Below are 461,373 nucleotides of genomic sequence, written 5' to 3'. Positions count from 1 at the left end.
CTCGATAATGAAACTTTATAACGGAATCCAATCTTTGTAAAAAATGTGTGTAGTGTGGAACTGAAAAAGCAACTATACTAGGGGAATAGACAAGACACGGTAGAAAGGGGAGCTCCTATGTACCGAATGGTCATCGTAGACGACAATCCAAGGGATCGGGCTGGCCTCCAGCGAATGCTCGACTGGGAGAGTATGGGGATTACTATTGTGGCGACCTATGAGGATGGAGCGGAGGCGCTTGAGCATATCCTCCGTGTGCAGCCGGACATTCTCGTCACCGATGTGGACATTCCGAACATCAATGGGATCGAGATGACGAAGCAGTTGAAGAAACTGCTGCCGGAGCTGAAGATTGTATTTATGAGCTGTCACAGTGAGTTTACCTTCGTGAAATCAGCTATGGATTTGAACAGCTTTGGCTATATTCTAAAGCCTATTGCCCTGCCAGAGCTCAAGGGGGTCATCTCCAAGGTGCTCCAAGAGTACGAGTCCGAGCATCATGAAGAACAAGAGAAGCAACAACTGCAGAAGGAGAAGGAAGAGGCGCTTGCCGGACTTCACCGCTCTCTTCCCTATCTGCAGGAGCAATTCCTGCGTGAACTTATGTTCGGTGCAGGCTATACCACAGAGGAGGTTGCTCAGCAGCTCTCCTTTCTCCAGCTTCATATACCTCAAACCAGCCTTCTTCAAGTGATTATCTTCGAAATCATGCCTAGCGAAAGTAGTGCGGAACTCACGCCGGCGAAAGCGGACGACCGGTATTTCACCGTATTTAAGCTGAAGAAGCTGATCCATAGTTTCGGCACGATGAAGCTGCGATTTTTTCATCAACAGGTTACTGACAGCTCACTTGTCACAATCGTTCTACATGACGAATACGCCGAAGAGAAGCATCACACCGAAATTCTCGATATGATTGTATCAGTGAAGGAGGCGATCCATGAGCTGCTGAACAAGGAAGTACGAGTGGGACTGAGTACCATGACGAAGGAACTGTTGGAGCTGGCACAGCTGTATAAACAGGCCAATTTTGCGGTAAAGGCGAAGTACTATTCCGAAGATCAATCTATTGTATACTACAGTGATATTGCCGATACGAAGGAGTCGGCGCCAGGCACGCTCGTTGATCTGCAGGAGCTCCATCGTTTGACAGCTGAGCTGCTGAACGATCCCGACGAGCCGGACATCCGAAGCATTCTCGAGCGTGCTCTCGGCGGGAGCCCTCCTCTCACGCTAGAGCAATTGCAGCTAGTCGCATTCACTATGCTGCAATTCCTTCGCGCTGCCTTCCTAGAGCAGGACCATTCGGCCGCAGCAATCCTCGAGCTCGATCATCTGCTGAAGCAGAATATGCTTACTTTCCGTGATCCCTCCGACGGGATCGCTTGGCTGGAGAAATCCGTTCAAGCCGTGCTCCATCAATCGCATAACAGCCGCTCCTCCGTACAGCAGTTTATCGTGGATACAGTGAAGCGGATGGTCCGAGAGCAATATGCCGAGCAGCTGACGCTCAACGTCATTGCCAAGCAGGTCAATTATAGTACGATTTATGCCAACAAGCTGTTTAAAAAGGAAACCGGACAAACCATCTTCGATTACCTGACGGCTTATCGTATGGAGAAGGCGAAGGAGCTTCTCAAGCAGCCTCACAGCCGAATTTATCTGGTCGCTGAAGAGGTGGGATATACGAATAAATCTCACTTCTGCCTCTCCTTCAAGAAGCATACCGGGCTGAGTCCGACGGAGTACAAAAACAGGTACTCGTCGAATGAAATGGAGCTGCGGGGATGAAACACGCCGTATTTCGACGGAGGCTGACGCTTCTTCTCATCCTCTGCACGCTCGTTCCGTTGTTTACTGTAGGTTATTTCTACCTGAGGCAGGTATGGACCCATCAAACGGATGAGGTCATTAGCGAGACCCGTTCCCAATTGAATACGAGCACGGAGCAGGTCACAAAACAGATCGATGCGATCTATACTCATTTACAGCTCATGCGGCAAAATTCATATTTATACGACCTTCTGAATATGAACCTGGAGACGAATACATCGGATTTCTTCTCCACCTCACATCATGTAGTCGATGTAATTAAGGCGATGGAAGCGTCCGAAAATCGCACGATTCACATCTACTCCTACAATAATCTGTCCTATGAGGGCATGTTTTTGCGGGATATCAGTGAGCTTCCTTCCTCGCTTATCACTGCGGTGCTCGCAGGAAAAACACCTCTAAGAGAAGCTCACCTTCCCACAGCGAGCTCCGGCCAGGAGACCGGCGAATTCATTATATATGATACGATTTGGGGCGTATCGGCCCCGCTTGCCATCATCGAGTATCGGCTTCCCTTCGAGTCGATAGCACAAGCCTTCCGCTTCTCGATTCCGAAGAACAGCGTCATCCTCTACGAGACGGAACAAGGGCACAGCGTGATGATCCACCATTCCTTCGATAAGAAGGAGGAAGCCTTGAATTGGGTCCAACACCGAGATCCCAATGCATCTGGCAAGTATTATGTCATCGAGAAACCGCTGAATTGGGGTACAGATCGTATTATTGCGCTAGTTCCCTCCTCCTACGTTTACGGCAAACTACAGAACTTTATCTTAGCATTGATCGCAATTACCCTTGTCATACTGCTCCTAATTCTTAGCTTAACCATTTATATTTCTAGGCAAATGACGCGGAGACTCTACCACCTCGTGTTAAGCATGAATACCGATGTCGATCAATGGCTGAAGCAGGAGCCAACTCAGGTGCAGGGCAACGATGAGTTCAGCCGGATTGCTTCTAAATTCTACGATATGGCGGCCCGGATCAAGGAGTACTACCACCGGGACGCCGAATCGGAGAAGGAGAACAAGTCCTTGCAGCTACAGCTGCTTCAAGAGCGAATCAATCCACATTTTCTTTATAATACGCTGTCTTCCCTGCGGTGGGCGTTTCCGAATGAGCGACTGGAAAGCATCATCCTGTCCATGGCCAAGTACTACAGAATTGCACTCAACGAGGGTCACTTCCGGATTCGCATCGAGCAGGAACTGGAGATGATCCGTGAATACTTGAACCTGCAGCGGTTTGCTTACGTGATGGAATTCACCTATGACCTGCAGATTGAACCCGAGCTGAACGACTGCTACATCCTGAAGCACCTGCTGCAGCCTGTCGTAGAGAATGCCTTTCTTCATGGCATCAAAGGTCTGAAGGACCAGGGCTATATCCTGGTGCGTGTAGTGAAGAGAGGCGGACAAATTCTGATCCAGGTACGCGATAACGGAAAGGGAATGACACCGGAGAAGCTTGAGCGCATATTGAATTCGGAGCCGAATGAGCAATCTGAAGCTGCAGGCGGGTATGGTATTCAGAACGTGCGCCGCCGACTGGAGCTGCACTATGGCATTCAGCACGGGATTCACATCCAGAGCCAGCCGGGAGCCGGCACCACGCTTACCATGCTGATCCCAGCCGAGAGCAGTCATGCGCCGCTTTAACATATAGTGAAAAACCCGCCTTGAACCGGAGAGACCTCCGTGGACAAGGCGGGTTCTTGCACTCATCGTTCCCAGTCTGCCTCCCTGTCGTGCTTAAATCGTTCTGCTTCAGCTGACGAAATAGCACCAATTTTCGACACATCCATTTAGTAATGTATAAGAATTTTCTAACAACGAGACATTCAATTATGTCTGGGAATTTATTATACATCCTCACACATTCTCCCGATCTAACACATACACCTTCACGTTCTTCTTAACACCAATCTCCTGGGCTTGGCCCAAATCATTCATGAAAACATCAATTCTAGAACCGCGAATCGCTGATCCTAATGGAATGACGGCTGGATCCACAGCAATCGTACGTCCCTCTTTAGCTTTAATGCCGCTGTAGGTAATGCCGTAGAACCACTCAAGGTGTTAAAGTATTAACCGACAAAGACACACTTACTAATCCTTCTCTAAATTCGCTTGCAGAAGCCAATTCAACTGGGATAGCAATTTGGCCCTTATTATCTATAAATCCATATTCCTCGCCTATAGTAACTACGGCTAACCCTTCATTTGAGGTGCCGATAAAATTATAAGCAGGCCCTTGAATTACCCTCCCGTATTTGTCCAGGAGTCACCACTTGTTCCCCTCCTTAACTGCTCTCAATTCATCACTCAATTTAGTAAAATCAACATACTTAAAAACTATTCCCTGTTCCGACTCTTGTGCATAACCAATTGGCGAGAGCCGTAAGCGGGTTTGAAGTGCAAGAAGCCAGCAAACATAAGGGTTGCTGGCTTTTCTATAAAATCGATTTAAAAATTAAGTTTTGAAGTGGTGTTTTTGAGTGAAAAACCTGAATTACAAATAAGCTTTGAAGTACCTTTTACAAACATTAGTAAGGGTCCCATTCATATATCGATTCCCGTCTATCCTGAAACCTCAGCTCTCCGCAAATTTGATCACGAATCGAAAGCAAGCATCCTCTTCGTACCACATAGGAAAGTTGGTCCCCCATACATTGTTATAAAGTTGAAAATGCATACCTTCAGACTGTAATCCGAACGAATTATCAAACTGCAACAATCTTGGCTCACCTGGGGCCACTAATGCTGCATCTAATGTTTCAATACATAGTTTGCCATCCGCACCATTATAAAAAATGCCTGCATTAACAGCGTGCAGATTACGACTCCCATCCTTCACGACATCCAGAGGAGATATCCTTTCTCCCAGCTTATCCAACCGCCATCTGTTTGGATTATCAACTTTTGGGATAAAGGAGAACCACAGCGCTTCAGGCAATCGAGATGCGGGTTTATCGAACCACGTGAGTTGTATTTCTAAAGCCTGTTCATCTTTGTCAAACCTGTACACGAGTTGTATACGGGCAGGCGCCCCGCCTTGCTGATTAGCTACCTCAGGCAGCCTCAATTGCAAGCACATTTCATCAACTGCCTCATCGCTTACAAGCCATGCTTCCTCAACATAAGGCGCGTAGACAGCATGCTTATGTTCAGCTGCAAACAGTGCCATCCCTGGCTTGCCAAAATCCGAAACTGCCCAAGCATGGAGGGATTTAATCATTTCCCGAATCCCAGGATATTCTTTAATCAGATGATTATATTTTTTATAATAGACTAATGTTTCTTCAATAATTTTTTCTTTTTCGGAAGATGATAAAAATGGGAATACGATATCTAAAGCCTTAAATGGTATCCCGAGTAAGAATAGTTTTTCATTTTCGTTCATTTCTCGATTTAAGACTTTTTGAATCCCATAATTATACGCTTCTGTGCCCAGTCCTTCACTATTAATTAAAGTACCGTCCAAATCAAAAAAAATACCTCTAAACCTGCTCATCTCAACTCAGCCCCCTCTCTCAACTCTACTTAACTTTTCTCAAACCTATTCCTGATCATGATCTCCTTTATAAAAAGCTGCCAGACTGCTGAGAAGGCCGCCTGGCCATACTTATCGGCGGCCTTCTCATAATGTTATCAAATGGCTATTTATATCGTCCTATCTTAGTTTTTACATTCTCAAGCAAAGGTGCAGCTAAAGCTTTTGCTTTCTTTGCTCCTTCGGACAAGATACTGTCTATTGTTTCTGGTGATGCCATTAACTCATAGTATTTTTTTCGCGGTTCTTCTAAAAAATTATTCATGACCTGGAAGAGTTCTTGCTTCGCTTCTCCCCAACTAATACCTTCTTGATATCTATCCCTTAATACTTGAACTTGGCTGGGAGTAGCAAATTCTTTGTACAGTAAAAACACATTAGATGTATCTGGATCTTTGGGCTGGTTTGGAGGTATAGAATCTGTTTTAATTTTGTTTATTAGCTTTTTTAAGTCATCAGCTGACTCAAAAAGAGGTATCGTATTACTGTAGCTCTTACTCATTTTTCTTCCATTAAGTCCAGGAATTACATACGTGTTTTCATCCACAATATAATTAGGCAATTTAAATGTGTCCCCATAGTTCCAATTGAAGGCATCAACGATATCTCTTGCTATCTCAACATGCTGAATTTGATCCTTACCAACCGGAACTTTGTCAGATTGAAATAACAATATATCCGCTGTCATTAAAATCGGATATGTGAACAAGCCCATATTAACTCCCATGTCCGTGTCCATTCCCAGGAGCTGATTATTATCAATAATTGCTTTATACGCATGAGCACGATTCATTAATCCCTTGGATGTCAGACAAGAAAGGATCCAATTAAGTTCAAATATCTCTGGAACATCAGATTGTCTATAAAAAATCACTCTATCTAGATCTAGCCCTAATGCCAACCAGGTTGCTGCAATACCATATGACAGATCATTGATCTCGTCTCTGTTCTGAATAAATGTTAATGCATGATAGTCAGCAATAAAGTAAAGTGCGGTGCAATCACTATTATTTGCGATTTGAAGTGCAGGTTTTATTGCAGCGATGTAGTTACCTAAATGGACTTTACCAGTGGGCTTAATACCTGTTAGAACAATGTCAGTTGTCATGTTATCCCTCCTCAAAATATAACAAAAAGGGATATTCTTTTCCTTGAAAGGACGAGAATACCCCGTGATACCACCTTAATTAGCCCAAATATTAATTCGGACTCACTCTAACGCATCGAAACATGTAGTATGTTTGAATACGCGTCTCTTGTAACGACGAGGCTTTCGCCAAAGCCTACTCAACGAATTTTCGGTTTGGATGCTCAGAAAAAAAATGTTGTAAAACCTGCGTCATGTCTAAGCCCGGCTTCACCGATTGTTACAACGCAGTAACAACTCCAGTGTGGCTCCCTGCAGGTTCGCCACCTGGGCGGAAATGATGATCGATGGCTCCAACTGCTCTACGGTAACCTTCTCCGGTAAGGTCTCAACGGATGCAGCAGAACGGTACAGCTCCAGCCTGATAACTTCATTTTCCTGAGTCGGGTCGGAGAGGGCGATTCGAATTTCCTCAGCCGTCTCCTCTACCACCACAGAAGCCTGATTGAAGCAAGCCAGCAGCGGCTGGCCTTTCTCATACAGAATAACAGGCTCGTCCATCCAGAAATTGGCTGAAACTATATTCAGCGTTTCGTGCTTAACCGCCTGAACCTCCCTGCGATTTTCTAGAATCTGCACGGAGGGCCTCCTTGCGTAATTCACCACCTCATGAGGAGTGGTCTGGGGCAGCAGGATGTAGGCGTAGTCGCGAGAATCCGGGTACATGCCATGATCCATCCAGATCGTCATATACCGGTTTCGAATGGCAGCCATGGACTTGCCAGAGCGGTTGATGTTGAACCAACGGTCAATGCGCTCCTCCTGCATGAATTTCACCTTGCCGCCCTGCGGGAAAACATAACCGATATTTTGGCCGCCGCCCAGATGCAGCCATTTGGTACTGGTGCTGGCAGTAACATGCCCGGCGTCTGGTACCTGCTCCCTGCCGTCCACATGTATGGTGAATGTCCGATCCGACATTCTCCGGTTTTCCACGATCGTCTCCACGCCATGGGGATCATCGCATGTAATATCAGCACCGAGCGCAACAATCTCATGGTCGAACAAAAACCAGGACTTCTTGGCCTGCAGCGTACCTGCATAGCCCTTGAGCTGCATACCTACAGCTCCATATTTGTTGCCGAGGGAGGCCCCTCCTACCCAATTGCTAGGAGGTAGGTGCCACGACCCGTCTGTATAGTCTCTCCGATATCTCGTGGTTACGGTAGTGCCAGCCAGACGGTACGGATCTACGGTCGGCCAGAATGCCCCACTGTATTGCATCCGATCCTGAGGCGTGTACAGGTAGGTCATACCGTCCCCGGTATACCAGGCCCTCAGATTCTCATCGTTAAAGTGGTGATCTTCATAGTTGCCAACCCGCTTGGAGGACATGCTGATGCCAAAGGCATAGCTGCCACGCCGATGGACGACCCGATCCATGCTTGCGAAGATTTTCAGATGATCGGCTTCTCCTGGAACTGTAATGGTTGCGTCCTGTAGAATCTCCTTCGTGGACGCGAGGAACGAAAGGGTCATGCCCTGGAATGGAGCCGGATGAGGCGTTTCCTGCAGCCAGCCTTTGATCCTTCCCTTAATCCTAGACTTGTAATCGATGGGCTCTGTTGGTGCGAACTCTGCAACCCGGGTCAAGGCCAAAATCATCGAAATCCCAGTTTGATAATCCGGCATTTGCTCCCGGGATATCTCTCTGCCCCGAACCATATCCATCATCAATCCGCCTACCATTAGAGGCGCATAGCCCTCCTCCACCCACTGGTAGATATGGGCGCTCTCCGGGTCCTGCACGCTCCAAGGGGAATTCTCCAGAATGTACATGGCGTCGGCCAAATTCCGGATAAGCCCAATGCCGTACCCGCCCGTATAGGCATAATTGCCATGCTGGATGAAGGAGCCATCCTGGTAAAAGCCGTCCTCATGGTTCACATATTTGAATAAGCTGCGTTCTCCGCCAAACTCGGCATCGCTGACTCCATCCCGTGCGATTATCATCTTGTCAGGGTTTTGTCCCAAGATGCCTCTAACTGCGATGATACAAACCCTCCATGCCCGGTTGGCTCCCCAATATTCGTAGCCCCGACCCTTGAGGTCCGGACAGAAGCGGTCAATAGCGCTCAAGCCTGTTTCCAGGACAGGTGCAGACAGGTCCTCGTACATAAGAGTCAAGATATCGACTAGAACCAGCGGGATGCCGATTTCCCAATCCCACCAATTGTCATAGGGCTCGATATTGGCATTGAACTTCCAAGCAAGGAGCCACTCCAGCCCTGCCACAATCGATTGTTTGAGCTTCTCATCGCCAGCATATTGGGAGCTTGCAACGCGATAGGCCATAGCCATATCCTTGACCCTGCGGAAGGACTGGGTCACCTGCGGGGACAAATCCCATGCGCTAAAGCCCTGACGCTCAAAGGGAAGGTCCTTCCACAATCCGCCGATGCCGGTATCCTTGTGCTCCATCGTACCCCAGGCTTTCCATCCGGCCTGCTCCACCGCCTCCACCGCATGGGCAATATCCGGATCTGTCTTGTCGAGGGATGTGCCCCCAATCAGGGCACGCTCCCATTTGTTACGAAGGGAATCAAATATCGTCTTCATGTATGTCACCTGTCCTTTGCCAATTCTTTAGGATACTTTGCTTTCAAATGAAGAATGAACCAGATCCCGGTACAAGTGTCCGTATGCCAACAGTGTCTCGTGGTTCCCAGATTCGGCAAGCCGACCGTCCTGCATGACGAAGATCATGTCCGCATTCTGAATCGTAGACAGCCTGTGGGCGATAATGATCGTCGTTCTGCCCACCCTGAGCTCATCTAGGTTCATCTGGACCAGCCGTTCCGTTTCCAGATCCAGAGCGGAGGTCGCCTCGTCGAGGATCAGAATCTCCGGGTCTCCAAGTACGGCACGAGCCAGTGCCAGCCGCTGCCGCTCCCCGCCAGATATGGTAACCCCACGCTCCCCAAGCACCGTGTCATAGCCATTCGGCAGACCCGCTATCATCTCGTGGATCTGCATCCTCCTGCATACCCCTATCATTTGTTCCTCACTTATTCCCTGCCTGCCGAAGATCAAGTTGTTCCGGATCGTATCCGGGAACATGTAGGGTTCTTGGAAGGTGATGGCGATCCTGCCGGACCACATCCTCCTGCTCAGTTCGCGAAGATCCATGCCATTGACAGCTATACGCCCGGAATCAGGCTCATAGAGACGCATGAGCAGCTTGGATACCGTGGATTTGCCGCCGCCGCTCAGCCCAACGAACGCCACCTTGCAGCCTATCGGTATGCAGATGTCGAACTGCTGCAATACAGGAGAAGTTTGCTTCGGATACGTAAAATTCACATTCTCGAAAACCAGGCTGGAGATGGCTCCCGTTATTTTCATCGTTCCATCCTGCTCCACCTCTTCGTCGGTAATGGTTCTCAGTCTGTCTACCCCTGCCTTGGAGCGAGCAAACATCATATAGCTGGAAAAAACCTGCTGGAAGCCGTCAACCAGACGGGAGTTGAATTGGTACAATACAACAAACTCCCCTGCGCTGAGCCCGCCTTGAATGACAAGATAGCCTCCGTAAAATAGCAGCAGCAGGTTGCCGCACCATTTGAGGGGATCGCTCAGGAAGATTTGGCGGTTTGCCAGCTTGCCCTCTCTCAATACCGCATCAAAATATCGACCAAACAGCTGCGTGTACCTCCTGTGCTCCCAATCCATCCTATGAAAAGCTACCACCTCCCGAGTGGCGGATACCCCTTCCTCCAGGTGAATTAGTAACTCCGTGTTCCGCTCCCTCACCTCTCGCCCAGCTCCTTGAACCCTGAGGGAGAAATACCGGCCCAGACCCACATAGAAGAGACCGAACACCACAGAAAAGAGCAGCAATATGGGATTGATCCATCCGATCAGCGCCATGAGACAGATGACTCCAAAGAGCTGCTGCAGACCCCGGGGAATCAGATAGGATACACTCTCGCAGACGTCATAAATATCCTTCTCCAAATAATCCACAAACCGACTCATTCGTTCCTTGAGGAAAACATGGGCAGGCAACCGGTAGTAATGGGCCATGATTTTGCCGGCCAGTATGACCCGAAGCTGGTATCCCGCACTATGGCAGATCATTGCAATAAGGGTGAATAACCCTGGAGTCGACAACAAGAAAACACCCATAAGGAGCAAATAAAATGGCAATTTGCTGTAAAATCCCCTAATCAGAACATCATCAATGAGTCTTTGCTGGATGCTGATCCCCGCGTATGCAGCCAGTGTTTCCACTGCCATTAAGGCTAAACCGAGCAGAAGCCACCATTTTTTGATTCGAATCAAGGGCCATAACCACTTGATATATCTCATGTCCTCACCCTCCCATCGCCAGTTCATAGAAATGTCCTCGGCGGTTTAGGAGCTCCTCATAGGAGCCTTGCTCTGCGATCCGGCCATCCCGGATGAAGACGAGCTTGTCGTAATCCTGGACCGTGCTTAAGCGGTGGGCCACCGTTATCGTGGTCCGGCCTTGCATGAGCGCCTCAAGAGCCTCTTGGACGGTCCGTTCGTTAAGATTGTCAAGGGCGGAAGTGGCTTCATCCAGTATGATAATCTTGGGGTTTTTGATGAACATCCTGGCGATGGCGATCCGCTGCTTTTGCCCACCGGACAACCGCATCCCTCTCTCTCCCAGCAGAGTATCATAGCCCTCTGGCAGCTGCAGGATAAATTCGTGTGCGCAGGCGGATCGTGCCGCCTCCTCTACCTCCTCATCATTCGCCTCCGGTCGTCCGAACCGGATATTCTCTCTAACGCTGGCACCGAAGACATAATTGTCTTGGAAGACAAAGCCCATGCTCTCCCTCAATACGGCGAGTGGCAAACGATTGAGGGGAATGCCATCCAGCGTAATGCTTCCTGCAGCGGGATCGTAGAATCGCCCCAACAGCTTGATAACGGTTGACTTGCCTCCTCCGCTTGTGCCAACCAAGGCGACCCTCTCACCGGGGCAGATACTGAGATCCAACCCCTGAAGCACCGGCTCCCGATCCGGGTAGGCGAACTGTACCCCAGAGAACCGGATTGCACCCTGTATCTCTGCCGGATAGACCGCATGCTCAACGGACGGATCCTGAACAACAGGCCGAATAGCCATGAAGGTATAGATTCGCTTGGCCTGGTGGACGATGTAGGACTGCTCCATCAGAGAGATGGTAAATCTGCCGATCATGTTCAAAACCAATACGGCATAGATCGCAAAAGCACTAAATTGCCCGATGGTAAAGGAGTGATCCCGGATCATTCTTGCGGCAACTATGTAGAAAACTATCATACCTACGGCACCGGAAAACGCCCGAAACATGAACCTAAGGTGCCTGTACAATAGTGATGTTACCCTGGTTCGGCTGTAGGTGGAGTATTTCTCCTCCAGCCGCCCAAGCTCCCAATCTTCAGCACCTGCTGCTCGCACCTCCGTGATGGAGGCTACGTTGTCGTAGATCTTTTTGTTCAGCACCTGCCTATCCAAGGTTTGCCGTTTCAAATACTCTGTCGATTTCTTGTCAATGAAAGGACCTACCGTGTAATAGAGCAGGTAACAGGGCAGCACCAACAGCGTCAGCTTGACGCTTATGTTCAGGAGTAGCGTCAGAGGGATGACCAGCAGCAGGAATTGGTTCAGCATTAGGGACAGAAATTCCGAATACACCCGCTTAACCGAATTGACATCTGTGTGAACCAGCGACAGTGTCTCCCCAACCGGATGCTGCTCGTAATAAGCAAAACCCAGTGATCGGAGCTGACGGAACACGGAGAGCTGCATATCCCGGGATGCTTTTTCCTTGACATGGCGCTGGAGCAGATTTTGAATCGCCGATGCCCCTATCATCGCTAACAACAGAGCAACCATGCCGACGATAGATGTCTGGAATTTCTCCAAATCCTTATCCGGCAGTACTTGGTCGATAAAGTACTGGATAAACTGCGGGATAGCCGCCTCAAAGGCGGTCACGATGAAACCGCAGATGACCATGCCAGCGAACAGCTTCTTATAAGGCCGGATATACGATAAAATCCAAAAATATTCGCGCAACCCTTTCCCTCCAATTTAACAGTTGTTTATATGGATACTGGGAGTACGCTACCACATGGCAGGTCCACTGGCAATATGCTTTTTTTACGTTTATTGTCTTTTCTTGAGATTTCATGCAATAGGTTGATGCCATAATCACAGACGCCAATAAGAGTTGGTAGCTCTGCGTGATATTTTGATATTTTGATATTTTTATCATAAACTCCCATTCATCCCAATACGAGGTGTATTATTAAGAATATTGTGTTCAATATTGTTTTCAACGAGCAATGGGGCGACGGTAATAGACTAAGATTACGACTATGAACAAATATTTATCTAAGGAACTACTTCTAACTTCATTGCTGTAAGCGCCTCCATAAATTCTGCAAATTTAATAATGAAATTGACTCTTTATGATAATTTTCTGAATAACCATTTCCAGAATCAAAATAACGATTATATATGCCATTTGGTGTTGAGAGACAAATAAGTTTTGAAGATCAAGTAGCCAGCAAACGCAAGGTTTTGCTGGCTATTCATATATAATCGATTTACAAATTAAGTTTTAAGTGTTGTTTTCGAGTGTTCATTTTGAATTACAAATATGTTTTTAAAACCTCTTACAAATTAATAGAGGGTCCCCTATCGTTTCAGGATTCTAAACCTAGCTCTCCTCAAATTTGATCACGAATCGAAAGCAAGCATCCTCTTCGTACCACATTGGAAAGTTCGTCCCCCATACATTGTTATACAGTTGAAAATGCATACCATCCGATTGTAATCCGATCGAATTATCAAACTGCAACAATCTTGGCGCACCAGGAGCCACTAAGGCTGCATCTAAGGATTCGATACTTAGTTTGCCATCCGCACCATGATAAAAGATGCCTTCATTGACAGCGTGCAGATTGCGATTTCCATCCTTCACGACATCCAGAGGAGAGATACGTTCTCCAAGCTTATCCAACCGCCATCTGGTCGGATTATCAACTTGTGGGATAAAGGAAAACCACAGTGCTTCTGGCAACCGAGTCGCAGGTTTATCAAACCATGCGAGTTCCATTTCCAACACCTGCTCAGCTTTGGAAAACCTATACACAAGCTGTAGACGGGCAGGAGCCCCGCCTTGTTGGCTAACTACCGCAGGCAGCCTCAATTGCAGACATATTTCATCTACTGCTTCATCGTCTATCAGCCATACTTCTTCAACATATGGCGCGTAGACAGCATGCTTATGTTCAGGTGCAAACAACCCCATCCCTGGCTTGCCAAAATCCGAATCTGCCCAGGCGTGTGTCATCTTGCGGTTCTGTACGTACTGTTCGAACCAGCGGTCATACTCTGCTTGACCGAGTGATTCATACCGAAAGGCACCAAAACCAGTCAAATTTCTGCCTGTGCCAGCCCACTCTTTACCGGACGGAGCTGTAATCTTGCTTAAAGAACCGTCCACCCCCACTTGAACACGAAACATACTCGCATTCAGGGACTCACCTGGTACGATCCGCAACGCATGTGCCGGCCGCTGACGCCAAACAGGTTTCAACGCAGCTAAAGCATGTTGCGCTTCCTCCCGCAAATCAGGAGGAAGCACGGCAACAGCCTTGCTGATATAATTACGCTGCTCTTGCCAGGAGGACTCTACAAATTGATAGCTCCGCCTGCCAGATAAGACAGCAAACCCTTCAGCTGACTTCGTATCGTGTTCGTTGAGTGCGAAAGCCCCTATGTAGCGGAACATTTCCGGGATGGCGTCATCGGTTATGACATCTGCCCTTCGTGCATTTTCGAAATCCGCCCTATTATAATGCCTGTTGTCAGCAAGGAATTTTTTAATGTCTACCCCCCATGTATGCTCCGGAATCATGAGAAGCGACTCGCTTAATTGATTATAGTCTTCGCTGTCTTGCGTTAATCTCCCCTGCGCAATCCAGCTAGTTCTCAACCTTAGCAATGCTCGGTAGGAGGCCACTTTGTAGGGATCGGTGCCCACGCCGTGAATCCAGGAGTCGCCAATTTCCTCCTCAACCACAGGCAATCTATGCATCATAGGCATGATTTTGGCCGCGAATGCGTCCAAGGTTGAGGCTTTTACTTGCGCTCCTGGAAATCGGCGTGTTAGGTCTGCGAACTGCTGACGAATTTCGTCAGCGCTCGGTGGACCACAGTTGTCTCCAGTGTGAGCGAAGACAAGGACATCACGAAGTCCGTCCAATTGAAACACATTGCCATAGTCATTCGCATAATGAACAATGATTTCCGATCCGTCTGATCCGCGCCAGATGAACAAATCCGGTACCGCGGGCCGCTTAGAAGCAGGGTTTACACCCAGATGAAGATAGCGTATACCCCGCTTCGCCATAAGTGGCACAATAGCCCTGGTATGTCCAGGGACATCCGTCATTTTGGCACTGATCGTCTGTTTTCCGAACTGTTGATCGAGCCGCTTCGCAATGGACAAGCCATAATTGAACAACTCGGCATCCATCAGTTCCGTATGCGTCGTGAACGGAAGCCCATGCCAGACAATGTGCCCAGCTAAGATAGCTGCTTCCATTCGCTTTCGCTCCACATGGCCCGCATACTTCAAATAATCGGCAATCAGCCAGGAACCGGTCGTCCAAACGAATCGCTCTTCACCGCCAGCGGCAGCGAGCTCTTCGGCCAAATCCAGTGCCTTAGGGATGAATTGTTCACGATATTGCACAATCACCCGCTCCGCCAAATCAGTAAATCCAATGTCCAAATGCGTTTTGAAAATAACATGCACGGTTTCAATTGTATCCATACTCTCGTCTCCTCTTGCTCACAACCAATCACAACTTAGCGAACAATGAGTTCATCTACCGCATCGTGCAACCATTGATTGTTCCAAGCATTAATTTTAACTCTTACCCCTTTTTTGTTCGTTACAGCGGCAAAACTCACCGTTCGCAGCTCACGAGTCGAAGTGTTATACTGCCAAGTGACTGTCCCAGATGAAGCAACACTGGTCCAATTGGTACTGCCATCATCGGACACTTCAATGTTCCAATTCGTCGGTCCCTGCCCTAACGCATTATGCGTCATAAGCCCGAGACTGCTAAATGATTTGCCCGATGGCCATGTCAATGTAATGTAATGTGGCGTAGGAGCGTTATTCACACTAACCCAAGCGGTTGAATTGTCGCCATCGATGACATTGCTGGCCGGGAAGCCGCTTGCCGCATTCGATGCAGAGGCCGATGCAGACTTAGCCAAGTTATGGTAAAGCTCAAAGTCGTGTAGCGACCACCAACCGCTATAACCTGTTGTTAAGACCACTTTTACATAGCGCGCATTCTGCAAAGGAAGGGTTAGATCATGATTGGCTTGGTTCCCATTCACGATCACATTGCTTGACCCTCCCGTTGCTATAGCGCTGCCCCAGTTGCTGCCGTCGTTCGACACGTACACGGAAAAGCCGTGCGCGTACCCGGTTCCATAGGATTTCATAACCAGTCGGTCAAACGTGGTAACTGCCCCAAGATCAATCTGATAAAAATTGCCTGCGCTTTGGGCAACCCCCGGTGTCCAACGGGTATCCAAATACTTGTCAATTGCATTCTTGGCTGTACTGTTCACAGTTGCGGTCCCCGTTCCTCCACTTGCCATCCAAGTGCTGCGATCAAGCAGGCCTGCATTAGGAAGCGGAGAGACATAGGCAGGAGGCTGTGCCGGTGCAGTTCCCGTTTTAATCTTAAAAGCCACCACTGCATTATCTGGAACATTTACAGTCGTTGAAATGGTTCCGCCGCTTACATTCACGGTCTGGTATTGTTTGACACTAGCACCCGTATACGAATCGGAAGCTTCATAAATCTCCAAGTAGGCGCTCGTGCCAGAGATTCCCGTATTTTGAATCGTAACTGCGACATCCCTCGAAAACGATTCTGGATTGGAGAAGGCCACAACTTTCTCGCCGGCCGCATTCGTCACTGCCATGCCTGAACGAATGCCAACTTGCGAAACCGTCTGTTTAACACTGCCTTGACCGGTCCCAAGACCAATTCGGTTGGCCAGGACATCCCATGTTCTCGTTTTGGAAGCAAGCTGCCCATCAAACGTCGTGTACCAGAAGCCAAAGTTCAACCCCTCTCCGAGTGAATATAAGCTGGTGCTGAATATGCCATTTTTATAATTATCAATTAACCTCTTTCCTGTGAAAGAGATCGCCGAGTCATCCATGTTGTCCATCGGGGTGATTAAACTGATTTTCCCCTGTACGTTCCACTCGTCCATAAATAGCGGGATGCTGCTTTTACCTTTATTTGCGAGATATGTTTTCCAATTCAATACAGGTTCCGTCTCATTTAATGCATAGTTATGGAAACTGATAAAATTAACATCATTCGCAATTCGGCTGTCGTTAAACATGCTGTCTACCCAACCGGTCCAGTAGGAACTAGCCAGTGCAGGTCCGCCAATTGGAGCTGTTGCACTCACTGACCGAATACCAGATGCAGCTGCATAATACATATCCCTGTAAGCAAGGATACGATCGGTATATGGCGACCCGCTTAAAGAGAATACGCTGTCATTATCGGGCTCGTTCCATACTTCCCAATAATCCACTTTGGAGGCGAAGTGCTGATAGATTTTAGTAATGATATCCTGATACACGTCCAAGTCCATAGGTACACCGGTCTTCGCTCCGCTGTAAGAAAGCCAAGGGGAGGTGTAGGCGAAAACCAGCATTATTTTATAACCAGCGCTATCGTAGGCATTTAATTTGCTTTCGAGCCCGGAGTCTTCCCAGTTCCAAGTACTTGGATCCGCTACATCACCTGTTGCACTATCTGCCATTGCAGCCTTGTAATTTGCTACTGTTGTAGCCGTTGTCGTACCCGGTAGTTTGCTAGGCACGATGCCAATCATCTGAGCATCGAGACGCGTAAGGTTAAAGCCTTTCCCCTTCAGTGCAGCTATGACGCCTGCATCCGTCTGATCGTTGCCTGTTCCTCCAAATACATAAGGCGAGCCTTGATTTACCTCGGTTGCGAAATTGTAAGTAACTTCCGCTTCAGTCGATCCTGTATAGGCATTCAACTCTGCGATTTTCCACGGATTGGAGGTTGCACCATTGCCTTCCGTTGATTGAATTTTCACAAATTGCTTTGTCTGAGACGGAAAGCGAATATCAATCATTTGTCCGTTGCCCACGCCACTTACAACAGGGTTCCCCCAATTCGTTCCGTCAGAGGATACATATAGGCTATAGCCGCGAATGTAGTTGGAGGACGTACCAGAATCCAGGACGATTCGGTCAAACGTTTTGGCCGCACCCATATCTACGGTAAACCACTGACTACTCGTTAAAGCGGTTCCTGTCGACCATATCGTCGTTGTATTACCGTCCAAAACAACGCTGGCTGCAGAACCGTTGCTTTGCGTCACGGAAGCGCTTGCAGTCCATCCCGTTCGAGATAAAGCTGTACCTCCAGCAGCATGTGCTGGATTTGTCGTCAGAATCCCCCCCCCTAATAAAATAGATGCTGTAACGAAGGATATGACTTTGGTACGTGTAAAAACTTGCTTCCATTTGGCAAATTTCAATGTAATCTCTCCTCGTTTTATTATTTTTGATCCCTGCTTTCTCGCGAAATTCTAGATACCACCCCCTTTCTTGCACACCTTGCAAATTAAGCGCTTATGTACTGGCCTAATAACAGCAATACCAATCCTTGGCCGTATAAGGTTGGAAAACAAGCGAAGCCATTATATTCTTCCTCAGTAGCCAGTACAGGTGTCCCGCCAGATACACCATGAACCATGCCCTCTTGATCAATCTCGTTGAGTACCGCTTGCAACGTACGATCAGCAGCTGCTGCAAAGGAAGCATCCACCCACCCCCGCTTCACCGCTTTGCTGAAACCAGCAGCAATACCTGCGCTGCCAGACACTTCTGTACGATACTCCGGTTTATCCAGTACAACAGACCAAAGACCATTCGAGTGTTGCACATTTTTCAGACCATGCAGAAGGGTGATATATTGGTCCCTTAACGCATGTGGAATGTCCAATTGCCCTTCCAGCTCATCAAATATCATTAGCGCACCTACAGCTACCCATGCGTTGGCTCTGCCCCAGCGGGCAGCGGACATATGATTCGCCGCGCCGCAGTCCCAGCCATGGAAAAGCAGCCCAGTCTTCTCATCCTGTAAGAGCTGGATATGCAGCGTAAGCTGCTTTAATGCTTCCTCGCTGAATCGAAGGTCACTGGAAACACGGCCAAGTCTGGCTAGGAACAGAACTGCCATAAAAACAGTATCCGCCCATACTTGTTCGGGAAATTTAGCAGCTTCGGTTACAGTGTGCTCGAATGCATCTTCCCGTGTGCGGGGAGCCTCATAGAGCATCCATTCGCCGATACGAATGCTGAAGTTCAGGTAAACTTGTTCGCCTGTCAATTCGTATAACCGCGGAAATATCGTAAATGGTGCCATCGAATTAATGACTTTTGCATGTTCGGCTTGGTGCAGATTCCGCTTTGTCCATGCGATTAAATCATCCAACAGCTCCTGCTGCTTAGTCTGCTCATAATAGTCCAGCAGCGCGATAACTCCAACACCCGGTGTCCAGTCCCAAACTTCGAGATCCATGCCCCAATCGCCTGGTGCGCCTTTCTTCATATAAGTGGAGATACGTTTAGCCGCTTCTTCCACACGATCCTTTGTCGAAATTGTCATGATTGCTTGCTCTCCTTTTTTATCACTGATGCCGAGGAAATGTTCGTCTTGAATAACTTCTCTGTTAAATCCGGTTTCAGCTTCAGCGATATGCTAAATTCATTGCCATTTACTGCTGTCATTGCAGCCACCAGAAAATCGCCCGAAATGTGCGCTCTAGGTTGCAAGTATTCCGGCTGCTTCGACAAGGTACATAGATATGACCAAGCTGCTTGTTCCAAGTCATGAAAATTAAAGCAGCGCTTTTCGCCGTTGTAGAAGACATAATCTACACAGACGAGACCATCTTCTTTAGAGATTTGCAATTGGGGTTCATCCCACTCACTAACTGCAGCGAGTTGCTTCAAACGGAGTATTTGATTACCGATGCTAACGCTAACATCGTACTTATCCTGCTCCATCGACCATGAAACACCCTCGATGTACCCGCCAATTTCCAGACGCAGACGTAAGTCTCCTGTGGTAAACTTACCGTCAATTTTATCTAAATTCGGATGCCATGCTCCATTATCGGTTGCCAAATTCAAACCGAACAGCACATCCGCATGATCCTGAACCCCAGCGAAAACAGCAGAACAGAAATCTTTACCCTCGTTCAAAAAGCGAAGCTGCACATAGGCGGCTCTTCCGTTATTATCTACATAGGCAATCAGGTTTCGACGTTGATTCCACATGAAATCGTTGCTGAAGGAGCCGAGGGCAAATTCCTCCGTCACGTACGTTGTCGCGATGTTTTGATAGCCACTATATGCTTCATCCAAAGATTCGCTTTTAAAATATCGCTGCTCTTCCGTTACAAATAATGAAAGCAAATCCTCGGGACAACGAGTAAAGCCAGCATCTTTATAAGCTTCTTTCGTCCCGCGCTCGATAAAATGATATTCTTGGCAATCCGGGTGTAATAATGTGACATAACTGCGACTGTGTGGACCAGACCATTGTCCCGTCCTAGCATGGTAATGCTTACCGATGGAATTCCACGTAAAATGGTACAGCGCATCGGCTATTCGCAAAGCATCGGCATTATCTACGATGGTTCGGATCGTATCCAGTTCATCAGCGGTAATCATGGCATAGTGCGAACTGTTGTACTCTACATATGCATTCATCCGTGTCGTCAACTCCAGCAAGGCTTCTAGACGCTTCACACCATATTCAACAAAGGTACGGTTGTCGAGAAGTTCTCCTCCTGCTAAGGTAATGAGAGCTCCCATGACACAAATATTTGTATACCCTGGACCGACATTCCGCTTAATTATAGCTTCGCAGGCACAGTGAATAGCATGCTTAATACGATCCACCGTCTGATGAGGTAGACGCTTCATATGCTTTTTCAGCGTTAATACAAGCTGCTTGCCGTTGAAATCAGCCATATTCCAATCTGGCATAGCCATTTCCTCGATTGATTCCTCATAAAAGTAAGCCCAAATGCCATAGGTCGCATGGCTTGGATCCTGATCTTGTAAATCGACGATAGTCTCCAGAATGGGAATAGCACGGTTTACATCGTCCTCGTTTCCGTACTCCAACAGTTCAAATGCATATCGATTACCAGCCAGGATCGGATGAACGTGACTGCGGACATCCTTCGTTAATCTTGTATGATAGGTCGCCTAATTCGGGGTGAGCAGCATTTTATTTTCAGGATTGTACTGATGGGATTTTCCCTCCAAGCCTTGCTTCATCAATTCACGTTTGGTTACCATATATCGAAATCTCCTGACTTCTTTTTAAAATAATCCCCGTCCCATTCGCAAGAACGGAACGAGGAATTGCGTTAATAAGTCGTGTTATTTCCCTTTAATATTTTTCTCATACCATTCTTGGCTCAATTGGTCGACCTTGTCGCCGCCCAGACGCTTCCATTCTTTGCGTATCGTCTCAACTGCCCATTTTCCATTAAACTGCGGTCCACCAGTAACAACTTTAGCCTCGACATCATCCCAAACAGGCTTAGCAATTGCAGCTGTAATATCCGTTAATTCCTGGAAGCTTGGTGCATAAGGGACGTCACGACGGAATTTATTTTTCAACGCAATTTGTAAGGATTGCCCCTTCTTTTTCGCATATTCTTGCGAAATTGGGTCCTGCGCCATCATCACTGGATAATTCTCAGGCTTTTCTGTCCATTGCTGCAAGAACGGATATTCAGCTGCGTAAGACAATTCTTTTTTGTTTTTATCCGCATCAATCACTTGTGGAATGCCGTTAACCAATTTGTAATGTGTGCCTTCCAAACCAAACTTGAGTGTAAACCAGCCTTTATCTACTAACCAGTCGATAAATTTAATAGCTGCTTCCGGATCCTTGGCATTTTTATTTAGGACAGAATAGAAGTTAGGCGCCGTTTCCTGATAAAGGCCGAATTTACCATATTTCGTTGAAACCGGCTCCATGGGGACAGGATTAGCATTGGGGTCATTCGCCTTTAACTCGCGGAATTCATTCGCAATATCATATCCGGCCAAGTAAATACCGGACTTGCCTGTAACAAAGAATTGTCTTTCCCGCGTGAAGTTTTTGTCTGTCAAATACTCTTTATCAACTAAGCCTTCTTCCCATAGCTTCTTCTGCAAATCAAGCTCGTCACCAAACCGGTCCGTATTTTGCCCAATGGTCATCTTGCCATCTTCCAAATACCACTGCCCTACAGCTGAAAACATACTGCGCAGGATGGATTGATAGTTGCCGTTAAACGTAATAGGTACCGTATCTGCTTTACCGTTGCCGTCCGGATCTTTATCTTTGAAAGCTCTCGCCACTTCAAGGAGTTCGTCCATAGTCGTCGGTGTTTTCAAATTAAGCTTATCGAGCCAATCTTGTCGAATCCACATGGCTTGATTGGCCACGGTGGGACGAACAGTGCTGAAAGCGTACATTTTCCCGTTAAAGGTTAGGTAGGGTTTTAGCTCTGGGTGCTCATTTAAATACTTCTTATAGGACGTACTGTATTTCTCAATATACGAATCAATCGGTTGAATCGTGCCCTGATCCACAAGTTTTCCAATGTAGCCTCGATCGTATTCATTAACTAGATCAGGAGCATCACCCGATGCGAACAGTACATTCAGCTTATCTGTTGCGCTCGCGCGAGGAACCGGCACCCATTTAACGGTAACACCAGAATTTGCATTGATAAACTTGGTCCACCGGTTTTCCTCATAGTTTCCTTCTTCACTCGCTACGGTACCACGATCATAGATGGATGCGCTTACCTTCATTTCGCGTTTAACGGCTGTACTTGCTGCTGGTGTGCTGCTTGCCGTGGTTTTACTGGAATCCTTCTCCCCACAACCCGCCACCACCGCCACCAATGCCACGGTTGAAAGCAATGCGACTACACTCTTCTTTTTCTTCATAGCCATAAACCTCCTCTTATTATGTTTGATTATATATCATCGTCCTTGTAAATGGACGGCAGATATCAGCCTTTGACTGAACCAATCAGAACGCCTTTGACAAAATATTTTTGCAGGAATGGATACACGCACAATATGGGAGCAATGGAAATGATAATGGCAGAAGCCCGTATGCCTTCCGGAGTAACCACTTCCATATCTGAATTGGATGAACCGTCGAGCAAATTTGTGCTTGTTGTCTGAATCATTTGCAACAGTTTAACCGAAAGAGAAAGCTTGTCACTTTGCGTGATATAGATTAGAACATTGAAATACGAATTCCACCAACTTACCGCATAAAATAAAGCGAGCGAAGCGATGATTGGCATGGAGACTCGCAGGATAATCTGCCATAAGATAACGAGGTCGTTCGCGCCGTCGATGGCTGCGGATTCCTCCATTTCTACCGGAAGCCCTTCAAAAAACGTTTTCATCACGAACATGTTATAGGTGCTGATCAGCCCTGGTATCCACAACGCCCAATAGGAATTCATAAGACCAAGTGATTTGATCAGAATAAAATTGGGGATGATTCCCCCGCTAAACAACATCGTAAACGTAACCATCATAAGGAGCGGCGTTCTTGCCGTTAGTCGTTTACGTGACAGCGGATAGGCAGCTGCGATCGTCGCCATCATATTAAGCATTGTCCCCATCAGCAGGATGATGACACTATTTTTCATGGCAACAAATAATTGACCATCATTGATTAATGTCTTGTAGGCGGCTAGTGTGAATTCAACGGGCCATAAGAATACCTCGCCGGAAGAAATAGCCCTTGAGCTGCTTAGTGAAGCAGCGAGTACATTTAGTAGTGGAAATACAGTTGTAAAAGCAAGCAGTGCCAACATCAACCCGTTGCCTGTTTGAAACCATCGTGAAGTAACGCTAGTTCTCATTGAAGTCACCTCCTACCATAAGCCATCTTCTCCCATGCGTTTTACAAGTTTATTGACACTTACTACCAAGATGAGCCCAATTACGCCTTGGAACAATCCTAGCGCGGTTGTATAGCTGTACTGCATCGTTTTGACCCCGTAATTGTAGACATACGTACTGATGACATTTGAAACTGAAAGAACGGAATCGTTCTGCAGCGCATAGATATGCTCGAATCCAACGTCCATGACGTGTCCCATGCGCAGTACCAATAGAATCGCAATGGTACTACGTATACCCGGCAGGGTTACGTTCCAGACTTGGCGTAATCGACTTGCTCCATCCATTTTTGCTGCTTCATAAAGTTGTGGATCAATGCCAGCCATCGCCGCCAAGTAAAGAATCGTCCCCCATCCGGCGCTCTGCCAAATGCCCGATAAAATGAAGGCCACTGGCCACCACAGCTTGTTAATCATGAAATAGACAGGCTCTATGCCTAAGATGTGTACAAGCCCATAGTTGATAATACCAGTGCTCGGTGAGAGCAGGGCTATGACTATACCGCCAAGCACGACCCACGATATAAAATGCGGGATGTAGAGCAGGTTCTGGATGAGCTTTTTGTACCATTCTTTCCGTACTTCATTCAGCATTAAGGCTAGGATGATCGGTACTGGAAAAGCGAAAACAATGCTGTACAGATTGAGTAGCAGCGTATTTCTTAGTACTTGAAAGAAATCGTTGCTGCTAAACAATCTGCGAAATTGGTCAAGTCCGACCCATTGGCTCCCCCATATGCCGTCACTAATCCGGTAGTTTTTGAAGGCGATAACTTCGCCAAGCATCGGGCCATATTTAAAAATGACATAATAGGCAATGACCGGCAGCAACAGCATGAACAAATATTTATCGCGGTAGATACTTCTGATGACTTGGGTACGCTTCTTCGTTCTTCCCAAGCTCATGACCTTCACTTCGTTTACTCTTGCCATGGGCTTTTCCCCTTTCTTTCTGTGTGGTTTCTGGCTTTATCATAGGGGAACCGATGCCTGGAAAGAAAGGTGCATTTCTTGATATAACCGCCGTAGCTTGCGATTTCGAGGCACAGATTTTGTCAGCGTTATGTGACTTTTCTTGCTTTGGCACAAAAAAGCGATGGAGCGCTCATTAAGAGCACTCCATCGCCTTTTTAAGTACAGCTGCTTCGCGGTATTCGCCAGGTGTTTGACCTGTATATTTCTTAAATATTCGAGTAAAGCTGTGGGTATTTGTATAACCGACTTCCTCAGCGATCTCATTAATTTTCTTACTCGTAAACTCCAAAAGCTCCCTCGATCGGTCCATTCGTTTTCGAATGAGAATATCCATGAAATTGGATTCCGTATAACTTTTAAATAATCGGCTCATATAGGGAACGCTTAGATTAAATACATCGGCTAGCATATTTAAGGAGAGTTCGCTATTCATATAGTTCTGTTCAATGTAGGCCATGGCCATATCCATCGTTTCATTCTTAACACGGCCTACTCGCTGCTCATTTATTTTATTAATTAATTGAGAAAGTAACCCTTCTAGGTAAGCTTGAATTTGTTCGATACTTTCGCATAGATGCATATCTTCATATATATAATTAGGGCGCTCAAGAAATTGAAGAATATCATAGCCTTTTGAGGTAATCGTATTCAATGATCCCATAACCAGGTGAATGGTTAACTGTTTAATCATATCGGGCTTCACATTCTTCTGTGTCAGTTGCTCAAATAGATGAGAAATGGTTTGTTTCAGTTTCGCCTGATCGGCTTGCTCAAGTGCTGCAACGACATGATTAGTTAGTCCATAAAAACGATGTAGCTCCATTTCATTCGGCTTTTCTATGTCATCGTTGGATATCACCACATTATTTCCCATAATTAGCTTGTAGGCCAAAGCTTCCTGTGCTTCTTTGTAGGAATGATGAATATCTCCCATTTTATTGTAATGGCGGCCTACGCCAATGGTTACAGTTACTTTCAATGCTTCTTCGACTGAGTTACGAATAAGATCGGCGACTTGCAGCGTTGTAATCTGATTGGCAACCTCATCCTGAACCTCGTAACTCATAATCCCAGCAACGCGTCCGTTCGCAAGTTCAGCACATACACCCTTATGCTCAGCATTCATATACTCTTCGGCTATATTTTCAATTGCGTACGTATATAAAGAAAGGTCTCGTGGATTCTGGAGAACGTGTCGCTGATCGAGCTCAATCACCATAACTGTGTAATTCGCTGCATGCAGCTTAATGCCAAGGGACTGAAGTTGCGGTTGTAGCTTATGATAATGAATGCGATTAGCCATTAAGATGTCTTGAATTAATTTCCATTTCATTCCTGGCAGGCTTTCCCGTACCTGTCGTTCCATTTGATCATGGCTTACAACGAAATTGTTAAACATTCCCTCGAGCCGCGATAACTCTCCAAAAGGCGGACGAAGCTTGTTTTTATCCTCACTTGTACCGTTACCTGTTCTGCTCGACATTGCTTTCAAAAGTCGGTCTAAAGGGCCGAATGTGTAGCGATTAACAGTTAGCACAATCAACGTGGCAAAAATGAACATAACGACGGCTACGCCAATCAACACATTCCGCATCAGTAATATTGAAGGGGATTGTAAGTTTGGCACTACACTTAAATAACGCCAACCGTTATAGGGAGATTTCACATAAAATATGCTGCGTCTTTCTTTATGATCCCGATATACACTGGCATCGTCGTTCATTTGACCAGAAGCAATATTCTCGATGCCATCAATTCCAACTGTAACAAGCGCTTTATTTTGATTGGAAATGATACTACCTTGCTCATTAATCGTATAGGTTTTCCCAAGTCGATGTATATCGGCTTCCTTAATCAAATCATAGAGTGTTTTCTCATCCATGTTTAACACAATCGCCCCTTTGCGGGTTCCAGAAAGTAATGGATAAGCTCGTACCAGACTTATAACATTACGCTGAATTCCAGCTCCTTGATCCACTTCTGTAATCGTTCGGGGACCTAGCCATTGGTGATAGCTTTGCATGGCATCGTAATCGTGTAACCACTGATGATCTGGGAACAGCATGACATTCGCATTTGTTTTATCAGTCAGAATACGTCCCGTTTTTGCAGAATAAATGTAAATCGAAGAAATATTGGGATTAGCCCTTATAAGCGCTTGCATTTTATTGGAAATTATCAGACTATTGAGAATTCTTTCCCCTTCACTTGTAAATTGGTCTTCCATGTTGGCAGTTAATTCCGGCCATTGGGAGATATCAATTGACTCTTTATCAATTTCCTGTAGAACCATTTCCGTCTTCTGACGAATTTGGTTAAGTAAAGCAATCGTAGTATTTGAAAATTCATCCTCCAATCTGCTCTTACTGCTAACGTAGGAAAGAATAACCGTAAGTGATATGATGAGAAAGAAAATTGCAGCAAACACAAAACTTATTTTCATTGAAATACTTCTTTTGGATTGAGTCGACATGAATAAGACTCCTTTATTATGTAGGTACCTTCACTATACACAAGTTAAGAAGTCTTTTCATAGATGGTAGTTAAAAAAGGGATAAAAAAGCAAAAAGAGTGTCAGTAAACTCGAAAAATTCAATTAAATAGATAGATTCAATTACCGCGGATACTCTCTTTTCTGCAAAGGCAGAGATGACTTAGCCGACCAACAGTATATACCATCTAATAGGAATGATCCCATTATTTTTAATCGTTGTATTAACTCTTACTGTCCCTCCTGCACTCACTGAGGATTTTGTTGGTGTAGTAGTTACTTCCAACGTCCCAATTGCATTCTCAATGGTTGTAGGAATAACCTTAAACAAAGCGGCGCCATGTGGTGGAATACTAACGGTATAGTTCCCAGAAAAAGTACCTACATCAGACTTGGTCCAAAAATTTCTGACAGTATTGACCGTTGACAAACCAATCATGTGCATGTGGTATATGTAACTGTTTCAAATCCAATTTGTCATCCAACATGTGTGTTGTTGGGAGACTCCTAAATAAAGCCCTTAATCACTCCTACAGAGTGAACAAGGGCCGTTAAGTCTGGCAGCTCGATTTTTGGGAATTCGGTATCTTTTAGGAATCACAGTATGCGGACCTGACTGTACGGAGGTGTGTGAGTAAGGGGCTAGTGGCCCCTATCTACTCCATTTATTTACGCGGTAAGTACACACCTTCTTTTTTGTTATAACGGTCCGTCGCCTCTTTTATAACGAGATCGCCACCCTTTTTCTTGTACTCCTCGATTACTTTCGGCCAATCTGAAATTGGTTCTTGACTGTAAATCATTTTGACCATATGCCCTACGAGAAGCGGAGGGAATGCGCCATTTAGATCTGGATTTTTCACTAAGGAATCTAATTGCGGATCAAAGATGATTGAGTCCCGACCTTCTTTGGTCAACGTATTTTTCATAAAATCAATGACAGGTGCACCCAACGGATTCAATATAAGTGACTTCGTAAATGTGTTGTCTTTGACAAACCATAGATCTTTCTGACGGAATTCCTCCACATTGATCTCGTCTGGTGTCTCAGCAATCTTATAGTTCACTTTGCCGTTTTCAGTCTTGTAAGTGTCACCTTCGATACCGTAAGTGAAGAACTTATCCGCATCATCTGTCAGCATCCAGTCGAAGAACTTAATAATGCCAATTGCTTTATCTTTGGACACTTTCTTATTAATCAGATATGTCCGATTGATCGATTGACCTAAAGCTGAACCACCTTTGCCATCTGGTCCAGTCGGAGCTAGTGTTTGAATGATACTGCCATCTGGAATAGCGGCTTTCAGTTTTTTCTCGATGTTTAGCTTATCTTTTGCACCAAGCATATACATACCTGTCTTTGCACTGTATACATTTTGCGCTAAGTTATTGCCGTTATTGGTTGGAAACTCTTTGCTCATCAAACCTTCGTCTAGCAATGTTTTGTAGGTTTGAAGAGCTTTCATCATCGCATCAACCTTGAAGAACTTCGGTACAACCTGATCGCCTTGCAACTCAAATTGGTTAGGAAGTACATCGTAAGCGCCAAAGAATTGGTCGGACAAATTAAATTTATCCAAAGCGAGGAATGGCTGCTCCACACCATTTTTCTTGAAAGCTCTAAACATAGTTAGATATTCATCCACCGTTTTTGGCGGCTGTAATCCCGCTTTGTCCAAATAATCTTTCCGGATGTAGGTGGAGAGTGTATTCGGGATCGAAACGAATTCAGGAATCGCGACGATTTGACCCTTATACTTCACACGATCCCAAGCTGCAGCTGGAATCTTCTTTAGGAGATTTTGCCCATATTCCTTGAGCAGATCATCAAGCGGCATGAACACATTCGATTGAACAGCCCCTGCGAGTTCTTTCCCGTAAATGGAAGACCCTCCACCGCTGCTCATGACCACATCTGGAATGTCGCCAGAACTGAATTTGAGAATCAATTTTTGTTCATAATCTTTTTGCAGAATGAGCTCAATCTTAGGTGCTGTGTTGGTCAACTCTGCCAATTTTTTAACGAATTTGTCGTTGTTGACATCTGTTATCGTTTCCAGATATTTACCGCGCCCTTCCATCACCATGGAGAAGGCCGTAGGTCCTTTTGCTTCAGCAGATTTCGTCTCCTTTGCTTTCTTTTCACCTTCTGGTTGTGTCGTGCTTGATGAGCATGCGGCTAGTAATGAACCAAATGCCATTGTTGCAGCTATAGCGAGAATACTTGCCTTCCGTTTAGCCATACCCATTATCCCCCTCATCACTTGTTTACTAATAAATGCTCTGAACCTTTTGAAGCGCTTGCATCCAAACTATATTCGGATTTTTCAACTCCGTACATTGTTTTTCTTTGACATAGTTGTCAAATTTTTAGGTACCTAAGATTTGATCGAACCAATCATAAGACCTTTAACAAAATATTTCTGCAGAAACGGATACATGATAATGATCGGCAAAGATGACACAACGACGACGGCCATCTTGATCCCATCTGGCGTAATATTGTTCATATCAATCAGCAGACTGGCATCTGTCATGATATTTGCATTTGAAATAATTTCCTGCACCTTGACCTGCAGGGGGTACAAGGCTCGGTTGTTAATATAGAAAATAGCTGCCATATAAGAATTCCAATGTCCTACGGCATAGAATAAGCCCATAGTAGCCAGTACAGGTTTAGATAAAGGCAGTACGATATTCCAAAGTATTCGCTGTTCTCCACAACCGTCTATTCGCGCACTATCAATTAATTCTGGTGGAATTTGTTGAAAAAATGATCTTGTGACAAAAAAGTTAAACGCCGAAATCGCGCCCGGTAGCACCAAGACCCAGAGAGTATTTAACAATCCTAATTGCTTCAGCCACAAGTAGTTAGGAATGAGCGGAGCTTGGAAAATCATCGTGAGCAGAACGAGTAATAGGATGAATGTAGCCCCTTTATACTCTTTCCTAGACAAAGGATAAGCTAAAGATGACGTCGCAAGCAAGTTAAAGGCCGTTCCAAAAACAGCCAAAAAGATCGTAATCGCGAAGGCACGCCAAATGGTGTGGTTATGGATTACATAGTCATAACTGATCATGGTAAACTGCACGGGCCAAAAGAAAACATGGCCGCCTTCAATCGCCTTGGCGCTGCTCAATGACTGCGCGAACACATTCAGCAGAGGCATAAAAGCAATCAGAGCAATCGCACCCATTAAGAGTCCATTGCAGACCAGAAAAATTTTACGAGACATACTTGTAGTTCTCATGCTACGTCCTCCTGAACGAACTAGAATAACCCTTCACCTGTCGCTTTTTTACTCAGTGTATTTCCAAGCAACAGCAAAATAAGACCTACGAGGGACTTGAACAAGCCAATTGCTGTCGTATAGCTATATTGCTGCTGCAGCAAGCCTACCCGATAAATATACGTATCCAGCGTGTCCCCGCTCGCTTGGTTTAAGGAATTAAGGAAGACAAAGACTCGCTCGAAGCCGAAATCCAAAAAATGACCAATTTGCATCAAAAAAAGGATTGTGATGGTAGGCAGAAGTGCAGGGAGTGTAATCGCCGTCGTTTGCCGCCAACGATTCGCCCCATCCATTTCAGCAGCCTCGTATAAATCAGGATTAATCCCTGTAATCGCCGCCAGATAAATAATCGTTCCCCATCCCGTATCACGCCATAAACCCGCGCCCACGATGACACCTTTCACATACTGCTCTTCCCCAAGGAAAAATAGGCGATCAAGTCCTAAAGCGGCCAGCCCATGATTAATAAGTCCATGTTCTTGACTGAGCAGCGCAAGTGCAATACCGCTGATGATAACCCAAGATAAGAAATGTGGCATGTAAACGACCGTTTGGAGAACTCGCTTATACATCATGCTGCGAACCTCATTGAGCAGCAACGCGATGATAATCGGAGCCGGAAAGGCAAAGAGCAGATCAAACCCGGCGATCATCAAGGTATTCTTGAGAATTGGGAGAAACTCATCGTACTGAACCATTTTTACATAATTATCTAATCCGACCCATTCACTGCCCCAGAAGCCTTTGAAAATGTTGTAATCCTGGAAGGCTATAACGGACCCTCCTAAGGGAATATACTTGAAAACTAAGAAATACAAGATGCCTGGCACCGACATCCAATATAAGGTTCTCATTTTCCAGATGTAGCGCAAGATGGATACTTCCTTCGTATTCGCTTTCGTCATCGTTTGGGACTGTGTTCCTGTGAGAGCCATGATCCCCCTCCTTCTTCTAGTTGATCTACTCTCATACTACCTTGGCGTACACAAAGAAACCATGAAGTCTTTTTGGACTTCATGGTTTTTTTTTAGGTCGTTTAACTAGTTCCTATATGAAGTATTTATCCCGATTCTCTTTCGGCAGCTTCATCGTAATCGTCGTACCTTCACCTTCTGTACTTGTAATCACAAGACCGTAAGATTTCCCGAAAACCATTTGAATACGGCGATGTACATTCAGTATTCCTGTACCGCCTTCGCCAAAAGATTCAGGTCCTTGATCAAAGGCTAACTTATTCGCACGCAATCGTACTCTCAGTTCTTCCAGGTTCTCCATTGACATTCCTAATCCATTGTCCTCAACTGTTACGATAAAATCATCCTCATCGAGCATCGCATTGATGCGAATGAAGTGATGCTTGGCAATTTTCTTACGAAATCCATGCTCAAATACATTTTCGATCAATGGTTGTAGTGTAAAGCATACCATTTTCTCCAGTAATAAGCTCGGTGGAATAGCAACATCAATCTCAAATTCACGATCCAATCGGTGCTTTAAAATGATCATATAATTTCGAATATGGTTCAGTTCATTCACTACGGTAATTTCTTTGAGATTTGTCTGAGAGGCATAGCGCAGCATGTACGCCATGCTACCCACAATTTCACGGATTTCATCAGAGTCCTGAATGATTGCGTAACAATTGATCGTTTCTAATGTGTTATAAAGAAAATGCGGATTGATCTGCAGCTGAAGCGCTTGGAATTCGGCCCGCTGCCGTTCAAGCTGCTGCGTACGGAAAGCCAATTCAGCTTTCTGCTGTTCGAGCTCCGCATGATATACCTTTTCAATCATCTCGGATAAACGAGTGACCATTAAGTTATAGCTCTTTGTCAACAGTCCTAATTCATCCAATCGATCCCCTACTGGAATGTGCTTCCAGACTCCTCGTTCGGTCTGCCTCATGCCTTGCTTTAGAATTTGCACTGGACGATGAATCGATTGGGAGAATTGATAGGCCATCCATAACCCAACAATTAGAGTAAGCGCACCGACAGGGATGATAACGGAACGAATTGCCATTATCGGTTTACGCAGTTCATTTACGGGCAGCGATACAACCAATTTCCAACCCGAATAGGCAGAGCTTCGCCACACATATAGGCGTTCATCCTTAGAATCACCTAACCGAATTGAGCCCTCATCCGCTGCTATAATATCTTCAGCAACAGGTTGTGCCAGCGGTTTGCCCATCAAACTCTTATCAGGATGATAAATGAGGTTACCATCTCCATCGACAATAAAGAAGTAGCCCTCATCCCCAATATCCACTTTTTCCCAAAGTGTAGAGAGTTCATTGACATTGACTTCCATTGCAATCAAACCGTTGAAATCGTACGTTGAATACCCCCTAAAAGGTCGAACTAACGTGACGACTAAGCCTGTCTTATCTGGCTTAATAGACGTATGCAGTATCGTTAACCTCGTGGGATCTTGGATGCTGGACATGAGTTTCTCATACAATTTACCTGGCTCCGCAATCTCGAATTCGCCAGTTACATAGTTGTTATCCAATACATACCGTCCATTGGCCCCGATGATGTAGATCGAATTCATATGTGGATAGTGTAAAAAGGTTGTCCGTATCGCATTCGTTTTCACTAAATCCGCATAAAGCACGTACTCATAGCTATTCGTCGGTTGAATATCAACAAAGCGTTTGACTTCATCCTGTGAAATTAGTACATTACTTGCCCGCTCATAGGATTGCATATACAACTCTGTCTGATGTGCCGTGCTCGTAATAATTTGACTCAGCTGCTTCTCCTGCTGCGCATCAAGTATACGAGACGCTGTTGAATAAGAGAAGAAGCCGATGACCGAGAGAGATACGACAATCACAATGACAAAATAAAGCAGGAGTCGAAAGGAAAGTGACAATCGCCGCATCGTATACATTACTCAATCCCCAGCTTGGCACGATATTCGGATGGTGATAGTTGATACAGCTTCTTAAATGATTTGGCAAAATGAGAGTAATCGATATATCCCACCTCTTCAGCAATGTCGCTCATGCGGTAATGTGGGATTTCTAATAAGCTTTTCGCCTTCTCCATTCGCTTCTTCATGCGATAGTGGACAAAAGTTTCTTGCGTACTTTGCTTGAACAATTGGCTAAAATACGATGGATTAAGACCCAAATGCTGCGCCACTTCTTCCAGAGAAACCTCATTTGTTAAATGGGTATCAATATACAATTTGGCCGCTGTGATTGGATCGATTAATTTGCCTTTACGTTTGTATTGCAAATCAGTATACATCTTACGAATCTTGACTTCGAATAACTGAAAGGAATTCTCGGGATCTCCGCCTTTATTCTCTGTGAAGGTTAGCGGAACTTGTGCCGAAAAAACGTATACATCCTTGGCGGCAAGAAATTTATGAATCATTTGAAGACTATCCTGCAGCAATTGCTGATTTTGATCAGTACTTAATTGAAGACTTTCGAGGTATTGGCGCCATTCATCAAGCGCTTGATCCAAGCTAGCTTCATCCAGGAACCATATGCCTTCCGATATTTGCTCCGTTAACGACTCACAAGTTCGAATTGAAAATACAGGCTTGGCAATTTCCTCACTTTTGCTCTCAATGAGCTTATCTAATACTTTTTCGAGTTCCGTCTGATTGATTGGCTTGAGCAAATATTCTTTTACTCCATATGATACACATTTCTGCGCATAGTGAAACTCGCCAAAACCCGAAATAACGACGACTTGTATGGGATATCCGCGTTCTTGAATCGTCCTGCTTAGTTCAAGTCCATTCATATCTGCCATACGAATATCAGTTAGAAGAAAATCAGGCATGTGTTCCCCTATCATACGCAACGCTTCCTGCCCACTATCCGCTAGTCGTATGCAGCTTATAGCACGACCACTTGCTTCTAAGAGCTTCAGCAGTCCTTTACGAATGATAGGTTCATCATCAACGACCATGACATCATATAGAGGCTTCATCTTCAAATCTCCCTCCTTACAAAATGAGGCCCAATGGTAGATCCTTCTGAGAAGGTAACAGGTATCGTAATTTGTACTGGCTCTTGGGGCTTATGTCGCTGAGCGATCATTTGATCCAAGATCTGGACAGCAGCAGCTCCCATCGCAAGCTTCGGAATCTTCAACATCACTAGTTCGTGCAAAATAGCAGGAGGTAAGTAAGCCAAATCGTTATCACTCAACGCGACTATACTGAAATCTGCTGGGCTGGTTCTTCCGATTAGACGCGCTGCCTCAATAAAAGCATGAGCCATTACTGGCTCCTCAACAAGGATTGCGGTCACTCCTGCATCCAGCACCTCGCGGCAATATGCTGGCGTGATCTCTTTATCCGTCAACTGTCTCTTCACGTGCAAAAGTCCTGGATCCGTGCGATTCGCCAGAGCTGCCAGATAGCCTCGTTCACGATCCTTAGTTGCATCATTATACAAGCGATAGAAGAACGCTGTTTGACGATGCCCCATTCCTAACATCTTCATAAGCACAGCCTTCGTACCCGTATAATAATCCGCTGCCACATACGAAATGGCTCCCTCTGGCACCTCCCTTTTCCCAATAAATACAAAAGGATACTCTTCCTTCATAAGTCGTGCTAACTCTTCCTTATTCTCAAGCCCTAGTAAGATTGAGCCATCCGCGATGCGTAGATGATTCAAGCCATTGCGATAAATGCTCCTGGCACCTTCCCCTCCATCTGAGCGTGTAAATAGGAGCATATCGTAATCGTGTCCAATGCAGGCTTCTTCGATACCAACCAGATAAGGATGGTAGAATCCATGCTGATCAAGTGGAAATGCCGAGCCGTTAATACATACACCTATCAACCGATTCTGCCCACCAGCAAGCGTTCGAGCAGCAGGGTTAATCACGTAGCTGAGCTCCTGAATAGCCGCTTGAACTCGTTCACGCGTTTCATCACTGATGAGGAGATGGTCTTTCCCTTGCGGATTTAAAATGATGGATACCGTGCTCTGCGAGACGCCAGCTAACTTCGCCACATCCGCTTGGGTTGGCTGTTTTTTTCTCATATAACTTCCCCTTTCTGGATTCTAAAAAAAATGCCACAGCCCTAAAATTTTGACATGTTCTTTATTTTCGGAAGGCGATATAGTTAAATCGTAAGCTATTAATGCGCATTAGTAAAGTGGAATTTTACACAAACCTACCACAAGGGAGCGGTGTACAAATGAACGTAACGATGAAGAATTACATGCCTGCTGTGAATGAACATCTAGAGAAAGATATTGAACTTAGGGAGCTATATGCATTTGATTTGAATGGCTATTTGGTGGTTGAGGATGCGATCGATCCTGACGTACTAGAAGCTTTGACCCGGAAGGTTGATGAAATCGAAGCGGAAATTGGGATGACGGTGAGTGGCATTCCTTCTGGAGATGAGAAACCAAATGCTAAGAATTATCGCCGAAACAATATCATCTTTGAAGATCCTGCCTTCCTAGCAGCGGCAATGAGTCCGAAGGTGCTTGCCAAAGTTGCCAACTTTATTAAATATCCTAAAATAAAATCCACTTGGTTGGACTTCAAAGCACAAGGCGGCGGCATTGGCTTCCATTCCAATCACACTCCCTACACGCCAGTTGATGCTTATTTATGTAACAACTATCAAATTCACTGTAATCTCGTTACTGTGTGCTATGCGCTTTGCGATATCCCACTGGACGGTGCTGCGCTAACGGTAATCCCAGGCAGTCACAAATCCAACTTCCCGCTTCCGAGTGATGAAGAGCAGAAAGCATTTCAAATTCAAGTTCCGATGAAGAAAGGTTCTGCTCTTATTTTTACACATGATATGAACCATGGCTCTTTTAATGAACTTCCCTATACGCGCAGAACGTTGTTCACCTCCTTCTCCACAGGCTTTTCTGCGAATACACTTGGCGACGATACGCTCTACGACCCGCTGTTCGAGCAAGCTGCTGATAACACGTGGGAGAAATATTTCCTGCGTCGACCTAAAGGCGACCGTGACACATATCCGCAACCACAGCATCGCATTACCGAAGAACCAGGCTTAGGTCAGCTTCGTAAATAAAGCTAGGAGGACTTCACCATGCAGCTTCACATTGTAGATGTACGGGCGATACCGCTTGCGGCAAAATGGGAGCACTTATTTGGCGGTCTTGAGAACGTCCCCGCCTCACTGCTTCGACCTGCCGCTCATTTTCAAACTGTTCCACGCCTTGGGCAATTTTCTACAATTGTCTATATTACCGCCAGTGATAGTACGGTTGGCATTGGCGAGTGCTGGGGGCTTCCGCTATCTGATGTAACGGCTACCATCGTGAATCATATATTTCGTCCTTTACTGATCGGACGTGATCCGCGAGAGATTGGTCAGATCTGGGAAATGCTGATTACATCCGCAGAATCCCTTGGCCATACGAGAGGCTTCATGATGGATGCGATTAGCGGCATTGATATTGCCCTTTGGGATCTGCAAGGCAAGCGTCTGGATCAACCTTTGCATCACATGGCAGGTGGCAAGCTCCGTGATGAGATTGAATGTTATGCGAGTCCAATTCGTTTCAGTGACAATACGCAGGACACTATCGATAACGCCCGTGAGTTTACAGATCTAGGTTTTAAAGCTGTGAAGGTGAAGGCTGGTCGAACCATTGAGAAAGATGCGGCCTATATCGGGGCGATTCGCGAAGCTTTAGGCAAAGATATTCGAATTCTGATCGATTTCAACTGTGCTTACACCGTACAGCAGACGATTGAATTTGCGCGGGAAGTCGAGCAATATAACATTTTCTGGTTCGAAGAACCCCTGCCTCCTGATCATGTAGATGAGCTTGCTCAAATTCGAAAGGCCATTCATATCCCCGTGAGCACAGGTGAGAATGATTTCTCGGTCCAAAGCTTCCGCTTGGTGGCTGAGAAAGGGGCCGTAGACATTATTAATCCGAATATTACTCGCTGTGGAGGTATAACAGGCTTACAGCGGATTCAATCCGCTATTGAACCGCATGGCGTACAAACCGCGCTTCATGGAGTAGGAGCTGGCATTATGATGTCCGCTTCCTTGCATATGATGAGTACACTTCGTAGCGGACTGATCATGGAATACAACCGATTTCTCAATCCACTTCGTGAAACCTTAGTAGAGCCGGCGATTGCGTTTAATGAGGGTTTCCTGCAGGTGCCAGACGGGCCTGGACTTGGCTGCAGCCTTGTTGAAGAAACGCTTCATAAGTTTGCTGTTACTTAGATAGGAGCTGACTGCATGTGTAAAATGATAAAACTGGAGCCTAACGTGTGGTCATCCACTTCACAACGTGAGCGTAGATTACAATATCTTGTCTTCCAGCCAACCTGTGCAACTAACTCTGGAGCCAGGTTGCCGTTGCTTCTATATCTGCACGGCGCTGGTTCCAAGGGTGAGGATTTGCAGCAGGTTGAGCAATCCGTTTTGCCCCAAACACTTGTGGAAACAGGTCTGCCTTTTCCATTTGTCTTAGTCTGCCCTCAATGTCCGGGTTCGCGAAGTGGCTGGCAGTCAGATATCCTTGCCGAGCTTCTCGACGAGCTCATTCCAGCACTAAACATCGATCCCTCTCGCATTTATGCGACAGGGATCAGTATGGGCGGCCGTGGCGTCTATGAGCTTGCTTATGATTACGGGGACAGACTGGCAGCCATTGTCCCCCTCTGCGCTTTCGGCATTCCGAATCTGGCGCCAAGGCTGCAGGAATTGCCCATCTGGGCTTTTCACGGTGATCAGGATGAGGTCTTGCCTCTCGCTCGTGGACAAGAGATGGCAGATGCTTTGCAAGGCGTTGGTTCTCCTTCTCTTTTTACTCGTTTGGAAGGGCTAGGCCATGATATCGGTGAAACCGTTTATCGATCTAATGAGTTGTGGGAATGGTTACTAGAGCAACGGCGTCAATTATAAATTTATTAAAGCAATGACATATTTTCCATGCTTTAATCCCTGATACACATTGAAACTCAAAGGAATTGAAGGGAACCCCACAACAGATCTGGGCACATCCGCACCAAAAGAGCTAAGTAGCAAAAGCGAGGCCACTGAAAAGGAAAAGCTAGCAGTTTTTCCAATAGTACAGAAGTAATTAAAGAAAGAGGACTTTGATTCCCAGTTATTTGGAATTAAAGTCCTCTTTATTACTATTTATATGATATTTGTTACTTTAGAACTTTATTTGTCAACCGATATACATACTGTTGGGTGACAAATACGTTTTGAAGTGCAAGTAGCCAGCAAACATAAGGGTCTGCTGGCTGTTCTTATAAAATCGATTTACAAATTAAGTTTTGAAGTGGTGTTTTAGCTTGAAAACCTCAATTACAAATAAGTTTTGAAGTACTTCTGACAAACTGTTTTGAACTTCAAAGATACAAATGCTAATCTAACAATGTTCACTTCCGCTTGAATAAAGATGTACAGTTTCGACACCATCCTACATACTTGTCCCGGAGGGATTTGTATGTACATGCAGATGAATATTCAGACTAACGTAGAGATTCGAAGCTTAGTGGATTTACCGAAGTTAAAATCACTAATGGAGAATCTAAATATGAAAATTAATATGAGCAAATTAGCTAGAGAAATGGGAGTAGATCGTAGAACAATTCGTAAGTACATCGAGGGCTTTACACGTAAGACTGCAAGAGAGAAGGGTTCAAAGATCGATGAATACTACTCGGTTATCGCGGCACTTTTGTCTGTCGAATCCAAGCAGGTATTTTACTACAAGCGAGTGCTGTGGCAATACTTAACTGACAATCATGGGTTAGACTGCTCACAATCCGCCTTTCGGGCTTACATCACACGAAAACCTGAATTTGAAGCTTACTTCGGTAGTGGTCAGCGTCTTCCATCTCCGCAATCAGCGGTAAGATTTGAGACAGCTCCTGGTAAGCAAGCGCAGCTCGACTGGAAGGAAAGTATTTCGTACGAAACGAAGGAAGGTGAAAAAGTAGAAGTAAATGTAGCCGTGTTACTGTTATCCCATTCACGGTTTCGGGCCTTCCACCTCAGTGTATCGAAGTCGCAGAGCATCTTACTCTCATTTCTAACCGAGGCCTTTGAAGCTTTCGGTGGTGTGCCTAAAGAGATCCTCACCGACAATATGAAGACCGTGATGGATGAAGCGAGAACAGAGTATGGCGCAGGCAAGGTCAACGCAAAATTCGCTCAATTTGCTGGTGACTTCGGATTTACTGTACGCCCCTGCATCGCAGGCAGACCACGAACGAAAGGAAAGGTAGAAGCCCAGATGAAACTGCTTGACGAAATTCATGCCTACCAAGGACAACTCAGTCTGGAAGAGTTGCATCAGTACGTACAAAAGCTCTGCAATCGAATCAATCAGTCCTTCCACCAGGGCACAGGGAAAGTACCTATTCTGGCTCTAGAAAAGGAAAAGAACCTCTTACGTCCACTTCCGGCGGAGAGCATAAGAGATTCCTATCGCATTCGTTATACACATGTAAAAGTCAATTCATCAAACATGATCTCCTACAAATCCAATCAATACTCAGTTCCAGCTGGGTATCAAGGAATGAAAGTAGGGTTACATGTCTATGACAATCACTTGTACGTCTATTGTAACACAAAACTCCTTACACACCATCCTATTAGTCAAGCGAAGCTGAATTACACAGAAGAACACTACAGAGACAACCTGAAGCGGTCAGTGCCTAGCTATCCAAACATCGATGACTTAGCAAAGAAGAACCTACAAGCGATCGGCGGTGCTTATAAATAATGCTCCAGACTACCGCATACCAGCAGCTTGTTCGCAATTTGGAGTATCTCAAGTTGAAACAAATGGTCACACACTTAAATGAAGTGATTGACTTCAGCATTCATAACCAACTGTCATTTTTAGATACGCTGGTCAAACTCAGTAATTATGAGATTGATGTACGTGAACAAAACATGATTCATGCGATGGTCAAGGTAGGTGCCTTCCCTCACCGTAAGGAACTAGATGATTTCGACTTCGCATTTCAGCCATCCGTGAACAAACAACAGATACTGGATTTTGCAACACTTCGATTCATTGAGGGCAACGAGAACATTGTGTTCTTGGGCCCAAGTGGGGTCGGTAAAACACACCTAGCGACCTCGATTGGCATCACAGCTGCCAAGAAGCGTACGAGTACGTATTTCATCAAGTGTCACGATTTAATCCAGAACTTGAAACGTGCCAAGTTAGAGAATCGCTTAGAGGCCAGATTAAAGCATTACACGAGTTACAAGCTATTGCTCATTGATGAAATTGGCTATTTACCAATTGAGCCAGAGGATGCAAAACTATTCTTTCAATTGATTGATATGCGATATGAAAAGCGGAGCACGATTTTTACGACTAACGTGAACTTCAGAGCATGGGATGAAGTGTTCCGTGAACCAAAACTCGCTAATGCTATTCTTGATCGAATTTTGCATCACGCTACTGTCGTCACTATTGTAGGCGAATCCTACCGGTTGAAGAACCATCTCGCTCAAAACGAAGAGTAATTCTGTACATGCTTAAACAAGCGAAAGTGTACATTCTAGTGTTGACATTTACACTTCAAAGACAAGGTATTGCTGCTTTGCTTTAGGTCGGCCACTTTGTTTTAAAGAAAGATGTCCTCATGAAGAACATTACAATCCAGGATTAATCCTCCTAAAAGCCTCATACATTGTTCCCCGTGAACAAGGATTCAAAAAAGAGAAGGTCTTATTCTTCGACTATTACCTGTCTAATCGCCTTTTACTGGACATTGCTCGATACACATACAATCGCGACAGTCATATTTGTTTGATACATTATTTGTAACATGCATATAAGTCATTTTATAACATTAGTCTATAGTTTCACTAAGGGAACAAGGGCATTCCAGTAAACAAAGACAGCACCCTCTGCTCCTCTTCCTCTCCCAATCCTATTCCATCGCAATAAAAAGCATTGCGTTTTAAAGTACGAATGGAGGTAGTCCCTGTTAACGTTATATGGATGTCGGGGTTCACTAAGCTAAATCGCATAGCTGGTTCCGCCAATCCTTTCGGTTCTTTATTACGAAGAAAAGAGATCTCCTTCATACGTCTTTCCGCCTCGTCGAGCAGCGAACCTGAATTGTGCAGGAAAGGGGCAGGGGCATCTGCCAAAATCCCCATTAATAATCCCCACATTCCGCTTATTGGCAAGAGGCAGCAGCTCATCTTTTGCTGTATAGTCGATCAGCATGTATCAAGCAAAAAACTGAATGGTATCAAAAAGATCTGTTTACGCCTGCCTTTGAGTGCAAGACCAACTCTTCTTTCACTCTCCCCTCTCCCGTATAAAGGGGCCGTATCAATGAAGTTGATGCCCAGGCCAAGCGCTCTATGTACCACAGATATTGCTTACGAATAGCTAATTCCTCCCATATCGCCACCCAGCGGAGCTCCACCAAACCCAAGCTTCGAAACCTGAAACCCGGTTTTCCCTAACTTCGTATATTCCAATTCCGTTGCCTCCTATTTACCCACTTCCAAGTTCCATTGAGAATTACCTGGTACGCAGCTGTAGCTTATCCATGCATTCTGCCAAAAAAGACGGAGTGTGAAGCCTTTGTCTGTCCTTACCCTAAGTTGAGTAGCACTCTCGGATATGTGAAGCATCAAATCGATGGTAGCTGCTCCTAAAGGGTAACGTTGTATGCCTATAGTTTCCCCAGCGGGCGGTTGCCAGTTAAGAATTCTATGATGAGCCTCAGGCTTTAAGCCTAGAACCACTTCAGTTAATAGAGAAATCGGACCCAGTGCGGTCCAACTATACGCTTGCTGAGCTACATTGCCTGGACAAGATGCTTCACTACCGTAATTCTCCCAAAGCTTACCCGTATGATCGAAAACTTCTGTCATAACTTCCAAGTGTCTGACAGCAGTCTCCAAAGCCAAAGCATGCTGACCTGAGCGATCGAAGCCTTGAATGACGGCATAATTAGTCGGTGCCCAAACCGATCCACGCCAGTAGTTTCCTCCTGATTCGAACTGAGGGGAATCTGCGGCCAAGCTTGGAATAGGATGATGACGCCAAAAGCTGTCTGGATTTTTCAGATGCTTAGCAAGCAATTCAACTCTATTTTCAGGAACAATCCCCGCCCAAAGCGGCCAAAATCCGGTAACTACCTTATTCGCATTATGGCCGCCCTGCTCCAATGAGGTTGAGTAGAATTGGTTACTTTCATCCCATAAGCATCGGTTGCATGCAGCGGCTGTTTCTTCAACCTCTATTTCCCACCTGCGTACTTCCTCCTCATAACCTAAAACACGCGCAATTTCGCCCAATGTCTCTGCATCGTGTGCCATCTGTGCCGTTAAATCCGGATATCCGTAACCCAAGGATGGTGAATTATCCAAACCATTAGCAAGCCCCGTTGTCCAATAGGTTCCATCCGGCAGCCTTCTGTTATTGTAAATCCACTCGTGGTACCCCTTGAGTACAGGATACACATCCTGAAGTCTCAGGATATTTCCATTCATTCGAAAAATGGTCCACTCCGCAATAGAGAACAGCGGTGGATTCGGACCAAAATCCGGTTCGAAAAGAACCGGAAGTCCCGTACGAACATCGTGCTCTCGATGTATATACCCTCCGTCAAACTGCCGGGAATAGAGCATATTGAGCGTATCATAAATAGGCAGCTTGCGATGCCCCAACGCCGTACACATGGCTGTGAAAGAGCTGTCCCAAACAAACACTTCATGCCAGAAAGAATCTAAGGCCGTCGCAATGTAAGGATTAGGCAAGCCGCTTTCTGCTGGCGGTGTCCGCACCAGGGACAGCAGCATTTGCCAAGCGGCATCATAGAGACGAGCAAATCCGGACCACTTTAAGGGTAAGATCGGCTTCGGCAAATCATCTTTGATAGTGTCATATTCAGGCCATACTGTTGGAGTAAAGTCTCGCTTAGGAGCCAATCTCCCCAAGCTTTCATAGGCAGGCATGTTCACATTCACTTTACCCTTCTTACCTTCAATGGTAAGAGTCAATGTCTGTGATATTTCCAATTTAGGCTCCGGCCTCTTCTCTAAACCAGAAGATCGAAGGGGAGGCACATGATGCAAAGGTGACGAAACCGGTACATAATAATGACGATAGCCTATCGCTTCCTTATGGTCTGCTTCCCTTGCATCATAAGGAGGTATAGTCGAACGCAATGCAAGCGGCATAGAAGATTTGGGGCTTAGCTCGTGTAGCTTTGTGGTCGGTGCATGATCAAACAATCCATATATGGGTCGTAAAGCTACATGCTGCCATAAGCATCCGTTTTGAACATATTGAGTTGGAAAATACCTCAGTGAAACGGCCGGGGGCGCGCTTTCCGTTGAAAGGTGACACGTCAGCTGTAACATATCCGGGTTCATCCTCTTTATCTCATCCAGTACTCTTTCTCGATTGCGAGAAGGACAATGCTTCATAACATGGTCAGGAATTTGCGGTAAATCTCCTGTTTCTACAAGAAACGAAAGCTCACCGGGAGCTTGGCATGGGTAAATAATCGCCGCTCTAACCTCTCGTTGAAAGGAGCGCCAAAACAAGTCCTCATCCAGAATAAGTGTACCAGCGATCCATATACGCAGTGGTCGTGGGCTGACTATTTCCAAGACCAGTGCACCTGATTGCGGAACACTCATTCTTCCCGCATAATAACGTCCTTCTTTCTCATAAGGATAGAATGCTTCATCCAACGACTTCTGAGACACCTTTAATTGTTGATCTTCAGGAGTAAGACCTCCGCGGCTCCAAAAAGTGATCTCAACGGGGATAGGCTTCAATCTGGTGACCTCCTTAACTGATTTAATCCTTTGTTACGGCTTCTAGCTGCAAAGAAAGCTCCATACAGCTAACGTCACGGCTTATAAACTATTCGCCGAAGGAGGTGTCCCTTCTTGAAATCGAACAAGAAATGACTTGATCTCATAAGGCTTGATTTGGAACTGAATACGACTACTCATTGATTTCCCTTCCGCCATGGCTATCGGCCTTTCCAGCAGGTCACATTCCTGCCAGCTTTGGAGGTCCCAGTCACTTGTGATCTCCAGAGTGCCTCTTGCCCCTGCATACTCATGCAGTCTAAGAATGACTGAATCGTTGTCCTCCGCTTTTTTTACTGCAGCGATGCTGACATAAGGGTGCCCTGATATTTGAAACAATGAAAGTGACTTATTCAACGCCTCACCTTGCTCATAAGTGAAAGGATTATTCAGCGCCCATGCTTCATCAACCGTACCAGCTTCGAGCCAACTGCCGCCATGCGGCAATATTGCATAGGTAAAGCGGTGCTCACATTTGTCGGCTTGATTATCAGGCCATGTGGCTGATTTAATGAGTGTCAATCGCATAATGTTATCCTTGATGTCATAGCCATATTTACAATCGTTTAACAGACTGACTCCATACCCATGCTCGGAAAGGTCGGCCCACTGATGGCCTACCGTCTCGAACTTGGCATAGTCCCAACTGGTGTTCCAATGTGTCGGACGCTTCACATTCCCAAACTGAATATCGTAAGTCGCTTCTGTCGCCCGGATATCAACCGGGAAGGCGACCTTCATCAGCTGCTTCCGTTCCTTCCAGTCAACATATGTATCAAAGTCGATGCGCGGCTTGTTTGCATATACAATCAGCCTTTGTTGGATGGAGGAATCCATATATACCCAGTCAAATTCGATTATGGCTCTAAGTGGCCCACATTCGACTAATTGAATAGAACGAAGTTCGGTAACCTCTCGCATTTTCTCCTGGTAATACAAGTCAATATCCCAGGCATCGAACATCATCGGCCGATCCTCAAAGATCTGAAAGACGTTTCCTCTCGCTTGATTAGCAAGAACGTCTCTTTGCAATCTTTTATCGTAGATTCGCGTCAGTTGTCCACAATCATTCCATTCCAATATATACAAGGGTGACTCTAAGCCGTTCTCATTCCACTGAAAAGGAGAATCATCTCTCGCTTCCTGCACTGCATCGAGTCGTGGATATAACCCGTGAATGGTCTCATAGCCCATAGAGAGGACAGACTGCACTTCAACGAGCCACCCACCGTTACTTCTTTGGGCTGGCAGCAACATCCCCTTTGAATCCCGCCACACTTTGGGATCAGAGTCTTCAGGAAGAAACACGAAATCCGTACGAGGTTTCGAATAGCAATTAAATACGGTATAGGCATGAGCATCCTGCTTGCTTAAGATGGCCTCGGAAGCGGCTTTCCTGACCTTTAATCCTATCGATTCGGCCAATGCATATTCCTTCCAAGAATCCTCATATACTTCGCGAATGGATGAGCCTGGAATAATATCATGAAATTGATTGCGCAATACGATCTTCCAGCCTTCATTCAGACTCTTCTGATCATATTCGTCCCAGGATGAACGCTGTAAGCTGCTCAAGACACTCAACATTTCACTTTCGCGGTAAAGAAGCTCCATCTTACGATTCATTTTTTTATTATAAGCATGGCTTGTATAAGTTCCACGGTGGTATTCGAGATATAATTCGCCATCCCATGTGTGTACGTATTGATCAGTATTGGCTACCCGCTTCTGTAAGCTAGCGAAGTACTCGTCTGCACGTCCGGTTGTCATTTGTGGAAGTCCCGGGAGTTTCTCCAACCTCCTTCGCATTTCCAGCATTTCACGGTTCACACCGCCTCCGCCATCTCCATAACCGTAACAGAGCAACAGCTCGTTTGTAAGATCCTTATCCCGATACGCCTCCCAAATCCCAAGTGCCATGGATGGTTTTGGCTCGCCACTATAAGTATACCAGCGGTTTTCCTTCCCGCTCTCTGATGTTGTGATGAAATGCGCCAGTATTTCTGTACCGTCAATTCCTCGCCATTTGAACGTATCATGCGGCATCCGATTATATTGGTTCCAACTGATTTTGGTCGTCATGAAGGTTTCAATTCCACATTGCTTCAGGATTTGCGGCATCGCCCAGCTGTAGCCAAACACATCTGGCAACCATAAATAGTTGCAAGAGACACCAAACTCCTCTTCAAAAAAACGGATTCCAAACAGGAGCTGACGCACTAGCGATTCACCAGAGATGAGATTGCAGTCCGCTTCCACCCACATGGCGCCTCCCGCTTCCCATCGCCCTTCCCGAATCCTTTCTCGGATCTGCTCATATAGCTTGGGATAATCCCTCTTCAAATCTTCATAAAGCTGCGGCTGTGTCTGTAAGAATATATATTCCGGATACATCTCCATGAGTCGAAGAACGGTCGAGAAGGAACGAGCTGCCTTCTCACGTGTATGCTTCAGCTGCCACAACCAGGCTAGGTCAATATGTGTATGCCCGATACAACGAATGTGAACATGATGATGCTTGTCAAACTTAGATAGTTCTTTATGCAGGGAAGCAGAGGCTTCCTTAATAGAATTGTAGAATAGCTCCGTATTTGGTTTGGACCAATCGATATAGCGATAAGCACGGTCGAGTGCTTGTAAGAGCATCTGTCTCTCTGGGTTTACTTCAGGTAAAAGCTTTATCGTTTCCAACATCGCTTTTGAAGTAAAATAAAGATCATCTGTCGCTTCGTCCAACCACGCCAGCTCTGCTTGCACAAGTTGGTGCTCCGATTCCTTCGGTCGACCGCCTCCGCCCATGCCGGACCAGATTCGAAACTCGAGCAATACTCGCTGCCCAACCACATGGTCAGGTAGAAACACTTCCCGATGGTTCGTGTCTATCCCTTGATACGGTTCACCATTGATATAAAGCAGCGCCTCATAGCCCGACGTATTCCCTTCACTCGTTTCGCCGAATTGGAATAAGCCGACAATTTTCTTACCTGACCAGTCCGCGGGAATCTGTATTTCCGCTTTCAGCCATATATATATATCCCGGCCTTTCCATCTATCGCCAAGTTTCATTTCGCGCCATTCCCCATCTTTAGGCGGACGCTGTCCATTAGCCCCAGCGGGATCAAGTTGACTTAGAAATGAGGGGATGGCGATTTTATAACGATAAGGAAAATAGAGCAATTCCTTCATTCGGGAGGATAATTTATCAAATGTCCAAAACATATAGCTTCCTCCTAGTGTCATCATTATGATTCATACTTATCTAGCCATCAGGATAATAGAATTCTATAAATGTTATACAGACTTTGTGGAGGAAGGTTAACGACTATATCTTCACCTTCTGCCTTGATCTCCAAAGCAGACACCTCCGGATAAAGCTGATCAGCAGATGTGATATTTGAAAAAAGAGAACAATTGATACGCAATTTCGTACCATAAACCAGAGGAGAGTCTCCATCGTTTAGAATATGAACACAAAGTTGGCCGTCCTGCAACATATAAGTAACGTAGGATTGCTCTGGTAGTCCATCGACTGTAATTTGTGGCCTTGAAAGCGCATTTACCACACGCGCAAGCATTTGTTTAGGCCAAAACCAGCGCTGCGCAGATTGGATGGCGAGCCCCGTTTCCATGGGGACGTTCGCTCCAGACATAGAAAGTGCATCAAAGGTAAACAGCACCGTTCTTCCTTTCCCTAGTTGATTATGCAAAATAGCTGGTCCGATCTCAACATCCGAAGGAGCCGGGGGACGCCATGCCATCCATTTCTCTGCCTGAATATCCTCTTCAAAAATTGGTTCCACTAAATCCGCCCAAATCTCGGCTTTAGTTGCTTGGACAATTAAGCGGGAGCCCACAACTCCAAGAGGGTGCTTAGCAAAATCCGCTAGCAAACTAGAGTTGACGCTGACTTGCAAATAGCTACTCACATGATTCCGACTAAATCTCGAATCCTCCTCAAGAAATACAGCCCCGAAAAGCTCCTCCCACAGGTGGTTATCCGCCAATCGATTTCCATCCCTATCAACCGGGGGAGCACTTAGACAAGCAAGCAGAGTCCCGCCATTGTTAACATAAACCTTGAGCTTGTTCCATAACTCTAAAGAAAGAACTTGAGAATTCGGCACAATAATGATGTGTTTTGGATCAAAGCTCTCTTCATCTCCGTTAATAATTTGGTAACTACGATGCATAGAAGCGGCAAGCGTCATGCCCGCTTGTAATGCTGTCAAGTGCTTGGATCCACGTTCCCACCAGTTCTGATTGAAAGTATTGCGTTCGGGCGCGAACTGATGAGATGAATCGCTATATAACAAGTTAATATCAACAAGAGGCCTAGCTTCGTTCCAGAATGGTTCTACTTGGCTCACTTGACGATACGCAACACCCATTCGCTCCCAATCATGAATTTCCAAGCTGCCATCCGGTCGCATTGATTCACTGTAGAGGAATGGTCTTGCCCCCTGCATACCTATGCTCAGCAACTCCCTAAGTAAATAGGAAGTCGGTGTTCGATCGTAAACCATCCCTACATCACCGGGGCCGATCTGAGCTGAAGTCATAACATCGCGTACGAAGCCCGCTGACAAATAGTTCCCTGCCCACGGCTCTGCGAAGTGAAAATCCAACAGCTCACGTACCGATCTTGGCATGTTCGCGTTGCAACCATTGGTTGTCAGCATAGTGCCCGGGCTAATCGTATCGAACAAATGTCTTAGCTTTTGCGCAAAAGGCAGCCAGTAATGTTCCTCCTCATAAAGCTGAAGCTTTCTCCACTGTTGGTGGACCTGTTCACCTAGAGGCATCTTGTCACCCGTTAGCTTCTCATAGCGTTGTTGGCAATCCAAACAAAAGCACAGCACCGAAGGAAAACAATCAAAGAACAATCCTTTCGGCTTGTACCTCTTCAGCAACTCACTAACTTGCCCTAGACAGTAATCCCCGAATTCATGGGCTATAGAACAACGCATCCATTTAGAACCGGCTCGAACTGGATTCCCATATGGATCCAATGCCCTCCATTCCGGGTGATAGGTAGCTGCCCAATGATCCGTATCGATGCTGTAATACAGGCACACATCAACACCGATTGATTCAGCCACATCCTTCACTTCAGCAATAAAATCAAAATCGCTCTCCTCCAGCTTCGGGTGTATCGCCCCCACTTGGGTCGGGTAGTAGGACCAACCCCAATGGTCCTTCGCATATACCATGACATTATCGATCTGAGCCTTCTTCATTAATTCCCGATATTGCTCACGGTCAAATCCCCGAAAATGAACCTCAGGGAAATCCCCTCGGTGAAAATCAATTAAGTACCCCCGTTTTCCACGGAATACAGCGTTGTTGGAATGTTTGTTCATTAGATTCACCCGTTATCTATCCATATTTATAAGATGCCAAACGTATGTTTACTTGGGGGAAACGTATCCCAGTACGAATTAAGGGCTCCCCATCTTCTGTTCTTTACTTATTCAGGGCCCACCACGCAAGGCTCCAAAGATGTACCGTCCGCAAGAAATGAACAGACCCACGCTTCAAAATCCGTCACAGCAAGGAGTAAAAATGCAGTTTCACAAGGCACATATACACTCCATGGCTTCCCTGCAAATGGTAGCCGATTGCCTACGCCAGGGAAGGACGAAGCTCCTACTCGAAAATCCGCGATGCCTCCTAGTACAACAAAGACCATTTCTCTGTTCCCGGAAAAACCTTGATAAGTTTCGCCTTCCTTTAGCTTGTGTACTTGGGTGTCTTTTGCTACATAGGTATCTAATAAATTACAGGGGTTCGCTGGAAAATCGTTGAGTCCTTGATCTGTACTCACGTTTGAAAAAAATTTCACCTGGTTTCCTCATTCTTTGGCAAGATTGTTAGCATGTGAAAATAAATTCGCTTATGATATCCTTATCACAACATCTGCATGACAGCATCACAAGCCAGATGTCCTTATATACGTGTGTCTGTGCTAGTATTTTTTCACGTTGATGATCAAGGAATAGTTCCCAATCTGACGCATGATACTGAAGCTGAACAGAACCGATCTGGATAACTCCGTCTGCAACGAGAACAGGTTCTTTTTGTGAAACAAATACCTCAACAAGGGATTTCGGGGGAAGTTGAAACTTAAATTGATCTATGAGTCGGAGCTGGAAGTTATTCTCCGATAAGCTACTCCATATAAACTGACGCTCATAACGAAGCAAGTTTGCATATGGATAAGCCTTGGTAAGATTAAGATGCAAATATGTTTGTCCCTCACTAGGTTCATAACGAATCAGCTCCGCAGCCCGATCCTTACCCTCTCCTTGGTAACAGCCATCGATGATTGGTACCGAATGTCCTTGAGAGCCTGTATGATAATGCAGATACCGCTCATCTGGAGCAAAATATTGACGCGTATAATATCCAGGACCTAAATCCGTCAGATCGTTCTCCCCATTGACATGCAAAATGAAGTGACCAAGATCGTTGTGATTATGAGGCTCTCCATTATGGCCCCCCTTGGCGGCAAATGCTGTCAGCCCCTTCATGGTACTATGCTTAGAAATTAACCATTGCACATCGTGAAAATAGTATCGGCCCGTTGGAATTACATTATAATCGCCTTTATCTATGGCTGGAGGAACAGACCAAAGTAAATCCCTGCTAATCGTTACCCAACAGCGTGGCATGGTTACTTTCGATTCAACAGCATACAATTCTTGTTCAAGCTGCAATCCCAAGCGTGCGAATAGACCCGGTGAAAAGTCTTGGCTCTCCATCGTATCGGAGAAATTAACAACTTTCCCCTTCGATAACATGCAAGCATATGGAAACTGTGTGATCGCCTTAACATGGTTATCTTGAAGCAGTTGCAGCTGTCCTCCTGTTCGTTCACGCAGTAATTCAGCAAAATAAACAAAAAATCCAAAGCCAAATTGCCAATATCCAATCCCTTCTGGCGTCGCCCCGTCACGGTCAAATCCGCTTAAATACTGTTTGAAGACTTGAATTAAACGCCACAACATACCAGCTAAACGTGCTGGATCTTGAACCAAATAAAGGGCAGCGGCACCAATAGAGGAGGAACAGACAGAAGGCCAATTGTTTGTCTTCATCTCCCAATTCTGCGGAGCCTGTTCGTTGAAATATACTTGAAATATGCGTTGATCGATTTCCTTCTTGGCCCGCTTTACCACCCAAGGGCTCAGCTCATGCTCGAGCAACCTGATAATTTCTGCCAGTGCAAAGGCAGTTTCCCCTGCATATAAATCAACATTGTCACGGGGCGGCTCCGGCTGATCCCAAATACCTTTGGGATATTCATTTACATATAAACCCACATGGGCTGGTATGCACCAAGTAAATTCATCACAAATCGCCCAAATTATATCTTCTAAAGACCTTAACCATTTATTCTCTTTATCAGCCATATACATAAGAGCTAATAAAGCCATACGCGTTCTCCGTTCAAAATATTTTTTCTCGAATGGCTGCTTTTCTCCGGTTGCTCCAAACGATATGAACTCGGAGTAAAGCAGCGGTTCGATCGGTGTTCTCAAATAGATTTCACCTTGGTTGCGAATCATCTCCCAACGCGCTGCATGATTTGGATTCAACATACTTTTAGCCCAGGATTGTGTGTTCCTTGCTTCATAGAATAGTGAAAAATTTAGATCCGTATTTGTTTCCTCCAGCATTCGTTTGAGTTCTCTAAGCGTAATCGTTTGTATATTATCGACCATGAGAATCCCCCTATTGATTAACTACCGACATCCTCATTTTCTGAGTACATTCATTTTCACAGAATACATGATCTTTTTGCACTGTATTTTTTAATTTTGACCAAGCCATTGACTGTATTATTTAAACATCAAGAATGAATACTTAATGTCATAAGAAAAACCGCTAGTGCCTATGCACTAACGGTTTATTTCTCTTGCATTTTCAACTTGTATTTTTAACTTGTACTCCTTTGGCGTCATGCCAAATCTTTTTTTGAACAATCGGAAGAATTGGCTTTCGTTCCCATAACCGACTAATTTCATAATTTCCCCGATATTAAGTTCACGATCTGTCAATAATTGCAGCGCATGTCTAAGCCTTGTTTCATTAATGAATTCAGCAACCGAGCTCGATTGACTGTCACGGAAAATTTTGCCCACATAAACTGACGACATTCTCAACATGTCGGAGATACTTTTTAGACTTAAATTCAGATCATTATAATCCGATTCAATAATATCTTTAATGGTTTGAATAAGAAGAGAGTATCGATCGGTCCCCTCTGAGTTTTTCTTCCATACTTTCCCAAAGAAGATCATCCATGATTTCTTTATATGATCCAGTGTTTCCGTTTCGAGAATAGATTGGCTTAGAATGCTCAGCTCTTGTTCAATCTCATCACTCGTAAATCCTGCTTCTTTGAGGTTGTATTTGAACAACATGTTCATATAGAAGAGGGAATGGATGATTTGGTCATAACTATACTTAGACAGCACTCCAATAACGGTTAGTAAATGCTCCTCTACCTTAGCTAAATCACAAGAATGAATAGCTTCGACCAAATTGCGCTCCAGCTCGGGTGGCAACAGATTATCGGAATTTGAAAAGTTAACCTTAACCATTTCGGGCAAGATAATAGAAAGGTGACCGAATATCAGGCGATAAAGGAGATATTGCTGTGAGCGGGCGAACGCTCCGCTAATTTCTGAATAATTGGAAACTATTTCGCTTACAGCAGCTGTGACCGAGATTCTATAATACTTCAAGACAGTGGTTTGAATTTCCTTAAGCAGACCTATAAGCTGTTGCTCCATGAGTAGTCCGTCAATATCGCTGGCAAGCAGCACTACCATATCATTTTTTATATCCATAGTTTGACATCTATAAGTTGTAGCAATAAATTCTTCTGCGATATTCGATATAGCAAAAAGAATTAGCTGTTTCTCCGTTTCACTATTTGTAACATTGTTGGGGTGGTAGTTGTCGATTTTGAAAGCAATTACACAGTAATTCCCACTGACAGCAATACGGAAGCCTGACTGTGAAACAACATCATGGAACTCTTCTTTTGAAATGTATGGGCTTTCATTTAATAAACGTCTTAATTGATAGGATTTCACGATGTCCAATTTACCCAATTGTTCTTTACGTGCCGTTTGGAGCTCATCTACTAATCGTTTATATACATTAGACATATAATTTATTTCGTCTGAACCCTTGCCCTTATCCTCCGATTCTCCGCTGAATTGTGAAAACAACCGCTCAATAGGTCTATATAGCCGATGAGAAATAAGTAAAGTGGCAATACCAGACACAAGTAAGAATAATAACGTAACAACTGCAGTAGTATATCTCATCGCCCTTAGCTTGCTAAGGAGCACCTCATAAGGAATAACATTAACGATCGTCCAGTCATTCGCTTCGTTTCTAATATAAGTAATAACTTGTTTACCTAGATCGGTATCCGCTACCCAGTAATCAAAAGAATTTCCTGTTGTTCTATAGTGATCCATAACCGATTGACTAAGCTTATTGGGCGGTTCCAACTTTTTACTTTTAGCATTCATCGTAATATTGTTGCCAATCATTACAAATAAATCGCTTTGTTGTCGGTCAGCAAGATTGTTTAAAATTTCAATATTTTCAAACAGCCAGTTCGGATTAATAATTAGAATAAGCGCTTGATCAGGAGAAAGGCTACTATCAGATACATACATGTAAGAAGCGAAAAAATCGATAGGTTTATCCGCGACCGCAAGTGAGTTATTGAGACTCATCGGTATAAATTGAAACTTGGGAATGGTTTTCTTTTGCTCCATATAGGACCGTAATTGGTTAATTATCATTTCCTCGTTAGGGACAAGTCCATGATTTCCTGGGATATATTGTCCTGTTCGTTTGTTATATACCACTGCTGTTTTCAAAAATGCGGATGCAGCTTCTGTTAGCTTATCCAGCTGCGAAATAGAACGTATTGTTGTAAAGACATCATCTTCCGGCGAATTCAAAAGCCACTGAATACTATTATCATGAAAAGCACTTATTGCAAAATTTTTGACAATCTGATTCATGTTAGAGATATTGTAATTGATTTGTGTCAGTACTTTACGATTTGCATCGTGCTCTATATTAAGCAGTGTTCTCTCCGAATACACATAAACCGTAAAAGATGTAATGACTAATAATAAAGAGAGAATCGATATAGAAAGTAATAATCTTTGCAAGTATTTCCTTGACTTATAGAATTTAATTAGACTCATAAGTACCGCCTCTGCAGGAGCTTGACTATGTCCTTATTAATTGCTTCCTTATAACTCTAACATAGAGCAATTTCTATCTCAATTACTAATCAATGAGATATACGAATAGATAAAGTGTAAAACTGCGAATCCACATGCAGATTCGCAGTTTTACACTAATTATTATTTTTTCGTTTTCAACCATTCACCCAGTTGTTTTTGTTGATCACCAAGTTTTCTGTCCTCACCTGCTTTAATGCGCTTATCGAGGAATTCTTGGTATTTGACAGCAGGATCAATAGCGCCAGTAGACAATGCTGCACTGTACTCTTCATTAATGGAATTTAATGAGGCTTCTTCTGTCTTGAATCCTGCGCCATCCCAATTAAACCCATTATTAGCAGTAACCTTCGAAGTAGTGTTCAGTTTTATTGTCCTCTCCCAAGTGTCAGCTGGTTGATCATCAAGAAGATAACCGTTCGTAACGTTACCGAATACCCATGCTGCATTAGCGGAATACCCACTAGCCGAATCAATTTTAATTGCATTGTTGCCTGTTTTCTTGTAATGCTTATTCTCAATACCAAATCCTAATAAATTAAAGATATCTTTATTTGAATTCACTAGCTCCAAGAACATCATCGCACGTTCAGGATTTTTAGAAGACTTCGCAATAGCATTCATTGTTGTGTTAGCACCTGTATACATCGGTTCACCTAATGTTACATAAACGACATCAAAGCCGCCGCCCTTAAGCTTATCATCTGCTTCGCCACCTGGTTTGCTTGTTGCGTTGAAATATACAGCAGCTGCACCTTTGGCACGAATAGGGTCAAATGATTTCAGTGTAGGGGCATCCTGGTTAATATAGCCAGCTGCAAACCACTTATGCACGGTCTCCAGATATTGCTTGTACTCAGGGGAAGCTACGTAATCAATAGCTTTAGTTGGATCCTTTTTGTAGTAAGCAATTCCTCCGTCTTCACCAATACCGTTTATGGCTGTACTGAAGAATCCACGATTATCTGATGCAAAAGGGACTATCCCAGGCTCATTCTTTTTGATTTGTTCAAGTAAAGGCTCCAAATCCTCCAGCTTTTTTACTTTGGTAATATCGAAATTATACTTATCAACAAAGCGTTTTTGAATGGTAAATCCCGGCACCCTGGTCATCGTTTGATAACTAGGAATCGTGTAGATTTCACCTTTCTTCTTAACGCTGTCCCACATAGTATCAGTAAACGTTTTCTTCACCGTAGGTGCATATTTATTGATTAAGTCATCTAACTTCAAGAAAGCACCTTTATCGAAATTCGGATCAAACTTGAAGTTCCAGCTTGATGTCCATACAATGTCAACATCTTCATTAGCTGCGATGACTGTATTCATTTTTTGATCATAATTTCCAAACAACACAGGTTTAAGCTTAATTGTCGCATTAATTTTTGCCTTCGTAATTTTGTTCAATTCGTCCTCGACAAGCTGAACATCCGGTACGTCTTTCGGAGTTGGATAATACCAAACCAAATCAACTGGCTTTAGCTCAGACGCGGCAGAAGCAGTTGGACTAGGAGCAGTTGACCCCGTAGTCGTGGTGCTCTTTGAACATGCACTTAAAACAAGTACGGAAGATAATGAGACAAGCATAAGTTTAGCTACTAAGGACGTTTTAGTTTTCTTCATTTGATGAGTGATCCCCCTCTGTGAAAATAAGTAGAATGGACAAGCAAATGTGTTCAATACTTGTATCATAACACGGAATAGAAACCGCCCGACTTCCTCTTCCATCACCTCCTTCATGGGTTTCTATTCCAAACGTTCTAATAAGCCTATCATTAGCCCTTTAGTGAACCAACCGTCAAACCCTTGACAAAATAACGCTGAAAGAAGGGGAATATACAAAGCATTGGGCCCGCAACTAATACAGCCATTCCCATTCTGGCTGAAAGATTCGGTAAATCAGCTACACTTATGTGCAAAGCTTGCATCATCTCTGGTTGGGATAGTAAAAATTCAATTTGGCTTAAAACATTGACCAGCAATAGTTGGAGCGTGTATAAGTTGTGATTATCGATAAACAACAGCGCATTGAACCATTCATTCCAATAACTGAATGAGATAAATAAACCCAGTGTAGCTAAAGCCGGTTTGGCTAGTGGAAGGATCATTGTGAAAAAAATACGGAATTCCTTGGCTCCATCTATCTTGGCAGATTCAATAATTTCCGTCGGTATTTTGGATAAAAAGCCTCGCATGACAATGATATTGAAAGGATTTAACAAGCCGGGAATAATAAGCGCCCATATGGAGTCCTTAAGGTGCAAATACTGTGTGATTAATATATAGAAAGGAACTAAGCCACCACTAAACAACATCGTAAAAAATATGTAAAAAGTGGCTATACGGTTATAGCGGTAATCGCTTCGAGATATGACATAGCCAGTCATCGCAGTTAGCAATAAACTCAATGTCGTCCCGACAACTGTAATTAGAGTAGTCACACCGTACGCTCTTAACAAAACGATCGGAGCTTCAAAGATGACTTGATAACCTGCTAAACTGAACACTTCTGGAATAAACTGATATCCATGATTTAAAATACTCTTCTCATCTGTGAATGAAACAGAGACAACTAACAGAAAAGGGAGCACAATTCCTAATGAAGTTATGATAAAAACGAGGTTAATTAGAAAAGTAGGCCACTGAATGGGTCTCACCGTTGTTCGCATTGTAATTCCCCTTAGAATAAAGAATTTTCATCATTCATTTTCTTTACGACATAATTAGCCCCAACAACAAGAATTAATCCAACCACCGATTGATAGAATCCAACTGCCGCTGACATAGAAATGTCACCAAGAGCTCGCAAGGCACGATAGACATAGGTGTCAATAATGTCAGTAGTCGGGAATGTAGGCCCTGAGTTATTTGGTATGAAATAGTGCAATCCGAAATCTCCTCTGAACATACCACCAATAGCTAGTATCAATAAGATAACAATTAAAGGAGTTAACATTGGCAACGTGATTTTAAAAATCATTTGCATCCTTGAAGCGCCATCTATTCTAGCAGCCTCATAGTAGTCGGTATCTATACCAATGATGCCTGCATAATACACAAGCGTGGAAAAACCTATTGCCTTCCACAAGTGAGCTGCATTAAGAATGTAAGGCCATGGACGATAGTCCAAATACCACTGTTTAGGAGCAAGTCCAATAGATTGCAGAAAATGATTGATGTAACCGCTGTTATAATCAAGAAATGCATACGTGATATAACTGACTATGACCCATGATAGAAAATAAGGTAAGAACATAATAGTTTGGTATACTTTAACAGATCGTTGAGATATTTCATTAAGCATGACCGCAAAAGCTAATGCAGCTATGGTCGTAATGGTCATATACCCTAAATTATAAAAAATAGTATTGCGTGTTACTCTAAAGGCATCCTGGGAAGCGAAAAAGAATTCGAAATTTTTGAACCCGATCCACTTGCTTCCTATAATACCTAGGTCATACCGATAATTTTTGAAAGCAATAATGATTCCTATCATTGGTAAATAGGCAAGCACAAGTTTATATATAAAACCTGGCAGGAACAAAAGTGAAAGCTCACGATTTTTCCAAAACAGCTTCCATTCCTTATTCTTCATGTTCTTTCGTGCCTTCCCTGGGACTTCCGTCGCGATGTTACTTTTTCCTAGAGTTGGCAATTCTGGATTTAGGGGACTTTGGTCCATTGCGCTCACCTCTTGCTGTTTTTTATTTTCTATTTCTTAATCTTATTTTTGCAAAAAGATAATGTGAAATATACTGTATTTTTAGAAGAAACTACGCTTGAATACTATACAATTTAAATGATGACATCCCTGAGCCATTAACAACAAGAACTAAAGAAGACCCAGAAGCATGGCTTCCAGGTCTTTTTTATGGATTAGTTGATTACTACATTAGAAATTGTACTTGTGTTCAAGGTAAAGCTATTTTTGGCTGATACATACAAGCCAATATCGAACGGATCCGTTAATGAGACTGTCTTCGTTGTCATGGTTGTCCAGGCTACACCGTCTGTAGACTTGTAGAAGGTGAATGTTGACCCTGACTTGGTTACCTTCAAGTAATGATAGGCTGAGTTGCTTGCGTATGCAGTATTCGACTCATTACCACCAACTGTTGCTCTCGATCCAACCTGAATTGATCCATTGTACTGATAACCAATATAAGCTTCCTGAACATTATCAGAAGTCGACTGGCGAATCATAATCCCGGCAGCGGCAGCAGCATTCGTATTTTGTACAGTTTCTACCTTGACCGACATTGAGAAGTCGCCGCTTACCTGCTGGTACACGTAATAGAATTGATCCTTGGTAGCCAGTGCTTCGTTGCCCGCTCCAGTTACGGTATAAACACCGCTGCTTTGGCTCCAAGACCCTCCAGTCGTGCCGATATCCAACCCAGTCCAAGTGGCCGCTGAAGGGGTAGCGCTTTTCTCCGTGGAGTTTCCGCTTTCCCCTGCGCTATTCGTCGCGGTCACAACGAAGTAGTAAGTAGTGCCGTTTGTCAAACTGCTTATCGTAGTACTTGTCACATTGCCGAGCGTTACCGTGGTCGAATAGCTGCCGCTAGTTGTTCCATACTTGACCTTGTAACCCGTAGCTCCTATCGATGCACTCCAGTTTACCGTAACTTGGGCATCCCCGGCAGAAGGGGCATTCTGAACGGGTGCCGTTGGAATGCTGACGTTCGGTGTTGCACTCTTTTCCGTGGAATTGCCGCTTTCTCCAGCTGTATTCGTCGCGGTGACGACAAAGTAATACGTCGTACCGTTGGTCAATCCCGTTATGGTCGTATTGGTGACATTACCTGCGTTCACCGTTGTACTGTAGGTTCCCGAGGTCGTGCCATACTTGACATTATATCCGGTTGCCCCAGTCGATGCGCTCCAGTTCACTGTCACCTGTGAATCACCAGCTGTCGGTGCATTTTGCACTGGCGAAGCAGGAGGAGCTATAGGAGCTGCGCTTTTCTCGTTCGAGCTCGCGCTTTCTCCTGCACTGTTCGTAGCGGTCACAACAAAGTAGTAAGTAGTGCCGTTTGTTAAGCCGGTTACCGAGTAGCTGGTGACATTACCCGCAGTTATTGTCGTCGAATAACTTCCCGACGTAGTACCGTATTTGATCTTGTACCCCGTTGCACCAGTGACAGCTCCCCAGCTCAAATCTACCTTGGTATTTCCAGGTACAGCCGAATTCTGAACGGGAGCAGCAGGCAGGCCAACATTAGGGACTGCGTTCTTTTCATTGGAATAAGCGCTCTCCACCGTGCTGTTAGTAGCAGTAACCACAAAGTAGTAGGTGGTGCCATTGGTTAAGCTTGAAACCGTGTAGCTTGTAACATTGCCCACACTTACGGTTGTGCTATAGCTTCCCGAAGCCGTCCCATATTTCACCTTATAGCCAGTCGCGCCACTAACAGCACTCCAGCTCAGACCGACCTGAGCATCACTGGTCGTTGGATTATTTAATGATGGAGCCGCTAAACTGCTAGCCGAGAAAGGCTTCGTATTCATCTCGTTAGATACAATGCTCTCGCCTGTCGCGTTATAAGCGGTAACGATCATATAGTAGGTCGTATTGTTCGTTAACCCCGTTAACGTCTTACTTGTGACGTTGCCGACATCGGTCGTGCTCGTGTAGCTGCCTGATGTAGTGCCATACTTCACCTTATAGCCCGTGGCTCCGTCGACATTGCCCCAGCTCACTTTAATCTGAGTATCGCCTGACACTGGTTGCGCTTGAATCGGCGCCATCGGTTTGCAGGCAATTGTCGTCAAGCACATGTAAGAGGAGTCAATCAGGCTGTAATCATGAGGATCATGGGAGATCGTCCCCAAGCCTGCGTTCACCGCCGTATTCATCGTGATCGTAGCTCGTGCTTGCTCTTTCCAATTGCCATTCTCCCAATAGGAAGCTATGAACGTATCACCGCTGCGCTCTAGTTTTACATCAGCAGGGAAACTTACATTCGACGAGAAATAAATCTGCGAAGTAGAACCGCCGGCTGCCGTTCTATAAAGCAAGCGACCGCCTCCATCTGCTGTAATCCGGATGAATGCCGATTTCGAGCCCGCTGTCGCGTCTTCACGGATATCCGGTCCCGCTGCGGCATTTGGATGGGAATAGGACACATTATCGATACGAGTTACTACCGAGAAATTCGTGCTCGACACGTTCTGATACATAATCGTCCCGTCATCTGCCGTACCGTTAATATCGTTGCCGTTCGTCGCAATGTGGAACCGATTGTTCGAGTACGATGCGGCGCCAACGGCCGAGCCCACGTTTAAAATACTCCAACCTGTGGGAAGCGCCTCTGTCCCATAGACGACCACACTATCTGCTGCCGTACGTGTGACTCCGTTCAACGTGACTTTGACCGTAATACGTCCGGATCCTGGCGCATTGCCCGCCGTGATCGCGCCCGTCGTAGCGTTCACTGTCGCCGCTGTACTGTCGATGGAGAATTGCTTTGTCGCATTGGTCAGGTCTGCCGTGGAATTGTCAGACAGCGTCCCCGTTACCGTAATCTGATCCGTCCCTCCGTACTGCAGCATCTGATTAACAAAGTTGATGCTGATGGATTTCAGAGTCGCGCTGTACACGCCTACGTTGATCGTCGCGTTCTTCGTCACACCGCCTACCGTCGCAGACGCCGTAATCGTCGCTGTACCTGCCGCTACCCCTGTGACCACGCCTTGTGAGCTCACTGTCGCCACGCTGGTATTGCTGCTGCTATAGCTTACCGAGCTGAGCGACAGCTTTTGGCCTTGCGTCGTCACGCCCGTCGTCTGCAGCTTCACCGTACCGCCCACAGTCATGCCTGTCTCCGAAGCGGCAATGCTTAAGCTGCTCAAAGCATCCGCTACGATGACATACATGTCCGCCGTCTTCGTTACTCCGCCTTTGGTCACCGTCGTCGTTATCTTCGCTACACCCGCTGCTTTCGCTGTAATCAGTCCGCTGGAGCTGACCGTCGCGACTGTCGTGTTGTTGCTCGCATAACTAACCGTCGCATTCGATAGATTAGCGATATAGCCGCTTGTCGTCCGTCCCTTTAAGCTAAGCTGTGCCGTTGCATTCACATTGAGCGACAAATTCGCATCGTTCACCGAATCCGAAGAGTTGCGTACAAAGAGTCGATCCAACGTTTCTTCTGCGTTCCCTAACGTATAGCTGGAAGTCAGACCGATATCCTCCATGTTGAAGTCCACGAAGCCCAATCCGTATGAAGGGGAGTCATAGCGCAGACGGTAATCCGAGCTGCCCGCGTTCACAAACAAGGGGTCGGTCGTCAGACTGAACTGATCATACTTGTCGTTTAACGTATGACGCCAGTCTTCTATTGTTTTTCCACCGTCCACGTAATACATGCCTCGAGTCCCGTATATGCCGTTCGCATTGTACCACGTGTTGTTCTCGGCCTTCGCATAACGATCGTCCTGCCAGTTGACGAAGGTGTAGATTTGATTGGTCGAGTTGTACACGATATTGGACGTCACTTCAATGTCCTTGTTCGTGTGGTTGCCCAGCTTGTTCGTGTCGAATGCGCCGGGACCATAATCTACATAATTATCATTATCCGCGATAATATTGTTGTAGAATTTATTGGCGGTTCCTTTGGCGATCACATCGGTAAATGGACCCTTACCTTGTTTGTTATTGTTGTACAGAATGTTGTTATACACATTCGTGTTATACACATCGTCGTCCAAATAAATACCGGATGCAAATGAAAATGCTACCTGGTTGTCGTGGATGATATTATTGCGGATGATGTTGTTAGGTCCCATCCCAAACGCGTAGATCGCGCCTGTATCCTGCGAATCGTTATTCACGTTTGAAATGTCGTTGTATTCAATGATGTTCGACTGGGAATCTGTAGTAGCAACAGCCGGAGTAGCCGATGATACCGGCGAATAAATGCTTATTCCCCAACGGGATGCATTAAAAATTCGATTGTTCTTGATGCTGTTATTCGAAGACTTATCCAGATAAATTCCTGAGCCCTCTCCATTCAATTGACCGACATCGTGGATGTAGTTGTTGGATATTTCGTTATTTCCAACTTGCACAGAAGTTGAACTATTGGCCCAAGATTTAACGCCGCTGTATCCAAGATTAAACATATGGTTGCCAGTAATCACATTGTTCTGAGCCCACGTGTCAAACTCGACAGCGCTTAGACCTGAATTGGAAACTTCACTATTTTTTACGGTAATATTTTGAGCATACTTCATATAGATCGTATCTTTGTCACGATCTGTGTTCTTTATCGTGAGTCCTTCTAGCCGAATATTATGAACGGTCGCAGTGGAGCTCGTACCTACGAAATTCAGAAGATGGTTCGTCTTAGGAGCCTCAATGACAAGATTCTCGATACTACCGCTGCCCCGTGGCCAATAGTATAACGTGTCGTTAGCATCATCTAGGTAAAATTCACCTGGTGCGTCCAGAAATTCTTTCTTTCCTTGAACCAGATAACGCGAACCTGCACCTATCGTGTACTGAGCATTGGAGCTTAGTGTAACTTGTCGTGTTGTTGTATCTAGCGCCGAAACACTGATCGTATTCGTCTTCCAGTTCACTTCACCACTATCGCTGCCTGGCCAAATAAATACTTCCAACCCGGTCAAGCTAGTTACGGAAGGAATGTCACCGGATGCATATATGAACTGCGATTTAGAAGCGGAAGTGGTTCCTACTTTATCTGCAACCCTACTGTAAGCGTTTGCACCTGAACTCAACTGATTAGGATACCTCGCTTTAACCGAACGCACACCATCCTCATAAAGCGTATGGAAAGTCCAGTTCACTCCCGTTTTCTTATAGACATTCCCACTGTCCAAGGTCCAGCCTGTCAATCGGCTCGATCCTGTGATCGTCGCATTTTCACCAGGATAGTTGGTATAGACCACATTATACCCCGACACCCCGGAGTCACTTGGGCCAAAGGTTAGGCCATTTAGAGCCTCATGTATTCCTTTCACATAAACCGTAATATCTGCATTCATACCACTAGCGGCAATCTGTGCATTTACTACTGACTTTGCTTTACTGATCGTTTTGAACGGTCCGTCTGTTAATCCTGAATTCGGCGCTGACAATGTTCCTGTCCAGCTATCGTTGCCATCGTCTGCTGAAACGTAAAAAGCATTTGAAGCCGCAAATGCTTGATTAAGTCCTAACCCTGTAATATTAAGTAATTGTAGCAACACGGCTACCACAACTATCACGGAAAGATAGTGCTTAAATCCCCTCATCTTTTGTCCTCCTTGTAATCGGTTCTTTGTACTCAAAGCATTCCTCACTGGGGCTTGTCTCCTCCATAATTATCAGCATAGAACTAGGCCTATTAGGTACTAACTCTATCAACGCATCACCTCCTTCCAAGATAGTTTTATTTTAATAGCTTTGTCTAAAAAAAAAACTGTACATTTTAAAGAAATACCTCTCATTTATGTATCATATTGATACTCGCAATCCATAAATCTGATAGACATGGCACGTAAGCACTAAAGTTGAAATAACATTATGCAATAGAAAAGCAGAGGCTTCACCTCTGACTTTTCTTCAAGTTACTTATTTATACAATGGACCTAGCAGATGACATGCCCGATAATCCGCTCCTTCAAGCCCCGCAGTTCCGAAAGCTTTCCATGCGCTTGGTCGGAATATGCGTTCCTCTGCAACATTGTGCATATTAACAGGAATACGCAACATAGAAGCAAGCGTGATTAGATCATCTCCAATGTGTCCATAACTTAACGCGCAATGGTTCGAGCCCCAAGCATTCATGACCGAATACACATCCTTAAAGACTCCTTCGCCCGTTAAGCTCGGAACGAACCAGGTCGTTGGCCAAGTCGGGTTCGTTCTTTGATCCAATACATGATGAATATCCTCTGGAATATCCACTGTATAGCCTTCAGCTATTTGAAGCACAGGACCCAAGCCTTGAATCAGATTAATGCGAGCCATTGTGACGGGCATCCCCCCCAATGTTTGAAAATCTGTTGAGAACCCGCCTCCACGAAAGAAATCGACCGCAGGACACCAAGTTGTGGCATCCAGACATGCTTGCACTTCATCTGCTGTAATCTCCCAAAATGGTTTCATTGCAGGCTGACCGCCCTTGCTTTGGCGACCTGTTCCATCTAATGTTGCTGGACCAGAATTAATTAGATGAATAATCCCATTATGTGCCATACCAGTTAGCTCTTTGCCCGTCACTCGCTTTACGGCATCCGAACTCCAAAAGGTACGAACATCAGCAAAAATCTGTGCTGACCCTGTTAACAAATGACCGAAGAGCATCGTTACCGCATTCAAGGTGTCATTCTCTGTTGACATAATATATACCTCGCGGATACCGTTCCAATCGAAGGAGGAAGTTAGAATTGCTTCCATGAAATCCCCATTCGGATAGTGATCCGTCCACTGGCGCTGTCCCTGAAATCCTGCAGCGATTGCATTATGCCCAAGTGCTTCCTCCCCATAACCCATCCTATCCAATATCGGATTGCCAATCATGAGGTCACGCGCAATCAATGTCATCTTGACCACGGTTTCCCAATCATTCTTCTTCTCCTCTGAGGTTCGCCTCAGGTGCTCAGGATTCACATCCGCACCTTCCTTACAGTTTTCCTTCGTCCATTGAAGCGCCCTCTCGAATTCATGCCGGTCATAAATCCCCAGATCCATCCTTCTTACGAATTCCGTCATATCAACGTACTCATTTCTCATCCCAAGATATGAATGGAAGAAACTCTCATCCGCGATACAACCAGCAATACCCATGGACACTGAGCCCAGGGATAAATAAGATTTCCCTCTCATAGTAGCTACCGCTAGCCCAGCTTTAGCGAAGCGAAGCAACTTCTCCTCTACATCAGCGGGAATGCTGCTATCCTCTATGTCCTGAACATCGCTTCCATAAATACTGAATACGGGAAGCCCCTTCTGATTATGGGCAGAATTCGCAGCAGCCAAGTAAACTGCCCCGGGACGTTCCGTACCATTGAACCCCCAAATAGCTTTAGGTATCGATGGGTTCGTGTCTATCGTTTCCATAGGATAACACCAGGATGGAGTTACAGTAATAGTAAGTCCTACTCCTGCACGTTCGAACTTAGCCGCCGTCTGAGCAGCCTCAGCTACGCCACCAATACATGTATCTGCCAAAACACATTGCACGGGCAACCCATTCGAATGAGTTAACTTCTCACTTAATAATTGAGCAACTTGGTTGGCCAAGTTCATTGTAATAGCTTCCAGAGACTCACGAATACCTCCTCTTCTGCCATCAATGGTCGGCCTAATGCCGATTTTTGGCATATCTCCTATTAATCGATTCGACGCTGCTGTTGCACTCATTCTGATGCCCTCCCTATTGATTTATGTTAACTAAGAATGACCAATGCTACGCCTTCCCATTGCTTCGGAAGCTGCGCATGATGTTGGCTGCATCCTCCCGGAAGTAAGCGATGGATGACATCATGAGATCATGATAGAATACCTTCTCCTCCGCCCTTGCCATATGTTCCTTCAATCGCTCCGCAACGTTCAATGCCATGCCTGTATAGTAATTGATCTTGGCAATCCCTCTATCGATTGACTGTGCAAAATCCTCTTGTGACAGCCCCGAGCCCCCATGCATAACGAGAGGCACACCGGCCGATTGTCGAATGCGCTCAAGCCTATCAAGATCAAGCTGAGGCTCTTTCAGATAGATACCGTGTACCGTGCCGAAAGCGACAGCTAGAGCATCTACGCCCGTTCTCTCCACAAAGTTGCGAGCTTGTGCCGGATCGGTATAGAGGGACGTATCATCGATGATCGTATCGTCGTCCTCCCCCTCGGCGCCACCGCTCTTCGGGCGTGTCACATAGCCAAGTTCTCCTTCAACAGTGACGCCAAGCTGGCTCGCGATCCGCACGACTTCCGAAGTCCTGCGCACGTTCTCCTCATACTCATATTCCGAACCATCGAACATGATAGCGTTAAAACCAAGATGCATGGCCTTAATAACCGCATTAAAACTCTTACCATGGTCTAGCAAAATACTAACAGGTACTCTCGCTCTCTTGGCTTCTTCTAGGAGAATCGGGGCTAAATGCTCCAAAGTGGAATATTTCAGATGAATTTCAGCATGGCACAAAATGACAGGCGACTGCTCTTCCTCAGCCGCCTGAACAATACCACGGATCATGTCTGAATTAATCGCGTTAAAGCAAGGTACTGCATAGCCCTTGGTCGTTGCATCCTGCAACAATTCTTTCATAGATGTAATCGTCACAATACCATCACCCTCTCTATCCCTTATTTAGTCTATGATCGTCGTAAACCGAGCAATGTCCGGGTCCGTAAATATATCGAATTGATCCAGGCTTGTCGTCGAAAACTCCGTCACAACCGCTCCCTCAGGTCCAGCTTGAAACCAGTGTAAGGTATTCGGCATGATGGTATATTGATCTCCTGGATTGAGTTCGATTTGGTGCCAAACGGAATAGTATTGCTTGCGATCTTCAGGAGGAAGCGCACACGGAAAATTCGTCCGTTTACCAGGTACATACAAATACACCTTGCCCGAACGACATCGAAACGTTTCCTCTTTGCCGGGGTTAAACTCGTCGATCTTAGGATGGCGGTGCTCAGGACACGTTTGATTAGGCAGCATAACGAGCTCTTTCGCACAAACACGCGGGGTGTTCACATAGACAAACAAACCTAACCCTGTTGTCTCGAACTGATTCAATCCGAAATCTGCCACTTCAATCTTGTCTTTCTCATCTGAAGTCAGAACAATTCCGACTTCCTTTAACTGGTTAAAGCAGAATTCCTGAAACTGTTGAACTTGCAGCCTAGTCATCATAAATGACACATCCGTCCCTTCATATTTTTAAACCGCTTTAAATAAGACGATTTTAACTTATATCCTATAAAATTTCAATTAATTATTGAAAAATTGTTTACAAAAACCGTATAATAATTTATATACATTTAAAGCGCTTTAGATTATGGAGGAGGAACTATTTATGTCATTAATGGGTCTCGATATCGGCACGACCGGCTGTAAATGTTCCTTGTTCACTGAAGATGGCGTGCTGATCGCTGCTTCTTATCGAGAATACAGTTTAGTTCTACCCAAACCTGGTTATTTCGAGTTCGATCCACATTTACTTTGGAAATCCGTTCAAGAAGTCATTGAAGAAACTGCCTCTCAAAGCGGTGGAGACTTAATTAAAGCGATTAGTGTTTCCTCTTTCGGGGAAACCGCTATTCCAATTGCTCAGGACGGCTCTGTCCTGGGGAACGGATTGCTATATACCGATATCCGGGGCTTCGATGAAGCGTTGCTGTTGGAGCAATCACTTGGCAAAACAAAGGTAATGGCTCTTGCAGGTGTTCCCCTCCATCCGATGTTTACCGTCGCCAAAATGATGTGGATGAAGCGCCATGAACCACAATGGTTTCGACGCGTATGGAAGTTTTTACTCATCGGCGATTATATCGTATTTCGACTTACAGGTATGACTGCGATTGACTATACGCTCGCCTCGAGAACAATGGCATTCAACATCACCACGAAGAAGTGGGAAACAGAGATCCTCCGTGCAGCAGAGCTTGACCAATCTCTCTTGTCAGAACCCGTTGCATCGGGAGAAGCGATAGGTAGAGTAACCCCTCAATGCTGTGAACGACTAGGACTTAAAGGGAGACCTATGGTAGTGGCCGGCGGTCACGATCAGGCGTGTGCTGCGTTAGGCGCAGGAATTCTTCGTGAGGGCCAGGCAATAGACGGAATCGGTACCGTCGAATGTATCGCCCCCACCTATAGCCGTCCTGTCGTCAACGAAACCATGCTGCGCCTCCAATACAACTGTGCCCCCCACGTCTTGGATGGACACTATTTGACGTATGCTTTTAATTTCACTGGCGGGTCCTTGTTGAAATGGTTTCGTAACGAATTCGGCTACAAGGCGGAATCCGAGGCACATTTACGCGGGATGGACGTATACAATTATCTGAACCTAACGGCCCCTATTGAACCGACAGATCTTGTGATTATCCCTCATTTTGCTGGATCAGGAACCCCGCATATGAAGCCCGAGGCGAAGGGTCTTATCTATGGCCTCACCTTCCAGACGACTGCTGCAGATGTATACAGGGCTTGTATGGAGGGAGTTACTTATGAAATGAGGTACAATCTAGAGTGCTTAAAAGAGGCAGGCATTGCGGTTGATTCACTGCGTGCGGTAGGAGGGGGGGCCAAATCCGATTTATGGCTGCAATTGAAGGCCGATATTATGAACCGTACTATTGAACGTCTCAATATAAGCGAGGCTGGAACAATCGGAACCGTTATTCTGGCAGGAAGGGCAGTAGGCGCCTTCGCCACATTCGAGGAAGCAGCACAAATACTCGTTAAGCCACTAAAGTCATTTTATCCCCATGTCGAAAGAAGAGATCAATACGAAGAACGCTACGAGAAATTTAAAAGGCTGTCCAACCTGCTGTCAGATTGGTAATGTAGATTGTCGTAAAACCAATTGCGGCGATATTTTTAACTGAATCGGAGACCGCGCTTCGTCTTCGGAGATCAATTGAAGCAAGCTGTCCACAGATAGCTGGGCCATCTCTTGAACAGGCTGACGAACCGTTGTAAGGGGAACTTCTGCAATAGAGGAGAAGATGACATCATCGTATCCGGCTACAGCAACGTCCTTCGGAAGCTGAAGACCCGACTCCCTGACCGCCCTCATGGCGCCAAGAGCCATAATATCGTTCACTGTTATGATCGCGTCGGGCTTTGTTTCCTCAAGCAACAGCTTCTTCGTAACCTCAAAGGCTTCTTCAAATCGCAACTTGTCACAGCGAATAATCCGGGCTGTTTCTAATGACAGCCCTCTTTGTGCGTAGGCACTCCGAAACCCTATCTCCCTTTCCTTGGAAATAACGACTCCTTCTTGACCACATAAGAAAACGATATTTCTGTAGCCGTTAGAGAGCAGATGCTCCGTTAACGAGAATGAGCCATCCATCAAATTCGTCATAACGAAGCTGCTTGGAAAGTCATAGTAATACGCACCAACATAAATGATGGGAACTTTACTCGTCCTGACCGCGTCCCTGTAAGCAGATGTTGTATCACGTATGTATACAGGCGAAACCATAATTCCGTCCACGTTCATGTTTGCAAACCGCTCCATCACCTCTTGCTCGGTTTCCAAGGAGAAATCAGAAAAACCGAGAATGAGATGTCGACCGCTTGCCCTTACCAACTCTTCAATACTCTGTGTCAATTTAGAATAGAACGGATTCTCCACCTCTGGAACGATAAGTCCGATCGTACTACTCTTTTGGGTGGCGAGACCTCGGGCAAAGAAGTTAGGGGTGTACCCCAAGCTCTTGGCTGCATCCTGTACCTTCTTCTTCGTCCTTGGACTCACCCCAGCCTTATCATTCAAAGCGAGTGAAACGGTAGCCTCGGATATGCCAAGATGCTTAGCTAAATCTGCCATAGTAGTTTTCATACATACCCCCACAAACTCGTTAAATTTAAAGCGCTTAAAGAGCATTCTATGGGAATGCCAAATCGTTGTCAATCCGAAGAAAACCGTCCCCCGCGGATAACCTTAGGGGACGGCTAAGCATTACTTACTAATAGAGCTCTAACTCAAAAATACGTGCTGCGCTATCCGATCCTGAATTCGTGATATATAACCGAATGTAGCGTGTCGCGAACAACGTTACGGTTCGATCGGTCACGTTCGCAGTGTTGCCTACTACACTGTCCACATCCGTCCATGTTGTACCATCCTCACTCTTCTGCAGCTTAAAGTCCTTCGTATTCCAGCTCGTGCTTTCGCCACCTGCACCGGCATGTTTAACGACCCAACGGCTAATATCGTAGTACTGACCGAGGTCAAGCTGCAGCCATTTGGCTCCGCTCGTGTTATGGCACCACTTGGTCGTCGTGCTGCCGTCCACGCCTTGAGCCGCCGTTTGGGAGGCTGCGCAGGAACCACTTGCAGTAGCAGTCTTGCTAAGCGCCAAATTCGTTGTATTCACAGAAGATGCATTCGTCGTCACATTTAACGCACTGCTGCTAGTTGAAGCATTCCCGGCCGCATCATTGGCCTTAACCGTCAAACTATAAGACGTGCTTGCCGTCAACCCGGTTACAGTATAGCTGGCACTTGAAATATTGGCGCTATTTACCTTCGTGGAACCGTTGTACACATCATAGCCAGAAACCCCAACATTGTCGGTTGATGCTGTCCAAGACATCGTCACGGAAGTCGCTGTCTTAGACGTCGTTGTCAAGCCTGTTGGCACAGAAGGGGCCTGTGTATCGGGTGGGCTAGTGACACCATACAGCTCAAATTCATAGATACGCGCAGCGTTGTCCGATCCGGAATTTGTAATGTATAGCCGTGCGTAACGGAATGTAGAGGAGGTCACCGTCCGATCCGTCACATTGGCTGTATTGCCTACAACGCTATCAACATCCGTCCATGTTGTGCCGTCCTGGCTCCTTTGGAGCTTGAAGTCCTTCGTATTCCAGCTCGTACTCTCGCCGCCTGCTCCCGCATGTTTGACCACCCAACGGGTGATGTCATAGTTCTGACCTAAATCTACCATCAACCATTTGTCACCGGCAACGTTATGACACCACTTGGTCGTCGTGCTGCCGTCTACGCCTTGAGCCGCCGTTTGCGTGCCTGAGCAGGAACCGCTTGCGGTAGCCGTCTTGTTCAGCGTCACGCTTGACAGCGTTGGAATGGCCTGCTTCTCATTGGAATTGGTACTCTCTTGTGTTGCATTATAAGCCGTCACGACCATAAAGTACGTTGTTCCGTTGGTTAAGCTGTTAATCGTATAGCTCGTTACGTTGCCTGCATCCACCGTCGTGGCATAGCTGCCGCTGGTCGTTCCATATTTCACATGATAACCTGTCGCACCTCCTACGGCGCTCCAATTCACCGTTATTTGCCCGTTCCCAGGCGTAGGATTATTCTGCACAGGAGCCGCGATCTGCGGTACTGCCGACACCTGGTTGGAATCGGTGCTTTCACCGGAGCCGTTCTGAGCGGTAACAACGAAATAATACGTTGTTCCGTTCGTAAGGCCGCTCACAGTATAACTGGTGACATTGCCAGCGTTAACTGTAGTTGCATAAGTTCCTGAGCTGGTTCCGTATTTGACATTATACGAAGTAGCACCGCTGACGCTATTCCAATTCACAGTAATTTGACCTGACCCCACAATAGGCGTTGTTTGAATCGGGGCTGCTGGAGGTGCCGATGGAGTCGCGCTTTTCTCATTGGAAATGGCACTCTCCGCTGTTGCGTTGTAGGCCGTCACTACCAAATAATACGTTGTACCGTTCGTGAGACCTGTAATCGTTTTGCTCGTTACATTGCCTGCATCAACTGTCGTCGAATACGTGCCGCTTGATGTCCCATATTTGACCTTATACCCAGTGGCACCCGTCACACTTCCCCAATTCACAGTGATCTGGGCGTTGCCAGCTGTCGGATTCGCTTGCACAGGAGCAGAAATCGATGGAATTGCCGTTTTCTCGTTCGATTTCGAACTTTCTCCTCCGCTGCTGTAAGCTGTAACGACGAAATAATAGGTCGTACCGTTCGTCAAGCCCGTTACTGTGTAGCTGGTCACACTACCGACATCTATTGTGGTGGTATGGCTGCCGCTGGCAATGCCGTATTTCACTTTATAGCCAGTAGCTCCGCTAACCGCGCTCCAGTTCAGACTCACTTGCCCCGAGCCTACGGATGGAGCGTTCAGAACGGGTGCCGATGGCGCCGGACTCGCCACGGGCTTCAAGCTTTCCTCATTTGAGACGATGCTCTCACCTGTAGCATTATAAGCGGTCACGATGATGTAGTAGGTCGTGTTGTTCGTTAACCCCGTTAACGTCTTACTTGTGACGTTGCCGACATCGGTCGTGCTCGTGTAGCTGCCTGATGTAGTGCCATACTTCACCTTATAGCCCGTAGCTCCGTCGACATTGCCCCAGCTCACTTTAATCTGAGTATCCCCTGCCACTGGATCCGCTTGAATCGGCGCCATCGGTTTGCAGGCAGCTGTCGTCAAGCACAGGTACGATGAGTCGATTAAGCTGTAATCATGTGGATCATGTGAAATCGTCCCTAAACCTGCCTTGACCGCCGTGTTCATCGTAATCGTAGCTCGCGCTTGCTCCTTCCAATTGCCATTCTCCCAATAGGAGGCAATGAACGTATCCCCATTACGCTCCAGCTTCACGTCCGCCGGGAAGCTTACATTGGTAGTAAAATAAAATTGCGATGTAGAGCCTCCAGCCGAAGTTCTATACAGCAAGCGTCCGCCGCCGTCTGCCGTCAGCCTGATGAAAGCCGACTTCGAGCCAGCGGTCGTGTCTTCACGAATAACCGGTCCCGCCGCTGCATTCGGATGGGCATAGGAAACATTATCGATACGGGTCACCACTGAGAAATTCATGCTAGACACGTTCTGATACATAATCGTTCCGTCATCCGCACTGCCGTTAATATCGTTGCCGTTCGTCGCAATGTGGAAGCGATTGTTCGAGTACGATGCGGCGCCAATGGCCGAGCCCACGTTCAAGATGTTCCAACCTGTCGGAAGCGCCTCCGTCCCATAGACGACCACACTATCTGCTGCCGTACGTGTGACTCCGTTCAACGTGACCTTGACCGTAATACGTCCGGATCCTGGCGCATTGCCCGCCGTGATCGCGCCCGTCGTAGCGTTCACTGTCGCCGCTGTGCTGTCGATGGAAAACTGCTTCGTCGCGTTGGTCAGGTCTGCCGTCGAGTTATCGGACAGCGTCCCCGTTACCGTAATCTGATCCGTCCCTCCGTACTGCAGCATCTGATTAACAAAGTTGATGCTGATGGATTTCAGAGTCGCACTGTACACGCCTACGTTGATCGTTGCATTCTTCGTCACACCGCCGACCGCAGCCGACGCTGTAATGGTCGCCGTGCCAGTCGCCACGCCCGTTACCACGCCTTGTGAGCTCACCGTCGCCACGCTGGTATTGCTGCTGCTATAGCTTACTGAGCTCAGCGACAGCTTTTGGCCTTGCGTCGTCACGCCCGTCGTCTGCAGCTTCACCGTACCGCCCACAGTCATGCCTGTCTCCGAAGCAGCAATGCTTAAGCTGCTCAAAGCATCCGCTACGATGACATACATGTCCGCCGTCTTCGTTACTCCACCTTTGGTCACCGTCGTGGTAATCTTTGCTACACCGGCTGCTTTCGCTGTAATCAGTCCGCTGGAGCTGACCGTCGCGACTGTCGTGTTGTTACTCGCATAACTAACCGTCGCATTTGATAGATTGGCGATATAGCCGCTTGTCGTCCGACCCTTCAAGCTAAGCTGCGCCGTTGCATTCACATTGAGCGACAAATTCGCATCGTTCACCGAATCAGAAGAGTTGCGCACAAAGAGTCGATCCAACGTTTCTTCCGCATTCCCTAACGGATAGCTGGAAGTCAGACCGATATCCTCCATGTTGAAGTCCACGAAGCCCAGTCCGTAAGAAGGGGAGTCGTAGCGCAGACGGTAATCCGAGCTGCCCGCGTTCACAAACAAGGGGTCGGTCGTCAGACTGAACTGATCATACTTGTCGTTTAACGTATGCCGCCAGTCTTCAATTGTTTTTCCACCGTCCACGTAATACATGCCTCGAGTCCCGTATATGCCGTTTGCATTGTACCACGTGTTGTTCTCCGCCTTCGCATAACGATCGTCCTGCCAGTTGATGAAGGTGTAGATTTGATTGGTCGAGTTGTACACGATATTGGACGTCACTTCAATGTCCTTGTTCGTGTGGTTGCCCAGCTTATTCGTGTCGAACGCACCGGGACCGTAATCTACATAATTATCATTATCTGCGATAATGTTGTTGTAGAATTTATTGGCGGTTCCTTTGGCGATCACATCGGTAAATGGACCGTTGCCTTGTTTGTTATTGTTGTACAGAATGTTGTTGTACACGCTTGTGTTATATACGTCATCGTCCAAATAAATACCGGATGCAAATGAAAATGCCACTTGGTTGTCGTGAATGATATTATTCCGGATGATATTGTTGGGTCCCATCCCAAAAGCATAGATCGCGCCTGTATCCTGCGAGTCGTTATTTACGTTTGAGATATCGTTGTATTCAATAATATTCGACTGGGCATCTGTAGTAGCAACAGCCGGAGTAGCCGTTGATACAGGTGAATAGATGCTTATTCCCCAACGCGAGGCATTAAAGATTCGGTTATTTTTGATCGTATAGAAAGCGCCTTTATCCAGGAATATGCCTGAGCCTTCACCATTCAACTGCCCAACGTCGTGGATGTAGTTGTTGGATATCTCATTGTAGCCTACCTGTACGCTTGTAGAGCTGTTGGCATAGGATTTTATGCCGCTATATCCCAAATTGTACATGTGATTTCCGGTGATTACGTTGTTTTGCGCCCATAGGGTTAGTTCTATGGCACTCAATCCGGAATTGTAAATTTCATTATTCTTGATTGTTATGTTCTTTGCGTACTTGATATATACCGTATCTTGGTCACGGTCCGTGTTCTTGATCGTAATCCCTTCAAAGCGAATATTATGGACGGGATTCGTATCGCTAGAGCCGTAGAAGCCTAGCAAATGACCAGATTTAGGCGCTTCAATGACTAGGCTTTCGATATCCGTGTTGCTCCGAGGCCAATAATACAGAGTATCGTTCGCATCGTCGAGATAAAATTCTCCAGGCGCATCCAATAATTCTTTCTTTCCCTGAACGAAATAACGCGATCCAGCGCCAATTGTATACTGCGCATTGGAGCTAAGTGTCACTTGGCGAGTAGACGTGTCAAGCGCTGAAACACTGATCGTATTGGTCTTCCAGTTGACTTCTCCGCTATCGCTGCCTGGCCAAATAAATACTTCCAACCCGTTTAAGCTTGAAACGGATGGAATATCTCCCGATGCATAGATGAATTGTGATTTGGAGGCACTAGTTGTACCTACTTTGTCAGCAACTCTGCTATAAGCATTTGCTCCTGATGGCAATTGGTTCGGATAACGCGCCTTAACTGCTCTGACTCCATTCTCATAAAGTGTATGGAAAGTCCAATTAACTCCTGTCTTCTTATACACATTCCCGCTGTCCAGCGTCCATCCGGTCAAACGCGTTGAGCCCGTTACTGCCGCCTGCTCTCCTGGATAATTGGTGTAAACGACATCAAACCCGGAAACACCAGAATCTGTAGGTCCAAACGAGATGTTATTAACATTCTCTAGAACACCCTTGATATAAACGTAGATATCGCCATTCATTCCGCTTGCCGCAATTTGTGAATTTACCTTGGATTTCGCTTTACCCAGTGTTTTGAGAGGACCATCTGTTCCTGCTGCATTCGGTGCCGCCAAAGTTCCGCTCCAGCTGTCGTTCCCATCTGTTGAGGACACATAGAATGCATTCGATGCCGCATAGGCAATATTCCATTCAAATAAAGAAATTCCTGTTAATTGTACAAACAGCGCAATCGTTAAACAAATGCTCACATAAAGCCGTGTATTCCTCATTTCATCAATAACCTCCTTATTAATTAGCGTGGGTTTCACCTACTTGGGTAATGATTTTATTAAAAAGTCACCACGAGTCATAGGACAGATATATGAAATTAAGTCGAGCTGCCATCCTTTCTCACCTCCCCACGCTGGCTACTGTAATTGGAGATAGTTACTTAACCTGTTTGTAAACGATTACATAAAAAGAGGAAATTATCTTATTCACTAACATAGTTCACTTGTTGTATATGTAAATCTTCACTTTTGTATAAAAGTATTTTATTCTCATGTATCTTTCCAAAATATTCCTGCATTTTCACATTATCGTTATATACCCACAAATTGAACTGTATGATTTAAAGAATAACCCTCAATTTCTATAATTTTTAAACAAAACGGTCGCCATCCTAAAGTTAATTTCATAAATTTTAGAAAAATCTCATCCTGATCTCATTTTTAACTTTTTAACATTCCCTCATAAATAAAAAATGCGTTCACCTAATTGAGTGAACGCAGTGAATATTTCGATGTAATAGAGCCATCATTCCGGTGATAAGTGAGCCAGTCCTCTGGGGAAAATGAGCCACCGTTCCGGAAGAAGGAGCCACCAGTTTGCGGCAGCCCCCTTGAAATATGAATTGTTAGTTTATAAGTCCTTTGCGCTTTCGCATGGAGTCCATGCCTTCAATCGTGATCGTGTAGGATGAATGCACGATTCGATCAAGGATAGCATCTGCTAATGTATTCTCACCGATTTTTCCGTGCCAGCCGGCAGGAGTGAACTGCGAGCAGAATATGGTAGAACCTTTTTCATGGCGAGCCTCCACGATCTCGAGCAGATCCCGTGCTTCGCTTTCTTTCAACGAGACAAGCAGCCACTCGTCCAAGATCAATAAAGGAATCTTCTTGTAGGTTTTCATCACTCTTTGATAGATCCCTTCGCCGCGCGCCACTGCCAACTCATTCAGTAGTTCAGGCAAACGTATATATTTGACCGGGTAGAAGTTCCTGCAGGCTGCAATTCCGAAGGCGCAAGCCAGATAAGTCTTCCCTGCACCGGATGCTCCCATGATGATGATAATGAGCTTGTCCTGAATGTACGCGCCGGTTGCTAATCGAAGGATTTGCGTCCGGTCAAGTTTTCGATCAGCGTGATATTCAACGTCCTCAATGCAGGCGTTGTTTTGCTGAAAATCTGCTTTTCGGATCAACGAGGAAAGCCGGTTATTCTTACGCCTGGACCACTCTAGATCCACAAGTAGCCCAAAGCGTTCTTCAAACGACAGGGCTTGGAAATTTGAATCTAACAACTGATTCTGGTAAGAATCCGCCATTGTAGCGAGGCGCATTTCATGTAGTTTGCGTAAGGTAGGTTCGTGCGCCATAGTTAGCCCCTCCCGTAATAATCTGCACCACGAGTGAACCCGTGGTTTTCAGAAGAAGGTGATGGCACTTTTGTTTCCGGTGCTGTTTCAAGCCGATCCTGACCGGTAGTCAAGATCGTTTTGATACTTTGGAAGTTTGGTCTTGGTGTGTAGGATAGCGCTTTGGCACAAGCTGCTTCGAGACGAACAACACCGTACTTGTCGGCAAGCTTCAGGAGTGCCATGCAGCTTCTGTAGCCCTGTTGCTCTACTTTGTGGGAAGCGAGGATCGCCTGGGTTGCAATTGCGGTATGTGCACCAACACTTTGTGCCCAAGAGATAAAGCGATTGGCGTTCCATTGAATGAACTTCTTATGGTTTTCAGGCATGTGATCTTCTATGGTGCTATATTGCCCTGGTTTACCATGGAGCCTCGGGTGGGAGCATACTCGGTTATTGTTGTAGAAGACCTCAATAACATTGCGAGTCATGCGGACATCGACCTGATGCTTGATATATTCATAGGGGATGGAGTAGTGCATTTTCTCTACGCTTATATGATAATTGAATTGGACAGTGGCGGTCTTCCAGGTCGCCAACTCATATGGGGTAGCAGGCAAGGGGAGTAGAAACGGTTTTTCTTCCGTCATAAACACACTGCGCCTGCTCCCTTCTTTTTTCTGAAAAGGCTTTGCATTTAAGACATCAAGCTTCTCCCGAATAGCCTGATTTAATTCGGCAGCACTAAAACACTGTTGTTTACGTAGTGCGGCTAGAATCCATGTGGAGACCACGCCAACGGCTCCCTCTACACTAGGCTTGTCCTTGGGTTTACGGACACGCGCAGGAATGACGGCGGTGTTGTAATGTTCGGCCATTTCGTGATAGATCCTATTGATCACAGGAGAGTGCCCTGATGCCTTTTCCACGCCGGTCTTTAGGTTGTCCGGTATGAGTACACGGGTGGACCCGCCAAAGAATTGATACATATGGATATGGGCGGTGATCCAGCTCTCCTGATCTTGAGAAGAGAATGCTTCCACATAAGCGTACTGACTGTAGGCCAGCACTCCTACAAAAACATACATCGTAACAATCTCGCCAGTCTCGCGGTCAATGATGGACGCGGTTTGCCCGGCCCAGTCCACCTCAAGTTGTTCGCCTGGCTTGCGCTGAATTCGCATAGTTGCGTTCGATTTCAAAGTGTACTGCTGATAGTGATGGCAGAACTGAGAATACATAAGGGGGATCTCTTGGCTCGACCGGCAGTTCTCGCAGTATTCATTCCAAAGTAAGCTGAGTGTTACGCCGCTCTTGGCCATCTCCCTGTGAATGTATTCGTAGTCCGGGTGCTTACGAGTGGGTTGCTTTTCGACTTCGGCAAACAGGCGCTGACGAAGCTCGCCATCCGACAGATTTTTCTGTAACGGCCACGATATTCGAAGTTCTTCTGCTCGTTGAATGATTTTGGAAACGGTGTTGCGAGAGCAGGCGCAACTGACAGCGATGTTACGCTGACTGATCCCTTGACTATGAAGCCGCAGGATTTCACGATATTGGGTCATTGTATGACCTCCTCACGAATGATTTGCGTTAGTCTTTCGACAACGCATAGAGTCATTCTAGCAGGAGGATATTGTGGTGGCTCTCACCAGCCGGAAGGGTGGCTCAAAAATGACGGAGGGATGGCTCTCACTCACCGGAACGATGGCTCAATTTGCTCCGGAGTATTCACGCAGCAAGGAGGACACGAAAGATCGACAAATGGGTTAGTTAGTTTCAATACTTCAGAACTTTATTTGTCACTTCAAAACTTTATTTGTCACTTCAAAACTTATTTGTCACCCAATAACAACTACGATACGTGAAATGTTGGGTGACAAATAAGTTTTGAAGTGCAAGAAGCCAGCAAACTCAAATGGTTTGCTGGCTTTTATTAAAATGTATTTACAAAATATTGTTTTTAGATCCCACGTCATTTGAATGATGAAGGAATCTAAAAATCACTTTAATTCTTTCAGAAGTTTGTGCTCGTCATTTAACAACAATATAACATTTTCGCCATTGTAGAGGTCTATATCTGAAATACTTCCAGTGAGGATTACTTGACCTACTTCACTTCTTTCAATCAGCTCCAGAAACCTCTCATACTTATCCAAATCGAGATCCTTATCTTTTGGAGAATCTAATAAAATAAATCCTAGGTGATTAATATTCTGCACGTTTTGGCAATGGAACAATGATGTGATATATGATAATCGTGCTGCTACTTTTAAGCTCGCAGAAGAAATATTTCTAATGTTAACTTGATCAATAACTGGAGTAAATTCATTATCAAAGCTCACGTTCATTTTGCTATCAAAGATGTAATTTAATTCATCAGAGTAAATACTTTTCCATTTATCCTGTTTAAATCCATCTGTTTGAATAACATGTTTCTCAAGTGCTCCAAGTTCTTCTTTCAAAGCATCAATATCAAATTCAAGTTGTTTTTTTTGTAATTTAAGTTCTTCTTTTGTTATCAGAAAACTCAATTGTGTTTCTAAAAGGTATTCGTCTTTCGTTAAGGATTCAACCCTGTTTTTTATGGAGTTAACTATACTCTCCATTGGTGTGTTCAGAGCTTTTTGGTCTTTAACGAATTTTCCCATGAGATTATCTATTCTTTTTTCAATAATTTTCTTCTTACCTTCTGATTCTTTGATTTGTTGCACTAGCTCTTCCTTTACCCTATTAGCTTCATATAAAGATTCCTCAAGCATTCTTTTATACTGTGAGATCCTTTCAAAGTCCGTTGTATCAATTTCATTATTACAGTATGAGCAATTATCAGATGATGCACTGTCTATATAAATTTTACCTAAGCAAATGGGACACCTTTCCACTGGTATGAGCGTTATTATTTGTCTAGCTACTATCATTTGTTTAAGCTTATTGATCTCATTTTCTATTGTCATACTTATATTGGAAATGTCATCCCTTTGAAGGATAAGTTCACGAATATCTTCTCTTATAACTGAAAGTTGTTCTTGATTATCGAGTAAGTTTTTATCAATCTTCTTGGAGTTTATTGACTCCAATTTTGTAATAGATTTAACATTTTCAATCTTAAGGTTATCTTTCTCGAATCTAATATCATTAAGCTTATCAATGATCCTTTGTTTGTTTTTTTTAATTTAATAAGCTCATTGTACTCTTCTTTTTTTTCTAAATTAGTATCATTTACTTCATCAACGACTTGGATTTTTGAAATGACAATACTTCGTTCCTTTAGTAATGCCTGTAATTTTAATCTTGCTTTCTGTACCTCAGAGTTCTCTTTACCTAAGAGTGCTTCAATAATTGCCTTTTTGATCAAATTTTGATTATTAATATAACTTTTATTATTACCACCCAAATCTGCTAATAATTTATATGCAGGAGTATCTTGATCGGCTGTCACAGCTCTTAACATAAAGTAGTATCGCATATTTGCTTTGTGATTATTTCCGTATGCAATTTCCTGCCTACCATATCCTTCATTTGTTAGTAAAAAATCTGAAAACTCCTCAAGGTTTTTTATTTCAACATTTTCCTCAACTAGTTGACCATTGATATCCATTGGGATAATTAATATAGACTCAGAGTGAGGCAATTTTCTAATAAATTTGTAACTATAACCGTTTTTTAATTCAACATCAAGTTCAACTTGATTAGAGAGATTATTTTTTGCTATTTCATCAATAAATGAATCAATATAAGTTCCAAGGGAGTAAAGAATAAGTTTTATTAATGTAGTTTTCCCATTACCGTTTTCGCCGAGTACATAATTTATTCTCCCAAATTGAAGACTAAAGCCCAACTTCCCTTGTACGACAAGCTTTTTCAAAATCATTTTTTATATTCCTCCAAAAACGATTGCAAAGCTGCTAGTCCTTTTTCAGTAATAGTTATGACTGAACTAAGATTTTCTTTTGCAATTATGTCAACTAAGTTTCTGCTTGAAAGTATAACAAGTGCTGCATCTAGTGAGTCTAGGGCTTCTTGAGAGCCTCTATTTAACAAAGAACGAACCATCTGAACCCTATTATATTTTATCCCCTGAACTTGGCGTGTAGATAAGGATTTAAGTATTTGAATAGAACAAAGATATGGATCCAGTTCAACATCTTCGTCATAGAACCAATCGGAAGTCCGGTCGACTAACATATAAGTACTCAAGATTCATCAACCTTCCATCTTAATGCACAGTTTGAAGTAGCTATGTAGAGTAATCCTTCTAAAAATGCTTCATCAATTTCCATTATGTCTTTATATCTTGAAATAATTGCAGGAAACTGCGCAAAAATATCCTCACTTTTATGCTTTAGTAGTTCCCCATCGTCCATTGGCATAACAATCTTAGAAACTGATGTTAATAAATTTTCGTAAATATCAGAAAGAATACGTTTCCCATTTTCTGACTTATTGAGTTCGAAAATTATTTTTATTGCACCTAATTTAGAAGAAACTGCTCTTATCTTTGTAAAGCTGTTAACTTTCCCGTCTTTTAACTTTTTAAATAGTGTACTATTATCTTCGTCTATTTTGAGATCAAAAGAACTATCTGTTCTTATTGGCTTACTTGCTTTTAATACCTCTTGGGTTTTAATAACATATTGATCCCTTCCAATGAGGTCTCCTAATACTATATTCTCTGTTTGCCTAATACTATTTCCCAGCACCTTTATCACGTCCTGTTAAATCGCCAAGTACAATATTGTTATTTTGCTTTACTTTATAATTTGATTTATTAGATGATCTATTTTTATAAACAAATACACTGATTGAAGCGCCTGCTAAAAATGCTGCTAGATGTGTAAGTATTTCTTGAAGCCATGAACTCATAGGAATCCCCCTAAATGATAATTACTAATTATTTTACCATTTTCTAACTACTTGGTATACTAAATTTTCCATATCTATAGGTCTTGAGTCTTATTTTACTATTTTGTTCAAGTAGCGTCGTCATAAACGTGGGTAACTTCTAAGTTGCTGTAGCTTTTCATTCGCGCAGTTTATAGTCTTTAATTTGAAGTAGTCGTAAATAATTAGTAAAATGAGTGTTTTACAGCCTGTCCGCCACAAATATTGCGAATTGATAACGCAACTCGATGAAATCCCTGCTAACAAAGTGATAAACTCAACTATACAAAACCGGTCCAGTTGTATTACCGAAAGAATCAGAGCGAGGACGCTATCGAGATTAAATTAGATGTCAAGCCCCGCGATGACTGTCATAATATAGATTGCTACCCCTTAAAAATGCATCATTCAATTACTGCTGAGAACACATCATCATCAGGTCTATCAATGGAACAATTCAACTTCTTGAATTTTGGAAAATAAAAAGCGCGGCTTATATTGCATTTATATTCTATCCTCTTACAGGACTCTGTGTCGATTTGCAATTGCAATCTCATCCAGATTTGCAGTAATCGTGAATCTCCAATAGAAACCCACGTCCGTATCACTTTTCGCAGAGGGAAACAGAATAAAAGTAGCTGTTATCGGTTGTGAGAGCAGCATAGGGCATGTACATGCCCTATGCTACTTTAAAATGTCAGATGTTGAGATTGTTGGCGTATGCGATGTCAATTGCACGATAGCCCAGGAGTTGGCCGCGAAGTCAGGTGCGCGTTTCTTACATCCTTCGAGGCGCTTACTTCGGTAATGTTCGCGGCAACCGGCTAGTCTTTCAACTCATCGAGTAGTAGCACGAACCGTGATAACGGATTTATTAATCGTTTCCTGAACAGGTAAATACCAAACCTTACTTGAAAACTCCATTTTAAAATCAAATCATTTGTTAATTTCTAAAGCTTCATTATACTCTTTCATTATTCTATCAATTATGTCAATAATTTTATTTTTTAAGTCAATATCAATATTTTGATAATATTTATTGATTGTTTGCTTATTACATAAACTTTCAAAAGTTACATTTCTATATCCATTCCTTAATAAACTGAGTACTAATTTAGGTGTTCTCATCCTAATTAAGTACTCTTCTTCTGTTTCTTTCAACTCATTTAACAATTCCAAGCACATAGGAAGTTTCCCTTTATTTAAATATGGTACTATTCTGTTTTTATCTGATTTGTCTAAGGCGTTAATAATTGTATACTTGGTAATAATTTTTTTTTGTGCTTTAGATGAATATAATACTCTTGATACTTTTTCTAACTTCTCACATAATTCATGATCTAATAAAGCGAAATCCAACTTTCTAGTATATATCTTATTTTTTGGTAATGGTAAATTATTCTCAATCCAAGCACGGTCATTATTGAAAAGCCATGTGTACTCACTTTTTGCCATATTCTCAATATGACTTCTTGGAACATCACCTAAGGCTAGGATAATCTTTTGCAACTTAGAACGATATGCTAGCTTTTTATCTTCGTTAATAATAATATTTGTTTGTTTAAACGCAGGTAAATTTAACACCTTCGCATATTGTGAAGAATATTCCCCTTTTGCAAGGTATTTTTTAATATTCTTCACAAATTCTCTAAGAACATCTATTTTATTTAAAATTACCTCTGGTTCAACGTGTAAATAATTGTATTCTCCAAAAAGCACTTTCAAATATTTGTTAATTGACTTTGAATATGAAATTATCTCTTTTAGCTGGTTAATACTCTTTTTTTGCAGACAATACTCCAATAACTTAATTATAGTTAAAGGTCCTACTGTAACAATTGCTACTTTACCTTTATTAGTATTAGTACTACTACTCCATAATCGCGCATATATATACCCACATTCAGGGCAGGTAAATTCAGCAGATATTCTTCCATTGTTACTATATTTACAACTATAATTTTTAATAATTCTCTTATTATAATAATTGCAAAATCGATTAAGACAGTCCCAAGGACTGTTGCCAAAGGGTAACTTTACGCTCCAACTATCCTTGCAATAAAAAAAACTATCTATGTCCGATGCTAAGAAATCAATCAGTAACCCATAAAAAATATATTGATGTCTAAATTTTTTAATCAAATCGTTTCCCAATCTAGCGTGCATCATGGAAACACTAATTCCAACAAGCCTTAAATTCCCTTCACCATATTTATAAAAAAAGTCATTTATCAATTTTTCTCTCAATAGAAAACCACTTTGGCCATGAATATATCCTTTAGCACCAAGTTGCGAAATTAATTGAAACCTTGTGTAGTTGTCATCTCTTTGTTTTCCAAAATCATTTAATTTCAATGTATTTATTAATACGTATTTCCTAAAATCATAGCTTTTTATTTGAATAACATCCTGTTTTTTAATCTCATGACCGTGTCTACAATAGGGCAATAGAGTCATATAAACTGGAGTCGCGAGCGGCTCCCAGCAAGTGGGACATCTACTAATTAATTCACAATTGTGTATCGTACATACATCTAAAAATTTGAGTTGATGCCCGCGATGAACGAAACATTCTCCAAAACTTTGGACATCTTCATGCATACATAAAGGGCAGTACATTATTTGTTCTGAGATGAATTCACTTAATGTACGAGCAAGAACTTGAATACTAACCCCACTAACCCAGTTATCATTATTAGTTTTATCATTCCCGTTAAAAATGCACTCTAGGAATTCTGAATCATGAAAAGAACTGAGAATTCCAAACCATGTATGATTGTATAAGAATTCAATTTTAGCCTCATGCGTATCATTTGGTAGGTATTTAGAAAAGTAATTTATTGCCCGTGGTGTAACAGTATTGCTAGTTTTTAGATTGAATAAATCTACCATGGTCTGAACGATGTTGCTGTTTAGTGATCTTACATGATATCTATATACAATACTTCTTATATCCTCATCTAGCCTAAAATCCGGAAATTGGATAATTTTATTCATCTCTTTACCCCTTGTATAAAAAAAATCACTCCTAATCTAGTATTAGGAGTGAAACTAGTAAGTATACAATATGTCGATTATTAATACTTAAATACATTCTAAAAATGATACCTTAATACCTATTACTGCATCTCTATCCCTTATCTAAACTTTTTAATAGAGGTGAGGATAAGATGAGGTCAACTTTACTATTTAGTTTAGGCGAGAGGATTCGTGATTTAAGAAAGTTAAAGGGACTTTCCCAAGAAGAGTTAGGTGAAAGATCTGGTTTTCATTTCACTTATATTGGCGGCTTAGAAAGAGGAGAGCGTAATATATCACTGGTTAATCTTGAAAAGGTAGCCAGCAGCCTCTCAGTAAATTTGTATGAATTATTGCAAGCAGCTGAATCTTCTGAACTCAAGTCATTCTCATCTATCCACGAAGCTGCAACAAAAGAAATTACTGTAGCATTAAAACAATTTGATGATAAAGAGGTTGTCATGCTTCAGAACATAATTCGCGAAATAAAGAAGGCTTATAAATAATGCGCTTACTGATTATTCAACTGCAGCTATTATCTTCACTGATAATGATGCGTTGAATTTTTCTTTTTCTTAGTTGTTTATAATTACTTTTCAATACTTGAATTTTTGCATGATATTCCTCAACATCACTTTCACTCATCTTCATATCAGTCGATATTAAATAAGCATAGCATAGCCTCCATTCTTCTAATTTTATTAAAATCGTTTCCTTCATTAACGGTTCATACAACACATCGACACGCTTATCTTCCATGCAATGATCGGGATGAAATAGTTGATTCTTTACAGCAATGGGACATGAATAGAAACGATCTCTGAACAAAATGCCCTTACTTGTAATAACTCCTTCATCCAAGAGTAAATAATCCACCTGTTCCATTTTTGCGTTTCCTCCTTCTAGTCTAGTAACTCTACTAATATAATTATGACCAATTAATAGAATTGTAATACTTTTAAACTTTAATTTTTAGATACTTTTTTATTAGAGAATGCACAAAAAAACATCAGGAAGTTTCTGACGTTTTCATGCAGCAATTATACTTTTGCTTATAGGTTCATTTATCTCTAGCTGTGCTACCAATTCCCCCATAGAACCAAACAGGAACCGAATTAATAACAGATGTTGAATGGGATGAAATATAACCTGTTTTTTGAGGTATATGTACTTAAGCCAATCCCCGTTGTTCTTTAATTGACAGTCAAATCGAGCAAGAAAGGACTCTGGGAAAGCTTTTTTCATGTCGTTCCTTAATCTCGTTAAATTAATTCTTCTATACTTTCCACAATAACCTAGCGCTCTCAAGCCTAAGACATAAATTTCACTCCAGTCAAAGGAATGCTCATTATGATGAAAGACAAAACTGACATCTTGTGCTAACCCATTCATAAGTTCAAAATGCTCGTCACGAATATTATTGAGAGAAATAACCTTTGTCATATCATGTCCATTTTCGCAATATCGATTTAGCCGAGTTAATTTACCCTTTTTGGGTTTAAACTCTACCGAACACACAGGACATTTTGACTCTAATGGTACGTGATGAGCTGAACACATATGCACCCCTGGCAAATGATGTGTCCTGTGCCAATAGGGCACGCCAAACATCTCATCGTCATTTATTAAACACGTCCTGCAATACTTAAGTGAGTTTATTCTTAAATCATTCTTTATTCCTATAATATGATTCGCATAGTTTTTACCCTCTCCACGAAACATCTTATATAAATCATCAATCCTTCTATTCTCGAGAAAAGGTACAAAGAGAGGAAATATCGTATGCTCGTAGATTATTTGGTTCACGTCGATGTTATTCAATTGGGCCACAAAGAAATCTAAACACTTCGGGTATGTCGGATCGAGTACCATATGAGGCTTTCCAAACAAATCATTTAACGTCTGCATTACCTCCGTATTACCGCATTCATTGTGATACCTTGCACAGCAGCTATAGAAGAGTTCATCGGGTAAAAACTTAGGAAATGAAACAATCACTTTGTCTCCTCCTTAGTAGCCAATAAATTCTGTTGGCAGCTTTATTACACCAGTTTTAAATAATGATTCCTCTACTGAAAGACTTTGGACAGCTCCTTTATTTACGATGAACCTAAGATCTTTTTCACTCAATAAAGGGTTTTCTTTTTTAGTTTTCGCTAGTTTAGGCAGCGGGCTCACACTTGCCTTTTTCTTATCTGATTTGTTATGCTCTTGTTTCAATATTAGCTCTGTTAACTGTTTATACATCGAACTAGCTTCCCCCATACCATTACTTGCGCCATACACTGTTCTAGAAAATAATTCAGCCTTTTCAATATCTACCAACTTACTTGCAAATTGAATGAGATTTGCTAAGATTTCTTCCCTTTCTTTCAATTGAATTACTCGTTCATGCTCTTCAGCTAATTCACCATGGACATAAACCCTATGTTTGACATCTTTTAAATACTCATTAAATTCCGTCCAATCTGGCTTTACATCCTCATACTCAACTAACGCAGCTGTATCGCCTCTTCTTATTCTATCGAACAAGGGTTGCAATAGCCTCAGACTCCGATTTGCAACAGCATGAATTAATCTAGGGGTAATGACTTCTGATCCCCCTTCAAGAATGGCTTGGCATTGAACGTGCATAAATAGTTTTACAGTTATATCAGCAATCCCCATGCTATGATGATACATAACTTTCTTTAATTCTTCAGTAAGTCCAGTCTTCGTTAATGTATATTGCAAATCCCATAATGCCTCGATGAGTTGTTCCCAATCATTACTATCCTCTAGCATTCGATCTGTAATATTTTCAGTAAATGAATCTGGAATACCACGTCTAGAATTAGCCAGTGATTTGTTAAATAAGTAGAGCGACTTAAACGTTCCCATAATAATAATTGGTATTCCGATTGTATTTGTAAGCTCAGTAATGAATTCTATCATTCTGTCGTCGCCACCTGAATGTGCCTTATGAACTCTATTGATTTCATCAATAACGAGAACCCCTAGGTTAATCAGATTTGCAACTTTGACCATTCTACTAGCTAACTTCTCGATCGTCCCCGCCTTCTCACCAAACCTCTCGTAATAATCTGTACCTAAAATTTTGTCTACTTCCCTATAAAAATTACGACAAAGAGCCCCAAGGGATTTATTGCTTGGACATTCAACATGTAACCATACCACCTGAGTTCGCTTAAGTGGCTTCCCATTATAAGAAGTATGGTGAATCACTTGTGGAAATAGCCCAAGTAGTTTTTTTTGAGCAATCGTTTTACCAATACCGCTTAGACCAATTTCGGCATACATCTCGGCGGTGTGGCAGACCCCTGCGAGGTTTTTTCCATCTTCATCTGTGCCTTGTTCAAATATCTCTTCTATTCCAACCGCAAACTGCCTATTATACTCCGGAGACAAGGGGTTCCTTGACTGATAACCAATCTTCAACATGTTATAAAGCTGCCGATATTTAGAAAATTGAGATTCTAAAGGCAACCAGAAGCTTTTACCGATTTGTTGCACTAACGCTAACCGATCCTCAATGTCAACTTTTTTAATGTCTCCCCTAAATGCAGGAACACTGAATAACTTATCAAATAAGTCATTCTGATTTAGTCTATTAGGTAATGCCTCAATGTGAGGATTCCCTTGATTTTCAGGAATAACTTGCTCATTGTATGTTGCTTTGGTATGACGACCACTAATTACTCTTAAATTAGGATTTATACTCATAAGCCCATCTCCTTTTTCATTTTATATTTGTTTTTCAGAAAATCGTTCATGGTAGTACTCAACTCATTTTTTTTTACTTCAACCGGTTCTGGAGCTTGAGATTCATATTGTTCGTTAAATTTAGAAACCGCGGTCAACGCTGATTGAGAGCTTCTATTCATTGCTTCGCTGATTCGTTTCGCTCTCTTATTCTCTTTTTTCTCAAACTTGCTCATACCTACATTTTCAGCCTTGGTCAATTTGACATCCTCTTTTATGACATTAGAAGAAATAGCATTAAACTCTGCCTTTGTTTGTTTGTTCGGATTGGATTTATTTTTATATTGTTCGTTTCTAAAATCAAAGATCGCTTTAACATCTTCAAAGCATAGATTTTCATACTCTTGATATTTCGGGGTTAATCTACAGTATATAAGGGATGCATCTTGTAACTGAAAGATGATTTGACTACAGTTTCTTGTATCAAACGCAATTGTAATACTGGATTTCCCTTCAATATTCTCACTATCGAACCAACCCTGTTTCTCGCCGATTTCACAGCTATAGCATAGTTTTTTAAATTCAATCCCATGTCTTGTGACTTTTGCTGTCTCTTTAGGTAATAATGCATAATGAATGGTTGAAGTTGGTCTTTCATGCAGAAGCATTCGTTTTTTCCCCCATTCCCACAATCCATTAGGCGTTAGCTCTACATTTTCTTTAAACATCTCGGGAGTAACGAGAAAATCCCTAGGTAAGGACATTTTATTAAAGGCAAGAATATGTTCAATCATGATTCGATTAAATGTGTCAAAGGTTATTGCCGCTGTGTCAGATGGATCAGGATCACCTGGATCTCTTTTTTCCTTAGTAATTGCACCAGCCTTGGCCAGAATTCGTTTGATCATATCATTTTTGATTCGAAAGTGCTGTTCAACTACTGCCTTCAATTCAGGCCGATATGACGGTGTATTAGCTACTCTTATTCCTAAAGTAACAATCCCATTTGGATACTTACTTTTCATTTCCCCTCTGTCTGCAACAATCTCCCGTGGTAAGTTGGCCGCGGGCCAATCTTCTTCATTTATATCAATATTAAATTTTTTACAATATTCTGCTTTGTTAGCTGATGCGTTTTCTAATGCCATCATAGCCCCTTCTATCCATGATGCATGTTTGAGACCAGAAGAGTAGCCAACTACTTTACGGGCAAACACATCTTTAACGATAAAGGTTGTCGGTCTTCCAATAGTAGTCCTTCCATCAATAGCCACAACATCAACATCCGACGGTGTAGAATCTATTTGATACAATGCACCTGGCCCTTCCACAAAAACCGAATTACTACTTAAAAGTGCTCTAAAGTCTTTTTCTGCATTTCTACGACCAACTTTGTGTGCCTTTCTCGTTTTAAACGGATACTCTTTGTTATACCAATATCTAAACTGCCGCTCTGATGGCGCCTCAATCTCAACAATTATCGGCACTATGACTCCTCTTAACCGATATCCGGGCTTCTTATAGTAGTTCTCAAGTAACTGTTGATGAGCATCACGAAATTTCAATCTACCTTCAATGATATATTTAGTTACAGCCTCCTGGAAATTTAATATATCAGTCTCCGTGAGTAGATATATATTAGGCCCCTTTCTTCCAGGTCTTTTGTTATATTCTCTTTTATGACCCTTTGAACCACACACATGATAATTATTTAATAGACCATTCATATTTTTTCCATAAAACCAATACCTTTTTAAAGCATCGTAAATGACATTTTCTTTCACTTTAAATTTTTCCATTACACCTATAATTAATTGCCATCTTGCTTTTGGATCATAAATTTCCGGCTCCATTTGCACGATTTCTTTAATTAATTCCCATTTTGAATCCCTGCTCTTAACAAATTTATTTAAATACTCATCTGTGGGATACATGATTTGTTGATCAGGCTCATGGTCTAGTTTTAAAGCTTTTTTTTGTTGTAGGTCGCTAATTAACTGCTCTGTATTCATAATAAATGGGAACTCCATTTCATCTGAGTCCGTCGTGTTCATCACAACAATTTTAGATTCATCTTCTGAACGCCAAAGAACTCTTATAATAAGATCATTAGTGCCATTCAAACTAGAAAGATGATAGATAGAACCCTCTAATATCATTTGTCTCCCCCTGTGATGATTAATGGTTTCGACATTCTAATTTGTTGATTCATCATGTCGGTATGCCAACGTTTGTTAGCTAATTGGTGCTTTAGAATAAACATGCACGATCCTTCCTCTAGCCCAAATTGTTTATCAGCTTGCTGACATAGTTTTTGAATAGTGCTTTGACCGTTATTTTTTATTAGCAAATGAAGGAATGCCTCCGAAATATTCTCAACTACTTCAGTGTCTAATCCACTTCTACTATCCAAAAACTTACCATCATACATCCATTCCACATTATTCACTAGATTCATAGGCAAATGTGTAGAAAGAATTATACCCCAGTTGATGCCTTGCTCCTCAAAAAAGGTTTTCTCTATTTGAAAAAGTTCTATGGTCCTCGGGGTTAAATCACTAGGTGGCTTAAGGGTTCTAACAACATCTTCTAATCCTTTCTCCGTCTCAATCGTGATATTAAAATCAGTCGTTGCAATAACAGGAACATTATTTTGATGTGCTTAATATTCAATTGCTCTGCAATTTCAATAGTTCGTTCAATCGGGATAAGAGGGTATTGTTCCCTTATATCAACAACAGCATCCGACCAGCTTAAAACCATAAGATAGCGGCATTCTCCTTTAGAAAGAGTGTGGTGTATTCTATCAGTTTTCCATCCCAACTCCCTAATAAGATATCCTTCAGAAGGTGCTTTATTGTCACTTGCTTGTATGAAAGGCTTATAATCCTTTCCATAACCTTGACCTCTACCGTCCTTAAGTCTATTCATCTGCGTTTTGAGTATAGCACTACCTCTATTCATGATTCTTTCCCCCTAAAATGAAATAAGCGTTCACCCAATGGAGTGAAACGCAGCTGCTAACTAAGGACAAGTGTCCTAAACATCTTGGTACTATACAATCTCGCCAAATGGGCTACTTTCTATACTTCAAAACTATGTTTGTTACTTCAAAACTTTATTTGTTACTTCAGAACTTTATTTGACACTTCAAAACTTTATTGTCTACTTCAAAACTTATTTGTCACCCGACACATACACAATTTAACCGCCCATTGACTTTCGCTCCTCAACGTAATAAAATATTTTTACGTAACATATACTTTGTACACGGAGGCCATCCTCTCCATGCCACAAGACAAAGAAATACAAGAAAGCTACTACATCGAGTCCCCCGAGCAGGCGACGGTTCTACTGAATCCGCTTCGCGGCGAAATTATCGCCCAGCTTCTTGAGCCTGGATCGGCCGCAGAAGTGGCGCGAACGTTAGGCGAGACCGCCCAACGCATCAACTATCATCTCAAAGCACTGGAGAAAGCGGGCTTAGTTCAGCGCGTGGGCACACGGCAAGTTCGAAATCTGGTCGAGGTGCTCTACCGATCGATCGCCAAAACTTTTGTGCTTGCAGAGTCACTCAGCATGAACCCCGAAACCTTGCAAAAGCTGAAGGATCAAAGCTCACTCGCTCACCTCGTGAACACCTCTGAGCGTATACGCCGAGATGCCTTGCTGTTGATGGAACAGTCGGATACGGGTGAAGAAATTCCGAGTGCAACGATGCAGCTTCAAGTCCAGTTAGGCTCTGAGCAGCAACGGCAATCCTTTATTGAAGAATACGCCGCCATGGTGCATCAATTAGTGCAGCGTTATTCTGGGGTTCATCAATATAATCGGAACCAGGAACAGGTTGACTACCATGTTTTACTTGCCATTTATCCCAAACCGAAGGATTAAGGAGGCATTTACCGTGATTCATGAACATGAGGAGAAACAAGTAGTTCAATCGGAAAAAGATATCACCCCTGCCCCATCACCTGTTATCGCTTGGGAGCAGTCCGTTGCACATACCACAGAATCCACAAAATCCAACGTGATCTCGATCGATTCCTATCGTCGGCAAGATCCCGCTCCGCTGAATACGGAAGCAACAGTCACAATACGCGATATTATTGCTTCACCAAATGAAAACCCTGTCCGGTTGATTATCGTATCCTCTGGTTTTGGTCAAAAGCTAACCGTGCCTGCCACTACGATTCAGTGCAAAGCAGCCTAATAGCCTAACAATGATGAAAGGGTGATTATCATGAGCTTTATACCTATGGTTGTTGAACAAACCGCACGCGGAGAGCGTTCGTACGATATTTATTCCCGTTTGCTTAAGGATCGCATCGTATTCCTCGGCACAGAAGTGAACGATCAAGTCGCCAATGCGATTATTGCCCAGCTGCTATTCCTTTCCGCAGAAGATCCGGAGAAAGATATTTCCCTCTACATCAACTCGCCAGGCGGCTCCACATCTGCGGGACTTGCGATTTATGACACGATGAACTTCATTAAACCAGATGTCTCCACCATCTGTGTGGGGATGGCGGCTTCCATGGGAGCTGTTCTGCTCACCGCGGGGGCGCCAGGCAAACGCTTCGCGCTACCAAATGCAGAGGTGATGATCCACCAACCTTGGGGAGGCACGCAGGGGCAAGCGAGTGATATTCAAATTCGCACCCAGCACATCCTCAAAACGCGCAGTATCCTCAATCGCATCCTCTCCGAGACGACCAAACAACCGCTCGATAAAATCGAGCGGGATACTGATCGCGATTATTTCCTAGAAGCGGAAGATGCGCGGGTGTATGGGTTAATTGATAAGGTGATTGAGCGGATTTAGGGCCAGGCCGAAATGACGAAATTCTTCACTTCAATCATCATTTCACCAGAGTGCAGAGCAATATACAAAGAGACCTGCGGCAACTAACGTGCCGCAGGTCTCTTTGACTTATATCCGACGTAGGCCCTCACGGGATACCGTCAATTTCTCGAATCCACCTTCGGTGATGAGATACGTGTCTTCCACACCGACAACACCGCGCCCAGGGAAGGTGAACTTGGGCTCAATCGCGATGACCATGCCTGGGGCCAGCGGGGTTTTGAAACCCTTGGCGAGAACGGGCAGCTCATCGATTTCGAGCCCGATGCCGTGACCAAGGAATTTCACTTGGTCCGCGCCGTACCCCATGAAGTGGGCGCTTAGTCCCGCTTCTTGCACTTGATCCAGCGCGAGCAGGTACAGATGCTCGGCGATCACGCCAGGCTGCAGCCTGGCTTCTGTGGCACGGAGGACTTCCTCCGCCACGTCGTAGGCTCGCTGCAGCTCAGGGTCTAGAGCGCCGATCACGAACGTGCGCGTCTGATCGATGAGATAGCCGTCGATGGTGCAGCCTATATCGACGAGGATCGGGTCGCCGTGCCGAAGCAGCGTGCGGCCTGAGCTTTGCGGGCTGGACGGGTGGAGCCCTGTGCCCCCGGCCGGCCCGTCAAAATAGGTGGGCACCGCTGCCGATGCGCCTGACGCGACCATTCCGGTGATCAACTCGGAATTGTACGCGCGCATGCGCATCAGCCCTTGGTGCCCCCGCAGCCGGAGCTGATGCTCGATGAGCGCCATCAGCTCGAACTCCGCCATCCCCTCACGAATGTGGGGGATGACCGCCTCCAGCGCGCCGTCTGCGACGCGCGCGGCAGCCCGAATCGCCGCGACTTCGTCCGGCGATTTGATCATACGCTGCTCTCGCACGAGCAGCGAGCCGTCCTCCCAGACCGCGCCGGGCAGCGCGGTCTGCAAGCGCACGTACAGCTGGACGGGCAACACGTCCAGCTCCGTGCCGATGCGCAGCGGTGTTTCACCCGCTGCCGCATCCACACCCGCGCCCGCGCAGCGCGCGCGAAGCCGCTCGCCGAGCGTCTTCAGCGAGCCTAGCGCCTCAACCGCCACTGCGGCCTCCGCCTCCGCGCGCACCAAACTCCGACGCACGAGATAGACAGCTTCGCCCTCCGTCGGAATAAACAAATACCCCGTCTGCATCGAGCCGCAGTAATAATATATATCGACATTGTGCGTGACCAGGAAGCCTGACCATCCGCGTTTGCGCATTTCATTTTGCAGCCATTGCTGCCTCTCCAGATAAATCGTCATGAACATCGACTCCTACACCGCTAAAATTCATTCATCCCTCCTATTATACACCATACACCATTTCCGCCGAAGCCTTAATCGTCCACGTTACTTGCTGCAAAACTGCATACGTCCGCGGAAACACCAACCGAATAAACATAATAACGCCAGGCCGCTCGAGGGTTACCGTGTAATCCAGACTATCATCCCTGTACGTAAACGGGAAGGTCTCCCCCTCGTTAACGACCTTAAATAACACGACCTCAACCGTATCTCGCAAAAAAGTGTTCGAAAGCGGCTCATTATTCCCATTCAGCCTCAGATTCGCCTGCAAATACTGCATGGCAGCCTCTCTCGCCTTCGGCTCATCAATCGCATGTATGCCTCGTGCTAGCTTCGCCGCATCAATTTGCTGAGCTGCCGCATGAACGGCGTTATTCAATCCGTGTTTCCCCTGAAACACAGTATGCATCGCTACTTCCTCATCCGTTTGCAGCGCGTATAACGACATAAACAACACACTCATTAACACCATTAACAGCAGTTTATACAGGCCAATCCCTCAACTCTCAAGGTACATATTCACTCATTTTCATGCCTGTCGCTCCCATGCGGTCTGAAGCAAGCGGAATCGTAATGCCAACCAGCTGATCAATCACAAAAAGTCGGTGATACGGATACGTCATCGTTAACCGCAGCCCTGTTCCACGCCACACTGGCGCGCTTGCATCCGTCCCGCTGACTCCCGTATTAGTACCAACCGTATAGCCCAAATCCCCAGCTACAAAACCTCTCTCCGCCATACGTTGCCTGGATTCCTGCATCATCGCGTCGCTGATATACCCATGGCTGCCATTCGCGCCAACCTCAAGCAAATAATCGACTTCCTTTTGCAGCACCGCCTGCCTCACAATTATGACGTGCTTATACATCGGAGCAAACATGAACCAACAGAGCATTGCCGCAAACAGAATAAACACCAATATTTGCTTCATGGATTAATCCGCTCGATCGACCCGTTAATTCTAGCCCCGCTATCGCGAACTTGACTGCGAGTGCCCGTATTCCCACCTACAACATCGAAATAAATACCAATGACGACGATCACCAGCAGCACCGTTACAAGAATAGACCTCATCGAATGCCTGCCGTTTCTATGGTGTAAGTGCCGTAATATTCGTATTCGCCGTCGTGCCATGCGTATTAATATTGCGGCGCATGCCCGTCGATCCATCATTAATAATCGTTGTAAACAACAGCGCAACTACAATCAGCATCATGACCGTTACCAAAATATTTCTCATTGCACACTCTCCTCGCCCTTCAAAGGCTCATTAATTTATCGTATTAAATAATCGTTGCCCTTCCGCAATCCATGGGTACATAAACACCCGAAACGTGTTCAGAATAGGCAGTCCTGCCAACACAAAAAGCACATACGATACCGTTTCTTTTTTACTATCTCGGATTAATTCCAGCTTCTCTTTATAGTCTTGAATGCGCTGCCGCAGCAGCTCGTAATAGCCCCCATGCTCATTCAATCGCAGCGCATTCAAGGTTTCCCCAAAGCTGTGTGCCTCTTCTGTCCCCAATCTCCTTTTAAAATGGGAAATCGCCTCTTCCGCCCCTTGATACCATTCATTGAGCAGCAGTTGAACATGTGAGCGAATCGACGTGGTTTGCCCGACACAGAGGGCCAATTTCTCATGCAAATTCAATTTGGAGTCGTTGTAATACAACAACTGCCTGCTAATCCCATAAATATCCTTCACAATGCGCTGACCTCGCTTTTCTTTTAACTGTGCCAGCACTTTCCCATCCCAGATTAGAAATATCCCCACGATCACGGCGCCAAGCAGCAAATAAACAGCCTGGATATGCAAAGCTGCCCATGGATATTCGAAAGCTAAATAGCCTAATCCGCCTACGACAAAAGCCAACCCCAGCAGCAGTCTCCTGGCACCCTCATACAGGTTCGGATTCAACCCGATCCCGCATCCTTCCAGCAATTGACGCTTCGCTTCAACCGCTTTCCCGCTCATCCCCAACGCCTTAAATAGCCACGAGGGAATTTGCAGCTCTTTCAGCGCTCTTTTGACATGAAAAGATCGCCATCTTCGCCTAGGTCTCGGCCATAACTGAAGTCCGTGGTACATCATGATTATAAAAAATATAAATAAGAGCACACGCGACCCATACTGCAGCATCAGCAACTGGGTATTGATCATAACCACGTTGTTTACCTCCTACATTCTTCGCATCGACAAGTAAATGCCCATCAGAAACGATACGAAAATCAACAGCAGCGCATCCAAAATCATATTTCGCCCCGCTGGATCTAGCACATAATACAAATAAGCGTTATCCCCGTTCACTTTAAAATTAATCCACATGAACATAATTAGGAACCCAATCGGTGTAAAATTGGCAATGCGAATTTCCAGCAGACGATTTCTTTCCATTTGATCAAAACGCTGCGCTTTCCGCATATCCGTAATCAGCTCCTTCAGACTATCCCCGACATAACTCCCCTCTGTGAGGGCAACTCGCATAATCCCTGCGAAATAATCTGCCCAGTTATGACCGAGCGTCAGTGAGAACAACCGTAGGCTCTCCTCCGTGTCCCGCTGTGTCATGAAATGGCGATAAAGCTGCTCAAATACAGGTTTAATAGGATACATAATCCGATTTTCTTCCAAGCAATACTTCAGCGCGATTTTCATATTCTGATGTGGATCGATCATATAGGCCTGATAGAACACTTCGACAGCGGGTAGAAACTCTAGCCGTGTTTGCAAACGAACGCTAACCAGCTTCACACGAAGGAGCACATACGGCAGAGAAGCACCTATTGTGGTGATAATCACGGCCCCTTTAAACGATCGAAAAAACAAAGCACCTGCCAACAATCCAGCTAACAGCCCAATAACCGAGATCGTCACCAGCGCTTGCATGCTAAGTTTCGATTCGACGGATTCTAGCAGATCTTTGATATGTTTATAAATGGTGCTATGCTTCTCCAAATAGGTGCTTAATCTCGCACTGAAAGTGGCGTTTTTGACATAGTGCAATCTGAATCTAGCTTTGCGTTGTCGGATCAGCAACTCGAACAGTGCCCGAAATCCTACATAGACAAGGATGAACAGCAACAAGAGAAATACATATTTGGCGAAAATCACTTCTGTAAATCGCCTTCTTTCTCTTCTTTTTCGATAAAACCGTGCTCTATCAACAGCGAATAGCTGTCCCAATCGGCTTTACCTATTTTTCGCGAAGCATGATGCGACAATTTCCCGGGAAATGTCCATTCCTCAGCCAAGTTGTCATATAGTGCCAAATCACCAGTGAAAACGCATTCATTTATATACCGGTATTCGACGATTCGCACAATCTTGCGCTTCCCGCGCACCACACGCATCTCGATGCCGATCTGTGTCACGAATTCCGTAATACGCTTCGTCAATCGCTGCGAGTTCATTCCCCTGCCATCCAGCATGCACATGTCCGTGATCGCATCAGGCACATCCTCTAGCTCACTCACGTGAACGGTGGTCAGACTGCCCTCATGGCCGCGCGTACAAGCGCGTACATATAAATTCGCATCGTCGTCGCGTATTTCCGCATGGCAAATGCGTTTAGGCGACTGTCTGAGCGCCAGTTTAAAAGCCTGCAAACCGGAATGCCTCGGATCCCCCTCGTCAATTTCGTATTCGACGATATTTTTGTGCGGGAAATCTCGCTTTAACTGCAATTCAAACCGAGACTCAATCGTAATAATCCGCTCATTATCGTCCATCTCGGAAATCAACGCTTTGAGGAGATTGGTTTTGCCTGAATTTGTCGGTCCAATGACGACCAAATTGAAATACGTGCGGATTAAACAGCGAAGCAGCAGCGCCATGCGCTCATTCATCGTGGCAAGCTCGGGGGAAGTTAAAGAGGTTAATTCAAATCTTTTGACCGTATAAAAACGGATCGTCAAGGTCGGCTCTGCTGTGAAGCCAAAACCTGTCAACGTCACACGCGACCCATCCTGCAGAACAACCTCTGCCCAGCGCTTCCTGGGAGTGAGTGTATCGTGGTTGAACAGCACCAGATTTTGTTGAATTCGCTCTAATTCACGGATCGATGGAAGCTCGTAGAGGGAAGGTCTAGCCATACCGCCTCGCACCTCAAAAATGTGTCGCCCCACGACTTGGATTTCTTCCAAGCCATCCTTCTGTTTCAGAACCAGTTCCAGGACATTTAAGCCTATGATTTCGGCAAATATCGCTTCAGGCAGCGTCGTATATCCACTCGCGCGGGGCGGGATATCGGTTAACCTTCTTTTCGACACGAGGTCATGAATGATCGCCAATAATTTCCCACGATCCTCTTCATAGCCCAAAATCGCCCGATTCAGCGTCTCGTTGTACAACTGCTTTTCACTCTCTGACCTACCTTTAAGGGACACAAGCTCGCTGCGGATTTCTTGCACCCATTGTTGGAAAAGCGTCTCTTCCCCCGCATGGGCATGCCCGATACTGTTTACTGCTCTAAGCTTTGTTGAATCTGTTTGACTCTCTTGTGATCCAACCTCGCTGCGAAACGTCTCCACGACGGAGCCATCACTAGCTGCGCGTTTCCCAGAAACAATGCACTCCTCAGTCCTACGTTCATGCATGTAAGTAATCATCGAAAATCTCTTACCGCTCATCTTGTTCACCTCCGCTTATTTCATGGAAGAGATCGCACGCTTGCCTGTAAGCCACCTCTGGAACCACGAAACCTGCCGCACACTCGTCCTGCGAGGCAAGAGATAAAAGTCAGCAAATTTGCGGGCTACCGCCTTCACTTCCTGGTGCATCGGGTGACTTGGGCTAAGCAGCTCCATTAACTTCCCTTGGTTACAACGAGCTAACGCATCTGCGTGCCTCCGAATATGTCCGATTAAATGCAGCTGTGTTTCTTTGCGAATATCTTTGATCGTGAATTCACTCTGCTTTGCATGCCGATCCGTTTGCACCGCCATCAGCTCGAACGCATCGGGCTGCAGACCAAAAACAGTCCCGACTTGCCTGATCCACCGCGAGAAATCCTCCTGAAAGTGTGCGATGTCTCCTGTCGTTACGACAATTTTGCTGTCAGCCTCCAACAGTCCGCTAACCGTCGCCGCATTATCCCAGTACGCACTAACTTCGATGATGCAAATGTCAAAAGCCCCCCGAGCCACCCGCAATAAATGAATGATTTCCGATGGTGTAAAGAACTCCGCCTGCTCCCGCAGCATATTGCCGTACAGGATATGAAGACCATGCGCCTCTTTAGGTTTATCGCAAACGTGGCGTAAACGTTCTGGCGTCAAGCTCTGCGCTTTCAACTCTGCGCGCAACCCATCCAGCGTGAATAGATGCTCCTCCCGGCCAAGGTAGCGATGCAGCTTGGAGCTTTTGAGATTCAGACAGAGGTAGCCGACATTCATCGAAGTCTCCAACGCCAGCATACACGCAACACCGTAAGAGGCTAGTGTTGTGCCAATATTCGGCGTTGAGCCGACAAATGCAATCAGCTTGCCAGGCGGTGCCTGCGTAGCATAACTGCCATTCGTCCCATCCACCCAGGAGCGGATTTCATCCGCAATCACAGCTGTGCTGCGCCCTGGAAGGATGTAATCGAGCTTCATCAGCTTGCACATTTTCACATACTTCTCATTGATAGCAGCCTCATGATAATTTGAAAGCAACACAATGATCTTCGACTGTGGCTCATGCTTTTGCAGGCTTTCAAGAAACTCCTCCAACTCGCCATAGCTCAGTTCTCGATCCGAAAGAATGATATGCGAATACGTCTGATCCGCCGTTCCTTTAGGGACTAAATCTTTGACATCAGTAAATATTCGCCACCCAAAAGGCTTCGCATATACCACATTCGTCAGCTCATCAATTAATCGCTGATCCGTCGCCAACAGGCCAATTTGCACAGGGATTCACCTCTCTTTTCGTTACTTATTTATCCGTCAGGATTGACGAGGAACTAAAAGCGATAACCAACCGTGCCTTCTTTCCCGAGCATTGTTGATCGATTTGCAGCCACTCATTCTCGGTTAAATTCAAATTGATTTGATCGATTGCCCCGTTGGCTTCCAAGCGTGAGGTGTACATCTTCCCTTCATCGCCTTCAACTTTGGACAACAGATTCGAGTTCTTCGGATTGTCTACCTCCACATTCGCAGAGGATTTGACGGAAGCAACTGTAATTTCCCTATTATCGAAAAGCCGGCGTGAGCTTCCATCCGCTCCCGACACATACAGTCGCACATGATCCCCTGCTCGAATACCATTGGAAATCGTCAGCACATACTCCTTCGGAATTTGAAACGTTGCCTGCCCCTCATTCGGAAGCAAATGATATCGATTCACCTTCCAGCGCAAAATCGGCTCGTTCGTCCCAAGCGGAATCATCGATTCCTGGTCGACCACATCCCCTAACCGCGTGACCATGTCATCGGTGTAACTTCCGATCTGGATTGGTATAAGCTCAACCATATCGTCTCGAATAAACTGTCCCGCACGAATGAAATCCCTCGGAACTACCACCTGAACCGTCTGCTGCAGCTCAACTTGGTTCACTTGCAGCACATACACCCCGTACACCAGCAACGCAGCCATCACGGCTGCTGCCACACTAATCAGCAGGCTTCTCCTGCGATTCAATTGACCACCTCCTTCAAGTCTCGGAGTAACGCGAATGACAAAAAAGAACGCAAACCCCGGAGAAAAACTCTCCGACATTTGCGTTCTTCGCAAATACAACGATATTCAGTTCGTAACAATATAGTAAAAATATCATAGATTATTCCAAATTTCAACATAAATTTACAACGTTCTTTACAGCTTAGGACCGACTTCCTGCTATTATCCCTACCTTTTCAAGCGAAGCCGCACCCCTGGGACCCCCGTCCCATTCGACGAACGCGCTCTATCATCACTATCCCTTTGACTCAGGGAAACGAGAAGATCCAAAAATACATAGGTAAGAGCAATCTTGTAGATATCTCAGAATTTCAATTTTCGGGTAATCAAGTTCGTCCTGCTTACCGCGAGGAAACAGCTTCCACTTCCGCCAAGGTAGGCAGCGCAGGGATCGCTCCCCTGCGCGTCGTGGTAATCGCGCCTACGCGGTTCGCGAAGGCGAAAACCCACTCCGATGCGCCAGGCTCCGCTAGCGCATCAACGATGGTGGCTGGCGTCACGCCCAGCGACGCCAACTGAAAGAGCATGCCGCCGACGAAGCTGTCGCCGGCGCCGGTCGTATCCACGGCGGCCACAGGCACGCCGGGGATGACGACATCCTGCCGCGCGCTTACGACGCGGCAGCCTTGCGCCCCCAAGGTGATGACAATCACCTTGGGACCGCTTTGCAGCAGGAGCTCCGCACCTGTGGTCGCGTCAACCCCGAGGAGGAATTCGATTTCCTCCTCGCTGACCTTGACCACATCCGCAAGCCCTAGCTGCGCCAGAATCTCAGCCCGAGCGGCGTCCGCGCTCGGCCACAGAGCTAGCCGCACATTGGGGTCGTACGACACCAATGCGCCGAACTCCCGCGCACGACGCGCAGCGTCGAGCGTCGCGGTGCGGCAAGGCTCGGCAATCAGGGATACCGAGCCGAAATGATAAACCGCGGCGTCTTCCAGCCACTGCGGCTCGACTTCGTCTTCGCGCAGCAGCATGTCCGCCGCCGGGTCGCGGAAAAACAAGAAGTCGCGCTCCCCATCCGCGCGCAGCGAAACAAAAGCCAGACCCGTCTTGGCCTCGTCGGTCTGGAGCACAGCCGTTTGAACGCCAACGTCCTGCAGCGTGCGCACCAAGTAATCGCCGAAGGGATCTCGGCCGATTTTGCCGATAAACCTCGCGTCGCCGCCTAACTTGGCGACTGCCGCAGCCACATTCGCGGGCGCTCCGCCCGCCGCCCGTCCGAACCGGCCTACGTCGGCTAGCGCCTGACCGTTCTCCTCCGGCACGAAATCAATTAACAATTCGCCTAGACAGACGATCGTTGATTTGGTTGCTTTTTTCCCTGAAATACCTGCCATCCCATCATTCATTCCCTTCATCTCCTCATCCCCTGCTTCTCGATTCTCTAAACACAGATGGGGCAGTCCCCGTTAACGACTTAAACATTTTGCTAAAATGAAATTCATCCCCATAGCCGCAAGCCTGAGCAATATCGCGCATCGACATGTCAGTAAAAACGAGCAGTTGCTTGGCGTGTCCGACCCGGATGGATTGCAAATATTGCTTCGGGGTTTGCTGAAGCTGTTTGAGAAACATTTTACGCGAATACGACTCTGAAATCCCATAACGAGCAGCAAGCTCACTAAGCTTGATGTTGGCGGCATGATGCGTCTCCAGATAGTTTTTCATCTGTACATACGCTTCCTGCGCGGGTCGATCTTTCAGCTCTTCCTCAGGATTCGCATGAAGAAATTGAATGAGCTCCAGCAGCTTTAACTGATCCCGCACTGTGCCTCCCTGTTCGCCAGGGATCCAGCCATCGATTAGGCTCTGAAAAATCTTATCCACAACCTTCGCCTGCTCGCTCGCGAACGCTCTTAAGATCAGAAAAGGCAACGCTGCAAGTGGCTCCACGCTCCCCCACACTCGTTGCTCATATGGCAGGTAACCAATTTCCGTCAGCACCATAATGATCCTAAGCGGATTGTCCGCATCCGTTGACATGTGCAAGTGAAAGCCGGGTTTCAAGTAGACGAGATGTCCTTTGCGAACCCGATAGTTCGTCCCCTTTTCATCTACAAAAGTGCCCTCTCCGCCTGCAATCCAGTAAAAGGTGTGCACATCTGTCGTTTGTCGGATATCTGTCCAACCAGACGTTGTACGCTTATCGAACACCCACAATACGCGAAGAGCCAGGTTATTAACGGCTATTCCTTTCATTCGCACCCTCCTCGCGCCACCGATTCGCTTCATTCCATTGTAGCATAGGTTGGAGCGTTTTTTACAAATGAAAATAGCCGTTTTCGCTATTCCATTAGATTTATCAAAGTTGTTATATTAAGAAAGGAACATCCCTAGGAGGTCAAGAATGGATCACATACTAGCAATTTCCGAGCATTGGAACGATGAAGAACTCGATTATATGCCGTGGCTATCGCCGACGGAAGAGCAACGCGAGAAGCAGCTGGAATGGCAGCGATTTTTGATACACCGATATAAAGCGGAGTTTGGCACGAACAGCTATGTATCTCGAAAAGCGCATTTCTTTCCGGAACGTTTTGCTATGGGAGAGAAAAGCTATATTGCGGCTGGCGCAACGGTTCGAGGCGAACATATTCAAATCGGCGCTAACAGCACGGTCAATTCATATGCAACGATTGCCGGTCGTGTTCAGATCGGAGATGGCGTTCGCATCGCGACTCATGTCTCGATCTTCGGCTTCAATCATGGCTATGAGGATACCATGCTGCCCATCTATCAGCAGCCTCTAACTACGAAAGGCATCATCATCGAGGATGATGTCTGGATCGGTGCCAATGCCGTTGTGCTGGATGGTGTTACCATCGGCGCACACAGTATTATTGCGGCTGGAGCTATCGTCACCAAGGATGTTCCAGCCTACAGCATCGCAGGCGGCAATCCTGCAAAGGTGCTCCGCAACCGATTAGAAGGAGCTAGTTCTTCCGCTTCCGCTGCAGCTGTTTCCGATCTGGAGAGCGCTTTGGCCGCTTTCGGCGCAAAGGTAAAGGCGCAGCATCAAGAATTGCTTGCCTCTTATTATGTACAAACCGAAGATGGACCCATTTATGTAGATAAAACGGTGCTGGGCACCAAAAAAACCGTCCGCGCCTGGTGCGACGCGATCGAAATTGCCGCTCTATTCGGCACGCTGCCGCCCGGCCTGAACAAGGAAGAATTGGTCGCCAAACTGCGCGGCTTTCAGGATCCTGTCAGCGGTCTGCTGCCTGACCCTTGGAACCCGCCTGCGGCTGACGATGACCCTGCGCGGTTAACGGACCATTTGTCCCGTTATCATTTGCTAGCTGTCGGCTATGCTTTGGAACTGCTTGATGCTACATTACCCTACCCGGTTCGTGCTGTCTCGGAGCTGAAGGGGGCATCCCTTTATGAGAAGCTAGCATCTCTGCCTTGGCAAACAAATGCCTGGTCGGCCGGTGATTGGATTGACTGCTTCGGGACCGGCCTTTACTTAAACCAGAAACATTTCGGCGGTGAGCGGCCACATGATGTATTCGGTTGGCTCTATGCACAAGCCGATCCCTATAGCGGCATGTGGGGGCTGCCGACACCTGGCGAGCAATGGCTCCAGCCCGTGAACGGCTTCTATCGGCTAACCCGTGGAACATTTGCACAATTCGGGCTGCCGCTTCCCTACCCGGAGGCCGCCATTGACACGATTTTAGCGCATAGCCGTAACCGCAACTACTTCCGCCATGATGCGGGCAACGCCTGCAATGTCCTCGACGTCATTCATCCGCTATGGCTTTGCTACAAGCAAACGGATTACCGCCGAGGCGAAGCCGTGCAATGGGCAAAAAACCAACTTGGTCGCACGCTAGGCCAATGGGTCGACGGCAAAGGCTTCAGCTTCGAGTTGGAGCGCTCCTTCCCGCCAGGCCTGCAAGGCACGGAAATGTGGCTGAGCATTATTTGGCTGCTGGCCGACCTGTGCGGCTGCAGCTCGCTGCTCGGTTACAAGCCGCAAGGCGTGCACCGTCCCGATCCTGCGATCCAGCTTCAACCGTCGTGGAAATAGGCGGGTTAGCATTTTCAAAAAAGAAGGAGAAAGAGACGGATGAACGCTCATCCGTCTCTTTCTTATCACAATCTCATCAAAGCCCTTCGCTCCGCCTGCGGTCGACAGACAGAACAAACACCAACGACTCTACCCTGTTCGTCCGAGTAGAACGCCAGTTTCTTATCCCTTTTACGACAGAACGAGCACTGTTGCTTGTTGAGCTTTGCCGTTTTTTTGCCATGTAAAGACATCTTAATTACCTTCGCCGTTCTTACCTTATCTCCGACTCTCAACGTAATGCGGTACACCATAATAAGACTAAGAAGCAGGATTAGGACTAAAATAATCCACCACATGACACTTTCCTCCCTCATCTAAGGCAGCACATTCCCCGCAGCACAATAAATCTTATACCACTCTTGGCGTGTCAGATACACATCCGCTGCATTGCAGCATTCGATCAACCTTTGCAAATTCATCGTGCCCGTGACTGGCTGCATCTTAGCCGGGTGACGCAAAATCCAAGCTATCGCGATGGTCGTGTTGCTCACTTCATACTTAGCTGCGATTTCATCAATTTTTTGATTAAGTTCTGAGAATTTCTTGTTATCTAGGAACACACCTTCGAAGAACCCGTACTGGAACGGCGACCACGGTTGGATCGTGATATCGTGCAGTCTGCAAAAATCTAGTACATTACTGTCCCGATTGACAGCGGAATCATTAAGCATGTTAACGTTCATCCCATTGGAGATCATCGTCGAATTCGTGATGCTGAGCTGCAGCTGGTTGGCGACGAGTGGCTGTTTGACTTACTTTTTCAGCAACTGCATTTGCAGCGGCGTTTGATTGGAAACACCGAAATGTCTCACTTTCCCCGTACGCTCCAGAAGATCGAAAGCCTCAGCAACCTCATCTGGCTCTACCAAAGCATCTGGGCGATGCAGGAGCAGAATATCCAGGTATTCGGTTTTTAGACGTTTTAGAATATGATCGACGGAGTCCAAAATATGCTCTTTCGAAAAGTCAAACATGCCCTTGCGAATGCCGCACTTGGATTGCAGAATGATTTTCTCCCGCACGGTTGCGTTCATTTGGATCGCATCAGCAAAAATCTCTTCGCACATCCCGCCTCCATAAATATCGGCATGGTCAAAGAAATTAGCTCCAACCTCCATCGCCCCTTGCACAAAGCGTTCCGCCTCATTTTTGTCTAGCGAATTTATTCGCATGCAGCCTACCGCAACAACTGGCACATCTAATTGGCTCGTACCCAGCTTTATCGTTTTCATCGTTTACAATCCTCCCTGAAAGGTCTCATTCTGTACACCCATAATCATGCCAACCTTTATTGTCACACAGTTGCATAGCCTTTTTCAAGAAATTCCGAACGACGCGATCTCGTCGCTAAAAGTGCCCGCGGGTCGCACAGTTACTGCCTATGCAGACGACAATTTTGCTGGTACTGCATGGACTTTCACGTCGGATAATAGCAATTTGACCACAACGGGCAATGATAATGTCATTTCATCTTTTAAAATTCAGTCATATTTACTTATCCAATCTTAATTGTATTCGACAAAAAGCAACATTTAATGCTATATACAGGTAATTTTACCCTGCTCTATAATAGGGAAATAGCATCACATCGTATGGATTATTTGGTAACCCATACCGCGAAAAATCGAAAAGGGCAAATCACTGGAAACAGTGAGACGCAAAGCCATGGCCTAACTCTTCCCATACAGGGGCGATACGGTTGACAGGTTGCCGAGTAACGAGGGATCATCCTTTATTCGGGATGGTCCCCTTTTTACATATGTAAGCATGACTTTTTTGCCAATTGAGGGGGCCGCTTTTATGCATCATTTACTAACAGAACATTCACTTGTCTTTCTCGTCGCGCTTCTGTTATGTTTTGCGCTGCTGGCCTCCTACACGGCCTTTCGACTAGCTCGCAACATTTCTTCATCTGAAAATAAGAGCATCTTTCGCTCGTTAACCGTCGATCGGCGACTCGCTGAGCAAATCGCCCTCAAGGCCTCCATTCTCGAATCAGCGATCGATGGGATCTTTATGTTTAAATCGCAGGGCTGGATCATTGAATTCAATCCCGCTGCTCAAGCTTTATTCGGTTACACACGCATAGAAGCGCTCCATCTTACGATCTTCGATCTCCTTTTTCCCGATCATCTGAATGGACAAGAAGCCTCGTTGTTATATGAACAACTAGCCAACAAATCATCCTCGCTCATCGGCAAACGTTTAGAAGTCACTGCATATCGCGCCGATCGAACGTCATTTCCAGCGGAAATGATCATTACGCACTTTGTTTTTCGAAATAAAACGATCTATACCGCCTATATCCGCGATTTAACCGAGATCCGACAATCAGAGGAACGCATTCATCAGCTTGCTTATTTCGATCATTTGACAGGCTTGCCGAATCGGAATCAATTTCATCAGCAATTTCAAGCTGCTTTAGATTGTGCAAGGGAGCGTGAGGAATCGGTCGGTGTCATTTTCTTAGATATTTATCGCTTCAAATGGATTAATGACTCCTTCGGACATCATGCGGGTGACCACATTTTACAAAAATTCGCCGCTCTGATTGCGACTGCCCTGCCTGCACATGGCTTCGTTTCTAGGCTAAGCGGAGATGAATTTGTCATCTTGCTTCCACGCGGAAATACGGAAAGCATTCAGGAGCTCGCTAATCGTATTATTGCGTTGTTAGAGATTCCGTTCCACATGGAGGATGGCGATATTTATGTCTCTACGAATATGGGAATTGCCAGCTATCCGCATGACGGCGAATCACCTGAACTTCTCCTAAGGAACGCCGACCTTGCCATGTATGCAGCCAAAGCACAAGGGCGGAACACGTATCAGTTTTTCCAACCAGAATTACAACCCTCTTACACCCACAGATCTCATCTTGATACCTATCTACGAGATGCGATTCGTTAATCATCTATTATATGCATCGTATGTTTCTCCCCCATTTAGGGCACGCTAACCCGCATGGTCACCACAATGGGAAATGGAGGAAATGGGATGATAACACAGATCCTTGCAGAAATGAACAGCCCAGCCGATCTCTTTCATGACACCTTAGACAATGGCTATATGCAAATGGAATTGTGTTACTTCCCATCCCTCTGTGATCTTAATTTGATCAAAAACGGGTTAACCGTTCCCTTCTCCTATTGCTTCAATCCCGAAGAATTCGATCGCATGATTACCGCCAGTCCTGCTTTCAGTGTCGCTGATCAGCCCGAGCTATGGACCCGATTGCTGCTCAAAGGAGCAGCCCTCCTCCAAATCGAAGATCAGGTGTTCCGGTACGATGTACAGCGGAAATTTCAGGACAAGCCCGATACCGTTCAAGTAGAGATTGCCCTGCAAGGACCGCAGTCAGCACTAACGGAAGATTTGGATATGAACCTCAGTCTTGTTCGTGTCCGTTATAACGCGCCATCTCTATGTGTGGAACAATATACGCTCGGCGATATTTCAAGAACCCGCGTCAGTGTGCTGTACGACAAGAATTTGGTTAACAGTGAAGTGCTCAGACTGCTGAACACACGCTTGGACAAGCTGCATACCCAGATACTCCAAGCTTCTGGGCAGCTCGTGCAGCTGCTTTCGGGGCGAAGGCACCGCTTCTTCCCTATAATTCTTCAAACCGAGAGGCCTGATCGCATTGCATCCATGCTGGAGAAAGGAAAAGTTGCGCTTCTACAAGACGGCAGCCGATTTGGGCTTATTTTGCCCGTGCGGTTATTCGATTTCCTGCATGCGATGGATGATGACTATGAATCATATTGGATGAGCAAGTTCCTGCTCATACTTAGATATTTTGCCATGTTTCTGACGATCACGCTTCCCGCCCTTTATATCGCCATCGTCTCGTATAATCCCGAGGTTCTGCGTGTCCAATTGACATTATCGATCGCGGGAAGCCGTGTTGTTGTCCCATATCCTTCCTTCGTTGAAGTGTTCATCATGTTATTCATGATTGAAGCCTTGAACGAAGCTAGTCTTCGATTGCCGCGCTATATCGGCTCTACCGCAACTACGGTCGGCGGACTCATTCTAGGTCAAGCGATTCAGCAAGCTGGTTTGGTCAGCTCCATTATGATTATCGTCACCTCAGTCGTTGCCATCTCTAACTTCGTCATTCCGAATAACGGCTTCGGCTATTCCATTCGCTTCGTGAAGTATATATTCGTCATCGCGTCCATTTTCTATGGGTTGCTCGGCGTCGTTGTGCTGTTCTTCGTCCTCATCGCGTATTGGTGCAACATCCGAAGCTTTGGTCAGCCTTACTTAGCCTTTTACAAACCGAAACAGGAAGCGAAGTTGCATCATCTCGGGAAAGGGGCAGATAAGACATGAGTCGCTATCTGTATTACCATGTGCTCTATGTCGGCATGATTAATATCATGTTGTTTGTGCCCTCACTGCTCATCCGAGAACGGTTTCACGGTGCTATTTCGGGCATGCTGATCGCTATGGTCATCGGCAGCTTTTTATCACTGTGCACGATGGCTTGCTTCGAGAAAATGCCTGGCCTTGGCTTTCCAGAATTATGTGATCGCCATTTGCCGAAATGGCTCGCTCAATCGCTCATTTTATTCGATGGCATCGTGCTCTGGCTCCCTGCAGGCGTCATCGTCATCTATTCGTATTCCGAAACCGTTCGCATGTTCTTCTACCCTGACATGAACCGGTATTTAAATCTGCTTCTCATGACGGGTGCTGCGATTTGGGCTTGCAGTCGTTCGACACGTTCGGTTCAATTCATCCACGAAGTGATGATGCTGCTCAGCGCCCCCTTACTAATATTGTTTATCCTTAAAGCGGTTTTTAACGAGCACCTTAACTGGGATGCGATCCGCTATGTCATTGGGTATGTCAATCAGCCGCCTTCGTTTACGACGATCGCAGCTGCAACCTTTGTTTTCTCTGGCTATCTCAGCCTTACGATCACGAATCGCTTGCATCCAGAGGGGTTTCGATTCCGCTATCGCTGGGTTGTCCCTTTGTTTGGCGTCTTCTTTTTGGCCATTACCTTCTGTGTACCGATTGGTTTTCATGGCACGGTTGGTGTCCAGGATTATGTGTTTCTTTGGAGCATGACGGCTGATTCGATCATTACGGATTATGGGTTCATCAATCGCGTGTTGTTCGTCTTCCTGCTGCTATTCACGGGCTTGTCTCTCTTATTCATCATGAACACCTGGCACACAACGATTATGTTGATCCGATATTCGCTTCATCGCGCAACCGCGGTTGAGGAAGATCCTGTCCCCGCGATTAATGTGTGGCTGGCTGTGGCCATTGGCGGGATTTCCTTTGCATTCATGCGCTTCACTTCACTGGAGCAGAGTCAGATTATTTCAAAAATGTGGCTCATCCTGCGCTTCGGCGTTGAGTTCATTTTCCTGGGCTTGTTGATGTATTTCGTTCACAAACAGAAAAAGCCAGAAACGGCTTCCACGATGCTTCATAACTCGGACAACTAAAGGGAGGGACTACCATCCCTATGATGAGATTCATAATCCTCTTGCTCGCGCTCATCCTCACAAGCACGCTCCTCGGCGGATGCGGGTTTAAAGATATTGATAAACGGTTCTTCGTCGTTGCCATGGGCATCGATTGGACGGGGAAGAAGGACAAACCGTACCTCGTGACCCTCCGGCTAGCGATCCCGGCTTCTAAAGTCGGCGAGGGCTTAGCCGAAAGCCAAATCGAGCGCCAAGAAGCAGAGAACATTGCGGAAGCGGTTCGAAATCTCAAAGCGCACGTGGACAAAGAGATTGATTTCGGCCATTGCCGCGTCTTTCTTTTCGGGGACAGTCTCGTGAAGGAAACGATGAATGAGCCTATGAATTGGCTAAGCAGAAGGCGGGATATTCAGCTAATTTCCTATACGGCAGTTGCCGAGCCCAGCGCAAGCAAGCTGCTTGCCTCGAATCCAACGACCGAGCGCTTGGCGGGTAATTCCTTCTTTCTCACCTTCGGCAAAGAGGGGACCGTCTCTCCTTACACGGTAACCGAACCGTTATTCGATAGCTTCCGCCGATTCAAAGAGAAGGGGATGGACCCTTACCTGCCTGTTGTTAGCTTTGACGGCGATTCTTATGTGGTAGAGCACTTAGCGCTATTGGATAAAATGAAACAACGACTCGTCCTCACGCCAGCTGAAACACAGCTGTATAACATGAGTGCGAATGAGTTCAGTAGAGCGGGGATCCCGATTACGTACGAGGATGAGCCTCTTTCCTTTTACGTCTCAGGTGTACATCGGAACATCTCAATTTCGCATGACGAGATTCCTGTCGTAAAGATGACGCTCAACCTCAAAGGCATCATCGAGCAAGCTAGATTGAATGTGAATACCAAGGAGGTTCAGCGTCTGCTGGAGAAACACGTCAACGAGCGCGTGGAAGCCCTCCTCTATAAGATCAGAAATGCTGGGGTTGACCCTTACGGCTTCGGCCTCCATTATTTGGGTCAATACTTCGGCAAAGAAGCGGATTATGCCCATTGGCAATCGGTGTATCCCGAGGTGACTTTCAAAGTAGAAACGCATGTGAAAATTGAAAGCACGGGGCTTGTACATTAACAACATGTGTTTACGCATAAAAGCTTAACTCCACTCATTTGCCAGCTGGCATTTGACAGGAATTAAGCTTTCTTGGGGTCTGAATGAAACTTAGATATATTTGATCAAAATACTTTCCACATGCTCCAAATGCTCGCGCATCGCTTGGGTAGCTCGAACAGGATCGCCATTGACGATGGCTTCATAAATCACTTTATGTTCCTTCAAAAGCTGGACAGCCACTTCCTGATTCGCATACAGCTCCGCACGACGGATATCGCGAATCATCATTTCCATGGCGTTGCGGATCGAGTCGCAAGTCTGCACCATGATTGCATTATGTGTGGCTTGCACGAGCTGTTCATGGAAGGCCAGGTCCGTTCTTTCGCCCTCTGCATCGTCCAGGATCGCGTTCTCCATATCCTGCATAATGAGCTGCAATTGGGCCAAATCCTGCTGAGTCCGCTTCTTCGCGGCCAGCGCCGCGATCGAAATCTCCAGCGATTGCCTTACTTCCATAAGCTCGAGCAGTGTCGTTCGATTCATCTTCAGTGATGTCCATTCGGGTAAGGAAACCTCCGCGGGCGACTGACGAATGACGCGGCAAGCGCCACCTTGGCGAATCTCGATAAGGCCCATCGCCTTCAACGCGCTGAGGGCCTCCCTCATCGTCGAGCGTCCAACGCCAAAACGCTCGGACAGTTCTTTGGTAGAGGGGAGCTTATCGCCCATCTTCAATTGCCCTTGCACGATCATGGCCTTGATTTGCTGGGCGATTTCATCATAGTGATTCTGCTTCTGAAGCTTATTAACTTCCATCAGATTACCTCTTCTATCCGATAAGTAACACGTGAACAATCCCTGGACCATGCACACCGATCGTCAAATCGTTCTCAATGTCCGCCGAACGGCTCGGACCCGAGATGAAGTGAATACCTGCGGGCAGGTCCTTTCTCGCGATGAGATCGATCGGGGCGAGAATTTCGCCGAGTCTCGTTTTCAATCTCTCGATCGGCAGCAAGACGATCAAGGCTCCTGGGAGTAAGCTCACGGATCTACCTTTTTCTTTCGATGATAGCACAGTTAGGGACCCTGTGTAAGCCGCCGCGTAGTCAGCGAGCACGATGCCGAGATCCGCATTCGCTGCGCTGGCCTTCCAGTTCGTGTCCTCATCGGTGTTCCAAACCGCCAGATCCACCTCGGGCAGCGCTTCGGCCAGTTCCAAACTGTGAAGCTCCGCCTGATCCTGGTGGATAATTCGCTTCACACTCAACGTTTCCACGAGCTCTGTAATGGTCGTTTTCGCCTCTTCCATGGAAGCAACTTTCACAACGTGTCCGCCTGCGGCCTGGAAATTAGCCGTAAAATTCGCGACGCGTTCCTCTGGTGTCCACTCGAAAGCTTTCCAGCTGTCGGAGGCGCCTTGGAACGGATGAGCCGGCTTGTCGATGACACGTGGGCGTCCCAGCTTCTGGGCGATGCTTTGCATGAAGCTTTCTTGGTCCGCCAAGGATTGCTGATCAAGCTTCATTAACTTCTCTTGCCAGTCAGGCGTAATCTCTCGTTTAGCCATGATGATGCCCTCCTTTTTTCCCCCGTGCTGCCAACGCTTCTGCCATTCTTGCTTGGATAGCAGGATCGGCCTCCGTAAGTCCATGGCGAATTTCTTGCTCTAACGTTTTCCAGCCTTCACGGAAGGATGCCTTCGGCAGGCTCGGTGTCACACGGTACGAATTCCACCCCTTGAGCGGTCCGATCTTGATGCGGATACCGCCATCACGAACAACAAGCTTCTGGCCGATTTGGCCCAGTTTGAGCACAGCATTATAACGCTTCGCTTTGCCCATCACAGCGGCAAAACCTTTCATACCCGCGGCCTCGATCTTATCGCCGTAGCCTGCTTCGACCTTCCGTCTACGCAGGGATACGAGCATGTCGTGCAGCGGGATCTTGACAGGGCACGCCTCATAGCAGGCGCCGCATAGACTTGACGCGTTGGCGATATCGTCCCATTCGCCCACGTTCTTCTTGAGCGCCGGCGTGAGCACCGCGCCGATCGGTCCGCTATATGTGCCGCCGTAAGCATGACCGCCGATATGGCGGTACACCGGGCAGGCGTTCAAGCAGGCGCCGCAGCGGATACAGTTCAGCAGCTCCTGAAACTCGGGATCGCCGAGCTGCTGGGAACGGCCGTTGTCCACGATAATGATGTGCATCTCATCGGGTCCGTCGCCGTCAACGTCCCTGCGGGGACCTGTGATGCCGGACATGTACACGGTCAGCTTCTGGCCTGTTGCCGAGCGCGGCAGCAAGGTTGCCATGACCTCTAGATCGGCCCACGTCGGGATAATCCGCTCCATCCCCATGAGCGTGATTTGCGTTTTGGGCACCGTCGTGACCATGCGGGCGTTGCCTTCATTTTCGAACAAGACCATCGATCCGCTCTCCGCAATGGCAAAATTACAGCCCGTCATGCCGATATCCGCTTCCAGGAATTTCTCTCTTAATTTTTTACGAACAAAACCAGCCAAAATCGTCGTATCCGGCGCCAACGTTTCCCCAGCATCCTTCGAAAGCAGTTCAGCAATTTGGTAACGGTTCTTATGAATCGCTGGAATAATAATATGGGACGGTGTTTCATCGGCCAGCTGAATGATGTACTCGCCCAAATCCGTCTCAATTGCTTCCACGCCAATCGTTGCCAGCGCTTTGTTCAGATGAAGCTCCTCCGTCACCATCGACTTGGATTTAACGACCGATTTCGCCTGCTTCGCCGCGGCAATCTCAAGCGAGATTTTCACAGCTTCCACATCTGTCTCTGCAAAATGTACATGAACCCCGTTCGCTCTCGCATTGTTCGCAAACGTCGTTAAATAATAGTCCAGATGCGCGATCGTATGCAGCCGAATCTGTCTGCCCCGCTCGCGCCAATCGTCCCAGTTCCCATGGTCTGCCGCTGCCTTCTGCTTGCCGCCGCGCAGACGCTCAGTCGTGAACTTCACCGCTTTGCGCAGGAACTCATCATTAAGGGCCAGATCGGCCCGTTCCTTCACTGTTGACTTCATTGTCCCGTGACTCATGCGCGCTTCACCCCTTCATAGAGCAGCTCAGCCAAATGCATGACGCGCACTGGCTCATTCCGATAACGCAGGTTGCCCGCAATATTCATCAGGCAGGCCATATCCAGACCGACAAGCACCTCGGCTTCGGTTTCCTTCACATGGTCAACCTTCTCCTGTACCATGGCCCCGGAAATATCCGCCATTTTCACTGAAAAGGTACCGCCAAAGCCACAGCAATCCTCGGCAAATGGGAGCGGAACCAGTTCCAAATCCTTCACATCCCCCAGCAAAGCAAGCGGCTCATCCTTGACGCCGAGCAGCCTGCTGCCGTGGCAGGAGGGGTGATACGTGACTTTATGAGGGAAAACAGCCCCTAAATCCGTTATATGTAAGACATTCACTAGGAACTGCGTGAACTCGTACGTTTTGCTTTGCAGCTGTTTCGCCTTCTCCAGCCACTCTGGCTCATCCTTAAATAGGTTGTCGTAGTGATGAATCATATACGTGCAAGAGCCCGAAGGCGAAATCACAAAATCACTATCTTCAAAAGCGGTAAGAATCGTCTTTGCTGTCGCTCTCGCCTCGTCCCAGTAGCCGCTGTTATAAGCAGGCTGACCGCAGCACGTTTGCACCTTCGGCAACTCCAGCATAATGCCGTATTGACCTAACAGGCGCGCAATCGCTTCGCCGACCTTCGGATAAATCGCATCGCTTAGGCATGTTATAAATAAGGAAACTTTCATGAGAAGCCCCACTTTCTTTCGTTAACTTATCAGGTTGTCAGACAAGTTGAGTGTAACATAACCCCCCTTGTCTTGAGAAGGGGGGTTATGCGGAATCGCGGATATAATTTCCTAAAACTAATATACTTTTTTGGAGAAATACGCTATTTTAGTAAGGTGTGTATTACAAAAGGTTAGACTGCTCGCGTAGTACCGAGTTAATTGTACTAAATTAAGAAAGGATGTGCAGATTCTTGCCTTATGTGACACCAGCGCAAGATGTATACTATAGCGATTTAAATATTTTCACTGCATATAAAATCTATGAGATTGTGAAAGAAAACCAAGATACTATTTTATTATTGAATGATAAAGGACAAATAGATGAACTACATAAATCATTAATATATGCAAGGTACCCTACTTATAAAATGGCTGTCCTACATAACAATCTTTTTCTTTGGATATGTTTTAAATTTATTGAAACAATCCGCCCAACAATTGTGCAAAGAAAGCGAATAACTAAACTTAAAACAAATAAGTAAACAACCCAATTATAAATGATGCTCTGGGGACACGCATATAGTTAACATTACGGGCTAGCTACCTATTTCTTGCCCATGCCCGCTTCCTCCCTGTATACTTTGGCTGTACAAGAGAGGAAGTGACGACATGACCTATGTTCAGAACGTAGGCTTGAACGAAAGCCCGCTCTATTTTACCTATAAACGTACAAGCGTTGGAAATGATCAGTTTCAGGGAACGTTCCACGCCCATCAGGGGCTTGAAATCCTCGTTGTCCATCAGGGAAAAGGGACGCTCATCATTGATCAGAAAAGTTATGAAGTCACCTCCGGCATGCTATGCGTGTTTCAGCCGTATCAACTGCACCACATTCAGATGGACGTGAGTCCGGACACGCCGTTCGTGAGGTCCATTGTCCATTTTGAACCGTCCCTCTACGAGCTATACTTCGAGCATTGGCCGCGATTGCTGGCCTTTTTCAAACATATCCAAACCAGCACGTTGCACGCCCCTTGCCTTTATGGGCTGGGTGAGGAGGATCAGTTTCACTCCCTCTTCGAGAGCTTAGAAACCAAGCTGATTTCCTTAAATAAAAAAGACGAGCTTGAGGAATTCTCCCTCTTTCTCGTCGCTTTCTTCCGTAGCTTCATGCCGCTGTGGGAGCAGCAGGAAGGGCAGATTCGTTCAGGCCCGACTCGGAAAACTCACCAAGCCGAGCGCATATTAAGCTGGTTGGAGGCCCATTACACCGAGCCCTTGCGGTTAGAGCTTATGTCAGCGGACCTGCACCTGTCACCCTACCACTTGTCCCATCTATTTACGGAGTGTACAGGCACTAGTATTTCTGACTATGTAACTGCCCTTCGGCTTCAGCAAGCGATCAAGCTGCTCACATCAACCGATCAACCCGTGGCTCATATTGGTGAGGCTATTGGGGTAACGAACTGCTCCTATTTTTGTAAAATGTTCAAAAGCCACGTCGGCGTCACGCCACATCAATACCGCAAACAATGGCAGAAGCAGCAGCTGGACGCCGGCCTTATTCGGTCGCGGTAATTCTCATCGCATCCCGCTGCGCAATCAGGCACAGCTCCGCTGCTTTGAACGCATGCTCTTGCGTCATCGCAATCTCCGTGCGATTCAAGCAATCCAAGCCAGATACACGTGGTCACTCGTTTGCTCCAGGCGATGTCGACGTATTTGCGCAGCTCCATATAGCCGTCGCTGCCGAGAATCGTCATGCGGCCATCACCCCATGTGCTGAGCCCATCTGGCGTCATCCAATCGACGCGGAAATAACCCGTTGCCCCGTTGTCACCGAAATCCTCGAACGTCGCATACTTGGCGCGAGCTGCTTCGAGCTGCTCCAGCGTTGTGAAAGGGGCCTTGTCCGTGAAATAATCCTTGCCGCTATCCATCACGCGCAGCCCCAGTGGACCGCGATCGCAAAGAATTTCACCTCAGCATCCTACAGAATCTCCTCCAGCGAACTTGCTGCCCGCACGCCTGGGTACGTGCTGAGGAATTTATCGACGTTGGCTGGGTCTGGATCATACACCCATTTCAACTCCCCGCCCGCTTCCCGCAGCCCATTGCACATCCCATAAATATGACCGTGATCCACCGCAGACGCTGCGATCACGAACTCTCCTGGCTGACAAACTGTTTTAAAGCTTCCTTGTGGAGCGTAATTCATGCCATCGTTTTTTTGCATTATGGTCAGTCTTCCTATCGTTATTTATATGAGTTGCCCGTTGTTATATTCTGTGGGGCAAAATTTTCAATCGATGCACTTTTCTCATAAAAATGCGTCGCATTCGCCATCACACCGTCTCTCGTATAGAACGAATCCGCTGCGGTTAGCGGGAGTTTCACCAGCTCTCCTGTGCTCGCTGATTTGTAGATCCCCGTGATGAGCTCCAACGTTTGACGACCGCTGATCCCATCGATCAGCAATGCCTCTCCCGTTTCGATCGCACTCAGCACATTGTCGATTTGGCCTGCATGGCCTTCGTAGGTGACATCTGGCAAGTTGCTGTACAAAGCTTGCAGCTCCTCTTCCAGCTCCGTGTTTGGTTCTGGAAAACCATTTGACGTCGAGTTCGACGCCTTCACCTTCCACGGTGCCGAGACTCGCGCTTTCGCACCTTGAAAAATCAACTGTTGCTCCTCGCCATGATGAACAACCGAGCTCGTGATTTGACCTAATGCGCCATTCGCATAGCGCAGCATGCCAATCGAAAGGTCTTCGACCTCGGCGTTGTCGTGCGACACGTTGCTCATGAACGCTTGCACCTCTGTCGGGCTGCCCATCATCCACAGCAGCGCGTCGATATGATGCACCGCATGGTTCAGCGTTGGGCCGCCGCCTTCCTTCTCCCATGTGCCCCGCCACCAGAGGTCATAGTAACAGTGGCCGCGCCACCAGAAGGAGTCCACCTGCACATGGACGATGTTGCCCATGAGGCCGCTCTCCAGCACCGATTTCATTTTCATCATCGGCGTCTTGAATCGGTTCTGGGCCACAACCGAGAGCAGCTTGCCTGTCCGCTGTGCGGCCGCATTCATCAAGTCGCATTCTTCGAGAGAGGAAGCCATCGGCTTCTCAACCATCACATGCGCGCCAGCCTCCATGAATTCCACCGCCAACGAAGCATGCGTATAGGGCGGCGTACAGATCGATACGAGGTCAATCTCCTCCTGGAGTAATTCCTTGTAATCCTTGATCGAACGCGCATTTAGCTGGAATTGATCAATCCGCTCCTGCGCCTTATCCTCGTAAATATCACTTATTGCAACAATCGTGCACCGCTCTGGAAATTGTAAATACGCTTCAATGTGCGCCCTCGAAATCGCGCCAGCTCCGATAATCGCTACTTTCAACAATCGCTTCATCTCCCTGCTTGTTATTGCTCTCAGCATACCAAGAGTGCGCTTTCAAAAGTGATGCTATCTTGTGCAAAAATACCGCTACTTTGCGGTTTTCATGCCACAAACTAAAAAGAAGCACTCCCGCCAAGACCGAAGTCTTGTGGGATCGCCTCTTTTTGGAACCGTCCGCTGGCTTGTCGAATTAATACTTGCAAATGCCTCTCGTAATAATAACGAGTAGAATGAAGAGGACCAGAATGCTTGCTGCTGACATATTTGGCGTATGAGCAACAACTGCTGCTGTGTGAACGGGTTTCGGGTAGATGAATTGTGTTTGTTGGTACGATGCATGCAAGTGAATGTCATGTGCAGGTTGTTGCATAATTGGCGCTGGTGCAGGAAGCGGAGTTGGCATTGGGGCAGGCATTGGGGTTGGCATTGGCATCGGCATTACAGGGTAATTCGGAACTTTTACATATTCCATAAGTGGGCACCTCCATTTTTATTGTCCTACTGAGATGGCTACAAGCTGACTACATCGCTCTACAACTGGCAGGGTGAAGTAGCTGATAGGTGAATTGCTTACAACATCAGTCTATGGGGAAGCACCTACCTTGCACACGGTAAACACCCAGTTCATCAATAAAATGGTTAAATATCTTGGGCGAACAAGCCACTCGCGCAATTCTCCAGGAGATAGTCGATTGTTTCGACTATCTCCCGCCAATCCGCCCATTTCCTCTCGCGTTAGTCGATTATTTCGACTATCTCCCGCTCCTCTGCCACGCAAAAAAGAACCGCTCTCTCATCAGAGGGAGCGGTTCTACCTTACACGTATGGGTTGTTCTCACGCTCGAAGCCGATCGTTGTCTTAGCGCCGTGTCCAGGGTACACGATGACCTCGTCATCCAGCAGGAACAACTTGTCCTGAATGGAGTCGAGCAGTGTGTTGTGGTCGCCGCCGAGCAAGTCGGTCCGACCGACTGATAGCTTGAACAACACATCACCGCCGAACAGGTGATTATCATACAAGAAGCTCACACTGCCAGGAGAATGGCCCGGCGTGTGAAACACCTTGAGCTGGATGCCCAGAAACTCCAGTGTTTGTCCCTCATCCAGCGCGAATTCCGCTGGATCTGTCACAATTGGTGCGCCGAGATCGGGCCAGCGCGCAGAACCGTTCTTCTTCGGATTCGTCAGCCAATCGGCTTCCAAATCATGAATATACACGGGACAGCCTTTAAGCTTACGAATCTCGTCAACGCCGCCGATATGATCAAAGTGCGCATGCGTGAGCAGAATCGCCACGATATCCATGTCGGCAATCTTCTTGATCAACGATTTCGGATTCATCCCCGGATCGATAATGATACCTTGATTCGTCTCTGGATTCGATAGCAGGTAAGCATTGGTCTGCACGGGTCCCAAGACGAAAGATTGAATGTTAATCATCGTGATGCCTCTCTTTTAGAACGATTCGATCAGTGAACGAAGTTCCTTCACAATAACAGCATGGTAACCGTTACCTTCGCCATACTGACGCGCCATTTCGGCTCTGGCTACTTGAATTTTCTCATTATAATCAGCCGCTTCGCGATCTGGATTGTCTTTCTTGAACTGTGTCATAACCGCTTGCACGTTCTTCGGACGTGGTCCCCAATGTCCAAGCACGAAACCGCCTGTATCTGTGAACACAACGATCGGAATCGCGCGTCCGCCGCCTGTCAGGAACTGATCGATCACGTCATAGTTTTGCTCAATAATCAATACTTCGGTCGGTACGCCGCTGTTTTCCAAAGCTTTGAAAACGACAGGCACATTGCGAACAACGTCTCCGCACCAGTCAGCTGCAATAATGACACAACGAAGGTCATCACGATTATTGAGAGAATCGAAATATTCCTTATCCTCTTCATTATCCCAAGCGAAACCATCGTAATACGCTAGGAATTGCTCTTTATTTTTCTCCATACCATCGATAAACTGTTGCGGCTTAAGGCCCGTGCGCAGCTTACTAGCTAGATTTGTACTCATCGTTTTCATCCTCCCAAGATCATCCAACTTCTTCTTCATTGTAACAAAAGCAAACGAAACCGCCAAATCATCAGCAACTACATTTTCGTTTTTCTTTTCAAATAAACTTGATACCCGACATACAGAATCGTCAGCCCAATCGCAGCTAGAATCAGAGGCTTAATATACGGCCCCGCATACTCGCCGATCGTCTCCCAGTTGTCCTTGAGCTTCATGCCCAAATAAATATACAAGAAAGAGTATGGGACGAGTGCTAGTGCGGTGTACAAGGAAAATTTGCCTAAAGGCATCTTCGCCATTCCAGCTGGCAGTGAGATTGCGTGCCGTACAACTGGAATGAATCTTGCGGTGAAAATCATGCCCATCCCGTACCGGTTGAACCAGCTCTCCGACACATCGATATGATGCTTAGAAATGAGCAAGTATTTCCCGTATTTTTCCAGAAAAGGCCTGCCGCCGTAGCGGCCAATCCAGTACAGCACGATTTGGGCCAATGTGCCGCCAAGAACCGCACAGACCATAGCGCCAACAAAGTTAATTTGGCCATTGGAAACCAAATACCCAGCGTACGCGAGCAGCAATTCGTTCGGAATAATTTCCATCATTAAGCCGAGAAAAATCCCCCAATAGCCCAGGCCTTCCAAAAAGACCAAAACATTGTGAATCAAATCACTCAACATTCGTTACCCTCTTTTCATATGAAAAACTCATTGTCTTTCATTTTATCATAGACAGGCTCTTATCCTCTACTTCTATGCAGCTCCTTGCCAAAATACGCCTGGATATGCGCCTTGCATGCTTCCACAGGTGCACTTAAATCTTTGCCAACGCGGTGAATAAGCCCATGCTCCAAGGGCATGGGTGGTTCCGACTCAACACGGCGCAGCGTACCCGCAGGAAGTTCCTTTTGTACCGAGGTGACGGGCAATAACGAGATCCCCATCCCGCACATCATCGTTTGTTTGAGCATTTCCGTGCTATCGAACCCCATCTTTGTAAATGCCCCTATCCCTTTATCCGCCAGCGCCCGAGAGGCGAACGTCTGGTAAATGCAGCGGCTGCCGAAGCTGATGACCTGCGTTTGCGAGACAGCCTCCCAGCCTTCACTTTCCACTAGCCCCACTAGCGCAGGAGCCCCAACCCATACCAATTCATCTTGGAGCAAAGGGGTAAAAGCAAGATGCCGCACCTTGGGGTCCCGCGGCACAATCCCCAAATCCAAGCGATAGGCCGATACGGCGGCTTCATCGCCATCCTCGCCTGCAGCTTGCTCGGCGATGCCGCCCGCATCTCGCTGCTGATGGCCCCCTTCGGCGCCTCCTACGTCATCGCCTTCGCTCTCCCACAGAGCCCGCTCGCTCAGCCTCGCAGCCTCATCGGCGGCCACGTGCTCAGCACGCTCGTCGGGCTCTGCGCCCTCTCCGCCTTCGGCGTGCACACGTGGAGCCTCGCCCTGGCGGTCGGCGCCGCCATCACGCTCATGCAGCTGACGCGCACGCTGCATCCGCCTGCAGGCGCCGACCCGCTGCTCGTGATGCTCACCGGCGCAGGCTGGAGCTTCCTGCTCACGCCGGTGCTGCTCGGCGCAGCGCTGATCGTGCTTGTTGCCCTCGGCTACCACCGGGCAACCCGCTCCGCCTACCCAACCACATGGTGGTAGGCTGTTAAAGCCATTCATGCGCTGACAAGCCTCCGCATAAGATGTACAAGACCCTTGTACAGGAGGCGGACCCTATGTCCCGAATATGGATTATTAAGCGCAAGCATGTGTTTCAGCTAGCTGCTGCATTATTACTCATTATGATCGGATGGCTCTATCTGCATCGTGACAGCATCCTCCCCACGCTAGCGGAGCCTGTCGCTGAACGCACCATTCACTTGGTCGCCGGAGAATTCAAGTCCACCACAGCCGATGGAAAAACGATTGAAGCTTACCGCTGGGATCCTGGCACCATCGTTGTGCGCAAGGGTGAGCGCATTAAGCTCAGCATCTTAGGCATTAATGGCGACAGCCACCCTTTTCTCATTGAAGGACTGAATGTTTCCGGCGAAGTGAAGAAAGGCAAAGAAACGATCGTTCATTTCACTGCGAATCAAGAAGGCACCTACCGCCTCATCTGCATGACGCATACGGACATGGCCCACAATGGTCCAATGATCGGCTACATTCAAGTCTATTGATTTGTTCGTAACTTGGGCGCTATAGGTACCTGTCTCTAGTCGCTCCCCGCCCTCTCTGTGCATACACATAACAGAGAGAGGAGCGTCGATCCCAGCATGGTGTACCAAAAACAAAATGAACGACACAAACAGCTTTATCCCAACGCTCGTGCCATCCGCAGGGCTTGCAGCAAAGAATTGTATCGCACGATTAAGCGCCTGAAAGTGTGGCTCTCCGCCGAGCAAATCGATGCCGCCGAGGCCATTTATGTGAAAAAAGTTATGCTCAATCTCCCCTTCATCGTCGAAAATGGCAGCAACCGTCGGGTATTGGCCGACTGGTTTGACGAGCATGTTGGCCCCGAGATCGCCCCCATATGGAACGTCGAATTGGAGACCTTGAATAACGCGTTTCGCGACGCGTTCGGCGGGTAAGTACCCTACCCGAGCATACAAAAAGCCGTGGGCACCATCTCCCCACGGCTTTCCTCTTACTTATACGCTGGCAGCCAATCGCCATGCGCTTCAATTAACTCATCGCACATCGCGACGATATCGTCCATCGATAACTCTGCGGATGTATGCGGATCCAGCATCGCCGCGTGATAAATATGCTCGCGCTTCCGCGTGATCGCCGCTTCAATGGTCAGCAGCTGCGTGTTAATATTCGTACGGTTGAGCGCCGCCAATTGCGGAGGCAAATCACCAACGAACGTTGGTGTCACCCCGTTGCGGTCAACCAGACAAGGCACTTCCACACAAGCTTCGCGCGGTAAGTTCGTGATTAAGCCTGTATTCATGACATTGCCGCCAATTTTGAACGGCACATTCGTCTCAATCGCTTCGAAAATATACGACGCATATTCATGCGAGCGCACATGCGTCAGATTCACATCATTGACAAGTTCCTCGCGCATCTTTTTCCAACGGCTAATTTGCTCAACGCAGCGGCGTGGATATTCATCCAGCGGGATATTGAACCGATCAACAAGCTCTGGATAATTGCGTTTAATGAAATACGGATGGTACTCCGCATTGTGCTCTGAAGATTCCGTAATATAGAAGCCGAATTTCAGCATCATTTCATAGCGGACCATATCGCCATGCTTCTCTTTTTGCTTCTCGGCCGCACGTTTCTTAATTTCTGGGTACAGATCCACCCCATCTTTGGATACCTCAAGCAGCCAGGCCATATGGTTAATCCCTGCGATTTTCGCCTTCACACCCGACTGATCAATCCCCAGATGTTCAAATAGATGCGGCACACACACCTGAACACTATGACACAAGCCCACCGTACGCACACCGCCATACGTGTTCATCACATTCGTTAAGACCGCCATTGGATTCGTATAGTTCAGGAACAGTGCGTCTGGACACACCTCGCGAATATCGGCAGCAAAATCCAACATCACCGGAATCGTCCGCAAGTTTCGGAAAATCCCGCCAATCCCCACCGTATCCGCAATCGTTTGGCGCAAGCCATACTTCTTCGGAATTTCAAAATCCGTAATCGTACATGGATCATAGCCACCTACTTGGATCGCATTCACCACATATTTCGCGCCGCGAAGTGCTTCTTTACGATCCGTATACGCCGTAATCGTACAAGTGCTTCCACTCGTTTGCTTCAGGTTATTCAGCATATTGGCTGAATCCTGCAACCGTTCATGATCGATGTCGAAGAGAGCGATTTCAAAGCCTTGCAGCGCGGGGGTAAGCATACAATCACCGAGTACATTTTTGGCAAAAACGGTGCTTCCAGCACCTAAAAAAGTAATCCTGGACATGTGGTAATCTCCTCCAAATGGCAATCTGCTTTCATAGCTTTACTATATCGCAGGCACGATTGGAAGCATATGGATTGAAGCAACGTCAATATGGACATTTGTAGTTTTATAGGGTACGCTTTAAATAAAGTCATACTCCTTACGAGGCTGTCAATGAATCCAGAACATTCCTATTTCGAAGTCAGCATTAACCCGCTTCACAGCAATCTTGACTTAACCATCCTATTCAGTGGGGCTGGCAACCCAATTCCTTTACATAAAATGGGCCCCGCCGTTCATGACTACTTCTTAATTCACACGGTCTTTGCAGGTACAGGCACATTCGAAATGAGAGGGCGCAGCTACAGCTGCAAGGCGGGAGATACGTTCGTCATTTTTCCAGGCGAATTATTCTCGTACATCGCTGATCTCCATACACCCTGGCAGTATGCTTGGGTCGCCTGCACGGGCAAAACCGTGAACTCACTGTTGGCGCAAATCGGTGTTACGCCAGAGCAAGCCGTCGTGTCCGGGAATAATCCCCGCCATATTCGGCATTACTACCGACACATTCGTGCCTGCTTCCGTCAAAATGATCTGCCCCAATTAGAAGAATTGGAGGCCGAAGGCTGGCTGCGTCTGCTGCTTCGCGAGCTCGCTCGTGCCAACACCACGAAAATTTCGGCGAAGCCCATCGCAGAAACCGATATCCAGCGCCAGGTTGGACAAGCCATCCGTTACCTGGAGCTTCAATACACCCAGTCGGTGTCCATCGAGCATCTGGCTAACAGCCTGGGCTACCATCGTACCTATCTGTGCAAAATGTTCAAACAAGCCACTGGCTTATCGCCGATGCAATATTTATTCAACATCCGCATGGAACGGGCCAAGCAGCTGCTGCAAACCGCCATGACGATCGATCAGGTCGCCTCCTCCGTCGGATTCAATGATGCACTCTACTTCTCGAAGCAGTTTCACAAATGGAGCGGAGCGGCGCCTTCGGTGTATCGGAAGCGCATGTGGGAGGCTTAACCAATTTGGGAGCCTCGGAGGCCCCGACGGCCAATAAGACTCTGAGCCTCCCATTGGGGGAGGCTCAGATGGCGTTTGGTCACTTTATAGGGAACTTGCTCCCTAAATCTCAATATCCACAATCAAACTATCTTCGCGGCCAACTTCGCGAATATAAGCAGCCACCGCTTGGTGCTCTGGGTTAGGACCATAAGCTTCCAAGGCCGCTCTATCCTCAAAACGCACAGACAAAACAACCTGATACCCTTTATTTTTCTCTGAAAAGTTGATGCCAGCTTGAATGTCTACGATCCCTGTCAGATGCGCGCGAAGCGCTTTGAAACGGTCAACAACCTCTTGAAGCTGCTCCTGTGTTGTCGTTTCACCAAATTTTACTAGTACAATATGATCGATCATGTGTATACCTACTTTCTATGAATGAATCACCTTAATCATTAACGACCTTAACATTTTAAGAAAAAATAACTAGAGACGCAACTCTTTCTGCGATCAGCTCGCATCCAAGCCGCATCCTACTTGCCAGCCAAGGCTGTAATTTGCCCAGACGTCAACACCTGAACCCCTGCTTTACCAGACTTCACAGCTCGAATTAACCCTGTCGCAATCGTGCTCGCATGAATAGGCCGATAGGTCCTCAATTTCCCTACCATCAAGGGCGCAATCGCTTGCGCTAGCACGCTTCCCCATCGCTCCGCCAACCGAAACTCCCCGCGATCCCCTAGGATCAGAGAGGGTCTGAGTATGTGCAAAGACCGCAATTGAAGCGCACGCAATCCGTCCTCTACTTCCCCTTTGACCTTGTTATAAAAGAACGAAGAATCACGGTTCGCTCCCATTGCCGTCACAATGGCGAACGCATCGGCATCACCAAGGCTTGCTAGTTTCCCTAGCTGCAGCGGATATTCGAGATCCACCTTCCGGAACTGTCGCTGGGAGCCTGCTTTTTTAATCGTCGTGCCCAACGTACAGAACACATGTGCCTGGGCCACTTCGGCGAGATCAACCGCATCTGACAGATTCGCGAAGTCGATGACACGCTGTTCTATTTTATTCGCACCAGGTAGACGATCCATGTTCATCTTCGTCCGAACCAGTGCGATTACTCGCACATAACTTTCATCCGCCAAAAGCTGCTTCAACAACTCCCGCCCGACCAGCCCCGTGCCGCCAGCCACAATCGCGACTTTTGCTTTCATTTTACACCTCCACAAATCTGCTATTCCTCAAACCGCTTCTCCTGATTCCCCTTCGTATCTACTTCCACTCGGTTCCGTCCGCCAGACTTCGCACGATACAAGGAATGATCCGCTCGAGAAACCATATCTTCCATAATCATTGTTCCATATTCTAAGGTTGGTGAATACTCAGCAACACCGATGCTCGCTGTAATTCTGACCGTCACCTTTTCGTTGATGTAAGGCTCTTGCATGAATAGCTCTCTTAGTTCCTCAGCCACCTGAGCACTTTCAGCCGCATTTTTATGCAGGAGCAGCACGATAAACTCTTCGCCCCCGTAGCGAGCCACAATCGTTTCCGTATTCACGTATCGCTTTAAAAGACTCGCTACATGATGAAGAACCGCATCGCCTACTAAGTGACCATAGGTATCGTTTATCTTCTTAAAATGATCAATATCCATCATGAGAATGGAACAGGTCTGACCGTAGGCGATGCACATTTGCAGCTGCCTGTTGCCCTCCGTCATCATGAATCGGCGATTATGAATTTCCGTCAGTTGATCCATCCAAGCGGAATGCTCAAGAAGTGAAATATTAGATTTCAAGCGGCCTGACATTAAATTGAAGGTATTGACTAATTGCCGCAGTTCCATCGGCGCTTTTCTGATTTTATCCGCGTTGATCTGATAATCGTAGTTGCCGTTCTGAATGATCTTTGTCGCACGAAGCAGATAACGGATCGGCCTCTCCATCTTCGAAGCAATCATCACAGCAGCACCAATACTAAATAGAAGCGCTATCAATGAAATTATGATGATCGTCACACTCAGTTCATTGAGCTTGTAGAACACTTCCTTCTGTGTGATTTCACCAACGACGACCCAATTCCTCTCTGGCGACCAGCGATATTGGCCATATACCTTTTCTCCCCTGAATCCTGTATAAGCACTATGGTCTTTACTATTTGACCTCGCACGCGTGAAAATCTCAGACGATGCTCGCTGGGTAATCATGCTGTCCGCTGCATGGTTGGAAGCCGTGACGATATTACCTTGAGAGTCAAGAACGTACACTTCACCGGTTTCCCCGAAGCTCAGCTGAGACATCAATTTATTCAACATCTCCAGGGTAACAATCCCTAGCACAATGCCTCTGAACTCATTATGATCATCGAGCACAGGGACCGAAAACGTAATAACGGGCTTGCCATCATCTTTGGAAATGACAACACCAGATACATAACTTTTTTTCTCTTTGCCACGGAGGTAGTAGGTTCGGTCCCCAACATAGATTGGACTCCGCCCACTCCCTTCTGGAAAAATGTAGCCATTCGGCTCCACATAAGTAATCGATTGAAATTCCGATTCCACTTTTGCGTAATCTTGAAATTCTCGTTTTAAATCACCAATACGATGAAACTTGGCATTATCCGAAAGTGAGAAACGTTTGATCGCATCCAGCTTTTCTTGATTCCAACGTTCGATATATAAGCTCTGCAGGGTAATAACCTGCTTCAATTGCACATCCGCTTCTTCCAGGCGATCTTTCTTCTCTATAAAATAAAAAGGAACAATAATTGAAAAGGCCAGTAAAACAATGATGGTGCTAATCCACAGCTGCAGCCTCATTTTAATGGTGTGGTTGGTAAAAAGAGTAAGCATGCGACCCATTCAGGATTGACCTCTTTTCATTCTAATTACAACCATTATACCTCATATTCGGACGAAAAAAGACAATATTCCCTTTTTTTCGCCAATTGATCCATGTTTTTTTTCGAAAAAGCTGAATTGAAATGTATTCCTTGTTCGCTTATGCTAATGGGTATGTAGAAAAGAGGTCGATCTCCTATGAAAATTCTTGTTCTCACTGAAAAACCAAGTGTCGCCAAAGAGATTGCGCGAGTGCTTGGCTGTAACCAAAAGCAAAAACACCACTTCGAGGGTGCCAAATATGTCGTCACCTGGGCGCTTGGTCATCTCGTGACACTCGCTGAACCCGATGATTATGACGCAAAGTACAAAACTTGGAACCTAGAAGACCTTCCGATCATCCCTGAGAAAATGAAACTCAAAGTGATGAAAGAAACGTCACATCAGTTCCGCGGGATTGAGCAGCTAAGCCGGCGGGGCGACCTTGCAGAGCTGGTTATCGCAACCGATGCGGGGCGCGAGGGTGAGCTCGTGGCTCGCTGGATTATGGAACTGATCCGCTGGAAGAAGCCGTTCAAACGGCTTTGGATCTCGTCTCAGACGGATCAAGCAATCCGCGAAGGCTTCGCGCAGCTGAAGCCTGGCACCGACTACAATCGGCTGTATCAAGCAGCCGTCTGTCGTTCCGAGGCCGATTGGCTGATCGGCCTGAATGTGACGCGCGCGCTGACCAGCAAGTTCGGCGCCTCTCTATCAGCGGGGCGTGTGCAGACGCCCACACTCGCGATGATGACGGACCGCGAAGCGGAAATCCGGGATTTCCGCTCCGAGCCCTACTGGCTCATCGAAGCCGACCTCGGATCGTTCCGCGCCCAGTGGCGGGATCCGAAGACAGGCGACCCGCGTCTGTTCGACCGTGAGCGGACCGATGCCTTAAAGGCAAAGCTGCACGGCCAGAACGGCCGCATCGTGCAGGTGAAGAACACCGAGAAGCAGATTCCACATCCGCTAGCATATGATCTAACCGAGCTTCAGCGCGATGCGAACCGCAAGTTCGGCTTCTCTGCCAAACAAACATCCAACGTTTTGCAGCGATTGTACGAGCAGTACAAGATCGTCACGTATCCGCGAACGGATTCGCGCTACTTAAGCTCAGACATGGTGCCGACCTTGCTCGGCCGTCTGAAAGGCGCAGCGATTGGTCCTTATGCAGCACTTGCTGCACCGTTTATTCGTAAACCGCTGACCATTACGAAACGAATCGTCGACGATGCAAAAGTTACCGATCATCATGCCATCATCCCAACGGGCGAGGCGATTTCATTAGCAACGTTAAGCGCCGATGAACGCAGACTCTACGACCTGATCGTTCGGCGATTTCTTGCCCTTTTCTGCGGGCCTTGCCGCTACGATGAGACCAAACTGACGATCGAGATCGCTGGCGAGAAGCTCTACGCTTCTGGTAAAGTCGTGAAGCAGGCTGGCTGGAAAGACGTGTATGGCGCCTCCGATTTCACAGACCCTGATCGCGAAGATAACGACTCAGAGGAAGAATCTTCTCAGCTTCTCCCGCAAGCGTCGGAGCAGGATAAGGTCGCTGCGCGCAACGTCCGTCAGGTGAGCCTGCAGACGAAGCCGCCTGCTCGCTACAATGAGGCTTCCTTGCTCTCGCAGATGGAGAAATGGGGCCTCGGCACCCCAGCCACACGAGCTGATATTATCGAGAAGCTCATCTCCTCGGACACGATTGAGCGCCAAGGTAACTCGCTCATGCCGACTGGCAAGGGCAAGCAGTTGATCGAGCTTGCTTCCGAGGAACTTCGCTCGCCAGAGCTTACCGCACGCTGGGAGCAAGAGCTCGAGAGGATTTCCAAAGGCAAAGGAAGCATGGATACGTTCCTGAACGGTATCCGCAAGAAAACAGTCGAGCTTGTCGCGGAAGTCAAACGCAGTTCAGCAGCCTACAAGCCGCACAATTTAACAGGGAGCAAATGCCCGGATTGCGGCGAATTCCTGCAAGAAGTCAAAGGCAAACGCGGCCGTTTCCTCGTCTGCTCAAGCCGCGAGTGTTCCTATAAACGCGAGGCCGACGGCCAGCTTACGAACCATCGATGCCCGCAATGCCATAAGAAAATGGAAATCCATACGGGCAAAGCAGGCAAATATTTTCAATGCCGTCCTTGCAATGTCGTCGAGAAGATCGACGGCAATTCAACAGGCGGCGGACGCAAAGCCACAGCCAAGGCGAACCGACAGCTCATTGAGCAGTTCTCCGATCAGGCCCAGCTCGGGAACTCGCTGGCTGACAAGCTGCTTGCTGCCATGGGGCAAAAGAAGGATTAGTTCCGTACGCCATATATTTCCCACTCCAAGCGGAACGTCGTTCCGTCTACGCACCTATGCAATAAAAAAGCCCAAGCGCCTCTATCTGCGCTTGGGCTTACTTCATTCGGGTGCCAGCGATATGGCTATCCAGCACTGGCACTTTTCGTCATAATCTTGCCCTTAACAGCTAGTTCAAGCTCTTCCAAGCTTGTGATGCCTAGGCTGATGAGTGCTTCTCCCGCTTCCATATGTACATTGGCTAAAATATGCATACTTGTATTGGGAACAAGCGATTTACGAAATTCATGGAACAGCACGGCATTATATGTTTTGAGCACAGTCATAAATTCGACGGTCGGCGGGACAAAGCCACGGCTCTCAGAGGATCTCCAGAAAAATTCTCTTACATTGATAATATCAGAACCCGTACGGTTCAACCTGCGAATCATCGCAAAAAATTCATCAACAAGTGTTTGGCGATCTTCTTTCATATGACCATCCCTTCCCATAGGTATTCCTACTAAAAGGATATCATAAATAGTTCTTTAGTTCTACACTCTAAGATTAGAAACGTAGGCTATTATGCCTAAAAAAATAAAGAAGCCGCCTCAGTCACTCCACTGCGACGGACCCGTCGTCCCTTTTCAACTCACTTATTAATTCCATTCGCTACACCAAATTCATCAGCGTCCGATACAAATCACCTGGCGTGTTCACGAGATAATCCGGCTTCCCGCTCATCAACAGCTGGGCTGAGTCGTACCCCCACGTGACGGCTACGATGGGCACACCTAATTTCTTGCACGATTCGATATCACGCAATTCATCCCCCACATAAATCATCCGCGCTGGCGTGGTCCCCCATTGCTTCATGACTTTACGGATCGAATTATGCTTACCAAAAATATGCTTCGCCGAAATAATCTCTTTAAACGCGCTCTCCATCTTGTTCTTGCGTAAACAAAGACGAATGTTGGCTTCCGAATTAGAGGACAGAATCGAACTCTTGATGTTCTGGGTGGCTAGCTTGGCAATGATCTCTTTCATCCCAGGTACGATATGCAGCGATCGGATGTTATCATGATACAATTGCCGGCCCGTGACCATCAGCTTCGGAATCTGAAGCACTGGAACGCCTAACTGGTCTACCCTTTCCGAAATCGACATCGAGCGCAGCGTAGCCAGGTCCTGATCGCGTATGGGGCGAAACCGATATTGAGCCGCCATTTCATTGTAGAGCCTCACTAGCAGTGCTCTGGAGTCGACAAGTGTCCCGTCAAAATCAAAGAGAATATGTTTTACCATTCTGGTGTATATACGAATAATGCCGGACCCTCGGGCGGCACTTGGCGAATTTGATTATGAGCGAATTCCTCAATCGGATTGAGCACCACATGTGGATTACTAATAAGACGCAGATCTTCCCACACACAAGAGACACCATGAGCATAGCCTGGGGCAGCACCTGCGAACATTTTACACCCCTGACAAAATTGCTCCTTCTGATTCGCATCGAGCTTTACGATTTTATTGCGAAGACAACAGTAAATTTCATTGACTTCGTTACAAACATTCACATGAGTAATTAGAGCCATTTACCGTCAACTCCTTGCGGCACATAGAGTGTGTAATAGTAATTTTATCGCACTACTATTAAGTGTATGACAGGTTTTTGTAAACGGACTAACATTTTATCCCAATGGAACGTCCAATTTTGCTACAATAAGATCAACTTTCCCAAACAGATTGGAGGTGCTCCCGTATGGGGAATTGGTTGCATTACCTCATTCCCGTTCTTATTATCGGCTTGATCGTGTATCGAAGAGCGAAACGTACCATCGGATTTCAAAAGCTTGCCACGCGCCGGCTTACGATCCGCCTTTCGCTTTTTAGCCTCCTAGGCGGAATTATCTTCCTTCTAGGTTTCGTTCACCCAATTCATTTCATCGGCTATGGAATCGGCCTTGCGGGCGGCACATATCTCGGAATGACAGCCATTCGCCATACACGCTTCGAGCATCGGAGCGATGGCTGGTATTACCGCACACACCTCTGGGTTGAGATTACGGTTCTCGTGCTCTTTCTTGGCCGTCTTGCGTATCGGTATGCCGTCATTGCTGTAACGACAACATCAGCACAAATCAATCCTGCCGACCTTGCGCAATTTACTAGAGACCCCGTCACCGCAGCCGTATTCTTCATCATTGTGTCGTATTACGTGCTATACTTCGGCTACTTACTGCGCGAGAGTTCGAAGCTCACGCCGACTGCCCCAGCGGCCGATGAAGCTGCTGCTCTAGGGCACGTCGGGGATTCAACCTATTCCCACTATCCACCACATCACTCGAGTTAGTCGATTGTTTCGATTAACTCCTCGTCTCCAGCCCTTCAGAAAGTGAACACACGGGAAAAAAGCCAAATCCCCCACCTCATCGTGGAAAATTGGCTCTTTCCTGCTCCACCTCGGCGGCCTTCGCGAACTGCGTGCTGTACAGCCGTGCGTACAGCCCCTCCAGCGCGAGCAGCTCGCTGTGCGTACCCCGCTCCACGACGCTGCCCGCTTCGATCACCAGAATGTGATCGGCAGCCAGCACCGTAGAGAGCCGGTGCGCGATCACGAGCGTCGTGCGCCCTTGCATCAACTCCTCCAGCGCCGCCTGCACATAGGACTCGGACTCCGAGTCCAAGTGCGACGTCGCCTCGTCGAGGATGAGGATGCGCGGGCGCTTCAGGATCGCGCGGGCAATCGCGATCCGCTGGCGCTCGCCGCCGGAGAGCCGGTGGCCGCGCTCGCCGACCATCGTGTCGTACCCTTCAGGAAGCGACACGATAAAATCATGAATGTAGGCCTGCCGACAAGCGGCCTCCATCTCCTCACGCGTCGCGTCCTCCCGCGCAAAGCGCAGGTTGTCGCCAATCGTCGCGTGGAACAGAAATGACTCCTGCGTCACGTAAGCGATCTGCGCGCGCAGTGACGCCATTGCCACGTCGCGGACGTCCACGCCGTCGACTTCCACCACGCCGGCTGTCGGGTCGTACAGCCGCGCGATCATGCCGATGAGCGTCGACTTCCCTGCGCCGCTCGGTCCGACGAGCGCGACCATTTCACCAGGCTGCGCCTCGAAGGTGACGTCGCGCAGCGCATACTGCACGGGCTTCGCCTTCTGCCCTGCTCCGCTTTGATCACTGGGCTTCGCCTTCTGCCCTGCTCCGCCTTGATCACCGGGCTTCCCGCTCTGCCCTGCTCCGCCTTGATCACCGGGCTTCCCACTCTGCCCTGCCCAGCCTTGATCACCGGGCTTCCCGCCCTGCTTTGCCCCACCTTGTTCGCCCGGCCTATAAGCAAACGACACCTGCTTATACGCCACACGCCCCGCTACCGTCCCGATCGGGCGAGCTCCTGGAACATCCATGACATCCGGCACCATGTCCTGGTACTCAAAAATGCGCTGAAACACCCCTAGCGCCGTCGCAACCTCAACATGCAGGTTGAGCAGCGTCCCTACCGGCATGTACAACCGCCCCAAATACGCAGTGAATGCGACAATCGACCCTAGCGTCATATGCCCCATAATCACGGAGTAACCCCCGTAGATATAAATAATCGCGGTACCTAACGGACCAAGCGTGCTTGTCGCCATCCCGAACCAGCGGCCGACCAGGTTCAGCCGCAGCTCCAGATCCATCACCTTTTGATTCATCGCCGTAAATTCAAGCTCTTGCTGTTTCTCTCTGCCAAAAATCCGCGTCAGCAACGCACCCGAGATCCCGAAGTTCTCATTCAACTGAGACGTGATATCGGAACGTACTTTCTGCGTCTCGATGCGAAGCGCTTTGCGCAGCTTGGACACCTTTTTGACAGGAAGCACGAAAAGAGGAAGAATCAACACAGAAATAATCGCTAACTTCCAATCCAGCGTAAATAGAATGCCAATGGTCGTGACGACGATAACGATCTGCGTAATCGACGAGACCACCAGCGAGGTCACAACACTTTGGACCGCTTGCACATCTCCCGTGATACGCTGCACAATTTCGCCCGAACGCGCGTCGGTGAAAAAAGCCATTGATTGCCGCTGCAAATTATGAAACAACGACTGCCCCAAATCTCGGATAACCCCTTGCGTTACTTTGGTATTGAGGTGATTCTGCCAGACACCCAGCACGCCGCTTAGCACAGGCAAAAGTATCAACAGAAAGGCCATAACCGCCAACAGCTTCACATGCCCTTCTGGAATCGCTGTATCGATGATTTCTTTCATCACAAGAGGCGGAATTAACCCGATAACTGCCGCAAGCAGCGCTAAGCCGATGATCACCATCAGCTGCCCCCAGTAACTTTTGAACAATTGTAAAATACGACGAATCGATACATCCTTCAGCTTCGCTTTCGGGCGATTGCCGTCAGACAGCCGTCCCATTCCGCCAGGACCTCCTAGTCCACCTGCTCCTATCACGTGCAACTCACTCTCCTCTTTCTGTTCCTTGCTTGTTTCAATTATATGGGGAAGGCATGCACGATCGCCTTCGTCACTTCCTCTGCCATTCGCATTACTTGATATAACGATGTCGTTTGTAAAACTTGATATTGCCTCGGGCCATCCATATTCACGATCGCCGCGATCGTGTAATCCCCGATCGGCGGCAGCACTTTCCCAACCGATTTCCCAGGCGCCAGCGGCTGGTTGGACAGTTGATACTTGCCTACGCTTAATTTCTGCCCCAAGCAGGCATCAATGGCAATCACCACGGCATTGGGTGGAATCTCCGCCAACCGTTCAGCCAAATTACTCGCGTCACACGGTGCCGCTAACGTACCAATCACATGGGCATAGCCGAGCTCTGCCAGCTTACTTCCCACAAGCGGACCCAGGGCATCGCCTGACGAGCGGTCCGTCCCAATGCATACGAATGCAAGTGTCCTCGCGTGCAGCGATCGACTCTCCGCTATCCCTTTCAGAAGATCGCTTAACTCTTCTCCATTTACTTTTTTCCAAAACTGTTCCTGTAGCTCGATCTGATCTTCCCCCATGCTGGCCTCCTTCTAAGGCACTTCAGTCCTTTAACTTCCTTAATCTGTTACGTTCTATTCTTTCATATGGAGGCAGGCAATGTCCACTTTCCTTGCCCATACTGTGCGCACACCAAATAAGCGTTACTCAATCGAGCAAAGCCTATTCATGTTCCTTTTTAATGCCCACTATCCGCCTGGTCAATGCACGCGATTCATCCGAACAACCCGATAGTACAGCTGTGCGCTGATCTCTTGCTCGACTTCCAGATAGCCTTCCATATGTACGAAATCACCGATCATATAGGTGCTGGCATCCGTCGAATCTGCATGGGTTAAGAAAAGAAGTGCTGCCCCCTCATCGCCAACCACAAACCCCACTTGTTCCTTCACGTGGAACTTCTCAATAATTTTGCCGTGGTGTGATCGGACGATATGGTGGAACCGCCAAGCCCCTTCCTCATTCACGATAAAATAGAGTACACGATTACGATGTCCATTACTGAACTCCCTCGTTACACCAATCATGCAAACCTTCTCACCGATGCGCAAATACTCATCAATCACATGCGATTTCAGCCGCAAACGATGCACATTCTTACTTTGAATATAAGATTCCATTTCTCCGATCGAGCGCTGATCTTTGGGATCTTGCCTCGTTGCATAGAACACTTCGCGAATAAACGTGTCGGTCTGAATGTCCCTAGCACCTTTGAAATGATTATACGTTTTGAAAAATTGCTCAATGACCTTCCGAATCTCATCCGGAATGACAGGTCCCGATTCAACGCTTATCCCATGGTCTGTTCGACCCGACAATTTAATTTTATGAAACCAGCTTTTCCAGACACTGACTTGCACGGTGTACCCATCACCTACTTTCTTCCAACCATTCCTCCATTATAGGCGATAATTCTCAAAAATTCGACTAAAATCGCATGACGTTAAAAGAGCACCTGCTCGCCATGCTTCACCTTCGTGAAAGTCGTGACGAACAGATGCCCTTATTCGTTGGCAGGCTGGCGAGTCAGCCTCGGCCTTAAAGCACGCGCTTTGCACCTACATATCTGGATCCCCAGTAGGAGCTGGCGAGACTGTCTACGGTTACCCCGCTTGAGGTTGTCGCAGAAATGAATTGATTATTGCCCAGATAAATGCCGACATGATTGACGATATTGGATGCGAAAAATACGAGATCTCCCGCCTTCAAGTCCGTCACCCTTGTCCCTGCTTGATCATACATTTGCACCGAGGTGCGAGGCAAATCGATCCCCTTCGCTTCGTATAAATAACGGACGAAGCCAGAGCAATCGAAGCCCTTGGGCGTTGTGCCTCCCCATTGGTACGGAGTCCCTTGGAACGCCGTTGCCGCTTGGATAATCTGGGATGACAACGTTGGCTGCACAACCTTCGGCACAGCAGGTGCTAGCGGCGGCGCGATGTAGGCAGGCTTATGGCTGTTGCCATCTGCCTCAACGATCGCGATTTTGTTCGGATCGTTCCACACAATCGGAGATCCAAACGTTTCTGTAATGAAACGAAGCGGAACCACCGTGCTTCCTTCTTTCAACGTCGGGCTGCTTTCTAGTGTAACTGGCTTGCTGTTCACAAGCGCCTGGTCATTGTTCGTCGTCAATTGGATCTGTTGATCCTTGTTGACCAGCGTGACAACGATGTCGTCACCTTGCTTAGACCAGCCGACTTGGTAGCCAAGCTTTTCAGATAACACACGAAGTGGTACCTGAAGTGTGCCTTCCGCATCAATAAACGGCTGAACTTCAGGAAATTGAAGCAGCTGATCATTGAGCTGAACCTTCACCGAGTCGGCATCTGGTGCAGCAGCTTGTACGGATGGAGAAGTGAACACGGGTAGAGCTGCGCCAACTAGCACGCATGAACAAATAAGACTTTTTGCAAAAAGTTTCAAAAGATTGTGCCTCCTTGAAGCCTCCGAGGTTAGTTGACGGGTTCGGGAAGAGGTTTTCCCTAGTGCAGTCCCTTCGTCAAGATGCTGACGAGCTTTCTGTTCATTCACCCCAAGTAAAGAAGTCCCCCGTACGCGAGCTTTTGCTGCTCGGCGATTCGGCATTTTTTGTCTATGTTAGACTAGCACAATTCGTTTTGGGCTGGCAATATTTTCACCGTGGTAAGTGTTTCCAACCCGTTGTCTATATATCTGTTTCTATACTAAAAACGACCCATGCATTCAAATTTCGGAGATCTCTTTCTTTCTTATCAACCACTTTGAACTCATCCGTTTCAGGATCACGGATCACAAAGTAAGACTGATCGTTTTCCCGGTATAGCTTCTTCGCGACATCGATGGCAAATTGCTTCGTCATATTGGTTTCCCTCCATTGATCAAAACTATCTTTATTATAGTTGGGGATCCCCTTTAAGAAAACCGTCCTAGCGGGCGGTCGAACCCTTGGGGTTCAATTCCCTTGCATGAAAAAAGACCACCCGAAGGTGGTCTTTTCAGTAAGCGGGCGGCGGGAATCGAACCCGCGCGATCAGCTTGGAAGGCTGAAGTTCTACCATTAAACTACGCCCGCATATCAAAATGTAAGAAATGGTCGGGACGACACGATTTGAACATGCGACCCCCTGCTCCCAAAGCAGGTGCTCTACCAAGCTGAGCTACGTCCCGTAGTGTATAGAAAGTGTAAATGGCGCGCCCTGAGAGATTCGAACTCCCGACCTTTTGATTCGTAGTCAAATACTCTATCCAGCTGAGCTAAGGGCGCTTATGGAGCGGAAGACGGGGATCGAACCCGCGACCCTCGCCTTGGCAAGGCGATGCTCTACCGCTGAGCCACTTCCGCACGGTATGTTTTGTCGCTTGAGGCGACAAGGAATAATATATCAGGAATCTATCCCATTTGCAACTGTTTTTTCAATTCACCCATTATTTGATAAAAACCCCGCCAAACGGCAGCACTTCGCGCGCAATGCGGCGCAACAGACTATCCGATTTCATATGTTCATCTAATTTAGGGTCAGGCTTGCACGGCTGCATAAGCACATGCCCATGCCCCGTCATCTCCCAATGATAGTTCATATGTTGGCTGGCCAGCGTATTCCCATACACACTGAGGCGAAGCTTGGCCTGCCGCGGATACGCAACGAGACATTGCACATCAACATACAGGGGCTGCTCGGGATCCAAAGCCATCTTGAAAAGAGGCCCCGTGGTTAACAAACCCAAGGTGCCAGGCCCTTGAAACTGCATTTTCACCAGATCCTGCGTGATGAGCGTGTTCTTCATATTTTGCAAATGAGTCGTAAACGTTACTCCCTCTGTATAGAACAGCACATGACGAAACTCAAATAGGAGGTCATCCTCTGCCTCTAACGGCAAAACGGCCATGTTATAGCCCTCTGGAAGGCCTAACATCATCTGCGCTGGACCGCTCACCCGTGACTGGATGAATCGTTTTTTTCTCAGCATGCTGGGCAGCTTCATCAACGCGTCTTCGCGCTGCTCAGGCTTCCCTTGGAACGCAACGATTTGGTTGGGATGCAGAACATGCACAGCTTCGCCCTTCTGGAGCCGCATGGTGGCCATTCTGGCTAGCGCGCCTTCATTTACATAGATAACCTCCATCCCCAAACCCCCCGTTCACCTTCTACCGCAGTCCGCGCTTCTGTCTTCGCCATACGATCAATCGGAACACACGTCCTAGCAGGAAATAACCTACAACCAGGGCTGCAGCGGTAATCACCATGTAGAGGATTTTACGATTGCGCTGATCTTTATCGCGGGCAATTTGCTCCATCGCCTTCAAACGCTCTTGAAGTTGAGCATTATCCTTTTTCAGATCCTCATTCTGACGCAGCAGACGATCTTCGATCTCTTGCGATTGTTTAACCGCCTCGGCCAGCTTATCCTTCTGATCAGCAAGCTCTTGCTTGGTCGCTTCATAATCCTTCTGAATTTGCTCGACATGACCTGGCAGTTGATAAATATCTTTCACACGATCTAACAAAGAAGCGTGAGCAACAGGAGCCGCGTACAATAATCCTATCAAGCTGATCAGGACCATACCTGCTTGTCCCTTCCTCGCCATGTTCCGAATACACATACGACAGGCCTCCCCCACAGCTACTCGACATTATCTTCTATTTTAACGTAAAAATCACCCCCATACCACTTCTACTCGATGGGCCTAACTGGATAGCGTAAAATCGTTTTCAGCTTCGCTGGCTCAACCCGTCTAGGGTCCGATACATAAATCTCGTGATGCAGACCATGGATACTTTGTTGATTGTTTTCCATGTACGTCTCCATTTGCGACAGCGTCTCTGGCTCCGTGGAATAAGGTCCTACGTGGAGCATTTGTACACAGGTTCCCTCATGCAGGGTAGCATGATTAACATGCGAGATCAGAGTGAGCTCTTTCTTCTTGGCGGCAGCCGCCTCACGTGCCCTTGTTATTTGATCAACCGTCACGTAATCCGGCATACGTATGAGCAGCTTCCAATGCCATAGTTCTTTGGGGACCTGCAAGGCCGTTCTTGGATCTCCGTCCACCCACCACTGCCCCTCTAGCTTCGCAACGGTGAAATCTTGATTAAGCTTCTTATGATGCGCCTTCACGCTATAGGCAACGGTATACAACGCTTCTGTCGCGGCCGCAAAGCCGCTCTCATTGGGGTCCCCTTGTCCAACAATCGATACATAGGAAATTGGCCCGAATTGAACAAGCTGCGGCTTTACTGGGGCTGAGTAGTACGACTTGTAGGCTTTAGCTAAATCTAATTTTTCCATTAGACACTCCCCTTCCTTCCTTACTATACAACCTAAACCCTGACAACCAAATAGAAAAAACTTACCCACCGCAACAAAATGCGACAAGTAAGTTTTTCACCTATAAAATCGAATGTAATTATTCCGCAGCTGGTGGCGTGAATGAGCGTTGTGCAAACTCCGCATCTAGCATGTAGAAAGCATTGCTGTCTTTATCAATGCGTTTCAGCTTGTTAATGATGCTGTCGAACATCGCTTCTTCCTCTACCTGCTCATCAACGAACCATTTCAAGAACTGCATGGTAGCATGCTCTCGATCGTTTAATGCCAAGTCGGATAAGTGGTAAATCCGTTTCGTTACTTCTTGTTCATGCAAATAAGCATGTTCAAACGCATCTAGAATCGACTCATATTGATTCACTGGCGTATCCATGCCCGCGAACTTTACTTTTTTCCCGCGATCATTAATAAATTTGAAAATCTTCATTGCATGGAACTTCTCTTCTTCTGCTTGAACAATGAAAAAGTTAGAAAAGCCATCCAAACTTTCCGCAGCGCAATAACCAGCAATCGCCAAGTAGACGTGCGCGGAGTAAAATTCATAGTTCATCTGCTCATTGAGCGCTTCGGTTAGTGTATCGTTTAGCATCTGTGCACACACCTTTCTGGAACTGAGAAACTTTTGACTTCGTCAAAAGATCCCTATATATGGTTATCTCTTGCGTATTCCCCATACATACAAGATTACCAGAATCGCGTATACAAATACAAATGGAAGTAACAACTTCATCAAATCTATATTCAAACCATCACGCTTTCAGCCTTAGATGCCGCGATAATTTGCTTAATTTGTGCGTAAAGTAAGTCCGGAGATTCGGCACATAGCAGCTTCTTTTTGCCAATCATCGCAATACATTCCCTCTTGCAATATCTGCAATTGCCCAGGCAATCTTTCTTCTTCTGTTTCAATTCTGGGAATTCATGCTTAATGGTTTTATAAATTTGCTTCGATCCGAATTTCTCATTCCGGCAGCAGTATTTTATCGTTTTCAAATGGGATCTCCCCCCGCTAGTCGCGTGTGTTTCACTATTCTTGATATTAGTGATAATAATTATCAATGTCAACTGAAAAATAACTGACCTTGTTCAAAAACGTCAGAACGGAGAGCGTAACGTTTTTAACGCAAAAAAACTCCTCGATTTCTCGAAGAGTTTAGCTCTATGTATTGAAACAATTCGTACGGTTTGAAAAGTGAGTCATGTAGGATTCGAACCTACGACACCCTGATTAAAAGTCAGGTGCTCTACCAACTGAGCTAATGACTCATGTCCATAATAAAAAAAATGGCGGAGCTGACGGGATTCGAACCCGCGGTCTCCTGCGTGACAGGCAGGCATGTTGGGCCACTACACCACAGCTCCACACTAAGTAAACCCTCTACGTAAGAGGTTGGTTGCGGGGGCAGGATTTGAACCTGCGGCCTTCGGGTTATGAGCCCGACGAGCTACCGAGCTGCTCCACCCCGCGTCATTACTAGCATGATATGTAATTAAATGGTGGAGGCTGACGGGATCGAACCGCCGACCCTCTGCTTGTAAGGCAGATGCTCTCCCAGCTGAGCTAAGCCTCCATGGGAATTAGAAAGTGACCCGTAGGGGACTCGAACCCCTGTTACCTCCGTGAAAGGGAGGTGTCTTAACCACTTGACCAACGGGCCTTGCATGAAAAATTATGGCGGAGAGAGAGGGATTCGAACCCTCGAGACGCTTGTGACGCCTACACGATTTCCAATCGTGCTCCTTCGGCCAGCTCGGACACCTCTCCATATAAAGGCCTATTATCTTAATAAAAGTGGCTCCCCGAACAGGACTCGAACCTGTGACAACTCGATTAACAGTCGAGTGCTCTACCAACTGAGCTATCAGGGAATGTAGAGAGACTTTTGACTTCGTCAAAAGATCCCTATACTAGTTTGGCAACGTTCTACTCTCCCAGAACCCTGCGGTTCAAGTACCATCGACGCTGGAAGGCTTAACGGTCGTGTTCGAGATGGGAACGCGTGGATCCCTTCCGCCATCATCACCAAACAGTCAAAGCGTGGTTTGCGCCTTGAAAACTAGATACGAAACTGAAGTAAAGTATGCTACTTAGGAAAGCTGAGAGACTTTTAGCTCCGCTAAAAGATCCCTATATTAGGTTAAGCCCTCGACCGATTAGTATTCGTCAGCTGCATACGTTACCGCACTTCCACCTCGAACCTATCAACCTCGTCGTCTACAAGGGGTCTTACATACTGGGAAATCTCATCTTGAGGGGGGCTTCGCGCTTAGATGCTTTCAGCGCTTATCCCCTCCGTACATAGCTACCCAGCGATGCCTCTGGCGAGACAACTGGTACACCAGCGGTACGTCCATCCCGGTCCTCTCGTACTAAGGACAGCTCCTCTCAAATTTCCTACGCCCGCGACAGATAGGGACCGAACTGTCTCACGACGTTCTGAACCCAGCTCGCGTACCGCTTTAATGGGCGAACAGCCCAACCCTTGGGACCTACTTCAGCCCCAGGATGCGATGAGCCGACATCGAGGTGCCAAACCTCCCCGTCGATGTGGACTCTTGGGGGAGATAAGCCTGTTATCCCCAGGGTAGCTTTTATCCGTTGAGCGATGGCCCTTCCATTCGGTACCACCGGATCACTAAGTCCGACTTTCGTCCCTGCTCGACTTGTAGGTCTCGCAGTCAAGCTCCCTTATGCCTTTGCACTCTGCGAATGATTTCCAACCATTCTGAGGGAACCTTTAAACGCCTCCGTTACATTTTAGGAGGCGACCGCCCCAGTCAAACTGCCCACCTGACACTGTCCCCATACCGGATTACGGTACCAGGTTAGAACTCCGATACGATCAGGGTGGTATCCCAACGGCGCCTCCACCCAAGCTGGCGCTCAGGCTTCAAAGGCTCCCACCTATCCTGTACAGATCGTACCAAAGTCCAATATCAAGCTGCAGTAAAGCTCCATGGGGTCTTTCCGTCTTGTCGCGGGTAACCTGCATCTTCACAGGTATTAAAATTTCACCGGATCTCTCGTTGAGACAGCGCCCAAGTCGTTACGCCATTCGTGCGGGTCAGAATTTACCTGACAAGGAATTTCGCTACCTTAGGACCGTTATAGTTACGGCCGCCGTTTACTGGGGCTTCAATTCATAGCTTCGGGATTGCTCCCTAACCACTCCTCTTAACCTTCCAGCACCGGGCAGGCGTCAGCCCGTATACTTCGCCTTGCGGCTTCGCACAGACCTGTGTTTTTGCTAAACAGTCGCTTGGGCCTTTTCACTGCGGCCCCCTCGGGCTATTCACCCTACCGAGGCACCCCTTCTCCCGAAGTTACGGGGTCATTTTGCCGAGTTCCTTAACGAGAGTTCTTCCGCGCGCCTTAGAATTCTCTTCTCACCCACCTGTGTCGGTTTGCGGTACGGGCACCTTCGCCTGGCTAGAAGCTTTTCTTGGCAGTGTGAAATCATGACCTTCGGTACTTAAGTTTCCCTCCCCATCACAGCCCAGCCTTACGATGTGCGGATTTGCCTACACATCAGCCTCACTGCTTGGACGAGCATCCATCAGCTCGCGTCACTATCCTTCTGCGTCACTCCATTGCTCATAACGGCTACGGTGGTACAGGAATTTCCACCTGTTGTCCATCGACTACGCCTTTCGGCCTCGCCTTAGGTCCCGACTTACCCTGAGCGGACGAGCCTTCCTCAGGAACCCTTAGGTTTTCGGCGGATCAGATTCTCACTGATCTTTTCGTTACTTATACCGGCATTCTCACTTGTGTACGCTCCACCTGTCCTTACGGTCAGAATTCAATGTATACACAACGCTCCCCTACCCATGCACTAAAGTGCAAGCCATAGCTTCGGTGGCGTGTTTAGCCCCGTTACATTTTCGGCGCAGAGTCACTCGACCAGTGAGCTATTACGCACTCTTTCAATGGTGGCTGCTTCTAAGCCAACATCCTGGTTGTCTGTGCAACTCCACATCCTTTCCCACTTAACACACACTTGGGGACCTTAGCTGATGGTCTGGGCTGTTTCCCTTTTGACAATGGATCTTAGCACTCACTGTCTGACTCCCGGACTTAAGTTTGTGGCATTCAGAGTTTGACTGGACTTGGTAACCCTTGGCGGGCCCCGCACCCAATCAGTGCTTTACCTCCACAACTCCACATCCGAGGCTAGCCCTAAAGCTATTTCGGGGAGAACCAGCTATCTCCGAGTTCGATTGGAATTTCTCCGCTACCCCCACCTCATCCCCGAATTTTTCAACATTCGTGGGTTCGGGCCTCCAGTGAGTGTTACCTCACCTTCACCCTGGACAGGGGTAGATCACACGGTTTCGGGTCTACGTCCACGTACTCAAGCGCCCTATTCAGACTCGCTTTCGCTGCGGCTCCGTCTTTTCAACTTAACCTCGCACGGGAACGTAACTCGCCGGTTCATTCTACAAAAGGCACGCCATCACCCATATAGAGGGCTCTGACTTCTTGTAAGCACACGGTTTCAGGTTCTTTTTCACTCCGCTTCCGCGGTGCTTTTCACCTTTCCCTCACGGTACTGCTTCACTATCGGTCACTAGGGAGTATTTAGCCTTGGCAGATGGTCCTGCCGGATTCCGACGGGGTTTCACGTGACCCGCCGTACTCAGGATACCTCTAGGCATACGTTCGATTTTGGCTACAGGGCTTTTACCTTCTATGCCGGACCTTTCCAGATCACTTCGCCTACCGAACTTTTGCCACGTCGAGGTCCTACAACCCCAAGGAGCAAGCTCCTTGGTTTGGGCTATTCCGCTTTCGCTCGCCGCTACTGACGGAATCACTTTTGTTTTCTTTTCCTCCAGGTACTTAGATGTTTCAGTTCCCTGGGTCTGCCTCTACAGTAGCTATGTATTCACTACTGAGTAACTGCGCATTACCACAGCTGGGTTCCCCCATTCGGACATCCCCGGATCAAAGCCTGCTTACGGCTCCCCGAGGCATTTCGTCGTTCGCCACGTCCTTCTTCGGCTCCTAGTGCCTAGGCATCCTCCGTGTGCTCTTTCTAGCTTAACCTAGAAATTACATTTAAAGATTGAGCACAATCCGAAGATCATGCTACCTAAGTTCTTACTTTACATTTCGTTTCGTTATCTAGTTTTCAAGGAACAAGTTGCGAATCGTAGATTCGTCAACAATGTTGTAACCGTTACATGCGCGAAGCGATGTCGGTTATCAACGGGTTTGAAGGGTTAATTCATCCTTCAAAACTGAACACGAGTGAGTAAAGCTTGACTGGATCTATCAGACCCGAGTCTCCATAGAAAGGAGGTGATCCAGCCGCACCTTCCGATACGGCTACCTTGTTACGACTTCACCCCAATCATCTACCCCACCTTCGGCGGCTGGCTCCCTTGCGGGTTACCCCACCGACTTCGGGTGTTGTAAACTCTCGTGGTGTGACGGGCGGTGTGTACAAGACCCGGGAACGTATTCACCGCGGCATGCTGATCCGCGATTACTAGCAATTCCGACTTCATGCAGGCGAGTTGCAGCCTGCAATCCGAACTGAGATCGGCTTATAAGGATTGGCTCCGCCTCGCGGCTTCGCTTCCCGTTGTACCGACCATTGTAGTACGTGTGTAGCCCAGGTCATAAGGGGCATGATGATTTGACGTCATCCCCACCTTCCTCCGGTTTGTCACCGGCAGTCATCCTAGAGTGCCCACCCAAAGTGCTGGCAACTAAGATCAAGGGTTGCGCTCGTTGCGGGACTTAACCCAACATCTCACGACACGAGCTGACGACAACCATGCACCACCTGTCTCCAATGCTCCGAAGAGGGCACCTATCTCTAGGTGTTACATCGGGATGTCAAGACCTGGTAAGGTTCTTCGCGTTGCTTCGAATTAAACCACATACTCCACTGCTTGTGCGGGTCCCCGTCAATTCCTTTGAGTTTCACTCTTGCGAGCGTACTCCCCAGGCGGCATACTTACTGTGTTAACTTCGGCACCGAGGAATCGAATCCCCGACACCTAGTATGCATCGTTTACGGCGTGGACTACCAGGGTATCTAATCCTGTTTGCTCCCCACGCTTTCGCGCCTCAGCGTCAGTTATAGGCCAGAAAGTCGCCTTCGCCACTGGTGTTCCTCCACATCTCTACGCATTTCACCGCTACACGTGGAATTCCACTTTCCTCTCCTACACTCAAGTCATCCAGTTTCCAATGCGAACCGGGGTTGAGCCCCGGGATTAAACACCAGACTTAAATGACCGCCTGCGCGCGCTTTACGCCCAATAATTCCGGACAACGCTTGCCCCCTACGTATTACCGCGGCTGCTGGCACGTAGTTAGCCGGGGCTTTCTTCTCCTATACCGTCACACAGAGAGCAGTTACTCTCCCTGCTGTTCGTCTAGGGCAACAGAGCTTTACGATCCGAAAACCTTCATCACTCACGCGGCGTTGCTCCGTCAGACTTGCGTCCATTGCGGAAGATTCCCTACTGCTGCCTCCCGTAGGAGTCTGGGCCGTGTCTCAGTCCCAGTGTGGCCGTTCACCCTCTCAGGTCGGCTACGCATCGTCGCCTTGGTGAGCCGTTACCTCACCAACTAGCTAATGCGCCGCAGGCCCATCTTCAAGCCACAGATTGCTCCGTGTTTCATGATCCTCTCATGCGAGAAAACCAGCTATCCGGTCTTAGCTATCGTTTCCGATAGTTATCCCGATCTTGAAGGCAGGTTGCCTACGTGTTACTCACCCGTCCGCCGCTAACCACACCCGAAGGTGTGATCCGCTCGACTTGCATGTATTAGGCACGCCGCCAGCGTTCGTCCTGAGCCAGGATCAAACTCTCCATAAAGTTACCCAAAAAAGTGACGTTAACCTCCGAAGAGAATTCCGATTACTTTTCCGGGGCCCATATTTTAAGCTGACTTGCTCATTTTGATGCTAGCGAGATTAATAATCTCATTTATAGTCGATTACTCGACTTGCATTACTCACTCGTTGTTCAGTTTTCAAAGATCAATTTCTTTCGTTCGCTGCCGTGTTACCGAAGCAGCGAAAAGTAATATACCATGTTTACTTTTAATGTGCAACTACTTTTTTAAAAGTTACTTTTTCGTTGCTCACACCAGCTTGTCTTGCGGCTGGATTGATAATATAGCATGGATGTCATCGGTAATGCAATGGTTAATTTTGTAAAAGGGCAAAAACTCTATTTCTTCGGGAACGCGCCCTTGGAGTAGGAGCTATTCGTAGGAAGCGATTAACTTCGCTCTGTTAACGATTGATTCAATTTGATTTTCATATCTTCATAACGATCTAGTAGAGGCAACAGTTGACTGCGCGTTAACGTTAGCAATGCGCAATCTGTCAATGCGGTAATGTCCGCGTTACGAGGAGCATCCTTCAATAAGGCGATTTCACCAAAATGATCACCGTCTTGAAGTACGGCAACTCGTGTGCTGTGCCCCTTGTCATTTTGCTTGGATACGGCCACTTTCCCACGCGCAATGATATACAGCTTATTACCTGCATCCCCCTGCTTAAACACGTGATGTCCGCTTGCAACTTTCTCGGTTCTGAGCAAATCCTTGATTTCATGTAGGAGAGTTTCGTTCATATAAGCAAAGAACGGCAGCTGTCTCAATCGTTCTGCATCAACAAGAACTTCGCCGTCACGGGACATATGGAACCCTTCTTGCTTCTTCCAAAGGCTGTAGTAAGCACCTTGCCGCGCCATCAATTCTTGATGCGTGCCTTGTTCTATTACACGGCCATGATCGATCATATATACCAGATCGGCATGGGCCACCGTTTTAAGTCGATGTGAAGCAGCGATGACGGTGCGGCCTTTGTGAGCACTTGAAATCGTTTCGTTCAAGGCAATCTCAGATTCAGGGTCCAGCGATGCTGCGACCTCATCAAGAAACGTGAGCTCCTGCGAACGGAGCAGTGCTCTCGCGATCGAAATGCGATGTCGCTGGCTAACCGACAGATTGGCCCCATCATTTTCAATCCAGGTATCGTATCCACTGGACATTTGTATGATGGCATCATGAACGCCAACGGCGCGCGTTGCCTGGAACAACGCCTCATCTGATGCGTCAGGATGGCCGATCAACAGATTGTCACGAATCGTCGCGTGGAATAAATACGGCTCTTGAAAGATAACCCCCGCGTGCTGAAGAAAAGAGGAAAGTTGAATGCTGCGCAAATCCGTATCATCGATTCGGATGGCGCCTTTTTGCGGATCATAGAAGCGCATGAGCAGTTGGAGCAGTGTACTTTTGCCTGAACCGCTAGCCCCTACGATCGCCACATAGCTGCCCACGGGAATGGACAAAGATAGGTCATGAATGACAGGTTGCGCCTCCGTGTAGCCGAAGGTTACCCCATCGAACTTGATGTCTTTGCTCAGCGATGCCCTTGTTAAAGCATGGTCCCCCTCTTCCAAATCAGGCGCGATTTCGAGTACTTCATTAATACGTCGGATGCCCACTTCCCCTTCAATAAGATCAGGTACAACTTCCATGAACTGAATGACAGATAGTCCAACCGTATCAAAAACGGAGTAAAACGCGATTAAATCCCCGATCGACATCGTCCCCTGGAATGTAAAATAGCCCCCCAATCCAAGAATAATGACATTAATCACGGAAAGCACCATGATCGGAAGACGCTCGAGATTCGAATTGATGAAACTTCTTTTAACTCCGATACGAAACCATACTTGCAGCTGCTTCATGAATCTTTTCTTCATTGATGCTTGCAATTGAAAGCCGCGAATGAGTTTAAAAGCTTTCATTTCTTCATCCATATTATTAGAAAAGGATTCAACCACACCAACGTATTCTTCGTTGTAATGCTGCGCTCGTTTATTCAGCAGCTTCTGAGGAATAAACATAAAGACGATGCCTACAAAGGCAACAAGCGCCAACTTCCACTCGAGTGTAAATAATAAGGCGGTGCCCACAACGATACTCAAACTAGCTAGAATCAGTGTGGAGAAGGTCATCATCATCGCATGCTCAACAGCTGGAATGTCCATAGTAAAACGCGCGACAATATCGCCAATTCGGTAGCGCGAGAAAAAGTGAGCGGAAAGCTTCTGCGTCTGCTCATACAGATTTTGGCGTAAGCCCAGCAGGATCGTTTCATTGAGCTTGGACATCGCATAGTCGCCGCCGACCCCAATGACCAAGTTCAACACCCCGCCAATGAGGAGCGCTAAGAGCAAGGCAAAAAAAATCGTCATGTTGCGCGGCGTGATCGCATCGTCTATTAAATATTTAATACTTAGGGATGTGAAATATTCGAAAGAAAGCTCAAACAGCAGCGCTAGTAAAAATAGCGTGAATATCCGCTTACTGTTGGTCAAATATCGCAGAATAGAACGGTACAAATACAACATGGCACACACTCGACTCCTTTATAGAGCGTCTGTCTCGCAGGGAGATGAAAGATTGCATCATTTTACCAATAGTTTATCATAAATTGTCGAAATGAGGGTGTGGAAAAAGAAAAAGGCCGCTCCTTCAATATGAAGGATGGCCAGGTTACTTCCTTTTAAAAATCAACAAAATCCAAATAGCGTTCCTGCTGTAATTTCAGTTTTTCTTCCGCTTTCAGTACGGATATGAAAATCTCTTGATCGACCTGCACCGCAACGAATTGGTATCCTGTCCCTTTGATCATCTCATTGATCTCTTTCAAAATATTAACATCTAGATAATCACCGTAGTATTGGGGGTGGATGACTTTCTTTTGCCCATTGAGGTTAAACGTAATCGTGACAGGTCCTTTATCAGATTCCCAAGTCTCCGTAATGGCCGTCGGACGGAAGGCTCCGCGCGATATCCAACTCCACGCTTGTAAGGTGTCAACATAAACGTTTTTCCCTCTGGCCACAACTAATTCAAGATCCTCAAACCACACGTGATCCAGATCCTGCTCCAGCAAGTAAAGCTCCGCGTATGGATCATAATATTTGCTGGAATCGAATGGATTCCACGTGGTCAATTTGTTGTATTGTGCAAGGAATTTATTATCAAAATCTTGACTGGACAACGCCCGGTCCTTCTCGAAAAAGCCAAAATTACGGTAATACCGCGCAGCTTCCAGCATACGATCTACGGGTTTGAGCGCTCCGAACTTAGCCTGACTTTGCTCAGCGAGCGTTGTGACTTCTTTGAAGGTTCGCAGGCTTTTCTCGTAATCTTTGGCGGCTTCTGAGTTGGTAAGGTCCACACCTGTTAAGATGACCCGAAAGAAATCATGCTTTCCTTCAATAAAGGTTTGGATAACTGCATAGTTGATGCCATTCGTTCCTTTGATCGAATACGACATTCGACGTGCTTCCATGCCGTTGATGGGCGGAATTTTCGTTTCGGAAAGCCCTGAAGCTTTCTGGTCATCTATCATTTTATAAATAGCCGTCGTATAATCCTGCAGTGTCTTGATGTCTTTCTTGACTAGATAATCTTTGGGCTCAGCCGTCGTAAAGATCGCGTTATTGCCATTCTCTGTGTAAATCTGATAGTCGGTAGATGCTTGGGCAATTTTACGGAGCCATTTCCCATTAAGCGTTAACTTGATTTTGTGATCTGGACTCTCGATTGCGCGCTCTGGTACGAGATTGATCGTCTTATTTTTGCTTTCCCAAGTCACAACATAGTTTGATGCTTCGCCAACGAATCGGATCGGGACAAAAACGCTGCCCTCGATAATTTTAGGTGCAACTGTGAGCTCATACGGCTGGCCGTTCAAGCTGCCATTCGGACTATCTACCTGCAACGTAATACGCGTTCCCTGCTTCTCTGCTTGAATCGTTCGCGTCGCATCATCCCACTGAATGGTGAATCCCAGCTTCTCAAACAGCGGTCGAAATTGGACCAAGGTAGTGCCAGCCTCGAGGGAAGCTGCGTGATCGAACCATACTCGCTCTGTATCAATCAGAACGGCTATGCCAGAATTCGTGCTCGAAGCGGCAGAGGCGCGATTCACGCCGACCCCGGATCGATCCAATTGTTGGAGCAGCGCAACTGAGTTTTCATTAAGTGCAGTCTGGTCTACGAATAAATGAGATAAGTAGTTCATTGATTTCGTTGAAGATAGATCCGTGATAGGGTTATTCGAGATATCCAGCCAACCTATATTCAGCTTAGCCAGAGGCGCAATCGATTGGATTTTATTTTTGCTTATGAGTAAATCTGTAAGGGTAGTTAACCGAGAGAAGCAGCCAATATCCTCGATCTGGTTGTTACTGATAAGTAGTTGTCTTAAGTAAGGCAAATTAGCAATTGGACATGCATTACGGATCTGATTCCCGTCTAACGCCAGAAAGTCCAGCTGGTAGAGGTTACTAAGCGGGCTAATATCCGTAATTTCCTGATTAGGCAAATATAAATGGGTGAGGTTGTAGGCGTAATTCAAGCCTTTTACACTCTTAATCTTCTCTTTCCCCTTCGGGTACAGGCTCTTGAGCTTAGCTAAAGTAGTTTCGTCGATCGGCGTGGTCGCATCTAACTTCAACTCATCCCGTATTGCTTTCTCGAGTACTGTGTCTTCAAACTGAACGACCTTCGCGGTCTCGGCTTGCGCGGTAATAGGTCCTACGCATCCTACACTAAGGAATAAAAATAACGCTATTAAGGTGATTCTGTATACGCTTTTCAGGTTCTGTCTCCTCCTTGAGTTGCCATTATTTTACTTTGTTGGCCTTTTCTATTATAGAGGAATACCCTTAAATCGTATACTAAATCTTACATTTTCGAAACATAGATTAGCAGTGTTACAGTGTCATCGCTTGTCCATACCGCGCCAGATAGGCTTCCTTCTCTTTATAATCCGGCATGATGCTGCCTAGTAGCCTCCAAAACGAACGATCATGATTCATATGTGACAGATGGCACAGCTCGTGGATGACCACATAATCAATTACTTCCATAGGGGCCATGGCAAGCCGATAGTTAAAAGAGAGCTTTTTATCCGAGGTGCAGCACCCCCACTTGGTTCTGGATTCGTCGACCTCAATGGTTTTCGGTTTGACTTTGAGTTGAGCCTGATAAATCTTGATGCGTTCGGAAAGGATTTTCTTGAGGCTGGAAAAGTAGAATTTCTTCAAGTTGATTTTCAATTCCTCTTCGGTCAGACCCTCCGTTTCGATGAGCTCATGAAGTGGATAATATTTGCCAAGATAGAGAAACTTCCCTTCTTCCTGGTAGTCTCTAGTTTGGGGGATGGCTTGGGCTTGTTCGATGGCTTTTAATTTGTCTAAAATGACTTTGCCGTGCTTCTTCACTGCACTCTGAATGACTTGCTCACTGGTCTGATTCGGTGCTTTCACGGTGATGAAGCCTGTCGCACCCATATGGATGGAGAGCTTCTGTCCTTTGCCGTATTGCACATGGACGGTGATGGTATGGTTATCTAGCTCGATTTGCATGGTGTTGGTTGACTCCTTGGTTAGTGGGCTTATGTTGTTATTGTATCATTGTGCATAGAAAAAGCAGCCCTCCAATGATGATTGGAGGGCTGCTAATGCTGCTATCTAAGCATAGGTGGTATCTGTCGAAGCAGCGCTTCGACGTCTTCTTTGGTTAATGTGACTGGACTTGTGTAGATGGTCATGATGACATCCAGGATATCGAGCTGATGATCTTGGTTGAGATCGATGAGTTCAGGCATATTCACCGACTCACGGATTACGTTGATTTGATACGTATTGGTCGATGAACCATCTTGCGCGGTAACCGTAATCCGAATCGGATTCACGCCTACTTGTAGGTCAGATACCAAATAGCTGTACACATTGTTCGTAACTGAGCTGTAAACCGCGCCAGTCACGGAAATCGTTTGTGTTGGATCTGCTTGGGTAAAGAGAAGTTGCAGATTGGAAACACTGTTGGACACATTGACGGTATGCGTTAGAACCATCGTGGAAAGCTGCTCCGATTCTACCGTTAAGCCAGACAGCAACGCATTGCTGTTCGGCGGCTCATTTACGCTGACGATGTAACTTGCGTTAGTGACGCCATCCTCCGCGGTTATACGGATGATACAGCCCGATGTCAACGTGGTGGCTTCCGTGATGCCATCAGCTTCGTAGATGGTATACGTGGCTTGCGATGATACCATGATCGCTGACTTCAGCTCTTCCAATGTTGTTCCGTAGGTAATGTTGGTTACTGTTCCATTCGTGTTCACATAGCCAATGGAGGAAGTTAGTGTTGCTGATGTGCTTAACCATTTGGCGTAGAGCGTTGTGTTTGCGAGTACGGTGTCAGTGTCAAAGTGCCATAGTTTAGACAGTGCATCTTGCTTGTACCAGCCTGCGAAGGTGTAGTTTGGCTTTGTTGGATCAGGCGGTGCTGTGATGGTTTTGCCAAAGGCTGCTGGGACGTTTGATACTGCGCTGCCTCCGTTGGATTCGAAGGATACCGCGTAGCTGTTGGATGTCCATTTGGCGTAGAGTGTTGTGTTTGCGAGCACGGTGTCGGTTGTAAAGTCCCATAGTGTTGTTCGATTGCTATCCTTGTACCAACCAGCGAAAGTGTGGTTTGCTTTCGTTGGGTCAGGATCTGGAGCTGTGATCGTGGCACCGTAAACAGCGTTCAATACTGTTATAGCGCTGCCTCCATCGGTTTCGAAGGTCACCGCGTAGTTGTTCTGCGTCCATTTCGCGTAGAGTGTTATGTCTTCAAGTACTGTGTCAGAGACAAAGGTCCACGGCAGGGTTCGATCACTATCCTTGTACCAGCCAGCGAAGGTGTAGTTCGCCTTTGTTGGTGCTGGATCTGGTACTGCGATTGTGGAACCGTAGCTGGTGGTCACTTTCGGTACATTGCTTCCTTCGCTTGTTTCGAAATAAACATTGTAGTTTACTGGCGTCCAATTGGCGTAGAGCGTTGTAGTTCCAAGCACTGTGTCAGAGCCTGTGTCGGTTCCAAATGTCCACGGTATGGTTCTATTGCTATCCTTGTACCAACTATCGAAAATGTAATGCTCTTTCGTCGGAGCAGTTGGTGCAGTGGTGATCGTTGAACCGTAGTTCACGCTCAATTGTGCTACATCAGTGCCTCCATTAGTGTCAAATGTCACAACGTATGGCGCTGGCGTCCAATTGGCGTAGAGCGTTGTTGTTCCAAGCACTGTGTCAGAGCCTGTGTCGGTTCCAAATGTCCACGGTATGGTTCTATTGCTATCCTTGTACCAACTATCGAAAATGTAGTGCTCTTTCATTGGTGCAGTTGGTGCTGTTGTGATTGTTGAACCATAGTTCACGCTCACTTGCTCTACGTCAGTGCCTCCATTAGTGTCAAATGTCACAACGTATGGCGCTGGCGTCCAATTAGCGTAGAGCGTTGTAGTGCCAAGCACTGTGTCAGAGCCTGTGTCGGTTCCAAATGTCCACGGTATGGTTCTATTGCTATCCTTGTACCAACTATCGAAAATGTAGTGCTCTTTCATTGGTGCAGTTGGTGCTGTTGTGATTGTTGAACCATAGTTCACGCTCACTTGCTCTACGTCAGTGCCTCCATTAGTGTCAAATGTCACAACGTATGGCGCTGGCGACCAATTAGCGTAGAGCGTTGTAGTGCCAAGCACTGTGTCAGAGCCTGTGTCGGTTCCAAATGTCCACGGTATGGTTCTATTGCTATCCTTGTACCAACTATCGAAAATGTAGTGCTCTTTCATTGGTGCATTTGGTGCAGTAGTGATCGTTGAACCGTAGTTCACGCTTAATTGCGCTACGTCAGTGCCTCCATTAGTGTCAAATGTCACAACGTATACTGGCGTCCAATTGGCATATAGCGTTGTATCTCCGAGTACAGCGTCTGTGGCAAAGTTCCATAGCATGGTTCGATCACTATCTTTGTACCAAGCATCGAAGATAAAATTCTCTTTCTTCGGGGCAGTTGGCACTGGAGTAATTTTCAAACCGTAATCTATGTTTAGTTTGGATACCAATTCCCCTCCGTTTGAATCAAACGTTACAATGTATTTGATCTGCGTCCATTTCGCATAAAGCGTAGTATCAGCAGTAATTTGAACAGTGTCTCCGACTGCATAACTCGTGCCACTGCCGTCAGAGGATGTGTTCCATCCTGCGAAAGTGAAACCAGTTCGGACTAGATTAAGTCCATTGTTGGCCACACTAACACTTTCACCATCTAAATAAAAATGGCTAGCAGGTACATTACCTTCCGTATTCCCATTGCCGTCATAGGTTAACTTAACATAAAACGAGCGTAAAATCGGATATCCATTATTCTGCGATGAATCGAAATCCCATATATTTTCAAAATCCCAGCTTGAATCATAAGTGCTCAGTAACTTCAGATGGGCTGATAATTTACCAGCGCCACTACCATAATCTGGCTCAGGAAATTCACTAATATAATAGCTACTTGTGGTGGAACTAAAGTTCAATCCCACTAAACCACCATGAGAGCCTTCATACTCATTCGTATCTACACTTCCCAAAGCGTAACTTGTCGTAATGGTTGCGTATTCCTCATTCTGTCCAACCAAACCACCTACTACCGTACGACCACGTACACTTGCCGTAGAGTAGCTGTTGGTTATACTTGCACTGTGGTTAAGGCCTGCTAAGCCTCCTACATTTGTGCCATAGCCTTCTACTTGCCCAGCAGTGTAGCTCCCACTGATGTTTCCACCCACATTTGCCCCAACCAAACCACCAACGTTTTCATGATAACCGCCTACTATTCCTGTGGCGTAGCTGTTGCTGATAGCCCCTTCATTCTGTCCAGCTAAGCCTCCTACATTAGAAAAACCACTAACATCAACTGATGCCAATTGCATGTTCGTAACGACACCATGTCTACCTATGTAAGCAAACAATCCTAAATAATCGCCTTCCTCGTTAACCCTTAAGTTCGAAATTCGATATCCATTGCCATCTATATGGCCTTGAAATTTTCCTTCTTCTTTACCGATCGGCTTCCAGTAGTAATAACTTGATAAATCAATATGAGCAATCAACTTGTAATGAGCGTTCAAATGATACCTGACTTCATTAAGCTGATCCGCGGTTGCGATCTGATATGGGTTCTGTTCCGTACCGTCTCCACCAGCGAAAGCTACTGACCTGATATCAGTATGAGAAACCGACAGGTACGTTGAACTTGTGTCATTCCCTGTTACATAGCGCACGATGATCCTATCTTCTTCTTTTGCCAATATGTTATCGACAGTAGACCCATGAATTGGTATAAATGTCTCATAATCTGTCGAATATTCCATGCCTTCTGCCACGTTATTTAATTTCGTAGTTCCTGGGGTTGTGCCCTGTGACAAAGACGTCGACGCCCACAATTGCGGATATTGGTTCGGAAGCATGTACCACACAGAGCTGTAGTACCATTCGGAGCCGAAGTCCCACTCTGAATATGTATATCGCAATTTCATATCTACTGTAGAACGGCCTAAGCCTTTACCCTCGTCTGATTGCCCAGTTTCTTGGATATCGTAGTAGCTGAAACTAACTGATTGCAAATTAGAATTAGCACCCACTAAACCGCCTGTCGTTTCATTTCCGCTTACATGTCCTGTAGCATAGCTGTTACTGATAGTTCCATTCGAGTTTACGCCTACCAAGCCACCAATTTCATAATTACCGCTAACTGCCGTAGTGGCATACGCATTGCTTATAGACCCATCATTATAACCAACAAGTCCGCCTATCTCATTCGATATTCCGTGTACAACCCCAGTAACGTAACTATTGCTAATTGAACCATAGCTGTTAAGTCCAACAAGTCCACCTACATTCGATGATCCTGTCACGTTTACATCTTCCAGCCTTAAATTAGTAACTTGGCCACCTTCTCCTAATAGACCAAATAACCCCACAAAACTCTCTTCTGGCCTATTGATTTTCAAACCAGTAATGGAGTGTCCATTACCATCTAATTTTCCATAAAAATGATCTTCGCCCCATCCGATAGGCACCCAGCCTTCTCCATCGCTATAAGGAGTTATACCCAAATCAATATCTGCAATGAGTTTAAAATGAAAGCTCCATTTCATATAATCTCTTACAGCATCGAGCTGTTCCGCGTTAGCAATTAATAATGGATTCTCCTCACTACCAGTCCCTCCAGCGAAATTCAAATTACGAGTGTAACACTGCTTTTGAGTTAAGGGAGCAGGGTCCCCCATTAAATCATTTGTACAGGAAACACCATCCGTATAAATTCCATAAACATAGCTTCCTTCAGCTCCAAAACGCAATTCCTTCGTCCCCATAAAATCACAAAATCCTAATTCCCCCGCACATTCCACCCATTCGTTCTCGCCCGCGGCCAACACCTTGCTCGTGCTCCCAGGGATCAAAAGGCCCAGTATCCCCCCGAATACCAACAGCGTTAAAAGGATAAGGGGTAATCCTCTTCTCCATGACTTCCTCACACTTACTTCCTCCTCACATTCCACGACCTTGGTGGAATTTGAATCAACATTTATTTGACGGTTCAGAACTTTCGCACCTGTTTATCTCTCGTAGTTTCTTAGTCCCATAGTCCTATACCTTTTATTCCACAATTCTACTTGAAATCCTTTTTTTCGACATAATGTTCGGGTTAAGAAAACTTTCTTTTCAAAGAAAAAATCCCCCATTCGGGGGATTTGAGGTGTATGAACCTGCAGTTCATGATCTAAGACAGCTCAATTTGCCTATTCTTTGAAAACTCCGAGAGCTCCAGTTCCTTCTTCTTGTTAATAGGGAAAAACAATAGCGGGATGATGCCCAGAAGCACGAAAGCGGACGGCAGTATGCCTGCACCGATTTTGATGCCAAGCAAAGCATTGGCGCTCTGCACATCGGAGCCTGCCTGAAAACCAAAATAGCTGATGATGCCCATAAAGAGCGAAGCCTGAATGCCCGACATAGGGATCGTCAAAAGCGCGTTCAACCCCGTATACATGCCCGCTTTTCGCAGACCAGTACGCTGCTCGTCCTAGTCAATAATAGCACCGAGCATAGGACTATTCGCAATGCTAACGGTTTGAGCAAACACGTACATGATGATATAGGCCGCAATGGCCTGATAGTAATTATGGACAAAAGCCAAAAGCAAGAAACCGCACGCGCTTGGAACCAATGCCAAGAGCATGGCATTTTTCATACCTCGCTTTTTAATAAACTTGCCCAAAAATGGTGCCGCTGCAAATAAGGAAAGTCCCATAAGCACATCCATAAGGATTGCCTGAATGCCCTGCAGCTTTAACACGTAATCCGACATATACAGAAAGGGAGTAAAATAGAAAGCACTTGGACCGCAGACTAAGATCTGTACGATAACGAAGGACACGAATGCTCTTGATTTTGCAGCATCTCTTACATTGTCAAAAACGTCTCCGAATATGCCTTTTCGTTCTGCTATCTGGACGCCACGATTTTCAGACCGATATCGACTTGATGAGCAGCATGAAGATGGATGCGTATAGGTTTTCCGTCAGCTGGTCGCGGGTCCTACCAGATGGAAAAGGCGCGGTCAATCAAAAAGGATTGGATTATTACGATCGCTTAGTGGACGCCCTGCTTGAAAAGGGCATTCGACCCTTCATCACCCTCTTCCATTGGGACACGCCCTATGCGCTATTTCAACAATATAAAGGGTTCGCCGGCAGGGAGACCGCAGAGTATTTCGCGGAATATGCGAGGCTTATCGTCAAAAATCTCGGAGATCGCGTCAAAGACTGGATCACACTGAACGAGCCCTGGGAGCACGCGATGTTCGGGCACTTCCTCGGCGAGCACGCACCTGGCATCAAAAATCCGTGGACTTACTTCAAGGTGGCGCATTACCAACTTCTGGGTCACGGCCTAGCGGTGCAGGCGATGCGGAGCGAACGAAGCGATTTGAATATCGGCATTACGCTAAGCAAATTTCCCATCTACCCAGCGAGTTTTCATCCGAATGAAAAGGATATGGATTCGGTCGAAATGGCGGACATGTTCGTGAACCGGTTCTATTTGGACGGCGTGTACAAAGGAAACTACCCCGAGAAACTTTTTTCGCGACTGTGGCCAATCGTGCCGAAGATTGCACAGGGAGATATGCAAACCATTCGTCAGCCCATTGATTTTCTCGGCGTCAATTACTATAGTCGATTGTTTGCAACAAGAAAGTGGTATATCCCCTTCTTAAAAACCTGGGTCGACCGGAATCCATCCGACGAGCGGCATGCTCATCCCGTACTCGGTGCGCAGGGTTATCCTGACGGCTTTAAAGAGCTGGCAAGGCGATACCGCGAGGAATACGGAAACCCTGTGGTCTACATCACCGAGAACGGCACGACCGAACCAGGCAATAGCTTGGAGGAAACGAGTCGAACCGACGACGCATACCGCATCAAGTATATGTCCTATTATGTAAAAGCTCTGAAAGAAGCGATTGACGAGGGTTCCGATATTCGTGGCTATTTCCATTGGGCGACGATCGACAACTTTGAGTGGAGTTCTGGCTTAACCTGCCCTATGGGATTATTAAGGTCGACCACAGAACACAGCAGCGGACGGTCCGTGATAGCGGTTATTGGTATCGGGATTTGATCGCGAATCAGGAGAGCAGGAGTTAAGCGTATAGAAAAAAGCGCCAAGCAAATACGCTGGCGCTAACATTGTATTAAAAATTAAGGAACTGTCCGCGACTACTCTCATTAATTAAATATTTAATAATGCGTTTCACTACATCATTGGCAGCTTCTTCAAGGGAAGATTTGCTTAAATCGATGACGATTTCCGACTTCCCAGGTGTAGTATTGGTGTTCGCGCTGCCTACATAAACTTCAACAAATTCTTGACCGATGATGTCGCGCGCGACTTCATTGCCAATCTCGAGCAAAGCATCCTGCGTTACCAATGCAATAAGTCCCGCATCGTTCATCAATTTGGCAACTTCCGGCTGGCCATTCTTGAGTAACATCGTATGGTGGCCTGTCGATACCAAACGTTTCTCGACTTCCTTCGCAAGGGCCAGTTGATCTGTAACCGAACCTGTGAACCAAAGGGTCAAAGGATTTTGACCTTTTTGCTGAGCCCGAACTTCTCTCGTGATTTCTGTGTCTAGCCCTACAACCGTGTCGGAGCTTTGAAGGGTTTGCTCGATCACTCCGCATGCGGATGTCATATTGGTGACACGATCGATCAGAATGAAGCCGCCGATGCTTTTATTTTGTTCAAAAGAATCAATAACGATTTTATCCGATAATGAAAACTCACATGTCGCCAATTCATTTTTGACAATATGATCGGTTGGAACCGTTTTACCCGTATTAATTTCGATTTTATGTTTAATAGACGTTACAGTACCTGGCAGTACTTTCGTACCTACTTTGACCAGATAGTTTTTACCAGGCGTCAGCACGGAATCGTCCATCCAAAGGATTGTTGCGCTAAAGCTGTCCGCTTCTTGAATCTCACTATCCTTCGTGAATACACAGCCCCGCGAAACGTCGACTTCCCGATCCAATTGAATCGTTACAGGCTGCCCCGCATAGGCGTAATCCCGATCTTGGTCACCCACGAGAATCCGTTTCACTTTCGCCTTCTCATGACTAGGCAGCGTTGTCAGCTCATCGCCAACCGCGATACGCCCTCCCTCGATCTGCCCTTGGAAGCCGCGGAACGTATGGTCCGGACGGCATACACGCTGAATTGGCATCATAAATGGCTTCGCATTGTCGTTCTGATGAACGTCGACATTCTCCAAATACGGCAGCAAAGCTAGGCCTTCGTACCAAGGAGTGTTTGGCGATTTTTTCGTGATGTTATCCCCTTCTGTGGCAGAGACAGGGATTACCTGAATGCTTTCAAAGTGGAACTCAGCCGTCAATTGCAAAAATTCTTGTTTGATTGCATTAAATACCTTAGGATCAAAACCGACTAAATCCATTTTATTCACGGCTAAAACAAGATGTTTAATGCCCATCAGTGCACAAATCCGAGTGTGACGCTTGGTTTGGGTAATAACCCCTTTTTTCGCGTCCGTAAGAATGATAGCTAGATCCGCAAAAGATGCACCAACGGCCATGTTGCGGGTATATTCTTCGTGTCCAGGCGTATCCGCAACGATGAAAGAACGGTGGTCTGTCGTAAAATATCGATAAGCCACATCTATCGTAATCCCTTGCTCACGCTCGGCCAGCAGCCCGTCAAGCAATAAGGAGTAGTCAATTTTGCCGCCGCGGCTGCCAAGTCTGCTGTCCAGTTCTAACGCTCTTTCTTGGTCGGCGAACAAAAGCTTTGCCTCATAAAGCATATGTCCAATCAGGGTGGATTTTCCGTCGTCCACACTTCCGCAAGTGATAAATTTAAGCAGACTTTTCATTTTAGAAATAACCCTCCCGTTTACGTCTTTCCATGCTTCCCGCCGCTTCTTGGTCAATGACGCGAGTTGTACGCTCGGATGACACCGCACCTAAAGTTTCTTCAATAATGGTATCAAGTGTATCGGCCTCTGACTCAGCACCACCAGTAAGCGGATAGCAGCCTAATGTGCGGAAGCGCATCTTCTTCATTTCAAGTTTCTCATGCGGCTCAAGCTTCATACGATTATCATCCACCAAGATGAGATGTCCGTCACGTTCGATGACAGGTCTCTCTTTGGCAAAATAGAGCGGCACAATATCAATATTTTCTCGGCGAATGTATTGCCAGATATCTTTTTCCGTCCAGTTGGATATCGGGAACACGCGGATGCTTTCACCTTTATTAATTCTTGTGTTAAAAAGTTTCCACATTTCTGGCCGTTGATTCTTCGGGTCCCAGGCATGATTCTTATTCCGGAACGAGAAAATCCGCTCCTTCGCACGCGACTTCTCCTCATCACGTCTTCCGCCGCCGAACGCAGCTGTAAATCCGTATTTATCCAATCCTTGTTTCAAGGCTTGCGTCTTCATAATATCCGTATAGGCGGAGCCATGATCGAACGGGTTAATCCCTTGATCAATACCTTCCTGATTGGAATGCACAATCATCTTGATCCCAAACTCTTTCGCCTTGCGGTCGCGGAATTCAATCATTTCTTTAAACTTCCACGTGGTATCAATATGCATGAAAGGAAATGGCGGCTTCTCCGGATAGAAAGCTTTCAGCGCCAAATGCAGCATCACGGAACTATCCTTACCGATCGAATACAGCATCACGGGATTTTCACATTCCGCCGCTACTTCTCGAATAATATAAATCGCTTCAGCCTCGAGTTGATCCAGATGCGTCATTTCATCTATGGAATCAAGCAATTGTTTTTCCATGAAAAAGGTGCCTCCTTTTAATTCTTACTAAATCCATCGTATTTCTTTATATATTAACAGATTGTGGCTTTCGTGCAAAGTGGAAGAAAGTAATTTTCTTTATCATTTTATCATTTTCGTCGATTGATGTCGTGGTTTTTTGGTGAGGGGCAACTTCCTCATTGGGGGCTAAAAAACAACCCTGTCCGAAGACAGGGCCTAGTCATATTTCTGTATTCATTTTCTGCACCGTCCACGGAAACATATCCACCGGCGTCACCTCCGCGACGCCGTACCCCATCGACCAGCACGCGCAGGTCGCGCGCGAGTGTCGATGCGGGGCACGACACGTACACCACGCGCCGATGCCGCAATAGGCATCGACAACTACTTCATCGCCGGTCAGCGCGGCGTACTCCAAAGCCTTCCCGTACAAGACTTCCGTCTGGACGGGATAGACTTGAAAGAACGATCGCGCGGAAATTGCAAATTTCACTTCGCCGATATAGTCATAGATGACCTCGCTACCCCACAGGACGCGCGTCTCATCCCCAAAAATAACATTGGTCTGTCTCACATTAATGTTATGGCAAATGCTCTTTACCGCAGGCAGAGCCTCGCGAATGCCGTCTACCCACTCCGCAACGCGTGGAATTTCAGCTCCATTGGTCACCAACACGACCATGATTTCGCCCGTGCGGAAGCCAACTTTGACTACATGGCGCAGCAGCCCAGTCCCTGTCTCTTCCCAATAAGCCCGACTGAGATGTCTCAATAATGAAGAATGTCTCATTCTTAAAATCTATGCCCGTGTTCGCCTGAGCCGCGACGGCACTTCTAAAGTACTTTGTCATATTTTGCGATTGTCTGCTCATGTCCGACTCCTAAAAATGTATTTCCTCTTACCAAAATGGGATAAAGATAACTTTACGGCTGTTCTTATTATGGTTGCAGCTTTTGTACAATACATTCAATCCAAGGAGGAAAGGAGTCTAAACGAAAGGTTATTGATCCCTCGTCTTACGTCAAGAATTATTCTTCCCTCCGAGAGACTATTGTCAATCACAATTAAATGATCAATTAAATCAAGATGAGAGAGTAGATTATGAATCGATGTTTGATGTCGCTTTATGATATCTTCAGTGGGGATATGATGTCCGCCATTTTTAACCCGTACTGCCACTCTCTCGAAATTCAAATGATAATCCACCTAGATCGACATAAAACATTGTAACTTCAAACCCATTGACCATGCATCTCGCATTAGCCGAATGGTATTACCTCCAGCCAATGTAGTTTCTACTGAAAAATCGCGCCTGTTTCGAATACAGTCCTTGGCCAACTTAATGGCTTCTTTTCCTGCTGAAATTTTACGGCTTTCAGGATGTTAAAATCAATTGCTTTGCTAAAGCATCAGGATTCAATATTAACACTGATCCCGAGCCTATCAATAATGAGGTTCCGAATCGTACTTTCCCGCTCCCATTATTCCCAGCAAAAATATACATGATCGGTTACAATTCATGAATGTGGGGCATCCTGCTCGGTAACTGGAATAACATGACCGACGATCACCAGTAAGTTTAATAAGCTTTTGGAGATCTTTAAATTGATTCATGTTTTCACCTTCTTATAACTCAGAATCAGGAATCATTTTATTCATTATTCCGTAAATGTACATACCGCTTCTCACACGTCAACTAATTATTAAGAGCTTATAACAACAAGGTAATATAACAAGCTGACTCCAGATTAGTACCGGAATCAGCTTGTTGACTAGTTCTTTAGAATATCCACTGGACAAAACAAGCGGCTTCATTTTCATCTTTAAGCCCTTCCTCATTGGCCAAAAAGAACTGGATGTATACAAATACGCCCTCGGAGCCAAGGCAGGTGCTGTCATCTACTGATGAAGATTGAGAATAACCTTCAAGAGTCGATGTCTTAACGATGTAGTTCTTTGACGGATTTAGCGCCCCGGTTGTGCAACCATTGAACCAAATCGCCGGTAGCGCTTCGTTTTGCTGCATCCAAAGGGGTCAATCCGTCCCACACGGAAATCCAATTCAGTTCGGCCCCTCGTTCGAGCAAATACTCGGCAGAGTGCCGCTGTCCGCCGTGGCAAGCGCACCAGAAGGCGACGGTAACTTCATCTGGTGGTGGATAGTGCCCGGCTCCCCACGGATATCGCTGTGTAAGTGTGGTCCCGGTAAAGTGGGCTTCCATGTCATCCAACAGTCCGAGCGCGGCCGCATGCCAGAGAGCGAAGCTTGCGCCGCGCTCAACCAGACGATGTGCAGCCCTCCACTGCCCAAACGCCACTGCGTCGTCCAGCGGCGTTCCCCCTGCGATGACCGCACCCGACGCCTCCATATCAGCGCCGGCATCGAGAAGCGCATCAAGCACCTCGATATCATCGCTGCTCGCGGCCCAATGAAGAGGTGTCTCGACATGAGGGCCGACGATTCGAGCGTTCACCTCAGCGCCAGCTTTGACCAATGTGGCTATCGTCAACGCACCGTTTGGCAAATGGCCGGGCCAATCGGTAGCCACATGTAATAGCGTACGCGATACGTTACCGTTGCGCATATCGCTTCCGATAATTCTCGCCGTAGCTAGTCCTGAATTCTCGGTGAGCAGCTTCTGCAATCCCGGGATATCGCCGGTGCAGATTACCTCAAGCAAGGTGACCGCGAGAGGGTCGTTTTCTGAAATGATCACAATGTAAACCATCCCTTCAAAAACATCTACCTAGTGCATTCAACTATTAAACAAATTCATCATCGTTAATGTTTTAGGAGCAAATGCTGCTTGCATATTTGCTACTACTACCACCATCATTAACAAAGTAAGAACAACCGTGGCATTTCCAAAGACAAAGTAGGCTTTATCTTTAAATCTCCATATAAAATTGTTTGATTTAACTCTTTTTAATAATTCATTCCACATATATACACTTAAACTCACAAATAGTATCAAAAGTGTTCCACAAACAATAGCTTTTGTAGTATGAAACTCAATGCGTTTATTAAACTTTTCCTGAATAATAGATGGAATATTTTCATTACCTGATTGTATCCATTCTTTAAACGCATTTCGTAATTCGTCCTTATATGTCGGTCCATTGGATATATTAAGATCAACATTAAGCAATGAAAACCCATGCAACGGATTCAAAGTATTTGTCAGATTTGCTGCAACAATTAAAATCATCAATAAAGTGACGCAACTGTTCATTAACAAGAAGGAAAAATAAACCTTTCGTTCAAACCCCCACTTCATCCCGCTTATGTTGGGCGATTTTGTCAATTTTCGCCAAAAAATGATACTAAGCATTGCGAATATGAATACCAAGCATCCACCAACAATAACGAGTACAGCATGATACATAGCGTAATCGCTAATGAGTGCATTCACAGCAGGGTTAGATTGTGAACCTGATTTAATTATCTCACTTAGCGTACGTGGTAACTCCTCATTCATTATAATTATCTCCTCTGCCACAACCCCAAAACTTGAATGTGAAACTATTCGAGCCGAAATTGCGATTTAGCCTGCAATTTGTTGCCCACGAATACGAAGGTGGCACTAGCCCCAACCTCGCCCTTGCCTCTATACATCACACCGATGCTATGCAAGTCGCTGCCTTCCTCGCCCGTTTCCGTTATTGTTTCTCCTTTGCCACCGACAATCTTGATGACTTCTTTGTAGGTCATTCCATTTTTAATTTTATCGTATTTTTCCTTCGTGATTTGGACTTTCTCAGCGGATCCTGTATTGCCGCTTGGCGACTCTACTGGGGAAACCGTGGAGCTTCCCGTCGGCCCTTTCTGAACATTATCGCTCGCATGGCTGCATGCCGCCGCAGTGAGTACAAGACATACTAGGAATGCTAATCGAATGATTTTCATAACGAAGATGGCCATTTCCATGCATACCTGATAATTAGACAAAGAAGAGCAACTTCTACAACAGCACCAAACACCATGTGCGCCCAAGCCTCTCCTGCTAAATTAAACAACATATATGGAATATACACCGAGGCAATAATGATATTTGCACGGCGATTTACCTTAGCCGGCAGGACAACAGAAAGAAAAATCATAAGAACTGGAATTGTTACTAAAACAAGCGCTATCAATAAAAAGACAAAAGTAATATCAAATGTAAATACTTTTCCTGCCAGTATATCTTCTATCTTGCCAGGCATATACAAGTGAAAATAATCAACATAAACATAGAGAAACATAAAACTCGCCCACAGCGTAGCAATCTTCAGTTTCACATTGACTTTGATGTCTTCGAGTGCACTTTGCGCTTTATTTTGCGTATTCATAATAATGTCCATTTTCCTTTCTCCATCGGATGAATTTAGAAACAATATAGCATGAGGGAGAATGGATACCTAGACACTAAAGTGTTGTTTTTTCAAATTCACAAGAACAGTACCTTATAGCAAACGCAGCTCATGTGTGCGTAAGATTGCTTCGGCGCGGCTTTTAACTTGCAGCTTAGAAAAAATACGTTGATTATGCCCCTTAATGGTATTGAGAGTGACGAAAAGCATCTTGCTGATCTCATGATTGGAAAGCCCCTGAGCAATAAGGCGTAAAACCTCCAGTTCCCTTTGAGTTAAGGGAGCCATAGATGGATGTTTCGTTGAAAAATGTAAAAGTAACGTTTTTATATGATCTGTCATAATTTCAAATCGCAGAGAAGCTTTTAAAAGTGCTTCCATTGGAGCTCCTTCATCTAAAAAAACACGCAGGTGACCTTCTGTTTTAGCGATCTCAATGGCCTCCATTAAAGGCACAACAGCTTTTTGTATTTCCTTTGCCTGAAAATAGGTTAATGCATGCAGAATCAGCATTTCCATTGGAGCTTGAGACATCGATTGTATTTTTAATAGGGCTTGTTCTGTTTCACCTGCAGCCAAGTGCACACGAATTTGCTCATTGGGGAGATTGTATTTCTGAACAAGATATCGTGCTGATGGGATTTCATTGAGGTGAAGTCGGGTAAGCACTTCAACTTGTGCAACCTTGTACATGTTCTTAGAGAAGTTATTTTTTTGAAGAGACTGGCTTGCTTGTTTGAGTAATTTCAAAGTCTCTCCTACTTTTCCTTGAGCAAGGTTTATCTTAGCACAGAATAGCTCGCAAACTGCAAGGGTGTCCATATTGTTCAAGTGCCGCGCCAATTGTATGGCTTCTTGAATGAGATCTAACGCTTCCTTCATGTGATCTTGTTCGTAAGCGATACGTGATAAACCGAGATACGCGACAGCGGAAGCCGGAAAAGCTAAGTGTCCATCTAAATTCAGAACTTTCATGTAGCTATTTTTAGCTAAGTGGAGTTGATTTTCCATTTCATAAATATTGCCTAGTCCAATTGAAGCCAAGATTGTGATAATAAAATGTCCAATAGTTTCACTACTCCTCAGCGCTTCTTCATAAACTTCCCGTGCCAATTTATGATTGCCTTGCATCTGGTGAGCGAAGCCCAATGTCCACTTCGTAGCAGCAAGTACCGGCAGGTTTAGAGGACTAAGGTTTTCGATAGCATGTTGAGAGCATTCCATAATGCGAGATACATTGTTTTGTGAAACAGCCACCGCTGCTCTGGTCGCGAAAATATGTCCCATTAGATTATTATTTGTTTCGTTTTGAGGGAGTGAGCGTAGAGTATTTTCCACTGTGACTAATATTTTTTCTACTTCTCCAACTCTACCCAGAAACAATAGCGTTGTGGCATATAGCACTCTTAATGAGGGTTTGGCATCTAAAACGGATAAAGGCAGCGATTCAAACCAATGAAGAACCGGTGTTGCTGCGCCACGATAAAGTAAAGGAACGCCGCCTCCTTCTACCAGTCTGGAAGCACCTTCAATATCCTTTGCTTCCACCGCATGATAAAAAGCCTCAAGTGTGAAATGATTGTTCTCATACCAAAGGCTTGCCCGCTTATGTAGTTTGGAAATCATATCTGGATCGCCGGCAATTTGTTCTCTATTTTTTTCAAGTCTCGCTTTTAGTAGCTCAGCGAAAAGATGATGGTAGCGATACCACCGTCGTTCCTGATCTAAGGGAATGAGAAACAAATTATTTCTTTCCAAATATTCAATCGTTTTTTGGCTATTCCAACCAGAAGGGATCCATTCATTAGATAATACAGCATCGCAAAGAGGTGCAGAAAACCGTTCCAGCACGGAAGTCGCCATTAAAAAATGAAGTATGTTTTCGGGTAGTTGGACAAGAACTTCATCGAGTAGATAATCCATAACGAAATGATGGCTACCCGGAAAGGAGTCATTTTCCAATATATAGGTGACATCGTTATTCCCTTGAATGGAAAGTGCTGCGAGTTGAAGACCTGTAACCCATCCTTCCGTTCTTTTTTCAAGTTCAATCATATTTTTTTTAGTTAAGCTAAGCCCCATGACTTGATTTAGAAAACATGCCGTTTCGATGTCTGTAAACCGCAATTCCTTAACGCCTATCTCCATCAGCTGATTTTTAGCACGCAGCTTGGATAACGGTAGATCGGGAATGTCACGCGATACGATCGTTAAATTCATATGAAAAGGCATTTGTGCGACTAGGAAGCTTAGACCTTGCTGAATAGAAGGGTTATGGATTACATGATAATCATCAATGACCATCGAAAAAGCCTTTTGCAATGTGTTTAGTTCATTGATTAATTGGCTTAGGACAGCATTAATTTGTGGCAGTTGAGGGGATCTTAGCGCAATGAGAATTCCATTTCCTAAGTTTGGAAAAACGCTTCGAATCGCCTCTATTACATATGTGAGAAAACGTATAACATCATTATCTCTTTCATCGAGCGAAAGCCATGCAACAGGCCTGTCACACATGGATGCCCATTGACTCACTACTGTTGTTTTTCCAAAGCCCGCAGGCGCTGAAACGAGACTTAGCTTTTTATCCTGACCTCTATGAAGTAAGTCAATCAAATGGTTTCGAGTAACAATCAAATGCCGTAAGGGCGGTTTCTCTAGTTTCGTAGTTAGAACTTCGTTGGTTACATGAGGTTTTGTTTCTTGCTTCATAACGAGACCTCCTTGACCTTGCAAGTAATAATATTATTGCATATCGAGCTATAAGAATCATGCATCTGCGCAAAATGCTTCAAGCCAAAAACACAAGTCTGTTTTGATGAACATTATACCAAAAATGTGCTAGAGATTACTGTACGATAAGGGAAGCGGCCAATCTCGTTGATCATCCGCTCCAATTTGGCAGCCTGTTCAAACCTTAGTGTCACTCTAAGTCCCTATAAAATACAGCTCCTACAAATGATCTGCGTCCAAAACGACCGAAACATCGATAGTGTTGAAAACAAAGGATTTCTACGTATCAATGCGTTGTAGTCCTACTACGCACTCCACATGCACCGTATGCGGGAAGTTTAGGGCTTTGGTCGCTATTTAATATATTAAGAAAAAGCCTTAATCCATGGGCCTTCTTTTCCTACACCTCTTGTTCGGTTGGGTATTGATTATCCCTTGTTGACGATGTTCGTCAACAACTCGTCAACAACAAGAATAGACCCGATGACTACAATTTCCCCTGTAACTAGTCGTTCAGTTTTTACCCTCTAGGATTCGTAATCCACCAAAGTTGGATATCCTTAAAGGATTTATTATTTGCGATTACTTTAAGTTCAGATCTCCAACTGTCCTCTAAGATCAGAATGAAAGTAAGATATAATTGCATTGGCTTAATATTCAAGCTCAAGTTATATGAAAATTTCATTCCCCATATTTTTCATTGCCATGTTTGCTAACACCTGATAAGTAATTAGTAATTTTTCTAAAGGGGCATCTAATTCCAAAAATTCATTAACTTCCCAATCCATTTCCTCTAAGTGAGAGGAGAACAATCTTTTGAATTCTTCCTCATCCTCTGTCATGATATCAATATTCTTTATAACCCCCGCCATAAAGTTTGCTGCCGAAGACTCACTCCATGTTTCTATATCAGAACCTTGCGAATGATGTATTATTTCATATACATAAGTCGAACGTGCAACAACTACTGGCGGATAAAAATAATCTGCAAAAGTTAATTCTTCTGGAAATGATTTAGGAAGAAAATATTCATTAAATCCATAAAAATTTACGTACTCTTGAATTTGCTTTATGATGTAGATTTCGGGGAGCACATCCTCCTTTAGTTCAAATTCATACCATTTTATGTATTCATCATCTTCTTCATCTTCATCATCTTCATCATCTTCATCTTCTTTATCTTCTTTATCTTCTTTATCTTCTTTATCTTCTTTATCTTCTTCAAATTTTAACTCTTCTTTTTCTGCCAAAGTATATAAACGAGTATATAATTCGCCCTCGACTGCATAAAACACATCAATGTGAGCTGGAAAGTACTCTTCTTCATCATGTTCAAAATAAACATCGGTTTTTAACCACATTGAACGTAATTCCATTTTGCTCAGATTCAGTAAAACATCCCTAATCATAGCTTTTATCTTTTCAACATTAGATCCAAACAAAAAGCTTTCTTCAAATTGCACTTGGAAGACAAATTCATCCCAAAAATTATGTAATTTGTAGATATAATTATGTAAATACGATAAAGATATGTCGAGTGATTCAAAATTTGTTTTGAGAGTCGCTAACAACTCGTCATATTTATCACTTATTATGCGATTTACAATTTTCGTTTCATCATCTTTATCTTCATCTTCATCTTTATCTTTATCTTCATCTTCATCATCATCATCATCATCATCATCATCATCATCATCATCATCATCTTCTTCTTCTTCTTCTTCTTCTTCTTCTTCTTCTTCGAAATGAAAATCCTCTAGTTCTGCCAAAGTATGTAAACGAGAAAATAATTCGTCCTCAACTGCATTTAACAAATCATAATAATCGGGAAAATCCTCCTTATCATCCGATTCAAGATATGCATCGGTTTTTAACCACAATAACCGCAATTCCATCGTACTTTGTTTTTTTAAAATCCCCCTTGCCATAGCTTTAAAAGTTTCAACATAAAATTCGAGCAAACAACTCTCTTCAACCTGGACTTGAAAAACAAATTCATCCCATACATCATGCAATCGGCTGTCATAACTTTGCATGTGCGATTCATCCAGTGATTCGATATCAGTTTTGAGGGAAGTTAACATCTCGTCATATTTATCTCTTATAATACGATCTATAATTTTTGCTTTCACGCGAACCCTCCTCAGATAGTTCGTAAAATAAAATAATAGAAATATATCCTACAGTTCGTCACCAGGAAGATAATTCCTCTAACACTTTTAAAACCTCATTAAAAAAGACACCCAGTTATGGTGTCCATGAACTGTGACCCAGAGGGTGGACACTTTGAAAAAAGTGCCCACCCTCTGGGTCATTTTCGTTTATAATAGTTGTTACTTAATAGGAGCGAGGTCTTACAATGACAGATAGCATAAAGACAACAGTGAACAGACATCGTTTTACGGTGCACGAAATAAGGCAGTTGGAAGCAAACCCAAATGTAAGGCATGTTTCAGATAAATCAATTACGTTCTCTCCTGAATTTAAACTAACTGCTGTAGAAGCAAACCGAAATGGGAAAACACCACAGCAAATATTTATTGAAGCAGGATTCCAATTATCAATCATTGGAAATCGAAAGCCAAATGAGTGCTTGAAACGTTGGAGAGCAGCTTATTCAGAGCACAAAGAGAGTGGGCTTTTAGAGGAGCGCCGAGGAAAAGGAGCGACAGGTCGGAAACCCGCTGAAGATATGTCGGCAGAAGAGCAATTAAAGCGTGCTGAGGCGCGGATTAAATTGCTTGAAGCAGAGAATGACTTCTTAAAAAAGCTCGAAGCACTAGAAAGGCGGGTGAAGCCAAGACTTCTCTGAGCGCCTCAGAATACTTCGAACTCATTAACCAAACCGTTCGAATGTACTCACTCGAAGGGAAGATAAGCTACTTTTGTGAGCTTGTAAGCGTAAGTAGAAGTGGATATTATCGTTGGCTGAAAGCCGAAGAGAACCGTCAGGATAAGGAACTTTTAGACGAGATGGACTTAGAGATCATCAAACGCCATTTCAATAGATTAAAAGGTAAAGCAGGAGCTCTAACGATTAAAATGAATGTAGAGCAACATGACCATGTAAGAATGAATCATTAGAAGATCCGAAGGCTTATGCGAAAGTATGGGCTTGTGGCGAAGATTCGCAGACCAAACCCCTATCGGAAAATGGCTAAAGCCACTCAAGAACATAAAACTTGTCCAAACTTACTTAATCGTCAGTTTGACCAAGGAGAGCCCGAGAAGGTGCTTCTGACCGACATCACCTACATCCCTTACGCCAATGGAAACACTGCTTATTTATCTTGTGTCAAAGATGGAGCGACCAAACAAATCTTAGCGCACTATCTCTCCAATTCTTTAGAGATGCCCATCGTGGAAATAACTCTAGACAAGCTGTTTGATCGTTTAGAAGGTACAATCCACCCAGAAGCCCTGCTACATTCGGACCAAGGCATGCATTACACACACCCTAGCTTTCAAAAACGGGTCAAAAGAGCAGGCATTATGCAATCTATGTCTCGCAAAGGAAACTGCTGGGACAACGCTCCAATGGAATCATTCTTCGGACATATGAAAGATGAAATAGATGAAACCTCAACTTTAACATATGAGGAGTTACAAGTTGTGATAGAGGAATACATCCATTTTTATAACTCAGAACGTTTCCAATGGGAATTAAAGAAAATGACCCCTGATGAATACAGGAGCCATCTCGTAGCAGCATAGAGCAACTAGGTGTTTTTTTCAATGTCTACAAACCAGGTCACAGTTCACCATTGAAGAGAGTTATTCTTTTTCATTATATTCCTGGAACTTGTTATAAATCCTTGTTGATTCAAATGGACGCATGGAATACACCTATGTTAGTCGTTCGAGTGTCTCAACGAAATTCACCTTCGGCTAAGTTATAACGTATTATTTATATCGCTAAAATGGAAAGACTTTATCACAATAGAATTGTTTATTTAGTCTTCATCTACATCATCGTCGTTTTTCTGTTCCAAAACTACCTGGTAGGGATGATCCAAATATAAGAAACTCACTACTCGAAATATAACATTTGTTTCTCATCCATCTCAACCGTAAAACGCACAACAACTTCGGTTCCCGCAGAAACGTAGATATTATAAATTACTGTATTCGATCCATTCTTGTCGTACGGATGTGACGTGTCCGAAATTCGCCAGAACCGCTGGTATACATGGTGAGACAGCTTCACTTGAGCCGATTCATTTTTGGTATTACGGATAATAATTTCGTGGGATTCAGCAGTATGTCCGCGGCCTACACGTTGTATTTCCTTACGTTGGTGCTCGAGTACAAGATCGAAAGCTTCTCCAATATTTAATGATATGATTTCATTTTTGGGAGTATGGTCGATTGCATCTTCCCCAATAAACTCGTTTTGGCTGTCATGATCCTCCTGATACACCTTAATGGTTCCCATCGGTAAAGGGAAGCCTAGGTTGCTACTTTCTATATTCTGAAATGTAACAATTATATTGGCACGTTTCCAACCAGTTCTGCATTCATAATATACCTGACATGGTACATTATCTACTTGAAACAACCGAATTTGCTTGGACTGCTCGTTTTTAAGTGTCGTACATTCTTGCAGCACATATAGGTGGTAGTCAGCGAATTCTCGTTCCTCGAAGGGTATTCTTGATTCCATTATACGAGTTGCATCCGAATGATACGTTACGGGCATGAGGTCGACTTCATTAAACACTCGCTTCACTTCCCCTGCAATTAGCTTGATCTTAGCATTAGAAAATGTCGCACCGCTCTCATTCTTTATATTCACCCAGCCTGCCAAACTTAGCTGGTCCCCTTTCAAGTTCATAACATAATTAACATTCCATGAGAATCCCTTGGTAAGATATGATACCTCAATCTGCTCTGATTCAGAAGGCCTGATCTTCCATTTAATGGCTGGTCGTATGATTAATCCATGAGGTAGCTTTGGAAGGATAAGCTCATCTTTGGGATCCAGTAATATTTCACCGGAGTCCACATGCTCTAAAACTACACCGTGAGAGATACTGAGCAGACGATATTCTTCTCTCCGAGAGTTTCTTTGCAAGAAGACTGTATGGCCCAAATATTTCTCGAGGAGCTTCGATTTGTTAACTAGGTCATACTCATAGTTCATCTCAAGTATTTCTATACCTTTGACCAAAATCGATTCTGTCTCGATCGTCGCAGCTACATCTAAATAATTAATCTGCTGTTGTCTGATTAGAGACGAAGCACGTCGTTTTTCCTTAACAGCCCCAAAGTTGTTGTTATATATCGTTAAAGCAACCTCAACGTTATCATTGCTAGTTAATGTAAAGATTTCCACGTGTTCGTTAGATTTCATAAATGAAAACCTCCTATATTGGATGAAAACATAAAAAAATCGATCAAAATAACTCTGTAAATCTCCTCCCTCAACGCACAGGAAAAATATTACATAAAAGAATGCTAGTGCATCATCTTAGTTATTAAAATAAGAGACAAATACAATTGAATTTGGTTTCAAAAATCTAGACCTGTGTATCTCCTCATCGTAAGGGGCAATACTATCTTTCTCCTTCAAAATATTGAATCAAAAATTCACCCCCATCCAAATGCGAATATTCGGATCATTCATTTCCCCTTACTCATCACTTGTTCATCCCAGTTAGATGTTTTATGATTTAAGTATAACCAATACCAGTGGGAATTTTATTGCATGTCACGCAACTTGGAGGAAAGCAAATGAACCCCAGTAATTTTAAACAGATTAAGAAAACTTTTATCGAAGACGTGTTTGGATATATGATTGTGTCCGAACGGTGTGAGGTATTTGTAGAAAATAGTTTTACTGATGCATCAATGGCCCCCATTCCTTTATCAGATACTTCGTTAGAAGAACTCCTCGACACTGCAAAGAGATCTGAATCCTTGGGTACGTATCTAAGACAAAAAGCCCACCAACGCGACATGATCACTTATCGGCCGGCATTATTTGAACAAGGGCAGATCAGTAGGGATTACTGGAGTAGGGTATTGAACGACGAAATGAGGGCTTCGAAAGAGAAGTTGCTGCGAATAGCGATTCTCTTAAAACTAAGTGAAGAAGAAGCGGAAGAAATGCTCGATAAGGCGGGATATTCCATAAGTTTAACAATTCCGCGCGATGTGGTAGTTCAGTTCTGTCTTAGGAAGGAATTTTATGACTTTTTGTTGATCGAACAGCTTCTAGCGGATCATGAAATCCAATCGCTTTTTAATGACCGACGAGGCGCTTAGAGGGATCTGTTATCAATTTGCATTCCCATCGTATTTTAATACAAAAACTAGGGAATTCATTATATAAATAAAAAGACACAGTTCCATATGGCACTGTGTCCATTTTTTTCTTTTAGTAGGTTTGAGTTCGTGGTTATTCTCTTCCCAACGAACCCGTACAAGGCTTTGGAACATCATTCAGTTTTTAGCAAGATTACTCTTACTCTACAATGCAATCTCGCAGAATTCTTTACCATATCCAGCGAATTCCTTCCTAAACCTGTCAGCTACATCAGTATTAGAAGTTGTAAAGAAGATCTGCTCGCCACCTCGTGCAAACTCTTCTAATAAGCCCAAAAGGCGTAGGTGAGCAGCAGCCCTCAAACATCAAAAACCTAAGTGCATTTGGTGCAGCAAAATGTAAATTTACTTGTTAAGCATCCTGTTAATCTAATTTTATCGAGTTCCAATGTCCAATCTACCAATGGGCTGAGTTTCATTTTTAAACCTCCAGATTGTTAGTCATGTTGAAGTTCTTTTGTAAAAATGCATCTTGATCCCTTCGCTGATCCTGATGTGAACCTCATGTAACAAATTAAGAATACACCGCTCTCCATCGAGCCTTATATTTTATAACCATATGTTGTTTGTGCGCAAAAAAAATACGTCTGTTTTATTCGACAAAAATATGGGTATTCCTCTCTATTTAATTTCATGCTGCATGTTACCAAGTATTAAAGTAATTAACCATTTTTTAAAGTTGAATCGTTTTCTCTCTTCCCTGCTTATAAAAAGGCTTCAGTATTCTTTGTTAATAATAAACAACGACAAAACTTTACCTACCTCATCATCTCTCAATAAAGTAGCCTGTTGAATCGTATGTACTACTTCTTCTGGCTGAATCCATCCAATCACATCTCTTACTCGAATCTTTAATGGTAGACGCTTGTTTGCTAGCGGTAAGCCAAGTTGACGCTCAATTTTTTTAATCTGCGAATCAACTCCAGCTCTGATTGCATGCACAGTACATGCTGAAAGCCAATAAGGAATAACCTCTTCTCTTAATGCAATATAATACGGTGTAATTTCGAATGGACGTTGATTAACCGGTAAGTAACCCGATAATAAGCTCATGCACGAGCTAAGTCTAATTCCCCCTAAATGAAACGCGTAAAATCGATATCCGTCGGTAATTACAGGCCATTCTTCAGCTGCAAGTTTCAGCCAGTGACGTAATAGCATAGGGTGCTCCGTCCTCGCGTTAAATGGACCTGACACATACGCCCATTGATTAATACCTTCGGGCAATCGTGAACTTAACTTTAAGTTCAACCGATAAGAATTTTGGCTGACAATTTGATAATGTCGCCCTCCCACGCTTAATCCTTTACCACTTAAGTACCTTACCTGGTTTGCCAACTTCACTCCTGTTATTGAATCATACGCCGTTTGTCCTGAAAATGATTCGATGACTGAGTGGATCTCACCACGTGCTGCACGATCATGCCATTCATCCGATAGTCGTAGTCCCACCGGCGTTTCTATTAAATCTTCATTAGAAATTGATTGATCAAGAATATCTGAAATTTCTTGGGTGGTATAGTTATTCTCAAAAAGCTTTTGAACTAATGATCTGCTTCGTTGACCCTTACCTTGAAAAACATAGGATAAGGTTTGCTGAAGGATAACTGATGACAGCGATCCAACCGGCTCGTCTGGAAACCAACCAACACACGCAGCATCCATCATTGCGTTCTGAAGATTTGCTTCTTTTACAGACTGTGAACACGCCATTACTCTGGTTTGGGTTGAACGCCTATTGCCACGCCCAATTCTCTGTAAAAACGCAGCCATATTGTCGGGAGGACCATCTAGAGCAACTCCATCAACATCCCCAATGTCTATACCGATCTCTAATGTTGAAGTTGCTACAACGATATACCGCTCAAGTCTCCTTATATCCCTCTCCGTCGTTTCACGAAGCACCTTTCCCAAACTCCCATGATGTGCCCCTACGGAATAACCATGAGGGGACATAGATTTACGGAACACTTCCGTTAACTCATCAACCCTTTTACGACTCTTGCAAAAAACAATCCACTTCTCTGGATGACTGAGAGACTGAAGATACATGGGTAAAGCTCTTTCTACTGGCATAAACTGACTCGTCACCGGTTGTACCTCAATTATTTCTCTTTTTCCAGGGATATAAATCAGTTTGCCTCCAGGCATGAATGTTTCAATAACATCATTTGGCCGGGCAACTGTCGCACTGAGTCCAATAATTTGTAATTTATTACTACGTGTCCATCCTTGATTTTGAGCATATAATCGCAAACGTCGTAGCCTTTCAAGTAACCATTTGGTTTGTTCACCACGAGGGGTCCCGTGAAGCAAATGAATTTCATCAAGCACTACTGCACTTACATGAGAAAGTATGTGTGTTGAACCATCTGAAGCAATTCCACGGCAAAGCATGCTATCTAGGGATTCCGGGGTCGTTAGAAGCAATTGAGTATCTTCGTTTTCGCTGCGGTGTTCAGAAGTTCGACGAGCAATTCGAAGCCCCAATTGTAAAGATGGACCCTCTAATCGGTGAAACAAATCATTTACCAAAGCACGTGTAGGAGAAAGATATAGTATGGTCCACGATCCAGACATACCTTTCATCCGTTCAAAAAGTGGCGCACAAGCAGCTTCCGTTTTACCGCTTGCAGTAGCTGCGCAAATGAGTGTATGGTTACCATCTAAAATTGAACCCATTGATTTACGTTGAACTTCTGTCAATCTGCCAAAGTGTTGAAAAAAAGCGGGCCAGACCACAGGGAGTCTACGAGCCAACTTACGGTCTTCTTCAAGTTCATCGTTGATCAGCATGAACTAACCTCCTCCCTGGAGGTCCATAGTTAACATCTAGAAGTGCCATATACCATTTGATGAAGTGGCGGAGCAACCCACTATCGTCGTCATAACCCTTATTTTCAAGGATGGTATGGACATTATTGGCTGCCTCTGGCTGATACGGTTGATTTAATTCATAAGCTTCTTGATAAAACACATGTATCCGTCGAGCTAGATCAATACGTTCTTCTCGACTAAAAAATCGTAATTTATATTGGGCACCCCCACTTAATTCGGTGATCCGATCCAGATAACGGTCCCCTTCGTTATTTAAATCACCTAGCGTACCAAAATATATTCCCAGTGGAACATTTGGTAAATTCCTGTGCCCACTAACATATCGCTCAATCGCTTCGAGACTTTGCATTAGTTTTTTCTTCTGTGCACTTTCCAAATTAGCATCTTCTACTTCAAATTCATCAATAGTGATCAGTAACCCCCGATAACCTGCTGCCTTAGCAAGCCAAGCTGTACATACCAATGACTCGACAAACCCATCTGGCCGTTCATACAATTTTTTTGGGATTGGTGAGTGCAGCGAAAATGCACCTGTTTTATACCGTCGCAATTCCTTTATCACACTCGCAGCGGTAAACTCTTCACTGCCGCTGAATACTGCTTCTAGTTTTTCAATCCATTGCTCAAGTAATCCAGCGTGCTTAAGGTATGAGACTACAGCCAAATGGTCATCCACTCTCCGAAGTCCTGAAACGGAGTAACTATTTAAAGAACTCTGTATGAGTGCCTTTTCTAGCAACTGCACTATTGGAAATTCCGTCTCTCCTTCCACAGAATGCAATGTACTATATATAGAGTGTAATAACTTGCCTGGTTCAGACAGACTTATTAATTGACCATCTACTTCAACACTGGCCACCATATAACCTTTACTACGTGCGAGTCCACGAATAACTGACATCGTATGACTTTTTCCAGTTCCGTATGGTCCAATAATCTTGTGAACTTTTGGCGAATCCACAGAAAAGGACTGAATAACCCACTCACTTAGTTGATCATATTCAAGTGTAAATTCTTCTATATGATGATGCGGTACTAGTCCAAAACGTAATGATTCTAAGCTACGCCTGGACATTATTTTGTTACTCATTTCCAGAGAGTTCTCTATTTCAACTATTGGATTATTTGAAGTGGCATTTTTGAATTGTGTGCTCCCCAAGGGTGAAGTGCCCCTACCTTTCAGCATCTCTTGTTCAAGATGTTGAACAGGGCTAGTAAGTGTTAAATGAGAAATCGTAAACTCTGCTCGAGTTGAAACGGGCTCATCAAGATCTACAATCGCTCCGCGAGGCGTTTCTTTGACAACAGTTCCTGAACCTAGACCACTTACGCTCACACGATCTCCAGATGTTGGTGTCCACATAACTTGTTAAACCTCCGCTTCTATTTTCTGGCCCTCAGCAGCGTAAATATAACCACTATCATAAGCACTAATTAACATTGTACAAATCTCTTTAACTAGAGTTCTCCTTACGCTGGAAGATAAGTCTTCAGATGCTAATCGACATGCTATTGTCTGAGCCAGTGTTATAGCCTCCTCCTCAGGATAATCCATATCTTTTGCCCAATGAAGGTACATCAGATTAACCAAACGTGTTGAAATTTCTACCAACTCATTTTCACGATCTGGGCGGCGTTGAAGATCAATTAATGGTGCCCATGCATTTCCATCGAAGAAATCAGCCCCTGGATGTTGTACCCTCTGTTGCAATGCTGGAAATGAGTCGAAATCTTTGACGATATCTGGTGTCAACGCATAAACCATCATAAGAGAACCGTTTTGAAGACTATTAGTCGCATTGATATCTGCCATAAGCATTGATAGAATCCGCTGTTTCTTCCTCGTATCTACATTGAACCCTTGTTCCGCCTCATCAAAGCCAACAACGGTGCCTTTCCAGCCTGTTTGACGAACAAATTGTGCAAGTGTGTGAAGTGATCGAAGTGCTGTCATATTAGCTTCTGCATTCGTTATTTTTGGTGCTTTTAATGTTCTAACTATTTCGGGATTATCCATTTCTCCGCCAAGCCACCGGCAGAGTAATTCGAATCGGTCCTCTTGTTCTTCAACACATGCTATACAAGCAGAGCGGAGCATCTGCCCATAAATTGACCATTTATAATCAAAATCAGTTAATGCTGAAATCCAACCGCGTAGCAATAATTCCGATGCTGTTGGATTATCTGGCACTTGCATTCTTTTAAAAGCAACAGCTTCTTGGATAAGTGCACGAATTCCATGTCGGTGGCTGTGAGGGGCACGAATCTCATGCGTCATTTCACGAAAAACTAACATGTACCGGGTAAAATCAACATTTTTATTTAAAGTTACTTTTGCTGTTACACAATTTTCTTCATGTGCCAGCTCAAAGAGTTGGTGAAGAAAATGAGACTTACCGGATCCAAATGGCCCAACAACAAATTTTTCAGTAGAGCGACCACGTTGGAATTGTTGGTGAATGACTCTTGTCCTTAATTGTTCAAAGGCCGTATTATATCCCACACCGAATAAACTACATCCTTCTTCTGGAGCGGTACCGTTTTGAGCCATTGTCTCCATCATAGATAAAACTTGACTGGCAGTTAAGCTCATAAGTAGCCCTCCTCATGTTAACCGTAACAATGAATGATATGCTAACGTTTTCATCAACATTCGTTTATGTCCATCATCTGCTTGCTGTTGTAGTACCACGGTTCCCTTTTCATTCAACTCTTCTTCAAGTCCTTGTGTTCTACCCCCTAATAATTCAACATGGCTACAGAAAAGTTGTACAGCATTCAGTAAAAATGCTTCTGGAGTCGGCAGGACATTAATTTTGTCCAAAGAAGTAGTCGTTAGCCGCCATGCTTTAGTGAATTCTGTATTAGGTGGAAGCAGTCTCTGTCCAAGTGCTGGATACTCTTCTGTGCACATCCCAATAAAGCCCGGTAAGACGGCAAAAATGGCAACCGTACCCGGGAGAGCACCAGTTGTGCAACCATCAATAAATCTTCGCATCAAATTTGCTGCAATTTTGAGCTTTCGAGTCGGCATTCTCCCTTTGGGCTGTAACGTTCGTTCATTCTCATCGAACAGAAGTAGTACACCAGGCAAGCCCAATTCACTTAGGCCGGACAGTACCGTTTTCATAATAAGCTCCGCATTCCGCGCGGAAAGGTAACCCTTTACGCCGGTTAAACCGAAGCGTTTAAGTTCTGCGGCAGGTACACGCTGCCCAGTCAGATAATTGTGGATAAGAAACTTAGAAGCATCACCTAACAGAGTGCGATTAACACCCCACCACATCGCTTGCTGCATTCCCGGATAAGGCAATTTTGCTCTTTTAAGACGGATTGTTTGGTCTGAGTTTTGTAGATGTAATTGTTCTAATATATTGGGTAGGGATTTTATTGTTTTTCCGTTTGAAATCCATTCCATTTCTTCTAAGAAATACTGTGTTACTTGCTTCCAATCTTCTAATCGTAGATCTTGGGACAGGTCAAAACTAGCAACAATCATTCCAGATGATAATGCCCTTTCCCTTAATAATTGCAGCAGGTGCGTTTTTCCCGCCCCGTAAGTGCCTTCAAAGAGTTTAACGGTGGCGCCGCCATGCATAGCTAATTCTTGGAAAAGTTCTCTTTCCGCATATTCCAAATAAGGACCTGTACCCACATCTAATAAATGGGCTGTACTTGGTGGTATTATGCCAGACTGTGCAACCTGATCAAGTGCATCCAAAAGTAATTCACGTTCAACCTCTAAAACTTTTGTTTGAGCAGGTTCTCTTGTTTTCACTGCAATCCCCCTTCTACATCATGCCAATTTGAACATGGCAAATCATGTTGTAATCTACATTCGGATCAAGCCCATTGACCGTTAGACCTTCTTTTGATGTTTCTGATTGACTACCAGTCTGTAGGTTCAAACGGTGTCCTGGTTGTAGATTAGCTGCCAATTTACGATACCGGTCTAGATTATATTGAAATACCAATAAGGGAAAATCGCTTATGTACTTTTTCTTACTAATCTGTTGGGTTTCATGAACAATAAATTCAAAAATTGAAGCCATTTTTCGAATATATACCCTTTCTCCAGTCGAAGCTTCAGAAAACGCAACGGTCATATTGTATGATTTTGTGAATAATTCACCTAACACTTCCTGCGGTATCTCTACTTGTTTGAGTAGATCGATACATTTATGAAAAGTAGTTATGATACTATGTGCTTCATAGGCTTGAATACTTTGACTGATTGGGGTGCGATTATAACTAAAACGAACTTTAGCTTGAACCTCATCTAGGTCCATCATAAGTGGACCAACTCGCCAACCGCCGCCTACTTCCCTATATTTAAAATCCTGTTCCTTAACAGAATTCAGGAAGGCCGTTACGGTTCTTTTAAACTGCCTCTTGCGATTATTTATTTCATCTTCAATAATTGGAAGGAATACATTTTTTATATCAGTAGATTCGAATTTCTGTAATTGTTTGTACATATTACTTAAGGCGTCTGGATGATTTGGTTTAATTTGGAGAAATGCGAGTTCCGCTTTATTCCTTTCTTTGATTCCCTTAGCAACCTCTTTATGTATTGTTGGCAAATGAAACTCCATAAAAAATTACCCTCCCTAGATGTTTATCATGATTACTAGGTTATTCAGCCTACTTTCAGCTCAACACTCAATAAGGCCAGACTAAACAACAAAACTTCTTTTACCTACACCTGGCGGTTTTCCTCGTGAACTACGGCTTGCCTTTTGATACCGCTATGTTTGTTCTTAGAAGGTCCTTATTCTCTGTATCCTTGCAAGTTTGTTTAAAAATCATCAGTTGGACAGCGCTTTTAACGTGAGTGCAAGGAATCATTCAACATTATCTCGAACTTTTCTTTTAAGGCATTACTATTCTCATTTATGCACTCGGCGCATGCTAAATTTATTAAATTTTTTTCATAACTAATTATTTTTAATGTCAGTTTCACTTCAGCGCAATAATCGCATTTTTTCATTATTAATTCCATATCTTGTCCCTCCATCATTAACCCAATTTCAATATTTATATGAGTACTGGAATGACTCTAATACAGAAAAAAACTAGACATATCATCATGTTTCTAAAATTCTCTATTTAAAATGTAAAAAAGCCTACTCAAATTGAGTAAGCTTTTTTAGAGTAACTATTACCTTCTTTTATTCTCCTAAAACTCTGAACTCCTCTAGCCCAAATAATAACTCTTTTAATTCACCTGAAATATTTTCAACCGTTAATTCATCGATAATATTGAAATCTGTAATTTTCACCGAATAAATCGACTCAACTTCCGCCTTAAGGAGCCTTAGAACTTCTTTCCCTTTTACACTAGTCATACGATAATTAAGGTCTTTCCATTTACTTTCAAAATCCTTCATAACTTCTAAGTCTGATTTTTCCTTATCAGTTAAATATTTGTCCATAATGGATCTTTTAAAAGGTTCAGTAATTCTATCAAGAATTTGATGGATAGATTCGGCTTCAGGTGCACTTTTTCCAGTTCTTCTAAAACGGTCTTCAATAGCTTTATTTACCGCTTTATCAATAGCAACTGGATCAAGGAGATAGTTCTCTAACTCATAGCTTTCATAGACATGAAAAAATCCAAGATGCTGTTCAAATTCATCCAACTTTTTTGAAAGCTCTTGATCTAACTCAAAATCTCTATTAAATATTGCACCAATATGTAGAGAACCATCTGATGTAAGGTTGGTTGCAAATGATTTGATTTGTTCCCAGTTGGAATATCCTCCTGATACAAATGCTGTGATATCATTGCCCAACGAAAGTTCATTTAAATCTACTTGTTTGGCAAGCCTTCTAAGCAATTTATAGTCGTACTGACCGTCTACAAACAAAATCCGTCTACTTCTAGCAAGATGTGTTAAATTAACGTTTGGTACTGATCCTAATGAATTAAGTGCCTCTCCAATTCCTGTAATCTCGGGCAATCTCATAGCAACTTGTTTATTCTTGTTAACCATAATTATCTCTGAAGGATCTGCTTCTTCTAATATTTCTTTTGAATGAGAAGCAAGTAAAATATCCGGTCCACAGTCTCTTAAGATCCCCAATAATTGACGTTGCACATCGGGATGTAGGTATACTTCTGGTTCATCAACGATTAACAATGTAGAATCTTTACTTCTTGAAATATGTGTTAGTAGCTGGCACCAAATTTGAAATCCAAAACCTGCCCAATATAATTCCCGCGGTATTCGATTTTCGTTAACAAACATAATTAATTCTTGAGACAACGCATCTGGCTTTTTAGGTGCCTCAATTGACATCCCTGACCAGGTTTTGCTTACCATTTCTGCAAATTGGTCAAATCCTTCAGGAAAAAACCTCCAGTAGTTTCTGAAATGACGAGATGCCCTATGGGTCGTCATTCCTTTTTTCACAGTCTCGATTGTTACCAACGGCTCATTCTGTTCTATTGGGCCTAATACGGGGATAATCTCTAATTCAATCGGGAAATGACGTTTAAATTCTGTTGGCGTGCTCACTTTTGTTCCCACAACTCTAGTTAGTAAATTACATCCACCTTCTCGTGGGAAATAAAGAATTATCGCATTACCATTTGTTAATGTGAAAGTTATTCTTGAATCAACTTCAACATAATCTGTATGAACGTTTTCAAGTGACATTGGTAATGATTCTTCAGAAATGGTATATCCGTTTTCTTCACCATCTGGTCCAGCAACTCTATACGGTTTTCTTGATAACGCTTGTTTAATACCTACTCCTAGAGCGCGAAAAGCACTTAGAGATGTAGATTTGCCAGCATTATTCGGTCCAACAAGAATATTCATATGTTCTAAACGGATTGAGAAGTTTCTAAGTGCTTTGAAATTTTTGAAATCTACTGTAGCTATTGATACTTTGTTTGACATTCTAATACCCCACTATCCAAGGATTTTACAGAAGCTCCACGCTATAATGAAACACCTTTTAATTATTATATTACACCATATCTACTATCACAAAATTTAATCAACTCGACTCTCTGCTACCAAATTTTATTACTTATCCACGAGCCTAGGCGTGGATTTGTGATAATAATGCACCTTGGGATCTCAATTTTATGATATGAGACGCCTAACTGCAGACGAAATACATGTCGAGGGAAATGGTGACTTTTTACTTGTTGCTACCCTTTAATAGATTAAGATGTTCCTTAAATCTTATTAATAAAGAATCGTCATCCTTGGCACGAACAATCTCTTTGTAGTATCCAGGGATAATTATCTTTTCTGTATGATTACTGGTATACATAACGATAATTATACTATCCTTAACGACTTTAGTGATAAACGTTTTTTTTGCATACCAAGATGTTTCTTCCTGCCCAATAGCTAGAAAAACTTTTTCTTTACCGTGGTACGCGCCAATACCAACGTCCTGATAATATACAATACAATTAACTATCACTACCTCTAAGTGCTTTTGAATTCGGAAAACATTCCTCGCTCGAATGCCATAGGTATACGAGATAATAGGATCAGAAATTGCGCCAGTTTCTTGAATTATTGCTTTCATTTTTCTGACCATTTCTTCACTTGCTTCGAATTGATACAATATTACCACTCCAATCTTCTAACAATCTTTTCTAGGTTAATCCCATGACTATATCCTTGAGAAAACAAAAAAACACCGAGGTCTAACAGCTCTTGCTGTTAGAATCGGTGCTTCCAATTTCATGTATATATTCATATTACTATGTAAATAAAATACAAACAAGTTTTACAATATTATTTTTCACAATACATTTCATCCCCTAACTATCAATATTTAGTTCAATCGTAATTTCTTCTCCTGTATAAAAAAGGATGAAAGAACTTTACATATTCATTAATTAACATTATTTATTGTGCTGCATAGTTCTAGTTCTTAGATATCAATCAATATGAGGCCATGTAAAATCTCGACGGTAGTAATGTTTTTTCATTTCTGCTAAATCATGCTCCCATTCTACAATTGCATAAGCATATTTCTGTTTCCCACCTTTTTGGCGCTTCCTCGCTCGTACATTTGCTGCAATCGTATTCGCTACTTGCTGAAGTCCTAATTTCGGTAAAGCTTCATTTTCAAGAATCCACCATCTTCTCTGACGGCTAATTCCCGATATCTTGTATCCTAGTCTATGTAGACCACTTTCTTTCTCAAATCCATCCGCAATCGAGACCGGTTTTATAGTTTCAATCGCAAAAGTACTCGGCCAATTAAAGTTATTATTCAGTGGTTGACTCGTGGGCTCTTGTTTTACACCTTTATTTGATTTTATTTCGCCTTGACCCCAAGTACGTATATCTATGTACCCCTTTGAGATTTGTTTCATTTTCAAAATCATATTTTCATCAGCACATACGTACCGACAAGTAGTACATGTCAAAACTTTTACTTCAATATACTTTAAATCTTTTCCCTTCGAATACACTGATGGACTTGTTGCCACATAAACAAGTTCAGATTCTAGACCCCCATCACATCTGTAACAAGTATTTATATCAGTTGGTTTTTTCCAAATAACCGCCATTTTTCGCAGGTTTTTTTTAGTATATAAATCAACCTTTGCGCTTGGGGTCTTTGATTGAGTTACTTTCTTCTGGTGCTTGAATTTCTTACTTATGGATTCCGTTTTGTTTTTTTTGTGTATTGTAGATGAAAAAATTGCATCCTCTATGATTTGAGGTTGGGATGCTTGTGTACCATCCTCCTTTAATGAAAGAACTGCTTCTTCTAAAAGGGTGTTAGTAGGATTCTCAAAATAATTTTGTTCCACTATCCCAGACTTATTTACTTTTCTATGTTTCCTTGAGTACATATAAGCGAAGTTTAATATAGCTAAAACAATAACTACCAAAATAACAAATACTACATAGGTCATCTTGTCACCCTCAAGTTGTAAGTTGGCTAATAGAATTTTATAGTTGACTCCTTTTTTATAGTTAATATAAATTCTGTAAACCTATTATTACTTTATTTTTGGCTTCCAGTTTTTTTGAAAACCATTAATCGAAGCGTAATTAAACAGTTCAATTATTTTTTCCGATGAATAATTTATGAACTCTTTCTCAACATCTATTACATTTTTCTGGGCTAATATTTCATTTCTATTAATAAGTTTATCTAGAAATTTCACTTCACTGAGTTTGTTGTTTTTTGATGTATTACAAGAGCCACAGGACAGAACAAAATTCCAAAGGTTATCATTAAACAGGAAACTCCAAGGAATGAAATGATCTACATGGATTGCAGTCTTCTCAGTTAACTTTCTTTCACAGTAGAAACACTCCATGGACTCCGTTAATTCTAATATCTCTCTGTACATATTAAGATTCGAACGCGCCGTAATATTCTCTACTTTTTTCAGTAAATTTGAGCATCCATCATGCGGGTTAACCGCTTGAATAAATTTTACTAACTCATAATTATTAAGTTTTACAAGGACTTGTTGATGAACTTTCATAAATCTCAGGACGTTTCGACTTAATTCAAGAACCTCTGATCTATTATCAAAAGAATAGAATGCACCATCCGTGTCTCCGTATAAAGCACCTACAACATAACGTTTCCCTTGTCGCCTTAATATTACACCGATTTCCAACTGAAGTCCGGGTGATAGTGAATCAAAACTAAGATAGTCAGGGATTCTATTTTGCTCAACGAATTGTTTTAGAGCCTTCTCAATTGCAGATTGTTCATGACTTTGGTCTGTTTGTTTAAGACCATTCACAACAACAAGGTTCCAGTATACTCGAGTGAAGGTAAAAAATATTTGAGAATACGTCAATTGAGATGACTCGTTAGTGTTATAAATATTTTCAAGCAGAGATCTAATAAACCCGAATTTATAGCTGGCTTGATTTTTAGACTTGCTGGAGAATAAGAAGTTGAAGTACTGCCATATCTCCTGCTCAGTTAGATTATTCTCTATTAACTCCCCGCTATTAAGCTTCCAGCCTTCCATATTTCGTTCTCCTGTACTTGCAGTAGTCGCCGCGGCGAAAGAATGCTCAATGTGCCTATTCGTCGCGGGTTCTACATTGCATTTTATGTTTTCATCAATTGTAGGATCTGCTCTTCAGATAGCTGATACAATCGCTTAGCTTCAAATTCTATTTCTTCCCCAGTAATATTGTGTTTAGCACTGAAACTGAGTAATCCATAACTGTCAATATTAAGCTCGACTGTGATCTCTTCCCCTGTATAAAAGAACGGATGGTAAAACTTCACATCATTAATCATACTTTCCTCTATGATCCGCGTTTCTGTTTCTTTGTTGTATTTCTGAAGCTCCGTTTTTACTTGCAAATGTATTCCTGGATCAAGTGCATGACGAATTTCAAACTTAATTTGTTTGGCTTCCTCTAATGGATATGGTGTTCCATGCTCAATTAACAAATGTTTTTCCGTTTTATGAGTTACATAAATGTCATGAGACACAGAACCATGACAACGGTTCGTTCCAAAGGGTGGTACCGCGATATCACCCTTAATTGCACCCAGAATAGCTGCACCCAAAGCAATCGCTTTGTCATAGGTCTCGGATAATACAATCCGATCTGCCAGTTCAGTAAATTGGCTGCTAATCAAATTTTGAAAGTATGGAATTTGGGATGTACCACCTACCATAATAACGTGATCTATAACATGCTTATTATAAATATTTTTCTTGATGCGTTCGAATGCGTCAATAATTTTACTTTTAAAATATACATCTAGAATTTCTATTTCGAACTCTTCCCGAGAGATTTCTATACTGTCATATCGCAGATCACCAAATAAAATTTTGGTTTTCTCGAGTTGCAGATCAGATAGCTTTTTCTTTGCATCCTCTACCCGGTCTTTGAGGCGCATAATAAACTGCTTAACTTTTGGATCAATCTCATTTTGAAATTTTCTATGCTCGTAATAGAAAATATATTCTTTCAGTACTTTGTTAGTAAAATCATCTTTATAATTATAGCTAAGCTCTTCAATGACGTATTTAGTCAGTTCAAAATCAATATTATTACCACCGAGCTCGGAATCGCCTTCATTTAGTAATACAGTTGGTTTTACCAAACCATTCTCGTCTAACTCCACTTTAATTAGAGATAAATCCAATGTACCTCCACCAAAATCGAATACTAAAAAGTTTTTAGTATTGCCGCCTATGATCTCTTTTAAACTATCATTTTTGTGAAGATTGTACAGGTGATACATAATTGCCGCACTAGGCTCCTCGATCATCTCAATGATCTCTATACCTGCTAGCTTCCCAGCATCTAGCGTTGCCCTCTTTTGATTATCGCTGAAGTAGGCTGGAACTGTTAGTATTGCTCTTTTAATAGAATTTCCATGTAGATTTTGAAAATGCTTTAGTAGTATTGATGAAATTTCCTGCGGACTCTTTAATACATCCTTACCCTTAATTTTCAATGGCACATCTAACGTCTTACCCATTCTTGTTTTAACGAGCTCCACAGTTTGGTCAGGATATACTGGAAGTAGCTCTCTAGCTCTCTCTCCGACAATAGAGTGCACTTCATCCTCAAAATGGACAATAGATGGGAAACTGATATTACCTGCTTCATCTACCAGGCATTCTACATCAATCTCTCCGAATAACTGTGTTACCTTTGCTGCTAGACAATTGGATGTCCCCAAATCGATTCCATAAATAGGTTCCATAATTAGTTACCCCTGAATATCTTCTGATTGCGTTACTTTTTCCGGTTCCTCTATCGTTGAAGCTTCCTCATCTTTAAGAAGAACAACTTTTATTAAATGCCCATTGCTATTTTTTTTCTCAGCTAATTCTTTTTTTGCTTTACGGACCTTCTTAGGCACAGTTATTTCAATATTTCTAATCGCAATTAACGCCGCAAGATCAGGCTTCTCTTCGCTTTCGGGCCATAATTTATTATTGGATAACGTCTCCACGATTTGTCCAATTGACTCACCTACGGTTGCAGATAGCTTAGCGAACGGGATTTCCTTTTCCTGAGAAGCTTGCACTAGTAGCTCAGGGATCGCGGAAACGGTATGACGAACCAATCGGAGATTATCACTTAACTTCCTCTCTATTTGACTTTGTTGTACTTGAAGCTTTCTCTCCACATCACTTCTGAACTGTAAAACCTGAGCTTTTTCCTCTTCCATTTGCTTCTCAACGGCTTCAGCGCGTGTTTTCCAGCGTTCCACTGAAGATACCAATTCTTTCTCTTCACGCGTCTTTACCATGAAAATTCCATCTAATCGAGATAGTGCACAGATGAGTTGCTTCACTTGATTCAACTTTTCCTTGGTTGACTCTTCCTGGTCACCGCGGTGTATCGCAGATAATAAAGCACGGTCGATGCCATTTTGTTTCAGCTGGTCAAAATAAACCACGAGATTCTTCTCGATGAACTCAATATATCCCTTCCAAAATTCCTCTTTATTCTCTGCATTATGAAGTTGCTCAGCTAGCATGGATGTTATCGTTTGCTCACTCATGTCATCTCTCCTCTATAAACAATGGAAACCGCAAATCCATTTGCCTTCATAATCTTTTGTCTTATGATAATAGACCACGGCAAAGCGTTTTCTACCTTTTGTGTTAACATATGCTTTCCACCGCTGCGCCTTGTGATCCATGCTTTCAGCAGAAGACTTAATTGCGTGCTTCCAATATTCAATCCACCGTAAATCTTTATTTAATAACTTAATTTGTTTATGCATGATCTTAAGCACAATTTTACATTTCGTATCATGCAGATGTGGTATTTGAATCGATGCAATTTCGGGCAACTCGATGACACCGTACGGCATCGTTTGATTGATAAAATCGATAGAGGGCCGTTTTATTCGAGATAACAAAGCAATTATTTGCTGCTTATCATAATAACTATTCACTGTAGCCAAAGAAGTTGGTTTATAAAACTCCCCACGTTCTTTCACAATTTCAACGTGAGAGACTCCGAATACATCCCAAGCCACCGTTCCGTCTGGTCGAATGAAGTCTTCAGGAGGAATTAATAAAGCATAAAATTTTGAATCCAATAAGTTGTAAGCAATCACCTTAAAACTATCTTTCCACATCTCAGAAATGGAAATCGTTAGTAGTTCACTCTTCAACCTCGTGCTCCTCTCCGGCCACTTTAAAATGGTGCAGGCAGATCTCTCTATTTTTGCAAAAGTTACACAAACTTGGGTGTACCTTCTCCTCTTCGAACAAAGATTGATGCTGATAGTACATGTTTATCGAGGATCGTACTTCTTCCTTTTTCCTTTCGTTACGAAGACGATGTACTGGGCTCATAAGATTCTGTTTATCTTCATCATTAACCTGCGCATATAAGAAGTCGAGCCTGATTTGGACATAATTTTCATCATATGGACTGACATACCCGTCTGCTTGCTTGATATCCTTGATGACCCATGCCTCCAAATCGACGAAATCAATATCTCTCCAGAAGGGAAAATAATCTCTCAGCTCATTTTTATTTACTTCTTGAACTGTCTTCTTAATAAACTCTAGGTTGTAAGGCTGCCCTGATAATAACTTCCATGATTTCTGCAGCAAAATAGCTCGGTAGTAGAGTTTACATTGATATTCTGACTGAAACGAACCCCCGTGCTCAAGAACATAATCCATAAAGTACCTATAGGAACATAACGTAAAGGTTTTTACTTGAGAAGGCGATAGAATTATATCATTCACTATATCCGGATTGAGATCAGAAACCGATGTCACTCCTTGATTACCCGTATTAAACCGATACAGGCTACTTTCTTCGAATTGATCATACCCAATCTCAAGTAATTTTAGAAGAAAATACGGCGTTTCCTTCTCGCCCTCACTATTTTCTATATAACTCACATTTATTTTATTCGATAAATAATAAGTAGTATAAAATAATGAGTAACGAAGAAATGATGGGTATTCCTTCATCGACTTTAGTACGATTTGAAGGTTCGGGATTGAACTGTGCAAATACGCTTTAAAAAATTGCTCGTTAAGAGGCCAAGGAAGTAAATCATTCATCTTCTTCTTCATGGAACTGTCCGAGAGGATCGCCAGGTGATATTCTGATTTGCTAGTAACACCGGGTTTTCGACTTAGCAGTACGCCTCCATCAAGTTGTTCAAAATTACGCACAATCCAATGCGCCGAATCCTCATGACTTCTTCGATTCAGGTAGAAATGGATGGTCTCCTTTAAGTCTTCAATGCTTCCCTCTACCTCTAACGAGTCAATATTCTCAAATTTGTTTATAATATCTGTTAAAAGCTCAGACTCTTTTTCGGTCAAGGTAGATGTTTTTAACATCCTACTGGAAATGATATCAACAAGCTTTTTATAGTGTTCTTTGTAATTTAAACGACCATTTTCATGATCAAATAATTCTCTTGTAATTTTCTGAATGTCATTCATTACGTCGATCAAGTATTCCAAATCTACTTTCGATACGTAATAAAAGGAAAAGCCGCGCAGTTCTGGACACGAATGCTCATTGCTCGTCTCCAACCTGCGTACTTCATCGATTAGCCCATGCAGCCTCTTAAGAAACTCGTTAATTGAGGTTACATCTTTGGTGTAAAGCTGAATATTTGAATATATTTCAACAGGGCTAGACCGACCTTCTCGTTGAAAATAGTTAATGGAAAGACATTCCTTTAATAAGGAATCATTAACTTTTAGCGTTCGTTCTTTATCGTCCCACATGTTATATAGCGCTAGAATGAATTGCCCAATTGGATAGCTTAAAAAGTGCTTCTCTCCAAACTGTTCAGGAAAATAAGATCGCAGGAGCTCATTAATTTTCTGATTGTCTGGAGCATAGAATTGCTCTTTCATTTTGGCAAGCGTGTTATCTCGTTTTCTCTCCTCGTTTTCAATGTCCGGATTTTCTTCACCTCGAGCTTGAGAGAACACCTTTTTCACATAATCGGCGAAGGTAGTTAAATTATCAAACCTAGTTGCCGTTACACCCTCAAATTGGGTTTCTGCAGCTTTTCCTTCAAGTAGATCACCCATTGCTTTTCCGAGAGCATTTTCATGATAAGAGGTCTCGCTTGTATCAGGGAGAAATGTAAGCTTGGTCCAGTCATATACGTTTCTCCAGGTTTCATACATTCTCTCATATTTAGGCACATAATTAATCAGGAAGATAACTTCAATGTCAAGGGATCGCAAATGCTCAAGAAGCTTCGTGTACAACGGTGTAAATCGATGAATACCGTGAAATACAACCGCCTTCACGGGCTGATCATATTCCAGCGTTAATTTTTCGACACGAGCCTTAAGATGGTCTACAGCATTCTTTTGCATCCGATTTTCTCGGTTTGTCTTGGCAGAGGCTTGTCGTTTAACCGCTCGCTCCAAGTCCTTGTTTAATAGATTCATCCATGTTACTTGCAGCTCAGCATGTCCCTTACCGCTCAGCTCTCCAGCTACCTCCCATTCGGGAGTATGTTGCAGTCGTTTGATCATTTCTAGCATCCCGATCTGCTCATCCGCCAACTGCGATTGGTCGAAATCACTCGGATTTACACCAAGCATGATTAGAAATTTAACAGCATCCATTAATTCCTTTTGATTGAACTTAAAAGAAGAAGCCAGTTTATGATCATCGACCTTACTAAGCTCTTCTGAAATCGCAATATACTGCTTAATATCGTTTTCCGGGCTATCGCACCATTCAATATAAAAATGGTTCAGGAAAGTATCAATCGTTGTTAACACTTGAAAACTTTCACGATTATAGATTGCCTCCAGCCCTTGAACAAGAGTTTGAGAAACACATAGATGTGGATAATCGGCAATTTCATTCCAAAAGGAGGCCGTCGTTAAAGTAAATGGGTTCGAGTAAGTATAAATTCTCATGTGATCTCCTCTTTGATGAACTTCTGCCACGATTTCTCAGCCGTGCTGTTTGAATATGTCATATAGACAAAATTCCGGATCGCTCTTGTCATTGCTACATATAAGATTCGTGTCTCCTCATGAACCTGCTCAATTTTCTCTTTATTTTCTTCAGCCTTAAAGTAATTATTTTTCATGTCAATTTCTTTCTTATACTCGTTAATAACCATCGGTGTGTCCAGCCTGAATTTATAGCCAATCTTACCCTTAGACAAGTTGATGACCTCAACAGGACCTGATTTCTTCGAGCTCATTAAATCCCTGTTGGTGAAAGGCATAAACACTGTATCAAACTCTAATCCTTTAGACTTATGCACAGTCATACACACGATTCTCTTTTTTCCCTCGGCCTGCAAGTTGAGCTGCTCCCGGTTTTCCTCGGCTTGTTTCGTTATAATCATGATACGAAGAAATTGTTCTAGTTTATTAAGTGTTAAATAATCCCCGTCAAAGCTCTGACTGATGACCTCAAAGAGCTGGTCAAGATTTCTCTTATAAAACCTCTCAAACAAATAACGTGATTCTGGTTGATGCTTAAACTTACTTCCGTAAGATTCCCAAGGAATCGTATGCAAGAGGATGTTTCGTAAAACAAATAATACAGGTTCACGTTTCAATTGCATCAAATATTCGGCCCAGCCATCGATAGGTGGATTTTCACGAAAAAACTGAAGAATCTTTTCTTTATCCTGATGAAAACTATTCAACATAGCTTTTGGAATATACTTATTAACATAGCAAGTACTATATAGATTAAATAAGTGCTTCGGACTTTGGGAATTTTGTAATGCCATCACCAGCTTATATAAATCTAATGTAGATTCCAACTGAAATAAATTACCACCAGCATCCGTTTCTATGAAGAAATCACATTCACTTCCCAATTGCCGAATTTTCTCTGCCTCATTATTTTCCCGGACAAGTATTGCCAGTGTACCTTTCTCAGGCATAACCTCATATAACGATCTTAGTTCGCGGCAGAAGACATCCTTAAATTCATCATTATCTTTTTCGTCAACAAGTTCGACTTCTCTGAAGAAAGGCTCTGAAGATGCATTTATCCTCAAATGACTTGTTAAATGATCTTCTTCTCTGATATAAGCCAATCTCGGTGACGGGCCCCTCCCCCAGCTAGCAAAGGACTTCTCGAATCGTTCCAATAGCTGTGAATCCGTACGGTAGTTCTTGTTAAGCGTATAGCTTAGCCCCCATTGTTCCCCGAGTTCTCCAACCAATTGGTCGAATGCCTTAACCTCAGCCCCACGAAATCTGTAAATACACTGTTTAACATCACCTACAACAAAATAATTGAAACCCACCTTACTTTGAATCAAATTCATAAGTTCAATTTGGGCATCGTCGGTATCTTGAAACTCATCAACAAACAAATACTTGATACGGTTCTTATAAGTTTGGAACAATTCTGAATTGTGGTGAGTAATTTCTTTCAACTTGATCATTAAATCGCTTAATCTGATAACCCCACTGTTATTCAGATCTTGACGAATGGCCGTTTCCGTTTCAACCAGAACATTCGTTAGCAACCGATGAAGTTGCGGATTCATTTCATTTACACCAAAGTCCAATGAATCATTAATGATATCAACATTTTTACTCTCTAGCTTCTCTAGGAATGTGCGTATGCGCCGCTGTAACTTATACATACTCAAATGAAGATCAGAGGCGTCAATATTCTCTTCATCAATGTATTTGTTCAAAGCCTGGGCGATACTCTGACCCCGCTCGTATCTACCTGTGACGATCTTAAGGTTGCTTCCTAGTCCGATGACTGCGGAAAACTTCTGAATGATTCGCTTTACTAAAGAATGAATTGTAGAAATATTCATTCCTTCTACCGATTCAATCATGCGGAAGGCTTCGTAATCTTTGGTAACGAGAAAATAGTTTTGAAAGTATTCTTGAAGCTTCTCCTTCATATTTGAAGCAGCCTCATTAGTAAATGTAATTAAATAAATAGCGTCGCTTAGCTGGTCGGCACGAAGTCGATGCGAATAGATTAAGTAGCTAATGCGAGCAATCATAGAAAATGTCTTTCCGCTGCCCGCTCCAGCCTTAATATTGATATTTCTTTCAATAGGTGCATGTTCGATTTTGAATTGATTTAGATTAAACGGACTACTGCCGTCAACCCGTATTAAATCCTGCTCAAATCCTTCGTATTTTCCATCTAAAATCTCAAAGGAAACTTCCCTTCCAAGTGGTTCCTTTGTAAGGTATAAAAACATATTGAAAATCGAATCTTTAACTTGCCCATTACGGTGGATAAAACTAAATTTATTCTGTAGAGCTGATTCATTCAGAAACTCCTCGATTTTTTCCCTAACATACTTTAAGTGGACCTCTGATTCGAGGATTAAAATGATCTTAGAGCCCTGCTGCCAATGCCTATAATAGTAAGCTAACTTCTCGTCTAACAGATCATTCGGCACCATGGACGGCATATAGCCTAGAATCGAATAGTGCTCTCTTGTCCCTATTCGAGTTACTGCGGTTTGATCAACGACGCTCGTTAATGAACTGCGGATCTGTTCCCAGGGTTCGAAAAACTTACGAATTTCGATCATTCGCGTATAGTCAAAAGGATCAATCGACATTTTTTCGAATTTAGTAAATACACTAAGCAGACGCTCACGAATCATACTTGGCTCTAAATCTTCTTCACAAAGTGTATGCTCTACTACTGGAGAAAGTATGTTTAAACCTGAGTTCTTATACTCAGCTAATTTAACGTGTGGAAAGCAAACGAGAGGTAGAACCAGGATATCTTTGTTCAACTCACTTTTGATTCTATTAATAAATGATTTACAATATCCGGTTGCTTGCTTATACGGTGACTTCTCCCAAATCTCAGCACCGTTCTTCGTGCGATACAGCATATTGTTGATGTCTTTTACTTCAATTACTTGTTCTGCTCTCCAAGCCTTAATCTCAATAACCAATATTCCTTTATTCGGTATTAAGATTGCAATGTCAAATTCTTTATGATCTATATAATAATTAAAGTAGACGATATATTCTTGCGGCAGATGATCTTTAAATAACTTATATACCATCTCTTCCGCATAATTACTGAATTCTGGATCCGCTGGGTAGATCGATGCCATTGTGCCCTCCTAAATTAATCACAGTAAGTAACGATTAGTTCTTCCCTACTGCGAGTTGATGCTACATATTTAAGGCATTCCGTTTGACTGACTTTAATATCTGTATACCAGTCCCCAGGATCTAACTTTCTAACATCTGAACCAATCTCAGTGTAGTTTGCTAAAATGACGATCCTGAACTCCAAACCTTTGCAACCATGTAAGGACGTTATACACACACCACTATCAGAACGTGGATACAGGTCATTTTCTAAAACAGTATTTGGGATTTCCTCATAGAGCAAAATGCCTGAAAATTCATTTCTGTCAATCGGAGATATGATACAAATTTCATGAGGAGGAATTTGTAAATCTTTAATATACTGTTTCAGTAGTTGAATAATATAGTTGTATTGCAGTTTTTTTGAATTAAAATGTTTAACCTCTGGCTCTGGACCATTGAGCAAACTTTTATATCCTTTAATATGTTCCTGATTCATCGTTGTCTTTATGAATTGTTTGTCTGCATATTCACGTATTTGTTTGGTCGTACGATAATTTACATTCAGATGAAACGTTCTTCCAACAATATCTATCCTTGTGTCCTTCCGCCAGTTGGCCATCGTATATATTCTTTGATTCTGATCAGAAAGTATGAATAGATTATTTCTATTGCTTTTAGTCAATAAACTAAGCGCTTTAATCTTTATTGGTGACAGATCCTGAGCTTCATCAATAATTATGGAATCATACATAGGTGGAATAATGCCTTTCTTGATAGCATTGCATACAAGAGCAGCTCGATCTTCAAAATCTATTATTTTGCGCTCAATCTTACGCTGTAGGAATACATCAAAAAAAACCCAAGCTTTACTTCGTTGAGCAGGATTAAGCGCCGCTCCCATCCCTTGTCTTGAAATAAGTAAATACTCCTCCAGGGTCGTAATGGTGTATCGTAAAATAATGTCAGCATACTCAGCTTTGAAAAAATTCAAAGAGAAATCTGGCTGTAATTCATTATAAGTTTGTATTAACAATTCGTTAACTTCGTTAGGCGAAACTTCTGCCTCTGTTAACTCATACTGGTGTACCAAAGCTGCTAAAACTTGATCCACTCCTTTAAGCTCCACATTATTATCCAATTTGTTTTGAAGAATCAATTGATCTAAATTATCTTTTATATATGAAGCTAACTTTCTACTAAACGTACAAAACAATATCCTATGACCAGTGGACGCTGGATAAATGTGCTTGGATAAGTAGGCCGCGCGATGTATAGCAACGACTGTCTTACCAGTCCCAGGTCCACCTTCAATTAAGGCCGGCCCATTAAAGTTCTGTTTTACTAATTGCTCCTGTTTCGGATGTAAGAACAACCTCCATAGATCGAAATCCTGTTCAAAAATCCCCTCTAGCTCATCTAAATTTTGCACAATAAAAAATCTTCTTTTTGAGTCCTTATGTAGCAAGCCCTGCTCAATTGAAGGATATTTTTCTAGAGACTGATCCTCAAGTTCAGCTATTACTTCTGTTATGTTCTTGCTACCTGTAATTAAATCAATCAATGCTTCTTGCACTTCCTGAGGAAATACATGAATATACTGAATAAATTCTTCCTCATTTTTTATTTTGTGGATTAATTCCGCGTGAATCTGTGTAATACCCAATTTAATTAGATTTTTCACGGAAATTTCTTGTTGTTCACACAATGAAGGTTCGTCATTAAAGTCGTCTAGGTAATTAGAGTTTGATCCTTGTACTGTTAGGTTTTCATCATTCACATAAACTGCACCAAATAAACTCATATTTAGACTCTTTCCCTCAGCCCATTTATAAGCTTCATCGTGACGATCCACATACAATAGAATATTTTGCTCCCCTTGCTGAGAGAAAATCAACCGTAAATCTTGATTAATTCGAGCGCTTCTAAACGATTTATCTTTAGTACTTTTTCTTAGATCATGGACTTGGAATCCGTTACCCTTTTCATCATTAGCAAACATTTTGATGCTCTGCATAATTATTTTTCTTGTCTGACGATCAAATTTATCGTAGCTTTGCATATAAGGTTCAGATAATATGATTGTTTTTGGCATCTTGAACACCTCGATGTATTTCTATAAAATAATTCTTTATATCTATAAATTCGATCCCAATTACCTACCTTCCTTCCCAATGATTTGCTAAATTCGACAAACTTAAAGGAATTGATAGTTGATAGATTCCACTTTTTTTTATACAATAAATATATAAAATATTACGTACGTAATAGAGGTGAATGAATATGAATTTTAGTTATAACTTTCCGGCTATTAAAGGCGTTCAAGCAAGTAAAGACTTTTACACTGTCATTTGTCCATTGCGGCTAATCCCAAAAATATTTTTATTTGACGAAGAAGAGATACCGGCTGAACACAGAGCACAACGATTGATGAATAAGTCTCGAATACCTGAGATCACGAATTACATACTTGAAAATCCAAAAGACTACGTATTCTCTTCTCTTACCGCGTCCGTCGATGGTGAGATGTCTTTCCACCCTTACTCTGAGGAATTCAAAGATATTGGAAGATTAACAATTTCACTTGATTCCAAGTTTCTAATCAATGATGGACAACATCGTCGAGCAGCAATTGAAGAAGCTCTTAAAATTTCCCCTGAACTTGGTGATGAATCAATTTCGGTAGTATTTTTTCATGATCGCGGATTGCTTCGTTCCCAGCAGCTGTTTGCTGATTTAAATCGTCATGCTGTAAACACAACATCATCCATTGGTATTCTGTATGAACACAGAGATCAATTAGCTCTTGTAACAAAAAATTTAATCACTGAAGTTCCACTACTTGAGCGATATACAGATAAAGAAAAGGTATCTCTTTCAAAAAATTCACCTAAGCTATTTGCCCTTAATCATATCTTTAATACGAATTGCCGCCTTCTTGGAAAAAAGAAGGGGGAACTAATTTCAGATCAAGAAAAACAATACATTAAAGAGTTTTGGGAAATTTTCTGTGATTCAATTTTAGAGTGGGGACTTGTATTAAAGAAAGAAATGTCACCTCGAGAATTAAGAGCTACCTCCATAGCTGCACACGGTGTCTTTCTTGAAGCCGTTGGCATAGTAGGATATTCTTTATTCTCAAAGTATCCAACACAGTGGAAATCATATCTAAAACAGCTCTCTAACATTGACTGGAGTCGAGATAATAAGAGTGATTGGTTAGGTCGCGCTTATGGTCCAACCGGAAGAATTAACAAGACTAATGAAACGGTTCAGCTTACGGCAAATCTGATTAAAGTAAAACTCGGTCTTTCTTTAACTGATTATGAATTACAAATGGAAACAAGATTTATGGAGGGGAATAGAGTTGGTGCTTAATATATTTGCAGGAAATACAAAATTTGAGGTTTCTAAAGCTCTTGTAAAAGAGACTTATCTTTCCGACGAACGTCCTTGGGTCGTTGGTTTTAGTGGAGGAAAAGATTCAACCGCACTTGTACAAATTATTTTTACTGCACTAAGTGAATTAAGTACAGAACAACTTACAAAAAAAGTATATGTAATCTCTTCAGATACTTTAGTTGAAACACCTTTAATTATTAATAAGATCTCTCAAACGCTAGGTCGAATTCAAGATCGAGCACTTGAATTAGGCTTACCTATTGAAGCACACAAAGTAAAACCCGCACCTGAATCGACTTTTTGGACTTCTATTATTGGAAAAGGATATCCTACGCCGCGGCAAACATTTAGATGGTGTACTGACAGACTAAAAATTGAACCTGCTAACAGGTTCATACTTGATAAAGTATCAAAATTCGGGGAAGTAAATATGGTCCTGGGGGTACGGGATTCTGAAAGTAGTACCCGTGCTGGGGTCATGCAAGCTCATACTATTGAAGGTAAAGTCTTAATGAGACATTCAACACTAACCAACGCATTTGTTTTTGCTCCTATTCGCAGTTTCGATACGGATGATGTCTGGGAATACCTCCTTCAAGTTGAATCTCCATGGGGAGACGATAATAACGAATTATTGAAGCTTTATCAAGATTCGAATAGTGAATGTCCTCTTGTTGTCGATAAAGACATCAAAGAATCTGCTGGTTCATGTGGAAATAGTAGATTTGGTTGCTGGACATGTACAGTAGTTAGTGAAGATAAAGCTTTAAGCGGTTTTATTAATAACGGTGTTGAATGGTTAAGACCTCTTTATGATTTCAGAAAATTCTTAGTAGATATTAGAGCCGATCGAAATGCTCGTCAAAAGCATCGGATGAACGGACAAGTTTACCTAACAACCAATTTAGAAGGTATAAATGTCGAAACTTCAACTAAGGTTCCAATCAAAGATCTCGGTAACTATTTAAATCAGCACCAAATTGATTTGGCAAACGTTGAGGAGTTAAATTTAATCATTATTGATCATGACGGTGAATTCAAACAATTAGGTCTTGGACCTTTTACATTAAAGGCACGTGAAGAAATTCTACGAAAATTACTACAAACACAAAACAAGGTTCGAGAGCTTCATGACCCTACAGTAGAACTCATTTCGCTTGATGAACTAAAAGTAATTCGCCAATTTTGGGAAGATGATTTGGATTGGGAAGATCGGATTCCAAAAATATACGAAGAAGAAACCGGCGAGCAATTAGTTTGGGATCTAAATGACAGACCTACTTTCGCTGAAGACCAAATAACTGACCTCGAACGACTCTGTAATGAGGAACAAGTAAACATTGCAGTATTAAAAAAACTTATTGCAGTAGAAAAAGATTACTCTGGTTTTAAAGTTCGCAGGGGACTGTTACAAGATTTCGAAAAAGCGCTTCGCCAAGATTTTCTACATCTATAAAAGAGGTCTCTAAAATGAAACTAAAAAAAGTCTTACTAAGAAATATCGGTGCCTATTATGGAACACAAAACGAAATTGACCTAGATACAACAAATGGCCAAAACGTTGTATTATTTGGCGGGAAAAATGGAGCAGGTAAAACCACATTATTAGAATCTCTTCGTATTGCTCTATTCGGTTCCCTTGCATATGGATTTATGACTGATAATGAAGCTTATTATAACCGTATACGAACAATTTTTAACCGCAAGGCCGTCGAAACTGGCGAAAGCACATACCAGGTGATTCTCTATTACACAGCAATTGAAAACTTTGTTCCGACTGAATATGTTCTGAATAGAAGCTGGTCACTTAAAAACAACAAAATTAAAGAATCATTTCATGTACAAAGGGATGGAAAAGAGTTGTCAGATCGGGAAATTGACAATTATCAGAATCGACTACGCGAGGAAATTCCACCACGATTGTTTGAGCTTTGCCTTTTTGACGGTGAAGAAATATCTCGAATTGTTTCCGAGAGTCAAATACCACAATATTTAAATGAAGCAGGAAAAGTGTTATTTAATCTTGACCTATTTTCTAACTTAGAAAGAGATTTACAAACATTCAAAACTCACCAGATTCAAAAACAAGACTCTTCTGAAGATGAAAAACAGAAAGCATTACTTGAAGAACAATTGCAAGTGGCACAAAAAAAATTATCCTCCTTATTTACTGAAATGGATCTACTAAGCGCAGAGTCCAATCAACTAAAAGATCTTTTGGCTGAGCTTAAGAATGACTTCGAGAAGCATGGTGGACTTCAAAAGGACAAAAGAGAAAAACTTGTCACCGAAGTTAATAGTATTGAGAATAAGCGCAAACATAATACAGATCAAATAAGAGAATTTGTTCAAACATTACTGCCATTATATATGGTTAGAGATTTAATTCTCGAAACAGATCTCCAGATGGAAACCGAGAAAGGCAATGAATCTTTTGAGTACGTACAATCCAAATTAAATTCTCAAATCATTAAGGATATTTTGGAGAGTACTGCAAAAAATAACATTGGTACTTATTCAGACAGCCTCTCTTCTACTGTCTTAGAAAATATTCTGGATGTAATCAAGCCAAAAGACAGTGTATTAATTCATCGAGCTTCATTTGCACAAAAAAGTGAAGTCCGAGAGCTACTCTCTAAAATTAATAAAGTAGATACAAATTATTATAATTCGTTATATACAGAAAATAGTCAGTTACTTGAAGTGGCTCAAACAAAAAGAAAACAATTAGAAGACAATGACAAGGCAAGTGAATTTAAAAGTATCCTTGAAGATATAGAGAATACGTCCCAATTGATCGAGCAAAAACGTATGCTTATTGAGCAGAAGGTTGAAGAAGAAACTCTTCTAATGGAAACCATTAGACAAGCAAAAATAGATATTGAGAAGATTGCCGAAAAATTATTGGCTTCAAGGAAAACGGAGAACTCCTTCTCTATGGCCGATAAATTAATCAAAGTCAGTCTCCGTTTTAGAAATATGCAACTCCGCAAAAAGTTAGATCAAGTCCAAAATGAAGCAATTAAAATGATTCATAAGTTATTTAGAAAAAAGGATTATGTTACTAGGATTTATATTGATCATGAAACGTTCGAATTAAATCTTTTTAAAGGTCATGAAGTGATTGTCAAAGAGCGCTTATCTGCTGGTGAAAAAGAGATGTTAATGTTGTCTGTTATTTGGGCAATGTTTAAATGCTCCGGATGGAGATTACCTTTCGTATTTGATACCCTATTAGGCCGTTTAGACCAGGATCATAAAAGAGAGCTAATCAAGCAGTTTATTCCTAACTGTGGCGAGCAAGTTATCATTCTCTCAACTGATTCCGAAATTACTATTGACCAGTTCCAAGATTTAAAACCTTCCATTTCAAAATGTTACACACTAGAATTCAATACAATTGAAAGTAAAATCGAAATTCATCAAGATAAGTACTTTAACTTACAAGAATTGGAGTTGGCCTAATTGAATTTCAGTTTAAAAACATCAAAATACACTGCTGAAGCATTAAAGCAACTCCAATCATCGACCAACATTACACCGAATATCTTAATTAGATATGCTGTTGCATTATCTTTAAAAAATTCTGAACCAGTCAGTCCGGCAGGAAAAGAGGCACTTGATGGTTTAGCCTTAAATCGGAATACGGTAACTGGTGAATTTGATTACATTTTTCACGCATTAATTGCACAGCACCTTAAAAGAGAAATCACAGATGAAGAATACTTTCCTGGATTATTCAATGCACATTTAGAACGTGGAATCCGTCTATTAAGCGGTGAGTACAAAATGGCTAAAAATAGTGAGGGTTTCTTTAGAGCCCTACTAAGCCAATAATTTGGTGGTGACACAATTGATCTACTTAGATAATAGCGCAACAACAAAAATTGACCCTCTTGTCCTAGAAGCCATGCTCCCCTATTTGCAGGAGGAGTATGGCAATCCGTCTAGTAAGTATTACTTATTAGCTGAAAACGCTAAGAAGGCAGTTTCTGTGGCACGAGAACAAGTGGCTGCCTTGATAGGTTGCCATCCCGATGAAATCATTTTCACAAGCGGAGCTACAGAAAGTAATAATTTTATAATTAAAGGTATTATCGACCATTACTCTTCCAGCTCTAATTTAATTATCACAACAAAAGTTGAGCACCCCTCTGTACTTGAGACATGCAATTATTTACAGACTAAAGAAGTAAAAGTAAATTATCTAGATGTAGATAATTATGGCAGAATTAATGCGGACCAGTTACATTCTCTTATTAAGATTAACAAACCAGTGTTAGTTAGCGCGATTTGGGGTAATAATGAGATTGGCTCTTTAAATCCAATTAAAGAATTAGCGACAGTTTGCAAACAAGCTGGTGTGTTTTTCCATTCTGATGCTACTCAAGTTATAGGAAAGCTTCCTGTAAATATGACAGACATTCCTGGGCTTTGTTTTCTGTCATTGTCGGCTCATAAACTTTGCGGGCCTAAAGGAATTGGAGCTGCTATCATCCGCAAACAATCGGATGAGATCTATACGAAAATCACTCCTCTACTCCATGGTGGCGGTCAAGAAAATAACTACAGAAGTGGAACTCTAGCAGTACATAACATTGTCGGGTTTGGAAAAGCGGCTGAGATTGCTATGAAACAGTTAACAGATAATCAGCGTAAACTACTGGATCTTGAATCTTACTTGTCTGATATTCTTAGTAGCACTCTTGGCGATAAAGTTTACTTCAATCATGATAATTCAGATAAGATCCCAGGTATCTTAAGTGTTCAGTTTAAAGGTGTCAATAATGAGTTGCTTCTAAAAAAACTTTCTCCTTACGCAGCCTTATCTTCCGGTTCTGCGTGCAGCTCCAGTAAACCAAGCCATGTACTTAGTGCGATTGGAATGACTTCAGAAGAGATCAGACAAACTATCCGCTTCTCACTTAGCCCTCATACTCTTCCCTCTGATTTAGATTTCTTTAAAAGTCTACGATAAATTAGGAGCCGTCCACGTAATTGCGGCAAAAGAAGATGAGTACGGGCGTTGTCAAAAAGTGCTGAGGTTGAGTCACTTTATCCTAGTGTAAGGGATTATTATTACTATTTGAAAAGTCTTTGAACTAAAACAGGCACAAATAGAATGTTTCTATTGTGCCTGTTTTTATATTATGTAAAAGTAAAGTCCGCTATAATACCTTAGTCACAGACAAACATAATATCACCTGCCAACCCTAGATGATTATAGGTAGCCAACCATAATCGCGCGAATCAATCCGCGACTAAGGGGCTCGATCTGAAACCTACCTACCGATACACGCTTTAGCTGAAGAGTGGACAATTGAAGCTTAGACGGTTGAATAGTTGGAAGCTTTATTAGATGAATACCCATTCGCTCCAACACATCACGCGGAACCGTATAATTCCGACCTTTTAACATAGCCTAAAATAAAAACGACGCAGGGCCGGAGCCTTGCGTCATGTTGTTATCGAACGAACGATGGTTTCCGCTGGGAAACCTTACCGCTAGCGATTAAAACATATTCCACATCGTTCCCTTCAACGGATGGACCGACAAAAACTTCTACGCCTTGCGTTACAACCGGAATGAACCGACCACTCTGAGAATCACGCTTACTCCATGTGCCATGCCTCATCCCCCGTTTGCCTTTGGAGAACACGAGCACTCGGCCCTTTAGATTTTTAGGACGTTTTATTATCATTTCGAATCTCCTCCAACCAAAACTGTGTTTTTGACTATTATACCATTAGCCTAATTTAGCTAACGAGTAAATTCCCATTTAGAATTTTCATCAATTAACCTTAAATATCTAATCAATAGGAAGCACTTCAAAATATTGTAATCCAATAAGAGTGGCCTCGCTTATGCAGAATTATTAAGCAACTTACTATACATAATCATAAACACTTCAAGTTCTGACGTTGCTGGGATTGCATCTTTAATCCGATTATACCCACCGACTGCATAATCATTTAGGAATTCGTGGCCCTTTGAACTTAATTTTGTTACAGACAAATGATCAATGAGACTCACCATAAGCAATTCTATTCCTTTTTTGTCGGTAGAGGTTATCGCTTTACGTTCCATTTCTGCATCAATCAAAAGCCCAACAATTAGATCTATTTTGTCTCGGTAAGCTTCAGGATAATAATCGACGAAGTAGGCGGTTTTCTTTATCTCTTGATTTTGGGACTCGCTCCCCAATTCACGGAAATGGAATCCCGCCATTAAACACAAATAGTAAAAATCAAATTTCACCTTGTATTTTGCTCCTTGATCTCCTCGACCATCTACCATGTCATAATATCGTTCTGCTTCCTTTAGCATTTTGAAACTCATTATTCTTCACCTCCGATAGACGTAAGTTCCTGGAATGTCTTAAAATATTCGATTCCTGCTTCACATTTAGCGTTCGGAGCAGCAGTCTTATGAATAGTCAGAAATTGAACATCATTAATTTTATAAAAATGCTCTGCAAAGCCTTCACGTTCTCCTGAAGTTATGAATATTATTAGTTGCTCAAATAGATCAGGTAATATTTTAGATACCTCTCTCCTAACTCCAAGATCCAATGCTCCCGCGGGGGAATCAACGAAGAAAGGTAACTCGTGAGACGAAGAATGAAATAAAGATCCCAGATAGGAATAAGCGATCGCTAGAGATTGTCCCACACTTGTACCTGTTTTACCCTGCAGAATTAAATGTCGATCAATTTGCTCCACAATAATTGGCTCGGATTTGATTATCTTCGAAAGTTTTGAATTAGTCTCCGTTTTAATCATTTCTTTTAAATTCTTTAGTGCTTCGGCTTCGATATAACCAATATAGGACTTAATCTTTTCAGCATTTTGTGCAAGTTGTACTGTTTTAGTTGCTTCTTTATATTTATTTTCTAATTCTGTCAAACTTTCTTCTACAAGATATAAATTATTATCTTCAGAAACCATTAATAACTTGACTCGTTCCTTTGTTGTTAACAACTCCAATTCATTGTTTACCATATTATATTGCTGTTGTAATTGAGATTGCTCATCAAGTAGTTTCTGTTCATCTTCATCGGCATCTTCTCTACGTTGCTGCAATAACCTTTCCAAGTCTCCTGCTAATCTATATTTTAGGTGTAGAAGCTCTTGAACCCCGTCTTTGATTGCTGTTGCAGTTTCACTATAAAAACGGTTCTTGACTGACGATTTAATGGAATTAATAACTCCAATTTGATCTTCCGCTAAATATTCTTTAGCGTTATCGATAATATATTGTTTTTCATGATTTCCAATAGAGCGCCCACACACACATGCATCTTTATCAGCCAGTTCTTCAAAGAATTGGCGTGACATTGTAGAAGGTAGCTTAAGATGCTGCATTTTTCCAGATAATGAAGCTAAGCGTTCTGCAATTTGTGGATTAATTAAATTCGGATTCCTAAATTCATCCAGAAATTTAGAGGTAGCTTCTTTTAACTTAAGCGTATTTTCAATTTGCTTTTTTTCTTGCTCTTTTATCATTTTTTCAAGTCCAGTATCTTTCTTTCTGGCCGAACTTAACAACGAACCAATTCCTTTTATTTTTATGGATAAGTCACTTTTTTCATCATCTAGTAAACCGATTCGTTTAAGTAGAATGCTGCGCTGTGCTTTTTTCGCGGAAATTTGATTCCGAATATAATTCAGACCTTGTTCAGTTCTTGTCTTACTTTTTTCATTTTTACGCTGCTCTTCTGTCACAATTCGGTCAATACTATTTTTCACATCACTGAGCCTATTGATATGATAGAGGAACCGAATTGCTTCCTCAGCCTCGCCCTTCTCACTACTTAGAATGCTATTTGCCAACTCTCCATCGAAAACAAACCTTTTCACAAATTCAGGGGAAAATACATCTTTAATATAAGTTGGCAGATCATGCCCGATATTCAATCCCCCCTGTGTCCCAGTTCTTGAGGTCATATATGAGGCCGCTCCACGGACATAATCCAATTTAATAGTAATATGATAAGGAGAATGGTCTAATAAAATTCTTGCTGTGAATAAACCCTCGGATACACTACTATTTGGACGAAATTCTTTAATTTCCTTCATTTTCCACCCAGTTGCCGTGCCATCAAATATTGCCCTCATTAATGTTATTGTGGTTGTCTTCCCCGTACCATTTGGCATCATGATCAATGAGGTTTGATATGGACTATTCTGTGATGTTTCAAGTGAAACATCAAGATTATTAACACCCCTAATTCCTTTGTATGACCAACCAAGGATCTTAACCTGCATTTTCTTCATTCCCTTCTTCATCTTCAAAGTCAAATTCATCCTCATCGAACGAAAGGTCTAAAATTTCCCGTAAATCATCATCTCGAAACGAACGTTCTTGTGTTTTCGAAAGAGCATTTTCTATCAATTTACGAAATCTCGTTTTGAAAACTTCACTTTCAGGGAGATTATCAATAACTTCATCTATAGCTGCTTCTATTTCCTTATGAATCATATTCCTTCTCTCCTTATTTGGGCGATTTCTGTTAACCATAAATTTCGTTCTTGATCTGAAGTTAGCTCGCTATGTTCTTCCTGCTCAACTATTTTCTCAACAAAATCTAAAACCGTTGCTCTTTTATTAGGATCTTTTGGGTTTATCCTTAAACTGCGGCCAATTCTCTGAATAGTCTGCAGCTTCGCCCGATCTGCAGTTAATAGGATAATGTTTTCGACTGATTGAATATCGATCCCCTCAGAAATACGTTTTGCTGCAATTAGACAGTCGATTTCTCCTTTTCCAAATCTCTCTAAATTAATGCGTTCATCATCCCCAAAATATGTGTGGTAATTTGAAATTATAGGGAGAATGATTTCTTGTATCTTTTGGCCGAAATTAATGGTTTCAACAAAAATGATGCTTCTCTTTAATAAATGTTTATTTTTGAGGATAAACTCTTGGAAAATTGGAATTTTCCCCAGCGACTCTTTCTTAACAAGCGCTAATTTAGTATATAAATCATTTAAGCTTGCCGGTTTCCCATCCCGTTTTGCTGCATAATGTGCCGCAATTACCTTTTTCCGCGCTACACGGTCCTCATCCGTCAATTCAAATTCCAAAGGAAGATAATCAAATTCGCAGAGAATTCCCCGACGTATTGCGTCTTCAATAGCAAATTTATATATAACTGGTCCTATTTCATTTAAAATAAATGCGTTGCCTTCATCATCGTATTCGCGCTCTGGCGTGGCGCTTAGTCCTAAGCGATATTTAAATCTTGATAATTGCCCTTTGAGCTTCTTTACTTTTGTTTCTGCTCCCATACCATGCACTTCATCACATACAATCAAAGCATTATTAAAGAATTTACTATCAAAGTAAGAGAAGAAATCTGCAAGCTGATTTCTTGATACTATTAGAACTGATCTTTCTGGCATTAATGAGAAGGGTGCGATTCTTTTATGTTTGTCATATTGCTGATATAGAGTAAGTTTTGTATCACTTACTAGTTGTTTATACCATTGATCCAATAAATCAGTGCCATCCACCGTTACGACAACTGAGTTTATTTCCTTTTGCTCTAGTAATATATTAATGATTTTGATCGCGGTTTTTGTTTTTCCAGTCCCAGTAGCCATCTCCAATATTCCATTCTTAGCCGCGAGGAACGCGTTTACCGCCTCTATTTGATGACGCCATTTCCCCTCGTCTTGTCCCGCTCCTGAATTATCTGCTATTGATCCCAAGTCTCCCTTACCGACTGGTGTTTCTGCTGATCCATGACTTGATTTAGGTGGGTTTGGAATTAATTCTGAATTCCAAACCCACTTTTGATAACAGATTCTCTTTTTGGGTACTGTCTCATTAACCATAAAATACAACTTCTTCTCAGCACGCGTCATTGCAACATAAAGAACTCGAGCTTCTTCCGCAAGATACTGCTCTTTATATATTTTTATTGCATCGGGATAATGCGCCGAAGTAATCATATTAAAAGGGCCACTATATCTTAACTGATATTCTATACCTGATTGAGCGTAGTGTAAGAAGTTTGGTGAAAGTGGTATACTATCTAAATTTCTGTCTAAATCCACTAAAATCACATTTGGAAACTCAAGTCCCTTTGCCTTATGTATCGTTATAAGGCTTACCATGTCCTTTTGGTTATCTATAATTTCCGCTTGTTTTTCATCTTTATTAGTTAATAATTGGATGGATAACCATTTTACAAAGTCTACTAGTTGAATATTTTCATTTTTACTTAGCCCTCGCGTGATTTCTTTCAAACGATATAGATTCGCTACAGCCTGCTCGTCGACCTCATCTATATACATCTTACGAGCATCAGTGACCTTCAATACTTCTTCGATCACCTGGGCAGCTGTATATACAGCCAATAGACGGGACATATGTTTTTCTAAACTAATTAATAGTTCTAAATTTCTATTGATGATCTTCGTGCTTAGTGCTTCTTGCTTCTTGATGATATCTTGAGGTGTTACTAACCAGTTAACAATTCTAAACATGTCCTTAACTTCCCGACACTTAAACAAATTGCCAGCCCCATTTAACTGTGCTGGTATTCTACTTTTTTGTAAGTGACGATAAAAAAGCTCCATATTTCGATTTGTTCGAAACAAAACTGCAAAATCACCATAAGAGGCTCCTTTGGATACCTCATTATGTATTAATTGCGCTACTTTTTCTTCAACTGGTGCTCCTTCTGCTAATACGTAATGTATTGTGTCCTCCATCGGGAGATCTTCTTGTGCGTTAGAATTGAGGTCTTCGGCTTCAAATAGCGGCAGCTTTTCATCATTTTGAAAGCCCCGAAACGTAGTATTCACAAAGTTAACAAGAGGTTTTGTTGACCTAAAGTTCGTTCTCAAAGTCAATACAGTACCCGTCTTTTCAATCCAATCTTCTACTGATTTATAAGAGTTTATATCTGCTCCACGAAATTGATAAATGGATTGTTTTAAATCACCGACTACGAACAATGAAGATGGAGCTTCCCCACCATCACAAATCATCCGAAGGATATCCGTTTGAAAAGCTGAAGTATCCTGAAATTCATCCACAAATAGGTACTTATAGGTGTCTTGCATTCGCTCTACGAGCCGTGGATTTTGTTTTAGTAATTTTGATGCGTACTCTAGTAAGCCATCTGTACTAAGCGACTGTAAGCGAAGCTTCGCCTCCTCTTCTTTAAGCTCCTTTAATAAAAAAATGTAACACTCTTTTATGATAGCCGTGTTGCCATCTTCTTTTAATAACATCGTAAACCGAGTTTGTTCTAGAACTTGTTCCAAGATGAGACCTTTATTCTTAATGAGTTGATAAGCCTCTATTAAAAATCCACGAAGCTCGTGAGCAGGCCATAGACCAATCAATACTTTCTTTTTCGAATCGTCTTCTTGCTGTAACCATCTCTGCATCACATTGTCTGCAGCTTGCAATAGTGTGCTATCATTCACCTTATAAGAAGGAGAATAATAGACCGAAGCTTCAATTTCACTCGGTCCGGCATAATCAAGAATTGCCCTACAAAATTGATGAATCGTCGATATTTTCACCAAATTTAAAGATTCTAACTCTGCTCTTAAACGCATTTTTAATTCAATGTCGGTTGTATGGAGCCATTGACTATATAGATGCCTCTTCAGGCGATCTTTTACATTCTCAGTTGCTTTATTTGTAAATGTTATTATCGCAAAGTTTCGAAGAGTTACATTAGGATTGTGCTCTAACAAATGTAATATCCTACGTGTTAAAACCTCAGTCTTTCCTGTCCCAGCACCTGCCCGAATTAAAATTCTATGCTCCGTGGACTCAACTGCGATCTTTTGTTCATTCGTCAGCATTTGCTTCAGCAACCTCCTGTTGATCTAACTCATTCAACGTATTGTTATTCTTTTGACAACTTAATTGAAATGGACAGTACGAGCAATGAGCTCCCTCTCTTTTAGGATGCTCATCTTCCTCCATCATCGAAATGATAGAATAGATTTCATTCTGGATCTTTTTCTCAGATGGATTACCGAAAAATGTAGCTCTAAACGAATAAAACCAGTTCGAGAATTCTTCTCCATCATTCTCATTCTCATAACTACTAATTCCAAGTAAATGAGGATAATGTGTTATAGGTAATGCTCGAATTCTGCTTCCAAACTTAGCATGTAGATCGGCAACTCCAGTAATTAGATACGAGGCTTTAGATGTGCTCACATGGTGTAATTCCACCTTTGGCACAACCTCAAACGAGACTTTTAAAGTGGGCGCTCCTTTATTTGCAACAGCTTTGGCATAGTTCTCATTAAAAACAATTTTAATGATATTCTTTACAAACCGATCTGCATAAAAGAGTCCATTTTGCCAAACTTCCGACTCAACTGGAAACATGAAAGCAAGATCTGTAACTTCTTTATTCATAATCTCTGGTAATATTTGCAATAATATATAATTTCGCCTATTCATTCGTTCGGTATCTTCCGACATGACTTCTCCACTCAGCTTTAAAAACAATGTTTTAAGCACTCTCTGAGTAAGAACTGCTGCTATATATCTCCCAAGTTGAAATCTATTGGAATAGACATTTTTTTCTGGAGCTAGCTTACTATAATAAAAACGTGTAGGACAAAGTCGATAAACTGCAAGGTCTTCAATTGTATACGTTGAAAGAACTGCTTGTTTCTTAATAAGCTGCGAACTTTGAATTAATCTCTCATCTTTATGGAAATCCTGCTGAACTTGTTGTCCATATCCATATTTATGAACAGTACCTATTCCACAGGTAACCAAATGATTCATTAGATGCTGAACATCACTTACGGTTTGTTGATCATTTATTTTATAAGCTCTTCCAATATCAAATAAATAATGGGATGGATAAACACGTTCTCCCGACTGTGTTCTTGGAAAGGAGAGTTGCATTTCCACTTTCGGGACGTAGAACGATAAATAAAAATAATATTTTTCACGCTCTGCTATTAATTGTTCCCATTCACTAACCGAATTTAATTTCAAACTTGTTGTTGCAGATATAAAACGCCATTCTAGATCATGATGCAAAGGCCACTTCGATTGGGGGATAGCTGGCACTCGATCCTGTGTAAATTGAATCATAAACACGTATTTATAGTCTAAAAATGCTATATTCTCTATGCCGGTGACAAGGATCTCTGGTTTAATCTTCTCGACTTGTGCCTCATCTTCTGTAGCATTTAGTTCTTCTACAAATAATTGGCCGATCAATTGACTAAACTCTTGCGAATTAATAGGCAAGCGATTTTGGCTGATCGTGCTCTCACTAAAAGCTTTAATGCGTGAAATGATTTCATGACCTGTTTCCTCGGATGCAAACCCAAACTTCTCTCCTAAATCATCCAACTCACTAAGTAATTTAAGCACATGGTCATGAATGCTCTCTTGCTTCTCACCATTTAAGTTTTTCTGAATAAGTTCGATCTCAGTGAGAATAGTCACCCAAGTCAGCAATGATTCTTCTTGAACGGCATGAAGTGGGTGATAGTCAAGATCCGATCCATTAAGCATCTTTTTTATTTCACTCAAGATTTTTAACTGTTCAAGCCATTCGTCCAGCGACCTAATAGATTTAAAAAAGACATCTTCTACCGCTTGGAAATTTTCAATAGTCTGCTTGGCTTGTGGAAACCAACCTGAATCTAATATTCGTCTAAACATCGATAGATCCAAATATGATGACGCTTCCAATCTCCTGTCGTCCCAGTTGATCTTATATATCAATTGGATGAACTCTCCGGCAGAGAGTCCCAATAGCGATCTCTCCGATACCTCAACTTCTAGTCGTTCTTGCTCGGCTATTTCTCTTACAAGCGGACGAAGTGTCATTGCATCGGGTGTAACAATGATGATACTTTTGTACGTAGCTTCCCCTCTTTCCATAAGGGCTTTTGAATGTAGTATCACCTGTCTAATTTCCTGTTCAATGGTACTATGACTATGTATTGAAAACGAACCAAGATTATCGATGGAACGATCCGTGAACATAGCCATCCTTAGTTGCTCAAGGTCTGTTGAGTCCGAAACGAATTGTTTACCAATGAACTTCCACTGGTCATAAGGTGCGTAAACTGAATACGACTTCTTTATCACCTCAAAAGCCGGGTTCGCCAATCCTTTCGAATCCCTATGGTAAGGCACGATAAATGTAATGTTTTTTTGTTGATACTCAAAGCGTTTCATCAAGGTTTCATGAATTGGCCTAAAGAAAAGGAACGGCCCGTCAAATATAACTTCATCATACTGATTTAAGATCTCATCATGCGTTAAAAGCCCTAATACACATTGGCCAAAGCTTATTTGTCCTGTTTGTTTAGTTAAATGTTGGTACTCTCCATATATAGCAATGATCGTTTTCCAATCCTCGAAATTACTTATGTTCTCTAGTTCATCATAAGACAACATAGTTGTATCCAATTCTAGCATTAAATCTAAAAGGTCCCCTGATGCTGCTAGCCAGTCTAGACGATTAGGCATAACATTCTCGATTGCTCTCTTAATAAGAATGTGAGACTCGGCTCGAGATAAAGGCTTTACCTTTTTCATTTCATATACAAGATGTTTCGTCCAATGATTAAACTCAGAAATTTGAAGCCACTGTTCAACCTGCTCATTATAATCAGATTTCCCCATTTTTCGATAATGCTTCTTGAATAAAAAACTGAATCTATTTGCCCTTCGTCTGAATAAGAACATAGTTGGAGTCAGATACAATACTTTATAATTCGGTTTTTCGCTGAGTTTTTTAAGCATATGTTGAAAAAAGAATTCTTCGACATCTTCTGAATTGGGTGTATAGTAAATTTTCCTCATATCTTCCATCGCCTTTTCCTTCAAATATGTTACTATTATACTATATTTGGAGTGTATTAAAATTGATATTTTCCCATATGAAGTAAATGTAATTAAAGGAGATATGCACGACATGAATCGACTCGGCTTTGATGAAGAAGAATTATTACTTGAGCTTTGCGATAAGTATAAAGTTAATCCCGACCACCTTCGAATCTTAATTTATTTAAAGAAAGAATACAGTTATAAATCGGCATCTAAGAAGAATGAGCTGCGTAACGAAATTGAAAAACATATTGAACTCTGGTCTAGGCCCAAAGCAGGTGATAACAAATGAAGTTAACCAGACTCGAACTAAAAAACTATAAAATTTATTACGGAAAACAAGTTCTCAACCTTGATGTTCCCTCTAATGATTCTTCAGCACAGAAAAAGAACTTAATATTAATTGGGGGACTAAATGGCCGCGGCAAAACGACTGTACTAAATGCGATTTACTATGCTCTGTTTGGAAGCCAAGGCAAATTGGATAGCGAGTATAGTCTAACTTTTTCTGGAGCAATTAACGATCGTTATTTTGATGAGGGAGGGACTGAGTGCTCTGTATCTCTGTCTTTTCAGAATGAAAACGAAAATGAAAATGAGCATGTTACAGTTAACGTTACTTGGGTCTTTGATGCTCGAAAGACTTTGCTAATTGAAAATAGAAAAGTGTTCATTAGTAATGGTAACCCCGAAGAAGTTCAAGAAACGAATATGACAAATGAAGAATACTTTGATTTTATTAATAGAAGAATTCCTCACGAAGTCGCTCAGTTCTTTATTTTCGACGGTGAGAAAATTCAAAATCTTGTCGAGAAACAAGACCACAAAGCAATGAAGCAATCGATCCAGCGGATTGTCTCAATCGAGGTTTATAAAGAATTAGTTGGTGATCTTACACAAATTCAAAGTTCTCTAGAACGAAAATTATCTACAAAGCAAACAACCCGAAAATTATCCGACTTATTACAAGAAATCGAAGAATATAAAGAAAAATTAGAACGTGCACAATCAGTCGCTAGAACATTAGACAGCGAAGTTAAACAAATGGAAGCTGAACATATTACCCTTAGCCAGCAACGTCGCCAGAAGATGGCTAATAATACGGAAACGAGTATTCAAATTCATAAGCGTATCACTGAATATCAGCATAAACTCGATGATGTAAATAATCAGCTGAATCGATTTGCCAAAACAGGTTTAATCAAGTATTTATTGGCACCACTAATTAAAAAAATGCAAATTACTTTGCAAGAAGAACGTGACTACGTTCAGCAGCAAAATCAGGCTGCTACTCAATTCGTTCAATATGATACTTTTATGAATAAAATAACAACTGCTCAAATTACCCCTCCATTGACGAACGAACAAATTAACCAAATCGTAAATGAAGGAAAAGCAATTTGGGCTGAGTTAAATAACATAAAGCGTAAGAAAATTGAACACAGGGATATTATTCATGATATTGCACCAGGCGTTAGACAGATGCTACTATCACTGCCATCTTCAATTAATCAAAATATCCGCACACTGTTAGACCAAAAATTAAATTATGAAAAACTTCTCAAACAAAGTAATGAACAATTAGAGAATGCCCCAGATCCTGTTGATACAACTGACGAAGATCAAAAAATAAATCAGCTTAATAATACCCTCGGGGAAAAGAAGGCTCGCTTAAAATCTGCAAAGATGACGATTATGAAATGTAACCAAGAAATTGAAAAACTTCGAACACAATATACGCATACTGAAAAAACATCTGGCGAACAAACAGAAATTCAAGCACAATATGAATTACTTTCCAACTTAAAAGAAGTGGCCCACAAATTCGTAGAAGAAGTTACCACATTAAAAGCACAAAAAATTAAATATGAATTTAAAAATATTTTAGGGAGACTCGTTCAAAAAGAACAAGACTTTCAAGATATTGAATTTAACGAAAATGACTTCGTTGTAAGAATCTATAATGATCGCGGGGCAGAAGTAAAACTTTCTGATCGCTCCGCTGGAGAGAAACAAATCATTGCTCTTTCTTTTATTTGGGCATTAACAAAAACAGCTGGGCTCAAACTACCTTTCGTGATTGATACTCCATTAGGTAGATTAGACAGCATACATCGTGGCCATATTATTCGTAATTATTTTAATTTATTAAGTGATCAAGTCATTATTCTATCTACGGATACTGAGATTACACAAGAATACCACCAACAAGTACAAAACTATTTAGTAAGAAGTTATCAATTAGTATATGATCCAATAGAAAAGTCGACTTCAATCAAAGAAGGTTACTTCTCTTTCAAATAACGGAGGCATACATGGCTAACCGCAAAATAACATTAACAGTAGCTAGTTTGGAGATTCTAGATAGAGTAATGATCGAGTTAGGATTACAGGAAGATCGACCAGGGGCTCTAAAGTTGGCATTAGCAAAGGGGCTCAGCGAATCAGTAGGAGAACCTCCTGAAATCACAGGACCTAATAGTAAATTTACTGTAGGAGACGGTGTTATTGCTAAAGATGATGATTATCAAATGTACAAGCATTTAATCATTCAACGGCTAGGTCACTCCATTGATGACAAAGATATTGACGATTATATTCATCGCTTCCTAGAGTTTGGCTTAAGTACGATGGAACATGAGTTGAACCAATTAACTGATTTAGATAACTATCTACTTTATTTAGTTGAAAAGACCCAAAGATAAAACACTGGAGGAGTCTTCTATTCTCAAGTGTTAACAAAAAAAATGTTATTCCACAACTCTTAAATAAGTATAGCCTCCTATCTAACATAGATGATAGGAGGCTATACTGTGTGCACCAACACATAATGTAAATTACAAACCATTTGAAGTATATGAAGCAATTACCAAGCCAATTCCCCAAGCTCTACCATAGATTAATATGTATACTATGTATTTCTATATTTGGTATTATAATTCATTGAACCATTTTACCGATGTAAATATACCCCCACTGTGCCAACAAATCCGAATTTAGATTACGGTATATTTACATATTATTCCAAATCTATTATTATTTTTAATGTAGTAATCACCGTAGTAATTGATCGCACCACCCCAACGCAGTCAGAACTTCCTGTTTTACAAGGAAAGGAGGCGGTTGTCTTGGATAAACTTACGAAAGTAAGGAATTCATGAAAAAGGTAGGGAAATTAATGAAAGAGTTTTGGCTTGATATGTAGACTCTACTTTGAACCCTTAAAAGGATAACGAAACACTTAGACTGGCTAGTTGCCGTAAGGCGCTAGTCCTTCTTTCTATATATTACCCTTACTTTCCCTGAAGGAGATTTTATGCCTAAACAATTAAAACTACACTCTGATTTTCAACGTTATATGACATTCTCACAGCCAATCAATATATTCTTACAATCCGAAAACATTGGCTCAAATGTAATCATAAAATCGCATGATGACGAGATTGTTTTAAGTACTACTGGTGAGAGATTCATTAAATCATCATGTCAATTTTTTAGCGTCAAATAATTTCACAATTATTTTGTCGAAAATCCACTTAAAATTGGAAGTATTCACCTACCCTCTGCGTATTCTTTTGTAATTTGAATAAACAGGGGGGAATTTCAATGGATTTATGTGACACCGAAAACGACCGTAGCTTTAATTATTATTATCATCGCAGCCTTAACAATCATAGGTACGATTTAAAAAAGGGTATTTCAATATTCCCCCAACTGGAGCAAAAAATAAAAAACAGCCCATTTCTGGACTGTTAAATTTGGAATAAAATTATTATTTATATACCGTATTCATCTTGTAAAATGCGCACAAGTTCTCTTGCAGACTCTTCATTGAATTGAATTGTCTGGCTCGCTTGGCCTTTTATTTTTCTATCCTCAGAACCCCAAGTATTGATTTGAAATAATTTATTTCCTGAGATCGAAGCTATACTGTATGTAGCATCAATTACTACTTGAGACTGAATTTTACGAGTTATTTTTCTAAAGCTTTTTATCTGAGCCATCCTCTTACCTCCACCTACATTTTGCCATATAATATCATAGAAAAGTTCATGCAGCACTTAGCAAATTTTCCAGTAAAACACAAGTGTTTAAACATTATCAATCAAACAATGGTTGCATATATACTGAATCACATAGTTTGAACACATAGTTCCAATTACTAGATAGAATTCCCTTACACATGATATGATTTATTCAAACTTTATTGTCAGGAGGAATTCAAATGACTAGTATGTACGATCCGATAAGAGATGAATTAAGAAAATATAAGGGTGAATCTGTAACATACACTTACGTGAAGTTAAATGAATTAATAAAATGTAGAAGCCCTAAGAAAGAATTGCCTCTGTCAGCCCACAAAAGAAAAATATGGTGGGATAATCATGAAAGCAGCGGACATACACAAATGATATCTTGGACTAGTGCTGGGTGGCTTGTAGATATGAAAGCAAGTAAACTTGGTGAATACATTACCTTTATTAAAAAATCAACCTTGAATTAGTTTTAGTGCAGCCACTACACGGGGGCTTGGGGAATTGATTCTTATTTGTTGAATTTAAAGTATAGAGATGAAGTGTTAATTTGCATTTTATGTAATATGATAGTTCTGCATATAATTCATGAAAAGGATATGACATGGAGCTTAATGTTGAAGTATCAAAGGCTGCCATCTCGAAATATCATTTAGGATTATCTTTTATCGAAAATTGCTTATCCGATGCTACGACTCCTGAATCGTCTGTATACCCCTCGAGAGTGGCATTTAAGTTACAAAAAGAACCTCTACTAATTGAGTTCGTTCTGCGAACAATTTTGCTTAGATTCTAATTCATTTAGTTTATTTTCAAGGTCATTCAAAAGTTTCCTTCTCTTAGCTCTTCTTATTTCCATTATCTCATTTTGAGTCCTGAAAACCACTTTTGAAACTTCTTTCATTTCCTTTGTTGCATCCTACCGCAACCTTTCTGCAAAACATTATAACTCTTGGCATCATTTTATTTAAACCAGGATTTTATATCCACTCCATAAGAGTGTGACTCTCTATGCCCCACTTTACCAATTCTGACAGTTCGATTTTTTTCATCAATAAGATAGAATACTCTTAATCTCTTAGCTTTTAAACGTTTAATTGACGTACACCGGTTTACAGCCATGCAATCAAAATGCAAAGGGCAGGGATTTTCTCGTAATAATTTAATGACTTTTATAAATTGTTCTTTTTCCTCTTCCCCCAGTTGCTTGATCTCCTTCTCTACCCGCTTAGAAACTATTTTTATATCATACATTTTAATCCCTCATTTATAATTAGAAATCCCTATAAAATAGGTTACTAGCTAATGCAATACTTTACTATGAAGATCCAAAACGTTTTCTAGTAACTAATGGATTACCCCTCAACCCATCAATTAACAACACTATAACCAACCTGCATACAACCGGCATACCGATAGCAAAAAGCCAAAGCGTAGGAAATCGGAACATACTTGGTACATGTTCGATATACCAAGGCGTAATCAAAGAAAATTTTAAATATCCATATTCCAAAACCGATGGAAACATCGCACATGGCCAAAAGGTGACAAATCCAATTATAATGAAAGCCAAAAGCGCTTCTAATAACCGCCAAACTTGTAATGCAGCGTAGACAACGAGTCCAGCTGTGCATATAAAAGCAAACATGCCTATTATCGCCCAATCTGGTCCTGCCCTCACAATACCTTCTGCAAAATGATAAAACAGCTTGTCTAGCAAGAAAATCATCTCCTTCTTTCAACTATTGCGGCATCCATATATATCCGTCTTCAAGTACTCTTCCATATCTCCCAAAGCCATATTGGTCGACAATCCAAGTTAACCATTTCCGTTCATCTGCACTTTTCACAAACAGCGGCGGATAGTACGGGACAGGTTTCTGTTGAATAAGCGTACTTCTGCGATATGGAACAGCTCTACCTGAACTCTCAGGATCTTCCCATTGCAAAATCCACACACCAAATCGCAAATCATCGCTACAAAACCAATTCATATCCTCACGAGGTGGCGGCCCAGGCGGTGATAAAGGATAACCCTCATATAACGTTTCGTATTGATACTCTGCACACCAAAACATGGATGTCTCCCAATACTGTTTTACAACCTCAAAATCTTCTGGCAATGTTTTTTTATTAAAATCCCATGGGTTATTAAGTTTTTTAGATGTATACTCGGCTAGCTTAATAATGTTGGCGATCTTACAATCCTCCTTTTAAAATTTCTTTATAATATTTGCGACTTCCAGTCCCGTAACTTCCGTTACCAAAAACTCACAATCGCGTCGAAAAACTGCCGTAACTCCTCGCTCTTTTCTCAAATCCTCACATTTTTGATTTTCACCCAAGAATATGTGTTCGGGTTCGATATAATCAAAATACACACCTGAGTCCCCAATCTCCATCATTAACACTACATACCAGCCGACTGGACCTCTTGGCACCAATTCCCCATATAGAATTCCTCCCTGTGCAGCCCCGCGGCGTTGGATCCAAGCTTTGTGCCCTTCAGTCACACGTCTATGTTTTACTTTATTACATATATGTACATACTCATTTGCCCCATCCCAAGGTATTAACATCACATCCTTCCGTTCAAATAAAGCAGCGATTTTTGACTTGGGCGTAGTAAGAAAACCTCGAGGTACTGGATATACTCGTTCTGTAATCCCATTAACAGAAGCCATTACGTAAATTGACTTGCTCTTCTGAGTTAACCAAACATACAGGACCTCTGACAGATAAATAAACGATTTAGCGTGACCAGGAATCATTTCATACTATTCCTCCCTATATAGTTTGTTTTATTACAGCTAAGACCATTGTAATATAGAGAACGTTTGTTTGCAATAATTTTTCCGAATTTTCAGTAAATTAAAATGAATAGTTTCTCACGAAGCACTTAACAATGGAACTTTTAGAAACAGAATATTTGTTGTACGCAACAAAATTTTCGATCTTTAATCAAAAAACAAGTTCCCCCTTAAGTGAATTCATTAAGAATTTAGCTTTGGTTTCTTCACTAATTTAAGGAGCTCCTTGGCAAACGGGGTTTCCCAGTCCACAACTGCTAAAGGAAAACTGTCCATTTGTCTGAAACTACGCAATTCATTAAGTTTATCTTGGATATCCCCTAGAAAAATCGGTACCAGTTTCACGTCCCTTGCAATTTTACCCATACATTTCACATAAAGCTCCTTCATGATTCCCCAAGAGTAATTAAAATCTCGCGGCTTCTCCGTAAATACAATCCATATACTTTGAGGAAGTTGATATTTCTTATCAGCTAAATGCCGCATTACCGCAGCATATTCAATGAACTTTTTCGTCTGCAGATGTATAGCCACATCCCCGCTATCTACCACTAATAACGACCAGAATCCCTTATAGTGAATACTTCCGTCAAAATGCACGAACCGCTTTTTTCGGTTTATTACGACAGAATATTGAGTATGAGTACGGTTCCGCCAAGTTGCCCCCGCTTTCTGAATTTCTATATAAACTTCATTTAATGAAAGACACCTCTCCCATCTACCGCTTGAGAGCGGGTAATAAAACGAATAAGAACTTTCTGCAAAATAAGGCTCGTATCGAGGTTCACTGCGGATCAGTTGAAGTACGATGTCATACCCTGCCCTGGACAAAAAATAAAATCTAAAACCGTAGAATGTCTCCTTTCTTCTCACCAGCTCCATACGCATAAGCTCATAAAGTTCATCGGAGATAGCGTTATTATCGCTAGAGAGTTCTGCCAATGGAGCTTCTTGACCTACTGAGATAATTTGAAATTGATACAAGGCTTTTAGAATGCTACATTGAAACTGAGTTAAGTTTTTTGGATTAATCACTTTCAACATAATGTTTACACCTCACTCATGTTATAATTGCGTTGTAAGCTCCCCCCATAAGGGGCAATCTTTTGTCCCTTACAATTCGTCCAGAGAGGTACTAATTCTCCCTCCTCATCGTAGGGCTGGACCCAGAGTGAGCTCTGAAACAACCTGCTTAACTCTTTGTTCCGTGATTGAAAGTAGACCCGCCCCCCATCTGGAGTAAGAATCACAGGGATAAGTTCATACTTGCATGACCATTCTTCTCGCGGAATTCGATAGGCAGCATGAAGCATCCGGATAATTGGCATAGATTCGCAAAATGACAGCAATTCGAATATATACATTTGATCTGGGCTATTTTGTGACGTGGAATAATACACACCATTCCCCTGCCGTCCCCAGCCAACATCCCATTGACGTAAGCTGCTCATAGGAAAATTATGCTTATCTTTATAGTAGGCCACTAAGTCGCTAGTCATCTCCAGACGGCAATCAGTTTCCATATACTGTAAATGTCAACACTAGAATGTACACTTTCGCTTGTTTAAGCATGTACAGAATTACTCTTCGTTTTGAGCGAGATGGTTCTTCAACCGGTAGGATTCGCCTACAATAGTGACGACAGTAGCGTGATGCAAAATTCGATCAAGAATAGCATTAGCGAGTTTTGGTTCACGGAACACTTCATCCCATGCTCTGAAGTTCACGTTAGTCGTAAAAATCGTGCTCCGCTTTTCATATCGCATATCAATCAATTGAAAGAATAGTTTTGCATCCTCTGGCTCAATTGGTAAATAGCCAATTTCATCAATGAGCAATAGCTTGTAACTCGTGTAATGCTTTAATCTGGCCTCTAAGCGATTCTCTAACTTGGCACGTTTCAAGTTCTGGATTAAATCGTGACACTTGATGAAATACGTACTCGTACGCTTCTTGGCAGCTGTGATGCCAATCGAGGTCGCTAGGTGTGTTTTACCGACCCCACTTGGGCCCAAGAACACAATGTTCTCGTTGCCCTCAATGAATCGAAGTGTTGCAAAATCCAGTATCTGTTGTTTGTTCACGGATGGCTGAAATGCGAAGTCGAAATCATCTAGTTCCTTACGGTGAGGGAAGGCACCTACCTTGACCATCGCATGAATCATGTTTTGTTCACGTACATCAATCTCATAATTACTGAGTTTGACCAGCGTATCTAAAAATGACAGTTGGTTATGAATGCTGAAGTCAATCACTTCATTTAAGTGTGTGACCATTTGTTTCAACTTGAGATACTCCAAATTGCGAACAAGCTGCTGGTATGCGGTAGTCTGGAGCATTATTTATAAGCACCGCCGATCGCTTGTAGGTTCTTCTTTGCTAAGTCATCGATGTTTGGATAGCTAGGCACTGACCGCTTCAGGTTGTCTCTGTAGTGTTCTTCTGTGTAATTCAGCTTCGCTTGACTAATAGGATGGTGTGTAAGGAGTTTTGTGTTACAATAGACGTACAAGTGATTGTCATAGACATGTAACCCTACTTTCATTCCTTGATACCCAGCTGGAACTGAGTATTGATTGGATTTGTAGGAGATCATGTTTGATGAATTGACTTTTACATGTGTATAACGAATGCGATAGGAATCTCTTATGCTCTCCGCCGGAAGTGGACGTAAGAGGTTCTTTTCCTTTTCTAGAGCCAGAATAGGTACTTTCCCTGTGCCCTGGTGGAAGGACTGATTGATTCGATTGCAGAGCTTTTGTACGTACTGATGCAACTCTTCCAGACTGAGTTGTCCTTGGTAGGCATGAATTTCGTCAAGCAGTTTCATCTGGGCTTCTACCTTTCCTTTCGTTCGTGGTCTGCCTGCGATGCAGGGGCGTACAGTAAATCCGAAGTCACCAGCAAATTGAGCGAATTTTGCGTTGACCTTGCCTGCGCCATACTCTGTTCTCGCTTCATCCATCACGGTCTTCATATTGTCGGTGAGGATCTCTTTAGGCACACCACCGAAAGCTTCAAAGGCCTCGGTTAGAAATGAGAGTAAGATGCTCTGCGACTTCGATACACTGAGGTGGAAGGCCCGAAACCGTGAATGGGATAACAGTAACACGGCTACATTTACTTCTACTTTTTCACCTTCCTTCGTTTCGTACGAAATACTTTCCTTCCAGTCGAGCTGCGCTTGCTTACCAGGAGCTGTCTCAAATCTTACCGCTGATTGCGGAGATGGAAGACGCTGACCACTACCGAAGTAAGCTTCAAATTCAGGTTTTCGTGTGATGTAAGCCCGAAAGGCGGATTGTGAGCAGTCTAACCCATGATTGTCAGTTAAGTATTGCCACAGCACTCGCTTGTAGTAAAATACCTGCTTGGATTCGACAGACAAAAGTGCCGCGATAACCGAGTAGTATTCATCGATCTTTGAACCCTTCTCTCTTGCAGTCTTACGTGTAAAGCCCTCGATGTACTTACGAATTGTTCTACGATCTACTCCCATTTCTCTAGCTAATTTGCTCATATTAATTTTCATATTTAGATTCTCCATTAGTGATTTTAACTTCGGTAAATCCACTAAGCTTCGAATCTCTACGTTAGTCTGAATATTCATCTGCATGTACATACAAATCCCTCCGGGACAAGTATGTAGGATGGTGTCGAAACTGTACATCTTTATTCAAGCGGAAGTGAACATTGTTAGATTAGCATTTGTACATATACTCCAAAAGTTGTTTCAGGGATTCGGTCGTTGTCACAATTAAGTTAATATCCAAATACCATTCTTTCATTTCTTCTATGAAAGCTTGCAAACAAGTTATCCAGCGCCGTACAAATCCTGTTTTGCCCGTTGCGCTAGACAAAAAGATAATCCCGCTAGGAAGTTCTCGACCTTGCTGAAGTAGCCATGTAAAATACCGATGATAGCCATTAAACTTATTTTGAAGACTCGGCCCATCTTCTGTTCCACGGTCTACTTCAAGGAAATATGTCTTTCCATCCACCGTAAGCAGTTCCCCATCTGGGCGAAAACGGCATACTTTTTCTTCCCAGGTGTATTCTCTAGCACAATAACGGCCGTCCCGAAAATCTAAGCATGGTTTCCCCTGCTTTTCTTGACTGTACCTGATGAGTACCAGCTCCACAAACAGGTCAGCAGTCATCAAATGATGAGCCACATTTTGAGAGCTAGATTTTTCAAATGGACGCTGAAGCTCTATAGGGAAATCTCCAAAATCTGCATTGAATCCTGTACCCATATGACCAGGTAGAATGGCCAAGTCGTCTTTAGCTTCTTCAAGTCCTTTTGCCGTAAGTTGAACAATATAATACGGCTTCTTTTGATTAACGGTAATAAAATCCCTTTGGACCCATTGCTGTTCCTCTAGCCAGCTCAGTGCTCGATACATCATTTTTCTAAATTTCCCACTGTCAACACCATCACCATCTGTTGAATTTATAGCTAGTAATAAGCGGGTAATCTGATTACACGTTAATCCACGAATTATAAATACTAACACTAGAATCGTAGCTGCATACTGTTTTGCCAAAATAGCCTTCCTCCCCAACTTGTAAGTTTCTAGTCCAGAGTTTACGTCTCATGGCCCTGTGGTATAATGGAATCAAACTTATTAGCAGCTTCACGGTCAACAGATTGAAGAACATGGCCGTAAATATTCATCGTTGTGGAGATATTCGCATGGCCTAAACGTTCTGAGATCACTTTCGGGTGAACCCCTACTTGTATCAGGTATGAGGCCGAATAATGACGCAGTTGATGGAAAGTTATGTAGCGCAAGTGATTCTTTTTCAAAAACTCTCGAAACCATAAGTATGGCGTTTCTGGATAATAAGCCATTCCTTCTTGATTACTGAAAACAAAGAAATGTTCCTCTCCTTTCCAGAGATTACCCAGTGCATCACGTTTGTGACAGCTCTCAACATAAAGCTCTTTCAACTTAATGATAACTGCAGATGATAAACTAACTTTTCTTTTAGATTTCTTGGTTTTAGGTTCTGTAATGACACGGCGGCCGTTTTCGGACATCGATATGCTTTGTTTTACTTCCAATACGCCTTTCTCAAAATTAATATGTTTCCACTCTAGCCCGACTAGTTCCCCACGACGAAGACCCGTCGTAATAGCGAGTAGGATCATGACTCGCCAGTGCAGTTTTTCTTTTTCCAATCCTTGGAATAATTCTGCAATCTCCTCTTCGTCATACACCTCATATTGTTTGTGTATAACCTTCGGCTTCTTGATATCCGCTGCCGGACTATTCTTAATGATTCTCCACTCCACGGCCCTTGCAAAAACGTTGCACATAACTCGGTGTATATAATGAATAGTCCCGGATGAAAGCGACCCGTTTTTCCCATCTTGCCTGCTTCCCTCTTCACTTAGTTTTGAAAAGAACTGTACCAACTGGAAAGGGGTAATCGCATCCAAGCGCTGGTGTCCGAACACAGGAAGGACCCGGTTTTCTAAGAAACGAAGATAAATGTCCAGCGTCTTGGGCATGAGCTCCTTAGCCCCATATTTATCTCTCCACTCTTCAACGAATGCACCAAATGTCATCTTCTGAGGAGCGATGTATTCCCCAACCTCCACTTCTGTTTGAAACTCCGCAAGCATCTTTCGCGCTTCTCGGATTCCACTAGCTTTCACTGTTTTCGTATATCTGACCCGTTTACCATCAGCACCTTTACCGACATCAACCGACAATAGATAGGAGTCTTTTCCTCTTTTTTGTACGCTTGCCATTTAACCCGTCCTTTCTTACATTTCTCCAATAGGTACATTTAAATATGAAAATCTGCCCTGTAGTTGTTGTACTCCTGTTCTTTAAACCAAGCATTAAGGGTATCACGACGAAGCAATATCTTTTGACCGATTTTTACGTGTGGTATACGTCCCGATCGGATTTCAGCATAGAGCTTGTCTTTTGATATTGTTTTTTCAAAGATCTCTTCCCAAGCTTCTTGAAATGTAAGTGTGTTTCGATGAATTGAATGTTGTCGACTTTCGTTCTCCTTACGTACTTCACTCATGTTTAACATTGGCCATTCCTCCTATTTGTTTAGAAGCGTCGCAAGAAAACAAAAAAGACCCAATGGATAGGTTTGTAAATAGGCACATAAATGCCTTTTACAAATCAACCCATAGGGTCTGTCACTTGCGCAAATGCCGATTAAGTACGGCGTGTAATCATACTTTTACTGTATCATGTCCCACCTGACACCGTCAACATATTTTTTGAATATTCCGATAATTTATTTACCTCAAATAAAAAAGCAGCAAATCTCAACTAATTTGAGAATTCACTGCCCTTGCACATAGGTTAAGACTTATTTCTTTACGTTAAATAATTAACGTATACGTATTTCCCTTAGGGATACAGACTTGCCACTTTCGTGGAAATGGCGTAACTTAATCGCCGTTATTCTTTTTCATATTAACACCAACTTATAAAATACTCAATCCAAGATTTCATAAATACGTTTCTATCCGTATTTGGCCATTTAGAGCAAATAGTTTATTGATAGTTTAAACTATCTATAAACTATTTAACATGCTCCTTAAAAATTGTTGTTCATATTCTTATTTATTCTTACATTACGATCACACTATACCTTAAGGTATACTCTTGTTCCAAACTAACTACGACTATTTCTCTTCATAATAGCCGATGCTTGATCTGCGATATGACTAACCATCTTCCAACGGTCTTGTTTATCTAAACTGCGATTGTTATTGATCTGTCTAAGCTGACTTGCAAGATTTAATAGTTGGTCAGCTTCTGAAGGTTTCTTACGAAAAAAACTCCAAAATGTAGGCATGTCTTCTCACCCTTCGGATTAATTAATAACAACTCTTGTATAAATCATGGAAAGAATACTCTTAGTTAAGTTTTGTAGCAATTCTCATGATCCTCCAGCAGGATATTATTGAGTAATATCTGGTAGCAATCAGTATATTCCACTAATATTCCCAAGCAGTAAAAGGAAGATCATTAACGTATTGTTTACTCGCTAATTTATTAGGAACTATCAATCACTTGTTTTAACTTATTTTTATTCATATAAAAATCATCCCCTGAGATATGTATTCTTTGAACGACCAACCACTCGCAAGTACTTTAAATAAAGTATACACGAACAAGTGTTCTTTTCACATCAAAGTTAAGAAAACTTTAGAAGAATTTTAACATCATTAATCACGTTGATTCTCCCGATACACAATGATTTACTTAGATTAACCGTCAACCTTTCAGAAAATCAAATCTAGTTATCGTTAAGCAGAACAAACAGTTGTCCAACTTACTGCAGACGATATTCCTGTTATTGAAGACTCTGGAATCATTCAGAAGCATGAAAATTTTCGACAAAAATTAACGAAGTATATTATGTTCAAAGTAAATCAGAACTTCGCATTGAGTCTATTAAATGAGTACAATTATAGAGATTGATGCATGCTCCTGCACTTAAAGATACAGGTAAGAAAGATCTTTACTCAAACAACGCCCGATAAGGCACTCCCAGGATATTGGCAATATACTCGTTATACCCTGGATTATCGCACAGTTTCCGTAATCCACCGAGCCGCATGAGTTTGAATTCCTCCACTCGTTTGCTCTCCTCCAAAATGTCCTTCGCGACGTCCATTGGAAGCTCATCATAATTCGAATGTAACAACAATGTCCGTTCTGTGGCCGGCAGTTTCTGAATGTTTCCCGCCAGCTCCTGCTCATAGACGTGATCGATTAACTCCTGCAACGACTTTCCGGTTCTTTTCTCCGCCAACAAAAATTAGTCCCGCGAATTCAACTTCTCAATCATATCCGACCACAGCGGGGTAGGCTTCTTTAGTGTAATCGTCAGAGGTGTACCATGTACGTCGCCAACCGTTTCGCAGATAAAATACTTTTCGAACATGCGCTTGACCAGTGGCAAAGGCACGCTCCCGAAACTGCCATCGTTGTTGTAGATTACTTCCCATTTCACATACGTTTTCTTGCCAGCCTTGTTCATAAGGCTAAGATGTTCCAATCCTTTGGAAAGATCCTTCTCATTCAAGGTATCGCTCCGGATCCACCTGCCCTTGCGGTCGAAGTTCGTTTCCGACCATAGGAACAGACATTGTGCCGTCGGACAAATTTTGCGGTCTCGCGCGCCACGGCCTACATGCTGATAAAATTCCTCGATGGACTCGGGAATCTGGTAGTGAATGACGCCATCAATGTCCGGTATATTGATGTCCGGTATATTGACCGGTATTTGACCAGCTTTGAATTGCTCTAATATTTCCTTCTTCCGATCATAGCTCAGTCCAGCATGGAAATACCCACTCCCCGAGTACATTCCTGACAGTTCCTCGCATTTATCCTTGCTGTATAGATAGACCAGCACCTTCTTCAACCTAAGACGATTAATGAAATCGACTAGATCATTCTATTTCCCGTCCTCTTCCTCCACCTTTTTAAAGTTCAGTACCAGATTATCGCGGATGACATTTTTCTCAATAATTTCACTTGTCAGACCAAACTCCCGCACAATGTCCGCTCTCGCCGTGACTCCCATGGTCGCTGTAAGCGCTAGGACAGAAGGATAATGACCATGTTGCTCTAGAGAATTAATGAATGGCTTGATATTACTATATTCTGGTCGGAAATCGATCCCCCACTGGCTGATGCAATGTGCTTCGTCGATAGCGACTAGGGATATCTCACATACGGAGGCAAGTAGTGCCGCAAGAAAAAATAATTAAACAACCGTTCAGGCGAGATGTAGATCAACTTCGGCTTGGATGCATGCATCGAACGCAGCAACTTCCGTTGTTCCTCAAATGAAATATCGCTGTTTAGGGCAATGGCCCCAATATTTTTGCTCCTCAACTCCTGCACCTGCTCGTCCATCAATGCTTTCAACGGGGAAATGACCAGCGTCGTTCCTGGTAGCCAGTTCCTTCATTGCCATTCTTGCTTTTGAAGAGCTGGAATTACGTGTTTGTTAAACGCCACTACCCATAGTGCGCTAGGTGGTATGTTAATATGACTGAAAAACAAGCAACATTGATTCACGAGCTGATTGGGTTATTCAGATCTCCAAAGCACCAATTGGGCGGTCCTCCATCTTTGATAGACGAGAGACGAGCAGCCAAGAGTTTTCCTTCTTGCCTATATCCGGTAATGTAAAGCCTTTTACTTTTGGTAATTGATAACCAGAACTAGGATCGGACGCCTTTCATATACTTGGAGCTTTTTTAAAAAATCACGGTGCCTTAAAGACCGTGCTGGCAGACGATATTAAAGAACCCTCTGCGCTGCCCTTGATGGACGAACATTCGAAAGTGGTCATTTTCTCTTATAAAGCCTCTTCAAATAGGCCCTTGCAAACTTCCAAAGGTAATCCAGTTATGTCTACGCCGCGGTGGTACAAGATGTCAAAGGCCATATATACGACAAGCTTACGCTTCTTACTCGATCGGAAACCAGCATTACATGCCTCGAAATCAGCCTTTCCTTATTCATCTAAGAATACAATTTCACAATTAAGGATAGTTCCATTCAGTAATGGCGGTTTGTGCTGTTCAGGATATTTGGCTGTTGCATTAGTGTTTTTCGTGTATAAATTTAGTTCTCCATTCTCCATTAGAATCGATCATTCTAATACCGTCCCGCTTAAGCTCCGCAAAGGTGGAAAGATCGTAAAAAAGGTAAATTGTTTTTACTGTATTGAAGAAGCATTGGAGGAATAAACATTTTCTTCATCACCCATAATAATGTTACACTTAGGAGTTATTCAAAACTATTGGGAGATAAAGAAAAAAGGCACCATATTGGACTGGTGCCTTGAATTGTTAGTATTTAAGGTGGTTTTTAATTGCTTCCGCAGCAGTATTTATCGATTCTCGGGATACTAGCAATCTTTGGTCATCCGATACAACTTTACCAAGGAAAATTGGATTTGATCTTGACCAATCGAAGTTGAACAAACGCTCTAACTCTCTCTTGATCTGTTCTTCATCAACGAATGTTCCAAAAATAATACCTGCAATTCGTGATGCAATAACAATACCAATACCACTGGTCAAAACGGATTCATTCCGAATCTCAGGAGTTTTTTCCGGATTAGACAAACAACCAGAGATGAACTTGTTCCGTTTTAACTCTTGGAAGAACAGGTTTGCGTTGATATACAACTGACCTTTCAGCTCGGGATCACTTTTGAGCATTTTAGAAACAGCCTTTTCACCGCTTGCCCCAGACTGAGAGTCACGACCCGCTATCTCAATGATAACATTCTTGATGTTATTTAGTGTATAAATATCCTTACTGTTCTTCGAGACACTAGTGGCTAGAAGTTCCGTAACAGCCTCAAGGTAGTCACTTCCCTCCATTACATCAGTAACAGCTCCAGCTAAAGGGTCCCGAGTATTGAAAAGGGTGTTAATTGACGGGCTAGTGCTCTTCGCTGTTTTGTTTACATCCACAAAATCTTGACGAATTTTTCTCTTACGGGTTTCATGAACGATATTGAGAAGAATATTTCCACCCGTGATGGCTTCTGGGAACTCAGCACCAAGTTCACGTATCGCCACCGTCCGATGGTTACCGTCCAGGCACTCAAATTCGTAATCAATAGGGATAACCAGCAATCCTGCAATCGATCCCACGCTTTCCAGTTGTTCCCGTAGCTGTTCTTGCGTCATTTCACCTTCTTGACCGAATGTAAACGGCTTAAATGTCAATTCATCATACGAAACGAGAGTGACAGGAGGAATAATATACTCATCCTCTTCTTTAATGTAACCTTTGATTTCCTCCTTATGCCCTTTGTCAAGAAACCTATTTTTAATATCGGCTTTGATAATTACCGCGTTCTTTTTCTTTACGGCAGAAGTCGTTACGAACTTTCCTAGTGTCTTCATGGGAATCGATGCTGCATACCACAATCGCTTACCGTGAAGGTAAAGAATTGCCGGCACCATTAGTGAAGCAGTTACGGTTCCCAGGTTAGGCATGTTAGCTTGAATTTGTTGAATTTGCATTTTACATCGTCCTCCTAATGTTTGTTCTTTAATTTAGACGTAACACGCTTGTAAACTAACGTTTTTTTTGTTTTAAAGACGTGGAACGTTTACGCACTTATAGTATCACACCAAATGCATTACGTCTATACACAAACGTAAAAGAAAAAATTATGACGTTTTACGTTACAATCCTGTGTGTCTCGTTTCTGCGGCTGCGAGTGGAAAGCGGTATCGCTCAGGGTTGGAAGAGGTAAATAGGAGAATAACTCCACGCGAATGAATTGTATTGCTTCAAAGTATTCAACGCACTTCCCTTTAAGAAAGAACAGGCCGCAACATTCAAATAATTAGCATCATTCCTCAACCATATCTATAGAATATCCAACTTCTGTTGCAATCCGAGATATACTCTCGATGACTTTTCCATCTTCATACCTCGTATTTAAAAATCGTCTCCCAAACAAACTTTGTAGTCGATACCGTACTCTAACTCTAACTTGGAAAAACTTCCTCAATTCCCCCTTCATTTTCGCCTCACCATTTTTGGGCACAAAAAAGAGTACCGATGGGATGCCAACGATTCTCGCCTCATACGTATTCCACATGAAAATGTTTTCTACACATGCGCATATTAAAGTTTTTAGGTAAGTTATCCACCGTATATGGTGATAGTATCCTTCTGGTAGAAAAACGGCATCCGATAGCATACGAATCACATAATTCTTAAATACCCGCGCAACATGCTTATATGTGTGACGATTGTGTGCCTCAGTTTCACAGATAATGTCAGAACCAGAATCGAGGAGCTTTAAATATCTCTTCGAATCACCGCATCAATCAAAGTTAATTCTTCGTTACCCTTAGCATCCACATTAGATTTCAGCAATCTTCCTATTCCTTAATACCGAGTGCAAGTTCTTCAGCATATACTCGGTAAACACTTCTCTTAATTTCAGTAGACGAGTACTTTTCGATTCCTTCATCCTACATCCATCCTTCTTAGACTCTTAGATGTAGACACTTTACAAAATAGTTTATTACTAGTTTAAACTATCGATAAACTATCCCGAAAGATATCAGGGAACCATGATAAAGGCAAAGTTCCCTCATACTTGTGACCAGATAAATACAGTATTAGGCTTCTTTGTTGTTCAGTTAATGCGGCGTGGCCTTCAGTCGATGTTATCGTGAAGGTTAACACACTACTATGTACATATTTAGTAGGGGTTGAGTCGTAATTACCGTAAATGCCTGAAAATCCAATAGTAATACGGTTTGTTTTGTGAATATGGGTTGAAATAAATATGTCAGCAATCACAATTTGAGAGACATTCTCAAAGACAACTATATTCTGAAAATACGAAACTTAAATTGCAATGTTAATAAACTTTCTTGCCTCTAATAGAATCAGCGAATCAAGTTCAAGTGTATCATTCTATATTCTCTTTCTCCAAAGATCCCCTTCTCCTTATAACCACCAATTTCGTATTCTTGCTCTTGCAGTTCAATACACATATGAAGCAAAGAAAGTGACATCGAAACCAAATCCGTATCAGTTTTGATACCGAGTTTTTCTTTCATCCACTCCATCTTTCTTACCGTATCGGGGTTGCTAATCGTAGCACGTTTCGGTGTGAACCCGTCAGTTTTATTATCTGCCATTGAATATTACTCCTTTACCATTTATTTCTATAGTATAATAACTGATGATTTACGGTCAATATATGTACATTTCAAGTACCGAAAGTAGACCCAACCCGTAGGGTATAAAAATATGCTTGCACAGTCTATCAGGACCTAAGCTTAAGAAAACGAAAATTACAAAGGATTATTTACAAAGATTTTGGGTAAAGATTGGGACAGGACTGATGATTATGTATTGCTACCTTCGGGCAGTTTTACGGAAATTTCGACAATGACCATATTCATTATTTTCCCCGCTCCCGCTGCACAAATATTACTTTCTCAATCCTCAAAATCGGCTTTTGGACATTTGTTCAAAAGCTTTAGAAGTTCTCCTAGGTCATCCTCCCTGACAAACGGGTCTAAGGGACAAAATAGTTCCTCCAAAGTCAGATTAATCCGTGGGCAACTTTTTACAGGCTATCAATTCTCTTGGCTCGACCGGCAGTTCTCGCAATACTCGTTCCAAAGCAAACTAACCGTTACGCCGCTTTTGGCCATCTCCCTGTGGATGTATTCGTAATCTGGATGCTTGCGGGTCGGTGCCTGTGTTACCTCGGCGAACAGGCGCCCGAAAAGCTCACCATCCGTTAGATCTTACTCTAACGGCCATGCGATTCCTAGCTCATCTGCTCGTTGAATGATTTTTGAAACAGTGTTGCGCGAGCAGGCGCAACTGGCAGAGATATTACGGTGACTGATCCCTAACTATGAATCAGCAGGATTTCACGATATTGGCTCATTGTATGACCTCCTCACGAATGATTTACGCTAGTCTTCACATAGAGTCATTCTAGCAGGAGGTTCAAGTGATGGCTCTCACCGCCAGAACGACGACCTTGCCACGATTAAAGATGCATTTTGTGTAGAAGAATTCTTCGCTAAAAGATAGAGGATTATTATGATACGCTTATGGCTGCAACTCAAGGAAACTTAAAACCATTCATCGTTTTTTATCTCGAGTGCGTCAATGCATCCCTTACCAAGGTACTCAAAGAACTGCAACGTTACGATAGAATAAAACATATCCGCGAACTATTGGGTAGAGGGCATGCGAAAACAATGTTCGAATTGATTAGTAGAATGAATGACGGAGAGACATTCCATAGACAATTATTTGACGATACTTTGGATGCCTCGTCATCGAGTATTGCAAAGAATCTTTCAAGACTTAAAGAACTGGGCGTTATCAAGTCAGGAGACACTCGAGGAGAATATATCGTTTCAATTGTAGATTAGTTAAAGCAGGGTAATATATGATGAGCACTGTTTCCCTAATGGGAAAGCAGTTCTCTGATTCGTTTGAGTTAATCCACCTATGGATCTTCCTCATTGCCGTAGCTCCCTGCTTGTCTGCTATTTGTTTGAAAAGCAAACCAGTATAATTTTCTTCTGCTCATGGTAGCCGTATGAACAAAACGCCTTAAACAGACGTTCACTTACCTTTGCTCTTACGAGCTGGGGCATCTAACTCCACCTCACACTACACCCCTGACGATAAACTTCTAAGGAGAAAATTCCCACAGCATGGCCGAGTCCTACTTATGATAAAGGTACAGTAGGTATCAGAGCTTGCAAAACTCTTTGTGATTTCACTATACCTAGTTAATAAGGACACTTTGTCGACATGCTTTGGACATATTTATGATAAACATAAAGTACGATACACAAGACTTTACGCTCAGCACTTAAACCTTTAGCAGAGATTATTTTTCATTATGAGATTTTCATTTTAGAATTTTCACGAGAAGAAAACGGGTCCTTTTTTGCTATTTTTATTTGCTTAATATAAATTATGTTTTCAGTAATTAGGAGGTTATGTTAAAATATCTCAAAATAGAGAGGTGGAACTAAATGGAATTAGATCGAAAGTTAGTACTAGAGAAATTAAGAGATAAAGGAATTACACACCTATATCATGCTAATACTGTTGCTACTGCATGTACTTTTTTGCGACAAGGTGGGTTACTTTCTAGAGGTGCAGTAGAAGCGAGAGGTTTATATCAAACACCTCAAAATTCTGATGATATTGATAAAAAGTTTAATGTATGGAATGACATCTTTTTCGACAGCATTGATCTCCATACTTTTTTTTCTCGACAAAATCACTATGGTCCTGTGCTGTTTAAGTTTAACATCGATGTTCTTTCTTATGACCAACTTCCACCAATTTGGGTAACTAAGGATAATCCAACACGGTGGAAAAAAGGTGAAAACAACTATTTTTTGACTATTGAAGATTTCGAGAGTGAATATTCACTTGGAAAATATCGTGAAATGATTACACTTAGGAATACTACAGAAGTCCTTCCTTTCATTCCGTACTTAGAAGAAATAATTCTAGATGACCCGAAATTAATGATCAAAAGTGATGATACTATTTTTCTTAACGCAGCTGCTGATGCACTAAGAAAAGAGTTAAATGAAAGTGGATTCGATTATAGTCACGTTACAAGAAAATATCGAGATTGCAGTTCCAATTTTTGTTATTGCTTAAGTAATTATAAAGGGCAGGTTGGAATACAAAAATTAAAAGATAAATTTCTTATCTAATTAAAGCCACTTGTATCTAAGAATAAAAAAATAAGGGTGCAATAGCACCCTTATTTTTTATATTATTTCAAGTTCTTTAATTAATTGATCTTTGTTTAAATATTCAGTTCCATAATGTTTTAATTGTATACTAGTTAATAAATCAAGAGCATTTTTTACGTTTTGCTCCTTCCAATTAACTAAATAAGAACGAAGTCTTTCTGAATATTCCATGTTATGCTTGGTTTTAAATACAAAAGTTCTTAATACATTTAGTTCGGGAAAAGGATTATCTTGAAGCACGATATCTAATTTATTTTTTTCTTTTGCCAAACGATAATCTTCATCATATAGGCGACCAGTTGTTAAATCATAAACTACTGAATCATAATTAAGAAAAACTGTTTTTGTTAAATTCTCAATATTTGGATTTGAAATCTTTTTCGTTTTAAATGCCCATGTAGAATTCAAACTCCAAATATCAAAGTTAACAGAGTAATGATCAATTTTATAACCACCATATCTGTTTTTTTTATAAGGAATATTATAAAAGTACTTATCTAGTTCATCGTTATCGGAACACACTACAATATCAAAATCCCTTGGCATTGTTCTAAAACCATTCTCATAATAATTCCTTACAGAACCACCAAATAACAGCAGATTACCTTCTTCTAATAACCTGTAAATAACATTCTTTGCTAGAGGCCACTCTTCAATCAATTCATAGAATTTGTCTCTAAGTGCAAAGTTAGGCATTAGAATTCCTCCTTAGGGTAATTTCACACCTGATAATCTTTGGAATAAATCTACAGCATATGTATCTGTCATACCGGAAATAAAATCAGTGATGAGCATAAGTTTATCATATAGAGACATGTCTTGTATACTTTTATTCGGTTCACCTTTTTCATCTAATTTTTGAATATACCGAAAATTTTCAGAAATTAAATGATATAGTTTATTTTCTTTTTTCTTGGCACTGTTCTCTTTATCAACTTTAATTATTGCTGGGACAAACATATCCAATAGTCCTCTAATTACACTATCTCCTACTAATTCTAATGTAATTACTTCATTACTCGGATAACAATATTTGATAGCAATCTCATCTAGTTTTTTCTTTATATCAGCCGCAGAAGATTCATTTATTAGTTCTTTATCATATTCTCCTCTTATTATTTGATCATAATTTCTAATAAATTCATTTGCACAAGCCTTAATCATTTCTCCTTGAGCCCATACCCTAAAATTTTGAGCATGTATTCGATTAATATCAGGAACATTATTCTTTTTTGCCGTTGCCCTTTGCTTTTCAAGATACTTAAAACCTATTGAATACTTATCTCCCAAAGCCTCTTTGATTTCTAAATAAACATTCTCCCATGGAACAAGGTTTTTCTTTACTCCATCTTCAACATCTGCAGCCGAGTAAGCTATATCATCCGCTGATTCCATAAGAAATGTAAGTGGGTGCCTAAATTCACCAATTCCAGTTTCTCTTTTTATATCTTCAAAAATACTTCTCTCTGAAGTAAAATACCCAAATTTACTAAAACTTTTTTTATCTTTATACTTTCCTTTCTCTAAAGAGCTTCTAGGATATTTTAATAAAACTGCTAAAGTAGCATAAGTGAAATTTATTCCGTACTGATCATTTAAAAACTGTAGTTTAGTTAATATTCTTAATGCCTGTGCGTTACCTTCGAAATGCATAAAGTCATTTTTTTGTTGATCACTTAGTATATGTTTACCATGCTTTAAAATATATTCTTTTTCAAGTTTCTTAAATTCCTTACTGAATAGCCATTCTTTAAACCAATTTTGAATAACATCTTCTCCAAAATGTCCAAATGGTGGATTCCCAATATCGTGAACGAGACAAGCTACTGCTAGCAATGATGATATTTTTCTAGGAAAATCAATATCTTGTATTTTGCCAAGTATTATAAGTCTTTGACCAACTTGATAACCAAATGATCTACCAATCGAAGATACTTCCAAAGAATGAGTAAGTCTTGTTCTAATAAAATCGTTATCTTGCAGTGGAAACACTTGTGCTTTATCTTGCAACCTTCTTAATGAGGAAGAACTGATAATCCTGTCATAATCCATATCAAAGCCATTCCTAAAATCTTTAATGGCATTTGATCCTCTTTTTCTCTTTTCGCTTAACAAATTTTCCCAATCCATAATAAATTCAGACATTATTATACCTCTATTATATTATTTTCATAAATTAGTCATCCAAATAATAACATTTCCTTTATTTCCCGGCAAATAAATATTACACATTCAAATTTTCTAGGCTCATTGGCACAAACTATTTCAGAACATTGTGGTTATCCAGTAATCTTATTCACTAGAGAAATATCTGCGGGAAGGAACTTAAAATGTTTAAGCTCATCCTTCGTTACCCATTTTAAATCATCATGTTCTTTGGGGGTGGGATCGCCGGAAATCTTTTTCACTCTGTAGGCCATTAATCAGCAACTTTGGCGTCAACGGCTGGAGAAAGGTTGAAAAAAAGAATAATCAAACAACTTAAACCTGCAAATGCTCTAGTTAAGGACTTCATTTTCACTCTCCTGTTTATATGTCATTTGGCTAATTTTATCATGCGGCAATTTTTCCGCATAGTATAAAATTTCCAACTTATTAGAGTGTAAAATGATAAACTAAGTATTTCATTTGCTAAGTTTAAAGGACCTATTTTTTAATCAGATATTCATGAAAGTATTTTGAAACTGACTTCAAATTACTTCGTGTCTCTGAATAGAAGCTCTTTTTACTAACCAAAAGCAACAATATTTACGAAAACAGTTAATTATAATAGTGCATCTTAATGGAGCGATTCATTTGTCATTTAATCATAAACTGCTCACAAACTTCATTGTAGAAGCCAAAAGAAACACTTCGAAAATTGGGGCAAGAGAACTGTTTGAACGAAGATAGAACCGGCTTTAGCTGATGAACTGGGCTTGTTAAATCCTCATTAGACCCGATTACGAAATTGCCTATGAAAAAGCACATAAGCCTCTTATCGCTCACTATACCGCTCGGACGCTCCGTTAGTAAGACCACGAAACCTGTACATCTCAAGCTGATTTTATGAGTCACGACGAGTACATCACTAAGACGGTTGGTGCATATATGAAGCAGTGGTGAAAACTGCCCTCTTCCAAACTAATAGATCAGGAAAATGTGATGGAGATTCTAGAAAACCAGATAAACTATCTGGCTCCCTCTCTTCAATTGACAGGCAAATTACTGAACAGGATCGTGATCTAATTTCAGGACTGTTCTAGCGATCTCTATATCACAAAAACTCCGCGGTTTCAGCTCCTTTTGGGCTACGAACTGCGGAGTTTTCTCGAAATTTTCTCCGTCTTATCGATTCTCTTTGTTCTCCGACTGACTAAACTGTAACTCGCCTTCAACCGATATATAGTTTATCCACTTGGACCAAAGAGCTAAACACCGCACAAAGCCCAATCAGCTCACCAATGGCTATTTCAGCGGTTAATTCTATCCCTTGCAAATCACTGATATGCATGAGATAATCTTTGGTTTTTGTTTACTCTCCTTTGCTCGACGATGGGGTCATCACCAGACTTCTCGAATTTCCCCGTCCCTGAAACAACTTTATTTTCCAGTTTATATACCCCAATCATGCCAGTATGACCGATTCCCTAATCCAGGTTTCAATTGTTTCATGATGGAAGAGGATCCGTCTTCTAACTCTAAAATGGGGAATTTGTTTTTCGCGTACCATAGCATAAACAGAGTCTAAAGAAACCCCAAGGTATTCAGCTAATTCGTTAACACTAAGAACTAATTTCTGTTGCATAATGTTCCTCCCTATAATTGACTAATTTACATTGTATCCCAAAAGCATTTCTTTCCAGATAAATAGTTTTTAATCATCATCTTTTTTTTACACCAAATAAGGCTGTAACCAAAAGAACTTACAGATCAATCAGGATAAGCTTTTTCAAACTTTAATTAACACTGAAAAAAAATTATTTACACCAATTAATAACATACTAGTTATAAATTTCGATCAAAATTAGATTGGAAATCAAATAAATAATAAATAAACAAATTCCGCTTACTATTTAAATTGTCAATGAAACCTTTATAAGAAATAATGCCATTCTTAACTGACTTAGCAAAATTCTCTTTTTTTGTTTTATCTACAGTAACCAAAGACTAATACAATTAATTCAATAACTTTTATTGAAAACAAAAAGAAAAACACCTGACATAGATATCCAGTGTTTTTCTGCCAACAACATATTTGGTTCGCCAACAACTTGCCAACAAATCAGATTTAAGAACCTATTTTGAATTTTTGCAGTTTTATGTGTTAGTTTTCAAACCCATAGTACAAAAGCAAAATTAGCCTTTTGTATCTTACCTCACCAGCAATGCCACTGACTCCACATGCACCGTATGCGGGAACATATCCACCGGCGTCACCTCCGCGACGCCGTACCCGCCGTCGACCAGCACGCGCAGGTCGCGCGCGAGTGTCGATGCGCTGCACGACACGTACACCACGCGCCGCGGCCGCAGCTCGAGGATGGTCGCGAGCAGCGCTGGGTCGCACCCTTTGCGCGGCGGGTCGACCACGATCACGTCAGGCCGAACGCCCTGACGTGTCCACTCCGGCAGGACGACCTCGGCCGGTCCTGCCTCGAAGTGCACGTTCATCATGCCGTTTAACGCGGCATTCTTACGTGCATCCGAGATCGCCTCTTCGACGATCTCGACGCCGTACACCTGTCCCGCGCGCTGCGCCAGGAACAGGGAAATCGTGCCGATGCCGCAATAGGCATCGACGACCGTTTCGCCGCCTGTCAGCGCGGCGTACTCAAGTGCCTTCCCGTACAAGACTTCCGTCTGGACGGGGTTCACTTGAAAGAAGGATCGCGCGGAAATTGCAAATTTCACATCGCCGATATAGTCATAGATGACTTCGCTACCCCACAGGACGCGCGTCTCATCCCCAAAAATAACATTGGTCTGTCTCACATTAATGTTATGGCAAATGCTCTTCACCGCAGGCAGCGCCTCGCGAATGCCAGCAACCCATTCGTCCACACGCGGAATGTCCGCGCCATTGGTCACCAAGACGACCATGATCTCACCCGTGCGGAAGCCGACTTTAACGACGACATGGCGCAGCAAGCCAGTCCCCGTCTCTTCCCGATACGCGCGGATGCCAAGCCGCGAGCCGATCTCTTTCACCCGCGCAACGACTTCGTCGTTCGCTTCGTGCTGGATCAAGCAAGCCTCCATATCAATGATGCGATGGCTACCCTGCGCATAGAATCCGCCGATGAGGCCGCCCCGCTCTTCCCCGAAAGGAACCTGAGCCTTGTTCCGATACCGCCACGGATCGGCCATCCCCAACGTGGGATGAACAATGATGTTTTCCAACTTCCCAATCCGCACCAAATTATCCACGACCTGCTGCCGCTTCACGCGAAGCTGCGCCTCATAGCTCAAATGCTGCAGCTGACAGCCGCCACACTCCTCATAGATCAGACAGTCGGGAGCAACGCGATCCGGACTCGTCTCCAACAATTCCACCAAAGCAGCATACCCATACTGCTTCTTCAAATGTTCCACACGCACGAGCGCACGCTCACCTGGCAGCGCCCCCGCGACAAAAAGGGTAAAGCCGTTCGCGCGGCCTACCCCTTCACCATCATGGCTGATCCCAACGATCTCGGCCTCAACTTGCTGCCCGATCTTCACTGGCAGATCCGCCATCCAAGCTGGCACTTCTTTCGCCTTACCTCTGTTGCCTGCCGAATTTCCCGCTCTTCCAGCAGCTCCCGACTTCCCACTACCTCTATGTTTACCTGGCGCGGAGCCAGATGTACCTTTTGCTTTCATATTACCCTCGCTTAATTCTAACTATAATTAATCACGTTAATCTTTTCTCACTTGGCACTCGGCACTCAGCTCTTCACGCCTACTCATGCTCATGCCCTCTCACCTGAAACGGCGTCGTCAACGCCTCCAAAAACTTCTTCTTATAAATCGACTGCCCCGACTCATCCACGATCACCTGCAAATGGCTTTTCAAATTCGTCATCACGCAAGGCAATGTCCCGCCGAACTCACCGTCGAGATTCAACTGGACGTAGTCCGGGGAGTTAATTTCGATATGGTTAGTCTGAAAATAAATCAAGTTCGGATCACTCAAATGCTCGCCGCGCAGCGCGAGTGTCACGATTCGGATGAACTCAGCGAGGTTGCATTTTTTCAGGATAATCACATCAAACAGACCATCATTCATATTCGCTTCCGGTGCCAGCTTCTCAAATCCGCCAACGGAGTTCGTATTACCCACAAGGAAAAGCATGACCTCTTCATGCATCTCGCGATCGCCTGCTTTAATATACAGGTCAATCGGCTTCAGCCTAGGCAGCTTCTCCAGCCCCTTCATATAATAGGCCAACTGTCCGATCATCGTTTTGAGCTTGCTCGGAACTTCATACGTCAGCTCGGTCATCGAGCCGCCGCCGGCGATATTGATGAAGTAGCGGTTATTGATTTTGCCCACATCGATCGAAGTGGCATACTGCTGGATGATCAAGTCGCAGGCGTACTCCAGATTCTTCGGAATGCCCAGCGCACGGGCAAAATCGTTCGTCGTCCCCAGCGGCAAAATGCCCAGCGGCGGCCTGCCTTCCTTTTCGGCCATGCCGTTCACCACTTCACAGATCGTACCGTCGCCCCCCGCGGCGATAATTAAATCGAACCCGCGTCTGACCGCCTCGGCCGCCGCAAGTGTCGCATCGCCTTCACCGATGGTCGCGTGAGCGGACGTTTCAAAGCCCCCGCGCTCCAAGCGTTGGAGGATCTCGGGCAATCTCTTCTTCATTTCTTCCCGGCCTGAAGTCGGATTATAGATCAATCTTGCTCGTTTGACCAACGTTTCTCATCCCCTGTTCATCTTCTGGCAATGCGGAAGCAATCTGCTTCTCCATCCATCTGGAAATTAAAGGACTTGGCAGCAATGCCTGTCCCTGATACTTATACGTGAACCCTTCCAAACGGGAAGGAATAACTCGCGATGTAAAATAACCTTCACTGAGAAAAAGCGGCGCAACAATTACGGTGTAATCTGGCTTTTCCCGCGTCCACCAGGCCATCTTCTCCCCTAGCTGATCTGGCAAAAGCATGGCAATATCCGCTTTGGCGAAGCCGCCTAGCTCTTGCACTCGCGCCGCGAGCAGCTCCAGACCTTGGCGCCACTTCTGGTGGAAGCCATCTTCCTTGCTCCCATGCCCTACCAGAAGCAGAACTTCTTCCCGTGGCGAAACCGAAAGCCCTTTGATTTTGTCATATAAAATGTCTGCAATATCCGAATGGTCGTCAATCGGTGACGTAAAATGAATCCGTGCCCGAATGTCAAATGGTTCTAAATCCGTCTCCAGCACAGGCTCATCAATGACGCCTAACGCGTAGGAGATTTCATCGATATGTGTACTCCCAGAGGACACGAACAGCGGAACGACAATGATGTCGGTCACGCCTTCATTTTGCAAACTGTCGATACCATCTTGTATCAATTTGCCCTCGACGAGCTCCAGATATGACGCATAGATCGGTACATTCACTGGCATCCGCACCGCTTTCACGGCATCCTCCACGAGCCCGACCCAACCTTCATCGCGTGATCCATGGCTAATCACCAGCACACCATATTTCCTCATCCGTTCTTCCCCCACCCGTACGTACTAAGCCTATCTTCCTATGCTACCGAATGTGTTCCCCCATGTCAATTTGAGCCCCGCTCAAACAGGAAAAACCCCGCATTACACGAGGTAATACAGGATTTTTTGGGGGCCTGCTAACTATTTAACGTCCTAAACGATCCAAGGTCAGCACGTAGCCATCGTTTCCGTAGTTCAAGCATCTTTTGACACGCGAAATGGTTGCTGTGGAAGCACCTGTCTCCGCTTCGATCTGATTATACGTACATCCCTTACGCAGCATGCGAGCAACTTCAAGGCGTTGTGAAAGTGATTGAATTTCATTAACGGTACACAGGTCATCGAAAAAGACGTAACACTCTTCAATATCCTTCAGTGTCAATACGGCTTCAAAAAGCTGGTCTATGGCTTTATCATTTAATTTTTTTAATTGCATCTGCTGTCAACTCCCGGTAAAAATGCATGTTAGCTCATAGGTTCTCTAAGCTCCTGTGTATCATTCGACACGTCCTGGGTAATTCCTTCCTTTAGGATTGCAGAACGTTAAAATTTCTATGCGTTAATTGGCTAAACAATGACAAAACCATGATAAATCCCCATGACCCGTGACATTCGTCCATACCAAAGGTAGGCAAGTGACATATCTTGTAGGAGTAAATCTGATAAAAAGGATCGTGAATCCTAGTGACTAACCAAAGACAAATCATTGGTAATGGCGGTAATCAGCCTCAGCCTGAAGTTCAAACACGGAGCTTAACCCTGCCAGGTGAAGGCTTCGGTCAATATCCAGGGTTAGGCGGCGGCAATCCATTCTCGGGCGGTGGTGCTGGCGGCGGTTTCTTCGGTGGCCCTCCTGCAGGCGGTGGTGGTGGCGGTTTCTTCGGTGGTGGCGGCGGTAATGCTGGCGGTGGCCTTTTCGGGGGCGGCGGCGGAGCTGGCGGTGGTGGCGGTGGCAACTTCCTGAGTAATCTCCTTGGCGGCGGTGGTGCTGGCGGATCGAACCCGCTTGGCAACATCAATATGAAGCAAATCTCTGGCTTCGTTGAGCGGATGGGCGGCATTGACGGCATCATCGGCACAATGGGCAAAGTGCAGAAGTTCATGTCGACCTTTCAGCAAATGGCACCTATGGTGAAAACCCTCTTCGGTTCGATCGGAAAAGGCAAAGTGGCTTCAGACGATGAAGAAGAAGTGTACCGTCCGAAACGGAAACGCCGCAAGAAATCCCGCTCAGCCCGAAGACGCAAAGGTGGCAGCAAGGTCGGTAGCAAAGCAAGAATAGCGAAGCACAAGCGCAGATAATTGTAGATTGTAGATACCTCAGGAAACAACTTTTACAGGACATAGTACCTCGACGGGCAAAACAGCGGCATAATGCCGCTGTTTTGTCCTTTTTGAGGCTGCGGGGCGTCTGCCCCCTGCCACACTTGCTGCAAAAGTACATCAATTTTCCAGACACTCGCTCCTTCTGAGGCAATTGCTGCGATTGTACATCATTTTTCTTCCCTGTGCGGGAAAATAGCCATTTCCTCACTAAATTGCTGTACATTTGCATTAATTTAGCCCAAATCGCTCCATTTCGGGCAAAAATCCTGCACAATTGCAGGATCCCCACCTCCTACTCCATCTTTAACTTCGTTCCCTCTGGTACGATCTGTACCCACGTGTTGCCTGGCAGCAGCGGTACTTCCTTGCCATCGCTGGCGTAGGCGCGGAGCAGGCCGTTTTTGCGTTCCCACGTGATGGATTGCGACTTGCCTTCTTGGAAAATCACGCCCTTGTTCGGCCCGAACACGTCCACGATGCGGCGGCCCTCTTTATCAATGATCTGATGCTTGCTCTCCAGCACCAGCAGATTTCTCGTCTCGAGCTGCTTGCCCGTCTCCTTATCGAGGTGCGGCTTGCCCTCCATGCTGCGCTTATACACGCCTGCAGCCGCATCATACGAATACGAAACGAAATACCCCATGAGGTAGGGAATCTGAATATACTGAACGGGTGCGCCCGACAGCACGCTGCCATCCTTGGCGAACGTGAGCAAGGGGCCATTCCATTCGGTGCGGAATTTGCGCGCCTCGGCGCCTTTTTTCATTTTATCCACAGAGGTATAAAGGTTGTGCGGGGCCTTACGGTCTGTGGATCGCCAATAATAAGCGCCGTCGCCGTAAACCTCATCAAGATGGGCCAAATTGCGGCCAGCCATCATATCCATCGCATCCTGACTCCAGCCAGCATGTACAATAATCGCGTCAAGCGCATCGCCAATCTCCACAAAATAAGGGCGAATACTGCGCACTGGCCCTATGATTGCGGCGGCATGACTCTGGTACACCGATACGAATCTCGTGATTTCGCCCTCGGCGAGGATTTCATAGACGATGTCCGCTTGATCGAGGCCTGTTTGGGGGCGCGCTTGCGGCGCATTTTCTACCATGACCATGAAGGGCCTGCTTTTCACCTCGTGATCGGCGGGTAACCCCGTCAAAGGAAATTTGAATCCTGTCGGGACTTCCGCTGGCGCAATCACCGGTTGGGTCGCTGGCGTAGGTGTCACGTTCGCCGTTGCACTAGCCGCTTGCGGGGTAGGGCTTGCTGTTGGCGCAGCTCCTTGCTCATTGCTGCATGCCGTGACCAGCATCAACGTACATCCGAGTATAGTTGTGAGGCTAAGAAATTTTCTATGGGATACAGTCTGCAATCGTTTCAACGTAGACACCTCATTTTCTCTGATTCTAGTGTACTCCGCCAGTATATGCTAGCGAGCTGACTAATAGAATCATCGAGGTGCGACGATACTGACCTGTGTTGTGTTCACTTTAACTACTTACTTAAAATATCCATCCATATTTTAATCGTTGTTGCCACAATGAGTGCGGCCAATATCCATTGAAGCAGCTTGGCGTTTAATTTCTTACTGATTTTAGCCCCAATCGGAGCTGCGATGGTACTTGCAATAACCATAAAATCGATGGAACAACTAGCATATGTCCTCCTGCTACTTTGCCAGCAGTAGAACCTATGGAGGAGATAAATGTAATGGCTAGGGAGGAAGCAATCGCTACACGTGTAATAAAACTTGTGCTTTTCGTCAACCCCTTTTCTCTAACATTCCCCCACTATCGAACCTAAGTGGGCTTTCACACATATGCTAATCTAAAATACATCAATGGAGGATTACCCCATGTATTGGACCTATCCGTATGATTACCGCAACACCTTTCAACCTATATGGCAGGTAGGATATCAGCAAGCTTTAGATTTGATCCAAACTTCCGTCCAAGACGAGCGAAACGATGAATTGTTCTATGAGGAACTGATCAAGCTTGCACCTTCCCCTGAACAGGCGGCCATCATCACGTCGATACGTAATGATGAACGCAGTCATAATGCCATGTTCCGAGCCATGTACCGAGAAATGACTGGTCACGAGGTCTATGGAGTTAGCGATGAGCAGTATTCGCCCGTACGGACGTATTCAGAAGGTATTCAAAAAGCCCTCCAGGGTGAATTGTCCGCGGTAGAGAAATACCGCAAAATCTGGTTTGGGCTCCCTTACGGCATCTATAAAGATACAGTCTATGGTATTATCTTGGATGAGCTCAAGCATGCCAGCAAGTATAATTATTTGTTTGCTTTGAATCGGTAGAAGAAGCATAGTTCAAGGATGCAAAAGCCATATTAAGATCAGTACTGCATACCTTGAATGAAAGAAGGCGAGACCATGTTGTCCATGTTAGGGAAGTTACTCTTAAAACTCTTGATAAATGGCATCATCCTTGTTCCCATCTTGATGTACCTTACGGATACTACATTTATGGGAGCCCTTTCTGCTACGTATACGTTTTCCCTCGTTACCTATATCGCTGTTGATCAACTGTTTTTAAGACTAACGAATAACATAGCCGCTGTACTAGCCGATATTTTATTAACATTTGCCTATTTCTGGCTGGTGCAACGACATTTCTTCGACTGGTCCTTATCGTTTACGGATATGACGATCATCGCGCTTGCTTTTGGTGTGATCGAGTTCTTCCTCCATGCTTATTTTCAAAAAGACAGAGGCCGCATCGGACGGCACAGCTTCCATGAATGAACAAAAAAAAGTCATTAACCTACCAATAGGCTAATGACTTTTTTCCTTATTGTGTTTGCTTCCCTTTCCAGGACATTATCCCACCCTTCAAATGGGACAGCTCGCTAAAACCATGTTTCCGGAGAATTCTCGCGGCTTGCTTGCTTCTCATACCACTGCGGCAGTAGAGATAAATCTGACGATCCCTAGGAATTTCGGCCACTCTTTTCCCCAGTGAAGATAATGGGATATTAACCGCTCCCGGAATGTAGCCTTGCTTCACTTCGCCAGGCTCACGCACATCGATCAAGGCAATCTTATGGTTGTCCGATGCCAAAGCTTCTTGCAGTTGTTCAGACGAAAGATCACGCAGTCCTTTGACCCCTGCAAAACGAGAATAGAAGAACCAAACAATAAAACCTAACGCCACGATATTGAAAATCAACTTGCTATCCATGACCTGCCTCTTTTCTTAAGCACGCATTAACGACTTTTAACTAACAATTCTACAGCCTGCTTGACCATCTTGCTTGTGTCTCTACCCGCTTCTTTTTCCTCCAAAATGCAATTCTCCAAATTGACAGCAACGATTGTAGCAATCGTTTTATCAGCCGCACTGCGCACAGCAGAAATTTGGCTAACGACATCTTTACAATCCTGTTCTTCCTCCATCATGCGCAGAATTCCACGAATCTGGCCTTCCATACGTTTTAAACGTTTCTTCATATCCCCATCGTATATCATAGACGGCCTTCCCCCTATACCTGTATAGGTATATTATTGCCCATGGAACACATAAAAACAATATGGAATCTTGGAGAGGATACCTGTGTTGCTGTATAGGACGTTGACGTATAATAGAGATAGTTTTATTTGAAATTGTGCGGGCCAAAGGAGACACTTATGTCGAATCCCACTGATCATACATCTGTTATTTTGTTCGATGGCGTGTGCTTGCTCTGCAGTAGTGCCGTGCAGTTCATCCTGCGAAACGACCCGAAGGGCGTGTTTCACTTCGCTCCTCTTCAGTCCGAAACTGGACAGCGGCTGCTTGCCCAGCATCAACAGCCCCTTGATCGACTAAGCACCATCGTGCTCATCGAAGGGGATCGTGCTTATACGCGCAGTACGGCTGCGCTGCGGATCGCCCGCCGTCTGCGGGGTGCTTGGCCACTGGCCTCCGCAGCCATCATCATTCCAGCTCCGATCCGCAACTTCGGCTACAGCTTCGTCGCGCGAAATCGCTACCGCTGGTTCGGCCAAACCGAGCACTGCATGCTACCGAAGCCAGAGCATAAGGCTCGGTTCCTCTAGTGAGCCGTCATAGGGCTACGCTTTCCGAAACTCCTTGAATCGGCCGAACATCCAGCAGCATAAACTCAGCGTACCCAGCTGGAAGCTGTGATGCAGCAGTTTCGCGTTCCGCGAAGCTTCCCCCGCCCCGAAGGCGATTAACAGCGGGATGAAGTGCTCTGGTGTCGGCACCGCCAACCCGACATGCGGTGCCCTTTCGTCATATCGAATGAGCGCCTCCACATGCCATGTCTCCAGCTGCTCCGCAAGCCATTCGTCAAACTCCACCGCCCACAGCTGCGGGACGGGATTGTTAGAATCGAGCTTGCGCAAATTATGCACGGTCCCGCCGCTGCCAATAATCAACACCTGCTCCTGCCTTAAAGAGCCCAAAGCCGCGCCAATTCGAATATGTTCTTCCGCTGCCAGCCGCGGATTCACGGACATCGTGACCACGGGGATACGCGCATCGGGATACATGATCGAAAGCGGTCCCCAAGCACCATGATCCAAGCCCCGCCTGTCATCCATTTCACAGCGAATCCCCTCTTGCTCCAGCAATTGCTGAATATGCAGGCTGAGGGTGAGGTCCCCTTTGGCCAGATACTCCATGTCATAAAGATCATCCGAAAAGCCGTAGAAATCATACAGCATCTCTGGCTCAATGGCCGCGCTTATCTTCTGAACATCACTTTCCCAATGTGCGCTGAAAAGGACGATCGCTTTGGGAGTAGGAAGTGACACCGCTAACCGCCGCAGAAACTCTGTATACGCATGTTCCTCAATCGCCAAGCTTGGCGCGCCATGCGCGATAAACAACGAAGGCAGCATCACCATCCAATCCTCTCCCATCCAGCAAATGATTGCCAATTATCTACATTATTCTCGATTCTGTGAAAATAAAACCATAACATCTGCCGCAGGGCTCCCTACCGTCCCACCGCTTTCAGATACCCCTCGATCCCATCCGCTAGGCCTGCCGCCAGCTTCTTCTGGTACGCTGTCTGCGACATGAGCTCGTCCTCTTCTGGATTCGTCATAAATCCGATCTCGACGAGCGTGACAGGCACCTTCGACCAGTTGAATCCACTCAGGTCGTCTCGCGCTGAAAGGCCTCGTCCCTGCTGGCCCGTTGCTTGCTGCAAGCCAGCAAGGAGAAGGGCTGCCGCTTGCTTGCTGGCCGCGGCAATTGGCTTCACCGCGGGCTGCGCGGCTGACGGATACAGCACCGAAAAACCCTTCGTGCCAGGCGAGCTATCGCCATCGGCATGAATGCGGACAACAAGCGCTGCGCCTGCGTCATTCGCCATGTCCGCACGTTGCTTATTGCTGATGTCAACGTCGTGCGTCTCCCTCGTCATCACAACGTGAATCCCGCGCTGCACGAGCTCCGCCTTGAGCAGCTGAGAAACCTCCAGATTGAGCACATACTCTGGTTTCCGCGTGCGGACGCCAGCGGTACCCGAACTGACTTTGGGCTTAGTCTCCCGCGTGTCGGGTCCGACACGCTCAGGCTCGTTATTGCCGACCCGTTGGTGCCCAGGGTCGATCATCACGAGGCGCTGCGATGCGCCCGGCTTCGGCGTTGGCGCAGCGGCAGGCCGGGCAGCCTGCGTGGCGGCGGGCGCCGTTACCGCGGCGGCTGCCGTGGTCGGGCTGGGCGCAGCTGCCGCAGCCGTTGGCGCCGCCACACCAGCGGCAGGCGCGGCTGCCGGACTCGGCTGGGCCGACGCAGTCGCTGTCGCTGTCGGTGGCGTCAGCTCCGCGGTTGACGGCGGCTTGGACCCACAAGCCGCCGCCCCGATACTCACAGCTAGAAGCAAAGCTGTGAGCAGCACTCTTTTAACCATCATCCTTATCCCCTTTCCTCATGCATCTGTATAAAAACAACCTAACATCACGACACTACCATTACCATGCTCAACCATATATGGGAGGTTCCCTATGCAAACATTTTGGCGTTATCTTAGTGACCATTGGCTTTCGATTTCGATTGTTGTTCTTGTCCTGCTCGCATGTTTCTTCGTCTACAAGAACAGAAGCAAGTATATCCGTGGCTGGGACAAGAAATAGATGGAAAACATGTATTTAATAGAACCCACGCCATCAAATAAAAAACACAGCCCCCGCTGCGCAAGCCCAATCGGGTAATCGCTTCTAAAGAGGACTGTGTTTATTGTTGTTCCAACCTACATCTATTTCAATGCTTTCATCGCAATATCTGTACGATAGTGCTTGCCTTCAAAATGGATGCGATCGAGATCGGCATACGCCTTCTGCCGTGCTTCGATGATGTCTTTGCCAAGGCCCGTAATCCCGAGCACACGTCCACCGTTCGTGACGATTTGCCCGTTCTCTACTGCAGTTCCTGCGTGGAACACAAGGGAATCCTGCACTTGATCAAGGCCTGTGATCGGCAATCCTTTTGGATAGTTGCCCGGGTACCCTGGCGAAGCCACGATGACGCAAACAGCGGCTTGGTCACTCCACTCGATCGGCTGCTCAGCCAACGTGCCGTTGTTGATCGCGAGGAAAATATCCAGCAAATCCGTTTTCAATCTTGGCAAAATCACCTGCGTCTCCGGATCACCAAAGCGCGCGTTGAACTCAATCGTTTTCACACCGTTCGGAGTTAAAATCAGACCCGCATACAGCACGCCTTTGAATGGGCGGCCTTCTGCTACCATTGCATCAGCTGTAGGTTGAACGATGTTCACGAGTGCTTCCTGCACGATGGACTCAGGGATATGCGGCAGTGGTGAGTACGTCCCCATTCCGCCTGTGTTTGGTCCTTTATCGTTATCGAAAACTGGCTTATGATCCTGCGAAGGTACCATCAAACGCACCGTTGAACCATCAACGAAGGCCAACAAGGACATTTCTTGTCCGGTCAGGAACTCCTCGATGACGACGCTCGCACCAGATTTACCAAATACCTGACCAACCATGATGTCCTTCAGCGCAGCTTCCGCTTCTTCCATCGTTTGCGCAACCGTAACGCCCTTACCAGCAGCTAAGCCGTCTGCTTTTATAACGATTGGCGCCGTTTGTGTGCGCAAGTAAGAAAGAGCCGGCTCATACGCATCAAAAGACTCATAAGCCGCCGTTGGGATGCTGTATTTCTTAAGCAGCTGCTTCATAAACACTTTGCTGCCTTCAATGATCGCAGCGTTAGCGCGAGGACCGAAGGCTGCAATGCCTTTGGACTCCAAATGATCGACCAAACCTGCCGCTAACGGATCATCTGGCGCTACCATAACCAAATCAATCGCTTGTTCCTTAGCAAATGTGCTGATCTCTTCAAACTGCAGTTCCGTAATCGGCACACATTCCGCTAAACCGGCAATCCCGCCGTTCCCTGGTGCGCAGAACAATTTGCTGACTTTCGGGCTTTTGCTTAGCGCCCATACAATCGCATGCTCGCGTCCGCCTCGTCCAATAACTAATACACGCATTGTGTCGGAAACCCCTCTCATGGGGAATGCCCACGGTCCCCTAACGAATCGTGAGCATTCTCATTGTTTTAGTGTTTAAAGTGACGAACACCTGTCATGACCATGGCAATGCCATTTTCGTTCGCTACACGAATGGATTCTTCGTCTTTAATGGAGCCGCCCGGTTGAATCACCGCTGTGATACCTGCTTTTGCTGCCATTTCGAGCGTGTCGCCCATTGGGAAGAACGCATCGGACGAAAGGACGGAGCCTTTCGCTTTGTCGCCAGCTTGCTCAATCGCGATTTTCGCTGCGCCGACACGGTTCATTTGACCAGCGCCCACGCCCACTGTCATATCGTCAGCCACAAGTACGATGGCGTTAGATTTAACGTGCTTAACTACTTTCCATGCGAAAAGCAACTGCTTCATCTCTTCCGCCGTCGGTTGACGCTCGGAAACGACTTTCAGATCCGCTTCTGTCAGTTGGTAAGCGTCGCTCGCTTGAACAAGCATACCGCCTTCGACTGTTGTGATTACTGGTGAGGATGTACGGCCAGCAATCGTATCCAAACCGGCTACTTTGAGTAGGCGGATGTTTTTCTTTTTAGCTAGAATCTCAAGTGCTTCTGGTGTAAAATCCGGCGCGATCACGATTTCCAAGAAAATCTCATGCAGCAATTGCGCTGTCGCTTCGTCGATTGCACGGTTTGCAGCCACAATTCCGCCGAAAATGGACGTCGGGTCTGCGTTGTACGCTTTCGTGTAAGCTTCCAGCACGTTCGTGCCGATGCCTACACCGCAAGGGTTCATGTGCTTCACGGCAACAACCGCAGGCTCGCTGAACTCCTTAACGATCTGTAGCGCAGTGTTAGCGTCATTAATATTGTTGTACGATAATTCTTTACCGTGTAATTGTTCAGCCGTTGTAATGTTGCCAGCAGCCGCATTCGGCGTGCGATAAAACGCTGCGCTTTGGTGCGGGTTTTCCCCGTAACGAAGCTCTTGCATTTTCTCATACGTCACAGTGTAACGCTCAGGGTAAGGCTCGCCTTGCAGACCAGTCAAGTACTCGCCGATCAACGCATCGTACGCGCCAGTGTGACGGAATACTTTGGCTGCTAGACGTTTACGCGTTTCGAGCGTAGTATCGCCTGTCTCTTGTACTTCTTCCAACACCTTCGCGTAGTCCGTCGTATCGACGATCACGGAAACGAAAGCATGATTTTTCGCTGCGGAACGAAGCATAGTCGGTCCACCGATATCGATGTTTTCGATCGCATCCTCGTACGTCACATCAGGTTTCGCAATCGTCTCGGCAAAAGGATACAAATTCACGACAACCAGATCGATATATGAAAGGCCAAGCTCTTTCATGCTTGCTTGATGCTCCTCGTTGTCACGAACAGCCAGAAGTCCGCCGTGCACGTTCGGGTGAAGTGTTTTCACACGTCCATCCATGATCTCCGGGAACCCTGTAACCTCGGAAATACCGATCACCGGTATTCCTTTCTCCTTCAACAAACTTAGCGTACCGCCTGTGGAAATGATCTCAACGCCCAGCTTCGATAACTCGCTTGCGAACTCAACGATGCCTGTCTTATCAAAAACGGAGATCAGTGCTCTTTTGATTGCCACTATGCTTCCTCCTTAGGGAATGGAATTATTGTATGTGAAAGATATAAGTTCATTAATATGAAAATGATGGTTTCCGTTCGCCGTACCAAGTACCTTAACACCCTTGAGACAGCATGGGGCACTATCCCCTAGACTCAGAAGCCATCGAGAAGCTGGTTGAACTGAGCCATTGGGATTGTGGTGCTAACGCCAGCATGGGGCATTATCCCCTGGGCTCAGAAGCTATCGAGATGCTGGTTGAAATGAGCCATTGGGATAGTGCTGCTAGAGCCAGCATGGCGCATTATCCCCTGGACTCAGAGGCTATCGAGATGCTGGTTGACCTGAGCCATTGGGATAGTGCTGCTAGAGCCAGCATGGTGCATTATCCCCTGGACTCAGAAGCCACCGAGATGCTGGTTGACCTGAGCCATTGGGATAGTGCTGCTAGAGCCAGCAATCCATCATTCCCTACAGCCGCACGCTCACCCTGCGGCCGTCGATGCTCACGCGGCCCTCGCGCAACCACCGCACGACCTGCGGCAGCAGCACGTGCTCAGCCGCATGGATTCGCTCCGTGAGCGAATCGGCTGTCTCGTGCTCGTGGATCTCCACGGCACGCTGCGCAATGATCGGGCCGGAGTCCAGCCCGCCATCGACGAAATGCACCGTGACGCCGGTCTGCTTCACGCCATAGTCCACGGCCTGCTCCACTGCGCGCACGCCAGGGAACGACGGCAACAACGATGGATGAATGTTAATCATCCGCCCGAAAAACGGCTCAACTAGCACATTCGTAATGATCCGCATGTAACCTGCCATGACGACCAGATCAATCTGGCGATCCTGCAGCTCTTTCAACACAAGCGTTTCATACGCCTCACGGCTCTCGTACTCTTTTGGATTAAAAACAAACACAGGCACCTTCGCTTCCCTAGCGCGTTCAACAACGAACGCATTCGGTCGATCACAGACAAGAAGCTCGATGCTGACATCAAGCTTCCCCTTCTGTACCTGATCTACGATAGCTTGGAAATTCGAGCCGCTGCCCGAAGCCATAACCGCAATGCGATAAGGCTGCATTACACGTCAGCTCCTTGGAACGTAACCACACGCTCGCCTTCTGTTACTACACCTAAACGGTATGCTTTCTCGCCTTGCGCTTCTGCTGCAGCAATCGCTTTCTCTGCATCGTCAGCCGCTACGATGACAACCATCCCGATTCCCATGTTGAACGTGCGGAACATATCATTGTTCGTGATGTTACCTACACGCTGCATCAAGGAGAAAATCGGAAGGATCGGCCATGATCCATATTGGATATCCACGTTCACGCCATCCGGCAGAACCCGCGGAATATTTTCGATAAAACCGCCACCTGTAATGTGCGCCATCCCTTTGATCGCTACGTCTTCCAACATAGCCAAAACTGGCTTCACATACAACTTCGTTGGCTCCAGAAGCACATTACCAAGCTTGTCGCCAAGCTCTTCCACATGCCCTTGAAGGGTATACCCGTTATCTTCTAGCAAAAGCTTGCGCACAAGCGAGAACCCGTTACTGTGCACACCACTGGAAGCTAGTCCTAGCACGACATCTCCAGGACGGATCGTTGTTCCGTCGATGATCTTTTTCTTGTCGACGATTCCAACCGTAAAGCCTGCAATGTCATACTCCCCTTGTGCATACATGCCAGGCATTTCCGCCGTTTCACCACCGATGAGTGAGCAACCAGATTGCGCACAACCGTCGGCGATCCCTTTAATAATCGCTTCAATTTTCTCTGGAATGACTTTATCGCAAGCCAGATAGTCAAGGAAGAACAATGGCTCTGCGCCTTGAACGATAATATCGTTCACACACATCGCAACCGCGTCGATCCCGATCGTATCATGCTTATCCATGGCAAAAGCGATCTTCAGCTTCGTGCCTACGCCGTCCGTACCCGATACGAGTACTGGCTCCTCATACTTGTCTTTGTTCAAGCTGAACAGCCCGCCGAAGCCTCCGAGGTCCGTTAACACTTCAGGACGGAATGTCCGTTTGACGTGCTTTTTCATCCGTTCTACTGCTTCGTTCCCCGCCGCGATATCGACGCCAGCTTGTTTGTAAGCATCCGACACTGAGCAACACTCCTTCGATTTGTCTATGTATGGGGAGGTCACTAGACCCCCGTTTTCTCTTTAGTTATCTCTGTCTCTGTCTCTAATCACACGCACAGCCAACCTTCGTCACATCGACGATTTCGGTTGGATAGCTGTTGTCGAAGCAAGCCGTGCAATATCCGCTAGCCGAACCTGCGGAACCTTGACCGATGGAATCGAGCAAACCTTCCTTCGTCAGGAAGTGAAGCGAATCCGCGTTGATCGCTTTGCGAATCTCTTCGATCGAGTTCATAGCCGCGATCAGCTCTTTGCGGTCCGGCGTATCGATTCCGTAGTAGCACGGGTTCATGAATGGCGGCGACGAAATCCGCACATGCACTTCCGTTGCCCCCGCCTCACGCAGCAGGTTAACGATGCGCAGCGAGGTTGTTCCACGAACGATGGAGTCATCGATCATCACAACACGCTTGCCTTCGACCACTTTGCGAACTGCGCTCAGCTTCATTTTGACCCCTTGCTCACGAAGCTCTTGGCTTGGAATGATGAACGTCCGCCCCGTGTATCGGTTCTTGATTAGACCCAGCTCATAAGGGATTCCCGTTTGTTCCGCAAAACCAATCGCCGCCGAAATACTGGAATCTGGTACGCCAGTCACTACATCCGCATCCACGAAAGCTTCCATCGCCAGACGTTTACCCATCCGCTTACGTGCGGAGTGAATGTTCACCGTGTCAATATCGCTGTCAGGACGAGCGAAGTAGATGTATTCCATCGCACAAATTGCACGTCTGCTACCCTCAGCAAAACGCTCCGAACGGAAGCCGTCACGATCAATGACGATGATTTCACCAGGCTGTACATCACGGAAATACGTTGCGCCAACCGCGTCGAACGCACAACTCTCCGAAGCGAACAAGTACGCCTCGCCAAGACGACCGATCATGAAAGGACGCAACCCATTCGGATCCAGCGCCGCAATCAATCTGTCCTTCGTAATAATGAGGAACGCGAAACCGCCGATGACTTGATTCATCGCATCTTTCACAGCTTCCACGATATCATCATGCTCGGAACGAGCAATCAGATGCGCCATAACCTCAGTATCACTAGTCGTTTGGAAAATGGAGCCCTTCCGCTCTAACTCACGCTTGATGATGTTGGCGTTGTCCAAGTTCCCGTTCGTTGCAATCGCAAGATCGCCCTCACGGTATTTGAAAACGAGCGGCTGTGCATTCGCCAGCTTGCTCTCGCCTGCTGTTGAATAACGTACATGTGCGATAGCGGTTGAACCCGTAAGAGGATGTAAATTTTCATTGGTAAATACCTCTTTGGCCAATCCCATACCGCGATAATAATGAAACTTGCCTTCATCCACCGTACAGATGCCGGCACTTTCCTGCCCACGATGCTGAAGGGCATGCAGCCCGTAGTAGCACAGCGAGGAAGCGTCGGGATGACCGTACACCCCGAACACGCCGCACTCCTCATTCAGCTTATCGAACAATCCGCCTTGGCCGCCAATACCTTCGTTGTAATATTCTCCTGTCCAAAGCTCATGCTGTCCATTCTCAAGTTGTACTTGTGGCGCCGCAGGAAGCTTTAGGGCCTTGGATTGTTTCACGCCATTAGACATGGAATCGCATCCTTCCAGACTTTCGCCAGCTCGGCAACCGAGGACTGGAGACGCTGTTCGTCATTGATTTTCACAGTCAGGTAGGAACCTGTTACTTTTCCGATTTCTTGATAAGGTACGCCTTGGGAAGCGATCCAGTGTTTCAGAGCATCTGCTTTGTCAGGTGTTGCACTCAGCAAAATACGGGATTGTGTTTCACTGAACAATGCGAAGTCAGGACGAAGCTCGGACGCTACGTTCACTTCTGCGCCGATGTTGCCGCTGATGCAGCTTTCTGCAAGCGCCACAGCCAAACCGCCCTCGGACAAGTCATGCGCAGAGGCAACAAGACCTTCTTGAATCGCTTTTAGTACTGCGTTTTGCAGGCGTTTCTCTGTCGCCAAGTCCAACTCTGGTGGACGACCTTCAGTAACACCGTGAATCACATATTGGAATTCGCTGCCGCCGAGCTCCGCTTTCGTCTCGCCAAGCAGGATAATGATGTCGCCTTCGTTTTTGAAGTTTTGTGTTGTGATGTGGTCCACGTCATGAACGAGACCAACCATCCCGATAACCGGCGTCGGGTAGATCGCGCCTTTGGCATTCTCGTTATAGAGCGAGACGTTACCGCCGATAACTGGCGTATCCAAGAAGCGGCAAGCTTCCGCCATACCGTCTGTGGATTTCTCCAGCTGCCAGAAGATCTCAGGCTTGTCCGGGGAACCAAAGTTCAGGTTATCCGTCACTGCAAGCGGCTCCGCACCGGAACAAACGATGTTACGCGCAGCTTCGGAAACCGCGATACGACCGCCCACTTCCGGATCCAGGTACACGTAGCGTCCGTTACAATCCGTTGTCATCGCAAGACCTTTGCGCGTACCGCGGATGGTTACTACTGCTGCGTCCGAACCTGGACGCACAGCTGTTTCTGTACGAACCATGTAATCGTACTGGTTATAAACCCACTCTTTGCTCGCGACCGTCGGGGACGCCAACACAGATTTCAGTGCATCCGTCAGCTTCACGACTTCCTCGTAACGAGTCGTGTCTACCGCTGCGCCTGCTTCGTAGTAAGCCGGCACTTTGCTCGGCTTATTGTAAACCGGGCACTCGTCAACGAGTGCGCCAACAGGCATGTTCCCCACGACTTCACCGTGGTGGATCAACTTCAGGTAACCGTCGTCGGTTACCTTACCGACTTTCGCGCAGTGCAAGCCCCAGCGCTCGAAAATACCTTTTGCTTGCGCCTCATGCTTTGGCTCCACAACGAAAAGCATACGCTCTTGGGACTCGGACAGCATCATTTCATACGCTGTCATGCCTTCTTCGCGTTGCGGCACTTCATCCAGGTACAGCTCCATGCCGTTACCTGCTTTACTTGCCATCTCAGCGGAGGAACAAGTAAGTCCCGCTGCACCCATATCTTGAATCCCGAGTACAATACCGGAATTAATTAGCTCTAAGCATGCTTCTAGAACTAGCTTTTCCATGAACGGATCGCCCACTTGAACCGCTGGACGTTTCGCCTCAGACTCAGCTGTCAGCTCCTCGGATGCGAACGTCGCACCGTGGATCCCATCGCGGCCCGTTGCTGGGCCTACGTAGAAGACTGGGTTGCCAACACCTTTGGCAACACCGCGTTGAATCATGTTGTGGTCGATAAGACCCACACACATCGCATTAACGAGCGGGTTCCCCTCGTAGCTCTCGTCGAACATCACTTCGCCGCCGACGGTCGGAATCCCGATACAGTTACCGTATCCAGCGATACCAGAGACAACGTGCTCGAACAAGTATTTCACGCGATCGTTTTGCAGCTTACCGAAACGCAAAGAGTTTAATAATGCCACTGGGCGCGCGCCCATGGAGAAAATATCACGAATAATACCGCCCACACCTGTCGCTGCGCCTTGGTAAGGCTCGATCGCGGAAGGGTGGTTATGACTTTCAATTTTGAACACAACCGCTTGGTTGTCTCCGATATCTACAATCCCTGCACCTTCACCAGGTCCCATCAGAACGCGAGGTCCTGTTACAGGGAATTTGCGAAGCACAGGTTTGGAATTTTTGTAAGAACAATGCTCAGACCACATAACGCTGAAAACGCCGATCTCGACATAGTTCGGATTGCGTCCAAGGAAGCCGCAAATTTTGGCATACTCGTCGTCTGTAACGCCCATTTGCTTGTAAATTTTCTGTTCCGCGATTTGTTCGGCCGTTGGTTCCTTAGCGGATAGCTGCTGCGTCATGTTTTTCCCTCCAAGCACTCAAGATTGATGTAAACATTCTTTTTCCGTCAGCAGATCCTAGAATCTCATGAACGGCACGCTCTGGATGAGGCATCATACCCACAACGTTTCCTGCCCTGTTGCTAATTCCTGCGATATCATCAAGTGATCCATTCGGGTTGTTGCCCGCTTCATAACGGAACACGATTTGGTTGTTTTCTTGCAGTTCCTTCAGTGTTTCTTCGTCACAATAGTAGTTGCCTTCGCCATGTGCGATCGGAATGTTGATCAATTCACCCTCGGCATAATCACGCGTGAACGCCGTTGTGTTGTTCTCAACTCTCAGAAGCGCTTGGTGACAGCGGAACTTCATGCCGTTATTGCGCAGCAAAGCGCCTGGCAGCAAACGAGCTTCCGTCAACACTTGGAATCCGTTACAAATACCTAGAATGTACTTGCCTTCTTCCGCAGCTTTCACAACAGCTTTCATGACGTTCGTGAACTGAGCGATCGCTCCGCAACGCAGGTAATCCCCGTAAGAGAATCCACCTGGCACTAGGATACAATCATATTTGGACAAGTCGCCGTCCGTATGCCACACATAGTCAACTGGTTGACCAATTGTATCTTCAATCGCTTTGTACAAGTCGATATCGCAATTCGATCCCGGGAACACAAGAACCGCAAAATTCATGACTTCTTCCTCCTAAAAGTTCTGGATTAACTTGTGTCTCTTACACCAATTCGTAACGGTAGTCTTCGATCACTGTGTTCGCAAGCAGCTTCTCGCACATTGCTTTTACGCGTGTTTCCGCTTCTGCTCTGTCCGTTGTACCTAGCTCAAGCTCCAAATATTTACCGATGCGCACTTTGCCAACTTCTTCGAAGCCCATGGAGTGAAGTGCTCCTTGTACGGCAGTTCCTTGTACGTCCAATACGTTCTGCTTAATTGTTACGTAGACTGTTGCTTTCATTGTGAAATCGCTCCTCAGCGTTATTTTTAATCAACCAAGCGGTGCAAAATTTCTTTATATCGGTTCGACGTCTCTTCCACGACAGATGCGGGAAGCTCGTCTGGCTCACTATTTTTATCCCAATTGGATCCCGCTAAGTACGTGCGAACAGGCTCTTTGTCCATGGAATCGATCTCGATATCCAGGGCATATTTATCTTGGGACCAGTAACGGGAAGAATCCGGCGTGAAAATTTCATCAATGATAATAAGTTCGCCAGCATAAAAACCGAATTCAAACTTCGTATCGGCCAAAATAATGCCTTTTTGCTCGCAAATGCTATGCGCCAGCGTGTACAGCATGATGCTGCGCTCTTGCAGCGCGTATGTCAGCTCTTCGCCGACAAGCTCGATCATTTGTTCAATGGAAATGTCCTCATCGTGACCTACATCGTTTTTCGCAGCAGGTGTGAAAATCGGATCGTTCAAGCGCTGGTTTTTCCGCAAGCCTTCTGGCAGCTTTTTACCGTTAATTTCGCCGGTTTTCTCGTACTGTCTCCAGCCGTTCCCCGTGATGTAGCCGCGAACTACGCACTCAATGGAGATGCGGTCAGCCTTTTTTGCCACAATGATACGCTCTTTCAGCACTTCCCGATCCTCGGCGCTAGGAATAATCGCGTGAAGCTTCTCCACGTCCGTGTGAATGATGTGATTATTCATATACCCGCTCGTAATGCCGAACCAGTATTTGCTTAGCGCATTCAGTACATAGCCCTTGTCTGGAACACCTGGTTTCAAAATATAGTCAAAAGCCGAAATGCGATCCGTTACGACAATCAAAAAGCTATCGCCCAAATCATACAGCTCACGCACTTTGCCTTTATGCACCAGAGGGGCATTAATCATTTCTTCTGCTGAATTCAAAATTGCATTTGCCACGAACATTGCACCCCTTCCTGCTTCTTTCATGTCTCTTCTATTTCAAACCTAAACGGTCAAAGATCGTGCTTACATGCTTCAAATGCCAGCTCGGATCGAAGCAATCTGCGATTTCTTCCGGGCTAAGCACTTCGGTGATGACCGATGTGTTCTCCACAATTTCACGGAAGGAACGTTGCTCTTCCCATGCTTGCATCGCTCTTGGCTGTACCGTATCGTACGCTTGCTCACGAGCAAAACCTTTGTCGATCAGCTTCGTCATGACGCGGCCAGAGAAAGGAACATCATACGTGCTGCGCATGTTGCGTTTCATGTTCTCCGGGAACACCGTCAAATTCTTGATGATGTTGCCAAGGCGGTTCAACATGTAGTTGAGCAACTGCGTCGCATCTGGCAAAATAATACGCTCAACGGAGGAGTGCGAAATGTCGCGCTCATGCCAAAGCGTTACGTTCTCGTAAGCGGACACCATGTGCCCACGGATCACGCGGGATAGACCAGAAATGCTTTCGCAGCCGATTGGGTTACGTTTGTGCGGCATTGCGGAGGAACCTTTTTGACCTTTTGCAAACGGCTCTTCCACTTCACGGAACTCACTCTTCTGAAGGGCGCGAATTTCTGTTGCAAATTTATCTAGGGATGTTGCTACCAATGCTAATGTCGCCATGTAGTCAGCGTGACGGTCACGCTGCAACGTTTGCGTGGAGATCGGAGCTGGTGTTGTGCCTAGCTTCTCGCACACATATTGCTCAACGAACGGATCAATGTTCGCGTACGTGCCTACAGCACCGGAAATTTTACCGAACTGCACGCCATCCGCAGCCAAGCGGAAGCGCTCCAGGTTACGTTTCATTTCCTCGTACCATAGCGCCATTTTCAAACCAAATGTCGTTGGCTCTGCGTGAACACCATGCGTTCTGCCCATCATCGCTGTATCTCTATGTTCAATCGCTTTATTACGAAGGATTTCGATGAAGTTCTGGATGTCTTTGTCCAAAATTTCGTTCGCTTGTCTCAAAAGGTAGCCAAGTGCTGTATCGACAACGTCAGTGGACGTTAAGCCGTAGTGCACCCATTTGCGCTCAGGTCCGAGCGTCTCGGATACCGCTCTTGTGAATGCGATCACGTCGTGGCGCGTCTCTTGCTCGATTTCGTAAATACGGTCGATGTTGAAGCTTGCCTTCTCACGAAGCACCTTCACATCTTCTTTCGGGATTACACCTAGCTCAGCCCAAGCCTCACAAGAAAGAATTTCAACCTCAAGCCATGCGTTAAATTTGTTCTCTTCCGTCCAAATGCGTGCCATCTCAGGGCGTGTGTAACGTTCAATCATTTTATCCGTTCCTCCAATAATTTCTTTTACTTACTTTCCCAAATGCCTGTCTGTTCTATCCAAGTGAGGGCTTTCTCAACATCATCTGTTAAAAGATTGATATGACCCATTTTGCGTTTTTCTTTGGCTTCTTTCTTGCCGTATAGATGAAGCTTCGCGCTGACGCCTAGCTCTGCATGCTCTAGGAAGCCTGGCTCCGCGAGTCGATCGTGCAGCGGCGCGATGTGTTCACCCAGCAAATTGACCATCACCACTGGCGTCAACAACTCTGTTGAGCCGAGCGGCAAATTGCATATCGCACGCACGTGCTGCTCGAACTGGGACGTTCGGCAAGCTTCCATTGTGTAGTGGCCCGAATTGTGTGGGCGCGGCGCTAGCTCGTTGACGTAGAGCTGACCATCCTTGGTCAGGAACAGCTCAACTGCGATGAGCCCGATGACGCCGAGCGACTCCGCAATGCGGATCGCCAGCTCTTCCGCCGCCTTCTGCACAGGCACAGGAATACGTGCCGGCACGATGGATTCGTGCAGGATATTATGTACATGTATATTTTCAGCAGCAGGGAATGCTTTGACCTCGCCGCGTGGACTTCTAGCTGCAATAACCGATAATTCCTTGTCAAAATGAATGAATTGTTCGAGAACGAGCTCGGTTTTGGCACGACTCAAAGTGGCGTAAGCTTCTGCTACTTCGTCTAGTGAGCGTAGCACCCATTGACCTTTACCGTCGTATCCGCCGGTTGCTGTTTTGAGCACGCATGGCGTACCGAAGCGCTCTGCTGCTTCTCGGAGGTCAGCCTCGCTCTTGATCTCGGCATATGGCGCAACAGGCACGCCTGCTGCTTCAATCGCTCTTTTCTCGCGAAGACGGTGCTGTGTCGTGTATAAAAGTTCGCTCCCTTGTGGAACATAGGACTCTTCCATCAAGATCCGCGTCACATTCGCATCCACATTCTCGAATTCATACGTAATCACGTCCGAGCGAGCGGCGAGCTTTCTTGCTGCCTCGACATCGTCGAAATTCGCTTGAATTTGATCCGCCACTTGGCCGCAAGGCGCGTCCTCTGTCGGGTCAAGCGTGACGAAGCGATAGCCCATGTTGCGTCCAGCCAGCGTAAGCATGCGTCCTAATTGTCCGCCGCCAAGCACGCCGATTGTGCCGCCGGGTTGAATTACCTTTTCGCTGGATGCGCCGCTCATAGATTGTCACTGCTTTCTAAGACCGTTTGCGTAATGCGTGCGCGGCGAGCCTTCACTTTCGCTTGAATCTCTGGATCAAAAGCGCCCAGAATTTGCGCAGCCAATAAGCCCGCATTCGTGGCACCTGCATGACCGATTGCCACTGTTGCAACAGGAATGCCGCCTGGCATTTGCACAATGGAGAGCAAAGAGTCCATGCCATTCAACGTGGAAGTTTTCACTGGAACACCAATAACCGGAAGCTCCGTTTTGGCTGCTACCATTCCTGGTAAATGCGCCGCACCGCCTGCTCCGGCAATAATGACTTGTAAACCGCGTTCGATGGCTGATGCCGCATAGTCGAACATCAAATCCGGCGTTCTATGCGCGGATACAACCTTTTTCTCATAGGCTACACCCAGTTCGTCCAACATATCACAAGCATGCTTCATCGTTTCCCAATCCGACTGGCTTCCCATAATTACACCAACACGTACCGTCGTCATCTTAAACCCACTTTCGTCACCTATATAATAAAAAATGCCCAGAGCTAGAATTCACGATTCTATACGCTGGACAGCAAAAGAACCGAATGCAAAAAGACCATCATTTCCTATGGTTCCCCTCATTCGTTTCCTCGTAGTCCAAAAATTCATGGTTTTTGGGTAGATACTTCCAGGCCTTATCCCTGATTTTATACGAGTTGATTCGACATTTTCAATTAGTGCGGCTTCATTTCCCGCTTACCTAGTTTACTACCAACTGACGTAGGATGTCAATTTGAAAAAACGAACGATTTTCGGAAATATCTTTTGTATAGTTCGTTTTTTGGGCACGTTTTCTATCTTTTTCCTCTATTCGGACTGGGAGAGCACTTTGCAACCTCCCATTGTGTGGGAATGATGTCATTGGCGCGATGAAATCGACTCTGGAGATTCGCTTATATATTTTTCGACAATCCGATTAAGGGCTCTACTGTCCACTTGGACGGTTGCGCTGATAGGCCACTTTCGCCTGCTGTAGAGTGATTTTTCATCACTTCAGTGACTATGGCGTCGAAAAGGGCTGCTGGAGTGATGTTTATCATCACTTTAAGTGCGGTATGATCGATAATTGGCCACTTCCGAGTTCTGTAAGGTGATTTTTCATCATGTCAAGCGGAACGTCGTTCCGTTATTTGCCCGAAATAGCCTCAAATCACCCGCGAGCGGAACGTCATTCCGCAATTCCGTTAAAACTAGCTGAAAATCGCCGAAAATCATACAAATAAAGGATTCACGTTCCGTCTAAGCGTCAAAACGAGCAAATCGCAGAATAGAGGAACCACGTTCCGTCTGGACAAAGCAAAAAGAACGAGCTCTACGCCCGCTCCCCCTCCATAGTTAAACTCATAAAACTGCCAACCGTCATATCTCTGAACTCTTCTTTCCACGGCGACTGCGCCAGCAGATCTGCGTAGATCTCTTCGGCTTTTTGCACACAGACCGTTTGCACGATTCGTGCATACTCCAAGCAGCCTGAGTCTTGAATCAGCGCTTGCACCTTCTCTTGATTCTTCATTAGATACGCAGCAGAAACCTGCCCCTCATAGTACGCTTTCACTGGCAAGAACGCCTCATCCTCCACAGAGAGCAGATATAGAATCGGCAGCGTCCGCTTCCTCGCGATCAAATCGCTTTTCTCATCAAAGCGGACGAGATCACGCACATCATTCTGTATCTGATGAAGGAGCCCTACACAGTCAGCCACCTGGTGAAGCTGGTCAATCACAGCCTCTGAACATCCCGTATCCGCATATCCCATGTAGCAGGCCAATCGAAACAACGAGCCCGACTTCTCTTGCGTCATCCACAGATACGCATCGACGGTCGACACCGCCTGCGTCACATCTTTATGCTGGCCGTTAATCGATCTCGCGATAATTGTGCTGATGTCACTCAGCATATTCCCGCTAGCCTGCAGCTTGCCGAGCTCACCGATCATGCCAACGATCAACGCAAGTACAGCGTTCAACGCGCTCGCAAGCTCCACCTTCATCCAAGGCTTGCTCTCATTGTCCTGATCCTGCAGATCATCGACAATATCCAAGATAAGAATGATCAGCTCTGTAACCGCAGCACGACGATAAATATCTGGCGAGGTGCCCCCCAGCATGGCATGTACGCAGAGCGTTATTTTCGCCCATGAGAGTGTGGACGTCTCCTGATCCGACAAGCAGGATGTGAGCAGCAGCTTTAAATCCTCATCTAACTTATAATCATCCATGATCCGAGCCATGTGCCGCTGAACATCTTGCATGTCCTGCATATGAGCCGCCTACTTTCAGTTGTAATATTTACTTTTAATGAACTTCTCCAGGGCCTCGGTTCTCGATTTGGCGCCCCATTTATCATAAATTTTACGCAAATAATTATCGACAGTCCGCTTGCTCATGAAGATGCGCTCTGCGATCTGTTCGTGTGTGGCCCCTTTGACCAGCATGTTCATCATCAACACTTCTTCATCTTGCAGCTCGCACTCTTCGCCAGCATCCGCATCATTCAACTGCATTTGATTGAAAAAGGACAGAGGAATCATCGTATACCCATCCAAAATACAATACACCATGTTCTTAATCGTTCGTTCACTCGACTCTTTTGAGAGGACGCCGCTGACTTTCATTTCAATTAATTTATTATAAATGCCAGTAAGCTCAATGCCTGTGAAAATGACAACATGAATATGCGGATATAACTGCTTCAATTGCGCTGCGACTTCCGTACCGGTCTGATCGGGCAGCTGATAGTCCAGGAAGACAAGCCCGGGCTGATGCAATTGCACCTGCTCCAAGCATTCCTTCGCATTGCTTACGACTCCGATCACCTCAATGCGATCAATCTCATCAAGTAACGACTTGGTCGCTCTCGCGAATAAAGGATGGTCATCGACCACTAATGTTTTGACAATATCACTCATGCTGATAACACTTCCTCGATCGGTATTGTGATAAAAATGTGGGTCCCTTCGCCTACTTGCGTCTCAAGCTCGAATCTTCCGCCTACATGCAGCACCCGGCTTCTCATATAGGATAACCCCATGCCCGAATCGGCGATTTCCACGGCAACCTCTTCCTTTACTTGGAAGCCTACACCATCATCGCGATAAGAGATAAAGAAGAATTGCTCTTCTTCCCACATATGGAAACTAACATTGGAAGCTTGCGAATGTTTCTTCGCGTTGTTAAGCAACTCCTGTACGATTCGGAAAATATGCCGTTTGGTCGATAAATCCTTGCCTTCAATATCGGCAATATGCTCCGCTCGGAACGATAATTCGAAAGGCGTGCCGTACGATTCCTTTTCTACATACATTTTCAGCGTCTGCTTCAAGCCAACTTCCTTCAACAGATGAGGATTGAGCTCAAAGCAGCTCTGCCGTAAGCTCGCATTAATCATATCGACGAAATTGTTCATGTTATTTAGTTGTTCGCGGTCATCTTGGCCCAAGGTTGGTTTCTCGGAGAGCGATGTTAATCGGCGTTTAAGGAAAAATAAATCCTGCATCGTCGTATCATGGAGGTCCGTTGCGATCCGCACACGCTCCTCCTCTTGCAGCTCGAACATCACTTTGCGCAGCCAGAGCAATTCTTCTTGCGGCATGTGAGTGACCATCTGCTGGAGTCTGCCTGTTAGCTTACGGATGAGATACACATTCTCCATACCGACTTCCAAATAGGAAGTAATCAATTGCAGCCACTGCAATTCCTCTTTGGGAATGCGGGTATTCGTTTTTTTCCTAGTCACAATCAGATAACTCGTATACTCTTCATTGCAATTCATGTCTATGAACGTATAGTAGGGATTCTCGCGCATCGCTGATGTATTCACGATATGCTGAATGTCAGCCGTGTCAACTTCACCTTCAGCAATGATCTCAAAATCATTTGTATGCCGGAAAACGATAGCTGCCCCCCTTACTTGCAGTGTGTTTACGATATCAACGAGAATAATATCTTTCAAATCACGAAAGCTCGAGATGGAACCTAGATTCTTGGAAATTTTCTTCAAGGCAGACTTTAAGACGTACTTTCTTGGGAAGAGATACGGTTCTAGGATCGTCGTCCAATATTCGGCTGCATACAGCATTGTAGATACAAGAAGAAGTGAACCAGCGAAAATAAAAATAATTTGTTTCGAACTGAGCTCCCAATGAAAAACAACTACAACAGCCCCTGTAAACAAAATGACGGGTAGAATGGCTATCAAACAAGAGAAAATAATACGTCGAACGACAAGGCCAATATCATACAGCTGATCGGAAGCGATTAAATAGGAGAATGATATAGGAAAAATAAGCACCAGCCCGCTTGTATAGATGGGATCCAAGATCCACTCCCCTATGATTAATAGCGGAAGGAACGAGAGGCAGATAATCGGCAGGAAGGAGATCAGCAAGGAATAAAATACACTTTTGATAATGGCAGTAAGCGGTGATCTGACCTTCCTGATTCTTACGAACAACTTTGCTAACAGGATGATATTTAATGAAATCACGATACTAAAGAATCCCATCGTAAACGCACCATCAAATCGGTACACGAACGCCATTGACGGGAAGAAATACATACTTCTAGCTAGAAAAGCGATGAGAGCAATCGCATACATATACTTGAAGTGCCGCTTCGGCAAATCCATCTCGCCCTTTTCCTTGAAAAACACAACAAGAAAATGCAGAAAAACAATAGGCAGCACCATCATTGAACTAGCAATGAGCAACTTGCCAAGCGTCTCTCCACGTGTAGACGCACCTAAACTCATAAAAATCATGGTCGCGCTCAGGAAGGAGAAGGCTAATAATCGTGCCGATGGAGAGCGATTTTCCTTCACGAGCAAGAGAATACACATGAACAGACACACCGATTCCTCAATAAGAGAAATAATTTCGAAGATCGTAGGGTCGCTTGCCCGCATATCGATCGTCACAGTCTCACCAGACCGCTCAATGACAAGAGTGCTAGCCTTCCCAACGAGGTGCCAACTTTTCACAGAAGCTACCTGATCTGTCGGTTTTCCGTCGACTGCAATCATACGATCACCTATCCGGATGTCACTATTCGTGCTATTGGGCTCAAGCTTGCTAACTACCCATTCTCCTGGCTGAGGCGATTCCAAACTAATGCCCGTATACGGAAATTTAAAGGTGATATACGTACTCCAAATTTGCAAAAGGATAAACAGTATGACACAAGAAGCGACACTTAATTTCTTCAAAATTTTCAAATATCTCTCCCCTATCTCCCGATAATTTGCTATAATAATTAATTGTAATCTATTAACTACAGAGGAGCTGAATCCATGACCATTATTCAATTAAATCCAGCATTGCAACAGTCCGTATTCGCTGCTAAGCGGGCAGAACTGCGTAAGCAATTCGAGTCCATCATCGGATCCCAGCCGCTGTCTACAGAAGAAACAGATGCTTTAGTTAAAACTTTTAAAACTCCTACTGAGGTAAGACAAGAAGATGCTAAAGTCCGTTCTTTCTACTGGTGGTAATCTAGTAGTCTTATCTTACCAAAAAATAAAAAGGATTGTATAATCAGCCTTCGCTAATTATACAATCCTTTTTATTTTTCGTATGCAGGTGGATTCATTAATCCTGTTAATTAAGACCTTCGGCCTATAACATCATCTAGGCCGTACCGAAAGTGACGCCCAGCTCACGAAGCTTTTTGCGATAAGCAATGCTCAAGCGGTCGCATTTCAGGTGCAGCTCTGCCTGCAAATCCAGCGGCAGCAGCTCTGGCTTCTGGTTTTCGACCATACGTCGATCCTGCTCAATGAGATGATCTTGGAACTGCACGAAAACCTCGTCAGGCTCGTCATACGCATAATTCCTCTGCTTCAGCATGAAAGCAATGCTGCTCTGCTCCGTGACGGGCAGCACCATGAGGAATAGCCGGAAGATGTGGTCGGACACATCATCTCGTTTGGTCAAGGACACGCAGAGCGGGCTGAACACCTCATACACATAGCGGCTATTCACCCCGCGTCCTGTCCCATCGGCATCTGGTTGGTACACGACAATTTCCTCGGACCGAAGGACACCATCCTCTTCGATCACGTGATAATCATTCACTTCGGCATACGCCGTATCGCCAAGCAATCCCTCGTGTACGAACATCAAATGTGAAACATCGAGGAAGTTCTCGATAATACGCGGACCCGCCGCTTGCAAGGCGTACGGACCCATGAACACTTCCTTGTAGCCCGCAGGCACATGCGCTGCGATTGGAGGCAGCGGCGCTGCAGGCTTTCCTAAGCAGACCCAGATGAGACCTAGCGCTTCCACGCAGTCATAGACGAAAGCTTTGGCCTTCGAAGGAATCGCTTGATCCCTAGGCAGCGAAGGGATACGCGTGCACGTACCGCAACCGTTATAGGACCAGCCATGGTACGCGCAGACCAGCTCATCGCCGCTTACTTTTCCAAGTGAGAGGGGAACCCCTCGATGAATGCAGAGGTCTTTAAAAGCGTGGACACCTTGCGAGGTACGGAAAACAGCTACTTTCTCGCCTAACACCGTCACAGCAATAGGCTGATCCGTGAGTGCTGACGACAACAACACGGGATGCCACTCTGGAAGCATTGCATGATCTAGTATTGTCATCGTCCACACATCCTTCCTTACTTATTTGGGAATGACACCTTTAATGCCCTTAACAAACCAGGTTGTTCCGAGGATTTCCTCATCTGTCATCTTTTTACCCGATTCAAACCGAGTCTTGCCATCTTGATCCACAATTGGCCCTTGGAATACCTCAAACGCGCCGCTCAGAATCTCTTGCTTTTTCTTCTCTACAAGCCCCTTCACATCCGCAGGTACATTCTTTCCAAGAGGCGCAATGTCTGTGATACCTTCTTTCATGTTGCCGAAGTACGCTTCGGATTTCCAAGTGCCGTCCATCACACTCTTCACCGTTTTCACGTAATACGGGCCCCAGTTCCATTTTGGATTGGATATGTAGGTGTCTGGCGCAAATCGACCCATGTCAGAATCGTTGCCGATCCCCCATACTTTCCGCTCGGCAGCTGCTTGAATGCTTGCTGGTGAATCCTGATAAGCCGCCAATACGTCTACTCCTTTATCTAAAAGGGAAATCGCCGCTTGCTTCTCTGTTGCAGGATCGAACCAGGTATTACTCCACACCACCGATACGTCGATGTTCGGATTTACACTTTGGGCACCGAGGGTAAACGCATTAATGGTATAAATGACTTCTGGAATAGGAAATGCACCGACGTAGCCGAGGTGATTGTTTTTCGTCATTTTGCCTGCAGCCATCCCAACGAGGTAGGCGCTTTGGTATTCACGACCCATGTACGTGCCTAAGTTTGGGGCTGTTTTGTAGCCTGTGGCATGCAGGAATTTCACATTGGGATGTTTCTGCGCGACCGCAACCATAGCGTCCATATATCCGAAGGAGGTTCCGAAAATAATATCGTTCTTCTGAGCCAGCTCCTCAAACACGCGCTCAGCATCAGGGCCTTCTGGGATATTTTCGACTGTGGTTGCTTTAATGCCTAATTCTTTCTCCATCATGAGACGACCTTGGTCGTGCTCATACGTCCAGCCGCCATCGCCAGGGACACCAATGTAAACAAAGGCTACTTTCGGCAGCTTTTTCTCTGTTGCAGGAGAAGCCGCAGTGGTCGAACTAGGCGCCGCACTTGAGCTTGGCGCCGTTGTTGAATTCGTCGATGTGCTCGTGGAGCAGGCACTAAGAATCACTAGTAATACAGCCGTTACGGAAAGCATGAGTTTACGCATATGGTTCCTACCCCTCTCTTTGTATGGACAATCCGCATTTCGCTACTGCTCTGAAAATCCCCTCATACCCCGTGCAGCGGCATATGTTGCCGCACAACGCTTCCTCCGCCTCGCTTCTTGTCGGGGAAGGATTCGTTTCCCAAAGGGCGGTTAACGTAACCACCATGCCTGCGGTGCAATAACCGCACTGCAATCCCCCCTCCTCCAGCATCGCTTGTTGAATCGGATGCAGCTCTGCGCCTGCCGAGATTCCCTCGATGGTCGTGATCGCCTTACCCGCCGCTTGATAGGCCATCAGCAGGCAGGCATTCACAGGCTTGCCATCGAGCAGAATCATACACGCGCCGCAGCGCCCGATCCCGCAAGAAACTTTGGTTCCAGTTAGCTGCAAGTCGTCCCTAAGTATCGCTGCCATCCGCTTGGACGCAGGGACTGGGATCGACACGCCCTTCCCGTTAATGGTGCACGCTAGCACATACGATGTATTAATCACTGGCCTCCACCCCTTCTAACCAATCGATGGATTGCACGATGTCTTGTGGTGATATAGGCAATTGACTTACCCAAATGCCTGTCGCTTGCCGTACGGCTGCGGTAATCGCAGGCGCGAGTCCGACGGAGCCGATTTCGCCGACGCCGCGAGGACCGAAGGTGTCTCCTTCCGGCAGCTCTTCAATGGCGTCTACCTGAATGCTGAGCGGACTATCCCGGAAAGTGGGAACCACATACGTATCCAGGTTATGCCGTAGGTAACGGCTCTCGTTCATCACCGCATCCTCGGTTAAGGTGAAACCCAAAGCCATAACACTTCCACCTTCAATTTGTCCAAGGAAGCCCATCGGATTAATGACAGGCCCTGCTGCGATGACATGATCCGTTGCCAGCACCTTGATCCTGCCCGTCAGCATGTTAACCTCCACCTCTGCGATAGCCGCTGCGTAGGTGTACAAATAGTGCGCTCCGACCTGCCCTTGCGGGGTCGTCGGATAGTCGAACGCCGTCTGCGCAATGATCGGCTTCTCTGCCGCCGCAGCGGCCTCCGCATACGTCACCACCGGCTTCCCAGTCGCATCATCCTTGTGAAGCAGCCCGCCTGCGCCGGTGACCAGCTCAGCGGCTGGGATGCCGCAGAGCTGCGAAGCCTGCTCCAGCAGCGCCAGCACGAAGGCTGGCTTCAGCCGCTGGAGCGCGCGCCACATCATCGTGGTGGCGCGGGAGGCTGTGCTCGACCCGCTGCTCGGCACGCGGTCGGTATCGCCGATGACGATGCGAATGTCATCGGCGGCGCAGCCGAAGCTGTCCTGCAGCATCAACGTGAGTGCTGCATAAAGCCCTTGGCCGAACTCCTCGAAGCCGAAGGAGGCCTGGATCTTGCCCTCCGGCGTCAGCTCGATGCGGCCGCCGGAATGATCGGGGATGCCGAGGCCGAGCCCGGCACCGTGCATCACCAGCGCAGCGCCGACGCCTCGGCGCAGCCACGGCTCTGGCGCAGCCGCGGGCTGGCGCGCGTAGGCGGCGCGCTTCGCCCAGAGCGGCGAAGCCTGCGCCCGCGCCCAAACTTGCGCGGCGCCTTCGGTTGCGACGATGGGCTGGCCCATCGGGCCAGGATCGTCGGGCTCGCGCAGGTTGCGCCTGCGCAGCTCCCACGCGCCCATGCCGAGCTTCTCGGCGAGGCGCTCGATCTGGCTCTCCACGGCAAAAATCACCTGATTGCCGCCAAAGCCCCGAAACTCACCAGAAACACCGTTGTTGGTGTAGACGCTCGTCCCTTCCACATCCACGTGCGGAATGCGGTAGGGGCCGATCGCATGCTCCGTAGCGAAATTCAACACCTCGCAGCCTAAGGTGGCGTACGCCCCGGTATCGGCGAGAATACGAACTTGGTGGGCGATAAGCTTGCCTTGATCGTCCACGCCCGTTTTCATCGTTAGCCGCATCGGGTGGCGCTTGATACCCGCTATGACCGATTCCCTGCGGGAGTTGTGCATTTTGACCGGCTGCTTAGTTGTTAGGGCTAGTAATGCGCCAAAAGGCTGCACATTCAACTCATCCTTCCCCCCGAACGAACCGCCAATTGGACTCGATACGACACGGATTCGCTCATCGGGAACGCCCAGAATTCGAGCTAATTGGAAGCGATCCTTGTAGCCGTGCTGCGTTGGCGAGTAGACAGTCAGTCGTCCGTCAACCCCTGGGATGAAGAGACCGCCTTCCGTCTCCATATAGGTGTGCATCTGCCGAGGCGTAAAATACGTCTCCTCTACAACGTGTGCGCAGCCCTCGAACACTCCTGTCATATCCCCATGCTGCAGCGATGTTCGATGCAATAAATTGCCATCAGGATGCAGCTTGATCGTAGTTGGATCGAGCGCCGTTTCTGGGTTATCGACAACAGGGAGCGGCTCATACACCACCTTGATAAGGCTTAGCGCATACTCTGCAATGTCCTCGGTATCTGCCGCCACACAAGCGACGGCATCACCGATGTAGCGAACGCGATCCGCGCATAGCACAGGTTGATGCGGGAACGCGATGCCGAATAAGTTCAAGCCTGGCACATCCGCAGCGGTTAGAACCGCACGCACACCTGGCAACTGCTTGGCTTTCACGGTGTCGATCGATAAGATCCACGCATGCGGATATTGACTTCGCAGCACCTTGCCATGCAGCATACCTGGCGCGGTTAAGTCCGTGAGATAGCGGAGCTCGCCGGTCACTTTCTCTTTGCCGTCAGGACGAACGATCCACTTGGACGCGTACGTATTACGGTTGAGAAGCATGCCCGCCACCCCCTTTGCGCCAAGCTTTGTAACATTCCGAAATAATCAGGTTGGCCGCTGTTTGTTTCCGATAAGAGACGCCTGCATAGTCATCAGCCACCGCTTGAAAATCGGCCATGACATCCTGATGCAGAGCCTTCAAAGTCGACTTGCTCAGGGGCTTCCCTACCACACCCGCTTCCGCGCGGGTTAGCCTCGACGGTACTGCGCTGCCCCCTCCAACCGCTATGGCAATATGGGCAATCGTTCCGTCGGGCTCGAGCGTTAGTCTGCCTGCCACGGTAACGACCGAAGGGGTGAAAGCTTCCCTCCGCCCCACCTTGAGGTAGAACTCATGCTTCCGTGATGCTTTCTCTTGCCGCTCCGAGGCCGCCGCGCTCGTCTTTGCAGGAACGAGGATTCCCGTCATCAATTCATCATGTTGACCCTGCGCATTGGTTGGGGTTAGCCATTCGCTGAGCAGCGTCGTTTGCTCGGTCGTACCATTCGTCCGTCGTACCTGTGCGTCCATCGCTAGCAGAGCAGGAATCAGGTCGCCTGTGCGGGTCATCACATTGCCTCCGACTGAGGCTAAATTTCGTATCGATGGCGCTGCGATTTCTGCACAGGCTTGCACGAGAAGCGCGCACCGTTGTTTGACGAGTCCGTTTCGCATCAAATCGGCGATGTTTAGCGCGGGCCCTATATGAACTTGCCCCTCGGCACCCACGGTCAATCCAGAGAGGGCAAGAATACGTCCAAGACTGATCAGATGTTGGGGCATCGGTGTTAAACCGTTCTCCCAACTTGTGCGAAGCCATGTGCCTCCAGCCACAATGACGGCGTCCTCGCCCCATTGGCGCTTCAGCCGCAGAGCTTCTTCAACGCTAGCAGGCTGCCAAACCGTCGGTTGCTGTTCGGGCAGTTGATGCATGGGAATTGACATGTTCATCCCTCCTCAGCGTTTAATTCCTCCCAAATCGGTTACTAAATTAGATCAACTATAAACAATTCCCGAATTTAACGTCAACTAATCTAACGTCAATTTGTGTATTTATATAAAAAATAGCGCATCATTCGTAACGATGCACTCATCCACCTATTTTATGTCACTTTACCTAACGCTAATAAATTCTTATATATCCTCAATGCCTCTTCATATTGCCCCTGCGTATCCATATCTATGAACATCAGTGCATCCGCAGCTTCTTCTATCTGCCCCCAATAAGCTGGCATATGGAACAAAGCTCGCGCGCCAGCATCACCTTCCAAGCGCATGACGGCCGGCCACATGCTGCGTCCCAAAATAGCAGGCGGCTTCGGCATCCCTTGATCCCCGCTCGCAACAAAATCGCAGCCCGCTTCGCCTCGGTAACTTGCTATCAGCGCTCCTATCATGGCGCTCTGCACGAAAGGCTGATCCGCCAGCATGACCAATGCGCCATCCGCCAGCAGGCTCTCTGCCACCTCAATGCCTGCGCGAAGCGAATGAGCCATGCCAAGGCTGGCATCCTTACACACGGCCACTCGGCATCGGCCAGTACCGATTGCGCTCCTCGCCTCATCTGGCAGCCATGCCAGATCATCGCTTTCGCGTACGACTACGACTACGCAAGCCAGCTCGGAATGCAGCGCTTGCAGCAGTGCCATCCCTCCGAGGCTTACGCCCTCTGCCATCTGAAGCGATTGCTTCGCTCTGCCCATCCGACGGCTGCTCCCCGCTGCCAAGTAAACCCCCACAAGCTTCATCAGCGCTTCACCCTCCAGTCAGCCCCTCAACCACTACTCCCCGAACCTCACCTGCTGAAAAATGATTTTTCATCACTCCAGAGTATCCAAATGCCCCAACTAGCCTCTGGAATGATGATTTTCATCACTTCGGGTAAACAGGGAGACTCCTGGGGTGTGGTATCACATCCCTTATCACTTCCCGCCCATGCCCCAGTGGCGACTTCCACACAGCCGTCCCCTGCTTCCCGCGCTTGATCGCGATTAACTCAGCGACAATGCTAATCGCATTCTCATAAGCGCCTTCCGAGCCAATGTTCAGCCCGATCGGCGCATGGAGCCACGGGGGGCATTCATAGCCTTGCAGCATGTTGGCGGTCCGTTCTTTGGAACCCATGATACCGAGGTAATGCAGATTATATGCCATAACCCCTTGGAAAAAGGCGGTATCCTTCTCGAATTGGTGACTCATGATAATGACATAGTCACGTTCGTTCAACTGAAGCTCTGCAACCAACGCCTCTGGAAAAGCCACGACAGTTTCAACGCCTGGAAAACGTTCAGCATTGCAGAACGCCGCTCGCCAATCCGCGACAACAACGCGGAATCCGCTGCTTGCAGCCATTTGCACAAGCGGGATGGCATCCAGATTGGCCCCGAAGACGATCACCCTAGGCTTAGGAGCAAACGGCGTTCTCGTCGTAAAGCCAGCCGCTTCACGCGAAGCAAACAAAGCCATCTTCTTTGTCTCCCACAACTCCCCTAGGTTCTCTACCTCACTTGCCTGAATTGTCTTTGCTGTGTCACTTGTACTCCCTGCCGCCCCCGTTCTCCCCTCAAGCGAATACGAAATCGCCGTATACCCGTCCGTATAGCTGCGAACGAGGTCCACCGCTTCTCCGCGATCTAGGCACGCTTTTATCGCCAGGAGATGCACCAAAAGCTCGCCAGACAGCGGCTCCAACAGAATGCGAATTAATCCGCCGCACCCAATCGTCTCTCCCCAACCGAAGTCATCGGCTGGCCGCATGTCGTATTCGACCATTTGTGGTTTTTGCGAGTCCCAGACCCCAGGTACATACGCCGCCAAATCACCTTCCAAACAGCCAGGCGAAATACTCCCCAACGTACGACCATCCGCCATCAGCAGCATGAGGGTTCCTTGCTTGCGATAAGCGTGGCCTTCCACATGAATCACAGTCGCCAAAACACGCGCCCCCGCATAACGCTCTACCGCCAGCAAAATGTCATAGGCCTCCATCTCTCATCGCTCCCTCTCTATATAAAATCATGCTTTTATCCCTTGATAACATCCTATCTGCACAGCTCTATCTCCTACCAGCCAATCGCCAACCCATCGCCACGAGGATCAGCTGCACCGCTCAAGAAACCCTGCTTATCCATGACAATCCCCTGCGCTTGCCCCATCGCACCGTCCCAGGGTTTTACGATCTCCACCTGATGACCCCACTTTCTCAATCGCGCGTAAACGTCAGCCTCTAATCGATGCTCAATCTTCAGCGCATCCCCCTCTTCTCCCCATGTGCGCCCATACACCCAACGTGGAAGCGAAATCGCTTCTTGAATGGATAGGCCATAATCCAACACACCTGTCAGGATCGAAAGCTGCGTCTGCGGCTGACCCTCACCACCCTGAGTCCCATACAGCATATAAGGCTTCCCAGATCTGCTCACCATGGCGGGCATTAGCGTGTGGAACGATCTTTTTCGGGGTTCCAAGACATTCGCACACGAAGCATCGAGAGAGAAGTAGGAGCCGCGATTTTGCATAATCACACCTGTATCAATAGGAACATAACCCGCTCCAAAATCGAAATAGAGGCTCTGGATAAAAGAAACCGCATTCCCCGCTTCATCCACTACGGCTGCATAAGCGGTGTCTTGACCGATCGCTGGAGAGATATGCTCGCTGACACCAAAAGGCTTCGCCTGAATCTCACGCCACAACTCCTGTGCGTACGATTTGGAAAGCAAGGTATCCAGGGGAATATGCCTAAAATGGGGATCTGTGAGGTAGTGATCGCGGTCTTTGAACGCTTTTTTGATCACTTCAACCATAAGATGATAGTAATTGGCCGAGGCTCTGGGCACAGTTCCAAGATCAATATGCTCTAACATATTCATCATCATGAGCGCTGTGAAGCCTTGCGAGTTTGGCGGCATTTGATACAGCTCATAGCCACGGTACGTTGTTGAAATAGGCTCGACCCACTCACCCGTGTAACTGCGAAAATCGTCCTCCACCAGCAGTCCGCCATCCTCCTTAACGCTATCTACAATCTTCTGCATCAGTGCGCCTGTATAAAAGGCATCTCTGCCCCCCTGCTGAATGAGACGCAGCGATTGCCCTAAGTCTGGTTGGATCAGGCGGTCTCCCTCTCCCAGTAGCTCACCATCCCTCAGATACATTCGACTGAGCTGCGCAGAAGCACGAATTAACGCTTCATCCTTGCGCATCCAGAACAGCAAATTCCTTGAGATGGGAAAACCCTTCTCCGCATACGCAATAGCCCACTCCAGCAATGCCGCCCATGGCAGCTTGCCATGCCTTTCCCATACTTGCCACCAGGCATCCACCATACCTGGCACTGTGATCGCGCTCAGAACGCCGCGTTGCGGAATAAGATCCAGCCCTTGGCTTTTATAAAAATCAGGTGTCGCCCCTCCCGCTGACTTGCCGCTTCCGTTAAACCCCGTATAAGCGCCAGACGACGCATCATACATCAGGAAGAACGCATCTCCCCCGAGCCCCGTCATATGCGGATACACAACCCCTAAAGTCGCGCTAATCGCAATCGCCGCATCATAAGCATTGCCTCCTTGCTGCAAGATCGCACTCCCCACCGCACTTGCCAAATAATGCGGCGTCGCAACCATCGCTCGTTCGCCTCGTGGCATAATATTCAGCATGGGGTCGCCTCCCCTGCATAGACAGCTAGTGCCGCTTGCAGCGCTTTCCCTGTCGAAATATCGACACCATGCCAATGAAGTGTGGCCTCCAGTGCACCCAGTACATGCAGGACATTTTTCTGATTGCAGCTAAAACCCATCGTGCCAATCCGCCAAATCTGTCCCTTCAGCGGACCGAAGGAGGAGGCAATTTCAATGCCGAAGCTGCCCAGCAGCATTGCACGAACAGCCTCTCCATCTACGCCAGCTGGAATCCGAATACAAGTCACGACAGCCAGCTTGCAAGTCGGATCGCCGTATAGCGTCAGGCCCATGGCTTGCAGCCCGGCAACCAGCGCCGCTTCATGCTTTTTGTGCCGCTGAAATCGCGCCTCCAGCCCCTCCTGCAGCACGATGCGCAAGCCTTCCCGCAGCGCGTACAGCATCGTCGTCGCTTCGGTATGATGGTTGAGCCGCTTGGGGCTCCAATAATCCTGCAGTTGTCCGAGGTCGAAGTAATTGCTCGCGACGGGTCTAACGGTTGGCACCGCAGCGTCGATATCCCGCAAGCCCCGCTCGATCGTTTTGCGCCGGAGCACCTTTGCCTCGACACGCGCGTTATACGTAATCGGCGACATGCCCGATGGAACGGATAGGCATTTTTGCGTGCCGCCAATGACCGCATCTAACAACCATTCGTCTGTCCTAACAGGCACACCGCCGATGGTCGCCACTGCATCCACCACGAGCAGAGCATCCACACGCCGGCACTCCTCGCCGATGCCATCGAACGGCTGTACACAGCCTGTCGATGTTTCACCGTGCACCATCGCGACGATGGCAGGCTTTTCGCGCCCGATCGCTGCACTTATTTCCTCAGGGTCGAAGACCGTGCCCCACGCCTTCTCCAGCGTGACCACGGCCGCACCGCATCGTTCTGCAATTTCGACTAACAAATGTCCGAACCGTCCATATATCGGAACGAGCACCTTATCCCCAGGCTCAATGATGCTCACCAATACCGCTTCGATCCCTGAACGGGACGTGCCATCAATCGGAAACGCCCACTGATTGCTCGTTTGGAATACGTCGCGCAGCATATCCATCGTTTCATTCATTAGCTCTGTGAATTCTGGATCAAACTGACCCAGAATGGGGTAAGACATCGCGCGCAGCACCCTCGGGTCGACTTCAACAGGCCCTGGTGTCATGATCGTTCGAAGTGAAGGCGACAAATCTTTATAGGTTTTCATCTGCTTTTCCCCCATAGCCGTATTGATACAACACGTGAACGAGCGTTTGGAAACCGACGATCAACGCTTCGGGCTTCGTAAACTCTTCAGGACTGTGACTGATCCCTGCCTGACTTGGAACGAAAATCATCGCTGACGGACAGATCGGTCCGAACAGCTGTGCATCATGCCCAGCCCCGCTCGGCATCCGCATATGCGTATAGCCATAGAAGTCACAGGCCGTTTCAATTTCTAACGATATCCCGCCATCCATGGCTACTGGTAATGTATTTAAACGCTCCACTGTTGCTATATGAAGATCTCTTCGCACTGCTATTTTCTTAAACTTGCCAATCAATTCCGCACGAAAAGCCTCGATTTTTCGCTCGTCCGTATGCCGTATATCCAGTGTAAACTCCACTTCGCCAGGCACGACATTGGATGTTCCGCGCTTCACCTCTAAACGCCCAACCGTAGCCACCATAGGCTCGCCTTCAGCTAGCGCCATTTGCTCCGTCAGGGCAACCATTTCGGCGACTGCCGCCAGCGCATCCCTGCGCATCGTCATCGGTGTTGTCCCTGCGTGATTCGGTGTCCCCGTGACCACAACGGTCATCCGAATTTGCCCAACAATGGCTGTGACAACGCCGATTTGTTTATTTTTCACCTCAAGGACGGAGCCCTGCTCAATATGAATCTCCAAATAAGCACCAATATCGGTACGCTTCGCTGGATGAGGTACTGCCAGTGACGTCTCAAAACCAGCCTGCGCCATCGCCTCCAACAAGGTGACTCCCTCTGGATCGGCAAGATGGGCGCCATCCACCATCGACAACACGCCTGATACATGGCCGGAACCCCAATACGCAAGCGGGAACCGACTGCCTTCTTCCTCGCAAAAGGAGACCATTTCCAGCGTTCGTTTCGGCGTCCCGTACATGGCCTTTAAGTACCCAAGGGCCATCATCGAGGCGATGACGCCATAAGCGCCGTCGTATTTTCCGCCATTTTTAACCGTATCGATATGCGATCCTGTTAGTACAGGTTTTAACGTGGAATCGGAGCCTTGCAGTTTACCGAAGACATTGCCAATTTCATCAAAATCCGCCTTCAGCCCCATGCTCTGCATGCTGTCGATCAGCGCCAATTGCGCTTGGAGCCAAGGTTCTGTGTACAGGAGCCGCGTAACACCGCCCTTCGGGTCCGCGCCGAAGGCAGCAAGCCACTCCAACGTGTGCAGCATGCGCTCCCCGTACTGAGCTAGAAGGTCCTCCTGCGGTTGCTCATTCATCTTCGCCATCTAACCCGCCTCCAATCGATGCACGGTGTCGTATCCAAGCTCCCTCTGCCGCGTGGCTGACGCCTCCACCCCGCTCATACACCTTTACGCCGCGCAGGAACGTCGCTTTCACGCTGCAACCAAACGTCCTCCCCACGTAAGGACTTTGGGGGTGACGGTACAACAAATCGCTGGCCTGCAAGGTGTAACCCCCTGCTAAATCCACCAACGCCAGATCCGCGTCTGCCCCGAGGGCGATTTCGCCCTTGCGCGGATATAAACCAAAACGCTTCGCAGGCGCCAGCGATAACATCGCTGCTAGCTGCGTCAGAGGAATCCCCCGGCGCAAATAGCCTTCATCGAGCATGAGCTCGAGTGAGCTTTGCGCCCCGGAAATGCCACCCCACGCTTCGAAGAAATCCCCTTGCTTCATCGCTGCCGGCGATGGCGAATGATCCGAAGCGATGAGATCGAAGCGCCCTGCCGCCAGCTCCTCCCACAATCGGGCCTGATCTGCCGCTGAACGGATCGGAGGTGCGCACTTCGCAACAGGTCCGAGCCTTGCCACATCCTCGCTCGTTAGCGCCAAATAATGCGGACACGTCTCCACTGTCACGTCCAGCCCATTGGCTTTCGCTTCGGTGATAACCTTCACAGCTTCGGCGCTGGAAATATGCACGAAGTGCAGCTTACAGCCTGTCTGCTCCGCATAGCGTAAAGCGCGTTCTACCGCCTCCACTTCGGCGGCGATGGGTCGCGTCGCGATGAAATCCACCGCACTGCGCTTGCCTTGATGCGCCGCCTCAGCAGCCAGCCTGGAGACAATCTCCTCGCTCTCCGCATGGAGGGCCAGCACCAGACCCAAACGAGCGATTTCTTTCATCCCCTGAAGAAGGGTTTCATCATCTACTTCCCTGAAAATATCTTCCCCTTCGCCGCCTGGGCAGGACATGAACGCCTTAAAGCCAATCACACCCGCTTGTGCAAGCTCCTCCAACTGACCGATATTGCCAGGCACGAGACCGCCCCACAGCGCATAGTCCACATGCGACTTTCCCGCTGCCGCTTCCAGCTTCAGCTTCAATGCGCTTAGCCGAACTGTAGGCGGAACCCCGTTGAGCGGCATATCGAGATAGGTCGTGCACCCGCCAGCCGCCAAGGAAGCCGAGCCTGAAGCGAATCCTTCCCAGTGACCAAGCGCTGGTTCATTGAAGTGAACATGCGCATCGATCATCCCAGGGAGGATGGTCAGGTGCTCCGCATTAAACACAGGCGTTTGCTCCGAGTACGCCAAGTTTTCGCCTAGCGCTGCAATTTTACCATCGCGTATGCCGATATCTAGCTGCTCGCTGCCACTAGACAAGACCACAGTCCCACCGCATATGATCCCATCATATAAAGTCATCTTTGGAATCCTCCCTCGGAGCCATTTGCTTATCTGGGCTAACTTCCCCGATACGTGTTATACCCCCACGGGGCAATTAACAACGGGACATGATAATGGGTAGCTGCATTCGCAATACCGAAGCGTACGGGCACCTGCTCTAGAAAAGCTGGCTCTGGCAGCTCAACGCCTTGGGAGCGGAAATAATCACCTACATGAAAGAGAATTTCGTACGTCCCCGTTGTAAAATCGCCCCCACTCAGCATCGGCGCTGGCAGCCTGCCATCCTTATTCGTATAGTCTGAGTGCAGCAATGCAGCGCCGCTTTTTTGAATCCGAAAAAGCTCTATCTTTACGTTACCTGCCGGCCGCCCACTGTGAATATCGAGCACATGCGATGTGATTCCTACGCTCATAGGCCCTCCAGATCCTGCTTTGTCATCGAAAATCCCTGAAAACCATAAGGCGGCCTAGGTTCTGTAAAGACCTTGCCCTCACCTACAGCAACATCCTCCAGAATCGTTTCCCATGTCCGATTGTTCGACTCGAAGCGAATGTCTTTCAGCTGCGGGAACCGTTGTAAGGCTCGTTGACCGATGCGATAGATCAAATTTTGAATCGATGGCGAGTGCTGCTCATGGAAGACGGTATGCGCAATATCTCGAATTTGCTCAGCTGCTACATATCGCCCTAGATCGCAATCCCATGCATCCTCCGCCGATTCATAGCTCCATGCGATATCCAAAAAAATAAAAAGCGGACGATCTTGCGATTCCGGCAATGTCGTATATTCGTCACGTACGAAGCCAGCGAAGGAGCTGCCTTTGACTTTAATTAGTTTGAGGTCTGCTATACCTGCGGAGTGATCGACAAGGAGAATCTGGTCATCGGCATTGCGAATTAATTCGACAGCTGCGGTTGGGTGTTCATTTTGTGAATAGCGGTAGACGAGCTCTCCTGGCTGCAAGCCCTTCTCTCCAGGAACCTGCAGCACTTCAAAGGCGACCTGATCTGCACTCATTTTGATCCCCGTCATCCAAGGGTACTTCTCCAAGAAATGCCTGCTTGCAAATGCCAGGAACCCTTCCGCCGTAGCCCCCTCATACTCGCCTGCCTTGCGCAGAATAAAATTTTTCATGGAATCGGTCGCAACGACGCGTGAGTTATCCCCTTCGCTAAACGATGTGAACAGCTTCTCGCCGCTTACTGCAATTTTGATATTCATGCCGAACAGCACATTGTCGCGACCCGTAAAACCAGATTCAGGAATGAGCGAAATATTCGTGAGCGGCTTCGCATAGGAGCGATAGACCCAGACGTCGCCTTTCCCATAGTACATGATGCGTTCAGCGCCTTTGGCTTGCTCCATCGCTATCTCCTCCGTTTCATTCCTTACGAGATCGGCTAGGCGGAATCGCCCGATTTTACACACCTCCTGGAGAGCTGTTTGCAGCTCCGCTTCAGGAGTGCCTTGTAGACGACGGCGCAGCGCCTCGCGAATGGCATCTTTATGTTGACCTTTCACCGCCATGATAAAAGGGAACTGAAACGCTTCCGTGTAGTGTTTATTTAACGTCATAAACTGTTCGTATTCCTCTGAGGTTAGCTGCTGAAGTCCCGCGCCAGCCTGCTCTTGCACGGAATGCTCGGTCATCCTGACCCGCGTACCTAAATCGGGATGCGACCGAAGCAAAGCCAACTGTTCCTCTGGATCAGCTCGCCATACTTCCTGCTCCAAAGCGCCGACCATCTCGTCGATCGTAAGGAATGGCCGCGAGCCTGCTGCCCGCTCAGCCACCCACGGCGAGTGCTCATAGAGAGGTCCAAATGCGTGGATGAATGCCTCCACACTCATTGCATTGACTTGCTTCCAAGCGTACCGCATAGGCCTGCCACCTCGACTTCCGGCTGAGTTCCCCTTCAAGCTTCACCAACATTTTGTTTCATTGTAAGATTGTCATCCCTATGGGTCAATTTATATGAAAGAAGTTTGTAATCTTTCATAACAACGGCAAGTTTTTTTGTTTTTTTGCTAAAAGGGGGCTCTCCCAGACAACAAAACCACCAGGCTCCCCCAGTGGCTTCTCCATCAAAATCTCTGTTCCCGAATGTACGGAACCCCTAGCGCCTCTGGCGCGCCTGACGGTTTATTCTTATTCCGCCAACCGAGGAACATCAGGACGAGAATCGTGACAATGTACGGTATCATTTTCAGAAAATACGAAGGAATGTGGCTGCCGATCAGCTGCACACGGAAGCCCAGACTATCCAGCACGCCGAAAAAATACGCACACGCGAGGGCACGAATCGGATTCCATCTGGCGAAAATAATGAGCGCAACCGCAATCCAGCCGCGACCCGACGTCATTCCTTCGTTCCACGTAGGCGTGTATACGAGCAGTAAATCTGCTCCGCCAATCCCGATCAGCATCGAGCCGATGATGATACACCCATAGCGAATCGCAACCACAGGAATACCCATCACATCTGCCGTTGCGGGATTATCCCCGACCGCGCGAAGGTGCAGCCCCCACGACGTGCGGTGAATGAACAGGTGCATCGCCACTACCAGTACGAAACTTAACCATGTAAACAAATCCATGTGAGCGAAAATGTTCCCAATCACTGGCACAGGTTCCAGCCACGCCAGATGAAGCTTCGGTACCGCGCCGACCAGCGGCTGCCCGCTGACTGGTTTACCTAGGTATGCGCTGAGCCCCGCGCCGAAGATCGTCATCGCTAAACCGCACACAACTTGATTCGCATGCAGCGTAACACAGAGAAATCCGTGTAGCATGCCGAGCACGCCGCTAACCGCAAGCACACATAGCACCGCCAACAGCCCATTCCCTGTATGTATAAACACGAGACAGGAGGTGACCGCCCCCATCAGCATCAACCCTTCTGCACCAAGCTGCATAATCCCCGAACGCTCGATCAGAATGCCGCCCAGAACAGCTAGAAGCAGCGGGGTGCCCGAAGAGATCGCTGAAACCATGATTTGTGTCAAAGCATCCATCCCTTTGCCCTCCCTTTTCTTTACCGATTGCTTCGAATCCGCAATTTTCCAGCCATGCCACCCGCGATGAGGAAGAACAGAATCGCCCCTTGAATCATCGATGAAATGGACGAGGGAAGCCCTATCGTTTGCACACTATAGCCGCCAACAATAAGTCCGCCGAACAGCACGGAAGCAACGACGAGTCCCAGCGGATTCAGCTTCGCCAACCAGGCCACAATGATGGCCGTATATCCGTACCCCGGCGATATGCCGTACATCAAGCGATGCGCCACACCAGATACTTCGCTCATGCCTGCAAGCCCCGCCAAACCGCCGCTGATCACCATCACCACAAGCACATGGCGGGAAATCCGAATGCCTGCATGTTTCGCCGCTTCACTATTGGCCCCGATCAAGCGCAGCTCATAGCCCCACCGCGTGTACCTTACCACAAAGGCATATACCAACACTGCGATGATGGCGAAAATAAGCCCAACATGCAGTCGCGTCGTCCCGAAAGTCGGGAGCGTTTCCGCCGCTTTAAACATCGGTGATCCTGGGAAGTTAAAGCCTTTCGGATCTTTCCATGGACCAAACACCACATAGTTCAACGCCAGAAGCGCCACATAGTTCAGCATCAGTGAAGTGATGAGTTCATTCACCCCAAAATAGTTCCGCGGAATGGCCGTCAGCAATCCCCATAAGCCGCCTGCCACAATACCCGCAACGACCATCGCTGGCAAGGTTAGATACACAGGCAAATGTGGCAAGTACACCGTAATCGCCGTCGCCGCCATCGCGCCAGCAACGAACTGACCTTCCGCCCCGATGTTCCACACGGAAATACGGTACGCAATGGACACCCCGAGACCGCATAACAGCAAGGGAATCGCCTTTACGAGCGTTTCCGTCAGGCCAAAGGTGGAGCCGAAGGCGCCTTTGACCATTTTGCCGTACACCATGAAGGGATTCATGCCGTTCAGCGAGATGAAAATCCCGCATGCGATCAACGCCAGCACAATCGCGACCACCGTTACCCACCAAGGGCTGTTCGCGCCCGCGGGATCAATCTCCAGACGGTACGGCAGCCGCAAACCCGCGCCTCGCAAGGACCCTTTATTTTCAATCGGGAGACTTCCCGCTGTTCGTTGTTCGCTCATCCCGCATCCTCCTCAGACCCCGCCATCAGCATCCCAATGTGCTCACGAGTCGCCTCTTCACGGGGAATATTCCCCACAATGCGGCCCCCATATATGACAAGAATGCGATCCGCCAGGAGCAGTACCTCGTCCAAATCCTCCGAAATCAGCAGTACTGAACGCCCTTTGCTTCGCAAATCATCAAGCAGTTGATACACACCTTCTGTTGCGCCAACATCGAGCCCCTGAGTCGGATGAACCGCAATCATGAGCTTCGGCCCTTGGTCAATTTCTCTGGCAAAAAGCAGCTTCTGCTGATTCCCACCCGACATGAATTGAATCGGCGCATCCATCCCAGCCGTCTTCACATCGAAAAGCTCAATCAACCGCTGTGACCAACTCCGATTGCTTCCCGTCCGAAGCAAACCAAAGCGCGACCGTTCCCGCGAACGGTAGGTTTTGAACAACAGATTATCGACTGAACCCAAGCTTCCCGCTAGACCGCTGCGCATCCGACTCTCAGGGACATGACCGATGCCCATCTGAATAGCATCCCGAACCGAACCGTTATGAAGCGCCTCGCCATCGAATTGCACATCCCCCTGCTTCCACGCACGAAGTCCCGTTAGCACCTCCACCAGCTCCTTCTGCCCATTGCCCGAGACGCCAGCCACACCTACAATTTCACCTTTGCCCACTTGAAAATGAAGCCCATCCAGCACCTTGCGTCCATGTTCCGCATAGACATCAAGCCCTCTGACAGTCAGCATTGGCTCCCCTGTTGCCGATGATCGCTGCCGCGTGGGCGTCTGCAGCTTCTCACTACCCATCATGAGCTGAGCCAGCTCGCGCTCATTCGTTGCCGTCTTGGGCAGCGTTGCAATCATCTTGCCCTTGCGCATAACCGAAATACGGTCCGCAGCGAACATAACCTCTTTGAGCTTATGTGTCGTCATGATGACCGTTTTGCCTTCCTTCTTCATTCGATCCAGCGTCTCGAATAACTGATCCACCTCGCCAGGCGTCAGGACCGACGTCGGCTCATCCAAAATAATAAAATCCGCTCCCCGATAGAGCGTCTTCACAATCTCGACCCGCTGCTGCTCGCCAACAGATAGCTGCCAGATGGGCCGATCTACGGGAAACAGCAGACCAAAACGTTTGGAAATCGCCTCGATTTCCTCTGATTTTCGGGCGAGCCAGCTGGGCCCGCGCCAGAAAGACCCCGCCTCGCCGAGCACAATGTTTTCCGCAGCGGTCAACGTTTGCACGAGGCGGAAGTTCTGAAATACCATGCCGATGCCCAGCTTCATCGCATCCTTCGGCGAGCGAATCCGCACCTTCTCGCCATGAATCCAAATATCGCCGCTGGTCGGGCGGTACACGCCAGACAGCATGCACATCATCGTGCTTTTGCCAGCACCATTTTCACCGAGCAGGGCGTGGATTTCACCTGCCCTTGCCCGAAAATCAACCTCATCGTTCGCAAGCACAGAACCAAATTGTTTAACGATGCGAACCATCTCGACGGCATCCTTCTCGTGTATATGCATGCGTACCGACCTCCTCATCCCGCCACTTCCTCGGCTCTCTACATCTTCGTGCCCTGATACAACAAAACAGCATCTCCCATCAGGGATTTGCTGTTTAGGTAAACGAGATAGCGGAGCCGTTCGTGTCGTTCCCTTTATCCTCACTATACGGCCCACCGATCTTAGACGTCAATGAACTTGACATCATCTTGGGTCTTGTAACGAAAAGGTGAAGGAAGTTTGTGCTCCGAACCAAAACATATGTAAGATTACATCACTTAGATAAGAAAAATCCACCATAGACAAATCCAGCAAGAATAACAAAAGCGGGATGAATCTTACGAATCTGTATCAAATAAAAGGCCGCCGCGGCGATACCGATAAACTGTAGATACCCGATCACCTTCGTCGATTCCACCAAGGAGCTCCATGTCACCAGCACCATCATCATCGCAATGACTGGCTGCACGAGCAGCGTCATGCCTTTAATCACAGGTGACTGCTTGTATTTCTGCAGGATATTCAGCAAAATAATTAGGGCGATAATCGCCGGAATTACCGTAGCCGCTACCGCAATCAAAACGCCGATCCAGCCACCGATCTGATAGCCGACATAAGCGGCAATTTTCGTTGCTATCGGGCCAGGCAGTGCATTGCCCAGCGCTAACATATTCGAGAACTCACTGCTCGTCATCCAACCGTGATTCGTCACAATTTCCTGGAACATGAGCGGGATGGACGAAGGCCCTCCCCCGTAACCGAACACGTTCGCCAGAAAGAAACTAACGAGCAAATGCCACCAATCCATCATACGCCATCACCTTTGCCAAGCTGTTTCTCGCCCTTCCTCCACTTGTTCTTTAGCTTATGATGGAAGGCCCCGTATAAAAGGAACATGAAAATAACGATGGCTGGGTGCACAGAAAACGGCTTTAATAGGAGAAAGGATAAGATAAAACAAGTCACACCCGGTGCCCATCCCAGTCCTTTAATCGCTTTTTCTCCGAACTCATACGCCATCACGCCCAGCATTACCGCGACGATCGGCACAACCGCTGCAATCATCCCCTTGATCACAGGCGACGTACTGAAAAACGTAATAAACGAATACAACCCCACCATCGCGGCACAGGTCGGCAAAATATGAGCAAGCACACCAATTAGCGCCCCCCAGCTTCCCTTCAGTCGATAGCCCAAATAGCCCGCGAGCTTCGTCGCGATTGGCCCAGGCAGTGTATTCGCGATCGCAAGCACCTCCATAAACTCTTCATCCTTCATCCACTGGAAACGCGTAACCGCCTCATATCGGATTAGTGGCACAATCGAGGGTCCCCCGCCATACCCGAGGATCCCCGTCCGGAACATTGCTGTTCCTATCTGAACATAGGCATTTGCCACTATGATTCCCTCCCATTCCATCGTTGTTTCAAACCTAGAAGCAAGTTAAGCTCTATTGTATTATAAAATGAAGCCATGATTCGGATTCTCTTTATTTTTTTGTGAAATTAACAAACTTTCTTGGAAAACTTGGGACTTGGTTTAAAGCCTTGCGACTACCCTAATGGCGATATCGGCTGATTATTTGTTAAAATGATGTGAAAAAAGAGCCTTACCTGGATTTCTCCAAGTAAGGCTCTTTCAGTCGCTTGGCAACGTTCTACTCTCCCAGAACCCTGCGGTTCAAGTACCATCGACGCTGGAAGGCTTAACGGTCGTGTTCGAGATGGGAACGCGTGGATCCCTTCCGCCATCATCACCAAACAGTCAAAGCGTGATTTGCGCCTTGAAAACTAGATACGAAACTGAAGTAAAGTATGCTACTTAGGAAAGCTGAGAGACTTTTAGCTCCGCTAAAAGATCCCTATATTAGGTTAAGCCCTCGACCGATTAGTATTCGTCAGCTGCATACGTTACCGCACTTCCACCTCGAACCTATCAACCTCGTCGTCTACAAGGGGTCTTACATACTGGGAAATCTCATCTTGAGGGGGGCTTCGCGCTTAGATGCTTTCAGCGCTTATCCCCTCCGTACATAGCTACCCAGCGATGCCTCTGGCGAGACAACTGGTACACCAGCGGTACGTCCATCCCGGTCCTCTCGTACTAAGGACAGCTCCTCTCAAATTTCCTACGCCCGCGACAGATAGGGACCGAACTGTCTCACGACGTTCTGAACCCAGCTCGCGTACCGCTTTAATGGGCGAACAGCCCAACCCTTGGGACCTACTTCAGCCCCAGGATGCGATGAGCCGACATCGAGGTGCCAAACCTCCCCGTCGATGTGGACTCTTGGGGGAGATAAGCCTGTTATCCCCAGGGTAGCTTTTATCCGTTGAGCGATGGCCCTTCCATTCGGTACCACCGGATCACTAAGTCCGACTTTCGTCCCTGCTCGACTTGTAGGTCTCGCAGTCAAGCTCCCTTATGCCTTTGCACTCTGCGAATGATTTCCAACCATTCTGAGGGAACCTTTAAACGCCTCCGTTACATTTTAGGAGGCGACCGCCCCAGTCAAACTGCCCACCTGACACTGTCCCCATACCGGTTCACGGTACCAGGTTAGAACTCCGATACGATCAGGGTGGTATCCCAACGGCGCCTCCACCCAAGCTGGCGCTCAGGCTTCAAAGGCTCCCACCTATCCTGTACAGATCGTACCAAAGTCCAATATCAAGCTGCAGTAAAGCTCCATGGGGTCTTTCCGTCTTGTCGCGGGTAACCTGCATCTTCACAGGTATTAAAATTTCACCGGATCTCTCGTTGAGACAGCGCCCAAGTCGTTACGCCATTCGTGCGGGTCAGAATTTACCTGACAAGGAATTTCGCTACCTTAGGACCGTTATAGTTACGGCCGCCGTTTACTGGGGCTTCAATTCATAGCTTCGGGTTGCCCCTAACCACTCCTCTTAACCTTCCAGCACCGGGCAGGCGTCAGCCCGTATACTTCGCCTTGCGGCTTCGCACAGACCTGTGTTTTTGCTAAACAGTCGCTTGGGCCTTTTCACTGCGGCCCCCTCGGGCTATTCACCCTACCGAGGCACCCCTTCTCCCGAAGTTACGGGGTCATTTTGCCGAGTTCCTTAACGAGAGTTCTTCCGCGCGCCTTAGAATTCTCTTCTCACCCACCTGTGTCGGTTTGCGGTACGGGCACCTTCGCCTGGCTAGAAGCTTTTCTTGGCAGTGTGAAATCATGACCTTCGGTACTTAAGTTTCCCTCCCCATCACAGCCCAGCCTTACGGTTAGCGGATTTGCCTACTAACCAGCCTCACTGCTTGGACGAGCATCCATCAGCTCGCGTCACTATCCTTCTGCGTCACTCCATTGCTCATAACGGCTACGGTGGTACAGGAATTTCCACCTGTTGTCCATCGACTACGCCTTTCGGCCTCGCCTTAGGTCCCGACTTACCCTGAGCGGACGAGCCTTCCTCAGGAACCCTTAGGTTTTCGGCGGATCAGATTCTCACTGATCTTTTCGTTACTTATACCGGCATTCTCACTTGTGTACGCTCCACCTGTCCTTACGGTCAGAATTCAATGTATACACAACGCTCCCCTACCCATGCACTAAAGTGCAAGCCATAGCTTCGGTGGCGTGTTTAGCCCCGTTACATTTTCGGCGCAGAGTCACTCGACCAGTGAGCTATTACGCACTCTTTCAATGGTGGCTGCTTCTAAGCCAACATCCTGGTTGTCTGTGCAACTCCACATCCTTTCCCACTTAACACACACTTGGGGACCTTAGCTGATGGTCTGGGCTGTTTCCCTTTTGACAATGGATCTTAGCACTCACTGTCTGACTCCCGGATTTAAGTTTGTGGCATTCAGAGTTTGACTGGACTTGGTAACCCTTGGCGGGCCCCGCACCCAATCAGTGCTTTACCTCCACAACTCCACATCCGAGGCTAGCCCTAAAGCTATTTCGGGGAGAACCAGCTATCTCCGAGTTCGATTGGAATTTCTCCGCTACCCCCACCTCATCCCCGAATTTTTCAACATTCGTGGGTTCGGGCCTCCAGTGAGTGTTACCTCACCTTCACCCTGGACAGGGGTAGATCACACGGTTTCGGGTCTACGTCCACGTACTGGGGCGCCCTATTCAGACTCGCTTTCGCTGCGGCTCCGTCTTTTCAACTTAACCTCGCACGGGAACGTAACTCGCCGGTTCATTCTACAAAAGGCACGCCATCACCCATATAGAGGGCTCTGACTTTTTGTAAGCACACGGTTTCAGGTTCTTTTTCACTCCGCTTCCGCGGTGCTTTTCACCTTTCCCTCACGGTACTGCTTCACTATCGGTCACTAGGGAGTATTTAGCCTTGGCAGATGGTCCTGCCGGATTCCGACGGGGTTTCACGTGACCCGCCGTACTCAGGATACCTCTAGGCATACGTTCGATTTTGGCTACAGGGCTTTTACCTTCTATGCCGGACCTTTCCAGATCACTTCGCCTACCGAACTTTTGCCACGTCGAGGTCCTACAACCCCAAGGAGCAAGCTCCTTGGTTTGGGCTATTCCGCTTTCGCTCGCCGCTACTGACGGAATCACTTTTGTTTTCTTTTCCTCCAGGTACTTAGATGTTTCAGTTCCCTGGGTCTGCCTCTACAGTAGCTATGTATTCACTACTGAGTAACTGCGCATTACCACAGCTGGGTTCCCCCATTCGGACATCCCCGGATCAAAGCCTGCTTACGGCTCCCCGAGGCATTTCGTCGTTCGCCACGTCCTTCTTCGGCTCCTAGTGCCTAGGCATCCTCCGTGTGCTCTTTCTAGCTTAACCTAGAAATTACATTTAAAGATTGTGCAAGATCCGAAGATCATGCTACCTAAGTTCTTACTTTACATTTCGTTTCGTTATCTAGTTTTCAAGGAACAAGTTGCGAATCGTAGATTCGTCAACAATGTTGCAACCATTACATGCGCAAAGCGATGTTGGTTGTCAACGGGTTTGAAGGGTTAATTCATCCTTCAAAACTGAACACGAGTGAGTAAAGCTTGACTGGTCTTATCAAGACCGAGTCTCCATAGAAAGGAGGTGATCCAGCCGCACCTTCCGATACGGCTACCTTGTTACGACTTCACCCCAATCATCTACCCCACCTTCGGCGGCTGGCTCCCTTGCGGGTTACCCCACCGACTTCGGGTGTTGTAAACTCTCGTGGTGTGACGGGCGGTGTGTACAAGACCCGGGAACGTATTCACCGCGGCATGCTGATCCGCGATTACTAGCAATTCCGACTTCATGCAGGCGAGTTGCAGCCTGCAATCCGAACTGAGATCGGCTTATAAGGATTGGCTCCACCTCGCGGCTTCGCTTCCCGTTGTACCGACCATTGTAGTACGTGTGTAGCCCAGGTCATAAGGGGCATGATGATTTGACGTCATCCCCACCTTCCTCCGGTTTGTCACCGGCAGTCATCCTAGAGTGCCCACCCAAAGTGCTGGCAACTAAGATCAAGGGTTGCGCTCGTTGCGGGACTTAACCCAACATCTCACGACACGAGCTGACGACAACCATGCACCACCTGTCTCCTCTGCCCCGAAGGGAAGCCCTATCTCTAGGACGGTCAGAGGGATGTCAAGACCTGGTAAGGTTCTTCGCGTTGCTTCGAATTAAACCACATACTCCACTGCTTGTGCGGGTCCCCGTCAATTCCTTTGAGTTTCACTCTTGCGAGCGTACTCCCCAGGCGGCATACTTACTGTGTTAACTTCGGCACCGAGAAATCGAATCCCCGACACCTAGTATGCATCGTTTACGGCGTGGACTACCAGGGTATCTAATCCTGTTTGCTCCCCACGCTTTCGCGCCTCAGCGTCAGTTATAGGCCAGAAAGTCGCCTTCGCCACTGGTGTTCCTCCACATCTCTACGCATTTCACCGCTACACGTGGAATTCCACTTTCCTCTCCTACACTCAAGTCATCCAGTTTCCAATGCGAACCGGGGTTGAGCCCCGGGATTAAACACCAGACTTAAATGACCGCCTGCGCGCGCTTTACGCCCAATAATTCCGGACAACGCTTGCCCCCTACGTATTACCGCGGCTGCTGGCACGTAGTTAGCCGGGGCTTTCTTCTCCTATACCGTCACACACCAGGCAGTTACTCCTGATGCTGTTCGTCTAGGGCAACAGAGCTTTACGATCCGAAAACCTTCATCACTCACGCGGCGTTGCTCCGTCAGACTTGCGTCCATTGCGGAAGATTCCCTACTGCTGCCTCCCGTAGGAGTCTGGGCCGTGTCTCAGTCCCAGTGTGGCCGTTCACCCTCTCAGGTCGGCTACGCATCGTCGCCTTGGTGAGCCGTTACCTCACCAACTAGCTAATGCGCCGCAGGCCCATCTTCAAGCCACAGATTGCTCCGTGTTTCATGATTCTCTCATGCGAGAAAACCAGCTATCCGGTCTTAGCTATCGTTTCCGATAGTTATCCCAATCTTGAAGGCAGGTTGCCTACGTGTTACTCACCCGTCCGCCGCTAACCACACCCGAAGGTGTGATCCGCTCGACTTGCATGTATTAGGCACGCCGCCAGCGTTCGTCCTGAGCCAGGATCAAACTCTCCATAAAAGAAAGATGACTTGCTCATTTTGATGCTAGCGAGATTATTAATCTCATTTATAGTCGATTACTCGACTTACAACATATCCAGAGGAAATGTCGCTTCGAAAGCTTTCGCTTTACTCACTCGTTGTTCAGTTTTCAAAGATCAATTTCTTTCGCTCACTGCCGTGTTACCGTAGCAGCGAGAAGTAATATACCACAGATCGTTTTTCAATTGCAAGCACTTTTTTTCGTGTCTCTCAAAGCGGCTTGGCTCAAGAACAACGAGGACTAATGTACCATGCTCAGAAAACAATTACAACCCCTTTGGAAAAGTTCCACAATTCCAATTGTTTCGAATAGTTCCTCCTATTATAAATAGAAGGAATACAAAAAAAGGCTCTGGCGCATATGCACCAGAACCTTCATTTTCATTTTAACCTTGGCTGCCAATAAAGACGTATCGCGCAATGATCAACAGAGCAAGGATCCACATTAACCAGTGAACGTTGTATTTCTTGTCACTTTTGCCACCTAAATTAGCAGCTGTCGCAAGAACAACGTACGTTACGATTCCGAAGGAAATCCCGTTCGCAATGTTGTATGTGAAAGGCATCAATACGATCGTTAGAAACGCAGGAATCGCGATAACGAAGTCTTGGAAGTCAATTTCTTTGATGGATTGAACCATAAGCACACCAACAACGATCAAAGCTGCCGCAGTTGCAGAACCTGGTACCAGCATAGCAATTGGCGCCAAGAACAGGGCAAGCAAGAAGCATACGCCTGTTGTTACTGCAGTCAAACCTGTACGTCCGCCCTCAGCAACACCAGCTGCGCTTTCAACATATGCTGTTACTGTGCTTGTTCCAAGCAGAGCTCCGCCGCTAACGCCGATTGCGTCAACGAACATCGCTTTACCAACGCGTTTGTTGCCTTCTTCTTTGTTCTTCATAATACCAGCGCGGGAAGCAGTCCCGACCATCGTACCGAATGTATCAAATAACTCAACGAACGTAAATGTAGCAATAACTGAGATGATGCCTGTCGTCATAATACCTGCGAAATCAAAATCCGCGAAACGCAGTTTGGACATATCAGGTACCCAAGTCGTTTTGTCACTAGTTAATGTACCTAGGTCAACCATCCCCATGAAATAACCGACAACGGTTGTTCCTAGAATACCGAACAAGATGGCGCCGCGAACGCGAAGTACCATTAAGATGGAGATCAATAGAATGCCTACGAGTGTTAAAATAACACCTTTATCTTCTAATGAACCCATGTGGAAGATCGTTTCAAAAGAAAGAACATCCGTAAATTGATGCGCTTTGATGTCATTACCTGCTTCAACGGCAACGGTAAGGATACCGCTGTTTTTGAAACCGATCATGGCAATAAACAAACCAATACCAACTGTGATGGCATGCTTCAAGCTATCTGGAATAGCGACAAGAAGCATTTGACGGATTTTCGTAACCGTAAGGATGATGAATATAATTCCGGAAATAAATACGGCAGTCAGTCCCATAGCAAACGTAAACTTCCCTTGCGAGGTCAAAATGATCGTCGCGAAGTACGCATTTAAACCCATACCTGGTGCAAGCGCCACTGGGAAGTTAACAAAAAGCCCCATCGCTATCGTCATCACACCTGCTGCAATAGCTGTTGCTAAGAAAATCGCAGTCCAATCTCCGCCCGTTGCCCCTGATTTAAATGCACTTAGAATGTCTGGATTTACTGCAAGGATGTAAGCCATCGTCATGAACGTTGTAATCCCTGCCATGATTTCTGTTCTTACCGTGGTGCCATTTTGTTTCAGCTTAAAAAAACGATCCAAATCCATCTTCCTACTCCTCCTAATGAATGGTGGGATTGCGCGAAGCGAACGTGCTCTATACGTGCTGGCAAACAGCAAAAAACCCAGAATCGTCTTGCTGATTCTGGGTACGAAAAAGGAGCCGTCCATATGAGGGCTGCCTTCAATAGGTGAAGTCGCACGATAAACTCATACGGATATCGTTCCTTTTTTTCGTAGCCAGATCATTTGCGGTGATCTCGTAGAAACTCCCAGGCCAATCCCCGAGATTATACGAAAAACTGTTATCCAATTTCATATTTTAGTGAGGAATTGACCAATTGTCAACATAAAAAACCGAACATTAAAAGGGCAAAATCTCCCAGAACGTTCGGCTTTTTTGACGACTTAAAAGTACCTTTGTATATTCATTCTTTACACCTTTGTTGGGAAGCATAACCATGAGGTGATTATTATGAGGAAATCTTTCGCAGCCATTTTACTATTGATTATTTTAGTTATTTCGAGTAGGGGCACTGTCCATGCTGCACCACAGCCATCATCTAAAGAAACAACAGAAAAACTGACCCATGATACGTTGCTAACGACACTTTTTCCATATCTCCAGCAAGCTGTTACCAGTTACTATGGCCATCCCAAGCAGTTTGATTTATTTAATGCTAAAATTCTACATATTAAAAGAGAACGCGAAGGCGGTTTTGGTTTTATTGTCAATGTTCAAGTAAAAACATTTGAAGGTGCTCATAATCCGCCCTACGGCACAGAAACGATAACGATTGATGTTAATCCTGCTCGGGTTAGCGTGACGGATTATAAGCATAAGGATGGGTAATTCGTTTATAAGTCCTTGTTTCCGTCTATGTACTTAAGGTTGAAGCGAAACTTATCGATCCTCCATCCAGAATCCGCTTTTGCCAAGTGAATGTTGTAGGTCCCGACGAATGTCCGCACATTTTGCCCTGTTGGATTCGGATAGTAGTGACTAGCTATTCCATAGCAAAATACGTCTGCTCCGTCCTCCGTGGCATCTACCAAATAGTTGCCGACCTGATGATGGATAGCCTGAAGCTTCCTTAGTCCCTCTTCCCAACCCGCAGCTACTTGTTCACCGCTTAGGACCGTCGGCTCTCCAGCCCCCATGGAGCTCATATCGAGCAAAACTTCAGCCGCCAAAGTCCGCTTGACGCCATCCCAGTCCCGCTCATCCGTAAAAATAAACAATTCATTCACGGTTCTAATAATCGCTTCGTGCTGTGTCATCCGCCATCACTCCTCCATCATCCATTATGTTTTATAGGCTAGCTAATTAATTTCAACTTCGCTCTTTGCAGTATCAGCCTCTGATAAACCACAATATAGCGGTCTAATAATTGACTTATCTTTACGACACTTTCGTTGGTAAAACTGCCATAAATACTTGCCTGCTCAACCATCTGGCAGCGTAACAAGTTAATTTTAGCTTGAAGAATAGTTTCCATAGATTCCACCCTGCATCACCAACAATTCTATGAAGTATTTTTCCGAAAAATTCATCTTATTTGGTAATAATAACACTGTGTCATTAGGAAAATATTAGAAAATTTTTTAGAATTAATTATAAAAAATACTCTCTTTCATTTGCTATACAACACAAATGAAAGAGAGTATTTTTTCAGCCTATTCCCACTCAATCGTAGCCGGCGGCTTGGACGTGATGTCATACACGATACGGTTGACGTTCTCGACTTCGTTCACGATACGAACGGAGATCTTCTCGAGCACATCCCACGGGATACGCGCCCAGTCAGCGGTCATGCCGTCGATGGACGTTACTGCGCGGATGCCGACGGTGTAGGAATACGTACGGCCGTCACCCATGACGCCTACGCTTTTCATGCCAGGCAGCGCTGTGAAGTACTGCCAGATCTCGCGATCTAAGCCAGCTTTGGCGATTTCATCGCGCAGGATGGCGTCGGATTCACGTACGATTTTCAACTTATCCTCGGTAACCTCACCTAAGACGCGAATCGCAAGACCAGGCCCTGGGAACGGTTGTCTCCATACGATCGCCGCAGGAAGGCCGCACTCTTCGCCCACTTTACGTACTTCGTCTTTGAACAAGGTTTTGAGTGGTTCTACGAGCTTGAACTTCATATCTTTCGGCAGTCCGCCAACGTTGTGGTGGGATTTGATCGTTTGGGCGGTTGCTGTGCCGCTTTCTACGATATCCGTATATAACGTGCCTTGTGCCAAGAAGGTAAAGTCATCAAACTTGCTGGACTCTTCTTCAAACACGCGAATGAATTCGGTGCCGATGATTTTACGTTTTTGCTCTGGATCCGAAACGCCAGCCAATTTGCCGAGGAAACGGTCTTTCGCATCTATTTTGACAACTTTCATATCGAATTTGCCTACAAATGTTTCCATGACGCTCTCGCCTTCGCCTTGACGCAGAAGACCGTGGTCGATGAACATACATGTCAATTGAGCGCCGATTGCTTTATGAAGCAGGATCGCAACAACGGAGGAATCTACGCCGCCGCTTAGTGCGCAAAGCACTTTTTTATCGCCAACCTCAGCACGAAGCTCTTTAATCATATCTTCCACGAAGGAAGACATCGTCCAGTCACCTTCACAGCCACACACTTCATAGATGAAGTTGCGGATCATTTCGTTTCCTTGAACAGAGTGACGAACCTCAGGGTGGAACTGAACTGCATGAATGTTGCGATCGCGGTTGCTCATTGCAGCAATAGGCAGTGAATCGGTACTTGCTTGTACCACAAAACCCTCAGGAAGTACGGAAACGTGGTCACCGTGACTCATCCAGACCGTTTGCTGTGCATCAAGACCTTTCACCAACGGGTTTTCGCTTGAGAAAACAAGATCAGCTTTGCCGTACTCACGCGTGTGCGCAGCTTCAACTTTACCGTTCAATTGGTGAGCAATTAACTGCATGCCGTAACAAATCCCCAAGATCGGAATGCCCAAATCGTAGACACCCGCATCCACAGCAGGAGCGCCTTCGCCATAAACACTGGCAGGTCCGCCTGAGAACACGATCCCTTTCGGGTTCAACTCGCGTATTTTATCAACCGATGTATTGTGCGGCAGCAATTCGCTGTATACGCCCAAATCACGGATTCGTCTAGCAATCAATTGATTGTATTGTCCGCCAAAATCTAAAACAACGATCATTTCACTCGGTTTACTCATTATCCGACCTCCTAGGTTCGTAGCAATAGAAGCGTCAGGAGCAGAACCCCACCCTTGTCCACTTCTTGCTATCTCTAGGTACTAATTTTAAACATTAGGCACCTAGGATGTAAAGGGAATTTACTGTGACTTTTGAATCGCTTTCCAAATCGCTGTAATTTCCCGTTTCGAATACGTCATGGCGCGAGCCGGATCATAGCGAACACTTTCATAGATTTGGGCAAAAGTCAGCAGCGCCTGCTGTCGGTCACGCTGGGGCACAGGGAGTCCCATCACGTATTCGCGTACGGTTTGGTTCGCCGGTTTGACTCCGTATTTGCGGAATAACTGCCGCCACAAACGATCCATATAAGGAGTAAGCGGATGTACGTTCTCGGCTTCTGTGTTGTAGGTAGACGAGCGTCCTCTGCTAGGAAGCAGATAGCCTTGGCGACGAAGAATGGCCGCTAACCCCATCAACAACACGAGACAGCTAACAGCATAAAAAACGCTGCTTCTATAAGCCTTTACCAAATGGACCAGATTATTCTTCGCTGTTTGCACCCATTGATTCGAACGAGCGATTAAGGAATCAGAGACCGCGGTATGCTTCACCGCACCAGTTGATGGCTCCTTCATGGCTGCAGTCATCGCATCTCTCGGGAGATCTGCGGATATCGCTGAATAGCCTGGCGTCGGTTCGAATGGAACCCATCCCACGGAAGGGAAATAAACCTCCACCCACGCATGCGCATCTAGATTGCGGACAATCACATCCTGAAGCCCCTCATCATCGTAGCCGCCTTGCGCGGTGCCCGGTGCAAAGCCTTTGACCCACCGCGCTGGCACGCCCACCGAACGAAGCATCACGACCATGGCCGTGGAAAAATGATCACAATACCCTACCCGATCGACGAACAGGAAATGGCTGACGAAATCTTCACTGCGAGTGGGCAGGGTCGGCTTTTCGAGACTATAGGTATAGGTATGGCTCAAATATTGCTCGATCGCGACGGCCTTGGCATACGGCGTTTCGCGGTTTAATGTCACCTGCTCCGCCAAGCTCCGCACAGTTCGCGGCAGCGATGACGGCAATTGCAGGTAGGCGTTTGTGATATCCGCAGGATAGGCTCCCGAGTCCGCGTTCAGCAAGGTCGGGTCTTCCGTGACAGGCTGGACGGTGATTTGGTAATACGACAGAGGTTCTGCAATTTCTGGCAGCACGGTTTTCCCGCTAGCCTTGGACATCAGCAGCGTGTCGGAGGCAAGCTGCTTCCCTTTCTCGGTCAGCAGCTTATCCACGCTCAGTAATTGACCGCCTGCAAATAGCTGCTTGTTCAGCGATTTACCGCTCAGCAGGATTTCCTGCTTGATTACGGGAGCGGCTGAAGCTGGTGTAGAAGCTGCGAAGCTGACCAAATAAGGATTAGGCTCGGTCCAGCCTTTGCCGTCGTAGACGCTTTTGGACTCGCCGCGCCAATAGGTGAGGATCGGTGTTCGTGCTGTGAAAATCGGCGTTGTGTCCACCTGGAGTGGACCTCCAAGCGCCATATCATTCAACCCGTAGCCTGAGGTAGCTATAGCAGGGGTGCTTCCTGTTTCTTCGTTATACAGTTCAAATAAACGATCATACCAATGCCACCAGGAGATTGGCTTCATCAACGGCGCAGCGTCTGTCTGTTTGGCCGATAACCAACCAACACCCGTTAGCACTCCCACGATGAGTAGACTAGCCATCAACCATTGCATGTAGTTCCCCGCACGTGTCGAAGTCACACGAAAGGTCTGTTCAATCCTCGATAGATTGAGCAGCGCCATCAAGAGCAGTCCATAGCACAGTGTGCGGATCATCCCTTGTGTCGTGTCCGCCCCTAACAAAAGTTGGATGCCGACCAAATACAAAACGGTAGCCATGACCAACCAGAGGCTGTGCTGTCTCTGGAGCATCAAGGCTTGAACAACGGAGAGCAGCAACGACCAGCCGAACAAGAAAAGAAGCGTACGCATTTCTCCGCTAATCACGTCTAAGTGACCTTGGACGAGATAGGCAATGTCCTGCGCAAAGGTTCTCATGACTTCCATGAGCCATCCACCGCTGACCAATTGCTCTCGGTCAAACAGATAGCCAATAAACACAACAATGATGATACACTTGGCCAGCCACCCCCAACTATAGGGGACTCTGAAGCAATCTATGGCCAGGCAAAGCCCAAATACAACAAGCAGCGGTCCTATTGGCATGGACGCATCTGCCATCCACGCTAGCGGGCGCAGCCATTCGGAGAGCAGCAGTAAGAGCAGCAAGGAGAGCAGGCCGTCTCGAAACAAATGCGGTTGAACAACCGCCGCATGATCGGCGCGAAAGATGAGCTTGGACGGGATGCGCGTTGCGCCCGAACCCGACGAACTAGCCCGTGAACGGGCCTGTGAACGGCCAGAGCCGGGAGTGCTTGAGCGCGAGCGGTCAGCGCGGGATGGCGCTGGAGAATTCGTGCTCGTATGTGATGCCAAAGAATGAGAGCGCCGGCGATGTTCAAGCGGTTGCATCCGCTACACCCCCTTGCACAGGCCACTGGCTCTGCGGATGCGGCACTTCCGTGAAGCTGCAGCCTGCGGCTTGCAGCTGGGAAGCCCCCTCTCGCTCTGCGACCGAGAGGGACGGCCGCGCGTGCACGTAGATCACGTGCACGGCTCGGCGCCTGGCGCGCGCGTCGGCTACCGCGCGCACCAGCGCCGTATCCAGCGTCGATGTGATGCACAGCATCGACGCCTCAGGCGGCAAGTCCGCCGCCTCTTTCCTGACGAGGTCAGGAAAGGGCAGGGCGGGCTTGCCGCCCACGCTCGCGAGCACTTCGTACGCGAGCGTCAGGTCGGGGCGAATCGTCGGCGCGATTCGCCTTGTGGTGGAGGAGCTGCAGGCGAAGCCGCAGCTCTCGCGCCCGGAGGCGGCAGCTTCGAAGAAGCCCGCCGCGAGGGCGACGCCCTTCTCCAGCAGCGGCTGCGCCGCCTCAGCTGGACCCGCCGCAGGCGCGCTGTCGAGCAGCAGCATCCACTTCGTGGAGGCGGTGGGCTCGGGGTCTTTAGTCATCAGCCGGCTGAGCCGGGCGGATGATTTCCAGTGGATGCGGTGATACGGATCACCGCTGGCATAATCGCGGACGCCGCTGATCAGCGGCGTTTCCGCTTTTGGCCCGCGCTTGTTTGAGACGTCGCCCTCATCGGACTGGAACTCCATCCCCCTTCGATCCAACGCGTCTGGTCGTGGGTACACGATATAGCGCTGCAGATCTTCCCGCACCATTTTACGAACAGCAAAACCAAAAAGATCCCCCGTCACCGCCTCCAAATGAGCAAATCGGTAACTGCCTCGCAGGAGATGTGTGATCCTGTAAGGGAGCACACACGTACGTTGGAACCATGGGAACAACAGCTTGCTGTAGGAGAGCTTCATCCCGCTTCCTTCATGCATCCAGGTTTCTTTCACGACTAACCACGGGAGAGGCACAGGCGATTGATGCTTGATTTCCAATACAATGGTCAAATCATCGCCCGAGACCAGCACATTGCTGGATAGGTGGCGATTGACCTGCAAACCTTTTAACGCAAACACATAGAAGAATCCGGCTTGAATCCAGATCAAGGACAAACAGATGCCTAAATACCAGGCTCCTACGCCGCCTTGCTGATAAGCCAAATAGATCGAACCTACACAAGCCGCGAATAAGAGTGTCGTTTTTCCCCAGCTTTTCATTGGTAATAGCCCCCTACTTCGCCGTGACATAGCGAAGAACAGGCGCTTGCATGCTGTCGAGAATGCCTTGGAGAATCGTTGCCGCAGACTTGCCCGTCATCCGAGCGTCGGATGTCAGAATTAGCCGATGTGTCCAAACCGGCAGTACGAACTCTTTGATATCATCGGGTACAACAAAACTTCTTCCTTGCACATACGCCGCCGTCTGCGCAGCCCGCATTAAGGCATAGGAAGCCCTCGGACTTGCGCCAATGTAGAAATCTGCATGATTCCGCGTTGCTAAGGCCAAGCGCACAATAAATTCTTTTAACGTGTTATCCACATGAACCATGGCCGCTTCCTTCTGCAACTGAACGAACTCATCCTGCACAATGACAGGCTTCAACCCCTCCAGCGGGTGACGGTCCTGCAACCGGTCCAGCATCAGAATTTCCTGATCCTGCGACGGGTACCCGAGCGACAGCTTCATCATAAAACGATCCATCTGCGCCTCCGGCAGCGCATACGTACCTTCGTACTCCATTGGATTTTGCGTGGCGATCACAACGAACGGCTTCGGCAGCTCATAACTGGCGCCATCAATGGTCACCCGCTGCTCCTCCATCGCTTCCAAGAACGCGGACTGCGTCTTCGGCGAAGTTCGGTTGCACTCATCGGCTAGCACCACGGACGTCATTAACGGCCCTGGGCGAAATTCAAATTCACCTGTTTTTACATTAAACACAGAGACACCGGTCACATCCGAAGGCAGTAAATCAGGCGTGCATTGAATTCTCTTAAACTCGCAGCCAATCGTTCGTGCCAGTGCGCGTGCCAACATCGTTTTGCCTACACCGGGAACGTCCTCCAGCAAAAGATGTCCACCGCTCAACATCGCAATGAAAGCTCTCTCTATCGTTTCTCTCTTTCCCACTATCACTTTCTCTACGTTCATGATCATCCGTTCCACAAGAGGCTGGGGTTGATCGAAGATGCGTGTTTTCGATGCCATAGACAAGAAGCCTCCTTCTAATAAGGTATGCTTCTAGCTTTGCCAGCTCTCTACTCTTTTAGACATTAATAGCCCATAGCAAATAGCGTAGTAGGAACTAGACTATTATTTTCTTTCCAATAGAAGAAAGGCCGCAGCGCCAATGACACTTCGCGAGAATTCGCGTCCATCACGGCATCCGTAACACGTCCGCCTAGCAAATCGATTGTTTTGCGCAAAGGAACGATAATTTGACTATTCTGCATCGTCATATCTGCGAGATAATAGGAAGCCACAGGCCTCCCAAGTGTAAAAAGATGAATGCTCCGATTCGTCAAATCGTAGTCCATATCATAGATGCCGTAGTGAGCCACGGCTGATCGGGTATCTGGTTGCCACTCGACGCTTCCGCCCATCTTCTCGATCAAATAACGCAGAGGCAGCTCGATTCGATTCGCCTGCAATTGATAATGGGATGACTCTATGGAAAAAGTCCCCCCGCCTTGCACATGCACCTGCAACGGTAACGCAGCTTGTCTAGCTGCTTCGGCTTCCGCCTTCTGCTTCGCTATTGCTTTCTCTTCGGCCTCTGCCTTCGCTTTCTGTGCGAGAAGCTGCTCCGCTTCTCTCCTTGCGATCTCCGCAGCACTTGGATGTGCAGTGGCGTAAGCCTGCGTCTGCCCCAGCAGATCTTGGAAATGCTTCAAGCTCATAGTGCGCGACCATTTGGGCTTCGTGATGCTGAACTGCTTTGGTTTGACCTTGTCGGTCAGCGGTGCGAAGGCATAGCCTAACTGTTTATAGTAGCTAATGACTTTGGGCAGGACCTCAACCGAAGAATCGTGACCCGTGCCATCGTGGAACAAAATATTAATTTCATGCTCCAGCGGTGAGGCTTTCACCGTTTGCCAGATCTCATTCACGGGCACATTCGCCCGCTTCGAATCTCCGCTGTCCACGTTCCAGTCATGCACGATGTAACCCGCTTGTTCCATCAGATAATAATAATTGGCATCGAAATTCGTTGCCGTCCCGCCCGGCGCACGCACCAATTGCGGCCTGATGCCGACGATATCGTCGATCATGTCTTCCGTGCGGCTAATTTGCATCCAAAACGTTTGAAAATCGCTGTAAAGCTCTTTATACACATGATTATAGGTATGATTGCCAATGGCATGACCGTCTTTCACAATTCTTTTGAGCTCATTTGGATGCGACTTCGCTTGCTCGCCTAGCACGAAAAACGTCGCCTTCACGTCTTCCTTATCTAAAATGTCGAGCACCTGATTTGTCAGCTTGCTCGGACCATCATCAAACGTTAAATAAACGGTAGGTTGTTCTGGTGTAACATATGTACTCTCGGGTCTCAGTCTCTTCCCTGCTTGCAGCTGTTGGTACACGTCCTGTACAGCTTGTCCCGCAGCTTGAGCCTCCCCACTCTCCGCTGCCCGCGCTGGCAGCATGCCTACACAAAGTGAAACTAGCAAACAAGCAACCATGATGAAGTGAAACCGTACCTTGTTAATCTTCGAAGACTGCAGCTGTAAACGCATCCGATGATCCCTCCGCTTGTTCTATCATTTTGCTATCTGATAGAGTATATGGGCGTGGGTGAGAGAGTATGACAGAAAGAATGAGAGGGTGTTAGAAACAAAAAAGGAGAACCTCGTAGGTCCTCCTTCAACTATATTTCGCTATTCCCCTAACCCATCTCCACCACGGCATCCAACACACTCTGCACATGGTTCTTAATCTTCACTTTACTCCACTCTCTCACGATCCAGCCCTTCTCATTGATCAAAAAGGTCGATCTCACGATGCCCATATATTCGCGGCCATACAGTTTTTTCAATGCCCATACGCCGTACTTCTCCGCTACCTTATGGTCGGGGTCCGAAAGCAGCAGAAACGGCAGCTCGTACTTCGCGATAAATTTATCGTGCGATTTCATCTCGTCTGGTGAGATGCCGATCACTTCCACACCTAGCTCTGCAAATCTACCATTGTAGTCGCGGAAATCGCAAGATTGCTGGGTGCAAGTCGGTGTGTTGTCTTGTGGGTAAAAGTAAAGGACGACTTTGCGTCCCTTGTAGTCGGCTAATGAAACTTTTTCTCCATTGGATGCCTGCAGCGAAAAGGACGGTGCCTTACGTTTGCTCGCTGCGGCTTCTTTCTCTTTCTTCAATGATGCTCTCTCCTCTTACTCCGCTATTTATTCAGTCTATCCATCCATTATGCGGCATGTCGCACAGGACATCAATGGGAAGCAAGGTGTCTCAGTTTATCCGGATTTAAGACATTATACATGGCCTGAATCTGCCCGTGCTCGATACGGAACGTCATCACATTATACGGTTGTTCGTGAACATAAGCTGCAATACCCATCTGTCCATTAATCTGCGTAAGCTTGAAATGGTAGCCTTCTGGCGCTTTGGCCCGCAGGCCTGCTAGGAACATAACGATACGCTGCGCACCAACAATCGGATTGATCGCTGCATTCACCTTGCCGCCGCCATCGGAATAGAGAATGGCATCCGATTTGACAATCGCAAGCAGCCCAGCGATGTTCCCCGACGCGAGTGCTTGCACGAATTGTTCCACGACCGCTGCGGTTTGTTCCCGCACAGGCTGTTTGATTGATTCGCCGCCCCGCTCGGAGGGGACGCTGATCGCACGCTTGGCTCGCCGGAAAATTTGCCGGCAATTCGTGCTGCTTTTGCCTACCACATCCGCAATCTCCTCATAGTCGTAGTCCAGCACCTCGCGAAGCAGGAATACAGCGCGCTCCACCCACAAAAGCTGCTGCAGTAGCAGAAGGTATGCCGTGGAAAGAGATTCTTTATGAATATACGCCAGATCTGGCGCATGGTCGTCTGCGGTATCGTGAAGGAGCGGCTCTGGCAGCCAGGGGCCTACATAGACTTCCCTCTTTTTGCTGGCGGAGCGCAGGGTGTCGATGCAGCGGTTGGTCACGATTTTGCATAAATAAGCCTTCGGATTGTGAACATGGGTCAAACCTTTTTCATTGGCATACAGAAAGGTTTCCTGAACAGCATCCTCGGCATCCATCACACTGCCAAGCATCCGATACGCCAAGGCGAAAAGCAGCGGTTTATAGGTTGCAACCATGTCTGTGGAAGTGGAATCACCTGCAATTCCCAACTGGCACACCCCCGTTTCGTAGTCATTGGTCGATTTTTTAATGTACATTCTTAGCGTTATTGTTTCTTTGTTAAAATAGCCACAGCCGCACGTCTCGCACTCGCCGCGGAAGCATCCGCCAGCATTTCGCCGTGACTGACCCAATCTCCTGCTACATAAAGACCGAGTATCCCTTCAACGGATGGCCCTGTTTGCAGGTTGCTCCTCCCCTTATGCAAGGTGTCGTGAACGACCGTCATATTAGGCAGGAACTGTTTGGTCACCACTTCCTTCTCCCAACCGGGATGCAAGGTACGCATAATCGCCGTCAGAATGTCCTCATCAGCCTTGGGATCGCTCTCTCCAGGTCCGTTATATTTGATCAGATGCACGACCAAGGTCCCATCATCACTAAGCTTGGCATTCAGCGTATGATGCGAGAAAAAGATCGGCTGATCCAGCGCAAGCATGATGTCTCTATCTTTAACCGGAAGCTTTCTCAGGCCGATGTCGAGGCAAGCCGCTTTCGATGGACGTGCTTCCTCCCGCCACTGCTGCAGCTGAGTCCGTTCAGCTCCGCGAACCATCTGGTGAATCTCCGACGGTGATGCGGTGCTGAGAACAGATCGAGCCTGAATCAGCTCGTTATCCGCCAACCTAACTCCCTGTACGTTGCCATGCTCATGTACAATTTCTTTCACACTGGCATTGCCGCGAATATGAACGCCTACTTTGGCCGCTTTCTCGCGAAGTTGATCGACAATCGTTTGCCAGCCGCCGTGAGGGTAGAGCACTCCCTTCAATGAACGCTTCACCTGCACAAGTGCGGGGCCTGCCAGCAAATGATCCGTATCGTGCGAATACGTTGCCGTTCGGCACAACGCATAGAAAATATGTCGGACCATCGGATCGGCTATCTCCCGCTCGGCCCATTCCCGAACTGTCACCACTCCTTGCTTGTTAATATCACTACTGCTCAATTTGATCATCAATCGCATCAGTCCCCATTTGCCCGACCATGTGAGCAATTTAGAAGTGAGCATACTGGCTGGAGTCGCAGGCATTGGCATAAGCTCATGATGCCATAACGCCTTAACCCGCGAGGAGGGTGCGCCTCCTTCGATGTGAATGCCTAGCTCTCGCAGGATGCGATAAGCCTCTCCCGCCTTATAAAGGGCATGTCCGCCAAGGTTCAAATGAACGCCGTGCTTCTTATTCGTCATGGCCCTTCCGCCCAGCCGACTGGATTTCTCCAGCAGCAGCACCTTGCGCCCGCCTTGCGCTACTTCGATCGCACCGATTAAGCCAGCCAATCCCCCGCCAATCACTACCGTGTCCCATGTTGTTGTCATGTTTATCATCCTCCGTTTCGCTTTTACTTCCATATGGCGAAATAGGAGTGTGGTTTGTGACAAAAAAATAATCCACAAGCGAACTTTTGTGGATATTTCCCGTTGTGGATATGTTAATACACATCTCAAAAGTTATACACAATAAGGACTTTGTACCCTGTGGACTTGTGGGTAAGTTTGTGGATATGTAGTTCGGGACAGTCGCACCAAACAAACCAAAAAGAGGTTCCCTCCGCAGAGAACCTCCCTCACACTTGCCTGCTGCCCGCCAAGGTGATCCCCTTGTTCAGCCGCAGCGCCTCCTGCCAATAATAGCCCGCAATGGCAATGTCGAAAATGCCCAGACCCATGGGATTGAAGAAGATCGGCTCGGACGCATCCCATTCCCCCAACTGATCACGTAGTACGACGTCAGCCAGCGTTCGCACATCCGCCCTCTGCAACCCATATCGCTGATGCAGCTGTTCGATATCGGTCTGCTCCCGGCACACCTCGTGCCAGTCATCCACGACAATCGCCTTCACATCCGCTACACTTTCCGCCCGATAGTCCCTGAGCGATACGTTCAACAGCAACGCGCCGCAAGGCGGGGCTTCATCAATATAGCGCTCGTCAGCCACGGTACAGGTCAGAATGACATTGGCATCCCTATACCCCGTTCGCCAATCACGTGTCACACGTGTCATCCCTCGAACTTCTTCAGGAATCGAGTGCGGGGCAATGCCGTTCAGATCATAGAGACTCACCCCTGTAATCTTTTCGCCAAAAAGAGCCACACACATATCCAAATGCAGCCGTCCAATCGGCCCCCATCCGATCAAATGAAGACGGATTTCATCCAGCTGTCGAGCCGCTGCGAACTGCTTCATGACAACACCACTTACTGCTGCCGTTCGCAGTCCATTGAGCAAGCCGCTGTGGATAAAAGCAGTCGGTTCTCCTGTCGCCACATGATTCAGAATTAACGTGTTATGTGCCCGAGGAAGTCCTACCTGACGATTATTCGGAAAGCTCGCAATCCATTTAATCCCCGCCAATTGCAGATGACCGCCCACATAGGCAGGCATCGCGATGATGCGGTTGGCCGGATGGCGAAAGCGTAAGTACGGCTTCAAGGGGTGGACACAATCCCCACTGTCTTCAATTGCAACAACTTCCTGAACGATATTCGTTAGCTTCTCCCAATCGATTCCGATTTCTCGGATATGGTCATCCTGCAAATACAGCATTCCGCTAGTCTCCCATGCTAGTTACTCGGCGTATACCCGACCTCTTTGCGCACCCATTCATCGTTGTACACCGTGTTCAAATACCGTTCACCCCGATCAGGCAAAATCGCTGCGCATACCGCTCCAGGCCGTATGAATTCGCTCATCCGCCGAATCGCTGAAACGACTCCGCCGCTGGAGGCGCCAGCCAGCACGGCTTCCTCGCGCACAAGCGCGCGGCAACCCTCGACGCAGTCTCTGCCGGAGACATAGATAACCCTGTCAGCAACATCATGCCGATGCAGACTTGGCGTAATCCCAGCGCCTAATCCTGGAAAGTTCCTCGGACCTTTGGCCCCCCCGAAAATACTACTGCCCTGCGCATCCACAGCGACAATCTGTGTCGCCCATCCACAGCTTCGAATCTCCTCCATACACCCGCGAATCGTCCCGCACGAGGAGACACCGCAAAATAAATAATCGATCTCGCCCAACTGCTCGCCGATTTCCCGCATTGTCGTTTCGCGATGCGCCTTCGCGTTGTCCAGACTTCCGTACTGATTGGTCCAGTAGGCGTTCGGAATCCCACTAACCAACTCAGCCACACGGCGAATCCGCGCTGGCAGGAACTCGCCTGTCGCCTCATCCGGCTCGGAGACAAGATCGATTTCTCCGCGCAAGCTGCGGATAATCTGAAGATGCTGCCGCGTTGTCCGGGGATCCACGACACAGATAAAGCGCAGCCCCATATAGCAGCAGAGCTGTGCCAAGCTGATCGCCAAATTGCCCGAGCTCGACTCCACGATGACGCTATCACGCGTCACTTCACCCCGTCGAATCGCTTCGCGCAGCATAAATAAGGCAGGACGATCCTTGGCGCTGCCGCCAGGGTTCATCCATTCCATTTTGCCATACACCTCAAAGGGCTGATCCTTGAATAATCGCGACAGCCGAATGAGCGGCGTGCTTCCGATCGCTTCCACAATACCACCTTCAAGCTCCATCCGCTTCCCCTCCATTACGTGTAAAAAATCTTTTTATTTTTCACAGATGTCCGGTGGTGTGCGTCTTCATAGGTGCCTGCCATGACCTGAATTCCTTCTAAAAGCCGCGCCCTAATCATCATCCCGATGGCAGGAATTCGATTCTCGATGTCCGTCCGAATGCTGTCCAGAACCGCTTGCTCAATCTGTGACCTATATACATAAACCGCCAAGGCGTTCCCCTTCACTTCCACGCGAATGCTGGCATCTCGCACATGGCTGTATACGACATCTTCTAGGTCATAAATGCTGATTTTTTCCCCATGCTTCAGATCCGGTCCAATTCGTTTCACAATACTTTGAAAGCTTGGCGTCAGGACACCGTCTATGTCGATCGTTCTCAAATCGCGCACTACATCGTACGTCACATACCGCAGCGCCGGGAACGAATCTCTGACCGTCGAGGTCAGCACCAATACTTGCTCCTGCTTATCCGCGAGCGGGTCCATCTCAATTCCCAACACGTCCACCGAGACCCCTTCGGCGATAATTCCCTCTGTAAACACATACCTGCCAACCTCATGTGCCCAATAGGCGATCGTCCCGATCTCAATGGAACCATACGTATCTGTGATCTGCGTCTCTGCTATACCAAGCCTTTCGGCTGCTCGCTTCCGCCAGGCGGGCGAAGCAATTTCTCCAACCAGAATGACATGCCGAATGCCATAGGCGGCTGGATTCTCCGAAGCGAGCAACAGTCGATCCAGAATCGACGGCATCGTGTAGAGCACTTCAGGTCTGAAGTTTTGCAGCCGTTCAATGTGAGCTTCGATCGGAAGCTGGAACGATACCGATTCGACCTCCATGCCGAGTGCTCGGAATACATCAACCGCTGTGGCCTCCGCGTGCCCCGTGCCCATATCCGCCATCGCCGTTCGATAATGCGTGCCGTTCAGTATCCTTTTAAACACATCCAATTTAATGCGTAAGTACGCTTCCTCATCCGCTGGGGAATACAAAATCGTTTTCCGTCGCTTCCCGCTCGTACCCGATGTCTGGTAACGGTTCATATCCGTTTCATTCAGCAAAGGATTGGTCGGTGTATAGTAAAATTCCTCCAATACGTCCGATGTTACGAGCGGCAATGCAGTCAGCAGCTGCGACTCATTTTGCGCCATGTCAACAGCAGGCTCACCTTCCAGCAGCAGCCAAGGGAATTGACGCTTCAACGTGTGTAACATTTCCTTGAACAGCATGGTGTGTAGTTCCTCCTCCCGCGGCGCTAGGGCACCTGTCTGCAAACAAATACCCCGACTACATATCCTATGCGGTAATCCCGCCCATCGTTCTTCACTTACAAAAGCGTCAATCCCCTCCTCACCTGTCCCCCTGTGCGGGCATATGGTAGTAAAGTATCCATTCAAGTTACAGCTCCAGTTCCAGAGAGAAAGGATCGAGCCATGTCATCATCATTGAAAGCTATCTCGAGTAAAATGATAAAAACACGCCTATTGCTGCGCAATCGCGCTTTGCACCCGTATGTGCCTGCGACACATCCTTTTGACCGAGTAAATCTATATGCGCTGCTCACCATGCACGGCATGGTCTATGTCAAACCCGATGTCGGATCCTTAGGGATCGGCGTCATGCGTGTGGAAAAGCAAGGGGGAACCTATCGCTACCAACGCGGCGTGCAGATTTACAGCTTGCCGACGTTCGATAAGCTGTACGCTTCCCTTTTGCAGCAATGCGGCACGAAGCGCTACCTTATTCAGAAGGGGATTCATGTGCTTAAGCATGAGGGCAACCCCTTCGATTTCCGGGTCATGATTCAGCGCAATCCCGCTGGAAAATGGGTGTGCACAGGTACCGTCGCGCGCGTCGCCCATCCAGACAAAGCCGTGACGAACGGTAGCCAAGGCGGCACCATCTACGATCCGTCCGATCTGTTAAAGCCCAAATTGGGGCAGGAGGCAACGGATGCGCTTCAGCGCAAAATGGAGCGCATCGCCTATTTGACCGCCGATCAATTCGGTCGTGAGTATCCAGCGATGCGCGAGCTCGGGCTGGATATTGCGGTCGACGGTAAGCTGAGACCGTGGATCTTGGAGGTCAACACGCGACCGGACCCGTGCCCGTTCACGAAATTGGCGGATCCCCGCATCATCCGCCGAATCGTCCAGTACGGCCGCGCCAATGGCCGGATCTATGATTTGACCTGCTCGAAGGCGAAGAGGGCGCCGCGGCCGTAGGGGGTGCGGTTGGGCACGAGCGGGATATGCCGAAAGCAGCCCTTTTGGTAGCTGTGCCTCCCAAATTTGGACGCCCACAAGAGAAACTAGCTGAGATGTCTGCTGAGACTCCCGAAATGGGCGGCTCAGGTGCGGCAGATGCATAATTGGTGCGTATCTGCAGGAATTTATGTGCTAAATGTTCCATTAGAGGAAATTGCTGCTAAAGTACATCAATTTGACGCGAATATCGGAATTTGGCTCGAATACAGGAGAAAATCCTGCACAATTGCAGGAACTCCTCCTCCCAAGAAGCGGATGCCACGAATATCCTGCACATTTGCAGGAACAGGTAATCTGGGTACTATCCACCCGCCCTCCAAGATCCATCACTCATACGCCAATACCTCAACTAGTCCCACAATCAACATGAAAAAGACTGCCCAGCGAAATATCGCCAAGCAGTCTTTTCCAACATAATATGCAACTATGAACCCGCGCCGCGGTACCTTTTCACACCAATGTTCCAGATCGTGATGCCCAGAATGCTGAAGGCGATGCCTACAACTGGGGTCAATAGCGCAAACCATTTCCAATTCTCGGGATCGATGAAATACGCAGCTGGGTAGAAGCCAACGAACGCAAATGGCAAAATCCACGTCAGAATACTTCGCAGCAGCTTGTTATAAATCGTCGCTGGGTAGCGGCCATAGTTCTGAATGTTCCAGATTAATGGCAGGATACCCGTCGGCGCATCGGAGAAGAACGCCAGCGCGGTCAACGAAACGTATACGCCTGCATAAATGAGAATGGAGCCCAGCACCATGACAATGAAGATCAACGGGTCATGCCAGTGGAAAGGCAGGTCCAACTTCACCCAGGAATAGATCATAACGACCATACCTGCCAATGCACTGAACAGTGAGGCGGGATCGAGATTCTCCAGCATCAGCTGCCACAGGTTATACGCAGGCCGCGTCAGAATGCGATCCATCTCTCCTTTGATAATATAGCGCTCGCTAAAGCCCCATAAATTAAAAAAGGAAATAAATATGCCATACGGGATCATAAAATAACCGTAGATGAACAAAATTTGTTCTTGATTCCAGCCGCCCATCGATTGCGTTTGCAAAAAAACGACAAGAATGAAGAATAGATTTAATCCATTAAATAGTAAGTCGGACAGTACTTCAATCCAGAAATCGGATCGGTAGGTGAGCCGTGTTTTCATGTAATTTTTAAAATAGTCGAAAATGAGGGTGATATAGAACATGCGTTACCCTCCTTGTACGAAAAGACGTGTTTTGGATTTGACCCACAGCACATAGATCGGAATGATTAACACCAAGAACCAAAGGGCTTGAACCCCGAAGTTTTGGAGGATCGCATGGCCTGTAATTTTGCCAGTGAACACCGCACTCGGTAAGTACGTAATCGCTTGAAACGGCAGCCACTCGAGAATCGACTTGGACCAGCCTGGGAAGAAGGAAATCGGAATAATCAATCCCGAGAACAAATCAACGGCAACGCGCTTCATTCGCATGAGTCCTTCATTATTTTCTAGGAAAAATGCGAACAAGCCCGTGATGATATTCAACTGCGTATTAATGAGGAAACTGAAGAACAGCATGACCAAGTAGATAACCCATAGGCTCGGATCCGATGGAAGTTGAATCGGCAGCAATAGCCAGATGAAGATCATGCCCGGTGTCGTGAAAAGCAAGAGACGAAACACACCTTCGCCTAAACCCTGCATCATTTTCACAAAAATATAATTGTACGGCCTTATGAACTGGATCGCCACGCTGCCATCGCGAATCTCATTCGCAATCTCACGATCTAGATTATTAAAGTAAAATGCGCGACCCATCCAGGAAATCGCTACATACGTTGTCATTTGGCCAAGCGTTAAACCACCGATCATCGCGTGGTCACCGTAAATGGCTTTGTAGACGAAATAATAAGAACCGATATTGAGCGCATAGATCAGGATTCCACTGTAATAGTTCACCCGATAGGCAAGCATCATCAGAAACCGCATGCGGATGACTTCTAAATAAGCACTAAGCATGGGTCGTGACTCCCTCTCCCTCTGGCTGCAGGGTGTCCAGACGTTTCACTTCGGCAGAGCCTGATTTATAAATTTCGCGCACGATATCGTCGGTATTCGTTTCATTGATTTTAATATCTTGAATTTGCAGCACACCGACGACGCGGCCCAGCACATCTGAAATGTTGGCTCGTTCGTATGGGATAAAGACCTTTGCAGACAATTCATTTTCCAATTGCCAAGCTACATCGAGCCCTGCAGTCAACTCTTGAAGACGCGCAAGTGTCGTCGGATGTTCGAACTGAAGCACAACCTCTTTGCCCTTGCCCCAGCGCGCTTTCAATTCTTCCAGTCCGCCATCATAAATAATTCGGCCGTCATCCAGCATAATAACACGGGAGCATAACGCTTCGATGTCCTGCAAATCGTGCGTGGTGAGCAGAATCGTCGTTTCGTACCGCTGGTTGAGCGACTTGAGAAATTCGCGAATTTCAGTTTTGACCACGATGTCGAGGCCAATGGTTGGCTCATCGAGGAACAGGATCTCTGGATTGTGAAGGAGCGAAGCAGCAAGCTCACAGCGCATCCGCTGTCCTAAGCTCAGCTTGCGGACAGGTCGTGACAGTAGATCCGACAGCTGCAAGCGGTCAACGAGCTCGTCGAGCCGTTTGCGGTAATCGGCGTCCGAGACGCGATACACTTTTTTGAGCAGCTGGAACGACTCCACGACACCGATGTCCCACCACAGCTGACTGCGCTGACCGAAGACAACACCAATCCCGGCAACGAATTTTTCTCGCTCCTTGAAGGGCACAAAGCCATTCACCTTGATATGACCTGCGGTTGGAACTAGAATACCTGTGAGCATCTTGATCGTCGTCGATTTCCCAGCACCATTTTCACCGATATATCCACAGATCTCGCCTTTCGGAATCTGAAAGGAAATATCCTTCACAGCTGTAATCTGCTTGTATTCTCGTTTGAATAAATCTTGCACAGCTCCCTTAAGTCCGCCGCGGCTTTGCTGCACTTGAAACTCTTTGCGCAGCATCTGTACATCTATAGCTAACATGCGTTTTCCCCCTGACTTCGTCGTCTCGGCTACAAATTGCGTCAACATTCGTCATTACTTGCTATCGAAGTTTCGTAGCATCTATAATATGGATCATAATGATGTTTCATACAACACAACGACAACATGCTCATGATACTCCAATTCTGTTATAAAAAAAAGTACAGATTATTGGTCAATGAAAGGAGCTTACCTAGTCATGAAAATTTTCAAACGGATTCTGCTCCTGGTCGTGTTACTCCTAATGGTTGCTGCTGGCTATTATTCTTATGCCTTCTATAGTTTTGCAAATAATATCTCGCATAAATCGGACAATGCGAAGGGTACGGGGGGCGGTTCCCTCATCCCGAGCACCATTAAGGATAAAGGCGATAAGTATACGCCGCCCAAATGGGAAGGCAAGCAGCGCGTGAACATTTTACTTCTAGGTGGAGATTCCCGCGGTATGGTTAAGAATGAGCTGCCTCGATCCGACAGTATTATGCTGGCATCCATCGATCCTGTGACGAAGAAGGCGTATCTGTTCTCTATTTTGCGTGATACCTATGTCAAAATCCCAGGTGAAGGCGAAGACCGCATTAACACCGCGATCACCACAGGCGGCCCAAATTTGGCGATGAAAACCGTCAGCGATCTGCTCGGCATTCCTGTTCAGTATTATGTTTACACGGACTTCAAAGGGTTCATCGCCCTCATTGATGCGGTCGGCGGGATTGATATTGATGTGGAAAAAGATATGAAATACTCCGACTCCGAAGATGATCATGTCTACGATATTAATTTGAAAAAAGGACAACAGCATCTCGATGGCAAAACAGCTCTGCAGTACGTCCGCTTCCGACATGATGCGCTATCCGACTTCTCGCGGACCGAGCGTCAAAGGAAGTTCCTGACAGCCGTTGCGAGTAAAATGCAATCCACCTCGTCCTTGATTAAGCTGCCGCGGATATTGAATGCCATCGATCCGTATATTGATACGAATCTAAGTGTAACCGACATGCTCAAGCTCGGCAGCCTTGGCTACGAAGCCAAGGCGGATGGCATCATCTCCTCGCAGCTTCCGCCAACTGACTTGCTCGTGGAGAAAAACATCCGCGGCGCATCTGTCATTACAGCCGATCGATTAAAACTGCAGCAGTATATTAAAAATCTTTTTGCTGGTACGGCTGAAGCCGATACAGGGCCAACCAAGCCGTCAGCTTCACCGTCTCCGACGCCGAAGAGCGGGAAGAAGTGACGTTGAACGTGTACGTGATACGAGTGGGGAACCACTCGTATTTTTGTATGAATGGAGCTCCTCTGGTGGTGGAGTGTATGGAAAGTTAGCTGCTCTAAGGGCACCAATTTGCATTAAAAGCACCAGAATGTGATCGTAGCGGAACGTCAGTGAGTTATAGAGCCAAAAAGAGTCATTTTTTGAGAGACGCGGAACGTCGGTGCGTTATTCCGTCCATTTTAGCTTAATGTCACGTGTTTTCGGGGAAATAGCGTACCGACGTTCCCTCAAGATAGGGAAACAGCTTCTTTTTCCTAAATTAGTGCATCTACGTTCCGTTTCAATTTAGGATACGAGGAATTACTAGATATAACGTCGCGACAATCTGATTACTCATCAAATAATTCATATATAAAGGAATGAATACTTATGCAACGTAAAAACTCCGAGCTTCTTTACCAAGAAGCACTGCAACACATCGTCGGGGGGGTCAACTCCCCTTCCCGCTCTTTCAAAGCCGTGGGCGGCGGCGCCCCCGTCTTCATGAAGCGTGCGCAAGGCGCACACTTCTGGGACGTAGACGGGAATCGCTACATTGACTACCTCGCCGCCTATGGCCCGATCATCACTGGTCACGCGCATCCGCATGTGACCGAAGCCATCACGCGCGCCGCACAGAACGGCACGCTGTACGGCACCCCCACCGAACTCGAGATCGAGTTCGCCCGCATGCTGAAGTCGGCGATTCCCTCGCTCGACAAAGTGCGCTTCGTCAACTCCGGCACCGAGGCCGTGATGACGACGATCCGCGTGGCGCGCGCCTACACAGGGCGCACCAAGATCATTAAGTTCGCCGGGTGCTACCACGGCCACTCGGATCTCGTGCTCGTGGCGGCCGGCTCTGGGCCGTCCACGCTAGGCACGCCGGACAGCGCCGGCGTGCCCGCGAGCATCGCGCAAGAGGTCATCACCGTGCCGTTCAACGACATTCCGGCACTCGAGGCTGCGCTTGCGCGATGGGGTGAAGACATTGCCGCGGTGATGGTCGAGCCCATCGTCGGCAACTTCGGCATGGTCATGCCCCATGCCGGCTACCTCGAGCAGCTCTGCGCCGCTGCTCGCAAACACGGCGCCCTCGTCATCTACGACGAGGTCATCACGGCGTTCCGCTTCCATTACGGAGCGGCACAGACCTATCCAGGCCTCCCTCTCGTGGAGGGAGGCGCTCAAGAGGCGGCGGCGCGCTTCGCCGCCGTAGAGCCGGACCTGACGGCCCTCGGCAAAGTGATCGGCGGCGGGCTGCCGATCGGGGCCTACGGGGGCCGCAAGCAAGTGATGGAGCAGGTCGCGCCGCTCGGACCTGCGTATCAGGCCGGCACGATGGCGGGCAACCCCGCCTCCATCTCCGCCGGCATCGCCTGCCTGGAGGTGCTCCAGCAGGCCGGTGTATACGCCAAGCTCGAGCAGCTTGGCAAGACGCTCGCAAGCGGCATCGCGGAATCCGCCGCCCGCCATGGCATCGCCTTGACGCTCAATCGCATCGGCGGCGCCTTCTCAACCCATTTCTGTGACCATCCTGTCACCAATTATGATGAAGCCCAAGACACGGACGGCGAACGCTTCGCTGATTTCTTCCGTGGGATGCTGGAGCAAGGCATTAACTTGGCTCCATCCAAATACGAGGCTTGGTTCATGACCATCGCGCACACGGAGGATGACATCGCACAAACGCTGGAAGCGGCAGATCGCGCCTTCAAAACGTTGAAATCCCGCTAAAACACCCGCGTTCACAGCTTGTTGTGTCAATCGGCATTCCTCTCACTCTTTCACCTGCATGTCCCAAAAACGAACTATGATCCTATCAGGATTATAGTTCGTTCGTCTTTATACGGAAGTGAAGTTGTTAGAATTTTTGGTTTTATTCACCAATATACAAAAAAGGTAACGCTTACATTTGTGTTTTGCGTCTGCAAGTATTGTCGGATGAGGTTTTTCATGCTATTCTAAGATTACTTTTACCCTTTTAGCGAAACGGCTTGAATACACAGTATTTTCCTAGAAAGTTAGGGCATGATTTACAAATATTGCATGGATTTTTGTGTGCAGTGCCTTACTTTACTACGAGTCGATTTATGCCGATTTACATGAGGTTTATCCGCTGTAATTTGGCATGATATTCAGTTATATTGCATTTTTATTCACATTCATGCATATTTCGGTTTTGACCACAAAGTGGTAATCTCCCGAATATGAATGGGCTGGCAGGCTCATCAGCGCCAGAATGCAAGAAGCGTAAGCAAGAGGAGTTTAAATATGTATGGGAGGTGACGGTCAGGCGACTGACCTGAGCAATGAATGAATTGATGCGTAATGAAGGCCGTTTTCAAGATCTACTAGGAACCGAACACGACAGCTGCGGTATTATTTGTATTATTGAAAAAAATGGTCACCCTTCCCGCGATAACATCCAAAAAACGATTGAATCCCTAGTTAAAATGGAACATCGTTCTGGATTTATCAATGGTGAAGGCGATGGTTGCGGTATTTTAACAGACATTCCACGTGCTCTCTGGGAAAAGAAATTAACAGACGCAGGTCTAGACGGCAAGCTTGCCTTCGACAACCGTTTCTCTGTTGGTCATATCTTTGTTCCACGCAAGCTTGACTTGACTGTTACTGAGATTCAGAACGGTATTCGCGAGCTTTTTGCCTCCCATGATGTCTCCATTATTCTCGAGCAAGAAAACCTTGTCGATAGCTCTTCGCTAGGCGCCAATGGTCTTCTCGATGAGCCTACGTTTTGGCAAATTGCAGCGATCAGCAACAAAACCGGAGGTCAAGTTGCCGATCACCTTTTTGAACTGCATGTTGCGATTGAAGATCGTTATAACGTCCATGTTGCGACACTCAGCAATGTAACTTCGGCTTACAAAGTACTAGGTGCCGCTAGCATCCTGCCTAAATATTTTAACGATCTGCGTGATCCTTTGTTCGCTTCCCAAGTGACTGTTGGTCACAACCGTTATTCAACGAACACCTTGTCCTCGTTCTTCCGTGTTCAGCCGTTCTCCCTTCTTGGTCACAACGGTGAGATCAACACGGTTAAGAAACTTCGTCTAGAAGCTGACATGGTTGGCGTTCCGCTCGTTAGCGGCGGTTCCGACTCCCAAGACATGAACAGAACGATCGAAACGTTCATTCACCGTTTTGGCTTGTCCCTTTTCGAAGCGATGGAATTGGTATTCCCTCCTATTATTAATGAAATGAAACAGTTCCGTCCGGAACTTCAAGATTTGTATGTGTACTACCGTCAAGTTTGGGGTCACTTTGCACAAGGTCCTGCGGGTATCGTTTCCCGTTACGGCAATGAGTGTATTTTCAGCGTAGACGCACTAGGCCTTCGTCCTGTATGGATGGTTGAAAGCGACACGTCCCTATACTTCTCATCCGAGCAAGGTGTTATCACGGTTGGCGAAATGGTTGCTGATCCTAAGCCGATCGCGCCAGGCGAGAAAGTCGGTGTTGTTCTAACACCAGGCGAGCACATTCAAGTGATTCCTTACCATGAAGTGCAATCCTTAGTGTATGAGCGTGCAAGCAAACGTCTGAATTTTAACGGTCTACGCTCTTATTTGAACCCAACTGCAACAGATACACAAGTTGAGCTTAATGACACGATCGTAGCCACAGACCAAATTTACAGCGCTTTTGGCTGGGACCGCGACGGCATTTCCTACATCGAAACGATGTCCGAAACTGGCGCTGAGCCAATTCGTTCATTAGGTCACGATGCACCGCATGCTGCTCTTGCTTGGGAACGCCAGAACGTGCCTGACTTTATTAAAGAAAGTGTTGCCGTTGTAACGAACCCTGCGATTGACCGCGACCGTGAAATGGAACACTTCTCCACACGTGTTATCGCTGGTGCTCGTATTCCGGTTTATGCACAAGTGGACAACAACCTTCGTCTTGAGCTTCTTGCTCCGCTTGTTCTGGAAGGAACGAACGGCGTAGGCAGTGAAGAGCACTTGTCTCAACCATCCTTTGAGCAGTTGTTGACGCAATTCCGTGCACAAGGCGCGGAAAAAGTTGCCGTTCTTTCCACGACTTTCGGAAGAGGCACGTCGATCAACGATGGCTTGACTAAGCTTGCTGGGGATGCGATTTCTGCAGTTCGTAATGGCGCTGTACTTCTCGTCTTGGACGATGCTGAAGCTCATCAAAACGACCGTCTATGGCTTGATCCACACCTTGTCGTTTCCAAAATCGATATCGCACTTCGTGCGGAAAAACTCGGTTTCGGTGACAACCTGCGCCGTCATGTGACGCTGATCCTTCGTTCGGCTGCCATCCGCAGCTTGCACGATATCGCAGTCGCTTGCGGTCTTGGTGCAGATGTGATCTCACCTTACTTGCTCTTCGCAACCGCTTCTGACAAAGAAGGCAATGCGGCAGCAGCACGCAAAGTGTACGCGGCTCTAACGAAAGGACTTGAGAAAGTCATTTCAACAATCGGAACGCACGAGCTTCGTGGTTACACACGTTTCTTCTCCTCCATCGGCTTCCATCCGGAAGTTTCGGAGGTGCTGGATATCGTGAACTACCTGGGCAGCGAAAAAGCAGGAACTGGCTTTGCACAGCTTGAAGCTGATGCGGAAGCACGTTATGCGGACTTCACGAATGCCAAAGCGAAAGCAGCGAAAAACTTCCGTTTCTTCCAACGTATGTGGAAGGCGCTAGGCGATGCAGCATCTGGTGCTGCTCCGTATAGCGACTACCGCGACAAACTGCGTGAAGAGGAGAAGAAGAACCCGATTTCGATCCGTCATATCGCTGGATTCAATGTTGAGAAAGCTTTGAGTGAAGGCCGTAAGCCGCTCGATCCTTCTCAAGTTGATATTTCCATTGGCGGACATTCCTTACCGATGTTGATTTCTTCGATGTCCTTCGGTTCACAAAATGAAACAGCTTTCCGTGCCTACGCCGAAGCCGGCGAACGTCTGAACATGGTAACCATGAACGGCGAGGGCGGAGAGATTAAAGATATGCTTGGCCGTTACAAAAAAACGCGCGGAGCGCAAGTCGCTTCCGGACGTTTCGGTGTAAACATTGAGCTTGCTAACGCAGTTGCATTCCTTGAGATCAAAATCGGTCAAGGGGCGAAGCCAGGTGAAGGCGGTCACTTGCCAGGATCCAAAGTTACTGCAAAAATTGCTGCTGCTCGTAACGCAACGATCGGTTCAGACTTGATCTCGCCATCCAACAACCACGATATTTACTCGATCGAGGACTTGGCGCAAATCATTTCCGAGCTTAAAGAGTCTAGCGGACGCAAAGCGAAAATCATCGTGAAAATCCCGGTTGTTCCTGGTATTGGTACAATCGCGGTTGGTGTAGCGAAAGCTGGCGCTGACGTGATTACCCTTTCCGGATTCGACGGCGGTACAGGTGCGGCTCGTATTCACTCCTTGACACACGTTGGTCTTCCAACGGAAATCGGAACGAAGCTTGCTCACGTTGCTTTGATTGAAGCTGGTCTTCGTCACCGCGTAGAGCTTTGGTCCGATGGCGGTCTGAAATCAGGTGCTGACGTTGTTAAAATGGTTATGCTCGGTGCGAACCGCGCAGGCTTCGGCAGTATTGCGATGCAATCCATCGGCTGTACAACATGCCGCGGCTGTCACCTTGACACATGTCACGTAGGTATCGCAACACAAATCGATTCCATGGAAGAAGCGGAAGAAAAAGGTCTTCGCCGTTTCGTACCGCGTCAATTCGACATCGCTGTTGACAGTTTGGTTCGTTTGTTTGGCGGTATGGGTGAAGAAGTACGCGAAGTCGTCGCTTCCCTTGGTTTCAACAACTTGCAAGACCTGGTTGGCCGTTCCGATCTACTGGAGCAAATCAGCCACAATGATCGTATCGACTTGTCTGACATTCTTCGCCCAGCTCCGCTTCAATTCGTTTCTGACGTTGAAAGAGCGATGGAAGAAGCAGCCGTATCTTCGGATATTCGTATCGCGGCTGGTGCAGAAGGTCTTGAGTTCTTCCCAGAATCCGTATCGTTCGACGCTCCTGTCGTTCGCAACTGGTCCAAAGTGGATGCTGAGTCCCGTATCCTTGGAACACGTTACTCCAGCCATCGCGTAAGGGACCGTTTCGACGGCAGCTACGATGAGCTTCCAACGGTTGCTTTGAACCTCGTTGACGGTTCCGTACCTGGTAACGGTTTGGCGGCATTCAATGCGCGCGGCGTTGACATTACGGTATACGGTGGTGCTGAAGACGGTCTTGGTAAAATGGCATTCGGTGGTAAAGTAGCCATCGTGAAGTCCCAAGGCAAAAACAACACCTTCATCAACGGCAGTGTTGGTAAATCCTTCGGTTACGGCGCACAAAAAGGCTTGTTCTTGATCCAAGGCAGCGCAGATACACGTGCATGTATCCGTTTCTCCGGTGCTGACGTTGTCTTCGGCGGCGAGATCACAACGCCTCTACGCGATGAGCTGGGCGGTCTAGCTGCTCGTGCGAACCTGAAAGGCTTCGCGTTCGAGTACATGACAAACGGCCGTGCCGTTGTTATGGGTGATCCAGGACCATGGATCTGTGCAGGTATGACGGGCGGGGTTATCTACCAACGTCTTGTTCCAGAAATGGGTCTTGATCAAGCTGCGATCGAGCGTCGTATCGCAAAAGGCGCGAAAGTTAAGCTTGAGCCGATTGGCGTACAAAGCAAAAAAGATCTTACCGAATTGCTCACAGCTTACCACGCTGAGCTTGCTAACTCCGGTCAATCCGAAGCTGCAGCAAAAGTGGAAGGTTTGCTAAGCAACCTTGAAGCGAACTTCATCCGTATCTCCCCGGTCAACATGCAAGCTGACCAATCCGTTGCTACGGAATAGTCTAAGATAGGAACACCACAGGGCCTTCAACGGTCTTGTGGTGTTTTTTTATCGTGTCTGCCCTGCATAAAATAGGCACATCTATCACATTTTATTAGGGCAACACCATCCGCGTACCATAGGAGGTTACAAGCGATGAGCCACTCGAAGCGCCGTGAAGAAGCTGCATGGAAGAGTCGTAAACAAGCTCAACATCCGCATGGTAAGGTGAAGTCTCTGGAAGAACTCTCCAAGGAGTAACGTTAGCGGAAACACGTAACTACCAGTAGTCCCCCCTCCTCCCACACATTAGAGGGACCAACACAAAGAACCCGTTAGCCAATTGGCTTGCGGGTTCTTTGTGTTGACAACTTTGATAGCCAAATGCGCTTGCAGGGGGCTGAGCCGTAGGAAATGCGTCCTACATCAACCTATCTGTGCTACCCCATTCACTTAGGGTAAATTGAAAGCACGTCTAGATGCCGTTTTGTTCGCGGATTCGATGAATGGCACGCACATGGTGGCTGGCGTGTCCCCCCATCATCTTCAGCAACTGCGCGACGCTTTCTTCGCGATGCGGCGTTCGAATCGTTCGCGACATCGCACCTGGCAGATGCTTGCATAGGCCAAGCACATGTTGTCTAGCTGCACGGAAAAGCAGCACTTCGTCTGCAATAGTTCTTTCTGAGTAGGCTAAGCCTAGCTGCCAATCATCAGGTTGAAAGGCATTGCCTTGGTACGTCCGCCCAGGCTCGGCTAGCGCGAATTTGACTTTATGCATCGTGACCAACTCCAGGTCAACCACATGGAGCACATGCTCGCGAATGGACCACTTGCCTGGATGCTCAGAGAGGCTGAGCCTAGCCTCTGACAAATCTCTGATTGAGCGCTCCAGTTCACCTGCCCCGCTTCCAAACATGTCCAGAATCTCATCATGGGAGGGGAATAGCTCCTCCCAATACACCAACGTGTAACCGTCCTCCGTCGGTACCTTCAACTCTCGGATATGCCCCGGCGTCCTCCCCCATCCCAGCTGATCCCTATAAAAAGATAAAGAAGCCTCGAGATGTTCCACCCTCAGCAGAATCCTAGCTCTCGCCATCGTTTCCTCCTCGCTCTCCGCACAAAAAAATACGCTCCGTCCTAAATTCGACGGAGCGTACTTATATCCTACCGCTTAGCCGCTTGGTAGGCTTCAATATATTGCGCAGCCTTCTTTGCGACAAGGCTGTAGTTGCCTGTTTTGACGGCTTCGCTCGTCAAATCGGAGCCGATGCCGACGGCCACTGCGCCGGCCTGGATCCATTCGCCGAGGTTGCTCAGCGACACCCCGCCAGTAGGCATAATGTTCGCCTGCGGCAGCGGACCTTTAATGGCCTTAATCATTGCCGGGGAGTACAGATTCCCCGGGAAGAGCTTCACGATATCCACGCCAAGCTCAAGCGCGGCTTGGATATCGGCGATCGTCATGCAGCCTGGCATGACGGGTACGCGATAACGGTTGCACAGCGTAACCGTTGCTGGGTTCAAAGACGGGCCGACAACGAACTCGGCCCCGCTTAGGATCGCGGCACGCGCCGTCTCGGGGTCGAGGGCTGTGCCCACCCCGATGATCGCGTACTTCGACGCATCCTTCGCTGTGCTCGAGTAGCGCTTCGCCAGCTCCTCGATCGCGCGCAGTGCGAAAGGCACGGTCATCGTGACTTCGATGACTTTAATCCCGCCGGCGATCGCTTGATCCGCCATTTCGACGACTTCCTCTGGCGTTTCGCCACGTAGAACAGCGACAACACCTTCATTTGTAATTTGTTGAAGTAATTGAAGTTTCTTCACTGTGATCTTCCCTTCTATGTACAAGCATCCATGTGCTCTTTTATCTTACGGACCTATCCGAACTGCTAACGCTCTACATGTTTAGTGTTGTTAAGTACCGCTTCCACTTGCTCCCACGTCGGCGCGCCTTCCCAGTCGCCTTCAGTCTGCACGATCATGGAGCCTACCAAATTCCCAATGCGAACCGCCTCAGGGTAATCATACCCTTTCTGCAAGCCTGTTAGGAAGCCCGCACAGAACCCGTCCCCTGCACCAACGGTATCAATCACATGCTCTGCTTTAAAATAAGGCACGGTCGTTATTGAATCCTGCGTCACCACATAAGTCACGTCTTCGCCGCCTTTGACGATGGAGATCGCCGACAGCTCGCGCAGCTTGCTCACGATGACATCCCAGTCTTCTGTCTGGTACAACAGCTTGAGTTCATCCAAACCAGGCAAGAAAATGTCCGCCAGCTTCGCCAACTCGAGCAGTACAGGACGCGCTTCCTCCATGCTCCACAGTTTCAGACGCAGATTTGGATCAAAACTAACCTTTACCCCATGCTTGTGCGCCAACCGCACCGCTTCGAAGGCCGCCTCACGGCACGACTCGCTGAGTGCTGGCGTGATGCCAGTTACATGCAAGATTTTCGCCCCAGCGATATACGCCTCATCCAAATGGCTTGCGCTCATCTGACTGGCCGCTGAGTTTTTGCGGTAGTAATAGACGGAGGTTTTGCCCATCAGCACATCACGCATCATAAGTCCCGTAGGCGCTGTTGGCGTCAGTTCTGCACGGGATACGTCGACGCCTTCCCCACGGATTTTTTTGAAAATCATGCGACCCAGCGGGTCCTTCCCCAATCTTCCAAACCAGCCAACACGGCCCCCAAGACGTGAAATGCCGATCGCCACGTTGCTCTCCGCACCGCCGAACAAGCTGTGCAGCTCCGAGGAATACTCCAAGCCCTTCCCGCCAGAAGGCATGAGCAATGCCATCGTTTCGCCAAATGTAACAATATCTGGTCCTGATCCTGTATTCGTTGACATAGAAGCACTCCATCCATTTTCGAATTACGAATTGCATATTCCGTTAATTGAAACGTTTAAATAATGAATATATCTCATATTATAGAGGATTCGAGCGATTTGTACCATACTTTTACGCATACATTGCTACTCCCAAAAATAGGAAAAAGCCACTAGCCGATCATTCGTTTCCGAATGAGCGCGCAAGCGGCTTTATGATCATCGACATCGGATAGTGGATTCCTTCGTCTAACTTTATAAACCTGTTGCTTCCGCCACTTTCAGCTCATGCTGCAGCTCTTCGTGGATGCGTCCATTCGTTGCCAGCACATTGCGCACGCCTAGGTGGTATGGCTTTCCTTCCGTATCCGTCACGCGTCCGCCTGACTCCTGAATGATCAGAGCACCTGCCGCAATATCCCATGCGCTCAGTCCAATTTCCCAGAAGCCGCTTAGACGTCCCGCGGCCACATAGGCCAAGTGAAGCGCAGCGGAGCCTGCCACTCGGATGTTGCGAACTTTCGGCGACAGTGCCTGCACGCCTTTCAGATTAATCGGCAGCGCCCCGTCGCGGTCAGCTGGGAACCCCGTTGCGATCAAGCTGCTCAGCAGCGTTTCGTCGTCGGATACGTTTGTTTTTCTGCCGTGCATGTAGGCGCCTTTGCCTTTCTCCGCAACGAACAGCTCATCGCGCGTTGGGTCGTAGACAACACCTACAATCACTTCACCTTTGTGCGCTAGTGCAATCGACACCGAATAAAACGGAAAGCCGTGCACGAAGTTCGTTGTCCCATCGATCGGATCCACGATCCAGAGATATTCCTCGTCGCTCATCTCTTGCAGCGCTTTGGCTGAAGCCTCTGGACCAGGCTCTACACCTTCCTCACCCAGAATCGAGTGATCTGGAAAATGTGTCATAATCAGATTGCGAATCAGCTTCTCCGAGCCTTTATCCACTTCCGTCACCAAGTCTTGCGCCGAATACTTCGTCCCTACATGATTGATGTCTCCCAGCTTCGTTTTAATCCATTGCCCCGCCTTGGCCGCGGTATTAATCGCTACAGCCGTAAAACTTTTACTGCCCACTACGAAAGCCTCTGATCCGTTACCTACCATCTATATCCACTCTTTCTTATCATAAATTTTAGATATTACGTTAAGTATAGTAAATTATACGTTTCTAATACTAGTGCGTTTCATCCTAAATTATTCGTACATTTTCACATTCCCCTGTAAAAAGAGAAAAACTGCCAAGGCATTTGCCCTGACAGTTCGCTATTTAAACATACACGTTATGTTTAGATCCCAACGATGTGGTAGCCACCGTCGACATAAATAACTTCGCCCGTGATTCCGCGGGAAAGATTACTCATCAAGAACATCGCTGTATCGCCAACTTCAGCAGTGTCTGTTGTTTTGCGAAGCGGCGCTTTCTCTTCCACTTGGCGCAGGATAGAGTTGAAATCCTTGATGCCTTTAGCAGCCAATGTACGGATTGGACCTGCGGAAATCCCGTTAACACGGATGCCGTATTGACCAAGATCAGCCGCCAAGTAGCGAACGCTTGCTTCAAGCGCAGCTTTGGCAACTCCCATGACGTTGTAGTTCTTCATTGCGCGCTCTGCGCCAAGGTACGTCATCGTCATGATGCTGCCGCCTTCTGTCATCAGCGGATAAATGCGTTTGGATACCGCAACAAGAGAGTATGCGCTGATATCATGCGCAAGCGCGAAGCCATCGCGTGAAGTATCTACGAACAGCCCGTCCAATTCTTCGGTTTTGGCAAAAGCAATACTATGTACAAGACCGTGTACGACACCGAACTTCTCTTTAAGTGCAGCAGCTAACGTATCGATCTCAGCATCAACAGTCACGTTACAAGGCAGTAATGTTGAACCTTCGATCGTGTCAGCCAGCTTGCGTACACGTTCTTCGACGCGCTCGTTTTCGTACGTAAATACAAGATTAGCGCCTTGCGCAGCCAAAGATTGTGCAATAGCCCAAGCGATACTGCGGTCATTGGCAACACCCATAACAAGTATATTTTTTCCGTTTAACAATTGACTCATGGTTAGTTGAAGCCCCTCTCACAATGGCATGGTTAGTCGTTCTTCTCTCCAAACTAACCCATTTTGTCCAACAATTCAAGAAAAATATGGGTATTAGAGCCTAATCGATGCTTGATCGAGGATGTTGACGCCATCTTGTCCTTTAAAGTCCTCCATGAGTTGAAAAAGGGCGCCATCTTTCATTTTGGCTTCGATCATCATATCCAACTTCGGTGTGATCGGGGCAATGCCTCTCAGGAAGGTCATTAGCGGACCTACCTCCACGAAATCGGCGTGGCTACGCGGATCCGTATCACTCTTAGGGCTGGAGACGTGGATCTTTGGCGGCAGCGAGGCTGTCGGTGTGTCGGGATGCTCGCGAGCACGCCTCAGCCATGTCTCCTGAATGCGAGGCCATAGCTCGATCGCATCTTCACCTTCGTTATTGACGGCATGGTGATGGATATCGAGAACCATCGGTGCCCCGACTTCTTCCGCAATCTGGAGCGTTTCCAGTGCGTTGAACGTTTTATCATCATTTTCGAGTGTGATGCGCTGTTGGATGGGGAGACGCAGGGCGTTGAAGTTCTGGATAAACCGTCTCGCAGCATTCGTCTTATCCCCGTATGAGCCGCCGACATGAATATTGCACATCGCCTCTGAGCCTAGGCCCATCGCGTTCAACATCGCGGAGTGGCGCTCCAGGTCTTGAACAGATTTCTCCAGTACGTCCTTCCTTGGCGTACTGAGCACGGTAAAATGATCGGGATGAAAGCTGACGCGCATGCCATTTAGCTTGGCATAGCTGCCGAGCTCCTCGAATTCTGCCGCCAGCGTCGGGATCGGGTCCCAATCCGCCAGCATCTCATGGCCGATGAGCGGGATGAATCGGGAGGAGAAACGGAATACCATGATATCATGCGCCCGATTATGCTTCAGGAGGCGCAGCGTGTTATGTAAGTTTTCGGCGCCAATGCGCTCCAGCTTGCGGATCGCCGCTTCCCGATCGATCAGCTTGCTAAAGTTGGTAGCCGTCATCGTCTTGGATGGCGAGGCATTCTTGACCATCGTGGACATGGCCACGTAGCCGAGGCGAACAATCATGTAACGTTTACCTCCTCGATCAATAATAACTTGTACAATATTTTCCTAGTAGATTTCCCATCAGAAAGGTCCTCCATTCTTATATAAATCCTGGTATAACATGAAGCCTCTGATTAATTACTAACATGGTTAACATAGAAAATTAAATGAAGTCCACCAACCTCTATGTCAACCATGTAGGAATATGAGGAATTTTCTAAATATCTAGTCTAACGATATTAAGTGCAGCACTGTTTACACTTGCACCATCAACACTGTTTGTTAAATGGTCTGGAGTAGCACCAATATTTCTAAGCTGGAATTGCTGACCAGCCGTGAAATGTACCATTACCTGACCATTAATTTGTAAATTTGTCATTGAACTATTAGGAAGATCTACACCAGTTCCAAATTCGCTGCCTGGAACAATGGTAAATATCGGCGTAATTCCAATGAATATTGCATAAGCACCTTCAACTGGTGTTGAGCCGTCACCACCCATATTTCTAAAAATAAGACTGTAGTTAATTAAATAGTCCCCAGTCGACATTACTGTAATTGTAGTTCCTCCAACAAGGGCGAAATCTCCAGAATTAACTCCCATAATATTAAAGGAAACTGGTGTATTTGTTGGTACATTACCTTGAGAAAGAGTGCTCCAAAAATTTGCATACATAGGCGTACATTCGCATGAGCCCGTTGGTCCTGTTACTCCCGTTGCCCCTGTTGCTCCTGTCGCTCCCGTTGCTCCTGTTGCTCCTGTCGCTCCCGTTGCTCCTGTTGCTCCTGTCGCTCCCGTTGCTCCTGTTGATCCTGTGGCTCCTGTGGCTCCTGTGGCTCCTGTGGCTCCTGTTGCTCCTGTTGCTCCTGTCGGACCCGTTGGTCCCGTTGGGCCCGTGACTCCAGTAGCTCCTCCTGCTGGTCCTGTTTCTCCCATAGCTCCTGTGGCTCCCGTTGCTCCTGTGGCTCCTGTTGCCCCTGTTGCTCCTGTTGCTCCTGTTGATCCTGTCGCTCCCGTTGAACCAGTAGCTCCTGTCGCTCCCGCTTCGCCTGTTGCTCCAGTTGTTCCAGTCGTTCCAGTCGCCCCCGTTGCTCCCGCTTCGCCTGTTGCTCCTGTTGCTCCTGTTGCCCCAGTTGCTCCATTTGCTCCTGTCGCGCCTGCTTCTCCTGTCGGTCCGGTTGGCCCTGTTGGACCCGTCGAAACTCCAGCTGGTCCTGTTGGACCTGTTACCCCTGTTGCTCCTGTCGCTCCCATTGCACCAGTGATTCCTTTTCCTTTTGGTCCCGTCGGACCTGTCGGACCTGTCGCTCCCGTTGCTCCTGTCGGACCTGTGGCTCCCGTTGCTCCTTTAAAACCTCTCGGTCCTCTTCTGCAGCACTTAGGGGGTTTAGGCGTACAACACGGTGAGCATCTGTTACTAATGCGGGCTTTTTGTTTTCTACTTGCGCTAGAATTAATTGGCAGCTTTGAGGGTTCATTTGAATCAACGTTATTGTTAGACTTCTCTTTATCTAAACTATCCACTTCATCAACCTCTTCTTTCCTCCGTCATCGTAGTACTATATGATCCAAAATATGAAGTGCTCGGGCACTTATTAAAAATCAACTGTTTTACTAGTTTTCGTGACAACCTGTATGGGCGTCGAACGTTCCGCTGCATAACAAAAAGAACACCGCCCCTTTATCGGGACGGTGTTCTTTTTCAAACTATTTATTTGGAGGCTTGCTCGCCAAAAAACATTTCATCTGCCAGCGCGGTCTGAACGCGGGACTCTTCCTCCGTCAAGCGACGGAGAAGCTCCATTTCCACCTGGGTCACTTCCTCGCCTTGAAAATTGATTTCGGCGATAGAAGCGACGATGCGCACAATCGCAATCGCCACGTTATGCGGCGTATACGCGATGACCTTCTGCCCTGTCGGGAAGACGCGGAAGCCGGTTTTCACCATTTTACCGCGGCCGTACTCCAACAGTTCGTAAAGTTCCTGTTCGGATTTAAATTTGCACACTGAATTAAATTCGGTTTGAAAACCCATCTTCATCTACTCCGCATCAAAAGAATATTGGATATTTTGCTTCGCTGCATGACGCTCTAACGCTAGACGAATGAGATCATCGAGCAGCTCTTTATAAGGTTTACCTGTCTCTTTCCAAAGCAGCGGATACATGCTGAACGGCGTGAAACCAGGCATCGTGTTGATTTCATTGATATAGATTTTTTGATCGGTTTTGCCTAAAAAGAAGTCTACCCGTGACAAGCCGCTGCCATCCACAGCAAGGAAAGCACGAAGCGCAAGCGCTCTTACCTCGTCAGATACTTCCTCTGAAATCTCAGCCGGGATAATCATCGCGGATTTGCCATCGAGATATTTGGCTTTATAGTCGTAGAATTCATTCGAAGATACGATTTCACCTACCACAGAAGCGATCGGCTCATCGTTCCCCAGAACCGCAACTTCGATTTCGCGGGCATCGATGTTCTCTTCAATAATGACTTTGCGGTCGTATTGGAAAGCAAACGCAACTGCCTTGATCAGCTCATCTTGGTTTCTCGCTTTGGAAATCCCTACGCTGGAGCCAAGGTTAGCTGGCTTTACGAAGCACGGGTAACCGATCGCCGTTTCCAGCTCAACGAGGTGGTACTCTCGATTCTTCTCCCACTCGGTCCGCGTGAAATGGCGGAAAATACATTGCGGCAGCCCTTCTTGTGCAAATACTTTTTTCATCATGACTTTATCCATGCCGACGGCGGACGCTAATACACCTGCTCCAACATACGGAATGTTGGCCATTTCTAATAACCCTTGAATCGTGCCGTCTTCCCCGAAGGTGCCGTGCAACAACGGGAAAATAACATCCAAACCGAAGTCCTCAGCTGCAGCATTAGCGGAATTGGATATCGCCACATCGCCCTTCGTTTGAATCGCGCCAAAAATGGGTGCCAACGCATTGGAAGCTGGGGCATCCACATCTTTACCTGCGCTAAACGTTAATTCCTCTACGGATTCAATAGGACCGAGATGAGGCGTACCGCTTCTCCATTCTCCTTTTTTGGAAATGTAAAACGGTGTAATCTCATATTTCGTGAAATCCACGGCTTTCATTACGGCCAATGCGGTTTGCAACGACACGTCATGCTCGCCGGATTTCCCTCCATAAATTAGTCCAATTCGTATTTTGCGGCTCATTACGTACCTCCGTCTAGTATTTGCAGTATCTTGCTATTTACATTTCATCTGCTACATGAATAAACACATACTTCGTCCGTTCGGACCAAGCAGGTGAATCTTTATACGCCCAATACCGATTACGGCTATTATAGGTATGCGCATTCACTAATGGCATCCCGTTCGCATCTTTCCCCGTCACAAAGGTATTATGCTGGAACCTGCCGTCGCCATCCCAATCATAGCTAATCGTATCCCCTAGCTGAAGTTCTCTCGGGTCATTTACAACTGTGCCTGTCAAACTATGTGCATGGGGACGTTCCAAATAATGATGCAAGCTGTTGGCAACAGCCCAGCTATAGCTCCAGAGCTCTTGACGCCCTTTTTTCCCGCTAAACCACCAGCCAGAATCCCTTTTCCCAGTATAGTCCATTGGAGCCCCGCCTGCAAAGAGGCATTGAGACACATAATTCGTACAATCTACTTCAAAATACTCGTATCTCGGATTAGGTGTTTGCCACCATGTTTCCGCATATTGGACGGCTTTGGGGCGATTATAAATGATTTTACGAGAGACGGATTCCTGACCCCCAGGTTGGCGTATACTAGGATGGATATATGGCACAGAGGGTGAAACAGGCCGGGTGGGGAGAAATGAAGCGCCCTCTGGTAGATGAAAGCTTTGGCTCCCATGTTCAAGTCTCGACTTCTCGCTTTGCAGAGGCTCTGCACTTTGAACCAGCCAGCCCGTTCCCCGATTTTCAATAATGACGCGTTCCTTTTCAATTCGTTCTTCAAGGTGCTCGATCGAACCAATCTCATAATAATGGGATCGATGCAGCTGAATATCCGCGATAATGCCATAGGGAGACTCTTTAATGCCCTGCAAACGGAGCTTCGTTTCGCCTCGCAGCAACCGAGCATCCCGTTCACGGTAACTGTTCAAGAGCTTTCGCACCTTGATATCCTGTTTCCGTACATAAGCGCTGTCTGAGACATAGGCTTCCAATGGCCCTGCAGAGCCTTCGAGCTCTGCTTGATTTTTCGCGTGAACGTAATTGTAGAGCGCTGTTTTCCAGGACATCTTGGCAATCCTCCTTCGTTAGGACAAGCCCGAATTGCTTTGAATTGATTCAATATATGACATTTTTGCTGTAAAAATGATTGAAATTAATCTTTACTCATACACATCCAGACGGTATACTTGAGGTAGAGGGAATTATGAAATTGAGTTTCATTAGATGAAACCCAATGAACTTATTATTGAGGAGGAACTACCTATGTCCAATAAGGACTCTTTTTCTGTGCGTAAGCAGTTAACTGTCGGCACGAAATCGTTCCAGTATTACAGCCTTCCTGACTTTGAAAGCCAAGGTCACGGCACAATTAACAACCTTCCTGTTTCCATCCGCGTTCTTCTTGAAGCTGCGATTCGTCAATTCGACGGCCGCGCGATTACAGCTGAACACGTTAAACAAATCGCTGGCTGGGCTGAAGGCCGCGATGAGAACAAAGAAATTCCTTTCATTCCTGCTCGTATCGTTCTTCAAGATTTCACAGGCGTTCCAGTCGTCGTTGACCTTGCGGCAATGCGTGCGACAATGGCTCGTGAAGGCGGAGATCCTAAACGTATCAACCCGCTAGTTCCTGTAGACCTTGTAATTGACCACTCTGTCATGGTTGATGCTTTCGGATCCCCGGATGCCCTCGACATGAACATTAACTTAGAATTCGAACGTAACGAAGAGCGTTACCGCTTCTTGCGTTGGGCACAAACGGCATTTGATAACTTCCGTGCTGTTCCTCCTTCAACAGGTATCGTACACCAAGTTAACTTGGAGTACTTGGCATCTGTTGCAGCAACGAAAACAATCGACGGCGAAACTGTCGTTTACCCTGACTCACTCGTAGGTACTGACTCCCATACAACAATGATCAACGGTCTTGGTGTTGTAGGTTGGGGCGTTGGCGGTATCGAAGCAGAAGCAGGTATGCTTGGTCAACCTCTATACTTCGTAGCTCCAGACGTTGTTGGTTTCAAATTGACGGGTCAATTGGCAGAAGGCGCTACAGCGACTGACTTGGCTTTGACAGTTACACAAATCCTGCGTAAAAAAGGCGTTGTTGGTAAATTCGTTGAGTTCTTCGGTCCTGGTCTGAGTAACATTTCCTTGGCTGACCGCGCAACGGTTGCGAACATGGCTCCTGAGTACGGCGCAACAATTGGTTTCTTCCCTGTTGATAACGAAACATTGAACTACTTGCGTGCAACTGGCCGTGAGGAAGATCAAATTGCGCTTGTAGAAGCTTACTACAAAGCACAAGGCATGTTCCGTACAGACAGCACGCCAGATCCAGTGTTCACTGACGTTCTTGAGCTTGACCTTAGCACAGTAGTTCCTAGCTTAGCTGGTCCTAAACGTCCGCAAGACCGCGTTGAGCTTACAAATATGAAGGAATCTTTCAACGCGATCATCCGTCAGCCAATTGAAAAAGGCGGCTACGGTTTGACTGAAGAGAAAGTAGCAGAAGTTGTAGACGTCGCTTACGCTAACGGCGAAACGGTGAAAATGGGTACTGGCGCAGTTGTCATCGCGGCAATCACGTCCTGTACAAACACGTCTAACCCAAGCGTTATGATCGGTGCTGGTCTAGTTGCAAAAAAAGCGGTTGCACTTGGTTTGAAAAAACCAGCTTACGTGAAAAGTTCCCTGACACCAGGTTCCCTAGTCGTTACAGACTATTTGGTAAAAGCAGGCTTGCTTGAGTCCCTAGAAGCCCTAGGCTTCCACGTTGCAGGTTACGGCTGTGCAACTTGTATCGGTAACTCCGGTCCACTTCCAGACGAAGTAAGCAAAGCGATTGCTGACAACGACATGACTGTTGCTGCTGTTATCTCTGGTAACCGTAACTTCGAAGGCCGTGTTCATGCTCAAGTCAAAGCCAACTACCTTGGATCACCTCCATTAGTTGTTGCTTATGCTCTTGCTGGTACAGTAAACATTGATCTTGCGAAAGATCCGATCGGTTACGACCAAAACGATAAACCTGTGTACTTGAAAGACATCTGGCCTACAAACCAAGAGATTCAAGATGCACTTAACATCGCGATGAGCCCTGATATGTTCCGCGACAAATACAGCAACGTATTCCGCGCGAATGAGCGTTTCAACGAAATCGCGATTCCAGAAGGCGATCTGTACGAGTTCGACACGAACTCCACGTACATCCAAGAGCCTCCGTTCTTCACAGACCTTGGCACAGTTCTGGATGATATCGCAGATATCCGCAGCGCTAAAACGTTGGCACTTCTGGGCGATTCCGTAACAACGGATCACATCTCCCCTGCTGGTAACATCAAAGTTGACAGCCCTGGAGGCCAATACTTGATCAAGCATGGTGTAAAAAGAGAAGACTTCAACTCCTACGGTTCCCGTCGTGGTAACCACGAAGTGATGATGCGCGGAACGTTCGCTAACATCCGTATTCGTAACCAAGTGGCTCCAGGAACTGAAGGCGGCGTAACAACATACTTGCCAACAGGCGAAGTTGAGTCCATCTACGATGCTTCCATGAAGTATCAAGCTGAAGGTCAAAACCTTGTTGTTATCGCTGGTAAAGAGTACGGAACTGGCTCTTCCCGTGACTGGGCAGCAAAAGGTACGTTCTTGCTTGGCGTTAAAGCAGTTATCGCGGAAAGCTTCGAGCGTATTCACCGCAGTAACCTTGTAGGTATGGGCGTTCTTCCACTTCAATTCGTTAACGGCGAAAGCTGGAAAACGCTAGGAATTACAGGTCGTGAAACATTCGACATCACAGGCCTTAGCAACGACGTTCAACCAGGTTCCACTGTAAAAGTAACAGCAACTCGCGAAGACGGCACTAGCTTCGAATTCACAGCACTTGTGCGTTTGGATAGCTTGGTCGATGTAGACTACTACCGTAATGGCGGTATCCTGCAAACGGTTCTTCGTTCCATTCTTGCTGAGAAAAACTAATCATTCATAACCAGCAAAACACACACATCAAGCTCGAGATTGCCTTATGGCGGTCTCGGGCTTTTTACTTATTTATGGAAAAATTAACGCATAAAACGGGCCATTTTGATGAGAAGAGCACCTTGCTTCAGCCTTACAGCCCCAAGGGATTGACTTACATTTCCAAAAACTGCGGGTTGAGACGAGGTATATTCCGCACCTATACTGAGGACAGCGAAAGGGGAGATGAAGATGAAGTTGATGAATAAACTAGTCGTAGTCGCACTTGTAGCTTCCTTAGGTTTAGGTTTGAACGCAACTCCGTGGAGTGGAACGGCTTCTGCAGCAGGTGTTGTCCTTAAACAAGGGACTCAAAATGGGGACGTATGGGATGCGCAATTCCGACTAAAAACACTAGGCTATTATGAGCCTTCCATAGATGGGAAATATGGTCCGATTACAGCCGCTGCTGTTCGGAACTTCCAAACGAACTACGGTTTGAATGTGGATGGCGTGATCGGGGCAAAAACGTGGGAAATGCTGCGCAAATTCACGGTTAACCAAGCTGAGCTCGACATATTGGCAAAAGTGATTTACAGCGAAGCCCGCGGCGAGTCTTATGAAGGACAAGTAGCTGTCGGTGCCGTCGTCATGAATCGCTTGCAGTCCAGTCAGTTCGCGAACACGATTCAGGGCATTGTCTTCGAAGTTGGCGCGTTCACTGCTGTCAGCGACGGTCAGTATAACTTAGTGCCAGATAGCACTGCTTATAAAGCCGCTCTAGAAGCGGTACGCGGTTGGGATCCAACTGGTGGAGCGCTCTACTATTTTAACCCGAAAACAGCGACAAGCTCATGGATCTGGTCCCGTCAACAGACGGTACAGATTGGGAATCATATTTTTGCCAAGTAATAAAAGAGAACACCTCTCATGACATCGCGCTGGCGAGTCGTGAAGAGGTGTTTTTGTGCTTACAGGCTTACTTATGATTGCTCGGCTTGTTCTTCATACCAGGGATTCAAATGTACAAGCACTTCGTCTACATCGGTATGAGTTTCTTTGATTTTACGCTTAATAGTGCGGATAATGTCATGACCCGCTTGAATCGTCATGGTGCCCGAAACGCCAAGTCGCGCATCAACCAATATGTAATGCCCATGCTCCCTCGCCCGTAGACGGTCAATGCGCTTCACCTCTGGTACCGAACGGATCAACGCGGCATACTGCTCGACTTGTGCCATGCTGACACTACGCTCCATCAAAATGTCAAAGGATTCGCTGCCCATTTCATAGGCAAGTTTCAACACGAGAAAGGAAACGATAATCCCAGCTACGGGGTCACCATATGCCAAGTAGCTAATATCATAATGATCACCGATCAGGGCAAGCCCGATACCGACTGATGCCGCAATCGATGCGTACACGTCGGCTAAATGATCGTAGGCTGTCGCAATTAGTCCTTTGCTCTGAAGCCGCCGCCCGATCCGCATTGTGTACACATATAAGATCTGTTTCCAGATCAGAGAGACGATTGCGGCGATGAGCGCGATCACGTGAGCTGCGCTCGCTGTTTCAAATAGCGCATGGATGGAGTGATAACCCATGTAGATCGCCGCCGCACCGAGAATAATTGCGACAATAAATGCTCCAAGCACCTCAGCTTTGCCATGCCCGTAGGGATGATCGACATCCGCGGGCTTTGACGACACGCGCATGGAGCTATAGGCTGTCGCCGTGGCGATCACATCCCCTGCGTTATGTATGCCGTCGGCGATTAGCACTTGGCTGTTGAATACGAGGCCGACGATGATTTTGATCGCGGTCAGTACGATGTTGCTGGCCAAACTAATCCAGATCGCCAGCATCGAGGCTGTCTTCTTCATGACTTGCCCACTCCCCTTCCCTCCTCCTAGTATGGCTTTCTCGCCAGAAAGCATCCGCTTGAGTTGGGGGTGCGGGAGCGACGGCCATTTTGGGCGGCTCGGGGCGAGGGGATGGCGCGTGCGGTGTTGAGACTCCCGTTTGGGGAGGCTCTGCGCTACCGCAGCATCGTCCCCATGCGGCGCGCCGCCTCCATAATCGTCGGCGCCTGTTCTTGCATCAGCTCCAGCGTGAGCCTGTTCGCTGGACCCGAAACCGCGAGCGCGGCGACAAGCCGTCCGCCGCGGTCAAGAATCGGCGCGGACACAGCTGCCGCGCCAGGCTCGCGTTCTTCGACGCTCGTGGCGAAGCCCGCCCGTCGCGTGTCGTTCAGCTGCTGCAGGAACGCCTGCGTGTCAATCCCGGTCGGCCAGTCGGCCGAGGATAGCAGCTGCCCGAGCAGCGCTGGTTCAGCAAAGGCGACGAGCACCTTGCTCGAGGCGCCGACATAAAGCGGCATTCGCGCCCCAACAGGGGCGACCCGGCGAATGGCGTGGTTGCTCTGCACGGCTTGGATGCGGACACGCACCAGGCCGTCTTGCACGTACAGCGAGATCGTCTCACCGAGGAGATCGCGCAGGCGTTCCATCTCTGGCAGCAAAATGATGCCAGGGTCGCCTTCTTTGGACAGGTTAGCCGAAAGCTCCCACAGGCGGTACCCCAGTCTGTACTTATCCGTCGCTTCATCACGCATGATGAAGCCTTTGCCTTCTAAGGAAGCCAGAAGGCGATGCACGGTGCTTTTGTGAAGCTGAGCACGGCTGGCAATTTCGGTCAACGTCAGCTCCGACGCCCCCGTAAAACATAGCATAATATCTAAAGCACGCTCGACAGCGCGCACGGTTAGTTTCCCATCTTCCACCCTTGAATCACCACTTTCATGAGCCAAAACTGTTTCACTATATGAAACCTTGTTATGTCCAGTATAACGAAACTAACTTGATGCGTAAAGGTTAATCCCTCTTTTTTACATTATTACAGGATGGTTACAATAGGCTTACAAATCCCGCACCCACATTGACTTGAAAGCGCATTCAGAATACTATAAAGATAGTCGCCAACATTGTCTGAATATTTAAACAATTAACTCTCCTTCCTTCCCCTACAGCTCAGATTAGCACGATTTTTACTCCAAACATTCAACGGAGGGAGGCTCGGTCTATGTCTACAACAAGCTTGAAAACCGTAACCGGAGCGCTTCAACCTACGATTGATCACGTTATTACGCAACCTTTTTTACGTAAAAAAAAGTTCATCACAACCACGCTCCTGGCACTGCTGCTTATTGGCACATCGATCCTGCTGATCTTCCATGCGTATATTGCTTGGACATTGGGGCGGCCGCATATTGAGCCCTTGCATTCGAACCCGATGAAATCTGTTCGTCTCCCCTACTCTGATGTGTCTTTTCCAAGTTATAATGGTAAATCGAAGTTGGACGGCTGGTTCATTCCAGCTGGCGGGGCAACGAAAACAGTCATTTTCTCACACGGTTACGGCGGTAATCGCGAAGAGGAATGGGTGCCTTTGTACAAACTGGCTCGCGAGCTGCATGCCCAACATTATAATGTGCTCATGTTCGACTATGGCTACGTGAATCCGAGCAATCATCGACTCATGACGGGCGGGATTCAAGAATCCCAGGAACTGCTTGGTGCGATTGAGTATGTGAAGCAGACGAATGGCGGGTCGATTTATGTCTGGGGCTTTTCTATGGGGGCTGGCACTGCTTTACAAGCTGCTCTGCAGCAAAACGGAGATATTTCAGGGATGATCCTGGACAGTACATTCCTATTGAACGCGGACACCCTTTACCTAAATATGAATCAAATTGTTCATGTTCCTAAGTACCCTTCTCTGCAGCTGGTTCGCTTATTCTTCCCCGTTCTTAACGGTGTGAGCTTGCGCCAGGTGCCTTATACGCAGGTCACCACGACGTCCTATTCGATGCCGATCTTCCTGATTCATGGCACCGAAGACAACAAAGCGCCCCACAATCTTGTGGAAGCCATGTTCAAGCAGCAGCATAATACATCCTCGAAAATTTGGATTCTTCCAGGCGCCAAGCACGAGCTATTGTACCGCGCTGAACCCAAAACGTATGTGAGCCGCACGATGAATTTCCTGAATGGGATCGAATCATCGACAGCCGCAGCCGTGCAACCTAACCTTGGTATTCCCTCCTCCCTATAAAATCGACCTCTTATGAGGTCGGTATTTTTTTGCTCGAAAAATTCGACTATCTCGCCCAATCTACACCCTTTCGCTGGAGTTACTCGAAAAATTCGATTAACTCGCTCCAGTCTACCCCATCACGCTAGAGTTACTCGAAAAATTCGAGTATCTCGCACCAATGTGCGGCCATCACAAAAAAATGGCGGGAACCTATCCCCGCCACTCCTTAATCCATCTCATAAATCGAGCCCGATTTGCTCGCAAACAGCTCCGCATACACTTTCTCCGCATATGCGTCGGTCATGCCCGAGATGTAGTCCGCGACGAAGCGCGGCCAGCTCCAATTGCTGTTGCGGCGCTCGTAGCTGTCGATCCAGTCCGGCGGAATGATCCATTGGCCCTTCTCCTGATCGATGAAGCTGTCCCAGAGCCGCTCCACGATGATCTCGCTGCGCTTCTGCAAGCGCAGCACGCGGAAATCCTTGATCAGCGTGACCCACGCCAGCTTCTTGAGAATTTCCATCGTGCGCAGCAGGTCGATGTCCTCCACACCGTCTTTGACGAGGGTGACCTTTTTCCAAGCGCGTTCCGTGTCGTCAATAATGTCCAGCCGCGAAGCGAAGGAGCTGACCCAACGGGCTTTCATCTCCCGACGCGTACGCGATGCCTCTCCTTTACATTCGGCGAAAATGAGCTCCCATTGCTCCAGATAGTTCGACAAGACCCGTCTGACCATTTGCTCAATGTCAACTTGCTCCCATTCGAATTTGTGCTGGTTTGGATCGTTCAAGATTTCCATCACGAGATGGCGAATTAACCGTTGATCCTCGAAGAAGGTCGCGTTCATTTGAATTTTGCCTGCGCGAATCCCATCTTCAATATCATGCGTGGAATACGCAATATCATCGCACAGATCCATGAGCTGCGCTTCTAAGGTGGAGCAGCCCGCAGGCATTTTCCAGATGTCGCGTAGCTCGCGAATCGTCTCCCACTCGGCCCCGTATACGCCCTTTAAACGTCCCTCTTCCTCAATGAGGAAGGGATACTTGTTGATGCCCAGCAGCACGGCCGCCGTAAGGTCCAGACCGCTCTCGCTGCCTGCCCGCTTCTCCAAAAACATCAGAATTCGGAAATTTTGCGCATTGCCCTCATATTTCAACCCGTGATCCTTCATCAAGATGTGATTCAGCACCTCTTCGCCCTTATGTCCAAAAGGCGGATGACCGAAGTCATGCGCGATCGATGCGCACTCGACAACGGTGGGATCAATGATCAAGCCTGGGTGCTCTCTTTTGCTCAAAAATGGATTCGTCCGCTCCAGCCGCTTCGCCACTTCCCGAGCGATTTGGGCAACCTCCAAGGAATGGGTCAGCCGCGTCCGATAGTAATCCCCTGAACCAGCGCCGAACACTTGCGACTTGCCTTGCAGACGCCGAAATGTCGGCGATTGAATCAATCTGGCATAATCCCGCTCGAATTCATCCCGTTCTTCACTCCACTTCGAGGAAGCTGCCTCACCAGGCCGATATTTCCGTATGTTGTTCATCTGCTTCCCTCCCCTAGCGCTGCCATGGCGCCGCTCTCTCTTTTAGCCTGCTGCTCGAACTTTGGAATCATACTCACAGTTTATGCGAGAGCATGTACGATAGTCACCGCACGAACCCCCTACAGGGCCTTCTTATTAATTTAAAAGAATACTATATTAAGCCCCTCGCAACAAGCGAAATGTCCCGTAATTGCCAAAAAAGGGAATGCTGCACAAGACCATTGTCTTCATGCACATTCCCTCGCCAAGTCCTATTTAAGAAGAGAAAGAAATTCCGCGCGCAATGTGGCATCTTTACGGAAAGAGCCGCGAACAGCGGAGGTTACGGTTTGACTGCCGTATTTCTTCACACCTCTCGCACACATACACATATGTTCGCCTTCAACGACAACCATGACGCCATGGGGCTTCAACACATCGTCGAGAATATCCGCGATCTCGGAAGTAATTCGTTCCTGCACCTGCAATTTGCGTGTTACCACATCAACCAACCGAGCGAATTTGCTTAGACCCGCAACTTTGCCGCTTGGCAGATAGCCTACATGTACTTTGCCATAGAATGGCGCCATATGGTGCTCACACTGACTGTAGTAAACAATATCTTTGATAATGACCAGCTCTTCATGCTGTTCATCGAACGTGACCCCAATCACGTCTCGCGGATCCGCCTCATACCCAGAAAAAATCTCTTCATACATGCGCGTTACACGAGCTGGCGTATCTAATAAACCTTCACGATCTACGTCTTCGCCGATCAAGCGTAAAATTTCGCGCACATGGTGTTCGATCTGTTCGCGATTCTCCGCGACTCTTTTATTTTTATATTCGATGGATGCCATTTTCTCTACCACTCCAACCTACAACTTATTTCCGTCTATTGTTAAAGTTCTGATTCTTCATCATTTGTTGTGCTTTATTTAACTGTTGCTTGTTCATGTTGTAGCCCATTTGCTTCGCCATTTTGGCCAGCATTTCTGGATTGTTCTGCATCGCTTCCAGCTGTCTTTTCAAGTAAAACACCCCGATAAAGAATCCGCCTACCAAGCCTGCTACTAGTGTGAGAATGGGAATCAAATAACTCCACATAACCTGTGCCCCCTGCATGTACAAATTTAGAATAGAATGCTTGTTCTATCATATCATTACTGTTCCTCGGTTTACAAATTACGGTTTACAATTTAAAGCACCTGCTCGATGAACAAGGTTGTTTCTTTGGCCAAATCGAGTTCCTTGATGTCTAGCGTACGATCACCAGCATCTTGCTTCACGATCCGAATAATCGGACGCATTGGCAGGCCACGGTGTTGGCCGACAACGACGCCTGTCTCCCGATTGGACAAGCGAACGGACATACCTGTCGGATAGACTGAAACAATTTTCAAAAATTGAATCAAGACCTCGCGATCCAGCTTCGTCCCCGCCAACGCCAACATGTGCTCACACGCTTCGTGCGGCAGCTTGCGGCGGCCAGCGGACATATCGAACAGCAAATTATCGTACATATTGGCTACGGCTGTAATTTTGGCATAAATATGAATATCTTCACTCATGAGCCCACGGGGAACGCCTTCCCCATTCAAGGCCTCGTGATGCTGGAACGCGACATGCGCGATGAGCAGACTCAACTCCCGCTTGTTCTTCAATAGCTCAAACCCGCGCCATGTATGGTGCCTACGCATATCCTCCGACTCATCGTCGGTCAGCAGCTCCACCTTGCCGATGTCGTGCAACAGCGCCCCCATCGCCAGTTCCTTCAACTGGGTCGCATTCATGCCCATATTCATTCCGATCAGCACCGACATCATACACACATTCATCGCATGAACATACATCTGGTTATCCTGTGTCCGAATATCGTTCAATTGCACGAGCACATCGCGGTTTTTCATGATTTCATCCAGCAGCGTATTAATCGTCATACTGACCGACCGAGTGTTAAACTCCTTGCCGGATTGTATAGACGCGAACGTTTGACCCATCTGCCCCATAACGAGACGTTTCGTTTCATCAGAAAGAATCTCAGGCATCTCCACATCCTCTAGATCTGGATCCTTGATATAGATCATCGTCACACCAATTCGATTAAGCGTATTAATCATAAACACCGTTAACTGCACATTCTCCGAAAGCAGAATCGCCCCGTTGCTGGCGTAAATCGTACGACCCAGATATTGGCCTGCCTCTACGGTATCCAGATGCACGTATTTCATAGGGTTCTCTCCTCCAAATCCAATAAGTGAATCTTCGTCGGCAGTCCTCCGCCATACCCCACCAGATCTCCGCTTGCGCCGATGATCCGATGGCACGGAATTATAATCGGTACTGGATTCTGATTATTCGCTCCACCTACAGCCCTCACGGCTTTCGGAGAGCCAATCGCCTCTGCAATGTGTTTGTAGGACGCGGTTTCCCCATAAGGAACAGCTTGCAGCGCTTGCCATACCCGCTTCTGGAAGTCCGTCCCTCGCAGATCAATCTCAACATCAAAGTCCTTCCGTTCCCCTTGAAAATACTGCGCTACCTGTCCCACAATGGCAGCCAGCGGTTCCGCAAGCTGGATAAGCTCATGCTCGCCGTACCAACGGCGCGCCCATTGCTCGCGCCCCTCCCGATTGTCTTTCGCCGTACCGAACTCCACCTTGCACAGCCCCTGCGGGGAAGCGACAAGGACTAGGGGACCGATCGGTGTGTCGATCTCTGTATAGTGAAGCTGCGTGCACGTTGTCATCCCTATTCCTCCTGTGTGGCCCACTAGCTATTCTGCGCTGCCAAGGCCTTCTTGATGTCTGTGTGCACCTGCGGCTCTTGCTCGGCCGCAGACGCCTGTTGCAACGCATCCAGCGCTTCCTCGCCGCCGATGCGCCCCAAAGCCCACGCTGCGGTTGCCCGGATTTCCGGGCGAGGATCGCTCCGCAGCAGCTCATTGAGGACTGGCACCGCGGTGCGGTCCTTGAAATTACCCAGCGCGATGATGGCATTGCGCTGGATCGGCTTTTTGCCGCGCCAGGATGCCGCGATGCGCCCGTACTGCTCTTTGAAGTCCTTGTTCGACATCGTGAGCAAGGGAATGAGCAGCGGCTTGACCTTCTCAGGGTCAGGCGTAAGTTCAGGATGATGCGTCCAGTTCATCCCCTTATTTTTCGGGCAGACGATCTGGCACGTATCACAGCCATAGAGGCGGTTGCCGATCTTGAGCTTGAACTCATCCTCCACATACCCTTTGGTTTGTGTGATGAAGGAGATACAGCGGCTCGAATTAAGCTGCCCTGGGCCGACTAGCGCCCCTGTGGGACAAGCATCGATACAAATCGTGCAGTCTCCGCATTGGTCCTTGATGGATATATCGGATTGAAACGGAATATTCGTGATCATTTCGCCCAAATACACCCACGATCCCCATTCCGGGGTGATGACGGCGCAATTCTTAGCGCTCCAGCCGATACCGGCGCGTTCGGCCACGGCGCGATCGACGAGGGCACCCGTGTCGACCATGCTCTGCAGCCTCGCCTCGGGCGCACGCGCGGCGATGAAGGCCTCCAGCTTCGCGAGTCGGTCGCGAAGCACGTCATGGTAGTCGCTCCCCCACGAGGAGCGCGAGATGATGCCCCGATACGCCCCTGGCGCGGATCGAGGCGGGTTCGGCAGCTTCGACGGGTACGCCACGGCGATGGAGATGATGGATTGCGGTGCGTCCAAGCTCAGCTCGGGGCGCACCCGCTTCTCGATGTCCGGCTCCTCGAAGCCGGATTCGAAGCCCTTCTCCCTGTGGCGGAGAAGGATGTCTTTCAGTTCGTGGAACGGCTCCGCAGACGTGAAGCCGATTTTATCGATGCCGAGCGAAGGTGCGGCATCGACGATCTCTTGTTGTAATTTGCGCCAGTCTCGCGTCAACCCGCTCACCTCACTCTCATTCAACTTGAGTTACAACCTCGCGGCCTTGTCAAAAGGCCACATGACGAACTCCGCCCTGCCCTCTACCAGGCTGGTCGGAATAACCCCGAACATGCGGCTGTCTGCACTCGCCGCACGATGCCGATTATCGCCCATCACGAAGATCTGGCCTGGTCCGACCTCTGTGGGACCGAAGTCGCCATCCTCGATGGGCGAATCCGTGAATGGCTCCACGACTTTGTCGCCATTCACATATAATGCCCCTGCTCGGCCTTGCACTTCATCGCCGGCAACGGCAACAACCCGCTTCACCAGCAGCGAGTGCTGCGTCCAGGAGGGCTTCAGCTCCTCGAGCTTGTCTGGCTCCTCAAGAATCACAATATCGCCGCGGTCCGGCGCTTGCAAGTAGGTGATCGCTTTGTTCACGAGCAACCACTCTCCTTCATTTAAGGTAGGATCCATCGAATGCCCGCGCACAGTTGAGAAGTTGAAGACAAACTGATGAACTATCACAACAACAAGAAGAGCTACAAGAATGGATTTGGTCCAATCCCACAGCTCTTGCGTTAAACTTCTCGATTCCTGCACGCGATTCGGGACTGCCTCCGCCTGATTGGAACTTCCGCCTCCAATGAAGAAACTCACTTAAACGCCCCCGTTCTTATGCTTTTCCCACTGTTCATAATAGTGCATCACAATGTCATCCTGGAACGGAGGCTTGTCCCCGTTAACCAGCGCAAGCAGCGCGGCCAGCCCCTCTTTCACCTTCTCCTCTACAATAGATGAGTAGTGGTAGTTCAGTTTATGACGTTCATATTCATCCTGATCCACGATATGCACCGTGCGATCTGGCATGCGAATCACATCAAGATCATAATCGATATAAGTTAACACGTTCTGAGTCACATATAACGGAGAGGCTACATTGCAATAATAGCGCACGCCCGTCTCTTCCATGAGCGCTACGATGTTAAACCACATTTTCGGAATAAAAAAAGAAACCCCTGGAATACGGCTAACCCATTCCTTGCCGTCTGCCTCTTGAATTTTCGTTTGACTATTAATGAAGACCAACATGCCCTGCTTCCTATGCTCTTCATGGAGAATAGGCTGCGGTACCCGCCAATTGGTCAACCACATACGATGTAAATGACCATCATGTTTGAAGCTTTTTATCACATACGGCGTGAAATTATCCATGTTCCAAAGCTCCTCTATACTTTCTGCCGAAACGTCACCTTATTATATAGAAAAGCATATCTGACCCCCAATTGCAATGGTGGCACAGATATGCTTTCTACTTCATCCTATGAATTCGTTCTATTCCGTTCGTAGAGCCAGCCTATACGCTGACTTTCTTCACAATGCTAAGGCGATGTGCCGTTCTGGAGAAGTCCGCTGTGCTGTAACCCGCAGATTCGTACACAGGCAGCACCATCTCGTTATGCACATCGACAGTCACCATAATTTTCTTCACGTTCCGTTGGAGAAACCTCGTCTTCATTGCTTCGATCAATGCTTTGCCGATACCCTTGCGTTGATAAGCTGTTGCGACTGCGATGCGATAGTAGTACCCGTTGTTATTATCGATCGTTCCGATAATCAGGCCTACAACTTGCTCTTCCTCTTGAGCGATTAAGACAAGCTCCGTGTCCCACGATAGCTGGCGCGCGAAGGCTTCCATCGTCTCTTCATAGCAGGTTTCCGACAGAACGTCTTCTAGTAGTTCTTTTACCGAAGAGGTATCACCAAGCTGAAATGAACGAACATGCATACGGCTCTCTCCCAATTCCACATTAATTTGTTGAGATTAATTTTATGTAAAGAAGTAAATACGACAAAAAAACACGAAATCCTGCTGAAATTGTGGTGAAATTCACAAAAAACTTTGTTTTTTTCGTTTTTACTACTGAAAGCGCTTAAATGCAAGCGTTTTCATTGAAATTCTCTCTTTTTTCACCAATTTCTAGTTCGACAGACCTCTTTCCAACCCTTCTATGCCGGATTGGCTATTGGCGCATAAAATGTCGTGTCCCAAGGAACACTGAAAAATACAATCATGTCATTGAGAAATTCAGGAAGGTCTCTTCAAATGGAATTCATTCGTCGTTTATTTAAAGCCGCTAAGGTGATGATCGATCAGCCCTCACATAACCAACAGACCCCCATGCCGCTAGAACTAGATCATCTTGCAAACAGCCTATCCATGAATATCACTCAGCTCCAATCTCTATTTAGCGACACACCCGATTTAGTCATTCGTTCCTTTACTTATAAGCAAACTGGCGCCCCCGCTGCGCTAGCTTACTTAGATGGATTGGTGGATAAGAACTCGATCAACAACAACGTTTTGCATCCTCTCTTGTTCCACGAATTCGACCTGGCTGACCATGACAAACTGCCTATCGCTATTGGAGACCTTCATCGACTTCTAAAGTGGTCCGATATTTCCTTTGCCCTTCTGAACGGGTACAGCGTGCTCTTTGTGGAGGGCTACGACTATGCATTCTCCTTAGAAACACAAGGTTGGCCGCAACGTGCGATCTCTGATTCGCAAATTGAGGCATCCCTGAAAGGCGCTCACCAAGGCTTCATCGAAACGGGAAGTCAAAATATTGCATTAATTCGCCGCTACATCTCCAGCCAGCAGTTGAAAATCAAAGAGCTCTACGTCGGCGAACGGACTCGGAGCAAAGTATCCATCCTCTATTTAGAGGATGTTGCGCTTCCTGAAATCCGACTTGAATTGGAACGTCGCATCACAGGCTTACGGGTAGATTGCATCTTGAATACAGGCGAGCTGGCGGAGTTGATCGAAGATAATCCCTTTTCCCTGTTTCCGCAATTGATTACAACCGAAAGGCCAGACACGGCTGCATCCCAACTGCTGCAAGGGCGATACTGCGTCGTCGTTGATCGCTCCTCCAGCGTATTGATCGCTCCCGTTGGTTTAGCTGCCTTCTTCCAGGGCATCGATGATTACAGCACACGGTGGCCTGTAGCTACCTTCTTTCGACTATTGCGTTACTTCGCATGTTTAATCGCAGCCTTCTTGCCTGCTTTTTACATTGCCTGCATTTCCTTTAACCATGAACTCATCCCTTTAGATCTCATTTTGTCGATTGGTGAGTTCCGATCAGCCGTGCCCTTTCCGCCATTTATCGAGGCGCTCATTATGGAAATCATGCTCGAAATGCTTAGAGAGGCTGGCGTTCGTCTACCTGCGCCGATTGGTCAAACCGTTGGCATTGTTGGCGGCATTGTCATTGGACAAGCAGCCGTTCAAGCGGGTATTGTCAGCAACCTCATGGTTGTTGTGGTAGCTTCTACGGCGGTAGCCTCCTTCATTCTACCCAATTTTGACATGGCTGCTTCCGTACGATTAATTCGCTTTCCCATGATGACGATTGCCTCCATGTACGGCATCATTGGGATTATGGCAGGCTCTATGGTCATCATCGCTCATCTGATTAGCTTGAAATCACTCGGTGAAGCCTACAGCTCTCCCATTGCTCCAATGCGAATAACAGATTGGAAGGACGTCTTCATTCGTCTGCCGTTAGCCAAAATGGTGAAACGGCCGAAAAGTGTTCGAACACTGCAAAAGCGTCGATACGGTCACATGAAACAGAAAGGAGATGATTCATCATGAATCCAAGTAAAGGCAATCAAATCACGCTGTTACAATATATTTTGCTTATTCACAGTGTACAGCTCGGTGTTGGCCTAATCCCCCTGCCTGGCGACCTTGCTAGAGGCTGCGGTACAGACGGATGGATTGTCTTGATTATCGGATGGCTCGTCTCGACTATCTGCAGCCTGATTATCATTCAAATTATGAAGAGGTACCCAAACGGCACAATCGTTGACCTGCTAAGCCATTTCTTTGGTAAATGGGTAGGAAAAGTAAGTATGGTTGTGTTTGCCTGCTATTTTATCATCTTCATCTATTTAATCTATCATCGCATGGCACTTCTCATTCAGAATTGGATTATGCAGCAAACGAGCAATTCTGTCCTAATGCTGCTTTTTCTTGTTCCCGCTTATATGATTACAAAAGGCGGATTTCGTATGATTGGCCGTTATGCAGAAGTTCTCATTTTCCTTTCCGTTGCGCTCCCATTGAGTGCCATCCCTTTGTTCAAACATGCACAATGGATTCATCTGCTTCCCATTCTAAAACATGGTTGGCTGCCCATACTTCATACCGTTCGATCCACCATTCTAGCCTTTGTTGGATTTGAAATTGCTTTCTTCTTATATCCTTACTTAGAAAAAAAGGAATCCGCCTCCATCGGTATCATTGTTGGGAATTCTGCCACCCTCTTCATCTATCTGCTGTTTACCGTGCTCTCTTATATCAACTTCAGTCCAGATGACATTACGCAGTATCATAATACGCTCATATCGCTTTTCAAAATCATTGAGTTTCGTTTTTTAGAACGATTTGATATTTTAGTTCTTTCCTTGTATTCACTCCTTATTGTCCGAACTTGGATTCCAATGCTGTATGCTGCTGTCATCTGTACCCAGCAACTTGGCATCAAGGGCCAACCTCGACTGCACATCCTTCTCATCCTGACCCTTATGGTCGGCCTGACATGGATATGGAATCCAGGATGGAATGACAGTATGGAATTAAGCAGCTTTATTGAGCATTTCGGAATTGGAATCGCTTTTGTTATGCCGCCGCTCCTATGGGCCATTCTAGCGGTTATGCGCCGATCTTCAAGGAGGGCTACTCCTTGAAGCCGATGCGAACCAGTCTTGTTCTTTCCCTGCTCTTCGCGCTGATTATTACGATATCTAGCTGCAAAGATCAGCTGCCTTTAGAAAATATAACCCTTATGCTTATGGTAGGGATTGATTTAGATAAAGAGAATAACCTTATCCTATATTCTTCCAGTCCTGTATTTAATAAGGAGGCCAAAGAGAAAAATGAAGTAACACAAGTGAAGTCGATTAACTTAAAGGACGGACGGAACAAACTAGAAGGACTTGTATCTGCTCTGATTAGCGCGGGTAAAATTCAAAATGTGCTCATCAGCAGACGGGTTCTAGAACATGAGGACTGGTTTAAGATGATGGATGTGTTCTACCGTGATCCCAAAGGCTCAGAGACCGCTAGAGTCGCCGCCGTCGAGGGCTCTATCGAGGAAGTCATCCGCTTTGCTCCCCTAGATAAACGGAGAATGTCCTTGCATATTGCCAAGCTCATCGATACTGCTCATATGAGAAATCTCGTACAAATGACAACGTTATTTGACCTTCATCGGCAAATGTATGAGAAAGGCATCACTCCCTACTTAAGCAACCTGCGCAAGAATGGGGACATCGAGGCAACGGGCACGTTGTTTTTGAATAAAAAAGGCGTGTATGCCTATACCATCAACCACACTGAGAATCAACTTCTTCAAATGCTGCAAAATGAGAAAAACAGCTCTCTCACCTTAACAGTCAAGATCCCAGAGGAGAAAGGAGAAGCTATTTTTGATACAGGCGCCATAAGCTTCTACGTCTTGAAATTAAAGAGGGACATTAAAGTCACGTTCGAGCAGAATAAGTTTCATTTTGATATCCAGTTCTCCATGCCTATTCATCTAACCGAAAAATCTTTCGACATCGATGTGAGGCATGAAGCCCCTAAGCTTGAAGCTGAGATCAATCAGCAATTGGAAGCGATGTTAACGACTATGGTTAAAAAAATGCAAAAGCATGAGATTGATCCGATCGGTCTAGGCCTATATGCACGCGGCTACCAATTCAAGGCATGGGAAAAGGTGCAGGATGAGTGGGGACACGCTTTCTCAGAAGCTGATGTGCATGTGCATGTCCGTACGAAAATCAAGAATATGGGCGAAACCATATAAATCATGTATGAGATAACTGGAAAATCCCCATCTTATAGGAGACATCCATGATGAAAGAGGTGACATCCTTGTCAGATCAAGAATTAGATCATGAACTTACGGCGCACGAGTACCCCCGTCAAATACCCGATTTTCAATTCTTAAGCACGAAAAAGCCCGAAGAATGGACCGAAATTGAGCTGCTTCAGCTGCATCGAACCATGAGCGACTTATCACCTTATCTTCATGAGCAAGATACGGCTATGCATAACCAAATTACACGAGAAATGGAACGTCGCGGCATCTAGTAAATAGTTGACTTTGTAAACACATATGTTGCTTTATTAGCTTCGTTCCTTCATAATGAAGAAGTTGAAACTACATAATTTTAGGAGGTTTTTATTCAATGGCACATCAATTACCAGCTCTTCCTTATGCAAACGATGCTCTAGAGCCACACATCGATGCAAAAACAATGGAAATCCACCATGATCGTCACCATAATGCTTACGTGACAAACCTGAATGCGGCTTTGGACAAACACCCAGCTCTGCATGACAAATCTCTAAATGACTTGATCGCTGACTTGAACAGCCTTCCTGAAGATATCCGTACAGCGGTTCGCAACAATGGCGGCGGACACGCGAACCACTCCCTGTTCTGGGAAACAATCGGACCAGAAGCTGGCGGGGCACCTACAGGCGCACTAGCAGCTGCTATCGACAGCGAGCTTGGCGGTTTTGATAAATTCAAAACTGATTTCGCTGCTGCAGCTACAACACGTTTTGGCTCTGGCTGGGCTTTCCTTGCTGTTGACAAAGCAGGTAAATTGAAAGTGTACAGCTTGCCGAACCAAGACAGCCCGATCATGGAAGGCGAAACGCCAATTCTTGGTCTTGATGTTTGGGAGCATGCTTACTACCTGAACTACCAAAACAAACGCCCTGACTACATCGCAGCTTTCTGGAACGTTGTTAACTGGAACGAAGTTGGCAAACGTTACGACGCAGCGAAGTAATCTGAGAGGGCTTTAGCTCAGCTAAAAGCTCACAATATGATGTGAAAAGCGACCCGATAGGGTCGCTTTTTTGCTGTAGTACCTGCTTGCATATTGAAGATCCAAATTAACTTTACGCCAATAGAGCGAAGTTGTACGATAATGGTAATAAATCTAGCGGAAATGAGTTGACGAGGTCTTGAGTATCATCCAATTGCTCCAGCATATCCCCCTTTTTCAAGAGCTCGCTGAAGATGATTTGAACGAGATTGCTCCTTTATTTACGGAGAAAAAAGTGAAAAAGAACACGATCCTTTTCGTAGAAGGCGATATTGGCGAGGAATTATTTCTGATCCAATCCGGCGTCGTGAAAATTTATCGACTGGACGAGTCCAAAGAGGTGACACTCGCGCTGTTTCGCGATGGGGATTTTTTCGGGGAAATGTCGCTGCTCAGCAGTGGGATGACCCGCTCGGCGACAGCGGAAACGATGGCGTCCTGCATCCTCTATGTGCTCAATCGCACCGCATTCACGGCGTTCATGGAAAAGAGCCCCAGGCTGTGCCTGAAGCTCTTAGAAACGACAATGCAGCGCCTGCGTCACGCCAATGACCAAATTTATGATCTGACATTTCTCGGTGTTCGTGCCCGTATTATGAAAACCATCCTTCGCTTATCCGAACAACACGGGGTTGCGACACCGCAAGGGCTCATCATAGATGTGAAGCTGACGCACCAGCAGCTCGCCAACCTAGTCGGCACGGTGCGTGAATCGGTCACGAAAGTATTGCAAGAATTGTTAGATGATGAGCTCATCTCGATCGACAAAAAGGTCATCACCCTAAAAAACATTGAAGCGATTCAAGCTGAACTTCGATAAGATGCTGATCGACTATGCTTCGTTTCGTCCCTGCCATTCTTTCATGATACGGACGAAAACATTCGGAAACGCATAGTCCTGAAGGTTTTCAGGCCCTACCCAGCGATAATGAAACGGGATCCATTCATCGCCTGTTGGCGGTCGCTGCAGGTCACCCAGTTTGGCGCGATAGACCTTCATTTTCCAGACAATATGGCTGAAAATATGCTCCGTATCCATGAACCAGTCCCCTGGTTGGATACCGATTTGCTCTTGATTGGCGAGCGCTTCGCGGAGCAAGTCCTGGTTTTCTCCGTCAGAATGCCACTCGTTTGAAGACCATTCTACGTGCGGCAGCTCCCACATGCGGGCTAGAAGCCCTTCTTGTGGGCGCTGTCTGATCAACCATTTGCCAGCATGCTCACCCGTACCTTCAATGAAAGCCACTGCCCGCAGCTCTGGCCGGGGCGGTTTGGCTTTCTTTTTGATCGGCAGCGCTTCTTCCATGCCCGCCTCCCTGGCGGAGCATTGCGCCATAACAGGACACGTCAAGCAGTGCGGCGATCTCGGTGTACAGACCATCGCTCCCAGCTCCATAAGCGCTTGGTTGAAGTCGCTGGCGGTTCCCTCGAGGATGAGTTCCTTCGCCAGCTTTTCCATGATCGTCCTTGTCGAAGGCTTCATAATATCTTCTTCAATGAGAAAATAACGTGATAACACGCGCATCACATTGCCATCGACCGCTGGCTCCGGCTTATTGTAAGCGATGCTGAGGATCGCGCCTGAGGTATACGGCCCGACACCTTTGAGGGCTGATATCTCCTCTTTGTTCGGAGGGACGACCCCTTCGTACCGCTCGTGCACTTCCCTGACGGCTGACTGTAGATTTCTGGCTCGCGAGTAGTAGCCGAGTCCTTCCCAAGCTTTGAGCACATGCTCCTCTGGCGCTGTCGCCAAGGCCTCAACAGTCGGGAATTGTTCCACGAAACGATGAAAATACGGAATTACTGTATCGACGCGGGTTTGCTGGAGCATGACTTCGGAAATCCATATATAGTAAGGGTTACGGCTTCTACGCCATGGCAAATCACGTTTATGAATCTGGTACCACTCCAAGAGATTCTTGGAAAAATGCTGTTTCTTTTCTTCGCTGTACATGAGCTCTCCTTCTCTATGGGGCACGTTCAAGTTATAATGAATGCATGGAGCATGGAACTATTATACGAGAAGAGTGGAACATAAAACTAGAGGTGAAAGTATGCAATCAGCACAAACCAAACAGGAACATTTAGCGAATAAAAGAAAAGATTGGCTGCACAACGCTCAAGGGTTCGTTGCTCTGCTGTTTATTTGGGGCGCGGAGTGGGTGTTTAGCGCTGCGGTTGACTTCGCCATTTACTGGCGAGACTTTGATTGGTTGAAGCAAGCCGCTTTCGTCACTGCTGTAGTGGCGAGCTTGGTTCAGATCTGGGGGATGCGGAAGCAGTTTGGCGCTGGCGGGACAGGTGCCGGCACTGATAGGGACACTGATGGGGGCAAAAGATTGCAAGACTCCACTGGCGGCGGTTGGGGGCATCCGATTTTTCTGGTGCTGCCAGGTGCGATGCTCATTGCAGCGGTCGCTGTATTGGAAGCGATCGGTGCGGTGAACCCGCTGTTCGCACCGCTGCTGCGCGCGTTTCTGCTCGCCATCGGCTTCGTCCAAGTCGGACTTTTGCTTGGCAGAGCGCTTCTCTATCTGGGCTTGTGGTTGTTCGCATTAACCATCGTGATGGGCATCTGGTACCTTGGGTACTCTGGCATCATTCTGGAAGGAATGGGCGGGCTCAGCTTGCTGATGAGCGGGTATATGCTGCGGGTGTGGGGACGGTAAGCGTTCGGTAGATTCGACGGGTATGCGAGGGCGTTTTGGCGGACGTTGTCAGGTGGCTGGCGGGAGGCGGGCGCTTGGCTTGGATCGGCTTCAAAGCTGCACTTTTTACAATGCTGCACGAAGTACAACATCACCGCGCGAAATGATATTTTTCAGCCTAGATGTTGCACAATCTACAACTACTCGAGATCATTTAACAAACTACAGACAAAGGTGCCCCTAGAGGCACCTTTTTCTTTTGATACAACTTACACCTGCTCAACAATCGCGTATGCAGCGGCCATCGTATCCGTATGCGTGATGCTGATATGGAGGCGCAGGTTTCCCTCCAAGTCTGCCCGCAGCAGGGCTTCCTCTTTCACAGTGCAAACTGGCTTGCCTAGTGCATCTGGCAGCACTTCGATATCTTGAAAACCGATCTGCTTGCCGATGCCGCAGCCGATCGCTTTGACAATCGCTTCTTTCGCCGCGAACCGTCCTGCTACGAACTCTGCCAGCCGCCCGCGGCGTTTCTCTGCAAGCTCCCTTTCGCCTGGTGTGAGAATCCTCTCCAGAAACCGGTCGCCAGAGGTGCCTTCTATCATTTTTCGCAGCCGCGCTATTTCAACTAAATCCGTGCCGACTCCAATAATCATATGCAACCGTGCCTCTCTTTTTCCAATCATATCCTTGTGCGTACAATTTAACTGATTCCTCGTCCAAGGTCAAGAAGACATCGATTGAATTGCATACCCAATACTGTTTTGCGACAGCTCCACGCCCCTTTCACCCCGCATAACTTACGCCGAGGTAAGTAAGTTACTACATTTTCAGCTCTTATGCCAATTGGCAACAGGGGTTATACTAGGCTTAGTAAAAATAGCTAGGAGGCGCACATAATGAAAATGATGCCACTTGAGACACGCGGGATTTCAAATAGCCGAATCGTGTTCGGATGTATGGGACTTGGTGGGGATTGGGCTGGAAACCCATTAACGAAAGAAGATTACATCACGGCTGAAAAAGCGGTAGAAGCTGCATTGTCAATCGGCATTACGATGTTCGATCATGCAGATATTTATAAAAGAGGTAACTCTGAAACGGTTTTTGGTCAAATTCTGAAAAATAGGCCGGATTTGCGTGATCGTATTATTTTGCAATCCAAGTGCGGCATTCGCTTTCCAGATGAAGTGAATCCGCATCGCTTCGATTTCAGTAAAGAGCATATTATCTCCTCTGTAGATGGCATTCTCGGGCGCCTTGGCGTTGAGCACATCGATGTGTTGCTGCTGCATCGCCCAGATCCGCTCATGGAGCCAGAGGAAATCGCCGAAGCCTTTAACCAAGTGCGCTCTGCGGGCAAAGTCCGCCATTTCGGCGTGTCGAACATGAGCGCAGCGCAAATGCGGTTCATCCAGAACTCACTGCCAGAGCCGCTTGTAGTGAATCAACTGGAGATGAGCCTCGCGCGCATCGACTGGATCGAGCAAGGCATTCTGGTGAATCAGAAAGCTGGCACGAGCATGAACTTCGCCGACGGCATTCTGGAACACTGTCAGATGGCGGGCATTCAGATTCAGGCGTGGGCCCCGCTCGCCAAAGGAAAGTTCTCCGGCCGCGTCATCGACGATGAGCCTGACACGATCAAGCAAACAGCTGCGCTCGTCCAGAAGCTTGCTGCTGAGAAAGAAACGACACCCGAAGCCATCGTGCTCGGTTGGCTTATGAAGCATCCGGCTCGCATTCAGCCGGTCATTGGCACTTCATCCGCGGAGCGCGTGGTCGCCTGCAGAGATGCGGTTCGCATCGCAGAGACCATGACGCGCGGAGAATGGTACGCTCTGTTGGAAAGCTCGCGCGGCGCAAAAATGCCATAGTAATATGAAAAGACCTGAGGCAATTAGCTGCCTCAGGTCTTTTGTGTATAGTTCGCGGGGGCTGAAATGCGGGCAGCAGCACGCCACTCCTCTAGATTCCCGGAATCGGGATCCGCTTATGTTCAGTCTTTAAGTACTGCTTCTCGAGCTTGGCTTGCGCTTCCGGACTGATTTGCTTACCTTCCAAATAGTCGCTGTTGTCGCCGTACGTAATGCCCAGCTCCTCCTCATCCGTTTGGCCGTCCCAAAGGCCGGCTGTCGGAGCTTTGTCCAGCACGCTTTGCGGAACGCCGATCTTCGCCGCAAGCGAACGCACTTGACGCTTGTTCAGCGTGCTCAGCGGCGTAATGTCCACGGCACCGTCGCCGTACTTCGTGAAGAAGCCAGTGATCGCCTCTGAGGCATGATCTGTGCCGACCACGATCAAGCCAAGCTCGAACGCCAACGCATACTGCATCACCATGCGCGTTCGCGCCTTGATGTTGCCTTTGCCTCCGCGGCTCACATGCTGGTGAACGCCGATATGCTTGAGTCCGTACTCCACTTCGATGGCAATCTCATCTACGGCCTCTTCAATGTTATTCTCGATTTGATATTTCAAATCGAATGCTTTTGCCACCGCGTAGCTATCCTCGATATCCACTTGTTGGCCGTAAGGCTGGAACACGCCGACGGTTTTGTATTCTTTGCCTTTTTCTGCTGTCAGCTCGTCCGTCGCTTGCTTACACAGCCCCGCCGCCACCGCGCTGTCGATCCCGCCGCTGATCGCGATCAGCAGGCCGTTAGCGTGCGCGCCGAGCACGTAATTTTTTAAGAAATCGACGCGCTTCCGAATCTCTTCATCGATATCAATTTCCGGCTTCACGCCGAGCTTCGCGATAATTTCAGCTTGCAAACTCATACAGTTCTCCACCTTTTATCTAAATTTTGGAATACCGCCTTCTTCTTTAAGCACTAGTATAGACTTTCGGCTATCAAATTTCAAAGATTAACTTCGCGAGGCTGTAGCCGCGGCTGTTGGGGTGGGAGATAATCGAAATTTTCGATTATCTCGCCACGAACAAGGCTGCCACTCCAGAATTAATCGATTTTTTCGATTATCTCGAACCAAACAGTGCTGTCACTCGGGAATTAATCGATTATTTCGATTATCTCTCAAGCAGGTGGGGCTGAAACGATTCCTTCACGCGCGCACCAGGCTCTGAGGCGGCGATTTGGGGAGGCTCAGCGCGTTCACCTGCTGAGGCTCCTCGCCTCACCCCCAAAAGAAAAAGCCTCCCTGCATCCTCATGCAGAGCGGCTCGTTCCTCAGCCTAAGCTGTATTATTTGCAATATTGCTCAAAAGCACCAATCAAATCGCCAGCGATCATGTCCGCGGAACGATCTTCGATTTGATGACGTTGAATGAAGTGAGCAAGCTCTCCATTCTTGAATAACGCGATAGATGGGGATGATGGCGGGTATGGCGCCAAGTATTCGCGCGCTTTCGCCGTAGCATCCTTCTCTTGACCTGCGAACACGGTGTACGTGTACGTTGGAAGTGTATCATTTTGCAGAGCTTTCGCTACACCTGGACGACATTGCCCAGCTGCGCAACCGCAAACGGAGTTGATAACGAGCAGCATCGTGCCATCTTTGGATTTCTCCATAGCTTCCTCAACTTGCTCTGGAGTCAGAAGCTCCGTGATACCGATACGAGTCAAATCCTCTCTCATCGGTTTAACCATATCTTTCATGTAAGAATCAAAAGACATTGCCATATGTGCCACCCCTTAGGATTTAATAGTTACTCTTAAAACGTAATCAATATAACTTTATTATACATCCGTTGGCGATGAAAGCAAAGTCCAATGTCCCAGCATGCCGACAAAAGAAAGAAAGCGAAAGCTGTTAGGCTTCCGCTTCATCGTTCTTTTTGCTAGTCGTAGCTTCTGCTGTTACAGAGGCCACATTCTTATCGGCGTGGGTGAAAATCCCGCTCTGCGGCACCACGCCCTCTTCAAAAATCTCCCGATTCTCTGCGCTCTGGAACCCGATATCCTTGAAAGGATGTACCCACTGATCCCCAGCCATCACCTCAGGATTTGTATCAGCTGTCCATTGCTCCAGCGGCGAATTGTCGGATTCATAGTCATGATCGCCGATCGTCACGCCATACTCGTTCACAAAAGGAGCCCGAGGGCCGCGCCCCTCCTCGAATTGAGGCAGAAACTCAATCTCATACGGATCGAGCTCGCTCTGATCTTGGGCCAACTGCTTCTTATTATCTTGACTCATGTGGAAGGTCGGTTAGGGCCGTCCAGCTTTTTATCGACATAGCCCTCTTTACCCGCAGGCGATTTGGCGCGTTCTTGGTTTTGCTGCTCTTGTTGGATTTGCGTTTTGGAATCGTTGTTGCTCATAGCCATCAGCTCCCTTCTGTCCGTAGTATGCGACAGAATAGGAAAAATCATTCCAATAGGTGACATGCTCGTACTATTTCCTGGGAAATTTTGTCGAGCCACGCAATATTAACACCTTTATTTCCCAACAAAAGGAAACAGCGGCTTCTGATTCTCGTTCGTGTACATATTCTCTTTCGTTATAACCTCGGAACCCGTATCCATCATGCGTTTGACTTTCTCACCGCGGTGAACCTGAAAAACTGTAGTAACTGCTTATACTGCAAGTGGCGTGGACAAGAGTACTGGGAGTGCGGGGCGCTATCAGCACGCCATCAAGGCAAAAAAACCCCTCTTGCGAGGGGCTTCCGATCTTCCAGTTGCTACTCAGCAGCTGGGCTGTTCAATTTCTCTTTGAGCAGGTTCAGCTGCTCATCAACTTTGGCTTGCTTCGCCACGTCGACGGGCACGTAGCTGCTTGTTGTGCCCCCTGGCACGTAAGGCTTGCGAGCAATCTCTGCTTCCACTTCAAGCTGGATGATTTTCTCTTCCATGCGTTGGAAGCCGCGGGATGCGTTGCCGCTTTCGATGACGCCGTTGTAGGACACTTGTGCCATTTGTTTTTTCGCTTTGGCTATTTGAGCGCGGGATACAAGCTCGTTGCGTTTGTTGCGCATTTTGTAGAACTCATCTTTCATCTCGTGCAATTGCTGTGTCAATTCATCTGCATGTGCTTTGGCAGAAGCGTATAAGTCCGTGTACTCGGCAATTTTTTCTTCGTGGTACAGTTTCTCTTCAACCGCTTGGCGAGCAATCGCTTCTTGCCCGTTCTTGATGGCTGCGGAAGCTTTCTCTTCACGGTCAGCGGATAAGCGAACGGATTCTTCCAGACGCTGCTTCAGCTTGCGCTCACTTGCGATTTGTCGAGCAACGGTTACTTCAGCTTGTGCAATTTCTTGCTCCATATCGCGAAGATATTGGTTCAACATCACGATTGGATCCTCAATTTTGTCCAAAACCTCGTGAATGGATGCTTTCGTCATATCCTTCATTCTTGTAAATACGCCCATGATTACACGTCTCCTTTTTTGCTATCCGTAGTTTGTTTTTCAAAGCGAGCGACTTTGGCTCTTAGTTCTTCCAATTCTCTTTGCAAAGCTTTCTTCTCAATGTCTTTCATCATCTCATCGATGTTGTTCGTTGGTTGAACAGGCGGTTGGTTATAATTTTGCGATTTATGATGATTCCACGAGCCGCCCGAATAGGGCTGACGACCATATGAGCTTGCATATGGATCATACGGGGGTTGATCAAACCCAGCTTCTTTCGGAATAACGATCGCCGCTACAAAGTAGATGAAGATGACGGTCCCTCCGGTAAAAAACGTGGTGATCACAACTAACAAACGTAACAGCGTGGCATCAACATTCATGGCTTCTGCAAGTCCTCCGCAAAGGCCCGTAACTTTCTTATCTCTTCGTGAGCGATATAGTTTGTTCATGATCTTGTGTTCCCTCCTGTTTCAGTCTATTGCGAAGTGCTTCCAATTCTGCGTCTACGGCTGGGTTGCCGCTGCTAAAGTAGCTCTCGCGGCCCATGCGCCTCACGTCACGCAGCGTTCTGGCATGCAGCTCCATATCGGATACGCGCTCTTCCAATCGGCCGAACATCCGCGGTGCCCCATCCTGTGTGACACTGCCCCGTGCATGCATACGCTGCTGCAAGCGAGCGGACTCCATTCGAGCCAAGTAGTAGCTGCGTTTGTCTGCGACTTCTTTGTAATCCGCCTTTAGCTGCCCAAGCTCCTCATCCAGCTCAAGGATCGACTGCTTCGCCTGCTCATACAGCTCATGGTATTGCACGCTTTTCTCTTCGGCCTGCAATTTCTCTTGCAGTACGATTCTCGCCATATGCTCTTCGCCGGCTTTCAATGCCAGCAGCGCTTGATGCTCGCGCTTTTCTTTCGTTTCTAACGCCGTCAAATATTGCTGACGAAGCGATGCCGCATGGCTGACACATTGCTGATACAGTCGTTCCGACTGCTGAATCTGTTCGCGCTGCGCGGCTAAGTACTGGTCAATCAAGCGTACTGGATCTTCCGACTTTTCCAAATGCTCATTCAACGTTGCCACGGTTATGTCTCTCATCCGCCTAAATAGGCTCATCTTCATTCCACCTTTGTATAACGCTCATAGTCGGTGTTCACCGCTACGTTACGCTGTTTTTCCTTTCAACATCGAAAATCCATACCCAATCAATCCAATCGCGAGCCCAATAATGATCCAGCTTGCAAGCTTGCTTACGATAATGATGATCCCGATGCCAGCAATGATCCATCCAAATTTATTACCGTTTTTGATACCTAGATAACCAAGCCCGACCATGACTAGGGGAATGACATATCCCATAATCGATCCGAAAATATGCCCTACGTGAAAGCCCAGCTTATTGAATAAAATCAGTGCGCCGAATGCGATTAGCAGAGCGGCAAATCCAGTGTTTCTTCTCATCGTTTCGTCACCGCCTTTCGTTGTTTGCTGTTGTCTTCTTCATGTCTTTATTCTAGGTAAAATCCACGTTTCCCAAAACGGACCGCGGACGGTATTTGCTCCTAGACCTTAGTCGGGGTGCTTCTACGACCTGTGATAGACGAGCTTCAAGCTACATATTGAATCTTCCACCCTACACTACACAAAATGATCAACACAGTTAATTAACTCATGGTAAAATAAACATAAGCAGGGACAACTTGGTCGTAGGTTAAAGGAGGACTCTCTTTTGGAAAATAGCAAAATCATAGAAGGAACTTTGCGCGGTGTCGGCGGTGCCACCCTTTTCTATAGAAGAACGGCTCGGCCAGAAGCGCCCGTCAAAGGCGTGATTATTCTGGTTCATGGGCATGGCGACCATAGCGGTGGATTGGCCAATATGTGCGACGCGCTGGTGCGGAGCGGTTACATCGTTTATGCGGCGGATTCTCGCGGTCATGGAAGAAGTCCAGGTATCCGCGGTTTCATACGTTCGTGGGATGAATACACAGGTGACTTGCACGCTATGCGCGAGCTCGCTAAGTCGGAGTTCCCGCAGCTGCCTCTTTTTATCGTGGGACACAGTCTGGGAGGCGTCATTAGTACCGACTATGTGCTCACTCGGGAAACGGGGTTAAGCGGGCTGGTCCTGGTGGCCCCTGCTATTTCCTATAAAATGACGACGTTCGAGAAATGGCTCATTCGGATACTGGGCAAAGTAAGACCGCAGCTGACGATTCAGAAAAAAGGCGGCAGTATCGAAGGATTAACGCAGGACCCTGACATGATGGCAAAATTGCAATCTGATCCTTTGCGCCACAGCACCATAACCCCAGGATTAGGCGTTGGCTTAAGTCAGGCCGTCCCAAGAATCATGCAGCAAGCGGCATCGTTAAAGCTTCCTCTCCTGCTGCAATATGGACTAGAAGATCAGATGACGCCTCCTGAGAAGTTGGAGCAATTCCTGCTCGCGGTTGGCTCACTGGATAAAACAAGCCATGCCTATGCGACAATGCGTCATCGTCCTTTTGATGATGTAGGGCGAGAGCAATTCTTAGCCGATTTAATTCATTGGTTAGATCAACACGTTTAAGCAGCCGATGTACAATTAAAAACGCCTCCATCACCACTTGAGTAGTGGTTTTGGAGGCGTTTGCCTTTTCTAGGCTCACACGTTCTCTCGATCCAACAAATACACCTTCACGTTCTTCTTCACACCGAACTCCTGCGCTTGCCCCAGATCGTTCATGAACACATCAATCCGTGAGCCGCGAATCGCTGATCCGATATCCTCCGCTTTGCGAAGGCCGATGCCCTCGATAAAGACGGTGGACCCAAGCGGGATGACGTTGGGATCGACCGCGATCGTGCGGCCTTCCCTCGCCTTAATACCGCTGTACGTGATCCCGTAGGTCGGATGCGAAGCCCGTTTGCCTGTAGACTCAAAGCCTGCCGTGTAAGCGGTGAGCGTGGTGTTCAGCACTTTTTTAATAATTTTGGGCTGACCATCGGTGGTTGTCAGAACGGGGATGGTTAACGTTTGACCGATCGTGAGCTGATTAGGATTGGACATGTCATTAGCATGAATGAGATCGTCGACGGAGATATCGAAACTACGGGCTATTTTGAACAGGGTATCGCCACGGGTGACTTGGTATTGGGTCACGGGCGGTTGGCTCACAGCCACCTGTTCAGCGGAACTTACTATTATTGGTGTATCAGAACTTTCGTTGGATGAGACATTATAAACTGGCCCCATGCCTTCGTCACCCTCACTGGTTGGGTAAGAGTACGCTTTATTTTGCAGGATCAGCAGCCCCAACAGCAGCGAAAGGGATACGGTGGCAAACACGATTTTACGAAACATTGCTAGCTCCTCCTCAAAAATTAATAGAGTTATAGCAACTAGATTCGTCAAAAACTAGGCATTCTATACCCACCCTATGAAAAAATAGTAGAGAGGAGATAAAAATAAGCCTCATCCTCTATATATTCCTTGACAGGTATATTCCTTATGAGGTATATTCAATGCATGAACACGATATTCAGCGCGCTTGCCGAACCCCATCGTTTACACATCGTTGAGCTTTTGCGAAACGGTCCTTTGACCGTAGGGGAAATCGTCGATCGTCTTGGCCTCAGTCAGCCGCAAGTTTCCAAGCACCTTCGGGTGCTTCACGAAGCAGGTCTGGTGGAGGTGCATCCGATTGCGAATCGAAGAGTCTATAAGCTGCAATCACAGTCGCTTCAAGCGATGGATTCCTGGTTAGGTCCCTTTCGACGCCTATGGGAAACACAGTTTGACCGAATGGAAGCCTATTTGGAGGCGCTGCAAGCGAAAGACTCGAAACCGACTGACGAATAGTCAGAAGCATGACCACATTTTACACTTATGGAGGCAATAGAAATGACAACGAACAAATTTGAAATGACACAAAATGGATCAGACGTTCAATTAGAGATTACACGTATCGTTAATGCGCCGCGCGAGCTTGTGTATAGCGTATGGACACAGCCTGAGCATCTCGCTGCATGGTGGGGTCCAACAGGTATGGAGCTGACTGTAAAATCTTTGGATGTCCGTCCAGGGGGAAGCTTTCATTACGGCATGAAGTCACCTGAAGGCTTTGAGATGTTTGGAAAATTCGCTTACCGCGAGGTAGAAGCACCTGTGAAACTAGTCTACGTGAGCTCCTTCGCTGATGCAGAGGGGAACGTGATTCGAGCGCCTTTCAGCCCAGTTTTCCCCATCGAAATTATTAATGAGTTAACGTTAACCGAGGAAGATGGCCAAACGATCATCACTTTGCGCGGCGGCCCGATCAACGCGACCGAAGAAGAGCTGCAATTCTATGCTTCGATGAAAGGGTCCATGGAGCAAGGGTTTGGCGGAACGTTCAAACAGTTGGACGATTACCTGGCTGGACTTACAGCTTAATCAGAAATGCGAAAGAGCCTTCAGAAGACAGCTTCTGAGGGCTCTTTTTAACTTTTTATACGGCTGCTCTTCGTAAAACGCCATAGGCGATAAAAAGATAAATCGCGGAGACTGGAATCATCCACCAGAAAAAGTCTAAATAATAATGCGCAATCCAATGACCGAATTCAACCCATAAATTGAAATGTGTCATTACATACGTAAGGATCGTTCCCAGCACTAACGAAGCTCCGAAAAAGAGATACATCGCCAAGCCGCCCCAACGACGGTGCAAGGAAGAAATTACGAAGCCTAAGAAGAAACAATGAATGAGGAGACTGAAATTGATGCCCAGCATGCCTAAGAATGACACATCGCTTAGAAATTCAACTTTGAACAGATGCAGATTGGCATTCCAGCCGTTCGTAGCTTCTTCAATGGCAGACAGCACGGTGAGTGTGATCGCCGAAGCCGCATTGACATAGAGCACGGTTAAAATCGTGCCGAAGAAGTAATCCCTCCTCCGAATACTAAACCCAATGGCGAACGGGAACGATTCTTTTAGTGTGAGCGTGCCAGCAACAAAGGTATAAATAAAAATGGAGGAAAGCGAACCCGTATGAATCGACTCCTCATCACTTAGTGACAACGCAATGACAAAGCTGATTAGAAAATTGAGGGCTAGAATGGCCCACGGTACGCCTACCCACAGTTTTGCGCTTCGGCTATGAAGCTTCACAACTTGTTTCACTCGGTTCATTCGAAATCAGACCCCTTTCCCGCCGCTTGTGAGCGTGTCAGATGCACGATGAGCTGCTGAATCGATACGGGGGCAAATTCGAGCCCAAGCTCCTGCGCATAGGAGCGATCCTCTGTCGATAAGTCTCCTAGTAGAGTTGCCGTCGCTGCAGAACCGATCGCTGAGCGCTCCAGCACCTCTTTCCCCCGTACGAACGCATCCACAGCGGATTTCAACCCCGAAACCGTGCACGCACGGCCGCGAAGAGCATCCGCATCTTCATTAAGAAGCAGCTTACCGTTGTCGATCACAAGGACATGCTCCAATAGGCGGCTTACTTCATCGATCAAATGCGTGGAGAGAATAACGGTCCGCGGGTGCTCCGCGTAGTCTTCCAACAGCCGATCATAGAACAGTGCACGAGCGACGGCATCCAGCCCCAAATACGGCTCATCAAAAATTGTCAAAGGCGCGCGACTCGCAAGCCCGACCACAATCCCAACGGAGGACAGCATGCCTCTGGACAGCTTTTTGAGCTTTCTTTTGATCGGGAGACGGAAGTCCTCTACTAGAGCATGGGCAAAGTCATCGTCCCAGCCCTCGTATAACGATTTGGCGACCTCTAACACATCGATAATTCGGAAGCTGTCAGGGTATTTCTGACTCTCTTTGATAAAGCAAATTTGATTCAAGACACGACTATTCTCAAAAGGCTCCTCGCCAAACACCTTCAGCTCCCCGCTTGTCGCGAATTGTTGCGCGGAGATGATGTGCATGATGGTCGTTTTGCCTGCGCCGTTTCTGCCGAGTAAGCCATAAATCTTGTTCGCTTCCACAGTAAAGCTTACCTCATCCACAGCCTTCACTTTGCCGTAGGCCTTCGTCAGGCCCTTCACTTCTACAACGTTCCCCGTCATCAGCCCTTCTCCCCTCTCCGCACCATTTCCGTCAATTGCTCCACCGTGATCCCCAGCTTCTCAGCTTCTCGAATCATCGTCACGACATATTGCTCATAAAACAGCTCTTTTCGCTTCTCCATCAGCTTCGCTCGCGCTCCCCCCGCTACAAACATGCCAATTCCACGCTTTTTGTATAAAATCCCTTGGTCCACGAGCAGATTCACACCTTTTGCCGCCGTTGCTGGATTAATTTGATAAAAAGCTGCAAATTGATTCGTAGAAGGTACCTGCGATTCCTCTGGCATCCGTGATTCGATAATGTCATCTTCGATCCCCTCTGCGATTTGCACAAAAATCGGGCGGCTATCGTCCATCATAAATCCCACAATTCTCACCACCGCTTTCGTTACCACATTGGTTAGTTACTCATGTAATTAACCATATAACCAAATAAGACCAAAGTCAACTGGCCAATAAGAAATGGGCTGTAAAATATTTTCCTTTTTTCAGGGGAATACCAAATACTGCATGGAAAACGTTAGACAAATAGCGGGATTATGATGTGAAACACGCAACCACTTATATGTGAAAGGAAGATACACGATGAGAACGCTTATACGGTTCGTTACGATAGGGTTATTGGTGGGGACGGTTTTGTTGGCGGGGGGACAGGTACAGAGTCGAGGGAATGGGCAAGAGCTTGGGCAAGGACAAAAGATGAATGATGAGGCTCAAACGGCTGCGCCTTTGTTTTCGTTCTCGGTGTTGAGTGATCTACATGTCACTTCAACGGATAAGGTCTCCCAGCTGCTGCTGAAGCAAGCGCTCATGGATCACCATGAGCTGCGGCCGGACAGCAAGCTGCTTGTCCTGAACGGTGACCTCACGAACGGCAGTGAGGCCGATTATCGCAGCTTGCTGGCGCTGCTCAGCCGCCAGCCCCATGCCCCTGCCCACGCGACGATGGGCAACCATGATTTCTACGGCGTGTGGCACACGCCGGATGGGGACAAGATGGATTACACGAAGTTGAATCCATCTTGGTCGAGTGCGCGTGCGGTCGCGTTATTCGACCGCATGTGGGGCTACGACAAGCCGTATCACGAGCTTGTCGTAGATGGGTACCGCTTCCTGTTCCTTAGCGGGGAAGCGTACCGGGATGTTGACGCATCCATCAATGAGGATGCGTATCTATCCGCCGCGCAGCTCAGCTGGCTGCGCGAGCGGCTTGCGGCGGCCGCGGCTGAGCCCGGCAAGCCCGTGTTTGTGTTCCTGCACCAGCCGCTGCCAGGCACGGTGGATGGCTCGGATCTGGAGCTGGGCGTCGTCCAGCACCAGGAACTGCGCGCGCTGCTGGACGCGCACCCGAATGTGATTTTGTTCAGTGGGCATACCCACTGGAACATTGAAACAACCAACCAGGTGAAACAGTTGAAGTTTCTCGCCGCTTCGAGCGCCTCCATCCGTCAGGTATGGAGCGCGAAGAACGAGCCTGAGACGCGGGCGCTGAGTCAGAGCCTCATCGTCGACGTGTACCCCGATCGCGTCGTCATTTTGCGCCGCGAGCATACCGAAAAGCGATGGATCGAACCGTCCATCGCCAAGGGGTATGATGTGAAGTAGCGCGCCGTTTGGACGCCCATTGAGCGCTCATCCGTACATTTAAGGGTGGTCAACCACCCTTAAATCCTGCTTTTAGCTAGTTTCAAGCAAAATAGCAGTGGTTGACCACTTCTAAAGTTACGTTTTGACGCCCATTGAGCGCTCATCCGTACATTTAACGGTGGTCAACCACTCTTAATTCCTGCTTTTAGTAGTTTCCAGCGAATTAGCGGTGGTTGACCGCCTCTAAACTTCCCATATTATTTCAAAAAAAACAAAAATACGCACTTCGAGGCTATAAATATAGGAAACTTACCCTGCACAAATCATCTCATGTGGAATATGTTAAATTAATAAATATTTTCAATAATAACCATGGTATCCTTAGGGCCAAATTTCTCATATTATTCCAAAAAAGCAAAAAATCCGCAGTTCCAGGCTGAAAATATAGGGAAACTTACCCTGCACAAATCATCTCAGGTGGAATATGTTAAATTAATAAATATTTCCAATAATATCCATGGTGTCCAGCCCTTAGGATTACATGATAGAAGCCGCATTAACAGTTCCTAGTTCTTAAAGGGGACGGGGTACCTGCATGCCGGTAATCTGACAGATTGAGATTGCAGCAGGGTTCGTTCCAACACCTGGAGGGTCTAAAATAACAATTCCTTGACCTAGCCCAATAATGGTACCTGTCACGATGCCGAATGTCCCACCATCTGTCGTATGAACAGATACAGTGGTAAGCGTTGCAAGTCGTTCACGAAGCGCTTCTTCACAACATTTACAATTTGGATCAGCAGGCGTCAGTGGAAACTCATCTGTGATCGCACTTGATTGAACGCCAACGATTGAGCAAATCGGTATAATTTGAATGCCACCTTGGGCTGGGAATGTGATTAAGAAATCACTTATTGTCACATCATCACTTGAAAAGTCAATGTTATTGAATATTTGATCGACGGTTCCAAGATCAACTGATGTAGCTTTTAGTGTTTTTAGCTCTTCTAAAACAGCTTGCATAGGGGTTGCACAGCAATCACATTCACTGGATCCTGGAGGCCCTTGCGGTCCCGTATCGCCTTTATCGCCTTTATCGCCTTTATCACCTTTATCACCTTTATCGCCTTTATCTCCTTTAGGTCCGGTATCTCCCTTGTTCCCTTTTGGGCCCTTTTCTCCCTCTTTACCTTGTGGGCCTTTATCTCCCTTTGGCCCTTGCGGACCAATTGCTCCCATATCTCCTTGTGGTCCTACTGGCCCCTGTGGTCCCTCTGGCCCTTGTGGTCCTCTTGGTCCACGTTTGCAACACTTACATTTCTTCTTACACTTGCATTTCTTTTTTTTCTTTGGATTAGAGTTAATTTTACGAGTAGTCTTTCCATTAGAAATTCTGCCGTATGCCATAATGTAGCCTCCTTAGACTGAATGTACTTATGCATACGCTTAGATCAAACAAGTTGATTGGACAAATGTCTTACAGTTAGTAGACAAACATCTCGCATTTAATAAAAATGGTCATTTGCCCTTTGGGACAAGCCCAAGCAAGCAGAGGAGAATCGGGTATTGGTCAACCAGCTCGTATTAGATTTTGGAGAAGTTCGAATTAAAAAAGACACATACCTTAATTCAGGTCTGTGCCTTGGATCTTGACATACCACTTCTTCTTTACATATATTTCCCAGGCCAAGTACAACAGCAGCCTAACCCCTGACAGTTCAAAGGGTTAGACTGTTTTTTCTTTTACTTAAATTGCTTCAACAACCGATTCGCGGTGCCATTCGGCGTATTGATGACTTCGTACATGTTGACGACCATACCGGAGTCCATTTGTTCGTTTTTCAGGCCGGATATGGTGATCTTCTGGCTGCCGCTTGTTAATTTGCCAGCGCCTGTCAAAGCAGCATCTTGTGTGCCGACGATGCGACCCAAGGAGTCGACCAATTCGTATTGGATTTTGGAGAAGTTCGAGTCGATAATGACTTGGTCCTCATGCGAAATGTCCATGTCCATACGCAGGATATACGAATATGTGCCACCGCTGTAGTTCCAGCTGATGTAGCTATCATTGACTTTGAGGGAGAATGGATACAGGTGGAGTGTATCTCCTGTCTCTTCTTCCTGCAAAGCTACTTTAAATGTACCTGTCGATACGTTGCCTTCCGAAACAGCTTTATCATCGTACATATTCAGCGCGAAGGATTCGTCCTCAGCCGCTGCCTGATTCGGCAGCAAGTAGGAGTAACTCACAACATAGGAGCTTCCTGGCGTAATTTGTGCCGCTGCGCCCGTTTGGCGAGTGCCCGTGTAGGCATTGCCTTTGGCATCAATCAGCTCGTTCGCAAGCTCAGGCAGTGCGAGTGTGCTTGTGCCGTTATTGGTGATTTTGTATTTGGCGATCGCCGTTTTATAACCGAGATCATCGTTCTCATGCGCATGAAGCTCCACGAGCGAAACGTCGAAATTCGGGTTCACAAGGCTGTTATTGAACACGAGCTTGCTGCCCATTTCATAGTTCACGGCTGTCGTGAAGCCATTCTTCGCCTCTGTCGCTCCCTTCAGCACGAACACGCTCACAGGCATTTGCCCCGTTGTCGTCGCTGTGCTGCCTGTCGCGTTACCGCCCGTCGTGCCCGTCCCGCTGCCACCCGTGCCAGCAGACGCCGCACTCGCGCTCTTCTGCCACAGCACTAACTGCGTCGCATTCGGGTCGATGCCCGTCGGCAGCGTCGCGTTGAAGTAGTACGTTGTCGTCTCCTTCGGCGCCAAGAAGCTGTTCCGTGCGCTGTTATCTGAAGACGTGACGGATGTACCCGATTCGCCGAACTGGTAGGACGCCTGAAGTGAAGGAATCGGAGCGACGACATCGCCATCATTGCTTAATGTCACTACGGTTTGAACGTGGACGCCGTCTGCTTGCACGGAATAGGTGGAGGACGATGCCTTCGCTGTCACCTTCTCACCGTCTTGCTGTCCAGCATAGGTTACCTTCGCACCCAACGCCGCCACGCCCAAAGACGCGTTCATGCTGAGTGTACCTAACGAAACATCCTCGCTTTTATTCGAGTAATAGTATTCCAAGGACAGTCCGCCCGTTGGCATGGTTTTGGAAATAAGTGTTTTCAACGTGATGGTATCGGACTGATTCGGCAAAATCGCCGTATCCGACCCGCTCGCAATTGTTGATGTGTATTTTAGCCCGTTCGCATCCACGAGTCTAATCAGCAGTCCAGCTGGAACCTTTAAGCTGCTTGAGCCTAAGTTCTTTGCGGCTACTTGCGTGTACATGTACCACTTGCCATTCTCTGTTACGCGCACGCTCTGCCCTAATTGGAAAGCCAAGGCCGCATCCGTCGGCAGTGTGCTGTCTAACGTGCGCAAGCTGATGATTTCTTCTGGCGCTTCCAGCCCCTCCGCTTGAATGACAGAGGAAACCGGCAGCTCACCGAGATGATTCATGAAATCCGATTTGTTATAATCCCAACGGAAAACGTCAACTTTCAACCCCTCCGCCGTCTCTCCAGCAGGCAAGTTCGCATAGAAGCGGAAGCTTTGCTCCTCCCCGCCGCCAACGATGCCGCTCTTTTTCTCACTCAGATTTGCTGTGTAGCTATGTCCAGAACCATCCGTGACACGCACGCCATACTTGTTAAAATCCAAAGACTGACTTTCTCCATTATGAAAGAGGACGGAAAATTGTAAGGATGAGGACGAAAGTGCTGCTTTATTCAGCATAAAATACGAATCTTTGGAGATAAAAACGCCCTCATTCGCTGCATGCGCGGCAGGCAGAGGGGCTGCCCATGAGGCCGCTGCGAAACTTCCTGTCAGCAGGATTGCCAGACTGGTCTTCTTAAGTGAGATCGATGATAGTTTACGAATCATGGTTCAAACCTCCTGTAGCCTAATCGAAACGCAGGGCGTCGATCGGTTTTAATTTTGATGCTTTGTTCGCTGGATATATTCCAAAAATAACGCCGACAAGTGCTGAGAACAAGAATGCATAGAGCCCAATATTGAGTGAAAGGCTCGTCTGTTGACTGGGGTTAATATACGGCCAGGCCAGCGATAAGGCGATCCCAACAAGGAGCCCAATCAAGCCGCCCATCCCGCTGATCAGCGTCGCTTCAACCAAGAATTGCAGCAAAATATTTCTGCGTTTCGCCCCAATCGACTTCCGTATCCCGATCTCTCTCGTTCGCTCACTCACGGTCACGAGCATGATGTTCATGATCCCGATCCCGCCTACGAGCAAGGAAATCGCTGCAACAGCGACCAATTGATTCGTCAACGTGCTAGAAGCTGTCTGTCTGGCGCTGATCAGCTCGGATGAATTCAGAATCGTGTAGCCTGTCGTGCTTTTAAACTTTTGAAATAAATAAGCTTCCATGACGATCTGTGCCCGCGAAACCATGTCGCCGGAGGAGGCTTCCACGTAAGCCGTACGGATGTTGCCCAGCTTGAAATCCCTGCTCATCGTCGGTAACGGGACGAACACAGAGCTGTCCAAGGAGGTGCCAGCCGTATTGGAGCCTTTCGTTTGAAGCACACCAATGATGGTGTACATATAGCCCTTCACGTTAATCTCCTGGTCGATCGGATCATCCTTGCCAAAAAACTTCGTCGCCACCTCACTACCGATCACGGCAACGTGATTACGGAAATCCAAGTCCGCTTGGGCTAGGAATCGACCTTTGGCGATTCTCCCCTTTTGCAAGTCGAGATACCGGTCGTTCGTTCCAATCACATTGTAGCTTTCGGTCGTGCGGTCATATTTAATGCTGGTGCTGCCCTGCGTCATCGTGGGTGCAATCGAAGAGATACCCCCTGTGCCCTCCAGGGTCATAAGCTCATCGTAATTCAACTGCGTGGCGCGTCCGTTCCCCAAAAGGTTGACCGTTAGGAGGTTCGTTCCGAGTCCTTCATACTGCTTCTCAATGGCTTTCGAGGTTCCTTGGCCAATCGAGACGAGCGTGATTACCGAACTAACCCCAATAATGACACCTAACATGGTCAAAATCGTCCGTAACGGATTGGAGCGCACCGTGCTAATGGCCATTTGGAAAAGTTCCCAAATTCTCATAAATGCGCCTCCTCTAGCTTCGGTACTGCGACTGACCAGGCATTATTGCGGATATCGCTGATGATTTCGCCATCCCGAAGCGCCACGACACGCTTGGCGTTATCGGCAATATGATGATCATGGGTTATCAGTACAATCGTATTGCCTTGCTGATTCAGCTCTTTGATCAGTTCAAGCACCTCGATGCCTGTCTTGGAATCCAGCGCCCCAGTTGGCTCATCCGCAAGAATTAGCGACGGCGAAATCGCAAGTGCACGCGCAATCGCGACCCGCTGCTGCTGTCCGCCTGATAGCTCACTCGGCTTGTGATGTCCGCGCTCACCCATACCTAACTTCTCAAGCATGCGCTTCGCTTGCTCTTTCCGCTGCTTAGCAGGGATGCCCGCATAAATCATCGGCAATTCCACATTCTCCATCGCGGTCAATTTTGGCAGCAAGTTAAACTGTTGAAAAATAAAACCGATCTTCCGATTGCGCAGCTGAGCAAGTCCGTTGTCGGACATCTTCTCGGTGGCTACGCCATCCAGCGTGTACGTACCGGTCGTCGGGCTGTCGAGCAGCCCGATGGTATTCATTAACGTCGATTTCCCTGATCCGCTGGGTCCGATAATGGCAACAAAATCGCCTTCTTCAATATGCAGCGTTATCCCGCGCAAAATTTGTAATTCCTCTGCACCACGGGTATAGCTCTTCGTAATGTCATTCAGCTCAATGATATTCATTCCATTAGCTCCTTTCCGAGCGAGGCCGTGCATCTTATTGACGCGCTCCCCCGCCGCCAGCATTACCGCCACCTGGGAAGCCACCGCCAGTTCCTCCACCTTGGAATCCGCCACCTCCCTGGAACCCGCCTGCCCCACCTGGGAAAGCCCCGCCTGGGAAGCCTTGCTGTTGTTGATTCGTTGTCGTCGCTCTGCGAACTGGCATCACCACTTCTTCGCCTTCGGTCAAACCACTAACCACTTCGACTTGTGTTTTACTGCGAATACCAACCTGCACTTCGCGCTCTTCCGTTGTACCATCGGCTTTCTTCACCGTAACTGTCGACTTCCCTCTTGTTGTGGTCACCACTTGAATCGGAAGAACGAGAATATCCTTCTTATCTTGTATGAGGATTTCGGCCGTGGCCGTCATGGCATATTTCAAATCATTCTGATCTGTATTCGGAATCGCTACAACCGCATCATAGGTCGTAACGCCATTTGTCGTTGTCCCCACATTGGATACGGAGGTCACCTGACCGGTGAAGGTTTTGCGAGCAATCGCATCGACCTTCACGTTAACCTTTTGCCCTACTTTCACACTTGTAAGATCGAGCTCATCCACTGCAATCGCGAGCTGCATCGTACTTAAGCTGGCTACAGCACCTAACGTTGTATTGGCATTGATTTGGGCGCCTACAGGGTAGTTGCGCAGCACGTTATTTTTACTATTGGCAAAATCCGCTGAGAACACGCCATCAAACGGGGCTTTGATCGTCAACTGATCGACCTTTTGCTGGGCATCGCTGACACGGATTTTTTGGCTTTCAATGGCCGATTGTTTTGCTACGATATTTTTTTGCATGTCATCGTTAAACAGCGTCAAAAGCTGCTCACCCTGCTTAATCGTATCGCCGTCTTTGAACTTCAGCGTTTTGACCGTTCCGCTAGCTTCGGAGAAAATCGACGCCGTTCGCACGTACGCCAGCGCGGCCTGATCGGAGGACTCCACCTTCGTGTTGCCGCTGCCAATGCTGCCTTTCACCTTCAAACCTGCTGAAAGTGTACCGTCATTATCCACAAGCACATCGACCAGGACCACCTTGTTCCCGTTCGCATCCGCCTGAATTTCGTGACCGATCGTATCCACAGCTCCAACTTTGGAGAGCAGATAGCCCTCCACGCTAAGCTCCACAGGAGCGCCTTTTTTCAACTGAACAGCCTCTTGCAGCGAGAACGGCAGCTTCACTTTAAATTGCGTTGTATCCGAAATCGTACCGATCTTCGTCGTTTTATTCACTTGACTGCCGACGTCAAAGTTCGCGTTCAACGAAATTTTGCCGGACATCGGCGCTGATACGCTCATATTCCCTTGCTCTGCTTGAAGTTCAGCGAGATCGCTCTGCAGCTGATTCAAGCTCACTTGCGCTTCTCGTAAATTCGTTTCGAGTGACGGCACGGATAGCTCGACGAGCACGTCTCCCTTTTTTACCGCTTGATTCTGCGTCAGGTTCATCGTCTTGATGATCCCTTCTGTCGGAATCACAATGTTTTGCTTATCCTTAGCATCTAATTGAGAGGTGCCCGAAACCGACGCCGATATCGCTCCTTTGGTCACTTTCATCGTCGTTTGCTCTGCTGCAGACACAGCTGGCTTCGCATTATTATGTACATTGTAGTATGTACCCGCCCCACAAAGGATGGCAGCTAAGGCTACAATGAGCCATTTCTTCTTCCTGCCTAAATTCATCCGTCATACCCCTCTCTCGGTATCCTAGCCATTCGTTGTCTAGGCTCAGCCATCTTCACAAAACCAAGTCTACAAGTAACGACTGAAACCTGTCTGAGTATGGGCTGAAAGTCAGTTGAACGGAAGCTGAGTGTTCGCTGAAAATATGGACAAATTTGGATAAGGTATCTCTGCATGCGAAAACACCGCCAGGTAAGTACCTGACGGTGATGTGCTAGACACGATTAATTCGTTGCAGTTGGCGCTGGCGCTGGCGTTGTAGCCTGGGAGCCTGGAGCCTGACGTCCTGGACGGCCTTGACCTCCATCAGGACGCTTACGGTCCGTACCTTTCGTCTCGATTGACTTTTTAATACCATCTGTCATGCTGTCTTTAATTTTGCTAATAAGATCATCTTCGCTGATGCCTTTCGCTGCAGCTACATCAACGATGGATTTGCCTGCTTCTAACTCCGTTCTCAGCCCTTCTGGTGTAATGCCGAGAATCGTGGAAACGGCCTCTGGATTGCCGAACATACCGCCTCCGAAGCCGCCATGACCGCCAGGCCCGCCTTGTCCCCCAGGTCCTCCAGGTCCGCCTTTACCGCCCCTAGGGAATCCTCCCTTGAAGCCAGTGCCTTCAATTTCTTTTGAAATATGATCGCTCAGACCTTTAATGATTTCGTCCGCTTTCTCCTGCGTTAACTTGCCAGCCGTAACATCAGCTGTGATGGCCGTCGTTTCTGCTGCCACGAGCTTTTGTAAAAAGTCTTCTTTCGTCAGCCCTTTTTCAACAGCCAAATCCGCTAACGTTTTGTCTGCTTTCAAGGCATCCTGCACAGCGCTTTCCTCAATCCCTAGGATCGTTGCTGTTTCTTTAATGATATTGCCGCCACGAAAGCCTGCGTGATCTCCCATTGGTCCACGACCGCGGTCTCCGAAGCCTTTGCCAGCCTTATCCGCCTTTGGTGCTGTTGTGCTTGTGGATGTGCCTGCTGCTGTATCTGCAAATGCTTCATTATGTAGAGCTCCTACTAAACCAACTCCGATAACAAAAGATGCAACTAACGAACCTGCGAGAATTTTTTTGCTGATTTTTTTCATAATGGATTTCCACCTCATCTTTGGATTTGTGTTGCTTACAAAACCAAGTATAGCCCCCTTACCTGAAACCCATCTGAGTGTAAACTGAGAGTTGGATGAGAGCTTTCTGAGAATTGGCTGAAAACCAAAATAGTATTCATTCGGATTTTTTACGTACAAATGTTCGCTTTTTAATTGCTGTTGTGGTAGAATAAGGATATATAATAGGTAAAACTTGTATATAAGGGGCGCTGTACACATGGCTAATCGGAATGAACGCAATAAACTGATCGCATACTGGGTGACGACCATTCTTGGTCCTGCCTCCTTCGTCATTGGCGGATTTTTCTTCATCACTCATGGTGAGCAGCAAATCGCCACATTGGATGCGCTCGGCTACCCCGAGTATGTCCTCACGATTCTCGGGTTCTGGAAGTTGATGGCTGTTATTGCCATCTTGATTCCCCGCTTTCCGCGCCTGAAAGAGTGGGCGTACGCGGGCTTCTTCTTCGAGCTTACAGGTGCTGCGGCTTCGCATCTGCTGAATGGCGACAGCTTCGCTGTCGCTGCACAAGCGCTGGTCTTCCTTGCGCTAGTCATGGCTTCCTGGGCACTTCGCCCGCGCAGCCGCAAGCTGGTGAACTAGCGCTAGCGAATAGCTAGCGGTGTACATGCAAGAAGAGGGTGCTCCTCACTGCCGTATGGCTGTGGGAACACCCTCTTACTAAGCATTGAGCGTCGTCATAGGCAGCCGCACGATAAACGTGCTGCCCTCGCCGACGGTGCTTTCGACGTCGATCGTTCCGCCATGCAGCTCAACGATGGAGCGTGTGATCGATAGGCCGAGGCCAGCACCGCCGCTGCGACGCGCCCTCGAGGAATCGATTCGGTAGAACCGATCGAACAGATGCGCGAAATGCTCTGGCGCTATGCCTGGGCCGTTATCATTCACCGCAAGTTCTACGACCGCATCCTTTCTCATAAGCGAGAGTCTCACCTCGCCCGTCTCGGGATGCGTATGCTGCACTGCGTTGTGGAACAGGTTGAGCACAACCTGTTTCATTTTATCCGGATCGTAGCTGCACAGCGTCTCTGGCTCCAATAAGAAAGTAACCGTTCTTTCCCCTGCGAGTAGACGCAATTGGTGCTCCATCTCGTGGAGCATGTCGTCCATGAAGCCTTCCGTCTTCTGGAAAGACGGCTTCCTATCCAGCCGGGCGAGCAGAAGCAGATCCTCGACTAATTTATTAATGCGTACGGATTCGCCATGCATACTTTTCAAGGCTTTCAGCAGCTGCTCTGGTTGCTGATAAGCACCGCGCAGCAGCACTTCCAAGAAACCGTGAATGGAAGTCAGCGGTGTCCGCAGCTCATGTGAAGCATCCGCGGCAAAACGGCGCATCCCCTCCTTCGCTTCTTTTTCCGCCTCGAATGAAAATTCCAACCGCTCTAGCATACCGTTGAAAGAAAGCGCCAATCGATCCATCTCTACCTGTCCCTGATGATCAGGGAATCGCTCATTCAAGTTTCCAGCATCGATGCTTTTCACCGTATCTACCATATTCGATAGCGGAACGAGTGTCCGCCGCAGCACAGGCAGGAAGCCTAGCAAACCGATAATCATCGCAAGCATGGATAGCAACACGAACGTCAGCAGCTGCCGCAGTAGAACATCCTTGATCTGAACCGTGCTGGTGCTCGCCTGAATCAGCCCCTGAAATCCGCGTCCACGGTCGGGCTCGCCGATCCGATGAAAAACAACCAATTGCTCATTCCCATCACTGTCCGTCATAATGCGATGATCCAGCTTTTTTGTTTTCGTCTGCATCATGGACAAGTACTCTTCTTTCTCCAATTGCAAAGTCGCCTTTTCATCTTGGGAAGTAATAAGTTTGTACGTCCCTTTATCATCAATGAGAGCAATCGTTAAATCAGGCACAAAAATCCGGGGATTAGTCTCGCCTCCGGAATTGAAATTATCAGGCCGATTCGCTCTTCCGAAATCTTGCCGAGGCAGGAACAGGCTAGTCCCCCTATCCAACCCTTCCTCCGCACGCAGCCAGACGTTTGGCGGCAAAGCCGCAAGCTGGTTACGTATCGTTTCGGCTTTATTCTGATACATAAAATGCTGCATGTACACATACTGAGACACGCCTATTAATAGTAGCAAAGCCGACATCACCAGCAACGTTCGGGATAACAGTTGGAACTTTAGTGAGCGGGTTACGAACGCATCCCCGAACCAGCCGCGCTTTCTCATGTTAGATCCATCCGATATCCCGCGCCGCGAATGGTGCGAATGAGCTTATGTTCCTTGTCGCCCAGCTTATCGCGCAAGGAACGTATGTACACTTCAACGATGTTCTCTTCGCCACCGAAATCATAGCCCCACACTTTATCCAGAATCATCGTCTTGCTCAGCACAAGCCCGTGGTTAATCGCCATAAATTTCAGCAATTCATACTCCGTTGGCGACAGCTCCAGCACGCGTTCATGCATGCTAATCTCTTTGCGACGATCATCCATACGCATCGGACCAATTACAACCTCTCCGAACAAGTTGGGAAAATGGTTCCGAATCCGCGCATAAATCCGCGCCAACAGCTCCTCAAAGCTGAACGGCTTGATCATATAATCATCGGCTCCCAGCGTGAGCCCCTTTACCCGATCATCGACCTCGTCTTTGGCCGTGAGCATAATGACGGCGACGTTGTCCGTTTTTTTGATCATACGGCATACCTCAAAGCCGTCCATCCCTGGCATCATCACATCCAAAATTGCGATATGCGGTTGAAACTTATTACAAGCTGTAATCGCACTAATGCCATCCTGTGCGGTCATGACCTCGAAGCCTTCGTTCGTTAAACCCAGTTCGAGAAATTCTAGAATATGAGGCTCGTCATCTACGAGCAGTACTTTAATCCCTTTTAATTGACGCATCTGCTATCGTCTCCCCCGTATGTCCTATTCACACGACTTCTACAATCATTATCCCATATCCTGCCTAAAAGCAATCTGAGCAGAGGCTGAAAAGTTGCTGAAAGTCGAGTGCTAGCAACCGAGTACTACGATATCACATTAAATCGGATTGGACGGTAATGTGGATATATTTAGGTGGAAATAGCACTTATGCACATTTTCACTGAGTTTATCCACATGGACACCCGTGGTTACCCACAAATTCGTCCGATTTATCAACAAGTTATCCCCGAGTTGTGTGTATCTTTTGAATTTAACTCCCCCTGCATGCTATGATGCAAGGATACTACGTTACACAATGTGAACAAAATTCGCGAGGCAGGGGCACTAATCGAATGACGTATGATGTAATTGTAATTGGCGGCGGTTCTGCTGGCCTGATGGCTAGCATTGCGGCTAGTCGTGAAGGAGCCAAAGTGCTGCTCTTGGACAAAGGAGATAAGCTGGGTCGAAAGCTCGGCATTTCTGGCGGCGGCAGATGCAACGTAACGAACAACAAAGATATGGATGAGTTGATCAAGCATATCCCAGGTAACGGTCGCTTCCTTTATAGTGCGTTGACCCATTTCGGGAATAAGCATATTATCGATTTTTTTGAAAATCTCGGCATCCACCTTAAAGAAGAGGACAACGGTCGTATGTTTCCCGTCAGCGACAAAGCCAAGACAGTCGTTGACGCGCTGATCGGGCAAGTGCGGCGACAAGGTGTGGAGATCCGGACGAACAGTCCGGTCAAGAAGGTATTGTTCGCGGACGACCACGTGCGCGGCGTCCAGCTGCAAGGCGGAGAGACGGTGAACAGCCGCGCTGTGATCGTCGCCTCCGGCGGCTGTTCGGTGCCGCATACCGGCTCCACAGGAGACGGTTATGCGTGGGCCGAGGCGGGCGGGCATACGATCACGCCGCTGTTTCCGACGGAGGTTCCGTTAACCTCCAAGGAAGCTTTCATCCGCAGCCGCGAGCTGCAAGGACTGTCGCTTCGCGACGTGACACTGAGCGTGTTGAACGCGAAGGGCAAGGCCGTCATCGCCCACCGCGGCGATATGTTGTTCACGCACTTCGGTCTCTCTGGGCCTATTGCGTTGCGATGCAGTCAGTTCGTCGTGAAGGAGCTGAACAAGTCAGAACGCAAAGAAGTGTGCGTAACGGTGGATTTGTTCCCGGATCTGAGCGCCGACGAGTTATACAATTCGAGTATGGCGCTTGTGAAGAATGACGCGAAGAAGGCGATCAAGAACGTGCTCAAGTCCCTGCTGTCGGAGCGGCTGATCCCGCTGTTGTTGGCGACTTCCGAACTGGACGAGCAGCTCACGTACGACAACATTCCTAAACAGAAATGGCTCGAGCTCTGCAAGCTCATGAAGGCCTTCCCGATCATCGTGAAGGGGACGCTGTCCCTCGAAGAAGCCTTCGTCACTGGCGGCGGCGTTCAGTTGAAAGAAGTTGATCCGAGCACGATGCAGTCCAAGCTCAAGCAAGGGCTCTACTTCTGCGGCGAGATCCTCGACATTCATGGATACACAGGTGGATATAACATTACCGCGGCTTTCTCGACGGGGTACTTGGCTGGCACGCATGCGGCTATGCAGGAGGCTTAGCTAGAGATAGTCGATTTTTTCGACTATCTCTAGCTGCTGAGCCTCTATTTCACTAGAGATAGCCGATTTTTCCGACTATCTCTGCCTGCTGAGCCTCTATTTCACTAGAGTTAGTCGATTTTTTCGACTATCTCTGCCTGCTGAGCCTCTATTTCACTAAAGTTAGTCGATTTTTTCGACTATCTCAAGCTGCTGAGCCTCTATTTCACTAGAGATAGTCGATTTTTCCGACTATCTCTGCCTGCTGAGCCTCTATTTCACTAGAGTTAGTCGATTTTTTCGACTATCTCTGCCTGCTGAGCCTCTGTTTCACTAGAGTTAGTCGATTTTTTCGACTATCTCTGCCTGCTGCTTCACAGCAAGCAGCAGCACCCGCACAAAAAAAAAAAGACGAACATGCACCCTCTTGGCGTGCCGTTCGTCTTTTTTTATTTAAGCTGTTGCCAGCTCAAGCTCATCTTCCTCATCACGGTCGAACGCCGCGCGGTCGAACTCGCCTTCGGACTCAGCCACTAACAACGCGGTAACTGTCGTTCCCGTTGCATTCACGGCTGTACGACCCATGTCGATCAGCGCTTCTACGCCTAGAACTAGACCCATACCTTCAAGCGGTAAGCCAAGCGCCGTCAAAACTACTGTCGTAGAGATCGAAGCTGGTCCTGGTACACCTGCTACCCCGATGGAGGAAATTACGCTCACGAGAATCAACAGGGCATACTCGGAAATGCCAAGCGGTAAGTTGTATACTTTCGCTACGAAAATCGCGACAACCGCCGGCCAAACCCCGCCGCAGCCGTTGAAGTTCATCGTTGCCCCAAGCGGTGCCACGAAGCTGGCAATACGCGGTGAAACGCGAAGGCGTTTCGTGATAACTTCCAAGTTCACAGGCAGCGTTGCGTAGCTGCTACGTGTTGTGAAGGCAACCGCAACCGTAGGGTACGCTTTTTTGAAAAATTTGATTGGATTTACTTTCGCCACAAGCAATACAAGACCGCCAAACACGAGAACGAAGTGGATAATGAGTGCAACGTAGGAAGTCAGAATGATTTTAGCTAACGGCTCTAACGTTTCCCAACCGTATTTCGCTGCCATCGCACCGATCAACGCGTACACGCCGTATGGTGTCAAACGAATGACATATTTCACAACTTGGTGCATAACACCCGTTGCTGATGAAATGAAAGACTTTAAAGGTGCAACGACGTCGGGCTTTTTGGAACCCACTTGCACGATCGCTACAGCTACGAAAATCGCAAAGATCAGAACCGGCACGACTTTGCCGCTAGCCATATCGCTAATTGGGTTAGTCGGAACTAGGTCCAGAATAACTTGTGAGAAGGTTGGGATTTCTTTGGCTTTAAAATCCTTCGGAACAGCTTGCGCGATCCCATTGCCTGGATCAATCGCTAGTGCAACCAACAAACCGATCAACGCGGCAATCCCTGTCGTAAGAAGGAACCAGCCGATCGTTTTGACGCCGAGCTTACGAAGTTGCGCCATGCTGGACAGCGATGAAATACTGTTGATGACAAGAATGAATACGAGCGGCATAACGAGCATTTTGATCAAGTTGACATAAATCGTACCGATTGTCGAAACGCTCTTGTACTGCAAGCCTGTTAAGTTAAAAATGACACCCGCCACAAGCCCAAGCCCTAAACCGATAAATACACGGTTACCGAAACTGACTTTCTTTTTACCTAGAAAAGCAAGAAAGCCGATAATCACGATCGAAACCACAAGACTGACCCAATTCGTCTGGAACGCTGTTACTAAATTGTTTTGCACGATGACCATCTCCTTGTTGAATTTGAATTTTATCCCCACTAAGTCACTTGGATTAATTGTGACAATAATATGACATCTCACGTTATCTGTCAATGGTTAATTTTGCTTAACGCTGAAAAAACCGAACGATGACCTTTTTTGAAACAGGCCAAGTTCGGTTTTCACCTTTTGTATTGGTACTATAAATTCAATATATCTAAATTGTGTGCTGATCATGCACGATCGCGACGAGATACCACTGTGACCCCGAATAGGCAAAAACAAGCCGTAAACTGGTCCAATCCATCCCTTGATACTGAGGGTCGAAACCTGGGAAGTGATACTCGACGGTGATATAGGTGGATGTCGGATATATGCTGAAAACATTATTCGTCATGTTGCCTTTGCCGATAATCGTGTTGTAGCTGATCTGCGGCGCGGACGCGAAGTTGGCGTTATATACAAATTTGGCCCAATAGTTCGGGAACGTGAGATCGATCGGATTACCCGAACCATCGTAAGTCCCCCAGTGGGTGAGACTCGTACTCGCCCAAAGCGCGGCAAGGTTGCTGCCTTGTACCTGAACATCCGTTGCAGGACGTAGATAGGAATAAGGCGAGAATTGTACGCCCTTCTGCGGATGAACAAGGCTGGCTAGCTTTGTTATATTTTTCTCTTTGAGCGCGGCGACGACTTCTTGTGCCCTAGCTTCTATTAACTTCTTTGCTTCCGCTGGTGTCGAAAAGCTTGGGGCTGTTGCGGCGGGCGCAGGGGTTGGCTTCGTGCTTGCGGTCGCTTGCGGCTTGGCTGTCGGCGCTGGCGTTGATGAGGCCGAGGCCGCTGTCGGCTGCGGCGTTCCTGTCGGTGAAGGCGTCTGTGTAACACTTGCCGAAGGCTGAACCGCAGGTGAACTGCTGCTTGCAACACCGCCTTCATTCGTCTTCGAGCTGCATGCTGCCAGGGTGCTTACCATCGCCACAACGATGGCCACTTGCCTCATCCTTCTCATCCCAACCACTCCTTCTTCAATTAACGCTCCTACTACACCAGACGCTTGTGAGTGGTGAAAGGTTCCACACCAAGCCCTCGCGGCGAAAATAAAGTTATAGCCCCAGACAACAATAAAGGCCCGAGAATCTTATCCTCGGGCCCCTCTGCAACTGTCCGCTTAAATCCGTATTCCCGCGCTAAAATGATTATAATCGTCGGACGATGGATCGAACGCGGCCTCATCATCGCTCGGCACCGCATCCCGATCGATCGCCGACGCTGCGTAGCTGTCAGCCCAGTCCTCATTCACGGTATGCGCAGGGATGCGGATTCCACCCTCCAGATCGTACGCCATGGCGTACGTCGCGCCTTCGCTTTGCTGCGGCTGATCGATGAGCCGCCCGCCGTGCGCCTGCGCGATTTCGAGCGCGGAGGTGATCTCCTGCTCATCCAAGTGGATGTGGAGGATCGACCGCTCCCCCTCAAGCAGCTCCGGCTTATAGCCGAGCTCCTCTAAAGTATCTAGCGCAAGCAAAGCGTCGCGCCTTACGTCGAATTCAAAAAAGATCGGAACAAAATCCTTCATCTGAGCAGCACCCTTTCTTCCTCAAATCGTAAGCATAAGCTCATTTGGAAAAGTCTGCCCTTAGGATTGACCAATTGTTCCGCCACTATTCCTCGTCCTTTGCGGCTAGCCCCTCCTGGACAAGCTGAAGCAGCTCGGCATGATAGGCAGGGACGGCCGCGACCACATACGCCGCTTCGTCCGTACCAGGCGTCCCTGTGCCGCCGTTAAGCCAGGGAATCGGATTTCCGCTGAAATCCGTCACCTTCACGCCTGCTTCTTGCACCAAGAGCAAGCCGGCATAGAGATCCTCGCCCTCCGAGTTGTATAACACAACGCCGTGCAGATCTCCCCTAGCCAACATCGCCCAAACGAGCGATGGCGCCCAGACGCGCAGCACTCTTTTGACCGAATACTCAAGATGATGACGCAAGGCTAATGCCTGCTGATTGTCCTTGCGCACCGCATGCCCCTGAATCCAAGAAAGTGTCGACTTCGGCAACGCACCTGTCGGATTGGCGGCCAACCTCGTCTCTCCCTGCCAAGCACCTTCCTCTTGCAAAGCCACATAGGTAAGCTCCATCGCTGAATCATGAATCACTCCTAACACAATACGCCCCTGATAGCTCAATGAAATGGAAACTCCGTATAAGGGGATGCCTAATGCGAAGTTATTCGTACCATCTAAAGGATCCACGTGCCACACCCAGTCACTTGCAACTCCACCCTCACCCGCTTCTTCACTATAAATACGATGTGCCCTGAACACGCTGAGAATCTCATCTACTATAAGACGATCTGCCTGCACATCCACTTCCGTGACCAGATCACCGCGATCATCCTTCTGCTTAAGTACAAGCCCACTGCCGAAACGTTTCTTAGCCAGCTCACCTGCCTTTACAGCCGCACGCACAGCCACTTCTCTTGCTAAAGTCAACGTATTCCGATCCATCCCTATCATCCCTTCGTCTCCTCTCATTCGTCTCTTCACAAGATTACCATATCCTCCCTCAAAAAGTTGCGCACGAAGCCACACTTGCATTGACAAGCCACCTGTTCATAAGTGATAATATAGCAAAATCAGAAGGCGACAAGAGCTGTCGAAAGGGGCATTACGAGTATGGTAAAGCATCACCAGCACAAGATTTTGGATTGTACGATTCGAGATGGCGGTTTAGTTAACGATTGGGATTTCAGCGTTGAGTTTGTCCAAGACATGTATCGCGGCTTAAGCGCAGCTGGTGTCGAATATATGGAGATCGGTTACAAGAACTCAGAGAAGTTGCTGAAAGGCGGCGCATCTGGCCCTTGGAGATTCCTGAACGAAGCTTTCTTGCGTGATGTCATTACGAAGAAAACCGACACGAAGCTCTCCGCGCTTGTTGATATCGGGCGTGTGGATGAGAATGATATTTTGCCACGTGAAGATAGCTTGCTTGACCTGATTCGCGTAGCTTGCTACATCAAAGATGTGGATAAAGGCCTTGAGCTTGTAAATAAATTCAATAGCATGGGCTACGAAACGTCGTTGAACATTATGGCGCTTTCCCATGTCATGGAGAATGAGCTGACAGAAGCGTTTGAAGAAATCAACAAAAGCCCTGTTGACGTAGTCTACATCGTAGATTCCTACGGCAGCATGGATAACAAAGATATTGATTACCTCGTATCGAAATTCCAACGCCTGCTTCCTGAGAAGGAATTAGGTTTGCATATGCATAACAACATGCAGCTTGCTTTTGCCAACACCATCGCTGGTGCTTCCAAAGGCGTAACATTCCTGGATTCCTCCGTTTACGGCATGGGCCGTGCAGCGGGGAATTGTACAACGGAATTGCTGCTTACCCACCTCAAAGGCGCTCGTTACGATGTGCGTCCAGTGCTTGAAATCATCGAGAAACATATGATCACGATGCGTCAGAAATGGGAGTGGGGCTACCTGATTCCATACATGATCGTTGGCGCTCTAGACGAGCACCCGCGTACAGCGATGGCTTTGCTGAATTCAGAAGAGAGAAACAACTTCGTTGACTTCTATGATCGTTTGACTTCCGTTGAAACAGCTCCAGCTCTAAGCAAAAACTAGTATTGAAAAAACCTGTTCGTTCCGTCAGCAAGGTCAAGCCTTCTAACGTAACGAGCAGGTTTTTTTAGTTTTCACGCTAGCGTTCATTATCTGATAATTTTCGCTGAAACGACATAGTTTTCTACGAAATCCCGATCGATCAAGAAGGTGAAGTCCTCCCTATCACTGCGGTGATTGCTTGTTTTGGCACGAAGCTCGATGAAATCGTTCTCGATTAACTCCGTACACGCCTCATCCGCATAGATCATCCCATTGACCAATCGATTTAACGCTTCCAACATCACTTCACGAGGCTTCGAACTTCCTTGAATTTCTACATAGACCTTTGTTGTCGCATTGCGATCACGGAGTGTGATCTCTACCTTTTTTTTGACTCTCATGCGCACCTTCTTTTTGGGAGTTATGCTCATTTGTCCTGCTCCTTCATTCGTCTATACTTGTATGTTATGTCGAAGCTGGGTAAGGTGGACTAGGCTAATGACAGTTTATCGGCCATAACTCCGAACATTTGCCTAGGCGATTTCAGGAAAGGAAGGATATTTCTGCGTTAATTTGAAAATAGTAAGGCCATATTTATTCGCATCGCAGACTTTATCGACATTTTGGATCCTTTTGGTGGATGGCATCTTCCCGAGCCTACCAAGCCCTTATTTTTCGCTTGGAAGTAGCAGACCTGCTCCGCTCCATGCACACGATTTCCTCACTCGTCACATACATTGATATGAATGCATGTAACCAGTTGTTGGGGGGAATTGATGTTGAAAATGGACAAATGGAATGAGGCTTTCATCTCACAATTGCAGTCTCGTCCTGTTGATATCCTCGTATTTGCCCCACATCCAGACGACGAAATTCTTGGGACGGCAGGCTCGATCCTAAAAGCCACCGGCTGCGGGAAACGGGTGCATGTCGTATTTTTCACGAATGGCGACGGCTATCCGAGTGCCGCAGCCCGTTTATTCAACAAACAGCGGCACCAACTGCTGCCCTCGGACTTTTTGGAGCTGGCTCGCATACGGCAATATGAAGCCATTACAGCAGCGGCACGCATCGGGCTCCGCCCTATCGATCTCACGTTCCTCGGATACCCGGATGCGGGGCTTGACCAGGTGTATCTCACGACCAAGGGCATGCCTCCCTATGAGCAGCCGCTTACGAAACGACAAGCCACGTATGGAAAATTGATGCCTGATTTTCATTCACAGCTCTACGGCTGTCATGCACCTTATCGCAAGGCATGCGCCTTAAGCGATACGAAGGTGTTGATCCAGGCGCTGCAGCCCAAAGAAATTTACGTAACGGATGCCGCAGATACGCATCGTGATCATCAAGCTGCGCATGCTTTTATCATGGAAGCCGCAGCTGACCTAGGCTATAAGGGGTGTATCTACACGTACCTCATCCACGGAGGTATTGATTCCCAGTGGCCATGGCCTCGCGGGATTACACCTAAGAGGCCATTCGAGTCACACACACATGATGGGCATGTGTATCCCATGGATGTGCCTTGGCCTCCCCCATTTCGTTGCCAACTTACACAAGGCCAAACCTATGCGAAGTGGCAGGCGCTGCTCGCCTACCGGTCCCAGATGGCCATTGATGCTGAGTTTCTAACGTCTTTTATCAAATGCGAAGAAATTTTCTGGTTACCTGACCACGGGGAGTGAAAATGAACGACGATGAGCCGTATTTTGCTGATTGAAGATGAGGATCGCATCGCGCGCTTCTTGCAGTTAGAGCTGGAGCACGAAGGCTACGAGGTGCAAATACGAGGCGACGGGCGCACGGGGCTCGAAGCGGCTCTGAGCGAACCTGAATGTGATCTTATTCTGCTTGACGTGATGCTCCCCGAGCTGAACGGGTTGGAAGTACTGCGGCGTATTCGGCAGGTGAGTCCCGTTCTGCCTGTCATTCTGCTGACAGCTCGGGATGCCATCCCAGACCGTGTCAGCGGGCTTGATCTGGGCGCCAATGATTATGTGACTAAGCCTTTTGCCACGGTGGAGCTGCTGGCTCGCATCCGCAGTTTGCTGCGGCAGAAGAGCCTGCAAGAGCAGCCGCCAGATCAGGATCATCTGCTGAAAATTGATGAGCTGAGCATGGATTTGAAGAGCCGCGCCGTTTCGCGGGGAGGAACAGCGATTGAATTGACACCTACGGAGTTCGATCTGCTCCGCTTTCTCATTCAGCATCAGAATGAAGTCATGTCGCGAGAACAGATCATTACGGAAGTATGGGGGTATGATTTTATAGGGGATACGAATGTTGTGGACGTGTATATCCGTTATCTGCGTCAGAAGGTGGACAAGCCCTTCCCGACTAAACTCATCCATACGATCCGCGGCATCGGCTACGTGATCCGAACAGACTCGCTTGATGGCGGCAACGAAACCGAAGCCGATGAGCAAGAGCCCGTATAGAGATTGAGCTGCCCAAGGTGCTCGTCCGCGCCGTTAAGGCCCGAGAGGGGCCTTAATGTGCGTTCGGCTCCTCTGGCCCTGTTCCTGGTTCTGAAATACCTCGTCACTAATACCGAATATAAGCCTCGTGATAGCTCTCGTTCAAACCGCGCTTGCGCACCTTGATCTCCAGCAGCCGCTGCTTGTAGCTGACACGCGCTGTTCTCGGCTGCACAAGCGTGGGCAGCTTAATCACGCGGTTTTTGCCGTTCTCGAAGCCCGTGAGCTTTAACTGCGTTGATTTCACAAATACCTGCAGCGCTCGCGGGTCTTCCTCTTTGGCAATTTTGACCTTCACGATAACATGCTCATGCGTTTCAAAGATTTCAGTTCCGATGGATCCAGAGGAAGAAATACTAGCATCCAGACCTGGCATCGCTTTTTTCAGCATGTCCTGTACATATCCTTCAGCCCACGTCATATTATCTAAGAAGGTCTGCCCTTTTTCGGCGAACGGCAGCTTCTGTCCAAGAAACTTCTCAACTTGTTCCCATTTTAGCCACGGATGGCGATTAAATCCGCTCAAGCCCATCACCTCATTTTGCTAACAGTATATGTGCCTACGCTCCAATGTGACACCACTCCCAAAAACAGCGCACCTCTAGGCAAATGCCTCATATACTATAGGGGTGAGAAACGCGAGGGGGATTGGATGCATGCCAGCTATCGTCGGGAACGTCAAAATTATAAGTGTAGGCTCCAGTTCTATCGTACATTTTGGCGATTCCTTCATCATTGCGCCTACGAGCACTTCCAAAACATTTGCCGGAGCAGGCTCATTCAATACAGGGGATTTCCCGCGCGTCTACAATGCCTACAGCACGACAATTACGAACGATTCTGACTTGATCGATGCGAACGCGAGCGGCAACATCCTTTGACCTATGTCAGGTAAAGTGAGGTGTTCCAAGAACTATGAACTGGACCATCCATCAAACGATTATGATTCAACAGCTAAAAGTAGGCTCTGTCGCGAACTCTTCTGTTCTCCAGATCGGGACGGCTGGCTCCATTCGGTCGCTGTCGAATCTGTACAATACAGGCGGGTACATGGAGCCCGCGCCCGAACTCGGAACAAGTGAAGTCAATCCAGTTGCCCTTGTTCCTCTGCCAGCACCGAACCGCGTAGATTAAATATGTACCGTAGGAACATGAAGGGAGGTGCCTTTTACAATGAACAACGCGATCTCTTGGCAGCAATGGGCCCAGCAGCTCACCGCTTATATCGACATGCAGAAGCAACGAATCGATGCGTTGGAGCAAACTGTCAGCAAGCTGCAAACCGATCTGAAAGTGATCAAAGAGGAGAAACGGTTCCATATTGATAAAATTGAATACAATTTCGATCAGCTCAAAGTCGAGAAGCTCGACGGAACGTTAACGATAGGCATCAGTCCGAGCGCCATGGACCATATCGAGGATTTCGCCGTGAATGGCACCTCCTTGAATAAAGACGATAACGGCAACAGTCCTGTGATGGGCGGCGATCAGAACCCTTTTTATCAAGGCGGACAATATCAAGGGGCTAACGGAGGCACTCGCAGCCAAGCAGGGCAAAGTCAGAACGTCCAAGCGGAGGTGGCCAAAGGGATTGAGCAGTACTTAAAGTTCGGCGTGCAGGCAGATATGAACAACCTTGAACATAAATATCAGCATCCGCTGGATGAGGAATATAAAGATTTGATTATCGAGGATATTCGCAAACAGCTTGACACACGGATTCAGCACTATGTGAACCAGTACCGCGGCATCGGGTTTAAAGAGCCCATGGAAGCCGTGACCTCCAGCATTGTGGAGAAAACGAAGAACGACATTGTGACCGCGATTGAGACGTACATATCCAGCTTGCCTAAATCGTAAGGAGAAGAGGGATCAAATTATGTTGAATTTACACGTGGAAAATAAACAACTTTGCGTCGGCGACGTCCGAATTGTCGGGGTTGCGAGTGCTTCTGTCTTCCTGATCGGCGATACCGAGGTCATTTCTCTTTCGTCTATGTTCGATACGCCGCCGGAATCCGTCATCATTGCCCCATTCGTTCCACTGCCTGCTGAGGGATAGGCGTATGGCACGCTTATCGATCGTCGGAAACGTCTATATGAATGCTTTGAGCTCCTCCAGCACCCTGCAGGTCGGAGATAATATGAATACGGCGCTGCAAAACACCGTTTTCGCTGTACAGCGCGAAGTTCCGATCTACTATAGCAATGAGGGAAGCTTCGCGGCATACGCCTTCTATCAACGCCCGTTTCCAATCCCTCAGCCGCCCCAACCGTTCAGGATGTGTGTGGATAACTTAGGCAGCTATATCAAGGTATGCAACGTGCGCATTCTCGGCGTCTCTTCGTCTTCACTTTTTCAAATAGGTTCTAATCGTATTACTAGCGCAGAAACGCGTGTCAAAAACATCCGGCAATTCGTGACCGACAAACCAGGCCCGAAGGAGCAAACGACGTTCGTCGATACGGGTTCCCCCGATACGATCGGAGAAATTCCTGCAGCCGTTAAGGCTTCACAAGAGAAAGCCGCTTCAGGGCCGAAGCCCCCGAAGCTGGTGTTCGTCACCCAGCAGCAACAAGCGGAGCCGTTCGTACCCATCGGCCCGACGTCGCCAGCGAGGTAGACCAAGAGCCCGTCCCCACGAAGGGGGCGGGCTCTTCCATGATTTCGTGAGCAGCGCCACGAGTAAATACTCGAGATAACTCGAAAAGCCACTGCACACAAGGGATTCCCTCAGCTTTGGCGGCTATTTTAGCTCGTGTATGCTCACTCTTACACAATATGTTAATAATTACATGGAAATTAGTAGGAGAAACGTTCTATAATACATGTATTATAGACAGCGGGGCCACCGCTTTCTGACGGAAGCGTTTCTAGCACTTTGGGGGGATTTCTAGCATGGCAGGAGAAACTATCTTGATCGTAGACGATGAGCAAGAGATCGTCCAATTAATTCAGCTTTATTTAATTCGGGAAGGTTACCATGTCCTAAGCGTTAATAATGGACACGACGTCTTCCCTGTCGTTCGAGAACATCGCCCAGATCTCATTATTCTGGACATTTTGCTGCCAGGGCTTGATGGCATAGAAGTATGTCGGCAGCTGCGCAAAACGAGCAACACACCTATTCTTTTCATTTCATGCAAAAGTGAAGACATCGACATCATCCTCGGCCTTAGCATGGGCGGCGATGACTATATGACGAAGCCGTTCAGCCCGAGCCAGCTTGTAGCCCGTGTGAAAGCTTTGCTTCGCCGTAACGCCATTCGCGACCATTACATCGATGATCAGCAATTGGTCAGGTTCCCTGGATTGGAAATCAATCTCGCCAGCCACGTCGTACGTGCAGGAGGTCAAACGATTTCGCTCTCTGCCAAAGAATTTGAGCTGCTCTCACTTATGGCTAAGACGCCAAATCGCGTATATAAAATTGAAGAATTGTTCGAGCTGATCTGGAGCCTGGACAGCATGGGCGACCCTCGAACACTCATTGTACATATCAGCAATCTGCGGAAGAAAATCGAAGTCAATCCAGCAGAGCCGCGCTACATTATTACGGTTCGAGGCGTCGGTTATAAATTTAACGGCATGCTCGGTTAACAAGTACCGGCTTTTATCGGCTGAACCAGTCAGTCAATAGCTGTTGGATCGGTACCGCGGCGGCGGCAATGACAAGTGCGGGCAGCATGTTCGCCACATTGATCTTTTTAATTTGCAATATATTCAACCCTACGCCGATGACCAGCACTCCGCCTACTGCTGTGATTTGGACAATCATCGCATCGAGAGACGCTTGGCTGAAAGCCATCGCGATCACAGTAGCCAGCAGCGCGATGGTTCCTTGTAAGATGAATACGGACACCGCCGAGAAGACGACACCAATGCCGAGCGTAGAGGCGAAAATAATCGACAAGAACCCGTCCAATAACGATTTCGTGTACAAAATATCATGATTATGCCGCAGCCCGCCGTCTAACGGGCCTAGGATCGCCATCGCTCCAATACAATAAATGAGCGTGCACGTCACGAAGCCTTCGGAGATGCTTGATTTACCCAGCTCGTGAGCGGCGGACGGCTTGCTAAGCTTCGCTTGGAGCCAGTCACCGAGCAGAGTGAGCCTCGCTTCAATGCGCATCCACTCACCGAGAATGCCTCCAACGACAATACTCATGATAACCGCGACGATGCCTTTCGTTTGAAAAGCCATCGTCATCCCAAGCACAGTGATCGCGAGCCCCAGGCCCTGCATTACTGTGCTTTTCATATTTTCTGAAATGCGGGGCAGCAGCATGCCAAGAAAACCACCGATGATAATGGCAGCCCCATTCACAATTGTCCCCCATAAAGCCATGACGTTCATTCCCCTTTGCTTGCGATCTTCGTAGACCTTCTCATTCTACATGATTCTCCTCATAATTTCCTAGGGTGTTGGAAATGGTAAGGATAAGCAATCGGAAAGGAGGAATGGTCATGTCGAAAGACAAATCAATGGATCCCATGACAGGCGATATCGTGGAAACTGACGGTATATACGCGAATGAGGCAGGGCAAGAGGTCACGCTTAAGCGAGGTGACGAGTTTCCCGCTGATCTCATTCTGGGGCGCAGCACCTATGAACTGAAAGGCTTCGCAGATGAAGCGGAGATTGATCACGATCAATCTGAGCTCAACCCGATGCGTAAGCGGGTAGACGCACGGACATAGCAGATTAATGAAGGAGTTAAGCGGCTTGTACCTTGTGCCTGCTTAGCTCCTTTTTTTTGGTGTCTACGATACCTTGGATGTTTCATCCTACTATCACATTTACAGCATTCCGCCTCCGTTCTACCGTTGGCCCATAGCTGTTTCCAGGGACTGTGTTATACTAAGGGGATGAAACCATGACTACATGTTAATTTCGCCCTGGGGGATACCATATGGCACGCATCATGATCATTACTGGCGGCACGCTCGGAGACTGGGTGTTAGAAGAAATTCATCATGACGACATCCTGGTCGGCTCGGATCGGGGAGCACTCTTCCTTATCCAGCACGGGTATCAGCCGCACATCTCGATGGGAGATTTCGATTCTGTCACGAGAGAGGAATTAGCCCTCATTCGTTCGTCGAGTCACGCTTTCATCGATTGTGATCCGATTTACAAAGATTTGACCGATACAGAAATGGCGTTTAATTGGGCGCTGGATCAACAACCCAGCCACATACTGCTCGTCGGCGCACTCGGCACACGCTTCGATCATTCACTGGCTAACGTGCATCTGCTACGCAAAGGCTTAGCCCAAGGCATTCCCTGCTCCATCCTAGATGGCCATAACCATCTGATGGTGATTGATCGAACGACCCGTGTGGAGCGCGGGCCGTACACCCATATTTCGCTGCTTCCGCTTACCTTGGAAGTCACGGGCATCACTTTGCACGGCTTCCAATATCCGCTTCATCAAGCGACGCTTACTATTGGACAGTCCTTGGGGATTAGCAATATCCTGCAGGAGGCGAATGGACTTATCGAAGTATCGACGGGCTTATTGCTCGTCATTCAAAGCAAAGACTAATGGAGAATACGTTCAACATTTTGAAAATTTGGAAATTCGACACGCTCTGTTCATGTCCGCTGCATAAATTCTGGTACAATAAAGGGTATGTTCTTTATTTTTAGAGATATTGAGGTCGTAGCAGAATGCCCCCTGTACATGAAAACCTTATGAACACCTTCCAGCCTACTAAATTGCCTTCTATCATCAGAAACTTTGCGTCCAGATACGTTCTCACGAATCGCGAGGCCGAGATTGTCGGACTTATCGCTCTTCGCGGTTACAGTAATAAAGAAATCGCCGATTATTGCATCATTAGTGAAAAAACCGTGAAGGTACACATCGAGAAAATCATGGATAAAGTCGGAACTCGTTCCATGCGCAAGCTGTTATCCGCTATCATTAGCAATGACACATCGATGGTGAAATGAACACAAAAAGGATACGCCCGTTGCTTAGAAGCAATGGGCGTATCCTTTTTGTATGGCGGAGGAATCGCCGCCCATTAAGGCCCCCTATATCGGGCACTAACGGCGAGGACGAACACGTCAAGACCGATCGATTAACGCCTACATTTTTACATCACGGCAGCAAGCTTCTGCACGAACTGCTCCAAGTAGGCTTGATCGATGTGGTCGAATCGGTTCAGCCGAGGGCTGTCGATATCCAGCACGCCGATCAACTCGTCACCCGCCACGATCGGGATCACAATCTCGGATTGCGAAGCCGCGTCGCAGGCGATATGCCCTGGGAATGCATGAACATCAGGAACAAGCACTGTTTCCCTGCGCTCAGCCGACGTCCCGCACACCCCTTTGCCGAAAGGGATTCGCACGCAAGCCGGCAGCCCTTGGAAAGGCCCCAGCACAAGCTCCTTCTTCTCTTTCAGCGTATCGACCACATAAAATCCTACCCAATTCACATCCGTCAGGAATTGCCCCAACAGTGCAGCTGCATTCGCTAAATTGGCGATCCGATTCGGTTCATCGTGTATCAAAGCTTCGACTTGCCCAATGAGCAAGGAATATTGTTCTTCTCTCGTTCCGCTATAATCCGACTTGGCAAACATGGTCATCATCCTCTTCTCTTCTGTCTGCCCCTATCATACCAAATGAACGGCTTCCCTGCCAAAATCGCTCAATCGAAAAGGCAGCCAGCTGAAATAGCTGACTGCCTCATTTTTTACTTTTGCCCGTAATACGCGTTAGCGCCGTGTTTTCTTAGGAAGTGCCGATCCAGCAGCGTTTGGTCCATCGGCTGAATCTCAGGGTTAAGGTTGTACGTACGATAAGCGATCTTCGCAACCTCTTCCAGGACAACTGCGTTATGCACCGCATTGTGCGGGTCCTTGCCCCAGCTGAACGGCGCGTGGCAGTTCACTAGCACGCTCGGAACCATCGCTGGATCCAGCTCGCGGAACGTTTCAATGATGACATTGCCTGTCTCCAGTTCATAGGCGCCTTGGATTTCCGCTTCCGTCATCAATCTTGTACAAGGAACTTCCCCGTAGAAATAGTCGGCATGCGTCGTCCCTAACGCTGGAATCCCTCGTCCTGCCTGCGCCCAGCTCGTCGCCCATGGCGAATGGGTATGCACGATGCCGCCAATAGTCGGGAAAGCCCGGTACAGCGCGAGATGTGTCGGCGTATCAGAGGAGGGCTTCAAACGGCCCTCGACAATACGACCTTCCAGATCCACAACGACAAGATCCTCCGCTTTCAACTCCTCGTACGGCACACCGCTTGGCTTAATGACAACCAGTCCTTGCTCACGGTCAATCCCGCTGACATTCCCCCAAGTAAACGTCACCAGTCGATATTTCGGTAAATCCAAATTTGCTTCCAAAACTTGCTGTCTCAAGTGATCTAACATTAGAGTTCCACACCTTCCGCAAAAATGTACGTGTTACTCACATTATACACTTGTACGTACATGTTAGCTAGATAATTTGGCGGAAACGCGGATTGTATATTCACTTGTATGTACAGCATCTATACTTTTATTTTAGGTGTGGATGATCGAGAAAATGATCGTTTTCCCATCCCACTCCAGGCGCGTTTCTACCGAATAGGAACCAATGGATGTCGTTGTCGTTTCAAGAACACCTTTCGCTGCCGCACGATTGCAAGCATCCGTGAACAAACGGTTGAAAATATCTGCGTCATACCCGAACAGGAAGTCCGTAAATGTCCGAATGCTCTCCGTATTGCGCGCGAGTGCGCCATCTTCAAGTCGAACCGTCACACCATAGGTGGCGAACTGCGGGTCCAGCCAAAGGGAAACCTCGTTGCTGTTGCGAGCCTCCGCTGTAGCGCCGTTCTTCGCTAGCGCTTTGGCCGCAGCATCTTTGAATAAACGCAGCGTTGTTTCTTCTAGATCATAGTTCGTTCCGCGCAGCTTACCTGCTGACTCCATCACACCGTATGCATCTAGCATTCGTTGATCAGGAAACACAATCTTCTTGTAGCTGCCGTCTTTCGTAGGCACCACCTTCAACAACGTCCCATTCTCGTTTTTAACAACAATACGCTTCGCTTTGTTCTGCAACCTAGAAATAATTTCCAGTGCCTCTGCCCGAGTCACATATTGGCCAACGCCAAAATATCCGTTCGGATAACCCTCCATGAGACCTTTGGCCACGGCTTCGCCAATGAACTTTTGCCCCCTGCTCGTTGCGCTCTGCAAGTCACCAAAGTGTGCCGCCGCCCCAAGACTATACGTTTCATCTTCCAGATACTCGGTTTCCTTCATCAAATAGTACAAAATCTCCGCTACATCTTCGCGCTTTAACGCAGCTTTGTAATCCGAGAATTGTCCTTTACTTATAAAATGAAGATCACTTGCCAGATCCAGGTAGGGCTTCGCCCAGTATCCCGTCGTACTTGGCTTGAACGTGAAATCGCGGTAATCCTGACCCAAAATATTTTGATTGCTCGCACTTAGCGCTTGTACAAAGCTGCCTTTCCATTTCCGTTCCCCGTTCGGGAACTTGTCCGTATACGCTAGCAGCACAATTTTCACGAATTGATCTGCCGTTACTTTCTCATCGGGACGGAACGTTTCATCAGGGAATCCATCCAGCAATCCTTGATCCATCATCTGTCCAATCGTCTGCTCCGCCCAGTGACCGTGAACATCCTTGAAGCCTAACGCTCTCGCGTCGTTGGTAAGTTGTACCGTACCTATCGTAAGTAGGCAACCGATCGTTAGGATCATCAGCCACTTCTGCCATCGTCTCATCGTCATAATCTCCGCTTCTCCCCAAATTTTCGGCATTTTTTGCTGCCATCCTATAGGATAATCTTTCTACTACTCTTTGAGAACATGCTGAAAAGCCCAATACGAAAAAGAGCTTGTTCCATCACCGGCAGGACTATAGTCATACAAATAAAGACCCTGCCTCAGGCAGAGTCCATATTTCGACACGATATGCACGTTTATCGGTTATGACCTACCGTCTTAGCCGAGTTATAGTAACGAAGCCAGTCGACGATGTACATCATTTTCGCTAAATAATCGGGAGCGCTTCCCTGTAAATATTGGTATCTCTCTTCCTGAAGTAACAGATGCAGCTCATAACCTTTCGTGTAAAGCGCCTTGGTGAACGCTTCCTCTGTTTGCGGCTTGTACAGATCGGTGCCTCGCGAAAGCTCCAGTTCCTCAATAATCGTGCCTCGATAGTAAGGGTGTACATTCACCTGCATCCCCAAATCGATATAAGCTAGTCCTGTATATTCAAAAGGAAGCCAAAATAAGTTCGTCTTTTTGTCCTCAAGCTTCACGGTATACACTAAACCTAAGTTCAAGGCAATCGGCTGCGGGTAATTGTTTATGACGCCGGATCGCAGATGATCCACTACATGCTCAACGAAGTTCATGATGTTCTTCCTCTCCGAAGGATGCTGTCCTTCATTCCTTGCTCGCTATTCTAAGATTCTCTAGTTACACAGCGATTTCCTGCCTAGATCAACCTAATTTATTGCCCAACTTCACCCAGGAGAGGCGGGTCTGAAAGGGAGCGCAGCTTACGAATACTGTATGAAAAGTTTTTTCGTGGAAGGTAAACTTTTCTGAGCATTAAGCGTCTATATAGAAGAGGTGAGAGAATTGGAAACGACGGGAGTCCATGTTTTTGATTATTTGAAGTACATAGCAGAAACAACGGATCAGAAGACGATCCTACGTAATCTAATGGAAACGTACGGCAACGATGTGTGGAATTATGCCTACAGCATTTGCCGCAACAAAGATACAGCTGATGACATCGCACAAGATGCTTTCTTAAAAGTATATCGCAACCTGACTTCCTTCCGTGGCGAAGCAGCGGTTAAGACCTGGTTGCTCACCATTACCCGCAACACCGCCTACGATTATTTGCGTAAAGCATTTTGGCGCAAGGTCACCCTGGTTGGCTTCGTTCAATCTGGGGGAACGTCCCATTCTGCCGAGGCGGAAGCTGTGGAAAACTTGTATAAAAGTGAAATCTGGCAAAAGGTTCTCTCTTTGCCTGCAAAATATAGAGAAATTCTCATTCTGCATGCGCATTATCAAATGACCACGAAGGAAATGGCCGCCATTCTGGCGATCTCCGAAGGTACGGTCAAATCACGGCTTCACCACGCCAGACTTAAGGTTCTAAGTCTGAAGGAGCGTGAAGCGCTTGAACACGCCAAATCCTGATGACCTGCGCAAAGAGCTGGAGGAAGGTCCCCTGCAGCAGCAGGGGTTTACCCCCAAGCTCCGCCATGACATTGAAGAAGCCATTCGTCAGAAGGAACGAACCCGCTCCAAGGTGAAACCCCTCCTGATCTTCGCAGGGTTCGGCGCTACCTTGGCGCTGATCTGGTTCTTTCCTTGGCATACGCTCCATACCCAGAGCGAAGCCGCTGCACTGGAAAGTGCGCAGCTTGCGGCAGAAGCCGCTGCCGTCCCACCGCCTGCTCCCATCAACACCGCGTTGTTGATTGGTTTGCGAACGGAGCATGAGCCTGCCTCTGGCGGAGCCAATCAGAAGCTGGCACCGCTTCGGTACAGCACGTACCGGACGATGCTCATTGCACCTGTCCGCGGACAATTGCAGAAGACATCCGAAGGCACAGGTATCCTGATGCCTTATAAGCAAAATTTCTGGAAAATCGACTCGCTGACCCGTACATCAAGCAAAGGCGAGTCCCATTATTTATCTGTGCATTTGGCGGATCAATCCATGAAAAGCGAGCGATTCCTTGAGCCAGCGGATCAAGCGTTCAATCGCGTTGAAACGCTGTTGTTTGCAGGCAACCAATACTTGTCCATCGCAGAATCGGAAGAAGCTTGGAACGGTAATGCCCCTTACCAAGCCAATCGAATCTGGACGCGGACGCTGCCACAATTAAAGGAGGCGCGGACGATGGCTTTTTACAAAAAGCCATTGGACAAGAATCACGTGTCCTTGATGGACGTCTATGGCGTCAGCTTGAGCGCCGAGCTTACTCCACTGGCAGGTCGTATCGGCGATCCGATGAACGGGGAGATTTCGGGGCAGAGCTGGACCGTTCAGCGGGCGCCAGGCAAGTGGGTCGGCAAAGTCGCCGAAACTGCGAAGCAGGGCGCAGCAAGACCTGACTACTATACGCTGCATGACTTTCCGCGCGAGCTGCCTGACAAAGTCGTCAACCACGATGACCTGATCTACTCCTGGACTGACATTAAAGCCTCGTGGCCGCATGCTACGGATGCGCTAACCTCGCCGCTGAATGATATGCTCGTCATCTTCGAAGCTGGCCAGCTGAAGTTCTATTCCTACGGACAGGCGCCTGGCAGCGTCCCTCAGCTGGTTCTCGATTTGCAGCCTGGCGAGCAGCTCGTCATGGCGCAGTGGGCAACGGACCACTACGTGCAGGAGTGGATCGACAAAGTCGACCGCTACTTGCCCACGAAGTTGGGCCCGTTTATCGCGAGCGACGGCGCGGATGCACGCACCGCGGGGTTGGAGGCGGGGCAGTGAAGTGGGGAGGCCACGGCTGACTGCACTTCACTGCTAGCTTGAGCCGACAATGCGCTCTAGCGTAACTTTAGCGGTGGTTGACCACTGCTATTTCGCTCACAACTAGCTGATTACGCGAATTAAGAGTGGTTGACCACTCTTATTGGATCGCTTGGGCCGCCATTCGGTGCCCTAGCGTAACTTTAGCGGTGGTTGACCACCGCTATTTCGCTCACAACTAACTGATTACGCGAATTAAGAGTGGTTGACCACTCTTATTGGATCGCTTGGGCCGCCATTCGGTGCCCTAGCATAAACAGGCTGTACCAGAAGGTTCATCCCCTTCTAGTACAGCCTGTTCTTTATTCATGGCTAGCTTACCAGCCCATGCGTTCTTTTAAGCTCGTGATATGAGCGATGTGATGACTGCCGTGCCACGCGTAGTTGCCCACATTCCAATCCAATCGAATGGTATTCCCCGACTCGGGATGCACAAAAGCGCGAGCAAATTGCTCGGGCTGCATCTCATTCAATAGGATCATCCAGCGACTGTGGAGAGCGTCCAGCAAGGTGAGCGAAAGCTCCACAGGCGCGGACTTGCCATCGCTCAGCTCTGCCCAACGGTCCTCATAATACGGGCGAATCGTGGGCCCCTCTTCCGTAAGCGCCAATTTAAAGCGCGTATAGCTATTGATATGGCTGTCTGCCACGTGATGCACGACCTGACGAACTGTCCAGCCTCCTGGGCGGTAGGGGGTGTCCAGCTGCTCATCCGTTAATCCCGCTACGGCTGCACGCAGTCTGCTCGGCGTTGAGGCAATATCCCCCATCCATTGCCCAAGCTGTGACGCGGACACTTCGCCTTCATGTTCAAATAAGCCAATAGGAAAACGTAATTGATCCATAGGATCCAGCCTCCTTTTCGTTAAGTATAGCATGGGTTACTCGCGCCATGCATCCATGAAGCCTTGGATAAAACGAGGATCCCACTGGGTCCCCTTCCCCTCTGCTAGAATAGCCATCGCCTTCCGGGCGGGCATCCCTTTCCGATACGGACGATCGGACGTCATCGCATCGAACGCATCCGCTACCGCGATGATGCGGCCAAAAACCGGAATATCCTCGCCTTTCAGGCCGTCTGGATATCCACGACCATCGTAGCGCTCATGATGTGAGCGCACGCCTGGAAGCAGCGGAGCCATCGCTTCGGCGGGCTCAATTTGCTTCAAAATCGACTCCCCCAGATCGGGGTGGCGTTTAATTTGCTCGAACTCTTCGTCGGTTAAGCGGCCGTCCTTCAAAAGCACGGCATCGCGAACGCCGATTTTGCCGATATCGTGCAGCAAGGCTGTCTTGTTCAGCCAATCCAGCTCCTGCTCGCTTAGGTTAACGGCACGCCCGATCATCAACGAATATTTCGCGACGCGCGTCGAGTGCCCTGCCGTGTAGGCATCACGGGCATCGAGCGCAGCGGCAAGGGTCGCGTAATAGCTCTGCAGGAGGAGATTATTCATTTTCTCACGCGCATCGAGCCCCTTGACCATGTGGTTAAAGCCTGCGATTAGCCGGGAAAATTCATCCGAATATAAGTCCGAGGCTCTAACTCCCAAATCGCCGGACTGCACCTCCTTCATGACGCGATGCAGATCTTCGATCGGCTGCTGAATATCTTTGGCGAGCAGGCGCGCCCCCAACGAGGAGAAGCCTACCCCCAGCAGCAAAATGATCGCTGCCCATTTCCAATAATCCAAGGTCAGTTCTGGGGAGCTGACGCTGTTGCTTAAGCGAATTTGTGTCGCCAAGCTGAATAGAAAGAGCGGCATCGTGCCGATCAGAAACGCGCTCAATTGAAATTTTCGCTGAATCGATACGATCACCCGTCCATCGAGCGAAACATCCTCGCCATACAGCCGCTGACCGAGCTCACGGATATGAACGAGCATCGGGCGTATGGCTTGCGCCGTCGTGAAAAACTCCAGCAAGGCATGCATGCTGGCAACGAGTATAGCGCCAATTCCCGCTAAGCCGATATAAAAAGCAGGCAAATCCAGCCAACCTTGCGCAATGCCGATGCTAGCCATGATGACGGCAGGGATCGATAAGCCCAGGAAATGTGGCCCCATAATCCGCATAACAGATAGCGCAGGAAAACGGTGCGTTTGCAGGTAGGCGGCACGAATCGCCGCTAGCTCTGGTTTTTCCTTCCCCATCATGTTGTGAATGGGCCTCACATGCCGCCGAAATACGAGAAATTCAGCCAGCATCATGATGCATAAGGATGAGGTCATAATGAAGAACAGCCGCAGCAGCTCCGTATTCGAGATCGACAAGGTCGTGGAAATGATGACACCGCCTACTACAAGCACCGCAATGCCTGAGCCCATGATATAGTTGCGCAACAAATCGCGTAGAAATCGTCTATAAATCCCCATCGTTCACCCCGTCTCTAGTTAACTAATCTCTGTTCTATTAATCTTTCTTTAATTGTACCCTAATCTGACAAATTACGCTGAATTATTGATACGCAAAAAGAGCTATCCCAAAGTAGTCCACTACTCCAGATAGCTCTTTTGTTCGAAAAACAAGCAGCGCTACTCCCCGCTGTTCACCTTCGGTTCCACATCAGACCCAAGGAACGCGCGAGCGAGATCAGTGACACTTTTGCCTGTCAGAGTCTGCGTAATTTCAGGCACCTGCGCGATCATTTTGGCGATATCGCCCGTAATCCGATTGACGCCTGAGGACGTGCCGTCCTGCGAGATGACGGTGATTTTGTCGACATTGCTCAGCGGTGCCGCAATTTTCTCCGCCAGCTCCGGCAAGATGCGAAGGATCTCCACCGTTACCGCAGCCTGCGTGTACTGCTTGTAGGCTTCAGCTTTCTTCTCCAGCGCCTCCGCTTCTGCAAGACCTGCCAGGCGCACGACTTCCGCGTTCGCCTTTCCTTTGGCGAGCTCCGCTTCGGCCGTCGCTTCCCCGCGCTTCCTCGTCGACTCCGCTTCCGCCTCGGCTTCAAGAATTTGCCGCTGCTTGTTCACCTCGGCGCGCATAATCGCCGCCAGCTTATCCGCTTCCGCTGGCTTAATGACCGACGCCTCAAGCTCCTTCTGCTTGAGCTCGACCTCGATTTGGCGAACGGTTTTGTTCGCCTCGGCTTCCATTTGACGAATCCGTACCTCCTCCGTCACGAGCGATTGCTGAATTTGCTTTTGCTTCAATTCATAGGCCAAATCCGCTTCCGCCTGACGACTCGTCGTCTCCTGCTTGAACTCCGCTTCCTTCATGCTGAGCTCCTTGCGGTACTGCGCTTCCTTCGCGGATGCGGCGCTCTCCGCCTCAATCTTTAATTGATGCGCTTCCGCCTTGCGAATCGCCGCTTCCTTCTCCGTATCCGCTTGGCGAATCTGAATATCCCGCTCGACTTCCGCCTTGGCAATGGAGGCGCTTTTGCGAATTCGCTCCACCTCGGGAACGCCGAGGTTCTCGATGTAGCCCTGATCGTCCGCCACTCGCTTCAGCACGAAGGAGATGAGGTTCAGCCCCATTTTATCCAAATCCTCGGAACACGTTTCCCTCATCTTGCTATTGAGCTCATCCGGATTCTTCAGAATCGACTCCACGGGCAGTTGGCCGACTAATCCACGCAAATGCCCCTCGACCGAATGCAAAATCATCGTTTCCCGCTCAGCCATCGTATGGTCGAGGAATTGCTCGGAAGCGGTCGCGATCGCGATGGGATCACTTTGGATTTTGATCTGAGCGACAGCTTCTATTTTGAGACGAATTCCCTGCTGTGAGAACATCGGCTGCTCGGGCTTCACATCAAAGCTCATGAGCATCATAGAGATTGTTTTGTAACTCTGAAAGCCGGGGATCACGAACGATCCGCCGCCTTGCACCACCCTTTTGCCACCTAATCCATACACAATCATCGCTTCATTCGGCGGCACTTTCTTGTACGCTTTCACAATCGATAACAGTAAGATAAAGACGACAACCACAATAGCTGCAATCATCACAAGCACGTTCAAAACCATCGCTGTATGACCTCCTAATATTCATTAAACTCTGTTACTGTTGCTACACCCTTGCTCATATTCAAAATAACAACCTTCGTCCCTTTGGCCATAGACTCACCGTTCTCGGATCGAACACTAATCGATCTCTTCGTGCCCTGCAGCACGTACACCATTTCCCCCATCCCATCGCCGACAATCGGCACTGTAAGCTTCCCTAGCTGACCGCTCAGCTCGAAATCGCTCGCTTTCATACTGTCATCATGTTTGTAAATCACCTTCGCATACAGCAGGAAAAACAGCCAGGCCATGCCAAGTCCCGCCGCAATGGCGACCAACAGAATGAGCAGCCCGCTCGTCATGCCCACCTTGTTCAGCACATAGCCCACACCGCCGAATACGGTCAACCCCGCCAGCAGCGAAGACGTATTGAACATCGAGGGCCCGCCATGTCCATGCCCATGACCGTGCGCACCGCCTGCATCACCATGCAGTTCTAAGCTGTCCACGCCGAAAAACGCGATCAGCAACGTCAGTGCGAGACCTACAAAAAAGCAAACAACGAACACTGTCATCATCGGTTTTTACCTCCCACGTACTTATAGACGAAATTGGGAATAAAAGGTTTCGTTTTAGAAATTTTAGGAGCCTCCTCCGCATCCTTCTACTTTCACTTGCGTATAATCTTTCGATGACTTATCGTTAATTCTATTAAATCGAAGGAGTAGATTATCCCATGAACACAAAAAAATGGACTTGGCTCATCTCGACAGCGCTCGTGATCATGCTCTTGACGCTAACAGGTTGTCAGTCAGTGGAAGGTTTGAACCTGGCAAAAGCCATTCAAAACGACTGGAGCGTAAAATCCTCCGAATCGAAAAGCACAGTTCAACTAGAATTCGTATCTGGTGATACGTCCAAATTGACTGCGGAAGAGAAAGCAGCACTTGTCGCGCTGCAAAATGTGAAAATCGAACTTGCTGTGAAGACACAAGACAGTCAGCGCCTCTCTGCGGATGGCACGATCATTTACAGCAAAGGGAAAATCCCTTTCAAAGTCGCAACAGAAGGCACGAAGATTGCGCTTAGCATAGAAGGCGCGAAAAAACCGATTGTGATTGATTTGCTTGGCGGCGCGAATATTTCATTCCTGAATCTGCTGCCGAAAGCTTTGAAAGAACAGTTTGGAAATAAACTTTTAGAAATTAAACCATCGCTTATCGGTCTTATTTTAGGTAATGCACCAGACCCAGCTCATCTAACGGTTACGCCTGTTACGGATAGCGTGAATGGCGAATCCCTTTCCTTACAAAAAGCACATCTAGCATTTAGCGGCAGTGAGCTCGCTTCCCTATTGCAAAAGCTTCTCGCGAACGTTGTCGCTGATGAAGCTGGCTTAAAAGAAGTCCTGGGCCAATTGTACGATGCTCTGGAGCCCGTCATTAAAGAGCAAATCGCAGGCGGGGATTCAAGTATTACGTTGCAATTACTGACGAATAAAGATGTTACCCTAGGCCTGGTCTACTCCCCGATTCACGATTACCTTGCGGACCTGGCGGAATCCCTGACTACAACGCTTACTGGCGGCGGATCCTCGGAGGGCGTCCTGCTGCCGACGAAGGACTTGTTCAGTTCCAACGCTTCCCTGCAAGCGGACATTTACACGGATGGAGACAAACAAGTACGCAAGCAAAGCTTGGCTGTCAACCTGCCTCTTTCCGATACGAAAACAGGCGTTTCAGCAGTTAAACTTACACTGACAAGTGAAACTTGGAATTTGAACAAACCTGTTACGGCTAGCACGATCGACACGACAGGGGCACTGCAGCTCGGGCTGAATGCAACGTCCACGTTCAAATTACTAGCTAATCTCGATAAGCAGTCCACGTTCTATGGCATGCTCAAAAACGATTTGAGAGTCACGAAGAAAGATATCAACATGAAAACGGATGGTTCTGGCGGGGACGCTGACGTTCCACAACCTTTCATCGATGGGAATGGTAAAACCATGGTGCCGGTTCGTTTCGTTTCCGAGACTCTTGGCGCTGAGGTTGGCTGGAACGGCGATCTGCGACAAGTCACGATTACGGACTATTTAACAGGCAGAACGATTCTGTTAACACTAGACAGCACGCATGCTACGGTGAACGGCTCCGCGGTTCCTGAGTTGGAAAGCGCAGCAACTCTGTCAAATAACTCCACGTTTGTGCCGATTCGTTTCATTGCGGAAACACTTGGCTGCGTCGTTTCTTTCAACGATAGCACACGTGTGGTTACGATTCACCGCGACTAAATAGTCGACTTTTTGAAGATCCATTCATAGGCAAGCACCCTTTTCGCACGGCTGAATAGTCTAGTATGGAAACTAGGCCTGAAGCCTACAGACTGCACAGCGCAGTCGTACGAGAAGGAGTGAAGTGATATGCTTCAACCGCAGCAAGTAAAAAAAGATCAGCATGGACACGATGGCCATCACGGGCATCATGGGCATCACGGGCATCATGGGCATCATGATGGACACCATGGACATCACGGGCACCATGATGGACACCATGGGCATCACGGACACCATGATGGACACCATGGGCATCACGGGCACCATGGACACCATGGACACCACGGGCATCATGGACACCATGGACACCATGGACACCATGGGCACCACGGGCACCATGTGCAGCCGCATCTTCTTTATCAAGCGCAGCCTAACTGGCAGCACACGATGAAACAAAAACGAGATGGCGTCCTGCAAGCGATTCAACCGCACATTGGCCGCCGAATTCGTGTCACGACGATCGATGGTCATACGCACGAAGGGGTCCTGCTCAACGCAGATGGGCGTCATATCTATCTTCACACGGATCCTTATGGCCAGCCCGGCTTACAAAGACCAATCTATACACCAGCGCAATATAACCAAATTATGACGCTTGTCCTTTTCGAATTATTGGTTATTCTGCTGCTTGCTTAACTACTAAGCTCGCTCCTCCAGGTTCACAGAACCAGAGGGCGGGCTTTTATTTTGACTGAAATGTAAGATTTTTCTTGCGAAAGCGCATCTTTTCCTTTTTTCCTGCGTATAATCTATCGCTTCTATTATTTGCCAAATACATACAAGGATAAGGAGTAGATTCATTGATGCAAAGAAAGACGCTACTAGGCTTAATCTCCACATGGCTTGTGATCATGCTGCTTACGTTAACAGGTTGCCAGACGATTCAGGGGTTAGACATCGAGCAGGCGCTCCTGAATAGTGCCTCCCTCCAATCTGCCGAAGCCAGTGCTTCTCTCAAGATGGATGTTCTTACCAGCAATACCGACAAGTTAAGCAACGAAGATAAACAAATGATTGCCCTTCTGAAGAACTTGAAAATTGATCTCACCAGCATCATCATGCAAGATAAGCAGCACCTCTCTGTTGATGGGGCCATCTCCTACGACAAAGGAAGTATTCCTTTCAGGCTCGCGGTCAATGATTCTAAAGTAGTGATTGGAATTGAAGGCGCGAAGAAGCCAATCCTGTTTGATCTGGGAACTGCATCCGCCAAGCTGCCTATGGCTGCATCCGTTCCTGCTACGGATAATCAACAGCTTCTTGTGCAGAAAATAGAGGAATTGATACCATCGATTATGAAATTTTTCCTGCATAATGCACCAAATCCGGATCATATCTCTGTTTCCTCTGTAGTCGAGTCCGTCCATAATGAAACATTAAGCCTGCAGAAGGCGCACATTGAAGTGTATGGAAATGAAATCCAGGGCCTTCTCAAAACATTACTGACGAACATACTCGCCGATGAAAAAGGCATGAAAGAATTGATCGGACAGCTCTACGATGCGCTCCTGCCCCTTATCCAAGAGGAAATGAACAAATCGGCCAAGGATAAGGACGCGTCTGACTTTGGACTGGATTATAATGAGATGATCATGCCTTACATTGAAAATCGAACATTGGCTGTCGAGTTCATCCACACCACCCTTCAGCAGCTGCTGCGCAAGACGTTGAAGGATTGGGATAAGCAAGTCAAAGACTCTGCCTCGAGCCCTATGGAGAAAGCGATGTTCAGTGATAAAACCTCGCTCAAATTGGACTTATTCATCGATTCAGCCAAACAAATTCGCAAGGCCAATCTGGCAGTCACGATTCCAGTGACCGATGAGAAGAGTCCAGGAATCGAAGGTGTACAGATTGCCATGACGTCGGAGATTTGGCATATCAATCTCCCTGTTACCGCGCATACGATTGACATTGCTGGCGGCACGCAGGATATGAACAAAGTCACCTACAAGGACAGCGCGTTCTTAACCTTTTTCGTTCCAACATCCAAAGCCTATGCGTTCCTTCGCCACGATCTTAAGATCGCGAAAAAAGAGGTAAATCTCACCTTGAGCCCTAATGCCGCGGACTTGCATCCACTGGATGCTTCCCATCCTTTCATCAATGGGGATCAAATTGCGATGATGCCAGTTCGCTTCATTTCGGAGCGCCTCGGCGCTGCAGTGACTTGGAACGCGGCGAGCAAGGAAATTACCGTGAAGGATGCACTAAATGACACGACCATCGTGATGGCACTAGGCAGCCGCACAGCGAGCGTTAATGGGGCAGTGGTGGAGATGTCGAGCCCTGCGATGCTCAAGAATGGCTCCACGTTCGTGCCGATGCGTTTTATCGCCGAACAACTCGGGAGCAAGGTCATCTACGATGACGCAACCCACAGCGTAACGATTACACGCGAATAATTTCGCGTTATACGAAGGCAAGCCCGCTTCCCCTGATCCTTATGGATTGAGGAAGGCGGGCTTTTGTTTTTCACTTTTTTCAGAAAAGTGGAATAAGCTTCCTTGATACTGGATATATTATCAAAGCTGCGTTAATGAGTAACAAGCTCTTCGGAACCAGCCCATCTAGCCGATGAGGAGCGCAGGCACAAATTATTTGTTGGAGGTTTATGAACACATGGAAACAGGTACGGTGAAATGGTTTAACGCAGAAAAAGGATTCGGTTTTATTGAAGTGGAAGGCGGCAATGACGTTTTCGTTCATTTCAGCGCCATTCAGGGAGATGGTTTCAAAAGCTTGGATGAGGGTCAACGAGTGCAATTCGAAGTTGTTCAAGGTAACCGCGGACCGCAAGCTGAAAATGTAGTCAAGCTGTAGTCCTTCATCACATATTGCTTTAACTGCTTGCGCGTCAGAGTCTATCATGACAAGGAGGAGTTCGATTGTACTTTTCAAAAAAATCATTGGAACCAGTACCGGAAGAACAAACCAGCATCTGGACCTGCAGCACGGATCAGTGCTCTTGCTGGATGAGAGATAATTTTTCATTCGACGATAGTCCCGTATGTCCGATTTGCCATTCATCCATGGTCAAGGATTTAAAGATGCTCCCTACCTTATCGAACACAAGCAGCAGGCGATGAATCCGTTATGAAGCCACATGAAGCCCCGTAGCCCCCTCGAACGCCGAGGAGATACGGGGCTTTATTTTTACCACTCGGCGACGGTACCATCTTCCTGGCGCCAGATAGGATTCCGCCAGTTATGGCCGATTGCTGCCATCTCGCGAACCTTCTCTTCATTGATTTCAATGCCCAGCCCTGGCGCAGTCAAATTAGCGACATAACCAGCCTCATATTGGAATACCGCAGGATTTTTCAAATAGTCGAGCAGATCGCTGCCTTGATTATAGTGAATACCCAGACTTTGCTCCTGAATAAACGCGTTCGGCGAGCACGTATCCAGCTGCAGACAAGCGGCAAGCGCAATGGGCCCTAGCGGGCAATGCGGCGCAAGTGCAACATCGTAAGCTTCGGCCATAGCGGCAATTTTGCGGGACTCCAGGATGCCGCCTGCGTGCGAAACGTCGGGCTGGATGATGTCCACGTACCCTTGGGCTAGAAGTTCCTTGAAGCCCCAACGCGTGTACATGCGCTCGCCCGTTGCGATAGGGCAGGAAGTATGTAGGGCGATTTCGCGCAGCGCCTCATTGTTTTCAGGCAGGACAGGCTCTTCGATGAACATCGGCCTGAAGGGCTCGAGCTCTTTAACGATGATCTTCGCCATCGACTTATGCACACGGCCGTGGAAATCGATCCCGATGCCGACCTCCTTGCCCACCGCTTCACGAACAGCCGCAATGCGGGCGATCGCTTCATCCACCTTGCTTAACGAATCGATATAGTGCAGCTCTTCCGTGGCGTTCATTTTCACCGCGGTGAACCCCGCAGCAACCTGTGCCTTCGCCGCCTGCCCGACATCGCTCGGTCGATCGCCGCCGATCCAGCAGTAGACCCGCGTCTTATCGCGGCATGCGCCGCCCAATAAATCATAAATTGGCGCTTGGTAGAACTTTCCTTTGATATCCCAGAGCGCCTGCTCAATCCCCGATATCGCACTCGTCAGAATGGGACCTCCCCGATAAAAACCGCCGCGATACAGCACTTGAAAGATATCTTCAATTCGCATCGGGTCCTTGCCGATGAGATACTCGCTCATCTCCGTTACAGCCGCTGCGACCGTATCGGCCTTGCCTTCAACGATAGGCTCACCCCATCCAGTGATACCTTCATTCGTTTCGATTTTCAGAAATAACCAACGTGGCGGCACCTTAAATAGTTCCAACTTCGTAATCTTCATCGCAAACGTCCCCTCCGCATAGCAAGCTTTTTCAGGCTTAGGTGAATTTCGCTATGCAGTGGATGAGTTCCTTTGTTCACTACCAGGTGAAAGAGCCGATTTAAAAAAATGTTTACAGCATCACTTTCATCTGCTAAAATTTCCCATAGTTATTGTCAACCAAATATACGTTTAATAAGTTGACAATTAAAGTTAGGAACGTAGGTGATGATTTGTCCATTCATATTGAACGACTAGCAGCTTCGAATAAAGCACATCTTTGGCATCCCTTCACACAAATGAAGGACTATACGAGCGGAGAACCGCTTATCATCGAACGCGGACAAGGCGTCAAGTTATATGATGTGCACGGTCGAGCTTACTACGATGGTTTTTCTTCCGTATGGCTCAATGTCCACGGCCACAATGTCCCTGAATTAAATCAAGCCATCGTCGATCAGCTTGGTCAGGTTGCGCACTCGACCTTGCTGGGGATGGCGAACATCCCGGCGATCGAGCTGGCTGAGAAATTGGCGCGCATCGCCCCAAGGGGCTTAAACAAAGTTTTCTTCTCGGATTCGGGAGCCACTGGCGTGGAAATTGCGATCAAGATGGCCTTTCAATACTGGCACAATCTTGGCGTGCGTGGAAAATCATCGTTTATTACGATGAATCAAGCGTACCACGGCGATACAATCGGCGCGGTCAGCGTCGGCGGGATTCCACTGTATCAGGAGGTTTATCGCCCTCTTCTCTTCCCTTCGCATGCGATTCCATACCCGTCCGCGTACCCGCATAACGATGGCGAGGCGTCAGCGGGAGCGATGGAAACGACGCTAAACGCGCTCCGCACCTTGCTCGAAGCGCGAAGTCATGAAATCGCCGCTCTCTTGGTCGAGCCGATCGTCCAGGGGGCTGCGGGCATATTGGTCATGCCCCCAGGCTGCCTGAAAGCGATAGCCGAGCTTTGCCGCCAGCATCAGGTCCTGCTGATTGCCGATGAAGTCGCAACTGGCTTCGGACGTACGGGCGCCATGTTCGCTTGCGACTTGGAAGCTGTCGCCCCCGATCTTATGGTCGTCGGCAAAGGGCTCACAGGCGGATACTTGCCAGTTGCCGCAACCTTAGCAACTGACGAGATCTATAACGCGTTCTATGCGGATTACGAGGCGCAGAAAACGTTCTTCCACGGCCACTCCTTCACGGGCAATCCACTGGGCTGTGCTGTTGCTTTGGCGAGCTTGAAGCTGTTTGAAGAGCGGGACGTGCTGGCCAACGTGCGAAAAGGAGCCGCTCTCGTTGAACAAAAACTCGCAGTGTTGCAGGATCATCCCCACGTTGGCGACATTCGCCAAAAGGGACTCATGATCGGCATCGAGCTCGTGCGAGATCGGACGACGCGCAAGGCGTACCGATGGGAGGAACGCATTGGCGTTCGTACCGCCATGCGCGCGAGGGAGTTGGGCATGCTTACAAGACCGCTCGGGAATGTGATCGTCTTCATGCCTCCGCTAGCAAGTACGGAGCGAGAGTTAGCCGACATGTGCGACATTTTGATCAGCGCCATCCGTGACGTGACAGAAGGAGCATCATCGGTATGATCGCGAAGCCAGGTGTGTTCATCACAGGTACTGACACTGGCGTTGGGAAAACGCTGCTCACCGCCGCACTCTGCGCCGCATTTCGTGCGGAGGGCTTACATATCGGTGTCTGGAAGCCTGTCCAGTCGGGTGCACGACTGGGCAGCGGCTTAACGGACGGAGAACGACTGCTCGCCTACACGGGACTCCCTGAGTGGCCAGAGCGAGTAGCTCCCTTCACGTTCGAGGCCCCGCTTACCCCCATGCTTGCTGCCAAACAGGCTGGGGTGTCACTGACACTGCAAGAGATCGTCGCAGCGGGCCAGCCGCTTATCCAGAGCTACGACGGATTGCTCGTCGAAGGTGCTGGCGGGGTAGCCGTACCTCTCACGGAGGACACGCTCATCGCCGATTTTATCGCGGAACTGCGTCTTCCCGCTGTGCTTATCGCGCGTTCCGGACTCGGAACGATTAATCTTACGCTTTTAACAGCCGCTTATCTGCGGCAGCACGGCATTCCGATCCTCGGGGTCATTCTGAATGACGGCGAAGGGGCGGCTGGGCAAGTCGATGCCAGCGTCGAGAGCAATGCGGCGCTTATTGAACAGTACGGTCAACTGAGCGTGCTTGGCCGCTTTCCTCGTATCGACGGAGAAGTGACAGCGCAGACGTTGGTGCCCCTCGTTTGCGCAAACATTCAACTTGCGCCTATACGGGACGCCCTATTCGGGCGATAAATAGCTGCGCAATAAAGCTCATGGCGGATGTCAGCCGCAAGTCCATCAAGTAGCCGCCTGGCATGTGCACCAATCCGCCACTCCAAATACAAGCGGAACGTAGTTCCGCTAATTGCCCGAACATGCCGCAAAGTCGCCTTCCCACAGAACGTCGTTCCTCTATTTATCCAAAAATTTTCAACACTCTCCGTAAAACAGGCAAATAGCAAACTCACGTTCCGCCTACACGCCATAACGAACAAATTTCACAAAATACCGGAACCACGTTCCGTTTCGCACGCTGGAATTGCTTCAAAATCCCCTACACCCTACTTTAACTGGAGGTTGATTACTATGTTTACGATCGAAACGGATACGGACTGGCAAACACTTGCCCAGAAAGCATTGCGAGGCGAACCACTCACCCTTGAGGAAGGGCTCTCCGTACTCGATGCCGATAACACCGATATCCTGCCCCTCATGCAGGCGGCGTTCCAAGTGCGACACCACTATTACGGCAAAAAAGTAAAGCTAAATATGATTATCAACGCCAAGAGCGGGCTATGCCCCGAGGACTGCGGTTACTGCTCCCAGTCGATCGTCTCCACGGCACCTGTAAGTACACCTTGCTGGACAAAGAAACGCTGCTCGCGGGTGCCCGTGAGGCTTTGGCCCGCCAAGCTGGAACGTATTGCATTGTGGCTGCGGGCAAAGGCCCAACCGAGAAAGAGCTAAGCCAGGTCGTCGATGCCGTGAAGGAAATCCGCGAAACGATGCCGCTCAAAATTTGTGCCTGCCTAGGTATCCTCAAAGAAGACCAAGCGGCGCGTCTTGCCGAAGCAGGCGTTCATCGGTACAACCACAATTTGAATACGAGCAAAGCCAACTATCCTTCGATCACGACGACCCATACCTATGATCAGCGTGTGGAGACCGTGGAAAAAGTCAAAACCTACGGCATGTCGCCCTGCTCTGGCGTCATCATCGGAATGGGTGAGTCGGACCAGGAAATTGTGGAGATGGCCTTCGCCCTTCGCGAGATCGATGCCGACTCGATTCCGATCAACTTTCTCAATGCGATCCCTGGGACGCCGCTCGAAAACGCGGGCCGCACGCCCGCTATGAAAGCCCTGAAAGTACTGGCCTTATTCCGATTCATCTGTCCGACCAAAGAAATCCGCGTAGCCGGCGGTCGAGAGGTGAATCTGCGCTCCCTGCAGCCCCTCTCGCTATTCGCTGCGAATTCCCTTTTCGTCGGTGACTACCTCACTACTGAGGGCCAGGAAGTAACCGCCGATCACGCCATCATCGAGGATTTGGGGTTTGAAATTGAACTAAACGCGTTATAGGGTGGTGCACAGATCAATGGATTGGATGGAAAAAGAACTTCAGGACCTGCATGTCGGCTCAGCTAAGCGCCAATTACATAGGACGACCTCGCTCGCCCAGCAGCCAGGCTACGCCATTCGTGGAGCGCGGACGCTGCTCAACTTATCCTCGAACGACTATCTAGGGCTTGCTCAGCACCCTAAAATTGTAGAAGCAATGCGCGAGGCGCTTCTCTCCGATGGCGCAGGGGCCAGCGCTTCAAGGCTTGTGACAGGGAACCACCAGCCCTATGGGGAGCTTGAAGCTGCCATCGCAAACTGGCAGAACAGTGAGGCCGCCCTCGTGTTCGGCAGCGGCTATATGGCGAACGTAGGCGTCATCAGCGCGCTCGTCGGCCGAGGCGATGTCGTTTTCAGTGATGGGCTCAATCATGCGAGCATCGTGGATGGGGTCATCTTGAGTCGCGCTGAGCATGCAAGATATCGACATAACGATTTGAACCATTTGCGCGCCTTATTAGAAAAGCATCGTGACAAACGCAGAAAATTGATCGTGACTGACGCGATTTTCTCCATGGATGGGGACGCTGCCCGCTTGTCCGAGCTCGTCAGGCTCAAACGAGAATACGGCGCGATGCTGATGGTCGATGAGGCGCATGGCAGCGGCATCTATGGCAGACAGGGACAGGGATACTGTCACGCTTTGGGATTGCACGACGAAGTCGATGTCCACATGGGGACATTCAGCAAAGCCTTCGGCGTGTACGGCGCTTATGTGTGCGGCACTCATACGCTCATTGAGTGGCTCGTCAACAAGGCAAGAACATTGATTTATTCGACGGCCTTGCCTGCTGCAGTCGTGGTGGGGATTTCGAGTGCGCTGGAGCTTGTTCGTGCCGAGCATTGGCGCCGAGATCATCTTCTGACTCACAGCAAGAGCTTTCGCTCAGCCCTGCGGGACGCAGGGTTCAACGTCATCCCCGGCGACTCCCCCATTGTTCCTGTCATCGTAGGCGATAATGAAACAGCCTTGCAATTCAGCCATGCTCTAGAAAATGAAGGGATATTGGCCACAGCCATTCGTCCGCCAACGGTCCCTGCGGGTACTGCTCGGATACGTTTTAGCTTGTCTGCGGCACATACCGAAGAGCAATTGACCATGTCCCTAGGGATCATCGAACGCCTAGGACGGCAAATGGGGGTACTTGCATGATGCAACCATCTGTGAGCAGCACGATCCTCTGGTTAACGGGCTGGAGCATGCCTCCAATCGTGTTCGATCAGCTTCGCGCACTTCTGCCAGAATTCCAGCATGAATCTATCATCTATAGCACCGCTGACTCCCAAGAGGAGATGATTCAGCTAGTCGAAAAGGCTGCAGCAGCGCACTGTGATTGGCGCTCTGCCCCCGTGCTCATCGCGGGGTGGTCGCTTGGCGGATGCTTAGCGTTGCACCTCGCAACACAAGGACTTGCGGACGGCCTGGTGCTCTTCTCCGCAACAGCCAAGTTCACGCGCGCTAACGAGCAAAAGCATCTCGGCTGGGCTGATGCCTACCTGAGACGCATGATCACAGGGCTGAAGCAAGATCGGGAAGCGACGGAGCACGCTTTCCGACTGGCAGTGTGGCAGTCAGCCGACAGCGCTTCAGATCATAGCGACGCTATCGCGCCTGGTCAGTGGTCAACGCCTGCGCTTTTGGCAGGACTGGAAGCCCTGCGGAGCTTAAACCTTTTGCCAATGCTCCCTGGCATCAAGTGCCCTGTTCTGCTTGTACATGGCACAGAAGATACGATTTGTCCATTCCCAGCTGCCCAAGAGCTGCATAGCAATCTGCCTCACGCAACACTGCTTGCCGTCGAAGGCGGTGGGCATGCCCCCTTCCTCGGGAGTGCAGCTTGGGTTGCGGCATCCATAAGGAGCTGGTGGCATGACAGATAGCCAAACCGCGATTCAGCGGCAATTTGACCGGAGTGCAGCTGGCGCCTACGATGCGCATGCCCATGTGCAGCGCAGCATGGCAAACGCGCTTCTCCAATCGCTTAAAGGACGGCTGCCGGCATCAGGGGTTCGTACGTCTGACATTCTGGAAATTGGCTGCGGAACGGGCTATGTGACGGAGAAGCTCCTAACTGAATTAACCGAGCCACCCCCCGCTTCAATCACGGCTGTCGATCTCGCGCCTGCTATGCTGGCGGCTGCGCAGCAACGGATCCAGCGTGTGAGCGCACAGCGTGGAGATCTAGCCGAGCAAAGCAAGACGCAAGTCCAGTTCCTGCTCGAGGACGTCGAGCTCTGGGCAGCGAATGCTGCACCAGCTTCGTTCGACATTATCATATCGAATGCTTGCTTCCAATGGCTGCGCGATCCGCAGCGAACGCTTGTCAGCCTTCGTCGATTACTTCGACCAGGCGGTGTGATTGCTTTTTCAACTTTTGGCCCCGAGACGTTTCACGAATTACACCAAGCTTTCGCCAAGGCTTATTGTGCCAATGGCCTGACGCCACAGCGCCACGGCAAATCTTTCCCTTCTGGGGACGCATGGGATCGTTTGCTCCAAGCAGCAGGCTTTTCAGATCGCGCATTTGAACAGTGGTTACACGTGGAGGAGCATGCTTCGGTCAGCGATTTTCTCCATGCCGTTAAGGCGGTGGGCGCAAGCACGTCCGAGGCTTCACCTTCGCGAGGGCTCGGATCACGCCGGCTTTTTACCCAGATGTATGGGCATTATGAGCAGGCGTTCAGCAGCCCGAAAGGCATTCGTGCAACGTATGAGGTTTATCTTTTTCTAGCACAGGAATAAATTGACAAATACTAGAAAAGATCGTATAGTCAAACCAGGAAATCCACTAGGGGCGCCCGTTATGGGCTGAGACACAGGCTGATGCCTTGGTCCCTTTGAACCTGATCTGGGTCATGCCAGCGTAGGAAAGTGGGAATGTACGTGCGAAATAGGACGTGAATGTGCAGCCATTCGGCTCTACATGCCACTGTCCTTGTTTAAGCTTAGCTGCGCCCGTTGCAGCTCGGTTTAGAAGCTGAACGCGACATCCACCGCCCTTTCGTTGGGGCGGTTTTTTTGTTGTTCGCCTCAGCGGAAGTCGGTAGGAAGATGGATAAGCATAAGTACGCATTCAGCGCATAGCATCAGATCCGCGTCAGCTAGGGGTTTCCCATCACTCATGGGAGGTTAAATGAAATGACAATGATGACAACGCCGCTGCCTGGCAGCCGCAAAGTGTATGTAAAGGGGCAGCGCGGTGATGTGCTTGTGCCGATGAGGGAGATTGCTTTATCGCCATCGACTGGACGAGGCGGCGAGCAGGAGAACGAACCGATCCGCGTGTACGATGCTAGCGGACCTTATACCGATCCAGATTATGTTGCCGATGTTCGAAAGGGGCTTCCCCCTCTTCGCAAATCTTGGATTGAGGAGCGCGGCGATGTGGAGGCGTATGCTGGACGGGTCATCCTGCCGATCGACAACGGCTTCGTTTCGGAGGAACTGGTCCAGAAGCGAGGCGTCGAGGCTTTTCCCTGTCCCCAGCACATGCCGCTTCGCGCGGTCAATGGCGGTAATGTAACACAGCTGCATTACGCGCGCCAAGGCATTATCACGCCAGAAATGGCGTTTATCGCCATTCGCGAAGGGCTGGAGCCCGAATTCGTCCGTGGCGAAGTCGCCGCTGGGCGTGCGATTATTCCGGCTAATATTAATCATCCCGAGTGTGAACCGATGATTATTGGGCGTCATTTTCATGTCAAAATCAATGCCAATATCGGCAACTCTGCCGTCGCTTCCTCGGTCGAGGAAGAAGTGGAGAAAATGACGTGGGCGATCCGCTGGGGCGCCGATACGATTATGGACCTTTCGACTGGTAAAAATATTCATACCACACGCGAATGGATCGTGCGTAACTCCCCAGTCCCCGTCGGGACGGTGCCGATCTATCAAGCGCTGGAGAAAGTCGATGGCAAAGCCGAGAATCTCAGCTGGGAGGTTTTTCGCGATACGCTGATTGAACAGGCCGAGCAGGGTGTTGACTATTTTACGATACATGCGGGGGTCTTGCTGCGCTACATTCCGCTGACCGCGGGGCGCGTCACAGGCATCGTTTCCCGGGGCGGATCGATCATGGCGGCATGGTGTTTGGCGCATCATCAGGAGAATTTTTTGTACACCCATTTCGAAGAAATCTGTGAAATCATGAAAAAATACGACGTCTCCTTCTCCCTCGGCGATGGTCTCAGGCCGGGCTCGATCGCGGATGCCAATGACGAGGCGCAATTCAGTGAGCTTGCCACGCTTGGCGAATTAACGAAAATCGCCTGGAAGCACGATGTTCAGGTGATGATCGAGGGTCCTGGCCATGTGCCTATGCATATGATCAAAGAGAACATGGACAGGCAGCTTGAGGTTTGTCAGGAGGCGCCGTTCTATACGCTTGGCCCGCTCACGACGGACATTGCCCCTGGCTATGACCATATTACCTCGGCCATTGGGGCCGCGATGATCGGATGGTTCGGCACCGCTATGCTGTGCTACGTTACACCGAAGGAGCATCTCGGACTGCCGAACAAGGAAGATGTGAAGGAAGGGGTCATTACGTACAAAATCGCTGCGCACGCCGCCGATCTGGCTAAAGGTCATCCCCGCGCTCGTCTTCGGGATGATGCGCTTTCGAAGGCACGCTTCGAGTTCAGATGGCGCGACCAGTTCTACCTCTCGCTCGACCCTGAGCGGGCCATGGCCTACCATGATGAGACGCTGCCAGCCGACGCGGCCAAGTCCGCGCACTTCTGCTCCATGTGCGGACCGAAGTTCTGCAGCATGCGCATCACGCAGGATATCCGCGACTACGCCGCCGAGCACGGACTCGAGACACAGGAAGCGATCGAAAGCGGCATGAAAGAGAAAGCCGACGCTTTCCGATCGGCGGGAGGGTCGATCTACTAGATAGGAAAAAAGTGCCAGAAGTCCAATGGACTTTTCTGGCACTTTTATTTTGACTCTAAGCTATACGCGGAAGCGCTCAACTGCTGAAGTTAAGGTGCCCATGACGACCTGCAGCTCTAGCGCTTTTTCATGCATATTGGTGAACATGTGCAGCTGACTTTCGACGCTTGACAGCACTTCTTCTGTGCCCGCAGCCGTCTCTTCCGTTGGAAACTTCCGAAGCTCTCGTTTTGTACTCGACCATGTTGATCTCCAGCGTTCGAACGGCCTCCGTCCCGACGCCTTGAATGGACTGAATCTGAACGTTCGTTTCATCCAGATCCTTCGCCTGGCGCTTGGTTTCCTCAATAAATGCAGCGGGTCGCCAGTTTCACGTCGCCTTCGGATGCACCATATCCTCCGCCCGAACGTAGCTGTCGAACTGCTCGGCTGTCAAATAGCCGCTGCGCACCGCTGACTCTTTTAGCGTCAGCCCTTCTTTGTGCGCTTGCTTCGCAATGCTGGCTGCCTTCTCATACCCGATATACGGGTTGAGCGCCGTGACCAGCATGAGCGATTGCTCCAAATTGCGCTGAATGACTGCGCGGTTCGGCTCCATTCCTGCGAGGCAATGGTCATTGAATGAGCGCATACTATCCGCTAGCAGCCGCACGGACTGCAGGAAGTTGTGTATGATCACGGGCTTGAACACGTTCAGCTCGAAATTGCCCTGGCTGGCGGCGAAGCCGATGGCCGCATCGTTGCCCATCACCTGGCACACGACCATCGTCATCGCTTCGCTCTGCGTGGGGTTGACCTTGCCTGGCATAATCGAGCTGCCGGGCTCGTTCTCCGGGATCGTGATTTCACCGATCCCGCAGCGGGGGCCGCTCGATAGCCACCGAACATCGTTGGCTATCTTCATCAAGTTCGCCGCCAGCGCTTTGAGCGCCCCGTGGGCGTATACGATCTGATCATGGCTGGTCAGCGCATGATACTTGTTTTCCGCCGAGACGAAGCGTGTACCCGTCTCGCGGGTCAGCGCTTCGGCGACGCGCGCGCCGAACTCGGGATGCGCGTTCAGCCCTGTGCCGACGGCGGTGCCGCCGATCGCCAGCTCGCGCATCGTATCGACGGCGCTGCGCACCATGCGCGCCGTCGTGTCCAGCATCGCCCACCATCCGCTAATCTCCTGCCCCAGCGTCAGCGGGGTGGCGTCTTGCAGGTGGGTGCGGCCGATCTTAACGATGTCGGCGAAGGCCGACATCTTGGTGTGGAGCGTTGCCTGCATCAGCTCCAGCGCAGGCAGCAGCTCTTGCTCTACCGCGATGACGCCAGCCACGTGCATCGCGGTCGGGAACGTATCGTTCGAGCTCTGCGAACGATTCACGTCATCGTTGGGATGGATGCGTGCGCCATCTCCCAGCAGTTCACTGCCTCGGTGAGCGATCACCTCGTTGACGTTCATGTTCGACTGCGTCCCGCTGCCTGTCTGCCAGACGACAAGCGGGAACTCGTCGTTCCAGCGGCCCTGCACGATTTCGTCTGCCGCCGTCGCAATGGCCTCCGCTTTCTCAGGCGGGAGCCCGCCGAGATCGCGATTCACGTGAGCCGCTGCTTTCTTCAGCAGCGCAAAAGCGCTGATCAACCGTGGCGGCATGCGCTCAGTGCCTATTTTAAAATTTTCAAAGCTGCGCTGGGTCTGAGCCCCCCACAACTTATCCACAGGCACTCTGATTTCACCCATGGTATCTCGTTCCACGCGATATTCTTGGGTCATGATTATCCTCCTCGATCCATCCAATTTCAGCTTAGTTTGCCCAGATCTGGAAGCCTTATGAGCAACTGCTGGTTATCCAATCAACGGACGCGATATAATGGTGATATCTCACGGATTAACCGGCTGCGCCGACCGTGCCGGCGCAGCGCCGTTAGGGCCCGAAGCAGCCCTGTAATAATGGGGTAAGCTTCGCTAAGCTCACCACAATCTCAATTACAAAGGAGACCTCACCTATGGAAACGACGCTCGATATCATCGTCCGCTCTACGGAGATTGATGTGAATGGGCATGTGAATAATGCGAAATATTTGGAGTATCTCGAGTGGGGGCGTGAAGAGTGGTATGAAGCCTGCTCGCTGTCTTACGAGACCTTTGGTGCGCTCGGTATTCAGACCGTCACCGTCAATATCAACATCAATTATCGCAAAGAGTGCAAGCAAGGCGAACACTTAAGCGTCAGCTGCCGGCCAGCGAAGATGGGGCGTTCCAGTTATGTTTTGCAGCAGGAGATTCGCAATGGGCAAGGTGAACTTTGCGCGGATGCGCTTGTCACCAGCGTCACGATGGATAGCACAACCCGTACAAGCCGAGAGGCTCCGGAGGAGTTGCGGAAATTTTTCACCTCGAAAGATGAGTAACAGAACAGGAAACAAGCGTTGGCGCATTTAGAACGAATTCGGAATTTCATAAATCTGCATTTCTACATAGTGTTTGTGGATAACTTCTGTCCGATCGGCGTCGGAAGGCCGTCCATGCTGGTCATGTTTTTGTTCTGCCAGTACGCCAGCAATCCGTCGTCACCCTGCTTAGCTGCCCAATTCTGCAGCGTGTTCCGTTCCCCTTCATACGTGTAAAAAGGAATGCTGTAACCGCAGGAAGATTTCACCTCGTGGATCTCGACGACCATGATTTGACGCACGCCTGGCAACGGGTTGAACCGTGGCGCAAGCTGCGCCCACTCCGAGGAGTCTTGGAGCACGACGCGCCCCTTCCCATATAGCCGCAGAATTTGTGGTGGCCCTTGGGTAGCCATGAACATGACGGTGATCCGGCCATTTTCCGCTAGATGTGCACTAGTCTCATTCCCGCTCCCTGTCAGATCCAGATAAGCGACTTCTGTGCTGGATAGGATCCGAAACACATCGTGCCCCTTCGGCGAAATATTAACATGCCCCTCGGCAGACAGCGGTGCTGATCCTACGAAAAAAATATGCTGATTCGCAATAAAAGCCTCATGCTCCGGCAGGAGCGCTTCAAATGATTTCCCCACGTTTCCTCAACACCTTTCCATTTTCTTCTATTATGCGCCTCTCTACGCTATTTGTGAAATACGTAAATGATGCATCTTTTATAGGAAATTCCTATGAGAAGTCGGTTAATACCTTTATTTCATTTTGCATATTTTGGCGCCATCCGAGGGATACTCAGTTAGTTGAATCTAAGCCTATGCTTACGATGCCAGACTACTGGTGAAAACGTGAAGCAAATGCTTACGAAGCTAGTTTTCTAACGAAAACTTTAAGGAGGTGATCGTACCATGTCAACGACGAACAGTAATGACGACGTAGTCAGTCATGCGATTAATGCCGCTGAAGCGAATGCTGAGGACAGCCAAGCTAAGCAGCAGGTTGAGCAATTGTCTTCTATTCTGCAAAGCGCAACAACGAATGCCAGCGATGAGGACAACGCTGCACAGGAATAATTCGCTCCGTTGTTTCGAAGTGACAAAGAGCTTTCCCCTACGCCAGCGGCGTCATGGGAAAGCTCTTTGCTTTTGAACAAGTGTAGCTGCATCGGATTCCTCGGTTTCATTGAACCAAACGCCCAGTTTTTGAATATGGTGTACCAAAAACGTAGGGATGATGACCATGACCGACTTAGAACTGGAACACCAGCCTGTCAGTATACAAACGTATCAAGTGCTGGATAAGAACATAAACCTGATGTACCCCGCTGTCATTCACTTAACCCCCGTCGCTGTGCAGCATGAGATGAATACAACGATCGTAAATGCTGTGAATAAGCAGCTGCACGATCAGGGCTACCACGAGAATCCCATGACCGAAATCACCGCGTATTACGAGCTCAAAACGAATGAACGCCGCGTGCTCAGCTTATCGTTGATTAACTATGCCTTCTCGGGCGGCGCGCATGGGCTTACAATTCAGAAATCGCTAACGTTCAGCACGGCAACGGGCAAAAGCTACACGCTTCAAGAGCTATTCAAGCCAGGCAGTGATTATGTCACCGTTCTAAGCGCCATGGTTGCCGCTGAGATCAAACGGCGTGACATTCCATTATTAGTCGAGTTCAAAGGCATTCGCCCTGATCAGGATTTCTATATTGCCGATAAATCGCTCGTAATTTATTTCCAACTCTACGAACTCGCCGCTTATGTGTATGGATTCCTGTACTTTCCGATTTCCATCTATGCGCTGCAGAACATCATTGCCGAGGACGGTCCTCTGGGTAAAATGATGTATTAACCCGCTAAACGCAGACTATCACCTGTCGGCTGAATTTGCCTTTGTTTACCGTGCAGCGTGCCTCGATGTCGAACCCAGCTTGAGCCAGGAGCGGATCGATCTGCTCCGTGGTGATGATTACCGCACGCAGCGCCAAGCGCCTGGCGCTGCGAAGCATCTCCAACTGCTCGTCCTCGGGCAGCTTGGAGCAGAGATTGTACGGCATGTCCAGGATGAGCGCGTCGTAGCTGCCTGGCGCTGTCGCCAGCGTCCGCATGTCGGCTAGCGTGACCACATTCGGCATGCCGAAGTGGTCGAGATTCACCCGCGCGCCGCGCACGGCCAGTGGGTTCAGGTCGTACCCCACGATGTCGATTCCCATCGACATCGCCTCCACCAGCACCGTGCCGATGCCGCAGCACGGGTCAATGACCCGCGTGCCCGCCACCTCGGGCACGGCGATGTTCACCACCGCCCGCGCGACGCGCGTCGGCAGGGCGGTGGAGTAGTTCTGCGGCTTCTGCTGATGCCGAAGCCAGACGGCTTCGCCGTAGCTGCATTCGCCGAACAGCCAGCGGCTGTCCAGCTCCGTCACGGCGAACCATTGCTCCGGCCTGCGCATCTCGGCCTTGCCGCGCAGCCCACGCCCCAGTTCGCGCTCGACGTCTCGCTGGCGGTCATAGCTGACCGCCGCGTTCGTCTCCGCGAACACGACCTTGAACGTTGACCCGCGAAGGGTCAACGTATGTAGCTGCGAGGCCAGTTCCGGCACACTGCCGGCCTCGTAGCGCACATCCAGCCGCAGCTTCAGGAACGGGCTGCGGCTCGGCTCGATCTTGCGCGCGCTGACGGCGTAGCGCGCGCCGATCTCCGCCGCTGCGCCCAGCAGCGTGCGCAGCTCCAGCTCGCACAGCGCCTGCTCATCCTCATGGCAGGCGTATACATACACATATTCTTTGCATCTATATTCCATATCCGATCCCTGTCCCTCACTTCATGTCATCCGTCTATTGTACCTGTTGTAAGGTGATTTTTCACCCTTACAGAGGGTGCGCTCTCATCAGGCGGAACGTCAGTCTCTTATGTAAGCGAAATCCTTTGTAATTTGCTTTGGACGGAACGTAAGTGCGTTATTTCCCAGATTTTCGCTGTTTTTGTCCATTTTCAGGCAAATAGCGTACATATGTTCCGCTTACACGTGAAACTAACGAATTCCGCAATTTTAGCGCACCTACGTTCCGCTCATAGCGTTCCCTATCGCCCCTCGCTCCTACGTTCGCAACACAAAGAGGCCCCCACTCGCCATTTCCCATGGCAGTATCGACCTCTCTAATCGTGCATGTTATACGTGTTGATACCCCATTACTTATCTGCTCGCCCGTCCGCATCATCGGGAGCTTTGCCTTGCTCATCTACCACATGGCCGTCAATATCGATAATATCCTTACTGCTCACTGCATCCTCACCGAGGAAATCCCTCAGCCTACTCTTCGCTTTCCGTTTAACTTCGTCATCAATGCTCTTTGAAACGGCGGCCAAGGCAAAACCTAACGCGCTTAAATCATCGACATAGCCCACAATGGGCAGCAAATCAGGAATCAAATCCAGTGGCAGGATAAGGTAGCCCAAGGTGCCATAAATTTGAACCTTCGCGCGGAGCGGAGTTTTCGGACTTTCCACCGCATAAAAGAGCAGCAACCCGCTATATATCACCTTACTGCCAGCTTGTTTGGCAACCTTTTTCAACTTGGACCAAAAGCCGTCAATTGAGAAATATTTCTCATATTTGGAAGGATTCATTCTGGGACCACTCCATTCCACTCGTCTATCTCTATTCTACACTTTAATCTTCGATACGACATCCTGAAGATGCCACTCTCATCTTTTATTGGATAAAAACCGCTCTTCCATACGCCCCCCTGGGTGAATGATCCTGTAATTCATCTGCAACACATCGGGAATCGATTTACTCCGCTTCTTTCTCAGGACTTGCTCGAATACACTGATTATAGTTGCTTGTATCGGGCAACACTGGGTAATAGATGGAGGTGATTGGCTGTGGCACAAATTCAAGTGCGCGATGATGGTCCTTTGCTCGCAACGGGTGTAACCTTAGTTGATGGTGAGGGCAAGCCCATGGAAACGAAGGAATCTATTTATCTATGTCGTTGCGGGTTATCGGATAACAAACCATTCTGCAATGGGGCACATAAAGGGAAATTCGAGAGCAAGGTGCGGGCCTAGCTTTCGTTAACTCTCTTTGATCCAAATGAGCAAGAGCTCTTCTCCAGCAGTTCACGCTGCAACGGGAAGAGCTCTTTTTGCAAAATAACCCCTAGCCAATCTAAAGAAACTCCCTAGGCAATTCTCGGTCAATCCGTTATCTTGTTACAACTACCATTATGCAGCAAGAAACGGGGACCTCCACATGTCAGCTTTGATGAACAAACTTTCCGCCATTCGTCTGCCCTTCTGGGTCATGTTTATGAACACGTTCAGCATGGCAGTCGGGTTCTATATGATGATTCCGCTCTTAGCTTCTTATCTCTTGAACGACGTCATGCTGACGGTCACCATGGTCGGACTCATTTCAGCGATTCGCAGCTTTAGTCAACAAGGGCTCTCTGTGCTTTGCGGCACACTCGCTGATAAGCTCGGGTATAAACGAACGATTCTCATCGGGTTGTTCATCCGTTCCTTCGGTTTTGCACTGTTCGGCTCCGTCGACAGCACGCCAGGCTTGATCGTGGCCTGCTTCTTCTCTGGCTTAGGCGGCTCGCTCTTCAACCCAGCAAGTTATGCGTATTATGCCTCACTCTCTACCGCCAATAACCGCATTACCATCTATGCGATAAGAGAAATGCTTAGCAATATGGGCTTCGTAGTCGGGCCTGTCTTAGGCGCGTTACTGATGGGATTTCATTTCAAATATGTCAGTGTCGCCGCTACGCTCATTTTCGTCTTTTCCTTTTTCTTCAGCCTGCTATTCCTACCTGCGATCCAAAGCGAGCAATCTCGCAAAACGTATACGGGCATCTGGCCACAGATGCGAACCGTGCTCAACAATCGCCCTTTTCGGCGATTTATGATCTTCACCCTGATTTCCTGGTCCTTGGTAACCCAGCTCTATATCGCCGTGCCATTTCGCATGAATCAGCTCGCTTCTGATGCCAACATCGGCCTAATCTACAGCTGCGGGGCGATCGTGATGGTGCTTCTGCAAGTTCCCTTAACCAAGCTAGGGCATGCTTATTTGCCACCTTTTAGCGTGATGTCCTTAGGCACCTTGCTGCTAGCGGGGGGATTATTCACTACAGGGCTCTCTGGCTCGATTGTCGGCATCTACGCAGGCGTTATTGCCTTCATGATCGGACAGGTTTTCCTGCAGCCGATGATGAATACGATGGTATCCAATTATGCCGGCGATGAGCAAGTTGCTTCTTATTTCGGCTTTAACTCCTTCGCCCTATCCCTTGGAGCCATCCTTGGAAATGTAGGAGGCGGCTATCTGTATGATCTAGGGGATGCACTGGGTTGGCCAGCATTGCCTTGGGTTTGTTTCTTGTTGTTTGGACTTGTGAATATATTGTTCATGCTAAAGGAACAAGGCTTCTCTAACCACCATCGAACGCAGCCATAACTTCCTCAATATAGATGTCCTGCTCGCCTACATAATAATGCTTTACATCATCTTTCAACTCCTGAACTCTTGGGTCATGAATGAAAAATTCCAAGGCTTCCTTCGTTTCAAAATACAAATGAAACACATACGAATGCACAGGTGTAGTTCCATCTGCGAAGACAGGATCTTTCTGACTTCATACTTGGAAGCGCCCATTTCAAGCACGGCCTTTCGGGACAACACAGCGACATGGTGATGCAAATAGTCGATGACACTAGCGATAGTGTCAATTAGAGAACAAACGAAAAAGGACACCCTCTAAACCGACGCCGGCTAGCGGAATGTCCTTTCTCTTTTACCCACCAAGCTACGTCACCCGACGGCTCCAAGCTGTCTTAACACATCGATGACTGCCGTATTGTCTTGCTGCTTAGCCAGATCGATCGGATATACGCCGCCGTCTGACTTCGCATTCACATCCGCACCGTATTCGATCAGCAGGCGAATGAGCCCCGCTGTATCTTTATGAAAAGCTGCCACATGCAGCGCTGTATGTCCATTGCTATCGACGATTGTCGGTTTGGCGTGGTGCTTCAGCAGCAAGCCGATGACAGGCAGACTCCGTTCTCCCGCGATTGCCGCGTGCAGCGCAGTGTTCGATGGGATATAGCTGACGCGGGAATGAGAAACCGCATTGACCTCAGCGCCATTTTCCAACAGCAGCTTGACGACTTCTTCTTGACCGAAATGCGCAGCAAAGCCCAGCAAGGTCAGTCCATCGCTATTTTCCGCATTGGCGAGGGATAAATCCATGTCCAGCAAATCCTTTACATGGTTGGCATCGCCAGTGCGTGCTGCGGTAAAAATCTCATTGATCATGACCAGATGGCCTCCTTATGAGTAGTTATTTTGTTCAATTCGACGGAGAACCATAAATTCCCTTTTAAACGTAAAAAGACCTCTATCCCTGCCTCGGCCGACTCCGTGCCTCTTTCAAATAAGCAAGCACATTCCTCTCCTCAGCACGATTGTAGGCAAAATGCAGATGGTCCGCAACCTCACGGGCCGCAGCACGAAACAGTTCACACATGGCAAACAGCGCGTCCCAAATATGCGCATAGCTCGCATCCGAATACGTCGCTGTGTAAGCCTTCCATTCGGCAGCCGTCAGATAGCTTTGCATGTACTTGCCGCATTTGCCGGCACTCATCGTAAAACCAAACCGCATTGCGATTTTCCACTCCAGCATTTGAATGAGGACATTGCGGTTGATTTGCTCATACATGACCATTACGTAAGGCAACTCTTCGCGCCAGAGCCCCTTTGCAATATTCAAACTGATCCACCAGAACTCATTGCAGCTCCCTTGAAAAAGCTTCTCCGTTGGCCGCTGAATATGGTAACTGCTGTCGCTTGCCGCGGGGAATGGACCGAGAGTATCGTCCTTATCCAAAAGCAAAACGCTCAAGCTATCCGGCTTCAAAAGCTGCTGCCGCAGCGCAACGGGTATGAGCGTAAGATCGATGCGATTGCCATCCATGAATTGCATGAGATACACAATGCGCTCCGTCGGCTCAGCGGGGTACATCTCATTTTCGTCTGGCATCTGCAGGATAAGCCGCTCCCCAAAACGATCAATCCAGCCAGGATCGGCTCCGAAGGAATCTGTCTCCTCTACGAAATAGACGATATCATAGTCCTGAAACACATCCCTCGGCACGTTCGGGTTGGCACGCGATCCGTTCAGCATCACGCCGCGGATTCGCTCGTCCTGCTTCGCTGTGTCGAGGATGAGGGACATCATTTGTTGTTCCGTTCGCATGGGTGAGGGGCCTCCTTTGAACTTCTTGCTTTACAAACATGCAGTAGTTCCAACATAACACAAACTAGGAGGATTGGCTCATTCTACGCTATAGGTGATTAATGAAGATAACGGATAAAGACAAAAAGACCCCCAAAAAGGGAGTCTTGTGATTGAAAGAATGAAGCAGCTTACTTGCTGATGCGCTTAGTCGGGAGGAGTTAGTCGAAATTATCGACTAATTCGCAGGCAAACGAGCCTACCCAGCCAAAGTTAGTCCAAAAATTCGACTAACTCGCCCAGCACAGCCACCAAACCAAACACCGTCAACATCGCGCCCGAGACGCGGTTGATCCAAAGAAACGCTGCGCCCTTGATCCGTTCCCGCAGCAGTCCGACAAGAACGCTCAAAAGCAGCCACCACATGGCTGAGCCCGTGAACACGCCAACGACAAGCGAGATAGCTGACGCATAGCCAGCCTCCGTGCTGCCGCCCAGCCCAAGACCTGCGAAAGCGCCGACGAACGACATGATTGTCATCGGGTTCGTAATCGTGAGCAGCAGTGTGGACGCATACGATTTGAACAGCGTGTCCCCCGTTGCTTTAGCCGCTTCGACAGCGGGCTTAGAGCGGAACGTTTGCACGCCGAGATACACCAAGAATAGGCCGCCAACGAGTTGGAGGATCACCTTTTGATCCAGCAGAAAGCTCGTAATCAGCGTCAAGCCGAACCCTGCGATGAACCCATAAATCGCGTCTGCCGTGGCAGCGCCCAGCCCTGACAGGAAGCCGTGCAAACGGCCCAATGTCAACGTTCTACGCATACACAGAATGCCGATCGGACCCACGGGCGCTGCGATGGAAAAGCCCAGCAGGATCCCTTTTAACAATGGAATCAGCAATTAAAACACCTGCTCACCATCGTAGGTCGCGATTTTCTTGTAGAGATCTGGACGACGATCTCGGAAAATACCCCATTCGATACGCTGAATTTCTAGTTGATCTAGGTCAAAAGAAGCCACAAGCACCGTTTCTTCGTCACGGCCCGCTTCCTCAACCAGATTGCCCTGCGGGCCTGCAATGAACGAAGAACCGTAGAAGTTGATGCTGGAATCCTCATCCTCTTCCTTGCCAATGCGATTCGATGCGATAACCGGCATCAAGTTGCACGCCGCGTGACCGCGCATGCACATTTGCCAGTGATCTTTCGAATCAATCGAACCGTCTTGCGGCTCGGAGCCGATCGCCGTTGGGTAGAACAGCAGCTCCGCCCCCATAAGTGCCATCACGCGCGCAGCTTCAGGGTACCATTGATCCCAGCAAACGCCTACGCCGATCTTTGCGTAGCGTGTTTTCCACACCTTGAAACCCGTGTCGCCAGGGTTAAAATAAAACTTCTCCTCATACCCTGGACCGTCGGGGATGTGGCTTTTGCGGTAGGTGCCCATCACGGTGCCGTCCGCATCAATCACAGCAAGCGAGTTGTAGCGTGCGTAGTTCTTTTTCTCATAAAAAGAGATCGGCAGAACGACTTGCAGCTCTTTGGCAATCTCACGGAAATGATTGATCGCTTTATTCTCCTCTAGCTCCGTTGCGAAGCGGTAGTAGTCGTTTTTCTCTTTTTGGCAGAAATACGGCGTTTCGAACAGCTCTTGAATCAAAATAATTTGCGCTCCTTTGGCCGCGGCTTCACGAACCAATTTTTCCGCTTTGCGGATGTTATCCTCTATATTGTCGGAACAGCTCATTTGCGTTGCTGCTACAGTTACTTGTCTCATTGAAATATCATCCTTTCTTGCCCGCTGGCATTTGCTGCGTGGTGCAGTGAACATTGCCGCCTTCTTTAATAATGGACATGCCGTCAATCGTACGAATTCTACGTTCTGGGAACGTCGCCTGAAGCACCTCAATCGCCTTGCGATCCGTCTCCTCGGCTGTACCGCCGAACACTGGCAGAATGATGCCGCCATTCACAAAATAAAAATTCAAATAGCTCAGCGTCAGACGCTGCTCTTCAAAGAATGTAAGCGGTGGCTGCTCGATTTGGATAATTTCGAAGGAGCGGCCTTTCGCATCCCTCGCATTTCGGAGAATCTCCAAATTCTCCTGCGTAATCGCATAGTTGGCATCCGACGGATCGTTGCAGACTTGCAGAATGATTTTGCCTGGCGCCGCAAAGCATGCAATGTTATCCACGTGACCGTCCGTCTCGTCGCCGTCCAAGCCTTTGTTCAACCAGATGATTTTCTCCACGTTCACGAAATTTCGGACATGCTCCTCAATCTCCTCGCGGCTAAGCTCAGGATTGCGGTTCGTGTTCAACAGACATTCTTCTGTCGTCAAAAGAGTGCCCTCCCCATCCACGTGGATGGAACCGCCCTCCATCACGAGCGGAGCGTCATAACGCTTCACACCATGGTGCTCAGCAATTTGCGCGGCTACGCTATCATCCAGATCCCAAGGCGCATATTTGCCGCCCCATGCATTGAACTTCCAATTCACTGCGGCAATTTCTTGCTCAGCGTTCAAAACGAACGTTGGTCCGTTGTCACGGAACCAAGCGTCATTGTGCGGAATTTCGAGGAAATCCACATTGGACTCTGTGAACATTGCCTTCACTTGCGCAGCGTCGGAAGGATTCACAACCACCGTCACAGGCTCAAACTCCGCGATGGCTTTCGCCAAATCCGCATAGCCTTTCGTTACTACCGAGTAATCCTCGGGATACACCATGGAGGCTTGTACAGGCCAAGAGATAAACGTGCGCTCATGTTCCGCCCATTCGGCGGGCATGCTGTAATTGTGGTCTTTGGGTTTTGTCATTATGCGTCATCTCACTTTATCTATAAAATTAGTTTATGGCATTAAGGAATAGATATTGATTCATAAGGTTAAATAAACATCGCTTCTCATCATAACGCAAATGACGTCTTCGCTCAATGTAAATAGGTAGTAATATTTTGATAACTTTTAATGAAAAATAGGAGAGGATTCCACAAACTAAGTATCAGGAAGGACGAAGCAAATCATGGCAACTGTTCTGCATATCACCGCACATCCTCATGATCATCAAACCTCCTACAGCATGGCTGTTGGCAAAGCCTTTATCGATGCCTATCGGGAGGCCAATCCCCAGGATGAAGTGATTCCCATTGATTTATATCGTGTCCAAGTGCCGCACATTGATGCCGATGTGTTCAGCGGGTGGGGCAAATTGCGCAGCGGGCAGGAATTCTCCACCTTAACAAGCGACGAAAGCGCTAAGGTTAACGCCATTAACGGATTCACCGAGCAGTTCATCGCGGCGGATAAATATGTGTTCGTCACACCCATGTGGAACTTCTCGTTTCCCCCTGTGATGAAAGCTTATCTGGATGCGCTCTGCATCGCTGGCAAAACGTTCAAGTACACGGAATCCGGCCCTGTTGGCCTGCTCAATGGCAAAAAAGCACTCCACATCCAAGCCCGCGGCGGTGTTTATTCAGAAGGACCTGCAGCGCCAATGGAGTCGGGGCATCGCTATATCGGAATTATTATGGGCTTCTTCGGTATCCCTGATCTGCAAGGTCTTTTCGTCGAGGGGCATAACCAGTTCCCGGATAAAGCTGCCCAAATCAAGGCGGACGCAATCAAGCGTGCGGAAGAGTTAGCGAGAACGTTCTAACCAAAGAGGGGCTTTCTCAGGTAGTTTATCTACTTGAGAACAGCCCCTTCTGCATTAGCGCTATGAGATAAATAGGGATAGGTTAAAACTAACCCAACGATGTATAAGAGTACTGCGATGTAAACAGGCAACAAATGCACGAAATCCGTGTATCCGATATGGGCATGCACGTAAAGTCCCGCTGTAAAGCCAGGAATTCCTCCCCACAGGAACGTCCACCACAGCCAGCCCTCCCCGGGATTGATGCCCCACAATGCCGAAGCCGTTATCGCCACAGCTAATGAAAATAGCGCACCGCCAAAGCCCGCACGATCATGCGCGATCAGCGGGATGAGGCTTTCACTCCAAGTAGACAATTGATCCCTGCTAATACCTAGGTATGTCAAATCCGTGGACACAAATACGTCAGTGATCCCCACCGCGGATATCGTAAGTCCTCCAATTCCTAATCCGAAGCCCAACACGACCAAGCAGCACTGCCCCCATTGCGCCCGAAGCCACACACGATCATTGTGCAGATTAGGTTGTTTGCGGGAAGGGCGATCTTTTAACCCCCGCAGGGTAAGTAGAAACATCGGAAGCAGCACGACAGCCACAAGAGCATGAAGCGGATCGAAATAGCCATAACCGAGATATAAAAAGAAAGAGCTAAACCCCACGACACAGGAAGAAATGACAGCTGTGCGAGCCCAATGCAAGCCATAACGCAAGCCGTGATTCGCCAGCTGATAATAGAAAATGCCGATGGAGATCATCGTCCCTGCCAACGTAATGCGGTCATGCGACATGAAATGTAAGAGATGCGCGTTCCATCGCATAACCTCACTGCGTGATTTCCCCAAAAAGACTTCGTCATAAGGAAGCAGCACACTGGTCGCGGCAATGAACCACGCAAGAATACCGCCGATGATCATCCCCAGACCGAGCAGACCCATCCACCCCCAATTGGCCCAAAAAGAAGGTGTGCTGTCCTCATCATGGTTATCTGCGGTGTCGTCAAAAGATGAGGACGCGATGCGATCATACAGAATCGCCTCGTTAATGCGCTTCGGCAGGCCTGGCCCTGCATAGACCAGCCCGCTATGCAGCATAACGCTGTTCGCGCCAGCCGCCAGCAGATCGGTCGCGTCCTGCGGCTGGTGCACGCCGCCAGCCGCCACAATCGCACTGCGCTCGCCCAGCGCCTCGCGCAGCCCCCGGACCGTGCTCAGCTGCGCGCTGAGCACAGCAGCGCCGCCGCCGACACGCTCGCGGCGAGAGCCCGGCTCCCGCTGCGCGTCGCCGAGGACGACACCGCTGAAGCTGCGCGCGGTGTCCAGCCAAGCCCGTAGGGGGACCCCCTGCGGCACATAAAGCAGCACCGGCTTGCCTGGGGCAGCCGTGTGAGCAAGCTGGCGTACCTCGGCGAGGTACGCCAAAGCCGTCTCCGATGGCCAGCCTTCGGCGAGGCCATCGAGCACGAACCCCGCCGCGTACGGCGCCAGCTTGAAGAGCAGCTCCTGCTGCTCTTCAAGCGCTTCGCGTGGCGAGCTCCCCGGCATCGGCCGCAGCCGCACGAAGTGCGGCAGTCGATGCCCCGTGCCCTTGCGCAGGCGCGCTAGAACCACGTCTGCGCCGTCGTTGACATAGCCATCGGGGTACACGATGGCTTCTTCTTCCGCCGCGCGCTCGATGGGCGCGGCGCTATGAACAGCTCGGACCGTGACGGGTCCGAGCTCGATGAAGCCGAGCCCGAACTGGGCGAGGGCTCGGTGTGCGGTGCCGTGCGGGTCCAGCCCGCCGCTGAGGCCCACGGGGCAGGCGATTGGCACGCCTGCCAGATCATCCTGCAGAAGTGGCGACATTTCCATGTGGCCCATCGTGCGAATAACGAAGGTGCCGCCAGGTATGCGGCTCAACCCGCCAATGGCCCGCAGCGTAAGATCCCTCGCTTGGCGCCCGCCAAGCTTGAACAGCAGCGGCTTAAATAACGTATGATACGACCAATCGGGCATAGGCCGCCTCCTCTGTTGGATATATTCTCCAGTATAGCGTGTATCCCCTGACCTAGCTATAGGTTGCGCCTCGCACCCCAAACAAGCCAAAAAAACGACAGCATCTCTGCTGTCGCTCTTCTATAATTCCTTCTTCATCGGCTCCCACGGAGTAGCCGCAAGGCGTCTAGCTGCTGCGCAGCTTTTGCAGACCATCTTACGTACAAGGTCAGCTTCTCCACTTTGCCAATAAGCCAGATGGAAACTAACAGCCCCAATAGTGAGACGAAGACGGCCATCGGCAGCGCCCAGAAGGAGACGGGATGCGCGAAGTACGGGATGAACGAGACGGCCAGAATCGGCGCTGCGTTCCATTTGAAAAATTGAATCAAGGTTATCGTTACGAGCGCTGTCAGGAAAAAGGAGATCGCGCCCGTGCTTATCGAGTACAGAAAGCTGCCCATTGTCACCGCAATAAGGGCACCCGCGATGATGCGACGAACTTCTTTGATATTATCCACACGATGTATGAATAGGAAACTGAAAGCACCCAACGTTGGGTAGAATACCATCTTCATCGATGGAAAGTGATAGGACGCCCAATAAGCTCCCATTAGGTAACAGCAAATCAAAAGCGAACGAAGAAACATCGTTGGTTCCCGTCCTTTTCTTATATGGGATGCCTAAGTGAAACGCAAGACTAAGACCTTTCCCATTTTACAAAAGGTACGAAGCATCGGTCAATGACTTTTACGTTAACTTGCCCAATGTCCTCTACCTCTGCCCCAACCCTAGCTCCGATCCACCGACACCGTTGTTGAGGCAAAAAACTTCGCCACCGCGAAAGACGCCGCCCCCAGCACTGTCGAACGGTCGCCGAGTACCGAGAATTCCACGCGCAGTTCCTTGCGCGGATGCGGGAGTGAACGCTTCTCCAGCAGCTCCAGCAGCGGCTTCATCAGCCACTTCTCCCCGCCAGCGAGCCGTCCACCCAGAATAATAAACGCTGGGTTGTACCCATTGATAAGGTTAATGACGCCCACTCCGAGGTAATAACCCAGCCTTTCAAAAAGCCCGATGACCGCCGCATCCCCGCTCTCTGCCTTGCGCAGCAGCGTTTCTAGGTCGACTTCTCGCCCCAGCTCCACGCTCGCCTGCTCTAATAACGCGTGCTCAGAGGCATACAGCTCCCAGCATCCTAGGCTGCCGCAGCGGCATTTGGGCCCATCATGCTGAATGGACATATGCCCGATCTCACCCGAGAACCCCGTCGCCCCGCGATACAGTTCGTTCTTAATGATGATGCCTGCGCCGATCCCCATACCGATCGAGACGTACACGAGGTTTGCGGTATCTTTGCCTGCCCCGAACTGCTTCTCACCAACTGCGCCCGCATTCGCTTCATTGTCGATCACAACGGGGAGGCCGAATTCAGCTTCCAGCTGCGCTTGCAGCGGCACATTTTCCCATCCGAGGTTCGGGGCAAACAACATGTTCCCCTCCTCATCGCAGACCCCGGGCACGCCAAGACCGATGCCGATGACGCCATAAGCGCTATCTGGCGCTGTTTCGATCAGCTCACGGATCGTCGTTTTCAACACATACGTAACCTGTTCCACCGACTCATTGTGATGGACGATGCGGCGCTCACTAACCACTTGGCCTGTCAAATCTGTCAGTACAGCCAGCATGTCGTGCACACCAAGATCAACACCAATGGCATAACCTGCCGTGCCGTTAAAAATCAACATCATCGGCTTCCGCCCGCCGCTCGATTCTCCTGCCCCGATCTCGTCTACCAGCGAGCTTTCGATCAATTCATTCACGAGACTCGACACCGTCGCCTTCGTCAGCCCCGTTATTTCAGCAATCCGTGCGCGGGAGATCGGTGAATCCGTGCGAATATGATGGAGCACGATTGATTTATTTATTTTTTTCACGAGATTCAAATCGCCTGTTTGTTTCATAATAGTCCTCCATACCGTTCCAAATGCTGCGAGTTTTCGCTATGAAAATGATTCTATCATAGAAGACTTTTTCACGCACCAACTAAGTTTGTTTAATGAATTTACAAACTTTCGAAACCATGCTATGATGTCTCCATAAGCAATTATTAATCATTTATCTGGAGGCTGAACAATGAGCTACTTTGATAACATCCAACCGATTAAGTACGAAGGCCCGACATCTACGAATCCGCTTTCTTTTAAATTTTATAACCCTGATCAAGTTATTCTAGGCAAAACAATGCGCGAACATATGCGCTTCGCAGTCGCTTACTGGCACTCCTTCTCCGCTAATGGCTCCGATCCATTCGGTGCAGGTACGAACATCCGTGCATGGGACAAATACGACGGTATGGAACTCGCCAAAGCTCGCGTTGACGCTTGCTTCGAGCTTCTAAACATTCTTGATGTGGACTACTTTGCTTTCCACGATCGCGACATCGCGTATGAAGGCGCAACGCTGCAAGAAACGAACGCAATTCTCGACGAAATCGTCGGTCTGATCAAAGACAAAATGGCTTCTACAGGCAAAAAATTGCTTTGGAACACAGCCAATATGTTCACGAACCCGCGTTTTGTGCACGGGGCAGCAACGTCCAACAATGCCGAAGTGTTCGCTTATGCAGCCGCACAAGTGAAGAAAGCATTGGATCATGCGAAAGAGCTCGGCGCTGAAAACTACGTGTTCTGGGGCGGACGCGAAGGGTATGAAACTTTGTTGAATACAGACCTAGGTCTTGAGCTCGACAACTTGGCTCGCTTCCTGCACATGGCGGTTGCTTATGCCAAAGAAATCGGCTACACAGGTCAATTCCTGATCGAGCCTAAACCGAAAGAGCCTTCCAAGCACCAATACGATTTCGATGCAGCAACTACCCTTTCATTCTTGCAAAAATACGACCTGCTTCCTTACTTCAAATTGAACCTGGAAGCGAACCATGCGACACTTGCGGGTCACACTTTCGAGCACGAGCTTCGCGTAGCACGCATCAACGGTGTGCTTGGCTCTATCGATGCGAACCAAGGTGACTTGCTGCTTGGCTGGGATACAGATGAGTTCCCAACTGACCTGTACTCCACAACAATGGCAATGTACGAAATCCTATTGAACGAAGGCGGCATCGGCCGTGGCGGTGTGAACTTCGACGCGAAGGTTCGCCGTACATCCTTCGAGCCAGTTGACGTGGTGTATGCGCACATCGCTGGGATGGACGCATTCGCGCGCGGCTTGCAAGTTGCAGCGAAACTGATCGAAGACAAAGTATTCGATAACATCCTAGATACACGTTACGCTTCCTTCAAAACGGGCATCGGCGCAGACATCGTTTCTGGCAAAGCCGACTTCAAATCACTAGAAGCTTACGCGCTTGCGAACAACGGACCAATCGTGAACCAATCCGGCCGTTTGGAATTGATCAAAGCAACTGTGAATCAGTACCTGACGAACGCTTAATCTTAGGTTACAAAAGTAAACCAAGTTAGCCCGCCTATGGGCTGCTATGCAAAAATCCCGCTTCAGCCGTTGGCTGAGGCGGGATTTTTTGGTGTTGGCGCGCTGGAGGGAGCGGTGCACTAGCGGAGTTGCTCGCGGTTGATGAGTGGGAGCGTCCACGAGTTTTTCAGACAATAAGCACCTTCTGTGACGAGCGCCTATCCACGCGAAATACCGCGGCTGCCCTCTTGTTATTTCAAATTAGCTGCAATTTGATTTTTATGATGGTTATCGTGATCGTTAAATTCATGAATGATGTAAAGCAAGGAATAGGGTGTGCCAGTGTGAGGGCAAGTTGCTACCCCGTTCACGGTAACATGTTTAGCAACTAGGTCAGGTGCGGCTAACAGCATTTCAACCAGTTGAAGGCGGGTTGCCTTAAATTCTTCGAGCAAACGATCTTTAGAAATTCCCGATTTGGCATATTCATAAGCTAATTTGTTAAATGAATCGAAATCTGGGAATATCATGCCTTCACCATATTTAATCGCAGGTATAATCGTTTCGATGAGGTAAGCATCCCAGTTTTTAAGATGCGATATTACCTCTCCCACTGAAGCTTTTCCCTCAGTCATAGGTTGCAGCCACATGCTCTCTTGCACATCCTGCAAGGTATCCGTCCACTCTGTAAATTCTTTATACCGAAGGATCGTACTTATATCCAAGTTAATCATGTTGGAATCTCCATTTCATTTTGGAATAGCCCCTGTTGGGCGCTGAATCAAATGAAGCTGCGATGCAGATCTGGCGGCAATGACGGAACAACAGCCCATGGGCTGCTTATTTCAGTGCATCGCGAATCGCGGCCTCGATCTGATCCATCGGATCGCTGCTCGGCTTCTTGTAGAGCCCGCTTGCGACAGCGGACTCGACGCTCACGGCCTTGTCATCCTCGACCAGCTTCTGCAGCAGCGTGCGTGTGCTGCCCTTGAGCTTGGTCTGGATGGCGCGATACGCTACCGCGACCATCTCGTCGCGGCGAAACACCGCGCCCTGCGCGATCCCCTGCGCGTCGCTCGCGCTGAGCAGCCCGCTTGTCGCCGCAAGGTCGCTGGCCTGCTGCGGCTCTGCCTCGGCATAGCCGAGCGCGCGCAGCGTCAGCGCCAAGAACTGCGCGCCCGTGATGTTCGCATCGGGCGCATAAAGATCGTTGGTGACGCCGTGCACCAACGACTTGCTGTACGCGAAGCCGATGGACTTCGCGGCCCAGTGCGTCGCCGGCACGTCCGTGAACGGCGAGCTCAGCCCCTGCGCGTTCGCGGCGGCGGTCTCCCAGCCGAACAGACGCAGCAGCATCGTGGCGCCTTGCGCCCGTGTCAGCGTCTGGTCCAGCTCATAGCCGCGATCCGTGCCTTGAAACAGCTGGAGCTTATTCAAGCTGTCAGCTTCCGCCTTGTGCTGTACGCCCGCGTCAGCAGCCGAAGCCCCTGCGGCAAGCAGCGTAGCTAGCAGCGCAGTGCTAACCGCGGCTTTCATCAGCTTTTGTACGAGAGATACTCCCCTTCTAGTTCGCATCATGGCTGCACCGCCTGACTCCCACCTTTATGCCGCAACGTGCTCAGGTCGACGACAAAGGCTGTGTCTTTTAACTTCTGGAAGAAAGGATCCGACTCTGGCTGGAAGGTTCCATCGAAACGAATCGTGAACCCGATCGGGTTGCCGTAATCATCCCAGGTACGGGCCAGTTGCACCGTTTTCCAACCGTCAGAGTAATCTTTCACGACGCTGCTCCCAGCAAGCTTTTTCCCAGTAACGAATTCGGTTTTCTGTCCTTTTACTTGATTGAATTCGTTGTAAATTCGGCTTCCCCCATTCGATAAACCACGCGCCGTGTACACCCCGTCCGTGACGCTGATGAACTCCTCGTTAAAGGAGTAGCCGAGCACATTGGTCAACTTCACGACACCATACAGCACCTGCAACGGCCTAGGCTCATCGCTATACACCGCCTCGTAGACGGACTTGGACACGGTAGGTTTCCCAAGAGAATCCACAGGGTAAGCGGTAAACTCCGCGGCATATTGCACCGCGATTTCCTTCATCTCATAAGTGACGCTGCTAGGTGCGTCAGTCCCCTTATCCGCCGCCCCCCAAGCGGGCACAGATAACACCACACTGAGCAGCATAAGCATTACGAGTACTTGACTTATTTTCCTAATCATTCCAATCACTCCTTTCCCATAGATTACTAGATGAGAGGCGGGTTAGCAAGATTCGTAAGATTCATATTTTCCTAGGATCTGGAAACTAATTGCCCACAAGCTGCGTCTAAGTAAGGAGATCTCATGTTGGAGGGATGTTAGCTATGCAGGTTGCTTTTGGGGTGCGTTTTAGAGGAATTGCTATGCTGATGCTCCTTTTGTTGTGTTTGAATCCGCTGTGGGCTCATGCGGCGGACGCACACTGGGTGGAGTCCGAGTTAGCCGCGTACAAACAACGCATCGTACCGTTCAAAGACGGCGGCGCCACGAACAGCCCAATCACAAAGGAAGCGTGGTCCGCATTCAGCGGGCAAGTATTGGACGCGAGGCATTTGGATGAACCGATTGACATTGCGAATTGGGCGACGATGGTCCGAATGGGGGTTCAGCTTCCAAAGGGCCAGGAAGAAAGCCTGATCAAGGGGTATGTGAACGATCTTGCTCCGCCGCATGCAACGAAGATCAACCGTGAAACCGCCGTTGGCGGGCTGATCAAGCTGCTGACACTGAGTCTTGTATCGGGCAACGGGGGTAACGCTGACATGGATGCTCGCAAAGTTTTTGAGGATTTTGCAATGATTAGCGACATGCAGCAAGGACTCGTCCAAACTGCCTACCAGGTGGGCCTTCTGGACAGCAACACCAAGACGAAATTTCGGCCGAAAGAGGAGCTGACGAACGCCGAAGCCGTCTCGATGATGGAGAAGGTCATGCGAAAATATGCAGATGAGGCTATCCATCTCTCTCCCCCAACGAAGCCAGGCTTTCCTTACGTTGTTACACTGTTGGAGGAGACGCCGATCTACGGAACGCCTGATGCTTCACTTGAACCGAACGGTGCCCTTGCACCGCAGGATGTAAGACTCGTTGCCGTGCAACCCAATTGGCTTCAGTATCAAAAGGTGACGGACAAAAGCTGGTTTCTGGTATCAACCTGGCTTGGCGATCAGTGGATTCAGCTGCAAATTCAGCAGATCGGAAATGAAGAAAAAGCAGACAATTATCTGCTTCTTGAACAAGTAACGGCGCTTCAGGATACACCGTATTCCAGCGGTTCGTCAGCACTTGCACTTTCACCGCAGAAAGTTCATATCATCGCGCTTTGGCGCAGTAAATTTAGCAATAGCTATCTAATCGATACATGGGTCGGCCCCAAATGGATCACGCTTTCACGCTAAGCTAGCGCGGTATGCGGCGTTATTCTTCCCATTTTAACTCTGTCGACGCGGGTGCAGGCTGTACAGGATGAACAGTCTGCAACGCGTCGTCGTCGTTGTTGTCACGAATTGTTTTTTGCAGGACGAAGGAAGACATAGTCAGGAATAATGCCGTTACCGCGTAATACCCTTTGACGGAAAGCAGCTGCTCCAAGTTAATAATCCCGATGAACATCCCCAACAGCGCCAGCGCGAAAGAGCTCCATGCCATGAACGTAAACGCCGACGTATTCCGCTTGCGAGCCTCGTAACCATCCTCCAAATTATCCCGAATTACCTTCTGCAGCACGAACGCTGACATTGTTAGAAATAATGCACATACCGCGAAATATCCCTTCACACTCAGTGATTCTTCTAACGTATAAATCCCGATAAACATCCCGAGAAATGCCCCAATGAAAGATGCCCACGCCATAAAAGTAAAAGCTGCTGTATTTCTTTTTCGCTGAATCATCATCGTTATTATCCCCTTTTCGTTGCATCGCAACGTATCAATGTCTTGCTTATGTACTTAGTATAGGGTGCTTATGTGTTGTCAAAAAGTACTAACTTTTTATAGTACCTACTACTACTCGCTTCCGCTCCACCTCCACACGCTCACTCACCACCGAGTTAATCGAAAATATCGATTATCTCCCTTCCCCCACGCCCACAAAATTTTCTCTCATCCCCCCATAGACATTCACCCATTCTCTTCCACGTGAATACGCTATGATAAAACCTCTATCGAAGCCATTCAGCGATGAGCGACTGGGTTCGAAATGGAGAGACTTTGGTCTACGACCAAAGCTCCCTATATATGGTTTTATCGCCAAATAGAAAGACGTTTTCGGTAACCGAAAACTTATACTTTCTATTGTGGTAGAAAAGTAGGCTCGGATACAGTCATTTCCGACTTCCCATTTCCTGAGCCTCCCATTCTGGGCGTCTCAGATGCGTCATACCGCTGATCCTTTACTGAGATGCCCTAACGGGAGGCTCAGTTCTTTTTGGGCATGATCGCAGTTCATCTCCCCTGAGTCTCCGATACACTTGAAACGGAGGAATCCTTATGCAAATTCACGTTGTCCAGAAGGGACAGACGTTATATGGCATTTCGCAAGCCTATGGCTTGACGGTTGAGGAAATAGCCTCGGCGAATGAGTTGACACCTAGTCAAACGTTGGTCATCGGACAGGCATTGGTGATCCCGATTGTCGGTTCGTATTACTGGGTTCAGCCTGGTGAAGGACTTTATCGCATTGCGCATAAGCTAGGCGTCGACCTCCATACACTTGCTTCGATAAATGGACTTACCGCCTACCAATCGCTGCCTGTTGGGTTCCGTTTGTATATTCCGCCGACTCCGCGCACACAAGCGGAAGTCAACGCCTACATCGAACCCCGCGGCAACGATGTGTCCCCCGTCTTGGTTCAAGCGGCTCGTGAAGCAGCGCCTCACTTAACGTACTTAGCTCCCTTTTCTTTCCGCATCAAACGCGATGGCAGCTTAGTCCAGCCGCCTCTTGATGATTTACCTGAAATCGCAAAAAATTCTGGCGTCACTCTCATGATGGTCGTCACGAACCTGGAGAATGACCAATTCAGCGCAGAGCTGGGCCACATCATCCTTACCGATCAAACGGTTCAAAATCACCTCCTCCAGAACATCGAAACGACGGCCGATCAACTAGGCTTTAAAGATATTCATTTTGACATCGAACATTTGCTGCCGACTGATCGTGAGGCCTATAATGCCTTCCTGCGCAAAGCTACGGAACGCTTTCACCGCAAGGGATATCTCGTTTCCACTGCGCTCGCGCCCAAAACAAGTGCAACCCAAGCAGGGGCATGGTATGAAGCCCACGACTATAAGGCGCATGGTCAGATTGTGGATTTTGTCATCATCATGACGTATGAATGGGGCTACAGCGGCGGACCAGCGATGGCGGTTTCACCAATCGGTCCTGTGCGCAAGGTGCTCGAGTATGCACGCAGTGAAATGCCATCTTCGAAGATCATGATGGGCCAGAACTTGTACGGCTACGACTGGACACTGCCCTATGTCAAAGGCGGCGCCTATGCCAAAGCGATTTCCCCTCAGACGGCGATTGATTTGGCTCGTAGATTTAACGCCCAAATTTTATACGACTACTCGGCACAGGCGCCTCATTTTAACTATTGGGACGACGAGGGCAAAGAACATAGCGTATGGTTTGAGGATGCGCGCTCTATTGATGCGAAATTCCGTTTAATTAAAGAGCTTAGCCTTCGCGGCATCAGCTATTGGAAGCTCGGTCTCCGGTTCCCGCAAAACTGGCTGCTCCTTGAGGATCATTTTAAAGTCGTCAAACGTGGTTGATTTCCATGTATAACTTCCTGCCTAAGGGATACGCTAATCTTACTTAGCGAATATGACCCCTTATCTACGGAGGTATGCATGATGGCAAGACGATCTTTCAGACTCGCTTCGATTTCATTTCTTACTTTTTCTTTGCTGCTAGGTGCCCACCAGTATCGCCTGCATGCACACAATCCTAACTCCTCTGTCACGCAAACCGAGAGCCTGCATATGCAGAATCTAAAATCAGGTACAGAAACCTTTTATCAAACGAATCCCTTCGGCATGCCTGGGGCGGATACGCAATTCCTTCATTCCACAAGTCTTAACGGTCATGCGGCCGCATACGGGATCACCCCGCCGACAGCTTGGAAAACAGCACCAACAACGCTCCATGCCCAAGCAATCCAACCGTCCAAAAGCAAAACGAGACACTGGTACACCTACTTCGGCCTACTAGGTTTGCTAGGTTTACTTGGCCTTAGTTCCCGCTCTGCTTCTTCGTATACGAAATAAACGATGCACGCATTCCCCAGCCTAGTTCCTCTCAGAGGAACGGGCTTTTTGTCATTTTCACAACAATTGTTAGTCCGATAGACTTTTGTTTGATAAATCGCTACAATGAGGAGAGTACATCGAAGGGAGAAAAGCTCTCTATGGATCGCGAACAGCAAATACTTGCGCTTATCCGTCAAAATCCTTTTATTTCTCAACAGGACATGGCCGAAATTATCGGGATCTCTCGCTCCGCCGTGGCGGGCTATATCGCTGCACTGACCAAGAAAGGAACCATTCGCGGCAGGGCCTACATCACGTCAGGTGACGAAGGTCGAGTCTTCTGTATCGGCGGCGCCAACCTGGACAGCAAGGCTCGGAGCAAACAATCCATTCGCTTGTCCTCTTCCAACCCTGTCACCTTAACGGAGTCCTGCGGCGGGGTGGCACGCAATATCGCGGAGGCGCTAGCTGGATTAGGCTGCCCGACCGCACTGCTAACCGTCGTTGGCGATGACAAAGCGGGGCAGTGGGTGCTGGACGAAACGAGACGCCGAGGCGTGGATGTCAGTCCCTCCATTGTGCTGAAGGGTGAAAAAACCGGCGCTTATACAGCCCTGCTCGACCCTTCTGGCGAGATGTTTCTCGGTTTTGCCAATATGGACATTTACGATAAATTCACCCCTGAGACGCTTCGGGACAAATGGGCTCATATTTCCACCGCAGAGCTTGTCATTGCGGACACGAACCTGCCGAGTGAAGCCTTGGAGGAGCTCATTCGTCGCTGTCAGGCGGACCACATTCCGCTTTTCCTCGACCCTGTTTCCTCTGAAAAAGCGAAGAAGCTGCCAACCGATTTAACGGGGATTACGGCTATTTTTCCAAACCTTGAAGAGGCGGTTCAGCTCGCACTCCCACCCCAAACGATGCATCAAGATGTCGTTCACATGCGCCAGCTTGATCAAGATCAAATGGCGATCGCTCACGCGATTCGTGCGCGCGGGGTCCAGCATGTCTTCATCACGAAAGGGAGCGAAGGCGTTCTCTATGTGGGCGAAGAAGGCGAACAGCTCATCCCGCCGATTCCGACGCAAGTTGTCGAGGTGACGGGGGCCGGCGATGCTTTTTTAGCTGGAATCGCTTATGGCATTCTCCATCAACAAACGTATCTTAAAGCGTGTGAATACGGCCTCGCCGCTGCGCATATTACACTACAAACTAGCCAATCCGTGTCCAGCGAGTTGAACGAGGAACGTTTAGTGCACACCATCCAGACCATGACCAAAGGAGTTTAGACCATGCAACCTACCTCATACTTAACATTTACCGACGAAGTGAAAGACGCGCTTGCGAATCATAAACCCGTTGTTGCATTAGAAACGACAATTATCTCTCACGGCATGCCGTACCCGCAGAATATCGAAATGGCCAAAAAGGTCGAGCAAATTATCCGCGATAATGGCGCGGTGCCAGCAACCATCGGCATCATGGATGGCAAAATCAAGATCGGTCTGAACGAGGGGGAGCTCGAAGCATTCGCTACGAACAGCCATGTTGAAAAGGTAAGCCGCCGCGACTTCCCCTACATCCTCTCCTCGGGCAAAATCGGGGCGACCACCGTATCCGCGACGATGATCGGCGCTGCCTTAGCGGGCATCGAAGTGTTCGCTACTGGCGGGATTGGCGGTGTCCATCGTGAAGGAGAAACGTCCATGGACGTTTCCGCGGACTTGACGGAGCTCGCCCAAACGAATGTCGCCGTTGTCTGCGCCGGCGTGAAATCGATCCTCGATATTGGACGTACGCTCGAGTATTTGGAAACCCACGGCGTGCCCGTAGTCGGCTATAAGACGAGCGAGTTCCCGTCCTTCTACGCCCGCGAAAGCGGCTACGGCGTAGACTTCCGCCTCGATGAGGCGGCTGACGTAGCAGCGATGCTCCGCACGAAGTGGGAGCTTGGCCTGAGCGGCGGCGCCGTCATCGCGAACCCGGTCCCAGCGGAATCCGCCATGGACCATCAGGAAATCGAAGGCGTCATCCAGCAAGCGCTGGCTGAGGCCAAAGAGCAGAACGTGACCGGCAAGAAGGTCACGCCATTCCTGCTAGCGCGCATCAAGCAGCTGACCGAGGGGCGCAGCCTCGAGACGAATATCGCGCTCGTTTATCACAACGCGCAAACCGCCGCAAGGATTGCGGTTGCGCTGAAGAAGTGAGAAAAAGGCTCGCTCCCCAACTGGTGGGAGCGAGCCTTTTTGGATGGTGCTACTGCTAGGTAAGCAGCCTATTAGAGATTACTCCGTCACCCACTGTGTCTTCGTTGCAAAAGGCACCCGAGTCGCCTTCGTCGGCACCGCCTCGGGGTAACCGATATAGACGAAGCCGACCATCTCTTCTCGGCCAGAGAGGCCGAAGTTCGCTTTCATTTTCGGATGATACGTAGGTTCGCCCGTCCGCCAAATCGTGCCCAGGCCGAGCGCGTGCGCCGTCAGCATCATATTTTGCACCGCGCAATGCACCGCGGCAAATTCTTCAATCTCAGGCACGACGCGCTGCTCGGACGGCGATACCGCAACGGCGATGATGAGCGGCGCGCGGAACGCTTTTTTGTGGCTGGCGCTGTTCAGCTGCTCTTCCTCTTCGGTGGTCAGCGACTTGCCTGCCGCTGCGCTCGCTTGCTGTGCTTCCGCCACAGCAACCTCGGCGTAGCCGCGACCGAGCAGCTTTCGGCCTTCGCCCGACATCACCCAGAACCGCCAAGGCTCGGTGTTTGCATGATTCGGCGCCCAGACGGCAGCTTCTAATATTTCCTCGATCAGCTCATGCGCGATGGGGTCCTGCTTCAACTTCCCCACGCTGCGCCGCTGGCGAATCGCTTCTTTCACATCCATGCTCCCACTCCCACTTCATCAGTTAGTCCTCATCTACACTTTACTCTACATGTTCCTCTTTGCATTTTCAATTTCCATCGGAGTCATCCAACAACCAAAAGGACCCTATCAAGCCGAAGCCCGCAGAGTCCTTAATGGTCTATCCTATATGTAGCGAATCTTATTTATCTTTTTTAGCGTGTGAACCGTCGCAGTTGCCCTCAGCGTTTTGCGTGTTTCCGCATGCACATTTACCCATGGTTTCGTCCTCCTTCGCCTGTGATGTTGTTTGTGTTTATTATACGACTCTTACTTACATTTGTAAAGTAGATAATTAAAGTTTAGTAAATGAGGATAATTATCATTCTCAGTCCGTCTATTTTTTCATCAAACACTAGAATCATAATATGGTAAAATTAGCAAATAAGGTTGGAATAGTTAATCTGGGAGGAACCATCCATGGACGCACGTAACGCAACATCTCACTCTCCACATGATCATACTGATGCAGAATTGCAACGTTTAAAGGAACATGCGTTACTCGGCTGGGATAAAGAATATCGCACCCTGAAATGGTTTGGACTCGAAAATGGCATGAAAATCTTAGAGGTTGGAAGCGGTAGAGGTTTCGTTACTGAAAAATTACTAGATCACCTGCCCCAAAGTGAGATAACGTCACTCGATATCGATGATGCTTCACTCACCAAGGCTAAAGCGATGTTAAGTCATATTCCTGAATCCCGACTTACGTTTATCCGATCATCTGTTTACGAGACTACACTGCCTGACAATCAGTATGACTTTGCTATTGCGCGCTTATTATTTCTTCATTTACATGATCCCTTGCAGGCAGCCCTGGAAATTAAACGCGTACTCAAACCAGGCGGCAAGCTAGTAATTATTGATATTGATGATGGGATTTTTGGGGCTTTGCAGCCCGACTTGGAGGTTCTACCTTCTATCTTGAAAAAATTAGGACAACTCACCGCTTCAAGAGGCGGAAACAGACGGATTGGCAGAGGCTTGCCGCGCCTATTAGCCAATTCAGGTTTTACTAACATAGATATGGAATCAGTTGTTCAACATAGTGATCTGCACGGCATTGAAGGATTCATACGCAAACTGGATATTGGCCGATTTGGCGGCCTGTATATGAAAGGGGTTATCGCCCAGGAAGAGTTCGAAGAATTAGCGAAATCCTATGACACCTTTGTTGAATCGCCAGACGCTCATGCCATGATGATATTCTTTATGGCTTGTGGGACTAAGCCTTGATTGTGATGCACACTCGCCCACATTTCACATATATTGCTAGTGCTCATCATTTTACAGAAAGGGGTCGGTCTCATGTACAACGACCCAACCATGTACCCGTATCCCCCCGTTCAGTATCACCTGTACCCTGCCCATCCTTACCACTATGCGCCTTACTGGGCGTGGGACCGTGACTTCCCGCCCGTGGATACGAAAATACTTTCACACTCGGCCGTCACCTCTGAACATTTATTGAAAGACGCTTCCCTTCTCGTCAAGAAACTCGCGGATCCTGCCATTGCGCAGCAGTTGATGACAAGCGCTCAGACTGGCAATCAAAAAGAAGTAGACCGCATCGTCCACACCTTCGGCAGCCAATCCGCCATTGAAACGAGCTACACGCCTACCGCCATCCAGTTCGTGGTAGGCCCGCGTATGACAGGGAGTCCGTGTTGCAAGTTGACGTTGATGCTCAAGTGGGGCCAGTAGTCTGGGTTGACGGGGGTTGAGGTGGATTCGCATGAATTAAGAGTGGTCAACCACTCTTAACTTACTGCTCTAGCTGCTTTTCGCCGAAATAGCGGTGGTTGACCGCTTCTATTTGGCTGGTTTAGCAGGGGTTGAGGCGAATTCGCAACAGTTAGCGGTGGTCAACCACTCTTAACTTGCTGCTCTAGCTGCTTTTGGCCGAATTAGCGGTGGTTGACCGCTTCTATTTGGCTTGGTGGGTAGCTTCTGGTCCACCTTAGCCTAAAAAACATAAAAAGCAGATCTTTCCGTCATGGAAAGGACTGCTTTTTAGCGTTAACGCACATCTACACCGCCTAGAAACGGCCAAATCGCCGCCAGCCCGTGAGTCCCTGCGAGGAGCAGGAGCCAGTAGGCGATGTAATAGATGTCTAGCCTCGAGTACGAGGATACATAATAATAGGTGCGTTTGCGACTCATGGAAAAACGCTTCGCTTCCATCGCCACCGCCGTGCGGTGGGCGCGGCGAATGCTTTGAGCAAGCAGCGGAATCGCAATCATTCGCATCGTGCTGTACCACGATGTGAGCGGATTGCGCCGCGTGTTGTTGCCTCGAATTTGGATCGCGTAGCGCAGCGTCTGAAGCTCCTCGAGCATGACAGGCAGCATCCGCAGCGCAGCCAGGAAGCTGTATGCGTACTTCGGCGCAACGTTCCACTGCTGCATCATCGCGTAGAATAACGCGACAGGCCGTGTGGTTAAGCTGAACAGCAAGCCCACGGCAGCAACCTGCGTTCCGCGGAGTCCTAGGTGGATACCGCGGTAAAAGCTCTCCTCGGTGATGCGGACGATGCCGAAGTGGAACCACTCGGTTTCACCCTTTCCGAACATCATCATCCCGAGCGAGGAGGACACGAATATCAACAAAAACGGCGATGCATACAACAACAAACGCTTGTAGGGATGACCCGAGAGCAGCGCTAACGGAAGCAATGCGCCAACCGTCAAAATCAGCATCGTCATCAAATGATGCGTAAAGACCACAACAATGAACAGCGCGATCGCCAGGATCAGCTTCACACCAGGATTAACCCGATGCACCCACGTTTCACGATAGGGAAAGGTTAGTTGCATAGCTGCGGGTCACCTCCTCATCCTGCGCAGCTGCTGCGGCGCCAGGCGCGACTTCCGTCACGCGCCCAGCCTCGACCTGCCAGACGCGCGTCGCCCAGCGCTGGACGATCTCATGATCGTGTGTCACCATCACGATCACTGTGCCGCTGGCGCGCAGCCGTTCCAGCCCTTCGAGCATGCGCATCGTCCCTTGCGCATCGAGCCCGAAGGTGGGCTCATCCAGCAGCAGGATGCGTGGCCCGCGAACCATCGCGGTTGCCACACTCAGCCTGCGCTTCTGGCCCATCGAGAGCTGGAACGGGTGCTGCCCACGCACCGCCAGCAGGTCGTATTCGTGCAGCAGCTGTTCCACTGCTGCACGCTGCTCTTCCCTTGGCTGCCCACTTGGTAAGCCATAGGTCAGCTCCTCTTCCACGGAGTTCGTCACGAACTGGAACTCCGGGTTTTGAAACACGAAGCCAATCTGCTCGGCGAGCTGCCTGACTTTGTTGCCCACCACGCCCGCGATCACACAGCTTCCGCGGGTCGGGATGAGGCGCATGATGGCAAGGAGGAGCGAGCTTTTGCCCGCGCCGTTGGCCCCGACAACGGTGATCCAGTCGCCAGGATACACCTGCAAGTTATCCACAAAGGTCTTGATCTGCCCGCCGCGGAGCCCCACGAAGTCCTGCAAGGACATGAGGGGCTGCGTTTGGTGGGACAGTTGGGTTGGCGGTTGAATATGCCGCTCCCGCTCATAATCCTCCCACACCCCGGGATACCAGATACCATACTCCCGAATTTGATCCTTGTACGCCGCAAACACCACACGCGGCGAACCATCCGCCAAAATCTGCCCCTCTGGCGTGAAGATGATCACCCGATCTAGCAAGTCCATGAGCCCGCTGATCTTATGCTCCACAACGACAAGTGTGCGATCTTGGCTAACCGCCCGAATTGTGTCCCACACTTGCGTGGTCCCCTCTTCATCTAGAAGCGCCGTAGGCTCATCGAGAAACAGCACCTCAGGCTCAAGCGCCAGTACACTGGCTATCGCCAACCGCTGTTTCATGCCTTGAGACAACGCGCTGATTAACGTATGCACCTCGGACAAATGGAGTCCAACGAGGTCCAAATAATGCCGAATGCGCGCTGGCATCTCCGCTCGCGGAACCTCCTGATTTTCCAACACGAACGCGATCTCTTCATCCACATAAGGCATGCAGAACTGGGTATCCGGGTCTTGAAACACATAGCCCCAGCGACTAGGTCGACGAATTTCATCTGCTCGAAGCGGCAGCTCGATCATCTCAGGCACGATCCCGCTTAGCACTTGCAGCAAAGTGGATTTGCCGCAGCCGCTCGGTCCGAGCAGCAGCACCTTCTCACCAGGTGCTATGGATAAGGAAACCCCCTGAAAGATCAGGGGGGCGTCATCACCGGGATATTTTAACCGCAGATTGGTCACGCTCATTCCTTCACTCATGGCGTTACCCTAGTACGTCGTAATCTTTGGATGAAACAGGGCGAATCAGCTTCAATACACCCGTACGAGCCAAGGCATTCGTCAAATAGTACGCGAATACGCCAGCGATCAAGGCACTGCCTAAGAAGCGCAGGCCGATAAATAGCAAATAATTCCAGAACGCGAGTTGATCGATATACCCATAGTACGTATCCACGACCAAGGAAAGAATGCCTGAAGCGACAGCCGCCAGCATCGTCACCCCGACGCTCGCACGGCGATAGCGGAATAACGCGAATACCAGCTCTGCGGCAAGACCCTGTAGGATCCCATATACCAGCGTCGCCACGCCCCATGAACCGCCATACAAAGCCTCTATCGTTGCCGCCGCAACCTCGGCGAGCAGCGCAACCCCTGGCTTACGAATGACGAGGAACGCAAATGTCGCTGCCATGAACCACATGCCGTAGCTCAACTGCTCGGCGTGCAGCCCCAGCGGCTTCAATAGATCATAAATCGGCCCCCAAATGCGATAAATCACGCCAAATACCGCGGAAATAACGATCGTGATTAAAATATCGGTTAATTTTAACCCCTTCTTACTTACCTGTTGCTGCGCCATCTGTAAACCACTCCTTTTCCCAAATTCAATGTTTGAATGAAATAGGCGAACATGCCAAAAAAAGCCCACCGAATTAACGGCAGGCTTAAACTTCGTGCTAGAAAAGCACATCAGGTCTCTACGCTGGCATTATCCAGATCAGATTAACGGTCAGCGGCATACGGCCACTATCTCAGCCTGACTTTATCAAGCACCCGTGTTGCTATTCATTTGGCTTAACTGTAGCGGATTATCCCCTGTTTGGCAACCCTTTTTTTACCATGTAGTTACTTCGAAATTAGATACTTCAAATCAATCGTTAATCCGTTCAATTGACGGATGCTGTCCACAATATCCTGCACACGATGCTGCTGGACTTCTGCGCTTGCCAGCACTTCCTGTACAGAAGCCGCTGATTCCTCGGTAATCGCGGCAACAGAAGCCATTTCCTCCGCTACGCGCTGTGAGGATACTTGCAGTTGTTGATTCATGCGTTGCAAATGCTCCGCCTGATCCATCACTTCCGCCGTGTTGGTATTAATAATTTCGAACAACTGATTTACGTTGTCAGTAGATTGTTTCCCCGATTCTACAGCTGTCAGACCGACGTTCACCTTGTCCACGGCTGTGATGACTTTGGACTGAATCGACCCTAGAATCTCCGAGATATCGGTCGAGGCGATGTGGGCATTTTGCGCTAGCTTACGAATTTCATTGGCAACAACAGAGAAACCCTTCCCATGCTCGCCAGCACGCGCTGCTTCAATGGAGGCATTCAGAGACAGCAAGTTCGTCTGGTTTGCGATCTCCGCAATCGTGGAAACGATGTTTCCAATTTTCACGTTTTCTTCGTTCACTTCATTCATGATGTTGGAAGTCTCGGAGACTATGGCGGAAATATCTTTGATTTTGAGGGACAAATCTTCCATCTGGGTCTTGCCTTCATTCGTCATCTTCGCCGTGTCGCGCGATCGGCTGCTCATCGTGTTCGACGCTGCGGTCGTCTGTTCAACTGTCTCGTTCACATCTTGCATGGCTGAAGTAATGTCCGTAATGCTGGAAGCCTGCGACTCAATACCGACCGTAATTTGCTGAAAAGCAGCAACGACTTCCTCCGTAATCCGTCCTGTCACGGCCGCATTCTCCTGCAGCGCACTGCTGGAGTTGCCAAGCGCTTCGGATGTCGTCCGCACACCTGTCAGCACTTCATCCGTTTTCTTACGTGAGACTTCGGATTCTTTGGCGCTTTGGGCAACGCTCGCGAGCATTCTCGTGCCGATCTGTCCTTGCCCGATCAGTGTCATGATGGTTAGTATGTAAAAAGCATCACACCCAATCACATCCACTTCTGGTGTCAGCGTCGATATGAAATAGTTCATATTTATGAGCCCAATCACACCATTGAGCACTAGCGGTTTGTAGTCCATGTACAAAGAAATAAGCGCCAAGCTTAGATACAAGATCAGAACCCCAATCAATGAGTTACTGTTCGACATGAAAAAGTAAGAGATCGCATTGAGTCCAACTGCAATGATATACTTGGTATACGGGATTGCAACTTGCTTCCACGTTAAAATCGAACATAAAGCAGCTATTGGGACTCCTACTGAAATAAGTGTGATCATCATAGAAACAGATGTATACGCTGCCGCCACGCCTAACGCAAGACACGCCCACAAAAGCTTAACCATCAAGCTGTTCCTTCTGTTTAATTCTAGCAGTTGATCTGACATCTTTGACCCTCCTAAACTGACAAGCAACATGGTTTGACATTTTTCTGCATATTTCAACATTGAGGGCATCATATCCTTTATTTTAAGTGCCAACAGGGAAAGTTAACTACGTAAAGACAGGATTGACGGTTTATTTTCACACATGGAGGCAACTTATGAAGGATAGCCAATGCGAACTATGCGACAGAGTCGACGTAGAAACGACCATCCATCACCTGACACCTAAGGAAATGGGAGGCACTCTGCTGCCTACTGCTCAGCTCTGCCGCCCATGCCATAAACAAATTCACGCCTTGTATACCAACAGTGATCTAGTTGAAAGAGAGTTAACCTCCCTACCTGCTTTACAGCAAGACCCTGCCATCGCAAGCTTTCTGCGCTGGATTCGCAAGCAGCCGTCCAGTTCACTGCCCAAGCTTCGAAAGTCGCAACGCGTGCGTGGGAATTGACCCTAATGCAAAAGAGCGCCCTCCTAAGAAGGCACCCTCTGTTCAATACAACTAACTCTTATTTGCGCTTTTTGGATGTCGTGGGTTTGATCGCTCTTTTGGTTGAACTGACAGGCTTCGTGTGTTTGGTGCATGTCGTCTTTTTGGTACACGTACAGCTGTTGCTTCTTCTCTTACATGTACAGCACTTGCTGCATTTGCTGCATTTACGACATGTACTGCATTTACAGCTTTTTTGGTAAGAGCAGCATCTCCGACATACACGAGCAATGATCGTGCATATGCTTGACATGTTGTTCGATGGATCAGGATCTGGCGTCGTTGAATCCACGATT

At 47.1% G+C, this 461,373-nt stretch carries 401 protein-coding genes, 11 tRNA genes, 6 rRNA genes, 11 pseudogenes and 6 riboswitches (1 of these 435 only partly in view); of the genes and pseudogenes, 112 read left to right on the top strand and 317 right to left on the bottom strand.

Annotated features, from left to right (window positions below; genetic code table 11):
• The first annotated feature begins 117 nt into the window (after window positions 1–117).
• Both MJB10_RS03850 and MJB10_RS03845 read left to right on the top strand, forming a co-directional pair.
• A complete protein-coding gene (locus MJB10_RS03850) occupies window positions 118–1,791 on the top strand; it encodes a response regulator (protein ID WP_314801895.1) in 1,674 nt (557 codons plus the stop codon).
• On the top strand, window positions 1,788–3,491 hold the full coding sequence (locus tag MJB10_RS03845; protein WP_314801893.1) for a sensor histidine kinase: 1,704 nt from the start codon (window positions 1,788–1,790) through the stop codon (window positions 3,489–3,491). Before MJB10_RS03850 ends, MJB10_RS03845 begins: the two co-directional genes overlap by 4 nt.
• Before the next feature lie 213 nt (window positions 3,492–3,704).
• On the opposite strand, the gene MJB10_RS03840 is transcribed toward MJB10_RS03845, so the two are convergent.
• The 22 genes from MJB10_RS03840 to MJB10_RS03745 all read right to left on the bottom strand — a co-directional run bounded on the left by MJB10_RS03840 (window position 3,705) and on the right by MJB10_RS03745 (window position 35,373).
• Window positions 3,705–3,845, bottom strand: a complete 141-nt coding sequence (locus MJB10_RS03840; RefSeq protein WP_314801891.1) for a 3D domain-containing protein — start codon at window positions 3,843–3,845, stop codon at window positions 3,705–3,707.
• Window positions 3,846–3,903: 58 nt separating this feature from the next.
• Window positions 3,904–4,011: a hypothetical protein gene (locus tag MJB10_RS26655; protein ID WP_397386612.1), complete on the bottom strand. Its 108-nt coding sequence runs from the start codon at window positions 4,009–4,011 to the stop codon at window positions 3,904–3,906.
• Between the two features lie 414 nt (window positions 4,012–4,425).
• Complete coding sequence (locus tag MJB10_RS03835) at window positions 4,426–5,316, bottom strand: HAD hydrolase-like protein (RefSeq protein ID WP_314801889.1); 891 nt, start codon at window positions 5,314–5,316, stop codon at window positions 4,426–4,428.
• A gap of 175 nt (window positions 5,317–5,491) precedes the next feature.
• Window positions 5,492–6,493, bottom strand: coding sequence for a tryptophan--tRNA ligase (locus tag MJB10_RS03830; protein WP_314801887.1), 1,002 nt, complete (start codon window positions 6,491–6,493; stop codon window positions 5,492–5,494).
• 249 nt (window positions 6,494–6,742) lie between these two features.
• Window positions 6,743–9,091 carry a polysaccharide lyase 8 family protein gene (locus MJB10_RS03825; protein ID WP_314801884.1) on the bottom strand — a complete coding sequence of 783 codons (2,349 nt, stop codon included), beginning with the start codon at window positions 9,089–9,091 and terminating at the stop codon, window positions 6,743–6,745.
• 27 nt (window positions 9,092–9,118) lie between these two features.
• Window positions 9,119–10,843, bottom strand: a complete 1,725-nt coding sequence (locus MJB10_RS03820) for an ABC transporter ATP-binding protein (RefSeq protein WP_314801882.1) — start codon at window positions 10,841–10,843, stop codon at window positions 9,119–9,121.
• Window positions 10,844–10,847: 4 nt separating this feature from the next.
• Window positions 10,848–12,566, bottom strand: a complete 1,719-nt coding sequence (locus MJB10_RS03815) for an ABC transporter ATP-binding protein (RefSeq protein WP_314801881.1) — start codon at window positions 12,564–12,566, stop codon at window positions 10,848–10,850.
• A 646-nt stretch (window positions 12,567–13,212) separates the two neighbouring features.
• On the bottom strand, window positions 13,213–15,336 hold the full coding sequence (locus tag MJB10_RS03810) for a DUF5054 domain-containing protein (RefSeq protein ID WP_314801879.1): 2,124 nt from the start codon (window positions 15,334–15,336) through the stop codon (window positions 13,213–13,215).
• Window positions 15,337–15,371: 35 nt separating this feature from the next.
• Window positions 15,372–18,122, bottom strand: coding sequence for a discoidin domain-containing protein (locus tag MJB10_RS03805; RefSeq protein WP_314801877.1), 2,751 nt, complete (start codon window positions 18,120–18,122; stop codon window positions 15,372–15,374).
• Between the two features lie 86 nt (window positions 18,123–18,208).
• The gene (locus MJB10_RS03800; RefSeq protein WP_314801875.1) at window positions 18,209–19,255 is read right to left on the bottom strand and encodes a glycoside hydrolase family 88/105 protein; all 1,047 of its coding nucleotides are present in this window, start codon (window positions 19,253–19,255) and stop codon (window positions 18,209–18,211) included.
• Window positions 19,252–20,784, bottom strand: coding sequence for a hypothetical protein (locus MJB10_RS03795; RefSeq protein WP_314801873.1), 1,533 nt, complete (start codon window positions 20,782–20,784; stop codon window positions 19,252–19,254). The genes MJB10_RS03800 and MJB10_RS03795 overlap by 4 nt, the downstream gene beginning before the upstream one ends.
• Before the next feature lie 261 nt (window positions 20,785–21,045).
• Window positions 21,046–22,614, bottom strand: a complete 1,569-nt coding sequence (locus tag MJB10_RS03790; RefSeq protein WP_314801871.1) for an extracellular solute-binding protein — start codon at window positions 22,612–22,614, stop codon at window positions 21,046–21,048.
• Between the two features lie 65 nt (window positions 22,615–22,679).
• The gene (locus tag MJB10_RS03785) at window positions 22,680–23,552 is read right to left on the bottom strand and encodes a carbohydrate ABC transporter permease (RefSeq protein WP_314801870.1); all 873 of its coding nucleotides are present in this window, start codon (window positions 23,550–23,552) and stop codon (window positions 22,680–22,682) included.
• Between the two features lie 12 nt (window positions 23,553–23,564).
• Window positions 23,565–24,524 (bottom strand): ABC transporter permease, encoded by a 960-nt coding sequence (locus MJB10_RS03780; protein ID WP_314801868.1) that lies wholly within the window; start codon window positions 24,522–24,524, stop codon window positions 23,565–23,567.
• 175 nt (window positions 24,525–24,699) lie between these two features.
• Window positions 24,700–27,039: a helix-turn-helix domain-containing protein gene (locus MJB10_RS03775; protein ID WP_314801866.1), complete on the bottom strand. Its 2,340-nt coding sequence runs from the start codon at window positions 27,037–27,039 to the stop codon at window positions 24,700–24,702.
• Between the two features lie 181 nt (window positions 27,040–27,220).
• Window positions 27,221–27,496 (bottom strand): hypothetical protein, encoded by a 276-nt coding sequence (locus MJB10_RS26650; RefSeq protein WP_397386611.1) that lies wholly within the window; start codon window positions 27,494–27,496, stop codon window positions 27,221–27,223.
• Between the two features lie 226 nt (window positions 27,497–27,722).
• Entirely contained in the window at window positions 27,723–29,300 is a 1,578-nt protein-coding gene (locus MJB10_RS03770; RefSeq protein ID WP_314801865.1) for a type 2 periplasmic-binding domain-containing protein, read from the bottom strand.
• Between the two features lie 135 nt (window positions 29,301–29,435).
• Window positions 29,436–30,308: a carbohydrate ABC transporter permease gene (locus tag MJB10_RS03765; protein ID WP_314801863.1), complete on the bottom strand. Its 873-nt coding sequence runs from the start codon at window positions 30,306–30,308 to the stop codon at window positions 29,436–29,438.
• Window positions 30,309–30,328: 20 nt separating this feature from the next.
• Window positions 30,329–31,285, bottom strand: a complete 957-nt coding sequence (locus MJB10_RS03760; protein WP_397386568.1) for an ABC transporter permease — start codon at window positions 31,283–31,285, stop codon at window positions 30,329–30,331.
• A 112-nt stretch (window positions 31,286–31,397) separates the two neighbouring features.
• Window positions 31,398–33,239 carry a sensor histidine kinase gene (locus MJB10_RS03755; protein WP_314801861.1) on the bottom strand — a complete coding sequence of 614 codons (1,842 nt, stop codon included), beginning with the start codon at window positions 33,237–33,239 and terminating at the stop codon, window positions 31,398–31,400.
• A gap of 8 nt (window positions 33,240–33,247) precedes the next feature.
• On the bottom strand, window positions 33,248–34,306 hold the full coding sequence (locus tag MJB10_RS03750; RefSeq protein WP_314801859.1) for a response regulator: 1,059 nt from the start codon (window positions 34,304–34,306) through the stop codon (window positions 33,248–33,250).
• Between the two features lie 2 nt (window positions 34,307–34,308).
• Window positions 34,309–35,373: a LacI family DNA-binding transcriptional regulator gene (locus MJB10_RS03745; protein ID WP_314801857.1), complete on the bottom strand. Its 1,065-nt coding sequence runs from the start codon at window positions 35,371–35,373 to the stop codon at window positions 34,309–34,311.
• Window positions 35,374–35,531: 158 nt separating this feature from the next.
• Between MJB10_RS03745 and MJB10_RS03740 the strand changes: the two genes are divergently transcribed.
• The 5 genes from MJB10_RS03740 (at window position 35,532) to istB (MJB10_RS03720) (ending at window position 40,856) form a co-directional block, all read left to right on the top strand.
• Window positions 35,532–36,398, top strand: coding sequence for a phytanoyl-CoA dioxygenase family protein (locus tag MJB10_RS03740; protein ID WP_314801855.1), 867 nt, complete (start codon window positions 35,532–35,534; stop codon window positions 36,396–36,398).
• An 18-nt stretch (window positions 36,399–36,416) separates the two neighbouring features.
• A complete protein-coding gene (locus MJB10_RS03735) occupies window positions 36,417–37,577 on the top strand; it encodes a mandelate racemase/muconate lactonizing enzyme family protein (protein ID WP_314801853.1) in 1,161 nt (386 codons plus the stop codon).
• A gap of 15 nt (window positions 37,578–37,592) precedes the next feature.
• Complete coding sequence (locus tag MJB10_RS03730) at window positions 37,593–38,261, top strand: carboxylesterase family protein (RefSeq protein ID WP_314801851.1); 669 nt, start codon at window positions 37,593–37,595, stop codon at window positions 38,259–38,261.
• A gap of 553 nt (window positions 38,262–38,814) precedes the next feature.
• Window positions 38,815–40,098 carry an IS21 family transposase gene (gene istA / locus MJB10_RS03725; protein ID WP_314801589.1) on the top strand — a complete coding sequence of 428 codons (1,284 nt, stop codon included), beginning with the start codon at window positions 38,815–38,817 and terminating at the stop codon, window positions 40,096–40,098.
• Window positions 40,098–40,856, top strand: coding sequence for an IS21-like element helper ATPase IstB (istB, locus tag MJB10_RS03720; RefSeq protein ID WP_314801591.1), 759 nt, complete (start codon window positions 40,098–40,100; stop codon window positions 40,854–40,856). Before istA (MJB10_RS03725) ends, istB (MJB10_RS03720) begins: the two co-directional genes overlap by 1 nt.
• A gap of 345 nt (window positions 40,857–41,201) precedes the next feature.
• Here the strand turns inward: istB (MJB10_RS03720) and MJB10_RS03715 are convergent, their stop codons facing one another.
• From MJB10_RS03715 to MJB10_RS03645, 15 genes are all read right to left on the bottom strand, one after another.
• Window positions 41,202–41,513 carry an aldo-keto reductase family protein gene (locus tag MJB10_RS03715; protein WP_314801849.1) on the bottom strand — a complete coding sequence of 104 codons (312 nt, stop codon included), beginning with the start codon at window positions 41,511–41,513 and terminating at the stop codon, window positions 41,202–41,204.
• Window positions 41,514–41,561: 48 nt separating this feature from the next.
• A complete protein-coding gene (locus tag MJB10_RS03710; RefSeq protein ID WP_314801847.1) occupies window positions 41,562–41,717 on the bottom strand; it encodes an aldo/keto reductase in 156 nt (51 codons plus the stop codon).
• A 123-nt stretch (window positions 41,718–41,840) separates the two neighbouring features.
• Window positions 41,841–44,144, bottom strand: coding sequence for an MGH1-like glycoside hydrolase domain-containing protein (locus MJB10_RS03705; RefSeq protein ID WP_314801845.1), 2,304 nt, complete (start codon window positions 44,142–44,144; stop codon window positions 41,841–41,843).
• 81 nt (window positions 44,145–44,225) lie between these two features.
• A complete protein-coding gene (locus MJB10_RS03700) occupies window positions 44,226–47,402 on the bottom strand; it encodes an alpha-mannosidase (protein WP_314801844.1) in 3,177 nt (1,058 codons plus the stop codon).
• Between the two features lie 47 nt (window positions 47,403–47,449).
• Window positions 47,450–49,543 carry an alpha-L-fucosidase gene (locus MJB10_RS03695; protein ID WP_314801843.1) on the bottom strand — a complete coding sequence of 698 codons (2,094 nt, stop codon included), beginning with the start codon at window positions 49,541–49,543 and terminating at the stop codon, window positions 47,450–47,452.
• Window positions 49,544–49,650: 107 nt separating this feature from the next.
• On the bottom strand, window positions 49,651–50,025 hold the full coding sequence (locus MJB10_RS03690) for a 5-deoxy-glucuronate isomerase (RefSeq protein WP_314801842.1): 375 nt from the start codon (window positions 50,023–50,025) through the stop codon (window positions 49,651–49,653).
• Window positions 50,026–50,053: 28 nt separating this feature from the next.
• Complete coding sequence (locus tag MJB10_RS03685; RefSeq protein ID WP_314801839.1) at window positions 50,054–51,862, bottom strand: heparinase II/III domain-containing protein; 1,809 nt, start codon at window positions 51,860–51,862, stop codon at window positions 50,054–50,056.
• A gap of 222 nt (window positions 51,863–52,084) precedes the next feature.
• Window positions 52,085–54,238, bottom strand: coding sequence for a helix-turn-helix domain-containing protein (locus MJB10_RS03680; protein ID WP_314801837.1), 2,154 nt, complete (start codon window positions 54,236–54,238; stop codon window positions 52,085–52,087).
• 351 nt (window positions 54,239–54,589) lie between these two features.
• The gene (locus MJB10_RS03675) at window positions 54,590–56,089 is read right to left on the bottom strand and encodes a DUF3502 domain-containing protein (RefSeq protein ID WP_314801835.1); all 1,500 of its coding nucleotides are present in this window, start codon (window positions 56,087–56,089) and stop codon (window positions 54,590–54,592) included.
• Window positions 56,090–56,241: 152 nt separating this feature from the next.
• On the bottom strand, window positions 56,242–57,135 hold the full coding sequence (locus MJB10_RS03670) for a carbohydrate ABC transporter permease (RefSeq protein ID WP_314801833.1): 894 nt from the start codon (window positions 57,133–57,135) through the stop codon (window positions 56,242–56,244).
• 11 nt (window positions 57,136–57,146) lie between these two features.
• Window positions 57,147–58,148 carry an ABC transporter permease gene (locus MJB10_RS03665; RefSeq protein ID WP_314801830.1) on the bottom strand — a complete coding sequence of 334 codons (1,002 nt, stop codon included), beginning with the start codon at window positions 58,146–58,148 and terminating at the stop codon, window positions 57,147–57,149.
• A 194-nt stretch (window positions 58,149–58,342) separates the two neighbouring features.
• Window positions 58,343–63,727, bottom strand: a complete 5,385-nt coding sequence (locus tag MJB10_RS03660; protein ID WP_314801828.1) for a fibronectin type III domain-containing protein — start codon at window positions 63,725–63,727, stop codon at window positions 58,343–58,345.
• A gap of 319 nt (window positions 63,728–64,046) precedes the next feature.
• The gene (locus MJB10_RS03655; RefSeq protein ID WP_314801826.1) at window positions 64,047–65,840 is read right to left on the bottom strand and encodes an L-fucose isomerase; all 1,794 of its coding nucleotides are present in this window, start codon (window positions 65,838–65,840) and stop codon (window positions 64,047–64,049) included.
• Window positions 65,841–65,886: 46 nt separating this feature from the next.
• Window positions 65,887–66,762, bottom strand: a complete 876-nt coding sequence (locus MJB10_RS03650; RefSeq protein ID WP_314801824.1) for a class II fructose-bisphosphate aldolase — start codon at window positions 66,760–66,762, stop codon at window positions 65,887–65,889.
• 27 nt (window positions 66,763–66,789) lie between these two features.
• Window positions 66,790–67,338 carry a D-lyxose/D-mannose family sugar isomerase gene (locus MJB10_RS03645; RefSeq protein WP_314805464.1) on the bottom strand — a complete coding sequence of 183 codons (549 nt, stop codon included), beginning with the start codon at window positions 67,336–67,338 and terminating at the stop codon, window positions 66,790–66,792.
• Window positions 67,339–67,501: 163 nt separating this feature from the next.
• Between MJB10_RS03645 and MJB10_RS03640 the strand changes: the two genes are divergently transcribed.
• On the top strand, window positions 67,502–68,995 hold the full coding sequence (locus tag MJB10_RS03640; protein ID WP_314801822.1) for an FGGY-family carbohydrate kinase: 1,494 nt from the start codon (window positions 67,502–67,504) through the stop codon (window positions 68,993–68,995).
• Here MJB10_RS03640 and MJB10_RS03635 read toward each other — a convergent pair.
• The 10 genes from MJB10_RS03635 to MJB10_RS03590 all read right to left on the bottom strand — a co-directional run bounded on the left by MJB10_RS03635 (window position 68,984) and on the right by MJB10_RS03590 (window position 85,303).
• Window positions 68,984–70,000, bottom strand: coding sequence for a LacI family DNA-binding transcriptional regulator (locus MJB10_RS03635; protein ID WP_314801820.1), 1,017 nt, complete (start codon window positions 69,998–70,000; stop codon window positions 68,984–68,986). The genes MJB10_RS03640 and MJB10_RS03635 overlap by 12 nt on opposite strands.
• Before the next feature lie 127 nt (window positions 70,001–70,127).
• On the bottom strand, window positions 70,128–76,073 hold the full coding sequence (locus MJB10_RS03630; RefSeq protein WP_314801818.1) for a fibronectin type III domain-containing protein: 5,946 nt from the start codon (window positions 76,071–76,073) through the stop codon (window positions 70,128–70,130).
• Window positions 76,074–76,699: 626 nt separating this feature from the next.
• Window positions 76,700–77,443 carry an IS21-like element helper ATPase IstB gene (istB, locus tag MJB10_RS03625; protein ID WP_314801816.1) on the bottom strand — a complete coding sequence of 248 codons (744 nt, stop codon included), beginning with the start codon at window positions 77,441–77,443 and terminating at the stop codon, window positions 76,700–76,702.
• Window positions 77,444–77,445: 2 nt separating this feature from the next.
• Window positions 77,446–78,987, bottom strand: coding sequence for an IS21 family transposase (istA, locus tag MJB10_RS03620; protein WP_314801814.1), 1,542 nt, complete (start codon window positions 78,985–78,987; stop codon window positions 77,446–77,448).
• A 438-nt stretch (window positions 78,988–79,425) separates the two neighbouring features.
• Window positions 79,426–80,502 (bottom strand): hypothetical protein, encoded by a 1,077-nt coding sequence (locus MJB10_RS03615; RefSeq protein WP_314801812.1) that lies wholly within the window; start codon window positions 80,500–80,502, stop codon window positions 79,426–79,428.
• Window positions 80,490–81,296, bottom strand: coding sequence for a P-loop NTPase family protein (locus MJB10_RS03610; RefSeq protein WP_314801810.1), 807 nt, complete (start codon window positions 81,294–81,296; stop codon window positions 80,490–80,492). The genes MJB10_RS03615 and MJB10_RS03610 overlap by 13 nt, the downstream gene beginning before the upstream one ends.
• Window positions 81,293–81,622 carry a hypothetical protein gene (locus MJB10_RS03605; RefSeq protein WP_314801808.1) on the bottom strand — a complete coding sequence of 110 codons (330 nt, stop codon included), beginning with the start codon at window positions 81,620–81,622 and terminating at the stop codon, window positions 81,293–81,295. Before MJB10_RS03605 ends, MJB10_RS03610 begins: the two co-directional genes overlap by 4 nt.
• A complete protein-coding gene (locus tag MJB10_RS03600; protein WP_314801806.1) occupies window positions 81,619–82,125 on the bottom strand; it encodes a hypothetical protein in 507 nt (168 codons plus the stop codon). The genes MJB10_RS03605 and MJB10_RS03600 overlap by 4 nt, the downstream gene beginning before the upstream one ends.
• Window positions 82,112–82,288, bottom strand: a complete 177-nt coding sequence (locus tag MJB10_RS03595) for a hypothetical protein (RefSeq protein WP_314801804.1) — start codon at window positions 82,286–82,288, stop codon at window positions 82,112–82,114. Before MJB10_RS03595 ends, MJB10_RS03600 begins: the two co-directional genes overlap by 14 nt.
• A gap of 954 nt (window positions 82,289–83,242) precedes the next feature.
• Entirely contained in the window at window positions 83,243–85,303 is a 2,061-nt protein-coding gene (locus MJB10_RS03590; RefSeq protein ID WP_314801802.1) for a TnsD family Tn7-like transposition protein, read from the bottom strand.
• A 173-nt stretch (window positions 85,304–85,476) separates the two neighbouring features.
• Between MJB10_RS03590 and MJB10_RS03585 the strand changes: the two genes are divergently transcribed.
• Window positions 85,477–85,830 carry a helix-turn-helix domain-containing protein gene (locus MJB10_RS03585; RefSeq protein ID WP_314801800.1) on the top strand — a complete coding sequence of 118 codons (354 nt, stop codon included), beginning with the start codon at window positions 85,477–85,479 and terminating at the stop codon, window positions 85,828–85,830.
• A gap of 16 nt (window positions 85,831–85,846) precedes the next feature.
• On the opposite strand, the gene MJB10_RS03580 is transcribed toward MJB10_RS03585, so the two are convergent.
• From MJB10_RS03580 to MJB10_RS03550, 7 genes and pseudogenes are all read right to left on the bottom strand, one after another.
• Window positions 85,847–86,209: a hypothetical protein gene (locus MJB10_RS03580; protein WP_314801798.1), complete on the bottom strand. Its 363-nt coding sequence runs from the start codon at window positions 86,207–86,209 to the stop codon at window positions 85,847–85,849.
• 144 nt (window positions 86,210–86,353) lie between these two features.
• A complete protein-coding gene (locus MJB10_RS03575; protein WP_314801796.1) occupies window positions 86,354–87,322 on the bottom strand; it encodes a TnsD family Tn7-like transposition protein in 969 nt (322 codons plus the stop codon).
• 12 nt (window positions 87,323–87,334) lie between these two features.
• Complete coding sequence (locus MJB10_RS03570; RefSeq protein WP_314801794.1) at window positions 87,335–89,047, bottom strand: ATP-binding protein; 1,713 nt, start codon at window positions 89,045–89,047, stop codon at window positions 87,335–87,337.
• The gene (locus MJB10_RS03565) at window positions 89,044–91,185 is read right to left on the bottom strand and encodes a Mu transposase C-terminal domain-containing protein (protein ID WP_314801792.1); all 2,142 of its coding nucleotides are present in this window, start codon (window positions 91,183–91,185) and stop codon (window positions 89,044–89,046) included. The genes MJB10_RS03570 and MJB10_RS03565 overlap by 4 nt, the downstream gene beginning before the upstream one ends.
• Complete coding sequence (locus MJB10_RS03560) at window positions 91,182–91,484, bottom strand: TnsA endonuclease C-terminal domain-containing protein (protein ID WP_314805462.1); 303 nt, start codon at window positions 91,482–91,484, stop codon at window positions 91,182–91,184. Before MJB10_RS03560 ends, MJB10_RS03565 begins: the two co-directional genes overlap by 4 nt.
• A 78-nt stretch (window positions 91,485–91,562) precedes the next feature.
• Window positions 91,563–91,637 (bottom strand): annotated as a pseudogene (locus MJB10_RS03555) (hypothetical protein); the annotation flags it as partial.
• Entirely contained in the window at window positions 91,616–91,990 is a 375-nt protein-coding gene (locus tag MJB10_RS03550) for a PDDEXK family nuclease (RefSeq protein ID WP_314801790.1), read from the bottom strand. The gene MJB10_RS03550 and the pseudogene MJB10_RS03555, both read right to left, overlap by 22 nt.
• A gap of 324 nt (window positions 91,991–92,314) precedes the next feature.
• Here MJB10_RS03550 and MJB10_RS03545 point away from each other — a divergent pair, with 324 nt between their 5' ends.
• Genes MJB10_RS03545 through clpP form a run of 3 tightly spaced genes read left to right on the top strand, consistent with a single transcriptional unit; the run spans window position 92,315 to window position 93,851 of the window.
• Window positions 92,315–92,920, top strand: coding sequence for an ArsR/SmtB family transcription factor (locus MJB10_RS03545; protein ID WP_314801789.1), 606 nt, complete (start codon window positions 92,315–92,317; stop codon window positions 92,918–92,920).
• A 13-nt stretch (window positions 92,921–92,933) separates the two neighbouring features.
• A complete protein-coding gene (locus MJB10_RS03540; RefSeq protein WP_314801787.1) occupies window positions 92,934–93,239 on the top strand; it encodes a hypothetical protein in 306 nt (101 codons plus the stop codon).
• A 30-nt stretch (window positions 93,240–93,269) separates the two neighbouring features.
• Window positions 93,270–93,851, top strand: a complete 582-nt coding sequence (gene clpP, locus MJB10_RS03535; protein ID WP_314801785.1) for an ATP-dependent Clp endopeptidase proteolytic subunit ClpP — start codon at window positions 93,270–93,272, stop codon at window positions 93,849–93,851.
• A gap of 108 nt (window positions 93,852–93,959) precedes the next feature.
• On the opposite strand, the gene MJB10_RS03530 is transcribed toward clpP, so the two are convergent.
• From MJB10_RS03530 to MJB10_RS03475, 12 genes are all read right to left on the bottom strand, one after another.
• Window positions 93,960–95,156, bottom strand: coding sequence for a M24 family metallopeptidase (locus tag MJB10_RS03530; RefSeq protein WP_314801783.1), 1,197 nt, complete (start codon window positions 95,154–95,156; stop codon window positions 93,960–93,962).
• Window positions 95,157–95,199: 43 nt separating this feature from the next.
• On the bottom strand, window positions 95,200–95,661 hold the full coding sequence (locus MJB10_RS03525; protein WP_314801782.1) for a hypothetical protein: 462 nt from the start codon (window positions 95,659–95,661) through the stop codon (window positions 95,200–95,202).
• 43 nt (window positions 95,662–95,704) lie between these two features.
• The gene (locus MJB10_RS03520; protein ID WP_314801780.1) at window positions 95,705–96,130 is read right to left on the bottom strand and encodes a hypothetical protein; all 426 of its coding nucleotides are present in this window, start codon (window positions 96,128–96,130) and stop codon (window positions 95,705–95,707) included.
• Window positions 96,127–96,273, bottom strand: a complete 147-nt coding sequence (locus tag MJB10_RS03515; protein WP_314801778.1) for a hypothetical protein — start codon at window positions 96,271–96,273, stop codon at window positions 96,127–96,129. Before MJB10_RS03515 ends, MJB10_RS03520 begins: the two co-directional genes overlap by 4 nt.
• A 16-nt stretch (window positions 96,274–96,289) precedes the next feature.
• A complete protein-coding gene (locus MJB10_RS03510) occupies window positions 96,290–96,439 on the bottom strand; it encodes a hypothetical protein (RefSeq protein ID WP_314801776.1) in 150 nt (49 codons plus the stop codon).
• Window positions 96,440–96,469: 30 nt separating this feature from the next.
• Entirely contained in the window at window positions 96,470–97,369 is a 900-nt protein-coding gene (locus MJB10_RS03505; RefSeq protein WP_314801774.1) for a hypothetical protein, read from the bottom strand.
• A 12-nt stretch (window positions 97,370–97,381) separates the two neighbouring features.
• On the bottom strand, window positions 97,382–98,314 hold the full coding sequence (locus MJB10_RS03500) for a hypothetical protein (RefSeq protein WP_314801772.1): 933 nt from the start codon (window positions 98,312–98,314) through the stop codon (window positions 97,382–97,384).
• Window positions 98,311–99,831: an ATPase, T2SS/T4P/T4SS family gene (locus MJB10_RS03495; RefSeq protein WP_314801770.1), complete on the bottom strand. Its 1,521-nt coding sequence runs from the start codon at window positions 99,829–99,831 to the stop codon at window positions 98,311–98,313. The genes MJB10_RS03500 and MJB10_RS03495 overlap by 4 nt, the downstream gene beginning before the upstream one ends.
• Before the next feature lie 15 nt (window positions 99,832–99,846).
• Entirely contained in the window at window positions 99,847–101,094 is a 1,248-nt protein-coding gene (locus tag MJB10_RS03490; RefSeq protein ID WP_314801768.1) for an AAA family ATPase, read from the bottom strand.
• A gap of 25 nt (window positions 101,095–101,119) precedes the next feature.
• Entirely contained in the window at window positions 101,120–101,827 is a 708-nt protein-coding gene (locus MJB10_RS03485) for an SAF domain-containing protein (RefSeq protein ID WP_314801767.1), read from the bottom strand.
• Between the two features lie 380 nt (window positions 101,828–102,207).
• A complete protein-coding gene (locus MJB10_RS03480; RefSeq protein WP_314801765.1) occupies window positions 102,208–103,218 on the bottom strand; it encodes a PfkB family carbohydrate kinase in 1,011 nt (336 codons plus the stop codon).
• 13 nt (window positions 103,219–103,231) lie between these two features.
• A complete protein-coding gene (locus MJB10_RS03475) occupies window positions 103,232–104,068 on the bottom strand; it encodes a helix-turn-helix transcriptional regulator (RefSeq protein WP_314801764.1) in 837 nt (278 codons plus the stop codon).
• A gap of 148 nt (window positions 104,069–104,216) precedes the next feature.
• On the opposite strand from MJB10_RS03475, the gene MJB10_RS03470 reads away from it, so the two are divergent.
• A complete protein-coding gene (locus MJB10_RS03470) occupies window positions 104,217–105,905 on the top strand; it encodes an acyltransferase (RefSeq protein ID WP_314801762.1) in 1,689 nt (562 codons plus the stop codon).
• Window positions 105,906–105,970: 65 nt separating this feature from the next.
• Here the strand turns inward: MJB10_RS03470 and MJB10_RS03465 are convergent, their stop codons facing one another.
• On the bottom strand, window positions 105,971–106,243 hold the full coding sequence (locus MJB10_RS03465; protein ID WP_314801760.1) for a hypothetical protein: 273 nt from the start codon (window positions 106,241–106,243) through the stop codon (window positions 105,971–105,973).
• A gap of 18 nt (window positions 106,244–106,261) precedes the next feature.
• Window positions 106,262–107,179: pseudogene (locus tag MJB10_RS03460) on the bottom strand (aldo/keto reductase).
• Window positions 107,180–107,225: 46 nt separating this feature from the next.
• On the opposite strand from MJB10_RS03460, the gene MJB10_RS03455 reads away from it, so the two are divergent.
• The 5 genes from MJB10_RS03455 to MJB10_RS03435 all read left to right on the top strand — a co-directional run bounded on the left by MJB10_RS03455 (window position 107,226) and on the right by MJB10_RS03435 (window position 112,521).
• Window positions 107,226–107,456 carry a hypothetical protein gene (locus MJB10_RS03455; protein ID WP_314801759.1) on the top strand — a complete coding sequence of 77 codons (231 nt, stop codon included), beginning with the start codon at window positions 107,226–107,228 and terminating at the stop codon, window positions 107,454–107,456.
• Between the two features lie 113 nt (window positions 107,457–107,569).
• Window positions 107,570–107,662: riboswitch (cyclic di-GMP riboswitch) on the top strand.
• Between the two features lie 85 nt (window positions 107,663–107,747).
• Window positions 107,748–108,857, top strand: coding sequence for a sensor domain-containing diguanylate cyclase (locus tag MJB10_RS03450; protein ID WP_314801757.1), 1,110 nt, complete (start codon window positions 107,748–107,750; stop codon window positions 108,855–108,857).
• An 87-nt stretch (window positions 108,858–108,944) separates the two neighbouring features.
• Window positions 108,945–110,288, top strand: a complete 1,344-nt coding sequence (locus tag MJB10_RS03445; protein ID WP_314801754.1) for a spore germination protein — start codon at window positions 108,945–108,947, stop codon at window positions 110,286–110,288.
• Entirely contained in the window at window positions 110,285–111,418 is a 1,134-nt protein-coding gene (locus tag MJB10_RS03440; protein WP_314801752.1) for a hypothetical protein, read from the top strand. The genes MJB10_RS03445 and MJB10_RS03440 overlap by 4 nt, the downstream gene beginning before the upstream one ends.
• A gap of 20 nt (window positions 111,419–111,438) precedes the next feature.
• The gene (locus MJB10_RS03435; RefSeq protein WP_314801750.1) at window positions 111,439–112,521 is read left to right on the top strand and encodes a Ger(x)C family spore germination protein; all 1,083 of its coding nucleotides are present in this window, start codon (window positions 111,439–111,441) and stop codon (window positions 112,519–112,521) included.
• A 90-nt stretch (window positions 112,522–112,611) separates the two neighbouring features.
• Here the strand turns inward: MJB10_RS03435 and MJB10_RS03430 are convergent, their stop codons facing one another.
• From MJB10_RS03430 to MJB10_RS03415, 4 genes are read right to left on the bottom strand one after another with little or no spacing between them, the layout of a single operon-like run.
• The gene (locus tag MJB10_RS03430; protein WP_314801748.1) at window positions 112,612–113,319 is read right to left on the bottom strand and encodes a FadR/GntR family transcriptional regulator; all 708 of its coding nucleotides are present in this window, start codon (window positions 113,317–113,319) and stop codon (window positions 112,612–112,614) included.
• A 13-nt stretch (window positions 113,320–113,332) separates the two neighbouring features.
• Window positions 113,333–114,073, bottom strand: a complete 741-nt coding sequence (locus MJB10_RS03425; protein ID WP_314801746.1) for a LutC/YkgG family protein — start codon at window positions 114,071–114,073, stop codon at window positions 113,333–113,335.
• A complete protein-coding gene (locus MJB10_RS03420) occupies window positions 114,066–115,580 on the bottom strand; it encodes a LutB/LldF family L-lactate oxidation iron-sulfur protein (RefSeq protein ID WP_314801745.1) in 1,515 nt (504 codons plus the stop codon). The genes MJB10_RS03425 and MJB10_RS03420 overlap by 8 nt, the downstream gene beginning before the upstream one ends.
• Window positions 115,577–116,305, bottom strand: coding sequence for a (Fe-S)-binding protein (locus MJB10_RS03415; protein ID WP_314801743.1), 729 nt, complete (start codon window positions 116,303–116,305; stop codon window positions 115,577–115,579). Before MJB10_RS03415 ends, MJB10_RS03420 begins: the two co-directional genes overlap by 4 nt.
• 233 nt (window positions 116,306–116,538) lie before the next feature.
• Between MJB10_RS03415 and MJB10_RS03410 the strand changes: the two genes are divergently transcribed.
• Window positions 116,539–116,829 (top strand): hypothetical protein, encoded by a 291-nt coding sequence (locus tag MJB10_RS03410; protein WP_314801741.1) that lies wholly within the window; start codon window positions 116,539–116,541, stop codon window positions 116,827–116,829.
• A gap of 127 nt (window positions 116,830–116,956) precedes the next feature.
• Entirely contained in the window at window positions 116,957–117,865 is a 909-nt protein-coding gene (locus tag MJB10_RS03405; RefSeq protein ID WP_314801739.1) for an AraC family transcriptional regulator, read from the top strand.
• On the opposite strand, the pseudogene MJB10_RS03400 reads toward MJB10_RS03405, so the two are convergent.
• From MJB10_RS03400 to MJB10_RS03365, 8 genes and pseudogenes are all read right to left on the bottom strand, one after another.
• Window positions 117,849–118,523 (bottom strand): annotated as a pseudogene (locus MJB10_RS03400) (hypothetical protein). The gene MJB10_RS03405 and the pseudogene MJB10_RS03400 sit on opposite strands and share 17 nt — an antisense overlap.
• Window positions 118,524–118,543: 20 nt before the next feature.
• Window positions 118,544–119,695, bottom strand: a complete 1,152-nt coding sequence (locus MJB10_RS03395) for a Gfo/Idh/MocA family protein (RefSeq protein WP_314805460.1) — start codon at window positions 119,693–119,695, stop codon at window positions 118,544–118,546.
• Window positions 119,696–119,882: 187 nt separating this feature from the next.
• The gene (locus MJB10_RS03390) at window positions 119,883–120,164 is read right to left on the bottom strand and encodes a hypothetical protein (RefSeq protein WP_314801737.1); all 282 of its coding nucleotides are present in this window, start codon (window positions 120,162–120,164) and stop codon (window positions 119,883–119,885) included.
• 111 nt (window positions 120,165–120,275) lie between these two features.
• A complete protein-coding gene (locus MJB10_RS03385; RefSeq protein WP_314801735.1) occupies window positions 120,276–120,470 on the bottom strand; it encodes a hypothetical protein in 195 nt (64 codons plus the stop codon).
• 38 nt (window positions 120,471–120,508) lie between these two features.
• Window positions 120,509–121,132, bottom strand: a complete 624-nt coding sequence (locus MJB10_RS03380) for an MBL fold metallo-hydrolase (RefSeq protein ID WP_314801733.1) — start codon at window positions 121,130–121,132, stop codon at window positions 120,509–120,511.
• A 15-nt stretch (window positions 121,133–121,147) separates the two neighbouring features.
• Window positions 121,148–121,714 (bottom strand): thioredoxin family protein, encoded by a 567-nt coding sequence (locus MJB10_RS03375; RefSeq protein ID WP_314801731.1) that lies wholly within the window; start codon window positions 121,712–121,714, stop codon window positions 121,148–121,150.
• Window positions 121,715–121,791: 77 nt separating this feature from the next.
• Window positions 121,792–122,394 (bottom strand): DedA family protein, encoded by a 603-nt coding sequence (locus tag MJB10_RS03370; RefSeq protein ID WP_314801730.1) that lies wholly within the window; start codon window positions 122,392–122,394, stop codon window positions 121,792–121,794.
• Window positions 122,395–122,453: 59 nt separating this feature from the next.
• Window positions 122,454–122,903 carry a substrate-binding domain-containing protein gene (locus tag MJB10_RS03365; protein WP_314801729.1) on the bottom strand — a complete coding sequence of 150 codons (450 nt, stop codon included), beginning with the start codon at window positions 122,901–122,903 and terminating at the stop codon, window positions 122,454–122,456.
• Here MJB10_RS03365 and MJB10_RS03360 point away from each other — a divergent pair.
• From MJB10_RS03360 to MJB10_RS03350, 3 genes are all read left to right on the top strand, one after another.
• Entirely contained in the window at window positions 122,895–123,374 is a 480-nt protein-coding gene (locus tag MJB10_RS03360; protein ID WP_314801727.1) for an HPP family protein, read from the top strand. The genes MJB10_RS03365 and MJB10_RS03360 overlap by 9 nt on opposite strands.
• A gap of 74 nt (window positions 123,375–123,448) precedes the next feature.
• On the top strand, window positions 123,449–123,895 hold the full coding sequence (locus MJB10_RS03355; RefSeq protein ID WP_314801725.1) for a cupredoxin domain-containing protein: 447 nt from the start codon (window positions 123,449–123,451) through the stop codon (window positions 123,893–123,895).
• A gap of 96 nt (window positions 123,896–123,991) precedes the next feature.
• Window positions 123,992–124,309, top strand: a complete 318-nt coding sequence (locus MJB10_RS03350) for a dehydrogenase (protein WP_314801723.1) — start codon at window positions 123,992–123,994, stop codon at window positions 124,307–124,309.
• Window positions 124,310–124,365: 56 nt separating this feature from the next.
• Here MJB10_RS03350 and melA read toward each other — a convergent pair whose 3' ends face one another.
• Window positions 124,366–125,664: an alpha-glucosidase/alpha-galactosidase gene (gene melA, locus MJB10_RS03345; RefSeq protein WP_314801721.1), complete on the bottom strand. Its 1,299-nt coding sequence runs from the start codon at window positions 125,662–125,664 to the stop codon at window positions 124,366–124,368.
• 153 nt (window positions 125,665–125,817) lie between these two features.
• Between melA and MJB10_RS03340 the strand changes: the two genes are divergently transcribed.
• Window positions 125,818–126,675 carry a helix-turn-helix transcriptional regulator gene (locus MJB10_RS03340; protein WP_314801719.1) on the top strand — a complete coding sequence of 286 codons (858 nt, stop codon included), beginning with the start codon at window positions 125,818–125,820 and terminating at the stop codon, window positions 126,673–126,675.
• Between the two features lie 102 nt (window positions 126,676–126,777).
• Here the strand turns inward: MJB10_RS03340 and MJB10_RS03335 are convergent, their stop codons facing one another.
• From MJB10_RS03335 to MJB10_RS03325, 3 genes are all read right to left on the bottom strand, one after another.
• The gene (locus tag MJB10_RS03335) at window positions 126,778–127,071 is read right to left on the bottom strand and encodes a Dabb family protein (RefSeq protein ID WP_314801717.1); all 294 of its coding nucleotides are present in this window, start codon (window positions 127,069–127,071) and stop codon (window positions 126,778–126,780) included.
• Window positions 127,072–127,187: 116 nt separating this feature from the next.
• The gene (locus MJB10_RS03330; protein ID WP_314801715.1) at window positions 127,188–127,871 is read right to left on the bottom strand and encodes an NAD(P)H-binding protein; all 684 of its coding nucleotides are present in this window, start codon (window positions 127,869–127,871) and stop codon (window positions 127,188–127,190) included.
• Window positions 127,872–127,891: 20 nt separating this feature from the next.
• On the bottom strand, window positions 127,892–129,523 hold the full coding sequence (locus tag MJB10_RS03325) for a sensor domain-containing diguanylate cyclase (protein WP_314801713.1): 1,632 nt from the start codon (window positions 129,521–129,523) through the stop codon (window positions 127,892–127,894).
• Window positions 129,524–129,700: 177 nt separating this feature from the next.
• Here MJB10_RS03325 and MJB10_RS03320 point away from each other — a divergent pair, with 177 nt between their 5' ends.
• Window positions 129,701–131,845: a DNA topoisomerase III gene (locus MJB10_RS03320; RefSeq protein ID WP_314801711.1), complete on the top strand. Its 2,145-nt coding sequence runs from the start codon at window positions 129,701–129,703 to the stop codon at window positions 131,843–131,845.
• 125 nt (window positions 131,846–131,970) lie between these two features.
• Here MJB10_RS03320 and MJB10_RS03315 read toward each other — a convergent pair whose 3' ends face one another.
• The 3 genes from MJB10_RS03315 to MJB10_RS03305 all read right to left on the bottom strand — a co-directional run bounded on the left by MJB10_RS03315 (window position 131,971) and on the right by MJB10_RS03305 (window position 133,422).
• Entirely contained in the window at window positions 131,971–132,318 is a 348-nt protein-coding gene (locus tag MJB10_RS03315) for a hypothetical protein (protein ID WP_314801710.1), read from the bottom strand.
• A gap of 178 nt (window positions 132,319–132,496) precedes the next feature.
• A complete protein-coding gene (locus MJB10_RS03310; protein WP_314801709.1) occupies window positions 132,497–133,132 on the bottom strand; it encodes an HAD-IA family hydrolase in 636 nt (211 codons plus the stop codon).
• Complete coding sequence (locus MJB10_RS03305; RefSeq protein ID WP_314801708.1) at window positions 133,126–133,422, bottom strand: hypothetical protein; 297 nt, start codon at window positions 133,420–133,422, stop codon at window positions 133,126–133,128. Before MJB10_RS03305 ends, MJB10_RS03310 begins: the two co-directional genes overlap by 7 nt.
• Before the next feature lie 167 nt (window positions 133,423–133,589).
• Between MJB10_RS03305 and MJB10_RS03300 the strand changes: the two genes are divergently transcribed.
• Window positions 133,590–134,180, top strand: a complete 591-nt coding sequence (locus MJB10_RS03300; RefSeq protein ID WP_314801707.1) for a hypothetical protein — start codon at window positions 133,590–133,592, stop codon at window positions 134,178–134,180.
• A gap of 76 nt (window positions 134,181–134,256) precedes the next feature.
• Here MJB10_RS03300 and MJB10_RS03295 read toward each other — a convergent pair whose 3' ends face one another.
• The 29 genes and pseudogenes from MJB10_RS03295 to MJB10_RS03155 form a co-directional block, all read right to left on the bottom strand.
• Entirely contained in the window at window positions 134,257–136,248 is a 1,992-nt protein-coding gene (locus MJB10_RS03295; protein WP_314801704.1) for an ABC transporter transmembrane domain-containing protein, read from the bottom strand.
• 77 nt (window positions 136,249–136,325) lie between these two features.
• On the bottom strand, window positions 136,326–136,859 hold the full coding sequence (gene yyaC / locus MJB10_RS03290) for a spore protease YyaC (protein ID WP_314801702.1): 534 nt from the start codon (window positions 136,857–136,859) through the stop codon (window positions 136,326–136,328).
• A gap of 180 nt (window positions 136,860–137,039) precedes the next feature.
• The gene (locus MJB10_RS03285; RefSeq protein ID WP_314801700.1) at window positions 137,040–137,699 is read right to left on the bottom strand and encodes a hypothetical protein; all 660 of its coding nucleotides are present in this window, start codon (window positions 137,697–137,699) and stop codon (window positions 137,040–137,042) included.
• Window positions 137,700–137,877: 178 nt separating this feature from the next.
• Window positions 137,878–138,765, bottom strand: coding sequence for a C40 family peptidase (locus MJB10_RS03280; protein ID WP_314801698.1), 888 nt, complete (start codon window positions 138,763–138,765; stop codon window positions 137,878–137,880).
• Between the two features lie 3 nt (window positions 138,766–138,768).
• Window positions 138,769–138,936, bottom strand: a riboswitch (cyclic di-AMP (ydaO/yuaA leader).
• Window positions 138,937–139,006: 70 nt separating this feature from the next.
• Window positions 139,007–139,180, bottom strand: coding sequence for a hypothetical protein (locus tag MJB10_RS03275; RefSeq protein WP_314801697.1), 174 nt, complete (start codon window positions 139,178–139,180; stop codon window positions 139,007–139,009).
• A gap of 142 nt (window positions 139,181–139,322) precedes the next feature.
• A tRNA-Gly gene (locus MJB10_RS03270) sits at window positions 139,323–139,393 on the bottom strand.
• Window positions 139,394–139,411: 18 nt separating this feature from the next.
• A tRNA-Pro gene (locus MJB10_RS03265) sits at window positions 139,412–139,488 on the bottom strand.
• Between the two features lie 20 nt (window positions 139,489–139,508).
• Window positions 139,509–139,585, bottom strand: a tRNA-Arg gene (locus MJB10_RS03260).
• Window positions 139,586–139,588: 3 nt separating this feature from the next.
• Window positions 139,589–139,663 (bottom strand) — tRNA-Gly (locus MJB10_RS03255).
• An 83-nt stretch (window positions 139,664–139,746) separates the two neighbouring features.
• Window positions 139,747–140,445 (bottom strand): AIM24 family protein, encoded by a 699-nt coding sequence (locus MJB10_RS03250; RefSeq protein ID WP_314801695.1) that lies wholly within the window; start codon window positions 140,443–140,445, stop codon window positions 139,747–139,749.
• 22 nt (window positions 140,446–140,467) lie between these two features.
• A complete protein-coding gene (locus MJB10_RS03245) occupies window positions 140,468–140,923 on the bottom strand; it encodes a hypothetical protein (RefSeq protein WP_314801692.1) in 456 nt (151 codons plus the stop codon).
• 71 nt (window positions 140,924–140,994) lie between these two features.
• Window positions 140,995–141,609 (bottom strand): GyrI-like domain-containing protein, encoded by a 615-nt coding sequence (locus tag MJB10_RS03240; RefSeq protein ID WP_314801690.1) that lies wholly within the window; start codon window positions 141,607–141,609, stop codon window positions 140,995–140,997.
• Window positions 141,610–141,727: 118 nt separating this feature from the next.
• On the bottom strand, window positions 141,728–142,237 hold the full coding sequence (locus MJB10_RS03235; protein WP_314801689.1) for a ferritin: 510 nt from the start codon (window positions 142,235–142,237) through the stop codon (window positions 141,728–141,730).
• Between the two features lie 152 nt (window positions 142,238–142,389).
• Complete coding sequence (locus MJB10_RS03230) at window positions 142,390–142,641, bottom strand: DUF1450 domain-containing protein (protein WP_314801687.1); 252 nt, start codon at window positions 142,639–142,641, stop codon at window positions 142,390–142,392.
• A gap of 200 nt (window positions 142,642–142,841) precedes the next feature.
• A tRNA-Lys gene (locus tag MJB10_RS03225) sits at window positions 142,842–142,914 on the bottom strand.
• 19 nt (window positions 142,915–142,933) lie between these two features.
• Window positions 142,934–143,010 (bottom strand) — tRNA-Asp (locus tag MJB10_RS03220).
• Between the two features lie 29 nt (window positions 143,011–143,039).
• Window positions 143,040–143,116, bottom strand: a tRNA-Met gene (locus MJB10_RS03215).
• Between the two features lie 27 nt (window positions 143,117–143,143).
• Window positions 143,144–143,219 (bottom strand) — tRNA-Val (locus MJB10_RS03210).
• A gap of 15 nt (window positions 143,220–143,234) precedes the next feature.
• A tRNA-Glu gene (locus MJB10_RS03205) sits at window positions 143,235–143,306 on the bottom strand.
• Window positions 143,307–143,321: 15 nt separating this feature from the next.
• Window positions 143,322–143,413, bottom strand: a tRNA-Ser gene (locus tag MJB10_RS03200).
• Between the two features lie 28 nt (window positions 143,414–143,441).
• Window positions 143,442–143,517, bottom strand: a tRNA-Asn gene (locus MJB10_RS03195).
• Between the two features lie 42 nt (window positions 143,518–143,559).
• Window positions 143,560–143,676, bottom strand: a 5S ribosomal RNA gene (gene rrf / locus MJB10_RS03190).
• A gap of 106 nt (window positions 143,677–143,782) precedes the next feature.
• Window positions 143,783–146,698, bottom strand: a 23S ribosomal RNA gene (locus tag MJB10_RS03185).
• Between the two features lie 248 nt (window positions 146,699–146,946).
• Window positions 146,947–148,488, bottom strand: a 16S ribosomal RNA gene (locus tag MJB10_RS03180).
• Together the 16S, 23S and 5S rRNA genes with 7 tRNA genes alongside form the textbook arrangement of a ribosomal RNA operon.
• A gap of 408 nt (window positions 148,489–148,896) precedes the next feature.
• Entirely contained in the window at window positions 148,897–151,044 is a 2,148-nt protein-coding gene (locus tag MJB10_RS03175) for an ABC transporter transmembrane domain-containing protein (protein ID WP_314801685.1), read from the bottom strand.
• A 155-nt stretch (window positions 151,045–151,199) separates the two neighbouring features.
• On the bottom strand, window positions 151,200–153,164 hold the full coding sequence (locus tag MJB10_RS03170; RefSeq protein WP_314801683.1) for a stalk domain-containing protein: 1,965 nt from the start codon (window positions 153,162–153,164) through the stop codon (window positions 151,200–151,202).
• 259 nt (window positions 153,165–153,423) lie between these two features.
• Window positions 153,424–154,077 (bottom strand): M48 family metallopeptidase, encoded by a 654-nt coding sequence (locus tag MJB10_RS03165; RefSeq protein WP_314801681.1) that lies wholly within the window; start codon window positions 154,075–154,077, stop codon window positions 153,424–153,426.
• A gap of 101 nt (window positions 154,078–154,178) precedes the next feature.
• Window positions 154,179–159,068 (bottom strand): InlB B-repeat-containing protein, encoded by a 4,890-nt coding sequence (locus MJB10_RS03160; RefSeq protein ID WP_314801679.1) that lies wholly within the window; start codon window positions 159,066–159,068, stop codon window positions 154,179–154,181.
• Window positions 159,069–159,313: 245 nt separating this feature from the next.
• Window positions 159,314–160,024: pseudogene (locus tag MJB10_RS03155) on the bottom strand (MFS transporter).
• Between MJB10_RS03155 and MJB10_RS03150 the strand changes: the two are divergent.
• Window positions 159,973–161,240: pseudogene (locus MJB10_RS03150) on the top strand (glycoside hydrolase family 1 protein). The pseudogenes MJB10_RS03155 and MJB10_RS03150 sit on opposite strands and share 52 nt — an antisense overlap.
• A gap of 47 nt (window positions 161,241–161,287) precedes the next feature.
• Here MJB10_RS03150 and MJB10_RS03145 read toward each other — a convergent pair.
• From MJB10_RS03145 to MJB10_RS03105, 9 genes and pseudogenes are all read right to left on the bottom strand, one after another.
• Window positions 161,288–162,991, bottom strand: coding sequence for a GTP-binding protein (locus tag MJB10_RS03145; protein ID WP_314801676.1), 1,704 nt, complete (start codon window positions 162,989–162,991; stop codon window positions 161,288–161,290).
• Between the two features lies 1 nt (window position 162,992).
• Complete coding sequence (cysD, locus tag MJB10_RS03140) at window positions 162,993–163,916, bottom strand: sulfate adenylyltransferase subunit CysD (protein ID WP_397386567.1); 924 nt, start codon at window positions 163,914–163,916, stop codon at window positions 162,993–162,995.
• 340 nt (window positions 163,917–164,256) lie between these two features.
• Window positions 164,257–164,655: pseudogene (locus MJB10_RS03135) on the bottom strand (23S rRNA (uracil(1939)-C(5))-methyltransferase RlmD); the annotation flags it as partial.
• Window positions 164,656–165,839: 1,184 nt separating this feature from the next.
• Window positions 165,840–166,628 (bottom strand): ankyrin repeat domain-containing protein, encoded by a 789-nt coding sequence (locus tag MJB10_RS03130; RefSeq protein WP_314801674.1) that lies wholly within the window; start codon window positions 166,626–166,628, stop codon window positions 165,840–165,842.
• 27 nt (window positions 166,629–166,655) lie between these two features.
• On the bottom strand, window positions 166,656–167,378 hold the full coding sequence (locus tag MJB10_RS03125) for a hypothetical protein (RefSeq protein WP_314801673.1): 723 nt from the start codon (window positions 167,376–167,378) through the stop codon (window positions 166,656–166,658).
• 44 nt (window positions 167,379–167,422) lie between these two features.
• Window positions 167,423–167,827, bottom strand: a complete 405-nt coding sequence (locus MJB10_RS03120; protein ID WP_314801671.1) for a DUF3862 domain-containing protein — start codon at window positions 167,825–167,827, stop codon at window positions 167,423–167,425.
• Window positions 167,803–168,243, bottom strand: a complete 441-nt coding sequence (locus MJB10_RS03115; protein WP_314801669.1) for a DUF6326 family protein — start codon at window positions 168,241–168,243, stop codon at window positions 167,803–167,805. Before MJB10_RS03115 ends, MJB10_RS03120 begins: the two co-directional genes overlap by 25 nt.
• A gap of 102 nt (window positions 168,244–168,345) precedes the next feature.
• Complete coding sequence (locus tag MJB10_RS03110; protein WP_314801668.1) at window positions 168,346–170,964, bottom strand: LuxR C-terminal-related transcriptional regulator; 2,619 nt, start codon at window positions 170,962–170,964, stop codon at window positions 168,346–168,348.
• Window positions 170,965–171,653: 689 nt separating this feature from the next.
• A complete protein-coding gene (locus tag MJB10_RS03105) occupies window positions 171,654–173,117 on the bottom strand; it encodes a hypothetical protein (RefSeq protein ID WP_314801667.1) in 1,464 nt (487 codons plus the stop codon).
• A 251-nt stretch (window positions 173,118–173,368) separates the two neighbouring features.
• On the opposite strand from MJB10_RS03105, the pseudogene MJB10_RS03100 reads away from it, so the two are divergent.
• A pseudogene (locus MJB10_RS03100) lies at window positions 173,369–174,699 on the top strand (IS3 family transposase).
• Window positions 174,700–175,015: 316 nt separating this feature from the next.
• On the opposite strand, the gene MJB10_RS03095 reads toward MJB10_RS03100, so the two are convergent.
• Window positions 175,016–176,338: a DUF4139 domain-containing protein gene (locus MJB10_RS03095; protein WP_314801666.1), complete on the bottom strand. Its 1,323-nt coding sequence runs from the start codon at window positions 176,336–176,338 to the stop codon at window positions 175,016–175,018.
• A 380-nt stretch (window positions 176,339–176,718) separates the two neighbouring features.
• Here MJB10_RS03095 and MJB10_RS03090 point away from each other — a divergent pair, with 380 nt between their 5' ends.
• Window positions 176,719–177,252, top strand: coding sequence for a hypothetical protein (locus tag MJB10_RS03090; RefSeq protein ID WP_314801664.1), 534 nt, complete (start codon window positions 176,719–176,721; stop codon window positions 177,250–177,252).
• Window positions 177,253–178,029: 777 nt separating this feature from the next.
• Here the strand turns inward: MJB10_RS03090 and MJB10_RS03085 are convergent.
• The 15 genes from MJB10_RS03085 to MJB10_RS03015 all read right to left on the bottom strand — a co-directional run bounded on the left by MJB10_RS03085 (window position 178,030) and on the right by MJB10_RS03015 (window position 201,260).
• Complete coding sequence (locus MJB10_RS03085) at window positions 178,030–180,108, bottom strand: DEAD/DEAH box helicase (protein ID WP_314801662.1); 2,079 nt, start codon at window positions 180,106–180,108, stop codon at window positions 178,030–178,032.
• Complete coding sequence (locus MJB10_RS03080; RefSeq protein ID WP_314801661.1) at window positions 180,092–181,513, bottom strand: BREX system ATP-binding domain-containing protein; 1,422 nt, start codon at window positions 181,511–181,513, stop codon at window positions 180,092–180,094. Before MJB10_RS03080 ends, MJB10_RS03085 begins: the two co-directional genes overlap by 17 nt.
• 6 nt (window positions 181,514–181,519) lie before the next feature.
• Window positions 181,520–182,743, bottom strand: a complete 1,224-nt coding sequence (locus MJB10_RS03075; protein WP_314801660.1) for a BREX system ATP-binding domain-containing protein — start codon at window positions 182,741–182,743, stop codon at window positions 181,520–181,522.
• Window positions 182,744–182,755: 12 nt separating this feature from the next.
• Complete coding sequence (locus tag MJB10_RS03070) at window positions 182,756–183,928, bottom strand: BREX system ATP-binding domain-containing protein (protein ID WP_314801659.1); 1,173 nt, start codon at window positions 183,926–183,928, stop codon at window positions 182,756–182,758.
• 13 nt (window positions 183,929–183,941) lie between these two features.
• Entirely contained in the window at window positions 183,942–184,745 is an 804-nt protein-coding gene (locus MJB10_RS03065; protein ID WP_314801658.1) for a hypothetical protein, read from the bottom strand.
• 576 nt (window positions 184,746–185,321) lie between these two features.
• Entirely contained in the window at window positions 185,322–187,058 is a 1,737-nt protein-coding gene (locus tag MJB10_RS03060) for an ATP-dependent nuclease (RefSeq protein WP_314801656.1), read from the bottom strand.
• A 247-nt stretch (window positions 187,059–187,305) separates the two neighbouring features.
• Window positions 187,306–187,743, bottom strand: a complete 438-nt coding sequence (locus MJB10_RS03055; RefSeq protein WP_314801654.1) for a hypothetical protein — start codon at window positions 187,741–187,743, stop codon at window positions 187,306–187,308.
• Window positions 187,744–188,062: 319 nt separating this feature from the next.
• Window positions 188,063–189,052: a hypothetical protein gene (locus MJB10_RS03050; protein WP_314801652.1), complete on the bottom strand. Its 990-nt coding sequence runs from the start codon at window positions 189,050–189,052 to the stop codon at window positions 188,063–188,065.
• Window positions 189,053–189,139: 87 nt separating this feature from the next.
• Window positions 189,140–190,135 carry an HNH endonuclease signature motif containing protein gene (locus MJB10_RS03045; protein WP_314801650.1) on the bottom strand — a complete coding sequence of 332 codons (996 nt, stop codon included), beginning with the start codon at window positions 190,133–190,135 and terminating at the stop codon, window positions 189,140–189,142.
• A gap of 83 nt (window positions 190,136–190,218) precedes the next feature.
• Window positions 190,219–191,841: an Hsp70 family protein gene (locus tag MJB10_RS03040; RefSeq protein ID WP_314801648.1), complete on the bottom strand. Its 1,623-nt coding sequence runs from the start codon at window positions 191,839–191,841 to the stop codon at window positions 190,219–190,221.
• Between the two features lie 6 nt (window positions 191,842–191,847).
• Complete coding sequence (locus MJB10_RS03035; protein WP_314801647.1) at window positions 191,848–192,648, bottom strand: TroA family protein; 801 nt, start codon at window positions 192,646–192,648, stop codon at window positions 191,848–191,850.
• A 12-nt stretch (window positions 192,649–192,660) separates the two neighbouring features.
• A complete protein-coding gene (locus tag MJB10_RS03030) occupies window positions 192,661–193,269 on the bottom strand; it encodes a hypothetical protein (RefSeq protein WP_314801645.1) in 609 nt (202 codons plus the stop codon).
• Window positions 193,259–196,021, bottom strand: coding sequence for a hypothetical protein (locus MJB10_RS03025; RefSeq protein ID WP_314801641.1), 2,763 nt, complete (start codon window positions 196,019–196,021; stop codon window positions 193,259–193,261). The genes MJB10_RS03030 and MJB10_RS03025 overlap by 11 nt, the downstream gene beginning before the upstream one ends.
• Entirely contained in the window at window positions 196,018–199,185 is a 3,168-nt protein-coding gene (locus MJB10_RS03020; protein ID WP_314801639.1) for a UvrD-helicase domain-containing protein, read from the bottom strand. Before MJB10_RS03020 ends, MJB10_RS03025 begins: the two co-directional genes overlap by 4 nt.
• Before the next feature lie 14 nt (window positions 199,186–199,199).
• On the bottom strand, window positions 199,200–201,260 hold the full coding sequence (locus MJB10_RS03015) for a UvrD-helicase domain-containing protein (RefSeq protein WP_314801638.1): 2,061 nt from the start codon (window positions 201,258–201,260) through the stop codon (window positions 199,200–199,202).
• A 182-nt stretch (window positions 201,261–201,442) separates the two neighbouring features.
• Between MJB10_RS03015 and dndB the strand changes: the two genes are divergently transcribed.
• Genes dndB through MJB10_RS02990 form a run of 5 tightly spaced genes read left to right on the top strand, consistent with a single transcriptional unit; the run spans window position 201,443 to window position 207,545 of the window.
• Window positions 201,443–202,543: a DNA sulfur modification protein DndB gene (gene dndB / locus MJB10_RS03010; protein WP_314801635.1), complete on the top strand. Its 1,101-nt coding sequence runs from the start codon at window positions 201,443–201,445 to the stop codon at window positions 202,541–202,543.
• A complete protein-coding gene (gene dndC / locus MJB10_RS03005) occupies window positions 202,491–204,023 on the top strand; it encodes a DNA phosphorothioation system sulfurtransferase DndC (RefSeq protein WP_314801633.1) in 1,533 nt (510 codons plus the stop codon). Before dndB ends, dndC begins: the two co-directional genes overlap by 53 nt.
• A 14-nt stretch (window positions 204,024–204,037) precedes the next feature.
• Window positions 204,038–206,032, top strand: a complete 1,995-nt coding sequence (dndD, locus tag MJB10_RS03000; protein ID WP_314801631.1) for a DNA sulfur modification protein DndD — start codon at window positions 204,038–204,040, stop codon at window positions 206,030–206,032.
• Window positions 206,033–206,404, top strand: a complete 372-nt coding sequence (gene dndE / locus MJB10_RS02995) for a DNA sulfur modification protein DndE (RefSeq protein WP_314801629.1) — start codon at window positions 206,033–206,035, stop codon at window positions 206,402–206,404.
• A gap of 7 nt (window positions 206,405–206,411) precedes the next feature.
• Window positions 206,412–207,545 (top strand): cysteine desulfurase family protein, encoded by a 1,134-nt coding sequence (locus MJB10_RS02990; protein WP_314801627.1) that lies wholly within the window; start codon window positions 206,412–206,414, stop codon window positions 207,543–207,545.
• Window positions 207,546–207,788: 243 nt separating this feature from the next.
• On the opposite strand, the gene MJB10_RS02985 is transcribed toward MJB10_RS02990, so the two are convergent.
• From MJB10_RS02985 to MJB10_RS02955, 7 genes are all read right to left on the bottom strand, one after another.
• On the bottom strand, window positions 207,789–207,986 hold the full coding sequence (locus MJB10_RS02985) for a hypothetical protein (RefSeq protein WP_314801624.1): 198 nt from the start codon (window positions 207,984–207,986) through the stop codon (window positions 207,789–207,791).
• 46 nt (window positions 207,987–208,032) lie between these two features.
• Window positions 208,033–208,269: a hypothetical protein gene (locus tag MJB10_RS02980; protein WP_314801623.1), complete on the bottom strand. Its 237-nt coding sequence runs from the start codon at window positions 208,267–208,269 to the stop codon at window positions 208,033–208,035.
• A gap of 161 nt (window positions 208,270–208,430) precedes the next feature.
• The gene (locus tag MJB10_RS02975) at window positions 208,431–208,907 is read right to left on the bottom strand and encodes a hypothetical protein (protein ID WP_314801621.1); all 477 of its coding nucleotides are present in this window, start codon (window positions 208,905–208,907) and stop codon (window positions 208,431–208,433) included.
• Window positions 208,907–210,844, bottom strand: a complete 1,938-nt coding sequence (locus MJB10_RS02970) for a hypothetical protein (protein WP_314801620.1) — start codon at window positions 210,842–210,844, stop codon at window positions 208,907–208,909. The genes MJB10_RS02975 and MJB10_RS02970 overlap by 1 nt, the downstream gene beginning before the upstream one ends.
• Window positions 210,825–211,049, bottom strand: a complete 225-nt coding sequence (locus MJB10_RS02965) for a hypothetical protein (protein ID WP_314801618.1) — start codon at window positions 211,047–211,049, stop codon at window positions 210,825–210,827. The genes MJB10_RS02970 and MJB10_RS02965 overlap by 20 nt, the downstream gene beginning before the upstream one ends.
• Entirely contained in the window at window positions 211,046–214,399 is a 3,354-nt protein-coding gene (locus MJB10_RS02960; RefSeq protein WP_314801616.1) for a UvrD-helicase domain-containing protein, read from the bottom strand. The genes MJB10_RS02965 and MJB10_RS02960 overlap by 4 nt, the downstream gene beginning before the upstream one ends.
• Entirely contained in the window at window positions 214,386–217,400 is a 3,015-nt protein-coding gene (locus tag MJB10_RS02955) for a PD-(D/E)XK nuclease family protein (protein ID WP_314801614.1), read from the bottom strand. The genes MJB10_RS02960 and MJB10_RS02955 overlap by 14 nt, the downstream gene beginning before the upstream one ends.
• Window positions 217,401–217,503: 103 nt before the next feature.
• Between MJB10_RS02955 and MJB10_RS02950 the strand changes: the two genes are divergently transcribed.
• The 3 genes from MJB10_RS02950 to MJB10_RS02940 are packed head-to-tail and all read left to right on the top strand — an operon-like array spanning window position 217,504 to window position 220,120.
• A complete protein-coding gene (locus MJB10_RS02950) occupies window positions 217,504–217,707 on the top strand; it encodes a DNA modification system-associated small protein (protein WP_314801612.1) in 204 nt (67 codons plus the stop codon).
• Window positions 217,704–219,719, top strand: a complete 2,016-nt coding sequence (gene dndD / locus MJB10_RS02945) for a DNA sulfur modification protein DndD (protein WP_314801610.1) — start codon at window positions 217,704–217,706, stop codon at window positions 219,717–219,719. The genes MJB10_RS02950 and dndD (MJB10_RS02945) overlap by 4 nt, the downstream gene beginning before the upstream one ends.
• Window positions 219,720–219,730: 11 nt before the next feature.
• Window positions 219,731–220,120 carry a hypothetical protein gene (locus MJB10_RS02940; RefSeq protein ID WP_314801607.1) on the top strand — a complete coding sequence of 130 codons (390 nt, stop codon included), beginning with the start codon at window positions 219,731–219,733 and terminating at the stop codon, window positions 220,118–220,120.
• 1,071 nt (window positions 220,121–221,191) lie between these two features.
• Here MJB10_RS02940 and MJB10_RS02935 read toward each other — a convergent pair.
• Window positions 221,192–221,419, bottom strand: a complete 228-nt coding sequence (locus MJB10_RS02935; protein ID WP_314801605.1) for a hypothetical protein — start codon at window positions 221,417–221,419, stop codon at window positions 221,192–221,194.
• Window positions 221,420–221,640: 221 nt separating this feature from the next.
• Here MJB10_RS02935 and MJB10_RS02930 point away from each other — a divergent pair, with 221 nt between their 5' ends.
• A complete protein-coding gene (locus MJB10_RS02930; RefSeq protein ID WP_314801603.1) occupies window positions 221,641–221,919 on the top strand; it encodes a DUF7662 domain-containing protein in 279 nt (92 codons plus the stop codon).
• Between the two features lie 493 nt (window positions 221,920–222,412).
• Here the strand turns inward: MJB10_RS02930 and MJB10_RS02925 are convergent, their stop codons facing one another.
• The 17 genes from MJB10_RS02925 to MJB10_RS02845 all read right to left on the bottom strand — a co-directional run bounded on the left by MJB10_RS02925 (window position 222,413) and on the right by MJB10_RS02845 (window position 236,950).
• Window positions 222,413–222,703, bottom strand: coding sequence for a type II toxin-antitoxin system RelE family toxin (locus MJB10_RS02925; RefSeq protein ID WP_314801602.1), 291 nt, complete (start codon window positions 222,701–222,703; stop codon window positions 222,413–222,415).
• Between the two features lie 64 nt (window positions 222,704–222,767).
• A complete protein-coding gene (locus MJB10_RS02920) occupies window positions 222,768–223,169 on the bottom strand; it encodes a hypothetical protein (protein ID WP_314801600.1) in 402 nt (133 codons plus the stop codon).
• A gap of 22 nt (window positions 223,170–223,191) precedes the next feature.
• Window positions 223,192–223,527, bottom strand: coding sequence for a hypothetical protein (locus MJB10_RS02915; protein WP_314801598.1), 336 nt, complete (start codon window positions 223,525–223,527; stop codon window positions 223,192–223,194).
• Between the two features lie 135 nt (window positions 223,528–223,662).
• Entirely contained in the window at window positions 223,663–224,220 is a 558-nt protein-coding gene (locus MJB10_RS02910; RefSeq protein WP_314801596.1) for a hypothetical protein, read from the bottom strand.
• Between the two features lie 222 nt (window positions 224,221–224,442).
• Window positions 224,443–225,303 (bottom strand): hypothetical protein, encoded by an 861-nt coding sequence (locus tag MJB10_RS02905; protein ID WP_314801595.1) that lies wholly within the window; start codon window positions 225,301–225,303, stop codon window positions 224,443–224,445.
• Window positions 225,304–225,308: 5 nt separating this feature from the next.
• Window positions 225,309–225,782 (bottom strand): hypothetical protein, encoded by a 474-nt coding sequence (locus tag MJB10_RS02900; RefSeq protein WP_314801593.1) that lies wholly within the window; start codon window positions 225,780–225,782, stop codon window positions 225,309–225,311.
• 57 nt (window positions 225,783–225,839) lie between these two features.
• Window positions 225,840–226,598 (bottom strand): IS21-like element helper ATPase IstB, encoded by a 759-nt coding sequence (istB, locus tag MJB10_RS02895; RefSeq protein WP_314801591.1) that lies wholly within the window; start codon window positions 226,596–226,598, stop codon window positions 225,840–225,842.
• Window positions 226,598–227,881 (bottom strand): IS21 family transposase, encoded by a 1,284-nt coding sequence (gene istA / locus MJB10_RS02890; RefSeq protein WP_314801589.1) that lies wholly within the window; start codon window positions 227,879–227,881, stop codon window positions 226,598–226,600. The genes istB (MJB10_RS02895) and istA (MJB10_RS02890) overlap by 1 nt, the downstream gene beginning before the upstream one ends.
• Before the next feature lie 79 nt (window positions 227,882–227,960).
• The gene (locus MJB10_RS02885) at window positions 227,961–228,806 is read right to left on the bottom strand and encodes a replication-relaxation family protein (RefSeq protein WP_314801587.1); all 846 of its coding nucleotides are present in this window, start codon (window positions 228,804–228,806) and stop codon (window positions 227,961–227,963) included.
• 41 nt (window positions 228,807–228,847) lie between these two features.
• Window positions 228,848–230,020, bottom strand: coding sequence for a tyrosine-type recombinase/integrase (locus tag MJB10_RS02880; protein WP_314801585.1), 1,173 nt, complete (start codon window positions 230,018–230,020; stop codon window positions 228,848–228,850).
• A 38-nt stretch (window positions 230,021–230,058) separates the two neighbouring features.
• Window positions 230,059–230,316 (bottom strand): helix-turn-helix domain-containing protein, encoded by a 258-nt coding sequence (locus MJB10_RS02875; RefSeq protein ID WP_314801583.1) that lies wholly within the window; start codon window positions 230,314–230,316, stop codon window positions 230,059–230,061.
• A 1,449-nt stretch (window positions 230,317–231,765) separates the two neighbouring features.
• Window positions 231,766–232,059: a hypothetical protein gene (locus MJB10_RS02870; protein ID WP_314801582.1), complete on the bottom strand. Its 294-nt coding sequence runs from the start codon at window positions 232,057–232,059 to the stop codon at window positions 231,766–231,768.
• Window positions 232,060–232,065: 6 nt separating this feature from the next.
• A complete protein-coding gene (locus MJB10_RS02865; protein WP_397386566.1) occupies window positions 232,066–232,674 on the bottom strand; it encodes a RecQ family ATP-dependent DNA helicase in 609 nt (202 codons plus the stop codon).
• A gap of 33 nt (window positions 232,675–232,707) precedes the next feature.
• Entirely contained in the window at window positions 232,708–232,836 is a 129-nt protein-coding gene (locus tag MJB10_RS02860) for a hypothetical protein (RefSeq protein ID WP_314801580.1), read from the bottom strand.
• 134 nt (window positions 232,837–232,970) lie between these two features.
• A complete protein-coding gene (locus tag MJB10_RS02855; RefSeq protein WP_397386610.1) occupies window positions 232,971–233,192 on the bottom strand; it encodes a hypothetical protein in 222 nt (73 codons plus the stop codon).
• Window positions 233,193–234,115: 923 nt separating this feature from the next.
• Window positions 234,116–235,306: a DNA sulfur modification protein DndB gene (locus MJB10_RS02850; RefSeq protein WP_314801576.1), complete on the bottom strand. Its 1,191-nt coding sequence runs from the start codon at window positions 235,304–235,306 to the stop codon at window positions 234,116–234,118.
• A gap of 1,389 nt (window positions 235,307–236,695) precedes the next feature.
• A complete protein-coding gene (locus tag MJB10_RS02845) occupies window positions 236,696–236,950 on the bottom strand; it encodes a hypothetical protein (RefSeq protein WP_314801574.1) in 255 nt (84 codons plus the stop codon).
• A gap of 933 nt (window positions 236,951–237,883) precedes the next feature.
• Here MJB10_RS02845 and MJB10_RS02840 point away from each other — a divergent pair.
• On the top strand, window positions 237,884–238,210 hold the full coding sequence (locus MJB10_RS02840) for a hypothetical protein (RefSeq protein WP_314801572.1): 327 nt from the start codon (window positions 237,884–237,886) through the stop codon (window positions 238,208–238,210).
• Window positions 238,211–238,825: 615 nt separating this feature from the next.
• Window positions 238,826–239,524, top strand: a complete 699-nt coding sequence (locus MJB10_RS02835; protein WP_314801570.1) for a hypothetical protein — start codon at window positions 238,826–238,828, stop codon at window positions 239,522–239,524.
• Between the two features lie 57 nt (window positions 239,525–239,581).
• On the opposite strand, the gene MJB10_RS02830 is transcribed toward MJB10_RS02835, so the two are convergent.
• From MJB10_RS02830 to MJB10_RS02800, 7 genes are all read right to left on the bottom strand, one after another.
• Complete coding sequence (locus MJB10_RS02830; RefSeq protein ID WP_314801567.1) at window positions 239,582–240,262, bottom strand: ligand-binding sensor domain-containing protein; 681 nt, start codon at window positions 240,260–240,262, stop codon at window positions 239,582–239,584.
• A gap of 12 nt (window positions 240,263–240,274) precedes the next feature.
• A complete protein-coding gene (locus MJB10_RS02825; RefSeq protein ID WP_314801565.1) occupies window positions 240,275–241,711 on the bottom strand; it encodes a deoxyguanosinetriphosphate triphosphohydrolase in 1,437 nt (478 codons plus the stop codon).
• A gap of 1,462 nt (window positions 241,712–243,173) precedes the next feature.
• The gene (locus MJB10_RS02820) at window positions 243,174–243,353 is read right to left on the bottom strand and encodes a helix-turn-helix domain-containing protein (RefSeq protein ID WP_314801563.1); all 180 of its coding nucleotides are present in this window, start codon (window positions 243,351–243,353) and stop codon (window positions 243,174–243,176) included.
• Between the two features lie 566 nt (window positions 243,354–243,919).
• Complete coding sequence (rlmD, locus tag MJB10_RS02815) at window positions 243,920–245,410, bottom strand: 23S rRNA (uracil(1939)-C(5))-methyltransferase RlmD (RefSeq protein WP_314801560.1); 1,491 nt, start codon at window positions 245,408–245,410, stop codon at window positions 243,920–243,922.
• A gap of 79 nt (window positions 245,411–245,489) precedes the next feature.
• Window positions 245,490–246,404: a diacylglycerol kinase gene (locus tag MJB10_RS02810; RefSeq protein WP_314805456.1), complete on the bottom strand. Its 915-nt coding sequence runs from the start codon at window positions 246,402–246,404 to the stop codon at window positions 245,490–245,492.
• 22 nt (window positions 246,405–246,426) lie between these two features.
• Window positions 246,427–247,239, bottom strand: a complete 813-nt coding sequence (locus MJB10_RS02805; protein ID WP_314801558.1) for a sirohydrochlorin chelatase — start codon at window positions 247,237–247,239, stop codon at window positions 246,427–246,429.
• 145 nt (window positions 247,240–247,384) lie between these two features.
• A complete protein-coding gene (locus tag MJB10_RS02800) occupies window positions 247,385–247,675 on the bottom strand; it encodes a YerC/YecD family TrpR-related protein (protein WP_029198698.1) in 291 nt (96 codons plus the stop codon).
• Window positions 247,676–247,923: 248 nt separating this feature from the next.
• Here MJB10_RS02800 and MJB10_RS02795 point away from each other — a divergent pair, with 248 nt between their 5' ends.
• On the top strand, window positions 247,924–248,541 hold the full coding sequence (locus MJB10_RS02795) for an aminotransferase (RefSeq protein WP_314801551.1): 618 nt from the start codon (window positions 247,924–247,926) through the stop codon (window positions 248,539–248,541).
• 316 nt (window positions 248,542–248,857) lie between these two features.
• Here the strand turns inward: MJB10_RS02795 and MJB10_RS02790 are convergent, their stop codons facing one another.
• Both MJB10_RS02790 and MJB10_RS02785 read right to left on the bottom strand, forming a co-directional pair.
• Window positions 248,858–249,955 carry a DUF3048 domain-containing protein gene (locus MJB10_RS02790; RefSeq protein ID WP_314801548.1) on the bottom strand — a complete coding sequence of 366 codons (1,098 nt, stop codon included), beginning with the start codon at window positions 249,953–249,955 and terminating at the stop codon, window positions 248,858–248,860.
• A gap of 104 nt (window positions 249,956–250,059) precedes the next feature.
• Window positions 250,060–250,307, bottom strand: a pseudogene (locus tag MJB10_RS02785) (TSUP family transporter); the annotation flags it as partial.
• A 113-nt stretch (window positions 250,308–250,420) separates the two neighbouring features.
• Here MJB10_RS02785 and MJB10_RS02780 point away from each other — a divergent pair.
• Window positions 250,421–250,885, top strand: coding sequence for a ferritin-like domain-containing protein (locus MJB10_RS02780; RefSeq protein ID WP_314801546.1), 465 nt, complete (start codon window positions 250,421–250,423; stop codon window positions 250,883–250,885).
• 75 nt (window positions 250,886–250,960) lie between these two features.
• On the top strand, window positions 250,961–251,332 hold the full coding sequence (locus MJB10_RS02775) for a DUF2512 family protein (RefSeq protein WP_314801544.1): 372 nt from the start codon (window positions 250,961–250,963) through the stop codon (window positions 251,330–251,332).
• Between the two features lie 46 nt (window positions 251,333–251,378).
• Here the strand turns inward: MJB10_RS02775 and MJB10_RS02770 are convergent, their stop codons facing one another.
• Together MJB10_RS02770 and MJB10_RS02765 are read right to left on the bottom strand one after the other, a co-directional pair.
• Complete coding sequence (locus MJB10_RS02770) at window positions 251,379–251,768, bottom strand: rhodanese-like domain-containing protein (protein ID WP_314801542.1); 390 nt, start codon at window positions 251,766–251,768, stop codon at window positions 251,379–251,381.
• 26 nt (window positions 251,769–251,794) lie between these two features.
• A complete protein-coding gene (locus MJB10_RS02765; protein ID WP_314801540.1) occupies window positions 251,795–252,055 on the bottom strand; it encodes a metal-sensitive transcriptional regulator in 261 nt (86 codons plus the stop codon).
• Between the two features lie 159 nt (window positions 252,056–252,214).
• On the opposite strand from MJB10_RS02765, the gene MJB10_RS02760 reads away from it, so the two are divergent.
• A complete protein-coding gene (locus MJB10_RS02760; RefSeq protein ID WP_314801538.1) occupies window positions 252,215–252,625 on the top strand; it encodes a thiol-disulfide oxidoreductase DCC family protein in 411 nt (136 codons plus the stop codon).
• Between the two features lie 15 nt (window positions 252,626–252,640).
• On the opposite strand, the gene MJB10_RS02755 is transcribed toward MJB10_RS02760, so the two are convergent.
• Together MJB10_RS02755 and MJB10_RS02750 are read right to left on the bottom strand one after the other, a co-directional pair.
• Window positions 252,641–253,441 (bottom strand): DODA-type extradiol aromatic ring-opening family dioxygenase, encoded by an 801-nt coding sequence (locus MJB10_RS02755; protein WP_314801536.1) that lies wholly within the window; start codon window positions 253,439–253,441, stop codon window positions 252,641–252,643.
• A 92-nt stretch (window positions 253,442–253,533) separates the two neighbouring features.
• Window positions 253,534–254,454, bottom strand: a complete 921-nt coding sequence (locus tag MJB10_RS02750) for an N-acetylmuramoyl-L-alanine amidase (RefSeq protein ID WP_314801534.1) — start codon at window positions 254,452–254,454, stop codon at window positions 253,534–253,536.
• Between the two features lie 94 nt (window positions 254,455–254,548).
• Between MJB10_RS02750 and MJB10_RS02745 the strand changes: the two genes are divergently transcribed.
• Window positions 254,549–254,677: a hypothetical protein gene (locus tag MJB10_RS02745; protein WP_314801533.1), complete on the top strand. Its 129-nt coding sequence runs from the start codon at window positions 254,549–254,551 to the stop codon at window positions 254,675–254,677.
• 122 nt (window positions 254,678–254,799) lie between these two features.
• Here the strand turns inward: MJB10_RS02745 and purD are convergent, their stop codons facing one another.
• The 15 genes from purD to MJB10_RS02670 all read right to left on the bottom strand — a co-directional run bounded on the left by purD (window position 254,800) and on the right by MJB10_RS02670 (window position 273,259).
• Window positions 254,800–256,059, bottom strand: a complete 1,260-nt coding sequence (purD, locus tag MJB10_RS02740) for a phosphoribosylamine--glycine ligase (protein WP_314801531.1) — start codon at window positions 256,057–256,059, stop codon at window positions 254,800–254,802.
• A 68-nt stretch (window positions 256,060–256,127) separates the two neighbouring features.
• Window positions 256,128–257,675 (bottom strand): bifunctional phosphoribosylaminoimidazolecarboxamide formyltransferase/IMP cyclohydrolase, encoded by a 1,548-nt coding sequence (purH, locus tag MJB10_RS02735; protein ID WP_314801530.1) that lies wholly within the window; start codon window positions 257,673–257,675, stop codon window positions 256,128–256,130.
• Window positions 257,676–258,125: 450 nt separating this feature from the next.
• A complete protein-coding gene (purN, locus tag MJB10_RS02730; protein WP_314801528.1) occupies window positions 258,126–258,737 on the bottom strand; it encodes a phosphoribosylglycinamide formyltransferase in 612 nt (203 codons plus the stop codon).
• Window positions 258,737–259,777, bottom strand: a complete 1,041-nt coding sequence (gene purM, locus MJB10_RS02725; protein WP_314801526.1) for a phosphoribosylformylglycinamidine cyclo-ligase — start codon at window positions 259,775–259,777, stop codon at window positions 258,737–258,739. The genes purN and purM overlap by 1 nt, the downstream gene beginning before the upstream one ends.
• Window positions 259,778–259,859: 82 nt before the next feature.
• Window positions 259,860–261,392: an amidophosphoribosyltransferase gene (purF, locus tag MJB10_RS02720; protein WP_314801524.1), complete on the bottom strand. Its 1,533-nt coding sequence runs from the start codon at window positions 261,390–261,392 to the stop codon at window positions 259,860–259,862.
• Window positions 261,377–263,620 carry a phosphoribosylformylglycinamidine synthase subunit PurL gene (gene purL, locus MJB10_RS02715; RefSeq protein WP_314801522.1) on the bottom strand — a complete coding sequence of 748 codons (2,244 nt, stop codon included), beginning with the start codon at window positions 263,618–263,620 and terminating at the stop codon, window positions 261,377–261,379. Before purL ends, purF begins: the two co-directional genes overlap by 16 nt.
• The gene (gene purQ / locus MJB10_RS02710) at window positions 263,598–264,293 is read right to left on the bottom strand and encodes a phosphoribosylformylglycinamidine synthase subunit PurQ (protein WP_314801521.1); all 696 of its coding nucleotides are present in this window, start codon (window positions 264,291–264,293) and stop codon (window positions 263,598–263,600) included. The genes purL and purQ overlap by 23 nt, the downstream gene beginning before the upstream one ends.
• A 40-nt stretch (window positions 264,294–264,333) precedes the next feature.
• Complete coding sequence (gene purS, locus MJB10_RS02705) at window positions 264,334–264,573, bottom strand: phosphoribosylformylglycinamidine synthase subunit PurS (protein ID WP_065850552.1); 240 nt, start codon at window positions 264,571–264,573, stop codon at window positions 264,334–264,336.
• Between the two features lie 26 nt (window positions 264,574–264,599).
• Window positions 264,600–265,496 (bottom strand): phosphoribosylaminoimidazolesuccinocarboxamide synthase, encoded by an 897-nt coding sequence (locus MJB10_RS02700; protein WP_314801515.1) that lies wholly within the window; start codon window positions 265,494–265,496, stop codon window positions 264,600–264,602.
• A gap of 31 nt (window positions 265,497–265,527) precedes the next feature.
• Window positions 265,528–266,823 carry an adenylosuccinate lyase gene (purB, locus tag MJB10_RS02695; protein WP_314801513.1) on the bottom strand — a complete coding sequence of 432 codons (1,296 nt, stop codon included), beginning with the start codon at window positions 266,821–266,823 and terminating at the stop codon, window positions 265,528–265,530.
• Between the two features lie 26 nt (window positions 266,824–266,849).
• A complete protein-coding gene (gene purK, locus MJB10_RS02690; protein WP_314801512.1) occupies window positions 266,850–268,022 on the bottom strand; it encodes a 5-(carboxyamino)imidazole ribonucleotide synthase in 1,173 nt (390 codons plus the stop codon).
• Window positions 268,019–268,507 (bottom strand): 5-(carboxyamino)imidazole ribonucleotide mutase, encoded by a 489-nt coding sequence (purE, locus tag MJB10_RS02685; protein WP_314801509.1) that lies wholly within the window; start codon window positions 268,505–268,507, stop codon window positions 268,019–268,021. Before purE ends, purK begins: the two co-directional genes overlap by 4 nt.
• A gap of 114 nt (window positions 268,508–268,621) precedes the next feature.
• Window positions 268,622–268,723: riboswitch (purine riboswitch) on the bottom strand.
• Between the two features lie 637 nt (window positions 268,724–269,360).
• A complete protein-coding gene (locus MJB10_RS02680; RefSeq protein ID WP_314801507.1) occupies window positions 269,361–270,308 on the bottom strand; it encodes a polyprenyl synthetase family protein in 948 nt (315 codons plus the stop codon).
• A gap of 15 nt (window positions 270,309–270,323) precedes the next feature.
• Window positions 270,324–270,956 carry a response regulator transcription factor gene (locus MJB10_RS02675; RefSeq protein WP_314801506.1) on the bottom strand — a complete coding sequence of 211 codons (633 nt, stop codon included), beginning with the start codon at window positions 270,954–270,956 and terminating at the stop codon, window positions 270,324–270,326.
• Window positions 270,953–273,259, bottom strand: coding sequence for an ATP-binding protein (locus MJB10_RS02670; protein ID WP_314801504.1), 2,307 nt, complete (start codon window positions 273,257–273,259; stop codon window positions 270,953–270,955). The genes MJB10_RS02675 and MJB10_RS02670 overlap by 4 nt, the downstream gene beginning before the upstream one ends.
• A 75-nt stretch (window positions 273,260–273,334) precedes the next feature.
• Here MJB10_RS02670 and MJB10_RS02665 point away from each other — a divergent pair, with 75 nt between their 5' ends.
• On the top strand, window positions 273,335–273,535 hold the full coding sequence (locus tag MJB10_RS02665) for a hypothetical protein (RefSeq protein ID WP_314801502.1): 201 nt from the start codon (window positions 273,335–273,337) through the stop codon (window positions 273,533–273,535).
• A gap of 136 nt (window positions 273,536–273,671) precedes the next feature.
• Here MJB10_RS02665 and MJB10_RS02660 read toward each other — a convergent pair whose 3' ends face one another.
• The 22 genes from MJB10_RS02660 to MJB10_RS02555 all read right to left on the bottom strand — a co-directional run bounded on the left by MJB10_RS02660 (window position 273,672) and on the right by MJB10_RS02555 (window position 301,158).
• Window positions 273,672–274,649 carry an aromatic ring-hydroxylating dioxygenase subunit alpha gene (locus MJB10_RS02660; protein ID WP_314801500.1) on the bottom strand — a complete coding sequence of 326 codons (978 nt, stop codon included), beginning with the start codon at window positions 274,647–274,649 and terminating at the stop codon, window positions 273,672–273,674.
• A 21-nt stretch (window positions 274,650–274,670) separates the two neighbouring features.
• Entirely contained in the window at window positions 274,671–275,810 is a 1,140-nt protein-coding gene (locus MJB10_RS02655; protein ID WP_314801497.1) for a BMP family ABC transporter substrate-binding protein, read from the bottom strand.
• A 7-nt stretch (window positions 275,811–275,817) separates the two neighbouring features.
• On the bottom strand, window positions 275,818–276,303 hold the full coding sequence (locus MJB10_RS02650) for a (2Fe-2S)-binding protein (protein WP_314801495.1): 486 nt from the start codon (window positions 276,301–276,303) through the stop codon (window positions 275,818–275,820).
• Complete coding sequence (gene pucD, locus MJB10_RS02645) at window positions 276,296–278,590, bottom strand: xanthine dehydrogenase subunit D (RefSeq protein WP_314801493.1); 2,295 nt, start codon at window positions 278,588–278,590, stop codon at window positions 276,296–276,298. The genes MJB10_RS02650 and pucD overlap by 8 nt, the downstream gene beginning before the upstream one ends.
• Window positions 278,574–279,515 carry an FAD binding domain-containing protein gene (locus MJB10_RS02640; protein WP_314801491.1) on the bottom strand — a complete coding sequence of 314 codons (942 nt, stop codon included), beginning with the start codon at window positions 279,513–279,515 and terminating at the stop codon, window positions 278,574–278,576. Before MJB10_RS02640 ends, pucD begins: the two co-directional genes overlap by 17 nt.
• A 158-nt stretch (window positions 279,516–279,673) precedes the next feature.
• Complete coding sequence (locus MJB10_RS02635; RefSeq protein ID WP_314801490.1) at window positions 279,674–280,318, bottom strand: nucleotidyltransferase family protein; 645 nt, start codon at window positions 280,316–280,318, stop codon at window positions 279,674–279,676.
• A gap of 124 nt (window positions 280,319–280,442) precedes the next feature.
• Complete coding sequence (locus MJB10_RS02630) at window positions 280,443–281,558, bottom strand: XdhC family protein (RefSeq protein WP_314801488.1); 1,116 nt, start codon at window positions 281,556–281,558, stop codon at window positions 280,443–280,445.
• Window positions 281,559–281,632: 74 nt separating this feature from the next.
• Window positions 281,633–283,228, bottom strand: a complete 1,596-nt coding sequence (gene ggt, locus MJB10_RS02625; RefSeq protein WP_314801486.1) for a gamma-glutamyltransferase — start codon at window positions 283,226–283,228, stop codon at window positions 281,633–281,635.
• Window positions 283,222–284,460, bottom strand: a complete 1,239-nt coding sequence (locus tag MJB10_RS02620) for a pyridoxal-phosphate-dependent aminotransferase family protein (RefSeq protein WP_314801484.1) — start codon at window positions 284,458–284,460, stop codon at window positions 283,222–283,224. Before MJB10_RS02620 ends, ggt begins: the two co-directional genes overlap by 7 nt.
• On the bottom strand, window positions 284,447–285,739 hold the full coding sequence (locus tag MJB10_RS02615; RefSeq protein ID WP_314801481.1) for a Zn-dependent hydrolase: 1,293 nt from the start codon (window positions 285,737–285,739) through the stop codon (window positions 284,447–284,449). Before MJB10_RS02615 ends, MJB10_RS02620 begins: the two co-directional genes overlap by 14 nt.
• Window positions 285,723–287,123 (bottom strand): allantoinase, encoded by a 1,401-nt coding sequence (locus MJB10_RS02610; protein WP_314801478.1) that lies wholly within the window; start codon window positions 287,121–287,123, stop codon window positions 285,723–285,725. The genes MJB10_RS02615 and MJB10_RS02610 overlap by 17 nt, the downstream gene beginning before the upstream one ends.
• Before the next feature lie 38 nt (window positions 287,124–287,161).
• Complete coding sequence (gene uraH / locus MJB10_RS02605) at window positions 287,162–287,518, bottom strand: hydroxyisourate hydrolase (RefSeq protein WP_314801475.1); 357 nt, start codon at window positions 287,516–287,518, stop codon at window positions 287,162–287,164.
• A complete protein-coding gene (gene pucL / locus MJB10_RS02600) occupies window positions 287,515–288,987 on the bottom strand; it encodes a factor-independent urate hydroxylase (RefSeq protein WP_314801473.1) in 1,473 nt (490 codons plus the stop codon). Before pucL ends, uraH begins: the two co-directional genes overlap by 4 nt.
• Window positions 288,988–289,191: 204 nt before the next feature.
• Entirely contained in the window at window positions 289,192–290,121 is a 930-nt protein-coding gene (locus tag MJB10_RS02595) for an ABC transporter permease (protein WP_314801471.1), read from the bottom strand.
• 20 nt (window positions 290,122–290,141) lie between these two features.
• On the bottom strand, window positions 290,142–291,263 hold the full coding sequence (locus MJB10_RS02590) for an ABC transporter permease (RefSeq protein ID WP_314801469.1): 1,122 nt from the start codon (window positions 291,261–291,263) through the stop codon (window positions 290,142–290,144).
• Window positions 291,260–292,795, bottom strand: a complete 1,536-nt coding sequence (locus MJB10_RS02585) for an ABC transporter ATP-binding protein (RefSeq protein ID WP_314801468.1) — start codon at window positions 292,793–292,795, stop codon at window positions 291,260–291,262. The genes MJB10_RS02590 and MJB10_RS02585 overlap by 4 nt, the downstream gene beginning before the upstream one ends.
• A 253-nt stretch (window positions 292,796–293,048) precedes the next feature.
• Window positions 293,049–293,585 carry a chromate transporter gene (locus MJB10_RS02580; protein ID WP_314801466.1) on the bottom strand — a complete coding sequence of 179 codons (537 nt, stop codon included), beginning with the start codon at window positions 293,583–293,585 and terminating at the stop codon, window positions 293,049–293,051.
• Window positions 293,582–294,172: a chromate transporter gene (locus tag MJB10_RS02575; protein ID WP_314801463.1), complete on the bottom strand. Its 591-nt coding sequence runs from the start codon at window positions 294,170–294,172 to the stop codon at window positions 293,582–293,584. The genes MJB10_RS02580 and MJB10_RS02575 overlap by 4 nt, the downstream gene beginning before the upstream one ends.
• Window positions 294,173–294,418: 246 nt before the next feature.
• Window positions 294,419–294,535, bottom strand: a 5S ribosomal RNA gene (gene rrf / locus MJB10_RS02570).
• A gap of 106 nt (window positions 294,536–294,641) precedes the next feature.
• A 23S ribosomal RNA gene (locus tag MJB10_RS02565) occupies window positions 294,642–297,555 on the bottom strand.
• A 248-nt stretch (window positions 297,556–297,803) separates the two neighbouring features.
• Window positions 297,804–299,345: ribosomal RNA gene (locus tag MJB10_RS02560) — 16S ribosomal RNA — on the bottom strand.
• Window positions 299,346–299,754: 409 nt separating this feature from the next.
• Window positions 299,755–301,158, bottom strand: a complete 1,404-nt coding sequence (locus tag MJB10_RS02555) for an NCS2 family permease (RefSeq protein WP_314805455.1) — start codon at window positions 301,156–301,158, stop codon at window positions 299,755–299,757.
• 175 nt (window positions 301,159–301,333) lie between these two features.
• Window positions 301,334–301,434, bottom strand: a riboswitch (purine riboswitch).
• A 157-nt stretch (window positions 301,435–301,591) separates the two neighbouring features.
• Here MJB10_RS02555 and MJB10_RS02550 point away from each other — a divergent pair.
• Window positions 301,592–301,969 (top strand): DUF3888 domain-containing protein, encoded by a 378-nt coding sequence (locus MJB10_RS02550; RefSeq protein WP_314801460.1) that lies wholly within the window; start codon window positions 301,592–301,594, stop codon window positions 301,967–301,969.
• 5 nt (window positions 301,970–301,974) lie between these two features.
• Here the strand turns inward: MJB10_RS02550 and MJB10_RS02545 are convergent, their stop codons facing one another.
• The 13 genes from MJB10_RS02545 to MJB10_RS02490 all read right to left on the bottom strand — a co-directional run bounded on the left by MJB10_RS02545 (window position 301,975) and on the right by MJB10_RS02490 (window position 316,972).
• Window positions 301,975–302,397 carry a nuclear transport factor 2 family protein gene (locus MJB10_RS02545; RefSeq protein ID WP_314801458.1) on the bottom strand — a complete coding sequence of 141 codons (423 nt, stop codon included), beginning with the start codon at window positions 302,395–302,397 and terminating at the stop codon, window positions 301,975–301,977.
• A 38-nt stretch (window positions 302,398–302,435) separates the two neighbouring features.
• The gene (locus tag MJB10_RS26645; protein ID WP_397386565.1) at window positions 302,436–302,615 is read right to left on the bottom strand and encodes a Spo0E family sporulation regulatory protein-aspartic acid phosphatase; all 180 of its coding nucleotides are present in this window, start codon (window positions 302,613–302,615) and stop codon (window positions 302,436–302,438) included.
• 178 nt (window positions 302,616–302,793) lie between these two features.
• Window positions 302,794–304,332 (bottom strand): glutamine-hydrolyzing GMP synthase, encoded by a 1,539-nt coding sequence (gene guaA, locus MJB10_RS02540; RefSeq protein ID WP_314801455.1) that lies wholly within the window; start codon window positions 304,330–304,332, stop codon window positions 302,794–302,796.
• Window positions 304,333–304,452: 120 nt separating this feature from the next.
• A complete protein-coding gene (locus MJB10_RS02535) occupies window positions 304,453–306,858 on the bottom strand; it encodes a transglutaminase-like domain-containing protein (protein WP_314801452.1) in 2,406 nt (801 codons plus the stop codon).
• Window positions 306,845–308,062 (bottom strand): DUF58 domain-containing protein, encoded by a 1,218-nt coding sequence (locus tag MJB10_RS02530; RefSeq protein WP_314801449.1) that lies wholly within the window; start codon window positions 308,060–308,062, stop codon window positions 306,845–306,847. Before MJB10_RS02530 ends, MJB10_RS02535 begins: the two co-directional genes overlap by 14 nt.
• Before the next feature lie 13 nt (window positions 308,063–308,075).
• A complete protein-coding gene (locus MJB10_RS02525; RefSeq protein WP_314801446.1) occupies window positions 308,076–309,053 on the bottom strand; it encodes an AAA family ATPase in 978 nt (325 codons plus the stop codon).
• Window positions 309,054–309,118: 65 nt separating this feature from the next.
• Window positions 309,119–310,585, bottom strand: a complete 1,467-nt coding sequence (locus MJB10_RS02520) for a polysaccharide deacetylase (protein ID WP_314801443.1) — start codon at window positions 310,583–310,585, stop codon at window positions 309,119–309,121.
• A 149-nt stretch (window positions 310,586–310,734) separates the two neighbouring features.
• The gene (gene bcp, locus MJB10_RS02515) at window positions 310,735–311,217 is read right to left on the bottom strand and encodes a thioredoxin-dependent thiol peroxidase (RefSeq protein ID WP_314801441.1); all 483 of its coding nucleotides are present in this window, start codon (window positions 311,215–311,217) and stop codon (window positions 310,735–310,737) included.
• Between the two features lie 71 nt (window positions 311,218–311,288).
• A complete protein-coding gene (locus tag MJB10_RS02510) occupies window positions 311,289–312,161 on the bottom strand; it encodes an RNA polymerase sigma-70 factor (protein WP_314801438.1) in 873 nt (290 codons plus the stop codon).
• Window positions 312,162–312,250: 89 nt separating this feature from the next.
• Window positions 312,251–313,525: a phytoene desaturase family protein gene (locus tag MJB10_RS02505; protein WP_314801435.1), complete on the bottom strand. Its 1,275-nt coding sequence runs from the start codon at window positions 313,523–313,525 to the stop codon at window positions 312,251–312,253.
• A gap of 248 nt (window positions 313,526–313,773) precedes the next feature.
• A complete protein-coding gene (locus MJB10_RS02500) occupies window positions 313,774–314,754 on the bottom strand; it encodes a 2,3-diaminopropionate biosynthesis protein SbnB (protein WP_314801433.1) in 981 nt (326 codons plus the stop codon).
• A gap of 17 nt (window positions 314,755–314,771) precedes the next feature.
• Complete coding sequence (sbnA, locus tag MJB10_RS02495) at window positions 314,772–315,737, bottom strand: 2,3-diaminopropionate biosynthesis protein SbnA (protein WP_314801430.1); 966 nt, start codon at window positions 315,735–315,737, stop codon at window positions 314,772–314,774.
• A 14-nt stretch (window positions 315,738–315,751) separates the two neighbouring features.
• Window positions 315,752–316,972, bottom strand: coding sequence for an AMP-binding protein (locus MJB10_RS02490; protein ID WP_314801427.1), 1,221 nt, complete (start codon window positions 316,970–316,972; stop codon window positions 315,752–315,754).
• 237 nt (window positions 316,973–317,209) lie between these two features.
• On the opposite strand from MJB10_RS02490, the gene MJB10_RS02485 reads away from it, so the two are divergent.
• The gene (locus tag MJB10_RS02485; RefSeq protein WP_314801425.1) at window positions 317,210–317,968 is read left to right on the top strand and encodes a YheC/YheD family protein; all 759 of its coding nucleotides are present in this window, start codon (window positions 317,210–317,212) and stop codon (window positions 317,966–317,968) included.
• A gap of 466 nt (window positions 317,969–318,434) precedes the next feature.
• Here the strand turns inward: MJB10_RS02485 and MJB10_RS02480 are convergent, their stop codons facing one another.
• The 3 genes from MJB10_RS02480 to MJB10_RS02470 are packed head-to-tail and all read right to left on the bottom strand — an operon-like array spanning window position 318,435 to window position 321,069.
• The gene (locus tag MJB10_RS02480) at window positions 318,435–319,220 is read right to left on the bottom strand and encodes an ABC transporter permease (protein WP_314801423.1); all 786 of its coding nucleotides are present in this window, start codon (window positions 319,218–319,220) and stop codon (window positions 318,435–318,437) included.
• A gap of 3 nt (window positions 319,221–319,223) precedes the next feature.
• Window positions 319,224–320,018: an ABC transporter permease gene (locus MJB10_RS02475; protein ID WP_314801421.1), complete on the bottom strand. Its 795-nt coding sequence runs from the start codon at window positions 320,016–320,018 to the stop codon at window positions 319,224–319,226.
• On the bottom strand, window positions 320,011–321,069 hold the full coding sequence (locus tag MJB10_RS02470; RefSeq protein WP_314801419.1) for an ABC transporter ATP-binding protein: 1,059 nt from the start codon (window positions 321,067–321,069) through the stop codon (window positions 320,011–320,013). Before MJB10_RS02470 ends, MJB10_RS02475 begins: the two co-directional genes overlap by 8 nt.
• A gap of 199 nt (window positions 321,070–321,268) precedes the next feature.
• Between MJB10_RS02470 and MJB10_RS02465 the strand changes: the two genes are divergently transcribed.
• The 4 genes from MJB10_RS02465 (at window position 321,269) to MJB10_RS02450 (ending at window position 329,427) form a co-directional block, all read left to right on the top strand.
• Window positions 321,269–322,306, top strand: a complete 1,038-nt coding sequence (locus tag MJB10_RS02465) for an LCP family protein (protein ID WP_314801416.1) — start codon at window positions 321,269–321,271, stop codon at window positions 322,304–322,306.
• Window positions 322,307–322,714: 408 nt separating this feature from the next.
• On the top strand, window positions 322,715–324,061 hold the full coding sequence (locus tag MJB10_RS02460) for a glutamate-1-semialdehyde 2,1-aminomutase (RefSeq protein WP_314801413.1): 1,347 nt from the start codon (window positions 322,715–322,717) through the stop codon (window positions 324,059–324,061).
• Between the two features lie 575 nt (window positions 324,062–324,636).
• Window positions 324,637–329,187: a glutamate synthase-related protein gene (locus MJB10_RS02455; protein ID WP_314801411.1), complete on the top strand. Its 4,551-nt coding sequence runs from the start codon at window positions 324,637–324,639 to the stop codon at window positions 329,185–329,187.
• Between the two features lie 135 nt (window positions 329,188–329,322).
• Window positions 329,323–329,427: a DUF6254 family protein gene (locus MJB10_RS02450; protein WP_314801409.1), complete on the top strand. Its 105-nt coding sequence runs from the start codon at window positions 329,323–329,325 to the stop codon at window positions 329,425–329,427.
• A 214-nt stretch (window positions 329,428–329,641) separates the two neighbouring features.
• Here the strand turns inward: MJB10_RS02450 and MJB10_RS02445 are convergent, their stop codons facing one another.
• From MJB10_RS02445 to MJB10_RS02400, 10 genes and pseudogenes are all read right to left on the bottom strand, one after another.
• Window positions 329,642–330,268, bottom strand: coding sequence for a DinB family protein (locus MJB10_RS02445; RefSeq protein WP_314801408.1), 627 nt, complete (start codon window positions 330,266–330,268; stop codon window positions 329,642–329,644).
• Between the two features lie 68 nt (window positions 330,269–330,336).
• Window positions 330,337–330,999, bottom strand: coding sequence for a bifunctional 2-keto-4-hydroxyglutarate aldolase/2-keto-3-deoxy-6-phosphogluconate aldolase (locus MJB10_RS02440; protein WP_314801406.1), 663 nt, complete (start codon window positions 330,997–330,999; stop codon window positions 330,337–330,339).
• Window positions 331,000–331,064: 65 nt separating this feature from the next.
• Window positions 331,065–332,030: a sugar kinase gene (locus tag MJB10_RS02435; protein ID WP_314801405.1), complete on the bottom strand. Its 966-nt coding sequence runs from the start codon at window positions 332,028–332,030 to the stop codon at window positions 331,065–331,067.
• Window positions 332,031–332,264: 234 nt separating this feature from the next.
• Complete coding sequence (locus MJB10_RS02430; protein ID WP_314801404.1) at window positions 332,265–333,125, bottom strand: inositol monophosphatase family protein; 861 nt, start codon at window positions 333,123–333,125, stop codon at window positions 332,265–332,267.
• A gap of 182 nt (window positions 333,126–333,307) precedes the next feature.
• Window positions 333,308–334,078 (bottom strand): enoyl-ACP reductase FabI, encoded by a 771-nt coding sequence (gene fabI, locus MJB10_RS02425; RefSeq protein ID WP_314801401.1) that lies wholly within the window; start codon window positions 334,076–334,078, stop codon window positions 333,308–333,310.
• 93 nt (window positions 334,079–334,171) lie between these two features.
• Window positions 334,172–335,161: a UV DNA damage repair endonuclease UvsE gene (gene uvsE, locus MJB10_RS02420; RefSeq protein ID WP_314801398.1), complete on the bottom strand. Its 990-nt coding sequence runs from the start codon at window positions 335,159–335,161 to the stop codon at window positions 334,172–334,174.
• A 666-nt stretch (window positions 335,162–335,827) separates the two neighbouring features.
• Window positions 335,828–336,563 (bottom strand): annotated as a pseudogene (locus tag MJB10_RS02415) (BclA C-terminal domain-containing protein); the annotation flags it as partial.
• Window positions 336,564–336,852: 289 nt separating this feature from the next.
• The gene (locus MJB10_RS02410) at window positions 336,853–337,176 is read right to left on the bottom strand and encodes a hypothetical protein (protein WP_314801395.1); all 324 of its coding nucleotides are present in this window, start codon (window positions 337,174–337,176) and stop codon (window positions 336,853–336,855) included.
• A gap of 6 nt (window positions 337,177–337,182) precedes the next feature.
• Window positions 337,183–338,328 (bottom strand): D-alanine--D-alanine ligase, encoded by a 1,146-nt coding sequence (locus MJB10_RS02405; RefSeq protein WP_314801391.1) that lies wholly within the window; start codon window positions 338,326–338,328, stop codon window positions 337,183–337,185.
• A 37-nt stretch (window positions 338,329–338,365) separates the two neighbouring features.
• Window positions 338,366–339,391, bottom strand: a complete 1,026-nt coding sequence (locus MJB10_RS02400) for an amidase domain-containing protein (RefSeq protein ID WP_314801388.1) — start codon at window positions 339,389–339,391, stop codon at window positions 338,366–338,368.
• A 196-nt stretch (window positions 339,392–339,587) separates the two neighbouring features.
• Here MJB10_RS02400 and acnA point away from each other — a divergent pair, with 196 nt between their 5' ends.
• The 3 genes from acnA to sleB all read left to right on the top strand — a co-directional run bounded on the left by acnA (window position 339,588) and on the right by sleB (window position 343,196).
• Entirely contained in the window at window positions 339,588–342,305 is a 2,718-nt protein-coding gene (acnA, locus tag MJB10_RS02395; RefSeq protein ID WP_314801385.1) for an aconitate hydratase AcnA, read from the top strand.
• 74 nt (window positions 342,306–342,379) lie between these two features.
• Complete coding sequence (locus MJB10_RS02390) at window positions 342,380–342,553, top strand: hypothetical protein (protein WP_314801383.1); 174 nt, start codon at window positions 342,380–342,382, stop codon at window positions 342,551–342,553.
• Window positions 342,546–343,196 carry a spore cortex-lytic enzyme gene (sleB, locus tag MJB10_RS02385; RefSeq protein WP_397386609.1) on the top strand — a complete coding sequence of 217 codons (651 nt, stop codon included), beginning with the start codon at window positions 342,546–342,548 and terminating at the stop codon, window positions 343,194–343,196. Before MJB10_RS02390 ends, sleB begins: the two co-directional genes overlap by 8 nt.
• Before the next feature lie 71 nt (window positions 343,197–343,267).
• On the opposite strand, the gene MJB10_RS02380 is transcribed toward sleB, so the two are convergent.
• Window positions 343,268–344,167 carry a cation diffusion facilitator family transporter gene (locus tag MJB10_RS02380; RefSeq protein ID WP_314801377.1) on the bottom strand — a complete coding sequence of 300 codons (900 nt, stop codon included), beginning with the start codon at window positions 344,165–344,167 and terminating at the stop codon, window positions 343,268–343,270.
• 155 nt (window positions 344,168–344,322) lie between these two features.
• Entirely contained in the window at window positions 344,323–345,066 is a 744-nt protein-coding gene (locus tag MJB10_RS02375) for an IclR family transcriptional regulator (RefSeq protein ID WP_314801374.1), read from the bottom strand.
• A 299-nt stretch (window positions 345,067–345,365) separates the two neighbouring features.
• Between MJB10_RS02375 and MJB10_RS02370 the strand changes: the two genes are divergently transcribed.
• Entirely contained in the window at window positions 345,366–346,397 is a 1,032-nt protein-coding gene (locus tag MJB10_RS02370) for an alpha/beta hydrolase (RefSeq protein ID WP_314801372.1), read from the top strand.
• 208 nt (window positions 346,398–346,605) lie between these two features.
• On the opposite strand, the gene MJB10_RS02365 is transcribed toward MJB10_RS02370, so the two are convergent.
• The 9 genes from MJB10_RS02365 to MJB10_RS02325 all read right to left on the bottom strand — a co-directional run bounded on the left by MJB10_RS02365 (window position 346,606) and on the right by MJB10_RS02325 (window position 353,590).
• Window positions 346,606–347,925 (bottom strand): deoxyguanosinetriphosphate triphosphohydrolase family protein, encoded by a 1,320-nt coding sequence (locus MJB10_RS02365; RefSeq protein ID WP_314801369.1) that lies wholly within the window; start codon window positions 347,923–347,925, stop codon window positions 346,606–346,608.
• A 251-nt stretch (window positions 347,926–348,176) separates the two neighbouring features.
• The gene (gene folE / locus MJB10_RS02360) at window positions 348,177–348,764 is read right to left on the bottom strand and encodes a GTP cyclohydrolase I FolE (protein WP_314801367.1); all 588 of its coding nucleotides are present in this window, start codon (window positions 348,762–348,764) and stop codon (window positions 348,177–348,179) included.
• Window positions 348,765–348,789: 25 nt separating this feature from the next.
• Window positions 348,790–349,011: a YneF family protein gene (locus MJB10_RS02355; RefSeq protein ID WP_314801365.1), complete on the bottom strand. Its 222-nt coding sequence runs from the start codon at window positions 349,009–349,011 to the stop codon at window positions 348,790–348,792.
• Between the two features lie 92 nt (window positions 349,012–349,103).
• Window positions 349,104–350,135, bottom strand: coding sequence for an HD-GYP domain-containing protein (locus MJB10_RS02350; protein WP_314801363.1), 1,032 nt, complete (start codon window positions 350,133–350,135; stop codon window positions 349,104–349,106).
• Complete coding sequence (locus tag MJB10_RS02345; RefSeq protein WP_314801361.1) at window positions 350,132–350,653, bottom strand: methylated-DNA--[protein]-cysteine S-methyltransferase; 522 nt, start codon at window positions 350,651–350,653, stop codon at window positions 350,132–350,134. The genes MJB10_RS02350 and MJB10_RS02345 overlap by 4 nt, the downstream gene beginning before the upstream one ends.
• A 23-nt stretch (window positions 350,654–350,676) precedes the next feature.
• Entirely contained in the window at window positions 350,677–351,840 is a 1,164-nt protein-coding gene (gene queG, locus MJB10_RS02340) for a tRNA epoxyqueuosine(34) reductase QueG (RefSeq protein WP_314801358.1), read from the bottom strand.
• A gap of 6 nt (window positions 351,841–351,846) precedes the next feature.
• Entirely contained in the window at window positions 351,847–352,461 is a 615-nt protein-coding gene (gene lepB / locus MJB10_RS02335; RefSeq protein ID WP_314801353.1) for a signal peptidase I, read from the bottom strand.
• Window positions 352,462–353,016: a DUF402 domain-containing protein gene (locus tag MJB10_RS02330; RefSeq protein WP_314801349.1), complete on the bottom strand. Its 555-nt coding sequence runs from the start codon at window positions 353,014–353,016 to the stop codon at window positions 352,462–352,464.
• A 142-nt stretch (window positions 353,017–353,158) separates the two neighbouring features.
• A complete protein-coding gene (locus MJB10_RS02325; protein ID WP_314801346.1) occupies window positions 353,159–353,590 on the bottom strand; it encodes a GNAT family N-acetyltransferase in 432 nt (143 codons plus the stop codon).
• Between the two features lie 318 nt (window positions 353,591–353,908).
• Here MJB10_RS02325 and MJB10_RS02320 point away from each other — a divergent pair, with 318 nt between their 5' ends.
• From MJB10_RS02320 to MJB10_RS02295, 6 genes are all read left to right on the top strand, one after another.
• Entirely contained in the window at window positions 353,909–355,468 is a 1,560-nt protein-coding gene (locus tag MJB10_RS02320; protein WP_314801343.1) for a spore germination protein, read from the top strand.
• The gene (locus MJB10_RS02315) at window positions 355,465–356,565 is read left to right on the top strand and encodes a GerAB/ArcD/ProY family transporter (RefSeq protein ID WP_314801340.1); all 1,101 of its coding nucleotides are present in this window, start codon (window positions 355,465–355,467) and stop codon (window positions 356,563–356,565) included. The genes MJB10_RS02320 and MJB10_RS02315 overlap by 4 nt, the downstream gene beginning before the upstream one ends.
• 5 nt (window positions 356,566–356,570) lie before the next feature.
• Entirely contained in the window at window positions 356,571–357,686 is a 1,116-nt protein-coding gene (locus MJB10_RS02310; protein WP_314805453.1) for a Ger(x)C family spore germination protein, read from the top strand.
• A gap of 50 nt (window positions 357,687–357,736) precedes the next feature.
• The gene (locus MJB10_RS02305; RefSeq protein WP_314801337.1) at window positions 357,737–357,973 is read left to right on the top strand and encodes a hypothetical protein; all 237 of its coding nucleotides are present in this window, start codon (window positions 357,737–357,739) and stop codon (window positions 357,971–357,973) included.
• A gap of 98 nt (window positions 357,974–358,071) precedes the next feature.
• Window positions 358,072–358,683, top strand: coding sequence for a superoxide dismutase (locus MJB10_RS02300; RefSeq protein WP_314801332.1), 612 nt, complete (start codon window positions 358,072–358,074; stop codon window positions 358,681–358,683).
• Between the two features lie 178 nt (window positions 358,684–358,861).
• The gene (locus MJB10_RS02295; RefSeq protein WP_314801330.1) at window positions 358,862–359,542 is read left to right on the top strand and encodes a Crp/Fnr family transcriptional regulator; all 681 of its coding nucleotides are present in this window, start codon (window positions 358,862–358,864) and stop codon (window positions 359,540–359,542) included.
• A 12-nt stretch (window positions 359,543–359,554) separates the two neighbouring features.
• On the opposite strand, the gene mutY is transcribed toward MJB10_RS02295, so the two are convergent.
• Window positions 359,555–360,679 (bottom strand): A/G-specific adenine glycosylase, encoded by a 1,125-nt coding sequence (gene mutY, locus MJB10_RS02290; protein ID WP_314801327.1) that lies wholly within the window; start codon window positions 360,677–360,679, stop codon window positions 359,555–359,557.
• A 100-nt stretch (window positions 360,680–360,779) separates the two neighbouring features.
• Between mutY and MJB10_RS02285 the strand changes: the two genes are divergently transcribed.
• The gene (locus MJB10_RS02285; protein ID WP_314801322.1) at window positions 360,780–361,394 is read left to right on the top strand and encodes a hypothetical protein; all 615 of its coding nucleotides are present in this window, start codon (window positions 360,780–360,782) and stop codon (window positions 361,392–361,394) included.
• A gap of 248 nt (window positions 361,395–361,642) precedes the next feature.
• Here the strand turns inward: MJB10_RS02285 and acpS are convergent, their stop codons facing one another.
• Window positions 361,643–362,029, bottom strand: a complete 387-nt coding sequence (acpS, locus tag MJB10_RS02280; protein ID WP_314805452.1) for a holo-ACP synthase — start codon at window positions 362,027–362,029, stop codon at window positions 361,643–361,645.
• 243 nt (window positions 362,030–362,272) lie between these two features.
• Here acpS and MJB10_RS02275 point away from each other — a divergent pair, with 243 nt between their 5' ends.
• Complete coding sequence (locus MJB10_RS02275; RefSeq protein WP_314801320.1) at window positions 362,273–363,250, top strand: aldo/keto reductase; 978 nt, start codon at window positions 362,273–362,275, stop codon at window positions 363,248–363,250.
• 91 nt (window positions 363,251–363,341) lie between these two features.
• On the opposite strand, the gene nadE is transcribed toward MJB10_RS02275, so the two are convergent.
• The 8 genes from nadE to MJB10_RS02235 form a co-directional block, all read right to left on the bottom strand.
• Window positions 363,342–364,151, bottom strand: a complete 810-nt coding sequence (gene nadE, locus MJB10_RS02270) for an ammonia-dependent NAD(+) synthetase (protein WP_314801318.1) — start codon at window positions 364,149–364,151, stop codon at window positions 363,342–363,344.
• 422 nt (window positions 364,152–364,573) lie between these two features.
• Entirely contained in the window at window positions 364,574–365,011 is a 438-nt protein-coding gene (locus tag MJB10_RS02265) for a BrxA/BrxB family bacilliredoxin (RefSeq protein ID WP_314801307.1), read from the bottom strand.
• Between the two features lie 130 nt (window positions 365,012–365,141).
• Window positions 365,142–365,528, bottom strand: a complete 387-nt coding sequence (locus tag MJB10_RS02260) for a DUF3905 domain-containing protein (protein ID WP_314801303.1) — start codon at window positions 365,526–365,528, stop codon at window positions 365,142–365,144.
• Window positions 365,525–365,653, bottom strand: a complete 129-nt coding sequence (locus tag MJB10_RS02255) for a hypothetical protein (RefSeq protein WP_314801300.1) — start codon at window positions 365,651–365,653, stop codon at window positions 365,525–365,527. Before MJB10_RS02255 ends, MJB10_RS02260 begins: the two co-directional genes overlap by 4 nt.
• A 362-nt stretch (window positions 365,654–366,015) precedes the next feature.
• Window positions 366,016–366,702 (bottom strand): PspA/IM30 family protein, encoded by a 687-nt coding sequence (locus tag MJB10_RS02250; protein ID WP_314801299.1) that lies wholly within the window; start codon window positions 366,700–366,702, stop codon window positions 366,016–366,018.
• 2 nt (window positions 366,703–366,704) lie between these two features.
• Entirely contained in the window at window positions 366,705–367,133 is a 429-nt protein-coding gene (locus MJB10_RS02245; RefSeq protein WP_314801297.1) for a PspC domain-containing protein, read from the bottom strand.
• On the bottom strand, window positions 367,102–367,797 hold the full coding sequence (locus tag MJB10_RS02240; protein WP_314801294.1) for a PspA/IM30 family protein: 696 nt from the start codon (window positions 367,795–367,797) through the stop codon (window positions 367,102–367,104). Before MJB10_RS02240 ends, MJB10_RS02245 begins: the two co-directional genes overlap by 32 nt.
• A 48-nt stretch (window positions 367,798–367,845) precedes the next feature.
• The gene (locus tag MJB10_RS02235) at window positions 367,846–368,142 is read right to left on the bottom strand and encodes a hypothetical protein (RefSeq protein WP_314801291.1); all 297 of its coding nucleotides are present in this window, start codon (window positions 368,140–368,142) and stop codon (window positions 367,846–367,848) included.
• 268 nt (window positions 368,143–368,410) lie between these two features.
• On the opposite strand from MJB10_RS02235, the gene MJB10_RS02230 reads away from it, so the two are divergent.
• Window positions 368,411–369,253, top strand: a complete 843-nt coding sequence (locus MJB10_RS02230) for an alpha/beta hydrolase (protein WP_314801289.1) — start codon at window positions 368,411–368,413, stop codon at window positions 369,251–369,253.
• 75 nt (window positions 369,254–369,328) lie between these two features.
• Here MJB10_RS02230 and MJB10_RS02225 read toward each other — a convergent pair whose 3' ends face one another.
• A complete protein-coding gene (locus MJB10_RS02225; protein ID WP_314801286.1) occupies window positions 369,329–370,027 on the bottom strand; it encodes a 3D domain-containing protein in 699 nt (232 codons plus the stop codon).
• 165 nt (window positions 370,028–370,192) lie between these two features.
• Between MJB10_RS02225 and MJB10_RS02220 the strand changes: the two genes are divergently transcribed.
• Window positions 370,193–370,525 carry an ArsR/SmtB family transcription factor gene (locus tag MJB10_RS02220; RefSeq protein ID WP_314801283.1) on the top strand — a complete coding sequence of 111 codons (333 nt, stop codon included), beginning with the start codon at window positions 370,193–370,195 and terminating at the stop codon, window positions 370,523–370,525.
• 42 nt (window positions 370,526–370,567) lie between these two features.
• A complete protein-coding gene (locus MJB10_RS02215; protein WP_314801281.1) occupies window positions 370,568–371,098 on the top strand; it encodes an SRPBCC family protein in 531 nt (176 codons plus the stop codon).
• Window positions 371,099–371,153: 55 nt separating this feature from the next.
• Here MJB10_RS02215 and MJB10_RS02210 read toward each other — a convergent pair whose 3' ends face one another.
• Genes MJB10_RS02210 through MJB10_RS02200 form a run of 3 tightly spaced genes read right to left on the bottom strand, consistent with a single transcriptional unit; the run spans window position 371,154 to window position 373,101 of the window.
• Complete coding sequence (locus MJB10_RS02210; RefSeq protein WP_314801278.1) at window positions 371,154–371,837, bottom strand: hypothetical protein; 684 nt, start codon at window positions 371,835–371,837, stop codon at window positions 371,154–371,156.
• On the bottom strand, window positions 371,834–372,733 hold the full coding sequence (locus tag MJB10_RS02205) for an ABC transporter ATP-binding protein (RefSeq protein WP_314801276.1): 900 nt from the start codon (window positions 372,731–372,733) through the stop codon (window positions 371,834–371,836). Before MJB10_RS02205 ends, MJB10_RS02210 begins: the two co-directional genes overlap by 4 nt.
• The gene (locus MJB10_RS02200) at window positions 372,733–373,101 is read right to left on the bottom strand and encodes a GntR family transcriptional regulator (RefSeq protein WP_314801274.1); all 369 of its coding nucleotides are present in this window, start codon (window positions 373,099–373,101) and stop codon (window positions 372,733–372,735) included. Before MJB10_RS02200 ends, MJB10_RS02205 begins: the two co-directional genes overlap by 1 nt.
• Before the next feature lie 217 nt (window positions 373,102–373,318).
• Between MJB10_RS02200 and MJB10_RS02195 the strand changes: the two genes are divergently transcribed.
• Window positions 373,319–374,338, top strand: a complete 1,020-nt coding sequence (locus tag MJB10_RS02195) for a metallophosphoesterase family protein (protein ID WP_314801271.1) — start codon at window positions 373,319–373,321, stop codon at window positions 374,336–374,338.
• Between the two features lie 555 nt (window positions 374,339–374,893).
• Here MJB10_RS02195 and MJB10_RS02190 read toward each other — a convergent pair.
• The 6 genes from MJB10_RS02190 to MJB10_RS02165 all read right to left on the bottom strand — a co-directional run bounded on the left by MJB10_RS02190 (window position 374,894) and on the right by MJB10_RS02165 (window position 382,936).
• Entirely contained in the window at window positions 374,894–375,727 is an 834-nt protein-coding gene (locus MJB10_RS02190) for a hypothetical protein (RefSeq protein ID WP_314801267.1), read from the bottom strand.
• 336 nt (window positions 375,728–376,063) lie between these two features.
• Window positions 376,064–378,205 (bottom strand): hypothetical protein, encoded by a 2,142-nt coding sequence (locus MJB10_RS02185; RefSeq protein WP_314801264.1) that lies wholly within the window; start codon window positions 378,203–378,205, stop codon window positions 376,064–376,066.
• Window positions 378,206–378,224: 19 nt separating this feature from the next.
• Complete coding sequence (locus MJB10_RS02180) at window positions 378,225–379,403, bottom strand: ABC transporter permease (protein ID WP_314801260.1); 1,179 nt, start codon at window positions 379,401–379,403, stop codon at window positions 378,225–378,227.
• Entirely contained in the window at window positions 379,400–380,125 is a 726-nt protein-coding gene (locus tag MJB10_RS02175; protein ID WP_314805450.1) for an ABC transporter ATP-binding protein, read from the bottom strand. The genes MJB10_RS02180 and MJB10_RS02175 overlap by 4 nt, the downstream gene beginning before the upstream one ends.
• 34 nt (window positions 380,126–380,159) lie before the next feature.
• A complete protein-coding gene (locus MJB10_RS02170) occupies window positions 380,160–381,854 on the bottom strand; it encodes an HlyD family efflux transporter periplasmic adaptor subunit (RefSeq protein WP_314801257.1) in 1,695 nt (564 codons plus the stop codon).
• Between the two features lie 224 nt (window positions 381,855–382,078).
• Complete coding sequence (locus MJB10_RS02165; protein WP_314801255.1) at window positions 382,079–382,936, bottom strand: hypothetical protein; 858 nt, start codon at window positions 382,934–382,936, stop codon at window positions 382,079–382,081.
• Between the two features lie 238 nt (window positions 382,937–383,174).
• Here MJB10_RS02165 and MJB10_RS02160 point away from each other — a divergent pair, with 238 nt between their 5' ends.
• On the top strand, window positions 383,175–383,561 hold the full coding sequence (locus tag MJB10_RS02160; protein WP_314801252.1) for a DoxX family protein: 387 nt from the start codon (window positions 383,175–383,177) through the stop codon (window positions 383,559–383,561).
• Between the two features lie 78 nt (window positions 383,562–383,639).
• Here MJB10_RS02160 and MJB10_RS02155 read toward each other — a convergent pair whose 3' ends face one another.
• Together MJB10_RS02155 and MJB10_RS02150 are read right to left on the bottom strand one after the other, a co-directional pair.
• The gene (locus MJB10_RS02155; RefSeq protein WP_314801250.1) at window positions 383,640–385,175 is read right to left on the bottom strand and encodes a sensor histidine kinase; all 1,536 of its coding nucleotides are present in this window, start codon (window positions 385,173–385,175) and stop codon (window positions 383,640–383,642) included.
• Complete coding sequence (locus MJB10_RS02150; protein WP_314801247.1) at window positions 385,172–385,855, bottom strand: response regulator transcription factor; 684 nt, start codon at window positions 385,853–385,855, stop codon at window positions 385,172–385,174. The genes MJB10_RS02155 and MJB10_RS02150 overlap by 4 nt, the downstream gene beginning before the upstream one ends.
• 374 nt (window positions 385,856–386,229) lie before the next feature.
• Between MJB10_RS02150 and MJB10_RS02145 the strand changes: the two genes are divergently transcribed.
• Window positions 386,230–387,492 (top strand): BaiN/RdsA family NAD(P)/FAD-dependent oxidoreductase, encoded by a 1,263-nt coding sequence (locus MJB10_RS02145; protein ID WP_314801245.1) that lies wholly within the window; start codon window positions 386,230–386,232, stop codon window positions 387,490–387,492.
• A gap of 432 nt (window positions 387,493–387,924) precedes the next feature.
• Here MJB10_RS02145 and MJB10_RS02140 read toward each other — a convergent pair whose 3' ends face one another.
• The 4 genes from MJB10_RS02140 to MJB10_RS02125 all read right to left on the bottom strand — a co-directional run bounded on the left by MJB10_RS02140 (window position 387,925) and on the right by MJB10_RS02125 (window position 391,775).
• On the bottom strand, window positions 387,925–389,280 hold the full coding sequence (locus MJB10_RS02140) for a dicarboxylate/amino acid:cation symporter (protein WP_314801241.1): 1,356 nt from the start codon (window positions 389,278–389,280) through the stop codon (window positions 387,925–387,927).
• A 196-nt stretch (window positions 389,281–389,476) separates the two neighbouring features.
• Entirely contained in the window at window positions 389,477–390,268 is a 792-nt protein-coding gene (locus tag MJB10_RS02135; protein ID WP_314801238.1) for an RAD23 family protein, read from the bottom strand.
• Between the two features lie 159 nt (window positions 390,269–390,427).
• Complete coding sequence (locus MJB10_RS02130; protein ID WP_314801235.1) at window positions 390,428–390,835, bottom strand: hypothetical protein; 408 nt, start codon at window positions 390,833–390,835, stop codon at window positions 390,428–390,430.
• An 85-nt stretch (window positions 390,836–390,920) separates the two neighbouring features.
• Window positions 390,921–391,775 carry an inositol monophosphatase family protein gene (locus MJB10_RS02125; protein ID WP_314801232.1) on the bottom strand — a complete coding sequence of 285 codons (855 nt, stop codon included), beginning with the start codon at window positions 391,773–391,775 and terminating at the stop codon, window positions 390,921–390,923.
• A 159-nt stretch (window positions 391,776–391,934) separates the two neighbouring features.
• Between MJB10_RS02125 and MJB10_RS02120 the strand changes: the two genes are divergently transcribed.
• Complete coding sequence (locus MJB10_RS02120) at window positions 391,935–392,900, top strand: aldolase catalytic domain-containing protein (RefSeq protein ID WP_314801229.1); 966 nt, start codon at window positions 391,935–391,937, stop codon at window positions 392,898–392,900.
• An 86-nt stretch (window positions 392,901–392,986) separates the two neighbouring features.
• On the opposite strand, the gene MJB10_RS02115 is transcribed toward MJB10_RS02120, so the two are convergent.
• Window positions 392,987–393,310: a hypothetical protein gene (locus MJB10_RS02115; RefSeq protein WP_314801227.1), complete on the bottom strand. Its 324-nt coding sequence runs from the start codon at window positions 393,308–393,310 to the stop codon at window positions 392,987–392,989.
• Between the two features lie 345 nt (window positions 393,311–393,655).
• On the opposite strand from MJB10_RS02115, the gene MJB10_RS02110 reads away from it, so the two are divergent.
• Both MJB10_RS02110 and MJB10_RS02105 read left to right on the top strand, forming a co-directional pair.
• Complete coding sequence (locus MJB10_RS02110; RefSeq protein ID WP_314801224.1) at window positions 393,656–394,567, top strand: PIG-L deacetylase family protein; 912 nt, start codon at window positions 393,656–393,658, stop codon at window positions 394,565–394,567.
• A 12-nt stretch (window positions 394,568–394,579) separates the two neighbouring features.
• Window positions 394,580–395,320, top strand: coding sequence for a response regulator transcription factor (locus MJB10_RS02105; protein ID WP_314801221.1), 741 nt, complete (start codon window positions 394,580–394,582; stop codon window positions 395,318–395,320).
• A gap of 106 nt (window positions 395,321–395,426) precedes the next feature.
• Here the strand turns inward: MJB10_RS02105 and MJB10_RS02100 are convergent, their stop codons facing one another.
• The gene (locus tag MJB10_RS02100) at window positions 395,427–395,885 is read right to left on the bottom strand and encodes an Hsp20/alpha crystallin family protein (RefSeq protein WP_314801218.1); all 459 of its coding nucleotides are present in this window, start codon (window positions 395,883–395,885) and stop codon (window positions 395,427–395,429) included.
• 130 nt (window positions 395,886–396,015) lie between these two features.
• Between MJB10_RS02100 and MJB10_RS02095 the strand changes: the two genes are divergently transcribed.
• The 6 genes from MJB10_RS02095 (at window position 396,016) to MJB10_RS02070 (ending at window position 398,960) form a co-directional block, all read left to right on the top strand.
• A complete protein-coding gene (locus tag MJB10_RS02095; RefSeq protein WP_314801217.1) occupies window positions 396,016–396,240 on the top strand; it encodes a spore germination protein in 225 nt (74 codons plus the stop codon).
• Window positions 396,241–396,274: 34 nt separating this feature from the next.
• Entirely contained in the window at window positions 396,275–396,493 is a 219-nt protein-coding gene (locus tag MJB10_RS02090; protein WP_314801215.1) for a spore germination protein GerPB, read from the top strand.
• Between the two features lie 39 nt (window positions 396,494–396,532).
• Window positions 396,533–397,219, top strand: coding sequence for a spore germination protein GerPC (gene gerPC, locus MJB10_RS02085; protein ID WP_314801212.1), 687 nt, complete (start codon window positions 396,533–396,535; stop codon window positions 397,217–397,219).
• A gap of 19 nt (window positions 397,220–397,238) precedes the next feature.
• The gene (locus tag MJB10_RS02080) at window positions 397,239–397,421 is read left to right on the top strand and encodes a spore gernimation protein GerPD (protein ID WP_397386564.1); all 183 of its coding nucleotides are present in this window, start codon (window positions 397,239–397,241) and stop codon (window positions 397,419–397,421) included.
• A 4-nt stretch (window positions 397,422–397,425) separates the two neighbouring features.
• Window positions 397,426–397,983: a spore germination protein GerPE gene (locus MJB10_RS02075; protein ID WP_314801209.1), complete on the top strand. Its 558-nt coding sequence runs from the start codon at window positions 397,426–397,428 to the stop codon at window positions 397,981–397,983.
• 275 nt (window positions 397,984–398,258) lie between these two features.
• Entirely contained in the window at window positions 398,259–398,960 is a 702-nt protein-coding gene (locus MJB10_RS02070) for a response regulator transcription factor (protein WP_314801206.1), read from the top strand.
• A gap of 13 nt (window positions 398,961–398,973) precedes the next feature.
• Here the strand turns inward: MJB10_RS02070 and MJB10_RS02065 are convergent, their stop codons facing one another.
• Window positions 398,974–399,711 (bottom strand): DUF554 domain-containing protein, encoded by a 738-nt coding sequence (locus MJB10_RS02065; protein WP_314801205.1) that lies wholly within the window; start codon window positions 399,709–399,711, stop codon window positions 398,974–398,976.
• Window positions 399,712–399,830: 119 nt separating this feature from the next.
• Here MJB10_RS02065 and MJB10_RS02060 point away from each other — a divergent pair, with 119 nt between their 5' ends.
• From MJB10_RS02060 to MJB10_RS02050, 3 genes are all read left to right on the top strand, one after another.
• Window positions 399,831–400,064, top strand: coding sequence for a hypothetical protein (locus MJB10_RS02060; RefSeq protein ID WP_314801203.1), 234 nt, complete (start codon window positions 399,831–399,833; stop codon window positions 400,062–400,064).
• Window positions 400,065–400,276: 212 nt separating this feature from the next.
• The gene (locus MJB10_RS02055) at window positions 400,277–400,912 is read left to right on the top strand and encodes a thiamine diphosphokinase (protein WP_314801201.1); all 636 of its coding nucleotides are present in this window, start codon (window positions 400,277–400,279) and stop codon (window positions 400,910–400,912) included.
• Window positions 400,913–401,061: 149 nt separating this feature from the next.
• The gene (locus MJB10_RS02050) at window positions 401,062–401,322 is read left to right on the top strand and encodes a response regulator transcription factor (RefSeq protein ID WP_314801198.1); all 261 of its coding nucleotides are present in this window, start codon (window positions 401,062–401,064) and stop codon (window positions 401,320–401,322) included.
• 146 nt (window positions 401,323–401,468) lie between these two features.
• On the opposite strand, the gene MJB10_RS02045 is transcribed toward MJB10_RS02050, so the two are convergent.
• The 4 genes from MJB10_RS02045 to MJB10_RS02030 form a co-directional block, all read right to left on the bottom strand.
• The gene (locus MJB10_RS02045; protein WP_314801196.1) at window positions 401,469–401,960 is read right to left on the bottom strand and encodes a GAF domain-containing protein; all 492 of its coding nucleotides are present in this window, start codon (window positions 401,958–401,960) and stop codon (window positions 401,469–401,471) included.
• A 113-nt stretch (window positions 401,961–402,073) separates the two neighbouring features.
• Entirely contained in the window at window positions 402,074–402,763 is a 690-nt protein-coding gene (araD, locus tag MJB10_RS02040; protein WP_314801194.1) for an L-ribulose-5-phosphate 4-epimerase, read from the bottom strand.
• Between the two features lie 132 nt (window positions 402,764–402,895).
• Window positions 402,896–404,167, bottom strand: coding sequence for an S-layer homology domain-containing protein (locus MJB10_RS02035; RefSeq protein ID WP_314801192.1), 1,272 nt, complete (start codon window positions 404,165–404,167; stop codon window positions 402,896–402,898).
• A 161-nt stretch (window positions 404,168–404,328) separates the two neighbouring features.
• On the bottom strand, window positions 404,329–404,769 hold the full coding sequence (locus MJB10_RS02030; protein WP_314801190.1) for a hypothetical protein: 441 nt from the start codon (window positions 404,767–404,769) through the stop codon (window positions 404,329–404,331).
• A 229-nt stretch (window positions 404,770–404,998) separates the two neighbouring features.
• On the opposite strand from MJB10_RS02030, the gene MJB10_RS02025 reads away from it, so the two are divergent.
• Both MJB10_RS02025 and MJB10_RS02020 read left to right on the top strand, forming a co-directional pair.
• Entirely contained in the window at window positions 404,999–405,571 is a 573-nt protein-coding gene (locus tag MJB10_RS02025; RefSeq protein ID WP_314801188.1) for an RNA polymerase sigma factor, read from the top strand.
• Window positions 405,552–406,877, top strand: coding sequence for a hypothetical protein (locus MJB10_RS02020; protein ID WP_314801186.1), 1,326 nt, complete (start codon window positions 405,552–405,554; stop codon window positions 406,875–406,877). Before MJB10_RS02025 ends, MJB10_RS02020 begins: the two co-directional genes overlap by 20 nt.
• 356 nt (window positions 406,878–407,233) lie before the next feature.
• Here the strand turns inward: MJB10_RS02020 and MJB10_RS02015 are convergent, their stop codons facing one another.
• The 4 genes from MJB10_RS02015 to MJB10_RS02000 form a co-directional block, all read right to left on the bottom strand.
• Window positions 407,234–407,761: a YfiT family bacillithiol transferase gene (locus tag MJB10_RS02015; RefSeq protein ID WP_314801185.1), complete on the bottom strand. Its 528-nt coding sequence runs from the start codon at window positions 407,759–407,761 to the stop codon at window positions 407,234–407,236.
• Window positions 407,762–407,797: 36 nt separating this feature from the next.
• A complete protein-coding gene (locus tag MJB10_RS02010) occupies window positions 407,798–409,288 on the bottom strand; it encodes an HD domain-containing phosphohydrolase (protein ID WP_314801183.1) in 1,491 nt (496 codons plus the stop codon).
• Window positions 409,289–409,447: 159 nt separating this feature from the next.
• Entirely contained in the window at window positions 409,448–410,893 is a 1,446-nt protein-coding gene (locus tag MJB10_RS02005) for a flotillin family protein (protein ID WP_314801182.1), read from the bottom strand.
• 14 nt (window positions 410,894–410,907) lie between these two features.
• The gene (locus MJB10_RS02000) at window positions 410,908–411,450 is read right to left on the bottom strand and encodes a hypothetical protein (protein WP_314801180.1); all 543 of its coding nucleotides are present in this window, start codon (window positions 411,448–411,450) and stop codon (window positions 410,908–410,910) included.
• Between the two features lie 158 nt (window positions 411,451–411,608).
• Here MJB10_RS02000 and MJB10_RS01995 point away from each other — a divergent pair, with 158 nt between their 5' ends.
• The 6 genes from MJB10_RS01995 to MJB10_RS01970 all read left to right on the top strand — a co-directional run bounded on the left by MJB10_RS01995 (window position 411,609) and on the right by MJB10_RS01970 (window position 416,296).
• Window positions 411,609–413,165, top strand: coding sequence for a copper amine oxidase N-terminal domain-containing protein (locus MJB10_RS01995; protein ID WP_314801177.1), 1,557 nt, complete (start codon window positions 411,609–411,611; stop codon window positions 413,163–413,165).
• 163 nt (window positions 413,166–413,328) lie between these two features.
• Window positions 413,329–413,598 carry a hypothetical protein gene (locus MJB10_RS01990; RefSeq protein ID WP_314801174.1) on the top strand — a complete coding sequence of 90 codons (270 nt, stop codon included), beginning with the start codon at window positions 413,329–413,331 and terminating at the stop codon, window positions 413,596–413,598.
• On the top strand, window positions 413,595–413,843 hold the full coding sequence (locus MJB10_RS01985) for an LSm family protein (RefSeq protein WP_314801170.1): 249 nt from the start codon (window positions 413,595–413,597) through the stop codon (window positions 413,841–413,843). The genes MJB10_RS01990 and MJB10_RS01985 overlap by 4 nt, the downstream gene beginning before the upstream one ends.
• A gap of 167 nt (window positions 413,844–414,010) precedes the next feature.
• Window positions 414,011–415,612: a copper amine oxidase N-terminal domain-containing protein gene (locus tag MJB10_RS01980; protein ID WP_314801163.1), complete on the top strand. Its 1,602-nt coding sequence runs from the start codon at window positions 414,011–414,013 to the stop codon at window positions 415,610–415,612.
• A 217-nt stretch (window positions 415,613–415,829) separates the two neighbouring features.
• Window positions 415,830–416,030, top strand: a complete 201-nt coding sequence (locus MJB10_RS01975; protein ID WP_314801160.1) for a cold-shock protein — start codon at window positions 415,830–415,832, stop codon at window positions 416,028–416,030.
• A 65-nt stretch (window positions 416,031–416,095) separates the two neighbouring features.
• Window positions 416,096–416,296, top strand: coding sequence for a cold-shock protein (locus MJB10_RS01970; RefSeq protein WP_314801158.1), 201 nt, complete (start codon window positions 416,096–416,098; stop codon window positions 416,294–416,296).
• Window positions 416,297–416,363: 67 nt separating this feature from the next.
• On the opposite strand, the gene dgoD is transcribed toward MJB10_RS01970, so the two are convergent.
• Complete coding sequence (gene dgoD / locus MJB10_RS01965; protein WP_314801155.1) at window positions 416,364–417,512, bottom strand: galactonate dehydratase; 1,149 nt, start codon at window positions 417,510–417,512, stop codon at window positions 416,364–416,366.
• Between the two features lie 185 nt (window positions 417,513–417,697).
• Between dgoD and bioA the strand changes: the two genes are divergently transcribed.
• Window positions 417,698–419,092: an adenosylmethionine--8-amino-7-oxononanoate transaminase gene (bioA, locus tag MJB10_RS01960; protein WP_397386608.1), complete on the top strand. Its 1,395-nt coding sequence runs from the start codon at window positions 417,698–417,700 to the stop codon at window positions 419,090–419,092.
• Window positions 419,089–419,808 (top strand): dethiobiotin synthase, encoded by a 720-nt coding sequence (gene bioD / locus MJB10_RS01955; RefSeq protein WP_314801153.1) that lies wholly within the window; start codon window positions 419,089–419,091, stop codon window positions 419,806–419,808. The genes bioA and bioD overlap by 4 nt, the downstream gene beginning before the upstream one ends.
• Here bioD and MJB10_RS01950 read toward each other — a convergent pair.
• Window positions 419,780–419,932: a hypothetical protein gene (locus MJB10_RS01950; RefSeq protein WP_314801150.1), complete on the bottom strand. Its 153-nt coding sequence runs from the start codon at window positions 419,930–419,932 to the stop codon at window positions 419,780–419,782. The two genes, bioD and MJB10_RS01950, sit on opposite strands and share 29 nt — an antisense overlap.
• A gap of 209 nt (window positions 419,933–420,141) precedes the next feature.
• Here MJB10_RS01950 and bioB point away from each other — a divergent pair.
• The 5 genes and pseudogenes from bioB (at window position 420,142) to thiC (ending at window position 426,072) form a co-directional block, all read left to right on the top strand.
• Window positions 420,142–421,136: pseudogene (bioB, locus tag MJB10_RS01945) on the top strand (biotin synthase BioB).
• Window positions 421,137–421,152: 16 nt separating this feature from the next.
• The gene (gene bioF, locus MJB10_RS01940; protein WP_314801148.1) at window positions 421,153–422,328 is read left to right on the top strand and encodes an 8-amino-7-oxononanoate synthase; all 1,176 of its coding nucleotides are present in this window, start codon (window positions 421,153–421,155) and stop codon (window positions 422,326–422,328) included.
• Window positions 422,325–423,056 (top strand): alpha/beta fold hydrolase, encoded by a 732-nt coding sequence (locus MJB10_RS01935; RefSeq protein ID WP_314801145.1) that lies wholly within the window; start codon window positions 422,325–422,327, stop codon window positions 423,054–423,056. The genes bioF and MJB10_RS01935 overlap by 4 nt, the downstream gene beginning before the upstream one ends.
• A complete protein-coding gene (gene bioC / locus MJB10_RS01930; protein WP_314801143.1) occupies window positions 423,046–423,918 on the top strand; it encodes a malonyl-ACP O-methyltransferase BioC in 873 nt (290 codons plus the stop codon). The genes MJB10_RS01935 and bioC overlap by 11 nt, the downstream gene beginning before the upstream one ends.
• Before the next feature lie 38 nt (window positions 423,919–423,956).
• Window positions 423,957–424,063: riboswitch (TPP riboswitch) on the top strand.
• 251 nt (window positions 424,064–424,314) lie between these two features.
• Window positions 424,315–426,072: a phosphomethylpyrimidine synthase ThiC gene (thiC, locus tag MJB10_RS01925; RefSeq protein WP_314801140.1), complete on the top strand. Its 1,758-nt coding sequence runs from the start codon at window positions 424,315–424,317 to the stop codon at window positions 426,070–426,072.
• A 60-nt stretch (window positions 426,073–426,132) separates the two neighbouring features.
• On the opposite strand, the gene MJB10_RS01920 is transcribed toward thiC, so the two are convergent.
• Together MJB10_RS01920 and fumC are read right to left on the bottom strand one after the other, a co-directional pair.
• The gene (locus MJB10_RS01920) at window positions 426,133–426,387 is read right to left on the bottom strand and encodes a hypothetical protein (RefSeq protein WP_314801137.1); all 255 of its coding nucleotides are present in this window, start codon (window positions 426,385–426,387) and stop codon (window positions 426,133–426,135) included.
• Between the two features lie 55 nt (window positions 426,388–426,442).
• Window positions 426,443–427,831: a class II fumarate hydratase gene (gene fumC / locus MJB10_RS01915; RefSeq protein WP_314801135.1), complete on the bottom strand. Its 1,389-nt coding sequence runs from the start codon at window positions 427,829–427,831 to the stop codon at window positions 426,443–426,445.
• A 233-nt stretch (window positions 427,832–428,064) separates the two neighbouring features.
• On the opposite strand from fumC, the gene MJB10_RS01910 reads away from it, so the two are divergent.
• The gene (locus MJB10_RS01910; RefSeq protein WP_314801132.1) at window positions 428,065–428,469 is read left to right on the top strand and encodes an acyl-CoA thioesterase; all 405 of its coding nucleotides are present in this window, start codon (window positions 428,065–428,067) and stop codon (window positions 428,467–428,469) included.
• Window positions 428,470–428,531: 62 nt separating this feature from the next.
• Here MJB10_RS01910 and MJB10_RS01905 read toward each other — a convergent pair whose 3' ends face one another.
• The gene (locus MJB10_RS01905; RefSeq protein WP_314801130.1) at window positions 428,532–429,101 is read right to left on the bottom strand and encodes a pyridoxamine 5'-phosphate oxidase family protein; all 570 of its coding nucleotides are present in this window, start codon (window positions 429,099–429,101) and stop codon (window positions 428,532–428,534) included.
• A 267-nt stretch (window positions 429,102–429,368) separates the two neighbouring features.
• Here MJB10_RS01905 and MJB10_RS01900 point away from each other — a divergent pair, with 267 nt between their 5' ends.
• Both MJB10_RS01900 and MJB10_RS01895 read left to right on the top strand, forming a co-directional pair.
• On the top strand, window positions 429,369–429,533 hold the full coding sequence (locus tag MJB10_RS01900) for a hypothetical protein (protein ID WP_314801128.1): 165 nt from the start codon (window positions 429,369–429,371) through the stop codon (window positions 429,531–429,533).
• Between the two features lie 166 nt (window positions 429,534–429,699).
• Complete coding sequence (locus MJB10_RS01895; protein WP_314801125.1) at window positions 429,700–430,317, top strand: DUF3298 and DUF4163 domain-containing protein; 618 nt, start codon at window positions 429,700–429,702, stop codon at window positions 430,315–430,317.
• 4 nt (window positions 430,318–430,321) lie between these two features.
• On the opposite strand, the gene MJB10_RS01890 is transcribed toward MJB10_RS01895, so the two are convergent.
• Together MJB10_RS01890 and MJB10_RS01885 are read right to left on the bottom strand one after the other, a co-directional pair.
• A complete protein-coding gene (locus MJB10_RS01890; RefSeq protein ID WP_314801122.1) occupies window positions 430,322–431,269 on the bottom strand; it encodes a TRM11 family SAM-dependent methyltransferase in 948 nt (315 codons plus the stop codon).
• A gap of 389 nt (window positions 431,270–431,658) precedes the next feature.
• A complete protein-coding gene (locus MJB10_RS01885) occupies window positions 431,659–432,096 on the bottom strand; it encodes a YkvA family protein (RefSeq protein WP_314801120.1) in 438 nt (145 codons plus the stop codon).
• Between the two features lie 252 nt (window positions 432,097–432,348).
• Between MJB10_RS01885 and MJB10_RS01880 the strand changes: the two genes are divergently transcribed.
• Together MJB10_RS01880 and MJB10_RS01875 are read left to right on the top strand one after the other, a co-directional pair.
• On the top strand, window positions 432,349–432,540 hold the full coding sequence (locus tag MJB10_RS01880) for a CDGSH iron-sulfur domain-containing protein (RefSeq protein WP_314801116.1): 192 nt from the start codon (window positions 432,349–432,351) through the stop codon (window positions 432,538–432,540).
• Between the two features lie 184 nt (window positions 432,541–432,724).
• Complete coding sequence (locus tag MJB10_RS01875; protein ID WP_314801113.1) at window positions 432,725–433,936, top strand: MFS transporter; 1,212 nt, start codon at window positions 432,725–432,727, stop codon at window positions 433,934–433,936.
• Here the strand turns inward: MJB10_RS01875 and MJB10_RS01870 are convergent.
• The 6 genes from MJB10_RS01870 to MJB10_RS01845 form a co-directional block, all read right to left on the bottom strand.
• Window positions 433,911–434,063 (bottom strand): hypothetical protein, encoded by a 153-nt coding sequence (locus MJB10_RS01870; RefSeq protein ID WP_314801111.1) that lies wholly within the window; start codon window positions 434,061–434,063, stop codon window positions 433,911–433,913. The genes MJB10_RS01875 and MJB10_RS01870 overlap by 26 nt on opposite strands.
• Before the next feature lie 227 nt (window positions 434,064–434,290).
• A complete protein-coding gene (locus MJB10_RS01865; RefSeq protein ID WP_314801108.1) occupies window positions 434,291–434,797 on the bottom strand; it encodes an ankyrin repeat domain-containing protein in 507 nt (168 codons plus the stop codon).
• Between the two features lie 82 nt (window positions 434,798–434,879).
• Entirely contained in the window at window positions 434,880–435,740 is an 861-nt protein-coding gene (locus MJB10_RS01860) for an aminoglycoside 6-adenylyltransferase (protein ID WP_314801107.1), read from the bottom strand.
• Between the two features lie 252 nt (window positions 435,741–435,992).
• A complete protein-coding gene (locus MJB10_RS01855) occupies window positions 435,993–436,619 on the bottom strand; it encodes a LysE family translocator (RefSeq protein WP_397386607.1) in 627 nt (208 codons plus the stop codon).
• Between the two features lie 3 nt (window positions 436,620–436,622).
• Window positions 436,623–437,498, bottom strand: coding sequence for an N-carbamoylputrescine amidase (aguB, locus tag MJB10_RS01850; RefSeq protein WP_314801102.1), 876 nt, complete (start codon window positions 437,496–437,498; stop codon window positions 436,623–436,625).
• Between the two features lie 7 nt (window positions 437,499–437,505).
• Window positions 437,506–438,543: an agmatine deiminase family protein gene (locus tag MJB10_RS01845; protein WP_314801100.1), complete on the bottom strand. Its 1,038-nt coding sequence runs from the start codon at window positions 438,541–438,543 to the stop codon at window positions 437,506–437,508.
• Window positions 438,544–438,748: 205 nt separating this feature from the next.
• Here MJB10_RS01845 and MJB10_RS01840 point away from each other — a divergent pair, with 205 nt between their 5' ends.
• Window positions 438,749–439,384 carry an FMN-dependent NADH-azoreductase gene (locus tag MJB10_RS01840; protein WP_314801098.1) on the top strand — a complete coding sequence of 212 codons (636 nt, stop codon included), beginning with the start codon at window positions 438,749–438,751 and terminating at the stop codon, window positions 439,382–439,384.
• A gap of 29 nt (window positions 439,385–439,413) precedes the next feature.
• Here MJB10_RS01840 and MJB10_RS01835 read toward each other — a convergent pair whose 3' ends face one another.
• From MJB10_RS01835 to MJB10_RS01825, 3 genes are all read right to left on the bottom strand, one after another.
• On the bottom strand, window positions 439,414–441,468 hold the full coding sequence (locus MJB10_RS01835) for a dihydroorotate dehydrogenase (protein ID WP_314801096.1): 2,055 nt from the start codon (window positions 441,466–441,468) through the stop codon (window positions 439,414–439,416).
• Between the two features lie 44 nt (window positions 441,469–441,512).
• On the bottom strand, window positions 441,513–441,971 hold the full coding sequence (locus tag MJB10_RS01830) for an HPP family protein (RefSeq protein ID WP_314801094.1): 459 nt from the start codon (window positions 441,969–441,971) through the stop codon (window positions 441,513–441,515).
• A gap of 177 nt (window positions 441,972–442,148) precedes the next feature.
• Entirely contained in the window at window positions 442,149–443,324 is a 1,176-nt protein-coding gene (locus tag MJB10_RS01825; protein ID WP_314801092.1) for an ROK family transcriptional regulator, read from the bottom strand.
• A 172-nt stretch (window positions 443,325–443,496) separates the two neighbouring features.
• On the opposite strand from MJB10_RS01825, the gene xylA reads away from it, so the two are divergent.
• Entirely contained in the window at window positions 443,497–444,816 is a 1,320-nt protein-coding gene (gene xylA, locus MJB10_RS01820) for a xylose isomerase (protein ID WP_314801089.1), read from the top strand.
• A 230-nt stretch (window positions 444,817–445,046) separates the two neighbouring features.
• Here the strand turns inward: xylA and MJB10_RS01815 are convergent, their stop codons facing one another.
• From MJB10_RS01815 to MJB10_RS01805, 3 genes are all read right to left on the bottom strand, one after another.
• The gene (locus MJB10_RS01815) at window positions 445,047–445,529 is read right to left on the bottom strand and encodes a DinB family protein (RefSeq protein ID WP_314801087.1); all 483 of its coding nucleotides are present in this window, start codon (window positions 445,527–445,529) and stop codon (window positions 445,047–445,049) included.
• A gap of 106 nt (window positions 445,530–445,635) precedes the next feature.
• Window positions 445,636–446,331: an S-layer homology domain-containing protein gene (locus MJB10_RS01810; RefSeq protein WP_314801084.1), complete on the bottom strand. Its 696-nt coding sequence runs from the start codon at window positions 446,329–446,331 to the stop codon at window positions 445,636–445,638.
• 38 nt (window positions 446,332–446,369) lie between these two features.
• Complete coding sequence (locus MJB10_RS01805; protein ID WP_314801081.1) at window positions 446,370–447,017, bottom strand: hypothetical protein; 648 nt, start codon at window positions 447,015–447,017, stop codon at window positions 446,370–446,372.
• A 143-nt stretch (window positions 447,018–447,160) separates the two neighbouring features.
• Between MJB10_RS01805 and MJB10_RS01800 the strand changes: the two genes are divergently transcribed.
• Complete coding sequence (locus tag MJB10_RS01800; protein ID WP_314801079.1) at window positions 447,161–448,234, top strand: hypothetical protein; 1,074 nt, start codon at window positions 447,161–447,163, stop codon at window positions 448,232–448,234.
• 19 nt (window positions 448,235–448,253) lie between these two features.
• Here the strand turns inward: MJB10_RS01800 and MJB10_RS01795 are convergent, their stop codons facing one another.
• Together MJB10_RS01795 and MJB10_RS01790 are read right to left on the bottom strand one after the other, a co-directional pair.
• Entirely contained in the window at window positions 448,254–448,484 is a 231-nt protein-coding gene (locus MJB10_RS01795) for a YiaA/YiaB family inner membrane protein (protein ID WP_314805444.1), read from the bottom strand.
• 42 nt (window positions 448,485–448,526) lie between these two features.
• Window positions 448,527–448,727 (bottom strand): annotated as a pseudogene (locus MJB10_RS01790) (YiaA/YiaB family inner membrane protein); the annotation flags it as partial.
• 597 nt (window positions 448,728–449,324) lie between these two features.
• Between MJB10_RS01790 and MJB10_RS01785 the strand changes: the two are divergent.
• The 4 genes from MJB10_RS01785 (at window position 449,325) to MJB10_RS01770 (ending at window position 453,301) form a co-directional block, all read left to right on the top strand.
• Window positions 449,325–450,614 (top strand): glycoside hydrolase family 18 protein, encoded by a 1,290-nt coding sequence (locus MJB10_RS01785; RefSeq protein WP_314801078.1) that lies wholly within the window; start codon window positions 449,325–449,327, stop codon window positions 450,612–450,614.
• Window positions 450,615–450,695: 81 nt separating this feature from the next.
• The gene (locus tag MJB10_RS01780; RefSeq protein WP_314801075.1) at window positions 450,696–451,109 is read left to right on the top strand and encodes a hypothetical protein; all 414 of its coding nucleotides are present in this window, start codon (window positions 450,696–450,698) and stop codon (window positions 451,107–451,109) included.
• A 140-nt stretch (window positions 451,110–451,249) separates the two neighbouring features.
• Window positions 451,250–452,383 carry a carbohydrate kinase gene (locus MJB10_RS01775; protein ID WP_314801073.1) on the top strand — a complete coding sequence of 378 codons (1,134 nt, stop codon included), beginning with the start codon at window positions 451,250–451,252 and terminating at the stop codon, window positions 452,381–452,383.
• A 3-nt stretch (window positions 452,384–452,386) separates the two neighbouring features.
• Window positions 452,387–453,301 carry a pseudouridine-5'-phosphate glycosidase gene (locus MJB10_RS01770; RefSeq protein ID WP_314801070.1) on the top strand — a complete coding sequence of 305 codons (915 nt, stop codon included), beginning with the start codon at window positions 452,387–452,389 and terminating at the stop codon, window positions 453,299–453,301.
• 78 nt (window positions 453,302–453,379) lie between these two features.
• Here MJB10_RS01770 and MJB10_RS01765 read toward each other — a convergent pair whose 3' ends face one another.
• On the bottom strand, window positions 453,380–453,976 hold the full coding sequence (locus MJB10_RS01765; protein ID WP_314801068.1) for a nitroreductase family protein: 597 nt from the start codon (window positions 453,974–453,976) through the stop codon (window positions 453,380–453,382).
• Between the two features lie 438 nt (window positions 453,977–454,414).
• Here MJB10_RS01765 and MJB10_RS01760 point away from each other — a divergent pair, with 438 nt between their 5' ends.
• Together MJB10_RS01760 and MJB10_RS01755 are read left to right on the top strand one after the other, a co-directional pair.
• A complete protein-coding gene (locus MJB10_RS01760) occupies window positions 454,415–455,230 on the top strand; it encodes a class I SAM-dependent methyltransferase (protein WP_314801065.1) in 816 nt (271 codons plus the stop codon).
• Window positions 455,231–455,302: 72 nt separating this feature from the next.
• Window positions 455,303–455,698 carry a hypothetical protein gene (locus MJB10_RS01755; protein ID WP_314801063.1) on the top strand — a complete coding sequence of 132 codons (396 nt, stop codon included), beginning with the start codon at window positions 455,303–455,305 and terminating at the stop codon, window positions 455,696–455,698.
• A 315-nt stretch (window positions 455,699–456,013) separates the two neighbouring features.
• On the opposite strand, the gene MJB10_RS01750 is transcribed toward MJB10_RS01755, so the two are convergent.
• The 4 genes from MJB10_RS01750 to MJB10_RS01735 all read right to left on the bottom strand — a co-directional run bounded on the left by MJB10_RS01750 (window position 456,014) and on the right by MJB10_RS01735 (window position 460,589).
• Complete coding sequence (locus tag MJB10_RS01750; protein WP_314801060.1) at window positions 456,014–456,811, bottom strand: energy-coupling factor transporter transmembrane component T family protein; 798 nt, start codon at window positions 456,809–456,811, stop codon at window positions 456,014–456,016.
• Window positions 456,786–458,276 (bottom strand): ABC transporter ATP-binding protein, encoded by a 1,491-nt coding sequence (locus MJB10_RS26795; protein ID WP_314801058.1) that lies wholly within the window; start codon window positions 458,274–458,276, stop codon window positions 456,786–456,788. Before MJB10_RS26795 ends, MJB10_RS01750 begins: the two co-directional genes overlap by 26 nt.
• A 4-nt stretch (window positions 458,277–458,280) precedes the next feature.
• Window positions 458,281–458,877, bottom strand: coding sequence for an ECF transporter S component (locus MJB10_RS01740; protein WP_314801055.1), 597 nt, complete (start codon window positions 458,875–458,877; stop codon window positions 458,281–458,283).
• Between the two features lie 98 nt (window positions 458,878–458,975).
• Window positions 458,976–459,085: riboswitch (TPP riboswitch) on the bottom strand.
• A 58-nt stretch (window positions 459,086–459,143) separates the two neighbouring features.
• The gene (locus tag MJB10_RS01735; protein ID WP_314801051.1) at window positions 459,144–460,589 is read right to left on the bottom strand and encodes a methyl-accepting chemotaxis protein; all 1,446 of its coding nucleotides are present in this window, start codon (window positions 460,587–460,589) and stop codon (window positions 459,144–459,146) included.
• Window positions 460,590–460,744: 155 nt separating this feature from the next.
• On the opposite strand from MJB10_RS01735, the gene MJB10_RS01730 reads away from it, so the two are divergent.
• Window positions 460,745–461,038: an HNH endonuclease signature motif containing protein gene (locus tag MJB10_RS01730; protein WP_314801048.1), complete on the top strand. Its 294-nt coding sequence runs from the start codon at window positions 460,745–460,747 to the stop codon at window positions 461,036–461,038.
• A 58-nt stretch (window positions 461,039–461,096) separates the two neighbouring features.
• Here the strand turns inward: MJB10_RS01730 and MJB10_RS01725 are convergent, their stop codons facing one another.
• Window positions 461,097–461,373, bottom strand: the final stretch of a protein-coding gene (locus MJB10_RS01725) for a DUF7507 domain-containing protein (RefSeq protein ID WP_314801046.1). Its footprint extends 5,288 nt past the window's final position; only the last 277 of its 5,565 coding nucleotides appear in the window; its start codon lies off the right edge, out of view; the stop codon is at window positions 461,097–461,099.

Origin of the sequence: Paenibacillus sp. MBLB1832, assembly GCF_032271945.1 — a bacterium.
Taxonomy (GTDB): domain Bacteria; phylum Bacillota; class Bacilli; order Paenibacillales; family NBRC-103111; genus Paenibacillus_E; species Paenibacillus_E roseopurpureus.
Note: the sequence above shows the minus strand (reverse complement) of the source record. Positions and strands in the feature narration are given on the sequence as shown.

What these genes read in the sequence shown, in the direction of transcription:
- MJB10_RS03850 (WP_314801895.1), top strand. Translation starts at nt 118, where the DNA reads ATGTACCGAATGGTCATCGTAGACGACAATCCAAGGGATCGGGCTGGC.
- MJB10_RS03845 (WP_314801893.1), top strand. Translation starts at nt 1,788, where the DNA reads ATGAAACACGCCGTATTTCGACGGAGGCTGACGCTTCTTCTCATCCTC.
- MJB10_RS03830 (WP_314801887.1), bottom strand. Translation starts at nt 6,493, where the DNA reads ATGACAACTGACATTGTTCTAACAGGTATTAAGCCCACTGGTAAAGTC.
- MJB10_RS03825 (WP_314801884.1), bottom strand. Translation starts at nt 9,091, where the DNA reads ATGAAGACGATATTTGATTCCCTTCGTAACAAATGGGAGCGTGCCCTG.
- MJB10_RS03820 (WP_314801882.1), bottom strand. Translation starts at nt 10,843, where the DNA reads ATGAGATATATCAAGTGGTTATGGCCCTTGATTCGAATCAAAAAATGG.
- MJB10_RS03810 (WP_314801879.1), bottom strand. Translation starts at nt 15,336, where the DNA reads ATGGATACAATTGAAACCGTGCATGTTATTTTCAAAACGCATTTGGAC.
- MJB10_RS03800 (WP_314801875.1), bottom strand. Translation starts at nt 19,255, where the DNA reads ATGACAATTTCGACAAAGGATCGTGTGGAAGAAGCGGCTAAACGTATC.
- MJB10_RS03790 (WP_314801871.1), bottom strand. Translation starts at nt 22,614, where the DNA reads ATGAAGAAAAAGAAGAGTGTAGTCGCATTGCTTTCAACCGTGGCATTG.
- MJB10_RS03785 (WP_314801870.1), bottom strand. Translation starts at nt 23,552, where the DNA reads ATGAGAACTAGCGTTACTTCACGATGGTTTCAAACAGGCAACGGGTTG.
- MJB10_RS03780 (WP_314801868.1), bottom strand. Translation starts at nt 24,524, where the DNA reads ATGGCAAGAGTAAACGAAGTGAAGGTCATGAGCTTGGGAAGAACGAAG.
- MJB10_RS03775 (WP_314801866.1), bottom strand. Translation starts at nt 27,039, where the DNA reads ATGTCGACTCAATCCAAAAGAAGTATTTCAATGAAAATAAGTTTTGTG.
- MJB10_RS26650 (WP_397386611.1), bottom strand. Translation starts at nt 27,496, where the DNA reads ATGATTGGTTTGTCAACGGTCAATACTGTCAGAAATTTTTGGACCAAG.
- MJB10_RS03770 (WP_314801865.1), bottom strand. Translation starts at nt 29,300, where the DNA reads ATGGCTAAACGGAAGGCAAGTATTCTCGCTATAGCTGCAACAATGGCA.
- MJB10_RS03765 (WP_314801863.1), bottom strand. Translation starts at nt 30,308, where the DNA reads ATGAGAACTACAAGTATGTCTCGTAAAATTTTTCTGGTCTGCAATGGA.
- MJB10_RS03760 (WP_397386568.1), bottom strand. Translation starts at nt 31,285, where the DNA reads ATGGCTCTCACAGGAACACAGTCCCAAACGATGACGAAAGCGAATACG.
- MJB10_RS03755 (WP_314801861.1), bottom strand. Translation starts at nt 33,239, where the DNA reads ATGCGGCGATTGTCACTTTCCTTTCGACTCCTGCTTTATTTTGTCATT.
- MJB10_RS03750 (WP_314801859.1), bottom strand. Translation starts at nt 34,306, where the DNA reads ATGAAGCCTCTATATGATGTCATGGTCGTTGATGATGAACCTATCATT.
- MJB10_RS03745 (WP_314801857.1), bottom strand. Translation starts at nt 35,373, where the DNA reads ATGAGAAAAAAACAGCCAACCCAAGCGGATGTGGCGAAGTTAGCTGGC.
- MJB10_RS03740 (WP_314801855.1), top strand. Translation starts at nt 35,532, where the DNA reads ATGAACGTAACGATGAAGAATTACATGCCTGCTGTGAATGAACATCTA.
- MJB10_RS03735 (WP_314801853.1), top strand. Translation starts at nt 36,417, where the DNA reads ATGCAGCTTCACATTGTAGATGTACGGGCGATACCGCTTGCGGCAAAA.
- MJB10_RS03730 (WP_314801851.1), top strand. Translation starts at nt 37,593, where the DNA reads ATGTGTAAAATGATAAAACTGGAGCCTAACGTGTGGTCATCCACTTCA.
- istA (WP_314801589.1), top strand. Translation starts at nt 38,815, where the DNA reads ATGTACATGCAGATGAATATTCAGACTAACGTAGAGATTCGAAGCTTA.
- istB (WP_314801591.1), top strand. Translation starts at nt 40,098, where the DNA reads ATGCTCCAGACTACCGCATACCAGCAGCTTGTTCGCAATTTGGAGTAT.
- MJB10_RS03715 (WP_314801849.1), bottom strand. Translation starts at nt 41,513, where the DNA reads ATGTGGGGATTATTAATGGGGATTTTGGCAGATGCCCCTGCCCCTTTC.
- MJB10_RS03700 (WP_314801844.1), bottom strand. Translation starts at nt 47,402, where the DNA reads ATGTTTTGGACATTTGATAAATTATCCTCCCGAATGAAGGAATTGCTC.
- MJB10_RS03695 (WP_314801843.1), bottom strand. Translation starts at nt 49,543, where the DNA reads ATGAACAAACATTCCAACAACGCTGTATTCCGTGGAAAACGGGGGTAC.
- MJB10_RS03685 (WP_314801839.1), bottom strand. Translation starts at nt 51,862, where the DNA reads ATGCTGGAGGAAACAAATACGGATCTAAATTTTTCACTATTCTATGAA.
- MJB10_RS03680 (WP_314801837.1), bottom strand. Translation starts at nt 54,238, where the DNA reads ATGAATCAGATTGTCAAAAATTTTGCAATAAGTGCTTTTCATGATAAT.
- MJB10_RS03675 (WP_314801835.1), bottom strand. Translation starts at nt 56,089, where the DNA reads ATGAAGAAAACTAAAACGTCCTTAGTAGCTAAACTTATGCTTGTCTCA.
- MJB10_RS03670 (WP_314801833.1), bottom strand. Translation starts at nt 57,135, where the DNA reads ATGCGAACAACGGTGAGACCCATTCAGTGGCCTACTTTTCTAATTAAC.
- MJB10_RS03665 (WP_314801830.1), bottom strand. Translation starts at nt 58,148, where the DNA reads ATGGACCAAAGTCCCCTAAATCCAGAATTGCCAACTCTAGGAAAAAGT.
- MJB10_RS03660 (WP_314801828.1), bottom strand. Translation starts at nt 63,727, where the DNA reads ATGAGGGGATTTAAGCACTATCTTTCCGTGATAGTTGTGGTAGCCGTG.
- MJB10_RS03655 (WP_314801826.1), bottom strand. Translation starts at nt 65,840, where the DNA reads ATGAGTGCAACAGCAGCGTCGAATCGATTAATAGGAGATATGCCAAAA.
- MJB10_RS03645 (WP_314805464.1), bottom strand. Translation starts at nt 67,338, where the DNA reads ATGATGACTAGGCTGCAAGTTCAACAGTTTCAGGAATTCTGCTTTAAC.
- MJB10_RS03640 (WP_314801822.1), top strand. Translation starts at nt 67,502, where the DNA reads ATGTCATTAATGGGTCTCGATATCGGCACGACCGGCTGTAAATGTTCC.
- MJB10_RS03635 (WP_314801820.1), bottom strand. Translation starts at nt 70,000, where the DNA reads ATGAAAACTACTATGGCAGATTTAGCTAAGCATCTTGGCATATCCGAG.
- MJB10_RS03630 (WP_314801818.1), bottom strand. Translation starts at nt 76,073, where the DNA reads ATGAGGAATACACGGCTTTATGTGAGCATTTGTTTAACGATTGCGCTG.
- istB (WP_314801816.1), bottom strand. Translation starts at nt 77,443, where the DNA reads ATGGCGCACGAACCTACCTTACGCAAACTACATGAAATGCGCCTCGCT.
- istA (WP_314801814.1), bottom strand. Translation starts at nt 78,987, where the DNA reads ATGACCCAATATCGTGAAATCCTGCGGCTTCATAGTCAAGGGATCAGT.
- MJB10_RS03610 (WP_314801810.1), bottom strand. Translation starts at nt 81,296, where the DNA reads ATGATTTTGAAAAAGCTTGTCGTACAAGGGAAGTTGGGCTTTAGTCTT.
- MJB10_RS03595 (WP_314801804.1), bottom strand. Translation starts at nt 82,288, where the DNA reads ATGAGTTCATGGCTTCAAGAAATACTTACACATCTAGCAGCATTTTTA.
- MJB10_RS03590 (WP_314801802.1), bottom strand. Translation starts at nt 85,303, where the DNA reads ATGAATAAAATTATCCAATTTCCGGATTTTAGGCTAGATGAGGATATA.
- MJB10_RS03585 (WP_314801800.1), top strand. Translation starts at nt 85,477, where the DNA reads ATGAGGTCAACTTTACTATTTAGTTTAGGCGAGAGGATTCGTGATTTA.
- MJB10_RS03580 (WP_314801798.1), bottom strand. Translation starts at nt 86,209, where the DNA reads ATGGAACAGGTGGATTATTTACTCTTGGATGAAGGAGTTATTACAAGT.
- MJB10_RS03570 (WP_314801794.1), bottom strand. Translation starts at nt 89,047, where the DNA reads ATGAGTATAAATCCTAATTTAAGAGTAATTAGTGGTCGTCATACCAAA.
- MJB10_RS03565 (WP_314801792.1), bottom strand. Translation starts at nt 91,185, where the DNA reads ATGATATTAGAGGGTTCTATCTATCATCTTTCTAGTTTGAATGGCACT.
- MJB10_RS03560 (WP_314805462.1), bottom strand. Translation starts at nt 91,484, where the DNA reads ATGAATCTAGTGAATAATGTGGAATGGATGTATGATGGTAAGTTTTTG.
- MJB10_RS03550 (WP_314801790.1), bottom strand. Translation starts at nt 91,990, where the DNA reads ATGAATAGAGGTAGTGCTATACTCAAAACGCAGATGAATAGACTTAAG.
- MJB10_RS03545 (WP_314801789.1), top strand. Translation starts at nt 92,315, where the DNA reads ATGCCACAAGACAAAGAAATACAAGAAAGCTACTACATCGAGTCCCCC.
- clpP (WP_314801785.1), top strand. Translation starts at nt 93,270, where the DNA reads ATGAGCTTTATACCTATGGTTGTTGAACAAACCGCACGCGGAGAGCGT.
- MJB10_RS03530 (WP_314801783.1), bottom strand. Translation starts at nt 95,156, where the DNA reads ATGACGATTTATCTGGAGAGGCAGCAATGGCTGCAAAATGAAATGCGC.
- MJB10_RS03525 (WP_314801782.1), bottom strand. Translation starts at nt 95,661, where the DNA reads ATGAGTGTGTTGTTTATGTCGTTATACGCGCTGCAAACGGATGAGGAA.
- MJB10_RS03520 (WP_314801780.1), bottom strand. Translation starts at nt 96,130, where the DNA reads ATGAAGCAAATATTGGTGTTTATTCTGTTTGCGGCAATGCTCTGTTGG.
- MJB10_RS03515 (WP_314801778.1), bottom strand. Translation starts at nt 96,273, where the DNA reads ATGAGGTCTATTCTTGTAACGGTGCTGCTGGTGATCGTCGTCATTGGT.
- MJB10_RS03510 (WP_314801776.1), bottom strand. Translation starts at nt 96,439, where the DNA reads ATGAGAAATATTTTGGTAACGGTCATGATGCTGATTGTAGTTGCGCTG.
- MJB10_RS03495 (WP_314801770.1), bottom strand. Translation starts at nt 99,831, where the DNA reads ATGAGCGGTAAGAGATTTTCGATGATTACTTACATGCATGAACGTAGG.
- MJB10_RS03480 (WP_314801765.1), bottom strand. Translation starts at nt 103,218, where the DNA reads ATGAATGATGGGATGGCAGGTATTTCAGGGAAAAAAGCAACCAAATCA.
- MJB10_RS03475 (WP_314801764.1), bottom strand. Translation starts at nt 104,068, where the DNA reads ATGAAAGGAATAGCCGTTAATAACCTGGCTCTTCGCGTATTGTGGGTG.
- MJB10_RS03470 (WP_314801762.1), top strand. Translation starts at nt 104,217, where the DNA reads ATGGATCACATACTAGCAATTTCCGAGCATTGGAACGATGAAGAACTC.
- MJB10_RS03465 (WP_314801760.1), bottom strand. Translation starts at nt 106,243, where the DNA reads ATGTGGTGGATTATTTTAGTCCTAATCCTGCTTCTTAGTCTTATTATG.
- MJB10_RS03455 (WP_314801759.1), top strand. Translation starts at nt 107,226, where the DNA reads ATGCCAACCTTTATTGTCACACAGTTGCATAGCCTTTTTCAAGAAATT.
- MJB10_RS03450 (WP_314801757.1), top strand. Translation starts at nt 107,748, where the DNA reads ATGCATCATTTACTAACAGAACATTCACTTGTCTTTCTCGTCGCGCTT.
- MJB10_RS03445 (WP_314801754.1), top strand. Translation starts at nt 108,945, where the DNA reads ATGATAACACAGATCCTTGCAGAAATGAACAGCCCAGCCGATCTCTTT.
- MJB10_RS03440 (WP_314801752.1), top strand. Translation starts at nt 110,285, where the DNA reads ATGAGTCGCTATCTGTATTACCATGTGCTCTATGTCGGCATGATTAAT.
- MJB10_RS03435 (WP_314801750.1), top strand. Translation starts at nt 111,439, where the DNA reads ATGATGAGATTCATAATCCTCTTGCTCGCGCTCATCCTCACAAGCACG.
- MJB10_RS03430 (WP_314801748.1), bottom strand. Translation starts at nt 113,319, where the DNA reads ATGGAAGTTAATAAGCTTCAGAAGCAGAATCACTATGATGAAATCGCC.
- MJB10_RS03425 (WP_314801746.1), bottom strand. Translation starts at nt 114,073, where the DNA reads ATGGCTAAACGAGAGATTACGCCTGACTGGCAAGAGAAGTTAATGAAG.
- MJB10_RS03420 (WP_314801745.1), bottom strand. Translation starts at nt 115,580, where the DNA reads ATGAGTCACGGGACAATGAAGTCAACAGTGAAGGAACGGGCCGATCTG.
- MJB10_RS03415 (WP_314801743.1), bottom strand. Translation starts at nt 116,305, where the DNA reads ATGAAAGTTTCCTTATTTATAACATGCCTAAGCGATGCGATTTATCCG.
- MJB10_RS03405 (WP_314801739.1), top strand. Translation starts at nt 116,957, where the DNA reads ATGACCTATGTTCAGAACGTAGGCTTGAACGAAAGCCCGCTCTATTTT.
- MJB10_RS03390 (WP_314801737.1), bottom strand. Translation starts at nt 120,164, where the DNA reads ATGGAATATGTAAAAGTTCCGAATTACCCTGTAATGCCGATGCCAATG.
- MJB10_RS03380 (WP_314801733.1), bottom strand. Translation starts at nt 121,132, where the DNA reads ATGATTAACATTCAATCTTTCGTCTTGGGACCCGTGCAGACCAATGCT.
- MJB10_RS03375 (WP_314801731.1), bottom strand. Translation starts at nt 121,714, where the DNA reads ATGAGTACAAATCTAGCTAGTAAGCTGCGCACGGGCCTTAAGCCGCAA.
- MJB10_RS03370 (WP_314801730.1), bottom strand. Translation starts at nt 122,394, where the DNA reads ATGTTGAGTGATTTGATTCACAATGTTTTGGTCTTTTTGGAAGGCCTG.
- MJB10_RS03360 (WP_314801727.1), top strand. Translation starts at nt 122,895, where the DNA reads ATGCCGCACCTTGGGGTCCCGCGGCACAATCCCCAAATCCAAGCGATA.
- MJB10_RS03355 (WP_314801725.1), top strand. Translation starts at nt 123,449, where the DNA reads ATGTCCCGAATATGGATTATTAAGCGCAAGCATGTGTTTCAGCTAGCT.
- MJB10_RS03350 (WP_314801723.1), top strand. Translation starts at nt 123,992, where the DNA reads ATGGTGTACCAAAAACAAAATGAACGACACAAACAGCTTTATCCCAAC.
- melA (WP_314801721.1), bottom strand. Translation starts at nt 125,664, where the DNA reads ATGTCCAGGATTACTTTTTTAGGTGCTGGAAGCACCGTTTTTGCCAAA.
- MJB10_RS03340 (WP_314801719.1), top strand. Translation starts at nt 125,818, where the DNA reads ATGAATCCAGAACATTCCTATTTCGAAGTCAGCATTAACCCGCTTCAC.
- MJB10_RS03335 (WP_314801717.1), bottom strand. Translation starts at nt 127,071, where the DNA reads ATGATCGATCATATTGTACTAGTAAAATTTGGTGAAACGACAACACAG.
- MJB10_RS03330 (WP_314801715.1), bottom strand. Translation starts at nt 127,871, where the DNA reads ATGAAAGCAAAAGTCGCGATTGTGGCTGGCGGCACGGGGCTGGTCGGG.
- MJB10_RS03325 (WP_314801713.1), bottom strand. Translation starts at nt 129,523, where the DNA reads ATGGGTCGCATGCTTACTCTTTTTACCAACCACACCATTAAAATGAGG.
- MJB10_RS03320 (WP_314801711.1), top strand. Translation starts at nt 129,701, where the DNA reads ATGAAAATTCTTGTTCTCACTGAAAAACCAAGTGTCGCCAAAGAGATT.
- MJB10_RS03315 (WP_314801710.1), bottom strand. Translation starts at nt 132,318, where the DNA reads ATGAAAGAAGATCGCCAAACACTTGTTGATGAATTTTTTGCGATGATT.
- MJB10_RS03310 (WP_314801709.1), bottom strand. Translation starts at nt 133,132, where the DNA reads ATGGTAAAACATATTCTCTTTGATTTTGACGGGACACTTGTCGACTCC.
- MJB10_RS03305 (WP_314801708.1), bottom strand. Translation starts at nt 133,422, where the DNA reads ATGGCTCTAATTACTCATGTGAATGTTTGTAACGAAGTCAATGAAATT.
- MJB10_RS03300 (WP_314801707.1), top strand. Translation starts at nt 133,590, where the DNA reads ATGGGGAATTGGTTGCATTACCTCATTCCCGTTCTTATTATCGGCTTG.
- MJB10_RS03295 (WP_314801704.1), bottom strand. Translation starts at nt 136,248, where the DNA reads ATGGGACGGCTGTCTGACGGCAATCGCCCGAAAGCGAAGCTGAAGGAT.
- yyaC (WP_314801702.1), bottom strand. Translation starts at nt 136,859, where the DNA reads ATGGGGGAAGATCAGATCGAGCTACAGGAACAGTTTTGGAAAAAAGTA.
- MJB10_RS03275 (WP_314801697.1), bottom strand. Translation starts at nt 139,180, where the DNA reads ATGACGAAGCAATTTGCCATCGATGTCGCGAAGAAGCTATACCGGGAA.
- MJB10_RS03250 (WP_314801695.1), bottom strand. Translation starts at nt 140,445, where the DNA reads ATGGAGGTTATCTATGTAAATGAAGGCGCGCTAGCCAGAATGGCCACC.
- MJB10_RS03245 (WP_314801692.1), bottom strand. Translation starts at nt 140,923, where the DNA reads ATGTGTATTCGGAACATGGCGAGGAAGGGACAAGCAGGTATGGTCCTG.
- MJB10_RS03240 (WP_314801690.1), bottom strand. Translation starts at nt 141,609, where the DNA reads ATGGAAAAATTAGATTTAGCTAAAGCCTACAAGTCGTACTACTCAGCC.
- MJB10_RS03235 (WP_314801689.1), bottom strand. Translation starts at nt 142,237, where the DNA reads ATGCTAAACGATACACTAACCGAAGCGCTCAATGAGCAGATGAACTAT.
- MJB10_RS03175 (WP_314801685.1), bottom strand. Translation starts at nt 151,044, where the DNA reads ATGTTGTATTTGTACCGTTCTATTCTGCGATATTTGACCAACAGTAAG.
- MJB10_RS03165 (WP_314801681.1), bottom strand. Translation starts at nt 154,077, where the DNA reads ATGCAAATCGAGCTAGATAACCATACCATCACCGTCCATGTGCAATAC.
- MJB10_RS03145 (WP_314801676.1), bottom strand. Translation starts at nt 162,991, where the DNA reads ATGAAAAGTCTGCTTAAATTTATCACTTGCGGAAGTGTGGACGACGGA.
- cysD (WP_397386567.1), bottom strand. Translation starts at nt 163,916, where the DNA reads ATGGAAAAACAATTGCTTGATTCCATAGATGAAATGACGCATCTGGAT.
- MJB10_RS03130 (WP_314801674.1), bottom strand. Translation starts at nt 166,628, where the DNA reads ATGGTTTACATTGTGATCATTTCAGAAAACGACCCTCTCGCGGTCACC.
- MJB10_RS03125 (WP_314801673.1), bottom strand. Translation starts at nt 167,378, where the DNA reads ATGAATGAGGAGTTACCACGTACGCTAAGTGAGATAATTAAATCAGGT.
- MJB10_RS03120 (WP_314801671.1), bottom strand. Translation starts at nt 167,827, where the DNA reads ATGGAAATGGCCATCTTCGTTATGAAAATCATTCGATTAGCATTCCTA.
- MJB10_RS03115 (WP_314801669.1), bottom strand. Translation starts at nt 168,243, where the DNA reads ATGGACATTATTATGAATACGCAAAATAAAGCGCAAAGTGCACTCGAA.
- MJB10_RS03110 (WP_314801668.1), bottom strand. Translation starts at nt 170,964, where the DNA reads ATGAAGCAAGAAACAAAACCTCATGTAACCAACGAAGTTCTAACTACG.
- MJB10_RS03095 (WP_314801666.1), bottom strand. Translation starts at nt 176,338, where the DNA reads ATGAAATCTAACGAACACGTGGAAATCTTTACATTAACTAGCAATGAT.
- MJB10_RS03090 (WP_314801664.1), top strand. Translation starts at nt 176,719, where the DNA reads ATGAACCCCAGTAATTTTAAACAGATTAAGAAAACTTTTATCGAAGAC.
- MJB10_RS03085 (WP_314801662.1), bottom strand. Translation starts at nt 180,108, where the DNA reads ATGCTGATCAACGATGAACTTGAAGAAGACCGTAAGTTGGCTCGTAGA.
- MJB10_RS03080 (WP_314801661.1), bottom strand. Translation starts at nt 181,513, where the DNA reads ATGTGGACACCAACATCTGGAGATCGTGTGAGCGTAAGTGGTCTAGGT.
- MJB10_RS03075 (WP_314801660.1), bottom strand. Translation starts at nt 182,743, where the DNA reads ATGAGCTTAACTGCCAGTCAAGTTTTATCTATGATGGAGACAATGGCT.
- MJB10_RS03065 (WP_314801658.1), bottom strand. Translation starts at nt 184,745, where the DNA reads ATGGAGTTTCATTTGCCAACAATACATAAAGAGGTTGCTAAGGGAATC.
- MJB10_RS03060 (WP_314801656.1), bottom strand. Translation starts at nt 187,058, where the DNA reads ATGTCAAACAAAGTATCAATAGCTACAGTAGATTTCAAAAATTTCAAA.
- MJB10_RS03050 (WP_314801652.1), bottom strand. Translation starts at nt 189,052, where the DNA reads ATGACCTATGTAGTATTTGTTATTTTGGTAGTTATTGTTTTAGCTATA.
- MJB10_RS03045 (WP_314801650.1), bottom strand. Translation starts at nt 190,135, where the DNA reads ATGGAAGGCTGGAAGCTTAATAGCGGGGAGTTAATAGAGAATAATCTA.
- MJB10_RS03040 (WP_314801648.1), bottom strand. Translation starts at nt 191,841, where the DNA reads ATGGAACCTATTTATGGAATCGATTTGGGGACATCCAATTGTCTAGCA.
- MJB10_RS03035 (WP_314801647.1), bottom strand. Translation starts at nt 192,648, where the DNA reads ATGAGTGAGCAAACGATAACATCCATGCTAGCTGAGCAACTTCATAAT.
- MJB10_RS03025 (WP_314801641.1), bottom strand. Translation starts at nt 196,021, where the DNA reads ATGAGAATTTATACTTACTCGAACCCATTTACTTTAACGACGGCCTCC.
- MJB10_RS03020 (WP_314801639.1), bottom strand. Translation starts at nt 199,185, where the DNA reads ATGGCATCGATCTACCCAGCGGATCCAGAATTCAGTAATTATGCGGAA.
- MJB10_RS03015 (WP_314801638.1), bottom strand. Translation starts at nt 201,260, where the DNA reads ATGCCAAAAACAATCATATTATCTGAACCTTATATGCAAAGCTACGAT.
- dndB (WP_314801635.1), top strand. Translation starts at nt 201,443, where the DNA reads ATGAATATGAATTTTAGTTATAACTTTCCGGCTATTAAAGGCGTTCAA.
- dndC (WP_314801633.1), top strand. Translation starts at nt 202,491, where the DNA reads ATGAATTACAAATGGAAACAAGATTTATGGAGGGGAATAGAGTTGGTG.
- dndD (WP_314801631.1), top strand. Translation starts at nt 204,038, where the DNA reads ATGAAACTAAAAAAAGTCTTACTAAGAAATATCGGTGCCTATTATGGA.
- MJB10_RS02985 (WP_314801624.1), bottom strand. Translation starts at nt 207,986, where the DNA reads ATGTTAAAAGGTCGGAATTATACGGTTCCGCGTGATGTGTTGGAGCGA.
- MJB10_RS02980 (WP_314801623.1), bottom strand. Translation starts at nt 208,269, where the DNA reads ATGATAATAAAACGTCCTAAAAATCTAAAGGGCCGAGTGCTCGTGTTC.
- MJB10_RS02975 (WP_314801621.1), bottom strand. Translation starts at nt 208,907, where the DNA reads ATGAGTTTCAAAATGCTAAAGGAAGCAGAACGATATTATGACATGGTA.
- MJB10_RS02970 (WP_314801620.1), bottom strand. Translation starts at nt 210,844, where the DNA reads ATGAAGAAAATGCAGGTTAAGATCCTTGGTTGGTCATACAAAGGAATT.
- MJB10_RS02965 (WP_314801618.1), bottom strand. Translation starts at nt 211,049, where the DNA reads ATGATTCATAAGGAAATAGAAGCAGCTATAGATGAAGTTATTGATAAT.
- MJB10_RS02960 (WP_314801616.1), bottom strand. Translation starts at nt 214,399, where the DNA reads ATGCTGACGAATGAACAAAAGATCGCAGTTGAGTCCACGGAGCATAGA.
- MJB10_RS02955 (WP_314801614.1), bottom strand. Translation starts at nt 217,400, where the DNA reads ATGGAAGATATGAGGAAAATTTACTATACACCCAATTCAGAAGATGTC.
- MJB10_RS02950 (WP_314801612.1), top strand. Translation starts at nt 217,504, where the DNA reads ATGAATCGACTCGGCTTTGATGAAGAAGAATTATTACTTGAGCTTTGC.
- dndD (WP_314801610.1), top strand. Translation starts at nt 217,704, where the DNA reads ATGAAGTTAACCAGACTCGAACTAAAAAACTATAAAATTTATTACGGA.
- MJB10_RS02940 (WP_314801607.1), top strand. Translation starts at nt 219,731, where the DNA reads ATGGCTAACCGCAAAATAACATTAACAGTAGCTAGTTTGGAGATTCTA.
- MJB10_RS02935 (WP_314801605.1), bottom strand. Translation starts at nt 221,419, where the DNA reads ATGGCTCAGATAAAAAGCTTTAGAAAAATAACTCGTAAAATTCAGTCT.
- MJB10_RS02930 (WP_314801603.1), top strand. Translation starts at nt 221,641, where the DNA reads ATGACTAGTATGTACGATCCGATAAGAGATGAATTAAGAAAATATAAG.
- MJB10_RS02925 (WP_314801602.1), bottom strand. Translation starts at nt 222,703, where the DNA reads ATGTATGATATAAAAATAGTTTCTAAGCGGGTAGAGAAGGAGATCAAG.
- MJB10_RS02915 (WP_314801598.1), bottom strand. Translation starts at nt 223,527, where the DNA reads ATGTTTTGGTGTGCAGAGTATCAATACGAAACGTTATATGAGGGTTAT.
- MJB10_RS02910 (WP_314801596.1), bottom strand. Translation starts at nt 224,220, where the DNA reads ATGATTCCTGGTCACGCTAAATCGTTTATTTATCTGTCAGAGGTCCTG.
- MJB10_RS02905 (WP_314801595.1), bottom strand. Translation starts at nt 225,303, where the DNA reads ATGTTGAAAGTGATTAATCCAAAAAACTTAACTCAGTTTCAATGTAGC.
- MJB10_RS02900 (WP_314801593.1), bottom strand. Translation starts at nt 225,782, where the DNA reads ATGGAAACTGATTGCCGTCTGGAGATGACTAGCGACTTAGTGGCCTAC.
- istB (WP_314801591.1), bottom strand. Translation starts at nt 226,598, where the DNA reads ATGCTCCAGACTACCGCATACCAGCAGCTTGTTCGCAATTTGGAGTAT.
- istA (WP_314801589.1), bottom strand. Translation starts at nt 227,881, where the DNA reads ATGTACATGCAGATGAATATTCAGACTAACGTAGAGATTCGAAGCTTA.
- MJB10_RS02880 (WP_314801585.1), bottom strand. Translation starts at nt 230,020, where the DNA reads ATGGCAAGCGTACAAAAAAGAGGAAAAGACTCCTATCTATTGTCGGTT.
- MJB10_RS02875 (WP_314801583.1), bottom strand. Translation starts at nt 230,316, where the DNA reads ATGTTAAACATGAGTGAAGTACGTAAGGAGAACGAAAGTCGACAACAT.
- MJB10_RS02860 (WP_314801580.1), bottom strand. Translation starts at nt 232,836, where the DNA reads ATGGGAGTCACGGCGAGAGCGGACATTGTGCGGGAGTTTGGTCTGACA.
- MJB10_RS02850 (WP_314801576.1), bottom strand. Translation starts at nt 235,306, where the DNA reads ATGCAAATTCAACAAATTCAAGCTAACATGCCTAACCTGGGAACCGTA.
- MJB10_RS02845 (WP_314801574.1), bottom strand. Translation starts at nt 236,950, where the DNA reads ATGGCAGATAATAAAACTGACGGGTTCACACCGAAACGTGCTACGATT.
- MJB10_RS02840 (WP_314801572.1), top strand. Translation starts at nt 237,884, where the DNA reads ATGGCTGCAACTCAAGGAAACTTAAAACCATTCATCGTTTTTTATCTC.
- MJB10_RS02835 (WP_314801570.1), top strand. Translation starts at nt 238,826, where the DNA reads ATGGAATTAGATCGAAAGTTAGTACTAGAGAAATTAAGAGATAAAGGA.
- MJB10_RS02830 (WP_314801567.1), bottom strand. Translation starts at nt 240,262, where the DNA reads ATGCCTAACTTTGCACTTAGAGACAAATTCTATGAATTGATTGAAGAG.
- MJB10_RS02825 (WP_314801565.1), bottom strand. Translation starts at nt 241,711, where the DNA reads ATGTCTGAATTTATTATGGATTGGGAAAATTTGTTAAGCGAAAAGAGA.
- MJB10_RS02820 (WP_314801563.1), bottom strand. Translation starts at nt 243,353, where the DNA reads ATGCAACAGAAATTAGTTCTTAGTGTTAACGAATTAGCTGAATACCTT.
- rlmD (WP_314801560.1), bottom strand. Translation starts at nt 245,410, where the DNA reads ATGAAAGCAAAAGGTACATCTGGCTCCGCGCCAGGTAAACATAGAGGT.
- MJB10_RS02810 (WP_314805456.1), bottom strand. Translation starts at nt 246,404, where the DNA reads ATGAAGAAGAGATTGCCCGAGATCCTCCAACGCTTGGAGCGCGGGGGC.
- MJB10_RS02805 (WP_314801558.1), bottom strand. Translation starts at nt 247,239, where the DNA reads ATGAGGAAATATGGTGTGCTGGTGATTAGCCATGGATCACGCGATGAA.
- MJB10_RS02800 (WP_029198698.1), bottom strand. Translation starts at nt 247,675, where the DNA reads ATGCAATTAAAAAAATTAAATGATAAAGCCATAGACCAGCTTTTTGAA.
- MJB10_RS02780 (WP_314801546.1), top strand. Translation starts at nt 250,421, where the DNA reads ATGTATTGGACCTATCCGTATGATTACCGCAACACCTTTCAACCTATA.
- MJB10_RS02775 (WP_314801544.1), top strand. Translation starts at nt 250,961, where the DNA reads ATGTTGTCCATGTTAGGGAAGTTACTCTTAAAACTCTTGATAAATGGC.
- MJB10_RS02770 (WP_314801542.1), bottom strand. Translation starts at nt 251,768, where the DNA reads ATGGATAGCAAGTTGATTTTCAATATCGTGGCGTTAGGTTTTATTGTT.
- MJB10_RS02765 (WP_314801540.1), bottom strand. Translation starts at nt 252,055, where the DNA reads ATGATATACGATGGGGATATGAAGAAACGTTTAAAACGTATGGAAGGC.
- MJB10_RS02760 (WP_314801538.1), top strand. Translation starts at nt 252,215, where the DNA reads ATGTCGAATCCCACTGATCATACATCTGTTATTTTGTTCGATGGCGTG.
- MJB10_RS02755 (WP_314801536.1), bottom strand. Translation starts at nt 253,441, where the DNA reads ATGGTGATGCTGCCTTCGTTGTTTATCGCGCATGGCGCGCCAAGCTTG.
- MJB10_RS02750 (WP_314801534.1), bottom strand. Translation starts at nt 254,454, where the DNA reads ATGGTTAAAAGAGTGCTGCTCACAGCTTTGCTTCTAGCTGTGAGTATC.
- MJB10_RS02745 (WP_314801533.1), top strand. Translation starts at nt 254,549, where the DNA reads ATGCAAACATTTTGGCGTTATCTTAGTGACCATTGGCTTTCGATTTCG.
- purD (WP_314801531.1), bottom strand. Translation starts at nt 256,059, where the DNA reads ATGCGTGTATTAGTTATTGGACGAGGCGGACGCGAGCATGCGATTGTA.
- purN (WP_314801528.1), bottom strand. Translation starts at nt 258,737, where the DNA reads ATGCAGCCTTATCGCATTGCGGTTATGGCTTCGGGCAGCGGCTCGAAT.
- purF (WP_314801524.1), bottom strand. Translation starts at nt 261,392, where the DNA reads ATGTCTAATGGCGTGAAACAATCCAAGGCCCTAAAGCTTCCTGCGGCG.
- purL (WP_314801522.1), bottom strand. Translation starts at nt 263,620, where the DNA reads ATGACGCAGCAGCTATCCGCTAAGGAACCAACGGCCGAACAAATCGCG.
- purQ (WP_314801521.1), bottom strand. Translation starts at nt 264,293, where the DNA reads ATGAATTTTGCGGTTCTTGTGTTCCCGGGATCGAATTGCGATATCGAC.
- purS (WP_065850552.1), bottom strand. Translation starts at nt 264,573, where the DNA reads ATGAAAGCAACAGTCTACGTAACAATTAAGCAGAACGTATTGGACGTA.
- MJB10_RS02700 (WP_314801515.1), bottom strand. Translation starts at nt 265,496, where the DNA reads ATGTTCGTGGCAAATGCAATTTTGAATTCAGCAGAAGAAATGATTAAT.
- purB (WP_314801513.1), bottom strand. Translation starts at nt 266,823, where the DNA reads ATGATTGAACGTTACACACGCCCTGAGATGGCACGCATTTGGACGGAA.
- purK (WP_314801512.1), bottom strand. Translation starts at nt 268,022, where the DNA reads ATGAGCGGCGCATCCAGCGAAAAGGTAATTCAACCCGGCGGCACAATC.
- purE (WP_314801509.1), bottom strand. Translation starts at nt 268,507, where the DNA reads ATGACGACGGTACGTGTTGGTGTAATTATGGGAAGCCAGTCGGATTGG.
- MJB10_RS02680 (WP_314801507.1), bottom strand. Translation starts at nt 270,308, where the DNA reads ATGCAGGACATGCAAGATGTTCAGCGGCACATGGCTCGGATCATGGAT.
- MJB10_RS02675 (WP_314801506.1), bottom strand. Translation starts at nt 270,956, where the DNA reads ATGAGTGATATTGTCAAAACATTAGTGGTCGATGACCATCCTTTATTC.
- MJB10_RS02665 (WP_314801502.1), top strand. Translation starts at nt 273,335, where the DNA reads ATGACCATTATTCAATTAAATCCAGCATTGCAACAGTCCGTATTCGCT.
- MJB10_RS02660 (WP_314801500.1), bottom strand. Translation starts at nt 274,649, where the DNA reads ATGACAATACTAGATCATGCAATGCTTCCAGAGTGGCATCCCGTGTTG.
- MJB10_RS02655 (WP_314801497.1), bottom strand. Translation starts at nt 275,810, where the DNA reads ATGCGTAAACTCATGCTTTCCGTAACGGCTGTATTACTAGTGATTCTT.
- pucD (WP_314801493.1), bottom strand. Translation starts at nt 278,590, where the DNA reads ATGCTTCTCAACCGTAATACGTACGCGTCCAAGTGGATCGTTCGTCCT.
- MJB10_RS02640 (WP_314801491.1), bottom strand. Translation starts at nt 279,515, where the DNA reads ATGTCAATTCCCATGCATCAACTGCCCGAACAGCAACCGACGGTTTGG.
- MJB10_RS02635 (WP_314801490.1), bottom strand. Translation starts at nt 280,318, where the DNA reads ATGAAGCTTGTGGGGGTTTACTTGGCAGCGGGGAGCAGCCGTCGGATG.
- MJB10_RS02630 (WP_314801488.1), bottom strand. Translation starts at nt 281,558, where the DNA reads ATGGAGGCCTATGACATTTTGCTGGCGGTAGAGCGTTATGCGGGGGCG.
- ggt (WP_314801486.1), bottom strand. Translation starts at nt 283,228, where the DNA reads ATGCTGAATATTATGCCACGAGGCGAACGAGCGATGGTTGCGACGCCG.
- MJB10_RS02620 (WP_314801484.1), bottom strand. Translation starts at nt 284,460, where the DNA reads ATGAAAACCTATAAAGATTTGTCGCCTTCACTTCGAACGATCATGACA.
- MJB10_RS02615 (WP_314801481.1), bottom strand. Translation starts at nt 285,739, where the DNA reads ATGGCGAAGATGAATGAGCAACCGCAGGAGGACCTTCTAGCTCAGTAC.
- MJB10_RS02610 (WP_314801478.1), bottom strand. Translation starts at nt 287,123, where the DNA reads ATGACTTTATATGATGGGATCATATGCGGTGGGACTGTGGTCTTGTCT.
- uraH (WP_314801475.1), bottom strand. Translation starts at nt 287,518, where the DNA reads ATGAGCGTAGGAATCACATCGCATGTGCTCGATATTCACAGTGGGCGG.
- pucL (WP_314801473.1), bottom strand. Translation starts at nt 288,987, where the DNA reads ATGCGGTACGCTTGGAAGCAAGTCAATGCAATGAGTGTGGAGGCATTC.
- MJB10_RS02595 (WP_314801471.1), bottom strand. Translation starts at nt 290,121, where the DNA reads ATGGATGCTTTGACACAAATCATGGTTTCAGCGATCTCTTCGGGCACC.
- MJB10_RS02590 (WP_314801469.1), bottom strand. Translation starts at nt 291,263, where the DNA reads ATGAGCGAACAACGAACAGCGGGAAGTCTCCCGATTGAAAATAAAGGG.
- MJB10_RS02585 (WP_314801468.1), bottom strand. Translation starts at nt 292,795, where the DNA reads ATGCATATACACGAGAAGGATGCCGTCGAGATGGTTCGCATCGTTAAA.
- MJB10_RS02580 (WP_314801466.1), bottom strand. Translation starts at nt 293,585, where the DNA reads ATGATGGATTGGTGGCATTTGCTCGTTAGTTTCTTTCTGGCGAACGTG.
- MJB10_RS02550 (WP_314801460.1), top strand. Translation starts at nt 301,592, where the DNA reads ATGAGGAAATCTTTCGCAGCCATTTTACTATTGATTATTTTAGTTATT.
- MJB10_RS02545 (WP_314801458.1), bottom strand. Translation starts at nt 302,397, where the DNA reads ATGACACAGCACGAAGCGATTATTAGAACCGTGAATGAATTGTTTATT.
- MJB10_RS26645 (WP_397386565.1), bottom strand. Translation starts at nt 302,615, where the DNA reads ATGGAAACTATTCTTCAAGCTAAAATTAACTTGTTACGCTGCCAGATG.
- guaA (WP_314801455.1), bottom strand. Translation starts at nt 304,332, where the DNA reads ATGAGTAAACCGAGTGAAATGATCGTTGTTTTAGATTTTGGCGGACAA.
- MJB10_RS02535 (WP_314801452.1), bottom strand. Translation starts at nt 306,858, where the DNA reads ATGCAACCGCTTGAACATCGCCGGCGCTCTCATTCTTTGGCATCACAT.
- MJB10_RS02530 (WP_314801449.1), bottom strand. Translation starts at nt 308,062, where the DNA reads ATGAAAAGCTGGGGAAAAACGACACTCTTATTCGCGGCTTGTGTAGGT.
- MJB10_RS02525 (WP_314801446.1), bottom strand. Translation starts at nt 309,053, where the DNA reads ATGGCATCGAAAACACGCATCTTCGATCAACCCCAGCCTCTTGTGGAA.
- MJB10_RS02520 (WP_314801443.1), bottom strand. Translation starts at nt 310,585, where the DNA reads ATGCGTTTACAGCTGCAGTCTTCGAAGATTAACAAGGTACGGTTTCAC.
- MJB10_RS02510 (WP_314801438.1), bottom strand. Translation starts at nt 312,161, where the DNA reads ATGGTTGCAACCTATAAACCGCTGCTTTTCGCCTTGGCGTATCGGATG.
- MJB10_RS02505 (WP_314801435.1), bottom strand. Translation starts at nt 313,525, where the DNA reads ATGACAACAACATGGGACACGGTAGTGATTGGCGGGGGATTGGCTGGC.
- MJB10_RS02500 (WP_314801433.1), bottom strand. Translation starts at nt 314,754, where the DNA reads ATGCTGTATTTGCAGGATGACCATATCCGAGAAATCGGAATCGATTGG.
- sbnA (WP_314801430.1), bottom strand. Translation starts at nt 315,737, where the DNA reads ATGGAGCTTGAAGGTGGTATTGTGGAAGCGATCGGAAGCACGCCGCTC.
- MJB10_RS02490 (WP_314801427.1), bottom strand. Translation starts at nt 316,972, where the DNA reads ATGCTGTTCAAGGAAATGTTACACACGTTGAAGCGTCAATTCCCTTGG.
- MJB10_RS02485 (WP_314801425.1), top strand. Translation starts at nt 317,210, where the DNA reads ATGATAAAAACACGCCTATTGCTGCGCAATCGCGCTTTGCACCCGTAT.
- MJB10_RS02480 (WP_314801423.1), bottom strand. Translation starts at nt 319,220, where the DNA reads ATGTTCTATATCACCCTCATTTTCGACTATTTTAAAAATTACATGAAA.
- MJB10_RS02475 (WP_314801421.1), bottom strand. Translation starts at nt 320,018, where the DNA reads ATGCTTAGTGCTTATTTAGAAGTCATCCGCATGCGGTTTCTGATGATG.
- MJB10_RS02470 (WP_314801419.1), bottom strand. Translation starts at nt 321,069, where the DNA reads ATGTTAGCTATAGATGTACAGATGCTGCGCAAAGAGTTTCAAGTGCAG.
- MJB10_RS02465 (WP_314801416.1), top strand. Translation starts at nt 321,269, where the DNA reads ATGAAAATTTTCAAACGGATTCTGCTCCTGGTCGTGTTACTCCTAATG.
- MJB10_RS02460 (WP_314801413.1), top strand. Translation starts at nt 322,715, where the DNA reads ATGCAACGTAAAAACTCCGAGCTTCTTTACCAAGAAGCACTGCAACAC.
- MJB10_RS02455 (WP_314801411.1), top strand. Translation starts at nt 324,637, where the DNA reads ATGAATGAATTGATGCGTAATGAAGGCCGTTTTCAAGATCTACTAGGA.
- MJB10_RS02450 (WP_314801409.1), top strand. Translation starts at nt 329,323, where the DNA reads ATGAGCCACTCGAAGCGCCGTGAAGAAGCTGCATGGAAGAGTCGTAAA.
- MJB10_RS02445 (WP_314801408.1), bottom strand. Translation starts at nt 330,268, where the DNA reads ATGGCGAGAGCTAGGATTCTGCTGAGGGTGGAACATCTCGAGGCTTCT.
- MJB10_RS02435 (WP_314801405.1), bottom strand. Translation starts at nt 332,030, where the DNA reads ATGTCAACGAATACAGGATCAGGACCAGATATTGTTACATTTGGCGAA.
- MJB10_RS02430 (WP_314801404.1), bottom strand. Translation starts at nt 333,125, where the DNA reads ATGGTAGGTAACGGATCAGAGGCTTTCGTAGTGGGCAGTAAAAGTTTT.
- fabI (WP_314801401.1), bottom strand. Translation starts at nt 334,078, where the DNA reads ATGAGTCAATTGTTAAACGGAAAAAATATACTTGTTATGGGTGTTGCC.
- uvsE (WP_314801398.1), bottom strand. Translation starts at nt 335,161, where the DNA reads ATGATTGTTCGCCTCGGCTACGTGGCCATGTCCACGATGGTCAAGAAT.
- MJB10_RS02410 (WP_314801395.1), bottom strand. Translation starts at nt 337,176, where the DNA reads ATGGGTTTTCAAACCGAATTTAATTCAGTGTGCAAATTTAAATCCGAA.
- MJB10_RS02405 (WP_314801391.1), bottom strand. Translation starts at nt 338,328, where the DNA reads ATGAGCCGCAAAATACGAATTGGACTAATTTATGGAGGGAAATCCGGC.
- MJB10_RS02400 (WP_314801388.1), bottom strand. Translation starts at nt 339,391, where the DNA reads ATGTCCTGGAAAACAGCGCTCTACAATTACGTTCACGCGAAAAATCAA.
- acnA (WP_314801385.1), top strand. Translation starts at nt 339,588, where the DNA reads ATGTCCAATAAGGACTCTTTTTCTGTGCGTAAGCAGTTAACTGTCGGC.
- MJB10_RS02390 (WP_314801383.1), top strand. Translation starts at nt 342,380, where the DNA reads ATGGAAAAATTAACGCATAAAACGGGCCATTTTGATGAGAAGAGCACC.
- sleB (WP_397386609.1), top strand. Translation starts at nt 342,546, where the DNA reads ATGAATAAACTAGTCGTAGTCGCACTTGTAGCTTCCTTAGGTTTAGGT.
- MJB10_RS02380 (WP_314801377.1), bottom strand. Translation starts at nt 344,167, where the DNA reads ATGAAGAAGACAGCCTCGATGCTGGCGATCTGGATTAGTTTGGCCAGC.
- MJB10_RS02370 (WP_314801372.1), top strand. Translation starts at nt 345,366, where the DNA reads ATGTCTACAACAAGCTTGAAAACCGTAACCGGAGCGCTTCAACCTACG.
- MJB10_RS02365 (WP_314801369.1), bottom strand. Translation starts at nt 347,925, where the DNA reads ATGAACAACATACGGAAATATCGGCCTGGTGAGGCAGCTTCCTCGAAG.
- folE (WP_314801367.1), bottom strand. Translation starts at nt 348,764, where the DNA reads ATGGCATCCATCGAATATAAAAATAAAAGAGTCGCGGAGAATCGCGAA.
- MJB10_RS02355 (WP_314801365.1), bottom strand. Translation starts at nt 349,011, where the DNA reads ATGTGGAGTTATTTGATTCCCATTCTCACACTAGTAGCAGGCTTGGTA.
- MJB10_RS02350 (WP_314801363.1), bottom strand. Translation starts at nt 350,135, where the DNA reads ATGAAATACGTGCATCTGGATACCGTAGAGGCAGGCCAATATCTGGGT.
- MJB10_RS02345 (WP_314801361.1), bottom strand. Translation starts at nt 350,653, where the DNA reads ATGACAACGTGCACGCAGCTTCACTATACAGAGATCGACACACCGATC.
- MJB10_RS02330 (WP_314801349.1), bottom strand. Translation starts at nt 353,016, where the DNA reads ATGGATAATTTCACGCCGTATGTGATAAAAAGCTTCAAACATGATGGT.
- MJB10_RS02325 (WP_314801346.1), bottom strand. Translation starts at nt 353,590, where the DNA reads ATGCATGTTCGTTCATTTCAGCTTGGTGATACCTCTTCGGTAAAAGAA.
- MJB10_RS02320 (WP_314801343.1), top strand. Translation starts at nt 353,909, where the DNA reads ATGGAATTCATTCGTCGTTTATTTAAAGCCGCTAAGGTGATGATCGAT.
- MJB10_RS02315 (WP_314801340.1), top strand. Translation starts at nt 355,465, where the DNA reads ATGAATCCAAGTAAAGGCAATCAAATCACGCTGTTACAATATATTTTG.
- MJB10_RS02310 (WP_314805453.1), top strand. Translation starts at nt 356,571, where the DNA reads ATGCGAACCAGTCTTGTTCTTTCCCTGCTCTTCGCGCTGATTATTACG.
- MJB10_RS02305 (WP_314801337.1), top strand. Translation starts at nt 357,737, where the DNA reads ATGAAAGAGGTGACATCCTTGTCAGATCAAGAATTAGATCATGAACTT.
- MJB10_RS02300 (WP_314801332.1), top strand. Translation starts at nt 358,072, where the DNA reads ATGGCACATCAATTACCAGCTCTTCCTTATGCAAACGATGCTCTAGAG.
- mutY (WP_314801327.1), bottom strand. Translation starts at nt 360,679, where the DNA reads ATGTACAGCGAAGAAAAGAAACAGCATTTTTCCAAGAATCTCTTGGAG.
- MJB10_RS02285 (WP_314801322.1), top strand. Translation starts at nt 360,780, where the DNA reads ATGCAATCAGCACAAACCAAACAGGAACATTTAGCGAATAAAAGAAAA.
- acpS (WP_314805452.1), bottom strand. Translation starts at nt 362,029, where the DNA reads ATGATTATTGGAGTCGGCACGGATTTAGTTGAAATAGCGCGGCTGCGA.
- MJB10_RS02275 (WP_314801320.1), top strand. Translation starts at nt 362,273, where the DNA reads ATGAAAATGATGCCACTTGAGACACGCGGGATTTCAAATAGCCGAATC.
- nadE (WP_314801318.1), bottom strand. Translation starts at nt 364,151, where the DNA reads ATGAGTTTGCAAGCTGAAATTATCGCGAAGCTCGGCGTGAAGCCGGAA.
- MJB10_RS02265 (WP_314801307.1), bottom strand. Translation starts at nt 365,011, where the DNA reads ATGGCAATGTCTTTTGATTCTTACATGAAAGATATGGTTAAACCGATG.
- MJB10_RS02260 (WP_314801303.1), bottom strand. Translation starts at nt 365,528, where the DNA reads ATGAGTCAAGATAATAAGAAGCAGTTGGCCCAAGATCAGAGCGAGCTC.
- MJB10_RS02255 (WP_314801300.1), bottom strand. Translation starts at nt 365,653, where the DNA reads ATGAGCAACAACGATTCCAAAACGCAAATCCAACAAGAGCAGCAAAAC.
- MJB10_RS02250 (WP_314801299.1), bottom strand. Translation starts at nt 366,702, where the DNA reads ATGGGCGTATTTACAAGAATGAAGGATATGACGAAAGCATCCATTCAC.
- MJB10_RS02245 (WP_314801297.1), bottom strand. Translation starts at nt 367,133, where the DNA reads ATGAACAAACTATATCGCTCACGAAGAGATAAGAAAGTTACGGGCCTT.
- MJB10_RS02240 (WP_314801294.1), bottom strand. Translation starts at nt 367,797, where the DNA reads ATGAGCCTATTTAGGCGGATGAGAGACATAACCGTGGCAACGTTGAAT.
- MJB10_RS02235 (WP_314801291.1), bottom strand. Translation starts at nt 368,142, where the DNA reads ATGAGAAGAAACACTGGATTTGCCGCTCTGCTAATCGCATTCGGCGCA.
- MJB10_RS02225 (WP_314801286.1), bottom strand. Translation starts at nt 370,027, where the DNA reads ATGTTTCGTAAAATCGTGTTTGCCACCGTATCCCTTTCGCTGCTGTTG.
- MJB10_RS02220 (WP_314801283.1), top strand. Translation starts at nt 370,193, where the DNA reads ATGAACACGATATTCAGCGCGCTTGCCGAACCCCATCGTTTACACATC.
- MJB10_RS02215 (WP_314801281.1), top strand. Translation starts at nt 370,568, where the DNA reads ATGACAACGAACAAATTTGAAATGACACAAAATGGATCAGACGTTCAA.
- MJB10_RS02210 (WP_314801278.1), bottom strand. Translation starts at nt 371,837, where the DNA reads ATGAACCGAGTGAAACAAGTTGTGAAGCTTCATAGCCGAAGCGCAAAA.
- MJB10_RS02205 (WP_314801276.1), bottom strand. Translation starts at nt 372,733, where the DNA reads ATGACGGGGAACGTTGTAGAAGTGAAGGGCCTGACGAAGGCCTACGGC.
- MJB10_RS02195 (WP_314801271.1), top strand. Translation starts at nt 373,319, where the DNA reads ATGAGAACGCTTATACGGTTCGTTACGATAGGGTTATTGGTGGGGACG.
- MJB10_RS02190 (WP_314801267.1), bottom strand. Translation starts at nt 375,727, where the DNA reads ATGGCATACGGCAGAATTTCTAATGGAAAGACTACTCGTAAAATTAAC.
- MJB10_RS02185 (WP_314801264.1), bottom strand. Translation starts at nt 378,205, where the DNA reads ATGATTCGTAAACTATCATCGATCTCACTTAAGAAGACCAGTCTGGCA.
- MJB10_RS02180 (WP_314801260.1), bottom strand. Translation starts at nt 379,403, where the DNA reads ATGAGAATTTGGGAACTTTTCCAAATGGCCATTAGCACGGTGCGCTCC.
- MJB10_RS02175 (WP_314805450.1), bottom strand. Translation starts at nt 380,125, where the DNA reads ATGAATATCATTGAGCTGAATGACATTACGAAGAGCTATACCCGTGGT.
- MJB10_RS02170 (WP_314801257.1), bottom strand. Translation starts at nt 381,854, where the DNA reads ATGAATTTAGGCAGGAAGAAGAAATGGCTCATTGTAGCCTTAGCTGCC.
- MJB10_RS02165 (WP_314801255.1), bottom strand. Translation starts at nt 382,936, where the DNA reads ATGAAAAAAATCAGCAAAAAAATTCTCGCAGGTTCGTTAGTTGCATCT.
- MJB10_RS02160 (WP_314801252.1), top strand. Translation starts at nt 383,175, where the DNA reads ATGGCTAATCGGAATGAACGCAATAAACTGATCGCATACTGGGTGACG.
- MJB10_RS02155 (WP_314801250.1), bottom strand. Translation starts at nt 385,175, where the DNA reads ATGAGAAAGCGCGGCTGGTTCGGGGATGCGTTCGTAACCCGCTCACTA.
- MJB10_RS02150 (WP_314801247.1), bottom strand. Translation starts at nt 385,855, where the DNA reads ATGCGTCAATTAAAAGGGATTAAAGTACTGCTCGTAGATGACGAGCCT.
- MJB10_RS02145 (WP_314801245.1), top strand. Translation starts at nt 386,230, where the DNA reads ATGACGTATGATGTAATTGTAATTGGCGGCGGTTCTGCTGGCCTGATG.
- MJB10_RS02135 (WP_314801238.1), bottom strand. Translation starts at nt 390,268, where the DNA reads ATGAGAAGGATGAGGCAAGTGGCCATCGTTGTGGCGATGGTAAGCACC.
- MJB10_RS02130 (WP_314801235.1), bottom strand. Translation starts at nt 390,835, where the DNA reads ATGAAGGATTTTGTTCCGATCTTTTTTGAATTCGACGTAAGGCGCGAC.
- MJB10_RS02125 (WP_314801232.1), bottom strand. Translation starts at nt 391,775, where the DNA reads ATGATAGGGATGGATCGGAATACGTTGACTTTAGCAAGAGAAGTGGCT.
- MJB10_RS02120 (WP_314801229.1), top strand. Translation starts at nt 391,935, where the DNA reads ATGGTAAAGCATCACCAGCACAAGATTTTGGATTGTACGATTCGAGAT.
- MJB10_RS02115 (WP_314801227.1), bottom strand. Translation starts at nt 393,310, where the DNA reads ATGAGCATAACTCCCAAAAAGAAGGTGCGCATGAGAGTCAAAAAAAAG.
- MJB10_RS02110 (WP_314801224.1), top strand. Translation starts at nt 393,656, where the DNA reads ATGTTGAAAATGGACAAATGGAATGAGGCTTTCATCTCACAATTGCAG.
- MJB10_RS02105 (WP_314801221.1), top strand. Translation starts at nt 394,580, where the DNA reads ATGAGCCGTATTTTGCTGATTGAAGATGAGGATCGCATCGCGCGCTTC.
- MJB10_RS02095 (WP_314801217.1), top strand. Translation starts at nt 396,016, where the DNA reads ATGCCAGCTATCGTCGGGAACGTCAAAATTATAAGTGTAGGCTCCAGT.
- MJB10_RS02090 (WP_314801215.1), top strand. Translation starts at nt 396,275, where the DNA reads ATGAACTGGACCATCCATCAAACGATTATGATTCAACAGCTAAAAGTA.
- gerPC (WP_314801212.1), top strand. Translation starts at nt 396,533, where the DNA reads ATGAACAACGCGATCTCTTGGCAGCAATGGGCCCAGCAGCTCACCGCT.
- MJB10_RS02080 (WP_397386564.1), top strand. Translation starts at nt 397,239, where the DNA reads ATGTTGAATTTACACGTGGAAAATAAACAACTTTGCGTCGGCGACGTC.
- MJB10_RS02075 (WP_314801209.1), top strand. Translation starts at nt 397,426, where the DNA reads ATGGCACGCTTATCGATCGTCGGAAACGTCTATATGAATGCTTTGAGC.
- MJB10_RS02070 (WP_314801206.1), top strand. Translation starts at nt 398,259, where the DNA reads ATGGCAGGAGAAACTATCTTGATCGTAGACGATGAGCAAGAGATCGTC.
- MJB10_RS02065 (WP_314801205.1), bottom strand. Translation starts at nt 399,711, where the DNA reads ATGGCTTTATGGGGGACAATTGTGAATGGGGCTGCCATTATCATCGGT.
- MJB10_RS02060 (WP_314801203.1), top strand. Translation starts at nt 399,831, where the DNA reads ATGTCGAAAGACAAATCAATGGATCCCATGACAGGCGATATCGTGGAA.
- MJB10_RS02055 (WP_314801201.1), top strand. Translation starts at nt 400,277, where the DNA reads ATGGCACGCATCATGATCATTACTGGCGGCACGCTCGGAGACTGGGTG.
- MJB10_RS02050 (WP_314801198.1), top strand. Translation starts at nt 401,062, where the DNA reads ATGAACACCTTCCAGCCTACTAAATTGCCTTCTATCATCAGAAACTTT.
- MJB10_RS02045 (WP_314801196.1), bottom strand. Translation starts at nt 401,960, where the DNA reads ATGTTTGCCAAGTCGGATTATAGCGGAACGAGAGAAGAACAATATTCC.
- araD (WP_314801194.1), bottom strand. Translation starts at nt 402,763, where the DNA reads ATGTTAGATCACTTGAGACAGCAAGTTTTGGAAGCAAATTTGGATTTA.
- MJB10_RS02035 (WP_314801192.1), bottom strand. Translation starts at nt 404,167, where the DNA reads ATGCCGAAAATTTGGGGAGAAGCGGAGATTATGACGATGAGACGATGG.
- MJB10_RS02030 (WP_314801190.1), bottom strand. Translation starts at nt 404,769, where the DNA reads ATGAACTTCGTTGAGCATGTAGTGGATCATCTGCGATCCGGCGTCATA.
- MJB10_RS02015 (WP_314801185.1), bottom strand. Translation starts at nt 407,761, where the DNA reads ATGGATCAATTACGTTTTCCTATTGGCTTATTTGAACATGAAGGCGAA.
- MJB10_RS02010 (WP_314801183.1), bottom strand. Translation starts at nt 409,288, where the DNA reads ATGGGGATTTATAGACGATTTCTACGCGATTTGTTGCGCAACTATATC.
- MJB10_RS02005 (WP_314801182.1), bottom strand. Translation starts at nt 410,893, where the DNA reads ATGGTTTTGAACGTGCTTGTGATGATTGCAGCTATTGTGGTTGTCGTC.
- MJB10_RS02000 (WP_314801180.1), bottom strand. Translation starts at nt 411,450, where the DNA reads ATGATGACAGTGTTCGTTGTTTGCTTTTTTGTAGGTCTCGCACTGACG.
- MJB10_RS01995 (WP_314801177.1), top strand. Translation starts at nt 411,609, where the DNA reads ATGAACACAAAAAAATGGACTTGGCTCATCTCGACAGCGCTCGTGATC.
- MJB10_RS01990 (WP_314801174.1), top strand. Translation starts at nt 413,329, where the DNA reads ATGGACACGATGGCCATCACGGGCATCATGGGCATCACGGGCATCATG.
- MJB10_RS01985 (WP_314801170.1), top strand. Translation starts at nt 413,595, where the DNA reads ATGAAACAAAAACGAGATGGCGTCCTGCAAGCGATTCAACCGCACATT.
- MJB10_RS01980 (WP_314801163.1), top strand. Translation starts at nt 414,011, where the DNA reads ATGCAAAGAAAGACGCTACTAGGCTTAATCTCCACATGGCTTGTGATC.
- MJB10_RS01975 (WP_314801160.1), top strand. Translation starts at nt 415,830, where the DNA reads ATGGAAACAGGTACGGTGAAATGGTTTAACGCAGAAAAAGGATTCGGT.
- dgoD (WP_314801155.1), bottom strand. Translation starts at nt 417,512, where the DNA reads ATGAAGATTACGAAGTTGGAACTATTTAAGGTGCCGCCACGTTGGTTA.
- bioD (WP_314801153.1), top strand. Translation starts at nt 419,089, where the DNA reads ATGATCGCGAAGCCAGGTGTGTTCATCACAGGTACTGACACTGGCGTT.
- MJB10_RS01950 (WP_314801150.1), bottom strand. Translation starts at nt 419,932, where the DNA reads ATGTTCGGGCAATTAGCGGAACTACGTTCCGCTTGTATTTGGAGTGGC.
- bioF (WP_314801148.1), top strand. Translation starts at nt 421,153, where the DNA reads ATGGATTGGATGGAAAAAGAACTTCAGGACCTGCATGTCGGCTCAGCT.
- MJB10_RS01935 (WP_314801145.1), top strand. Translation starts at nt 422,325, where the DNA reads ATGATGCAACCATCTGTGAGCAGCACGATCCTCTGGTTAACGGGCTGG.
- bioC (WP_314801143.1), top strand. Translation starts at nt 423,046, where the DNA reads ATGACAGATAGCCAAACCGCGATTCAGCGGCAATTTGACCGGAGTGCA.
- thiC (WP_314801140.1), top strand. Translation starts at nt 424,315, where the DNA reads ATGACAATGATGACAACGCCGCTGCCTGGCAGCCGCAAAGTGTATGTA.
- MJB10_RS01920 (WP_314801137.1), bottom strand. Translation starts at nt 426,387, where the DNA reads ATGAAACGAACGTTCAGATTCAGTCCATTCAAGGCGTCGGGACGGAGG.
- fumC (WP_314801135.1), bottom strand. Translation starts at nt 427,831, where the DNA reads ATGACCCAAGAATATCGCGTGGAACGAGATACCATGGGTGAAATCAGA.
- MJB10_RS01910 (WP_314801132.1), top strand. Translation starts at nt 428,065, where the DNA reads ATGGAAACGACGCTCGATATCATCGTCCGCTCTACGGAGATTGATGTG.
- MJB10_RS01900 (WP_314801128.1), top strand. Translation starts at nt 429,369, where the DNA reads ATGTCAACGACGAACAGTAATGACGACGTAGTCAGTCATGCGATTAAT.
- MJB10_RS01895 (WP_314801125.1), top strand. Translation starts at nt 429,700, where the DNA reads ATGACCGACTTAGAACTGGAACACCAGCCTGTCAGTATACAAACGTAT.
- MJB10_RS01890 (WP_314801122.1), bottom strand. Translation starts at nt 431,269, where the DNA reads ATGGAATATAGATGCAAAGAATATGTGTATGTATACGCCTGCCATGAG.
- MJB10_RS01885 (WP_314801120.1), bottom strand. Translation starts at nt 432,096, where the DNA reads ATGAATCCTTCCAAATATGAGAAATATTTCTCAATTGACGGCTTTTGG.
- MJB10_RS01875 (WP_314801113.1), top strand. Translation starts at nt 432,725, where the DNA reads ATGTCAGCTTTGATGAACAAACTTTCCGCCATTCGTCTGCCCTTCTGG.
- MJB10_RS01865 (WP_314801108.1), bottom strand. Translation starts at nt 434,797, where the DNA reads ATGATCAATGAGATTTTTACCGCAGCACGCACTGGCGATGCCAACCAT.
- MJB10_RS01860 (WP_314801107.1), bottom strand. Translation starts at nt 435,740, where the DNA reads ATGCGAACGGAACAACAAATGATGTCCCTCATCCTCGACACAGCGAAG.
- aguB (WP_314801102.1), bottom strand. Translation starts at nt 437,498, where the DNA reads ATGAGACAAGTAACTGTAGCAGCAACGCAAATGAGCTGTTCCGACAAT.
- MJB10_RS01845 (WP_314801100.1), bottom strand. Translation starts at nt 438,543, where the DNA reads ATGACAAAACCCAAAGACCACAATTACAGCATGCCCGCCGAATGGGCG.
- MJB10_RS01840 (WP_314801098.1), top strand. Translation starts at nt 438,749, where the DNA reads ATGGCAACTGTTCTGCATATCACCGCACATCCTCATGATCATCAAACC.
- MJB10_RS01830 (WP_314801094.1), bottom strand. Translation starts at nt 441,971, where the DNA reads ATGGGAGCTTATTGGGCGTCCTATCACTTTCCATCGATGAAGATGGTA.
- MJB10_RS01825 (WP_314801092.1), bottom strand. Translation starts at nt 443,324, where the DNA reads ATGAAACAAACAGGCGATTTGAATCTCGTGAAAAAAATAAATAAATCA.
- xylA (WP_314801089.1), top strand. Translation starts at nt 443,497, where the DNA reads ATGAGCTACTTTGATAACATCCAACCGATTAAGTACGAAGGCCCGACA.
- MJB10_RS01815 (WP_314801087.1), bottom strand. Translation starts at nt 445,529, where the DNA reads ATGATTAACTTGGATATAAGTACGATCCTTCGGTATAAAGAATTTACA.
- MJB10_RS01810 (WP_314801084.1), bottom strand. Translation starts at nt 446,331, where the DNA reads ATGAAAGCCGCGGTTAGCACTGCGCTGCTAGCTACGCTGCTTGCCGCA.
- MJB10_RS01805 (WP_314801081.1), bottom strand. Translation starts at nt 447,017, where the DNA reads ATGATTAGGAAAATAAGTCAAGTACTCGTAATGCTTATGCTGCTCAGT.
- MJB10_RS01800 (WP_314801079.1), top strand. Translation starts at nt 447,161, where the DNA reads ATGCAGGTTGCTTTTGGGGTGCGTTTTAGAGGAATTGCTATGCTGATG.
- MJB10_RS01795 (WP_314805444.1), bottom strand. Translation starts at nt 448,484, where the DNA reads ATGGCATGGAGCTCTTTCGCGCTGGCGCTGTTGGGGATGTTCATCGGG.
- MJB10_RS01785 (WP_314801078.1), top strand. Translation starts at nt 449,325, where the DNA reads ATGCAAATTCACGTTGTCCAGAAGGGACAGACGTTATATGGCATTTCG.
- MJB10_RS01780 (WP_314801075.1), top strand. Translation starts at nt 450,696, where the DNA reads ATGGCAAGACGATCTTTCAGACTCGCTTCGATTTCATTTCTTACTTTT.
- MJB10_RS01775 (WP_314801073.1), top strand. Translation starts at nt 451,250, where the DNA reads ATGGATCGCGAACAGCAAATACTTGCGCTTATCCGTCAAAATCCTTTT.
- MJB10_RS01770 (WP_314801070.1), top strand. Translation starts at nt 452,387, where the DNA reads ATGCAACCTACCTCATACTTAACATTTACCGACGAAGTGAAAGACGCG.
- MJB10_RS01765 (WP_314801068.1), bottom strand. Translation starts at nt 453,976, where the DNA reads ATGGATGTGAAAGAAGCGATTCGCCAGCGGCGCAGCGTGGGGAAGTTG.
- MJB10_RS01760 (WP_314801065.1), top strand. Translation starts at nt 454,415, where the DNA reads ATGGACGCACGTAACGCAACATCTCACTCTCCACATGATCATACTGAT.
- MJB10_RS01755 (WP_314801063.1), top strand. Translation starts at nt 455,303, where the DNA reads ATGTACAACGACCCAACCATGTACCCGTATCCCCCCGTTCAGTATCAC.
- MJB10_RS01750 (WP_314801060.1), bottom strand. Translation starts at nt 456,811, where the DNA reads ATGCAACTAACCTTTCCCTATCGTGAAACGTGGGTGCATCGGGTTAAT.
- MJB10_RS26795 (WP_314801058.1), bottom strand. Translation starts at nt 458,276, where the DNA reads ATGAGTGAAGGAATGAGCGTGACCAATCTGCGGTTAAAATATCCCGGT.
- MJB10_RS01740 (WP_314801055.1), bottom strand. Translation starts at nt 458,877, where the DNA reads ATGGCGCAGCAACAGGTAAGTAAGAAGGGGTTAAAATTAACCGATATT.
- MJB10_RS01735 (WP_314801051.1), bottom strand. Translation starts at nt 460,589, where the DNA reads ATGTCAGATCAACTGCTAGAATTAAACAGAAGGAACAGCTTGATGGTT.
- MJB10_RS01730 (WP_314801048.1), top strand. Translation starts at nt 460,745, where the DNA reads ATGAAGGATAGCCAATGCGAACTATGCGACAGAGTCGACGTAGAAACG.